This window comes from Congregibacter litoralis KT71, assembly GCF_000153125.2.
GTDB lineage: Bacteria > Pseudomonadota > Gammaproteobacteria > Pseudomonadales > Halieaceae > Congregibacter > Congregibacter litoralis.
In genome coordinates this window covers 3761338-4222710 of record NZ_CM002299.1, presented here as the reverse complement: position 1 = coordinate 4222710, position 461373 = coordinate 3761338, and the positions used below count along the sequence as shown (strand labels likewise).

Here is a 461373-nt window from a genome sequence, read left to right as displayed (position 1 = left end):
CATCCCCATGGCCTTCCTCGAAGCCGAGATAGATCGACAGATACGCGACTAACTGCTGCCGAGGCCGGCACATCACCACAGGAATACAACCATGAAAACTGTAGCCAATGCTTTTTTTATAGCGGTCCTTCTCCCCCTGCTGTTGTTTGCCCGCACCGCCGTTGCCCTCACCGCCATTGTGGGAGGCACCGTGGTGGATCTGGAGGGTGGAGTCCCCCTAAAAGACGCTGTGATTCTCGTCGAAGGGGAGCGCATTACAGCGGTGGGCAGTAAAGACGCTGTCGCGATTCCCGAGGATGCCAGCACAGTCGATGCAACGGGGCAGTGGATCATTCCGGGCTTGATGAACATGCATGTGCACCCCGGCCTTATTCTCCCGGGCAAAATGGCCAACGAGCTGTCTGATGAGACGGATGCGGCTCTGGCTCTGCGCATGGCCGCTGCGGCGCGGGGCATGCTCTCCGCCGGGGTCACGACCATTCGTATCCCCGGCGACGACCGCCATGCCGATCTTGCCCTTGATCGCTCCATCCGCAAGGGTGAGTCCATCGGGCCGCGAATTTTTTCCGCGGGAGAGTCCGTCATCATCACCGGGGGACACGGCTCCAGCCCCGGCGTTCTCTACGCTGATGGCCCCGATGAACTGGTCAAGGCGGCGCGGCAGCAGATTAGTCTGGGAGCGTCCTGGGTGAAGATTCTGATTTCCGGTGGTATCGCCACCGACGGTGGCGACATTGCCGAGGCGCTGATGACGCCGGAAGAAATCAACGCGGTGGTGGATGCGGCGCATCGCTATGGCGCCAGGGTAGCCGCCCACTCGGGATCTTCGGCGGCCACCACCGTTGCCGTCGATGCCGGTGTGGACAGCATTGAGCACGGCTACACCCTGGATAAAAAAGTACTGCAAAAAATGAAGAGTGCCGGCACCTGGCTGGTGCCTACCATTGTCGTGAGTCAGCCGGCGACCGCACCATTCTTTGAGCGCATTGGCTCGCCCCAGTGGTATCTCGATCGCCGCGACTCCGTAGGTCAGCAGCACTGGGAGGCGCTCCGAACGGCCATCGCCGTGGGCGTGAATATCGGTCTCGGCACGGATCAGTTACCTCAGGAGCCCAACGATGGGACCACGGCTACGGTGCGCGAGGCCGAGTATTACGTGGAGGCGGGTATGACGCCCCTGGAGTCTTTACGCTCCGCCACGATTCAAACGGCAAAAATGCTGGGTGAGGAGGACTCCCTGGGATCTATCGCGGAGGGCAAGTATGCAGATTTGCTGTTTGTGGACGCGGACCCCGCACAGGATATCAGTGCCCTTCGCCGCATCCACTTTGTGATGAAAGGCGGCGCCATCTATCGCGATGACCATGGGCTCGCACCGTGAGGGCTGCGGCGTGTCCTTGCCCGGTTTTAGGATGATGCATTGATGATCGTCCGACTCTTTAGCAACCTCGTGGGGCCGGCGGCGGTGATGGCCGCCGGTACCATGGGCGCCGGGGCCGTGGCGTCGTTTCTTCTCGCCGGTGCGTGGTTTCGCTATGACCTCTTATGGGTGATTGTGGCGATGCTGCCGGTGTTCGTTGTCTCCGTCGATACGGCCTCCCGTATCGGTGCTCTCAATCCGACGCAGGGTATGTTCACCCTGGTACGTAGCCGCATCAGCGCGACTCTGGCCTGGTTGATTCTGTTCCTCGTGGTCCCGGTGCACTTTCTGGTCACCATGGGACAGATATCGGTCATGTCCTCGGCGTTTCAGACCTTGTTGGGAGTTGGCAGCGGGCGGGGCGGTGCACCTATGTCTTTGGGTATTGAGGTGCTGTTGTCCGTGGTCCTCTCCGGCGCCGTGCTGTGGTTGGTGTTTTCCCGCGGCTATCAGCGCATGCAGCGGGTGATGACCCTGCTCATGGTGTTGATGTTCCTGTGTTTTCTGGTGGTCGCGCTGCGGGGGCTGGTGGAGCTTCCGGCGATTCTGGCAGGCTTTGTTCCCTCGCTTCCCGAAGACTTACCCGTGCCCGGCGGCGGTGCTCCCCGCGTTGCTACCAGTTCCATCATCGCCATGGTGGGGGCGGCGGTGGCGCCGGCGGCGTTGTTGGGTATGCCCTACATGTGTGCCGATGATGGTGGGAGTCGTGACGAGCTGAAAAAAGCGTTCCGCCAGGCCATCATCAATATGGGTTTTGTCTTTGGTGCCTATGCCATGTTCGTGGTGATCGCCGGGGGTTATGCCCTGTATTCATTGCCTGATCATGCGGATTTCGCTGACGTGGCCCAGGCATCTGCGGTGTTCAGGGATGCCTTGCCCGGGCTGTTTTCTACCCTGGGGCCGATGATCTTCTCCCTCGGTTTGTTTACCGCGGCCATGACCACCCTCGTGGTGGCGGCCCAGGTCACCATTTATTTCATGTTGGACATGGCGGGGAGGGAGTGGCGCTTCACCGCAGACAACAAACTCTATCATCGCGTGCTGTCGGGGTTTGTACTCGCGGCCGCTGCCCTGGCGCCCTTCTGGGATTTTCCCGCCCTGCTCAAGGTGATTTTGCTCATGGGCATCAATGTCATCGTGATCCCCCTGGCCTTTGTCATTGTGATTGTGCTGGTGAACAGCCGCGCGGTGATGCGCGAGTTCCAGGCCGAGTGGTGGCGTAATCTCGTGCTGGTCATCGGCTTACTCACGTCCATTGTTCTGGCGGTAGACAAGGCGCCCCACTACTTTCAGCTCTTGATGGGTTGAAGACAGCCAGGGTATGCCCCCCTCGCCTGATATTCCCTTCAAGCATTAGCAAGAAACAAAGCTGTCTAATACTCCTGCGCTCAATGCCAGTAGACTGCCCGCCTCACGAAACACAGCGAGCAAGAAGTGGATATTCTCGACAAAAAAGATCTGGAAGCCCGCGCCGATAAGGTGGTGGAGCAACTGCACAGCTATCTCGATGCGGGGAAGAAAGTCTTCACCACCAGTTCCTTCCAGTCTCAGAGCCTGCCCCTGCTGCACATGATCAGCCGCGTGGATCGGGACATTCCCGTTTACTACACCAATACCGGGTTTTTGTTTGCCCAGACTATTCGCTTTGCCGACCAACTGGCGGATCAACTGGGCCTCAACGTTATCCCTCTTCGTCCGGAGGTTCCCAAGATCAAGCAGCTGGATCGTGAAAAGCGCTTTCTCTACGCCTCGGATCCGGACCATTGCTGCTATCTGAACAAGGTACAACCTCTGGAGCCCGTGCTGCGCGATAACGACATCTGGGTCAACGGCGTGCGTTCGGATCAAAGCTCCGTGCGCGCTGCAATGCAGGTGGAGGAGCCCGCCCAGCACGGCTGCACGCGATTCCACCCCATGTTGGAGTGGGATTCGCGCATGGTGTACTTCTATCGCAAGAATCACGACTTGCCCGAGCATCCCATGGAAGCCCAGGGTTATCTCAGCATCGGCTGTGAGCCCTGCACCATGAAGGCCTTCGGCGACGGGAATTCCCGCAACGCCCGCTGGTTCGGTATGAACAAGACCGAGTGCGGTCTGAACACGACGCTGGTGTCGGGAGGCAACTGATGAAAGTCATGGTCACCGGTGGTGCCGGCTACATAGGTAATGAGCTGGTTTATCGCCTGTCAGCAGAGCCGGGCGTCAAAGATATTCTGGTGTACGACAACCTGTGCAAGGGCAACTACAACCTCTTTACAGGTTTGCGCAAAGTCCCGGGAAACAACGTGCGTTTTATTCAGGCGGATATTCTCGATTCCCGCAGCCTGCGCAGCTGCATGGAAGGCATGGACGTGGTTGTTCACCTCGCCGCCAAGGTCGAGACGCCCTTTGCTGATCAAAACGCCCACGACTTTGAACAAACCAATCACTGGGGCACCGCCGAGGTGGTGTACACCGCTGAAGAAGTGGGTATTGGTCGTCTGATCTATCTCAGCAGTCAGTCCGTGTACGGCCAGGGCGACATTACAAATACGGAGCATCCCCGGGTGCCCAACAGTTACTACAGCATTTCCAAAATGCGCGGTGAAGACCATGTGATGCGCCTCATGGAGAAGATTCCCGTGCAGCTGCTGCGCTGCGCCAATGTTTACGGCTACTCAAAGAATCTGCGTTTTGAAACCATGGTGAATCAGTTTGTCTTTGACGCGCACTTCACCAACCGGGTTGCGGTGCATGGAGATCCGGCCCACACGGTCAGCCATATCAGCGTCTATCGCCTGGTGGAGGTTCTGGCCCGCATGATCAAGCGGGACATGGACTCCGATGTGTATAACCTCTCCCATCGGGATTTCTCGTCCATGGATCTCGTGGATTCCCTGAAGGAGCTGTACCCCGAGCTCGAAACCATTTTCGTGGATCAGCATATCCCTCTTTACGATCTGACCATGAGCTGCGATGAGCGTCTCCTCGAGATGCTCCCGGGCGGCTCCACCATGACCGAGGATTTGGTAAAGTTTCGGGAGTTGTTCACCTTTTAAACGGAGGGTCTCCCATCGCAGCCCTGAATCTGAAAGTCGATATCGTCTCGGATGTCGTGTGTCCCTGGTGCGTGATTGGCTACAAGCAATTCGAAAAAGCGCTGGCAGCCTTGCCGGGACGCTTCGACGTCGCGGTGCACTGGAGGCCCTTCGAGCTGAATCCCAACATGCCGCCGGAAGGGCAGGATCTTCGCGAACATATCACCCAGAAGTACGGGTCGACGGCGGAGCAGAGCCAGCAGGCGCGATCCCGATTGTCGAGCATCGGAGAGTCCCTGGGTTTTCACTTCGATTATTTTGACGGCATGCGGGTGGTGAATACCTTTCAGGCGCATCAGCTTCTCCACTGGGCGGAGTCCCATGACAAACAGACGGAGCTCAAGATGGCGCTGTTCAAGGCGTTTTTCAGCGAGCGGCAGGATGTGAGTGATGCGGACGTATTGATCTCGGCCGCAGTCGCTGTGGGACTCCCCGAGACCGACGCCCGCGATGTGATCAGCAGCGGTCGCTATGCGGATGCGGTGCGCGAGGACCAGCGCTGGTGGCTGGATCGCGAAATACACGCGGTGCCCGCTTTTATCTTCAATGATAAATACTCGGTGCTGGGCGCGCAGGAAGCCGAAACCTTTGTGCGCGTCCTCACCAAGCTCGAGGCAAAAGCTGCAGCCTAGCTCGCCGCCTTCAGCAAACCCTCGCTGTGCACGTGGGCAAGGGTTGCATCCAGCCCCGTAGCCAGCTTGTCCGTCAACTCATCGATCTGTGCTTCGGTAATGATCAGCGGAGGGCAGAGTGCGAACGCAGTGCCTGCCACGGGTCGACCGATGAGACCCGCCTCGGCGCAGGCATTGGTCAAAAAGCCCGCGACAGACGGTGGGAATCCTTCGCCGGTGGCTTTGTCACTCACCAGTTCCAGTGCAGCGATCAGGCCGCGGCCACGCACCTCACCGACCAGGGGATGCTCGGCAAAGGGCGCGAGCTTTTTCTGGAGGTAGGCACCGGTCTTCGCAGCTTTTTCGAAGATGTTATCGCGTTCGTAAATTTCGAGAGTCTTGAGGGCAACAGCACACCCCAGGGGGTGCCCTGAGTACGTGTAGCCGTGACCGAACACACCAACCTCTGACACCGGCTCCACCAATGCTTCATAGATATCGCCTCGCACCACCGATGCGCTAATGGGCACATAAGCCGATGAGAGCTGCTTGGCCAGGGTCATGAGCGCGGGGTTTTCGATATTCATGGTGGTGCAACCAAAGTCGTTGCCCGTGCGGCCAAAACCACAGATCACCTCGTCGGCCCAGAACATGATGTCGTGCTTGTTAAGAACGGCCTGGACTTTTTCGTAATACCCCGCGGGGGGCACGATAACGCCGCTGGCACCCGTAATAGGCTCGGCGAGGAAGGCAGCGATGGTGTCGGCGCCTTCAGCCAGAATCAGCTTTTCAAGATTGCCCACAATGCGATCGACAAAGGCCTCTTCGCTTTCGCCGGGATGACGGCCCTTGTAGTAGTGCGGATGATCGGTGCGCAAAATCCCCAAGGCCTCTACCGGCGCATCAAAATGAGTGAGGTTGGCAGGCAGACTGGTGAGCGCCCCCGCGGCGACGGTGACGCCGTGATAGCCCCGCTCCCGGGTAATGATTTTGCGTTTTTCCGGTCTGCCCGTGGCGTTGGCGTAATAGCGCAAAATCTTGATAAAGGTATCGTTGGCATCGCTGCCGGAATTTCCGAAGAAAATCTTGGCATTGTCCACGGGTACCATGTCCCGGATCTTGTCCGCCAGGGCCATCATCATGGGATGGGTCTTACCGCCAAAGGCGTGGTAATAGGACAGTTGCCCCATCTGCGCGGTGGCTGCGTCTATGAGCTCCTGATTGCCGTAGCCGAGGGAGGTGCACCACAGACCCGCAAGCCCCTCGAGATATTGCTTGCCATGATTGTCGTAGACGTAGACACCCTCGCCGCGCTCCACAACGATCTGTTCCGTGGCTTTAAAGTTGGTCGTGGGATAAATGACGTTGGTCATGGGAGTTACCTCGCTCCTCAGCTCACTACTCTGTGTGTTTTCCCAATAGTAACTCGTGAATCCTCCAAGTGGCATAACCCCTCGCGGGTGTTAGAGGGGCCGCAGACCGCTGTCGAGGGCGGCGTCAAAGTCGTGGGCCACAATGACCTCAATGTCGGGCTTTTCATCGAGAGCGCTCAGCCACAGACGAAGACTTTCTGTGCGTGCGGTGTTCTCGGGCACAAACAGGGTGCTGTAAACCCAGCCCTTGCCACTGTTATGGAGGAGCTTGCTTTTTACATTGGCGATGTCACCGCTCATCAGCCACAGAGTGCCGTCGATGCTCACAGCAAAAAGCGTGGATCCCGGCGTGTGGCCACCCAGGGGAACAATGCCCAGACCGGGAAAGTCGCTATGGGTGAGGAGACCCTCGCCGGGCAACACCACGGGCTCCAGGCAGGAGTCTTCGAGCTGCCGCGCGCTGTCTTCGGTGTGAAGGTTGTGCTCCGTAGCCTGGGCAAAGGTCTGGTAGCTGCGAGCCCCCGTGCCACGCGCCGCGCAGAAAGCCGTTACTCCCTGGACATGGTCCACATGAAGATGGGTAAAGCCCACGCCATCGACGGTCGCGATCTCGTCCCCCAGCAGATCAGCGGCGCTACCTTTGAACACCACCGGGCCCATGCCGGGAGAGAGTTTGCCTATGAGAGCCCCAAACTCCTCGCTGGCCTCCCTATCCATGGCCGCGTCGATCATGAAGCGTCGTCCGTCGGGCCATTCGATAATCACCACGGCGTGGCTCAGATTTCGATCAGGCCCGGTCTGGGAGGAGGACTGAGCCACACGAATCGACACGGGCCCTCTGCCTGTCGTCGCCAGCGCGCGAAGCTCGGCTTCCGAGGGCAGGGTGGGTTCAATGCCGCGGATCTGCAGGTGGGCGGGACCCAAAAAGATCCCGAAGGCGGCGACGGCCAGCAGAATGAGAGCTATCGATATGCGCAGGAACCAGGTCATGTCAGCGTTTCTCTTCAGGCGCCTATCGGCGGCGTAGATCAGCAGGCTAGCACGCGGCTTTCAAACATACGCCTCGCAAACATACGCCTCTCGAGCACACGCCGAAACCCCTTGCGTTCCTCAGGTCGGGGTGTGGTTCCACGCCCCCTGTATTTTTTGCCGGCTGCGCTATAGTCTGGTGAGGATTAACAGATTTCCCGAATATTGCGCTGATGCGCTGTCGATAGAGGAACCCGACATGCTCAAACTGATGGTGAATGGCAAGTCCATGGAGGCGGATGTCGACCCCAGCACACCCCTTCTGTGGGTGCTGCGGGACCACCTGGGTCTCACCGGTACAAAGTACGGCTGCGGTATTGCCCAGTGTGGCGCCTGCACGGTCCACGTGGACGGCAAGGCCATGCGATCCTGCGTCTATCCCGCCAGCGCCGCTGAGGGTAAGGCGATCACAACCATTGAAGGCCTGTCCGAGGATGCGAGCCATCCTGTGCAGCAGGCCTGGGTAGAGATCGATACGCCTCAGTGCGGCTACTGTCAGCCCGGGATGATCATGGCGGCCTCCGCCTTGCTTGCGGAGGTACCCAACCCCAGCGATGAAGACATCAATCAGCGCATGACCAATGTTTGTCGTTGCGGTACGTTGCCCCGGGTGCGTGAAGGCATCCATCGCGCTGCGGCTATCGCCGGTGGTGATCGCACCGCGGCCACTCTCAATGGTAAAAAGGGAGCGCAGTCATGAACCTTAAAAAACTCCTGGGCGAGACCCCGAATACTGAAGAGCAGGCATCGGGTGTGGTGAACATCAGTCGTCGACGCTTCGTCGTCGGCTCCGCCACGGCGGGCGCGGGCCTCATGGTGGCCATGCAGTTGCCCCTGGGCAGCGCTCCGGCGGTGGCGCAGGACGGTGCCACGGAAGTTAACGCCTGGGTCCTCATTGACCCCGACGATACGGTCACTATTCGCATTGCCCGCGCAGAAATGGGCCAGGGAACATTAACCGGGCTTGCCCAGCTGGTTGCAGAAGAGCTTGAGTGCGACTGGGACAAGGTGAGCTGGGAGTTTGCATCGCCGGCGGAGAGTCTTGCCCGCAACCGTGTCTGGGGCAGCTTCGCCACGGGCGGCAGTCGCGGTATCCGCGGCAGTCATCAATACGTCCGCGAGGGCGGTGCCCTGGCCCGGGAACTGCTTCTGGCAGCGGCGGGGCGGGAGTGGGGTGTGCCCGTAGGGGAATGCACCGCAAAAAACAGCGTGATAACTCATACGCCCAGCGGGGCGACCATGACCTACGGCGAGCTGGCCGCCACGGCCGCGACCCTCAGCGCACCGGATGCGGTGACTCTCAAAGATCCCAAGGACTGGAGCCTCGTGGGCACGCCCGCGGCGCGCCTTGATACCAGGGACAAGGTCAGCGGCAAGTTGCAGTACGGTGCCGACGTCATGCTCCCGGGCATGCTCCATGCCGCCATCCATGCCTGCCCCGTACACACGGGAAAGCGCCGCAGCTTTGATGACAGCAAAGCGAAGGATATGCCTGGCGTCCGCGCAGTATTGGAGGTCAGCGACAACGCGGTGGCCGTCGTGGCGGATAGCTGGTGGCAGGCAAAACAGGCCCTCGATGCGGTCTCCATCGAATGGGAAACCGGCGAGGACGGCAAGGTCAACAGCGAAAGTATCCAGGCTATGCTCGAAGAGGGTCTCGCTGCCGATGACGCCTTTGTGGGCAATGAACAGGGCGATGCCCTCGCTGCCCTGGCCAGCTCCGACAATACCCTCACCGCTGACTACAGCTACCCCTTTCAGAACCACGCGCCCATGGAGCCCATGAACGCCACGGCCTTGTGGACCGAGGCGCGTTGCGAGGCCTGGGTGCCCACGCAGAACGGCGAGGCGGCACTTGAGGCCGTGGCGACGGCGGCGGGTTTGTTCCCGGAGCAGTGCGAAGTGCATCGGATGATTCTCGGGGGTGGTTTTGGTCGCCGCGGCGCCCATGACTTTGTGGATCAGGCGGTGGCGATTGCCAAACAGATGCCCGGTACGCCCGTGAAGTTGCTCTGGAGTCGTGAAGAAGACCAGCGTCGTGGCTATTACCACCCCATTACGCGCAGCCGCATGACCGCGGCCATGGATGAGGACGGCAAACTCGACGCGCTGCATATGCGCATCTCCGGTCAATCCATTCTCGCGTTTTTCCGCCCCGCTCTGGGCGATAAGCCGGAGAAGGATCCCGTGGTTTTTCAGTCCGTGGCGCCCGAGGGTGATCACTCGATGATTTACTCCATGCCTAACTTTCTGGCGGATCACGCGATGCGCAACACCCATCTTCGGCCGGGATTCTGGCGGGGGGTGAACATTAATCAAAACGTGTTCTACATGGAGAGTTTTGTTGATGAGCTGGCTCGCAAGGCCGGCGTCGATCCCCTGGAGTATCGTCGCGGGCTGCTTAAGGAGAGTCCCCTCGCCCTAACGGTACTTGAGGAAGTGGCCAAAAAAGCCGGCTGGGGTCGTGAAATGCCGGAGGGCCACGGTCTGGGTCTGGCGGTCTGCAAGGCCTTTGGCAGCTATGTTGCGGCCTGCGCCGAAGCGGCGGTGGTGGATGGCAAGCTGCAGATGAAGAAAATCTGGGCGGCGACGGATCCCGGGTTTGCGGTGAATCCCCAGCAGATTGAAGCGCAGGTCGGGGGATCCTTTGTCTACGGTTTGAGCGCTGCGCTCTATGGCGAGTGCACCGTGGAAGAGGGTCGTGTCGTGGAGGAGAACTTTGATAGCTATCCCTCCCTCAAGCTCGCAGAAATGCCTGAGGTGGAAGTCAGTGTTATGCCTTCGGGGGGCTTCTGGGGCGGCGTGGGGGAACCTACGATTGCCGTGGCGGCTCCCGCGGTGCTCAACGCGGTGTATGCCGCGACGGGCGTACGTATCCGTCACCTGCCGGTGAAAGATCAGACCCTGGCCTGAGGGAATGGGGCAGGCGAAGCAGTCTGATCATGAGTTCAGACTGCTTTTACCTCCGCCGGCTTTTCAGTTTTTTTAGGGGTTGAGGCCGCTGAGGAAGGGACCGTCGACACAGATGCGCCGTCCGTCGGGCGTCGCGCAGGCGCCGCAGATTCCCACGCCGCATTTGGTCATGTAGTCCACCGCACTGAGAATCTGTGCCTCGGACACGAACTCCCGTTCCACGGTAATGGCCGCGCGCACCATGGGCTCGGGCCCGCAGTTGTAAAACACGATCTTCTCGAGGTCGGCAGCGCTCATGGCGGCCAGGCGTTCGCGGAGCATCTCCGTCACGCGACCGTGATAGCCGCGGCTGCCGTCGTCCGTCGCCACATGCACCTGGGCCACTTCCTCGCATTCGTCAAGAAAGTACAGGCGATCTTCGCTGCGGGCGCCGATAAAGAATTCAGCGTTTCCGAAATCCCGGGCGATCTGGTAAACCGCGGCCAGACCCGTGCCCCCGGCGACGGCCATGATATGGGCGCCTTCCGGTGGCGATACGGGCACGCCATGGGGGCCGCGGACATAGGCTTCCGTACCCGGCGTCAGATCCATGAGGGCGTGGGTAAACTGCCCCACGTCAATCACGACGAGGGTGAAGGGGTCGTCCACCAGGGCTGAAAAGGGCTTTTCTCCCAGGCCCGGTATCCACAGATAGATAAACTCACCGGCCTGGACATTGATGGGGCGATCAAAGGTCAGCAGACCGATGTCCTCGCACACCCGTCGGTTTTCCACGAGAGTGACGGGCTCAAAATCCATGTCGATGTCATAGCGAATCATGGCCTCGGCGAAACCGCTGTGTGTGTCCAGATCTTTGCCCAGCTGCACAAAGTAGGCGCCGATCTCTTCGCTGTTCATGCCCGTAAGCGCCGATCCGACACCAACGACGTTCGCACCTGCCTTCATGGCTTCGTCGACATCCGCGGCGCTGGAGAAACCGCCGCAGCCCACGATGGGCAGATCGCTGACTTCGCGAATTTCCCGGATACACTTCAGAGCGATGGGCAGCACGCCCTTTCCCGACATGCCGCCGACGCCATTGGACAGCACCGGCTCGCCATGGGAACTGGTGTAGCCGGGGCCCACGGTATTGATGGCGCAGAACCCGTCGGCCCCGGCATCCGCCGCGGCTTTGGCAATGGCGCCGATATCGGGGGTGTTAGGCGTCAGTTTGGGGATCACCGGGATGTCCACCGCGGCCTTCACCGCCGCGACGATCTCCGCCACTACCACCGGGTCCTGACCCATGGCCATGCCATAGCCGCTGGCGTGGGGGCAGGAGAGATTAAGCTCCAGTCCGTCGGAGTGAGGCGCCAGCAGCCTGGCGACCTCGACAAACTCCTCCACGCTACCTCCAAAGATCGACGTCAGGAGAAAGCGATCATCAGGGACCCTGAGGCCCTTGATACCCGCCAGCGCCGCTTCTGCACCCGGGTTCGTAAGGCCCACGGCGTTCACAAAACAGCCCGGCGCATACTGCGAGTACACGGGCTCCCGATTCCCTGCCCGCGGGGCTAACCCGATGCTTTTTGTGGTGATCACGCCAACTTCCGGTACCCGGTCAAAAAAGTACTGAATAATCGACGGCGCAGTGGTCACGATGCCCGAGGGAATCGTGAAGGGGCCGGAGAGAGTTTTGCCAAAGAATTCGGTGCTCAACGCGTGTGCCTTCCGTGCTTGTGTTAACTGCGAGAGTTGTGAGGAGAATGATAGCGATTATACGGGGAGCGTCGCTTCAGGTCCCGCAGAACGTGCGCAGGACCCGTTCCTGCGGCTGTGCGGGGAGGGCGAGATCTCTGTCGTCCGGGCTGTAGTCCGTCGCGAGGGCCAGGCGCTCGAGCAGGCGATGGAACAGTGCGAAGTCACCCTTTTCGCCCTCTTCAATGGCCCGCTGGACCAGATGATTGCGGGGAATAAACGCGGGATTCGCGGCAAACATGCGCTCCTGCCGCTCTTCTGGATCGACCGTGTCCGACTGTTGGCGCTGCATCCAGCGGGGTAGCCACTCCAGAAGCTGCTTGCCCGGGGAGAACAGCTCTCCCGCACCGCTCTGGGCGGCATCGGGTTTTATTGCATCGGCCAGAAAACGAAAGGCCAGGGTGAAGTCCGCCTGATCCTCCTGGAGCGCCGCAAAAAGCTCGTCGGCGAGTTTGTTGTCCGCTGCGGTCATCTCACTGAGCCCCAGTTTTTTGCCGAGGCCCTCCTGGTAGGCCTGTTCAAGCAGCATAGGGAACTGGGAAAGGGCTTTTTTGGCCTGCCCCACCGCGGTGTCGGTGTCGTCATTGATCAGGGGCAGGAGTGCCTCTGCCAGGCGCGCAAGATTCCAGTGGGCGATGCCCGGCTGGTTGCTATAGGCGTAGCGTCCCTGTTGGTCGATGGAGCTGAACAGGGTGTCCGGGTGGTATTCCTCCATAAAAGCGCAGGGGCCGTAATCCACGGTCTCCCCGCAAAGGAGCATATTGTCCGTATTCATCACGCCGTGGACAAAACCCAGAAGCTGCCAGCGGGCAATCAAGCGCGCCTGCGCCGAAATGACGCACTCCAGGAGGGCCAGTGCCGGGTTTTCGGCATCGACTTTATCGGAATAATGGCGTTCGAGGACATAGGAAACGAGGGTGGCGAGGGACTGCCGGTCCTCCCGGGCAGCAAAGTATTGCATGGTTCCGACGCGCAGATGGCTTGATGCCACCCGGGTGAGTATCGCGCCCGGCTCGAAGCCATCGCGCATAACGGGCTCGCCCGTGGTGACGGCCGCCAGGGCCCGGGTGCTGGGCACGCCCAGGGCCGCCATGGCCTCGCTGACGAGGTATTCGCGCAGCACGGGCCCCAGGGGTGAGCGACCATCACCACCCCGGGACCAGTCGGTGCGTCCGCTGCCCTTCAGTTGCAGGTCAAGGCGCTGTCCCTGGTCGTCGACAACTTCGCCGAGGAGTACGGCCCTGCCGTCCCCCAACTGGGGATTGAAGTGACCAAACTGATGGCCGGCGTAGGCAGCGGCGACGGGCTGGGAGCCCGCCGCCACGCGATTGCCCGCGAGCACGTCCACGCCCTCCCGGGAGGCGAGCCACCGGGGATCAATGCCCAATTGCTTCGCCAGCTCATCGTTCACTGTAATCAGCGACGGTTTTTTCACGGGATCAGGGCTTTGGGCGGTGCTGAAGGGCGACCCCAGGGCGGCAAAGCTGTTGTCAAAAGGGATGGACATGGGGGCTCCAGAAAATTGCCAGGCAAAGATGCTTGGTTTGTAGACAGAGCATGGTTACTCTTCTCGGTTCGGACGGCAACTATCGTCAGAAAGCTCACAGGAGATGAAGGTGGAGTTGGTCGGTAATTTTGGGCAAAACGACGGGCAGAACGACGAGCAGAAAGCGCGTCACAGCGAGCTGAATCAGGAGAACGAAAGAGACTGGCGGGAGAAGGTCGACGACTTCAGCTGGGATGTTCTCTATCGCAATGCCACGGTGTTTGACGGCAGTGGCGAGCCCCCGCGACGCATGGATATCGCCGTGCGGCGGGGACGTATCGCCGCCAAGGGTACGGCCCTCCCCGAGGGGCCGGCGCGCCGCACTGTCGATGCCACAGGGCTGTGGCTCATGCCCGGTCTGCTGGACATTCATACGCACCTGGATCTTGAGGTTGATCTTGATCCCCGGCTCACGGAAGTCGTGCGACACGGCACAACCACGGTGCTCTTTGGTAACTGCAGCCTCGGTACCTGCTTTGGACACCAGCGGGACGACAGCGGGCAGGACCCTATCGTTGACTGTTTTACCCGTGTTGAGAACATTCCAAAGCCGGTACTGCAAAAGTGCGTAGACGCCATCAGCTGGTCGGATACGGGCGGTTACATGGATCACTTTGCTGACATGCCCCTGGGGCCTAATGTAGGCGCCTTTGTGCCTCATTCCATGCTCCGCGTTGAGGTGATGGGAATGGAGGCGGCCATCAGCCGTGACCCCACGGAAGCGGAGTATCAGGAGATGGAGGCCATACTCGATCGCGCCATGCGTCAGGGCTACCTCGGTCTCTCCACGGACGGGCTGCCCTTTCACTATCTGTCGAACGAGCCTCACACGGACAAGCGCATTCCCACACAGTTCGCCAGCTTCAAAGAGCTGCGCCGTCTCCTCAAGGTCGTGCGGAACCACAATCGGGTATGGCAGACCACACCGATCATTGAGAATCGAGCCACGGCATTGCTCTACTTCACCCTGACGAGCGGTCGCTTGTTCAAGAAAACGCTCAAAGTGTCTGCCCTCTCGGCCATGGAGCTTGTTCTTGCTCCCCGGGCCACCAAGGCGTTTTTGGGCTTTGCCAGGCTTATGAACAGCTGGTTATTCAAGGGCAGCCTGCATTTTCAGGCGCTGGGCACGAACTTTCGAGTCTGGTCTGACGGCATCGTGAGTCCTCTTTATGAGGAACTGCCCTCCACGGCACAGCTCATCGCCCTGGAGTACGATGACGTGGAGGGCCGGCATGCCCTGATGCACGACCCCCAATGGGTGTCACAGTTTCGCGATGACTGGATGCACGGTCGCACCGGGGGCGACTGGGCGAGTTTTAAAGCAAAGCTGGGCATGCCCGATCATCTGGTGATCCGGGACCTTCATCGACTGGTCTTCGACGGTGCACCGGTGGCAGACTGGGACGGTGAGTCCTTTGATCTGGTTCACCAGCGGCTCCTGCGATTTATGGATGGCGATAGCGCCCAGGCGCGATCCGACGCCGAGCGCGAAGCCTTCGAATCCCTCGATGTGCGTCCCGAAACCGATGCTGACTTTATGCTGTTTCTCATGCGTCGCTACGACAAAGGCTTCCGCTACTGGGCGGACGTGTCGAATATCGGCAATCACGCAACCATGGATTACCTCATGCATCCCCAGGCGTTGCCCGGGTTCAACGATTCCGGTGCCCACCTCACCAACATGGCCTTTTTTGACGGGAACCTCATGTCCCTCAAGCTCGCCCAGCAGCAGGGGGATGCCATGGTGGCCAAAATGGTGAAGCGCCTGACCCGGGAGCCCGCGGAATTCTTCAATATTGATGTTGGCACGCTGGATCTTGGCGCTCAGGCCGATATGGTCCTCATTGATCCCGAGGTACTGAGAGACTGGGACTGCAATGACACCCGGGAGTATGTGTTCCGGGATCTCTTCGGGCATCACCAGATGGTCAATCGCCCGCCGGCCATTGTTCGAGAAGTCATGATTCGCGGACACGCCGTGTGGCAAGATGGCGAGTTCACGAAGGCTTTGGGTGAAGAGACCTTGGGTCGAGCGCTACGCGCGGCCTAAATCGCGAAACATAAGTCGCGGAACATAAGCCGCGGAGCATAAGTCGCGGAACCTTCAGTCGTGGCGTGTTAAATCGTGCAATAAAGAGGCAAATAGATAAGGCCTCGCAATTCCAATATTGGAGACCCGCCATGACGCAATCAGAGTTAGCTCGGGGTTTTGGCCGCGTATCCCGATGGCCCAAGCGCCACGTCCTCGTCGGCTTCTGCTTTCTCGCCACGTTTATTTGCTACATCGATCGGGTCAACATCTCCGTTGCTATCATCCCCATGGCTGAGGAGTTTGGTTGGTCGGCAACCACTAAGGGATATGTACTGTCGTCGTTCTTTGTGGGTTACCTGCTGGCGATGATCCCTACGGGCTGGTTGGCCAACAAGTATGGAGGCAAGCTGCTCCTGGGGGTCGCACTCATTGGCTGGTCCCTGTTCACCTTCCTGACACCCATTGCCGCGGGTGTCTCGCTTGGAGCGCTCTTACTTACCCGGGTGCTTATGGGTATGGGAGAGGCCGCGAGTTTCCCTGGTGTTTATAACCTCCTCGGACGGTGGATTCCCAAACAGGAAAAGTCCCGGGCCGCGGCGGTCAATCTAACGGGAATCCCCTTGGGGACTATCTTCGCCCTGTCTACGACGGGACTCCTCGTAAGCGCTTATGGATGGCAAAGCGTTTTCTTTGTCTTTGGTGCCTCCGGACTCCTTTTCGCCGTTGTATGGTTGCGGGTCGTGCATGCAAAGCCCTCGGTACATCCGACGATTTCTGCTGAAGAGAGGGCCTTGCTTGCGGAGCTTGAAAACTCCGAAGCCGATGACAAAGAGCCCATACCCTGGGGCTTGTTTCTCCGACATCCATCTATCTGGGCCCTGTTCATCAACCACTTTTGCGCCAACTGGACGCTTTACCTGTTCCTTGCCTGGCTTCCCAGCTACTTCAGGGACGTCCAGGGCCTGTCGATTGCGGGCTCCGGATTATTCGCCATAGGCCCATGGGTGTGTCAGTTTCTGGCGGGAAATCTGTCAGCGGTGGTTGCAGACCGCTGGATCGCCAAGGGTATAAGCGTGACCTTTGTGCGTAAGTTCATGCAATGCGGCGGATTGATCGGGGGGGCGGCCATGCTGTTGCTCGCTGCTCAGGCAAGCACCCCGGGCATGGCACTGTTTACCCTGTGTGCGGCCTTTGGTGTGTCATCTATGGCCTGGGCAGGGTTTGCCTGCAACCATCTGGATGTCGCACCCAAGCACGCTGACGTTCTCTTCAGTATCACGAACATTGGTGGCACCCTGCCGGGGATTGTCGGCGTGGCTCTCACGGGAGTGCTTGTCGACTTGACCGGCGGCTATACGGCGACCTTTGTCGTCGCCGCGGGGATCAATGTGTTTGGCGCTATTGTCTGGCTGCTGTTTGCTACGGGAGAGCCCATCGTCGGCGCTCCCCAAGAGACCCAAGCCTAGTTTTTAGAGAGGGCAGTTCGGAGCAATCAGCTTGCGAACCGCGGCGCTATAGTCATCGTCACTGTGGCAAACACCATCGGAAGGTTTGTCGACGTAACTTGCGCAGAGGTTAACGGCCGCTAGTTCCTGCGCGTGCACGCTGGTGAGCTCGGTCAGGGCGGGTCCCGCGCCCATTAGTAGATCGCGCATACACAGCGGCGAGAGCATTCCTACACGTTCCTGCACATTGAAGCCGACGATATTATGCAAAGCGGTTAGCAGTTTGGGGCCGATGAACTGCGGAACGACGGGTATCTTTACGCGCTCAAGGAGCGCCGTAGCCCGGTCAATGTAAAAGGGCAGGATGGGACTGTCCGCCGTGAATTGAAGCCATGCGTTGTGGATGCGGCGATAGCTATGGATGCCATCGTCACGACCTTGAACCCAAACCTCGCGACCAAAGCTATGATCCAGATCCGAAGGCTCAAAATCACGAAAAATCAACAGATCCGCATCACACCAGATAGCTCGGTCATAGCCTGAGCGAAGGGCCTCACCCATGAGCAGAAGCCGGGCCAGGTCCGTAGCGACTACAGGTTGGATGCGAAGTTTCTCCCGCAGAGCCGGCGGCAAGGGCCGGAATAGTTCATCTCCGCAAAAGCTGTAATCGTAGCCCCTCAACTTGGACCAGGCGCGCACGGAGTCGCAGCAACGCCGTTGCCAGGCGGGAAGCACCCCCGGGCGTTGTGACTGTAAGACCAATGTTTTCATTGATGGAACACAGAAAAGTACTCTTTGAAGAAGGCGTCGCTATCGACGTTAGTGGCCACCTGTATTGTACTCGCTGGGTTTTCTCGAAAGGACGTGACGCCAGGGATAGGTTTGCTCTCAAGGTCGACGTAAACATCACCCGATTGAAAGCGGCACAGACTGGGGTTAAATAGTGTGGCCGCGGTCAGGGGGTCGTGGAAGTGCAGGAGTTCTCGCTCCTCGAACCAGACTTTTGACCAATCCAGCACAATTTCCAGGAGAGGGTCTTCCCTGAAGCGCGCTTTTACTTCTTCGGGGCTCATACTGACCTGCCAGGTGATATCCAAGCCCGTAGCCGTGATTTTAGGTACAGCTGCGGCAAACACCTGCCGTGCCGCATGAGGATCTACGATGACGTTCCACTCCGTCGGGCCCCAGGGTGTTGGATAGTCCGAGAACTTACCGCCCATGATCACCAATTCCGCCAGAAGAGCTGGGGTTTCGGGATAGCGGGCAAAAAGTGTCGCTATATTGGTGAGGGGTCCCACCGCCAGCAGCGTCACCTCGTGGGGATGCGCGTGAACTGTGTCCCGCAGAAACTCTATCGCCGCATGGTTTGGAAATGTCGCTTCCCTTGATTTGAGACGCCTGGTTTGAGGTGCATCGGTCTGCATTGAGTCAACGAACAGGGGCGTCTCTTCTCCCGGGTAGATCGGCGTTTCTACTGAGGCTGCCTCACACAACGCCGCCGCCAAGCGGGCGCGGCCCTGGGCATCACCGGTTACCGTTGTGATTCCCAGCAATTCGCAGCGTGGTTGGCGAAGGAGGTAGGCAAGGGCGACGGCATCGTCGATATCACTACCGATGTCCGTATCCAGAAGTATCTTCCGCGAGGATGGGGACGGATCGCCTTGGGCTTTAGCCGCCAGAGCTTGTGATGACAGAACTTGTGATGACAGAGCTGCCGTCAAAGGCAACAGTAGACCTGCATGGGTGAACTGGCGTCGTCGGATCATAGAGCGAGAGTAACTTCCATCGTGTCGCCTGAGGGCTGGCCACCGGTGTCCATGGACGGTGGCGACGAGTACTGGGCTTTCGTTTTGGGTGCATTATACCGGCGACGCTGACGGGACAAGAAAACCAACCGCCGTTTCTTGTAAAGTGAGGAGAAATAATTTTTGAGGATTGTTTGATGTCTGGATTAAAGATGTTCACAGATGGCCGGGCACGGGCCCGCAGCACTTTTATCCTGCTCGGTTTGCTTTTTGTCTTGCCCGGCATGTTCGCAACGGCGGCGGAAAACAGGCCCGAACCTGGAGAGGAGGGGATCGCGGGAGCGCTAGCAGCGGGCTTTGCCCCACCCAAGCTGGCACCACCGCGGGGTGACGAGGCCCGGGGACCTTTTGATCGCCTCCTTATCAAAAACGCCATGCTGGTGGTGGGGAATGGCGCGCCCCCGCGGGGTCCCGTGACTATTGAGGTTCGCGGCGATCGCATCTATTCAATTCACGGCGGTCACGGGAGTGACACCGAGGCGGCCGACGCCGAAGTCATCGATGTCGACGGCGGTTACGTGCTTCCGGGTTTTGTCGATGCGCATACGCATCTGGGCACACCGGGGCATGCCCAGGCTGGCGCCCTCACGGATTCCGTGTACGTGCTCAAATTGTGGCTGGCCCACGGCGTAACTACCGTACGCGATGTGGGTTCGGTTATGGGTTTAGGTTGGACCATAAAACATCGTGAGATGGCCGCTGCAGGTGAGATCAGTGCACCGCGTATGCGTGTTCATGCGATGTTCCCGCCGTCGACGGCGACGGCCGACGAAGCGCGAGATTGGGTGAAAGCCGTACGCAAGCGCGGCGCTGATGGTGTGAAATTCCGTGGCGCCCGGGCGGAGCCCTTCGCCGCTGCCATGGAAGAAGCTAAACGTCTGGGTATGAAGACGTCCTACCACCATGCTCAGTTGTCCGTTGTACAGACCAACGTCCTCGACAGCGCCCGTCTGGGTCTCGACAGCATGGAGCATTGGTACGGCCTGCCCGAGGCCATGTTCGACGACCGGGTCATTCAGGACTACCCCCATGATTACAATTACAGCAATGAGCAGGATCGCTTCGGTGAGGCGGGGCGCTTGTGGCTGCAGGCGGCTGCGCCGGGTTCGGAAACCTGGCAGCGCACCATCGCCGAGTTAGTGGACCTGGATTTCACTTTATCGCCCACGTTTACTATTTATGAAGCTAATCGGGATCTCATGCGGGCGCGTAACGCCGACTGGATGGACGATTACGTGCCGTCCTATATGGCGCGGGCCTTTGAGGCCGATCCACAGATTCACGGTTCCTACTTCTTTGACTGGACAACGCAGCGCGAAATTGACTGGAAGGAAAACTTTCAACGCTGGATGACATTCGTCAACGACTACAAAAACGCCGGCGGGCGTGTGGTCACGGGCTCCGACGCGGGGTTCATCTACAAGGTGTATGGCTTTGCCTACATTCGAGAGTTCGAGCTGCTCCAGGAGGTGGGATTCCATCCCCTGGAGGTGATCAAGGCAGCAACTCTCGATGGCGCGGAACTGCTGGGGCTGGATCGGGAGATCGGTACCGTGGAAGTGGGCAAGAAAGCGGATCTGGTCATCCTCGACGAAAACCCCCTTGCCAACTTCAAGCTCCTCTACGGCACGGGACATCGGCGTTTGAATCTCGAGACAGGTTCCGTTGAGCGCGTAGGCGGTGTTCGTTACACGGTGCGAGATGGCATCGTCTTTGACGCCAAAATGTTGCTCGAAGACGTGCGGGAGCTGGTGGCTGCAGAAAAGAACTAAAGGGCGGCGCCGTTGTCCGACAGTTTCAGACGGGTAGAACGTAGAAGCCCGAAGGAATCGGAAACCGGAGTCCCGCCATGAGTGTTTTTACGCGTTTTACCCCTACCATGGTGCTGATGTCGACGATGGGCATCGGCGCCTGCACCACCACCGATGAAATCATCATTGATCGCAAGGGCGTGGACATGGCTCGCTATGCGGCAGACAAGGCCGAGTGCGAAAGCTATGCATCGGAAGTGCGAACGGGCGAGAAGGCTGCCCGGGGCGCCGCATCCGGTGCGGTGGTGGGCGGTGCCGTTGGGGCCATCGTCCGCGATAGCACCGATGGCGCCGTTCGCGGCGCCGGGGTCGGTGCCGTTACCGGCGGTGCCCGCGGGATTGCCGAAGGCGAGCGCGACAAGGTTAAGGTCGTTAAGCAATGCCTCCGGGGTCGCGGATACCGCGTACTGAATTAGTCCCGATTAAAGAGCTTGTTGAAGAGCTTCCCGGCCTCGTCGGTGGCCTTGCGCTTTAATTCTCCCTCGGCGAGATCCTTAATGATCTCCGTGGTATTCACGCCGCACCAGCTGGCGGGGTCGTCGGCCAGATTTCCCTTACATTCCACGGGCCAGCGTAGATCGGCATAGCGCTCGTTGATTCTGCAGGCGGGATCAAGCTCGCCCAGCGCCGCCGAGAGCTGTGCGCGGAAACTGGCGCGAAGATCCTGGGATTCCAGATCAACGTTGCCCGTACCCTGAAGACCCACGGCGGGGAGCTGTGCCGTGAGGGGATTTAGCGTGGCCACGCCGTCTTTCAGCATGATCTCCGCCTTGAGTGCCTCAAAGCGGGTGTCCGCCGGAAATTCCGCGCTGAGGGACTCCTGATTCACAAGGGCAACGCCCGTACAGAACATCTTCTCCATAGCGATGCCCGCCAGAGTGATGTCTTCCGTGGTGAAGCTGATGGGCCCCGTGAGTGACTGCGTGAGGGCATCACTGCTCTCGCCGCCGCCCTCGAGGGACCATTCCAGATTGGCGATACCGCGAGCTTCCATGCCCAGTTCCATGGCTGCGACGGCCTGGGCGACATCCAGGGCTGTCACGCCGCCCTCCGTGGTGAGGGTGGCGAGGTTGTAACGACCGTTGAACACGGCGCTGAAATCAATCTTGCCGCCGTGTACCTGGGCCGTCACCGGGTCGAGAGTGGCGACGCCATCAGCAACCCGCAGCTGCGCGTTAACGTCCGTGAGCCGATGCGCATCCAGCACCACGCTATCGATGCGCAGCTTGGCCCGCGTATCGATCATGCGAAGAGCGTTGAGGGGTAGGCTTGTATCGCCATCGGCAGATGCCTCGCTGTCTGCGACCTCAGCGCCTGCGTCGGGACCGGCCAGGACGAGGAGGGCAGGGTTCAGTTCTGTCAGCGCCAGGTCGGCGTCGATCTGGGGGCTTTCAAAGCTTGCATAGCGGAGGGTGCCACTGCCTTTGAGATCCCCGGTTTGAAGCTCGAGCTTGAGATCTGCGACCTGGGTATCGAGGGCGAATTCACCGCTCAAGCCCAGGGTAATCGGGTCCGGTGTGGCGCCGGTGACGCGAAGATTCAGACTATCCAGATTGAGGGTCTCTGCGTTGAGATTGGTTCGAAACTCGCCGGCGAGGGTGATGCTCATGGGATCCTTATCGTCGCCGGAGGGAATAATGACTTCTGCCGTCAGGGGGACGGGGCGTCCGTCAATGTTCAGGTCCTTAGCGGTTAGCTGCCGCAGCTGTAGCTCGCTGATGGGCTGACCGTCACTGTCCACGGTGATCACATGGATATCCGCCAGGGAGAGTTCGCCTACCTCCAGGGCCAGGGGGACGGCTAACACGCTGGCAGCCGCTTCTGCCTGGGCCTTGGCCCGGGCCTGGGCTCTCACGGCGTAAAACTCGTCTAACTCGCTGTTGCTAAGCGTGGTGGTGTCCATGGCTTCGGCTTTTGCGGCCTCTTCATCCACCGCCTCGGCGCTGAGGGTGAGTCCGTCTACGCGGATGCTGTCGATCTCCACGCTCTTGCGAAACAGGGGCATGAGGGCAACGCCGGCGGAAAAGGAGTCGGCAACGATGCGCGTTTTACTGTCGGGAACATTCAGGCTTACCGCGCTGGCGGACAGAGCAACCTTGGGAAACAGAGACAGGGACGCGTCCCCGTCGATACGCAATTCTGCTCCGCTCTGCTCTTTTATACGCTCGGCGGCGATCTCGACCAGCGCCTCCTCGTCCAAAAACAGCGGCACGAGAATCGCCGCCAGAATGATAAGAACAAGGGGGACGCCCAAAACCCAGAGAAGAACTCGCATGATCAGTTTCCTTGTAGATGCAATATGCCTGAGGTTAGCAGAGACCGGGGTCAGCAGTTAGCTAGCTGTTGCGAAATTCGCTCAAGGCCCTAAGACCCCTGGACAAAATCGCTTCGGATTCCTCTGGCGCGTCCTTCGGGATTGCTGCCCCATCCTGAAGCTGACTCTCCAGCTTTGAAAAATGCTCGCCGGCGTTTGCTAATCCGAGACTGCGGCAGGTGCTGCTCAACGTGTGAGCTTCGCGAATCATCGCGGGCCTGTCCCCCTCGGAGAGGGCCTGGGAGTACCGGGACCAGCGGCCCTGAACCTCTGCTTCAAACTGATCCAGCACCGTTGTCAGACTGCTGTCGCCAATCTGTGTCCGTAGCTCGCTCAAAACGTCCTCAGCCAGGTCGGGGAGGGTGTTTGTCTCGGATGGGGGCTTCTTCGCTGCAGCTTTTGAAGTCACTCCCGTCCCCGTGTCCGCTTTCAGCCAGCGGTTCAGTTGCTCAGCGAGGCGGTCCCTTACGATGGGCTTTGTCAGGTAGTCGTTCATGCCGACCTGTAGGCAGCGTTCCCGCTCCTCGCTGCTCGCATAGGCGGTAAGGGCGACCACGGGTAAGGCCTCTTCGCTGCGCTCCCGGCGAATGCTCGTGGTAGCGGCAACACCATCCATGACCGGCATGTTCAGGTCCATGAGCACCAGATCAAAATCCTCTTCCAGTGCTCGCTGGACAGCGGCGGCACCATCACGCGCTTCCTCCACGGATACGCCCAGGGACTCGAGAATCAAACGGCCCAGAAGCATGTTCGTGGCGTTGTCATCCACCAGCAGCACTTTACCTTGAAATCTCGCGGGCACCTCTTCTGGTGTAGCCTCCGGGGAGGCCCCTAAGGCGCTCGCCTCGGGCGCGGGCTCCAGGGGAAGCTCAAGCCAGAAAAGAGAGCCTTTTCCTAGCTGGGAAATTACGCCCAGGGTGCCCTGCATAACCTCAACATAGCGTCTTACCAGATCCAGACCGAGACCCGTTCCCTTGTCCTGACCCAGGGCGTCGGATGCGCCGGTCCAGAATGGTTCAAAGATATGTAGCCTGTCCTCCGGGCTGATGCCCTCACCCGTATCCTCAACTTCAAACCGGATATGGTTCCCATCAGAATGGGATGAGGGCAAAGCTCTTACCGTGATGCTGCCCGCAGGCGTGAACTTGACGGCGTTGGTGATGAGATTGAGGAGGCACTGCCGTAACTTGGCCTTATCGCCAAGGTAGAGATTTCCGAGGAGCGGGCTGCTAGACCACGTGAGTTCCAGCTTCTTTTCCACGGCGCGAGCCCGGACGATATCCGTCACACTACGCAGTATCAGCGGCAGCTCAAATAATGTGTTCTCGAGCACCTCATCGCCCGACTCAATCTTGGATATATCCAACACATAGTTAATGACATGAAGCAGATTGCGCGAGGAGCTATTGGCCAGGGCGAGCAACTCCCGGGACTGGGGACTCATCTCCTGATCTCCCATGAGAGCAAGAGCGCTCACCACGCCGTTCAGGGGCGTGCGCATTTCGTGGCTCATCCGCGCAAACATCGCAGTCTTGCCTGCCTGGGCAAGCTCCGTATCGTGTTTGGCGTCCTGCAGCTCTGCGTTAAGTTTTTCGAGGTCGCTGACCATGCGTTGCTCGGTGCTCATCAAAAACAACTGGTCAAGCTGAGAGTCCTGGGAGGAGAAATCTGCTATGCCAAGCTTGATGTCCGGGCAATGCGCATTCATCCAAAAGAGCCAGGGCGCACCGCAGAAACACAAAACGGGTTCCCTCTGCCAGGTGGTTTCCACCATTTGACCGCGTATGGCGAAACGCTCATTCCTGCTTTTCACCAGGAACAAGGATGCAAGATGCTCCCGGACTTCGGGAATGCTGCGAGCGGTGGCGGGGCGTAGCAGCGTGAATAAATCGAAAAACCGGGATCCGACGTCCAGATCCTTTAGGTGGCGACGGGGCGTTTCGCTGGCATAGCGAATCTCGCCGTCATCATTAATACAGAGGATAACCGTGAACAGCTTTTCGAGCTGCGTCCAGGTCAGTCTTGGCTCGGTCTTCACTGAATGCTCAGTTCAAATACGCTGTGTGTACCCTCTCCATCGTCATCGATGGAAACGGCTACGATTTCCAGTTTGTCGCCAAAATGCTCGGCCAGGCCGCCCAGGAGACCGGTAACAAAGGAGGTCAGACCTTTGCGCTCGGAGTAGTAGTGGACAAAGTGTTTTCCCGCATCTTTGTCGCTGTCTTCCACACGAAATTCCGGCGGCACGTAGTCAAGGAAGGTGCTGGCAATGCGATCATGGAGACTGTTGAGGTTATGAAGGAAGCCGACGGTATCAATGCCGGTGGCATCCATGAGAGAAGCATAGTGTTTTATCGCGATAGCGTCGACCCAGTGTTTGCCAAACATTTCCATGCAAGTGTCTATGGGCGCTTCCAGAACCTCTGACGCGGCCGCCGCCAACTGGTAGGTGGACTCATCGTCGTAGCGACGCATGGTGAGATAGGAGTCTTCGGCCACACCCGAACGCTGGTGCACTTTCTTCCATTGCTCCTCGCCAAAATGCGTGACTACCATGTCCTGGAGAGCGCTGTTAATCAGTCCATACATGTTTCAATTCCTGTGGTTTGTTGCTCATTTTTCGGCCCGCTCGTCAGTCCTTTCTTTTGCCCGTTCTGCTGTTAAGCGCTGTCGTCGATCCAGGCCTGCCTCTTTCGGTATAGGGTCGATGGAGCCACCTCGAGGAGTCCCGCCGCGCGGTTAATATTGCCGTCGCAGGCAGCCACGGCGGCTTCGATCGCGCGTTTCTCCACCATCCAAAGCGGCTCTATAGCCCGACGCCGGGCGAGATCGTCCGGCTGCGAATGTGTCTCTGATTTGGCGGCAGAAGCCCCCGGAGAATCATGTCCATCGAGGCTTTCCTGCAAACCCTGGTGAATATCGAGGGCGAGCATATCAGCCTCGATCTGCTCGCCGTCGTGAAGGACCACCGCCTGCTGGATGACGTTCTGCAGCTGTCGAACGTTACCGGGCCACACGTAGCGCAGCATCTGTTCCTCGGCGGCGAGGGAAAAGTGGGTGAATGCCTTTTTCGCCTGGTCTGCGTAAACCTCCAGAAAGTGCCGGGCAATCATAAGGATGTCCCGGTCACGCTCCCGCAGTGGTGGCAAGCGCAGGGGCACCACGTGTAAACGGTAAAAGAGATCCTCGCGAAAGCGGCCCTCACGGACCTCTACCAGGGGGTCGCGGTTCGTGGCGCAGACAAAGCGCACATCAACGGTCTCAAGGGTATTGCTACCCACTTTTCTGAAGGTTCCCGTCTGAATGAATCGCAACAGTTTCTTCTGTAATTCCAGATCCATTTCGCAGATCTCGTCCAGAAACAAGGTGCCGCCATTGGCAATGCTTGCGGCGCCCTCACGGGCATTGCTGGCCCCGGTAAAGGCACCTTTCACATGACCAAAAAGCTCGCTTTCCATGAGTTCGCCGGGGATGGCACCGCAGTTGATGGCGACAAATTCTCTGCCGGCGCGATCGCTGTGAGCGTGAATGGCCTCGGCGGCGAGCTCCTTGCCCGTGCCGCTCTCCCCCACGATAAATCCCGTCGCGTCACTGGGCGCCAGGGAGTCGATGGTTTGATAGACCGTCTGCATGGCATTGGAGGCGCCGATAAAATTCGCGTAGGACGCGCGCTGCTTGCCGGACAATTCTTCGATGCGTTTCCCAAGGTCAAGCTGAGCCGCTGCATTGCCGAGAGTTACCTTGAGTCGCGCCGCGTCAAAAGGCTTGGTAAGAAAGTCAGAGGCACCCATGCGTATGGCATCGACGGCCATGTCCGAGGTGCCGTGGGCTGTCATGACCACAACTTTGGGTGGTTTCTCCAACTCCATGACATGACGCAGAAAGTCAATGCCATTGCCGTCGGGAAGCTCAATATCCAGAAGGATCAGGTCCGGGACAAAAGCATCCAGGGTGGCGTGGGCTCGGCCGAGGCTATCCACGGTGACCGTCTGATAGCTCTCCTCGGCGAGGTAAGCGTTGTAAATGGCAGCCAGGGAAGGACTATCCTCAACCATCATAAGCTTGAGTGCGTCTGTCATGCCTGCGGCCTTACGGTGCTCGCGTCTGCGTTTGTCATGGTTGATGTGATGGTCGATGTCGTGGTCGATGTCATGGTTTCCGAGGCTTCCAGTATGGGGGGATTCTGCGATGGCGCAAGGGCGCAACGCATCCGGTGAAGACTGCCGAGTGCCAGGGCGAGACTACCCAGGGTGATCCCCTGGGCGTAGGCGAGGCCCGGGTTCAATGCCAGATTGAATGTTTGCGCCGTCATGAAGATGAACATACCCCAGAGCAGCGGGTTGATGCGTCCGTCGGTATCCCGGCAATCCATGTTTGCGGACCACAGTCGCAGCCAGATTTTTCCGTGCATGGTCAGGTACAGAAGAACGCCGACAATGCCGTATTTGTAAGTCACGCCCACCAGGCCCAGATCCGAGGGGAAGAAGTACTTGGCGACGATATCCTGATAGGACAGACCGTAAGCGCTGTCTTCGCCTGCTCCCAGAATAGGGTGCAGGGCGATGTGTTCCAAAGCCTTGAGAAAGGCCTTTGCGCGGATGCTGCCGCCATCGGCCTCCATAAAATTTTCTGCGGCGATGGCACCGATGACCGGGATGGCCAGCACCGCCAGGGGCGCCGCCACGACGATAAGCTTTAGGCGGGTCCGGTGAGAGAGGAGAATCGGGTAAAGGAGTACCGACAGAATCATCGTTGCTAGGGTCGATCGGAAAAGCACGATGCTCCAGATATAGGCAGCCAGGGCGACGCTGACGATGGCGGCGGTCTTGATGGCCTTGCCCCGGGACTGAAACAGCAGGGCAAGGGATCCCAGAAGCGCAACCATAATGGCGAACAGCGGTGGTTTGAGGCGAAATCCGCGCCAGGCATCGTAGGTGACGAGGTTGCTCACCGTGTGATCCGATGAGAAAAACGCCGCGCGAAGATCCATGGTGAAGTAGAAAACGAGGTAGTTCACCATTAGGGCGAACAGTGCGCACCAGATGGTTCGCTCTACCTGGGGCAGGGGAAGTCCGCAGCGTACAAGGAGATAGATGCCCGGGCCCATGAAGGCCAGGAGAAACTCCCGGGCGGAAAAAGCACTGAACAGAACGCTGCCGGAGTAATTGAGGACAAAGACCACGCTGCTGATGCCGATTATTCCGCCCAACAACAGCACAGGGGATACGACCCAGGCTTTCCACTCACGGTAGGACAATCGAAAAAAACCTTGCCAGCAACCCATGACAAAAAGCAGGAGGGCGCAGGCAATGCCGAGCTCCTGCAAGCGGTTGGCAAGATAATAACGCCCACCCTGGCAGCCAGCGAAGGTCGCCATAAAGATCGCCGCATAAATCAGCGGGTTCAGGCTGATCTGGAAGGGCGATGTTGCTGTGGTGTTCGATTGCATTGAGATTACTGCGCTTCTACGGACGGTCGATTAAGCTCTCGGGCAATGACGGCGGCATTGCGCCACTGGCCTTTGACGACGCGCTTGACCACATCCAGCCAGTTGCTCAGCGTGCATCGCCAGAGGTCCCTGGGGTAGTAACTTCGCATAAAGTGCATGCGGCTGCGAAACATATACTGGTCTGAAATCAGGGAGGGGCCCCGATTCCAGCTGCGGGAGCCAATACTGCCACCCTCCCGGTGATACAGGTGGGCGCCGTCCGCTACAAGGAGATCAAAGCGGCGGGCCGCCCGGGTAAACCAGTCGATTTCCTCGTAGTAAAGAAAGTAGGCTTCATTCATGAGGCCCACGGTTTCCAGAAAACTGCGGGGCAGGAGCATGGAGCAGCCCGTGAGGTAATCCAGCTGTCTTTCGATAGTCCCCACGTCGGGCATCGCTCCCTCCTCAAGGTATCGTCCCTCGGATTCCAGAGCGCGGCCGCGGAGCGCGTCGAAGCGGTTTCCACCGATGCATTGAATGATCGAAGGATCGTCAAAAAAGTGAATCACGGACCCGCACACGGCGGGTCTATTGTGCGCCTGCAGCCGATTCAGCATCTGCGGCAGGCAGTTGGCCTCGACAAGCGTATCGTTGTTGAGCAACCAGACATGCTGCATGTCCTCTTGCGCCAGGGCAAAGCGCAGTCCTACATTGTTACCTGCGGCGAATCCCAGGTTCCCACCGTTATCCACGAGTATCAGTTCGGCGTCCGGGTCCGCCAACCCCGCTTCCGCTTCCCTCCGGCTGATTCGCTGCGTCACAGGACGCTCCTGCCCCTTTGCCTGTAACGCGGCGAGGCGGGGATGTTGTGATATCCCGGCACTGCGCTCATGCCTTGCCCAGGCCTGAATATGATTGAGGCTTTCGTCACTGGAATGGTTGTCACAGACAAGCACCCGGGCGCCGGCCCGGATGTTCGGGATGAGGCTTTCCAGGCAGGCTATGCTGTCCCGCCAGCCGTTCCAGTTCAGGAGAACAATGTAAACGCCTTTGAGTTCAGACATGTTCCTTTGCTCCATTCCTGGGGTCATCGTTGTCCCGGCTGATGCGTTCGAGGAGTTGTTGATCACTTATGAGCTTCGCCGTGCTGTCGATCTCCGCCATGCGCAGCATCTGCCTGACGTTATGGCCTGCACCGCTGAGATAGACCGCTGAACCGTTCTGGCCCGCGTGGGTGAAGAGGGGCATAAGTTCTGCAATCCCCGAGCTCTCCAGAAGGCTCACATTGCGGAAATCAATGATGCAGTGCCGATCCCGGACGCTGTGGAGCAGACATTCGACAAAACCAAGTTCTCGAAGCGTCTCGCGGCTCACGGGGCCCGAAAGCATGGTGAGGGTGGCATCCTTCAGGGCATAGGACTGGCAGCTGAACGATGTAGCGTGATCGGCGCCACCGGCCAGGCGATCAATGGTGCCCGTGCTGTCGGTCTCAAGGAGATCCATCAGTCGCGCAGCGGTGAGTTGACGGCGCAATCGCGGCGACATTCCCATGAGCTGGATCTGGGTTCCCGGGCGACGGAGGAGGCTCGCCAGGTTAAACAGTTCCTGCTGTGCGCTGAGTTCAATATGTTTGACGTCAGAGAAGTCCAGGATACGAAGCTCCCCCGCGTCGCTTTCTACTGCGACATCTTCGATGACTCGCTGAAGGTAGTCAGCGCCCACCCGGCGGGGTACCGCCAGGAGTGCGATGGATTGCTCCCGTGATGACCACAGCCTTTGCCAGGGCAGGGCGCCTGGTCCCGGGAGTTCAGCAGTGCCGGGAAGAAGGTTTTCCCTGATGCGTTGCAGGATCACGGGTGTCGCGAGAGCCCCCAGCTTCACCAGACCCTTGCTGTAGCGTTTCCAGAGACGGCCCGGATCCTGAAGCATCCTAAAGACCCACTCGAGGTTCAGGCGCTGCCAGATTGCCGGCGCTCTGCGAACCGTGCCGATGACAAATTCAAAGGTGCCACCGACGCCAATGGAAACCGGTGTTCTGAGTCGTTTACGATTACGGTTGAACCAGAGTTCCTGCTTGGGGTTTCCCAGACCCACGAGGAGAATATCGGCCTCTGATGCGTGAATCTCATCCAGCAGTGCGAGGTCCTCATCCTCCGTGTTGGCAAGGTCCCGGCCCGTGGTCTTGATAAACGGGGCGGCACTCCCGGCGATGCGAAGTCCGGGGTAGCGCGCCTCAAGAACGCGACCCGCCTCGGCGGCTATGCCCGCAGCGCCACCCAGTAAAAAAATGCTGAGGCCTTCTTCAGCGGCTCTCCCGGCAATAGCCGGCACCATGTCCGAACCGCACACCCGCTCGGAAATCGGACGTCCCAGGAGACGGCTCAGCCAGACAATAGGGAAACCGTCCGCCGTGACCAGATCTGAACTTCGTAGCACCTCCAGAAGCTCTGGATGGCGGGGACGCGACAAGGCGGTGCCCAGGCTGTTCACGAGGAAGTCAGCATTCAGTGTGGAAACGAGGCGTGCCCGTCCATCCCGTGCTTTTGCCATAGCAATGACTTGTTCCACGGCGTTCTCAAGGGTCAGATTGTCCACGGGTATTCCCATGGAATTGAAGCAGTCGCGGCCGGGGTTGAAGATGAGAGAGCTCATGGTGATTCCTCAGGAAAAGTCAGTGGTGGAGTTGTGTTGTAGGTGCAGGGCCCGGGCGGACTGAAAGCTGGCCCAGAGTTGCATCAGGAGGGTGACGCCCAGCACGGCGAACATCGTGAGCATCAGGGCAACGATGCCGCCGACGAGCACCTTCTTCTTGCGCGACATATTGACGCTGCGATAGGGGCGCGCCGCGGGATCAATAATTTCAAGAACGTATTCTTCCCGTGCATTCGCCAGCATCATGATGGCGGTCTGCGCCTCAATGAGGCGGTAGATGGATTTCTGGATTTCCACGACGTCGGATTTGCGAAGGGTATCTTCCAGAAACGCCTGCTTGCGCAGAACCTCTTCCTGGGTGCGGTTGCGCATGTATTCGTTGAAGGTCTGCACATACAGGTTCGCCCAGTCCCGGGGCACCGTGGGTTCCGGCCAGCGCATGGATACGGTAACGATGTCCGTTTCTTCATCAACGGTAATCATGCGGATTTCATCGCGGAAGCGCGTAAAGCTTTCTCCCACATCCGGGGTGAAGCCTTCTTCCCAGGATTGTGTTTCTTCGGACCACTTGGCGGGATAGAAGTGACGATAAATATTGTGAGTCTCGAGGAAGTGCAGGGTAAAGCTTCGCGAACGCAGGCGCGCCATCATGACTTCGCTGTAGTTATCGCGCGTGGTTCCCATGACGAAACCATGCTCCACGAGGGTCAGCACCTCGGAGGCACGACGGTCGTCGGGGGATACCCCGCCGGGATCTTCGATATCCACAATACTTACCTTGGCGCCTGCGACATAGGTGTAGGGCGTGGTGAAAGAGAGCCAGGCGGCGAGGCTCGCACCCGCGATGAAGGCGATGAGGAGCAGCCACTTGGCGCGCAGCAGCGCGTTCACGAAGGGCATGAGGTCGAGGTTGGCGGCGGCGGTGTGCTGCAGATCCACCGTGGTGTTTTGGCTTGTCATCAGGGTTTCTCCGCTTACAGTACGATGCCGGCAAGAATGGCGGCCTGGGCGAGGGTGCTCACCCAGGACTGGGCCTTCTCCGTTGGATTCATGCGATCAACATTGATAGGGACGTAGATACGCGCACCGGGCATCACGTTTTGCCGGGCGATTTTTCGTGAGCTGCGCTTGCCTTTGAGGTTCAGCACCTCGCCGTTGGCTTGCACCACGTAGGTGTGATCAAGACGGCCCAATACCGTGGAGCCGCCGGAGAGCTCTACGTAGTCCTTGATACTGCGATCTTCGTCATAGAGATGCGAGGTCGCCACGTAGACCTGTCCCGAGACCTGCACGTGATTCGGCATGCGCGGCACCATGAGCTCATCGCCGTTCTCCAGAGCCAGGGCGTCACGACTGCGACAGCGCTGCACCCGGTCCAGGTTTACCACCATGCGGCCCGTCGCTTCGGCGCGCTCAAGTTGCTGTATCACGCGAAGCGTGTCCTGCTTGCCCCCCCACTCGTGCGAGGACTTCTCGTCGTTGCGGAAGGAGTGGGACAGGGAAAGCTCGACCATCAGATCATCCAACTGCTCATGGAGCTCATCCAGGGTCGCCTGCTGGATGTCCCGCACGGACTGGCGTGTGAACTCGGCGCCAAAAGCGTAGGCGGACTCCGTCAACCCGCCCGCGCGTTGCAGTACCTCGCAGAGTGTTTCGTCGGGACCGATGGCGTAGACACCCGGCTTCACAATCTCACCGCGGAGGGTAATTGATGCGGTCTCACTCCAGCCGGTCCGAAGGCTGACCGCGAGTTGATCCCGTGGCTGCAGGGCCGGATTAATCGTCTCGTTGTTGTAGCGCCCGCGAAAGGCCCTTTCTTCCATGGTGCTCAGGGCGCCTCGCTGGGCGCGGTGAAGATCGGCGCACAGGGCCACGAGTTCGCGGGTATCAAGGGACTCGTGTTGCAGCGAGTCATCGGCGATGTTGCGGCGGGACAGCTGCATGCTGAGACCATCGGCACGACGCGACAGGCCCCGGGCGGTACACAGGAGATCGCTGGCGCGCATGTTTTCCACAAGGGGGTATTCTCCCGGGCTCAGTACCTCCCCGAGAATGCTGACAACACGCTCTACATCGCCGTAGCGCGCCTGCTCCTTGAGACGCTGGGTCACCTCGCCGAGGAGCTGACTGCGGGCGCTGTCTTCGCCAAGGAAGTAGATGCGATCGCCGGCTTTCAGACGGGGGTTGTCCTCGCTGCCAGGATTCCGCTGGGCAGCGGCAATACTGAAAGGCAGGGTTTTTAACTCCAGGCTGGGCAGCGCCGTGCGGGCGATGACGCCGTGATTGTAGTCACCGCCGCTTTGCAGGCCCCCGCCGATTTTCAGGGCGTCAAGGAGTCGCGCATTCTCATCAAGGGGGAACTGGCCGCGGTGACGAATGGCGCCGCGCAGTTCCAGAAGATTGGCAGCGCGGGGGTCCGTGGATTGACGGACAATTTTGTCTCTCAAGGCCGCAAGCGCGTCCTCGCGGTTTTCGTTGACGCGAAAAAGACGGATGCGGTCTCTGGCTTGAAGTAAGTAATCGCTATCGCTGCCAGGGCTTTGTAAAGAAGCTTTCGGGGAAATGTAGATCACGGAGCTTTGAAGGCTTTGGCGATCCTCGCGCTCGATCAGGGCAAAGTTCATATCGACGCCGGGGAGCAGCGCCCGGGTATCGCGAAGGAGGCTGGAAACACGCATGCCCGCTTCGAACTGGTAAGCGCCGGGCCGCTCCACCTGTCCGTCGAGTAGCACGACGGCATCGAGGCGATCCTCCAGGGGAAGAATGCGTACGACGTCGCCGGAGCGCATGGGCGTTGCGAGAATCGCGCTGCGGTTCTTGCCGGTCCCGGGAGATTGGAAGTCGATCACGGTGCGGCTGCCACCCTGTTGAATACGCTCAATGAGGGACTCCTCCAGGGAGGCCGTGGGCAGCATGCCTCCGGCCATGTCCAGCACATCACCCAGGGTGCTCTCACCCTGGAGTTCGTAGATGGCCGGACGCTGAACTTCACCGCCCAGGTAAACAATCTCGCCAATGGCGGGGACAAAAATCGTGTCGTTGTGGCGAAGAAAGGCATCGCTGTCGCTCTTGCCTGCGAGGAGAAGCTCGTAGAGATCCAGACGGGTGACGATCTTTCCGCCGCGAATCAGCTGGATATCGCGCAGGGTGCCGGTCTCGGCAACACCACCGGTGGTGAGCAGGGCATCAATAAGACTGGATAAGCCACCGATGGTGTAGATGCCGGGCTGCTTCACGTCGCCGGCAAGGCGAACCTGAATCGTGCGGAGCTTGCCCATGGTGACCACCGCGCGGGCGCCGATCATGCGTTGCTCAAAACCCGTGGTAATCAGAGTTTCCGCATCATCAAAGTTCATACCGCCAACGGTAACGGGACCGAACTCGGGTATGAGGATCTTGCCTTCACGGGTGACCACCAGGTTGTACTGGACGTTACGCTTGCCAAAGAGCTGGATGACGATGTTGTCTCCCGGGCCGATGCGGTAGTCCGAGGGCACGGGAATGCCCTCTACCGGCGCAAAGGTGCTGGGCGAGCGGTTAAAGATGGAGTAGCCAAATTGCTCAAGTTCATCGCTGAGCGCCTGATCCTGCGCGCTCTCGTCGAGGGACAGGGCTTGCTGCTTTTCCCGCGCCAGGGCCTCGAGGCGCGATTCTTCGTCGATGACCACCTCTACGGGGACCGTGATCGGCGAGCTCGGTACGCTGAGGGGCTCGTCCTGGCCTGCGGGAGCGGCGTTGTAATAGGCGCGCTTTTGCGTCACCTGCAGAGGCTCGACGAAGGGAAGGTAATCGTCCTGGGCAGAGGAGGGTGCGCCGTAGCCGATAACCATGGGCAGTATCAGGCTCAGGAGGCCGTGCAGCGTTGGGCGTAAGGTTCTTGGGGCGGTCCGGGAAATCACGTCTCTGTACTCTGGGTTTTGTTTCCCATAACAGAGCAATGCTGATGCCAATATAGAAAATATAGTTAAATCAACGACTTGTGTTTTGTCTTGGTGTTCCTGTAACGAGCTCCTCTCTTACTGCATTGCAATATGCAAGGATAAATTTCGCATATTGCAACGACGGTCGGTGAGTTTTTAGATCTTATGCCGTTTTATAGTCCCCGGACCACGGGGGGCTTGGGATCCCCAGGGATTCAATGAGCTCCGCATCCCGGGCAAAGTGCTGGCGCAGTGCCTGTTCCGTGGCGTGGTGAAGGGGGAGAGGGTCCTTGCGCTTGCGACTGTTCCAGCGCTCATAAAGAAAGCGGATCCGTCCCTGTTGCTGGGGCGGCACCCGATTCCAGAACGCGGCGATCAGGGTGCGCTCCCTCAGCCAGACCCGCAGTCCGTGGGGAACCCGGGCGCCACCGCCTCCGGCGTGCATCACCTCGCCCAGGCCTCGGGGCTGAAAGTCGGTCCCCAGATCCAGAAACTTCAGCACGCGCGTGAGTACACCCCGGGGGTCGTTCTCCAGTTCATCGGTGTACAGAATCAGCATTTGCTCCTCAGAAAAGTGTTGGCGATAGCGCGTGAGAATGCGCCCGTACTCACTCCAGGCAAGATAGAACTCACCCTCGGGTTCATAGCCATTTCTGTGCGTGGGCGCAGTGCCCTGGCGCGCGGTCTCCAGGGCCTCAGGCGTCAGTCTGTCCCGCATCGCTTCGTCAAAGGAGCGGGTCTCGGTGTTGCGCCGCAGGGCCATGCGAAAGTGGGAGCGACTGCGATCGATGGGGTCTCGAAGCACCGCGATGAGGCGGGTGCCGGGCATGAGGGCAGCAATGCGAGCGGGTATCGCTTCGTCGGCCATGTATTGGGGGCTCGCTTTCCCCCAGGTCTTGTTCTCGCCCTCCGGGTAGTACTGATCTGCGAAGGCAGACCAGGCGGCAGCATCGCATTCCCGCTGATGAAAGAAGGGAACCTCTTTCTCCAGGGGCATGCTGACCTCCGGATGCTGCCGCAGGAGTTCGAAGAGGGTGGTGGTTGCACATTTTTGTGCGCCAATAATGATGAAGTCCAGGGTTTTCATGGGGTGTTAGCTCCAAGACTGTTGATATGGCGTCGAACCGCGATATAGCTAAGGATGTTTCTCAGGGAGATTCCGCCGGCGATGGCAGCCGCAATGCCCGGGGCGCCGCCATAGAGTCCCAGGGGGATTGCGAGAACGAGGGTGGTAACGCAACTGACCGTCAGCACGCGAAACTCGAGATGGGCGGCGCCGCTCATATTGAGCAGCACGCCCGACAGACCCGTCGCTGCGTTGATCAGTTGGCCGGTGCACAGCAGCAGCAAGAGGGGCAGCAGGCTCCCGGCACTCAGGCTGAAGAGCTTCGCCAGGGGATCCGCGAAACTCAGCATGGCGGCCGCAGCGGGTATGAAGATGGCAAGGGAAATACGCTGCGTGGCTGCGAGGAGCCCGGCGAGTTCTTTCCGGTCAGTCGTCGCGGCGGCGCGCGCAAACTTCGGTCCGTAAACTGCGGACAGCAGAATAAGCAGCGTGGTGATGACATTGAGTAACTTGTGCGCCACGGCATAGCGACCCACCTCCTCCACCGACACAAGCCACGGCATGATGAGGAAGGGGAGCTGCAGGAATGCGATGTTAAACAGGCCGTTCAACCAGAAGTGCAGGGTCTCTCCCGGAACATGGAGGGCGTCAGGCTTTGCGGGGTTTTCGGTGGTGCTTTGGGAAAGCGGGTCGCGCCCTTCGCGGTCTCTGCGGCTTTTCAGCAAAGAGGCCGTCATGAGGCAAAGTCCCAGGAGCAGGCCGACGACGGCGGCGCTCAAGATGATGGCCTGAGAAACGACAAGGACCTCCAGGGCAATGAGTCCGCAAGTGCCCAGAATCACGAGGGGCATGACGGAGTTTTCCAGGCTCACCGCCCAAAGTGCCTGATTCAGGGCTTTGAGGGTTTCGGCGAAGAGTCGCGTCAATGCGAACAGCGGCGCGGAAACCACAATGGATAGCAAAAGAGCGTCGCTGCTCAGGCCGAGGGACTCCGCAAGACCCGAAAGCACCAACAGCATGACGAGAACGGCCAGTGCCCCCGAGTACTTCAGAATTGTTTTGCTGGCTTTGAGTAAGCCCTCTTTCAATGACGACTCCCGTTGATGATGCAGAGAGTGATCACGGAGCGCTCGCGTGGGTTCGCCCGCCCCCACGAGTTCGCCAAGGAGGCTGCCCCAGGCCATGTGAAGCTGCAGCGCCCCAATGCCCGCGGGCCCAGCGAGGGCGCCCACGGCGACTTGCACCGCCATCTGAGCGGCCATGCCTGTACCCCGGCTGATTGCCAGGGTCCCGGCTTTCCATAGCGCCGCCGGGAGCCCGGATGCGGGTAAAAGCCTGCGCGCTGCAATGCCTTCAGACATGTTGAAGGACTGGCTGATGCTCTTCAGCGCTGTCTGCGGTTCCGGCCTGCTTCAGGAGCAGTGCAGAATCCAGAGCGTTGTGCATGCTCGAAAACAGCTGCCGCCAGGTGTACCGTTCCCTGATCAGCTGGCGGGATTCATCGCGCATACGGGTCCAGAGGGCCTCGTCCTTCAGCAGCTGCAGTGTTGCCAGGGCCATGTCTTCGGCATTGTGGGCAACGCAAAGGTGGCGATTGTTGATGTAGTCCACGCCCTCGGCTCCCACGGGTGTCGTCACCGTGGGCATGCCCCGGGCCATGGCGTCGAGGACTTTTACCTTCATGCCGCTGCCGAAAAGAAGAGGCGCGACGGACACACGGGCGTCCCGGTAGACCTCCTGAAGATCCGCCACAAAGCCCCGCAGTTGGATACCCGGATAGATCGCAGCCAGGGTTATCAGCCGCTGATCGGGGTTCTTGCCCACGATATCGAAAGTCAGATCCGGGTGCTCCTGTAGGAGTCGTGGCCACACATTCTCGATAAACCAGAGCAGACCGACCACATTGGCTTCCCAGCCCAGGAGTCCGACGTACATGAGCTTCTTTTTGCTGGCTGAAAAATTCAGCGCCGGCAGGGTGAGCTGGCCGTCATCACCCAGATGATAGGTGTGAGCGATCTTTTCGCCATCGATACCACTGTCCAGGAGGAGTTCGGCGTCATTGGGCGCGGCAAAAATCAGGTCTGCGCGTTTCGCGATCCGGTGCTCGGCGCGGCGGACACGGCCGGCCTCAATAAAAGCGGCGGCCCTCAGGGCGATGTTGCCCGGAAGGCGCGCGTAGCGATCCCAGATCTGATGGTAGGCATTGTGGGCGTGATACACGACCAGACCTTTGTAGTTGTCCGGGAGGTAGGCGCTCACCTCGTAGTGATCGAGAAAAATGATGTCATGGGATGGGGCGAGGCGACGGACCTGTTGGGCGATGGCCGCATCGTAGCTGCGATGCACGTTCAGGGGTTTGCCCGCCAGGTAGCTGCCGAGGAGGCCTTTTGCCGAGCGGGGCACATCGATGCGTCGATGAATGTGTTCAACGCAGGGGGAGCGCGCTTCAAACTCGTGTCGATAATCCGCATCGTCGAGCTTGAGAGGTGATACGAGGGTGACCTCGTAGCGTTCGCCCAGGGCCTCCAGTAGTTTCAGACTTTTTACCTTGCCCCCGCTTTGGGGTGGGTAGGGCAGTTCGGGGGTGATAAACAATAGTTTTTTCATAGTGCGAGTCCCTCCACGGGGCTTAGGCTTGAGGCGGTCAGGTCGCGCACAATGCGCTGCTCATCCTGATCGCTGAGTCCGAGATTGGATTGAAGTAACACGGCGACGGCGCCGGCGCTGAGGGGGTAGCTGCCCCCTGCCAGAGCGTCGGCTTCCTCGCGGAACCAGCAGCAATGGGCCAGGTCCTCATCACAGGAAAAATGGCCGCTGTTATCGATGCCCACGACGGCGTCGATATAGGCGCCATACAAAATGTATTCCGACACTTTGAGCGCCCGGGCCACACCCTGGTACCAGGGGCGGCTGTGCGTGTCTTCAAGGTGTTTTTGCAGGCCTTCAAGATGACTTCGTCGCCAGGTAATCAGCTGTCCGATGTAATCGTGGCCAAAGTACTGTCTTCGCGTACCAAGGAGATCGGCGGCCTTGTGGTGCCATGAGAGGTGTTCGCCGCTGTTCTTGGCGCCGGCGATGCGATGCAGTCTCAGCTGGTCATGGTCGACGACATGATCGCGGGAAAAAGGCCTCACAAACTGCAGGTCGGAATCGGCAAAGATAATGAATTCGGCGCTAGTGACGGCGTTTGCCGAGAGCTTCGTGACCTGCTGCATCACCCAGCCGCGGACCGGCCAGGCGCGGCGGTCCAGCCACCAGCGATGGCTGCGCGGGAGCTGCTTAAAACTGCCCGGTACAATGTCCTCGACGGCGACGATGTTTCGTCGTCCGTTTGACAGCTTGCGGAACCGGCTTAAATCGCGGGCGGGTACCACCAGCCAGTGCGTGATGTCGCCGCTGACCCATCGATCCACCGATCGGCAAAGGCGCTCACAGCGATTAAAGTCCGGTGCGTAGGAGCAGGTGATCATGCTCAGCTCCTCCGGGTGGTGCGCGTGTTTCTGCATAGTGTGCTTGTCCCTGTTCATGTGTGGCATCGCTGTCGATTGATATTGCGGCTATTGCTCGATTCCATAGGAGTAGCAGGGTGCGTGCCAGCTTTCAGGGATTCTTGTAATACCTATAAAAATCAATGGTTTAAGGGGTAGTTGGTCGCACTGCCTGGCGTACTGCGGTAGCTATCGCTAAAGAAAAGTCTTAATATGTATTGCAAAATGCGAGCTTTATTGCGAGGGGTCCGGGCGATAGCCGCGCCATCTTTCTTTAAGCGCATATAAAAGTGTTAAAAATCAATGAGTTAAGAATTTATTCGGCGATGGCACGCCGGTTGCTCCAGGGAGTGTGTAGCGCAATACACAATTTTTGGAGCAACACTAATGTCCATCCTCATGACCCGCCCCGGCGATGCGATCACCGCCGGCACACAACTCTTAGCGAGTAGCTATACTGGCTGGCTTCGCGATGCCCACGACGGCGTCTATGCCGCTCTCAAGCGCGGTATTGACCTCATTGTCAGCACCAGTGCACTGCTTATCCTCGCGCCTTTGTTGATCGCCACCGCGATAGCTGTGAAGTGCGAGTCCCCCGGCCCCGTGCTGTTTTCCCAAACGCGGATTGGCCGTCGCGGGCGGCCCTTCAAGTGCTGGAAGTTTCGCTCCATGTATACCGACGCAGAGGCACGGAAAGCCGAGCTTCAGCGACAAAACGAGATGGAGGGCGGCACCACCTTCAAGATGAAGCGCGACCCGCGCATCACCCGTATCGGTCGTTTCATTCGAAAGGCATCTATTGATGAGCTTCCCCAGCTCTGGAACGTATGGGTGGGTGAGATGTCCCTCGTGGGACCAAGACCCCCGGTCCCGGCTGAGGTGGCACAGTACACGGCGATGGATCGTCTACGGTTGTCCGTGAAGCCCGGTATTACCTGCATCTGGCAGGTCAGTGGCCGCAGCGACATTCCCTTCGAGCAGCAGGTTCAGCTGGATATCCGCTATATCTATGAGCGTTCCCTGTGGCTGGATATACGTTTGCTCGTCGCCACGGTACCGGCCGTATTGCTTGCGCGGGGCGCTTATTGACCGGTGCAACTTCTCCACTGCTAGACTGGCGTGAATAAACAGCCTTTCGGAGCCGATACGCGTGGAGGAAGGGACTACCCGCTGCCGCAATTGTGATACCCCGCTGGATGGCCTTTACTGTCACAACTGTGGTCAACGGGAGGGTCGCGGTGACCTGCATTTCCAGGAGGCGGTCACGGATATTCTGGGTGATGTGTTCACCTGGGATTCGCGGGTCTGGCGGACCCTGGTTTCTTTGTTGTTTCGACCGGGCTTTCTCAGCGCGGAGTTCAATGCAGGACGACGGGTGCGCTACATGCCGCCCTTTCGCCTGTATCTCATCGTTTCCTTTGTGCTTTTCCTGACGCTTTCTCTTATGACGGACTATGTCGTGGACTTTGGGGATGCCTCAGATGACGCCGTCGAGGTGTCCATATCCCTGGATTCCGAGGATGAGGCCACCGCGGAAGAGTCTGAGTCGGCGCAATCCGAAGCCGCCGAGGCGCCATCTTCCCTGACGGAGGCACTGCAGGCGCGTATCGATGCCAAGGCGCCCCTGGTGCGGGATGATCCCGGCGGCTATGTCCGTGAGCTGTTGGAGTATCTGCCCCAGGTCATGTTTCTCATGCTGCCGGTGTTTGCGCTCCTCCTCAAGCTGGCCTATCTGTTCTCGTCCTTCCACTATTTGCAGCACCTGGTGTTTGCCCTGCACTACCACACCTTTGTGTATCTCCTGTACCTGGCGTCCATGGTCCTGGAGCAGATCGCCATGTACGTGGATGGAATCGTCGCTCTTCCCCTGCTCATCTATCTGCCCCTGGCGCTGCGCCGAAGCTATGCAAGCTCCTGGCCCGGTGCCCTGGGGAAATCGCTTTTCCTGATGATCAGTTACGGCGCTGCCCTGGTGCTTGGGATGGCGGCAGCGGCCGTTGCCGTGCTGGTAACTATGTAGCCCCCACGTAGCGTTTTTCGATATGGCGCGTCAGAATGCGCGCCTTTTCCCGTTTTACCACGGGGTCGTCCTTTAAAGCCCAGAGCCGATCCCGGGCGCTGCGATAGGTCTCCCTGACATCGACGACAGGTGGGGCGTAGGGTTTGCTGTCCAGGCCATAAATCAGCTGCTCCATGGGACTCAGATCCCAGGGACGGTGAATCATGGGAGTTGGCACCTCGGCCAGCTCGGGTACCCATTGGCGAATGAATGCACCGTCGGGATCGTGCTCCTCGGATTGTTTGACGGGGTTATAGATGCGGATGGTGTTGATGCCTGTTACGCCCGCCTGCATCTGTAACTGCGCAAAGTGGATACCCGGCTCAAAGTCTAAAAACAGCGATGCCAGATGGGCCGCCCCCACGCGCCAGTCCTGCCATAGATGATGGGTCAGAAAACTCACTAACATCGCCCGGGAACGAAAGTTGATGTAGCCCGTGGCGGCGAGACAGCGCATGCTCGCATCGATGAGGGGATATCCCGTGTTTCCCTCGGCCCAGGCCCGTGCCAGGGCATCGTCGCGGGAACGGGGATGATGGAGGTAGCCGCGGTTGATGTCTTCGTGCTCCATGCGGCATTCCATTTCAAACTTCTGAATAAAGTGGCAGTGCCAGTGGAGTCGCGATTCAAAGGCCTGGAGCGCGCGGCTGGATCCCCGTTCTTTTTGTGCTGCGCGCAGGGCCTGATAGACCTGCCGGATGCTGAGATTTCCCCAGGCCAGGAAGGGCGATAAGCGGGAACAGCTGCTGCGACTCGCCAAGGGTTTGGAGATGTTCCGGGCATAGGCGGGGGAGCGTCTCTCAAGAAAATCGTTCAGGGTTTGCCAGGCTTCACTCTCTCCGCCGGACTGGAACTGGTTGTCCGGGCTACGCCAGCTGCCGGGCAGATCGCGAAGATGGAAAGCGGCGAGGCGCTCCTCGCACGCAAAACTTCCGCGGATCAGGCGGTGGTCCACATCGTGACAGGGCGCGGACATCTGCGCCGTCCACTTCCGGTTCCAGCCTTTGCGGTTTTTGCGACCCCGCTGCACACCATTACTGGGAAACTCCTTCCAGGGGATGCTGCGCTCCTGAAACAGGGCGGCAAGCTCGCGATCCCGGGCAAAGGTTTTTTCCAGGCCGGTCTCTTCATAGGAGTAAACGCTGTGCAGCTGCTCCTCGTCCGCCAGCACCCGAAAAATCTCCCGGGGATCGCCATGGAGAACCCGCAGTGACCTGGGGTGTGCCTCCAGGCGTCGATGCATATCGCGGAGAGATTCCCAGACAAATCGCCAGTGGCGCTCATCGTAGTGGGGGTCCTTGAGGAGTTCCGGCTCAAAGCAGTAGAGAAGCACCACGGGCAACCCACTGCCAAGGGCGGCCTCCAGGGCCGCGTGATCCTGCAGGCGCAGATCCCGCTTGAGCCAGACGACGGCGTTCACGCGGGACTCAGCGCCTCGCTGTTTTCGCTCTTCTCGCTTTTCTCAGCTTTTATGTCCCCTGCCAGCGACGGGGCGCCCGCGCCTTGCCTGTTCAGCGCAAAGGGGTTGTCGATGAGCCCGCCGCTGACGCCATCGAGGAGTGCGCCGGCATCCTGGCGCAGGGAGCGGACGGCAATGCGGTAGGTGTCGCGATCAAAAATCAGATCGCTGTCGCGTTTGGCAGCCTGACGGGCGCGGTCCCGGCGCTCAAAGGTGCCGAGATAGGACCAGTGGTTGATCAGATGAAACTGTCGCTTTGGCTGGAGGGGTGACGACTCGCCGGTGTACCTGCTGTCCTTGTCCCGCTCTTCCTGAAGCAGCACGGGCCCGGCGAAGGGCCAGGCGGCAATGCGCTGTTTGTCCAGGGCCTGGAGTAATCGGCTGTTGTGGGCATCGGCACTTTCCTTGCCGGCGCAGGCGCCGTGACAGCGCCCCACCTGATGACCAAAACAGGGCCCCCGCCCCCGCTCCGCACCGAGCATGCGCAGGCAGAGACCATTATCCCGGGCAAGACTGCGCAGGGAGTTGTCGATGTGTTTACGGGACCGGAATAGCCCGAACACTGATTCTATGCGCTCACCGGCGGGACAAAAGTCGCTGGGGATCACCTGAAGAAATCCCTCCACGTCCTCCTGAAGCCGCTGGGTCCAGAGTTTTCGGCTGCGCCGCTGTCGCCGGTTGTACAGAGGGGTTTCTGCCTTGATCGCCGCATTCTCAATGAGTAGAGCGCCCACTTCGCCAGCGGTAAGCTGGCAATCGATGCGGTGGACGGCGGACATCATTCTTTGCTGACGCCCGGGCTCCCTGGCGTCGGCAAAATGACTGTTCAGACGTGTACCGATATCGATGCTTTTGCCGATGTACAGCAGGGTATCTTCTTCGCTGTAAAAGCGATAAACACCGGGGCAGCGGGGTGCCGCGTTCAGGGCCTCGCCGTTACAGCTGAAACGGGTTCGTTGTCGGTCAATGAGCATCGGTGATGTGTTGGAGTCCTGCGGTTGTAGAGGGTAGATGGTGGGTGGTGTTGCTTGATGTTCGTTGATGGTTACAGGGTTAATGGTGACGCAAAAGGCAAGGGCATGGAGCAGGTGGTTGCTCAGCGTCCATCTTTTGTCAGTATCCTCGCAGATCGGACGGTAGATTTTGATCTTTTCTCGCCCATTTTCCCGGCGAATCGCGGCACACTGTCGCCTGTAACGACAGGTCATCTACAAATATCGAGAATCCCATGAAAGCCACGCTGAAAGAGCTGAAGTCGCGCACCATCAATCGCATCGTCGTGGAGTCCGTAGATCTCAGTCTGTACATCGCCCATGCGGAGGTGACCGAGGGTCGGCTTCTGATTACCGAAGGCGATGGCAAGCCCCTGAAAACCCGTAATCTTCTGGATATGAAATCGGCGCTGGCGGGTTTTCGGGGAGCTGATATGGTGCTCGTGCAGCGCAGCCCCTACGACGAAATGGTGGGGCACGCCTTCGCGTCGACGGACAATGCTATGGAGATCTCCCTCGCACCGGGGTTTGAATCCCTGCCCCTCTGGGAGCACTAGAACCCGCCTCACAAGGTCGTCAGCGATCAGCGTTACGCCCTGGCCGGGTTTGCCCTCGGTTTTTCAGGGATATTGACGCAGGGTCAGAGTGTTGCCCCGCTGGGTAAATTCGATGTGTTTCAGAAAGCTCATTCCCAGCAGCACCTCGCGCATCTGTAGCCCCGGGGTGATGGAAGCCTCTACATTCTCCAGCCGGATATCGCCCACGCCCACTTCCCGCAGTCGTGTGACGTAGCTCCGCGCGCTGCCGTTGGCCGTGTTGGTCATGATTGCCCGCCCCCGGGGCAGGGACAGGCGCTCGGCGAGGGCCGCCGGTATAGCAACTCCGGTAGCGCCCGTATCGAGGAGGAAGACCACGTCTTCACCGTTGATCGTGCCCGCGCTGACGTAGTGGCCCATGCGGTTTCGCTTGAGCTCGACTTCGCGCACGCCTTCGGCGGTTACCGCCGTGTCCACACTGCGATTGGGGTTGCGCTGCCGATCCAGCACGTCGCTGAAGTAGAGCATGAGCAATGCCATGACGGCCAGCCAGGCAAACACCTGCATCGTGCGGCCCATGCGCTGACGTTCCTGTTGCGGTGCCTCCACTCTCGGTAGTGTCCTTTTCCTGTGTCTACTTTGTTACGTTGCCTACACAAGATAGACCAGTTTCCGCCAGCATAGTTGCGCCACCACCCAGGCCCCGTGGCTGGTATGATCAGCAGCAGAACCTTCGACATAATGCATAATAAAAACGCCCCGCAGCAGCGGCGGAAAAAAGGGCCCCTTTATGACAAGCCAGCCCTGGCACAATCTCAAAGCTAGCGATCAGGTGATTGCGGTGCTCGACGTTGCCCACAGCATCGAGCAGAGTGAGCTGGAAACTTTTCTCCACAGGTCCATCAGGGAGCATGCCATCAGCGCCGAGGTGCATGAGTGTGTGTTGCCCATGGTGCGCGATCGAGAGAATCCCGCGACGCATAATCTGCGCCCCCTCCTGGACATGCCCGGCGACACCATGGTGTTGCCCCTGCGCGTGGTGTGGCGGACCTCCCTCCAGGAAAAGAACACCCGGCCCCGGCCCCGGGATCTGCTCTTCGGCAACCCCCGGCGCCCGGGCCCTTTCCGTGCCCGTCGTATTCTGCGTCAGCATCCCGAGCGCGTGGTATGCATCGCCGGGGAGCCGGCGACCATCGATCAGCTGCGCCATCGTCTTGAGGAGCTTCAGGGGGGCGAGGTCAGCACCGACGAGCTGGCGTCCTTCGTAGCGGGGCAGGCGGGGTTGGCCCTGGATGTTGCCGAGCGTCGTCTTCAGGGCAGTCGCTATAAAGTTCCCCTGCGCGTGGCGGACACGCTGCTGGCCAGTGCCAAATTCCGGGGGGCGCTGGAACAGGTGTCCGCGGAGACCGGTCGCAGCATGGAGGACCTCCTGGAGGAATCGGCAGAGATCATGAAGGAGCTGATCTCAAAGCCCCAGCCCTTCTGGCTCGATGTCATGGCGCAGCTCAACCACTGGGTGATGCGTCTGGGCTACGACGCCGACGTGGTCATCGACAAGGAGGGCCTTGAGCGCGTGCGCCAGTGGTCCCGGGAATATCCCACGGCCCTTCTGTGGACCCACAAAACCCACGTAGATGGATTCGCCGTCAACGCCATGTGCGCGGACAATGATTTTCCCGCGCCGCATATTCTCGGGGGCGTGAATATGGCCTTCGCCGGTCTCGGCTTTGTTGCCCGACGTGCCGGCGCTATCTTTATCCGGCGCAGTTTCCAGGACGATTTGCTCTACAAAGCGGTGTTACGCCAGTACATCGGTTATCTCATGGAAAAGCGTTTTCCCCTGTCCTGGGCCTTTGAGGGCACCCGGTCCCGCGTGGGCAAGCTCATGCCGCCGCGTTACGGCCTGCTGAAATACGTTATGGATTCCGCCCACGCAACCGGTGCGGAAAACCTCCACATCATTCCCATCTCCATCAGCTACGACATGATTGGCGATGTGAAGGACTACGCGGCCCTGGAGTCCGGGGCCACAAAGCGACCCGAGAGCCTGAGCTGGTTTATCGGTTATCTCCGCGGTCTGCGTCAGCCCATGGGCAAGATTTATTTTGATTTTGGTGAGCCCGTGGTGCTGCCCAGGGCGCCGTCGCCGGAGGATCCCCGGGAACTGCAGCGCGTGGCCTTTGCCGTGGGCGTCGCGGTGAACAAGGTCTCGCCGATTACCCTGCCTTCCCTTATTTCCATGGTGCTTCTTGGTTCGGCACCCCGGGCACTCACCGCCGATGAGCTGCGCTCCGAAGTGGTGGCCCTCACCGATTGGGCACGGAAACGGCACATCGCGCTGACCCGGGATCTCGATGACCAGGATCCTGCGCAGGTGTCGGATCTTACGGACAAAATGATCGCCAGCGGTTTGCTCACCCGCTACGACGATGGTCCCGAGCAGGTCTACACCATCGCGGCGGAGCGTCATGTGGTGGCCAGTTACTACCGCAACATGGTGATTCATTATTTCCTGAACAAGTCCATTATCGAGCTGGCGCTGGTGAATATGGCGCAGCAGGAGCAAACGGGCAGCGAGGCATTCTGGGACGAGGCGGAGCGTCTTCGCGATTACTTTAAGTTTGAGTTTTTCTACGCGCCCAAGGAGGAATTCCGTCGTGACGTCAATGCGGAGTTGTCGCGCTATCAGCCCGCCTGGGAGGCGGCATTGGATGAGCCCGGTGCCGCCCTGGCCATCTTCACGCGATTGCAGCCGCGCATGGCTCACGCCGTGCTTCTGCCCTTTGTGGAGGCCTATCGGGTGGTGGCTGATGTGTTAGCACGACAAGCGCTCACAGATACCCTCACGGAGAAAGACTGCGTGCAGAAGTCTCTGGCCTATGGCCGCCAGGCCTATCTCCAGCGCCGAATCAGCTCGGAGGCGTCCATCGGACGGCTGCTCTTCAGCAATGCTTTCCGACTCATGGATAATCTTGAGCTGGTGGAGGGTGGTAGCGAGGGCCAGGATGAAGGTCAGAACGCAGGTCAAAGTGACGGCGAAGATCTGGCGGAACGTCGTTTGCAGATGGCCCAGAGCTTTCGCGAATTACAGCGGCGCATAGAGCGGGTGCGCGCTGCTGCCCTGCCGTGATGGCAGGCGGATGTTCCACCTGTCCTTAACAACAAACTCAGTCTCTTAACGACAAACCAGGGCACCGAAACATGCATCAGCTTAATCCCCAGGATGCTCAATTTCTCTACGCTGAGACCGAGCACAATCTCACCCACGTCACCAGCGTGGCGATTTATGACCCCTCCACGGTGCCGGGCGGTGAGGTCGTGCGTTTTACTGACATCATTGCCCATGTACGGGAGCGTCTGGCCTACAACCCGGTTTTCTTTCGTCGCCTGATGCGGCTTCCCATGGAGATCGACTATCCCTACTGGATCGAGGACGAGTACTTCGATCTTGAGTACCACATGCAGCACGGGCGCCTGCCGGAACCCGGAGACTGGCGGCAATTCTGTATTCACATGGCGCGCTATCACAGCCGCCCCCTGGATATGAATCGTCCACCCTGGGAGATTTTTGTGGTGGAGGGCCTCGACCACGTCGATGGTCTGCCCCGGGGCTGCTACGCCATTGCTACCAAGATCCATCATGCAGCGGTGGACGGTGCGTCACTGATGAAGTTCTTTGCCAGCATGGCAGACGGTGACAATCAGGGCACGCCCCTGGTGCCGCTGGAGACCGTTGAGGTGGGCTCAGGAGAAATTCCCACCATGCCGGCGCTGGTGTCCCGGGCTTTCAAGAACAATCTGCGTTCGCCCCTGCGCATTGCCGAAACGGTCATGCGGGCGGCGCCGGGCCTGATGCAGGCGGCCCAGGACTCCGTGGCAAAGCGGGATGACAGGGAAAAACATCCGGTTCCCCCCACGCGCTTTAACGTGGACCTGTCGCCGCACAAAATGTTTGATGCCCGCATCGTGCCCCTGGAGGACCTCAAGCGCATACGCCAACTGGCGCCGGGCGTCACTATCAACGATGTGGTGCTGGCGATTTGTGCCGGCGGTCTCCGCCGTTATCTAAGCCATCACGGCGAGCTGCCGGAGGAATCTCTCGTGGCGTGGGTACCGATTAATGCCCGCCCGCGAGGGGCCGATGGCAAGGATCTTCCCGGTAACAATATCTCGGCAATGACCACGGCGATCTTCACCGACGAGAAGGATCCTCTCCAGCGTCTTCAGCGCATTCATAAGGCGACGCAAGCCAGCAAGGAGGCGCGATCCGGCATCTCCGCGCGTCTTATGACGGATGTGACGCGTCACGTGCCGGCGGCCACCCAGGTTCTGGCCAGTCGCCTGCTGTTGCGCAGCGGCGCCGCGGCGCGCATGTGCAACCTGTTTATTTCCAATGTGCCGGGACCGCAGATCCCCATGTACATGAACGGTGCGCGGATGGTGCGCAGTGTTGGTATGGCACCCCTTGCCGATGGGATGGGCCTGTTTATCGGCACGCCCAGCTACGACGGGCAAATGAGTTTCAACGTAATTTCCACCCGGGGGTCCTAGGGATTTTGCCTCCAAATATTGCAAAAACCGCCGGAGGCCCCGCCATCCGTGGGCTGCAGGGGGCTATTAGTTTCTAATGCGCTGAGAAATTCGGTATCTTCTTCGACCTTTAGGTCAAAGAATGAGCAGAAACAAGCGGCTATCAATCCTCACTGCTGCCGAGGTCGAGGATCTATATGGCGTCCCATCCTTCAATGAGTCATACCAGCGATTCTACTTTATGCTGAATGACAAAGAACTAGCGGAGATATCGAGAATAAGGCAACGCAAATATCGTTGTGTGGCGATTGCTTTGCTGGGCTACTTCAAATGCAAACCGGTCCTGCTTAACCCAAGGTACAAATCAATGCAGGACGACTTGGTATTCATAGCCCGATTTCACTATAGGGACCTTACCTTCAGGCGTTTTAGCCTGAAACCTGACCAAAAATCCCGTATCTATGCGCGTGTTCTATCGATCGTCGGCGTCAGCAACTGGAACGATAAAAGACATCAGCCACAGCTTGTCGAGCACTTGTGTACCTGTGCTGAAAGCTGGGTGGAGCCCCGAGCAGTCTTTGACGCTGCAATCGAATATTTGGCTCGCCAGAAAATCGCAATTCCCGCCTATAGTACGCTGCAGAAGATCGTCAGTCAGGTTATTGGCCAGCACCAGAAACGATTGCATGACCAGATCGACGCCGCTTGCAGCCAAGGTCTATCAACTATGTTGCTCACACTGGTTTCCGGTGAAGGCCAGTTTACATTCCAGCAACTACGCCAGAGCGCCCGCAATTTTACCGGCACCGAGTTGCAAAAAGAAATAGCCGTGTATCACCATATTCAGCCGTGGATGACGGATGTGACGACTGTACTCGAGTCACTTTCTCTCTCTCAGAAAAACCAGCAACACTATGCCGAACGGGTTGACTACTACGGAGCCAAACTTAAACGTCAATCGCTTGCTAACCAGCGCCTGTACTTGCTGTGCTATCTGCAGTCGCGGCACCAGCAGGGCCTGGAACGTATTGCGGAAGGGTTCATACATCACCTCCGGCAAGTGAAACAACGTGCGCATCAAATGGCCCAAGAACGGGTCTATCGGGATTGGCAAAAGGCAGCTCGCAATGTGAGCAAAGCTGCTGATATCTTACACCTGTTCGTTGATGACAGCATCGATCCTGATACGTCGTTTCAAGCTGTACAGCAACGGGCGTTCCAGTTTCTCAATGTCAGCGACCTGAACTCAGTCTGCCGATACCTGAGTAATCAGAAACAGTCGGCGGAGGAGGCATTTTGGCAGCACCTGGATACGGAGTCCACATTGCGAGCCGGACTGTTGCGTTCGCTCTTTTGCTGTCTGCGTTTTGACGGTACCGACAAAACGCGGCGGTTAGCCGGGGCCCTGGCCCAAGCTCGGTTGGATTTGGTCGCCGGTAATAGGCTCGGCGATGTCAGCATTGATCAGCGTTTACTACCGAAAGCCACACGGCCATTGCTGTCGAAACCCGATGGCAGTATAGACAAATCCAAGTATGAATGGTTTTTGTATCTGCAGATACCCAACCGCTTAAACGGCCAGTTGACGCTGCCGGAAGTCATTCGATATCGGGCGTTAGAGGATGATCTCGTGAAGCCAGAGATCTGGAAAAACCAGAAGGGGTCCTTGGTGGAGGGCACTCAGCAACCCAATATCAGCGAGGATCCGAAACGTCTGATTCCACGCATGGCGGATGAGCTGACCCTTCGGTTGCACGAAGTCAGCCACTATTTGGAGCGTTCAGATACCAGGGACGTAATTTTGCGACCGAAAGACGGCAAACATCACTGGCGGCTGCCTACAGCCAGCAAGAAGCACCTAGTGAATAACCCGTTCTTCCAGCAAATGAAAGCGGTCAGCATCGCCGATGTATTGCGCGTAGTGGATCGGGATACCGGGTTCATTGACGACTTCCAACATGTGCTGGGCTTGAGCTCGAAAAGCCGTCAGTACGAAGTGGATCTGCTGGCGATACTGATTGCCAATGCCACTAATCAGGGCATCTATGGCATCGCGCAGATTTCTGACTGCACCTATGAACAACTCAGCACTATCCAAGCGAACTACCTTCGGTTGGAAACCCTGAATGCGTCCAATGACCGCATCAACAACGCCACTACACGACTGAGTATCTTCAAGCACTACAACATTCAGGAAGATATTCTGCACGCCAGTGCCGATGGTCAGAAGTTCGAAGCCAAACGCGAGACATTCCGCACGCGGTACTCCTCAAAATACTTCGGGACCAGCAAAGGCGTGTCCGCGGTCAGTCTGAATGCCAATCATATGGCCATCAATGCCCGGGTAATCGGGGCCAATGAGCATGAATCCCATTACATCTTTGACCTGTTGATGAACAACAGTACTGAGATAGTCCCCGACATGCTCTCAACTGACACTCATGGAGTAAACCATGTGAACTTTGCCCTGCTCGACCTGTTCGGATATCGGTTCGCACCTCGATATGCCCAGGTCGGCAGGGTCATCAATGAACTATTCAACATCACCGAAGACAAGAACCAGCAAGTGCATATATCGTTGCGCAAGCCGATCAACACGCAGCGTATCATGGCTCACTGGGACACCATCCAGCGGATTGCCGTCTCTTTGGCTCAGCGCAAGACCAGTCAGGCCAGGTTAGTGCGTAAACTATCCGGTTACAAGCACAATCACCCATTACTGGAGGCATTGACCGAATATAACCGGCTGCTGAAAGCCCAATATCTGCTGAACTACATTGACGACGCCAGCCTTAGAAATCACGTTCAGCGAGCGTTGAACCGGGGTGAAGCCTATCACCAGCTGAGACGGGCGATTAGCCACGTCAATGGCGACCGATTCCGGGGTAATAGCGATGAGGAGATCCAGATCTGGAACGAAAGTGCCAGACTGGTGGCAAATGCCATCATCTACTTCAACTCAAAAGTGCTCAGTAATCTGCTGGACAGCTTTGAGGATCAAGGCAATGCAATGTCTCTGGAAACAGTAAAGCGGGCCTCACCTGTAGCCTGGGAGAATATCAACCTCCGGGGTAGATACACATTCGCACCGACAGGTGAATTGCCAAAACTTGAGGATTTAATGGAATCGATTGATGGCTACCGGCCGACAATCGATAAGTAATGGGCCTCCAGAAACCACAGCTGGCGCGGCCTGCAGCGGTTTTTGCAATATTTGGAGGCAAAATCCCTAGGACCCCATCAAGGAAGCCCGAACCATCACCGGAGCGCCGAGGGTGGTCAAGGGCAAGGTCATTATCGGTCACGGTGGGGCTGAATACGGTGTACGCGGTTTTGTCGCCGCCTATGATGTGGACAGTGGTGAGGAGGCATGGAAGTTCTACACTGTACCTGGCAATCCTGCCGATGGTTTTGAAAATGACACCATGAAAATGGCTGCCGAAACCTGGACTGGAGAGTGGTGGAAGCTGGGTGGTGGTGGCACTGTCTGGGATTCTATGGCTTACGACCCTGAGCTGGATTTGCTTTATTTCGGGGTGGGTAATGGCTCACCATGGAATCAGGCGGTACGCAGCCCTGGAGGCGGTGACAATCTATTCCTTTCCTCTATTGTGGCCGTGCGCCCTGACACAGGGGACTATGTCTGGCACTACCAGACAACACCGGGGGATACCTGGGATTACACCTCGACTCAGCAAATTACTCTGGCGGACCTGGAGATCGAAGGCACTTTACACAAAGTAATAATGCACGCGCCCAAAAACGGCTTCTTTTACGTGATTGACCGAACAACCGGTGAGTTAATTTCTGCCGAGAATTTTGTCCCTGTTACTTGGGCTAAGGGCATTGATCTTGAAACTGGGCGCCCCATTGAAAACCCCGAAGCGCGTTATGGCACTGGTATGGCAGTGGTCACCCCACCACCGTTTGGTGGTCATAACTGGCACCCTATGTCTTACAGCCCTGACACCGGCTTGGTTTACATCCCTGCTCATGAACTGGCTTTTACCTACAAGGCTGATGTCGATGCAGCACACAATGAAGATGGCTTCAACGCCAAGGTAGATTTCCGGGCGGGTGAGCTTCCGGCTACGGAAGCCGAACGCCGGGCATTGACGAAGCAGAATATTCGGGCCAAGTTACTCGCCTGGGATCCTGTAAATCAAAAAGAAGCATGGAGTGTTCCCTATGGGCGAATTTGGAATGGCGGTACTCTGGCAACAGCAGGTAATTTGGTTTTCCAGGGCCGGACAGATCAAACTTTTGCGGCTTTTAATGCCCGCAGTGGCGAGCTTCTGTGGCAAATACCAATAGGCAGTGGCATCGTTGGTGGGCCGGTTAGTTATGAGGTTGAAGGCGAACAGTATGTCGCGGTTTCGGTAGGCTGGGGTAGCGGTATCCATATCATGGCGGGCTATTTGATTGGCCCTAAAGCGGGCCCACAGGAGGGCCGGGTGGTAGCTTTCAAAGTTGGAGGAAAAGCCGAGCTGGGAATCAATCAGCCACCACCGCGCACATTGAATAAACCGCCGGTTCAAACCGCCTCTGATGAAACGGTTCATCGTGGTGGCGACCTTTACTATAGCCACTGCTGGATGTGTCATGGCGATGCTGTTATCAGTTCGGGGGTAACTCCCGATTTGCGTTATTCGGGAACCCTGGGTAATGAGACATTTTATTCATTTCTCTTTGAAGATATCTCCCAGCGGGGCATGCCTAATTTTAGTGACCGGATAAGCCGAGAAGAAGCAGAAGCCATTCACAGTTATGTGCTGGACAAGGCCTGGGCTGCCTGGAACGACCCAGACACAGAGAAGACCGGAGAATAAACATGAGCGACTACAAATTATTGATCAATGGTGCGTTGGTGGATGGCGATGACAGTTTCGATGTCATCAATCCGGCCACCGAGCAGACCGTCGCTGTCTCACCCAGAGCCTCTATCGCCCAGGCCGATGCTGCTATTGCCGCTGCGAAGGCCGCGTTCCCCGGCTGGTCGCAAACCCCTTTCGCCGAACGCAGCGCCCTGCTCAATCAACTGGCCGATACCATGATGGCAAATGCCGAAGAGTTGGCTCGGGTGCTGACTCAGGAACAGGGCAAACCCCTGGCAGAGGCCATGCAGGAGATCGGCTTCACCGAGGCATTTATCCGTCACCTGGCTTCCATTGAGTTGCAACCGGAAGTGCTGTTTGACACCGACGATCGCTGGGTGGAAAAACGGCACAGCCCCCTGGGCGTCGTTGTGGCGATTGCACCCTGGAACTTCCCTCTGCTGATATTCACCTTCAAGCTGGCCGCCGCCCTGATCACAGGCAATACGGTGGTGGGAAAACCGTCACCGACGACCCCGCTGACGGCGCTGAAAATGGCCGAATTCTGCAAGGCGATATTCCCGGCGGGGGTGGTGAATGTGGTAACCGATCTGAACGACCTGGGACCGCACCTGACCAGTCACCCGGATGTGGCCAAAGTGAGTTTTACCGGATCCACAGCAACTGGCAAGAAAGTGATGGCTTCTGCGGCGGATAGCCTCAAGCGTATTACCCTGGAGCTGGGTGGTAACGACGCCGCTATTGTTCTGGACGATGCAGACATCGATGCGCTGATCGAGCCGCTGTTTAACTATGCCTTTATGAACTGTGGTCAGGTCTGTCTGGCGATAAAACGGATCTATGTGCCAGAGAGGCTGTACGAGAAATTGGTAGCGGGCCTGTCTGCACTGGCAGCTGCTGTAAAAGTAGGTAATGGCCTGGAAGAGGGTGTCCAGATAGGCCCCCTGCAGAACGCCATGCAATATCAAAAGGTGCGGGAGTATCTGGCCGATGCCAGGCAGCATGGCGAGGTGGTGGCGGGTGGTGAAGTGCCCGAGGGCCCCGGATTTTTCATCACCCCGGCGATTGTCAGCGGGCTTGCCGATGGTCACCGCCTGGTGGATGAAGAGCAGTTTGGTCCGCTGTTGCCAGTGGTACGCTACAGCGACCTCGATCAGGTGATTGAGGCGATCAATGCCGGCCCGAACGGGCTGGCCGGCTCTATCTGGTCTGCGGATCTGGAGCGAGCAAAAGCGCTGGCCTACCGTATTCACACCGGCACCCTATGGATTAACCATCACCTGGATTTTGGCCCTCATATCCCCTTCGCCGGAGCCAAGCAATCCGGTATTGGCGTTGAATTTTCTGAAGAGGGGCTGAAAGAGTTTACCCAGTTACAGGTTGTGAACCTGGCCCGGTGAATTCGCCAACAGTGAAGTTGGCGTTTCATCATTAGTTGTTCGTCCCCACAGGCCCGTGGGCCCGTGGGCCCGTGGGGAGGATACTAGAACTGATAAGTTAGTTCAGCCCCATAGGTTCGCGGTGGCGTCAGGTAATTGCTTTTCACACCGAGAAGCTCAACGCCGAGATTATAGTAGACCTCGTCTTTTAGATTGCGTCCATAAAGGGATAATTTCAGCTTCTCGTTAGCACTGGTGAAAGCCACGCTGGCGTTGTACAACTCGTACGCCTTTAACTCTATGGTATTGAAATCATTACCATAGGATTCACTGACGTATGAGTAGGATAAGCGCCAGGAAAGGTAGCCAAGATCCCCCAAGGTCATGTCATAGGTTGCCGCCAGATTTGTGGTGGTCTCCGGCACCATGACAAACTTCAGTTCATCTGCAGATTTTCCTGTGGCTTCCTCCGCTGCATCGAATTCATCGTATGTGGCATCGGTCCAGCCTACTGATGCTTCCAGTACCAGATTGTCGGTGACCGCTGCCATTGCCTCTACTTCAACACCGCGCACCGTTGCCGAGGCAGCGTTCACAATCTCCTGAACCGCGTTTTCAGTCAGTGTAGTGCGCTGTAGATCATCATACTTGTTATTAAATGCCGCGAGGTTTAGTCGGCCACGACCATCCCACAGGGTCGATTTGAGTCCGATTTCAAAGGCATCTGCAACTTCCTCATCGTAAGGCCCTGGGGTGGAGTTACCTGATAAGTCTGTAAATCGGGCGTTATAACCGCCACTGCGAAAACCCCTGGTATACGATGCGTAAGCCATCACATCATCATTGATGTCATAGGCAAGGCCAGCCTTTGGTGTGAAATTTGACCAGCTTTCACTGTCGCTGAAGAATGGCCGACAGTCATTGAAACTTGTGTTTTCCTCGAACGGAGTTCCTTTGGTAGCGCAATCGCCTGTGGCCGCTGGATCACCGATCAAGCCAATTTCTGCATCCTTGTTTTCTTGCGTGTAACGACCGCCGAGGGTCAAGCCCAGGTTTTGGCCTAGTCTAAAATCTGCCTGGGCAAACACGGCTGCGGTATCGTGATCGATGGTGGAAACGCCCCGGCGATCGACCGCATCTACCAGTAAGCGTCGTTCTGCGTAGGTGTACGTCTGATCGAAGTAGTAGGCGCCTGCAGTCAAGCTCGTGGTATCGGACAGGTCTCCGGCCCACCTTATTTCCAGGCTGCTCTGATCCTGATCAAACGCTGTGTCCTTAAAGTGGATTCGAGTATCAGTCCAGCCATCCACGTCGCTAGTCACGTCTTGTTCAACATCACGATAGCCGAAGACCGAAGTCAAAACGCCATTACCAAGATCCCAGTTGCCTTCCAGCATGACATTGAACCACTCCAGGTTATTATCACCATTTTCATTCTGGTAAGTCAGTCGGTCCGAGTAGGGATTACCTATGCGAACACCATCCACTTCAAACGCCTGGCCACCAACGCCATCGGTGTCCATTTCTCCGTACTCAAAAATAGCGGCGCCGTTAAAGCTCTCTCCGGTATATGTCAGTGCCGGCCTGACTAGTAGAGAACTCGATTCGCCTTGCTTCCCACCCAGTGTTTTGTTGTCGAAGTAGCCGTCGTGCTCCTTGTACATCACGGCTAGCTTTCCACCCACCTGTTCGGTCAGCGGGCCACTCAGGGAGGCAGCCAGGTCAGTCAGATTGTAGTTGCCTCCACCAACCCGAACTTTACCTTCAAATTCATCACCAGGGCGGACCGAGCGCATAACCACGGCGCCACCGGTCACGTTGCGCCCAAACAGAGTTCCCTGGGGGCCGCGAAGAATCTCTATGGTGTCCAGGTCAAACAAGTCTGTGACCACACCAAAAATAGTGCCATAGGATATACCGTCCATGACCACGCCAACTGCGGGATCTGCTGAAGGTACACTCTGGCCAACGGTACCCATACCACGGATAACAAAATTGGCGACACCCGGAATGGTACCCACAGGCGAAAAATTGGCGTTTGGTGTGCTCAAGCCGATATCGGTCAATGTGACGGCGTGCATCGCCTCAATTTTTGCCCCGCTCATTGCGGTAATCGCTATGGGTACATCCTGAACGCTTTCAGCGGCGGATTTTTTCTGTGCTGTTACCAGTACTTCTTCTATCAATGCGCTGGCTGGAGACGGAGCAATTTCAGCACCAGCTCCAGATGCGGCGAACAGTGTGCTAAGAAATGCGGCGAGTTTAGTTTTCTTCACTGGGTGTTTCCCCTCGAGATTACTGTTTAGTTTTATGATTAAGTTGCCTTGATCACTAACAGTAAACTGCAAAGGGGTATCCTTGAGCAGAAGCACTATGGCCTCGCTTGCAGTGTATTCCCCAGTAAGCTCATTTGTCTTGTACTGCTTCACCTCATCGAAAAGAAAAAGCACGCTTCTGTTAGTGACCTTGGCATACTCGGTCAGGGAAACATCAGCACTCTGGGCAGGAATATGAAATGAAAAGACTGTGTGCTCTGGTGTGCCATCTGTTGCCTGGCAAACCGCAACCGCCATCCAAAAAGCGACTATACATTGGAGCAAATGGCTCGGGAATTTTCCGCCCAGCCAATACGATTCTTTCAATATCCAGCAGAGATTGCTGTATCTCCCTCGTATTGGTAGACAGATGAACAAGAAAAACCCCCCATCTCCGCTGCAATTATTTTTATTTTGTTAAGCCAGGTCCCTGAGTCCCCCGCGGTAAGCAGATTCAGCCGCTGGAAGAAGTCGGTTCTCGGGATGCGAGATGAATAACGCCTGCCGTATCCCTTTTCACCTCAATATTAAAACTACCAGACAGCACGTCAAGCAATTCATCAATGTCCCCGAGTTGGAAATATCCTCCCACGCGGATATCACCAACCTGAGTATCGGAAAACTTAAAAGTGTAGTGCGTATGGCGACTTAGCTCTCTAACAACCTGAGAGAGGGGTTCGCCTACAAACTGGACTTTGCCCTGTTGCCACAACAGTTTACGCTCTATTTCTGGTGCCTCGACAAAGCCCACAGACTCAATCTGGTGTTTGCTGATAATAGCGATTTGACCTGCTTTGAATTGTTGTCCCCGCTCGTGTTGCAGCTGCGTTCTCCCCGGGGAGGCCACTTCGGCCGCACCGACATGAATCTCTACAATACCTTCGGTAACCGTCACTTCGAGCCTGCCACTACTGGAATCGACGTTAAATGCTGTACCCACGGCCACGACACGGGTATCACCCACCTCCACCACAAACGGGCGAGAGGGATCCGGTTCGACGTCAAAGTGCGCCTCTCCCTTTATCAGTGCGACTCTTCTTATGGCGTCATCAGGGTCAAAAGTCGCCTCTATCTGGCTGTCCGTGTTGAGCATTGCCTTTGAGCCATCTGGCAATACCGCAGTTCTGTACTCGCCCACCGCTGTTACTGTCTGGTGGACATAGGTGGAGGGCTGATCAGTTCCCGGGTAGATCAGGATCAGCATAGCCGCGAACACCGCTGAGGCGGCTATTGCGCCTAAACCAAATCCTTTGGAGGGGAACCAGGTAGAAACTGTGGGCGTTGTTGTTGACACCTTCTGTGGTTGCTTTCGCGGAAACATATCGGCAAGTTGTGCAAGTTCGTCCAGGTCGTCCCAGGTATCAGCACACTCAAGAAGCGCTTTCGAATGGGCCGGAGATTCGGCAAGCCATTGATCGAGCGCTTCACGATCAGCCTCTGACATGGTATCGGCAACCATTTTTGCCACCCATGCCGAGGCCTGGTCCAATATTAGCGCCTCTTCTGGAAATTGAACTGCGGTTTTCATAGCCTGATCTTCCTTGGCTCGTTAGCGATACCTGATTTCTCTTTAATCATCTCTTCATCCAGCGAAGCAAAATACTTCACGCAATGCTTTATTCCTTTGGTGATGTGTTTCTCAATGGTTTTCTCCGATATGTTCATCTCTAGGGCAATCTCTTTGTGAGAGTATCCGTACACTTTCTTGAGGACGAACACTTTGCGGCACTGGGGTGGCAGTGTCCTTACAGCAATACACAAATCGAGAAAACGGTTCTGCGAGGCCACTTGATCTTCAACCTGGGTGCTATCAGGTATGACAATCTGCTCGACATTTTCACCCATCTGCTGTGCATTTTTTTCGTAATATGAGTTGATATGGTTTAAAGCGAGATTGCGGGCCGTCTTCGCCAGGAAGGCCTCGGGGTTGTCGATTTCGGCTTTTTTGGCGGCACAATAGGTGTTGATGTAGGCGTCCTGAAGAATGTCCTCTACATCCTCAGGGCGCTGTGTGATCCGACGCACCGTGCCCTTCAGTCGATCTTTCACGCGTATGTACGCCAGTGCAATCTGGTCTTCTTTCATACTGTGATCAACTCTCAGGTAGCATTTTCTTCACCATTCTACTATCAATTAAGCACCGGGCAAGGCATCGAAGAGTTGGTGCATGATAGAGCGATCGTCAGGTTCTATTTTTCCAATAGAGCTTTCTCATATCCAGAGTTCGCCGCGTGGCCGGTTGGTAGTCTCTTGGCGACGCCCCGGTGAGACGCTTAAACGCTCTGGTAAAGGACCTGGGTTCAAGATAACCCAGCTCTTCAGAAATTTCCTGGATGGAGTGTAAGCCACTGGACAACATGTTGATCGCTTTGCTCAAGCGGTATTCATCCTTGATGCGCTGAAAATTGTAACCCTCCTGTTTTAGCCGTTTGTTCAGCGTCTGCGGCGTGATCGAATACGAGCTTGCCACTTGGTGTATGGATGGAATACTGGGATGACGGGCTTCAAACTGGCGCCGGATATTAGCCACAAGTGAGGTGCCATCAGATGGGATGGTGATGATATCCAGAGGAGAGCGGTTGAGGAACTCACGAAATTCTTGACCTGATCGGATCATTGGTTTTTCGCAATATGAGAAGTCGTAAATGATCTGATTCATCGGTTGATTGAACTTCAGCTTGCAGGGAAAAACGAGTCGCAGCTCTTCAATGTAGGAGGGTTGGGGATAGTTCAGTTTGACTTCTTTGAGTGTGATGGCCTCGCCAATAGACCAACTGGGAAACCGATGCCAGATAGTCATCCAGAACTCAAGATAGAAGTGGTCTGGATCGAGGCTCTCATCTGAAAACGTAAAAGACTGAACCAGGCTGCCGGACTTGATGGTAAGGTCCATCTGGATATCGCGCGTAAACAGGTTGTAAAAGTGCACCGCTTTCTTGAGTAGATCAAACAATTTGCTTTCATGACGCACCTGGTCACACATCAGGGAAAAAACCCCGTTGGGGCAGGGGTTGGTGGTAAAGCCCATGAACTCATCCTGCAGCTTTAGCCAGATGAGTTGGACCAACTGAACCAATTTTTGGCCATCGATCCGCGCATCTTTGTTAAACAGGTCTTCCGCTGCAATACCTGTTTCGCGGAGCAGTTCTCGCTGAGGGATGCCATGGCGCAGAGCGCCACCCATTGCTGCCTGTATATAATGAGAACTTACTGTCGCCATATCCAGGTCATCATTATATAAAAATCTATAAATATCAATAGTATAAGTAAATATCACCAAGTCTCATATTTAAAAAATGATACCTAAATTGAGATTTATTGACCTTCTTCTTGCTGTCGTTTTTTGCCAGTATGCCAATTGCAGGGCAGACGGGGACAGGTGTTGGATTCTCCTGAGCGGCTATGAGGGAGTTCACTCAGCATCAGGCCGTGTGTCAGCTAGCATGTGAGCTTGTCGGGCTGAGTAAATACTTTCGGGAGAGAGCAATTCTATGCGAGTAGCTGATTATTTCGACCGCACTGCATCCATCAATCCCCAGCAGGAGGCCTTTGTCGATATCGACCTGGACCGCCGGCTCAGTTATCAGGATGCGCGTAACTTCGCCCACCAGGTGGCTGTGGTGCTGACGGAAAAACTGGGCCTGGCCGCCGGTTCCAAGGTGGCCGTGTACAGCCCCAATGACAGCCTCGCCTTTCTGGCCATCGTCGGGGTCAGTCGCGCCGACATGGTCTGGCTGCCGCTCAATTTTCGCAACGCCCTGGCCACCAATGCCCAGTTGCTGAGTTTTTTTGGCGCCGACGTGCTGATCTTTCACAGCCAGTTTGAGGACAGTATCGCCGAGATAAAATCACTGGCCCCGGATATCAAGCACTTTCTCTGCCTGGATGGGGATTCCAGCCAAGGCGATTCCCTGCGCAGCTTATTCAGCGACGGCCCGGTTAGCTACGACAGCGGCCCGGAGGATCCCATGGCGACCACCTGGATGTTGGCCACCGGCGGCACCACGGGTCCCTCCAAAGGGGTGGAGCACAGCCATCACAGTGTCGAGGCGACCATCAACCTGCAAATCCTGGGCGCTGTAATCAGTCCCAATCCACGGTACCTGGTAATTGCACCGATGACGCACGCTGCGGGCTATATGATCCCCGCCTTTGTGGCGCGTAATGGCACGGTGGTGGTGTTGCCGGAGTTTGAGGCCGGCAGGGTGCTGGAGACCATTGAAGCGGAGAAGATTACCCACCTCTTCTTGCCGCCCGCAGCCCTGTACGGCATGCTCGATCATCCCGATGCAGCTAAGTATGACTACAGCTCACTGCAAGCATTCTATATTGGCGCCGCGCCTACAGCACCGGAGCGCTACAAGGAAGCAGTGGCCAGGTTCGGGCCCTGTATCACAGAAATTTACGGCCAGACAGAAACCATGTTTCCCCTGCTGTATAAGTCCACTGCCGAGTGCCTGGACGACAAGGGCGCCTTCCGCGAAAGCGTACTGCGATCGGCCGGGCGGGTCTGCCCCGGTTGCCGGGTGGAAATCATGAGCGAGGACGGGCAACTTCTCGGGCCCAATGAACCGGGCGAGATCGTGGTGCGCGGCAGCAGCGTCATGAAAGGGTATTACACCAACCCTGAAGCGACGGCGGAGGTCTCCAGGCACGGCTGGCACCATACCACCGATGTCGGTGTGAAGGATGAAGAGGGCTACATCACCATTGTCGATCGCATCAAGGACATGATTATCAGCGGTGGTTTCAATATCTACCCGGTGGAAATCGAGAATGTCATCAATGGCATGGCGGAGGTGCAGAACTGTGCTGTCATCGGTGTCCCGGACTCCAAGTGGGGCGAGGCGATCAAAGCAGTTATTGTATTGCAGGAAGGCAGCAGCCTGGAGGCCGAATCGGTGATGGCCCTGTGCAAGGAGAAACTGGGCAGCATGAAGGCACCCAAGTCGGTGGAGTTCTGGGATGCGCTGCCACTGAGCCCGGTGGGCAAGATACTCAAGCGGGAAATCCGCGATCGTTTTACCGGGCAGACCTCATGAGTGAGCAGGCGCTACTGTATGAAAAGGACGGCGCTGTTGCCCGCCTGGTGTTGAACCGGCCAGAGGATATGAACTCCCTCAACCTGGCGATGGTTTCCCTGTTTGAAAACTACCTGCCGGAAATTGCTGCCGATGACGGTATTCGGGTATTGATTGTCACCGGTAACGGTCGTGCTTTCTGTGCGGGTGCGGACCTGAAGGAAATCCGCCAGGGTCTCGATGAGGTTCAATATGGCGAGCCCGACTTTCTCGACCGCTTGCTGAGCCAGGTTTTTCTGCCGCTGCACAACTTTCCCAAGCCGGTGATTGCTGCACTCAATGGCATCACCCTGGCCGGTGGGCTGGAGCTGGCCATGTGTGCCGACCTGGTGGTCGCTTCCGAGGACGCGAAAATCGGCGATGCTCACGCCAACTTCGGGGTGTACCCCGGTGGTGGCGGTGCCTCGGTGCTTCCCCGCCTGGTGCCACTGAATGTGGCCAAGTACCTGTTACTGACGGGGAAGACCCTGTCGGCAGAGGCCATGTGCCAGTACGGCTTTGTCAATGAGGTGGTGCCAGCGGACGAGCTTCAGTCGGCTGCCCAGGCCCTGGCGCAACATATCGCCGGCAACAGCCCCATTGCCATGAGCCGCATGCTGTCGGTGGCTAATGCGGCACTGGATAAAAGTCGCGACGATGCCCTGCTGCACGAGCAGTTTGAGTTCCGTCGCCACCTGCGATCCTGGGATATGCAGGAAGGACTCAGCGCTTTTGCTGAGAAACGCAAACCCGAATTCAAAGGGCGGTAACCCCCATGAGTGACATTTTTATTGCCGGTGTGGGCATGACCCAGTTTGGGCGCCACCTGGATCGCAGCTACAAGGATCTGACACGGGAGTCGGTTGAGCAGGCGCTGGCCGATGCCGGTGCCGAGAAATCCCAGGTTCGCCAGGCCTATTTTGGTTCCTGCGTGGTGGGATTTATGCAGGACCAGCACATGATCCCCGGTCAGGTGGCCCTGCGCTCCATGGGCTTTGAGGGCATTCCCATTTTCAATGTGGAGGGCGCCTGTGCCTCGGCGACTTCCGCGCTGTACCTGGCGGCACAGGCGATACGCGCGGGCAGTTGTGACATTGCCCTGGCGGTGGGCACAGAAAAAATGAACAGCCCGGACAAGGCGCGGATGTTTGCGGCCTTCGATTCGGCCTGGGATGTTTCCTGTGTCGAGCACAACAAGGAGATCCTGCTGCGTATGGGGGAGGGCATTGACCCGCCGGCCGGCTCACAGTCGCAGAAGCCTTACAGCATGTTTATGGATGTCTACGCTGCTTTCTGCAGGCTGCACATGAAAACCTTTGGTACCACACAGCGTCAGATTGCCTCGGTGTCGGCCAAGAACCACAGTCATTCGGTGCATAACCCGCTGTCGCAATACCAACAGCCTTACAGCATTGACGAGGTAATGCATGCGCCGCCGATCACCTATCCCTTGACGCTACCGATGTGTGCGCCCATCTCCGATGGCTCGGCGGCGGCGGTCATCTGCAACAGCCGGGGTCTGGCCAGCTTGAACGGCACGGCATCGCGCGCCGTGCGCTTGCTTAGCAGCGTGGTTCGCTCCGGCAGCAGCCGCGGCGCGGATGAGTACAAAAACCACCTCACCGCGCTCGCTGCGGCCGAGGCCTATGAACAGGCCGGCATCAGCCCTGCAGAGGTGGATGTGGCCGAGGTGCACGACGCCACCGCTATGGGCGAGATTATCCAGGCGGAGAACCTGCAACTGGTGCCCTATGGTGAAGCGGGGCCAGCGGCTGAGCGCGGTGACTTTACCGTGGGCGGCAGAGTGCCGATCAACCCCTCGGGTGGACTGGAGTCAAAGGGGCACCCTATCGGCGCCACCGGTCTGGGCCAGGTCTACGAGTTGGTGACCCAACTACGCGGTGAGGCCGGGGCGCGCCAGGTGGCTGGCGCCCGGGTTGCGGTGCAGGAAAACGGCGGCGGTATTTTCGGCGTCGAGGAAGCGACGGCGGTCATAAATGTATTTTCCAAGTGAGCAAGTGCGATGATGAACTTTAATCGAAGCGAAGAACAGAATATGGTGTTGGAGAGCCTGCGCCGATTTCTCGACGCCGAGGTCGAGCCGGCATTTCTTGAGCACGGCGAGGGGTTTATCCCGCGGGACAAAATGCAGGCCTGGGTCAAGCAGTTTACGGACTACGGCATGATCAAGGCGCCGCACGATGAGCAGTGGGGCGGGTTCGGCATGGACTGGTTGACCCACCTGATGGTGTTTGAGGAAATTGCCTACACCTCGCTGGACCTGGCCACGCCGGGTTTTATTAATTGTGTCGGCGCTGAGATGTTGAGCCAGCTGGCTTCGGCTGAGATGAAGGAAAAGTACCTGGCCGATGTGCTCAACTGTGACAAATTCATTGCCCTGGGTATCTCCGAGCCGGATGTGGGCTCCGATGTTGCGGCGGTGAAAACCCGGGCGGTGCGCGAGGGTGATCACTGGGTCATCAACGGGGAAAAGACCTGGATTACCAACGGTGAGTACTCAGATCTGCTGATTTGCACCTGCCGCACCGGCGACAACGAGATCAGCCATATCCTGATTGATCGTGAAGAACACGGTTACGACGTGATGGGAATCAAGAAACTGGCGCTCAACGGCCAGTCCACGGCGCAGATTTTCCTGTCCGATGTTCGGGTGCCGGTGAGCAATACCCTGGGCGAACAGGGCCAGGGCCTGAAAAATACCATGAAGCTGTTTGAATACGCCCGCTGCCACATGGCCATGTGGGGCGTGGCCACTGCGCGCCGGGCCCTGGACGAGTCGATAAAGTATTCCCAGGAGCGCTCACAGCACGGTAAGCCGATCGCGGGACACCAGTTGATCGCCGACAAACTTGCCACCATGGCCACCCAGGTTGATGCCGCAAGACTGTTGGCCTATCGCGCTATTACCCTGGTGGAGAGTGGCATCCGCGCCGACAAGGAGTGCTCCATGGCCAAGTGGTACGGCACTGAGATTGCCGTAAACGCCACCCGGGACGCGGTGCAAATCCATGGGGGCAATGGTGTGACCAAGGAGTTCGTGGTGGAGCGCCTGGCCCGCGAGGCCCTTATCAGCCCGATACCGGATGGCACCACAGAGATCCAGAAGTTGCTGATTGCCCGCTGCCTGACGGGCATCCAGGCCTTCAAGTAATGGCGTGCCGGCCGCAGGGAATTGACTCACAGTACAGGACTAGCCGATGAATCTAGAAAACAAGGTAGTGGTAGTGACAGGTGGCGCCTCGGGCCTGGGGCAGGCGGCCGCCAGGCACCTGGTAACGCAGAAGCAGGCAAAAGTCGCGATACTCGACCTGAACCAGGACGCGGGCGAGCGCACGGTTGCCGAGCTTGGAGAGGAAAACGCGCTGTTCTGTCAGGCTGATGTGACCTCTGAGGAGAGCATCGATGCCGCCATTGCCAAAGTGATGGAGAAGTTTGGCGCCATCCACGGCAATATCAACGCGGCCGGCATTCCCCTGCCGTGCAAACTGCTGGATCGGGAGGGCAAGGCCAGTGGGCTGAGCAAGTACGCCCAGGTGATCAGCATTAACCTGTGCGGCGTGTTTAACGTGATGGCCAAGTGTGTGGAGCAGATGGCCGGGAATACGCCGGAGCAGGGTGAGCGCGGCGTGGTGGTGAATGTGTCATCCGGCGCGGCCTTTGAAGGCCAGATCGGCCAGCTGGCCTACAGTGCCTCCAAGGCCGGGGTCAACGGCATGAACCTCCCGGCCGCCCGCGAGTTGGGTGGCCTGGGCATAAGGGTAAACTCTATTGCTCCGGGGCTGTTCGCCACGCCGTTGATCAAGGGGCTGGACCAGAAAGTGCAGGATTCGCTGATAGACATGGTGGAGGCCCCGAAACGCATGGGTGAGCCGCAGGAGTTCGCCGAGGCATGTGCCTTCCTGATGGAGAGTGCCTATATGAATGGCCGGGTGCTGCGCTTTGACGCGGCGACGATTCTGCAGGCTAAATGAGATTGATACGGGTTCCAATGGTGTTGCTCTATTCGTAGTCGTGATAGCCTTGAACTGGAGTAAAGTGGTGTCAGGAATGGCGCCACGGCCATCCAGCTAGAAGCAGCGCGCAAGCTTTTGCGCGGCCAGTACGAGACTACGGACCATTACGTGACAATTAAAAGTCGTCTGCGACGCTATGGGGTGAGGTTGCGGGATTTGTCCAGCGCCCACATCAAACCGCGGCTACCTTCAGTACACTACTTTCTCTTCTATCGACTTCGCAGGTACCTGAGCGGCCTGAACGCATCGTTTACCGAGGGCGCTGCCCTGGACCTGTCGGTGCTGACCACAGCCGGTGCCTGGCCCGGTGAATCGGGCTCGCCCCTGGTGAGTGTTATCGTTCCCGCCTACAACCACGAACAGTATCTCGGCCAGCGCCTCGAGTGCATTTACGACCAGACCTACCCCAACGTCGAAGTCATCCTGCTCGACGACTGCTCCAGTGATGGCAGTGCCGATGTCCTGCGCGACTGGGCCGGCCGATACCCGGAAAAAACCCGGCTACAGCTCAACGAGACTAATTCCGGTAGCCCCTTCGGGCAGTGGGGTGTTCTGTCACATTGAAATGTACAACTTGCCGACGATCATGGCTGAGCACGATGAATACATAAAGCACTCGAAATCCGGCAGTGGGAACCGTAAAGAAATCAATCGCCGCCAGACATTCTGAATGGTTGGCAAGAAAAGTTCGCCAGGTCTGCGAAGGTGATTTTTTCTGACGAACCATATATTTTGAAACTGTCGCCTGTGATATTTCGATACCCAGCTTGAGTAATTCACCATGGATTCTGGGCGCACCCCAGCCCATATTGATTGCCTGCATTTCTCGGATCAGCTTGCGCAGGCCTCCGTCCATAGCGGGTCGTCCCGGCTTAGGGCCTCGACTTTTCCAGCGCCAGTAAAATCGGAAGCCCTGCCGATGCCAGCGTACGACAGTATCCGGATGTAGGCCGTGGAGTACTGTACGCCAGCCATCCACATAGCGTGAAAAGAGAATCCAGAACAGCTTATCCGCCACCGTAGCGCGAGGGCGTTTCACGGATTTCCGGAGCATGGTCACCTGTTGGCGCAATGCCAGATTCTCAAGAAGCAATTGACGCCGAGACTTGAACACTGAACGCAGAAACATGACCGCTAGAATAAAGAATGGCATGTTTGCCATCCTTCATCGGTTGCTAGGAATAGTCAATAAAATCAGGGCGATCGAATTTTCAGGAGGGACAGGTAGTTACTGAGCCAGATAGCCGCCATTGATTGGATAGTAACCACCAGTACAGAACGACGCCTGGTCACTGGCTAACCAGGTGATCAGGTTAGCGACCTCCCCGACCTTGCCCACTCTTCCCATCGGGTGCATCCCTATCGCGTGCTTTATCGAGCCCTGTGCATCTTTGGTCTGCCCTATAGTGCCAAGCAACGGCGTTTCAATAACGCCAGGGCCAACTGAATTAATACGAATGCCCATAGTCGCGTAATCCAACGCCGCCGCTTTCGTCAAACCGTCCACGGCGTGTTTGCTCGTGATATAGTCCGCGCAGCTCGGTGTGGCGATCTTCGAGGCGATAGATGCCAGGTTGATGATCGACCCACCGGTTGCCAGCATCTGATTTACCTGGGCTTTCAGCCCGAAGAACACCCCGTTGATGTTGATATTCATCGTTCGCTGCCAGCCCTCCGCGGATAATTCAAGCAGGGGCTTTGTCTCGCCTATCACACCCGCATTGTTGACGGCGATGTCCAGGCGGCCAAATCGCTTGACCGTGTGCTCGACCGCATTCTGGCAGGATGCCTCAGCTGTTACATTGTTTTCGACAAAGGCAATGTCTCCCAGTGAGGACAGCTCCTCAGCAACCTTCCGGCCCTGTTCGAGATTGATGTCGCCGATCATGACGCGGGCACCCTCGCGCAGGAAGGAACGGGCAGTCTCATAGCCGATACCTGACGCCCCCCCGGTGACTAATGCGACCTTGTCCTTTAGCAGTTGTGTCATAACAGTTTCCTTTAAGCTTTCTGAGATTTACCGCGCAACTATCTCCAGTGAGGTCAAAAAACTCATGCGACCTGTGGCAGACTATTCCGCCCGCCAGTTGACTTCCTGCTCGTGCCAGCGTCCCAGTACCTGCAGGTCATGGACATATGCCATGCCGCTTAGGAAGTCCGGTGATTGCGGGGTCGGGTCGACGACCACATCGAGGAGCGCCGGTGCATTTTTAAACGCCCGTTCCAAGGCACCGGGAAGGTCTTCAATTTTTTCAACCCGCTCGCCATAAGCGCCTACTGCCGTCGCGATCTGATCATAGCGGCAGGATCCTAGTTCGACTCCGACAAGGTTGCCGTTGTAATTTTCTATCTGATCATGTTTGTCAATATTCCAGCCGCTATTATTTGCGATCACCATCACCACTTTGGCATCCTTGCGTGAGCTTGTGTGGATTTCCATGGCGTTAAAGCCGAAGGATCCATCGCCGATCACTGCGACGACTTTTTTGTCCGGTTGACAAAGGGCAGCGGCGTTGGCAAAGGCCCCGCCAACACCGATGCAGCCCAGCGCCCCAGGGTCTAAAAGGGCTGCAGCATCGCTGATCGCCACTCGGGCAAAGGACAGAATATCGCCGCCGTCGATTACCGCAATGGTCTCCTCATCCACATGGGCATTCACCGCATCGATTAAAGAATATGGATGGATGCCATCGTGAGAGGGAAGTTGGCGGATCTTGTTGACCAAGCCCTCCTTCCTTTCGGCATTCCGCTGGGTGATCTCCTTATACCAGGAGCGGTCTGGGTTACTGGGGGCGATGTCCCGATTCGTTAATTGCCGCAACACTGGCGCCACATCGGCCTTGATTTCCGCATCCGCCCGCCGGTTGCCCGAGACATCGTCATCATTCCGCCCGACACGAATGAACTTAGTGTCGGCGCCAAAGATGGCGGGTGATCCAAACGCCACTTGAAAATCGAGCTTGCGGCCTAGGGTGATGATGACATCGGATTCCTTCATAGCATTGCCGCGCATCGCCGGGACATTCGCCGGATGACCTCCAGGCAAGGCGCCGCGGCTTTCCGTCGTGTCCAGATAAATCGCCCCGGTCTTTTCCAAGAAGTCCTCCAATTCCGCGCAACAGCCATGCACCTGCTGGCCTGCCAAAACCAGGGGTCTGCGGGACGCGCGCAACAAGGCGGCGGCAGCGTCCAGTTGATCTGCTTCCGGTTCCATGACCGATGGCTGCCAAGGCTCCAGCCAGGCTGGGTTTAGATCGGCCTTGGGTAAAATTTCCCGCTGAATGTCTGTGGCGAAATCGATATAAGCCGGCCCCGGCGCGCCATCACTTCCCATGGCGGCGCGAACCGTCGCGTCGAGCCGGGGCAGGATATGGCTCGCGGACCAAACCACCTCGACCCGCCGGCACAGTGGCCGGACGATCTCGGCTTGCGGTATATCCTGCATGCTAGACATGCCATCCTGGGGCCGCGGCACGCGGCCGGAGATTACCAAGACCGGGACCCGCGCCACATCAGCATTGGCGATGCCGGTCACCGCATTGGTCACTCCTGGCCCGGCGGTAGCCATGATGACCCCGAAATTGCCGGTCAAGCGAGCCTCGGCATGGGCCATGTAAACTGCGGCGCATTCATGGCGGGTATCTACGAAATCGATCCCAATGCGGACTAAGGCATCGCATATCGGCTGGATATGCCCACCAATTACGCCATAAACCCGTTTGACTCTCCGGGCCTTCAAAAATTTGGCGATGGCCTCAGCTCCGCTCAATCTGCTTAGCGGTCTTTCCGACATAAATTTTGTCCTTAAAAAAGTTAGGCGCCTCGGCGAATGTAAATGCCGTCGGCCTCCCGGTCCCAAAAGCTTTTGCCGTTATCCCCGCGCAATTCTCGCTTTAGAACCTTGCCGTTGGGCGTTTTCGGAAGCGCATCGAAAACACAGAAATAGCGGGGCACTGCGAAATAGGGCATTCGTTTTTTGCAATGCTCCAAAAAGGCCATACGGTCCAAATCACCGTCTTTTGTGACTAGACAAATCTTAATATCGTCTTCGCCCTCTCTGGCCGAAACGGCGACGGCGGCGGCCTCCAAGACGTGATCATATTCCGTTGCGGCTGCTTCCAATTCATAGGAAGAGATATTCTCCCCCCGCCTGCGGATGCGGTCCTGCAGCCGGTCGACGAAATAGTAGTAGCCGTCTTCGTCATAGCGGCCACTGTCTCCAGTGTGGAACCAAAGGTTACGCCAAGCTTTTACCGTCCGTTCGGGCATGCAGAAATATTCCATCAACATGGTCCAGGGATATTTTGGCCGCACCAAGATCTCTCCGACTTCGTTGGCGGGAAGGATGCGGTCGGTTTCCGGGTCGACGATGGCGACCTCGAACCAATCGGCGTTAAGGCGGCCGCAACTGCCCGGCCGTAGCGGATCCTCCAATCGCCGTAATATCGGCAGACTAGTTTCCGTCATGCCATAGGCCTCGACGCAAATGGTGCCGAAGCGGGCTTCGAATTCATGCGCGATGGCCGCAGGCAACGGCACCGTTACCATGCGGGTAATCTTCATCTGTCGATCCCGTTTTGATGGCTGCCGGTCAAAGATGAATTGCGCCATCACTCCTAAGAGACTGGACACTGTAGCACCGCACTCTATTGCCTGTTCAATCCACTCATTGGTGGTGAAGCGGCGGTAGAGGACAAATTTTCCGCCATTGATAAGTGTGGCATAGATCTGCATGATCTGAGAATTGCCGTGAAACAGCGGTAGGACTACCAGGAAAACATCTCGCGCCATGAGCCGTAACATGTCTCCGGTCAGCCAGGCGAAAAAATACATGTGGCCATGGGACATCAAGACACCTTTGGCTGGGCCTGTGGTGCCAGAGGTATACATAATCGCCGCCGGATCCTGACAAACCACATCAATCTTGCGAATTTCTTCCAGCAGCGCCGGCGTCACCGCTTCTTCCAAGTCATGCCATGAAAAATGGCGCCAGGGGATGTTGCTGAGGCTCTCGCCATTTACGACCACACTTTCGATGCTCTGCGCTTCAGTGGCAATGTCGATCAATGGATCAATCAGGGTGTCATCGACGATGACCATTTTGGCGCCGCTATTTTCCAGAACATGAACCAGAAATTGGCCGCGCAAGGCCAGGTTGACTGGTACCTCAACAGCACCGAGGAAGTTGATAGCAAACCAGGCAAAGACCATCTCCGCCGAATTTTCCATGATCAACGCGACCCGATCTCCGTGGCGGATACCCTGAGCATGTAGATTTGCTGCAATGGTTTCTATCTTATCAACCAACTCCGCATAGCTAAGGCTGGGCTCTCGCTCGAATTGCATGGCCGGGGCATCCGGTCGTTCTGCTGCCTGGCGGCGTAAAATAACGGGCAAGGCCCATTTCTTTTGATCGGCCAATAGGTCTGTCTGGGAAGTGGACTGAAAATCCGGGTTTATGGATTCCAAAACTTGATCCAGATCGATTTTATTTCCACTCATGTGCCTTTCTCCCATTGCCGTCACCGCAGCCTTAATTCAAGGCGGTTGCCGGATCAAATAGGGGTCCTAGGGATTTTGCCTCCAAATATTGCAAAAACCGCCGGAGGCCCCGCCATCCGTGGGCTGCAGGGGGCTATTAGTTTCTAATGCGCTGAGAAATTCGGTATCTTCTTCGACCTTTAGGTCAAAGAATGAGCAGAAACAAGCGGCTATCAATCCTCACTGCTGCCGAGGTCGAGGATCTATATGGCGTCCCATCCTTCAATGAGTCATACCAGCGATTCTACTTTATGCTGAATGACAAAGAACTAGCGGAGATATCGAGAATAAGGCAACGCAAATATCGTTGTGTGGCGATTGCTTTGCTGGGCTACTTCAAATGCAAACCGGTCCTGCTTAACCCAAGGTACAAATCAATGCAGGACGACTTGGTATTCATAGCCCGATTTCACTATAGGGACCTTACCTTCAGGCGTTTTAGCCTGAAACCTGACCAAAAATCCCGTATCTATGCGCGTGTTCTATCGATCGTCGGCGTCAGCAACTGGAACGATAAAAGACATCAGCCACAGCTTGTCGAGCACTTGTGTACCTGTGCTGAAAGCTGGGTGGAGCCCCGAGCAGTCTTTGACGCTGCAATCGAATATTTGGCTCGCCAGAAAATCGCAATTCCCGCCTATAGTACGCTGCAGAAGATCGTCAGTCAGGTTATTGGCCAGCACCAGAAACGATTGCATGACCAGATCGACGCCGCTTGCAGCCAAGGTCTATCAACTATGTTGCTCACACTGGTTTCCGGTGAAGGCCAGTTTACATTCCAGCAACTACGCCAGAGCGCCCGCAATTTTACCGGCACCGAGTTGCAAAAAGAAATAGCCGTGTATCACCATATTCAGCCGTGGATGACGGATGTGACGACTGTACTCGAGTCACTTTCTCTCTCTCAGAAAAACCAGCAACACTATGCCGAACGGGTGACTACTACGGAGCCAAACTTAAACGTCAATCGCTTGCTAACCAGCGCCTGTACTTGCTGTGCTATCTGCAGTCGCGGCACCAGCAGGGCCTGGAACGTATTGCGGAAGGGTTCATACATCACCTCCGGCAAGTGAAACAACGTGCGCATCAAATGGCCCAAGAACGGGTCTATCGGGATTGGCAAAAGGCAGCTCGCAATGTGAGCAAAGCTGCTGATATCTTACACCTGTTCGTTGATGACAGCATCGATCCTGATACGTCGTTTCAAGCTGTACAGCAACGGGCGTTCCAGTTTCTCAATGTCAGCGACCTGAACTCAGTCTGCCGATACCTGAGTAATCAGAAACAGTCGGCGGAGGAGGCATTTTGGCAGCACCTGGATACGGAGTCCACATTGCGAGCCGGACTGTTGCGTTCGCTCTTTTGCTGTCTGCGTTTTGACGGTACCGACAAAACGCGGCGGTTAGCCGGGGCCCTGGCCCAAGCTCGGTTGGATTTGGTCGCCGGTAATAGGCTCGGCGATGTCAGCATTGATCAGCGTTTACTACCGAAAGCCACACGGCCATTGCTGTCGAAACCCGATGGCAGTATAGACAAATCCAAGTATGAATGGTTTTTGTATCTGCAGATACCCAACCGCTTAAACGGCCAGTTGACGCTGCCGGAAGTCATTCGATATCGGGCGTTAGAGGATGATCTCGTGAAGCCAGAGATCTGGAAAAACCAGAAGGGGTCCTTGGTGGAGGGCACTCAGCAACCCAATATCAGCGAGGATCCGAAACGTCTGATTCCACGCATGGCGGATGAGCTGACCCTTCGGTTGCACGAAGTCAGCCACTATTTGGAGCGTTCAGATACCAGGGACGTAATTTTGCGACCGAAAGACGGCAAACATCACTGGCGGCTGCCTACAGCCAGCAAGAAGCACCTAGTGAATAACCCGTTCTTCCAGCAAATGAAAGCGGTCAGCATCGCCGATGTATTGCGCGTAGTGGATCGGGATACCGGGTTCATTGACGACTTCCAACATGTGCTGGGCTTGAGCTCGAAAAGCCGTCAGTACGAAGTGGATCTGCTGGCGATACTGATTGCCAATGCCACTAATCAGGGCATCTATGGCATCGCGCAGATTTCTGACTGCACCTATGAACAACTCAGCACTATCCAAGCGAACTACCTTCGGTTGGAAACCCTGAATGCGTCCAATGACCGCATCAACAACGCCACTACACGACTGAGTATCTTCAAGCACTACAACATTCAGGAAGATATTCTGCACGCCAGTGCCGATGGTCAGAAGTTCGAAGCCAAACGCGAGACATTCCGCACGCGGTACTCCTCAAAATACTTCGGGACCAGCAAAGGCGTGTCCGCGGTCAGTCTGAATGCCAATCATATGGCCATCAATGCCCGGGTAATCGGGGCCAATGAGCATGAATCCCATTACATCTTTGACCTGTTGATGAACAACAGTACTGAGATAGTCCCCGACATGCTCTCAACTGACACTCATGGAGTAAACCATGTGAACTTTGCCCTGCTCGACCTGTTCGGATATCGGTTCGCACCTCGATATGCCCAGGTCGGCAGGGTCATCAATGAACTATTCAACATCACCGAAGACAAGAACCAGCAAGTGCATATATCGTTGCGCAAGCCGATCAACACGCAGCGTATCATGGCTCACTGGGACACCATCCAGCGGATTGCCGTCTCTTTGGCTCAGCGCAAGACCAGTCAGGCCAGGTTAGTGCGTAAACTATCCGGTTACAAGCACAATCACCCATTACTGGAGGCATTGACCGAATATAACCGGCTGCTGAAAGCCCAATATCTGCTGAACTACATTGACGACGCCAGCCTTAGAAATCACGTTCAGCGAGCGTTGAACCGGGGTGAAGCCTATCACCAGCTGAGACGGGCGATTAGCCACGTCAATGGCGACCGATTCCGGGGTAATAGCGATGAGGAGATCCAGATCTGGAACGAAAGTGCCAGACTGGTGGCAAATGCCATCATCTACTTCAACTCAAAAGTGCTCAGTAATCTGCTGGACAGCTTTGAGGATCAAGGCAATGCAATGTCTCTGGAAACAGTAAAGCGGGCCTCACCTGTAGCCTGGGAGAATATCAACCTCCGGGGTAGATACACATTCGCACCGACAGGTGAATTGCCAAAACTTGAGGATTTAATGGAATCGATTGATGGCTACCGGCCGACAATCGATAAGTAATGGGCCTCCAGAAACCACAGCTGGCGCGGCCTGCAGCGGTTTTTGCAATATTTGGAGGCAAAATCCCTAGGACCCCGGGGTAGAACCCCGGCGGTCCTTCGGTCGGCTGTTTGGTTGCACTTACAACCTAAACCGATTGGCTGTCCGCCTCTACTACTTGCTATATCCCGCTAATACGCGATGAACCTTTTTTTTTCTGCGACTGCATCAGGGTTTAGCATGTGTGCCGGTTATGTTTGGATTGATGCAATTCGACGGGAGCGTTTGAGGCACCTTGCCGGGGAAGTATTCGTTGTGAAATTTGTAATCCCGGTCTTTTGGATTGGATCTATCGGCTGGGCCTTATCATTGTTTGCGTTGGCCGGTCTTATGCTTGGCATCTTCCAGATTGGCCGGCTGGCGTTTCAGCTGTAGGGCGCAGTTGACTCCGCGGTGTTTTTAATGAGATCGCCTATCGAGCTAGCGTCAGCAGGTATTTTGTTCGTAGTTTCGTTCGTAATCTCCGCTATAAAGCCTTTGCCACAGCCAGCGGACTATCATCAGCTAGCGGACCAAAGAACAATATTTGGTGTGCCAAACGCCATCGACGTATTCACCAACTTCCCCTACGTGGTAGTTTCTATCGTTGCATTATTCTGCGTTACTAGGCTCTACCGTGAGTCGAGGGAGGTGCTTGCGGCATTCATCTTTGGCTGTTTTTTCCTCTCTACCGCTTCGGTTAGTATCACCTCGAGTCTATATCACCTCGCACCCAATAACGTATCGCTGGTCGGGGACAGGCTCTCAATTGTTTTTTCTGCAACTTTTTTGGTTGGAGTTGCTTGCCTAAAGGTATTTGGTAGTCGAGAAACGCTGAGAGTCGTAGCTATTTCCGGCATTTATGGCGTTTCCTCGATGCTATACTGGTGTTTGACGTCAGGAAGTAGACTAGAAAATATCTTGTACTATGTCGCCTTCCAAATCTTTGTAGTTTGCTTTGTTGCCTTTTGCTGCTTTCTCCGGTGTGCGCGCTCTATGAGTTATAAATGGCTTTTGAGCGCAGTGGTTGCTTACGCTGCGTCTAAGCCATTTGAGATAAACGATGCTCAGTTTTTGGCGCTAACAAACGGGTTGATTAGTGGCCACTCGGCGAAACACTTAGTGATCGTCTTTTGTGTTTGCGCGGTGTTGATGCATATGCTTAGGTCTGGCGATTTCAGCTGCCGATCTAGCGGTTCCCCGAATGCTTAACGTTTACTTGTTCTTGATCCACAGGAGAGATTATCGACTGTTGGATTGTGACATTGCTATATGTGCATTTAAGAAAAAGGGGCATCTAAAAATTTTCAAGCGCCGTCATGAAACTGATACCTTCGAGAATTCTGATTCGGCTGGTAAGTATGGTTATGCAGGTTGAGGTCTCTTTGAGGAAGAACGTGAGTTCACAGTGAACTATGCAAGCTAAGTACTGTTTCAAAAAGACCAAATCTACATCATGGTGCAGGCTGGTTCACGGGGTTACGCGACAACGAAGTCCGAGATTTTCTGAATGCCATGTGTTTTCCCTACGGAACGTGTCAACCTCATATGGACACTTTGCTCAGCAGTTAAATTCCATTTGATGCATGCCCTGCCGCCCGCAGCGTGGGGAAGTTGACGGCATCGATGACGCCTTCGGCAATGTCCTCGTCACTGATCGGATTGATCGCGACCTCGCAGGGTGGCAGCTTCACGGTCGGTCTTCCACGAACAAAGCGTTCCGGGTTCTGGGCATAGCGTAGATCCAGGGCCGCTTGCTTTGTGACGGCTACCTCCCGATAGGCGCCGGTGAGCACCTGCTCTGGCGTGTAGCCATTGAGTCCGCTGTGGTGGTGCTGCTGGGTGTTAGCCCAGCGGTAACAGTCGTTGCACCACTGTCTGGCGTGCGTTGCACCGGTGAACCTGCCGGGGTAGTCGGGCTGGTATTTCAACGTCTTGAAGGCGCTTTCGCTGACCGGGTTGTCATTGCTGACACACAGAGCCTAGGTCTCCTTGAATTTGGTGACCTTGGGGTTTTCACCCTAAACAGCTCAGATTAAGAAATACCTGCAATAGATCGCAATGCCAGATCTTGCAAGGTTGGAGTTACGGGAGTACCTTCAAAAACTCCGCTTTTAGCAAGATACGACTCAATGTAATGACACAATTCTATGTGACAACATCGCGTACGGGCGAAAAGCAATTTGTGTTCGAGCGGGTAAATGTGCTCCTAGGATCTAACGGTACTGGTAAATCAAAGCTTTTGCAGGAAATGCAAAGCCACAGCGACGGATCTCTTCCAGGGTACACGCCCGTACGGATTGAAGGTGGTCGGGCAGTGACCATGTTTGATTCCCTAACGTTAAATAACCGGAATTTTGGAGAATTTTCGACAATTGACCAGATATTAAACGGCTTCAAGCAGAAGCGTGCTCAAACACTCACAGGGCGGTTGTTCCACGGATTAAAGGCGCTCGAACAACTTGGTGTCGATGCAAAGATTGAGCATTCTGATTCGGTCGTTAACTGGCAGGTGGAAGGTGCTAATGGCAAAATGCCAAGACTTCCGCAAGATCCAATGGATCGAGTATTCGAAATATTCAACGACATTTTTCCTACGATATCTCTGAGGTACAGACGCTCGGACAATAGGCTCCTGTGCAAAAAAAATGGAAGCGAATATGGCCCCACGACTTATCTGACGGTGAGAAGCAGGTGTTCTCGATACTTGTTGACGTAATTGAGTTGACTGAGGAGCAGAGTGTCTTGTTCGTTGATGAACCCGAACTGAATCTGAATCCTGGCCTTGCGAACCGCCTTTGGACATCAATCGAGAGCTTGCTGCCGCTTGCCGTGTTTATATACGCTACGCACAGCGTGAACTTTGCTCTTCGTGAAACTGTTCAGCGTCTGCTTGTCTTGAGTAATAACGATGAGAGCATTCAAGAATTGGCAGGATTGGACGAGCTTTCGTTCGAAGATCAGAAAGCACTACTTGGAAATATTCCCTCTCTAATTGCCCATAAAAATGCACTAATTGTGGAAGGGTATGACGAGTCTTTTGACGGGATCTTCTATCGCTGGATACTAAGCGAGCTCAACGTTGTACCGTCGCCAGTTGGTGCAAGCGAGGACGTTACGGCAATGGCGACCCGTCACGGGAAGTGGGCTCGCGTTTCCCCGGAAGTGAGACTAACCGGGATCATTGACAGAGATTTCAAATCTGACGACGCAGTGCAAAGCCTCGAAAATAAGGGGCTGATCGTACTAGGCATGCATGAGGCGGAAAACTATCTTTGCGACCCCGAACTGCTTCACGCACTTGCCGGTGCATTGGGAACACTCGAAAAACCATTGAGCCGAGCGGAATTCGAACAAGAACTTTTTGATTACTTGAATGAAAATGAACTAGAAATCTGCGCCAAACGCACGAATGCTAGACTAAATTTAAATATTCGGCCTTCAGTTCCGTCGAAAACACTGAAGAAAGTAGCTAGTTACGCTGACCTAGAGAGAGCTTTTATCGAAAACGTCAGCTCGCAAATGGCACATGCGAACACCGTTTTTGATGAACAGAGTGTGAAAGCCGCATTGGAGGATGAGCGTACCCGTCTGCAAGCTATCAAATCCGGTCGAGACGTGCACGAAGCCCTCAAGCTTCTTCCTGGAAAAGAGCTCCTCAAACGATACGCAAAATCCTTAGGACTGACAGATACGAACTCTCTTGCACGCGCAGTGAGAAAACACCTTGACGTCGAGAGTTTCCCTGCGATTGCTGTCCTCAAGACACGGCTGTATTCAATTGTGTCAGGTACCAGCAATCCATCTGCGACCAATCAAGCGCAAGCGGCGAATTCTGTGGTTACTAGCGATAACTAGGAAGGCGGGCATCAAGATCAGGCTCCTGGAATTTTTTTCAGCCCTAGTTTGATCGCGTCGGAGTGTCACTGTGTGCGTCACGCTTTTTTCCGCAGTCCTACTTACAGTAAAAGCGGCTGCAAGCATTAGTCAGACGGTCTCGAGAGCTGTAAGCGTATGGTAAACCTATTGAACTGGTCGCAAGAGGGTGCACGCTGCCTAATGCAGACAACAACGGCGAACTGCGAACCTGTTTCGAAAAACGGCATTCGGAGCTGAGCTGCCTGAGGCCGGCTAATCACGAACATGACCCGGTCAAGCTGGCAGAGCAATAATTTCTGTGTCGACCCCACTAATTTTGGCGTTCTCCATCAGGATCAGGCCCGTGAATCTCGCTAAGATGGTGTGAAACTGAGCCAAAAATCGATGCTAGAGCCTCGAGAATGACAGCGTAGCCCACGAGATTGTTACTGCACCTTTTCGAGCATTTGGGCGAGACAAACCATAATAGGGACGTCAGAGCCGGACGCGTGCACAGAATTTGTATGAAAAGTAAGCGGGGAAAAATATGATAAGTCATATCAACGAACTACGAGAAGAGGCGCTTGATAGTCTGTCCTCTGTCCTCTGTCCTCTGTCCTCTGTCCTCTGTCCTCTGTCCTCTGTCCTCTGTCCTCTGTCCTCTGTCCTCAGTCCATAGGGCAAAAGACACACAAGCCAAGAAGCTCTGGCCTGGAGCTAGAAATTCGTTTCTAGCACTTACCGCAGCAGCTTCGTTTCTAACAGCAATAGCGGCTCAGACAGGGTTGGCAAGCGCGCTAAACCTAGCGGCGCAACCTTTATACGTACCTTGTTTTTTAGCTATGGCTTGCATCTTGATTTTGGTGTTGTCGAAGCAAATCTGGTTAAACAGCCTTGGCTCTCCAATACCGGTATATCTTGCGCTTTGTATTACTTGGATATGTGCTTGTGTAATCCCCCCAGGAAGTAGTCGAGGGTTTAAGTAGAGACTTTTATGATGCTCAAACAAGGAGAGCAGAATGAGACAGTCTCGATTCACCGACAGCCAGATCCTGGCAATATTGAAGCAAGCAGAGGCCGGGGCGCCGGTAACAGATCTATGCCGGGAGTACGGCATGAGCTCAGCGACGTTTTACAAGTGGCGCGCCAAGTTTGGCGGCATGGATGCCTCGATGATGAAGCGTCTGAAGGAACTGGAAGCGGAGAACGCCCAGCTCAAGAAAATGTATGCCGAGGAGCGCATCAAGTCCGAGTTGCGTCAGGAAGCCCTCGAGGGAATGCCCATGAAGAGGGGCAGACCCAGTTGTAAGGCCATCCGCGCGGCGTGAGATGGCCAAGATTGGCATAGCAAAGCTAGATGGTGAAAACGCGCTGGTCGCTGACTAGCTGCTACGTCTGACGGGCTCAGGGATGGTAGAACGATCCGGACGTTTAACGTTATCGACGACTACAATCGAGAAGGTCTGGGAATTGAAGTGGACTTCTCGTTGCCGGCACCACGCGTGATTCGGGCATTAGATCAGATCATCGAGTGGAGGGGTAAACCTGCGGCAATTCGCTGCGACAATGGCCCGGAATATATCTCCCAAACGTTAGTGGCGTGGGCCAACGAACATCGGATTACGCTCATCTATATACAGCCTGGAAAGCCGACACAGAATGTCTACATCGAGCGTTTCAATCGAACAGTCCGGCATGAGTGGCTTGATCTTCATTCGTTCGTTTCGCTGGATCATGCCCAAGCTTTAGCCACACAATGGCTTTGGCAATACAATAACGAAAGACCGAATACCGCCATTGGCGGCGTGCCGCCCAGGCAGTTAATGATGGCGGCTTAACCCTCTACCGAAAACTGCGGTTATAAATGGGGGGATTACAGTCCCTTCGAAGACGTTAGGGCGCATTCCACTGAGGTGACTAATCTCCGTGTTACTTCCTAATCAGAACAACCGCTGGCAACGATTTAATTTAACATAACAATGATTATGCGCAGTCACACATACTGTGTAGGCGTTGCAGGGACAACTTAATCATATTCGGTGTCAGTGAGGTTTCAATCTTCGTTGTTTCCATACGGTCGAACTGGCATAGGTCCACCGGTGACTTGGTCAGACCTTGTCCGTATTTCGGTCGCCATAGCAAGTGCCCGCTAAAGTCCTGCGCGGCGGACTACTTGGCAGACAAATAAAGAATCAACTCTTCAGAGTCTTGTCGAGCTGCTCGGTGCTTGCGATCTCCGCCAAGCGTGGAGAGCCGTGATGTGACTTTTGTTTCAATCAGCTTAAAGTGCTTAGACGATGCTTCAATGACTTCAGCACCGCTAAGCCCATTACTCGCCTGCCCCGCCGGAAAAGTCATCAGTACATTTGCCCCCCTACTTGCAAGAGTTGATAAAAGCCCATCTAGTGCTGTCCGCGATTGAGTCCTCAAGCTGTAGTCTGATCTAGGGCGTTCCTCCTGTGGCGGATAGCGCCCACTCCCCTTTATGGATCCGACTTCACCTCGGGCAACGGTTTCCAAAACGTGATAGAAGCGACTGTAATGCACGTCAGAATATGGTGGGTCTAGGAAGACAAGATCATCCTCTTGAACGTCATGTGCTGCGATATTCGCATCCATCACAAAACTGCGCCCCTTTACCTTTGCATACTGCGTGCTCAAAAACAGCGCGGTTTCCCGAACTATCTTGGGTAAGTTCCGCAACCAAGCCTCTATTAGGAACGGACCCGCGGTTGGATTTGCCTTAAACGGTTGAGCCGTATGCCCCGGGGCTGCTGCACAACTACTCGCTGCTCGCACCAAACATGCAAGGGCAATATCCTTATGCTCCTTCACCTTTGGCAGTGTCCGGCGAAGGTCGTCAAGCCACATTGATTGAAGCGGCGAAAAGTAATATCCACCATACGCACTGGTTATTGGATGATTTTCTGTCTCCGTGGCAATCTTACGAGCCAAAGCAGCAGCAACCTCCGGCTCTAATGTAATTAAGCTTTCTTGGAGATCTGAAGCGGCCTTAAGCATTGCCATGTCCTGGACCGCCGATGCTCTAGCAAACCAACGACATATCCAACTGTTGTCGGCTATCGCACTGTCTCGCTCCAAAACGGACTTCGCAAGTACTACTGCAAAGGTTTGTAGGTCGACCGCAATCACCGCCTTTTGATATCGTTGAGCGATATGCGAGGCGACTGCACCAGACCCAGTGAAAAGATCATATACCTTTGGCGCCGACGCAATAGACTTATCGATTACATCGCCTAATCCATTCTTCAGCATCGTTCTTTTAGAGCCCATATACTTCAAGGACATAAGCTCCACAACGCTGCCCTTTCGAACTGCGCTACGATTGGCAGCCCGTTTGCAGCATTATTGTAGAATTCTCGCGCATCCATGCGATTTTTCGATACTACGCCCTGAAAATCTTCGACGGCGTAATTGACTTCGTCCCACAAATCAGACATTTGTGTTGGTAATGATGCGGCGGCCGCAAACCCTCGTGAAACAGCTACCGGATCCAGCCAAGGCCGAAGGTCGGAGCCGTCGACTGATCGTCCACCCATAGCGAAGGTAGCGTTCGTGAAACTTGTCGCAGCTCGTAAGAGTAGTACAGCTCGCGATATCATTGAAACGGAAGTGCTGCCATTGTCACGCGCTGAAGTAAAAATCCTTGGTTCATCTACAGACCGGTTCGCGATTAGAAATTCCAAAGAAACAGCTTGCTTTAGTGTGGATTCCAGCTCATCGAACCGACTCGCAATTGCAGACTCACCGAGTGGCATCGCATTCGCTGCGTCCACCTGTGCATTGTCGGTTTCATGGAGCATTTGTAGCGTGTTTCGTAAAAGGTGAATATCAAGCTCATCAAACCCAAGAGCGGAGGAGGGCTTGAGTAACTCCCATGTTTGCGCAATAAATCCCATATCCTCCTTAAAGTCGCCATCTATTTGATTTAACTGATGTGGGGCATAGCTTGAGATATTTCGCTGAACATGATGTTGTGTTCCTAAAGTTAAATCTAATGCCCAGTTATGTATCAAAGGTGCAACAATAGAGCTGGCTTGTCTGCTAGGCCAGATAGATCGAACGCTGTCTAAAAGGGGGACACCGTGAACCTTTACGTTTGATAAAAAAGCTTCCGCGTTCGAATCGTTACTTGCCCATATCTCGAGTGCTGGCCAAACAACTGCATGGGTTCCCGTACCCCGTTTCGTTTCCCTATTATCTTCGAGCTTTAATATTGTGCCAGCGCTATCAGTGAGAAAATTTAGCCCATTGAATATGCCAATCCCTGATGCTGCCAGGATACTCAAAGCAGCGCGGAGCTGAGCGTAGTACGCAAAATGGCGCGCCGCATGACTGTCGCGGGAAATCAACGACGAGGCTGATCTTGCGAGGAAACCCCAGCCATCTAAACAGTGGTTTGGACCTGCAGCCGCAATAAGCGTAACGAGCTGATTTTCTGTGAATCTACTCCTTGCATCGCACAGTTTCTTAATTGGAATTCCGTTTGTGTCTAAGACCTGACCACCCGTGGCAGGGTGCGGAAGTGCTAGCCAATCTCGCACTTCTTTTGCACGAAAGCTCTGTTGAGAGTTGGCTATCTGGTTGGAGCTCGCTTGTGCTACGCGACAGGGATCAAAGTTCACTGTCATTGCTATGATTGCTTGCGCAAATCTTGGCCTGCACTGGAAGCGCTTGGATCACTCGCTTCTTCGATAACTCTCAGGATGTCTTTTGTAAGTAAGGTATATCCGCCGCTTCCTCTGTAGGCACGTCGCGTCAACTCGAGATCACGATCATCTCTGACGCCTGGTCCATCAAGAGACCGCCAGTCGAACTTCACCAACGAAGATGTTAGAGATCTCAATTTACGATGAAATTCCTGGTTTTTCAAGGACTCCCAAGCTGTGTCTATATCATCCTCGCTTGTATCTGTTTCATCAAAAACGTCTACAGACCATGAGTTCAAACCCCACTGTGAAGCTTTTTCAAAAAGAATATCGTTGGCAACAGCATGTACCGCTCGTACACCCATGTCTTGGTTGAGCAGGACGCTCTTGTCATCAAGGGGGTTTCTGTCGGCTTGTCGAAATGCGATGACCCAGTTTTCTGTTGAGTTACCGATTTGGTTAGCCAAAAGGGTCCAAAACTCTAATAGCAACGCAACTTGTTGTGCTCTTGTCCATGGCAAGGGCTCACCATTTTCATCAAAGGCTGCTTGGAATAGACCATATCTACCCGAAGTTCCTCTACCAGTTCCAAAAAAAGCAGCAGTCAGCGACCTGACAAACGCGGCTTGACTGACCCGTCCAGCACCACTTTCTCCGAGCATATTTACGCGGTTGAACCATGGGCTCTGATGGTGCTTGTAAAGCCACTCCGTAATCTCCTGCGCGCGCGCTTCGCGGTACACCGTTAAATCACCGGTCTGCTCTAGCCATGTCTGATTTCTGAGCAAAGGGTAGAGATCAAAAGCGTGGCTCGGATTTATCCGCTTTGGCGAAACGTTGATCGACCAAAAGAGGTAGGCTTGCCATGCGATGTCGAGGCCATGGAAGGCGACCACTGGTAACTCGTAGTCACCGGTGAGACTATCGTCGAATGCCCAAAGACGATGTTGGCCATCAATAACTTCAAGCGGTCTAATAGCGTCTGCCTCGAACTCTGAAATGTCGGGCAACTGGAGTTCGCACACACCATTTTTTTCAATGATTACACCACCTTGTCCTAGATTAAGAACCTTGCCTCTTCTAGGGTCACCTTCTTCAAGAATGTTGACAACAATCGCGGTGGGAAGCCAACCTGGCTTTTTTAAAACTTCTCTATCGGGGTTGCGTTGATTTTCCTTCAAATCACCGTATGGGTAGCCATCCTGGACAAAACGTCTGATCCGATCGGTCCGCTTCTCATCGCGGTCTCGTTGGATACCCTCAGCATTATCTGAACTACGCTGCCGCCTGTAAACGTCGCTGTATTGTCGCAACTTAGCTGCGTTCATCGAAAACATATATAGGTTGGGTTTGGGCTTACGGCTAGGTCCTTTTACCGAATATTCGAAGTTGTCCCAGTGTTCAAGCCATTGCGTGAACTTGATCAGATGTACACACTCTCCGGCCGTGATCTTACTCATCATGTACTCTCGTCAATCGACTATTTGCTGTGTTGATCATACCAGACAAGGATTTGTTAGAAGTTCGTCGGGCGTGCCGGATGTCCCAGTTCAATCTGCGTCTGCTTGTTAGTTTTCAAATATCGTTTGATCAAGATGATGGCGCTAACACTAGGGGAGCGATCAACTATGTGTTCCCCCACAACCGCTAGATCTGGCGCATCCCTGATTCAACTCGTGATGCGAAACATAGCTTATGATTATGTACCAACCAAGAGGCAAGCATCGAAAAATATTTGGCACCCATGGCACTTCTGACTGGAAAACTTACGACAGCAGTCTTCTTGCTTACAAAAGTCAAATTTTAAAAACTATTTCTGAAATATATTGTGAACGCGAGATGACAGTAGCCATTGAGTTCTACTCGTCAGAGGATGGAAGTTTGTATTTAAAAACACGCAGAAGTACGGTGAAGCAGCTCGAGATATCATCACTGACCTAATGAAGACGAGCCAATTAGGTTTTGTAATTCGCGAGAAAACTGAATAGCTGGGAACTGACATGCGTACAGGGGGAAGTCCACCTTTCTCAGCATAGTGTTTCCGCTGGTCGAATTAGGGGGCTAGTTTTCTTGAGTACGTAACCTCAGCATTCGGAACATAGATACCTGGCTACTTTAGAGCCCAATAAACCGGTAGAATGATGACAGCTATCGCGATCACGTAGACGTTTATCACCACACCTATTGCCCTCAGCGGCTTGCCCCGTACGTTCAACCAGGACATGAGCGGTTTGATAGCCGCATAGGTTTTTATCATTGCCTCGCTCAACCCGTGTAGCCAGAACCAGACAGACGTGGAAAATGCGGTGATAACAACTGAAAGAAGAAATCGTTGCGTGTCGTGATCCATTGTTGCTAACGACTCCACCAGTTTAGCTACAATATCTGGTGCTCCTGGGCCAGAGCCTTGAATGGTCGCCCAATAAGCAACCGTAAACGCCGTTAGTGCTAGCCACAGCACAGTAATTCCCGACGTAAAGACGATATCCAACACAATTTTCTTCCTGATTGAGATGGTTTTTCCAAGAAGCCATCGCGTCTCAAGCAGAGATATGTAGTCTGCAGGCGCGTTAAGCAACAGCCCGACCATTGCAAGGAATCCAACTTGGTATTTTTTTTCCGTCACGGCTATACCAAACGCTGTTGCCACAATCATGTACAACACTACTGATACGATGGTCGATCGTAAAAAGCATCGCCATGCGAGATGGTTCTCGCCAAAGAATCGATCAAACACCATGTTGAAGTTTGGAACGTAAGAGGACAAACGGTCCTGGTTAAGCCCTAGCAGGGTGTCCGATAAAGCCTCACGCTTTTCAGGCGCCAAATCGTCATCTGCATCCTTAGTGACATGTCGAATGAACTGCGTTACTGCAAGAAGCCCCAACACCCATGCGATGAGAACGGTCATCGTGGTGTCAGGCTGAAGCGGGCCATCTGTGAACTGCACGGGCGCGGCGTTGAATCCCGCCGACTCTTCTACGAATGCGATGCTAGGCCCGCTAGTTGTCTGCATACTGTCGTCCACTGGATACAGGTCACCTTAATGAGCCAAAGAATTCATGTTAGCGTATTCAAGTCGCCCGATCAGTGCCCTATAAAATCACGGAACGTGTACGTGCTTGCTCACCGTGGCACATCGAAGCTCCGCTGGGCTACCAGAGGCGTTACTCGCGGTTCTGTTAGTGAAACGTTGCTGCGGATGTGCCTAGCGCGAATAGTCGCATTATTGTAGAAACGTATCAGGCTCACGTCAGAGGTGAGCTGAGATAACTCCTGTGGCATCGTTAGCGATTTGCGGACCCTAGACCTGGAGAACAACAGCAGTTACCTTAGGGTGATCTAATTGATGACGAGATAGGCTATGCGATCATCGCCGCTTCTACTAATCGCGCTTGTTGCAGCTCTATTCTCACAGCAGAGCGCGAGCCGGACCATTTGGCTGGCTGGTGATCATCACGAAAGCATGACCCTTGATTCGTTGTATTGTGCTGAGATATCTCCCACCACCCCAATGGCCTGTGGCACACGTCCCGACGACTGGACGCCCGCCTTCGACCTCTCCAACATTGATCTCGGTGTGTGGAATGAAGACCGTGTTAAAGATGCCGTTCGCTACCCAGACGACCCAGTTTCAGAGCTTAGATTTTCCAATCCGGTCGGGCTTGTCCGCTGGTTATGGAATGTGGGCATCGGTTGTAAGCGAATGGGAAAGGACGCTGATATCCAGACCGGCCTTCGCTGCAGCACCCACTACGGTAATCTGCAGTTTATGCATGCGATGAGTTCAGACGTTCGCACGGACGCGACGCAGACGAAAAGCAAAATCATGGCCTGGATCGATTTTTCGTTGGCGGTTCTTCAGAATCACCCTAATGCCGATGGGATATTATTCATCCAGGACATTCACTGTAACTACTGGACGGGCCAAAAGGACAATAACGGCAACCCCATTGCTGACTTGATGGTTCCTAACGGCGAGGACGAATTTCCCTGTGTGGTCAACAAGGGTTCTCCCTGGTTTGTGGGGAGTCTGTTTGCGTTTCGCTGCAACGTGAACATCTATTCCTGCGATGTCGATATGACGCCGCAGCACGTTCGAAGTAATGCCCTGGGCGCCATTTTGCACCTCATACAGGATTCCTATTCACAAGGGCATGCGCTACGCGGGAACTGTTGTGCGAACGTTCCCGATCACGCTCTGGCTGCGTATGAATGTGCCCCCATCACGCAGTTCAATGTGTATGGCCCGCAGGATAAAGGTCGCCACGGGGCAGCCGATGACGTTCCCGTCGCCGGCGAGAGCTGCGCTCAGAATTCTGGCGTGCTGGATCCCGTCGTTGCGGGCGCGCAAGTTTTTTGGTTGCTCAAGCATGGGGGTGTTGCTGAGGAAAATATCGCCAGCATCGCGGGCATGCTCAATACGCAGGTTTTTCGGCTTAGCGACACAGCCTTGCCTTCCGGCAAAGGCGCGGGGTTTTGATGACTGGGTCAGGGGTCACGGACATCCGTGTTCAGTAACCCGATGATACGAGCGGATCGACGATGGTTTTGTTGCGGGTTAGCGACGCTCACCGCCACCATGCTGATGGTCGGTTGTGCCAGCTGGGTATCCTACCCGCCCTCACCGGTGGCTTTCGACGGCGTTGAGGTACTACCTTCGTCCGAACGCCGACACGGAAGCCAAGAGGTTAGCGTTCAATTTTTTGGCACTTCAACACTCACGTTTTTCGATGGTTCGAATCGCTGGATGACGGACGGATGGTTCGCGCGCCACACGCCATTTCAAACCTTGTTCACCACGCTAACCCCTAATGAGGGACAAATCCAAGATGCCTTAGAACGTCTCGACCTGGACCCCAACGATATTCAGGCCATCATTCCCCTCCATGCGCATTTTGACCACGCCATGGATGCGCCTGTGGTTGCTGCTCATACAGGCGCTCGTCTGTATGGGGATCGTTCGATCGGGAGACTTGCACAGGCCTACAATGCTCAACAAATCAGGAATTCGGATACACCGACAGCGACAGCGACATTCTGTGATATCAGCGACAAGCGACTTATCGAAGTCGGTGACTTTCGTATCCATTTCCTCGATACCAACCATATCCCGTTCCCTTGCCCTATCGAAGCGGCGATTGGCGAAGGCACCACGGTCGAGCCTCGCGACCAGCTAGCTGGCAAGGTATGGGATTTTGAGATGGGGACGTCGTGGACGCTGTATGTGGATCACCCGGCGCATCAATTCATTGTCACAGGGACCGCCGGTCTGATGTCAGGTCTCGACGCGTACAGTGATAAAAATATCGACACGCTTTTTTTGAGTATTGGGGCCATTGGTCGTCAAGACGACGATTACCTCAAAGAATTCTGGCGAAGCACAGTGGAAACCGTTTGGCCCAAGCGCGTCGTGTTTATTCATTGGGATAGTTTTACGGGATCGACACAAGAGCCTTTCACTGGGATGGCGTCGATACTCGGATACAGTATCGGTCAGGAATCTAAGGCGAGCGCGTTCCTGCGAAAGAAAGTCGCTGGTCTGAGTCACTGTATGGAGTTCGCGACGTTGCCACGTATCGATAATGTCGTGCTTACCCGACCTGAAGGGCGCAATACGTGCGTTGATGCGCGTCCGTGAACGAAATGGATGGTTGCTATGTACATTAGTCAGACCTCCTCGGAAGCGGGAGATAAACTGCTCAGTGCTGAGCGGGAATCGAAGCAGGACACACCCGAGGTCTATGGAGAGGGGACGGGCTTCACGATTTCGCTAAGCATCCCACGCATTATTTTTAAATCATTCGTTACCGATCCAAACGCCTCCTCGCTGCAACAAATCTCACTCGCAACCAAGAAGCGAGAGTTTTATCTGACCGAGGACTGGCGTGCCTCTATCGTTAGTGATCGCTATCCTGGGCTGTCTGGCACGATTGTCGTGCCTGAGAAAACGCAAGGCGTGCGGTTTGTATTCGATGGTGCGTCCATTCCGGTTCCCTGGCTGATCAGTTTGCTGACGATCGGCGTTCTGCGCCCCTTGGGCATGTTGCTTGTCGCGTCAATTCTTCACGACTATGCCTTCAGATACGGCTATCTGACGAAGGAAACGTCTCAGGGGCATCGCACGCAATTTCCCGTACGCCGAGATGTCGCGGATGCACTGTTTCGGGACATCATCTCTACGGTGAATGGCAACCGCTTCGTTGGTTTTGTCGCCTGGTATTTCGTGCGGTTAGGGTATTGGCTACGCGTACCCTTTAACGGAGAGACTGGCCACAAGCCGGTTGTTGTTGGTCTGTCCTTTCTTTTCCTGCTTATCGTGGCCGCATTACTGGTGGTTCAGTTTAATGTCGACACGATTCTTGTCGTATTGCTAACGACCTACTTGTTTTTCTACCTCGTCACGCTGAAAACAATTGATGCCCTCAGTGCGGGCTGGTTCGTCTTTTGGGAAATTGTCATTTTGACGGTGGGTGCCGTGCTACTGTGGGCGGCAGCAACGACTAACGCGTTACCCGCGGATCAGGCTAGCGCTAATGATCACAAACCGCCCTCTGCTGGAGCGTCCTTTTAACGGGGGCTAAGACGGTTTATCTGTAAAGGAGACTATTGATATGCCTAACGAAACACCGATCCAGCGTCGTCGGCGTCTCGCCACCAACAGCGGCATCACTTACCTCTCTTCCGATTTTGCCCATGTGTGTAAAGCTAAACCAGATAGGATCGGTATCGTTGCGGAAGGTGATTCGTGGTTTGCCTACCCCAAGAAATGGATCGCCTTTGGTGCTGACATGAACATCGTGCATCACCTGGAAGCCAAGGTGAAACAGACGGACACGGTGAACTTGCTTCGTATGGCATCCAATGGTGACGAGGCGGTCGGGATGACGTCGGGTAAACAGCTCAAGACCCTCTATAAGGTGTTGAAGAAGAATCGGGACTATGTGCGCCTATTGATGTTTTCTGGTGGTGGCAATGACATTGTCGGTAAAAATGACATGCTGCCATTGCTCGAGGAATACACGGGACAAACGGATTTTAAAGACTGCATCAATATGCCGAGATTCGAAGCCAAGATAGAAGCAATTGTGCTGGCCTATCAACGGCTTATTTGGTTGTGTGAGGACGTAATGCCGAATGCCAAGATCGTGACACACACTTACGATATTGCGAAACCCTGGGACCAAGGGGCGGAGTTTTTTTGGGGTCTGATTAAGTCAAAGCCGTGGGTGTATCCCTACTTGGTACGCAGAAACATCCCGCGCAAATTCCACTTGCCGATCATTGAGTTCATGTTGAATGAGTTTGCAAATGGAGTGACTCATCTTGCACAACAGCAAGCTGCGGGAGGACGACTGGTTGTGACACCCACGCAGTACACCTTGCGTCCGGGATCGAAGAAAGACTGGCTCAATGAAATTCATCCCACCGAAGACGGCTTTGAAAAGATTTTCAAGAAGGTCTACGCCCAGATGCGCCAGGTTGAACCAGGCTTGCCCAAATAGTCGTCGGAGTGCGTTAGTACCATGGCCGATCTCCTCATACGATCCCCGCTAGGTGTCGATCTTCAGCCAAGCGCGGTCTAGGAAGTTGAAGCGGTCGACACTATGCGGCGTAATCGAAGATTCATTTAGTCAATGGCGACTACGATGATAGAAGAGCAAAAGAATCAAAGCGCAGGAAATCTTGAGTCGCGCCGTCCTCTCGTTCTCATTATTCACGGGGTGGGTGGACCTCGCATTCTCTCGTCCGTCCAAGTCATCGTGAAAAGGGCGTATCCAAGCGCAGAGATCTTGCTCCCTCGCTTACCCCACCGAAGAGTATTCTCTTTCGACAGGCTGAGCGATGCGGTTGCCGATTTAGTGCAGCTCCTGAACGATCAGTGGCATGAACACTATAGTGAACTGGTGATCATTGGGCACAGCGCCGGTGGACCCTTGGCGCGGGCGGTTTACCTTGCCGGTGAAAAAAATGAGGCTCCTTGGGCCAAGAGCCTGCAGGCCAAGGGTCGAATCGTCATGCTTGCTGGCATGAACAGGGGCTGGCAAATCTCCCACCACCTTTCAATTGGTCAGGCGATCGCCTGGTCATTCGGCTCTGTGCTGGGACATGCACTGTCGCTTTTTGGTCTCCCTCCCATCCTCTTCGATCTTCGTCGAGGTTCTCACTTTCTCACGCGACTGAGGTTTGAATGGCTAGATCGTGCCCAAAAGCACCGCATGCCATTAGTCGTGCAGCTTTTGGGCACCATTGATGACATGGTTGGTCCTGAAGATGCCATCGACCTGGTGACGGGCGAGAACTTTCGATATCTGGATGTGCCATTCTCGGGACATCGAAGTGTTGTCGAGATGAGTGCTGATCGTGAGCACGGTGACACACGAGCTGAAGTGCTTCAGATCGCCCTTGGGCCACAGGCGCAAATTGCGGAGTATGAGGTACGTCCCTGGACATTGTCCCAACAGATAGCTAACAGACAACACCAAGAGACAGTAGAGCATGTGGTGTTTGTCATTCATGGCATTCGTGACCGCGGGTTTTGGACCGATAAGATTGCACGTCATATCTGGCGACGCTGTCCAGCCGAGCAGCGAGGGACGCTGGAGCGTGTCACGGCAAGCTATGGTTACCTGGGTATGGGGCCGTTTATGTTTCCGTGGGTTCGCCGCAAAAAGGTGGAATGGTTGGCCGATACGGTATTGGTTAAGTTCGCCCAAATGCCCGGAAAGGTGCAGTAGCAGAACGATAGCGCTGACCGATTTCCCGTCGATATGATGATGACCTTTGCGGGTCATCATCATGGTCGATACATACGCAGAGGACTTCCTACCCCAAGGGCACCGGCTGCAGATTCTTACCCCGGAAGAGTACGAGCTTCTGTGGGGATTTCCGACGCTGACAGCGACGGAACGGGAGCTGTTCTTCTCGACGAATCGGCGCGAACAAACAGTTTTTGAGCTTGCTCGTACTCCAAGGACTCGACTCCATTTTCGGCTGTTACTGGGCTACTTTAAGGCCCGTCAGCGCTTCTTTGTCGTCGACGAGGACGCGATGGGCGATGACATTCGTTACCTCGCCGAACTCTTGGATGTTCGTAGCTTCGATATTCAGGTGTCGAAGCACACCCGGCAGTTGCACGTAAGCTGGATTCTTGAACTCTTCGGCTACTCCCTGCTCGATGACCGTGCTCGTCTGGATCTGGAAACGCGCGCCCTGGAGGCGGCACGTATCTCCAGTCGACCGGTTTATGTACTCCGGGACCTCGTGGATTATTTGCGACAGCAGCGGATTGTTCTGCCGGGATATACCTATCTGCAGGACGTGGTCCGCCGCGCATTGGTCTTCGAACGGGACCGGCTATCTGACGCCCTGGCAAAGGCCCTGTCAGCCGACGATCGCCGGCGGCTGGATGCGCTCCTGCGGGATGACGAAGGGCTGCACGCCATCACGTCGATCAAACATCCGCTGCGGGACTTCAGCCACCGTCAGCTGCTGAATGAGATCGACCGCGGGGAACGATTGCAGGGGCTCTACGGTGTCGCACAGCGTGTCATCGGTGATGCCAACCTCTCTGTGGAGAGCGTTCGTTTCTATGCCTCGCTCGTGGACTATTACACCGTCTACAAGCTCAAGCGGATGAAGCGACAGATGACGCGTCTGTACTTGTTGTGCTTCGTTAGGGACCGATATCAGCGTTTACACGATCATCTGATCGCCGCGTTCTGCTCCCTGCTTCGGTGTTACGTGGACGAGGTCAACGAGACTGCCAAAGAGGCCTTTCTACGTTACCGGCGCGAAGCTAACGACGACCTCGATCAGGGTGCCAAACTCCTGCATCTGTTTATCGACCCCGAGATCCAGGACGCCATGCCGTTTGGCGAGGTCAGGGCGGCGGCCGCTGAACTCCTACCCGCTGATCGTATCGCGCGGCTGTGTGATTATCTGGTGGGCGAGCAGAGTCTTGATGAGGCTCAGTTCGAGTGGGATGCAGTAGATGCGCTGATGCCCAAGGTGAAACGTAACCTGCGGCCTCTGATTCGCTTTCTGCGCTGGAGCAGTCCCGCACCCCAGCATAACCTCATCGAGTCCTGTCACCATCTGGCTGACGCGTTCGTCATGGGACACCAAGTTCCATCGAACTGCGACCTAAGCTGGGTCCCTGATCGGCATCGACGGTACGTGATGCCACAGGGTGTTCTGCATCGCGACCGGTATGAGTTTCTCCTGTACAGGGTGTTGCGCGACCGGATCGAAGCCGGTGATGTCTACTGCACCGACAGCGCCCGCTATCGCAGCTTCGAGGATGACCTCGTCGATGCAGCGACGTGGGCGCACAGGGATACGTTGCTGCCAAAAGCGCTGCCCTCGGTGACCCCCATCAGTTCCCAGCTCGCCGAACTCAAGGACACCCTCAGCAGCCGTTTCGACGCGGTGAACGAGCGGATACGACGCGGAGAGAACAGCTTCGTCCACCTGAGAGACGGACAGGTACAGTGGAACCGCACCCAGGGTGCGGATCCAGACAGCTCCCACGAACCGCTCTTCGACACGGCCGAGCGCATCGATATTGATCAGCTGCTGCTATACGTGGATCGGAAGACGGGATTCCTGTCGGCCTTCGAGCATGTGATGGGACGGTACCAGCGGGAACGGGCCAGTCCGCCTCTGACAATCGCCGCGCTTATGGCCTTTGCAACCAATATCGGTGTGGGACGCATGGCTGAGATTTCAAATCTCACCCGGGCACAACTCTCCGGAACTGCGACAAACTTCCTACGCCTGGAAACACTGAAGGAAGCGAACGATCGCATTGCCAATGCCACGGCACGACAGCCGATCTTCAAGCACTACGACATTGGTGACACGGTGCACTCCTCGAGCGACGGGCAGAAGTTTGAATCCGCGATACCGACCGTTAACTCACGCCATTCATCGAAGTACTTCGGTCTCAAGAAAGGCGTGGTTGCCTATACGTTGCTCGCCAGTCATGTGCCCCTGAGTGCTCGTATCATCGGTGCCAACGAGCACGAGAGCCACTACGTGTTCGACGTGCTTTTCAACAACCTCACCGACATTCAGCCCGATACTCACTCCACTGATACGCATGGGACCAACCAGGTGAACTTCGCCTTGCTCCACCTGTTCGGGTATCGGTTCGCGCCGCGTTATCGAGACTTCCGCCGTAAGGCCCAGACGGGTCTGTACGCTTTCAAACCTCCAAACGCCTATGCGGGTTGCGCGATCAAGCCGGTCCGGCGCATCAAGGAATCCCTGATCGAGTCCGAATGGGAGAACATCGAGCGAATCCTGCTATCTCTGGCGCTCAAAACCACATCGCAAAGCGTGATTGTCTCCAAGCTCAGCAGTCATCGCCGTCAGAATCGCACTAAACAGGCGCTGTGGGAGTTCGAGCACATCATCCGTAGCCTGTATCTGCTGGACTACGTCGATTCTCCGCTGCTGCGTCGCAACGTCCACCGCGCGCTCAACCGGGGCGAGGCGTATCACCGGCTGCGCCGGGCCATCGCCTATGCCCATGGTGGCCGTTTTCGCGTCCGTTCACAGCACGAACAAGAGCTCTGGAACGAGTGCACCCGGCTCATCGCCAACGCTGTCGTTTACTACAACAGCGAGATCCTATCGGAACTCCTGCAAACCCTGGTTGACCAGTCTGACCATGGCGCTATCGATACGCTGCAACGAGTAACGCCACTAGCTTGGCAGCATATCAACTTCTACGGACGGTACCGATTTGATGAGGACCTGAGACCCGTCAACCTCGCTCAGATGGCGAAAAATCTTGCCAAAACGGACGCCCGGAGCTGGGGTATGACCGCGTGAACCCCGGTATCGCTACTGCACCTTTTCGGGCGTTTGGGCGAAAATAACCGTATTGGAGACCCGGGCGCGCTTCCCCAACGCCAGGTTTTCCTATGTCGGCCATTCCAACGGCACATATCTGCTTGCGAAAGCCTTGGAGAGTTATCGAGATATCGGCGGCTTTGCGTTTGAGCGTGTCGTATTTGCGGGCAGCGTTGTTGGCAAAGACTACGACTGGAACGCTGTAATCACGCGTGGACAAGTGCAGACGGTTTTGAATTTCGTCGCGACCCGCGATCTTGTTGTCGCTGCATTTCCGCAACTGTTTGAGATCATGCCGATACAAGATTTAGGGAGCGCTGGACACAACGGGTTCGAATATTTGGGGAACGGTAACTTCAAGTATGTGTCAGGGGGTCACGGCGCGGGCATTGATGAGAAAGTTTGGGATAGTATCGCCGATTTTGTGTTGGATCAGGACCTTGTACCAAGCGCATCGCCTCCAGCGGCCCAGCTTGGGTTATGGGGGAGCACAATTCGCTTGCTTGGACAAGCGATGCCTGTTCTCACGTTGGTGACACTGGTTCCCCTCCTGCTTATTGGCGTACCCGCTTTACTTGCAGATGCTTGGGTCGCATTCGCATTAAATGATTGGTGGCTTAGAATTGTGACTTTCGGCGTGACCGCTGTGGCGATGGTTATTCTTGCCATGTTTGTGCGACGCGGATTTAAAAGGGCAGGCTTGCGTGGAGCGCTAGCAGCTTTTCTCATCCCCGCAATTGTCAGCATGAGCGTTTTCGTTGCCTCATGGATCCTGGGGCCATTGGTGATTGAGCCAGCGACTTTAGCGCCAGCGGTTGTCGCTCTTTACTTTATGTTGCTGATCTGGATCCTGCGCAAAGTCTAAAGTCTGCGGCTGGGCCGTTACTGCAAGGCTGTTTCGACAGTCATCTATTCCATGCTGTGCGAGCAGCCCAAGTGCGCAGCGGCCGATCGCTTTCAAGGACACCCGCGCAAGACCCCTTTCGTTTGGACCTGGCTGGACGGCGACGCAGTTTGTGCGCAACAGTCTTTGATCTGGGCCAGCCGCTTAAACAGCCGATGTAATTTCTTCCCCTGCAAGGCGGATGTATCCCTGTAGAGGGAAACTGCCCACCCGGTGGGGGTCTGATAGGTCCGCAATGATCATCAATAGCGCGAGTGTCTGCTCACTTAGTTCTGGCCGGATAGGATCAATCAACACGCCGTCGAATGTCACCCATTCTCTCAGGCCATCGCCGATAGGTTCCTGTTTTTTGCGATACCACTTTTCGAGGTTCTTTTTCTTGAGGTCCTCCGGATTCGCCTGATAAACCGCCGCCATGCCGCGAAGCATATCGAAGAGGCTATCGGACTTTTTCTTAGCTTTAATCCATTCTTTCAGTGCGTCGCGTGTGTCTGCGGCTCCGTGATTGGAGAAATTCCTCTGAGCTTCTCTTATTCTTTGTATCGTAAGAGACTGAAGGAGTTCCTCCGGCGTACCATCTCGATTAAAGCGTGGCGTCCTGCGGAGTCCGTCTACCCCCAAGGCGAAGGTTTCCTCGGACATCGCCCCACTGGCTAGCAAACTTCGCAGTGTGTGTTCAGCGCATGAACGCTTTGAGAGTCGGTTAGCCGAACTGACTCCGATCAGGCGCTCTAGCTCAGCACTCGTGAGCTCCAGTGTGGCCGAGATTTCCATGGCGACATTGGCACCGCCCGCCCTATGGCTTGCGTGGGAGAGTCGTGTTTTCGCATTTTCCGCTGTGAGTGGCGAAATCAAGTTCGCGTCGATCAAGCGTTCATAGAAGGCTTGGATATCCCGCTCTCGCCCATGCTTGTCCTGATAGGTGATATCAATGGCACCCCGGTAAGAGCGGCTGAAGCGTGCCGTCGATAAACTGTAGATACCCGAAAAATGAAATTCTCGGCTCTCTTTAAAAAAAGAGCGTCGTTTTACCCAATCGGCTTCGGCGAGCACGCTAATGGCGCCGTCTGAATCTACCTGTACCCGTGCGTTGCTTGAAAACACCGTCGTGTCCTTGAGGTCAAAATCGAGGACGACCACCGAAATGCCCTGGTTCTCTTGGTAATGCGCAAATCGCTGCCAGCTACCCAATGTCAACGAAACGCCGGCTACAGTACTGTCGTCCAGTTTCAGGATACGCTCGAGCTGCCCACTCACCAAGGCAGCATACGCTGCGCGTGTACCGTTGTTGACTCGGGTTATGGTCGCGGAGGCGTCCACCGTGGAGCCGCTCGACACGACCACACTGTGAGACAGTTGGAACTGCAAGTCGGCGGTGGCCACCTCCTCGGCCTTATGCAGCAGGTCGGCGACCAATTTCCGATAGTTTTGAAGACCCTTTTTGACCCCGGACAAAGCCGTGTCAGCTCGGTCTGCGGTACTGGATACATTGACGCCGACCTCGGCCAAACCTTCGAGGAGACGATCGAGGCGCTGACTGTCCTGTGCAATCTCATCGACGCGTGACTGTAGGTCAGCCCCTCCTTGCTTGATAGCTTCTTTAAGAGCCCTTTTTAACTTATCGGTGATAGCCGGTTGCTGCAGGCCTGGGTTACGGGTCGTGGCCCAGCGAATACCCGCAGTCACCGCACCATTGAGATCCTCTTGCCATGCCGATGTTTGCGAGTCCAGGTAGCCTGAAAGAATGGCAGTTAGTTTGTTTTTGGTTTGCTTGGCATTGGTAAATCCCAGTGCGAGATTCGCGATCAGTAAGGTAGGTTCGTCGCTCGCAAACTCATTATCGAGTTTGGTTCGGATGTGCTGTTTAAGTGCGGTCCCGGGCTGTAAAAACTGGTCGATCTCGTCCAGGTTATGTTTCAGCGCCGCGAGGGGCTGTGCGAGTTCAGCCTTGACTCGCTCTGCCATTTGCGAGGCGTTGAGTGTGACGCCCACCTCCAAGCCCGCCCCCTGCCCTTTTGCTCGGGTTGTTGAAAGTTCAGCACGAATACCCTCGTCGAGTGCGATGACATCCAGGGTGTAACTACCGCCCATCCAGACATCCGCTTCGATCGAAACCCCGCCAGTCACCGTAGCGAGTTTCGCAATATCCAGTCGTCTGGATACGCCCACATTGGTCGCGAGTGAGGTTCTGCCTTGGAGTTGGAGACTGATCGAATCCAACTGACTCGATTTCATCGCCGAAAATAGATCATCCAATGATAAGGGGTTAACCAGTTGAGGAAGGGCGTTCGCCGCTTCAAGCGCAAAAACACCCCGCTCTGTGGCGGTTTTAAACAGGTAGTCGGCGCGAATACGGCCTTCAGCCTCACTGGATACGCCAAGCGTCGCCGCGCCGAGGGGGGCGGAGGCGCTCAAGTTCGCATCAAGCGTTCCATGCACACCGATTCTAAGCAGGCGCTCGTCTTCGGCTACGAGATGGCCGGCTTCAAGCTCTAATGCAGCCACCCCAGAGGCACCCATTTCCAATGCCATCCCGTGGGTAAGCGGTGAATCACTTTCCATTGATTGACTGAGATCCAGCGTCACTAGTCCAGGGTTTTTCCCGGGAATCTGCTCTGAGAACGCATCGACATGCCGTAGGAGCTTGCGATAGTCGTCGGGTACATGGCTAAGCGCCTCTCTGGCGATGGCGACAATTCGCTGAAACTGCGACGCCTTAACACCTGCTTCCTCGAGAATTGTAGAAAGTGCGGATTGCGCATCGTTTGTGCTGTCTTGTATGGCATACAGCGCCACGAGATCCGTGGCATTTACCGCTGTCGCAAAAATGGCATCCTCTTCGGACAGCGCGTCGTCCAGGGCCGCTGAAATCGCTGGAAAACGAGCGTCGATCGCGCCGAGCGTATCCAGGTGTTGCTGAGCAAACGCCCCTAGGGTACTGAGTGCCTCTCCTTCTTGCGCGAGGTCAATGATGTTGCGCGTGTGACGAAGCCATTCCAAAGCGTTTACCCCTTCTGAGTTAGTGGGTGGCGATTGTTGTGTGTTTTTTCGTGAGTGCTCTGCCCTTGTGAGTCGTATCGCGCTAACTCGTTAGCTACTCGGGTAAGCCGATACAGCCGAAGTGAGTCCCGAAGGTCGCTTCAGCTTCTCGGACTGTCATTTTGAGACCCCAGTCTCGCTTTATCTTGATCCAGGCGTTGACGTAGTCACAGTGAAACGCGGCGTTTGGCGGCATGTAGTCTTCGGGGCCACGGCCCCCTTTGCGTTGATTCTCACTGTCATCCACCGCAAGCAAATGCATAGGATCGCTCAGAAAGTTAGCGTAGGCCTCTCTACGAGCTTTGGTCCAATTCCAGGCCCCAGATAGAAAGGCGTTCTCTAGGGGCACGATGTGATCGATGTCAAGATCGGAGGGATCTGAAAACTTGTTACCGGTGAACGGATCCTGCCAGGAGCCAGATGCGACGGTACAGTTCGTACTATGTCGAAAGCTCACCGGCCCGTCAGCGTCGCGAATCAAGACTTCATGTCGTGCGTCCTGGCAATCGCCGTCGTCATCGGTCCAATGCTTGAACGCCTTTCGATCGAAGTGTTGCAGCGTGTCGTGAGGATCCGACCCCTTGAGCCTGCCGCTGCCTTTGGCTATCCAACCAATGGCGTCGGAGTTGGGGACAAAAACGCGGTAGTAACCATTGTTTCGCTCCAAACCAACCAGTGACACGTTAGTAGGCGCCGCCCTCGAGCCCTGTACTTTCAGAATTTGAGCAGCACTTCTGTCAGGCTCAGCGCGAATAATGGCGTTTCGCCGAACTTCAATAACGGCAGCGTTGGACGCACATGCGGTAAAAGCAAGCAGCAGTATCGCAAACTTACTCACTGTCCTGATCCTTGTATTTTTTGTCGTCTTTCTCCAAACGGGCGCTACTTTTCATTCCCAACACATCGTGGAACAGCTTTACCGCGCCTTTGCTGCCCCCGGCGATAACACCAGCAGTAATGACGTAGCCAAGAAAGGTATTCTCATCGCCAATGAAGATGATCGAGATGAGGTCAAATTGCCACTTCATTACCACGCCGAGTGAAACGCCCAGCGCTATTAATTCTTTTAGATTCGAATCATCAAAGCGGTCGATAAATTTACGGTGCTCGAATACTAGCGATAACGCTCGCTCAATCACGAAGGACAAAACGACCACAACGGCGAGTGCTTCAGCGAGCGTATCCCAATTAATCGCAAAAAGATCGGGTTCCATATGAACTCCCCTAGTTAGCTCTGTAACAATGAAGTGATGAAACGACTGGCTTCAACATCAGCAACACTCCGCCATCTTGGCAAAATAACGCTGCCATATTAAGACAGTCACTAACTTTCAGAAAGAAGCCTGAGCTGGTCTGTAATCCCCCACTTAGATCCCGAACGGTTACTCGTAGAAAATTCTTCTAATATGAAAGAAGGAGTTTGCGAGGGTAACCGTCAGCCAGACAGCATGCTAGACCGCTTAGATCAATGATTGACGCTCAGAGACAACAGTGAGGAAATTCTCAACGTTCCACAGCCAGGAACGCTGATCATTAGCATAGGAGGAATGCAGGCCTTGCGGGATGATGAGCTGTACGTTGGAGGCGCGCATTGTATCTGTCTGTGACCTGGATATGCCCGGCTCGAGTGTAATCAAGTGCTTGCGCTCTATCCTCTCCGCCTCAGGCAATATCTGCGGCCATCGATCCTTACATGTGGATTTGGCTGCCAGCATTGTGAGTAACTCTGCCTGAAATCTGTCATCGAAGTATTGGCTTGATCCGGGAAAAACAAAATCCGGTTTTTTGCCTTTCTCGGTGACGACCTGTGAGTCATATCGAATTTCGTGCGCGGTAAAAACAGCCTTCAAATGGTTCTCGAATGAGTGCCCCATCCTCGACTTGCGTCGGTTTTGAACTCCTAAGGAAAAGCTTATGAATCCGTCAACGTCTATATCGCCATCCTGCACGAACCCGGCAGTGATACGCTCGGCGACAACCCTTTTCTCCAGTCGGCGAAACATCGCTTCTTCATGATTTAGCCACGCCAGAAGCGCGGCATCCGCATCCGCACGCGCATCCACTTCAGGCAACGTAAGGCGTGCCAGGTCTGAAAACTCAGCTGTTTTGGGGAAAATCAGTCCAAAGCGGTCTATGATTGAATCCAGTGTGTTTGCATTGGGGTCTTCATATTCAATACCAATTTCATCGAGGATGAACCTCGATACAAAATCAAGCTTCGCATCATCCTGCTCTTCCTCAAAGTTCTGAACCTTGAATTTGATCTGAGGCTGCTCATCTATCCCGAAGAGCCACAAAAGCTGATTCTGGATCGTGCTCTCACTGGGAACGACAATGAATAGAATTGATTCGTCTGGCCGTTTCGCCAGGAACAACGTATCCCCAACCGACATGATCTTGGTGATCGCGTTCGGTGGGTAGTAGAACCGATACTCAGCAGCGCGCGGCTTACCTTCCCGGGAGTCATAGTGCGTAGCCCAGCCATCATCCGAGATCGTCTCTTGTTCGTCGCTCAGCCAGATGTATCGAACGCCGAACCTGGTTTTTTGTGTGCCCAAAAATGCCCGCATATCGACGGTTGTACCGATTTCGTGCTGATTTGAGGACTTCGGTTCCGCATCCACTGCCGAGAGGATCTTGACTCCAACGCCTACAAAATACTCGGACAAGTGACCCTTATTCATAGCCGCGCACATCCTTCTCGGCCTCAGTGCCTCTCAACCAATCGGCACTGATCGAAAGCACTGTCTCAATGCCTATGCGTGTTTTGCCTTTCAAGGCGCACTCCCACACACGCAATACACGCCATCCGCTGCTCTTTAACTGCTGAGATACCTGTTCATCACGCGCGACGTTGCCACTTATCTTTTTTTGCCAGAACTCTGCTCTGCTTTTTGGCCATTTAAAAAGGTGACAATTGTGACAGTGCCAAAAGCAACCATTGGCAAAAATTACTGCTTTGTAGCGGGGGAAAACCAGATCCGGTTTGCCGGGCAAGGTCTTGTCGTGAAGTTTGTATCTAAAGCCAAGGGCGTGAAGCCCTTTTCTTAGCAAAAGCTCGGGTTTGGTGTTACTGCCTCGTATCCCCGCCATCATCCGGCTTCGTGTTTCTGGCGATACAACGTCAGCCACTGGCCTTATCCAACGGTAACTCCTTCTGTGCGGGTATACCTTCTTGTATCAGGACAGATTCTTCAATATGGGGCCGCATTATCCGTGAGACTGCGCGCACGACCGGAACAACAACGGCGTTGCCAAACTGGCGGTATGCCTGGGTGTCAGAGAGGGGTCCTAGGGATTTTGCCTCCAAATATTGCAAAAACCGCCGGAGGCCCCGCCATCCGTGGGCTGCAGGGGGCTATTAGTTTCTAATGCGCTGAGAAATTCGGTATCTTCTTCGACCTTTAGGTCAAAGAATGAGCAGAAACAAGCGGCTATCAATCCTCACTGCTGCCGAGGTCGAGGATCTATATGGCGTCCCATCCTTCAATGAGTCATACCAGCGATTCTACTTTATGCTGAATGACAAAGAACTAGCGGAGATATCGAGAATAAGGCAACGCAAATATCGTTGTGTGGCGATTGCTTTGCTGGGCTACTTCAAATGCAAACCGGTCCTGCTTAACCCAAGGTACAAATCAATGCAGGACGACTTGGTATTCATAGCCCGATTTCACTATAGGGACCTTACCTTCAGGCGTTTTAGCCTGAAACCTGACCAAAAATCCCGTATCTATGCGCGTGTTCTATCGATCGTCGGCGTCAGCAACTGGAACGATAAAAGACATCAGCCACAGCTTGTCGAGCACTTGTGTACCTGTGCTGAAAGCTGGGTGGAGCCCCGAGCAGTCTTTGACGCTGCAATCGAATATTTGGCTCGCCAGAAAATCGCAATTCCCGCCTATAGTACGCTGCAGAAGATCGTCAGTCAGGTTATTGGCCAGCACCAGAAACGATTGCATGACCAGATCGACGCCGCTTGCAGCCAAGGTCTATCAACTATGTTGCTCACACTGGTTTCCGGTGAAGGCCAGTTTACATTCCAGCAACTACGCCAGAGCGCCCGCAATTTTACCGGCACCGAGTTGCAAAAAGAAATAGCCGTGTATCACCATATTCAGCCGTGGATGACGGATGTGACGACTGTACTCGAGTCACTTTCTCTCTCTCAGAAAAACCAGCAACACTATGCCGAACGGGTTGACTACTACGGAGCCAAACTTAAACGTCAATCGCTTGCTAACCAGCGCCTGTACTTGCTGTGCTATCTGCAGTCGCGGCACCAGCAGGGCCTGGAACGTATTGCGGAAGGGTTCATACATCACCTCCGGCAAGTGAAACAACGTGCGCATCAAATGGCCCAAGAACGGGTCTATCGGGATTGGCAAAAGGCAGCTCGCAATGTGAGCAAAGCTGCTGATATCTTACACCTGTTCGTTGATGACAGCATCGATCCTGATACGTCGTTTCAAGCTGTACAGCAACGGGCGTTCCAGTTTCTCAATGTCAGCGACCTGAACTCAGTCTGCCGATACCTGAGTAATCAGAAACAGTCGGCGGAGGAGGCATTTTGGCAGCACCTGGATACGGAGTCCACATTGCGAGCCGGACTGTTGCGTTCGCTCTTTTGCTGTCTGCGTTTTGACGGTACCGACAAAACGCGGCGGTTAGCCGGGGCCCTGGCCCAAGCTCGGTTGGATTTGGTCGCCGGTAATAGGCTCGGCGATGTCAGCATTGATCAGCGTTTACTACCGAAAGCCACACGGCCATTGCTGTCGAAACCCGATGGCAGTATAGACAAATCCAAGTATGAATGGTTTTTGTATCTGCAGATACCCAACCGCTTAAACGGCCAGTTGACGCTGCCGGAAGTCATTCGATATCGGGCGTTAGAGGATGATCTCGTGAAGCCAGAGATCTGGAAAAACCAGAAGGGGTCCTTGGTGGAGGGCACTCAGCAACCCAATATCAGCGAGGATCCGAAACGTCTGATTCCACGCATGGCGGATGAGCTGACCCTTCGGTTGCACGAAGTCAGCCACTATTTGGAGCGTTCAGATACCAGGGACGTAATTTTGCGACCGAAAGACGGCAAACATCACTGGCGGCTGCCTACAGCCAGCAAGAAGCACCTAGTGAATAACCCGTTCTTCCAGCAAATGAAAGCGGTCAGCATCGCCGATGTATTGCGCGTAGTGGATCGGGATACCGGGTTCATTGACGACTTCCAACATGTGCTGGGCTTGAGCTCGAAAAGCCGTCAGTACGAAGTGGATCTGCTGGCGATACTGATTGCCAATGCCACTAATCAGGGCATCTATGGCATCGCGCAGATTTCTGACTGCACCTATGAACAACTCAGCACTATCCAAGCGAACTACCTTCGGTTGGAAACCCTGAATGCGTCCAATGACCGCATCAACAACGCCACTACACGACTGAGTATCTTCAAGCACTACAACATTCAGGAAGATATTCTGCACGCCAGTGCCGATGGTCAGAAGTTCGAAGCCAAACGCGAGACATTCCGCACGCGGTACTCCTCAAAATACTTCGGGACCAGCAAAGGCGTGTCCGCGGTCAGTCTGAATGCCAATCATATGGCCATCAATGCCCGGGTAATCGGGGCCAATGAGCATGAATCCCATTACATCTTTGACCTGTTGATGAACAACAGTACTGAGATAGTCCCCGACATGCTCTCAACTGACACTCATGGAGTAAACCATGTGAACTTTGCCCTGCTCGACCTGTTCGGATATCGGTTCGCACCTCGATATGCCCAGGTCGGCAGGGTCATCAATGAACTATTCAACATCACCGAAGACAAGAACCAGCAAGTGCATATATCGTTGCGCAAGCCGATCAACACGCAGCGTATCATGGCTCACTGGGACACCATCCAGCGGATTGCCGTCTCTTTGGCTCAGCGCAAGACCAGTCAGGCCAGGTTAGTGCGTAAACTATCCGGTTACAAGCACAATCACCCATTACTGGAGGCATTGACCGAATATAACCGGCTGCTGAAAGCCCAATATCTGCTGAACTACATTGACGACGCCAGCCTTAGAAATCACGTTCAGCGAGCGTTGAACCGGGGTGAAGCCTATCACCAGCTGAGACGGGCGATTAGCCACGTCAATGGCGACCGATTCCGGGGTAATAGCGATGAGGAGATCCAGATCTGGAACGAAAGTGCCAGACTGGTGGCAAATGCCATCATCTACTTCAACTCAAAAGTGCTCAGTAATCTGCTGGACAGCTTTGAGGATCAAGGCAATGCAATGTCTCTGGAAACAGTAAAGCGGGCCTCACCTGTAGCCTGGGAGAATATCAACCTCCGGGGTAGATACACATTCGCACCGACAGGTGAATTGCCAAAACTTGAGGATTTAATGGAATCGATTGATGGCTACCGGCCGACAATCGATAAGTAATGGGCCTCCAGAAACCACAGCTGGCGCGGCCTGCAGCGGTTTTTGCAATATTTGGAGGCAAAATCCCTAGGACCCCACCCGGGAGCTCTTACCCGACATCGAGTTTTTCATGGATTGCCTTGAAGCCTCCGTTGAAGAATTGCTGGCCCTGCTGCCTGGGGATAAAACACCGGCGAGAAAAACGCGCGCTAAAACGGCAGCAAAAGCAAAAGCAAAAGCAAAAGCAAAGGCGAAAGCGAAAGTAAAAAGCAGCGCTAAAACGGCGAAGGCAGGAGCTCCTGCGGGGAAGCGTCCCGCGGCGGCAAAACGAGTGGCGGCTAAAAAGCCTGCGCCGCGGAAACAATCTTCCTCGGGCAAACAAGCCCGTTCCTCCTAGGAGAAAGGCCATGCAGACACGGCGATGGTGGAGCACAGCGATGAGCAAAGCGCTTTGGAGCGCTCTTCTCGCGCTCTGCCTGTTCGGGACCGCGAGTGCCCAGAACCTTTTTCTGACCCTGGCGAATCAGCCCCCGACCAGCGGGATCGTGACCACCCGGGATAACAGCAGTCTCACCCTAACGGCCATGTCCGGCAGTCGTGTCAGCTTTGCGCGGGCCAGCGGCCGGGACTATCAGCTCCAGGCCAGCGGCGGTTTCTTCTGGACCCAGGTGCAGGAACAGCCCCGGGATGCGGATTCCGTGGCCCTGACGCCCACGGTACGTGAGGACGGTAGCATTGAGGTCATCGTCGACGTGTCGCAAAAAGCCGGTCAGCGGCGGCAAAGCTACAGCTCCACGCTCCTTGCCCAGCCGGGGGAGTGGTTGCAACTGCTCGGGCCCGCTGCCCAGCAACCGCGGGGAACCAAGGTTTACGGCACCCAGAGCGTCGCGGCCGAGTCATTGTTTTTACTCGTGGAGACTCCCTGAGGTTTTTCGCTCCTCCAGCAGTTCAGCGCTGCGCTCCAGGCGCCGGCTGACCGCCTCCAAACGCTCGGCGATCAGTGTCGCATCGCTGCCTTGTTGATCCGCCTCCCGAAGGCCTTCCCACAGGGGATCCAGCAGGGTATCCACGTAATCAGCCAGACCGTCTACGCCGCGATGATACATATGCGTGCGCAGGCCATACTCCAGCGTGCCAAAGAACATATCCCTCAGAGGGCGAACCTGAAGACTGTCGCGCAGATCGCCGCGCTCCATGCCCTCGCGGACGGCGCGATCCAGGTGCCCCACATAGTCGCGATTGAGACTGCGCAGCGGCGACTGTTCGCTTTGCCCCAGAAACTCCAGATCTACGCCGACGTAAACCTGAAGGAGGCGCAGCATCAGGGCATTGTCCGCCGCCAGGGATGAGACGTGATGCAGGGCGAGGGCCCGCAAGCGCCCCCGGGTATCCATGACCGTATCCAGCACCTCCGCCGCTTTTGGATTGAGCACTTCGTTGTAAAAGCGATCCAGGATGCCCAGCATCAACTCGTTCTTGCTGCCGAAATAGTGGAACACCGTGCCTTCAGATACGCCCGCCGCCGAGGCGATCTTCCGGGTGGAGGTGGCGTGAAATCCCGCAGTGGCAAACAGCCGGGTGGCGGCATCCAGGATGCCACGCTCGCGTTCCTCGAGGCGTTCCCGGGATCGTCTTCGGGCGGTATCAGTCATGGTGGGTCCCGACGGTCATCGTTCAGCACATTATAAGCCGCGAGAGGAATAATTGAGCAACACTTGATAATTATTGAGTATTGCATAACTATTCTGTTCTGGTCTCGCAAAGGTGGAAAGCAAGGATGACAGGCGACGCACAGATACGCATAGGGGGCGCCTCGGGCTATTGGGGGGATGCCGCCCTGGCGACGCCGCAGCTCCTCGCTTCGGGGAACCTCGATTACATCGTTTACGATTATCTCGCCGAAGTAACCATGTCTATCATGGCGCGGGCCCGAGCCGCCGACGACAGCAAGGGCTACGCAACGGACTTCGTGACCGCAGCCATGGGACCAAACCTCGCGGCGATTGCCGAGCAGGGGGTGAAGGTCCTCGCCAACGCCGGCGGCGTTAATCCCCGGGCTTGCGCGGAGGCTTTGCGAGCGCTCATCGCCGAGCAGGACTTAAACCTCCGGGTTGCGGTGGTGCTGGGTGATGATATTGCTGAGCGTGCGGCCGAATTCACCAGTGCGAAAGAAATGTTTTCTGGCGAGGCGTTCCCCGATCCCTCGCGAATCGCCAGTATCAATGCCTACCTCGGTGCGTTCCCTATTGCTGCGGCGCTTGATGCCGGTGCCGATATCGTCATCACCGGTCGCTGTGTCGACAGCGCAGTGACCCTAGGGGCCGCGATTCATGCCTTTGGCTGGCAGCGCAGGGACTATGACAAGCTGGCCCAGGGCAGTCTCGCCGGACACATTCTCGAGTGCGGCACCCAGGCCACCGGTGGCAATTTCACGGACTGGGAGTCTATCGTCGACTCCCTGGGCTCGGCCGGTTACCCCATCGCAACGCTTTCCCCGGATGGCAGCTTCACCGTGAGCAAGCCTGACAACACCGGCGGCCTGGTCAGCGTGGGCACCGTGGGCGAGCAGATGCTTTACGAGATCGGGGACCCCGGCGCCTATGTGCTTCCCGATGTTATCTGCGACTTTAGCCGGGTAGAGCTGTCCCAGCTGGGTCCTGATCTCGTGGCGGTGAGCGGTGCCCGGGGGCATGGTGCGCCCGGGGACTATAAGGTGAGTGCGACCTGGACCGATGGTTTTCGGGCGGGGCAGATCTGGACCATGATTGGCCGGGATGCTCCCAAAAAAGCCCGGCACCTGGCCGAGAGCATCTTTGCCCGCACCGAGGAGATGCTAGCCCGGGCGGGTCTCGAACCCCTGCAGGAAACCAGTGTTGAAATACTGGGCGTGGAATCCCATTTTGGCGCAGCCGTTCGCTATTTCAGAAGCCGTGAGGTGGACGTGAAGCTTGCGGTGAAACACCCCAGCCCCCGGGGTGTGGGTATTTTTCTCAAAGAAATGGTGGGGCTGGCGCTGACAGCGCCTCCGGGCCTTGCCAGCTTTGCCGGGGCCAGACCAAAGCCCACGCCGGTGGTGCGTCTCTTCTCTCTCTTGATTCCCAAAGATCAGGTGGAGATCGTTTTGGAGCTCGATGGTGAGGTGCTGCCTGTGCACCTTGAAGAGGGGGGAAGTCCGGGCGATCTGCCCGCGCCCATGGCGCCGCCCCCGGTTCCCGAGCTGTCCCGGGACAGTGTGGCGGTTCCCCTGGAGTTACTAGCCTTTGGCCGCAGTGGCGACAAAGGCGATAAGGCCAACATAGGCATTATGGCCCGACACCCGGATTACCTGCCGTGGATTGCGGCCGCCCTGACCCCGGAAAAACTCGCCAGCTATTTTGCGCACTTTTTGAAGCCGGGGCAGTCCCGGCCCGTAGATCGCTTTTACTTACCCGGTACGCAGGCCCTGAATTTTCTGCTCCACGATGTGCTGGGGGGAGGCGGCGTCGCCAGTCTCCGCGCCGATCCTCAGGGTAAAGCCTATGCCCAGCTGTTGCTGACGGAACGTATCGACCTTCCCCGAAGCCTTGCGCTGCAGCATCAGTTACCCATTAGCGAATAACGCCGAGAGAACAATCCCATGGCCTATCAGTCACCGCCTTTTCGCTCCCAAGTCAGCACCGCTGCGGACAGCTTTGCGCGCAATCGGGAGGATCATCTTGCGCTCATTGAGAAAATGAACGGCATTCTGGAGCGTTCCCGGACCCTGTCGGACGCGGCGCGGCCCCGCTTTGAAAAACGCGGTCAGCTACTGCCCCGGGAGCGCCTGACCCGACTCCTGGATCCCGGGTCGCCTTTTCTGGAAATCGGCAATATGGCGGGCTACCTCCTGGACGATAGCAACCCGGAAACCTCGGTCCCCGGGGCAACGCAGATCGCCGGCATCGGCTACGTGTCGGGTACCCGGTGCATGATTCAGGTGGATGATTCGGGCATCAATGCGGGCTCCATGACCCGCACATCCACCCGCAAGGGTTGTCGGGTTATGGACATCGCTATCGAACAGAAGCTGCCCTTTGTGCATCTCGTGGAAAGCGCCGGTGCCAACCTCCTCGAATACGAAGTGGAAATGTGGATGGCCGGTGGCGGGATCTTCGCGCGCCTGGCAAGGCTGTCCGCCGCAGGGCTTCCCGTCGTCACCGTGCTCCACGGTGCATCGGCCGCCGGCGGCGCCTATATGCCGGGTCTCAGCGACTATGTCGTTGGGGTGAAGGGCAACGGCAAGGCCTATCTGGCGGGTCCGGCTCTCCTCAAGGCCGCCACTGGCGAAGTGGCGGACGATGCGGAGCTGGGCGGCGCAGTGATGCACTCCCAGGTCACGGGCCTGGTGGAGTACCTCGCGGAAGATGACGCTCACGGGGTGCAACTCTGCCGGGAAGTTGTGGCCCGGCTCAACTGGAACCGACGCTGTCCTTCGCCACCGGCGCAGGACTTTGAGGAACCTTTCTATTCACCGGAGGAACTCCTCGGCGTCGTGCCCGTGGATTACCGGCAACCTTATGACGCCCGGGAAGTCATTGCCCGCCTGGTTGATGGCTCCCGTTTTCTGGAGTTCAAGCCTGCTTACGGCATCACCCTGCTGTGCATGCAGGCCAATATCCATGGCATGCCCGTGGGAATCCTGTGCAATAACGGCCCCATCGATCCCGACGGCGCCACCAAGGCGGCGCAGTTTATTCAGCTTTGCGATCAGTCCGACACGCCCCTGCTGTTTGTGCAGAACATCACCGGTTACATGGTGGGTACCCAGTATGAGCATGCGGGCATGATCAAGCACGGCGCCAAAATGATTCAGGCGGTGACCAATGCGCGGGTGCCACGGTTAACACTCATGATTGGTGCCAGCTTTGGCGCGGGAAACTACGGCATGTGCGGTCAGGGCTACGATCCCGATTTTGTTTTTTCCTGGCCGAACATTCAGATCGGCGTCATGGGCGGAGAGCAGGCGGCCAAGACCATGTCGGAAGTTTTTCGGGCCGGTGCCGCGCGCAAGGGGCGGGATGTTGATGAGGCGATGCTCAGTGCCCAGGAAGAAAAAGTCATTGCGCACTATGACCGTCAGTCAGATGCCTTTTATACCTCCGGGCGGATGCTCGACGACGGCCTCATTGACCCCCGGGACAGCCGCCGGGTCATCGCCATGGCACTCCAGACCTGCTGGGAGGGTCGCCACCGGGCCGTCAGCCCCAACGCCTTTGGCGTGGCGCGCATGTGATCGTGTCCGGACAACTACAAGGAAAGCCCATGTTACCCGCTGTTGAAAATCTCCTCCTTGAACCCCGGGGCGATACCCTGGTCATCTGGTTTAATCGCCCCGAGACCCGCAACGCCCTGTCCGGGGCTATGGCCGACGAGTTGGCCGCCGTCCTCGAGGCACTCCCGAGCGCACCCTATCGCTTCGTCGTGTTGCGCGGTAAGGGCGGCGCGTTCTGTTCCGGCGGTGACTTGAAGATGTTCCGGAACGTCTTTCAGGCGGGCATGCCTCGGGATGAAATCGTGGCCTTTAATGCCGACTTCGGTCGCATGATGGTAGCGATCCGCCAGCTGCCTCAATTGTTCATCGTGGCCATCGAGGGTGCTGCGATGGCCGGTGGTCTGGGTATCGCCTGTCTCGCCGACGTGGTGGTCACCACGGCGGATGCCAAATTCGCACTGACGGAGGTCACCCTGGGGATTCCCCCGGCACAGATTACTCCCGTGGTGATTGCTCGTATCGGCGCCTCCCAGGCGCGGCGATTGCTCCTCACCGCTCAGCGCTTTGACGGTGTGGAGGCGCACCGCCTGGGTTTTGCCCATTTCGTGGAGCCCGATCTCGAAGCACTGGAATCCCGTCTGCAGTCCGTGCTCAGTGACGCCCATCGCGGTGCACCGGGGGCGATTGCCCTGACGAAACAGATCATCTCGGCTACGGAGGAGTTGGAAGGGTCCGAGCTGGTGCAGTTCGCGGCGGAGCGCTTTGCCGATGCCATGTTGGGTGATGAGGCGCGGGAGGGTATGCAGGCCTTTGGGGAAAAGCGTAAGGCGAGCTGGGTGTCTGCAACAGGCAGTGGACCCCGGGACAACAGGGGGAGCGGATCATGACTCATCCCTTCGACAGCGTCCTTGTAGCCAACCGTGGGGAGATTGCGGTTCGCATCATCCGTAGTGCACAGGCGGCAGGCTACCGCACTATTGCCGTCTACTCCGAGGCTGATGAGGATGCACCCCATGTGGCCCTGGCGGATGAGGCGGTGCTTATCGGTCCGGCTCCGGTAAAAGAGTCTTATCTGAATCCCCAACGCATCCTTGATGCCGCGGCTCGCAGCGGTGCCGAGGCCATTCATCCGGGCTATGGCTTTTTGTCCGAGAACGCCGCCTTTGCCGCGGCCTGTGTCGATGCCGGTCTGGTGTTTATCGGTCCCTCGGCGGAGGCCATCGAACTCATGGGTAACAAGGCGGCCGCCAAGCGACGCATGCTGGAGGCGCGGGTGCCCTGTATTCCGGGCTATCAATCGGCAGATCAATCGGATGATGCGCTCATCGCGGCCGCCAGGGATATGGGCATGCCCATCATGGTTAAGGCCGCGGCGGGAGGCGGGGGCCGGGGTATGCGTCTCGTGACTGCGATGGCGGATTTCCCCGGGGCCCTGGCATCTGCGCGCTCCGAGGCAGAAAACGCCTTTGGCAGCGGCGAGCTGATTCTGGAAAAAGCGGTGACACAGCCACGGCATGTCGAAGTACAGGTGTTTGGAGATGCCCACGGGAATGTGATTCACCTCGGGGAGCGCGACTGTTCCGTGCAGCGACGACATCAAAAGGTCGTGGAGGAAGCTCCCTGCCCGGTAATGAATCCGGAACTGCGAGCCGCCATGGGCATCGCTGCTGTAGCCGCGGCACAAAGTATCGACTATGTCGGCGCGGGCACCGTGGAGTTTCTTCTCGACAGCGAGGAGCAGTTTTATTTTCTCGAAATGAACACCCGCCTTCAGGTGGAGCACCCCGTCACGGAGCTGGTTACGGGCCTTGATCTCGTTGATCTGCAGCTCCATGTAGCCCAGGGGGGAAGGCTGCCCTGCGGTCAGGAAGATGTGCACCTCCGGGGTCACGCCATGGAGGTCCGCCTCTACGCCGAGGACACGGTGAACGACTTTTTACCAGCCAGCGGTCGGGCTCTGGCCTGGGAGCCACCCTCGGGCGTCGGCATACGGGTAGATCACGGACTGTTCCCGGGCCAGATGGTGTCGCCATTCTACGATCCCATGATCGCCAAGATTATTGCCTTCGGGGATGATCGCGATACCGCGCGGCGCCGATTGCTCCGCGCCCTGAAGAATACCGTGCTCTTTGGCATCACCAGTAATCGGGAGTTTCTTATCGATGTGCTCGAGCGGGAGAGTTTCGCCCGGGGAGAGGCAACCACGGCCTTTATCGAGGAGGAGTTTCCCGAGGGAGTGTCGACGAGTATCCCGGGAGAGGACGATCTCTGCCTGGCTGCGCTTCTTCACTATCTGCAGGGCGAGGAGCAGGGTCTCGAGGGGCGGGTTTTTGATGACGCGCTGCTCAATGGCACCACCGGTGCCCGCGTGATGGAGAGCATCTTCAGCTATACGGTCAACGAAGAACTCCGGTCCTTGAGCGTGCTCCCCTTGGGTGATGACCGCTTTGACATTGCTCTGGGAGACACGCGGCGGGAGCTGCTGTTGGTGGATAGCGCCCGGGACGGACAACTACGCGTGGCCATGGACGGTTTGCAGCGTGACGTCGCTTACTGCTTTATGGATCAGGGCACTCTTGCCCTGCAGTCCCGGGGCCGGATGTTTGTCCTCGCGAACGAGTTGGCACTGTCTGCGGCGGACGGGGACCGGGAGGGTTCCGGTGCCGTCCTGGCGCCCATGCACGGCAACCTTCTAACGCTGCGCGTTGCCGTGGGTGACAAGGTATCCCGGGGTGATGAGCTGGCGGTGATGGAGGCCATGAAGATGGAGCACCGGCTCCTGGCGCAGATCGACGGCGTGGTCACCGCTATTCATGGTGTGGAAGGAGAGCAAATGAGCGCAGGTGCCGTGGTACTGGATATTGAGGCGGAGGAAGAGGCTGGGGCGGAGACAAAGAGAGACTGAGCTTTCTTTTTTACTCTTTCTCCTCTTTCTCCTCTTTTACCCCCTTCACCGCCGTTTTCTCTGATGCTTCTTCGCGACGCTAGCCGTTGGTTTCCGAGCGCCAGTGTTCGTTGCTGGTATCCCCGAGGAGATTCTCCAGAAAATCCACGGCATAGGTGATGCTCGCGTCAATGTCGGGAGCGATGTCTCCTTTCGATTCATCCCTGGGCATTGGCAGGGTGAGAAGAAAGCTGGGGGGCAGGGTTCGGTTTCGACCCAGGGTTGCCAGGGCGTGCAAGATATCCCCCGGAATCACAGCGTCCGCCTCCGGCAAGATGGGCGCTTTGCCATCATCAGTGATTTCTATGAACTCAAAAGGCGCTTTTCCGTGGAGATGCGTATCAATAAAAATCGCGAGATCGTTGGGCCTCAGATCCAGAGCATGCTCCAGCCTGAGGGCATCATCCTGAATCAAGGTTAACCACCAGCTATCGGAGATGCTGCGCTCGCGGAGCTTTTCAAGAAGCGCGGAAGCGACCCTCGAGTCCGCATCAGCAGCTCTTCCGTAGGCGATGATCAGTATGCGGCGCAACTGCTTATTAGCGTTATCGGCTGCGTCGTTGCCTGCACTCATGCGGCAGTCCCCTAACAACAACGAACGCAGAGTATAGACCAAGGAAGAGCCTTAAAAACCCAGCAATGCAAAGGGTCTTATACTTGACTAAAATAGTAGGGAATGAAACACTTTGCGGCCCTCGCAGAGCACCCGAGAACCGACCTATGCGCCTTACAACAAAAGGACGATATGCCGTTACCGCCATGCTGGACCTGGCTTTGAATGAAGCTCGGGGACCTATCCGTCTGGCTGCAATTTCCGAGCGCCAAGGCATTTCCCTGTCCTATCTCGAGCAGCTCTTTGCCCATTTGCGGCGTCAGGATCTGGTGCGAAGCGTGCGTGGTCCCGGTGGGGGTTACCGACTCAAGCGCGGGGCGGAGGACATCAGCGTCGCTGATGTGATCTCGGCAGTTAATGAAGATACCGACGCAACCCGTTGCCGTGGCAAGGGGGATTGCCAGGACGGGGATACCTGCCTGACCCACCATTTGTGGATGGATCTGTCTGATCGCATCAAAGAGTTTCTTTCCGATATCAGTCTGGCGGACCTCGTTGCCCGCCGTGAAATTCAAGACATTTCTGACAAGCAGGTGCTGCGAAACTCGGCTGCGGACCAAGTGGCCGGCATCCTCGTAAGAACCGCCTGACGTCGACGTTAGATCAGTAAGGAAAACAGCATGTCACAGGAAGTTATCGACAGCCGTATCGAGAAAGAGTACTCCGCGGGTTTTGTCAGCGATATCGAGTCCGATACCCTGGCGCCCGGCCTCGATGAGGACGTTATTCGTTTTATCTCGGCGAAAAAGGGCGAGCCCGATTGGCTACTGGAGTGGCGTCTCGAGGCTTTCCGGGGCTGGCAGGAAATGGAAACACCCGAGTGGGCGCATGTTCACTACCCCCAGATTGATTATCAGGCGCTGTCTTACTACTCCGCACCCAAGAGCATGGAAGACGGCCCCCAGAGTCTGGACGAAGTCGACCCGGAACTGCTGGAGATTTACAACAAGCTGGGTATTCCCCTGCACGAACAGGAGATGCTCGCGGGCGTCGCCGTGGATGCCGTGTTCGACTCCGTGTCCGTGGCGACCACCTTTCGCAGCAAGCTGGCCGAGGCGGGGGTCATTTTTTGCCCGATTTCCGAGGCGGTGCACGAGTATCCCGAGCTGGTGAAAAAGTATCTGGGCACGGTTGTTCCCCGCCGGGACAATTTTTATGCGGCACTGAACAGTGCCGTGTTCACCGACGGCTCTTTTGTCTACATCCCCAAGGGCGTTCGTTGCCCCATGGAGCTGTCCACCTATTTCCGCATTAATGAAGCCAAGACCGGTCAGTTTGAGCGCACCCTGATTATTGCCGACGAAGCCAGCCACGTGAGTTACCTCGAGGGCTGCACCGCGCCGATGCGGGATGAGAATCAGCTCCATGCGGCGGTCGTGGAGCTTGTGGCATTGGATGATGCGGAGATCAAGTATTCCACGGTGCAGAACTGGTACCCCGGGGACTCCGAGGGCAAGGGCGGTATCTACAACTTTGTGACCAAGCGCGGTGTGGCACACAGGAACAGCAAAATCTCCTGGACGCAGGTGGAGACGGGCTCGGCAGTGACCTGGAAGTACCCCTCGTGCATTTTGCGCGGCGATAACAGTGTGGGTGAGTTTTACTCCGTCGCCTTGACCAACAACATGCAGCAGGCCGATACGGGCACCAAGATGATTCACCTGGGGAAGAACACCCGCTCCACGATCATCTCCAAAGGGATTTCCGCGGGTAAAAGTTCCAATGCCTATCGCGGTCTCGTGCGCATGAGCCCCCGGGCGGAGGGCGCTCGGAACTACACCCAGTGCGACTCCCTGCTTATCGGTGATCGCTGCGCGGCGCATACCTTTCCCTATATCGAAAGTCGCAACCCCAGCGCCGTGGTGGAGCACGAAGCCACCACCTCGAAGGTCAGTGATGACCAGATGTATTTATGCCAGCAGCGCGGACTGGACGCGGAGAAAGCCGTGTCCATGATCGTGAACGGCTTCTGTAAAGAAGTATTCCGGGAGCTTCCCATGGAGTTCGCCGTCGAGGCCGGAAAGCTGCTGGAAGTGAGCCTGGAAGGCTCGGTCGGATAACGCGACGCCCGTCGGTGTCGTCTTAGGAGTGGTAAGAACATGTTAAAGATTGAAAACCTGCATGCGCGGGTCGAAGGCAAGGAAATTCTTCGCGGTCTGAATCTCGAGGTCGCCGCGGGAGAGGTGCACGCCATTATGGGTCCCAATGGCTCGGGGAAAAGCACCCTGGGACACGTCCTTGCCGGTCGGCCGGGTTATGAGGTTACCGAGGGCAGCATCACCTTCAACGGTGAAAACCTGCTGGAGCAGGATACGGAAGAGCGGTCCCGCGCGGGTCTTTTCCTGGCGTTTCAGTACCCCGTGGAGATACCGGGCGTGAGCAACATGGAGTTTCTGAAGGCTGCGGTAGACGCGGTGCGGGAACATCGTGGCCAGGAAGCCCTGGATGCGGTGAACTTTATGAAGCGTGCCCGGGAAGCGAGCAAAGCCGCCAATCTGCCCGCGGATTTCTTGAAGCGTGGCGTCAATGAGGGCTTCTCCGGCGGCGAGAAAAAGCGCAACGAGCTTATTCAGATGATGCTTCTGGAGCCCAGCCTCTGCCTCATGGACGAAACCGACAGCGGTCTCGATATAGATGCTCTCCAGGTTGTCGCCCAGGGCGTCAATGCGATGCGCAGCGACGACCGGGCTTTTATTCTCGTGACCCACTACCAGCGACTTCTGGATTTTGTGGAGCCTGATCACGTGCATGTGCTGTCCGAAGGCCGCATCGTGCGCTCGGGAGACAAGGATCTTGCCCTGCATCTCGAGGATAAAGGCTATGCCTGGCTCGAGGATGAGGTCGCCTGATGACGAGCTTTATGCAACAAGCCCTCGCTGAGGCGAGCCGCCAGGTGCCTCACTGGTTGCAGTCCGTGCAGGCGCGAGGTCTCTCCCTCTGGCAAGAGGCAGACCTCCCCACGCGACGCACAGAGAACTGGAAGTACACCGGTCTCAACGTCCTTCGGGACGATTATCACTTGGCCGATGGCAGCCTCACCCTCGATGCGCTCCCCGATAAATGGGCCGCGGGTTGCGGCGGTACCCGTCTTGTTTTCGTTGATGGTATCTATCAATCGGCCCTTTCAACGGCAGCGTCTGCCGACGGGGTCAGGGTTTGTCGTTTTGAGGACGCCGACGAGGAGCAGTCGGCGAAAATCGCCGGGCATCTCAATGGCGCTTTGAATGTAGAAGACCATTTGTTCGCCGCCCTTAACACCGCGACCCTTCGCGATGGCGTGCTCGTGGAGATTGCCGCCAATACAGCTGCTGATGAAGCCCCCATAGAGTGCTTGTGGCTGGTGAGCGCCGTCGATGCGCCCACGGCGGCGAACCAGCGCCTGCTGGTCCTCGCAGAGTCTGGCGCTTCCGCCACGGTTGTGGAGCATTTTGCCTCTCTGGACGACGCGAAGGACAGTTTCTGTAACGGGCTGACGGAGTTGATGCTGGGACCTAACGCCAGGCTCTCGCACTACCGGATTCACGAAGAGTCAGGCAGCGCGGTGCATATCGGTGGCGTCCACGCGCGTCTTGATCGTGATGCGCATCTGGAGAGTTTCCATCTTGCCCTCGGCAGCGTGCTCAAGCGTTTTGACCTCGTGATCAATCACGCCGGGCCCGGCGCTTACGCCTCCCTCAACGGTGTGTATCTGCCCCGGGGCGATGAGCACATCGACTACCACAGCACTATTGAGCATGCCGTACCCCACTGCAGCTCCGATGAGATCTTTCGAGGCATCATCGCGGATAAGGCCACGGCCGTGTTTAACGGCCGTATTCATATCCATCCCGATGCGCAAAAGACCCGTGCGGAACTCTCCAACCGGAATCTCCTCACGAGTCCTGAAGCGACGGTGAACAGCAAGCCCGAGCTGGAAATCTATGCCGACGACGTGCAGTGCGCCCACGGCACCACGGTAGCGCAGCTGGATGAGACGGCGATGCACTATCTCCGGACCCGTGGCGTATCCCAGGCGGAAGCCGAGGTGATGCTGAGTTTTGGTTTTATCAACGAGCTGATTGACGGCCTCGGGCTGGAGGTGCTCAAGGATTATCTGCGTCCTCTCCTCGCCGCCCGTTTTGCCCGAAACTCCGAGCTCTCGAGGCATCTGCTATGAGCACCCTGAAGGCTGTTGAAGCAGCCGGTACCGCGCCAAGCTTCGATGTGGAGCGGGTGCGTGCGGATTTTCCGATTCTGGGAGAGATGATTAACGGCCAGCCTCTGGTGTATCTGGATAACGCCGCTACCACGCAAAAACCCAATGCCGTTATTGATGCCATCGCTAATTACTACCGCCATGACAATGCCAATGTGCACCGTGGCGTGCACACCCTGTCTGACCGGGCGACGCGTCACTTTGAGGATGCCCGGGAGAAAACCGCCGGGTTTTTGAACAGCCCCTCATCGCGTCAGATCATCTGGACCCGGGGCACGACGGAGGCCGTTAATCTCGTGGCCCACAGTTGGGGCGCGGATAATCTGAAGGCCGGTGATCGGATTCTGGTCTCCTGGCTGGAGCACCATTCGGATATCGTGCCCTGGCAGCTTGCTGCCGCCCGCGTTGGTGCAGAGGTCGTGCCGATCCCCGTCACGGAAGAGGCGGAAATTGATATGGACGCCTTTGACGCGCTTCTGGATGAACGGGTCAAGCTGGTTGCGGTGAATCACGTCTCCAATGCCATCGGTACGATTAACCCCATCGAAAATATCTGCGCCCGGGCCCATGCCGCGGGCGCCCTGGTGCTCGTGGATGGTGCCCAGGCCGTCGGTCATTGGGATGTGGATGTGCAGGCCCTGGGCTGTGATTTTTACTGTTTTTCCGCGCACAAACTTTTCGCGCCTACGGGCATGGGCGTGCTCTGGGGACGGGAAGCGCTGCTGGAAGCAATGACACCCTTTCTCGGCGGTGGTGAGATGATCGAAACCGTGAGTTTTGCGGGGACTACCTTTAACGGCCTGCCCTTTAAATTTGAGGCGGGCACCCCAAATATCGCGGGAGCCGTGGGGCTGGGTGCTGCCATAGACTATCTGTCGCTCATCGACAGAGATGCCGCCGCCGGGCACGAGGATGCCTTACTGACTGCGACGCTGGAGGCCGCGTCGGAGATACCGGGTGTCCGGCGTATTGGTGCTCCCAAACGCAGCGCCGGTATTTTCAGCTTTGTCATGGATGGTTGTCATCCCTCGGATGTGGGCATGTTGTTGGACGAGCAGGGCATTGCCGTACGCACGGGACATCACTGCGCGCAGCCCCTCATGTCACGCTTTGAGTTGCCGGGAACCGTGCGTGCATCGTTCTCCATGTACAACACCCTGGATGATGTCGACAGATTGATCGCGGGACTGAAAAAAGCGCAGTCCCTCTTTGGTCCCCGCTAGGCGCTGCGTATCAGAAGTCGCCGGGCGGATCAAAATGCGATGTGAATAGGAGTAATACATTGTGACTGTGGAAACATTTGAAGTAGAGGGACCCCTGCGTTTTACCGACGCAGCGTCCGAGCACTTTCGCAGCAGCCTTTCCTCGGCGGGTAAAGCCGCCGTGCGCCTCAGCGTGCAGGAAAGCGGTTGCACGGGTTTCAAGTACGTCATGGAAGAGGTGGATGCCGGCGAAGACAGCGATACACCGCTGGCCCTCGACAACGGCGTGAAGGTTTTTATCGCTGCTGATGCGCTGGAGTTTCTCCGGGGAACCGAAGTCGATCTCAGCCGCGAGGGCATCAACAAGGTGCTTAAGTTCAACAACCCCAACGTGGTCGCGGAATGCGGCTGCGGCGAAAGTTTCAGCGTAGGCTAAGCCATGTCATCCCAGGAAAGAACACTGCTCACGGTGCGCCGCGAGGTGCAGGGGCGTCTGGTACCTGTGGGCGATCCCGTCACCGTGCCCGCAGACAGCTTTGTCACTCTTACGCAATCCCTCGGCGGGAATTACACCATCGTGCACAACGGCAACATGGTGCGTATCGACGGCACGGATGCCGACGCCCTGGGTCTCGAGGGTCTGTCCCTGACATTTACGCCGCCGGAAGACGGCAAAATCAGCGAGGCCCAGCTCTGGGAAGCGCTGCACACGGTTTTTGATCCCGAGATCCCCGTAGACCTCGTGAACCTCGGACTGATTTATCGGGTGGAGATTGACCAGGATGCGCAGCGTGTTGATGTCGCTATGACGCTTACGGCGCCGGGCTGCGGCATGGGGCCAGTGCTTGTGGGTGATGTAGAGCATCGTCTGCGCATGGTGCCCTTTGTCAAGGAGGTTGATGTTGATCTGGTTTTCGATCCTCCCTGGAACCGCGACATGATGTCGGAAGAGGCGCAGCTTGAAACAGGCATGTTTTATTGATGTTTCGACGCCTTTTCGTCTCGCGTGGAAATGCCCAAGGTAGCGACCTTTTAGCTCCCAGGAATCAGCTCCCAGGAATAAGCCCCCGAGAACAAGCCCCCAGGAAATCACGGAACATCTAGCCTATGAGCGTCGCCCCCAACCCATTTGGTGTGTCTATCACCGTAGACGACATTATTGAGAACCTCGGTTTTTTTGACAGCTGGGAAGACCGCTATCGCTACATCATCGATCTGGGTCGGGAGCTGCCCGAGATGCCCGCGGAGCTCCGCAGCGAGGATCGCCTGGTCCGCGGCTGTCAAAGTCAGGTCTGGATAGATGTTGAGGAGGCCGGGGAAGCGGGGAAAGCCGGCAGCGATGATAAAGACCGCTTACAGCTCAGTGCAGATAGCGACGCGTTTATTGTTAAGGGTTTGCTGGCGGTAGTTCTCGCCGCCTTCAATAACAAAGCGCCCGACGACATTCTCGCCTTTGATATCAATGCCTATTTCGAAGAACTGGGTCTTATGCGGCATTTGTCGCCCACCCGGGGAAACGGGCTCCAGGCCATGGTGGCCCGCATTCGCGAAGAAGCTACCCGGCGTCAATAAGACGAGCAGCTAACAGGTCGGAGACCGCCGAGGGAGCGATCGTCGTAGCGTCAGTCACGCACGCGAAGTCGTCGCTCCGGCGCCCAGCGTTTGATCAGTGCAGCAGTGGTGGTGCCTTGCACCAGCAGACTGAAAAGAATCACCCCGAACACCATCGATTGAATGGTGTCTCCGTAACCGAGTTCCAGGGGTAACGCCAGGGCCAGGGCCAGAGCAATGACACCGCGTTGGCCGCCCCACACCATAATAAACTGCCAGGGCCGTGGTATTCGCCGCCCGGTCAGCCCCGTGAGGACACCGCAGGCCGCGACGGCGCAGAGTCTTGCGATCACCGCGGCACCGATGGCAATAAGCATCGCCAGCCAGTGGGCCTGGAACATCTCCAGGGTGATCACCAGCCCCATAATCACGAAAAGAATGCTGTTGAGGAGCTCGCTGGACCACTCCCAGGTATGTGTCAGCCCGCTGGCCACGGTCTCTTCCACCTCCTTGAGAAAGCCCCGTGCGATCAAGGCGGCGACCATCACTGCCATGATCCCCGAGACGTGGAAGAAGTGCTCTGCCAGAAAGAAGCTACCAAAAGCCGTGAAGAGCAGCACGATAGTGGTACTCGCCGGCCGCCCCAGCACCAGGAGTAAAATGCTGGCGAGCAGGCCCGTGACCAGACCCAGGCAGGCGCCCCCAATAAAAATGGCGGTGAACAGGCTGACACCATTGGCGTGCATCACTTCCGGCGACAGGGCCATGGTGAGCACCAGGGAAAACAGCACAACGGCTGTGGCATCGTTGAACAGACTCTCGCCCTCGAACAGCGTTCCCAGGTCGGCGGGGGCGCGGGCGGCCTTTAGCTGATCGATCACCGATACGGGATCCGTAGCCGAGAGAATGGCACCGGTGAGAAGCGCCGCCACCCAGGGAAAGCCGGCGGGGTCCTGAAGTCCCAGATAGGACAGGCCGGCAGCGATCACCGTGGTGATAACAATACCCAGGGTCGCCAGCAGCATGACGGGCCAGAGCCAGCGGCGTAGGAGCCTCGCATCCAGATGCCAGGCCGCCTCGAAAACCAGCACGGGGAGGATGATGTAAAAGACGATGTCCTGGAGGTCCTTCGCCTGCACACCGGTATCAAAACCGATGGTGGCGATGATCTGGCCCGCGACGAAACCCACGAGGATGCAGGCCAAAGACATGTCCAGTCTGCCAAAACGTCGGAGCAGCGCTGCGAGGAGAACAAGCCCTACGAGAGCAAGAATCTCCTCGACGACGATGGCGATCATGGATTGGCTCTACTCAACAGCTCTTTGTATTCCGTGCGAATGGGACGCTGGGGAAAACGCTCGGTCATATTATGGGAGGCGCCACCCGCTTCAATGATTCGCACATGGGCGCGCTCCAGACCCCGGGGTTCCGGTGCGCCGCAGGAGTGGGCAATGACACCCACGCCCCGGGCCACGGCTTTTGCATAGGCCGCTACCCGCTTGCGTTTGTCCTCGGGCACCAGTCCCCGCTGAAGTTCCTTGTCATGGGTGGTGATGCCCGTGGGGCAGGTGTTCTTATTGCACTGCAATGCCTGGATGCAGCCCAGGGCAAACATGAAGCCCCGCGCCGATGTGCAGAAATCCGCGCCGCAGGCCAGGGCCCAGGCGACCTTTCCGGGATTGATCATCTTTCCCGAGGCGATGACCTTGATACGGTCCCGCAGTCCGAACTCCTGGAGGAGATCCACAACGATGGGGAGGGACTCCGTAAGCGGCATGCCCACATAGTCGATGAGCTCTTCCGGTGCGGCGCCGGTGCCGCCGTCCGCGCTGTCGATGGTGATGAAGTCCGGTGCAGAGCGAACCCCCCGCCGATGGATGGCGGTAAACAGATCCTCAAAAAAATTGAGTTGGCCCACGACCATCTTGAAGCCCGTGGGCTTGCCCGTCACCCTGCGTACCCGTTCGATCATGTCCAGAAGATCGTCAACGGAGCGCACGTCCACGTGACCGTTGGGGCTGATGGAGTCTGAGCGCTCGGGGATGCCACGAATGGATGCAATCTCGGCGGTGACCTTGCCGCCGGGAAGAATACCCCCTTTGCCAGGTTTGGCTCCCTGACTCATTTTTATCTCAAACATGCGCACCTGCTCGTAGGCTGCGACCTCCTGGAGCTTGGCGTCATCGAGGTTACCCGCCGCATCCCGCACGCCGTATTTGGCCGTGCCGATCTGGAAAACAATGTCGCAACCGCCCTGGAGGTGGTAGGGCGACAAGCCGCCCTCGCCGGTGTTCATCCAGATGCCTGCTTCGCCGGCGCCGGTGGCCAGGGCCGTAATAGCGGGCCTGGAAATGGCGCCGTAGCTCATGCCGGAAATATTGAGAATCGATGAGGTGGTATAGGGCTTTTCGCAGCTGTCGGCGCCCACGGTCACCGGTCGGGGCTCCACCGTGTCTTCCTCCAGGGTCGGGAAAGGACTGTTGAGAAAGATGATGTCGCCCTCCTGGTTCAGGGGGCGCGTTGACCCGAAGGCAACTGTGGAGTCCACCTGTTTGGCGGCGCGGTAGACCCAGCTGCGTTCCGCGCGGTTGAAAGGGAGCTCTTCCCGATCGAGGGCAAAAAAGTACTGGCGAAAGAACTCCCCCAGATGCTCAAAAAAGTAGCGGAAACGTCCCACCACCGGATAATTGCGGCGAATGGTTTGTTCCGTCTGGGTGATGTCCACAAGATACATCACGAGGATGGTCAGGCCGGCGACCACGACCAGGAAGGCCAATACCAGGGCGCTTCCCTCGATGATGCCCTGGGCCAGGCGGTGTAGTTCCGATAGTTCCATAGGGATCCCCAAGCAGGCTCTTATTATTGGATCGTTCCGCGGCACGCTAGCCCGGAATGCTTGTCTCCATGGATAGCATAATACCCCGCAGGAAGGGTATTTTTTTGATTTACATCACTGTCCCGAAGCTTGGTAAACAGCCCCGGATTTATCCCTGTTGCCCGACGCGGTGCGGGGCTGGGATCGCGGACGGGCTCAGAGTCGTTAGAGAATGGCAAAAAAAAACCGGGCTATGGAAGCCCGGCTCTTGCTTTCGGAGCGACGCAGGGCGCTCCCATGCTGCACTAAACGTGCTGTTGCATCTGCAGCATCCTAGGCGGCGTCTTTCTCCAGGAGCGCACCAGAATCAACGCCTTCAATGGCGATTTTTCTGGGCTTCATGGCCTCGGGGATTTCGCGTTCCAATGCCACGTGAAGGAGGCCGTTCTCCAATTTTGCGGAGACAACCTTTACATGCTCGGCAAGCTGGAACTTGCGCTCAAAATCCCGGTTGGCAATGCCGCGGTGCAGATAGTTGCGGTTTTCGCTGTCACCCTGATGCCGTCCGCTGATGACCAGACTGTTCTGCTCACTGGTGATCTCCAGCTCGTCTTCCGTGAATCCGGCGACGGCCATGGTGATCCGGTACTGGTTCTCTTCTACCTGCTCGATGTTGTAGGGCGGGTAGCTGGGCTTGCTGTCTCGCGCTACGGAGTCCAGCAGGGACGCCATGCGATCAAAACCAATAGCGGAATGATAAAGGGGGGAAAAATCTATCGTGTTACGCATAATCATATTCTCCATAAGAAGCAATATTGTGTATCGGGCCTCCCAATTGAGCACCCGTGTTCTTGATATGCGGACAGCTAAAAATTTTTCAAGGGCGATTATTCATTGCGAGCTAGAGGGTGATGGTCACCGCCGCAGCGGCGTTACGCGCTTTGCTTCGTGCGTTTTCCGTATCCTCACCGAGGGCAAGGGCCACGCCCATGCGCCTCCGTCCTGCTAGCTGGGGTTTTCCAAACAGCCGAAGATCGGTATTGGGCTGTCCCAGGGCGACGGCGAGATTGCCGTATTCAATGTTCTCGGAGTGACCCTCGGGAAGGATGACCGCCGATGCTGATGGGCCGTGGAGGCCGATGCCGGGAATCGGTAAACCCAGGAATGCGCGAACATGAAGTGCAAACTCCGAGAGGTCCTGGGAGATCAGGGTCACCATCCCCGTGTCGTGGGGCCGGGGCGAGACCTCACTGAAATAGACCTCCTTGCCACGGATAAAAAATTCCACACCGAAGAGCCCCTTGCCGCCCAGAGCGCCGGTGACGCGGGCAGCGATATCCTCGCACTGTTGCAGTACTTCGGGGTCCATAACGTGGGGCTGCCAGGACTCTCGGTAGTCGCCGTCTTCCTGGCGGTGACCGATGGGTGCGCAAAAGCTGACGCCGGAAATGTGCTGCACCGTGAGAAGCGTGATCTCATAGTCAAAGTCCACAAAACCCTCGACGATCAGTCGGCCCGCACCGGCCCTGCCTCCCTCCTGACCAAAGTCCCAGGCGGCCTGTATGTCCTCGCGGGAGCGGACCACGCTCTGACCCTTACCCGAGGAACTCATGATGGGTTTTACGACGCAGGGCATACCAATTTCGTCGATGGCGGTTTCGAAAGCTTCCCGGGTGTCTGCAAAGCGATAGGGTGAGGTGGCGATGTCCAGAGATTCTGCAACCAGCCTGCGAATGCCCTCGCGGTTCATAGTGAGTTGCGCTGCTCGAGCCGAAGGCACCACATTAAAACCCTCGTCTTCCAGCTTTGCGAGGGTGTCCGTATCAATGGCCTCGATTTCCGGCACGATAAAATCCGGTTTTTCCATTTCGATGGCGGCGCGCAGGCGCTCTCCATCGAGCATGGGAAAGACATAGCTTCGATCGGCAACCTGCATTGCCGGTGCATTGGCATAGCGGTCGCAGGCAATCACTTCGATCCCCAAGCGCTGGAGTTCAATGGCGACTTCTTTTCCCAACTCGCCCGCACCGCAAAGCAGTACCTTGGTGGCGGATTCGGCAAATGGGGTTCCAATGGTTGGCATGGCGTCTGATACCTTTATCTTTTGCTATTGGGGGCTTCGGGGCTTGGGACCATCAGGGGTTTTCTGCGGTTACCAGCCATACGGCGCCGGGGAGGGAGAGCTGCATGTTCTGATAGTAGGGCGCCAGTATCTCTTCAGCGGCAGCGTACACGGCTTCGCGGGTGTTCTCATCGACATCCACGAGTAGTCTCCCCACGGGACCGGTATTAACCAGTTCCCTCGCCGTGGCTTCAAAGCCGCCGCTCCCTTCCCAGTCCATGCTGACCTCATGGGGGGTTACGGCAATATTCTGCCAGCCCGCGTCCGAAAGGAGAGTCTCGACATACCTGGCGTCGGCAAAGGCGAAGGGCCCCGGGCTCCCGGGTTTGGGTGTGGGCGGTGGCGGCAGTATGGATAGCGCGGCTTTGAGGGGCAGGGCGGTCCAGGGGTTATTGGCCAGGGCCTGCCAGCAGGCAAAGGCGAGACGGCCGCCGGGTTCCAGGGCCCCTCGAAGATGCGTAAATGCCGCGGTGGCATCATCGAAGAACATTACGCCGAATCGCGAAAACAGCAGGTCAAAGCGGGCGTCGCCAAAATCATGGCGGGAAGCATCTGCTTCGACAAAAGCCACCCCTTTGCCTGCGTCACCCAGCCTCGCCAGTTCTTCACGGGCAACGTCCAGTAACGGCGCGGAAACATCGACCCCCAGGACGCAGGCCTCCGGGCCCAAACGCTTTGCCAGCATGAGGGTTTCGCTGCCGCCGCCGCAGCCCACATCCAATACGGCGCGGGCGCTGTCCACAGCAGCGTGGTTCATCAGGGCGTCGGCGACGGGGGCCAGCATGCGAGACATCATGGCATCCCGCTGAGCCCATTTGCGTCCCGCATCGCCATTCCAATAGGCGATTTGCTCTTCATTGTTCATGAGAATTCTCCGCTCAAAATCCCAAGTGTAAACCGAACCACGGAACGATTGAGAACGATGGTTTCCTGACGTATCGTGAAACGCTCTGCCGCTAACCGAGTAAGCGCTTCATGAAGATTATTGCTGTGTCTTTTCTGCTGATGGCTCTCACCGCCTGTGGTGCCAGTACGGGCCAGCAAAGCGTCTCGCGCGGCGATGCGTCCCTGTCAGCGCTCTATGAGCGTGAATGGGAATGGCGGCAAAAAGAGTTCGGCAAGGAACGGGACGCAGAGGGTAACTGGGTAAAAACATCTGGCCTGCCCGATGTCAGCGATGCCGCCCAACAGAGACGCCTGGCCTATTGGGAGGGTGTACTAGGGGAACTCGATGAGATTTCCATCGAGGACCTGAGTCCTGAGGAAGCCATCAATGCGGCGGTTTTTCGTCAGATTATAGAAACCCTGGCTAATGATGCCCGCTACAAGACCTATGAGGCGCCGCTGAACTCCGACAGCTTTTTCTGGAGCGGCCTACATCCCCAGAATGGAGGCTTCGAGGACGCCGCAAGCTACCGCCGCTATCTGGGTCGCCTGCGGGATCTTCCGCGGTTTTTTGCCCAGCATATGAGCAACATGCGCGCAGGCATGGCCCGGGGCTACACCGTGCCCGCCGTCAGTCTCCGGGGCCGGGATCAGTCTATCGAAGCGTATTTGCTGCCGGGCAGTGAAAACCCCTTCTGGATACCTCTTGATAGTTTCCCGCCCATGATGGGCGGGGAACAGGTCGCTCGTCTCCAGACAGAGGCCCGGGAAGTGATCGCGACTCAGGTGGTGCCCGCGTACACCGCGCTCCTGAAATTCATGCGCGAGGAATATCTTCCCAATGCGCGCAGGACTCTCGCTGCGCGGGATCTTCCCGATGGGGAGGCGTTTTACCAGTCACAGATTAAGGGCTTCACGACGCTGGACCTGACGGCGGAGGAGATTCACAACAAAGGCCTCAGCGAGGTGGCCCGAATTCGCGGTGAAATGGAGTTGATTTTGGCGGAACTGGAGTACGACGGCGATATGGCCGCGTTCTTCCACTTCCTTCGCACGGATCCGCAGTTCTATGCCGGGACACCCGATGAGCTCATGGGCGTCTCCGCCTACGTGGCCAAGCGTATGGACGGCAAACTGTCGGAGGTGCTGGGCTTCCTGCCTCGCCGGCGCTTCGCTATCAATCCCGTACCGCCCGCCATCGCACCGATTTACACGGGGGGACGCGGCGGCCTGAATGCCTGTCTGATGAATACCTACAATCTGCCGGCACGTCCCCTATACACCCTACCAGCGCTTACGCTTCATGAATGCGCGCCGGGGCATGCCTTACAGGCGGCCATCTCTTTGGAAGCCCCCGGGGAGATACCGGAGTTTCGTGCGCAGAACTACTTTTCGGGCTATGGCGAGGGTTGGGGCCTGTACACGGAGTGGCTCGGGGGAGAGATCGGCATTTATCGCACGCCCTACGAGCGCTTTGGACAGCTCACCTATGAGATGTGGCGTGCCTGCCGTCTGGTGATCGATACGGGCCTCCATCAATACGGTTGGAGTCGGGAGCAGGCCATCGCCTATCTCCGCGATAACGCCGCGATGTCAGATCATGAGATCACCACAGAGATCGATCGCTACATTTCCTGGCCCGCTCAGGCCCTGGCCTACAAGCTGGGGGAAATGCTCATCCGTGAAAAACGCGCCCGAGCCGAGGTGGTGCTTGGAACTGATTTTGATCAGCGCTATTTCCACGACAGGATCCTGGGCCTGCGTTCCGTGCCCCTGTCAGTGCTGGCATCGGAGCTCGATGCCTGGATAGATGCGGGCGGCCCCAACCCCTATCCGGACATGAACTAGAGCTTTAAAGGAGCGCCCGCCCCGGAATGGCCTGCAGTAGCTGCCGTGTATAGGGTTGCTGGGGAGCATTGAACAGGGACTCGCCCGTACCCTCTTCGACGATCTTGCCCTGGTAGAGCACGATAATGCGATCCGCAAGGTGCTTCACTACCGCCAGATCGTGGGACACAAAAAGCATGGTCAACCCATACTCCCGGCCCAGCTCCAGCATGAGATCCAGTATCTGTGCCTGAATCGTCACGTCCAAAGCGGACACGGGTTCATCCGCAACAATAAATTCCGGTCGCGTGGCCAGGGCACGGCCAATGGCAATGCGCTGTCGCTGTCCACCGGAGAACTCGTGGGGGTACTTGCGCACGAAGGCCCGGGCGAGACCGACATCGTCCATGAGCTTCAGTACGCCGTCGCCTACACTGCGGCGGTCCTCAATTCCATGAAGGAGCAGCGGTTCCGCCAGGGTGTCGAACACGGTCATACGCGGATTGAGGGACGCAAAGGGGTCCTGGAAGATCATCTGCATCCGCCGGCGCATGGTTTTCAAGGCCGGCCCCTCGAGGGCCGTGATGTCGGTGCCATCAAAGTTCACCTCGCCCTCACTGATGGGCACCAGGCGCAGCAGTGATCGTCCGATGGTGGATTTGCCGGACCCGGACTCCCCCACGAGGCCGAGGATTTCACCCCGGTGTATATCGAAGCTCACATCGTCGACCGCCTTTACCGTTTCGCCTTTGGCGACATCGAACCAGGTTTTGAGGTTCCGCACGCGAATGAGAGGCTCCGCGTCCTGCGCCGGGGAGACCTTGGTTCCGGCGGGAATCGCAGACAGCAGCTTTTTCGTATAGGGGTGTTTCGCATTGCTGAAGATGGCGCTTCGATCACCGGCCTCAACAATTTTTCCCTGCTGCATCACGCAGATTTCGTCGGCAATATCCGCCACCACCGCCAGATCGTGGCTGATAAATATGACACCGATATCGCGTTTTCGTTGTAGCTCAGCGATGAGCTCGAGAATCTGTGCCTGAATGGTGACATCCAGTGCCGTGGTGGGCTCGTCGGCAATCAGTAGCTTGGGTTCATTGATGAGCGCCATGGCAATCATGACCCGTTGGCGCATGCCACCGGAAAACTCATGGGGAAAACAGTCCACGGTGCTCTCGGGGTCCCGGATACCTACTTCCCCGAGCAGTTCTATCGCGCGGGTCCGCGCCTCCGCCTTCGCCACGCCCTTGTGATAGACGATGGGCTCTACCATTTGCTTGCCTATGGTCATGTAGGGATTGAGGCAGGTCATGGGGTCCTGAAAGATCATTGCGATATCCCGGCCACGGGTTTTGCGCAGCTGCCTTTCGGAGCACTGGAGGAGGTCTTTGCCGTCAAAGAGCGCCTGCCCGCCATCAATGCGGCCCGGGGGCATGGGAATGAGTCCCAGCATGCTGTAGCAGGCAACGGATTTGCCGGAACCCGATTCGCCAATGATGGCGGTGATCTTGCCGGATTCCACGGTAAAGGAGATGTCATCCACGGCTTTGTTCACGCCGTTACGGGTGACAAAGCTCACTGCCAGGTTTTTGACTTCGAGTAAGGCCATAGCGATCAGTCCTTTGAACCGCGAACGTCCAGCGCATCGCGCAGGCCGTCCCCGAGAAAGTTCAGGGAGAAGAGGGTCACGGTAAGCGCAAGCCCGGGAAAAATCAGCAGCCAGGGGTACTCCTCCATGGTCTCAGCGCCGTAGGAGATGAGCAGTCCCCAGGATGTCTGCGGGGGTTGTACGCCAAGCCCCAGAAAACTCAGGAACGCTTCGAGGAGCATCACGCTGGGTATGGTCAGAGTGGTGTAAACGATAATGGGACCGAGGGCATTGGGAATCAGATGGCGGCGGATAATGGTGCCGGGAGACAATCCGAGGGATATGGCGGCCTCCACAAACTCCTGCTGCCTGAGGGACTGCACCTGCCCACGCATGATTCTCGCCATGGTGAGCCATTCCACGGCGCCGATGGCGAGAAAGAGGAGGAGCAGGTTGCGACCGAAAACCACCATGAGCAGGATGATGAAAATCATGAAGGGCAGGGCGTAGAGAATATCCACGAGGCGCATCATCACGGCATCGACGCGACCGCCGGCGTAACCGGCGATGGCACCCCAGGTGATACCGATGAGTAAGGCGACGGCGGTGGCGATAAAGCCCACGGCCAGGGAAATACGGCCGCCGTAGAGAATCTGCGTCAGCATGTCGCGACCAAAAATATCTGTGCCCAGCCAGTGTTCTGCGGAAGGCGGCGTAGCACCCAGATCAAGATCCTGGGCATCATAGGCATAGGGGGCAATCAGCGGTGTGAGCAGGGCAAGGACAATGCATACCAGCAGCACACAGAGTCCCACGATGGCCAGACGGTTTTTACGCAGGCGCAGCCAGGCGTCTTTCCACAGGGAAGTGCCCTCTTCTGCCGCGGCGATATCTGTTAACAAAGTGCTCATGACGCGCCCCCCAGCTGATGACGAAGTCTGGGATTCATCCAGGCTGCGACGATGTCCGAGAGAAGGTTAAAGAGCACGATGAGGGTCGACAGAAACACCGTGGTCCCCAGGATCATGGTGTAGTCCCGATTAAATGCCGCCTGTACGTAAAAGCGTCCCAGGCCCGGTATCTGAAAAATTGTCTCCACCACAAAGGATCCCGCAAGAAGGCCGGCAAAAGCGGGACCGAGAAACGTGACGACGGGCATGAGTCCGCCACGGAGCGCATGCTTCGTGACCACCTGCCATTCGGGCAGGCCCTTAGCGCGCGCCGTGCGAATGTAATCCTGGGACATCACCTCCAGCATGCCCGCCCGGGAGAGGCGGGCAATATAGGCGGCGTAGCCCGCACCGAGGGTAATGCTGGGCAGGATCTTGTCGCCGGGAATGTCTCCCCAGCCGGAGACCGGCAGCCACTCGAGTTCGATGCCGAAGAGCAGCACCATGAGAGGCCCCAGGAGAAACGAGGGCATGCAGATACCGATCATTGCCAGACTCATGGGAATGTAATCCTGCGCCGTGTTTGGCCGAAGGGATGCGATGATCCCGGCTAGCCCACCGATAAGCACAGCTACAAGGAGGGCATAGAATCCCAGCTCCGCGGTAACAGGCAAACCGGCACCAATGAGCTCGTTAACACTGCGTCCGGGATACTTAAACGACGGACCGAAATCGCCCGAGGCCAGATCACCCAGGTAGGCGGTGTATTGCTGGAAGAGCGGGAGGTCGAGGCGATACTGTTTTTCCAGAGCGGCTTTGACTTCCGGTATCACCGCTTTCTCGCTGTCGAAGGGCCCCCCGGGCGCCACGCGCACCAGAAAAAATGTCACAGTGATGACCGCCAGTAATACCGGTATCGCCTGTAAGAGTCGGATGCTGATAAATCGCCACATAAATTAGGTTTCCGATGATTGCCATTTCCACGCGGGTGCCTCGGGATCGAGCTCCACGTATTTGTAAACGTAACCCGTCACGACGCGGCCGTGGAGGCCTTTGACACTGGGTTGCACCAGACGTTTTTCCGTATAGGTGGTCACGGGTAACAGGGGTGCCTCGCGCAGGAGTATGTCCTCGGCGCGGGTGTACAGCTTCATGAGCGCCGCGACATCAGGGGTTTTCCGCGCCTGATTGATGACGATGTCATCGAAGTCGGGGTCTCCAAAGCCTGTTGCGTTGATGGGCGAATCACTGACCATGTAATCGAGGAAACTGTCGGGGGTCACGTCGCCGTTCCAGCCTCGCCGGGCAATCTCAAAATTGCCTTCGCGTATTGCCGTCAGGTACACCTGCCACTCCTGATTTTCCAGGGTGATGTCGAGGTTCAGGTGCTTTTTCCACATTTGCTGTACTGCTACGGCAATCGTGCGATGGTCCTCGCTGGTGTTGTAAAGCAGGGAGAGCTCGGGAAAGCCTTCGCCGTCGGGAAAGCCTGCCTCTGCCAGTAAGCGCCGGGCTTCTCCGGGGTCGAAGGTCAGCAGCTTTGGAGGATCATAGTCGGGCATGCCAAAGGGCACATAGCCACCCCAGGCAATGGCGGTATCGTTAAGAACATTCGTCGCCAGCAGCTGCCGGTCCACCGCCAGGGCCAGGGCCCGGCGCACCCGACGATCGTCCAGAGGCGGTATTTTTGTATTGAAAACGTAAAAATAGCTCGCCATTTGAGGCGTCTGAATCAGGGGGGAGTCCGCTTGTTCCCGATATCCCGGTGTTTTGCTATTAGGCACCATATTGGTGGCGTGAAGCTGACCACTGCGGAACATTTTTTCTTCCGTTGCCGCGCCCTCGATGGGGCGAAAGACAATGCCGTTGAGGCTTACCGTGTCCGCGTCCCAGTAATAGGGATTTCGTTCCACGCGAAGGAAGCGCTGGAGCTTCCATTCCGCGAGGCGGAAGGGACCGTTGCCGACAATATTCTCGGGCCGGGTCCACCGGGAGTAGCGAAGGCGCGTGCCGCCGTGAGCTTCGATGGTCGCGCGATGCAGGGGCGCCATGTAGACATAGCTGAAGTTGATGAGCGCGAAGGGATAGGGGTAAGCCAGTTCTACGCGAAGCGTATGGGGATCAACCACCTCGATGCCGACCTGATCAAAATCATCAATTTCGCCGAGGTGATAGGCCTCGGCGTTGCGGATGATAAAAAACACGTTGGCCAGCTGATTACCCAGCGCGGGATTCAGGGCGCGCTCCCAGGTCCAGTGAAAGTCCTCGGCGGTGATGGGCTCACCGTTGGACCAGCGCGCCTCGGGATTCAGGTGAAACACGATGGACATGGCGTCATCACTGAAGTCCCAGCTCCTGGCGACGCCCGGCTCCATGGACTCGTCGTAGGGGTTGCGAATGATCAGCGGCTCGAACAGTGCATCGGCAACATTCGCTTCGGGGCTACCCGACAGCACATGAGGATCAATGGTTTGAGGCTCCGTGCCATTGCCCAGATACAGTATGCCGTCCCGATTTCCCTGAACAACCCGGGATTCTCCCGGGGAGCAACCGCCGAGTCCAGCAAGGATCGCGGTTAGCAGTAGCGCGCCGTAAAGCGGTGCGCCGTATCTCACTTTTCGCAGGGCTCAGAAACGCTGCGACGATCGGGATCCAGCCAGACGTAGCGGAGATTGAGGGAGTCCATGAGATTGGGAGACAAGCCGCAGACGCTGGGATGAACCAGGTGTTTGCTGGTGTAGGTATAGATGGGGATGATAGGCATGTCTTCCATGAGCATTTTCTCGGCTTCATAGAAAACCGCAAAGCGCTCCTCACGGGATCGCGCCTGAGGCGCCTTGAGGCGAATCAGCTCGTCGTAGCGCTGGCTGGCGTAGCCCGTATTGTTGTTACCCCCGTCGGTGAGGTAAAGATCCAGAAAGTTTTGGGGGTCCACAAAGTCGCCAATCCAGCCGCGGCGGGCCAGATCAAACTCCATGTTGGTGACGGAGTCCAGATAGACCTTCCATTCCTGATTTGAAATGGTCACGTCGATATTGAGCTCGTCTTTCCACATCTGCTGCAGGGCCACAGCAATTTTTCTATGGGCCTCCTGGGTGTTGTAGACAATCTCCATCCCGGGCCAGCCTTCTCCGTCGGGGTAGCCCGCCTCGGCCATTAACTGCCGCGCTTTGTCCAGGTCGTAGTCAAAGGTCTTGGGCGGTACGTAGCCCAGGGCCCCCGGCGGTGTGATGCTGTAGGCAGGGACTGCGGAGTTTTGCAGGACCGAGCGGATGAGGGTGTCGCGGTCGACACTCATTGCCAGGGCGCGACGCACACGCACATCATCCATGGGCGGTCGCTTGGTATTAACAAGGTAAAAGTAGGTGCCGAGGTAGGGGTCCTGGCGATAGGGGGAGTCTTCCTGGGCCTGGTAAACGGGAATCTTGTCCAGGGGCAGCGTCGCAGTGACATGCAGCTGGCCGGAGCGGAATCCCCGTTCTTCGGACACGGCGTTTTCCGTGGGATAAAAAATCACCTTGTTCAGGCGCACACGATCGCGGTCCCAGTACGTGTCGCTCTTGCGCATGGTGATGCGGCGATTAAGGAGCCATTCCTCAAGCTGGAAAGGCCCGTTGCTCACCATATTGCCTTCCCGCGTCCACTGGGTGAAACGGTCGGTGAACTTGCCGTGTTTTTCGATGGTAGCTCGGTGCACGGCAAAGGTGCTGTAGTGATCCATAAGCTGCAGGAAGTAGGGCGTGGGCTCCGTGAGAGTGACCACCAGGGTAAGAGCGTCCCTTGCCTTCACTCCCACCTCGGAGAAATCAGAAATCTCCCCGCTAAAGAAAGCCTCGGCGTTTTTAACGGGGAAGAGCATATATGCGTAGAGATTACCCATCTGCGGATGAAGGGCGCGCATCCAGCTCCATACATAATCATGGGCAGTCACGGGGTCACCATTGGACCAGCGCGCCTCAGGATTGATGTGGAATGTGATAACCCGGCGGTCTTCGCTGAACTCCCAGCTTTTGGCGACGCCGGGCTCGGGCTCCAGGGTGGCGGGATTTTTTACCGCAAGGCCCTCAAACAATGCCCGGATCAGGATGTTCTCCGGCACGCCGGTCACAACATGGGGGTCCAGCCCCTGGGGCTCACTGCCATTGCCATAGTGGAGCACGCCCTCGCGGTTTCCCCGCTCAACATTCGACTCTCCGCCACCACAGCCGACAAGTAGGGCAGTCACAATAATGGAAAGCGCCGCCAATGCGCGGAACATCGATGCCATATAAAACTCCGGTTTAACGCTTGGGGGTGTTACTGACCAGCAGGTACTCGAGGCGCCCGTCCCCATGGAGCACGCCCTGATCAATGCGCAGCTCACTGCCCAGGGCATCGTTAACCACCTTGCGATTGTGGGGATAAAGGGTCGCAGCACTCTGGCTCTGCACGGCGATGAGGTTGTCGCCGGCCATGCCCATATGACGGAGCATCTGCTCCGTGCCCCTTTTATGCAACATAAATCCGTGGCCTCGGCAGTCCGCCGTGAGGTAGCGCCGCAGGAGTCCGGAAAACGCCGAGAGGGCGTGTTCGTGCAGATGATTCAGGGTGTCCCAGAAGAACACAAGGTCGTAGCGGTGGGCACCCATGGACGACAGTAAACCGCTCAGTTCAAGCTGCATCTGCTGGTTTGAGGGCGGGTCCTCCATGCGGGCTTCGAGACCTGCAGACCATTCCAGAAGGCTGTCGGCCGCGTCCAGCACGCAGAGGCGGCAGGAAAACTGATTGAAGAACTCGAGACTGCCACTGTTGGCGCGTCCAAAGTCGAGAATGTTGAGGGTGCCGAGGGAGGCGAGGCGTTTTTCGTCGAGCATTACCGGCAGCAATCGACTGGTAATTGCCGCCGGTGGATCGCTGCGATCGGACTTCTTGCCGGGCAGGCCGACCACGGGCCTGGCTTACCCTGCTTTGTCGATACTGTGCACTTCGGGTTTTGCGCCGGCGGCGGGCTTTGTGGCCGCTGCGGCGGCGGGTTTGCTGCCGCCCATGTCGATGCTGCCCTTGAAGCGACCGCCATCCTCGAGCATTACCCGGGGAGAGCTCACATTGCCCTGTACATTGCCGGACGCGCAGATCACTACGCGCTCACTGCCGTCAATGTCGCCTTTGACTTCGCCTTCGATGCGGACGGTCTTGGCGCTGATATTGGCCTGCACCCGCCCCGACGTGCCGATAACCAGCTCGTTCTCGGACAGGGTGATGGTACCTGTCACTTCGCCCTCGACCAGCAGGTCTTCGCTGCTCATGATGTCGCCGTTAACTTTGACCTTGGATCCGATCACTGCGTTTACTCCCTCTGTGCGTTTAGCCGGTGTAGGTGGTTTAGCCACGGCGGGTTGTTCCGGCGTGGCGCTGGCAGCGGGACTTGGGTCCGGCGTCTGCGGTTTACTGCTTTTGCGCTCAAACATGGTTCTGCTCTTCGATTTGATCGGTGGCCCGTGCCCTCAGCCTTAGGTGCTCCGGGGCGGACAACCGCGAGTGGTCAGTCAGTAGCTCATCCTAGTTCAAGCCCTTGCGCGCCGCAATCGGCGGCGGGTAGTCATTGCAACACCCAACCCCAGGAATGCAACACCCGCGGCGAGGGCGGCGTAGAGGGGAGAGGCGGTTTTGGGCATGGTGACCACGGTCGCTTCCTCAATGTTGATCAATGTTTCATCGCCATCAAAGGCACCATCATCCACCGCGAGGGCAAAGCGGTCTTCCGGGATATAAACACTGAGTTCCTGACCGGGAAGCAGTTCGCTGGCGCGATAGTCCCGGCCCTGAATGTTTGCACGCCAGCTGCTGTCTACGGTGATGCTGCGCTGCGCGCCCTGGGAACCGTCCGTGTGCCGGGGTCGAAAGCTCAGTCGATTGCCCCGCACCCGGGTCAGCTCAATAATGACTTTGGCGTAGAGCTCGTCGTTGCGGGCATAGACACCCTGACAGGACAGGGCAATGTCCGGGTTTGCGGCCAGCACCTGGGCTGACCACACAAGGTCGTCACAGCCGGGCGCTTCCTGCGCCATCAGATGCCCGCTAAGTGCCAGCGCGAATGATGCTGCAATGAGTTGTTTTTTCATGCGTTGCTCCTGGGAGGAAGAGTGACCCTTGGTTGAGGGGGGGGCACCGGCACGGCGCGAACAAGAAAGCGTTGGGGGGCATTCCCCGCAAAATAAAAGGGGTAGCAGGTGACAATGGTCAGGCGCGGGTCCATGGTGTCCCGGAGATACTCGATGGCCTCGGGTTCGATGACGCGAAGCTCATCGATAACAAAATGGCGTTCGCCATGGAGGGTGTCCAGGGTGAGACGGTCGCCGACGGCGGCATCTTTGAGCACCCGAAAATAACCATCTCGATGCCCTGCGATACCGATATGTCCCGGCTCGTGGGGATAGGCCATGCCATCTATGACGCCCGCGCCCCGATCCATGTTCAGTTCGCTGGCGCTGTCATACACGGGCACCGTCAGGTTCAGCGCGGGGGCCCGGAGTATCGCCAAAACCGGTGTCTCTGCGCTGTCTATGGCGCGAAAGTAAGCCTCTTTCCGGCCGGGGGACCAAAGCTGCATGTCAGGAAGGGCTTGAAGGGCCTCGGTCGCGCGCACCTCACTGCGGAGCACGACGGTAGCGGCAAAGGCCAGAAGCAGGCCGCCGACGAGATAACAGAGGATCTCCCCGAGGAGGTGACCGTGATCTGCTTTGACCGATGTGCTGTTGATCATGGCTCTAAATTAGACCCGGCAGGCGCCGAGCTCAAGTCATAATTCTTTGTCTGCCTTTCCGACGGATTTTCCGTGATGCCCCGTATGACAGAAGGACATTCACAATCATTCATTTTTTGGAGTAGCACGATGAAAAAAACACGACTTGTACTTCTGGGTGGTGCCACAGTTTTGTTGTCAGCAGTGGCGCTGGCGCAGCCTCGCGGTGGTATTTTGATGATGGACGCAGATGGGGACGGGCAGGTGAGTCGCCAGGAGTTTCAACCACCGGGAGAGCGGCGCGGTCCGAAGATCTTCAAGCGGGCCGACGCTGACGGTGACGGTTCAATTACCCGCGATGAAATGCTCGCTGCGGTAGAGGCGTCGGGGGAACGGCAGGCTAAAATGCAGGAGCGCATGCCGGCAATGTTCGATGAGATGGACGCCGATGGTAATGGCGTGGTCAGCACCGCGGAAGCACAGGATCACGCATTCAGCCAGATGGATGCCAATGGGGATGGCTTCGTGAACCAAGAAGAAGCAAAGGCAATGCACGACAGGCGCAAGGAGCGGCGACATGGGCGGAATGGACGTGATGGGCGCGATGGGCAAAGTGACGAGGGCGTCGAGCAGTCCTGAGCCCGGGTGCACCTAGCCCAGGGCTTCTATGGAGCGAGACCACGAGGCATTGCTGGTCGCCCGCGTCGCTGATGGTGACCGGGCGGCTTTTGGCGAACTCCTGAAAACGCATCAGCAGCCTCTTGTGCGCTATGCACGGCGCATGCTCTCGGACCCCGGCGCGGCAGACGATGTGGTTCAGGAGACTTTTCTCCGTTTGTGGACCCGCGCGGGTAGCTACAAAAGCAGCAGCGCCCGTCTTACAACCTGGCTGCACAATATCGCGCACAATCTCTGCGTAGACAGCTTTCGTCGCAATGCCCGCCTGTCGTTTACCGATGACGAGAGCCAGCTCGAAGTGACGACCGCCGGTCCCGAGGGGGATGCCGAGTCCACGGACAGTGCTCACCGCGTGCGCACAGCGCTGGAAGGCCTGCCAGAGCGTCAGAGGAGTGCGCTGCTTATGTGTCATTACCAGGGTCTGTCGAACCGGGAGGCGGCGACTGTTCTCGACGTCTCCGTGGATGCGCTGGAGTCCTTGCTGGCCAGGGCGCGCCGCCGATTAAGAGAGGAGTTGTTAAGTCATGTTGAGTCCTGATCGACTGGAGGAGCTACTGGAAAGCTACGGTAGTAGGGAGGCGTGCTGGCCGGATGATCTGCGTCAGGAGATGCTCGCCTGTCTTGAGACCTCTCCCCATCTACAAAAACGCCTCGCCGATGCCCGGGCGCTGGATGTGATGCTCGACAGCTATGTACCCGATCCCGTGAATCTTGAGCAGCGGATCCTCGCGGCGCTGCCGGAGTCTGTGAGCGACCGTGTTGTGCGTTGGCTCTTCCCCCATCGGCCCCAGCTTTGGTGGCGGCCCGCCATGGCGGCCACATTCCCCTTGTTCCTCGGTTTGGCTATCGGTCTCGAGTCGCAAACGGTGGTGTCGGCCACGGATTGGGAGTTGCAGGAGCAAAGCCTGCTGCTGCCGGCTGGGGCCGAGGCGGCCTGGTATGAATAGAAGCTTGGTATTAAGAGGGGCGGCTATGAACACGACATGGGCGGGAACAGAGGTCTGTTATGAAAAAAAGTAACCTGGTAGTGATCGCACTTCTGCTGTCCGTCGCGACAAATCTGCTGATTGCCGGCTTCTTTATCGGAAAGACACGCGGGCCCGTCGAGCCGCCGCCCATGGCGTGGATGGCGGAGGAGATGGCTCCGGAGACCCGGCGCATGGTGCGTCGACAAATGCGCGAGCAGTTCCCCCAGGTGCGTCCCCTGCGGGAGGAGATGCGACGGGCCCAGGGCGCCGTTCGCGAGGCAGTGTCAGCGGAAGATTTTGACCCCGAGGCCCTGGCGTCAGCCCTGGAGCGCTCCCGTGAGGTGTCGGCCCGTTACCAGGCGCTTATTCATAAAAACCTGATAGACATCTCGGCGGATTTACCCAGGGAGCAGCGCATGGCTCTCGCCCGAGCCGCGCTGGAGCGCGGGCAGAGAGCAAAAAGGCCGCACCGGCCACCGGAAAACATCCAGTGATCGGAGCGGCCAAGGTTTGCTAGTGCCGGGTCGGCGCTGAGCGTGTTACCGGAAGTACTACTCCGCGCTGAGCCCGGTGGCGAGCCTCAGAGCTCGATGTCGACCGAATAGGAAACAACGACCTTGTATTCATCGTTGTCGTAACCGCCGTCGGCAGCGGGTCCCGATACATTGGTGTCCGTGAACATAAAGCCAAAGCCACCTTTTGACAGGCTGATATTGTAGTCGTAGTAGCCGCCATCAGAGCCGTTGAAGGCCTCGGCGAAGTCACCGTCGTGATAACCCACGTGCAATCCGATGCCGATGCCGTCACCCACCTCAAAGCCGTAGTCGGCGGAGATGTAATAGGTGCCGCCGGCGCCGAAGTCCTGGCCGGGCCCCTCATCGGCTTCGGTGTTGGTCAGTACGTAGGCGGAGGCACTGAAACCACCGATGCCCACGGTTGCGTAGACCTCGCCGAAATCGAAATTGGCCTCTTCATCATAGTTGTAATACAGGTAGCCGATATCCCAGCTCACACCGCCCGCTTCGAAGGCATAGCCCGCGTAAAGATCGTGTTCGTAGGAGTAAACGTCTGAGGGTCCGTAGTTAACGTTTGAGACCCAGGTGCCGACGTAAAAGCCGCTGTCTGCGGAGTAGTCGATGCCGCCCTGGACCGCGGATTCGTTTTCTGTCTGCGTGAGGCCACGCCAGATGTAGTTGTTGGTGACTGAGGCGTTAGCGCTCAATTCGCCGGCATGGGTCGGCGCAGCGACGGCGCAGCCAGCCAGTGCGGTAAGGGCGGCGATGCGCTTAAGGTTTTGCATGTGTTGCATGGATGTTTCTCTCCCCTTGGATTCGTTGTTGGTGCGTTGGCGTGCGAATCCTCGAGGGACCGCGAAGCATTCGCCCACAGCCCTCTCAGCAAGAACCAGACCAGAAGTGCATTTACCCAGCATTGGCGATGCCTAAGGGGTCAGGGAGCGGGCTGATGAGCGATTCATTCACCGGGTATCTCAGGGAAAAGCTGCTTTAGGGAGCGTGGTGCATCATTTTGGTGCGCTGCGGGGTGAGGGCTTGTCCGGGGTTTCGAAACCTTCGCCCTCGGCTATACTTTTGAGCCCTCTTTATGGAATTGCATCATGCGAAATGCTCTGACCCTGACTCTGGGTGCGCTGCTTTGTCAGCCCCTCACAAGCTTTGCCGACCCCTGTACCGACGTGGTCGCGGATACCGTAGCCGAGCTGCGCGCCGGTGCTGACGGCTGGTGGAGCGAGGATATCGAAGGCCTGGTTCGCGCTGCGGCGGGCTCTGCCTGCATCAAAGCGCAGTCGAGGCGCTATCAGGTGATGGACGATGCCATGGGTGGAGCGTCGGCGCTAAGCCCTGCGCCGGCGCCTTCATCCGATGCACAAGCAATGGGCACTGTCTCCTCATCGGAAACAGAGGCGGGGGATACGCAAGGGAACGCTCGGGGAAGCGCCCAGGGCGACGGGGACAACGAAGATGATGGCAGCTGGAGCATCGGCGGCCTGACTATTCGCAGCATGTCCGGTTCGCCCTCACAGAAACCCTACGAGCGGGCCCGACAGACCAAGCAGGCTGATAAAGATAAGGAAAACGAGAGCCAGAATCAGGAATAGTCGCTGACGGGGGCCCGAGAAGCCCCGTTCAGCTGACAAGCGAACCCGATGTTAGGTTCGGTGCCTGTGAGGACCTTCCTGCCGCTTTAAGGGTTCATTGCGCCGGGGGGAAATCCTTCAAAGATTTCAGTGACGATTTCCGTGAGTGATTCGTCAGGGTTCCTGCGCATTTTATCCGTGATGCGTTTCGTTGCCACGCCGTGCCAGGCAGGCTTGTGCTCTGCTACGTCGTAGATGTCGATGGCCAGGGTGCCTTCCACATACTGCTGCACGTCCACATTGGATCCGCCGCTATAACCGCCGTAGTAAGGAGCGCCCCATCCGCCCCAGCCACCGTAGTAAGGACGATAAGGTTCCGGGTAGCTGTTGACTTTGATCTTGTCCCGCGCCCCGGAGGTGAAGCCGATGGCGAAATCCGCCGCTTCAGGGTTATCGACTATCCGGAAGCCCTTGGCGCTCATGGCGTCTTCCGTGATTCGCATGAGCCGTCCCTCCAGCAGCGGGGAGGCGGCGGTGGCACCTTCGCCGCGCATCAGAGGATGATCGCTGATGAAGGCAAAAGTTTTGTAGCCGGAGAAATCAATGCTGTTGTCATAATCAATGACCGGACCGCTGGAACTGCAGCCTGCGATGACCGCCAGCACGGCCGTGCCTAACATCAGGAGAATTTTTTTCATGATTGGAAGCTCTAGTGACTAATGCGGGATAATTTAAGCAGCGTCACAATATCACGCGGGGCTGCCCACGAAAATGTGGCGATACAGTGTTAAAGACGCCGGCTCTGGACTACGCTAGCGGTGAATGCTCGTGAATATCACAATAAAGGACCACAGCATGCAATCAGATATGAACATTGGTCATTTTTTGACAACCCGCTCCCGTGTGAGTCCTCAGCAGGAGATGCTCTACGACATCAAGGCCGAGCGGCGCTTTAGCTTTCGCGAAGCAAACCATCGTGCAAATCAGCTGTGTCATGCCCTCTCGGGCATGGGGCTGGAGCCCGGGGACCGCGTCGCTCTGCTGGCGTACAACGGACATCAGTTTATCGAAAGCTTTTTCGGCCCCGCAAAAGCCGGGCTGGTGATTATGCCTCTTAACTGGCGCCTGACCGCCGATGAGCTGGCCTTCATTCTCAAGGACGGCGGCGCAAAAGCACTGATATTCGATACAGACTTTACTCATCTTGCGGAGGATCTTCGCGGACGCGACGTTGCTGGCAGTGATGTTGAGCATTGGATTGCTGTCGGCGCCGAGGCACCGGACTTTGCCCGTCACTATGAGCGCTTGCTGGCGCAGCAACCCGCGGATGAACCTGAGTTTTTGGCCGGTCCCGAGGACAACCTCTTCATCATGTACACCTCGGGTACAACGGGCTTGCCCAAGGGCGTGGTGCACACGCACGAAACGGTTTTCTGGGCCATCATCACCATGGTCAATACCGGCGACATCCGGGGTACGGACCGTTACCTGCTCCTTCTGCCCCTGTTCCATGTGGGCGCCCTGGCGCCGATGATCGGGGCCGTCTATCGAGGCAACAGTCTGGTCATTCTTCGCGACTTCGATCCCCTGAAGGTTTGGCAGCTGTTCGAGTCCGAGCGCATCGACACCAGTCTCGCCGTGCCGGCGATGCTGAATTTCATGCTCCAGGTTCCCGGCTACGAGCAGTACGATCATTCCAGTGTGCGCAACATCATCTGCGGCGCTGCGCCCGTGCCCGTGGCAACAATCAACGCTTACATTGATCTGGGTATCGAGATTCACCAGGTCTATGGTCTGACGGAGAGCGGCGGCCCCGGCTGTTTGATCGTCGGTGAAGACTCCCTCACGCATGTCGGCTCCGCGGGCCGGGCGTTTTTTCATACGGAGGCAAAGATCGTGGATGCCCATGGTGAGACCGTCCCCGCGGGCGAAACCGGCGAGATTCTTCTCCGGGGTCGGCACATGATGAAGGAGTACTGGAATCGTCCCGATGCCACCGCCGAAACCCTGCAGGATGGCTGGCTTCACACGGGCGATATCGCCACCATGGACGCGGAAGGCTTTGTCACGATTTGCGACCGCAAAAAAGACATGATCATCTCCGGTGGTGAAAATGTGTATCCCGCAGAAATCGAGAACGTACTGATGCAACACGATGGGGTGGCTGACGCGGCGGTGATTGGTTTGCCCAGCGAGAAATGGGGGGAGAGTCCCCTCGCCGTGATCGTTGCGGCGGATGAAGCCCTCACGGATAGGGAGCTGATGACCTTCTGCCAGGGCAAGCTGGCGCGGTTTAAGCAACCGACGGCGGTACGTTTTGTGGACAGTATTCCCCGCAATCCCAGCGGAAAGATTCTCAAGCGGCTTCTTCGCGACCAGTTCCTGGCAGAGACGGCCGAATAAGCCCCAGTCCCGGACCATGGCCCGACTCACACACGCCAGCTATGCCGAGGCGGTAGAGACGCTGATCGCCGGCGACCGCGATCTTGCGCGTGTTGTGGCGCGCCATGGCCCGCCCAAGCTTCTGTCCCGCCCCCCGGGTTTCCCTACCCTGGTGTACATTATTTTTGAACAGCAGGTATCTCTGGCCTCGGCAAAATCCACCTATGACAAGGTGGCAGCCTTACTGCCCGAATTCACCGCCGAGGCTTATCTTCAGCTGTCCGATGAGGCATTGCGAGCCGCTGGTGTCAGCCGTCAGAAAGCACGCTACACCCGACTGGTCGCCGAGGCGACTATCGCAGGGGATTTGCCCATCCATGCTCTGGGACGGAAACCTGATGAGGAGGTTCGTACCCTGCTGACGGCCATTACGGGTATCGGCAACTGGACTGCTGACGTGTATCTGATGCTGGCCCTGCGCCGACCGGACCTCTGGCCCGTGGGTGATCTAGCGCTGGTAAAGGCAGCGACGGCGATAAAAAGCAGGCCCCATAAGCCGGACAAACTATGGCTCGAAAACCTTGGGGAGCGTTATCGGCCCTATCGCAGTGTGGCAACGGGTATTTTTTGGCGACATTATCTCCATAGCTAGGGCCCAACCCTTGGTGCGTCCGGGGGCGCTGGCTATGATGTAGGCACAGGCTGACACGGTTTATTGTTATGCGTAAGGCGCTGAAATTCATGCACACCATAGGAGGCATCGGTCTCACCGGTGCCCTGGTGGTGCAATTACTGATGCTGCAAAACATGCCGCCGGTGGAGTCGCTCCCGGCCTATGCAACGGCTCGCGAGCAGATGGGCCTGATCGCCCAGTGGATACTGTTTCCGTCCCTGGGTCTGGTGCTGGTTAGCGGGCTCCTTTCCATGGCATGGACCGATGCTTTTCATGGTCAGGGCTGGGTCTGGATGAAGCTGGCTCTCGGGGTCTCGGTGTTTGAAGGCACCCTCATCGCGGTGAAAGGCCCCGCCTCCCAGGAAGCGGCGCGGGCCGCACAGGCCCTGGCCGGAGAGCTTGACCCGACGCTTCTGGGGCTCACGACGGTGTCCGAGTGGAAGTCCACCCTGGTGATTCTGGGCGTTGCCGTTGCCAATGTGGTCCTTGCAGTGTGGCGTCCGCGCTTCGGCAGAAAACAATCGCGGGCGACATCGTGAAGCGATGCTGCCACCTCGTCGCCTGCCTGCTCCTCAGCGGCGTGTCGGCCGCTGCGCTGTCTGCCACGACGCTCCGTCTGCATCCGCCGGATAGCCAGCAGCTCAACTTCAAGGCGCTGTCGGCCATTGTTCATGAGGAAACAGGGATTCGCCTGGAGCCGGATGCGAGCTATGGTGACGGCGACGACCCCATCGCCTCCCTGCAGGACGAGTCGGCACAGCTGGCCATCATAGAAAACGCCCGCACCTTTGAGCCGGGTATACGCACGGTTTTGCCCTTGTATGAGAGCGTTGTGCACCTGGCGGCCCGCCAAGGCGTCAGCGTCGACGACTTCCGGGGTGGGGAGCGTCCCCTGCGGGTGCAGCTGCTTCACGGCTCCCACACCGCGGGTATGGTTCTCGATCTGTTACTCGAGCGTGCGGAGAAGCTCCCCGACAGCTACGAACTATGGACAGCCGGGGATGCCGGTCAGCCGGATCTGTTGTTCTACCTGGGCCCCATTAATCCCCACAACACCGCCTGGTTTCCCGACGGTTTCAGCCTGGTGCCTCTGTCCAAGTTTGATGCCGCCGGCGCGGAGTTTTACATCGATGGCATCAGCTTTCTGGTACCACAGCTGCGCTCCACACGGATTCCCGCCCTGACCTATTCTCTTCCGGGGAATGAGGTGGGTATCGATGCACTGGCGGTCGATATGCTTCTCGTTGCCCACAAATCCACCGACGACTCCCTGATCTATGAACTCACGCGCGTGCTGTTGGAGCAAAAACCACGCTTCGCCGCCGTTGAGCCCGCGCTCTTTCGTTGGATGAGCGCTGACTTTGATGTGGGGGATCTGACCTTCCCCCTCCATCGCGGCTCCCGACAGTATTTTGATCGCGATGAGCCGGGATTTTTGGAACGCTACGCCGAGACCCTGAATTTCCTGGTGTACCTGGCCGCCCTGTTGGTCACCGGCGTCCTGGCCTTTGGACGCTGGCGGGCACGGCGTCGCAAGGATCGCATTGATGACTTTTATCTACGGGTGCTGGAATTGCGTCGGGGGGCGGGTTTTGATGATCCTGCAAAGCTACTCGGGGAGCTTGAGAGTATAGAGAATGAGGCGTTTACCGCGCTTATCAACGAGCGCCTCGCGGCGGACGACAGCTTCCGGATTTTTACCGAGCTGGCCGAGGGTCTCCGACGGGAACTGAAAACCCCCATCGATGCCGGTCGGCTTACTTCACCAGACCAATGAGTTCGGCGGGTTCCCGCAGCGGTTCCAGAGCGTAGCGAACACAGTTGCGTCCTCCATCCTTGGCGGCATAGAGCGCCTGGTCCGCTGCGGCGAGGAGGGCTTTGGCATCGTGACCCGTGTCCTGAATGCTGGAAACGCCAAAACTTGCGGATACGGCGAGGCTGTCAGTGCTCGCGGCATCGATCGCCTGGCGCAGCCGCTCGGCCAGACGCAGGGCTGCGGATGCCGGTGTGTCGGGCAGAATCACGGCAAGTTCTTCGCCTCCGATGCGAGCGACAATATCAATGCGACGGGCGGTTTCGGTCATGATTCGGGCCACGGCACGGAGGATGGCGTCGCCTGCGGCATGGCCGTAGTTATCGTTCAGCGCTTTGAAAGCATCCAGATCCAATACGATAAGCGATAGCTCCCGCTGATGACGCTCTGCCCGGGCCACGGCGAGGGCCAGCTCGCTGTCGAAGGCCCGGCGGTTGAGTATTCCCGTGAGACCATCGGTCCGCGCGAGGCGGTTTGAATCATGTAAGGCATCCAGGGCGATGCTCACCAGGGTAAACAACCCCAGCCCGGCGAAGAGAATCGGCAGAACACTCAGAAGCATGATCCACGCCGTATTGGGATCGCTGCGGGCGCTACTCATCCCCGTCAGCATCCCGGCGACGGCAACCGGCAGAACAACTGCCATCCAGACTATGAGGGCCCAATCGCCAACATTCCTCGTGCCACGCTTGCGATAGATGTGCCAGACGCTCAGAGCGGCGCCGATGGAGATGGAGGCGGCGGCAAAAGGCACGTGGGCGCTGCGCCCGAAATCCAGAAAAACAACGCCCATTACCGGGCCGAGCCACAGAGCGAAGAGTCCGCCGATAAGCCAGGGGTTGACGCCGTAGCCGGCTCTGAGACTGAAGCCACTCCAGAGGGCAAGCATTCCGGTAGCGCCCAGGGCGTTCAACAGGAGCAGGCTGAGATCAGCCTGGGCGCCATCCGGGGGTAACAAAGCGGTGAGGAGCCAGGTCAGCGCTTTCGCTCCAAAGGCCAGGGCAAAGACCCTGGCGGCGACAAAATGCGTCCTCTGCACGGCGAGCATCAGGTTCGCGCCCGCAAGGAGCGTGCAGATGAGCACCGTATTGATAAGAAAACTGAAGTAGGGGTCTGACGTCATGGAAACGCTTTGTGATCATTCAACCGCGGCGGATAATAGCGCGGAACAACGCCCACCATGGAGTTATGAATGTCGACGGTGCCTCAAATTTTGACGGAGCGCCTGTGTTTGCGCGGACACTGTGAACAGGATCACCCGGCTGCGACTGCAATCTGGCAGCACCCGGGGGTCTATACCTTTATCACAGGCGCGGCCTTAAGCGCTCAGGATGTCTGGATGCGCCTGCTGCGCTACGGGGGTCTTTGGGACATGCTGGGCTATGGTTACTGGGCGGTGGAGGAGCGTGCCAGCGGCAAGTACATCGGGCAGCTGGGTTTTGCCGATTTCAAACGCGGGCTGCCAGGTTTTGATGGACACTACCCCGAGGCGGGGTGGGTTCTGCATCCTGACGCTGCCGGTAAGGGCTATGCGACCGAGGGTATGGCTGCCGCCTGTCAATGGCTGGATGAGCAAGGCGGTCGGGAGCGCAGTTTTTGCATTATCTCCGCAGACAATCCACGCTCCGTCAGGGTGGCGGCAAAGATTGGCTACCGCTTTGCGCTGACAAGCACCCTGGGTGACGAGGAAATCGCGGTGTATTTTCGCGACCGTACTGCCCGCCGGGATACTAAAGATCCGTAACGGGCGCCGCGGCCTTGAGTTGCTCGAGCATGGCCGCCATTTTTGCGTGAAGCATCTGCATCGCCTGGAGGGGGCGCACCATCACGCGGAATTCACAGATGCGGCCGTCATCCCCAAAGCTGATGATGTCTACGCCGTTGATAAGAATGCCGTCGACGGTACATTCGAACTCCAGCACCGCGTGGGCGTCTGTTACCACTTCTTTGGTGTAGTGAAAGCTCTCGTTAAACACATTCATAGCTCCCGTCAGGTAGAGCGCGGTGATCTTGCGGCCTTTCTGGGGAGTGTGAACCACCGGTGAGAGAAACACGCAGTCTTCCGTGAGAATGTCAGACAGTCCCTCATGATTTTGATTGAGCACCATCTGGTGCCAGCGTCGTAACGTATCCGTAGACTCCATAGAAGTAATCCTGCGCCGGGGCGTGTACAGTTCGGGGTATGCGATACCAGAAACAAAGGTGCGTTACTTTATAGCCAAGAACATGCTCAGTAAAAGCGTGGTTTTCACGACCGGGATAACGCAATTAGAAAGGTTCGGAAAATATAGGGTACGGTGGCGCACGTGGCAGAAGACGAACAGGCTTCAGATGACTTAAAACATCGGGTTTTTCTCGAGAGTCTGAATATTTTCTACGAAAGCCTTTCGGTCTCGGTGTTTGCCGTGGTGCTGAACACCCTGCTTCTGGGCTACCTTCTCTGGACACCGGAAAACAGCACTACAGTGCTAAGTTGGTGCGCAGCGACGCTCACCATTGCTATCTACCGTATCTCCAGCACTCTGCGCTATAAAAAAATGTCCGAAGAGGCTCGGGAGGCCTCGGCGCGTCGCTGGTATCGGGAGATGATGCTGGGCGTGCTGCTCTCGGGACTTGCCTGGGGGGCCGCAGGTTATCTTCTCTACGATCCCCGGAACATGTTGAACCAGTCTCTGCTGGCCTTTGTGATTGCCGGTATGTGCGCCGGGAGCATCGTCAGTCTGTCCGCTTTTATCGAGGCCAGTGCCACCTTTCTGGCAACCTCTCTCCTGCCCTTCACCCTGCGCTTGCTCGTGGAGGGCTCCTCGGAAACCGGGCTAATGGCCGTGATGGCCGTACTCTATCTCATCATGATGACGGCCTTTGCGCGGCGGGTGAATCTCACGGTGATCGGTGGTCTTGAGATGACCTATCTGCGCTCAAAGGCCGAAGACACCATTGAGCGGCAGGCCCTCTTTGACGAGTTAACGGGTCTGCCAAACCGGCGCCTTCTCCAGGATCGCCTCGGCCAGGCGTTGGCGCGAGCTAAACGCAACAACACCCAGGCGGCTCTTATGTTTCTGGATCTGGATTTTTTCAAAAGGGTCAACGATTCCCTGGGCCACAGCGCCGGTGATGAACTCCTTGTAGAAATAGGCAGACGCCTGAGTGACTTTCTTCGCGAGGCGGACACGGCGGCACGCCTCGGGGGTGATGAATTCGTGCTGCTGCTGACGGACATCGAGGGCGGTAGCGAGCACGTGGTATCCGTGGTTCGCCGTCGTGGTGAAACCCTGCGGCAGGCCGTCGAGGCGCCGATTAATATCAAGGGTAACGAAGTGCACATCACCGTGAGTATTGGCGTCAGTCTGCTGCCCGATGACACCAATGATGTGGATGACCTCCTCAAGCATGCTGATACGGCCATGTATCGAGCCAAGGACGACGGCCGCAACACCCTGCGATTTTTCGTGCCGGAAATGCAGGCATCCCTCTCCCAGCGCATGGACATGGAGCGCCAGCTGCGGGGCGCCCTGGACGCCGACGAGGGGCTGGAGCTCTATCTGCAGCCTCAGTACACCGATGAGGAGGCGATCTGCGGCGCGGAGCTGCTCATCCGGTGGCAGTACGAGGGAAGTTTTGTACCGCCCGACGTGTTTATCCCCGTGGCCGAGGACTCGGGACTCATTTACCGTTTAGGTGACTGGGTGATTGAGAATGCCTGTCGCATAGGTGCGGGCCTCAAGGATGAACTTCGCGACCGGGAGTTCTCTCTGGCGATTAACGTGAGCCCCCGGCAGTTTCGTCAGAAAAACTTTTCTGAAAAAATTTTTGAGGCCATGGAAAGGCACGAGCTCCCTCGAGGACTCATTGAGCTCGAATTGACCGAGGGACTGCTCATTGAGGATGTCGACGACACGGTCTCCAAGATGTTGTCCCTTCGCGAGCAGGGCGTGCGCTTCTCCATTGATGACTTTGGGACGGGTTACTCGTCCCTTCGCTATCTCAAGTCCCTGCCTCTGGATACCTTGAAGGTTGATCAGTCCTTTGTGCGGGACGTGCTCACGGATCCCGGCGATGCCAGTATTGTCCGCGCCATTGTCTCCATGGCCCGAACTCTGGAACTGGAGGTGATTGCCGAAGGCGTGGAGACGAAGGAGGTGCGGGACTTCCTTATCAGTGCCAACTGCCTGCGCTTCCAGGGCTACCTCTACTCCCGGCCCTTGCCCCTCGATGATTTTAAAGCCTTGCTCGAAACCGAGCGTGAGCGGGTGATCGTGTAGCTTTAGCGACCCCGCTCTATTGCGGGCCTGGGGTGTGGGTAAGGCTGCCGAGGCTTTCACGAATAGCGCCGGGGGCCCCGGAAATTTTCATGAAGGTGCCCATGCCTAAATCCGGAAACGCCAGGGCGATACGGAATTTTCCGGCCAGTGCGTAGACATTGTTTCCCGACACCAGCAGGGCATAGGGAAGATGGGCGCTGTGTTTCAGCTCACCGGTATCGGTGGTTGCCATGACGTCCCTGTCGTTGCCGTCGCCACTGCCTATAGCTACGCCAAAGAGCACCTCTTCGGTTCCCGGAACGGCTACTTCAAATACCTCTGTCAGCTTGTCGACGTTATTCCCAAGGTTCCCTCGAACGGTGCTGAGCGCCTTTGCATGGCTGGAAAAGCTCCCCAACTGATCGTGATCCTTGAACTTCGGCATCATCATCATGTAGCGATAGGAGGCCAGTTTTTTTGCGCTGAGGCCTTTTTTTGAACCAAAGGGCTTGCCCTCACCCAGGAGGTCGTTGAGGGCAGCGCTCACTGCGTCCAGGGGTCCTACCTGAAAAGCTTGGCCCCAGTAAGTCGGGTTGGCGTAACTCCGCTGCACTTCCTCACCCACCTGGCTCAGACCCATGCGCAGCACGGCGGCATAAGCGCCAAATTCTCTCGTGGACGCGGCTTCCAGTAGTGCTGGGTGTGTAATGGCAAGGACGGCAGTCCCGGAGTAGGGGCGGTATTCTCCGACGATCTCAAAATCGCTTTTCTCAAGCGTGTCGCGCATCCCTTCCAGCTGTTCGTCAAGGGAGCCTTCTACGGAGTCGACAAGCACATAGGGGCGAAGGGGTTCCTCGGCGTGGGCGAGGGGAGCAAAGAACAGGCAAAGGACGAGAATAGGCTGCAGCAGTTTGGACATGACTAGCGCTCTTTAGTATTAATTTATACTAATACACTAATATAAATTCTCCTGAGTGTACACGCAGTCTTTGGCGGGTCCGGAAGTGGAGAGAGGAGGGGACGCTGTCCGCTTAGCCGCCAAAAGTGTCAATGATTTGCTGGACGCGACGACCGTGACTCCGGTCAGCCATTACCTGCAGCAGGCCACCGAGCTCCAGCCGGCGCAGATAATCGGGAAGATAAAAGAAATCCGCGGACTCCTGGGCAAGGAGATCAAAATCTGCGACGTCCTTGAGTCCACCATAGGCAACGGCGTCGCCGATGCGACAGGCCAGATAAACCACCAGATCCTCCCGCTGCTTGTCGGCACTGCGCTCGTTGCCCTCCGGCGCCCAGGTCAGAGGGGTCAATGAATGGCGGAGGGAATCGCAGAGGTCATCGGGGAGACTCCATTGGCGAACGAGGAGGGAACTAAGCACGGCGGAATTAGCCATGATTTCCTCCTGTTGCGCCTCGACGCGCCCCAGGAGGTCTGTTTTCGGCGCATAAATCACCGACAACTCGGGGCGGGCGGAGATCAGTGCCAGATCACCGATATTCACCAGCAGCGCTCTCGTGGCGTGCACCGAAGGATGCTCAACGTTCAGTGCCCTGGCGTAGGCCTGAGCCGCGGCGCTCGCTACATAGCTGGACCGCCATATGCGCATATAGGCGGCTTTCTGTACGTCGGTTTCAAAAGCCATGACCTGGCCCACGGCACTCTGGAGGACCAGACCCCTCACCATCGTGGTCCCCAGGTATGCCACGGCGTGTTCGATGCTCGATATGGGGCTGTTGAGGGCAAAAGCGGCAGAGTTGACCACTCGCAGCACATCCGCGGACAACGTCGGGCTTGAAAGGATGGCCTCCCGCAACTCCTCGGGGTCGTCAAGTCCGCTGCTGAGGCGCTCAACCAGGGGCGGCGGCTGGCGCAGGGTAGCCACCAGGGCCCGGATATCTTCCAGCTCCAGTTCATTGAGGTGCTCTTCCATGACCAGGAACAGATCTGCCAGGGCGTCCGGCGGCTTGCGTTCGGCGAGGCTTTTGAGGGTCTCGAGATCCCCGGCGGTGGTCTCAACAGGGTTCCCTGCGGAGGCTGGCGCTGCCGGGGAGGCATCCGCCTGCGGTGCTGCCGATGGTGGCGCAGAGTCCTTTTTGCCGCTGCGCTTGAACCAACTCATAGAAAGCTCCTGAATCCCGCTTGCTGCAAGGCGTTATTGCGTAAGATAGACCGCGATAGTAAATGAAGCGCTGCGCTCATGCACTGCGCTCATCCGCGGAGACGCCGGCGACTTGTGTCATCCCGGGACCTTCGGGCTTTACTGTGCGGGGGTTCAAAACTACCGCTTTTAGTCTCCCAATGCGGGCGGTTTTCCTGTACCCTTCCGCAGCTAATTTTTCGCCCCTCACTACGAACTCCTTGAGAACCATCATGGCTGACTTATCGCTTTACAGAAACATCGGCATCTTCGCGCACGTTGATGCCGGCAAGACCACGACCACCGAGCGTATCCTGAAGCTCACGGGCAAGATCCACAAAACCGGTGAGGTGCACGACGGTGCAGCGACCACGGACTTCATGGAACAGGAGCAGGAGCGCGGCATCACCATTCAGTCCGCTGCAACGACTTGCTTCTGGAAGGACCACCGCCTGAACATCATTGATACCCCGGGGCACGTTGACTTCACCGTTGAGGTTTATCGCTCGCTGAAGGTTCTCGATGGCGGCGTCGGCGTATTCTGTGGCTCCGGCGGTGTAGAGCCTCAGTCGGAAACTAACTGGCGCTATGCCAACGAGTCCGAAGTGGCGCGGATCATCTTCGTGAACAAGCTCGACCGTGTAGGCGCAGACTTTCTGCGCGTTGTCGATCAGGTTGAGAACGTGCTGGGCGCCAACCCCCTGGTCATGGTGCTGCCCATCGGTCGTGAAGACGAGTTCAACGGCATTGTCGATTTGCTGACACGCAAGGCGCACATCTGGCCGGATCCGGACGATCGCGAGCGCTTTGAAATCACCGATGTCCCCGAAGACATGGTGGACATGGTCGAAGAGTGGCGTGAAAAACTCATCGAAACCGCTGTGGAGCAGGATGATGAGCTCATGGAAGCCTACCTGGAAGGTAACGAGCCCTCCATGGAAGACATCAAGCGCTGCATCCGCGACGGTACCCGTAAGCTGGACTTCTTCCCTACCTACTGCGGATCGGCGTTCAAGGACAAGGGTGTTCAGCTGATTCTGGACGCGGTTGTCGATTACCTGCCTAATCCCACGGAAGTTGATCCTCAGGAACTCACGGACGAGCTTGGCGAGCCCACAGGCGAAGTGGCCCTCGTGTCCACGGAAGAGCCCCTGCGCGCCCTGGCGTTCAAGATTATGGACGACCGTTTCGGTGCCCTGACCTTCGTACGTATCTATTCCGGTGTGCTCAATCGTGGAGAGACCATCCTCAACTCCTTCACGGGCAAAACCGAGCGTATCGGCCGTATGGTTGAGATGCACGCCAACGATCGCAACGAACTGGAGCGGGCTCAGGCCGGCGACATCATCGCCATTGTGGGTATGAAGAACGTGCAGACGGGCCACACCCTGTGTGACCCCAAGCACCCCTGCACCCTGGAAGCCATGGTGTTCCCGGAGCCCGTAATCTCCATTGCGGTTGCCCCCAAGGACAAGGCGGGCGCCGAGAAGATGGCCATTGCCATCGGCAAGATGGTTGCCGAGGATCCCTCTTTCCGCGTCGAGACAGACGAAGATTCCGGAGAGACTATTCTCAAGGGCATGGGCGAGCTTCACCTGGACGTGAAGGTCGATATTCTCAAGCGCACCTACGCGGTAGAGCTGGACGTTGGTAAGCCGCAGGTTGCCTACCGCGAAACCATTACCCAGGAAGTCGATGACTCCTACACGCACAAGAAGCAGTCTGGTGGTTCCGGTCAGTTCGGTAAGATCGACTACCGTATTCGCCCCGGCGAGCCCGGCTCCGGTTTTGCGTTCTCTACCTCGGTAGTGGGTGGTAACGTGCCCAAGGAATTCTTCCCGGCGATCGAGAAGGGCTTCAAGAGCCTCATGAACGAAGGTACCGTTGCGGGCTTCCCCGTGCTGGATGTCGAAGTTGAAGTGTACGACGGTGGTTTCCACGCCGTTGACTCCTCGGCGATTGCCTTCGAACTGGCTGCCAAGGGTGCCTTCCGTCAGTCCATGCCCAAGGCCGGTGCGCAGCTTATCGAGCCCATCATGAAGGTCGATGTGTTCACACCGGAAGATCACGTCGGTGATGTTATCGGTGACCTCAACCGTCGCCGTGGCATGATCAAGGACCAGGATCCCGGTCCCACGGGTGTCCGCATCAAGGCTGAGGTACCGCTGTCAGAGATGTTTGGCTACATCGGCACCCTGCGCACCATGACCTCGGGTCGCGGTCAGTTCTCCATGGAGTTCTCGCACTACCTGCCATGCCCTGCGAACGTCGCAGAGACGGTAATTGCAGAAGTGAAAGAGCGCAAAGCTAACGCCTGATCGGGCCTGGTTTTGGGAAGCTGAGCGAGAACCTCAGCTAGAACCTCATAAAAGGCCGGCAAATTGCCGGCCTTTTTTTTGGTTCATCGCGCCTTTCCGGGAAAAGCGGATTTAATCTTGAGGAAGAAGTAATCGCTATCACGATATCCGTAGGCCATTCGTTTGATGACCTTGATGCGGTTATTCACACCTTCCAGCACGCTCGTGTTTAGCGGGTAAACAGCACTGGCAATAATGCCCTCGGCATACGGTTTCAGGTTCTTTGCAAAGCGCCTGAGCGGCTCAATCCCACTTGCCAGAGCCTGGTTGTACCAATGCGTCCAACGCCATCGAGCGGCTCGTTCGTTCTTGGCATACCAAAGCTGCTTTAGCTGGCTCTTCATCAGATATGTGATCATCAAGGGTTGGTTGATCGCCAAGAGCTCGTTGAGATCCGCCGCCTGCCGTTCGTCTAGATTTTCCGGGTTGCGCAGTAGTAGCCATCTAGATTGCTTCACCGCTCGACGAGCCGGCCTGTCCTGCCGTAACGCATTCGCCTGATCGACTCGCACACGATCAATGACTTCACGGCCGAACTTGGCCATCACGTGGAAGAGATCGTAGACCACGCGCGCCTGTGGGCAGTGCGCCTGCACTTCCAGGTCCATAGCCGTGTTCTGATCCATTGCAACGGCTTCAATATGCTGGCAATGCTCACCCAGCCAGACAAAGAAGGGCCTGACCGCTTCGCGAGAACGGCCTTCGCCGACCCACAGTACTTGCCGCCGTTCGGCGTCCATCACAACACTGGCGTAACGATGCCCCTTGAATAACGCGAATTCATCCATCACCAGATAACGCACGCGGCTCAGGTCTAGGGGCGGCAGCTCGCGCCCCAATCGAGCCTTATCGATCGCCTTGAGCGTATGCCAGTGCAGGCCTGTCAGTTGGGCGACGTGTTTGATCGGCAGCAGTCGTAACAGCACCTCCGCGTGAAGACGCATGCGCTCCGTCATGCGAGCACGGGGCGCTAGCCAGGAGAGCCGTTCGCGGCCCACACCACAGCGCTGGCAGCGCACGCGCCTGACAGGCACATCTAACCATACGCGATAGTCGAACAGATCGCGGTCTCTCACCCGTCGATACTGCGTATCGTGAACCTTTGGACACAAGGCCCCGCACTGCGCGCACGCCGGAGCTTGCGCTGGATCGGGAGCGAGATGGATAACACAAGTGCTGGAGCCCAGAGTCTTCGAGGAGATAGGAACAAACCCTTCCCAGGCGAGGCCAGGAAACGTAGCATCAAGCATGGCGGCGGTCCTTCGGTCGGCTGTTTGGTTGCACTTACAACCTAAACCGATTGGCTGTCCGCCTCTACTACTTGCTATATCCCGCTAATACGCGATGAACCTTTTTTTTTAGGCCTTGGGCAGTTCAATCAGCAGGGTTGCAACACCGGCGGTTCTATTCCTGACGGTGAGCACGCGGGAGCCGGGCTTTCGACCCTGACGCACCTCTGAGACATCAAACCCTGACTCCTGGAGCCGTTTGTGGCTCGCGTCCGCGTCGTCAACGCGCCAGGTCAGTCCGTAAAAACTGTCCTCCGGTGGGGCCGCGGTGGACTCAGCTTTTGCCCCGTCAGAGGCGTCGTTCTCCAGGCGTTCAAAGACTTCCACGATGAGATCGCCGCAGCGGAAAAACATCAGTCGGGCGTTCCAGTCCCGACGACTCATGTCCATACGCAGGTCCAGTCCTAACTGGGAACCCAGCAAAAATGCGGTGCTCTCGGCGTTTTGCGACGCGATGACGATGTGGTCCAGCCCACCGCCGGGGCTACCCCCGGCACGACCGCCCTGGCTCGACTTTTCGATAAAAGACAGTTGAATGTTCCGGGTGGTTGCGGGCTCCGCCACCACCGCTAAGGTGTGCTCTTCGGCGTTCGGTTGCCCGAGGGAGATACTCTCGTGAGCGGCGATTCCCACCTGGCCAAGACGTCTTTGCAGTCTGGCCAGCTTGTCGACGGTAAAGCAGATGCCCTCCAGGCCGCGAGGCTTTTCTGACTCAAGGAGATGCACGGCAACGTTGCCGGTTTGAAAAACCGCCATCTCTGTGCCGCTTTGCTGACCCTGAAAAGCCGGCGGCGTCCCAAAAAGCGCGGCGTAGTTGGCAGCTTCCGCTTCAAGATCGGCCACGCTGATAGCGATGTGATCTAAATCCTGAACCGGTGATGTCATGGTGTTTTTCCTGCGCTGTGGAGGTGGCAGTGATTTTCACACAAATTGGCTTGGTTCATGAGGGTTAGCGCTGCCTTTGGTCGATACTTTTCCCCGGTAAACGCCGATTTTTCTGGTAATGCCTGCGTGCATAGTTAAAGTGGCCCCTATGAGCGATACATTGCCAACGACGGACCACAGCCTGGCAGCCTATCAGCGTCTGGGTCTGGTGCTGGGCCCCGCCCTTTGCGGGGGAATGCTGGTCCTTGGGACCACGCAGACGGCTATGCCCGACGCTGCCTGGAAAGTTGCCGCGGTAGGGCTCTGGATGGCGATCTGGTGGGCGACGGAGGTGGTGCCCGTTGCGGCAACGGCATTTCTACCCCTGGTGACCTTTGATCTTCTGGGCATTGCCCCCATGGGGGAGGTGGCGCCGAGCTATGCGCATCCCATCATTTATCTCTTTCTCGGCGCATTTATGCTCGCCATCGCCGTGGAAAAGTGGTCCCTGCATCGTCGCATAGCACTGTGGATTCTCACGCGCACGGGCACCGACGGTAAACGCCTCATTCTGGGTTTCATGCTCGTGGGGGCAGTGCTGTCCATGTGGATGACGAACACCTCCACCACCATGATGCTGCTGCCCATAGCTGCCTCCGTAGGTGCACTGATTGCGGAGCAGGCATCTGTTGAGCAGGGCGGCGATGTTCGCGAGTTTCAGATCGCCCTGATGCTCGCCCTCGCCTACTCCACCACCATTGGCGGACTGTCTACCCTGGTCGGTACGCCGCCCAATGTTTTTCTCGCGGGGTTTCTCGCAGACACCTATGACATCCGCATTGCCTTTGCGGACTGGATGATGATCGGTGTGCCCCTGTCCATGATGCTCCTTCCCCTGGGGTGGTGGGTGCTCACATCCCTGGTCTATCGGGTGAACATTCCCGCGAGCCGGCAAACCCAGGATGTGATCGCCCGGATGCAGGATGAGATTGGCGACATGAGCGCTTCCGAGAAGCGTGTGGGACTGCTGTTTCTGGCGGTCATTCTGCTGTGGATGTTCCGCTCCCCCTTGTCGGGTTTGCCCGGTTTGGCAGGGCTCAGCGATGCGGGCATTGTCATGACCGCCGCACTGCTGCTCTTTGTGATTCCCAGCGGTGGCGCCGGGGGAGGACCCCTCCTGCAGTGGTCCGATGTGAGCCGTCTGCCCTGGGGGGTGCTCATACTGTTCGGGGGCGGGCTCAGCCTGGCAGCGCAGGTGTCAGGATCAGGTCTGGCGCTGTGGTTGGGTGAAGGTTTATCCGGTTTGGAGTCCATGGGCCTGATCGTGCTTGTTCTGGCCGCTGCGGGACTCGTGGTGTTTCTCACGGAACTCACCAGCAACCTTGCCACGGCAGCCACTTTTTTGCCTGTGGTGGCGGCCATCGCCCTGCAATCGGGTATCGATCCCCTGGTGCTCTGCGTGCCCGTGACTCTGGCGGCAAGCTGCGCCTTCATGCTTCCCGTGGCAACACCACCCAATGCGATCGTCTATTCCTCCGGTTTGCTCCGTATTCCCGATATGGTGCGCGCCGGGTTCGTGATGAATCTTATTGCCCTTGCACTGCTAACCGTTGTCGCGGTGTGGCTTGTTCCCGCGGTGTTGGGCTGAGAAGCGGCGTGATGTGCCTGGTCGCGTTGCGAGGGGCGGGGCAAAGAGGTTGAGAACATGAGCGAGAGGGGAAGCGAGGAAGACCGCAAGGCGGAGGACAGCGTCAGCGGACGCAACGATCCGCGTTTTCGCCAGATTGACAGCTTCCGGGATTACGTCGACGTGGATTTGGCGCGGACCCATGGTTTCTCCCGGACCGACGGCAGCCTTGAGCTCGATCCAAAAATGCTTGAGGCGCAGCACGCCGACCTCATGAGAGATGGTTTCGTTATCATCGAGAATCTGGTCAATGAGCAACAGCTTGAGCGTTTGCGGGAAGAGTCACGCTTATGGCTGGACAAGCCCGGTCGCAACTCCTTTGAGGGTGAGCGAACGCAACGACTCTACGGTCTGCCCGAGAAATGTCGCGGGGCCGATGACTTTATCGTTCACCCCCTGATTCTGGCGCATCTCGACCGGCTGCTAAAACCGAACTATCTCCTGTCCCAGGCCCAGGTCATCAATATTTTGTCGGGATCCCCCGCTCAGCCCCTGCATACGGATGACGGTTTTTATCCCTGGCCCAGCCCCAGGCCCGTGCTCAGCGTTGCCACGGTGTTCGCCATTGATGATTTCACCGAGGACAACGGAGCGACGGTCGCCATCCCCGGGAGTCATCTCTGGGGAGAAGGGCGCTTTCCCACAGACAGCGACCCCCGGGTAAAAGCGGTGATGCCCGCCGGCTCCTGCATTCTGTTTCTCGGCAATCTGTGGCATGGCGGTGGGGAGAACTACTCCGGGGAGAGCCGCATGGCCTTTACGGGGCAGTACTGCGAGCCGTACCTGCGCACCCAGGAAAACTATTTTCTGTCCGTCTCCAAGGACACCGCCGCCGGGGTTTCTGAGGATATGCGGCGTCTCCTCGGTTATTCCATTCATCCGCCCTTTATGGGCATGGTCAACGGCATGCATCCCAAGCGGGAGCTACCGCTGGCTGATAGCTCCGGATCGCCAGAGGATTCGTGAGCTAGCGCTTCAGGCGGTTTTTGATACTGCGTACGGACAGCCAGACGATTGCCAGCACGACGGGGGCGGTAATGCCCGTGAGCAGATCCGGGTTGATCCCTAGTCCCAGGCTCTTTGCCGATTTAAACAGGTAACCCAGCAAACCCACGGCATAGTAGGTGATGGCAAAGATAGAAAAGCCCTCGACGGACTGCTGGAGGCGCAGCTGCAGGTTGGCTCGTTCGGCGAGGCTTTCGAGAATCGCCTGGTTCTGCTTTTTCTGATCCATGTCCACCATGGAGTCCAGGAGCTGCGTTGCCCGGGTGACCCGCTGCGCCAGTTCCTGGGTGCGGCGCTCCGCGGCCTCGCAGGTACGCATGGCGGGCATCAGGGTTTTTTGCAAAAACGTGGTGTAGCGCGGTGCACTGCCTTGCTGTTGCTCCGATAACTCCGCGACGCGTCGCTCTACAATGCCGTTATAGGCCCGGGAGGCGGCAAAGCGATAGGCATGGGCAGCGGCGACGTGTTCGACTTTGGCGGCAATGCGCGTGATGCGACCCAGGGAGAGCTCCAGGGCGGGGTCCGCATCGCGATGGGCAATCTGCTCGATTACCTCATCCAGCGCCGGCTCGAGCTCACCGAGGGTGCCCATGACATCCCGTGCCGCAGGCAGTCCCAGCATGGCGAGCATGCGATAGGTTTCCACTTCCAGAATGCGTTGCACCTGGCGTGACAGACGCGCCTCACTGAGGGCGCAGTCCATAATAACAATGCGCGAAAATCCCTCGGCATCCAGACGGAAGCTGGACCAGATCTCGCCCTGGTTGTCCGAGATGCTGCCGCCATAGACCTCCTGCCGTCCCAAAAGGGCGCGAACCCGCTGCAGTCGACTTTCTTCGGGACTGTCCGTGCAGGGAATCACTTCGATGTGGACACCGAGGAACAGCTGGTCCATGAGTCTGGATCGCATGCTGGCATCCAAAAAGCTGATGGCGGGTGCAGCGAAAGGGGGCTCGCCGTTACCGGCTACCAACAGGGTGTAGGAATCGGCTTCCGTGTGGCCTTCCCATTTGAGGAGGCAGTTGCCCACATTCACCGAGTGATGACGACTCTCTTTACTGGGGCCGCTCTGACCCTGGGACTCGCAAAAGTCCGCAAAATCCTGGCGACGTTCCTCCAGGCTGGTGTCGCCGCGGAGGCACACCATATGGGAGCAGCGCAGGGGGGATGGAAGCGTCAGCAGTGGCCGGGCATGCCACTCATTACTCAGGGCAATACGCTCACTCAGGGTATTGATGGGCGTGCCAGTATCCGCATAGGGCTGTGTCATGGTGTGTTGTCCGGCCGATCGTTGTAAAAAAAGGGCATTTGCCAAAGGGGCGGCGGGGACTACTCCGTGCTGTCGTCCCTGGCTGCAAATTCAGCGTAGCAAACGCCGAGGAGGGCTTGTAGCTGGGTGACGTGATTTCTGGGTGCCTTGAGACCTGCGTCAAAACGCCTGTCCCGGTTATCCCGCCAGTCTGCATAGGCGTCGGGCAGTGCATCTGCCAGGAGTTGCTCCAGCTCCCGCAGGGGCTCGCTGAGATCATAGTAGCGCTGCCCAAGACTCGCTGCTCTCGCCTGCACCTCCCGGATGAAAAATTTGTTGACCACGGTGCGCACTATCGCTGCGGCTTCGCTTTGGGTGTTGGCCCGGCAAAGAGGGCCTTTGTCGACCTGCGCGCTGATCACCGCGTTGGCGGCATCCAGATACGCCGCCTGGCGCGCCAGGGCTTCGAGGAGCTCACCGCCGTCACCACGGGCGATGTCTGAGAGGGCGAGCTCGAATTTCATATCGTCCGCGGCGTAATCGCCGGACAGCCAGCGGCGAGCTCCATCGCTCACCTGCTCAAGCGCGGTAATTACCTCACTGCTGGTTTGCTCCGGGTAGTTCTGGGCAGGCACCGAGGTCCGCCAGAAATCCCGGTACTCGCTGTTCCCCAGCGTCGCGTTGAAAATGAGTGCCGGGAGTTGAGAGCGCTTCAGGGTAGCGCTTTCGCTGATGGCCGTCGCAAGTTCGTCATTCCCATCGGACCTTAGAGTGTCGATGCAGGTGGGAGCGTCGCGGAGAAAGGCCAGTTCCAGGAGCAGACGCTGGGACGGGGGCGCCACCCGGCCGAGGCTGCTGTTGCGTCGCGCTACGGTCTGCTGCAACGCGCAGCCGCGGAGTCGCAGAAAATCCATGCCGTCGAGCTTGCTGCCCGCCAGGTCGATGCGCAGGGATTCGGCGCGGGGTGGTACGGGGCTCCGGTCCTTAGCGGGGCTCTGAGCGTCGACGCCCAGGGGGCGCGATAAGCGTTCCAGATAGTTCTCCAGCTCGGCCTCCTGTCCCCCGTTGCTGCAGGCCGCGAGGAGGCCGACAGGGACGAGGAGCAGGACCAGGAGAGAAGCCCGTAGATGGGCGGGCGAGGGCGTGAAGAGTCCCTTCGTTGGAGGAACGCTCAGACGGCCTCCGGTGCCTGCAGCGATGGCATTCAGGCCAGGGCTTCTCGCGTGCGCTCCAGCCAGGCCTCAAGCCTGCTGCAGCCCTCAGGGATAGACTCCTTAACCCAGCGGGCGGTTTCGACGCCGACGAGCAGATCAATATCTGCAAAGGACACCGTGTCGCCGCAGAGGAAGGGCTTGTCGCCAAGCTCTTTATCAAAAAGCTCAAGGCTTCCGCGAAACCGCTTGCGACCGCGCTCCTCGAGGGCCGGTATCTGTTCCACGTCCAGGGGGCCTGGAAGTGCGCGGTTCTCAAAGGCCGGGCTGCGATTGCGCAGCATTTCGGCAAAGGCCTCAAAAATTGACACAAAGATGCGATGGTCCCAGCTGAGTACCAGCGCGCGTTCAAGGGGCGTGCTGCCCATGAGTGGCTTTGCCGGATGCTGGGATTCCAGGTAGTCACAGATTGCGATGACTTCCGTGAGAAGCACGCCATCATCGGTGAGCAACGCCGGCAAGGTACCCAGAGGATTGATTGCGAGAAAGTCCGCGCCGCGATGCTCGTTCTCCCGCATATCGATCTGTGTTGTGGGTAGCTCAATGCCCTTGTAACTGAGGAACAGGGTCAGGCGGCGAGGGTTGGGAGCGGGGTCATAGGTGTACAGGTGCATCATCGGGTCCTCGTGGTCTGAGATGGTGTGTTTTGAGGGCCCGCATGGTAGCAGAGACCGGCTTATCTGCCCCCAGGGTCGCCTGCAGATGGTGCTTTGAAGCCGCTACGCCTACAGCTATAATGCGCGCCCACGAAACGGAGGAACTATCGTGTTGACGCGAATTTTAATGCTAGGTCTGACAGTCGGTTTGATTGCAGCGGCGCAGGCCGTGGAGCTTACCGAGGAGCAGCGGGCTGCTATCGAAGCGCGCATTGCGCCCGTGGGTGAAGTCTGCCTGCAGGGTGAAACTTGTGGTGGCGTGCCGTCAGCGATGGGTGCCATGAGCGCTGGTGGAGATGCCATGGCTGCCATCGATGGTGAAGCAACTTACAACACCGCATGCCTGGCTTGTCACGCTTCCGGAGCGGCAGGCGCCCCCATCGTCGGTAACGCCGAATCCTGGGCCCCGCGTATCGCCAAGGGTATTGACGAGCTGTACAACAGTGGCATCAATGGCATTGCCGGTTCCGGAATGATGGCCAAAGGCGGCAGGGCGGACCTGTCCGATGAAGCTGTAATGGCAGCGGTCGACTACATGGTCGAAAACAGCCAGTAAGCCGCTTGTTTGAGAGGAACCGTTGCGCGGTGAGCGCAGCGGTTTTTTTATGCCCATAGATCGTGATTTTTTTTACGGCGTCCCTCGGAGAGTGTCGCGATAGGACAGGGCCTCCCGGAGGGCATTGACCGTCACCTTATCCTCATCCGCGAGATCAGCAATGCTTCGCGCGACGCGCAGCAGTCGATGTACTGCCCGGGCCGAGAGTTTTAACTGCCTGGCGCTCTGTTGAATCAAACGCCGCTCCGCGGATCCGCAGGCACAGCTATCCAGCAATGCGGTGACCTGAAGCTGGGCATTGCTGGTCCCCTGACGTTCAAATTGCCGCTCCCGGGATTTCACCACGCGGTCCTGAACGATGGCCGAATCTTCTGCGTCGTGGTCACGAAACAGGTCCGCAGCATCTTCGCGGTCCACACGCACCTGTAGATCCATGCGATCCAGCAGGGGGCCGGAGACACGGGCAGCATAGCTCATACGTTGTCCGGCGCTGCATTTACAGGGCTTTTCGCTGTCTCCCGCATAGCCACAGGGGCAGGGGTTCATCGCGGCCACTAACTGAAAGCGCGCCGGATAGCGGATGCTGCAGCTCGCCCGGGCAAGGCAGATCTCGCCGGTCTCCAGCGGCTCCCGGAGCATATCCAGAGTGTGGCGGGAAAACTCCGGTAGCTCATCGAGGAAGAGAACGCCGCCGTGCGCCAGAGAAATTTCTCCGGGCATGGGAATGGATCCCCCGCCTACGAGGGCCGCAGCGCTGGCACTGTGATGGGGCGCCCGAAAAGCGCGTTGTCGGGTAGGCGGGACCGTGCCCCGAAGGTCGTAAAGCGCGCATACGGTCAGCCACTCCCGGTCGTCAGGGGGCGGGAGAATGCCCGGTAAGCAGTTGGCGAGAAGACTTTTGCCCGTCCCCGGAGGCCCCGTAAACAGGAGGTTGTGTCCGCCACTCGCTGCGATTTCCAGCGCGCGTTTGGGAGCGTGCTGTCCATATACATTCGCCAGGTTTCTGTACGTGGTGACCTGAGCCGTTGCTGTATTGTCGATCTCGGGCGGTTCTGCGCGTCCGCGCAGCACAGCACACAGGGAGAGTAGGTCCTTTGCGCAGATCATGCGCGAGCCCGGTATCGATGTGCACAGGGACGCTGATTCCTGTGCCAATACCGTCTGGCGTTTGCATTGACTGGCGGCCATGGCGGCGGCAACGGTGCCCCGCACCGCCCGGAGCGTACCGTCCAGGGCCAGTTCACCAATGCATTCTCTGCCTAGGAGCGCATCCTGGGGTAATTGGCCGGAGGCGCAGAGGATGCCAAGGGCAATGGGGAGATCAAAACGTCCGCCCCCCTTGGGTAGGTCCGCGGGCGCCAGATTGACGGTGATGCGTCGGTCGGGAAACTCAAAGTGAGAGTTCAGGAGTGCACTGCGTACCCGATCCTTGCTCTCTCGTACCGCAGTTTCAGGCATTCCCACGACGGTAAAGGCGGGTAATCCGTTGGATAGATGGACTTCAACGCGAACCAGGGGGGCATCAAGCCCCTGATTGGCGCGCGAGAGCACCACGGCGTAATTCATGATTCACTCTTCCTTGAGTCATGGCGCGGGCATCCTTACCTGTCGCCTTTTCTATCTGTTATGTCTGTCTGTTATTTCTATCTGCTGATCTATCTGCGATTTCTGCCTGACACTTTCGTCTTTCGTCTTTCGTCTTTCGTCTTCACTTATTTAAGTCGCCGCGTCAGGGTGCGGCCTGTTTTTCCAGTTTGTCCACGAGGTCGTTCATGGCCGCTAATTCTGACTCCAGCGCCGCCACCTTATTGCGCGTGCGCTCAAGCATGGCCGTTTGCGTGTCGAACTCCTCGCGACTAACAAAATCAAGCTTTTTCAGGGCCGATTGAAGGAGCTGCCGCGCGTTCTTGTCGACTTCATCGACGAGGCCCGCGGGTCTTACCAGTTCGTTGACCTGCTGCATGACTTCACTGAAGGGGGGCGGTTTAAGCGCCATAGACTTTACTCCTGCCGTTTGCCCCGAAGTGTAGAGGATGGCGTCCCCGTATCACAGCTCAGGTTAGTGCACCAAAACGGTTCTGAGCACTAATCTGGTGCGTTTTGGGTCGGGGATTCGGGGCGAAAGGGCTTTGCTTATCCTTAGAGACGCTCTAAATACCTGATTAATAAACGGAAATAATCTGTGGCATATCCATTGCTGATTGTCAGGGCGGAAACGTCGTGCTGCCCATAGCGTGGAGCAACCAGACGATAAAACGGCGAGCCGAACGGCGCCAGTTGCGCGCCCTTGTTCAGTCAGGAGAACTACATGAAGTTAATAACGGCCATTGTGAAGCCATTCAAGCTGGATGACGTGCGTGAGTCACTGTCAGAGATCGGCGTGCAGGGCATCACGGTTACGGAGGTCAAAGGATTCGGACGACAGAAAGGCCATACGGAGTTGTATCGCGGCGCCGAATACGTCGTCGATTTTCTTCCCAAGGTGAAGATCGAGGTCGCCGTCGCCGAGGGCATGGTCGATCAGACCATCGAAGCCATCACCAAGTCGGCTAACACCGGAAAGATCGGAGACGGCAAAGTATTTGTTTCGGCTCTTGAGCAGGTGATTCGTATCCGTACCGGCGAAACCGGTGAGGAAGCCATCTAGAGAGCGCCCCTTCAAGCGCGCTAACCCGTCCCCGAATTCAGCACGAGAGACCTTTTCATGGAAAACCAAATTTTTGAACTGAGCTACGCACTGGACACGTTCTATTTCCTCGTGTGCGGCGCGCTGGTCATGTGGATGGCCGCTGGCTTTGCCATGCTGGAAGCTGGCCTGGTGCGATCCAAGAACACCACAGAGATTCTCACCAAGAACGTCGCCTTGTTTGCGATTGCCTGCACCATGTACATGATCGTGGGCTACTCAATTATGTATCCCTCCCTGGGCGCGAGCCTCCTGGCGGGGATCACCGGTGATGGTGTTGCGGGCGCGGAAGAGCCGGCTACCTATGCCCCGTCAGCGGACTTCTTTTTCCAGGTGGTGTTTGTCGCTACGGCAATGTCCATTGTGTCCGGTGCAGTGGCCGAGCGTATGAAGCTCTGGTCATTCCTGATTTTCGCCATCGTCATGACCGGCGTTATCTATCCCATGGAAGGCAACTGGACCTGGGGCGGTGATCCCGTGTTTGGTATGTACACGCTGGGTGATCTCGGCTTCTCTGACTTTGCCGGGTCGGGCATCGTACACATGGCCGGTGCCGCTGCGGCGCTTGCTGGCGTGCTTCTCCTGGGCGCACGAAAAGGCAAGTATCGTGCAGACGGATCCGTCGTCGCGATCCCCGGTGCAAACTTACCCCTGGCAACCCTGGGTACCTTCATCCTCTGGATGGGATGGTTTGGCTTTAACGGCGGCTCGGTCCTTGCGACCGCCAGCGTTGAGAATGCCAACGCCGTTGCCGTCGTGTTTATGAACACTAACGCAGCGGCCTGTGGCGGTCTGGTTGCAGCGCTCCTCACGGCTCGCCTGCTCTTTGGCAAGGCTGACCTGACCATGGCGCTGAACGGCGCTCTGGCAGGACTGGTCGCGATCACCGCTGAGCCCTCAACGCCCACGCCGCTTCTGGCAACGCTCTTTGGCGCCGTCGGTGGCATCCTCGTGGTCTTCTCCATCATCACTCTCGACAAGCTGAAGATCGACGATCCAGTGGGCGCGATTTCCGTACACGGCGTTGTCGGTCTTCTGGGTCTGCTCCTGGTACCCATGACCAATGACGGTTCAAGCTTCAGCGGACAGCTCATCGGTGCCGCAACCATCTTCGTGTGGGTATTTGTGACGAGCCTGATTGCCTTCTTTGCGATCAAGACCGTCATGGGTATCCGGGTTACGGAAGAAGAGGAATACGAGGGTGTAGACCTCTCCGAGTGTGGTCTCGAGGCCTATCCGGAGTTCGTCTCAGCCAAGTAAGTGACAATCTTGCGGGCGCATTATTTCAATGCGTTTTTTGGGGGCCCTCTGGGCCCCCTTTTTTTATCTTGAATCCGAGCGTTTCTTATCTGGCGCTGGCTGCCTTGGTACTGGATACCCAGACTTTTGACCGGGCTAGCTTGCACGATCCACTTCACTCGCTGTATTCGCTGCACATCCCGTCCCGACCAGGCTAGCTGGCACGATCCATTTCACTCGCTGGATGGGGGGACGCTCGCTTCGTAGATCATGCCAGCCAGCCTTGCGCATGAGCACTGTTTCGGCGTTCGCAGGTTGCGACAGTGATGGCGGTATGGGCCACCACACATAGGGTTGAGGACCTTGGCTACGAGGCTCCTCGCAACCAGGCTAGCTGGCACGATCCACTTCACTCGCTGGATGGGGGGACGCTCGCTTCGTAGATCATGCCAGCTAGCCTTGCCCATGAGCCGTGTCCCGGTATCCACAGATTGAGGCAGTGATGGTCGAGTCGACCGCACAGAGGGCTGCGGACCTTAACTACGAAGCGAGCGTCCCCCAACTTAGCGAGAGAGTAGTTAAGGTCCGCAGCCCGAGGCCGATGCGAGTGGACCTTAGCTACGAAGAGAGCGTCCCCCCACCCAGCGAGAGAAGTAGTTAAGGTCTGCAGCCCGGTGCCATTAGCGTGGCCCTGACAATTCAGGTACGAGGAATCAGAACTGGTACTGCAGTCCCACGGATGCCGTGCGCGGCTTGTTGGGTCGCGCGCCTTCCGGTTGCCGCGATACGATGGACCGTTCGTCAAAGACGTTTTCAAACTTGACGAATACCACAGCATCGTCGGTCAGTGCGTAGCGGCTGATGAGATCGGTAACCAGGAGATCCTCGGTGCGGTTAAAGGGATTGCTGTCTGTGTTGCAGCCAATAGTCACGCAGGTTTCATCAATGTACTTGATGACGGCGTAGCTGTCCCAGTTCATCGCTGTTTCAAGACCCAGTCGCAGGCTGAGGGTGTTTTCCGGGACCGCCGCGAGGGTGTCGCCGTCGCTGAAACCCTCTTCCGGATTATCGCGGCTGATCACGGCGTCGGTGTAGGTGTAGGCGAGATCGACGGGGGCGTTGATGTTGCCAAAGTTCAGCACCGTGCTTGCCTGAAGCTCCAGGCCCTGAATGACCGCCTGCCCCGTGGTGAAGGCACCCGCCGTTGCGCCATTGCTGCAAGGGTTGGCGTTGGAGCAGTTCTCGGTTTTGTTGTCGAAGTCGCTGTAAAAGGCGATGGCCTCGAGGAACCAGCTGCCGCGGTAGCGGATACCCGCCTCCCAGTTCACGCTGGTTTCCGGCTCCTCAAATTCCTGTGCGCCGCCACCGAGAGGCGAGAATCCGCGATGGACGCCAGCCAGGGCCTGCCACTCATCGGACAGATCGTAGGTAAACGAAGCACCGGGTAACCACTCCTGGGAGCTGTTGGATCGTCGGCTGGGATCGGTTTCGCGATCCGGGTCAGAAAACTGACGACGGCTGCTGTCCACATCCTCGTAGCGAAGGGCCAGATTCAGGTTGAGCGCGCTGCTCAGCTGCCAGCTATCGATCAGCCACAGAGACATGGCCTCGGCATCTTCCAGGCGGTTGTCACCACCCACCGGCTCTATGCGTCCGGAGAGCAGCAGTTCGCCGTCGATCTGGTCGTAGACATCGATGGGTTGGTAGCGGTCCATTTCATCCTCATGGAGACGTATTCCATAGCTGAGGCTGTGGTCGCCGAGGCTGTGATCAAGATTGAGCTCGACTCCCCGGGACTCGTAGTCGCGATTGTTGTGCTTGTAGCCAAGCCCGAATACATCAGCCTCGCCATCGAGGATGGCCTGGGCACCAAGGTCACCGGCGTTTGCCGCGCGCACAAAGGAGTTGCCGCCGGACAGCTTGAACCAGTCCCGGGAAAAATTGTTCTGGTAAGCCGTGACTGAGAGCGCCAGATCATCACCTAGCTGAAGACCGTAGCGGAGGTTCATGCCGGCGTGGTAATTGTTCATTTCATCGATGGATGACAGGCCGTAGCGGCGGTCTTCGTTGTTGGCGAAGTCAGCGTCCGTGAGACCCAGATAGGTTTCGTCGGAGATCTCATTAGAGTATTGAGCCTTGAACAACAGGGACTGGCGCTCACCGGTCCAGGACAGCTTCACGAGATAGTCCTCGATGTCGTAACCGCTGTCGTTGCCCCGGTCGATTTCCTTGAATCCATCGCTGCGTCGCTGCGCCGTCTCCACCAGATAGCCGAAGTCGCCATAGCGCCCGCCGAAGTTTGCCAACAGGTCCTGTTCGCCGTTTTGTCCTACGCGGAGGTCGAGGTTGCCCGTCACCGAATCAGGAATGGGCGTGGAGACCATGTTAATCACGCCGCCTGTGGTCTGGGGGCCGTAGCGGAGCAGGGGCGCGCCCTTGAGAACCTCAGCGCTGTGCATGCGCATGGCTGTGGGGAAGTAATAGGCCGCGGGATTGGAGTAGGGGGCCGGTGCGATCATCACACCGTCCTCCATCAGCGTGATTTTGGATGAGCGCTCTGAAGTGGCCCCGCGAATACCGATGTTTGGACGGAGACCGTAACCGTCTTCCTCGCGGATATAGGTGCCGGGTACGGTTTTCAGAAGCTGATTGATGTCGTTGGCAAACTCGATGCGGAACTGTTCCTCGCTCACCAGGGCGGCAGATCCGGGGAGGGCACGCACTTCGTCGGCGTCCGCAAATATAAAGACCTCTTCTATCACTGAGGACTGCGCATCAATGATAGCGGCGGGATCGGCGGCCTGGGCGTTCGTAAGAAATGTGGTGGAAGAGAGGGTTGCCGACAGCGCCAGGGCCAGGGGGGCGACGCGAAAGCGGGTGTTGCTGTGGTTCATAAAGCACTCCAAAAACAGTACGCGGGAAAGAAGACGTATAAGACGTGGGGATAATAATGATCAAACGCTAACTATACAAGCAATAAGAATCATTCTCGTTAATATTGGCGATTGCAAACCCGTTGCTAAGGGACCAGGCAGGGAGGCCGCTTGGGGGTGTCAAAGGGCAGCGGGTGCTTGCAGCATGAGGCCCTGAGTCCCTATTATCGTTTATCACATCGCCAACAGAGCAGTGCTGCTATGAAACTCATTACCGCGATCATCAAGCCCTTCAAACTCGATGATGTCCGTTCGGCGCTCGCCGAGGTCGGCGTGCAGGGCATTACGGTGACGGAAGTGAAGGGCTTTGGCCGCCAGAAAGGGCACACGGAACTGTATCGCGGTGCGGAGTACGTGGTGGATTTTCTTCCCAAGGTAAAGGTGGAAGTGGCCGTGGGGGACGAGCAGCTGCAGAGTTCCGTCGAAGCCATCGTTGCCGCCGCCGATACGGGAAAGATCGGGGATGGCAAAATTTTTGTCTCCAGTCTTGAGGAAGTGATCCGCATTCGTACCCGGGAAACCGGTGAAGACGCCATTTAGATCCCCATCCCACCGACCCTCTGAGCGTGAGCGACGGTCAAAAAGAGCATAGCTCCCCATCGGGAGACGCATCCGCGCCGTCCGGTGGCCTTGCCAGTATCGAGCGTGCCTTTCTCCGGCTCACTTTCTGGCAGACACTGCTATCCCTTGCGGGCGTGTTTACGGGGGGCGTGGCTCTCTACGCCGCCCTTGGTGAGTCCGAGGCGGTGCGTCAACAGACCGCAGCGACCGTGTGGCCCTATGTGCAGTTGACGATTCGTGACTTTGTGCAGGATGACGAGGCCGCGTTTTCTCTGGAGTTCAGCAACTCGGGGGTCGGCCCTGCAAAAATGCGCGAAATGCAGCTGCTTATCGATGGTGAGGTGTATCGCGATTGGCGCGCGGTGTTGACCGCATTTCTCGATGAGGAGTTCGCGCAGAGCGTGCGCTATGGCCGCAGTGATGTTACGGGCCGCGTGTTATCGCCGGGAGAAACGCTGACATCCTTTCAGACGAATGATCGGGTGGTCGTGGAGGGCATGCAGGCGGGCATCTACTCCGGGAGGGTGAGCCTGAGCTACTGCTACTGCTCTATTTTTGACGACTGCTGGCACGCGGAAATCAGCGCCCTGGGTGGCCCGGAGCCCGCCCCGGTGGAGCTGTGCCCGGTCTATGGTGAGGATCGCTTCAGGAACTGAAGTCCCGGAGTTTTAAAGCAGAGTTTTGAGTCAGTGCTCTGAGCCAGGGCGCCGTCTGGCCTTCCATTTCAGCGCTTTCCGGTGGTCTCCAAACGATCTTGCAGGGCGCCTACCGCTGCGGGAAGCTCGCCTATGCTGCCGATAATCTCATGGGGAGTCCGGTTGTCCTCATCGTTGTGGGACCATGGGGCGGCATCGGCATTTAGCCAGATGGCGTGCATCCCCACCGACAGGGCGCCCAGGATGTCGTGCTCCGGGTTATCGCCCACGTGGACAATTTCCTGCGCCTCCACGCCCGTGGTCTCTATCGCCGCATGAAACATGTCCGGCGCGGGCTTGCTGGCACCGATCTCTTCGGCGAGAAAGGCAAAGTCAAAATATTCTCCGGCATCGGTTTTATAGACATCGGCATTGCCGTTTGTGAGCGCGCCCAGGCGATAGCGTCCCGCCAGGCCCTGGAGTACCTCCAGGGCGTCCGCATAAAGCTCAACCCGCTGTCGTTCCAGCAAAAAGGCGGCAAAGGCCTCCCGGGCACCGGCTCTTGCGGTTTCGGTGTCAAATCCCGCGGCGCGTTGGAGCTCTTCCAAAAAACGCTGGCGCATCGCGGTGACGTTGTGGGCCAGCTCGGGGTGCGCCTTCCAGACACGCTTTTTGAGCTCCCAGAGCTCTTCGTGTCCGATGTTATCCATGGTGCCGGGACGGTGTTCGAGGAGCCACTGTCGCTGAGCTTCCTCCGCTCGAAGGAGCGCCGGCTCCACATCCCAGAGCGTGTTGTCCAGATCAAAGGTCACTACTTTGATGCTCACTGCTTATCATCATCCTTTTGTTTTCGCGCCCGGGGGTGGCTGCCGTCGTAGACCTTGGCGAGGTGTTGAAAATCAAGGTGGGTATAGATTTGCGTGGTCGAGATATCACTGTGTCCCAGGAGCTCCTGCACCGCGCGCAGATCACCGCTGGATTCCAGCAGGTGGCTCGCAAAGGAGTGCCTGAGCATGTGGGGATGGACATCGCGGCCCAGGCCGTTGCGCTCCGCGAGAAGCTGAACACGGGACTGAATGGAGCGCTCGCTGATGCGCCGGCCGCGACTACTGAGAAACAGCGCTTCCTGGTCGTCGTCGCTCACGGCTGCGGGGCGATGGGGCAGGTAGGCATCGATCGCCGCAATGGCGGCACTGCCCACGGGCACGGTTCGCGTTTTGCTTCCTTTACCCGTAACAGAAATCAGACTTTGACCGCGATCAATGTCGTAAAGATTTACGGCGCGCAACTCGCCGAGGCGCAATCCCGATGAGTAGAACAGTTCTGCCATGGCCAGATCGCGAAGCTGCAGGGGATCCTCGGCGTCGGCGCGGAGATAGACACCGACTTGATCGGCCTCCAGGGTGCCGGGGAGTTTGCGTCGTTTTCGGGGGGCCTGGACCGCAAGGGCGGGGTTACGTCGCCGGCCCGTATCACTGCTCTCCCATTCAAAATACGCTCGCAGCGCCGACAGCTGTCGTTGGAGGCTGTTGGGCGCCAGGCTTCGGCGGTGTCCCTGCGCCAGCCACTGACGCACATGACTCTCCTGAACCTCGTCGCAGTCTTGCAGGGACTGGGCGTCGCAAAAAGCGCGAAAACTGCCGAGATCCCTTTGATACGCCGCCACCGTGTGGGGAGAGAGTCTGCGCACGCTGCGTAGATATTCCAGAAAGGCGCTTATCCGCTCATCCAGGCCCGCCGATAGAGAGGCGCCGCCGCTCATGGTCTAGGAGGGATCGATCCGTTGCAGTAATCCCGCGATAACCTCGGCAGCGAACTCCAGGAACAGGGTTCCCATGTCACTATCGTAGTGACCCGCATCAGAGCTGCCAACGGCAAGCGCCCCAAGGGCTTTACCATTACTCTCGATCAGCGCGATGGCCGCAGAGCCCACGAGCGTGGCGCCGGGAAACAAAAATTCAAAATCATCGGCGCGGAGGGCACCGCATCCCGCGTTGCCACGTACCAACAATCCTCCCAGCTTGCCCTTGAGCTGTGATTCGGGCACCCGTCGCACGGCGCCTGCGTGCTCTGCAGCCTCTTCAAAGAGTGTCAGGCTCGCGTATTCGATATCAAAGATGTCACGCAGGACGCGAATAAGCGCCCCTTCGAGTTCCTCGACGGTTTTGGCCGGGAGTAAACCCAGCACCAGCTGTCGGGTATCGGCAAACATCTGATCATTGTCTTTTGCGGTGCTGCCGAGATCTCTGAGGCGATGGCGAAGATCTACGTTGCGGTCGCGAAGTACGCTGACCTGGCGCTCGACCAAGGACACCGCCGCACCGCTGGCGTGGGGAACCTCGATAAGTCCCAGGAGCTCGGGATTCTTCTGAAAATAGTCCGGGTTCTGAACCAGGAAGTCTCGAATATCGTCTTCGTCCACGCGTTGCTGTGCCTCTTATGGTCGGATAGCGGGGTGGATTCTGAGTCCCAAGCCCGATTTACAGTCTGATGGTGCCTTCGAAGCTGATTGCGGTGGGACCGGTCATGAGTACCGATGAGTCGTCGCCCTGCCACTGGATGTGAAGCTTACCCCCGGTCAATTCCACTGTCACTCTGTCATCGAGCCACCCCATGCGCCGGCCGTAAACAACGGCGGCACAGGCACCGGAACCACAGGCTTCAGTTTCTCCGACACCGCGCTCGAACACCCGAAGACGCACGTGCGTCCGGTCTACGACCTCGAGAAAACCGGCATTGGTTTCTTCGGGGAAGTCTTCATGGCTGCGAATAGCCTCGCCGAGGCGTTCCAGGCTGCCATCGTTGACGTCGTTTACGCGCAACACCGCGTGGGGGTTGCCCATGGACAGGACGCCCACACGAAGGGTTTCGCCAGCGGCGGTGAGTTCGTACTCGGGCGCGGTCTCAGCCCGGCGAAAGGGTATGTCGGCGGGGGTGAAAAGGGGCGCGCCCATGTCCACCTCAACCTCGTGATTCTCCCTCAGGCGCAGCGTCATGAGGCTGCTGCCGGCTTCTACAACCATGGTCGTAAGGTGCGTCAGTCTTCGGTGCCTGACAAAGCGGGCAAAGCAGCGGGCGCCGTTGCCGCATTGCCCCGCCTCGCTGCCGTCGGCATTAAAGATGCGATAGCGAAAATCCGCTTCGGGCTGTCCCGGAGGTTCGACGAGGAGCACCTGGTCACAGCCGACGCCGCGGCGGCGATCAGCGATACGCCGGATATCCCGGGGTCTCAGCTTGATCCGCTGGCTGATGGTGTCGATCATCACGAAATCGTTGCCCGCACCATGCATTTTTGTAAATTTAACCGGCATCTTAGTGTTGTGGTCCCGCTGGTGGATCTACTGGCGCAGGCGGTGTTCACCGCGGAGCAGATCCCCGATGCTTTCCCGCTCCCGAACGAGCTGCGAGCTGCTGCCATCAATCATAACTTCTGCAGCGCGAGGGCGTGTGTTGTAGTTGGAGCTCATAACAAAGCCGTAGGCACCCGCACCGTGGATGGCGAGGAGGGTGCCCGGCGCCAATGCCAGATCGCGATCCTTGCCCAGGAAGTCGCCGGTCTCGCAGACGGGGCCCACAATATTCCAGGTTCGGATGGGCTCCTCGCTGGGGGCCGTTGTCTGAATATCCACCCAGGCCTGGTAGAGCGCTGGTCGGATGAAATCGTTCATGGCGGCATCCACCAGGGCGAAGCTGTGCGCATCCGTCTCCTTGGTGTAATGCACGCGGGTGAGTAGCACCCCCGCATTGGCAACGATGGAGCGCCCGGGTTCGAACACCAGGCACAGCTTCCGGTCGCCCAGGGCCTTGCGCACCGCGGCAATGTAGTCGGCGATGGCGGGAGGCTCTTCATCTTTGTAGCGCACACCGATGCCGCCACCGAGATCCAGGTGATGAATGCGGATGCCCTCGGCTTCCAGGGTATCGACCATCACTAACAGCTGCCGCAATGACTCCAGCAGGGGCGCCATATCGGTGAGTTGAGAACCGATGTGGCAGTCCAGGCCGATCACGTCGATGTTGGGCAGGGTTTTGCCATGGCGTAGCAGCTTCATGGCAACATCCGTGGCGACGCCGAACTTGTTTTCCCGAAGACCAGTGGAGATGTAGGGGTGAGTGCCCGCATCCACATCGGGATTGACCCGCACGGACACGGGAGCGCGTTTGCCAAGGGCCGCGGCAACCTCCTGTAACACCTCAAGCTCTGCCTCGGACTCGACGTTGAAGCAACGGATACCCAGCTCCAGGGCGCGGTGCATTTCTTCCCGCCGTTTGACGACCCCGGAGAACACCACCTTCCCCGGATCGCCGCCTGCAGCGAGAACTCGCTCCAACTCGCCGACGGATACGATGTCAAAGCCCGCCCCCTGGCGGGCCAGCGTGTCGAGGACCGCCAGATTGGAATTCGCTTTAACGGCGTAGCACACCAGATGCTCGCAGCCCGAGAGCGCATCATGGTACTCCGCCAGGGCGGCCTCCATAGCGGCTCGGGAATACAGGTAGCAGGGCGTGCCGTACTCTTCTGCCAGCGTTTCGCAGTCCAGTTCCTCGGCAAAAAGCCGCCCCTCGCGGTAGGAAAATCCCATAGACCTCTAGTCTCCCGATCCGCTTGGTCCCGCGAGGGAGCTGCCGTGGTTTGATGAGGCCATCTGTGCAGCCAACTGTGCGGTCTGGGGTTCCTCAGGCTGCGGCTGGTAGAGCGCGCCCATCTGCCCACAGCCCGTCAGGGCCAGGAATGCAGCGATTATGGCTATGCTTGATGGGATGAACCCTGTTCGGGAGACCTGTCTCATTTGCCGCGGGGGTATCAATGGAGCTTTCCTGTTTGTAGGTGGTTTGCGTGTGTGGAGCGCTGACAAAACGCGAAGGGGGAGAGTATAAACGCCCCCTGCCATGCCTAGCGACTCTCGAGACGCGTTGCCGCATCCGTGGCGGCGGATGTCACCTGTGCGGGTGCCGTACCTCCCAGGTGATCCCGCGCTGCCACGGAGCCCTCCACAGTCAGCACATCGAATACATCCTCACCAATGAGTTCGCTGAAACTCTGCAACCTGTCCAGGGACATGTCCGCAAGATCCGTTTCCAGGCGCACCCCCTCGGCCACGGCCTTTCCCACGACCTCGTGGGCATCGCGAAACGGCAGGCCCTTGCGCACCAGGTAATCGGCAAGATCTGTGGCGGTGGCAAAGCCCGCCCGGGCCGCTTCCCGGAGACGCGCCTCCCGGGGTTTGATGTGCGGCACCATGTCGCCAAAGGCGCGCAGGCAATCCAGCACGGTGTCGATGCAGTCAAAGAGCGGCTCTTTGTCTTCCTGATTGTCTTTGTTGTACGCCAGGGGCTGCGATTTCATTAAGGTCAGCAGAGCCACCAGGTGACCGTTTACCCGCCCCGTCTTCCCTCGTACCAGCTCGGGTACATCGGGGTTCTTCTTCTGAGGCATGATGGATGAACCGGTGCAGAAACGGTCCGGCAGCTCCACAAACTGAAACTGCGCCGAAGTCCAGAGCACCAGCTCCTCGCTCATGCGGGAGAGGTGGGTGAGGATCAGGGCCGAGGCCGCTGTGAACTCGATGGCAAAGTCTCTGTCGGACACGGAATCCAGAGAATTCCGTGTGGGCTGGTCAAAGCCCAGGGCATCAGAGGTGCGCGCGCGATCAATGGGGAATGTCGTGCCCGCCAGGGCCGCAGCCCCCAGGGGACACTGGTTCATGCGCGCGCGGCAGTCCTCGAGACGACCGTAGTCCCGTTCGAGCATCTCATTCCAGGCCAGCATATGGTGCCCGAAGGTGACGGGCTGCGCGCCCTGGAGGTGGGTGAAGCCCGGCATTACTGTCGCCGCATGGGTGTGAGCCAGGCCCACCAATCCCTTTTGCAGTCGTGTGAGCTCTTCGCAGATAGCGTCGATGGCATCGCGGAGATACAGGCGTATGTCCGTCGCCACCTGATCATTGCGTGAGCGTCCGGTGTGCAGCTTCTTCCCGGCATCACCGATGAGGGCCGTGAGACGCGCCTCGATGTTCATGTGCACGTCTTCCCGTTCAACGGACCAGGGAAAATCGCCGTTGTTGATTTCCTCCTGCACCCGGGCGAGACCCTCGACAATCGCCTCGTGCTCCTCGGCACTCAGAATACCTGCACCCGTGAGCATCTGGGCGTGCGCCAGGGAGCCGCGGATATCCTGTGCAGCCATCCTCTGGTCGAAACTTACGGAGGCGGTAAACCGCTGCACGAAGCTGTCTGTGGCCTCGGTGAAACGGCCGCCCCAAAGGCTGGCATTGTCGCTCTGGTCCGACATAGTCTGGATGTTCCTGTAGCTGGAGTGTTCCCCGGGGCCGCTGCTTGTCCCGGCTTGAGAGGCGTGCAAGTATATCAGCGCATAAAGGGAGTTTTCCCGCGTTCCCAGACCGTTTGTTTCCGCGCGGCTGGCGATCGTTACTGTTTGGAGGTCTAGCATGCAGCACCCGGGCCCCCCAGCGTCCGATGAGGTCTCCTCGCGCGAGGACGGCTTTTTCATCCCGGATCTTTGCGCGCCCCCCGCGGTGTTTCTGGCCGTGCTCCTTGCGGAACTGGTGGTGCTACTGCATGTGCTTGCCCTGGGACCCCTGGCGGCCTTTGACTGGCGGGCCCTGGGCACGGGGTCATTTTTTGTGCAGTGGAATACTCTCCTGTGCATCGCCCTGATTTGCCGTTTGCGTCAGCGCCTGCTGCCCATGACACCGGCCACGGCAACCGCCGTATGCCTGGGGCTGGTGCTGGTGGTGAGCGCCCTGTCCAGTATTCTCGTGTACCGCTTCTATCCTTTACTGGGGCCTCAAATCGGCGGGCTCTCTGACTGGGTACTGCGCAACGCACTGCTCGCTCTGATTCTGGCGGCGACGGTGCTGCGCTATGCCTATCTTCAGCAGCGTGTGGCCTTTCAGCAGCGAAGTGAACTGCAGCTGCGTCTCGATGCGCTGCGGGCGCGCATCCGTCCCCACTTTTTGTTTAATACCTTAAACAGTATCGCCAGCCTCATTGCCGTGCAGCCGGATCTAGCTGAACAGGCTATCGAGGACGTCGCGGAGCTGTTTCGTGCGGCCTTGTCGTCGGGAGATCGCGATAGCAGCCTCAGGGAGGAATGCCATCTCTGCGAACTCTATCTGAAGATTGAGCAGCTGCGGCTGGGGGATCGCCTTGCCGTGGAGTGGGAGATAGATCCCGCACTCAAAGAGGTGGCACTGCCCGCCCTGTTGCTCCAGCCACTGGTGGAGAACGCGGTGTATCACGGGATTTCCCAGCTCCCTAAAGGAGGCAAGGTCAGTATCCGCGCCTGGCGTGAGCCTTCGGTGCTCCATGTCGAAGTGCAGAACCCGCTGCCCCAGGGCGCGGCGAATCGCTCGGGCGGGAACCGCATGGCCCTGGATAACATCCGGCAGCGCCTGGATGCGCAATACGGTACCGCAGCGTCGCTCACGGTAGGTGCCCGGGAGAGCGATTACTGTGCGCGCATCAGTATTCCCCTCGAAGGGAGGCTGGCATTGTGAAGATTCTCGTTGTAGACGACGAACCTCTGGCCCGGCAAAGACTCCTGCGTCTGCTGCAGCGACTGCGACCCGAGGCCCGGTGCTTTGAAGCGGATAACGGGCGTTCAGCCCTGACCCTGGTGCGCGCCGAGCAGCCGCAGATTGTGTTGCTGGATATTCGTATGCCGGAAATGGACGGGGTCGAAGTGGCGGGTCATCTCCTTGATGAGCCCGCGGCGCCGGCGGTGATTTTTTGCACTGCCTACGATGAGTACGCCCTGGCCGCGCTTCAGCATCATGCCATCGCCTATTTATTGAAGCCCGTGCGAGAGAAGGAGCTTGAAGGCGCGCTCAAGGCGGCGGTGCGGGTGAACCGTGCCCAGCTGGATTCTCTCGGCTTTTCCGGTGCTGGTGCCGGTGCTGGCGCCGGACGGGAGGAGGTCGTCAGCGCCGGGCATCGCGGGATCGAAACCCTGCCCGTGGCGGATGTCCGATGCTTTCTCGCAGAGGATAAGTACGTGCGCGCCTGCGCGCCCTCCGGCGATATTCTGTTGAGCGAGTCCCTCAAGGAGCTGGAACAGGAGTTCGAGGCCCGGTTTTTGCGCGTGCATCGCAATGCGCTGGTGGCCCGCGCTCATATCTCCCGCCTCCTTCGATCCGATGATGGCTGGGTGGTGGAACTCAAAGATGTGAGTCCGCGGCCCCAGGTGAGCCGGCGGCATCTCAGCGAGATTAAGGCCGCATTGACGGGGTGAGTCTCGCTGCCCGAATGCTATGATTGGCTTTTTTTGGCCCTGTTGAGTTTCCATGCCTGCTGACGTCGTAATTGCTACCCGAGAAAGTCCCCTTGCCCTCTGGCAAGCCTATTTTGTCCGTGACACGCTGCTGGAGACCCATCCCGGCATAACCGTCGAGCTCCTGGGTATGACCAGCCGTGGCGATCAGATTCTGGATGTTCCCCTGGCCAAGGTGGGTGGTAAGGGCTTGTTTGTCAAAGAGCTGGAAACCGCACTCCTGGACGGTCGGGCGCACATCGCGGTGCACTCCATGAAAGATGTCCCCATGGAGTTCCCCGAGGGTTTGGAGCTTGCGGTGATCTGCGAGCGCGAAGAGCCCGCGGACGCGTTTGTCAGCAACCGTTATGAGAATCTCGATGCCCTGCCCGCCGGTGCCATCGTCGGCACCTCCAGTCTCCGCCGCGAGTGCCAGCTTCGCGCCAATCGTCCGGATCTCGAAGTGCGTTTTTTGCGGGGCAATGTGAACACCCGTCTCCGAAAGCTCGACGAGGGCGAGTACGACGCCGTTATTCTTGCCTGCGCAGGGCTCATCCGTCTGGAGATGGGAGAGCGCATCCGCGCGCGCATCCCCGTGACGGACTCCCTGCCCGCGGGAGGGCAGGGTGCCGTGGGCATCGAAATTCGTAGTGATGACAGCGCGACGCGAAAGCTCCTCGAGCCGCTTCACCACGGTCCCACGGCGGAGCGTGTCCTGGCCGAGCGGGCTTTGAATCGCCGCCTCCAGGGTGGCTGCGAAGTGCCCATCGCCTCCTATGCCGTCCACGAGGGGGACGAGCTATGGCTGAGGGGGCTCGTGGGGCGACCCGACGGCAGCCATACGCTTCGAGCGGACGCCCGGGGCAGCAGGGAGGAACCTGAGGCCCTGGGTATCGCCGTAGCCGACTCCCTCCTCGAGGCCGGGGCGGCAGAGATTCTCGCCGAGGTTTATGACCGCTGAGCAGCGGGTACTGGTTACCCGCCCCGCCGGGCAGGCGGATAGCTTGATAGGCGCGCTTTCGGACGCGGGCTTTGTACCTCTCCATCTGCCCATGTTGCAGATAGAACCCCTGGATCCCCTACCGGGTGCCCAGCGTCAACGTCTGATGGATCTGGACCGTTACGCCCACGTGATCTTTGTCAGCGCCAATGCCGCGCGCCTGGGCGTGGAGCGCATCCGGGACTACTGGCCGCAGCTCCCCCAGGGACAGCTGTACTGGGCAGTAGGTAAGAGTACCGCCCTGTGCCTTGAAGCCGAGGGACTGGATGTGCGGCGACCGGAACGGGATATGAGCAGTGAAGGTCTCCTGGCAATGCCCGGGCTGGCTGAACTGCAGTCCCAGCGCGTGCTTATCGTTAAAGGAGAAGGGGGTCGCAAATTTCTCGAGGTAAAGCTCCGGGAACGCGGTGCCGAGGTAGACTCCCTGGCCTGTTATCGACGGGACTACGCCGCCCACGATCGCCAGGCGTGCCGGGACCTGCTGGGGGATCACGATTTGGCCCTGATTCTTGTCAGCAGCGGGGAGGGATTGGAGCGTCTGACAAGTTTGCTTCAACCTGAGGAACACACTAACTTAGCGATGACTACCTTATTGGTACCGTCGCAGCGCGTCGCGGAGCAGGCACTCGGCCTGGGTTGGACACATGTCGAGTGCGCGGAAAATGCGTCCGACGCTGCCATGCTCGCAGCGGCGACAGCATGGCGCACAGCGCATCTGGGGGAGACACAGCATTGAGCGATGAGAAGAATCAGGGCGAGAAGCACAGCGACGAGCAGAACGAAGTCGCAGCCGAGGCTACGGGCGTAAACAGTCCGGGGCCGGCAGATGGCTCCGCCTCAGCGACACCCGCCCCGCAGCCCAAACCCGCCAGTCCCGATCCCACGGTCATTGCGGCAGCCGCAGTGCCGGCCGACAAGAGCACCCAGCGCTCGGGCTCCGCGCCCATTGCCTGGTTGGCTCTGCTCCTGGTGCTGTTTATGGCGGTGGGCGTCTTTTACCTGTTTACGGATATGCAGCGTCGTGAAGCCGTTTTGCTCCAGCGCGTGCAGGGCCTGGAGTCCGTCTCCGGTCAGGATGTCACGACCTTTGATCAGATGCGCGACAACCTGCAGCGAAAGATTGAGCTTGAAATGGAGGGTGTGCAGGCCAGCCAGGCGCGCGCCGAGGAAGACCTTCGGCGGGCACTGGCGGCCCAGCAACAGACCCTGGAAACGCAGCAGCGGCAAGTGAGCCGTCTCGAGTCAACGGCGAACGAGGCTGCGGGCAGCGTTAAACGCTTGGTGGAAGAACAGCTCAGCAACCTCCAGCGTTCCCTGAGGGAACAGCAGCAGCTTATCAGCGACCTTACCGTCGAGGACCGGGAAAGCTGGCAGATCGCCGAAGTCCAGTATCTTCTCCGCCTCGCCAACCAACGCCTGATCATGACCGGCGACACGGAATCGGCAGAAGCGCTGTTGCGCAGTGCGGACAATATTCTGCGGGGCCTCGATGACGCCGACCTCGTCAAGCTACGCTCAGCCGTGGCTGCCGACATCGCGGCTCTCCAGGCCGTGCCCAAGCTGGATATCCAGGGCCTGTACCTGCGCCTTGATGCCCTTATACGCCAGACCGACGCTCTGGTGCTTTTTGAGCTCCCCAATCAACGGGTTGAGATTGAACCGGTGACCGCCGAAGACTGGCAGACGCGGCTGTCCCAGGGCTATGAGATGGCCATAGAGAAGCTGTCCGAGTACATCGTCGTGAGTCGCCGTGATGTGCCCGTGGAGGCTCTCATGGATCCCCAATACGAAGGCCTGGTTCGGCAGAATATGCGCATGCTCCTGGAGCAGGCGCAGGTGGCCATGCTGTCAGGGAACGAGCTGCTGTTTCGCCAGAGCCTGGAGCGGGCCGAGGGCTGGGTAACGCAGTTTTTCAAAGCTGACGAGCAGGCTGCGGTCGCCATGGCTGAGGATTTGCGGCTTATCCGCGACGAGCGTGTTTCCGTCGAGCTGCCGGATCTTAATAATTCACTCACGGCGCTGGACTCCGCGGTGCGGGCCCGCCTCGCCCGGAACGGAAACTAGCGCCATGGGCGGCTTATTTTTAGTTGCGTTGCTGGCCCTGGTGGCCGGCGTTGGAATTGTCGCGCTCATCGAGACCGAGCCCGGCTATCTTCTTATCGCCTACGGTGGCTATACCGTCGAGACCAGCTTCTGGGTGGGAATCCTCCTCATCGCGACGGTGGTCCTGCTGCTCTACGCCTCCCTGCGTTTTCTGCATCGCCTCATCACGAGTCCGGCGAACGTGCTGAATTGGGCCGGGGAGCGACGTTTGCGTCAGTCGGCCCGCCTGACGGGGCGCGGCACGATCAACTTTATTGAGGGCAACTGGGCGAAGTCCCGGAAGCAGCTCCTTCGCGGTGCCAAATACAGCGAGTCGCCCCTCCTCAATTACCTGATGGCGGCCCGCGCCAGCTATCGCCTCCAGGAGCCCGAGGCGATGAGCCGCCAGCTCATGCAGGCCGCCGAGAGTGATTTAGAAGCGGTGATTGCCGTGGATCTCACCCAGGCGGAGTTGCAACTCAACGACCGGCAGTACGAGAAAGCCCTGAGAACCCTCGAGACGGCGAAGAAGAATCCCGGCAAGCACCCCCAGGTTCTGCATCTGCTGTGCCGGGTCTACGATGGCCTCGGTGATATCGAAGCGATGCTCGATCTGTTGCCCCTCCTTCGCAAGTATCGGATCGGCGGCGCCCTTGAGCTTGATGATCTGGAGGCAAAGATTCACCACGACCTCCTGGAGCAGGCAGCCGTGACCGGCGACACGGAGCTACTCAAATCGCGCTGGAAAAAGTATCCGGGGCGGCTTGTGGACGAGGAATCGGTGCAGCTTCATTACCTGTCGGCCTTGTTGCGATGCGACGAGGTCACCATCGTGGAGCGGGAGATTGAGCGTCGTCTGAAGAAAAACTGGAAGCCTGCGCTCGTCAGCCTTTACGGTCGCATCAATCGAGAGACGGCTCAAAAACAGCTGGCGACGGCGGAGACCTGGTTGCGCAAGCACGATAAAGACCCTGAGCTGCTCCTCTGTCTCGGGCGTCTTGCCATGGTGGAGCGCCAGTGGGCCAAAGCGCGGGATTATCTTGAGCGCAGTTATGCCGCCAATGCCAGCGAAGAGGCCTGCCTCGAGCTGGGCCGCCTTCTGACCGCTGTGGGAGATCACGCAAGTGCGGCTGAGATGTTCCGCGTGGGCACAGGCTTGCGCACGAATCCCTTGCCCGAGCTGCCCCAGCCCGACGATGTGGTCTCCGATAGTCTCCCCGAGAGCCGTCGCCTGAGTAGTGAATGAGTAGTGAATAAAGACGACGCTGCGCCAAAAAGCTAAACAGCTGCGCCGGAAAGTTAAAGCAGGGAAAGAAGGGAAAGAAGGGAAAGCAGAGAAAAACGGCGGCGCGGGACATCAGCGTGCCGCACTTTAGTGCCGGTCGTATTAGCGCCGCCGGGGCGCTGCGTCGATGCCGATACCGAGATCGTCCCACATGGCTTCCACGCGCTCGCTCACGGCCTCATCCATGCGGATAGGCTCGCCCCACTCGCGGTCCGTTTCTCCTTCCCACTTGTTCGTGGCGTCAAAACCGACCTTGGACCCGAGGCCCGCCACCGGTGAGGCAAAGTCCAGGTAGTCGATGGGCGTGTTGTCCACAAAAACGCTGTCGCGCCGGGGATCCATGCGCGTAGTCATGGCCCAGATCACATCCTGCCAGTTGCGCACGTCCACATCTTCGTCCGTGACGATGATGAACTTGGTGTACATGAACTGGCGCAAAAAACTCCAGATGCCCAACATCACCCGCTTCGCATGACCCGGATATTCCTTGCGCATGCTCACCACCGCCATGCGATAGGAACAGCCCTCGGGGGGTAGGTAAAAATCCACAATCTCGGGGAACTGCTTGATGAGCAGGGGAACGAACACTTCATTGAGAGCAACACCGAGGATGGCCGGCTCATCCGGTGGCCGTCCCGTATAGGTGCTGTGATAAATGGGCGCTTCTCGGCTCGTGATTGCCGTCACGGTAAACACCGGAAAGCGTTCGACTTCGTTGTAATAGCCGGTGTGATCACCAAAGGGGCCTTCGTCGGCTTCTTCCGAGGGATCCAGATAGCCCTCGAGAATAAACTCCGCCGTCGCCGGCACCTGTAAATCATTGGCCTTACAAAGGGGTGTAATGCACTCCGACAGCTCGGTCTTCGCGCCGCGGAGGAGGCCGGCAAAAGCGTACTCCGACAGGGCGTCGGGCACCGGCGTCACGGCGCCAAGGGTCGTGGCAGGATCCGCCCCCAGTGCCAGGGCAACGGGGTAGGGCTCTCCCGGACGTTTGATCTGCCAGTCGCGGTAATCCAGAGCGCCCCCCCGATGAGAGAGCCAGCGCATGATCAGCTTGTTGCGACCAATGAGCTGCATGCGGTAAATGCCCAGATTCTGGCGGCTTTTGTTGGGGCCCCGGGTGATCACCAGGGGCCAGGTGACCAGCGGTCCCGCATCACCGGGCCAGCAGGTTTGGATGGGCAGATCGTAGAGATTCACGTCGTCACCCTCGCGCACATGGGTGCGACAGGGCGCGTTGCGGATCACCTTGGGTCCCATGTCCAGGACCTTGCGGAGTAGGGGCGCCTTTTCCCAGAGCTCTTTCATGCCCTTGGGAGGATCCGGTTGCTTGAGGTAGGCGAGGAGCTCGCCAATCTCCCGCAGCGCTGCGACGCTGTCTGCGCCCATTCCCAGGGCAACGCGCTCCTCCGTGCCGAAGAGATTTGCAAGCACGGGGATGCTGTGGCCTTTTGGGTTTTCGAAGAGGAGAGCGGGGCCGCGGGCGCGCAGGGTGCGGTCCGCGATCTCGGTCATTTCGAGGTTGGGGTCGACCTCGCGCGTGATGCGTACAAGCTCGCCCCGGGACTCAAGCTCCGCGATAAAATCGCGAAGATCACTGTAGCGCGCAGCCATAAGGTCGTTTCAGCGCTACTTGCGCTTCATGGACATAAAGAACTCTTCGTTGGTCTTGGTGTCTTTGAGCCGATCGAGAAGGAATTCCACCGCAGGCAGATCTTCCATGCCGTGAAGCAGCTTGCGCAGGATCCACATACGCTGCAGTTCTTCTTCACCGGTGAGCTTCTCCTCGCGACGGGTGCCGGAGCGGCGGATATTGATCGCGGGATAGATGCGTTTTTCGGCAATTTTCCGGTCAAGGTGCAATTCCATATTGCCCGTGCCCTTAAATTCCTCGTAGATCACCTCGTCCATCTTCGACCCGGTATCGACCAGCGCCGTGGCGATGATAGAGAGGCTGCCACCTTCCTCGATGTTTCGCGCAGCACCGAAGAAACGCTTGGGACGTTCCAATGCATGGGCATCGACACCACCGGTCAGTACCTTGCCGGAACTGGGTATCACGGTGTTGTAGGCCCGTGCGAGGCGCGTGATGGAGTCCAGAAGAATCACCACATCCCGTTTGTGCTCCACCAGACGTTTGGCCTTTTCGATGACCATGTCCGCCACCTGCACGTGCCGCGAGGGGGGTTCATCAAAGGTGGAGGCTACGACTTCAGCGCCGCGGATACCCACGGATCGCTGCATTTCTGTCACTTCTTCCGGGCGCTCGTCGATGAGCAGCACAATCATGTAGGTTTCGGGGTTGTTGCTCAGAATCGCCTGGGCGATGTTCTGCATCATGATGGTCTTACCCGCCTTTGGCGGTGCGACCAGCAATCCCCGTTGGCCCTTACCAATGGGCGCAACCAGGTCAATGATGCGTCCCGTGAGATCCTCGGTGCTGCCATTGCCCTTCTCGAGAGTCAGGCGCTCCTCCGGGAACAGTGGTGTCAGGTTCTCAAAGAGGATCTTGCTCTTGGAGTTTTCCGGCCGGCTGAAGTTGACCTCGCCGATCTTCAGAAGGGCAAAGTAGCGCTCGCTGTCCTTCGGGGGGCGAATCTTGCCGGTGATGGTGTCACCGGTGCGCAGGTTAAAACGGCGAATCTGGCTGGGTGACACATAGATGTCGTCGGGTCCCGCCAGGTAGGAGCTGTCGGCGGAGCGCAAAAAGCCAAAGCCATCCTGAAGAATCTCCAGAACGCCATCGCCGTAAATATCCTCGCCGCCCTTGGCGTGGCGCTTTAGGATCGAGAAGATGATGTCCTGCTTGCGCGATCGCGCAAGGTTGTCCAGGCCAATGCTCGACGCGATATCAATGAGTTCCTGGGTGGACTTGGTTTTCAGGTCCGTCAGGTTCATGGGCTCTGCCGGGCGGTAACCCTCAGGCAGCGGCTGCTGTTTGTTGTTATTGCGCTTTCCCCGACCCTGGGATCGGTTGCGCGGCGGCTTGTTCGACCCATCTCCCTGACCCGACTCCCTGCCCTGGGAATTCTTGGCATTTGCGTCGCCGGCGGGCTCTGACCCATCGGCCGCGTCGGCGGCATCAGCTTTCGCTGCTACGGGAGCATCCGTCTGCGCTTCATTGGTGGCATTGCTTTGCCCGCTATTTTGCCCGCCGTTCTGCCCGTCACCCTGTGTGTCATTGGGTGCGGGGGCGTCGGCAGGAGTTTGCGATTCGGTTTCTATTTGGGATGTGCTAGACAAGGTAGATGAGCCAGAGAGAATAGGTTAATGGGTTCGCCGGTACCCGGACTCTTGGGGCTATTAACGCTTCTTTAGCTTGCCTGAAGCGCTGCTAAGCGGAAGAGACAGAGGGGTGGCGGGGTTATTATGGTCGCGCGGGGCCGCGCAGACAGAAAGAAAGTAGCACGCTCCAGAATGGAGGTCTAGCGCTTTTTATCGTGATGCCGGGGAAAAACAGAGCCCCGCCAGAGCTGGCGGGGCCTCGCCATCAGGCGATGCTTTCGTTCACGAATTCAACGAGTTGCGATTTTGATAGCGCGCCGACCTTGGTGGCCTCGGCATTGCCATCCTTAAACAGGATAAGGGTGGGGATACCGCGAATGCCGAATTTACCGGGAACTTCGGGGTTGGCATCGACGTCTACTTTGCAGACTTTCAGCTTGCCCGCAAACTCGCCGGCGAGTTCATCCAGCACCGGGGCAATCATTTTGCAGGGACCGCACCACTCTGCCCAAAAATCGACCAGAACAGGTACGTCGCTGCTCAGCACATCTTGCTCGAAGCTTGCGTCGCTGACGTGCACAATAGCGTCACTCATGTTGTCTCTCCATTCAGTAATTGGTTCGTATACGGGTGATTCTATCGTGGAGATTGGGGTGAGGGGCAAATATTCAAGCTTTGCGCGACGACTCTTTGTGTCAGCATCGTAAATCGGGACCGTTCCCGGCAGCTCAGACAAAAGGAAGCAGTGGCGATGGCGGCAGGTAAATCAGTCAAGATAGGGATTCTCGCGTTGGTGCTTGGGGGCTTTTTTGCTTTCTGGTACTTCGATGTGCAGTCGCTGCTCAGTTTTGAGGCGCTGCGGGGGCGCAGCGAGGATCTTGAGGCCCTGCGCGATGCCAATCCTCTGATGATCGCGACGGTCTTCTTTGCTCTCTATGTCGCGGTCACCGGTTTGTCACTCCCCGGTGCTGCCATCATGACTCTGGCCGGGGGCGCAATCTTCGGCTTCTGGACCGCTTTACTATTGGTGTCCTTCGCCAGCTCTCTCGGGGCAACCCTTGCGTTTCTGGTGTCGCGTCTGCTTCTGCGTGACTGGGTGCAGACACGCTTTCGCAGGCAGCTGAAGGCTCTTAATACAGGTTTTTCCCGGGACGGTGCTTTCTACCTGTTTTCCCTGCGTCTGGTACCGGTGTTCCCCTTCTTCGTGATTAATCTGATTTCGGGTCTGTTGCCGATCAGTACCCTGCGTTTCTACTGGGTTTCCCAGCTGGGAATGCTCCCGGCGACCGCCGTCTACATCAATGCGGGCACCCAGCTTGGCCAGCTTGAAAGTCCGGCGGGTATTTTGTCTCCCGAGCTTCTGGGGTCCTTCGTGCTTCTCGCGGTGTTTCCCTTTATCGCCCGGGCGCTGTTGAACCGCATCAAGGCGCGGCGGCAACTGGCACGTTTTACCAAGCCCAAAAAGTTCGACACGAACCTGGTGGTCATTGGTGCGGGGTCCGCGGGACTGGTGTCATCGCTTATTGCTGCGACGCTCAAGGCAAAGGTCACGCTGATAGAACGCCACAAGATGGGCGGGGACTGTCTGAATACGGGCTGCGTGCCCAGCAAGGCGATTCTGCGCAGTGCCCACGTCGCTGAGGAAATGCGCCGGGCGCCGGAGTTCGGCCTCGCCCCCGTAGAGGTTTCCGTTAACTTTCCGGCGGTGATGGAGCGGGTACAGGCAAAGATTGCGGCCATTGAGCCCCACGACTCCGTAGAGCGCTTTACGTCCCTGGGTGTGGATTGCGTTGCGGGGGATGCAAAGATCGTGTCTCCCTGGGAAGTAGAGGTGAACGGCGAGCGAATTTCCTCCCGGCACATCGTGATTGCGAGCGGCGCCCGAGCCCGGGTTCCGGATATCACGGGTCTTGAGGATCTTGATTACCTGACCTCAGATACTCTGTGGGACATTCGTGAGCTTCCCCGCCGGTTTATGGTCCTGGGCGCAGGCCCTATTGGCTGTGAGCTGGCACAGGCCATGGCCAGTCTGGGGTCAGAGGTTACCCTGGTCACCCACGCGTCGCGGATTATGCCCCGGGAGGATGAGGACGCCTCGAGTCTGGTACATGCGCGTCTGGAGAAGAAAGGGGTCAAGATTCTCACGAACTGCGAGCCCCAGTCTTTTGCCCGCACGGAGAGCTGTCAGACGGCGCAATGCCTGCAGAACGGTGAGGCCCTGGCTCTGGAGTTTGATCGCTTGCTGCTGGCGGTAGGTCGCACGCCCAATATCGAGGGTATGGGACTTGAGGAACTGGGCATCGGCACAACGGATCGAGGCACCATCGAGGTCGATGATTACCTGCAAACGGTGATCCCCACGATTTTTGCCTGCGGTGACATCGTAGGACCCTATCAATTTACCCACGTTGCCAGTCATCAGGCCTGGTTTGCGACGGTGAATGCGCTCCTTGGCCATCTGAAACGCTTCCGCGTGGACTACTCCGTGATTCCCTGGGCTACTTTCACCAGCCCCGAGGTCGCTCGCGTGGGGCTGAGCGAAGACGAGGCGAAAGCTCAGGATGTGGACTACGAGGTGACGCGCTACGGCATCGATGATCTGGATCGGGCCATCGCAGACAGCGAAGACGAGGGTTTTGTCAAAGTCCTCACGGAACCCGGTCGTGATCGGATTCTTGGCGCGACCATCGTCAGCGCCCACGCGGGGGACTTGATCCCCGAGTTTGTCCTGGCCATGAAGCATGGTCTGGGGCTCAACAAAATCCTCAGCACCATCCATATTTATCCAACCATGGGTGAAGCCAATCGCTTTCTCGCCGGGGAATGGAAAAAAGCCCGCAAGCCCGAGAAGGTTCTGGCGTGGTTGGAGCGCTATCAGACCTGGCGTCGGGGGTAGCCTCGAATTTGGACGGTAAGGACGCCACCGATAGTACGGCGACAGACTCCACCTGGTGGGTATACATGCTGCGCTGTGCCGATGGCTCTCTTTACACCGGCGTCACCCGGGATCTTGCCCGTCGCATCCGGCAGCACAACGGTGAACTGGTGGGCGGGGCAAACTACACGCGGGCTCGAAGGCCGGTGGCTGTCGTCTGGAAGGAGCAATGGGAGAGCCGGTCCGCCGCGCAGGTGCGAGAAGCTGCCGTCAAGCGCCTGTCACGCCGCAAAAAACTTAGCCTCCTGGGGTCATCGCCTCCAGAGATTCCTGCTTCGTGAGCCACTCGCCTTCCACGGCTTCCAGCTCGCTGCGATAGCTGCCCTGTTCCCGAAGAAGCTCCGTCAGCTTGGCTTTGTGTTCCTGTTCGTAGATTGATGGATCAGCGAGAGCCGTTTCAATCTCTGACAGCTTGTTTTCCAGAGAGGCCATACGCTTTTCAAGCTTTTTAATGGCCTGCTCCAGGGGGCGCCTCTGGGCGCGGGTTTCTGCCGCCGCGCGTCTCTGATCGCGGCGATCCACGGTGGTTTTTTGTTTGTCGGCGCCCTCCGCCCGTTGGGGGCCGCTGTCTTTCGGCTCGTCGCTGCCGCGAAGGATGAGGGCTTCATAGGCATCCAGGTCACCATCGAACAGGCCCAGATGACCTTCGGCAATGCGATAGAGACTGTCGGCCGTGCTGCGCAGGAGGTGGCGGTCGTGGCTCACCACAATGACCGCCCCGGAGAATTCCAGCAGGGCGATTTCCAGCGCCCGACGCATCTCAAGATCCAGATGGTTGGTGGGCTCGTCCAGCACCAGCACATTCGGCTGCTGCCAGGCCAGGATTGCCAGCGCGAGCCGGGCCTTTTCTCCGCCGGAGAAGGGGCGCAGCTCCGCATCCGCGCGCTTGCCCCTGAAATCGAAGCCCCCGAGAAAGTCCCGGAGGGTCTGTTCCCGGGCATCAGGGGTAATACGCTGAAGGTGCAGTAAGGCGGAGCTATCCAGATCCAGGGTATCCACCTGCTGCTGGTCAAAGTAGGCGATGCGACAACCCTCACTGCTGTGGCGTTCACCGGCGAGGAGGGGGAGCTCGCCACAGAGAGTCCTTAAAAACGTTGTTTTACCCGAGCCATTGCGACCCAGGAGCGCCATGCGGTCACCGTTTCGCAAACTGAAGTCCGCGCCGGTGATAAGCGGCGTTTTGTCATAGCCTACCTGGGCGCCGCGGAGCTCGATGAGGGGGTCCCGGCCCCGGGGCGGCTCGGGAAAGCGGAACTCAAAGGGGCTGTCCTCATGAGCCAGAGCCATTTCGCCCATGCGCGCCAGTTCTTTGAGGCGGCTCTGGGCCTGCTTGGCCTTCGTCGCTTTGGCGCGAAAGCGCCGGACAAAATCTTCAATCTCGGCGCGGCGCCGCGCGTGTTTCTCCGCGCTGGCCCGCTGTTCCGCCAGGCGCAGGGCCCGCTGTCTCTCAAAGTCGCTGTATCCGCCTTTGTAGCTGTTGAGCCGCTGCTGCTCGATGTGTAGCACCGCCGAGCAGCTTGCATCGATAAAGTCGCGGTCGTGAGAAATGAGCAGGAGCGTTCCCCGGTACGCTTTGAGGAAGTTTTGGAGCCACAGGGTGGTGTCGAGGTCGAGGTGGTTGGTGGGCTCATCCAGCAACAGCAAATCCGACGGCATCATCAGCGCTCGGGCCAGCGCCAGGCGCACTCTCCAGCCGCCGGAAAATTCCCCGACGCTGCGCCGGGCATCTTTGTCTTCAAAACCCAGACCCAGCATCAGTTGCAGGGCGCGGCGCTCAGCGGCGTAGCCGTCGCAGGCCTCAAGCTGGGAGTGAAGGGCCGCGGCCGCGGTATAGTCGCCCCGGGCTTCAGCGCTTTGCAGTTCTTTCAGGAGTCCTGCGACCGCCGCATCCCCTCCGAGGACAAAGTCTCCCGCGACCTCCTCGCTGGCGGCAACGTCCTGTGCCATGTGGGCGATCCGCTGCCCCTGAAGACCCTCGATCTCGCCTCTGTCGGCCTGTAATTCGCCAAGCAACATGGCAAAGAGACTGGATTTGCCGCAACCATTGGCGCCCGTGAGGGCGATCTTCTGCCCCGGGAGCAGGCTGGCGTTGGCCTCCTCAAAAAGAAGACGGTCTGCACGGCGGAGGCTAAGGTCGCGTAAGATAATCACGGGCGGGGAGTTTACTGGGCGTGGACGCAGGGGAACAGACAAACAATCGGGAAGAAGACACCCCCAGGGCGGACTTGTGGCGTTTTGCGGTGGGTGTCTACGGCAATCCGGGGGTGGCAGAGGCCTGCCTGAGCGCGCAACAGCGCTGGGGCATCGACGTCAATCTACTGCTGTACGCGTGTTGGTGTGTGAGGCGGGGGGGGTGCCTGACTCCGGATGATCTGCGCCGGGCCGAGGAACGTTGCCGGTCCTGGCGCGAAGGCGTAGTGCTGCCCCTGCGCGGGCAGCGCGAGCAGTGGCGCGACGCTTCGGAGTGCCGTGCCGACTACGAAGCCATCAAAGACCTGGAGTTGCAGGCGGAGCGCCGGCAGCTGGAGTTTCTGGCGGATCTCTTTGCGCAGGATCATGGAAGTGACCCGGTCATCAGGTCTGCGGCGCAGGCCCCGGCCGGACACCTCGACGAACAGTTGAAGGAACTCGCAAAGCATTACTGTCTGGAAGAGGACGCTTTTGCAGACTTCAGCGCAGCGGTGCTAAAAGCTTAGATTTCCTCAGTCCAGCGCGAGGAATCCACCGGACTGGTAATCCCACAGCCGCTTGTAAATGCCGTTTTTAGCGATGAGCTCCGCATGGCTGCCGGTCTCTACGATATTGCCGCCATCCAGAACGATAAGCCGGTCCAGCGCAGCGATGGTCGACAGGCGATGGGCAATGGCGAGCACGGTTTTACCCTCCATCAGCTCGTAGAGGCTGTCCTGAATAGCGACTTCCACTTCGGAGTCCAGCGCCGAGGTAGCTTCATCGAGCACCAGTATGGGCGCGTCTTTGAGCATTACCCGCGCGATGGCAATGCGTTGACGCTGGCCGCCGCTGAGCTTCACGCCGCGCTCGCCCACCTGCGCATCAAGACCCCGCGCGCCCCTGTGGTCCTCGAGATTGTCAATAAATTCATCGGCACGGGCGCGTTGGATGGCCGTGCGCAACTCTTCTTCACTGGCGGTCTCCCGGCCGTAGAGGATATTGTCGCGCACGCTGCGGTGCAGCAAGGAGGTGTCCTGGGTCACCATGCCGATGTTGGCGCGCAGGGACTCCTGGGTGACCCGAGAGATATCCTGTCCATCGATGGTGATACTCCCACCCTGGAGATCGGAAAAACGCAAAAGGAGATTCACGAGGGTGGATTTTCCGGCACCGGAGCGACCGATGAGACCGATTTTCTCACCGGGGGCAATGTCGAGGTGGAGGTTCTCAAAAACCGGCTTTTGCGGCGTGTAGGCAAACACGATGTTGTTAAAGCTTAGCTGCCCCGACCTTACCTCCAGGGGCGTCGCCTCCGGATGGTCCTCTACGTCGATATCCCGCGACAGGGTGCTGATGCCATCGCGTACCGTGCCGACGTTTTCGAACAGGGCCGAGACCTCCCACATTATCCACTCACTGATGCCGTTGATGCGCAGGCACAGGGCCAGGGCCGCGGCGATGGAGCCCGGTGAAATGGCGGCCTCAAACCACAGATATAGCGCCGTAGCACTCACCGTGAGGAGCATCAGGGTGTTGTTGGCGGTGATGGAGGTTTCCATCCAGGTGACCAGCCGCATCTGGGGATGGACCGTTCCCAGGAATTCTTCCATCCCCTCCCGCGCATAGTTGGACTCCCGCTGGGCGTGGGAAAAGAGCTTTACCGTGCCTATGTTGGTGTAGCTGTCGGCGATGCGCCCGGTCATCATAGAGCGCGCATCGGCCTGAGTCTCCGACACTTTCTGCATCCGCGGCAGGATGGTCTTCAGGATAAACACGTAGATCAGCAACCAGATAAAGAGCGGCACGGCCAGCCGATAATCGATGCTGCCCAGCAGGAAAAGTACCGACAGAAAATACACCGCGACATACACCAGAATATCCAGGGTGATGAGCACCACGGAGCGCACCGCGAGGGCGGTTTGCATGACCCGGGTGGCAACCCTTCCGGAGAACTCATCCTGAAAAAAACCAAGACTCTGGCGTAACAGATAGCGATGAGCCATCCAGCGCACGATCATCGGGAAGTTGCCCATGAGCGTCTGATGAAGGATGAGGGACTGGAGCGCTACCATGAAGGGAAAAGCCGTAAGCAGCCCGAGCATGAGCCACAGAAGAGTCCGGCCGCCAGCGGCAAAAATGGTCTCCGGCGTCGTATTCGACAGGAGGTCAACGCCTTGGCCGAGGACTTCAAACAGCGCCACTTCTACGATGGCAATGCCCATGCTCAGCACCGACATGGCGATCAACCAGGGCTCGAGGCCCCGTGAGTGATGGCGACAAAAACGAAGCACGGAAGCGGGTGCCCGACGCGGCTGCCGGTCGGGAAAAGGATGTACCAGTTGTTCAAAAAACCGAAAGGCCATGCTGTGATTCTGCCGTCGTGGAAAAAATGGCGGTTTGCGGGTGCCTCTCACGAGGGCTCTCAGTGTAGCGTGTCCCCCGTCGCGGCACAGCTCAAGGGTGGCAGACGGGGCATACAGCGTTTACACTTGCGCCCTCGAAAAGCGTGGACCTCTGTTTGCGAGGTGACTCATCTTGGTGAGACCACTGCCTCAAGGTTCAGTTTCCGTCGAACTCTATCAATTCACAGGAAGTATCCATGAACATATTTTTGAAGCCCGCGGTAGCGTTATGCGCCGTGATTGTGCTGAGTGCATGTCAGCAACAAGACTCAGGAGAGACTGCCGTGGCTGAACTACAGCTTGAAACCCCCAACCAGCGATTGAGCTATGGCGTCGCCCTGGGCCTTGGCCGCAACATGGCGAACGACGGCATGACCGTTGATGTCGACTCCTTCGCTGCTGGCCTGCGTGATGCGATGACCAACGCCCCCCAGCGCCTGAGCGATGAAGAAATCCAAGCTGAGATGATTGCCTTTCAGGAGCGCATCAATGCCGAGCGGGAGTCCATGACCTCTGCAATGGCAGAAGCCAATGCGGCAGCGGCCACGGCTTTCCTACTTGAGAACAGCACTCGCGAAGGTGTTGTGACCACGGAATCAGGTTTGCAGTACGAAGTGATCGAAGCGGGCGACGGCGCGACCCCCACCGCGGAAGACAGCGTGCAGGTACATTATCGCGGCACGCTTATCGACGGCACCGAGTTTGACTCCTCCTACGCACGTGGGGAGCCCGTAACCTTTGGTGTGGGCCAGGTCATCAGCGGTTGGACCGAAGCACTGCAGCTCATGCAGGTTGGGTCCAAATACAAGCTCTTCATTCCCTCGGAGCTTGCCTATGGCGCCGGTGGTGCCGGTGAGCGTATCGGTCCGAACGCCGCCCTGATCTTCGAAGTCGAGCTGCTGGATATTCCGACGCAGAGTGACGCAGAAGCAGAAGGCTAAGCATCTGACATCAGCCGAGGCCGATTAGTCGGGTTCGTCGTGATGTGAAGAGAGGGTCTCAATGTGAATTGAGGCCCTTTTTTTTTGTGCCTTAGATCGATTGGTCGAGAGAGGGCTATCCGCGTTGATCACTACACTCGCCGGGTAGGGGCGCGCTCGCTTCGTGACAAACGCGGATAGACAGGGCTTGCGCAATGTTGAGACAGGACTGCGCGCATTGATCACTCCCCTCGCTAAGTTGGGGGACGCTCGCTCCGTAATCAACGCACGCAGTCCTTGTAGCCAGCGAATGGCACTCGCACATTAATCAGCTTCGCTCGAGCATATCGATGCATCGATGTTGCACGCCGCTCAGGCAAGTGGGTGCGATTCGCGAAGTAAGCGTCCACCGATCCAGCGCACTGAGCGGATCGGGCCCGCTTGCCGGATTAACGTGTCTGTTTAATCCCGGCCACTTGCCTGATTAGGGTGTGTAGCGAACTATGACTGCTAGGCCTTCCGAATGAGCTGAAACACCGACACGCCTGCGAGTACGACAAACAGCGCCAGCGTTTGCTCGGGAATGCTGAGCCCCGCGAATGTCCAGACGGTCTCGGCGCAATTGCCGTCGCCCATCATGACTACGGAAAAGGTTTCCGAGAAGGGTAGTGTTTCGAGCATGTACTCGAGGCTGGGTCCGCAGGCGGGGGCGAGCTCTTCGGGGAGATTCTGAAGCCAGATGTGGCGCATAGCAACGGCACCACCCAGGGCTGCGCTGACAAGGCACAGGGTGGCGTAAACGCGGCGACCCCATCCCCGGGGATTGTGCAGGGCTGCCAGGAGCGCAAAGACACCGACGAGCACCACAAACAGACGCTGGGTAATGCACAGGGGGCAGGGTGGCAGGCCCAGAGTTCGCTCCAGATAAAAAAGCGCAAAAGCCATGGAAATAATGGTCAGTAAAAACAAGCCGAAGAAAAGGGGCCGGATGTTCAGCAGAGCGTTCATTTATTCTCCGTGGTTCAGTGCTTTGTACTGGTCAAAGTAAGCGGCGAGGTAATCCTCGAAACTGACGCTATCTGCGGCCTCGATGTCTGCCTGGCGCTTAAGCGATGCGATGCTTTCATCGACAAGCGCCTGCTCCGCATCGGGGTGGAGTTTCCGCTCCTTAAAGTGTTCCGCCCAGCGGTTGCTGTAGCCCATGGCAAAACGATAATAGGGCATACCTTTTTCACGCATTTCCCGAAGAACCCGTGCCGAGGGTAATTCCACGTCGCCGCGTACCTTCGCCTGCTGCTCTGCCAGCGCTGCACTGTACTCCGTCGTTTTGTGAACGCCGTCGAGAAGCTCCGCGCTCTCCGTGATATCACCAAGAAGCTCCTCGGCCCAGTCTGTGAGTAATCGGGAGCCCGAGGGTGTTTCCAGTTGCAGTCCGGGTTCCCGACCGCGATTGACCACTGCACTGAGATTTGCAGCCTGCTGGTCCTGCTGTACTTCGTCACAGGGCGGGCTGGGTTGCGTCAGGCAATGCAACAGAAAGCTGTCCAGGAGGCGAATCTGCGCACTGTCGATACCCAGGGGGTGGAAGGGGCTGACGTCGATACAGCGGATTTCCACATACTCAATGCCCCGGGCGTGGAGTGCGGTTAACGGGGTTTCGCCGCTGCTGCCCGGACGCTTGGGCCTGATGGTGCTGTAAAACTCGTTTTCGATCTGCAGAAGGCTGTCATTGAGCTGCATGTACTCACCGTTCTCTTTGCCCTTGTATGCCGCGTAATCGGGATGGGGGCTGAGAATCGCCTGAGTCAGGGTGGCGATATAGTTGTCCAGGGAGTTGTAGCAGGCGCGCAGGGACTTTTGCGCCGAGCTGTTGTAGCCCAGATCGCCCATACGCAGGGCCGTCGCGTGGGGAAGATGCAGGGAGTTGCCCTCAGCATCAAAAGCTTCGAGATGATGCTCACCCCGGCCGCGCATGAAGCTCGCACAGACCGCGGGAGAGGCGCCAAAGAGATAGATCAGCAGCCATGACCAGCGATGGAAATTGCGGATCAGTCCCAGGTATCGTGAAGTAATGTAGTCCTTGAGGGGCCCCTCATCGCCGTCGGCCTTCTGAGCCTCGGGCCAATACGACTCGGGCATCGAAAAATTGTAGTGCACGCCGGCAATGGCCTGCATCAGTCGACCGTAGCGGTTGCCCAGGCCGTAGCGGTATACCGTCTTCATCCGACCCACGTTGGAGCTGCCGTAGCGCGCCACGGGGATGCCCGCATCGCCGGCAACAATGCACGGCATACTGGCGCTCCAGAGACGCTCACTGCCAATGTGCTGGTAAACAAAACTGTGCACATCTTCCAGGGTCTGGAGCGTATCTTCGATACCCGTGGATACCGGTGTGATGAACTCCATGAGTGACTCGGAGTAATCCGTGGTGATGCTGCCGTGGGTGAGAGCGGATCCAAGCGCTTCCGGATGGGGTGTTTGGGCTAAAACGCCGTCTCCCGCAACCCGCAGGCTCTCTTTCTCGATGCCACGACAGATACCGCGAAGCATCTCTGGCTGGAATCTGGACAGTTCCACCAGTTGTTGCTGCCAATGGGAATTCAAAATTGTCTCCTCGTCGCGGTTTGTTGCGACGACGCCTGGGGCTCAGCCCTTTTAATGTTTGTGAAGCAGCAAAGTGACGCCGCGTGGGGCGCGATGATACACCGTCCTTGGGAGCATTCGATAGCGCCGGAATCAGCAATCCGAGTCCCTGCGGACCACGTAGGGTTCAGGGCAAAACCACAGCTTAGGAGGCGCTCGGTGTTATCATAGCGGTCTTTCTACTTTCCCTTCTTCTGCAGGAGTTACGAGGTAACTATGAAACCCTTGGTCATTGTTATTGGTCTGGCAGTTGCCGGCTTCTTTGCCTGGCAGCAATTTGGCGGGTCATCTGACGATGTCATGGCGCGGCAGCGTCCCGCGGCGCCGGTTACCGTGATCGAGGTTGAATCCCGGAGCTTCCGGGATCGCATCCCCGCCCTGGGCACCCTTCAGGCCTGGGAGTCCGTCGATATCACGGCACCCGTGGCCCAGCGCATCACCAGTCTTAACTTTGAAGACGGCGACGTCGTGGAGAAGGGACAGGTACTGGCAACTCTCCGTCAGGAGTCGGAGCGGGCCTCCATGCGCGAGCTCAGTGCGCGCCTTGCCGATGCCCGACGCGAGGTAAAGCGCCTCACGGACCTCGCCCGAAAAAACCAGGTGGCGCAAACAGAGCTGGATTCAGCGAGCACTGAGGTCGAGGTCTTACAGCATCAGATCAGTGAGCTGGAAGCACGCATCGCAGATCTCACCATTGTTGCGCCATTCTCCGGTGTGCTCGGTCTTCGGGAGGTGAGCGAGGGCGCTCTGGTGTCTTTTGGTCAGCGCCTGACCACGCTGGATGATGTGAGCCGTATGCGACTGCAGTTCACCGTGCCGGCACGTTACCTCGGTGTGCTTCAGCCCGGCATGCCCATCATCGCCAAGAGCGCGGCTTTCAAGGAAGACTTTCAGGGCACCCTGTCTGCCGTAGGCAGCCGGGTGGACCCCGTGGCGCGGGCCATCACTGCCCGGGCCGTTGTCCCCAACGAAGACGGGCTCCTTCGGGCAGGGCTGCTTATGGAGATTGAGGTTACGGGAGAATCAAACACGGTACTGATGGTTCCCGAAGAAAGCATACAGAGCCGCGCGGCCCGACACTTTGTCTGGAAAGTCGACGGTGAGCAGGCGCTGCGCAGTGAGGTAGAAATCGGGGCCCGTATCCCCGGCTGGGTAGTTATCTTAAACGGAGTGAGCGAAGGCGAGCGCATTGTTCAGGATGGCATTATTCGCCTCTCGGGCAACGCGATGCCCGTACGCGTGGTGCAAAGCTGATGTTACTTTCTGATGTCGCCGTTCGACGGCCTGTCATGGCCCTGGTAGGCAGCGCGCTGATCGTTGCCTTTGGATTACTGGCCTTTGATCGCCTCCCCCTGCGGGAATATCCGGATATCGACTCGCCCATCGTCACGGTGCAGACCTCCTACCCCGGTGCGTCTGCCGCCGTGGTTGAGAACAAGATTACCGAGCTTATCGAGAACCGTCTGTCGGGCATTGAGGGTATCAAAACCCTGAGCTCCGCAAGCTACGACGGTGAGTCTACGGTGACCATCGAATTCAATCTGGATCGGGATATTGACTCGGCGGCCAATGATGTCCGCGATCGCGTGTCCGGCGTTCTGGATAATCTTCCTGAGGAGGCCCTTCCCCCGGAGACCCGCAAGAGCAACAGCGATGAACAGGTGATTTTCTGGTCTCACCTGGTGGGCGAGAACATGTCGGCCCTGGAGCTCACGGATTACGCCCGCCGTTACCTTGAGGACCGCTTTGCGGTGCTTGATGGTGTGGCGCGCGTGCGGATCGGCGGCGGTCAGATCTACTCCATGCGGATCTGGCTGGATCGCAACGCGCTGGTGGCTCGGGGTCTCACGGTGGCCGATGTGGAGCTGGCACTGCGGAGTCAGAACGTCGAGCTCCCCGCGGGCACCATCAAGTCCTCAGAGCGGGATTTTGTGGTGCGTATCGATCGTAGCTATCAGGTCGCGGAGGATTTTCGGGAGCTGGTGCTGGCGAGGGGCGAAGACGGCTATCTGGTGCGCCTTGCCGATGTTGCCCGGGTAGAGCTTTCCAGTGCCGAGTCCCGGAGCATGTTCCGGGGCAATACCGAGTCCATGGTGGGCGTGGGTATCGTCAAGCAGAGCAAGGCCAACGCACTGAGTGTGGGTCGCGCGGTGCAGGAAGAGATCAAGCGTGTTAATCAACAGCTGCCCGATGGCATGGAACTCGTGGTGGGTTTTGACCGCTCCGTCTTCGTGGATGCGGCCATCAATGAAGTGTTCTCCACGCTATTTATCGCCGGCGTGCTGGTGGTGATCGTGATTTTTCTGTTTCTGGGTGATCCCCGGAGCGTGCTGGTGCCGGCCCTCACGGTACCCATCTCACTGATCGGCAGCTTCAGCATGCTCTGGGTGCTGGGGTACAGCATCAACCTCCTGACCCTCCTCGCCCTGGTGCTGGCCATCGGTCTGGTGGTCGATGACAGCATCGTGGTGCTTGAAAACATTCACCGCCGCCTCGTGCGCGGTGAGTCCGCCCTGGTGGCCTCCTATCGCGGTGCCCGGCAGGTGGCGTTCGCGGTCATTGCCACGACCCTGGTGTTGGTGGCGGTATTCATTCCCATTACTTTTTTGGAGGGCAACGTCGGCCGGCTCTTCGCGGAATTTGCGGTGGCCATGGCCATTGCCGTGATTTTCTCCAGCTTTGTGGCCTTAACCCTGGGGCCGGTGATTTGCTCCAAGCTCCTCAACAAGGACAAGGTGTCCAACCGTCTCGCAAACAAGGTCGAGGAGCTGAGCGAGGCCATGGAGCTTCGTTACCGGAAGGTGCTGCGACCTTTTGTGGAGCGGTCCTGGCTGTTTATTCCCGTTCTGCTGCTTTGCGTGTTTTCTGCCTGGCAGCTCAGCAAAAGCGTGCCCCAGGAGTTTTCTCCCACGGAAGACCGCGGGGTGCTGTACATGATCGCCGCCACGCCCGAGGGCTCCTCCTTCGAGTACACGGTGGATCAGGTGCTTCAGGTGGAAGAGCTGCTCATGCCCCTCGTAGAGAGCGGGGAGGTGCGACGCCTGCTGATTCGCGCCCCCGGCTGGGGTGGCGGTGAAGCCTTCAACCAGGCATTTACCATCATGGCCCTGGCGCCCTGGGAAGAGCGTGACCGCACCTCCCAGGAGATCGCTGCGGACGCCCAGAACCGGGTGAAGGACATTGCCGGCGCCAGAGTCTTCGTGCGCGCGCCGCGCTCCTTCGGCGGGGGTAATGCGGACCCCGTGCAGTTTGTCGTGGGCGGTGACAGCTACGAGAACCTCGCCGAATGGCAGGACATCATGCTGGCGAAGGTCGCCGAGAATCCGGGTCTCCTGCGGGTAGATACGGATCTCAAACCCACCAAGCCGCAGCTGCGGGTTTCCGTGGATCGCAACCGCGCCGGCGACCTGGGCATCAGCCTCGCGGACATCGGACGCACCCTGGAGACCCTCCTGGGCTCCCGCCGCGTCACCACCTTTATCATGGGCGGTCGCGAGTATGACGTGATCATTGAGGGCGATCGGGAAGAGTCCCGCACCCTGTCAGATCTGGACAATATTTATGTGCGCTCCAATACCACGGATAGACTGATACCCCTGTCCAACATCGTGACCCTTCGCGAGGAAGCCGGCGCAGGCAGTCTCAATCGCTACAACCGCGTGCGTTCCTTTACCCTGACGGCGTCTCTTGCCGATGACTACAAACTCGGCGAGGCCCTGGATTATCTGCAGGAAGTGGTTCGAACGGAACTTCCCGAAACGGCGAGCTTTGACTTTAAGGGCGAATCCCTGGAGTACTACCGCGCAAGCGGCAGCGTCTACATCACCTTCCTCCTTGCCCTGCTCATCGTTTACCTGGTGATGGCGGCTCAGTTTGAGTCCTTTGTGCACCCGGCAATCATCCTGTTTACCGTCCCCGTGGCGCTGCTGGGTGGTCTCTGGGGGCTGCAGCTCGTGGGTGCGACGCTGAACATCTACAGCCAGGTGGGGTTGATCATGCTCGTGGGGCTGGCGGCGAAAAACGGCATCCTCATCGTGGAGTTTATTAACCAGATGCGCGATGCGGGCTTTGATTACGATCAGTCGGTGATTGAGGGGGCCAGCAAGCGTCTTCGTCCCATCGTAATGACGGCCTTCACCACGGTGATGGGAGCCTTGCCCCTGGTGCTGTCTTCGGGTCCCGGCCACGAAGTACGCAGCGTCATCGGTGTGGTGGTCATGGGTGGTGTCGCCCTGGCTACGCTGGTGACCCTGTTTCTGGTGCCCATGGCCTACAGCCTCCTGGCGCGAGGCACGGGCTCACCGGAGCTGGTAAGTCGGCAGTTGGATGCTGAGATAGAGGAGTTTGAAACCAGCAAAAAAGCCCAGACAACTGGCACGCCGGCTATAGTGGGTCAGGACGGAAGCTGATTTCTACACCGCGCCGCGCCCCCAGGGTGAAGGGTAGATGGCTAGGGCTCTAGGGCGAGGGAGTCCGTTCGTCCATTTCCATCAAGGCCGCTTCCCAGTGTTCGATATCTGAGCCCAGGGCATTAAGCACCTCAAACCCGGCTATCCAGCTGCCGGGGTTTTCTTTATCCCGCATGCGCCAGCGCACCTGACCTACCAGATAAAAGGGCTCGCTCTCTCCGGGCAGCTCAACCCCGATCTGCAGAATTGCGCCCACGGTGACCGATTCAGCGAGACGCACCCTGAGGCCACTGTGGGAGACGTCCAGAGTGTCACAGCGGGCGACTTTGCCGGGACCGATGCTCCCCGGTGGAGGTGACTCAATCTCGATGAACACTCGCGAGGCTACGGGGAGCCGGAAAAAACGTCGCTTGTCCTTGCCCGTCATTGTCCCTCCTCCCGGGCCCTTTCCACTTCATCACGGAAGTAAGAGCGGGTCTCCAGAATGTCCACGAGCCCTTGATCAATCAGTGTCCGCAGTTCCCAGCGGCTGAGTTCCCTAAGAGCAATGCCCTTGCGGTTAACGAAAATGTAGTTGTCCCGCCGGGGATCAAAAACGGCGAGTTTTGCCATGATGGGCGTCTCGCCATCGTGAAATCCAAGCCATGCCCCCATGGGTACATCCACCTCCCGTTCAGGGCTTCCACCGACGCTTTGAGGCGAGGGACTCGCCACCGGTGCCAGGGGCGGCGGGGTGGGTGGCGCCGGTGCTGGCGAAGTCGTAGCCGTGGGCTGCTGCATCGGTGCCGGAGGTGGCGCCGGGGGTGCTGGCGCTGCTGCTGCGGGCGGTGGTGCTGCCGCCGGAGGGGGAGAACTCGCCGGAGGCGGTACCGGGGCTTGGGGTGCCACGGGTGGCGGTTCATACGCAGGCGGCGGCGATGGCGATGGCGGTGGCGATGGAGGGGTCTGCGGCTCCGCAGCCGGAACCCCCTGATTGCCTGGCGTGGGTTCGGGAGATGGCACAGCGGCAGGCGTCTCGGGCTCATCCAGATCGAGGCTTAATTCCAGCTCCGCACCCTCCGGGGGCTCCAGAACCGGGTCCCAGTTTTCCGTGTCACTGAGGTCTGGCAGGTCCTCGGACCAGTTTTCTGCTTCGGTGCTCTCCACGCGATGGCTGATATCCGGTGTGGCTTCCGGTTCCGGTTGCGGTTCCGGGCTCTCATGGGCTCGGCGGTCCTCTTCATGAGTCCGTCGATCTTCGTCGTGAGTTCTTCTATCGGGGTGTGTACGCCTTTCATCGTCGGGCTCGTGCTCGACGTCGTGAGCAGGCGTTTCAGCGGGCGCGCCCTCATCCTCGTTCTGGGGGGGGCGGTAGCTCGGGTCGATGAGCTGGCGCAGACGATCGTCACTGTCGATGCCCGCCGCCGCGGCGAGACTCAGGCTGAAGCTGTCACGGTTGGGCAGTCGCACGGCAAAAGCATCGCTTAATCGTTGGCTGAAGGCGCGGCGAGAAATATCCAGGGCCTTGAGCCCCACAAAATTGGCGAACAGCAGGTGTTGTCCTTTTTCCAGCTGTAACACCAGCTGAGCCCGAAGCTCGCCCTCATCGTCCTCAAAGCGGAACCAGTCGCCTGTGATTAAGGGTTCGTCATTGCTCTCTTCGTGGTGCGGCGCTTCTTTCTCCAAAGGGATAGGAGGGATACGCACAAGCTGAAGCTTTTGTCCGTGTTGAATACGCAGATGGGCGTACTCCACAAGACCGATGGCACTGTCTGTGGCGTCGCTGTCATGCTCAAGGCTCAGGAGCCAGCGCCGGAGCTCTCCGGGTAAATGACGCAGAATCTGTTCCTGGCGGTCGCGACCCGCATCGCCACTATCGTCCGGCGCCTGCACGGACTCCATGAGATGCATAGTCGCCCGGCGCATCTGATCCCATTCCCGGGACCTGTCGCCGTGTTTGACCAGTACCAGCTGAGCGCTGTCGTACCAGGGGCCTTTAAGAAATTCACCGATCGCGGCAGGGAGCTCATACTTTTCCAGTCCTGCGTTGATGTCCTTTGCTGCATCCCGACGGGCGGAGAGGGTTTTTAACCGTGCCTCCTCCGTCTCTGCCAGGCGCTGCACCATACGCTGCGCGCGGGCGGCATCCCGCTCATTGGCAGCGACCAGCTCCTGAGTGATCGCAGCAATATCGAGGCGCTCGTTGTTGAACCAGTCCAGGGCTTTTTCCACGGCGCGCTGTATGCGTTGCTCCAGCATCTGACCGGCACGGTCCAGGCGCATCTGCCAGCCCACGGCACCGTTTTGCAGGGCATCGAGGAGGCGATGGAGATTGTGGGAACCCGGCGTGTAAAAAGACTCGTCTTTGAGAGCCATGGCAACGGCCAGCGGGAGGAGCCGCCTCAGGTGATCCTTGAGCGGCTGCTCCAGGGGATAATGATCCTCCCATTCGTCAAAGGCATCGCAGACCCATACCAGGATGGCCTGATCTTCCGGGCGGAGATCGGGTTTCAGGTTCTGTTTGGCAGCTCGGCGCTTGATGGTTGCCAGAGGGGAGCTGTCCGTGTCCTTACTCTTGGCGAGAAACTCAATGAGCTTTTCCCGTGACAGCGCATTCGTGGTGAGAGGCCCGTCATGAGGGGAAAACTGCTCAACTACCCTGTCTTTAAGGGAGCAGGGAAGCGGTATGTGTTCGTGAGAGAGGGACATGTTGCGCCGCCGAGCCGGCTACAACCCTAGCGCAAACTCTTGAGCAGCTGGTCGACGACACGCTCAAGCTGTTGCAGGTTGCTGCAGGGGGCGCAGTAGTGGCAGGCGGTCTGGTAGCGCAACATCTCCGAATCGCCCGTGCCCCAGGCCCGCCGCGACTCCGGATTCAGCCAGATCACCTGTTTGCTACGCTGATAAATGCTTTGCATGATCTCCAGTTCCGGGTCGCCCCGGTTGTTTCGCGCATCGCCGAGAATGATAACCGATGTGTTGCGGTTGATGTCGTCTAAAGCCAGGCGGGAAAAATCGCGAAGGCTGCTGCCGTAGTCCGTGGCGCCGCCATAGCGCCAGTTTGCCAGTTCGATGGCGCGCTCCAGAGGCTCATCCCGGAAAAGCTCGCTGATTTCCCCCAGATGACTGGAAAAAGCAAAGCTCCGCGTGCGGGGCAGCACGTCCTGGAGGCTGTAGAGAAACATCAGCAGGAAACTGGCGTAGGCGGCAACGGATCCGCTCACATCACATACCGCCAGCAGTTGGGCTTTATCCCGTTTTCGCGAACGCCAATGGGTTTTAAACAGTATGCCGTCGTGGGCCATGCCTCCGCGGAGAGTTTTACCCATGTTCAGTTGGCCCCGCTTCACCGGTCGGCGACGGGCGCTGTGGCGACTGGCCAGACGGCGGGCCATACGTCGAACCTGAGCCTGTACCTGGTCCCGGTGGCGCCGGTCGATGTTGGACAGTCGCGTCTTGCTGAGCACATCTTCCATGAAAGCGCTGTTATGCCCCTCAGCGTTCATGAGGTACTGCTGCTCCACGTAATCTTTTACCTGTTCCCGGAGCACGTCGCGATAGCGACGGAGTGTGTCCAGGGCGGGAGACTCGGCCTGTTCCAGCTCAATCACCGCATCGCGAATCAGGTCTTCGCCCAGGGAATCGAGAATCCTGCGGGTGTACTGGCCTTTTTGGGTAAACAGCCGGATGTTGCTGAGTCCGGCATCCTGTCCCGCACGGCGCATGGCAGTACTCAGGCTGCCCCGCTGGTTTTCAAGAAGCGCGGGGAGAAGCTCGCCGTCCAGTAACTCCTTCAGGGAGGGCGAACTGCCCGCTGCTGCGGCAAGTTCCGCAGCATCCGTAGCAGAACCTCCGCCCCCGGCTGCCTGCCCGGCACCGCTGCCGGCTTCTTCGGGACTGTCTTTTGCCGCACCGTCGGCGCTGTCACTGGCGCCTTCCCCTGCTGCGTCCTCGCTTTCGGCACTGTTGTCGGTGCTGAAATCAGCAGCCTGCTGATCAAAAAACTGATCAAAGCAGTAAAAGAAGGTGTGCTCTTCCCGATCACTTTTGGCCAGGGTCATGGCGAGGGCATTGCGCAGGGTGTTTCGATCGCCGTAACCCACGACGTCCATCGCTGCGGCTGCGTCCAGAGTCTCCGCAGGGGAAACCGGCAGCGCGTGGCTGCGCAGAATCTCAATGAAGCGGAGCAGGCTCGACTGCATCAGGCGTTTTCCGACGCCTTTTCCAGGGTGCGAAGAATGCTGCCGAGCTCCGCCTCCGTGGCCTCGATGTCCTGTTCAAACTTCAGCAGGACATTGAGGGTCCCCTTAAGGAGTTCCGGCTCCAGCTCCGTGGCATGGAGCAGCAGTAAGCTGCGGGCCCAGTCGATGGTCTCTGATACCGCAGGCTGCTTTTTCAGGTCCAGTTCCCGCACGGCGTGGACAAAGGCCACCAGCTGCTGCCGCAAGCTCTCTTCAACCTCGGGGACGCGGCTTTCAAGGATGCGCTCCTCCAGATCAATGCTCGGGAAGGGGATGTGCAGGTGTAGGCAGCGGCGCTTCAGAGCGTCGGAAATGTCCCGGGTATTGTTACTGGTAAGAAAGACCAGGGGTGTGGATTTGGCCTTGATCGTGCCAATCTCCGGGATGGATACCTGGTAGTCCGAGAGGATTTCCAGCAGCAGGGATTCAAACTCATGATCTGACTTGTCGATCTCGTCGATGAGGAGCACGGCGCCGTCGGGGTGCTCCATAGCCTGGAGCAGGGGCCGGGGCTCAAGGAACTCCTCGGAATAGAACACGTCGCCAAACTGGTGGAGGCGCTCTACGGATTCCGCGAGACCCTCCGCGCCGTCCAGGAGGTCGCCCAGTTTCTCCTTGAGAACCTGGGTATAGAGCAGCTGTTTGCCGTACTTCCACTCGTACAGCGCTTTTGCTTCATCCAGACCTTCGTAGCACTGAAGACGCACTAGGGGTAGCCCCAAAAGCGTTGCGGCGGTCTTCGCCAGTTCGGTTTTGCCGACGCCGGGAGGGCCTTCCACCAGCACGGGTTTGCGCAGCTGTCCCGCGAGGAACACCGCCGTGGCAATGCGGGAGCTGCAGATATAGCCTAGTTCGGCAAAGCCGCTTTCAATCGCCTCTATTGAAGCAAGTTCGGTTCTCTTATCCACGGCCCTCGGGCTCTCCCTAAGCTGTTGCGATGACGCCTGTTAACCGCCCGTCGCGTTCATGAAGCGTAGAATCTGTGGCTCTTCGCTGTTGTCAAAGTAGTGGCGCTCGGGCTTGATCGCCATAGCGCCGAGCAGCGCCTGCTCCAGGTCAGCCATGGTGCTGCCCGGGGCGCGCAACAGTTCCCGAAGATCCACGGAATGTTCGTTACCCAGGCAAAGGAGCAGTTGGCCTTCTACGGTTACTCTCACGCGATTGCAAAGGTGACAAAAATTATTGCTGTGCGGCGAGATAAAACCAATACGACTGCGGCTTCCCTCAAGGGCATACATGCGGGCGGGACCTGCGCTGCCCCCGGGGTCGCCCAGAGCCATGAGTCCGTGCTGTGTTTCGATTTGAGTCCGCAGCCAGTCGCTGTCCGCCAGGGTCAGGGCCCGGTCGTGATCCGTGATGCGGCCCAGGGGCATCTCTTCGATGAAGGCAAGATCGATGCCCCGGTCCCGCACAAAGTCCACCAGCTCCAGGATCTCGTCGTCGTTATCGCCGCGCATAATCACCGCATTGATTCGAATGCCCTCAAAGCCCGCGGTGCAGGCCGCGTCGATACCGGCAATCACCTGCTCCAGATGTCCCACCCGGGTGATCTGCCGAAAACGCCGGGGCTGCAGGCTGTCCAGACTGATATTCAGGCGTTTGACGCCCGCATCCTTCAAAGGCTGCGCCAGACGCTGGAGCTGGGACCCATTGGTGGTCATCACCAGCTCTTCGAGACCTTCCATGGCCCCGAGCTGTTCCACCAGCTCCATGATGTTGTGGCGCACCAGGGGTTCGCCGCCCGTGAGGCGAATCTTGCGCACCCCCAGCCTGACGAAAGCCTGGGCTACCTGAGCCAGCTCTTCAAGGGTCAGTACTTCGCTCTTGGGAACAAACTGCATATCCTCGGCCATGCAGTACACGCAGCGAAAATCGCAGCGGTCCGTCACGGACAAGCGCAGGTAGTCAACGCGTCGACCAAAGCGATCAATAAGCGTTTGCGGAGTGTTTTCTTGCATGGCGCGCAGTGTACTTCTCTGGGACGTCGCGACCAAGGGTTCAGCACGCTTTACACCTCGTGTTCTCTGGGACACGATGAGCATCTATGAGCTTCTTTTTTCTGTTTTTTCTCTGCCATGGTTTTTTCGCGTCCCCACGCTTGCTTCGTCCGCAGGATTCTGAGGCGGTGGCGCGGTGATGCGAGCCATCGCTTTTTATGCGGGCCCGATGCTGGCGCTCGCTGCGGCCCTGCTGGCTATGGGAGCAGGGCAAAGCCAGGCGGTGGCGGTGGTCCTGGCTGTGGCCGTTATCTGTATCGTGTGGTGGATTTTTGAACCCATTGCGATTCCCGTTACCTCGCTCATTCCCCTTGCGGTCCTGCCCCTCGCCGGTGTCCTGACGCCGGCGGAGGTGGGCGAGGCCTATGGCTCGCCGTTGATCCTCCTGCTCCTTGGCGGATTTCTCCTGTCTCAGGCCATGGAGAGCAGTGGCGCGCACCGACGTATTGCCCTGGGGATGATCCATCTTTTTGGTGCGAAAAGCCCCCGGCGTCTAGTGCTCGGCTTTATGGCCGCGGCGGCGGTGCTGAGCATGTGGATTTCCAATACTGCGACCACCCTGATGCTGTTGCCCGTGGCCCTGGCCATGCTCGAGGGGTCTGAAGACAAAGAGCGCCTTGCCGTGCCGCTGCTTCTCGGACTGGCCTATGCCGCAAGTGTGGGTGGTGTGGGCACGCCCATAGGCACGCCCCCCAACCTGATTTTTATGCAGGTCTACCAGGAGTACACCGGTGAGGAGATGTCGTTTACCCGGTGGATGAGCTGGGGTGTGCCTGTGGTGCTGCTCCTGGTTCCCGCCATGGCCTGGTCCCTTACCCGGGGCATTGAGCGCAGTGCCAGTCTCGAGCTGCCGGTGGTGGGGGCCTGGCGCTCGGAAGAGCGGCGGGTGCTCGCGGTGTTCGGACTGACGGCGCTTGCCTGGATCACCCGCAGCGAGCCTTTCGGCGGCTGGCGCGCGCTGCTGGACTTGCCCCAGGCTAACGATGCCTCCGTAGCGCTCCTCGCGGTCGTACTGATGTGCGTGGTACCCAATGGTCGCGGTGGTCGGCTGTTGGACTGGGAGCAGGCAAGTCGAATTCCCTGGGGCGTACTCCTGCTGTTCGCCGGTGGTATTTGCCTGGCCAAGGGTTTCGTTGCCTCGGGCTTGAGCGATGTGCTGGGCCAGGCGCTGGCGTCCCTCATTGATATGCCAACCATCCTGCTGATTCTGGTGGTGTGCCTTGCGGTCACCTTTATGACGGAAGCTACCAGCAATACCGCCAGCACTACGCTGCTCATGCCAGTGCTCGCTGCCGCAGCCCTGGCCGCCTCTCTGCCACCGGAGTTGATCATGGTGCCCGCGGCGATGAGCGCGAGCTGTGCCTTCATGCTGCCTGTGGCCACCGCCCCCAACAGCGTGGTTTTTGGTTCCGGTCTGATCAAGACTACGCGTATGGCCCGGGAGGGCCTCATGCTTAATTTCATTGCCGCAGCGGTGGTCACCCTGGTGTGCTTCGGAGTAATGGTGCTATGACAACAGCGACGCGGGTTCTCGGTCTCGCTGTGATTATCGGATCCCTGGGGCTACTCTATCCGGGGATAACCCAGCCGGTACTCACGCTCAGCGGCGAACTGGAAAAAGCCGAACTCGCAGATTTTGGTATTGATCTTATTGCCGGCGAGAACGGTAACAGTCAAACCCGGGACATGCTCAATGCCATGGCGCGCATGATGGGCCTGGACCAGATCGAAGGTCGCGTCGAGGCTTATCGGAGCACCCGCTCCATTCTGGGTATGTCCCGCGAGCTTGCGGATAACGGCAATCTGCTGGTGGCCGTGATGATCGTCAGTTTCAGCGTGGTGATACCGGTGCTGAAGCTGCTGTTTCAGGCCTGTGCATTGTTGCTGCCCGCGCCCTACGCCTCGCGTTTATTGAAACTCAATGCCGCGCTGGGAAAGTGGTCCATGGCGGATGTGTTTGTCATGGCCATGCTTATCGCCTTTATGGCGGGGAGGGCGTCCAACCACGTGGGCGAGCTGCTGATTATGGACGCGCAGCTGGAACAGGGCTTCTGGTTTTTTCTGGGTTACTGCCTGTTTGCTATTGCTGCCGGCGGGCTGCTGAATGTCCTGGCCGCCCGCTCGGACTCTCCGGTGCATTCTCCCGGTGCACCTGGCCTCGGGGTGTCGGGGCGAGATTAATCCCCACGCAGCGATACGGTGTAGCCCTCATCCGGTGAGGCTTTGCCCTGGAGCACGTTCAGGAAGGCTTCCTGCGCAGCCGCCTCGCCGTCGAAGTGCCGGATCTTAAGCCAGCTGTCAGCAAAGCGCCGGAAATTCACGAAGCTCTCGGCGATGCGCTTTTCCATTTCGGCGGGGCCCCACTCCTTGCTGCGCTTCGCGGCCTGTGTGGGGGCAAAAAACAGCTCCGGTTGCGGTCCGGGTAAAGGCTCTCCCGCGCCCATGGGGCCGTCCTGGTGTGTAGCGCCCACGAGGCAGGCGTAGCGCAGCTCATCGCTGTAATGACTGTGCAGCGCCTTATTAACGGCGCGATCACCGGCCATATCCACGCTCACGGCGGGATTCTTTGGCAGGCTGGCAATATCGTCGTAGGTGGCCACAACATCGTAGCACCCCAGCGCTTCGCAAAATGCCTTGTTGCGTCCGGAAGTCAGTCCCACGCTGCGCAAGGCCCCCCGCGCCTGTACGGCCTGCGCCAGGGCGATGGAGGTTTTACTGGATGCGCTGGTAATCAGGCAGTCCCTGGCCCCATAGAAATCGTTGTCAAACAGGGAGTCTTCACACAGCCAGGAGGTGAGGTACAGCCCGCGTAACAGGCTGTCCTGTTCCTCGCGGGACGTCTCATAAATCGGGTTTTTTGCTGCCCGCTGGAACTGTGCATAGATAGGGGCGAGGCCTTCGCGGTGCTCCGACACATCACAAAAGTTGTATTCATTAGTCTTGCCGGCGTTGATGAGCAGGTGTGTGGACATGGGGAAAAAGCCCCAGACCCGCTCACCTGCCGACACTTCCGGGTGGGCGCTATCTGCGACGGTGGCATAGCCCATGGCCGGCACGCGGCCCCAGGCCTCGTCTCCCGTGGGGAAGAAGCGCCAGTAGCCCAGCAAGTCACCCACGTGACAGTAGCTGATGTTGTTGGCGGTGAGGGCAAAGCGATCGACCTCCAGCAACACCTGGCCTTTTTCGAGTTTTTCCGGCAGGACAGCTTCGACCACCCGAAGCTGGTCAAAGGCGTCGCGGCGTGTTTCCAGGGTCAGTTGTCTGCTCATGGCGCTTCAGAGCGCTTCCATGATGGTTTCGGCGGCGCTGACATCCACGCCTGCGCCGGGTTCCACATTCAGGGTGGTTATGGTTCCGTTCTCTACGATCATGGCGTAGCGCTGGCTGCGCAGGCCCATGCCAAAGCCCCGGCCGTCCAGCTCCAGATCAAGGGCTTTGGTGAAATCGCCATTGCCATCGGCGAGCATCATGATGTGCTCTGCGTTTTGCGCCTTACCCCAGGCATCCATCACAAAGGCATCGTTCACCGAAAGACAGGCAATGGTATCCACGCCTGACGCGAGGATTTTGTCGGCATTCACCACGTATCCCGGGAGATGGGTCATGGAGCATCCCGGGGTGAAGGCGCCGGGCACGGCAAACAAAACGACTTTTTTGCCGGAGAACAGCTCATCGGTGCTCACGGGTGTCGGGCCGTTTTCGCCCATTACCTGCAACTTGCCAGAAGGGATTTTGTCGCCAACGGAAATACTCATCTGCTTTTCCTTACCGGGTTACTCAAAAGGGGGACCGATTCTGCCTATCAAGCGGTGCTACTGTCTACCATTGCGTCTGAGGGCGCTACTTCACTGTGGTTCACGAATCCCGGGCATCCATCATGCCGTCAAAAATCATTTCGCATTCGCGGTAGAAGTCCATTTGCTCTTCTCCGAGATAGGGCGCGATCATGGTGAGCAGTTGGAGCACGCCCTGATGAATGCAGCGCTGAGCGTCGCTCTCATCATGAATAAGGCGGTCGTAGCTCAGCCAGTAGGTAAGCTGAAGCGTCATGTTTTCTACCAGGGCGTCCATTTGCACCTTGCCGAGCTCAGTTTCTGACTCCTCGAAGAGGCTGCCGATGATTGCCCGGAGCGCGGCGCGTTTTGCCGCCAGGATGCGACGAAAGCCTCGCACCAGGGTGGGATAGCGCCGCATGAGATCATCCAGATTGTGGTAGAAAAAACGGTAGAGATAGAGTTCTTCAAGGACCACGTACAGGTAGTACCAGTTGTCCTCAATCCGACCCTTGTGTTGATGCAGCGGCTGCTCCACGGGGGCATTCAGGGTTTGTGTCAGTGCCAGCTGAAACTGCTCAAAGAGCTCGGCAATGATCTGGTCCTTGCCCTTAAAATGGTAATAGAGGTTGCCCGGACTGATATCCAGCTCTCCCGCAATATCGAGGGTCGTCGCGTGGGCCTCGCCTTCCTCATTAAACAGACGAAGGCTGGTGACGAGAATACGATCCCGGGTTTTCACCGTGGGTCAGCTGTGCGTTAGCGCGACTTTCTTCGGGTGGGCGCTTTCTTGGCGGTTTGGGGCTTCTTCGCGGCGGGACGCTTTTTCGCCGGTGACTTTTTCGCCCGGGCGGAGGTCTTCTTTTTGGCAGGCGCCTTGCGCGGTGTTTTTACCGTGCCGCTGGCAGCGAGGGCGGCCGTGAGTGCGTCAACGCGATTGGCCAGACGGTCGATTTTCTCGTGGAGGGCCAGAAGGTCCTCGCCCCGCGCCGGACGTTGGAGATTAAAGTTCTCCCGGACGCGGTTGATGCGATCTTCCACAGAACTGCGCGCCGATGAGCCGGCTTCGATGGCATCCCGGGCTTCGTCCTCGAGGGCAGCGCCGGCTTTCACCAGCTCGCGAAACAACTTTGGCGGTTCAACGCCGGCTTTTTCCAGGCGGCCCTGGGCTTCATCCACAGCACGGCCATAGGCGCCTACGCCGGCGAGCCAGATGTTTTTCGCGATCTCGCCGGCTTTGTCGGTAACTTTGCTCTTATCGTCTGTCATCGTGCTTCCTTTGCGTGATTGCCTTTGCGCTTGCCATTAAGCTTGGCGTAGGGCGCTCAAGGGTGGTGAGGGCCACCGTGAAGCCTCAGTACAGGCATTTTAGGCGCGGTTGGGCCAGGCGTTTATGGCGCTCTGCGGAGGAAGTCTAGCAGACGATATTTTCAGCGCAGCGTAAAAAGCCAAAAAAAAGGGGGTCACAATGTGACCCCCAAAAAATCCCCAGGTCGGGGACAGTGAACCCGTTCGGGTAATCAGGCAGCGGCTTTAAAACCAACGCTATCTTTCAGCTCAGCGAAGCGTGCACGGGCTTTTTCCAGCTGTGCTTCAAGCTTGGCGCGATCCAGTGCAGCAACGTCGAGCTTGGGCAGATCGATGTCGTCGATGGCAGTCTTCGCCTGCTTCTCGACTTTCTGGCCACGCTTGACCATGTCGGCGTAGAGCTTGTCCGCTTTCTTGCGACGCGCGTTCAGTTCGCTTTCGACGGTCTTGATCTGGCCCTGGAACTGATCAAATGCCATACCGTAAAAGCCAAGGCTTGCCAGAAACGCGTTGCGGCTTGCTTCGCTTACGCGGTTCTGGAGGCTAGCAGTTTTCTTGACCGCAGTCTTGCGGGCAGTAGCTGCTTTGCGGGCTACAGGCTTACGCTTGGCAGTGGTTCTCGCAGTGGTCTTGCTCTTGGCAGTAGTCTTGCGCTTGGGTGCTGCTTTTTTGGCTTCAGCCATGGTGTTTACTCCTAAAAAGTCTGATGTTTATGGTGCGGAGTAACCCTCCGCAGCTCCAATATCAGTCACTTTAGGGAAATAAATTAGAACAAACATACTAATTACGGCGGTGCATCTGTGGACTTTTGCACAATTCGTGAGCGGTAACTAAAACGGGCGCCGAAGCGCCCGTTACCATTGCGACCGCTGCGCGGTCTGTAGATAGGAAGCCTTACGCTGTCGGCTGAGGTCCCGCCGCCACAATTGCCGAGCCCGCATCAAACTTTTTGATATTCTCCTGAAACAGCGTCGCGAGCTTGTTGGCCTGGGCGTCGTAGGCGGCGGTGTCGCCCCAGTTCTCCCGGGGATTCACAAACTGCGCATCCACGCCGGGGATCTCCGTGGGGAAATCGAGGTTGAGGATATCCAGATGGCCGCGCGGTGCGTCCAGCAGTGCGCCGCTTTCGGCAGCGCTGATAACGGCGCGGGTGACGGGAATCGGGAAGCGGGAGCCGGAGCCACCGGCAGATCCCGAGCCGCCGGTCCAGCCAGTATTCACCAGATACACCTGACTGCCGAACTCTTCGATGCGCTTCATCAGGAGCTCTGCGTAGTCGCTGGCCGGGCGGGGCATAAACGGTGCACCAAAGCAGGCGGAAAAAGTGGGGTGGATTCCGGCTTCAGCACCCACCTCCGTGGAGCCAACCCTCGCGGTGTAGCCGCTGAGGAAGTGAAAGGCAGCGGCTTCCTTTGACAGTATCGAGATGGGAGGCAAAACGCCGGACACATCGCAGGTTAAAAAGATGACGCACTTGGGCTCACCGGCAGCGTTGGCCTCGATTCGCTTGGGTACGTGCACCAGGGGATAGCAGCAGCGGCCGTTCTCCGTGAGGCTGGTGTCGTCATAATCTGCGTGGCGATTCTCGTCGACGACGACGTTCTCCACGATTGCGCCAAACTTGATGGCATCCCAGATAATGGGTTCGTTCTTCTGACTGAGGTTGATGGTTTTGGCGTAGCAACCGCCCTCAAGATTAAACACCGCACCGCGGGTCCAGCCATGCTCATCATCGCCGATGAGGTAGCGGTCGGGATCTGCAGACAGGGTGGTTTTACCCGTACCGGACAGACCGAAGAACAGGGTGGTGTCGCCATCCTCGCCCACATTAGCGGAACAGTGCATGCTCATGACGTCTTTTTCCGGCAGGAGGAAGTTCTGCACGGAAAAAACCGATTTTTTCATTTCGCCGCCGTAGCGCATGCCCGCAATCAGGATCTTGCGCTGGGCAAAGTTGACGATGACGGTGGCTTCCGAAGCCGTGCCATCACGCTCAGGCTCGCAAACAAACTCCGGGACGTTCATCACAGACCACTCGGGCTTGCGGCCCGGGTTGTACTCTTCGGGTTTGATGAACATGTTGCGGCCAAACAGACCGTGCCAGGCCCACTGGGTAGTGACCTGCAGGGGAAGATAGTGGTCGCTGTGGGCACCAACGTGGAGGTGCGAAATAAAGCGATCGTGCTCGCTGAGGTAGCTTTCCACACGCTCCCAGAGCGCATCGAATTTATCCGCGTCAAAAGGCCGGTTCACGCTGCCCCAATCGACGGCGTCCTCGCAGCTGGGCTCGCGAACAACAAAGCGATCACCGGGAGAGCGGCCCGTGCGCTTGCCCGTGGTGACAAGCAGAGCGCCGGTATCGGTGAGGGTGCCTTCACCGCGGCGAAGGGCCTCTTCGATAAAGTCGGCGGGCTGCAGGTCTACGTATTCCTGCGGGGTGGAGTTACTGGCGCTCATGCAGAGGGATCCTGTGTTGGCATGTCGGAGCGTTGTGCTGAGTGCTACTGCCGTCCCGGGCTTCTCACGGTTGTGATGGGCTTTCCGGGGGGAACGGGCACGCTGGCTGGGGTCTTACCGCTCAATTTGGGGCCGGTATTATGGCGAATCGTGGGGGGATTGTGAACCGGACGACAGTGCGCCAATTCTCACTTTTTTCAGTGAATCGGGGCGTCATCCCCAGAGCTCAAAAGCCCCCGGAGATCGCTCTCGCGGAACTGGTAACGCTGATTGCAGAACTCGCAATCCATGGTGACCGCCCCCTGCTCCTCGATGATGTTGCGGATTTCCTGATCGCCGAGGGTGGCCAGGGCGGCCAAAGTGCGATCCTGACTGCAACTGCAGCGAAAGCGCACAGGCTCAAGGTCAAAAAGACGCAAAACCTCTTCGTGGTAAAGACGGTGTAAAAGCGTCGCGTCGCCCAGCCCGATGAGCTCGTCGCCGCCCAGGGTTGCCGCCAGCATGCACACCCGATCCCACTGCTCCTGACGGTTGGCGGCGTTGCCCTCCAGTTGCGGCGGCAGCTGCTGCAGGAGCAGGCCCGCGGCGCGGGATCCGTCGCTGCTGAGATGAAGGCGGGTTTGTAGCTGCTCCGACTGACTGAAGTAGCTGTCGAGGCTGCTGGCGAGGGAATCACCGGTCAGGGGCACGATGCCCTGATATTGCTTGCCCCGCTCGGGAGTCACCGTGAGCACCAGCTGGCCGCCACCGAGGAGCGCATCGAAACTGTCAGAGGTTGCGCCCTCGGCGCCCCGGGCAATCGCCCGAACGGTCAGCTCGCTGCTGCACTCGGCCATGATCAGGGGTACTTCCCGGTCGCTGCGCGCCTGCACCGTGAGACTGCCCCGGAATTTAAGCGTGCTGGCGAGGAGCACCGAGGCCACGAGAAATTCGCCGAGCAGGCGGCTGACGCCCGCGGGATAACTGTGAATATCGCTCACGTCGCTGATCACCTGGTCCAGGTGAACAATCTCCCCCCGGAGGTCCATATGCTCAAACAGAAAGCGGCGTTTACCGTCGGCGTGACGGATGGCAGGTATATCGGTCGGTGTTGTCATGGGGCACAGTATAAAAGCATAGGACCTTGGGGCCGAACCCCCGTGCTAGCATGCGGCGCAATTATTTGAGCCTGTATCCAATTCCCGTCATGCAGACTGTTCTTTTATACGCAGTGACCGTCCTGATCTGGGGTACCAGCTGGTTTGCCATCAAGTATCAGCTGGGAACGGTGGATCCCCTGGTATCCATCGCTCACCGCATGGCGCTGGCGGCGGTTTTTTGCGCGGTGCTCACGCAACTGACCCAGGGCTTTGTGCGCCTCAGTCTGCAGAATCATTTGCGGATCTTTTTTCAGGGTCTGTGTCTCTTTTCCTGTAACTATCTGTTTATCTATGCGGCGACCGCGGATTTGTCCTCGGGACTGATTGCGGTGATTTTTTCCACCATGGTGGCGCTCAACGCCCTCGGTGGGGCGCTGTTCCTCAACATGCCCCTTCGCGCACCGGTGGTGGTGGGCGGCCTCCTGGGTCTCCTGGGCATGGCGGCACTGTTTTACCCCGAACTGGAAACCCTGGGCTGCTCGGATCCGCGACTGCAGGCTTTGCTGCTGTGTTTTCTGGGGACACTCTGCGCCTCTGCGGGCAATCTTGTGGCAGCGGGCAGTCTTCGCCGGGGACTGCCGGTACTGACCTGCAATACCTGGGGTATGTTTTATGGGGGATGCACGCTGTATCTGGCTGCGCTGCTGCTGGACATTCCCATCGTCGTCGATCTGAGTCGCGATTATCTCAGCTCCCTGGCCTATCTGGCATTTTTCGCAACAGTGCTCGCTTTCTGGGCCTATGTGTCTCTCATCGGTCGCATCGGACCCGATCGCGCTGCCTATACGACTTTGCTTTTTCCCATCGTGGCATTGCTGGTCTCCAGCGTCCTTGAAGGCTACGCATGGACGCTTTGGTCTGCGGCGGGGCTGTCCCTGGTGCTCCTGGGCAACTGGCTCGCCATGCGCGGCGTGCGCAGCTGACCTATACTGCGCAAAACAATAACGAGGTGAGCCAGGGTGGCAGGATTTCAGATTCGCAAGCCGCACAGCATGGACAAAGCCGAGCTTCGGGAAGCCGCAGAGGGCCTTGCCAAACAGTTGGAGGGCACCCACGGTGTGCGTGCCCGCTGGGAAGGTGATTCCGTGCGCATCAAGGGTGCAGGTGTCGATGGCAAACTCACCCTGTCGGATGCGGATGTGCTGGTCAGTGTGGAGCTTGGATTGATGGCCTCCGCTTTCAAAGGGCCTCTGCGCAATGAGGTGCAGCGCTTTCTCGATGAGTACGTATCCTAGGAAGCGTGTTGACGCGTTTTTTAAAAAGCGTGGTCCCGTTGTTCCGCTTTTGCCTTTCACGCCCTCAGTACGTTCACTCCCTTAAAGACCGTATTCAATCCTTACAACCGGCAAGCCAGCGTGTTTGTTCCCCGGCGCTGACCGCTCGGCAACCGGCAGTTTGCGTGCCACACCAGAGGGGTGAGAAGTCATCCCTGCCCCGGGCTTCCGCTGCAGCCCGAAGAGGCGCCAGGGCAGTGGACGCCAGGGGGAAGGGAGGCGCAAGCTCGCTCATGGGTCCCAGGTCGCGCATCAGACGATTCGGTATCCCCCGTGCCACACCCCCGGATAGCAGGTTTGTAAGCTGTGTGTCGTCGGCGGCGCTTTTCTCGATCCTGTTGCGATGGATCTGGGTGGTCTTGGCTTCGTTGCAGCACAGATAGGCGGTCCCTGCCTGTACGGCCCAGGCGCCGGCGTCCAGTGCTTCGCGAGCTTGCTCCGGCGTTGAAAGACCACCAGCGGCAATGACCGGCAGGGTAGTGGCACGCTGAATGGCCTCGAGTAACGTCATGGTCCCAAGCTGCGATCCTAAATCCCGCGTGAGAAACATGCCGCGGTGGCCCCCGGCCTCGATGCCTTGCGCAATGATGGCGTCTGCACCGTGATCCATCAGCCACCGCGCCTCATCTGCCGTGGTTGCCGACGACCAGATTTGTCCACCCCAGGACTTAATCCCATCGATACTGCCGCGGTCCGGAAGTCCAAAATGGAAACTCACAATCGGGGGCTCAAAGCCTGCGATCAGCGCGAGGGTCTCCGATGAAAAGGGCACCCGACCGGCGCCTTCGGGGATGCTTGTGGGGTCTATCTGATACTCGCGGAAGTAGGGGGCAAGGGCCCCGCGCCAACGCGCCTCTACCTGTGCATCCCGCAGTGGCGGTCGATGGCAGAAGAAATTCAGGTTGTAGAGCGTGATGCCCGAGGCCCTGATCGCTTCAAGTTCCTCGATAAGCGCGACCGCCGATAGCATGGCGCAGGGCAGGGAGCCCACGCCACCGCCCCTTGAGACCGCGATGGTCAGTGCGCTGTCCTGCACTCCGGCCATGGGCGCCTGGATGATGGGGAGATCGCCGGGGAAAGGGGCGTTGGGCATAAATTTACTCCCGGTGTGAGACTCGTCTGGCGTGAGGCATCTCGAGGAACCTGTCGTCCGAATTGCGCCATGATAATGCAGACGAGCCGGACGGTTCTTGAACAGGGTAAACCCGCAGCTAAGGCGATCACGTAAACAATGTGAATAACTCAAGCAGCAAACCACAAATAAACGCGGAGACAGTGTATGAACGCGCCAGCGTCAGATCCTCGGATGTCCGTCAGCGCCGAAGAAATCAAGCGCTACAACGCCCTCGCGGCGACCTGGTGGGACCCCAAGGGTCCCATGTGGCCCCTCCATCGCCTGAATGCCTTGAGAGTGCCCTTTGTGGTGGAGGCGGTTTCTGAGCACTTCGGTTTGAAAACGTCGCAGGCGCCACTAAAAGGCTTGACCGTGCTTGATATCGGCTGTGGTGCCGGACTGCTTTCGGAGGCGATGGCCCGTGCCGGTGCCGTGGTCACCGCGGTGGATCCCGCGCAGCGAAACATTGCTATCGCGATGGAGCACGCCGCTGCAGAGGACCTGGCTATCGAATACATTCACGGCGACATCGACAGCGTTGCGCACCGACAGTTCGACGTGGTGCTGAACATGGAAGTCGTTGAGCACGTGGAAAACCTCGATGCATTTATGGCGTCCTGCGGTGCCTGCGTTGCGGGCGGGGGTGTGCAAATCGTCGCGACCCTGAACCGGAACTTCAAATCCTGGCTATTCGCCATCATCGGTGGCGAGTATGTCCTGCGTTGGCTGCCCAAAGGCACCCATCAGTGGCGGAAGTTTGTAACCCCGGAGGAGACCCGTAGGATGTTGACGGCTGCGGGCTTAACGCCCCTGAAGTCGGCGGGCGTTGCCGTAAACCCCTTCACGCGGTCTTACAGCCTCACGGATGATACGAGCGTCAACTACATGATTGTCGCCGCGCGTCATGATTAGGGCGGGGTCAGCGATGAGCGTGGCGATAGCAACTGATGACGGGATCACGATGATGGGGTCAAAATGACGGGGCGGAGATAGGCGCGTGTTGTTTGTTGTAATGGCCATTGTTCTGATCTGCGCCATTGCCTTGCCCGGGCTGTGGGTGAAGCGGGTGCTCAAGAAGTATCAGGAACCTGCGGATCGCTATGGGGCCCAGGGCAGTGGGGCTGAACTTGCCAGACATCTTCTGGATCGTTTTGATCTTCAGGAGGTGGTGGTGGAGGAGACCACCGTCGGCGATCACTACGATGCCGACGCAAAAGCAGTGCGTTTGATGGAGGAGCGATTCAATGGCCACTCCCTTACCGCCATTACCGTGGCGGCTCATGAAGTAGGGCACGCGATTCAGGATGCGCGGGACGAGCGACTTTTTCGCAGTCGTCAGACGCTGGCGAAGTTTGCCATCCGGAGTCAGCGGATCGGGAGCATTGCGATGATCGCCGCGCCCGTGGTGATCATGCTTACGCGAGCGCCGGCGCTTGGGCTGGCCTTTTTCGTTGCCGCCATTGGCTCAATGTTTGTCGGCACCCTGGTACATCTTGCGACGCTGCCCGTGGAGCTGGATGCGAGCTTTGGCAAAGCGCTGCCCATTCTGGAAGAGGGGCAGTATCTTCACGAAGGAGACTTGCCCCACGCCAACCGTATTCTGAAAGCGGCCGCGCTGACCTATGTGGCGGCCTCCCTGGGAAGCCTGCTGAACCTGGGACGATGGCTGGCAGTCCTTCGCCGCTAAGCCTCTGACGATGAGCGCTGCTCAGGCGCATACCATCTTGTGAGCGCCTGGAACCCCTCATCGAGGGACACCGCCGGTGTCCAGTCCAGAAGCCTGCGCGTCTCCCGTTGATCAAACCAATGAGCCGTAGAGAGCTGCTCAGCCAGAAAGGCGGTCATCGGCGGATCGTCCTGGCGTCCTGTGAGATTCCAGATGCCCTCGACAAGCCGTCCCCCGGCCCTGGCAAGCACGGTCGGAACTTTGAGCCGGGCTGGAGAGAGCTTTGCAGCGCTGGCCATGCGATCGAAGAGCTCCTGTACAGGGCGAGGCTCGCCGTTGGAGATTACCAGGGCACGACCGGATAAATCCGGTGCTCTGTCGAGGGCGGCAACGATGGCGTCCCGGGCATTGTCGGTGTAGGTGGTGTCGATGAGCGCCATCCCCGAACCCACCACGGCAAGACGTCCCTGACGCGCCCGCTCCACAATGCGTGCGACGAGCTGTGTATCACCGGGTCCCCACACGAGATGCGGGCGCACGGCCACCACGGCCATATTCTCTGCGGTCAGCACCATCTGCTCTGCCAATGCCTTGGAGCGAGCGTAGGAGCCCCGTGCTCCTTTAGGATCTGCCGGTTCTGCAGCGGCGCCCACCAGAGAAGTGCCGCTATGGGCGACGGAGGGCGAGGACACCTGAATAAAACGACTGCAGGCTGCTTCCCTCGCCGCCTCAAGAACAGTCCGGGTGCCCTCCACGTTAGTGCGCTGAAACTCCGCCCAGGGACCCACCACGGATACCCGGGCCGCCAGGTGAATCACGGCGTCGGCCCCGGCCATGGCCCGGGAAACGAGCGCCCCGTCTGTGATATCCCCAAGATATTCATCGACCTGGAGACCGCAGGGTCTGCGCTGGAGTACCGCAACGCTATCGCCGCGCTCCAATAGTGTTTTAGCAATAGCCCGCCCCAAAAGACTGGTGGCGCCGGTGATCAATACCCTCATGGGGATGACATTCGTCCGCCGGCGAGAATGCGGGCCGCCCAGTTGGCCAGCTCCCCGCGATGAATCTTGGAGTTATGACGGCGATCCACGGGCATTTGCGGGATCTCCAGGACGGCGCTGATGGAAACTTTGGCAGCGGAGCGCACGGCGTCCGCCCGGTCAATCGCCGCCAATCGCGGTTTCCGTGGGGGATCCGCCGGGCAGATAACAGCCACGACCTGCTGGGTGCCGGAAGGTCCTATGCCCACTACGGCCGCCTGGGTGATATCCGGGAGTTCCTCTATTGCCTGCTCAATGCCGACGGTGGTCAGGGGGCCCTCGGACGTGGTGATGATGTCGGCCATACGCCCCTCGACCCATAAACGGCCCTGATCGTCGAAGTGGCCCACATCGCCACTGCGGTGCCATCCAGGCGGCGTTGCAGCGGCCTGCTGCGTCGCCCACAACTTGTCATAGCTCTCTCTCATATGGGGTGCCTGAATGACAATCTCACCCGTGACCTCCGGCGCCTCGATAAGAGCATCCGACGTCGCGCCGGTGCCTGTGAGAGGGCTGATGCGTACGATGACATCCTGCAGGGGCACGCCCACGCACACACCGTTGCCGGGGCCCGCCCTCTCGATTTCCCGGAGGGTGATGTCGGCGACGGGCAGCACTTCGGTCATACCGTAGGGCGTATGCGCCTCGGCGTTTGGCATGAGGGCGACCGCGCTGCGCAGCACCTTGGGGTGCACCGGCGCGCCGGCGGACAGCAGTACCCGCACCGTTTGGAATGCCCGGCTCATGGCGGGGCTGAGGGCATCCGCTGTCGCCGCGACATTGCTGAGGGCCGCAGGCGAGGCAAACACCAGCGTCGCGTCGATAGCCGCCACAGCCTCGGCCAGCGCCTCGGCGCTCAGGGTTCCCGGCGATGTGACTTTCAGGTTGGGGACCATCGACGGAATTCCCATGGCGGGCCCATAAAGGGCGAAGGGAGCAAAGGCTGCCACCAGTCGGTCTGACTCGGTGATGGCGTAAGCGCTCATCAGGGCGTCGCGCTGTGCCTGCAACTGATGATGACCGTAGGCCACGCCTTTGGCAGGTCCCGTCGATCCCGAGGTGAACACCACGGCGGCGGGATCGTCGTCGAGGGGGGCATTCGGCAGCGGGTCGCTTTGGCCCAGGGTCTGCAACTCGGGCAGGCTGCTTGTGGCGCCCAGAATTCGTTTTTCCATCGTTGACAGGATGGTGGCGGAGATACGTTCCCCCGGCCATCCCAGCAAGCGGGCCGCCGCCAAAGCGCGGTTAATCCCGATCACATACTGTGGTGATGCCGATGCCATCGCCCTCGTGAGACCTACGGGCCCGAGGCCGGCATCGGCGAGCACCACGACCGCGCCACGACGCCAGCAGGCGTACAGGGCGATACTCAGGTTGATGCCCGGGGGTATGAGAAGTGCCACGCGGTCACCTTTGTTGATGCCGTGGGCGGCCATACCGGCAGCCGTCTGGCGAACGGTGATTGCCAGTTCTGAAAAGGTGATGGATTGCGTCCCGTCGGGCGTGGCTTCCGTAACCGCGATCCTGGTGTCTCTATCGAGTTTATCCAGGGCACTCCAGAGAGGAGGGCGTTTCTCCGCCGCCATTGTCTTTGGCGCGGGTTCCGCGTTTATCCAGCGATGAATGGTTCCGGCGACATCGGCGTCTTCTACCACCAGGTGCCCGGCGCCGATAAAGCGATGTACGTCGGCGTGGGGGAGCCGTTGCTCGAGATCCCGCAGGTACAGGTCAGAAAACACCGGGTCTGAGGGTCCCCACAGCATCAGCGCGGGGATATCTGCAAGCCGCGCCAGGCCTTCTGCGATAGCGCTGAGGTCGTCGTAGCTGGGATGTTCCGGTTCGAGAGGAATATCGGCGACGAAGTCGCCTACCGCCGTTCTTCGTTTTGCGCTGCGATAGGGGGCGAGATAGGCATCGCGTAAGGTGCCGCGCAGGGGTGGCCGCGCCAGTACGGTAGTCCCCCATACGAATAGGGGGAGTCGCACGCACACCCACTTGATGAACGGTCGCACCATGCGGATCAGCAGCGGCGCCCGGGCTCCCTCGGGCTGATGCACCGCGGTGTTTGCCACCACCACGCCCGCAAGGCGATGGACGTTTTGCGTCGCCCATCCCAGGGAGATGGCGCCTCCCCAATCCTGACCGACGGTGATGATGGGGGTGGTGATGTTCAGGGCATTGATGACGGCGTTGAGATCGGCGATGCGCTGGCCCAGGCGACGGGTGGTGCCCGTACGTTGAGAAAACCCCATGTCCAGTTGATCAAGGGCGATGACACGCACATTTGCTCCGGCCTCGGAAATGACCTTCCGCCAGGTGCAGGACCAGGTGGGGTTTCCGTGCACGCAGACCAGGGTCAGCGTCGCGTCGGCAACGCGATTGTCGAGCACATGAAAGACATGTCCACCCGCTTCTACCCATCGCGACCAGGAGGGATCGAGACCCGGTAAGTCGGCCGGGAGCTCGGCTTTCAGGTCGGCCAGCAGGTCGGCACGCAGGTCAGCGGAGAGGTCGATGGCTGATTCAGCCGCAGCGGTGGTGTTTGGTGCAGCGTCTACCAAGCGATTTCCAGCGCCATTGCGTTGATGCCCGAACCCATGCCCAGACACAGAACCCGGTCTCCGGGGTTCAGGGATTCGGACTCCTGGGCGAGGGTCAGGGGGACCGCGGCGGGGCCGGTGTTGCCCAGCTTGGGATAGGTGAGAGGTACTTTGTCGACGTCAATGCCAAGCCGCTCACAGAGCATCGAGGTGTGCACCGACGAGATCTGATGGATGACATAGCGATCCATATCGAGCCAGCCGTATTCCTCGGCATTCGCCCAGGCCCGCTCTGAGACGTCGAGTCCCGCCTCCAGGAGCGCGGCGGTATCGGTGCGCATCTGGTCCAGGGTGCCCACGCAGAGCTTGTGATGTGAGGTGTTCGCGCGATTGATGCCACCGATGATCTTGTGGCTGCCGGCGTTTTCGGAATGCCGCCCCAGCACCATCCCCGCCGCGCCGGATCCCAGAGTCAGCGTCGCAAAATCCGCAAAGAGATCTGCCACCGTGGCCTCGTCGGAGGCAAGGCGCTCCAGGGTTTTTTCCTGGGGCTGTCGTGATCCCTCGCCATCGACAATCAGCGCAAAGTCGATCTGGCGGCTGTCGAGCATCATCCCCGCTACCTGCATGGCGTTCATGAAGCCCAGGCAGGCGTTGGCCATATCAAAGTTAAGACAGGATGAGGGCAGGTCGAGTAAGTGGTGAACGGTGACCGCTGACGACGGTTCGAGCCGGTCTCGACTCACGGAGGTGTCGATGAGAAGGCCCACCTGCTCGGGCTTGATATTCGCAGCGGCCATGGCCTTGCGTCCCGCCTCCGCCGCCGCCTCGGTAAAGGTATGGCCTTCTGGCCACCAGCGTCGCTCGGAAATACCGGCGAGACTTTCCAGAAGACCCGGTTGGGTGCCCAGGCGCTCGTAGGTATGCATGATGCGATCATCAAGGGACGCCGAGGTGACGACTTCTGGGGCGTGGTGAGCAGTGACCGACACGATGGCGGTGTCGTTGAGCGTAAATTTGGCGTTTCCGGACATTGGAGGTCTCTAGAAGAGTAGCCGATCATCATCGCAGTCCGGGCAGGCAACGGCAAGTAAAGGTGGGTTTGCTTGGAGGTCTTCAATCAACTCGCGAAAGAGGACGACCTTACTTTTAGGAGTTTCTTATTCCAGGTCACCTGCAGCCGGGGTGCCGATAACTGCGTGAGCTTGTTTGCGATCGCTTTTGGGGAGTGGCTCGCATTTTAAAGCTGCCGGCCGGAGAGGGTAAGATCACGCGATTTAAGGGCCGCCGTTAGACAGACACCGATTCTCGGGAGGAGCTACTCACCATTGGAACCCTTCCCTATGGTTCCTTGCCGTATGTCGAACACGAAATAACCACAGATCGCGATCCCGGATAGTGTTATTCCGACGGCAAACTCTGTCCAAGGGAGGTACCACAGGCTGGTACGTGCAAAAGCTGTGTATTCCTCAAATAGAGAATCAAAAGCGATTAGATGCACGATCGCGACCGGGGCGAAAGATGAGGACCAGGCGAGATAAAGACTGCCCACCATGATTAGCTGCGCTTTGGAAAGCCTCGCACCAATGAGATAAATCGCCGTCAGAAATGCGAAGGTCAGCGACAGATATATTGCAAAGGCGTTCATTGCGCTTACGGCGTGGAGATTGATCACCTCAAGAAATTCAGGTTCGGTCATGCTAACAAGCCCTTTGCACACCTAGTTCTGCGAACAATGTAACAGGTGGGACAGGTGATGGGTTGGACTACCTATATGCTCCGATAAGCAGGTGTTCAGTTATGTGTCGCTTAGGTCCGTTGTTGGGCGAAAGCCGTGATCCGCAGGGGTCACTTAACACCTGCGAATTCAACCGGTCGATGCAACACACGCATTAAATCTAGCTGCCGGCGTTTCATACTCCAACGTTTTTCTTGGGCGTTCGTTTAGCTGCCTCGCTACCCAGTCCAACTCAGACTGTGAGTAAATCGATAGGTCGGTGTATTTGGGCAGGTATTCGCGCAGCAAACGATTGGTGTTTTCGTTTGATCCTCGTTGCCACGGACTCTTGGGATCACAGAAGTAGACCTTGATGTCCGTCTCCAGCGTGAATCGGTGATGCTTGCTCATTTCTGTTCCGCGATCCCACGTCAACGACTGATAAAGCTCACTCGGTAGCTGTCTTGATTGCTTAATCAGCGCATTAACAACGGTCTCGCTATCCTTTTTATCGATCTTTGCCAACATCACATAGCGAGTATGACGTTCAACAAGCGTAGCCACACACGTCTTGTTTGAACCCTCAATCAGATCGCCTTCCCAATGTCCGGGGACAGCGCGGTCCTCCACCGCGGCCGGCCTCTCGCTGATGGAGATAGCACCTGCAATGCCGCCAAGGCCATCATCTTTGAGGGTGGAGGTTCGTGCGCGACGGATATGGCGCTTCGATCGAAGGTACTCCTGAAGCTCCTTTTTAAGTGCTCCACGGGCTTGTATGAAGAGACTGCGATAAATCGTTTCGTGCGACACCTGATTCCATTCGTCTCCTGGATACTCTCGCTTCAACCATCCCGCTATCTGCTGAGGTGACCACTTGATCCGAAGCTTGGTCTCAACTTGCTGACAAAGCGGCCGGTTCAAAACCAGTCTACAGACTTTGGGGCGTAGCGCTCGAGCCCACGCATTCTTGTCGGCGAGAGTGGCTCGATACGCGTCTGCGCCCCCATTCCTGTTGATCTCTCGGCTAATTGTTGAAGGGGCGCGTCCTAGATCTTTGGCGATCGTTCTAATGGGGAGGCCGGCAACGATACCTCTGGAGATTTCCTCCCGTTCACCCAGCGACAGGGATTGATCAGGTCGCTTTCTTACCGGTGGACGAATTCCGCCAGTACGCGAAAGGTATCCGTGGATAGACGATGAGGTTCGATGATGTGACCGGGCAATCGACTTAACCGAATCACCCACTTTGTATCGATCCCAGATTTTGGATCGCTCTTCATCGGTGTACTTTCGATTGATCCTTCGAGGCATATCGCAACACTCCCAGTTTTAGTGAAAATAACAGGGTGTTGCACTGATCAATTGAATTCGCACCTCAAAGCGGCCGGTCGCCGAAGGCTAAATTAGGTGGTTTTTAGGACTGCTTGCATGGGCTAAGGGTCTCCTCGACTAGTCTTCGCCAAACTGCGTATCAATTGCGCTACCAACACGCGCAATCGTGGCGTTCCGTACCGCCAAACTCACATTCGCGTCTCGCATGTACATCGTTGCGACGAGAGGGCCCTTGTTAGCGCGGTAGATCACAGCAACGATTCCTCGGGTACCGTTATTCCCTGCACCCGTTCGACCGGTGCTCCGCTACGATGGTCTCGCACCGATTGGATGGTCGGCGGTGCACATTCAACAACTACTACGACTTGCGAGCCGTAACATCAGCAGCCAGCTGCCGCTTTGAATTCAGCGGAGCACACGCCTAAGCCGGCGTAATCCGCGGGCGATTTTGTTATCCTCACACGTCGGTGAACTTCAACCCGGAGAGCGACGATGCTTGTGCGAACCATGATTGTTTTGCTGAGCAGTATAGGCCTGCTGGCCATTCCGGCTCACGCAGAAATCTCGATAACCGATGGTGCCAGCGATTGTGATCGCCGCGTTACCCTACGCCTGGAGGGAGTTGAAGCCTCGGCGTTCAGCATCGACGCGGTGGCGGTGGTGGTGCAACGGCAGAGGGCATCGACGAGCTGTAGCGCCATGAAGCAACTGGTGCTCAAGGGCTATGCGCAAGATAAGCTGGTTTATCAGGGCATCGCCCGGGCACCGCGCTGGCAGGTGCGCTCGATGCCCATACTGAGTGGCGCAGACGCAATCACCGCAGCGGCACCGCCGCGCCCGGACCCGGCAAAGTTACCGCCCGTCGACGGTTATCGCCTAGAACCCATGCCTGAGCGAGGCACAGACTGCTCTGCACGAATGTTCTTCAACCTGCAGGGGCCGGCACCGATGACGAATGATAATGAGCGCTTTGTTGCAGCGGTGGCGGAGCTTGCGAAGCTCGCTACGACAGCGTGTCCCGAGCTGTCGATGCTCTCGCTCAAACCTCCGCCCGGCTCCGGTTCACGCCTCAGTTTTTTCTCAGTGCGCCAGCAGGAAGACTGGCTGCCTAGGCCGGTATACGCAAAACTCCGCGATGCACGCCAGCAGACCGTGATCGCCCAGACCAGTGCAATGAAGGCGCGATCCCGGCCGACGCCGGCAACACCGAATCCGTTGGCCAGTCGGGGGTTTTATGCGGCGGACAAGCTTGGGCGTGGCCTGGATTTTACGCTTTATCGTGCCTGGCTCGACGAGTCAGCATTTACGCGTAACCCAATGACCGTGGTGGTGCACGATGCCCGCGCCGCTGATGCGGCGATTGTGCCGATACGATTCACGCCGGCGCGCGGGCAGTATCTGATAGGCCAGGCATTTATCGATGAGGTCAACGACACACTCAACGATGCAGGAGAACACGTCATCAGCGTTGTCAACCTCATTCACTATGTAGACGGCGTCAGCTCGCCGATGGCGCCTGCCAGAAATTCCAGTAGCCCACCTCTGATCGAGCGCCCTCTGTTCGAGAGTTCCTTTGAACCCAAGAGAGCGGCGATTTACACCATTCCCCAGCTCGGCGCCGCGCGTTTGCTCAACATAGTGACGGATCCCAATGGCAACGGCGTGCTTTCGCGACGGGGTATATACGAGGGCGAGCCGCTTGGGGCCGACAACGTTCTGACGATTGCAGAGCTCACAGGCCGTTGAGATGAAGAATTCCCTCGTGTCTGTGCTCGTGCTGGCGCTGTTGGGCCCACTACACGCGCAGGCGTGGCCCGAACCGCCTATTCCCCTGATTTATGTCAGCGAGGGTTACCGCTCGCCGAATGACACCCGGACCTTTGGTGGACGCGATTATGACATCGCTGACAAGAACGAGGCGGAGCTGGCGGTGCAGGCGCTGACCGCTTTTGCTGACGCCCGCGGTGTGGTGGCGAGCTGGCATCGTTCCCTGCAGGCGGCTGAGACCGCGTTCTGGAGCCACTTCGCACGCACCGGCGAGATCAACGCGGATTTGCGCAATGAGTTTGGCTATTGGCTGCGCAAGCGCTACCAATGGATCGATGCGTTCAAGGGCAGCACCTTTGGCATGCAACTTCAGGGTGGCTCTGCCGGTAACGCCTACGCCAAAATTCTGGAGCTACAGTTTGGCGTGAACGACGAAGCCTATTTTGGTTTCCCCGCCGACTGGCGAAGCAGTCCGAACGGGCCTGTTGCCGCGGCGCCGGATCTTGCGCCGGGCGACGCTGCTTATCCTGTCGCACTAGGCGAGTGGTCGCGTTACAGCTACATGACGGCCTGTCCCTGCTCACCAAAGGACAGTAAGGACCCCATTGAGCGTGTTGGTTTTTTGGTTTCGCATCCCTCTGGAGACATCGCGTTGGGCTCTGAGGTGGTGGCACGTTTGCGGAGAGGCACCGAGGTCAGCGCCAGCCGCATTGAGCAGGTTACCCGTGATGCCATGGCGCGCTACGGCTTCGTGCTGCGTGCCCAGGATGTTGTGAATGCCATGCTCGATGGCGATCCGAACCCGATCAAAGACATGATCTGGCAGGCCTTTGAACGCCATACCCGCGATGCGAAAGCGGCACTCGCGTTTGTAGACGGGGCCCGCCGCTCGGCTCGGCAGGATCGGATAGAGGCGAGTGCTTTTGAGTACCCCTGGGCGCGCAATCGTCCAGTGTTGCTGGGCGCCCAGAGCATCGGGGATGTCGAAGCTTGCGTCGTGGAAAACTGGAATGATGTGAAGACCTACATCTGGGAAACAAACCCCGACGCCGTATTACGTAAAACCACCGATGCCTACGACGAGCAGAGTGTGCCGTTTCGCAAGTCCCTGGGCCATGTCGCTGCCATCGCCTGCACGTCAGCCGATGGCCTGGCCGACGTGCGAGTTGACGATTTTATGGAGTACTTCGGGCTGTTCGATTAGAGCGCCGGCTGCAATCGCCGAAGCCTCACTGCCCGCTTGCACTGATCCAGCCCGGCGCGGATGAGACAGGACGCCGACCGCGCTCAACATGCCGATCTTCGAACGACGCGAGACCGACAAGACCTTCGTCGAGCTGTCCAACGGCACGCACCTGCCGCTTGAAGACCCGGCCTTCCACGAGATGGGCGAGGCGATGAAGGTGTTTCTGCGGGACGTCGTCGCCCGGCACGATTCCACGCGAACGGCCTGACACCCTACCGCGAGCGACGTTCAGGCACGGCTTGAGCGGGCCGGCAAACGGTACTTTTTAGGCGGAAGCGGTCCTTAGCAATGGCCCAAAACACATCATAGCGGCCGGTCGATGGAGAGTAAACAAAATGGTTTTTAGGACCGCCATAGGCCAACAGTGCAAGTTTGATGCGCACCGGTTCTGCGGCAGCTTCCCCCTCATAGCAGACGTCGCAGACTCCTAGGTTGGGGCGAGCCTGTCGTTGGTGATCGTCCAGAGCCTGGCAGTAGAAGGGGCCCGCGATAGCGGGCCATGTCAGGTTTGGTCTGGTTTAAGCCTCGCGACGCAGCCCCATGACGAGAAGTCCTAAGCCTACAAGGGCGAGGCTGCCCGGGCCAGGCACGGACGATGCCTCTTCGAAGCGGAAATTAGCGCCAAGCCACACACCGCCAGTATTGTCTGTTTGCGTCGGAAAGCCGAAGGTGGAATCGAAAGGGGAATAACGATCATTGAATACGCTGACCTGCGGATCGATCGCACACGCACCCCCTTGGCCCGTGTCACACGAAGACGCGATACCGGCACCACCAAGATACGCGCCAACTACGTACGTTTGCCCCGCACTCAACAGATATGGGCTGATTGACTCAAACCGGAACAATCCGTCGAGCTCTCCAGCGGTGCCCGCAGGAACAAGTGTCGACGTTAACAAGTCTCCAGCGTTCGACCACAAACCTACTTGAGCGCTCTCTTCCAGGCCATCAGCGCCTGAGTCGTAAACTCCGAGAGAAGTCACAGAGATTGCGCTGCTTACTGCGAACTCAAACCCCAACGTATAACTCGACGAGCCAAACTCTGCTCCTGGTGTGGTGAGGTCTATGATCGGGCCAGCAGCGACGATTGTAGACGTTAGGCCAAAAAGTAACCCTGCTAAGTAACGCATCATCCTTATCGACTCCTATTCTCTAACAAATGGTGAGGCTGCAAACAATGCATGATCCATGCCCATCACTGGATAACCTATATCAGTCAGTTTTTTACCGGCGAAGCTCTGACGTGGCCCTCTACTTTTATGACCCACCTGTTAAATTTCCCGACACTGAGTAGCCCGGCAACTTCGGATATGTGGCGTAAACGGCCATATTCGCGGCCTAATAGCGAATGACCGATATTGGAGGTGCAAAGAAACCTGACACCTCTTCCAGCCTGACCGGCAGAAGTGGGTCAGAAGCGGTCATCCACTCCCAGGGGCTGTGAACGACTCAAAATAGGCGGAAGCGGTCCTAAGCTCCAATAGCAACACAGTCCCCAAATCAGTCAACAATCAGCGCGTACCCGTCCGCTCCCAAGGCTCAACAGTGTGTTTACCTTGCAAGCATACATACATGAATGTATGTTGGCGCTATGACGATTGCTGCAGCCCAATTACCGACTCGAAACGACGCGAGAACCATGGAAACGCGAGCGCGCCTGGTAGACAGCACCATTGACGCGCTTATTGAGCTCGGCTTTGCGAAAACGACCGGCGTGGAGATTTGTCGACGATCAGGGCTCACGCGCGGCGCCCTCAACCATCATTTTCCTGATTTCGCCGATTTACTGGTCGACACTTTGGTAGAGCTATATACGCGGTTGCTAGCGGTCAAAGCAGTGGTGGATTGTGGTCGTCTGGAGGCGGTATTGCGAGCCTCTTACGAGCGGGTGATACAGCCGGAGTTCAAGGCGGTGATCGAGCTATGGCTGGCATCGCAGAATGACCCTGAATTCGGCTCGCGCCTGGCTGCCGCTATCCACGAAAACGCCCCCTTGTTCTCACCCGCAATGGTGCTGCAGCTGGGGGAAGGCTTTGGTGTAGATCAGGGCGTGAATCAGGGCGTGAATCATGGCGTGGATGAAGAGGGTGAGACGCTTTACTACACCATGACAGAGACGCTGATCGGGATCGGTCTCGGCCGGGCTGTGGGGCGCGGAGAGAGTCTTGCTCACGAAGCCCGCGTCCTTGGCATGCTCCAATCAATGGCCCGGGACTATGACCAGACCCTAGCGAAGGCTGCAAAAAACAATCCCACATTAGTGAAACCCCAAGAACAGACCTGACGGTCGGGCGGTACGGTATGGCCAAGAATCAGCAGATTTACTCCGTATGCACCATTTGTGATATCGGCTGTCAGCTTCGCGCTGAGACGGAAGATGGCAAGCTCAAACGCATGAAAGCCCACGACAATCCCGCCCTTGCTCGCAACGTTTGCTACAAGGGCACCGCCGCAGCCCACATACACAATCATGCCGACAGGCTTAAAACACCCCTGAAACGCGTGGGTGAGCGTGGTGATGATCAGTGGGAAGAAATCACCTACGCACAGGCTATCGATGAGATTGCTCAGCGTCTGAAAACACTGGTGGCAAAGTACGGTCCCGAGACCCTCGCGGTCTCCACCTCGGGATGGAACACGCAAACCACCCACAGCCTCGATCGACGCTTCATGAATGCTCTCGGCACACCCAACTACATCAGTGGTGTATCCCTGTGTGCGGGCAACACAGCCGCCGTCAATAAATTCACCTATGGCTGGTTTCCCTTTCCCGATATTCCCAACAGCAAATGCATCGTCTTGTTTGGTCACAACCCCCGAAAACACAGCTGGACGCCCATCTTTAACATGATCAATCAGGCCCGGGCCGCCGGTGCCAAAGTGATTGTGCTGGACCCCCGCGTGTCTGAGCAGGCGGAAGTGGCGGATATGCATCTGAGCCTCCGTTCAGGCACTGACGCGGCCATGATGCTGGGTTGGCTCCACGTCATCATCAATGAAGAACTCTACGACAAGGATTTTGTTGCAGCCCATACCCTGGGATTTGAGGAACTGCGCGGGCGCGTCAACGAGTACCCCCTCGACCGTGTGTCGGCGATTACAGGTGTCGATGCACAATCCATCGCCGAAGCGGCAAGGCTTTACGCGACGGCAGAGAGCGCCTGTATTCCCTGGACGCCGATTACCGATATGCAGATATCGTCGACATCGGCGATTAGACTCCAAGGCATTCTCCGCGCCATCACCGGCAACATCGATATCCCCGGCGGGGAGATCTTCGGGGGGTTTGATCCCAATTACATCCCCGAGTCGAAGATTGGCAATCACGAAATGCTCAGTGCGGAGCAAAAAGCCAAGCAGTTGGGCGCGGATCTTCATCCCGCCTACACCTACTGCGCGCAGGAAATGCTGTCAGAGCACACGGAGCGGGTTTATGGCTACGGCTATGCCGACATCGTGATGGGCTGCTACATGGCAAACCCCAGTGCAACGTTCCGGGCCATGGTGACGGAACAGCCTTATCCCGTAAAAGCGTTCTTTGTGCTGGGCAACAACGCCCTCATGAGCTATCCCAATCAGCACCAGATTCTCAAGGGCATGCTCAATCAGGAGCTGATTGTTGTTCAGGACATCTTTATGACGCCAACGGCCATGCTCGCCGATTATGTATTGCCCGGCGACGTGTTCAGCGAGCGGAATCATATTTCGGATTACTGGAACTGGAAGCTCGGCATGACCTTGTCGCAAAAGGCGGTGGAACCGCCGGCGGAAGCCTGCAGCAGTTTTCAGTTCTGGCGGGATCTGGGCCATCGCTTTGGCTTTGAAGAGCTGTTTCCCTGGGAGACCATCGAGGACATGCTGGACTATCGACTCACACCATCCGGCAAAACCTTTGAGGAGCTTGCGGATGCCAACTACATGTACATCAACCCTCCCGAGTACCGGAAGTATCGTAAGACGGGCTTTGCGACGCCCTCGGGTAAGGTCGAGTTAAAGTCCAGCGTGCTCGAAAAACTTGGCTTTGATCCCTTGCCCTATTACCGCGAGGGACCAGCTGTCTCCGAGGAGTACCCCTACCACGTGTTCACCGGGGTAAGAGAGGACGCGTTTTTTCAGACGGGTCAACGCCAGGTCAAGGTGCTGCGAGATCGTATGCCTTCGCCAAAACTCTTTATGCACCCCCGGGATGCCGAGCGTGAAGGCATCGTCGATCATGACTGGGTGAAGCTACAAACGGCGACGGGAGAGGTCACCGCCAAGGTCTTGGTCCAGGACTCCATGAAGGCGGGACACATTCGGGTGCCCCACGGCTGGTGGTATCCCGAGATGCGCGGTGACGCAAAGTTGGCGGGGTCATTTATCAGCAGCGACGCCGTGCTGTGTCCGGATGATCCCGAGTTTCTCGATTACGAGCAGGGGATCCCGCACTTCAAGGGATTCCCAGGGCGCATCGTGAAGCTCGAAAACCCGCCCGAGGGTATGTCCGAGCAGGTGCTGGCGGGATAGGGCAATGGCGATGCTTCGACAGTGGTGGGCGGAGGCGCAGCAGCGGCTTATGACACATTTGGTCAATCGGACCTTTAAGAAGAACCCCGGTCCCGGGGATCGCCTGGCAGCCATTCTCCTTCAAAAACTGGTGGGTGAGACGCCTCATGATCCGGAGCTTGATCATCCGGAGGACTGATATCCTCGCTCTCGGCCTCCTCAACGTCATCTTCACTGTCTGAGACGGACGGCAGTTCCTCGGCGGGGGCTAAATCGCCCTCGGCGTCCTCGGGGGCTCTGGGGTCCAGATCAAAACTCGTGGGCGCCATATCGGATGCTGCTGCCGAAAAGGGCACCACATCATCGACTTTCCCCTTGTGTCCTCGCTGCGTTAAGACAATCAATCCCGCAAACAGGCTGAGACCCGAGCACCCCCAAAACAACCAGCTGGGGTCACCGATGGTCATGAGCTGGCCCAGAGCGAGGGGCGCGAGGACAGCGCCCAGGGCATTGAGAAGCAATACCGAGGTCCCCACTTCCACAAACTCGTGGCGCAGGGAATTGTCCGCCGCCGTGGCCAGGGCCATGGAATAAATGGGCATGGTGGTGGCGCCAAAGAAAAAAATCGCGATCAACAGCAGCGGCGTCGAGGGCGCCAGCGCGACGCTTGCGCTGGTTCCTGCAGCGAGCAGCACCAAAAGCAGCATCGTGTTCTGGCGGCCCACCCGGTCCGACAGCCAGCCAAAGGGGTACTGGAACAGTGCCCCGCCGATAATCGCTGCGGACATAAACAGGGTGACATCCGCCAGGTTTTCCAGACTTCGCCGTGCGAAGACCGCGCCCAGGGTCCAGAAAGCGCCGGTCACCGCGCCGGAGAGTAAGGCGCCCGTAACCGCCAGGGGGGATCGGGACAGAAGCAGGCGGATACGGGTACGCGTGGACTCAATGGGCGCCGGCGCCAGTTTCCGCGTCATGCTCACGGGAATCGTGGACAGGGCGACGATCGCTGCCAGCACCATGAACGGCGTGGAACTGGCGACGGGGGAGGCATTGACCAGCTGCTGTCCCAGGGCCATGGAAATCAGCACCAGGAAGGTGTACACGGACAGCACCTGGCCGCGATTGTCTTCCGTGGCCTGATCGTTGAGCCAACTCTCGATTACGCTGTAAAGTCCGCAGATAAAAAAGCCGATGCCAAAGCGCAGCGCTGACCAGACGACCCAGGAGTCGTTGAGGCCGAGGACGAGGAGCACACTGGTCATGGCGCTGGCGAGCACCGCAAAGCTTCGGATGTGTCCGGCGCGAGCAATCAGTCGTGGCACCAGCAGGCACCCGGCAATAAACCCGAGAAAGTAGGCCGATCCGCCCAGGGCTATCTGTAGATCGCTGTGTCCGAGCACCGCTGCCCGCAGGGGGAGTAGAGTGAGTTGCATGCCATGACCTACCAGCAGGAAGGCCACCGACAGCAATAATGAAGTCAGGGTGAGGAGCGCGGACATGGCGTTTTACTGTTTCTGTGCTAGCTGAGGAGCTGGGTGTCGGCCAGAGGATCGGGGCTGTCGAGCTGGCGCTGAAAGTCCTCCGCCAGTTCCCGACTGCGTTCAATGCAAGTGCGCCAATAGCGTATACGTTCTTCCGGCGGCATACGAGTAAAGTCGCTGCGATCCGGAATTTTACCGCCCGGGAGAGAGGCGATGAAGTCATCGCTGGGGCAGAGGAGGATGACGTTCTCTGCATTGGGCTTGCGTTGCCGCCGCCAGGGTAGGAACTTGTCAAACCAGCCCGTGGTCAGGTCCTTGCGAAAGTGGGGGTAGAGAATCAGCTGCTGTGCCTCGAACCCCGCAAGATCAAAGTGGTAGTCGATGATGCCGCCATCCCAATAGTGTCCCGGTGGCGCGTTGGGGATGTCGCGCTCACCGGCCAGGAGAAAGGGAATGGAGCCGCTGGCGTGAAGCGCTTGCGCCACGGTGTCGGGTCGCAGGGGGGCGGGGCTCACGCCAAAGTCGTTGAGGTTCAAGGGCGGCGCATCGAGGCTGGTGAACAGCACTCGCTGGAAGTGCAGTGCCAGCAGCCGCCGATGAATGGCATTGCCGATGGCCGCGCTGCCCATGCCCAACCCCAGAGCCAGGGTGTTTCGGGCCGAGTTCAGTCCCCGACCCCGGGCAGTGACGATATAGCTGTGCAGCAAACGATGATCGATGAGGGCATCGGCGCCGCCGTTGCCAAACATGTGTTCCAGCATGGACAGACTCGCATCGCTGATCTCCCTGGGGTCCGGTTTTTCGCTGTAGTCCCAGTTGACGTAGATATCCTCAAAGCGGTCCAGGGCATCCACGGGGTCGGGCTGCGCGAGACAGGCATGGCGCCAGGAACCGATGGAGGAGCCCACGGCCTGGAGCGGCGCCTCTCTCTTCTCCATAAGAAAATCCCCGAAGAGGAGGCGGTCGAGGGCCCCGAGGATAAGCCATTTGGGGCCGCCGGAGGCGCCGAGGAGCAGGGTGATTTCTCTGCCGGACCAGCCGTGGCGGGCGATGCGTCTTGCCGCCTCACGTCCCAGATAAATGCTTAGGGGACGATTGTTCAAGGCTGGGCCTCGTCGCCCTTATTGCGCACGGCACCGGGCGTGACTCCCGTCCAGCGCCGGTAGGCGCGGCGGAAGTTAGAAGGGTCATTAAAGCCCAGCTGATAGGCAATACTGGCAATGGGCAGGCGTCGCTCCCGAAGGTGACGGGTGGCGTGTTCTGCGCGGACTTCGTCGAGGAGCGCCTGAAAGCTGACGCCCTCTTCCGTGAGTCGGCGGCGGTAGGTGCGGGGGCTCATATTCAGCATGGTGGCTACCTGCGGCATCTTCGGGTACTGCCCTTCGAGTTTGCGAAGCAGGCTTCGGGTCTGCTCACCGATGGCGGCGCTGTCGCTTAGATCCGCCAGCAGCCGTGCACATTCTGCCTCGTAAAGCTGGCGAAGGGCAGGGTTGGAGCTCGGCAGAGGAGTGTCGAGGAGCTCCAGGGGAAAACTCCAGACCGCTGCTTCGCAATCAAAGTAGACATCGTCGCCCAGGACCTCGGTATAAACCGCTGCGTGAGCCGGGGCAGGATAAGGAAACTCAAAGCGCAGGGGGAACTGCGTATCCCCTAAAAGTCCCGTGAGGGTGTTGCGGATGGCGGCGGTGATGCACTCCAGACCAAAGCTTATGGGCAGATAAGCCTCGCTGTTGGGGGAGCATATCAGCAGACGATCCTCCGTGCGGGAAAACTCCAAGGTCAGTTCCGGCGCCAGCACCGGGTAGTAATGCTCGAAAAGCTGAATCACCTCTTCGAGATTGCGACAGGTCATAAATGCCTGTCCCAGCACCGCATGTGCACTGAGGTTGAGTCTTCGTCCCAGGCGCAGGCCGAGAGCGGGGTCACCCGTAAGGCGCAGGGTGTTTTCTACCAGTGTGCGGAAGTCGTCGTCGCTGACCCGCGCGCCGATGGCACTCAGATCCGCGCCCGCCAGGGAGCTGCCCTGGAGTAAGTCGTGGCGCGCGACGCCGGCTTCGACGGCGAGATCGATAAGAATCAGAACGTAGGGTGCGGGGGTGCTGCTGCTCATGGGGTGATTTGGCCACAAATGACCCTATTTTGACAAGAAGCTACCTTGTTGGGCCTGGGTTTCTGGCAGATATTAAAGGTCCAGATCCACGCCAATCCAGAGAGCCAAGCACATGAACATAAAATGGGAAGAGCAGGCACCGCGCAAAATCCAGCAATTCGCCAACGCGGATTACCCCAGGGAGAACCCCGATCTTGAAGATTTGCTGACGGACGAGCAGGTTGATCACATCGCGGAGATTTTTCAGACGCCGCTCACGGGGTCCTATAACTGGGATTACACCGTGCAGGATGATCGCATCAAAAAGCTTTACGACCTCGGAAAGCAGCTCAACTGGGACCCGGAGATGGACATCGACTGGAATCGTCCCTGGCCCGATGAGGTGCGCTCTCCCGAGCTTATGAACCTGCATGACTATGAGCCCTACCTGGCCATGGACGAAAAAACCAAGGACGAGTTCTGGCTGCACATGAACGCCTGGAGCCTGTCGCAGTTTTTGCACGGCGAGCAGGGGGCGCTGTTGGTGGCTTCCCAGTTGTGTTCCTGTGCCCCGACACTCAGCGCCAAGCTGTACGCGGGTTCCCAGACCTTCGATGAAGCGCGGCACGTCGAGGTGTTCAATAAATACCTCCAGAAGCGCATCGGGGTCATGTATCCCATCAATACGCACCTCAAGAGCATCATCGACAAGATTCTTGTGGACCCGCGTTGGGATCTCAAGTTTATCGGCATGCAGATCGTGATTGAGGGGCTGGCCCTGTCGGCCTTCAACACGACGCGGGAAACAACGCCGGATCCCGTGCTTAAGGATGTGGTGTATCTCGTCACCCGTGATGAGGCCCGTCACGTGACCTTCGGGGTGAATTATCTGGAAGAGCACATCAAGACACTCACCCAGGAAGAGATTGAGGAGCGGGCGCAATTTGCCTACGAGGCCTGTGTGGTCAGCCGCGAGCGCCTGGTGGCAACGGATGTGTTCCGCCACTTCGGCTGGGATGTGGAGGAAGCGCGTAAAAAAGTGCTCGATGGCTTTGTGATGTCGACTTTCCGCAATTTGCTGTTTCAGCGTGTGATTCCCAACCTCAGTCGTATTGGTCTGCTGACAGATAAGATTCGCCCCAAGTTCGAAGAGCTGGGTATTCTGGAATTTGAAAATCTCGCGACTGATGGCGACATTAACTGGAGCGCCCTCGAGCGTCCCCTGGACACGGAAGAAGCCCAGTCCCACGAGCAGAGCATGCTCGCGGCTTTTCACGAAAAATTTGAAGAGCAGGCAAACGCCGAGGAGCCAGCACAGCAGGTGGCAGAGGCCGGGGATACTCCTCAGGCCGGCGGTTGCTGCTAAGCACCGTCAGCGATTTGGGAAGCCGGCGAAAGCCGGCTTTTTATTTTTTAGCGGCAGGGTATATTGTCCGCGGGTGCGCGATGCGGCGCAGCAAAGATCACAATAAACAGGACTACCAAGATGAGCCTCGGCAAAAAAGTGTTTGCGGCGTGTGTCGCCCTTGTTATCAGTGCGTCTACCCTGGCGTGGGATCCCCGGGAAGTGGGCAAGCTCAGTAAAGGAGCGGAAGAGGCGAAAAGCCAGCTCCTTTCCGATGATCCCAGCATGCAGGCTTTTTTTGATTCCGCGGCTGCTTACGTTGTCATTCCCACGGTGGGTAAAGCCGGTTTCGGTATCGGCGGTGCCCGCGGCAAAGGTTTGCTTTTCGAGGGGGGAGAGCCTTCGGGCATTGTCACCCTGACACAGCTGACCATTGGCTTTCAGTGGGGTGGGCAGGCCTACAGTGAATTTCTGTTTTTTGAGAATGCCGCGGCTCTTGAACATTTTAAGGCCGGCAACTACGAGTTGGGAGCCCAGGCTTCTGCCGTTGCGGTGACCGTGGGCGCCTCGGCGGATGCGAACTACTCCAACGGCGTTGCGATTTTTACCCGCGCCAAGGGCGGTTTGATGTACGAGGCCTCGGTCGGCGGTCAGAAGTTCTCCGTTGACCTTTCTGACTGATCATCCGGTGTGGTGCAGGGGCGGGTCACAATGCCCGGTAAAAACCTGACATCAACACCCCGGCTATCAATGATTCAGGCAAAAAAAAGCCGACCATGAGGTCGGCTTTTTTTGTGGCTCTGCCCTGTGTTAGCGAATCGGCGGGCCTGTGACGGTCAGCACGAGAGCCGATCGGGGTCTCAGGCAGCGAGTGCCTTCACCTGTGCGTTCAGGCGGCTCTTGTGACGGGCTGCCTTATTCTTGTGGATGATGCCTTTGTCGGCCATGCGATCGATAACCGGTACGGCCTTGGAGTAAGCTTCGCGAGCCTGCTCAGCATCGCCGGTCTTTACAGCGGCCAGCACGTTCTTGATGTTGGTGCGAACCAGCGATCGAAGGCTGGCATTGTGAGCGCGACGCTTTTCGGACTGACGGGCGCGCTTGCGGGCTTGGGGGGAGTTAGCCACTGAGGACTCCTCTAAATAATCAAACAGATGAATGGAAATTTTTGGAGGGCGGATTCTGCCGACTGGCGGGAGTTCTGTCAATAGCCGGGTGCGCCGACATAAAATCGCGGTCAATGCGCAAAAACACCAACAAACAATAGGAGCAAGACATATGCAGGGCCAGGACTCACTGCCCGGAGCCTCCGGGAGCGACCCCCGTCGTCATCTCGGCCTCGAGGGCTCGCCAAACTTCCGCGACGCCGGCGGTTATGCCTGCGGCGATGGGGCAATGGCCTGGGGGCGGGTGTTTCGCTCGGGGCATCTTGCCTATCTCACGGACAGTGATCGTAAGCGCCTCGCGGACCTGGATCTGGACATGGTCGTGGATCTTCGTCGCGTCGACGAGCGCGCATTAGAGCCTTCCTGGCTCCCCGAGGGGGTGGCGATGGTCGGCGCGGACATTACGCCCGCAAGCCAGGGTAGCGCTATCTACGCGGATTCCACGCAGCTTGGCGGCGCCCAGGCGATGTTTGATTTTATGTGTGATATCAATCGCCAGTTTGTGCTCTCCCAGACCGACGCCTATAAAGAGGTGTTCGCCCGACTCCTCGCCGAGGACGCAAAGCGGGTGCTGTTTCACTGCTCGGCCGGCAAAGATCGCACGGGGTTTGCCGTGGCGGTCCTGCAGATGGCCCTGGGGGTGTCGTCGGAGGACATTGAGGGGGATTACCTCCTGTCCCGGCTTTACTACCTGCCCGAGGAGCAAACGCCCCGAGTGCGTAAAAAGTACCCGGTGGAGCATCTGAATGATGAGGACTTACGCCCCATGATGGAGGCCCGGCGTGACTATCTGCTCAGCGCTCTGGAGGCTATGACCCAGACCTATGGCGACAGCGACGGCTATCTGCGAGAAGGTCTGGGGCTTCAGGACCCGGAGCGTCGGGAATTGCGTCGACGTTTTGTTGTCGCCGCCTGACGCCCTGCGGGAGCTTACTTAAAACGCCGCCCAGATCATGAGCAGACCCACAAAGGCGACGAGGAGGCTTTGCCCTGCCTTTTCGAGCCGGAAGAGTCCGTAGGCATAGGCCAGAGGGGGCAGAAGGACGGCGAAGATGCCCCAGGCATAGTCGTCTTTCCATGCGGTGATGAGCATCAGAATCCAGCTCACCAGCAAGGTGGCAAGGCCAAAGGTCATAAGTGTTGCGCTTGTAGCTTCCATGGTTTTCACCCCCAGTTCAAAATCGCGCGCAAGAGTAGCAGAAGCACTCGCGTTCGTCAGCGTTTGCGCGCTTTCGCCTGATGACGGCCAGAGCCTTTTTGGTTAAGGTGAGGCGCCTTTTTTTGGGAGCACAGCGTGTCAGATCCATTTGCGGCCATCAGACCCTACAACGATGGGGAAGTGCGGCCAACGATTGGCCGTTTACTGGGATCTAAAGATTTCCTCAATGCCATGCTGCGGCTGCGCTTTGGTCAGGGGGCTGTGCACTTCGCGCCGCTGTTGAGGCCCTTTGCGCGGCTCTACCTACGGCGCCAGCTTGCCGGTGTCGATACCGTTTATGATCTGCAGATGCGCATTAAGACTTACGTTGAGCGCATGATTGAAGATACCACCGCGGGACTCACGGTATCCGGATTAGAGCATCTGGACTCCGAGCGCGCCCATCTGTTTATCAGTAATCACCGCGACATTGCCATGGATCCGGCGCTGACGAACTACGCTCTCCATGGCGCAGGACATCAGACCTTGCGCATTGCCATCGGCGACAATCTCCTCCGGGAGCAGTGGGTCGCCGACCTCATGCGGCTGAATAAGAGCTTTATTGTGCAGCGCTCCGTAAGCGGCCCCCGGGAGCTGCTGGCCAACTCCAAACTCCTGGCCCGGTACATCCGCAGCTCCGTGCAGGAAGATAACGCTCCCATCTGGATAGCTCAGCGTGAGGGGCGGGCTAAGGATGGTCGTGATCGTACGGAGGCAGCCGTGATCAAAATGCTGTCCCTTAGCCGCAACAAGCAGGAAGAGAGCTTTGGTGATCACATTGCCTCCCTGCGTATTGTGCCCGTGGCTATAAGCTACGAGCTGGATCCCTGTGACGCCATGAAGGCCAGGGAGCTGAGCCAGCGCCAGAGCGCCGGGGCTTATGAAAAGTCCGAGCAGGAGGATGTGGCGTCTATCGGACGGGGCATCGCCGGTAACAAAGGGCGGGTACATGTTCACTTTGGCACGCCCCTGGGAGGCAACTTTGAATCCCCCGGGGAGGTGGCAGCTGCCATTGATGCCCAGATTATCCGCGGCTACCGCCTGCGTCCCGTAAATCTCTGGGCCTTTGAGGCGCTGGAGGATGCTGGCGATCCCGGGCTTGAAATAGCTGAGGGGAGCTGCACCCGAGAGGCCTTTGACGGACGCATTGAGGCCATGAGCGAGGACGAGCGACCCTTTGCTTTGGCGAGCTATGCCAACGCCCTGCGCAGCATGCTGGAGCTGAACAAGCCCTCGTGAGCGCGCTCTCGCCGGCGGATAAGGATGCCATCCGCGAAGCCTATACCGCGATTACCGATGCCCGGGGACTGACGCCTCGCTGGGGGCAGCGACAGATGATCGCCGAGGTCGCCAATACCCTGGCGCGGCTATCCCCGTCTATGGGTGCCGCCGATACCGAAGGCTCTCCCATCGCTGTCATCGAAGCCGGCACGGGCACGGGAAAAACCATCGCCTATGTGATTCCCGCTCTCGTGATGGCCCGGGCGCTGAACAAGCGTCTGGTCATCGCCACGGCCACCGTTGCCCTCCAGGAGCAGCTGGTTCACAAGGACCTCCCGGACATCAAGAAAGGGAGCGGGCTCGATTTCAGTTTTCAGTTGGCCAAGGGACGGCGGCGTTATCTCTGTCTCAGTCAGCTCGATCGCCTCATGGCGCGGGAGTCGGGGGGAGGGCAGACCATGGGTCTGTATCCCGATGAGGTGTCCCCTGCCCTTGCCCGGGACGCTCTCGAAAGCTACGGCCTCATGCTCGATGCCCTGGCTCGTGGAGACTGGGATGGCGACCGCGACAACTGGTCGGCGCCCATCAACGATGCGGATTGGTTTCCCGTGACCGCCGACCAGGGACAGTGCACCGGCAGACGCTGCCCCAATATTCGCAACTGCAGTTTTTACCGGGCGCGGGACGGTCTTCAGGAAGCCGACGTGGTAGTGACCAATCACGATCTGGTGCTGTCAGACCTGGCCCTGGGGGGCGGTGCCATACTCACCCCGCCGGAAGACACGATTTACATTTTTGACGAGGGTCATCACCTTCCGGACAAGGCGCTGAATCATTTCGCGTCCTTCTGCCGTTTGCCGTCCACCCTGTCGTGGCTCGGCGACAGTCGCAAGGCTCTGGCCAAGGGTGCGCCGCTGCTGGCAACGCTCCCGGGCCTCAGCACGGTGCTGGAACCTCTGCCGGCACTTTTCGATGACCTGCAGTTGCGGCTGCAGCAGATCGCGGAAAAGGCCGCTGCCATCATGGCCAGCGCCGGTGATTTTGAAGAGCAGCTGCGCTTTGAGGGGGGCGTTGTGCCCCCGGACCTCCAGCAGGCAACGGCGTCCCTTGCCAGCCAGTGGGCAAGGCTCACCGGTCGCCTCATCACGCTTGAGGCGGGTATCGACGACGCCCTGGAAGACGAATCCTTTGCCTCGGTACGTGATGAGTTGGAGGCCTGGCAAATGGCCGTGGGCGGCATGCTTGTGCGTGCCGAGGGAGTTCTTTCCCTGTTTCAGGATTTTGCCGCGGATGCCGCGGAGGAGTCACCGCCACGGGCGCGCTGGCTCAAGCGTCGCGCCGATGACGAAGAGCTGGCTATAGATCTTCACTGCAGCCATATTCTGGCGGCGGATATTCTCCGGGAACAGCTTTGGGATCGGGCGGCCGGGGTGATACTGACCTCCGCTACCATGACCGCTCTGGGAAGTTTTGATCGTTTCAGGGCCCGCTCGGGGGTGCCCGAGGATGGCCGCTACAAAATTGTTGCCAGTCCCTTTGACTACGGCAAGGCGACGCTTCATGTGCCCGCCATGAAAAGCGAGCCCGGTGATGCGCCGGCGCATACCCGGGAGCTCATCGAGCTGCTACCGGATTTACTGGATGCCGGGGAGGGCAGCCTGGTGCTGTTCTCATCCCGCCGGCAGATGAACGATGTGTACGACGGCCTCCCGGTAGAGTGGCGAAGTCGTATCCTGCGTCAGGATGATTACAGCAAGCAGGAAATCCTCCGGCGTCATCGCGAGACCATCGATGATGGCAGGGGCGCGGTGATATTCGGCCTCGCAAGCTTTGCCGAGGGCGTGGATCTGCCCGGCGGCTACTGCCAGCATGTGGTTATCGCCAAGCTGCCCTTTGCGGTGCCGGACAATCCCGTCGACGCCGCCCTCGCTGAGTGGCTGGAGGCTCAGGGACGCAATGCCTTTATGGAAATCAGCGTGCCCGATGCGGCACTCAAGCTGGTACAGGCAAGTGGTCGCCTCCTGCGCACGGAGACCGATGTCGGGCGCGTGACGCTTATGGATCGCAGGGTGATCACCCGTCGCTATGGACGGGCGATTCTCGATTCCTTACCCCCTTTCCAGCGCCGTATCAGCTGATTCCTCTGCGGTGCTGTGCACGCGATTGCGACCCTTCGCTTTCGCCTCATAGAGCGCCTTGTCGGCCAGATCAATCAGCCGGTGAGGATCGTCCCGCTCCTTATCCCCCATCGAGGCACAACCGATGCTGATGGTGACGTGCTCGCTGACTTGGCTCGCCGGGTGCTGCAATGCGAGGGCTCTCACGCACTCCAGTATGCGGTTCGCTGTGCGTACAGCGCCCGCCGCATCGGTGTCATAGAGCACCACTACAAACTCCTCACCGCCGTAGCGTGCGAGCATGTCGTGCTCCCGCAGGAGTTTTCCCTTGATGGCCTGGGCAATGGTTCTGAGGCAGTCGTCGCCGGCGGCATGCCCAAGGCTGTCGTTGTATTGCTTGAACAGGTCGATGTCGAGCATAAGGATGCTCACGGGTGTCCCCGTGCGACGGGACATGCTCCAGGTTGCGTTGAGATGCTCCTCCAGATGCCGTCGATTGGCGACGCCGGTGAGACTGTCTATGCGCGAGTTGGCCTCGACGCGCACGAGGGCATCCCGAAGTTCCTCCGTTCGTAAATCCACCAGTTGGCGCAGTTGCTGTTCCCGTTGCCTCGCACTGCGGGACTGGTACCGCTGGAGCAGGCTCACCAGTAAGGCAATGAGTGCGACGCCCAGAAGCACGGACCAGGTTGTTTCATACCAGTGGGGCGTTCGATAGATGGTGAGGGAGGTCAGTCCGTCCGGCGTCGTTGGAAAGAGCTCTCCGTCAAAGCTCGCCTGCACGCGAAATGCGGTCTCGCCCGCCGGTAAGGCAGAAAAATAGGCGGTACGCCGGTTCCCGGCATCGGTCCAGAAATCACCATTGGACACCGTGCTATATCTAAAGCTGATGGAATGGGCTTTGCTCAGTTCGGGACTGCTGTAGTCAATTTCCAGGCTTTGAAAATTTGCCGGGATAGCAACGGGCTCTGCAACAGCCACGGGCTTGCCGTCGACCCTGATGGCATCGATATAGGTGCGCAGGGGGGTGCTGTCCGTGGTGAGTTTTTGCGGAGAAAATGTCGTGGCGCCCTTGGTGCTCGTAAACCACAGGCGATTATCCCGGGTCACCCATCCCGCGGGCTGGAAACCGCCGGTAAACTGCGTGGAGCGCAGACCGTCGTTTTCTTCGAAGACGCGGGTGTCGAGGGTGTTTCGCTCGCCGCGGGCGACCGCGTCGAGACTGTCCCGGGTGACTCTGAGAAGCCCCTGAGTACTGGAAATCCAGAGATTGCGGGCCCTGTCCTCGAGAATGGCGTAGCCGGCAGACAGGGGGAGTCCGTGGGAGCGGTCGTAGCTGAACAGTCGGCCCTTGTCGAGACGGGACAGCGTGCCGGCGCCCGTGGCGATCCACAGCACGCCCCGGTCATCTTCATAGCTGGTGCGCACCACATTGCTGGCTAATCCCCGCTCCTCGGTCCAATGCTCCAGCTTGCCCCCGTCATAGCCATACAGCCCGGAGTTGCTGCTCAACCACACAACGCCGTTGCGGGCTTCGAGAATATGCCGGGTAATCGTATCGCTGAGTTCTGGGAGGGGAGTCGTTATGTCGGCGTCGTCCCCAAGCCAGGCATTCAGACCCCGGTTGGTGGCAATCCAGATGCTGCCATCGCGTAATTGCTGCAGGGCAAGAACGTGGTCTCCCAGGAGGCCGTCGGCAATGGCAAAGTGTTCGATGGCGCCTTCACGGATATGAAAAAGCCCGTCACCAAAAGTGCCTACCCAGAGGCTGTCGTCTGCGCTGACCAGCAGGGAGGAAACGCTTTTGTCGACGAGTTCGGGGAAGGGCTGGGAGATGCTGCCATCGGCTTCTACGCGGAACAGGCCGTCGGGCTCCGTGCCGATCCACACCGTGTCATCGCTCTGGGCTGTCACAACAAAGGTAGAATCTGCTAATCCCTCGGCGCTCCCCAGGGCGAGAAAGGGGCTGTCTTTGACTCGGAACAAGCCATGGCCCGTTGCCACCCACAGGCTTCCCCGGGCGTCCTCCACAAGATCGAAAATGTGCTCCGAGGAGTGCCCTGAGTCCAGGGGGAAGTGCGTCTCCCGGCCGTCCGCGCTCAGGCGCCAGACACCGTCACCGTAGCTCCCTAGCCAGCGGTTGCCGTCTCGATCGAGCAAGGAAGACTGTATGGCCTTGGGCGTCGCCGATGGCAGCAGCGCCGGCGGCGCCGCGGTAGATAGCTGGTAGATTGCACCGCTGTCCGTCCCGGCAATAACGCCAAGCTCCTTGTCCCAGCGAAGCATATGCACCTGCAGGGAATCCAGGCCGTCTTCCGTACCGATACGATGAAAAGTGCTGCCATCAAAATAGCTGACACCATTGGTGAGGCTGCTGAACCACAGATTTCCTTCCGAATCTTCGGCGATATCAAAGATACGATTGGACGCCAGGCCATCTGCCACGGTCCAGGATCTGAACTCCCCGCCGGTTCGCTGGGTGAGCCCGAGATCCGTAGCAAACCAGATAGAGCCGTCCACCGCCCGATGGATGTCATAGATCACGTTGCTGATGAGTCCCTGATCCTTTGAGAAAGACTCAAACTCGCGACCCCGCATGAATACGGCGCCTCCGCCATAGGTCCCTATCCACAAATCGCCATCGGGCGTCCATTCGAGGGCGCGGATATCGCTGGCATTAAAGGCCTCGTGAGTTTGCTGATTGAAGGTTTTGAAGTCCGCGCCATCGAAGCGCGCCAGACCTCCCTGGGTGCCTATCCACAGGTAGCCCCGGGGCCCTTCCTCGCTCACCCAGACGCGGTCCGAGGGGAGGCCCGAGTCGCGACCATAGCGGTCTATGAGGTATTGGCTTGGCAGGCGATCGGGGTCGAGGGCCTGGGCCGTAAGGGCGCCCAGTAACAGGGAGCCACTGATGATTGCGGCCAGCCTGCGAATCAAACTTGAGCGCTTTTGTAAAAAGATGATACGACGGTCAGTTGCCGCAATGGCCGCGTTTGGTCCTAATGCCGTTATGGCTTCTTTCGCCGGTATCGGCACGGTCGAGCCCCCTGTCATTTTTGGTGCTGCAGGTTACCCGAGATTGTTTTGCCATGACAAATGGCAGTCCCGGCGGTTGCTTGGTGAGAAAGTTGCGGGCACAAAAAAACCGGCGGGCTTGCGCGCCGCCGGCATTGCTTAACGCCAAGGGTCCATTAGAAGCTGTAGTTTAAAGTTGCTCCATACATACGAGGTGGCTCGACAAAAGCGCTCATGGATCCGGTTTGTGCTGGCGTGTCAAAGCCGATATTGATTACCGTCTCATCCGTCAGATTTTTCCCCCAGAATTCCAGGCGCCACTGATCGTCAAGGTCGCCGATACCGATAGTCGCGTTCACCGTGGTGAAGGCATCCTGAGCTGTCAGAGGATCATTGTCCTGCCCGGTTGTGAACTCAGAGCGATAACGCCAGCTGACCGCGCCGTTAAACGCCAGGCCGGCGCTTATCGGTTTGCGATAGGCAACGCTACCTGCCCAGGTCACGTCAGAGACAAAGTTTGGTGTTTCGCCGGTCAGGTCCTGATCCGGTACGATGCCCAGCGCCCGAGCTCTGAGTCCCGCGAACTCTTGCTGCGCGATGGTGCTTGACGCATTGGTGAAGTCTCCGTACTCGATGTCCTGAAGCACCAGACCCCCGCTGACAGTCCAGTTGTCATTCGGCATCCAGGTGTAGTCGAGCTCAATACCGGTGCCTTCAATCTCTCCCGCATTACGCAGCGTAAAGCCCGCACCATCGAAGGAGTTGGTCTGGAAGTTCTCCGTGGTCTGGTAGAACACCGTCGCATTGAGTTGCAGAGTGTTGTCCAGCAGGAACGACTTGGCACCCACCTCAAAGCTATCACTGGTTTCAGACTCAAAGTCATTGCCAATGTAGGTCGGTGTGGGATTGCCCGGCTGCTGACCAATGGTGCCATTCAAATTTAATCCGCCGGCCTTGTAACCCTGAGCGAAGCGCGCGTAGACCGATACGCTTTCGTTTACTTCGTAATTCAGGTTAGTGGTTGCAGAGAAATCATCATCTTCAAAGCTGGCAGCTCCCGGGAGAGAGCCGTTATGTACCTGCAAGGGGCGCAGTGCCCAAAACAGGCCGTCTGTGCCGGTTAACGCCGTTTGCCGAAGATCCCGGTTCGAGAAGGGGTCATTGGCTGTCGTCAGATACGTTGCGTCTTTTTCCTCATCCGAGTAACGACCACCGATGGTCCAGCTCAGACGATCACTCAGATTAAAGGTCACCTGTCCAAACAGTGCATAGCTCGTGGCGTTATAGCCAACGGTTTCCTGAGAACCGGTGCCTTCCAGGCCAGCTGTGGGGAGCCAGTTCAGCGGGTTCGCAGCACCGCCGGGCGCCGCGTTGCCAATGTCGATGAGACCCGAGCCGAGAATGTCGGCGATGGAGCCTCCTTCAGCGATGATGTCCGCGTCTCCGGCCAGTCGCGCGATACCCACCGAGGCGAGGTAGGTTGAGGCATCCGCACCCCAGGCGAAGCGTCCTGTGGCATCAATGTCCTGATCGAAATAGTAGGCTCCTACGGACCAGTCTGCGTTGCCTGTGGTTCCATCAAAGCGAAGTTCCAAAGAGGTCTCGTCGATGTCCTGACCGCGACCACCCTGCCAGATATCCGCCGTGCGCATATCAATGTCGCCATAGGGGTTGGTTTCGAAGAAACGATAAGCGCCAATCACCGTCATGTCGATGTCATCGGTCACCGAAGTTTTGAATTCCGCCGAAATGCCTCCGTCTTCGAAGCTGTCGTCCGCGCTTGCCGAGGTGGTGCGGGAGCCTTCAAAATTGTCGATGTCCGGATAAGTCCCGGAAAAGACGACTTCCTGGTCGCCGGGTGTGGTGCCCGGTGTGCCGTCCTGCAGAGGGGCTCCAATCGCAAAGTTGGCAAAAGCAGGATTCAAAGCGCCGAGGCCAACGGGACTGCCGATCAGTAGTGCGGCACTGCTGGCGTCGAACACTTGCACAGGTACACAACAGCGCTCGTCAGTTTCCGTGTAGTCGACGATGACTCGGAGTGAGCTTGTGTCATTTACATCCCATAGCAGCTGGCCGCGCGCAGAGTAGCGGTCGCGATCGTTCCATTCTTCGCCGCTGAATGTGTCTTCGATGTAGCCGTCGCGCTGCTGCCAGGTACCCGCGATGCGCCAGGCAAGGTTGTCGGTAATTGGGCCTGTCAGGCTACCGCGTAGCTGAGTGTAACCGTAGTCGCCAATGCCGGCTTGCAGATTTCCACCGAATTCGTGCTCCGGTGCCTTTGAGCGTACGTTGATAACACCGGCAGAGGTGTTGCGACCAAACAAAGTTCCCTGTGGTCCGCGCAGGACCTCTATGGACTCCAGATCAACAAAGTCGCCCAGAGCTGCGCCGGGCCTGCCGCGATAGACATTGTCGATAAACACGCCTACGGACTGCTCAAGGCCGGAATTCTGGCCGGCCGTTCCGATGCCGCGGATGGTCAGGATGGATTGGGTCGCGCCCGTAGAGCTGTTGAACACCAGGCTCGGTGCAACTTGCTGTAGCTCTGAGAGGTCACGCAACTGTGCGCGGTCGAGAGCTTCTTCGCCATAGGATGAAACAGATACAGGAACATCGAGGATTGACTGCTCACGCTTCTGAGCGAAAACGACGACTTCCTCGAGAAGGCGCGGTCCGCCTTCTTGGGCAATGGCATTTCCGCTGCTACATGCGATGGTCGCATAGAGTGCGAGAGCCAACGGTGATCGAGCATGGTGCATGGAAGGGTTTCTTGCGTTCATTTGTGGCGTCCTTTTTTTAGTATCTTGCGAGGTTTTTCAGAGAATTTATTTTCGGGCTCTCAAATCGGAGCTGGCAAACAGCCACACCAAAAGCGCCGCGGTTCAAAAGAATCGAGCGTGGTGTACTTAATTAGCTGCCTCGGAAATGCATAAGTGTGCATAAGCTTGCTGGGTTACCGCTGTTATCGCTTTTATTGGTTTATCGCGACGTTCACGCCTGTTGAGGGCCATGACGTCACCTGCGATCTATTTTAACGGCTTCAGGCTCACCTTTCCATAGCAAAGCACTACTAAATTGTCGGCTTAGTTACTGTTTTTTATAGGAAAATCTTGGGCGGTCTCACCTGTAAAACGTAAATAGTTTACAGGTGCTTTGGTGAGGGGCTCTGAGCAGACCCTCTGCAAAGGCGAAGGTGAGGGCGGGCCGACTTGGGTTGATAGTAGGGCGCGAGCCTTTAGCCGTCGCCCCCTAAAATAGCCACGGCGCGGGTCCAGCCCGCGGATGCTCCCTTGATCTTTACGGGGAAGCAGCAAATCTCGAAACCGTGACTGGGTAAGGCTTCCAGTTGGTGCAGCTTCTCCATCTGGAAGTAGCCAATATCGCGGCCTGCTTTGTGCCCCTCCCAGATAATCGAGGGGTCCTTAGACTCCGCAAACTTCCGCGCCGTGTGCAGGAAAGGCGCATCCCAGGACCAGGCATCGGTGCCCACCACGCGCACGCCCCGCTCCGTAAGATAAAGCGTGGCTTCGCGGCCCATGCCGCAGCCGCGATGGATATAGTCCGGTTCGCCATAGGCAGCACCGGCGCTGGTGTTGACCACGACGATGTCCAGGGGCTGAAGCTCGTGGTCAATGCGGGCGAGCTCCTTCTCCACGTCGGCGGCGGTGGCGACATAGCCGTCGGCAAAATGCCGGAAATCCAGTTTCACCCCGGCGCGGAAGCACCAGTCCAGGGGGGCCTGATCGATGGTCCAGGCCGGATCGCCGCCGTCCATGGTGGAGTGGTAGTGCCAGGGCGCATCCATATGCGTGCCGTTGTGGGTGTTGAGCTGCACTTCCTCAACGGCCCAGGCCTCGCCGTCCGGGAGGTCGCTTTTTTCCAACCCCGGGAAAAACGGCATGAGCTGATCGTGGGTGCCATCGTGCCGGTGATAGGTCACCTGGGGGCGAAAAGGCTCGGGATCCGAGGCGATATCATTCTCAATGGGAATGGAGAGATCGATGATTCGCCGCCGGGGGCTTTTAAGTAGGTCGGCGGTTTGTGTGGACGGATCCCGGTTCATGGCTATTCCCTTTTTGAGTGACGGACGCGGCGATTATCCGGGCTATGGATTTATCCCTCGGGGAGTCGATAGACCTTTCGCGCCGTATCGGCAAACAGAGCGTTTTTCTCCGCCGCGGAAAAGTCTGCCGCCAGTTTTTTCATGGCGTTGTAGTAGACCGCGTAGGACAGGGACAGTCGATCCACCGGGAAATTGCTCTCAAACATGCAGCGATCCGCGCCAAAGCAGTCCAGGGCGTGGTGGTACCAGCGACCGTGCGCCTCCAGAAGCTCATCGGAGCTCGGGGGCCGGTCTGCGAGATGCCAGCCAAAACCGTTGTCGGGCATGGCCAGGCCTCCCAGCTTCAAAAAAACGTTGGGACAGGCGCTGAGCTCCCGCATCTCATTCTTCCAGGTGGGGAAAATGTCGTCGTGTTTGCCTTCAAAGCTACCCACACCCAGGGGCGTACTGAAATGATCAAGGATCATCACGGTGTCCGGGCAGGCACGGGCGAGGGCGATGTAATCCGGTAACTGAAAATGATAGTGCCAGGTGTCGTAGGACAGTCCCCGCTCCCCCAGGCGGCGCACGCCCGCCTGGAACTCAGGTAGCCGGTAAAGATCCGCCGGCGCCGGACCGGGGATGAGCATGCTTTCGGCATCGCCCGGAGGCGCACTGGCTCCGGCCTGGCGGATGCCCTTAAAGAAGTCGCCGGCCAGGGCCAGGTGTTGGTCCAGAGCGTCATCAAGGGTGTCTGACTCCCGCAAATCCACATGGCCCACCATGCCCAGGATCGGCGGGCCGAGATCGTGGGATCGAATGCGGGCGGCCTGGGCCAGCACGTACTCGGTTTCTCCCAGGGACTTTTCGTGCTCCGGCCCATCTTCGCGGTAACAGGTGCCGCATTCCATAAATACCGTACCGATCACCTTGTGCCCCGAGCCCGTGTCTACGGCAAGTTCATCGACGTTATAGATATCCCCCATCATGTCGGGCCAGAGGTGGTGGTGGGGGTCGATGATCGGCTGGTCCGGATCGATGATCTCTTCCTGTACCTGGGCCAACCAGGCGGGGTGGTCTTCATGGAACAAATCCATGCCAGTCTCCTTGTAGATTTATTGTTTTATCGTTTTCGCTCTGGCGCGCGCTGTTTGACGACGAAGCGATACGCTAACCAGTTGCCCGGATGAATGCAAAGTCCAACGAAAAACGGCCTCCCGAGGGAGGCCGCTGAAGGTATCAAAGGTATTGCAGGTATTCGCAGGTCCGGCGGTGGGCTAGATACGCTCGATAACCGTGGTGATGCCCTGACCCAGACCGATACACATGGTGGAGATCCCCAGCGTTTGATCACGATCCTGCATCACCGTCAGAAGGGAGCCGGTGATCCGCGTGCCGGAGCAACCGAAGGGGTGCCCGAGGGCGATGGCGCCACCGTGGACGTTGACCTTGTCGTCCATGTGATCCAGAAGCTCCAGATCTTTAAGCACGGGGAGTGCCTGGGCAGCAAAGGCTTCGTTCAGTTCGACCATGTCGATGTCGCCCATGGTTAAGCCGAGCTTCTTCAGCGCTTTTTGCGTGGACGGTACAGGACCGTAACCCATGATGGAGGGATCGACACCCGCGGTGGTCATGGCATTGATCTTGGCGATCGGGGTGAGTCCCAGGGCCTGGGCCTTCTCGTAGGACATTACCAGCATGGCCGAGGCGCCATCCGAGATTTGTGAGGACTGCCCCGCAGTGACCGTACCGCCCTGGGGGTTAAACGCCGGGGGTAGCTGCGCCAGACTCTCCATGGAGGTTTCCGGACGGATCGTCTCGTCCTGCTCCACGGCGATGAGGGCACCGTTTTCATCGTGGCCCTCTACAGGAATGATTTCGCGCGCGAACTTACCGGCTTCCGTGGCTGCATGGGCCAGTTGATGAGAGCGAACGCCCATCTTGTCCTGGTCTTCCCGACTGACGCCGTGAAGCAGAGCAAGGTATTCAGCGGTCATACCCATCATGCCTGCAGCTTTGGCAACGTTCAGGCCCATACGCGGGTTGATGTCCACATCATCCATCATGGGCAGATGACCCAGGTGCTCGACGCCGCCCACGAGGTAGACGTCACCGAGACCCGCCATGATGCTGGCCGCCGCGGTGTGCAGCGCCGACATGGAGGAGCCGCAAAGGCGGTTGACCGTTTGCGCGGGAATGGTGAAGGGCAACTGCGCGCCCAGCACCAACAATCGAGCGAGGTTCATGCCCTGCTCGCCACGCTGTAGCACGCAACCCCAGATCAGATCATCGATCTCAGCGGGGTCCAGTTTTTCATTGCGGGCCAACAGGCCCTTGATAACCGCGACGGACAGATCGTCGGCGCGGACGTTACGAAAACAGCCATTCTTGGACCGACCCATGGCGCTGCGGGCGTAGTCGACGATGACCGCGTCTCTTGGATTAACACTCATCTCAAAATCTCCCTGTTGCGCTTAGTAGTAAGTCTCGCCGGCGGCGAGTTTGGCGCGCATACCGTCGGTCAGTTCATAGGCTTTGCCAAGGTGGGCAAATTTCTCGGATTGTTCGGCTATGTGGGCAAGACCGACGGCGTCCATCCAGCGGAACACACCGCCGCGGAAGGGCGGAAAGCCAATGCCGTAAAGGAGGGCAAGATCGGCTTCGGCGGCGGAGCCTACGATGCCTTCTTCGACACAGCGCGCAAGCTCGGTGCACATGGGCAGCATCATGCGTGCGATGATCTCTTCGCGATCAAACTCTTTGCGCTCAGCGGTAATCGGAGCAATTAAGTCGTAGGTCTCCTGGGAGACGGTCTTCTTGGGTTTGCCCCGCTTGTCCATGACGTACTCGTAAAAGCCCTTGCCGTTCTTCTGGCCAAGACGATCGTTTTCGTACATGGTTTCCGTGGCTGTTTTGAAGTCCATCTTCATGCGATCGGGGAAGCCCTCGGCCATCACGCCGGCGGCGTGAACGCCGGTATCGATGCCCACCACGTCCGACAGATAGGCAGGCCCCATGGGCCAGCCCCAGCGCTCCATGACTTTGTCGACCGCCTGAAAATCCGCGCCGTCGCGGACCAGCTTTGAGAAACCATCGAAGTAGGGGAAGAGCACGCGGTTGACCAGGAATCCCGGACAGTCGTTGACCACGACGGCCTTCTTGCCCATACGATTGGCGTAGGCCACGGTGCGCGCGATGGCGGTATCCGAGGTTTTCGCGCCGCGAATCACCTCTACCAGGGGCATGGCGTGTACGGGGTTAAAGAAGTGCATGCCACAAAAGTTCTCGGGACGCTCCAGGGCCTCCGCCAGGAAGTCGATAGAGATGGTAGAGGTGTTCGATGCCAGCACCGCATCGGGGCTGATGTGCTTTTCTGTTTCTGCGAGTACGGCGTGCTTGACCTTGGGGTTCTCCACAACGGCCTCCACCACGATGTCCACGCTGTCAAAACCTTCGTAGGTCAAGGTGGGATCAATGTTGTTGAGTACCTCGCCCATCTTGTCTGCCGTCATGCGGCCCCGGGATACGCGCTTCGACAGGAGCTTGTTGGCTTCGGACAAACCAAGATCCAGACCTTCCTGAGCGATGTCCTTCATCTTGATGGGGACACCCTTGAGAGAGCTCTGGTAGGCGATACCGCCGCCCATGATGCCCGCGCCCAGTACCGCAGCCCGTGCGATTTTTTTGTCCGCTTTCTTTTCCCAGCTCTTTGCCGTTTTGGCCAGTGCCTGATCGTTGAGGAACAGGCCCACCATGGCGGCGGCCACGTCGGTCTTGGCAAGCTCGGCAAAGCCGGCGCCTTCCACCTTGAGCGCGTCTTCGAGACCCATACCGCGGGCGGCTTCGATGACCTCCACGACCTTGATGGGAGCGGGATAGTTCTTGCCCGCCTGCTGGGCCACCATGGACTTGATGGTAAAGAAGGCCATCATGGCTTCGGTGTCATTCAGGGGCAGAGGGGAGCTCTTGGCGCTGCGACGAGCGTCGATATTCAGCTTGCCCGCCATGGCGGACTCAAGGGTGCTCATGGCCACCTCTTGCAGCTGCTCGGGTGCCGCGACAGCATCCACAGCGCCGGCTTTGAGGGCGTCCTCTGCTTTTTTCTCCTGGCCCGTGGCCATCCACATCACGGCTTCGTCAACGCCGATGATACGGGGCAGGCGTACGGTGCCACCCCAGCCCGGGAGAATGCCCAGCTTGGTTTCCGGTAGACCGACCTTGGCGGCGGTGCTCATCACGCGAAGGTCGCAGGCCAGACAGATTTCCAGACCGCCACCCATGGCGAAGCCATTGATCACGGCAACGGTGGGGAACGGCAGGTTCTGGAGTCGGTTGAAATTGACGTTCTGGCCGCTGGAGAAGGCTTGAATCTCTTCTACCGTGGCGTCGAACATCTTGGTGAATTCGGTAATATCCGCACCGACAATGAACACGCTCTTGCCGCTGGTGACCAACAGACCGCGCACATCGGATTCCTGATCGATGGCGTCGAGGGCCTCGCTGAGGCACTGAACGGTGAGTTGGTTGAATTTGTTGACCGATTCGCCCTGCAGGTCAAATCGCATTTCAAGGACGTCATTGTCGTGACGCTGGAGCGTGATTGCATCGCTCTGATAGATCATGGCTATTATCCCCCGGATGTTAGGCTGCGCATGATCCTCCTGCATGTGTTCACTGTCAATATGGCCCGTGAGCCACAGCCACGTCCTGAACGTTGAGCGTCATAACTATGTCCTAGCGATGCGTCGTAGCCTGTTTATGCTCCCGAAGGTGCAGGGCAACATCCATGATCGTCTTCATCCCCACCAGAATGACCAGCAGAACCAGCGGTTGCCCCAGAGACATCACGGCAAAACCGCCGGCGATGATCGCTACATGCAAGATTACGATGCGCCGGTAAGGTGCGGCCATCAGGCCATTGACTGTGGCGGAATCGCGCTCCCCCGCCATGAGGAAGTTGCTCACAAAAGAGTAGCCATGGCTGATAAGTAGTCCGACGAAGGCGATGATCCATTCCCGGGGCGCAAGAGCAAATACCTGCGCCACCACATCAAAAAGTAGCTGTAGGAAAACCAGAAACAGGGGCCAGGGCGGGTCGTCGCCAAAGGACGTTGGCACGTCAAAGAGAATGCTCAGGATAAAGAAGCCGTGTACCGCGCAGAACCCGCCGTAATGGATCATAAAGAACAGGGAGGGGAACATGGCGCTCAGGCCACCGACGGAGGCCATCTTGAGGATGTTGTAGAAGCCTAACACCAGGTTTTCAGACCAGTAGAGGATAATCAGGGCACCCACATCCCAGTCAAACAACAGCACGCCCAGCAGGGGGAGCAGATTGGCGCCGACCAGCAAGGTGAGGCTCAGCTGCCGGCGTCGACCCCCATACACATTTACAGGCGCGGTGGCGGGTGAGGAGGTGAGGGGGCGGGTGCCGGGGGCGTCTTTGCTAGCCATGTGTCCTGCGAATCCGACCCGCTTTTATGCTCTGGGAATACTCTGCTAACGATCTATGGTTGAGCTATCGTCTGCTATATCGTCATCGCTCCCGACGCCGCAGCCTAATGTAGCGTACGACCCGGACGCATGGCGTCGCGCAGCTCCATGTCCTCGGTGGTTTCCTGCTCCTGTACAAAATGTCTCAGACGTCCCACAACGCTGGTCATGACATCGATGGTCTGGCTGATCTGATCCAGCGCCATGAGAATGGTTTCGCTGTCGTTTTGTTCCTGGTCCTGGTCCTGTTCCTTTTCCTGGGCGAGCTCCAGATCGTGCTTGTCGTCGTTCATGTCATACCTCGCAGTAAACTGCTGGAAGGAATGAAAAGGCTACCGGCGATGATCGCCGGCAGCCCAGGGGGTACTGCGTGCCTGACACTGATTTCAGGGCTTAATCCCAGGAGAGGGCGCCACCGGTCTGATACTCGATAACGCGGGTCTCGAAGAAGTTCTTCTCCTTGCGAAGATCCATGATCTCGCTCATCCACGGGAAGGGGTTTTGCACGCCCGGGAACTGCTCGGGTAAGCCGATCTGCGACAGGCGACGATTGGCGATGAACTGGAGATACTCTTCCATCATGGCCGCGTTCATTCCCAGCACGCCGCGGGGCATGGTGTCCCGGGCATATTCAATCTCAAGCTGGGTACCTTCCAGAATCATCTGAATCGCTTCCTGCTTGAACTCTTCAGTCCACAGCTGCGGGTTCTCCAGCTTGATCTGATTGATGACATCGATACCGAAGTTCAGGTGCATGGACTCATCACGGAGAATGTACTGGAACTGCTCCGCCACGCCGGTCATTTTGTTGCGACGGCCCATGGACAGGATCTGGGTAAATCCACAGTAGAAGAAGATGCCCTCTGTAACCGCGTAGAAGCCGATGAGATTGCGAAGCAGCGTCTGGTCAGATTCCAGAGTACCTGTGCGGAAGTTGGGATCGGACAGCTCGTGGGTGTGGCTGATGCTCCACGCGGCTTTCTTGGCTACCGAGGGTACTTCGCGATACATGTTGAAGACCTCGCCCTCATCCATGCCCAGAGACTCGATGCAGTACTGGTAGGCGTGGGTGTGGATGGCTTCTTCGAAGGCCTGTCGCAGCAGGTATTGGCGACATTCGGGGTTGGTGATGAGACGGTAAACCGCCAGCACCAGGTTATTGGCTACCAGGGAGTCGGCCGTTGAGAAGTAACCCAGGCTGCGCAGTACTATGCGACGCTCGTCGTCCGTGAGGCCTTCAGGGTTTTTCCAGGTGGCTACGTCAGCAGTCATGTTGACTTCCTGAGGCATCCAGTGGTTTGCACAGCCGTCGATGTACTTCTGCCACGCCCAGTCGTACTTGAAGGGCACGAGCTGGTTGAGGTCCGCGCGGCAGTTGATCATCGCTTTCTCATCAATGGAAACGCGAGACGCGCCCATTTCGAGCTCTTCAAGGCCCGGTGCGACATCAAGGCTTTTAAGGCTTTCTGCTGCAGCATCGATATTGGCCCTGGCTTCCGGCGGCAATTCCGTGTCGCTGGTGCCCGTTTCTGCACTCACAGCTGTTGCAACGGGAGCAGTCGCCGTCGCGCTTGGTGCGCTTGTCATGGCGGGTTGCTCCCCAGCCACCTCTGCTGCCACATCTGCAACGACTTCCGCTGCTTTACTTACCTTGGCGGTGGTCGCTTCGGCCGCTTCGGCGGCTGTGATCTCCGCAAGGTTCGCAGCGGCAGCTTCTGCAGCAGCAGCGCCAGTCATGGCCGCCGGTTCTGCTGCCGCGGTGTTGCCGCCGTCTTCTGCGTGGTAATCATCCCAATTCAACATGCTTATCACTCCCTAATTGTCTTCATCGATAACCTCTTGTGGCTATCTACAGGTATGAAACCGTCTTTTTAGTCGCCCCCACAGCGACCACGGTCTTTCTGTTTGTTTAGGGATGCCGCCCGGGGCGAACATCCCTTTACGCCTTACCCTTACGGTCTACTGGCAGGCTTCGCAGTCGGGATCATCCAGGGAGCAGGCCATGGGCACCGGTGCTGGCGCCGGGGCTGACTCCGATGACACGGCGTTCAGCTGGCCCGTGTCGATGGTGGACTTCTCCGTGCCGGTCGCTGCGAGCGAGCGCAGGTAGTATGTCGTCTTAAGGCCGCTGTACCACGCCATGCGATAGGTAATGTCCAGCTTTTTACCGCTCGCATTGTTGATATACAGGTTCAGGGACTGGGCCTGATCAATCCACTTCTGGCGACGGCTTGCGCACTCCACAATCCACCGGGGCTCTACTTCAAAGGCATTGGAGTAGATGGCTCGTAGATCCGCGGGGATACGCTCAATGGCCTGCACACTGCCGTCGTAGTACTTGAGGTCGTTGACCATCACGCTGTCCCACAAACCGCGGACCTTCAGGTCATTGACCAGATAGGGGTTAACGACGGTGAACTCTCCGGACAGGTTCGATTTCACGTAGAGGTTCTGGTAGGTGGGCTCAATGGACTGAGAGACACCGGTGATGTTGGCAATGGTCGCGGTCGGTGCAATGGCCATGACGTTGGAGTTGCGCATGCCCCGTGCTTTGACCGCCTCGCGCAGGCTTGTCCAGTCCATGGTCATGGAATCATCCACCTTGATGTAGTCGCTGCCACGTTCTTCAACAAGCTTGCCCAGGGAGTCGATGGGCAAAATGCCCTGGCTCCAGAGGGAACCCTCATAGCTCTCGTAGGCACCGCGCTCTTCTGCAAGCTTGCTGGAGGCATCAATGGCGTAGTAGCTGATCGCTTCCATGGAGCGATCCGCAAAGGTCACGGCGTCTTCCGAGCCATAGGCTATGTGCTGCTTATACAGTGCGTCCTGAAAGCCCATAAGCCCGAGACCCACAGGGCGATGTCGGAAGTTGGAGTTTCGCGCTGTATCGACGGAGTAGTAGTTGATGTCGATGACGTTATCGAGCATACGCACGGCAGTGCGGACCGTCTCTGCGAGTTTCTCGAGGTTCAGGCCGTTCTCGTCAACATGCTGCGGCAAATTGATAGATCCGAGGTTACACACGGCAATCTCGTCGGCACTGGTGTTCAGGGTGATCTCCGTGCACAGGTTCGAAGAGTGCACTACGCCGGCGTGTTGCTGGGGGCTACGAAGGTTGCAGGGATCCTTGAAGGTCATCCACGGATGCCCTGTTTCGAACAGCATGCCCAGCATCTTGCGCCACAGGTTCTGGGCCTTCACCGTTTTAGAGTACTTGAGCTCGCCCGTGGCGGCCATGGCCTCATAGGCGCAGTAGCGCTCCTCGAAGGCCTTGCCGTAAAGATCGTGAAGATCCGGAACGTCATTGGGGGAGAACAGTGTCCAGTCACCGTCGTCGAACACCCGCTTCATAAACAGATCGGGAATCCAGTTGGCGGTGTTCATATCGTGGGTGCGGCGTCGGTCGTCGCCCGTGTTTTTGCGCAGCTCCACAAACTCCTCGATATCCATGTGCCAGGTTTCGAGGTAGGAGCAGACTGCGCCCTTGCGCTTGCCACCCTGGTTGACGGCTACCGCCGTGTCGTTGACAACTTTCAGGAAGGGAACAACACCCTGAGACTTGCCGTTGGTGCCCTTGATGTAAGAGCCCAGGGCGCGTACGGGTGTCCAGTCGTTACCCAGACCGCCAGCAAATTTGGACAGCATGGCGTTGTCCTGAATGGCGCCGTAGATGCCATGGAGATCATCGGGCACGGTGGTCAGGTAGCAGGACGAGAGCTGGGGACGCAGGGTGCCGGCATTAAACAACGTCGGCGTTGAGCTCATGTAATCAAAAGATGAAAGCAGTCGATAAAACTCGATGGCGCGAGCCTCGCGATCGGTTTCCTCTACGGCGAGACCCATGGCAACGCGCATGAAGAAGATCTGCGGCAGCTCAAAACGCACCTCGTCGCTGTGGATAAAGTAGCGATCGTACAGGGTCTGCAGCCCCAGATAGGTGAACTGCAGGTCCCGCTCGGGCAGGATGGCCTTGCCCATGCGCTCAAGGTCGTACTCTGCCAGCGTGGGATCGAGAAGCTCGAGCTCGACGCCGCGGGCGATGTAGGCAGGCAGGGCCTTCGCGTACAGTCGGTCCATGTCCCCCTGGGTGGCGCTGTCCGCCACGCCGAGGAAGGACAGGGCCTCCGTGCGCAGGTTGTCGCACAGCAGACGGGCCGATGCGTAGGTGTAGTTCGGTTCCTGCTCGATAAGGGTGCGCGCCGTGATCACCAGTGATGTGGACAACTCCTGCATGCTCACGCCGTCATAGAGATTGCGCAGGGCCTCATCGAGAATTCGCGTTTCTGATACGTCATCCAGTCCCGCGCAGGCCTCGCTGACAATGATATGCAGGCGCTCAAGATCCAACGGCGCCTTGCTGCCATCGAGCTGGACAACGTTGATGCGGTCGGCTGCTTCCTGAGTTTCGGCGGACAGTGACTGACGGGCCGCTCGCTTGCTGGCTTGCTGCTCCCGGTAAATAACGTAGTCCCGGGCGATCTTGTGCTCGCCGGCGCGCATGAGAGAGAGTTCTACCTGGTCTTGCACGTCCTCAATGTGAATGGTGCCGCCGGAGGGCATGCGACGTTTGAAGGTCGCGGTGACCATTTCCGTGAGCTTGGCTACGGTCTCATGAATGCGACTGGATGCCGCGGCGGTGCCGCCCTCGACAGCGAGGAAGGCCTTGGTGATGGCAACGGAAATCTTGCTCGCTTCAAACGGTACGACGGTGCCGTTACGTTTGATGACACGCAGCTGGCCGGGGGCCGTGGCGCTCACCTCTGCAGCGCTCGCGCCGGGCGCTTGCGTTAGATTGGCTGCTCTTTGTGCCGTAGTGTTTTCTGTTGCGCTCTCTGTGAGAGACGCTTCCCCGCCCTGGCTGGTTTGCATGGTCACTGGTGTTCACTCCTGTGTACGCGGTTAACGCTGCTTGGTTAACGCTTATTGGTATTGGCTTGTTGCTACTCGCTGCTGCGAGCTACTACTCACTACTATTCACTACACGTCTCGATTGTCTTAACTTTTGTCTTAACTTTCTTTTTTTGTATTTCTCTGTTTTTCGGTGCCTTTTCTCGTCTCTTTTCGGTCTTTTGTCGACTTTTCGGGACAATTAGCGTCTTTAACGCCTATATCAGCGTTTGCCTGGAGAAAGGGCTCCCCATCGCGTTGCCCGGGACTACCTGAATAGCAACACTCAATCTGTCACAATCAAAACTTTTAGGATCACGGTTTAGGTTTTTCGGCGCCGTTTCGCCCCTTTTCTTCATTATTAGTGATGCCGAAATTAGGGGTGCCGAACTGATTCTTGCCACAACGAGCGACGCTGCGTGCACTGGCGCGGAGGGCCTCATGCTCGCTCCACTCATTTCGCTCTGGATGCCATCATAGTGCGCCACACCGTGCTACCCGGGCGTTACCTGAAACGCTAGATATTGGGTTTTTTTAACTGAACGACTACAAGATAAAGCGGTCTCGGGGGGAAAGCAAGCGCATTAGTTTGAGTTTATCCTGTGGATAAGGTGTGTGTGGCGCCTGATGTCTGTACTTACTAACCTCAGAGACCCGCTAAACTCGAAACCCTGGCTTTTTTGTTGTCCTTGAGGTCCCGGTGGATCTTATGGACCGATTTCTTCTAAGCCGTTGACCCGCTATGCGGGCTGGTTATTTAGTGCTCTGCGGCTGCCCTTGAGCGCCCTCAAGGAGCTTCTCTACCAGGGCTTTCTGCGCATGGAGTCGATTCTCCGCTTCCTCCCAGATCACCGTATCGCCGGCGTCCATGAGTTCGGCACTGATTTCTTCTCCGCGGTGGGCGGGCAGGCAATGGAGGTAGAGGGCATCGGGCGCCGCCGCAGCCAGGAGTGCCGCGTTCAGTTGGAAGGGGGCCATGGCCGCTGCGCGCCGGGCCTGCTCCTCTTCCTGCCCCATGGAGGCCCACACATCGGTGACCAGCAGCGAGGCGCCGTCTACGGCACTGCCCGCATCGTGATACAGCGCCACCCGATCGCTGTTATCCCGCAGGAGCTGCGCGTCGGGCTCAAAGCCTTCGGGACAGGCAATGCGCAAGTGAAAATCGAACTGCCGGGCGGCGTTGATGTAGGAGTGGCACATGTTGTTGCCATCGCCCAGCCAACACACGGTTTTGCCCCGAATGGCGCCGCGGTGCTCACGATAGGTCTGCATATCGGCGAGCAACTGGCAGGGGTGGTAGTCATCGGTGAGCGCGTTAATCACCGGGACACTGGAATTCTCTGCAAAGCGCTCGACGATATCGTGGCCAAAGGTCCGGATCATCACAATGTCCACCATGGAGGAAATGACCCGGGCGCTGTCTTCGATGGGCTCTCCGCGCCCCAGCTGGGTATCGCCGGGAGACAGGAACATGGCATGGCCGCCCATCTGGGCCATCCCCGCCTCGAAAGACACCCGGGTGCGGGTGGAGGACTTGGCGAAAATCATTGCCATGACGCTGCCCGGAAATTGGGGAGAGGGCTTCCCGGCACGGTGCGCCGCCTTTAGCGCGATGGCGCGATCAATCAGCGCATCCAGTTCCTCGGGACTAAAATCGAGAAGGGTCAGGAAGTGTTGCTTGCTCACGTTACATTGTCTCCACGGGGTTTTGATCCAGCCATCGATCCACAACCGCGGCGAGGGTCTCCCCCAGCTGACGGCCCTGGGCGTCACTCATCACCAGGGGCGGCAGAAGTCTGATGGTGCGTGCCGCCGTGACGTTGATCAGTAGGCCGGCGTCCAGTGCCAGTCTCACCAGTTCTGCGCAGTCTTGCTTTAACTCAATGCCAATCATCAGACCGGCCCGGCGATAATCCGCTACCGCGTCCTTATGTTTCAGGGCCGCGGTGAAGCTCTCCTGGATGATTCGGCCCAGGGGCTCTGCCCGCTCCTGAAGCTGATCCTCGGCCAGGGTTTCCAGTACTGCGCCCGCCGCGGCACAGGCCAGGGGATTGCCACCGTAGGTCGAGCCGTGGTGCCCGGGTGCAAAGGTGTGTGCGGCGTCACCCCGGGCGAGGCAGGCGCCGATGGGCACGCCGTTGCCCAGGGCTTTGGCCGTGGTAACAACATCCGGGGCAATGCCGATCTGCTGGTAGTAAAAGTAACTGCCCGTACGGCCATTACCTGACTGCACTTCATCAAAGATCAGCAGATACCCGTTCTTCGCGCACAGGCTGGCGACAGCCTTGAGATAATCCAGGTCCAGGGGATGGATGCCGCTTTCTCCCTGCACCGGCTCGAGCATCACGGCCGCGATATCGTCATGGCCCTGAGAAAGCGCCTCCAGCGCCCTCAGGTCGTTGCGGGGCGCGCGCAGAAAGCCGCTGAGGAGGGGGCCAAATCCTGCCTGAATCTTCCGATTGCCCGTCGCCGACAGCGCCGCCATCGTGCGCCCGTGAAAGGCACCTTCCAGAACGACCACCTGCGGCCTCTCGATGCCTTTTTGATGTCCGTGGAGGCGGGCCAGTTTGATAGCCGCCTCGTTAGCCTCGGCGCCGGAGTTGCTGAAAAACACCGTTTCCATGGCCGCGCGGCGTGTGAGCGTTTCGCCCACCTGCTCCTGGAGGTCGATGTGATAAATATTGGAGCAATGGAGAAGTGCCGCGGCCTGCTCGCTGACCGCCGCCGTTACCCGCGGGTGACCGTGTCCCAGATTCGTGACGGCAATACCCGAGAGCCCATCCAGAAAGGCCCGGCCTTGAGCATCGAAGAGTTCGGCGCCTCGGCCGTGGGTAAAACTCACGGGGAGAGGGGAATAGGTACTCATCAAAGCCGACATGGCAGATTTCCGATGGTTGACTGTGCTTGTAGCTTCCGGGATCAGGGGGCCGCAACACTCCACAGCCTTGATGGCTACTTTGGCAAAAACCGTTGGCTACACCGGCGACTGGCGGCGCTGATAAGCCAACGGCAAAGTAAATCCCTGAAATTAAAAAGGCAGCGCCTCGGCTGCCTCGACAAAACTATAACTATTCCCCGGGAGTCTGACAATTTTCCCTTCCGGGCTCTGCGTGGCACAGCGCCCACAATAGCGAGTAAAATAGTCGGACATTCATAGATTCAAAGGACTCATCACATGGATATCATGGATCAGATCAAGGAACAGGTAGAGCAGAATCAGGTGCTGCTATATATGAAGGGATCACCCAATCAGCCCCAGTGCGGATTTTCGGCGCGCGTGGTGCAGGCGCTCATGGCCTGCGGTCAGCGCTTTGCCTACGTGGATATTCTCAGTAATCCGGAGATTCGAGCGAATCTGCCGACCTACGCCAACTGGCCCACGTTTCCCCAGCTGTGGGTCAAGGGCGAACTGATTGGCGGTTGTGACATCGTTACCGAAATGCACGAAAAAGGCGAGCTCGAGCCGCTGGTACGCGAGGCCTCGGAAGCTGCCTGAGGGCATAAAAAAACCGCGGGGCATGAATGCCCTGCGGCTTTCTCTATCTGGTTCTGTCTATTTGGTTTTCTCTGTATACGAAACGTTCTAACTGTCAGGCGACGGGTTTGACCGTACTCATGGCCGTCTGCAGGTAATTCTGCATACCCACCTTGTCCATCAGGCTGAGTTGGGTTTCCAGCCAATCAACGTGCTCTTCTTCGGCATTCAAAATGCTGACTACCAGATCCCGGGATACATAATCACCGACGCTTTCGCAGTAGGCCGCGGCATCCTTCAGGTCCTTGTGTGCGATGTGCTCAAGCTTGAGATCGCACTCCATCATTTCCTTGGCGTTCTCGCCAATCATCAGCTTGCCGAGGTCCTGTAGATTCGGCAAACCTTCGAGAAACAAAATGCGCTCCACCAGCTGGTCAGCGTGTTTCATTTCGTCGATGGACTCGTGGTATTCGTGATCGGCGAGCTCTACGAGCCCCCAGTCCTTGTACATGCGGGCGTGAAGAAAGTACTGATTAATCGCGACCAGCTCATTGCCGAGAATTCGGTTGAGATGTTCGATGACTGTTGGATCGCCTTTCACTGTGCGGAGCTCCTTCGGTAGTGTTTTTGCATAAATTCTGCGTTGATCTTAAAAGTTGTATCGGAAAATCGTCGTGAAACTCTTTAGGTTTCTCATGGTGGGAAGTGTAGCCGGTTGCGGGTCAGGGGAGCCAGATGAATTGTCGCTAACACAAATGACTAGCATTCCGAATTCACCGGGTCGAAGGAGGCACCCGGGTTTCGGGCCTTTGGGTGGCGGGTAAGGTGATAGAGCTTTGAGAGGGCCGGTTTTTGCGTTGTCCCGCCCAGGAATGTCGATGCTTGGGAATGACCGCCGGAGACGATGGTTCCGGAACCCTCGGAATAGTTCTGCCGGTATTCAGATGCTGGATGACGGTAACTTAATCTTCAGGACCATTGCAGATATGAGATCTGAGACGTCCTAGGCCGGTGAAGCCGCAGAATAGAACAGTCCCTCACCTACCTGTGGAAGTGTCGGATTGTCTTGCAGGAGGCTCAGGGCGTGATCGGTGCAGCCGCCGCACTGGCTGGCTACGCCGAGCTCGTCTCGCAGGGCCTGGAGCGTGGTTGCCCCGCCGGCTGCGGCGGCGCGAATCTGTTTGTCGGTGATACCGTTGCAGATGCAAACGTACATACGGCTCCGTCCTCTCCTGCTGTTAAATCGACGTCAGTTGTTAACGTATTTCAAATGAGAATAGTTGTCAATAGTATTTGAGGGGAAATCTGGCTCCCCGGCCTCGGGTATAATTTGCCGTCCTATTTGAGTGAGATTCCTGTCATGAATGCCGTAACGTCCGCCAGGGCAGGTGCCGAGAGCAGTACCGAGAGCAGTGCCGAAACAGGCGCCGACATAGGCGTCGAGGTGCGAGTGATGGCTCAGGCTGCGCAGGCCGCCGCCCGGGGCCTGGTCGCATCCACAACCGACGCTCGCAATCAGGCGCTGCTCGGCGCCGCCGCGCTTCTGGACGACCGTCGCCGGGAGCTTCGCGAGGCAAATGCCCTGGACATGCAGCGGGCCCGGAAAAACGCTCTGGATTCTGCTCTTCTTGACCGCCTGGAGCTGAGCGAGGCGCGCATTGACGCCATGTTGGAGGGTCTGCGTCAGGTGGCGGCATTGCCGGATCCCGTGGGAGCCATTCGGGATATGAGCCCCCGCCCCTCGGGTATTCGCGTGGGTAAGATGCGCGTGCCTCTGGGCGTGATAGGGATCATCTACGAATCACGCCCCAATGTAACTGCCGATGCGGCAAGTCTGTGCATCAAGTCCGGCAACGCGGCAATCCTCCGCGGCGGGTCCGAAGCCCTGCACTCCAATGCCGTAATAGCGTCTGCCATGGCGGACGGCCTGGCAGCTGCGGGACTGGATGCTGCTGCGGTTCAGCTGGTGCAGACCCGGGATCGCGCCGCGGTGGGGGCTCTTCTGGCGCTGGAAGGGCTCATCGACGTGGTCATCCCCCGAGGCGGTAAAAGCCTGGTGGAGCGCATCAGCAGGGAAGCACAGGTGCCGGTGATCAAGCATCTGGACGGTATCTGCCACGTCTATATCGATGCGGGTGCTGACGCGGATATGGCGCTGGCCATTGCTGTCAACGCCAAGACCCATCGCTATGGCACCTGCAACACTATGGAAACGCTACTGGTGCACGCGGAGGAGGCGCCGGCGCTCCTGCCGCTCCTGGCAGCGGCTTTTCGGGATGCCGGCGTCGAGCTGCGCGTTTGTGAGCGGAGCAGGAGCCTGCTGCCCGACGCCATTTTGGCCACGGAGGCCGACTGGGGCACGGAGTACCTCGCTCCGATCCTGTCTCTACGCATGGTCGACAGTATCGATGAGGCCATGGCGCATATCGAGCGCTATGGCTCGGGACATACGGAAGCCATTGTCACGGCCGATTATCAGCGCTCCCAGCGCTTTCTCCGTGAGGTGGACTCGGCTTCGGTCATCGTCAATGCGTCCACCCGTTTTGCCGACGGCTTCGAATACGGTCTGGGTGCGGAGATCGGAATCTCTACGGACAAATTGCACGCCCGGGGGCCCGTGGGTCTTGAAGGTCTCACCTCGGAGAAGTACGTGGTGCTTGGCGATGGACAGATCCGCAGTTGATAAAAAGGCTCCCTGAGACCTCGGATGAGGCATTGCCCGCCAAGCCTCCCATCGGGATTTTTGGCGGTACCTTCAACCCCATTCATTTTGGTCACCTCCGGTCTGCCCTTGAGCTGGTGGAGGCCCTGTCCCTCAGCGAGTTGCGCTTTATGCCAGCGGCGGAGCCGCCGCACCGGGCATCACCGGAGGTGAGTGCCGCGGACCGGGCGACCATGGTGGAGCGCGCCATCGCCGGGGAGCCGCGCTTTCGCTGTGACCGGCGGGAACTGGAGCGCCATGGACCATCCTATACGGTGGCAAGCCTTGAGGAACTCCGTGGCGAACTGGGTAGGGAGCGCGGTATCTGTTTAATCATGGGCTGTGATGCCCTGCTGGGATTACCCCAATGGCACCGCTGGGAGGCGCTTCTGGATCTCGCTCACCTGGTGATTATAGCGAGGCCCGGGTGGGTCTTCCCCGAGGAGGGCGTGGTCGCCGAGCTTCTGGAGGAACACGGGAGCAGCAGCGATGCGCTCCACACCATGCCCGCGGGAAAAATAGTAACGCAGACCCTGCGCCCTCAGGATATCTCGGCCACAAACATCCGCGCCCTGTTACAATCGGGGCTATCGGCGCGCTATCTCCTTCCCGAGAGCGTGCTTGCATATATCGCTGAACGCGGTCTTTACGCGAAGCAGGAGTAACGGGCCTATCACCCCTAAAGATAAAGCGACAGAAAATGCCGAGGCGCTGTCAGCGCAGGAACTCATGAATCTCGTGACGGAAGCGCTGGATGATCTCAAGGGCGTCAACCCCGTCACCCTCGATGTGCGCGAGCTCAGCAATGTGATGGACTACCTGATCATTTGCAGCGGCACATCCAGTCGCCACGTGAAATCCCTCGCCGACAATGTATCCCGCATGTCCAAAGCCGCCGGGCATATGCCCATGGGCGTCGAGGGAGAGGATGCGGGTGAGTGGGTGCTGGTGGATCTTGGTGATGTGGTGGTACACGTGATGCAGCCGGCAACGCGCGATTTCTATGACCTCGAGCGACTCTGGGTTCCGGGTGCTGCCTCCCGCGACGAAAGCGCCGACGACACCGCGGACAACGGTCCCGACTGATGCGCATCAATGTGCACTCAGTAGCGGGCAAGATGCCGCGCTGGGTCGACACAGCGGTGGGTGAGTACACAAAACGTCTTCCCCGGGAGCTGAGCCTCCGGTGGCGGGAGATTCCCCTCGCCGCACGGAGCGCCAACGCCAACGCCGAACAACTGAAGGAACGCGAGGGCGCCGCCATGCTCAAGGGCGTCCCTGGCGCGGATCATTGCGTTGCGCTGGACGGCCGGGGTAAACCCTGGACAACGGAGGAACTGGCCAAACATCTGGAGCAGTGGATGATGCAGGGTCAGGACCTGAGCCTGCTCATCGGCGGCCCCGATGGTCTGTCGGACGCTTGCCTGGGGGCCGCAAAGCAGCGCTGGTCCCTCGGCCCACTCACGCTGCCCCATCCCTTGGTGAGAGTGGTTTTGGCGGAACAACTCTATCGTGCTTGGACAATCACCATTGGACACCCCTATCATCGCGCCTGACCCCTGCGCCAGTTTTGACATGGACCTATGGCCTCCCGCGTAGTTCTCAAGGATACCCAGCGCGAACAGCGTATTTTCGGCGCCCGCAGCCTGGTGGCGCTCGGTTTTGTGGTGCTCTTGCTCGGCCTGCTCCTGGCGCGCTATTACAACCTTCAGATCAACGAGTTTGAGGTGTATAGCACCGCTTCCGAGCGCAACCGTGTGCAGCTCCAGCCCCTGCCACCGAAACGCGGGCTGATCTACGATCGCAACGGCGTGCTCCTTGCAGATAATCGACCCAGCTACACCCTGTCTCTGATTCTTGAGCGCGTTGAGGATCTCGAGGCGACTCTCGCTGCGCTGGGGGAGCTGGTGACCATCGAAGACAGCGATCTCGAGAAGTTCCGCACCCGGGCGCGTCAGCGACGACCCTACGATCCCGTGCCCCTGCGCTTTCGTCTCAACGACGTGGAACAGGCCTATATCGCGGTGAATCGCCATCGTCTGCCCGGGGTCACCGTGGAAGCGCAGCTCCAGCGGTATTACCCCCACGGTGAGCTCTTTGCCCATGCCCTGGGCTATGTAGGGAGAATCAACACCCAGGAGATGGCCAGCATTGACCAGGCGGCCTATCGCGGCACCTTCCACATCGGAAAAATCGGCCTCGAGCGTCGCTATGAAAACGAACTACATGGCGAAGTGGGTTACCAGACCGTTGAGACCAATGCCCATGGCCGGGTGCTCCGGGTACTTGAGCGCTTTGATCCGAGCCCCGGTGAGGACCTGATTCTTCATCTCGACTACGAGCTGCAGCGCGTTGCCCACGAGCAGCTCGCGGGGCGGCGGGGCGCCGTGGTCGCCATCGATCCCCTTACTGGCGGCGTTCTCGCCATGGTCAGCACGCCGGCTTTTGACAGCAATCTCTTTGTCAACGGGATCAGCAGTCGCGATTACAATGCCCTGCGGGATTCGCGGGACGTGCCCCTGTTTAATCGGACCGTGCAGGGGCAGTATCCGCCGGGGTCGACGGTGAAGCCCATGATCGCCATGGCGGGTCTCGAAGCCGGTCTCATCGATCCTGAATTTACCGTGCCGGACCCGGGCTGGTATCGCCTGCCCGGCGACCGCAGGCGCTACCGTGACTGGATTCTGCGTATTCGAGGGACGGGACATGCGCCGGAAGTGGATCTGAAGATGGCGCTGGCGGAATCCTGCGACGTGTATTTTTATGATCTTGCCCGGCGGCTTACCGTCGACGGTATCCACAACTACCTGGATCTTTATGGCCTGGGCCGCCGCACGGGTATCGACACCACCGCGGAGCGGCCCGGCGTGCTGCCTTCCAAGGACTGGAAGCGCGGAGCTCTCGGTCAGCCCTGGTATCCCGGCGAGACCCTCAGTGTGGGCATTGGTCAGGGCTATATGCTGACGACCCCCCTGCAGCTTGCGGTGGCTACATCGGTGCTGGCGACCCGCGGCGAACATCGGGAACCCCGACTGGTGCAGTGGCTGGGTGACGATGCGCTCGAGGCGCCCATGGTGGCCCCCCTCATCGCCGATGGCGCCCATTGGGATGCCGTTGTGGAGGGCATGCGGGAGGTTGTTCATGGCCGTCGGGGTACGGCGAAGGCCATCGCCCGGGGCATGGAATACGAAATGGCGGGGAAAACCGGTACCGCCCAGGTGATCGGCATTGCCCAGGATGCGGTGTACGACGAAGACGAGATTGATGAGCGCCATCGCAACCACGGACTGTTCATTGCATTCGCACCGTTAGAGGCGCCCACCATTGCCGTCGCGGTGATTGTGGAGAACGGCGGGGGCAGCAGTGCGGCGTACCCCATTGCCCGGGCGGTGGTGGATGCCTGGCTGGACCGGGAACCCAGTTGATGTCTGAATATCTGCGCCAGATGCCGGAGAACGTGGGGCCTCTCACCCGTCCTCCGGGCGTGGCGACAAAGCTGCATGTCGACGCACCACTGCTGGTGCTGTTGCTGCTGCTCACAGCCTACGGTCTGCTGGTGCTCTACAGCGCTTCGGGACAGAGCATGGATGCGGTGGTGCGCCAGGGGCGCTACTTCGTCCTGGCCTACGTGGTGATGTTTGCCATGGCGCAGTTCAATACCGTGCGCTGGTCCCGCTGGTCTCCCTGGGGCTATTTGCTGGGCGTCGCTTTTCTGGCGGCCGTGGCCGTGGCCGGCGTGGGAGCCAAGGGGGCTCAGCGCTGGCTGGAACTCGGCGGTTTTCGCTTCCAGCCCTCGGAAATCATGAAGCTCGCCGTGCCTATGACCATTGCCTGGTATCTGGGCTCCCGTGTTCTGCCCCCGGCGTCCCGTCACATTGCCGTGTGCCTTCTGCTCATCGCCATTCCCTGCGGTCTGATTATCCGTCAGCCTGATCTCGGTACATCCCTGTTGATTGGCGCCTCGGGGCTTTTCGGCATTTTTATGGCGGGTATCAGCTGGCGATTTATTTTTGGCACAGGGCTCGTGGCAATTTTCTCCGCCTGGCCCGCATGGATGTTTATGCTGGAGGACTACCAGAAGCAGCGGATTCTCACGCTCCTGAATCCCGAGAGCGACAAGCTGGGCGCGGGATGGAACATCATCCAATCCAAAACCGCCATCGGTTCCGGCGGTTGGTCGGGCAAGGGCTGGACCCAGGGCACCCAGTCGCAGCTGGATTTTCTCCCCGAAAGCCACACCGATTTCATTATTGCCGTCCTCGCCGAGGAGTTCGGCCTTCAGGGAGTGCTCCTGCTCCTTGGGCTGTATATCCTGATTCTTCTGAGAGCCTTCTGGATCGGACTCAACGCCCAGAGTAGCTACGGTCGGATCCTTTGCGGGAGTATTACCCTGACTTTCTTTGTCTACATCTTTGTTAATATGGGAATGGTCGCGGGGCTCCTTCCCGTCGTGGGTGTACCCCTGCCCTTGGTCAGCGCCGGCGGCACCTCCGTGGTCACCCTCATGGCCGGGTTCGGGCTCCTCATGGCGGTGAGCACGGAGAAGCGCGTGGTGGGGCAATAGACCGTGAACACCGTGAACTTCCAACAGAGCGCATTGAATGATTCCTGACCTTGTTTCTTCGCCGCTGAGCCGCTGCCTTTTTCGGTTCCGGTTCCGGCTCTCGTCCTCTCTCTCAGCCCGGATTCTGTCCCACAGAGTCCGAAGCGCAGCCGCGGGATGTCTCGGTAGCCTGCTGCTGTCTACGCCGGTGCTGGCGGATTATTCCGCGCATCCTGCTGCCCGGACGCTGATTGATGAGATGGTGGCGGAGGAGGGCTTTTCCCGCGAGGAACTCCAGTCCCTTTTCGCGGCCGCCGAAAAACAACAGAGCATCCTTGATGCTATTTCGCGTCCCGCCGAAAAAACCAAACCCTGGTATGAATACCGCGCAATATTTCTCACGGAGCGCCGGGAACGCGAGGGCATCGCATTTTTCCAGGAGCATCGGGAGGCTCTTTCCCGGGCGCAGGCGGAGACGGGAGTACCCGCAGAGGTGATCGTCGCCATTATTGGCGTAGAAACCTACTACGGTCGCATCGCCGGCAGCTATGACGTTATCGACGCGCTAACGACCCTCGCCTTCGATTACCCCAAGCGTTCCACGTTTTTTACCAGTGAACTCAAGAACTTTTTGCTCCTCTCCCGGGAACAGGGTATGGATCCTCTCAGTCTCAAGGGGTCCTACGCCGGTGCCATGGGCTACGGGCAGTTCATGCCAAGCAGCTATCGGGCCTATGCCATCGATTTTGACGGGGACGAGCAGGCAGACATCTGGAACAATCCCACCGATGCCATCGGCAGCGTGGCGAACTACCTGGCCAGACACGGCTGGCGTGCCGGTGAACCCGTGGTCAGTGCGGCAACCGCCGAGGACACTGTTCCCAAAGAGGCCTTTGACGGCGGCCTCAAGCCCAGGCAAACGGTGCAGGACTTTATTGCCCTGGGGCTGTCGCCCCGGCAGCAGCTCGACCCCGAGGCGAGCGCGACGGCGATGTGCTTTGAGCTCGCCGATGGCTATGAGTACTGGTTGGGCCTGCAAAACCTCTATGTCATTACCCGTTATAACCACTCTGCCATGTACGCCATGAGCGTGTTTTTGCTGAGCCAGCGCATTGCTGCGGGCGTGCAGGCATGACGCGAAGGACCCGAAGTGCGCATAAAATGCCACGAAGCTCGGGGGCGCTCAGCCTCAAAGCGCTATTCTTTCTTATCTCATCCTCCTTGCTCCTGGGTTGCTCCGGCTCTGATCCCAAAGTGGCCTGGGAAGGCGATGGCGCCCCCGTGAGCAATCTTGAGCCCGGGGACGTCGCCGATGCGGTGCCTCGCCCGGACCCAATCCTCCGCGCGGGCAACACCTCGCCCTACAGCATTGATGGTGTGGAGTATCGCGTGTTGCCCAGTGCCGAGGGCTACCGCGAAAAAGGGATTGCCAGCTGGTACGGGACCAAGTTCCATGGCAATAAAACGGCCAACGGCGAGGTCTATGACCTGTACCTGCCCACCGCCGCTCACCGCAGTCTCCCTATTCCCAGCTATGCCACGGTGACCAATCTCTGGAATGGCCGGCAGGTGGTCGTGCGTATTAATGATCGCGGTCCCTTCCATCCTGACCGTCTCATTGATCTCAGTTACGCCGCCGCGGTGAAACTGGGCTTCGTCGACAAGGGCACGACCGAAGTGCTCGTGGAGACCATTGCCCTGGCCGGTGTCGATGACCGTCGCGACAGTGATACAGGGGCTTATCGTTATCTGCAGCTGGGCGCTTTTGCCAATCCCGCGACGGCGCAAGGGCTGCGGGACTCCGTGGCGGAAATGGTAAGCGTTCCCGTCAATGTCACCCCCGTGGATGCAGGAGGACAGCGTCTTCACCGGGTTCGCGTGGGGCCCGTGGCCGATGGCGAGGAGCTTCGCTATCTCCGCGACATGCTGATGACCCGGGGCTACTCTCCGGGCCTGGCGCTGCCATGAGCCATAACGCCCTGTGCCGTCTGCACAACCGGTTTCGCCACCGGGATTTTTCAGTCATGAGAGCTTGGGTTACCATGCCCCGCCTCCAAACCCTGATTTGAATTCTATGCCAAACACTTTACCTCGCCCCAGCGCCTCACCTTGCCCCCGCGCCATCACCGCGTGTCTGACCCTGCTGCTGGCTGCGTTTTCTGTGGCGGTATCTGCGCAGAATATTGTCCCGGCACCACCGGAGGTCGCAGCCCGCGCCTACCTCCTCGTGGATGCCAACAGCGGTGCGGTGCTCGTTGAGTCGAATGCTGATGAGCAGTTGCCCCCGGCCAGTCTCACCAAGCTCATGACCGCCTATGTGCTGGCGTCGGAGATTGAAGCGGGGCGCGTGAGTCGTGACGATCAGGTCACGGTGAGCCGCAACGCCTGGTCTCAAAATCCGGTCTTTAACGGTTCGTCCCTGATGTGGATCGAACCGCGGAAGCCCGTAACCATCGGCCAGCTGGAACAGGGCGTTGTGATCTCGTCGGGTAATGACGCCACCGTGGCCGTGGCGGAGCACATCGCAGGCAGCGAGGCGGCTTTTGCCGATTTGATGAACAAGCACGCGGCGGAGCTGGGCCTTCACGGCACCTATTTCGCCAATTCCCACGGCTTGCCCCATCCCCAGCATCTGACCACGGCGCGGGACCTGGCCACGCTGGCCAAGAACATCATTGCGCGTTTTCCCGAGCACTACAAAGTCTATAGTCAGCGCGATTACACCTATAACGACATCAAGCAGTACAACCGCAACAAGCTTCTCGGCGAAGACCCCTCGGTTGATGGTCTGAAAACCGGCTATACCCGGGAGGCGGGTTATGGCCTCGTGGCGTCTGCAGAGCGCAACGGTATGCGGCTTATCTCTGTCGTGATGGGTACGGAGAGCACTCGGGCGCGGGCGCGGGAAACCCGCAGCCTGCTCAACTACGGCTTCCGCTTTTATGAAACCGACGTAATGGTTGCCGGTGCAGAAGAGCTGGAGAAGCCGCGGGTCTGGAAGGGTGTGGCGGACTATGTGTCCGTGGGCATCGCTGACGACGTGGTGATGACCCTGCCCCGGGGTAAGCGCAACAACCTCGTGCGGGAACTTGTACTCATGGATCCCATTTCTGCGCCCCTGGCCGTGGGCGACGCCCTGGGCGAATTGACGCTCACTCTGGACGGCGAAGTTCTTCAGCAGATTCCCCTGGTCGCTCTGGAGCCCGTGGAGGCCGCCGGTTTCTTCGCGCGGATCTGGGATATGCTCCTCATGTGGTTGGCGCAGCTTTTCGGTGGCTGATCTCATTACAGGATCGGGTGCTGACGGCGAAGAGCCCCCCAAGATAGAGTTTCCCTGTGACTACCCGGTGAAGGTCCTGGGTCGCAACGTGGAGGAGTTTCGTCCCCTGGTGCTCGAGATCTTTGAGCGCCATGCCCCCGGTTTTGACGAGACCACCATTACCGTGCGCGATAGTCGTAAAGGTAATTTTCTGTCTCTGACGGTTACCATCACTGCTACGGGTCCCGAACAGCTCGAGGCGCTTCATCAGGACCTTCGCGCCACGGGCCTCGTACAGATGGTGCTGTGAGCGCCGACAGCCCTTCGGAACTGCGCATTCGCCGCCTGGGAGAATGCGACTATCAGCAAACCCTCGATAAGATGCGCAGCTTTACGGATGCGCGCAGCAAAGAGACCCCCGACGAACTCTGGCTCCTGCAGCATCCCCGGGTATTTACCCAGGGGATCGCAGGAAAAGCGGAGCATCTCCTGGCTCCCGGCGATATTCCCGTGGTGCAGGTGGATCGCGGGGGGCAGGTGACCTATCACGGTCCCGGTCAGTGGGTCGTCTACCTCCTTGTGGATTTGCGCCGTCGACATCTTGGCGTCCGCGCCCTGGTGGATCTTATCGAACGGTCCATCGTAGAAACGCTGAATCGCTTCGGCATTGCATCGGCACCGGATCCCAAGGCTCCCGGCGTTTACGTAAAAGGGCAGAAAATAGCGTCGTTGGGCTTACGGGTGCGCCGCGGCTGCAGTTATCACGGTCTGTCTCTCAACGCCGATATGGATCTCCAGCCCTTCAAGCGCATCAACCCCTGCGGTTACGAGGGGCTTGAGGTCACGTCCCTGCGTTCGCTGCTGGGGGACGATTGCCCGCCCATGGAGACCATTGGCGAGGCCTTGCTTGACAGTCTCGAGGCTGCCTTCGAGCAATAAGCGCCTCTGTCATGGGTGGTGGGTTGGGCAAAAAAAAAGACGGTCTCTTCAGTCCCTTGAGACTGCGTCGACCGTCTTTTTTAGCTTGAGCAGCGCAGAAGGCTGTTCAGGCGTCTGGATCCAGGCTAAGGCGCTGAGCTATCAGAAACGATAGGTTGCCTGCAGCGCATAGGAGCGCAGCTTGCCCAGAGAGTTGAAGCCATTACCCGATGCCAGGGGCTGGTCGTTGTTGTTGTAGCCTACAAACTCCATCCGTGAGGTTCTTGCCGAGGGCGGCGACTTCCCAGGTACCGTCGGGTGAGCCAACGCTCAGACGGAAATCAACCATGGTGAACTCATCCTGAGACCCGATGAACGGATCCAGATCACCCACCGTTGCAAACTCATCAGAGTAGTTAATGTTCAGGACGGCCCGCGTTTCCAGGGAATCCATCAACGGGATACGCCAGTCGAAGTTCAGGTTGTAGGCCAGCTCCGGAGCGAACTGGGTGTTGTCACCCGCCGCATCGCGGAAGCCATTGTTGCAACCTGGCTCAAACTCCGGGTGACCGGGGTCGATCTGCTGGCGTGCCCAGCAAGGTGCTGTATCCCATTCGTCAAAGGTAGAGTCAAGATAGGACGTGGCTGCCGTTATGATCAGATCGTCCGTTGCTGCCCATTGAAGGTCCAGCTCGATACCCTGGGAGATAATCTCCGCCGCGTTGACTACCACGAAGCCCGTGGCACCATCAAAGATAGATACCTGGGCATCGGAGACTTCGTTGCGGAACAGGGCGCCGTTGAGACGCATGGCGCCGTCGAGGAGGGTCGTCTTGAAGCCTATCTCGTAGGCCAGGGAGGTTTCTTCTTCGTACTCAAAACCGTCGGCGCGAGGTCCCACGGACTCTTTCAGGAAGCGGGCGTCAAAGCCGCCACCCTTAACCCCGGTGGAGACCGTTGCGTAGATCAGTGTGTCGATGCTGAGATCATGCTCGATATTGGCGTAATAGTCGACGAAGCTCTCCGTGCGTTTGCGCCCATCAAACTGGTGCTCATAGGTGCCCAGTAATCCACTGTCATTCCAGAGCCCAGCGTCATACGCCGCTGCTACCGGTGCGAGCTCGGCTTCGAAGCGATCGTATTCTGCTGCTGTATCACCGTAGACCAGAGTGCCCTCGGGAGCTCCTATGACGCTGGAAAAGTCCCAGCCACCCGTGAAGCTTTTTTCGAGGGTGCGATCCACTTCCTTGGTTTCATCGGTATAGCGAAGACCACCGGTAACGCGGGTGGTGTCGCTGAGGTTCCAGGTGAGGGAGCCGAAGACCGCGAAGGTCTCCTGGGTCTGGTCAAAGTCGTAATCGCGGGTCACGTTCGCCAGGGGTGCGAGTGCTGCAACCCCGAAGGCTTCCTGGGAGCGATAAAAGAGATCAGAGCTCTGATAGTAAAGCCCGGCGATGTAATCAAAGGTCCCGCCTGTGGGAGAGGTCAGGCGTATTTCCTGACTGAACTGCTCGTAATCCTCTACGGCATCGATCTCGATAAATGGCAGGGCGGAAAAGTCGCAGTCGCAGATATCGGTGTAGTCATAGGAGGCGTAACCAGAAATGAAGGTCAGGGCATGTTCACCAAGGGCCCACTCAATGCCCAGACGCCCGGCGTCGACGGTGTTTTCGCTGCCTTCCTTCTGATCGGGGAATCCCGGTGTGTTGGCCGGCACGACGCCCAGGGACTTGAGGATGGCACCGCCATCGTTGACCACTGCTCGCTCGTCATCGATGCGTTCGGTGCCGTCCGTTCCCGTGACGGCTCCCACGGAAAGCTGGTTCAAAAAGGTGATACCAGCGGCTGTGGGGTTATAGGGCACTTCCGAGACCCGGCCGATCTGGGTGATGGACTCATTCTGGGTAAAGTCACTTCGCTCCCATTTAAAATCGACGGTGACACTGTCCGTGGCATCCCACTGCAGGGATGCGCGAATCGTCTCGTCGTCCCGTCCCATGGCGTCTTCGCCGGTGATGACATTTTCGAGATAGCCGTCGTAGTCATACTTGCGGTAGGCGATGCGGCCGCGCAGGGTGTCAGTGATGGGACCGGATATGACGCCGTTCACTTCGGTCTCGCCATAGCTGCCGTAGAGAGCCTGAATTGACCCCTCGAGTTCATCCGTGGGGCGAGCCGTGTGCACGGACAGGGCGCCGCCAATGGTGTTTTTACCGAAGAGGATGCTCTGGGGGCCGCGCAGAACCTCGATGCGGTCCAAATCCATAAAGGGCGCTCGGGACAGCTGGTGGCGACCCATGAAGACGCCGTCATTAAACGTTGCCACGGATTGCTCGATGCCCTGGTTGGTACCTGAGGTGCCCACGCCCCGGATGAACAGGAAGTTGCCGATGGGGTTCTGGGCGACGGTAACCGCGGGCATGTTCATGGTGAACTCTTCCATTTTGGTGATGCCGAGTTCATTGATGGTCTCCCCGGTCATGGCGACCATGGATATGGAAACATCCTGGAGGGATTCAGCACGGGCCTGGGCAGTGACCACGACCTCCTCGAGTTGAGCCTGGGCCGCGCTCGCGCAGGAGACCGCGATGGCGAGGGCCGACAGCATAGTTTTCGGACGAGCGGGAGCCTTGAAAATTTGAGACATGAAGTGACCTTTTATTATTTGCTTAGTTAGTTGCCGTGATTCTGGATGATCATGGCAGAGCAAACTATAAAGTTTTTGACGGTGTTTAGGGAGTGTTTAGGGAGTGTTCAGGCAGTGTTTAGGGACATTTAAAGAGTGCTTAGTGAATTTCTACACAAAAATCTCCACTGCAAACGACACTCCCCTCGGATCATCACCGATTAGTGAGCGCAGAGGCTATCCGTTAGAATGCGCCGCTCAGAGGCTGCCCTTGAGCAGGGGTGACCATGATCCGTGTAGCAACAGCCACTCAATTGAGTACCAATCAGGACGACCCGAATGCAGGATGGTGATTTTCTTCAACAAGTTGCGCAGCGCAGAACCTTTGCCATCATTTCCCACCCCGACGCCGGCAAAACCACCATCACCGAGAAACTGCTGCTTCTGGGTAGCGCCATCTCCGTAGCCGGCAGCGTCAAAGGTAAAAAAGGGCCTCACGCCACCTCCGACTGGATGAGCATGGAGCAGGAGCGGGGCATCTCCGTGACATCGTCGGTCATGCAGTTTCCCTATCATGACCGCATAGTGAATCTTCTGGACACCCCCGGTCACGAGGACTTTTCTGAGGACACCTATCGCACGCTCACGGCGGTGGATTCCGCCTTGATGGTTATTGACGGCGCCAAAGGTGTTGAGGACCGCACCATCAAGCTCATGAACGTCTGTCGCCTGAGAGATACGCCCATCATCAGCTTTGTGAACAAGCTCGACCGGCCGACCCGGGATCCTATCGAGCTCCTCGATGAGATTGAAGAGGTGCTGGGCATTGCCGCCGCGCCGGTGAACTGGCCCATGGGCATGGGGGAGCATTTTCTGGGGGTCTACAATCTGTACACCGATACCCTTCACTGCTTTGAGCGGGGCCACAACGCCGTGTTACCACCGGATAGGCGTATTCAGGGGCTTGATTCCGACGAGGCCCGGCAGTTACTCGGTGATGAATACGACGACTTTGTGGACGAGATCGAGTTGGTGAAGGGTGCCAGCCATGAATTTGAGCTGGAAAAGTTTCTCGCGGGCAAGCTTTCGCCGGTGTTTTTTGGCACGGCCCTGGGCAACTTCGGTGTACGGGAAATGCTCGATAACTTCGTGGAGTGGGCGCCCCCACCCCAGGGCAGGGGCAGCAATGAGCGTGAGGTGGCGGCGAGCGAGCGCAGTTTCAGCGGCTTTGTTTTCAAGATCCAGGCGAACATGGATCCACGGCATCGCGATCGCATCGCGTTTATGCGCGTCTGCTCGGGTCGCTACGAAAAAGGCATGAAGATGCGCCATGTGCGCATGGCTAAGGATATCAAGATCGCCGATGCGGTGACCTTCAAGGCCGGAGAACGGGTGCTGGTGGAGGAGGCTATCGCGGGAGACATCATCGGTCTTCACAACCACGGCACCATTCAGATCGGCGACACCTTTACCGATGGCGAGGATCTGGGCTTTACGGGCATTCCTCACTTTGCGCCGGAGTTATTCCGACGTATTCGCCTGCGCGATCCCATGAAATCCAAGCAGCTGCAAAAGGGACTGCAGCAGCTCTCTGAGGAGGGCTCCACCCAGGTGTTTGCCCCGATCAGCTCGACGGATCTTATCGTCGGCGCTGTGGGCCAGCTACAGTTTGATGTGGTCGCCTATCGCCTGAAGGATGAATACAAGGTCGAGGCCATGTATGAGCCCATCAACGTGTATACCGCGCGCTGGGTGTACTGCGATGACGAGCGCAAGCTCGAGGAATTCCGCAAAAAAGCGGCGGACCAGCTCTCCATCGATGGTGGCGGATTTTTAAGCTACCTCGCGCCCACGCGGGTCAACCTCGCCCTCATGGAAGAGCGTTGGCCGGATATTCAATTCCGCGCCACGCGCGAGCACTAGGCCGGGGCTGTAGTTTGGGGGATTGCTCGGACTACAAAAGGCCCTGAATATCCGCAGCGATGGCCTCGGGCTTGGTGGTCGGTGCATAGCGCTTCACGACCTGACCTTCGCGATTGATCAGGAATTTGGTGAAGTTCCACTTGATGCGCTGGCTGCCCAGGGCGCCGGGGGCGGCCTGTTTGAGATGGGCAAACAGGGGGTCGGCGTCACCGCCGTTGACGTCGATTTTGCCAAACATGGGAAAACTCACACCGTAGTTCAGCTGGCAGAACTCCTGGATTTCGTCATTGCTGCCGGGGTCCTGGCCGCCGAACTGATTGCAGGGAAAGCCAAGAATGGTAAAGCCCTGCTCTTTAAACTTCTCATACACCGCTTCCAGCCCCGCGAACTGCGGTGTGAAGCCACATTTTGATGCCGTGTTGACGATCAACAGCACCTGGCCGCGATAGTCTTCCAGAGACTTTGCATTGCCCTGCTTGTCCTGGGGTGCAAAGCCATAGATGCCTTCGCCTGTTCCTGCGCTCGTACCGTTGCTCATGAGATCCTCGTCATGGTGTTTGCCTTGAGCATCCACCGGGATGATGTAATAGGTCAGGCACTATACGCCACGGCCACGGCCTTGGGTCAATTGGCGAGGGGCGGCAACTGCCACTGGTTGACCAGAGCCTGTACGCGCTTTCTTTGCACCCGCAAAGAGAATTCCAGCTCCCGGAACTGACTGCGCAGTTTGGCCTGCTCCCAGCGATCCTGAAGTTGCTGGTAGCGTTCGGCCACGGCACCTTCCAATTGCTCGCGATGACGCTCATAGCGCGCCGACTGCAGCTGCTTCCATTGATTGACCGACTCGGTAAACAGCTGATACTCCCGTTCCAGGATCGCTGTGAGGGGGCTCTCCTCCAGTCCCGCCGCGTAGTCCTGAGCGCGTTTGAACTGCATGTCCAGGAGGGCGCGCTGGATTCTAAAATCCGGTACCCGCTGAAGGTCCTTGGCCAGACCCACTTTGGCAAGCCCCGCGATCATCCATTTGGTGGGATCCCACTGATACCAGCGAATGCCGTTGCGATAATCGGTCTGAAAAATGTGGTGGTAGTTGTGGTAGCCCTCGCCATAGGTGAGAAAGGCGAGAAATCCGTTATCCCGAGCGCTGTTCTCTTCGGTGTAGGGCCGGCTGCCCCAGAAATGCGCGAGGGAGTTGATAAAGAAGGTGACGTGATGATTAACCACCAGCCGCAGAAGCCCCACGAGGAGCACCGTGCCAATCACGTCCCCGAGTGCCAGTCCCAGGAGGATGGGCACGCCCAGATTCATGAAGGTGGTGATCGCCACATAGTGTTTGTGCTGCCACATGACGATGGGGTCGCGCATTAAATCCTGCGCATTGCTGAAATCCTCGCCATTGGTGGCATACTCCCGCAGCATCCAGCCCATGTGGCTGAACCACAGCCCCCGGCCGGCGGAATAAGGGTCTTCATCGTTGTCGTCCACATGTCGATGGTGTCGACGATGATCCGAGGCCCAGACCAGGATACTGTTTTGCAGCGCGCCACCACCCCAGAGAGCAAACCAAAGGCGAACGGTCCAGTGGGCCTTGTAGGCCTTGTGGGACCACAGTCGGTGATAGCCACCGGTTATGCCGAGGCCGTTGAGATACAAAAACACCACGGCCCATATCCACTGGCTGGCGGTGAATCCGACATAGATGCCCCAGAGAGGGACTAGGATGGCGGCGAGAATGGGGAATCCCACAAAGATTACGGCGTTAACGCGAATCAACGGCGGTTTGGACGGTGATTGCGAATTCTCAGCTGCCAATGGTTGGGAAGAGTGTTCGTTCATCATGCTATTGCCTGGTTTGCGAGGGGTAATTTTAGCGGGATCTGCGAGGGAAGTCTTGACCCTTGAAAGGCCTCTCTCTTGAGCGGTCCCGTCTTCCTTCAGGGCTCGACCATGCGCCACGTCCTGGTGATGACCGGGGCGTCTTCCGTTGGTCTTATCGCCATGTTCACCGTCGATGTGGTAGATATGTTTTTTATCACCATGCTGGGCGAGCAGCGCCTCGTGGCCGCCGTGGGCTTTGCCGGCACGCTGCTTTACTTTCTTCTTTCTCTGGGCATCGGTCTCCAGATAGCCCTCGGGGCCCTGGTGGCTCGGGCCGAGGGTAATCAGGACCGGGCTCTGGCCGGGCGTTATTGCAGCTCCGTGCTCTGGTTTAACGCCCTGACCGTGGGCCTGGTGGCGGCGATTGCCTGGGTCTGGTTGCCGGAGCTTCTGGCGCTCCTGGGTGCCTCGGGTGACACCCTGAATTACGCCCTGGCCTATAGTCGGATTCAGCTGCCCGCGGTGCCTCTCCTGGTGCTGGGTATGAGTCTCGCGGCGGGGCTGCGGGCCGTGGGTGATGCCCGGCGTAGCATGTATGCCACCCTCGCCGGTGCCGGCGCCAACGCCGTGCTGGATCCTATTCTCATCTTTTACTTCGGCCTGGGGATTGAGGGGGCCGCCTGGGCGTCCGTGGCCTCCCGGGTCGTGGTGGTGAGCTACGCCGCCTATGTGCTGTTTCTCAAGCACCGCCTGCCGACCCGGGTATCACCGGCGATGATCGTGGCCGATGCTCCTGCCATTATGCTAATAGCCGTGCCGGCCGTGCTCACCAATCTCGCAACGCCCCTGGGAAACAGTCTTTTGCTGCGCATGATGTCCCAGTTTGGTGACAGCGCCGTGGCGGCGTCTGCGGTTATGGGACGGCTGGCTCCCCTGGCTTTTGCCGTGGTGTTTGCCGTGTCCGGCGCCGTGGGGCCCATCGTGGGACAGAACGCCGGGGCCTGCCGCTATGATCGCGTGCGCCAGACCCTCATCGATGCCTCAAAGTTTGTCGTGCTCTATGTCGCCGTGGCCTGGGTGCTGCTGTGGTTGGTCTCTGATCTGGTGATAGCCGCCTTTACCGCCAGTGAACTGGCCGCAGACCTCCTGGCGTTTTACATCCACTTCCTCGTGGGCGCCTTTGCCTTCAACGGCCTGCTGTTTGTAGCCAATGCCAGTTTTAACAACCTGGGAAGAGCCTACCTCGCGACGCTGTTCAATTACGCCAAAGTGTTCCTGGGTGTGGTGCCCGCAGCCTACCTCGGCGCTTCACTTTACGGCGCCCGGGGACTGATGGTTGGGGAAGTATTGGGCGCTTCTCTGTTTGGCGTGCTGGGAATGCTCAGTGCCCTGGCGCTGGTTGCGCGTCTTGAGCGTGACTATCCGCCTCTCCCGCCGGTAAATCCCTGAGGGGCACAAGGCTGGCGGCGATGGCATGGTGATCCGATTGCCGCGTAGGGAAGGCCCCCCGGGCGACTACTCCGAAACCGCGTAAAAACAGGGCATCCACGGCGGCGCCCACATGGCGGCTGCGCCAGTCGAGGGTAAAACTGACCTCGTTCAGATCCATGTTGCGGGACCAGCTCAGAAGCGCTTCTTCCCGCCAGGGATTCCAATGATTGAAATCTCCGGCAATGATCGCCGGCCCCGTATGGCTGCGAATCAGGGGACTCAAGGCCATGAATTGCGCGCGGTAATCGTCGACGGTCAGCGTGAAGTTAATGGCGTGGAGATTGATCAGCAGGATTGCGGCTTCCCGAAAGGGCAGGCGCAGAACGCTCACCGCTTTGGGGGTTCTGAGCCAGGGTTCATAAAACTGCAGTTCACAGACGACATCAGCAGAGAAGCGACTGCGGATTTCCACGCCCGTGGCTTCCTCGCCGCGTTTGTAGCCGGGACTGAAATAGCGATAGGGAAGTGTCTCTGAGCCGGCTTTGAGGCCGCGAACTGATTCCTGAAGGAGCATCAGGTCACTGTGGCTGATGTGATCCCGAAGCTCCTCTTCGGCCCCTGGCAGATCAAACTTCATGACGTTCCAGCTGCGGATTCGCAGGAGCCCGGGGAGTGGGGCCGCTGCCACGGAAGACGGCGTCCCCAGGGCCGTCGCGCAGGCGTCAACGGTCCGGTGTGGCGGAGCGCTCTGGCTGGCGTGGCTGGAGAGCAGAGTGACAAGAAAAATAGCCGAAGCGCAGAGCGTGAAAGGGCAGCGGGTCATACTGCCCAGTATAGCGTCAGCTAGAGTCGTTCGACGTAGGCGTGATACTCGAGACTGGTGATATGGCGCTGAAATTCCGCCAGTTCCTGGGCCTTGGTCAGGCCAAAATTCCGCTGCATTTCCGGACCCAGGGCGGTACTGATAAAGCTGGACTCTCCGAACAGGCGCAGGGCGTCCTGCATGTAAATGGGCAGCTCCTCCGCGTCCAGCTGGCTGTAGCCGTCGCCGCTGATGGGTGCTTTGGGCGTGAGGTTCCGCTCGATGCCGTCCAGGGCGGCAGCGAGGATGACGGCAAACACCAGATAGGGGTTGGCATCCGCGCCGGCCACCCGGTGCTCCAGACGTCGGGCTCTGCTGCTGCCCGCGGGCACTCTCACCGCAACGGTGCGGTTTTCGTAGCCCCAGTTGGGTGTGGTGGGCGCGTGGCTGCCCTTCTGAAATCGTCGGTAGGCGTTGAAGCTGGGTGCAAAGATGGCGAAAGAGTCGGCCATATGCTGCAGGCAGCCGCCGATGGCGTGGCGTAGTTTCGGGGTGCCGAACTCCGTGCCGTCGTCAAAGACGTTCTTACCGTCTCGGTCAATCACGCTGCAGTGCACGTGGAGGCCGTTGCCCGCTTCGTCTGCAAAGGGTTTGGGCATAAAGCTCGCGACCAGGCCATGCTGCTGGGCAATTTCTTTGATGGCGTGCTTCATCATCAGAATCTGCCGGGCAGCGAGTACCGGGTTGTCCACATGCTGCATGTTGATTTCATACTGCGAGGGCGCGGATTCCTTCACCACACCATCAAAGGGAAGGCTTTGGAGGTGGCAGGCGCGATGTATCTGCTCAAGCATGGCCTGGTTCTGTTGAAGCACGTCCAACCCGTAGAGGTTGCCGCCAATGGGTTCGCCCCGGTAGGGTTTTTCGCCACTGTGTCTGGGATGCTTGCCATCCCATTTGATGAGACTGAACTCCAGCTCCGCGGCCACGACGGGACGCCAGCCCCGGGCGTGGTAGCGGGCGACCACCCGCTTGAGGACCTGGCGGGGATCACCGAGGTAGGGGGAGCCGCCGGGTCGGAACATGGTGAGCATGAGCTGGCCGTGGCGCTGGTTCGGGGACCAGGGGGTGGGAAGCAGAGAGCCCTCGACGGGCAGGCACACACCGTCCTCGTCACCGGTGGCAAACACCAGCTCTTCAACATCGCGACCCCAGATATCGAGAGAAAGAGCGGTCTTGGGGAATTTGAGCTCCCCTTTATAGACCTTGGCCAGCTTGTTCCTCGGCAGCCATTTACCCCGGAGAACGCCGTTACTGTCAGGCAGCAGCGCCTCAATCATCGAAATCCTGGGGTAGGCGCGCAGAAACCAGTCTACTTCCAGCGCCATAAAACTATTTTCCCGTGTTATAGGTCCCCAAGGCGCACTATTCCCACCTGTCGTGCATCCGGCAATGCCCCGCATTGGTCACCGTAGGTTCTGGTCAGGAGGGGCCCATGTAGATCTTCAGAGGATCGTCGCCCGCTGCTTCGCCCAGACAGGACATGGTGTTGAGAAACAGGGAGAACAGATCGGTTTGCGAATTCACATCCAGCTTGCGATAAATGCTCTTGCGATGGCGGCGCACGGTCTCCCGGGCGATGGACAGTCGGTCGGCCGTGGTGTCCGTGCCGTAGCCTCGCAGCATCAGTTCCAGGACGCCTTTTTCCCGGGGAGAGAGCAGGGAGGTGCCAAAGGTCCTGAAAGCCAGGTCGATCTGGTGATCAATACCCGGTTGGATGAGGTTTTCTACGGCGAAAGCGTCGAACTCACTGTGTATGCGCAACAATTCTGAAATCGGGTCCGCCAGGGAGTAGAGGAGCTGAAACTCGTCCTCGTTGAAAGCGCCCTGCTCCGGCAGGCGCATCATCGACAGATTGATAACGCTGCCGCCCTGAAGCTGGGATAAAAATATCGCCTCGTCGACGGTGCCCGTGTCGGCGTAGTAATCGTTGTAATAGCTGGAGGATTCCAGGCGTCCGGCGGTAAGACGGGACAGCAAATAAATGCGGTTCTTCGGCCGGTTAATGGAGGCCTGAAAAAAAGGATCTTCGCGATAGGGACCCTCAAGGTAGGCGTCGATCTGGGAGGCGACGGCTGCCGGTGGTATCTCATGGTAGAGCACGCTGGGCGGGAGGTCGCGGTGGTAAAGCCAGATTTGCGGATAGGCGATGGGGACCCGCTCCCGCACGGCGGAGATCAGCGCCGGGAAGAAGGTGTCACGACCCAGGGCGCCCACGGCGCGGGCCAGATCACGATTCCACTCACTGAGTAATGTCAGTGCGCTCATGTCGGTGCGCTCATGTCAGTGCGCTCATGTCAGTGCGCTCGTGGTAGTAAAAACTCTGTGGGGTGCACAGTTAACGCCTTTGAGCCTCTTGTCGTGAGTGTGTTTCGGGTGCTCCGCCATGTCAAACGCCTAGTCGCTCCAATCGAGATTGCCGGTTCGCCAGTGCTCCCGCCAGGCGGTCTTAACCTTGTCGCTGTAGGTGGCGCTGCCGCTGCTGCCGTTGTAGGCGGCGAGGGCCCGGGGGAGCACGCCATTTTCCCGTTGGAGATAGAACTGCAGAATCCGGCATCCGTAGTCAAGATTCGTGAGATTGTTCGTGAGATTGTCGCCGGGACGACCGATCTCGTCTTTCCAGAAGGGCATAACCTGCATCAGCCCCTGCGCGCCAACGCGGGATACGGCAAAGCGATCAAAATGGCTTTCTACCTCAATCACGGCCAGCACCAGCTCCGGTGCCAGGTCGCTGCGGCTTGCCGCGGCGTGCACCTGTCGAAGTAATTGCAGTCGTTTGTCGGCATCGGGAACGTAGCGCGTGAGCCTTGCCCCCATGTCCACGAGCCACACTTCCGCGTCGAAGCGGTCATCGAAGCTCTCGCTGGCGGCGATGTTGGCTTCGAGAAATTGTCGCAGTGCTTCCCGGGCCTCGCCATCGGTGGCGCCATCGCTCTGCGCAGAGGCTGCGGCCGCGACGCTCAACAGCGTCGTGATACAGAGATACAGCAGAGGCCGGAGCAAGGCGATTTCAGCTACCCGATGTCAGTTGCGCGGTGATAAAGCTCATGGCCTCGGTCAGGGCTACGCGCTGGGAGTCGGCGTCCCGACGTCCCTGATATTCAATCTCGCCTTCCGCCAGGGAGCGATCGCCAATGACGATGCGATGGGGAATGCCCAGGAGCTCCATGTCGGCAAACTTTACGCCCGGGCGCTCGTTCCGATCATCCATCAGCACTTCGATTCCCAGGGCCAGGCACTCCTGGTGCAGCGTCTCTGCGGCTTCGGCAACCGCGGCGGACTTGTGCATGTTCAGAGGCACGATGGCGAGCTGGAAGGGTGCCATGGCGCTGGGCCAGATAATTCCGCGGTCGTCATGGTTCTGCTCGATGGCGGCGGCCACAATGCGGCTCACACCAATGCCGTAGCACCCCATACTCAGCGTGACATTGCGGCCGGTTTCGTCGAGGACCCTGGCGTTCATGGCCTCGCTGTACTTGGTCCCCAGCTGAAAGATGTGTCCTACCTCAATGCCGCGGCGAATCTGCAGCTGCCCCTTGCCGTCGGGACTGGGATCGCCAGCGACCACGTTGCGCAGATCAGCGCTCTGGTAGTCGCTGATATCTCTGTCCCAATTCGCTCCCTCGAAATGTTCCTCCCTGCTGTTGGCACCGCAGTAAAAGTCCGCGCAGGCCGCTGCGCTGAAGTCCGCAACAATGGGTAGGGAGAGACCCACGGGACCGATGGAGCCAAAGCCGGCGCCACAGGCTGCCTCGGCTTCCTCTTCTGTCGCCATGCGCAGGGGGCTTGCCACGAGCGGGTGTTTCTCCGCCTTGACGCTATTGAGTTCATGGTCACCGCGGATCACCAGGGCCACAAGGCCCTCCTCGGCGCCCTCCACAATGAGGGTCTTCACGGTAGTCTCTGGTGCTAACTCGAGCGCGGCGCAGAGGTCCGCGATGGTTTTAACGCCGGGGGTGGCGACTTTATTCAGCGCTTTTGCCGGTGCCGGTCGCTGCGCCTGCTGATCGACGGTCTCGGCTCGCTCGATATTGGCAGCGTAATCGCTGCCGTCGCTAAAGGCGATGGCGTCTTCTCCGGAATCCGCGAGGACGTGAAACTCATGGGAGGTGTTGCCTCCGATGCTGCCGCTATCGGCCATCACCGGACGAAAATCCAGGCCCAGGCGCTCAAATATCCGGGTATAGGCTCCGTGCATGACCCCGTAGGTCGCCTCCAGTGAGGTCGCATCGGCGTGAAAGGAGTAGGCATCTTTCATAAGAAACTCCCGGGCGCGCATCACGCCAAAGCGGGGGCGAATCTCATCGCGGACCTTGTTCTGAATCTGATACAGATTCAGAGGGAGCTGTTTATAACTGCTGATTTCGTTACGCACGATGTCGGTAATGACTTCCTCGTGGGTGGGCCCGAGGCAAAAGTCCCGCTGGTGCCGGTCCTGAATGCGCAGCAATTCGGGACCGTACTGTTCCCAGCGACCGGATTCCTCCCACAGCTCCGCGGGCTGGACCATGGGCATGGCCAGTTCCAGGGCGCCCGACGCGTCCATTTCCTCGCGGACAACGCGCTCTACCTTGCGTAGCACCCGAAGCCCCATGGGCATCCAGGTGTAAAGCCCTGAGGACAGCTTGCGGATGAGTCCGGCGCGGAGCATAAGCCGGTGGCTGATGATCTCCGCGTCTGCCGGGGTTTCTTTGTGCGTAGTGATGAGAAACTCGCTACTGCGCATGGGGTGTTTCCTTGTTCCCGTAATGGTGGGGGAGTGTAAGTCGCAATCGCGTGGCGGTACAGAAACGAATGTCATGAATTTTGCCGCAAGGAAACGCAGTTTTGCATGAAATACCTAAAAAAATAGGGTTTTTTTGCCATGCGTTGCGATAAACGCTTGTATTACAGGGTCAAGTGATTTATACATGTCGTCGAGTTGTGATTTAGCCTTTGTACACAGTGCTTTGAGCTGTTTGTCAGGGAACCGTGTCAGGGAAAATCATGGCTTGTATGCCCAGGTCATTAAATGGAGAAACGCGACGTTTTTTCTGACAACGCTCCTGCTCTGGTCTTCGGACCGGGGTGTGTGGAGGACGGCGACGGCTTTGGCCGTGGCTGTTTTTACCGCGCATGCTCAGGCATCTGGACCCCGGCAGAAAACCGTCGCGCTATGAAACATAAAACCCCAAACCGTAAGGAAGGTTTATCATCATGGCGACACGCAAAGCAGCAGCAAAGAAAGCTCCGGCCAAGAAAAAAGCAGTAGCCAAAAAGGCACCTGCCAAAAAAGCCGCAGCCCCCGTCAAGAAGCCAGCACCCGCACTCAAAGAGAAAATGACCAAGACCCAGGTCATGGCCAGCATTGCTGAGAGCACAGGTCTGACCAAGAAGCAGGTCGGCGATGTGATGACTGAGCTGGAAACACTCATTGAGCGCAGCATCAAGAAGCGTGCGGTAGGCGAATTCACGCTGCCGGGTCTTATGAAGATCACGACGGTCAAGAAGCCTGCGGTCAAGGCTCGCAAGGGAATCAACCCCTTCACCGGCGAAGAGACTATGTTCAAGGCGAAGCCAGCGAGCGTTGCGGTAAAAGTTCGCCCATTGAAGAAAATGAAGGAGTTTGCCCAGTCCTGATATCGGGAATGGGTTAAGGCCGGATGAGCGCCTCCTCGGAGGCGCTTATCTTTGTGCGGGGAGTTGCAGGTAGTGCAAGTTCCTCGCAGCAAGTTCCTCGCAGGTAGTGCAGGTCTAGCGAAAGTCCCGCGCAGGAATGCTGGCGCGGTCTTGCAAGAACGGCCTTTTAGTAAGAACTACCGGGTCTGTGCGACGTCAATTCGACGTCGGGCGGGCCTTTCGCTCCCCCGTCTGCCGGTTTCAGGGTCGACGTATTTCCATTGGTTCGCTTCGCGAGCTGAGGTAGAATCCGCGCCGCTTTTTAAAATGCCTGTCGCCTGCGCGCTTGTGCAGAAAAAGGTCTCGACGGCCCCATGCATCGGCGACATGCCCTTGTATAGGAAGGATTTACTGCCATGCCCATATACGAATATCAGTGCACTGAGTGCGGTGAGCTCCACGAAGCTCTGCGTAAAATCAGTGATCCCCCGCTTACCGATTGCCCGGCCTGTGGCAAGGCATCCCTGCGTAAAAAGGTCTCTGCCGCAGCCTTCAGGCTTGCAGGCAGCGGCTGGTACGAGACGGACTTCAAGAGCGGTAACAAGAAAAATCTCGCTGGTGACAGTGCTGATACGGGTGCCAAAGACGCCGGCAGCAAAGAGAGTTCCAAAAAAGATACCGCTCCCGGTAAGCCTGCGAAGGCGTCCTCCGGTGGCGATAGCTCCGCCGCTTGATTATTGCTCCGACGACGCAATAAGCACGCAATTTAACCCCGAATTTATCTCCGAAAATAGGAACCACCATGCGCAGCCATAACTGCGGCCTTCTTAGAAGCGCTGATATCGATGAAACCGTCACCCTCTGCGGTTGGGTGGACCGACGCCGAGACCACGGCGGCGTTATTTTTCTCGATCTGCGCGACCGGGACGGCATCGTCCAGGTGGTATTTGATCCTGACACCGAAGAGCATTTTGCGACCGCCGATCGCGTGCGCAGCGAGTATGTGCTCAAGGTCACGGGGCGGGTGCGTGCTCGAAGCGAAGCAACGGTCAATCCCAGCATGCCCACGGGTGAAATCGAGGTGCTGGGTAAAGAGATCGAGGTACTGAATACCGCCGCAACGCCGCCTTTTCAACTGGATGAGCACACCTCCGTGGGGGAAGAGGTTCGTCTGCGTTATCGCTACATGGATCTTCGCCGTCCCGAGATGCAGCAGCGTCTGCGCCTGCGGTCTGAAGTGACCGACGCTGTACGTCGTTTCCTCCATGGGGAGGGCTTTCTGGACATCGAAACGCCGATCCTCACGCGGGCGACCCCCGAGGGCGCACGGGATTACCTCGTGCCCAGTCGAACCCATCCGGGGCAGTTCTTTGCTTTGCCCCAGTCGCCACAGCTTTTTAAGCAGCTGCTCATGGTCTCGGGCTTTGATCGGTACTACCAGATTGCCAAGTGTTTCCGCGATGAGGATCTTCGCGCAGACCGCCAGCCGGAATTCACCCAGATCGATATTGAAACCTCGTTTATGGACGAGGCGGGGATCATGGAGATTACCGAGCGCATGGTGCGGGGACTCTTCAAGGCAGTGCTGGACGTGGACTTGCCCGACTTCCCCCATATGACCTGGGCGGAGGCCATGGAGCGTTTCGGTTCCGACAAGCCCGATCTGCGCATTCCCCTGGAACTGGTCTCCGTGGATGATCTGATGCAGCAGGTGGATTTCAAGGTTTTCCGCGGCCCTGCCGATGACCCCCTCGGTCGCGTGGCGGCGCTGAAGGTGCCCGGCGGCGCGTCAATCTCCCGCAAAGAAATTGACGATTACACCCGCTACGTAGGCAACTACGGCGCCCGGGGTCTCGCCTGGATCAAAGTGAACGATCTTGCTGCGGGCGTGGAGGGGCTGCAGTCACCGATTCTTAAGTTTATGCCCGAAGATGTTGTGGCCTCCATGATGGAACGCCTCGGCGTCGCCAATGGGGATATTGTTTTCTTTGGTGCGGACCGCGCCGGAATCGTCAACGAAGCCCTGGGTGCGCTGCGCATCAAGGTGGGTAGCGATCAGGGGCTGGTCGGGGATGGCTGGGCCCCGCTGTGGGTTGTCGATTTCCCCATGTTTGAAGACGATGGCGATGGTGGCTGGACGCCCCTTCACCACCCCTTTACCGCACCGGCCTGCGACCTGGCGACCCTGCGGGAGCATCCCGGTGAGGCTCTCTCCCGGGCCTACGATATGGTGCTCAACGGCACCGAGCTTGGCGGGGGCAGCGTGCGTATTCACAACCTCGAAACCCAGGAAGCGGTATTCGATATCCTGGGCATCGACCCCGAGGAAGCGCGGGAGAAGTTCGGCTTTCTCCTCGATGCTCTCAAGTATGGGGCGCCACCCCATGGCGGACTGGCCTTTGGTCTGGACCGCATCGTGATGCTCATGAGCGGCGCGGCATCGATTCGCGACGTGATTGCCTTTCCCAAAACCCAAACTGCTGCCTGCGTCATGACCGAGGCACCGGGCACCGTGGGTGCGGCGCAACTTCGGGAGCTGCATATCCGTTTGCGGGAGCAGGAAAAGAAGACCGGGGATAGCTGAGTCCTGCGCGAGGGGGCTCACTGCCCGCGCAGCAACAGCTGCGCATAGGAAAATAAGGGAGGATTGCTGATGGCTGGACATAGTAAGTGGGCCAATATCAAGCATCGCAAAGCGGCTCAGGATGCCAAGCGCGGAAAGATGTTTACCAAGCTCATCCGGGAGCTTGTGGTGGCGGCGAAGCAGGGCGGGCCTCTCCCCGAGGACAATCCCCGGTTACGCGCTGCCGTGGACAAGGCTCTGGGCTCCAACATGACCCGCGACACCATTGATCGTGCCATCGCGCGCGGCGCGGGGAACAACGAAGCGGATGATGTCGAGGAACTGACCTACGAAGGTTACGCCCCCGGAGGCGTTGCGGTGCTGGTCGAGGTCATGACGGACAACCGCAACCGCACCGTAGCCGAAGTGCGTCATGCCTTCAGCAAGCGCGGCGGCAACCTGGGCACGGATGGATCCGTTGCCTACCTCTTTGAGCGTAAGGGGCAGATCAGCTTTGCACCGGGAACCGATGAAGAGCAGGTCATGGAAGCGGCTCTGGAAGCCGGCGCTGAAGATGTAGAAGCAGCGGATGATGGCTCCATCGAAGTAACCACGGCCTGGGAGGATCTCTCAGCGGTAAAAACCACGCTGGAAGCATCCGGACTGGAGCCCGCGGAGAGCGAAGTCACCATGATTGCCTCTACCACGGTACCCGTGGACGCCAGCGGCGCTGAAACCGTGATGGGACTCATCGACGCCCTGGAAGAGCTGGATGATGTGCAGAACGTCTATTCCAATGTGGATATCCCCGATGAAGTCCTTGAGGCGATGTCCTGAGGGACTCCCCCGGACTTTGCTTTTGAGCTGCGTTTAGCACTGAAGCCGCTGGAAACCCTGTATATTTATACATATCATGGTGATCGGGCACAGCGACCGGTTGGGCGCACGGCATGGCAATAATTCTTGGCATTGATCCCGGGTCCCAGAAAACGGGCTTTGGCATCATCAGTACCCTCAACGGTAAAAACAGCTATATCACCAGCGGCGTTATCCGGCTGCCGAAAGGGGCCTTGCCCGAGCGTCTGCGAATTATTGCTGAGAGTGTTGCGGAACTGGTGGAGCTCCACGGGCCCACGGAGTTGTCTGTGGAGCAGGTTTTTCTGGCCAAGAGTGCCGATGCGGCGTTGAAGCTGGGTCAGGCCCGGGGGGCTGCGATCGTGCCCTGTGTGTTGAGGGGGCTGGAGGTCAGCGAGTACTCCGCACGGCAAATCAAACAATCCGTGGTGGGCACGGGAGCCGCAGATAAAGCCCAGGTCCAGCATATGGTGAAGGCGCTGCTAAAACTTCCTGGAGCCCCTCAGGAGGATGCTGCGGACGCTCTGGCGGCGGCCCTGTGCCACGCCCACACCCGGGAGGGATTGGTGCGTGTGGTCGGTGCCACAGCTATTCGCCGCGGGCGCCTGCGCTAGTCCGGGCCGTCGCACCGCCGTTGTAGACAGCTCACAGTCATCCAGACAAAGTCGGCCAGACAAAGTCATCCAGACAAAGTCAGCCAGATAAAAGAGGACGCAAGCGTTGATCGGTCGAATATCAGGAACCTTGTTGCAGAAGCAGCCGCCAGAGATTCTGGTAGACGTGGGCGGTGTCGGCTACGAGCTGCAGGTGCCCATGACCACGCTGTTTCAGCTACCCGCGCTGGGGGAGGTGGTGACACTCCTCACGCATCATGCGGTGCGCGAAGATGCGCAGACGCTCTACGGTTTTGTCAGCGCCCGGGACCGGGAGTTGTTCCGGCATTTAATCAAGGTGAATGGCGTCGGCCCGAAACTGGCCCTGACCATTCTGTCGGGTATGGACGGCGAACGCTTTGCGCGGGCCGTCCACGACGATGATCTCAGCGCTCTCGTGGCGCTTCCGGGCGTCGGTAAAAAAACCGCCGAGCGGCTCCTCATTGAAATGCGTGATCGCGTCTCCGGCTGGCTGGAACCCGGGCCCGGGGAGTCCGCGAATCTCGGACAGGCAGGACCAAGCTCCGATAAACTGGGCGATGCCGAGGGCGCCCTGGTGGCCTTGGGCTACAAACCCGCAGAGGCGGCGCGATTGGTGGCTCGGGTGGATAACGATGACATCTCCGACAGCGAAGAATTGATACGCTTGGCGCTGCGATCAACGGTTCGCGGCCAATAAATCACAGCAGGCAGGGCAGCATTTTTCATGATTGAGACAGACCGCCTTATTGCGCCGGAGCCCGTGGGCACCGTGGAGGACGCCCAGGACCGTGCGGTGCGCCCCAAGTCCCTGGGAGAGTACATCGGCCAGCCTGTGGCCCGGGAGCAGATGGAGATCTTTCTCGCCGCGGCCAAGGGCCGGGAAGAGCCCCTGGACCACACCCTTATTTTCGGGCCTCCCGGCCTCGGCAAGACCACCCTGGCCAGCATCATTGCCAATGAGATGGGCGTGTCCCTGAAGACAACCTCGGGTCCCGTGCTGGAAAAAGCCGGTGATATCGCAGCTCTCATGACCAATCTTGAGCCCGGCGATGTTCTGTTTATCGATGAGATTCATCGCCTGAGCCCCTTTGTGGAGGAGATTCTCTATCCGGCTATGGAGGATTATCAGCTGGACATCATGATCGGCGAGGGTCCCGCCGCCCGGTCCATCAAGTTGGATTTACCGCCCTTTACCCTCGTAGGAGCGACCACGCGCGCGGGCCTCCTGACATCGCCCCTGCGGGATCGCTTTGGCATTGTGCAACGACTGGAGTTTTACGGGGTGGAGGATCTCGCCGTGATTGTGGCGCGGTCCGCTCGAATCCTCGAGATTCCCATGGATGACGACGGGGCCCGGGAGATTGCCCGGCGCTCCCGGGGCACGCCGCGTATCGCCAACCGACTCCTCCGTCGGGTTCGGGACTATGCTGAAGTCAAAGGCGACGGCATGGTCAACGCCGACATCGCCGATCGCGCCCTGGATCTGCTGAGTGTCGATGCCAAGGGTTTTGATCATCTGGACCGGCGCCTGCTCCTGGCGATGATCGAGAAATTTGATGGCGGCCCCGTGGGCGTCGACAGTCTTGCCGCTGCTATCTCCGAAGAGCGAGGCACCATCGAAGACGTGCTCGAACCTTTTCTGATTCAGCAGGGCTATATGATCAGAACGCCCCGGGGGCGCATGGTGACGCGCCTTGCCTACCAGCATTTTGGTGTGCCCATGCCGGGAGACGAGCGGTCGGCTGGCCAGCCCGGCGACGGTCAGGGCTCTCTGCCCCTCGGGCCGGGTGAATAAGTCGCCATGGGTGATGCGAGGGAATTTTCCCTGCCCCTTCGGGTCTACATCGAAGACACGGATGCGGGCGGCATTGTCTATTACGTGAATTATCTCAAGTACATCGAGCGGGCCCGCACGGAGTTTATGCGCTCCCTGGGCATGGACCGGGCGGCTATTTTCAATAACGAGCTGATGTTTGTGGTGAGCGATGTGTCCGTCAGCTATCGGCAACCCGCGATGCTTGATGACGAGTTGGAAGCCACCGCGGCTCTCACTGCCGTGGGCGGCGCTTCCCTGAAGCTGCGTCAGTGCGTGCGCCGGGGGACGGACCTCATTGCCGAGGCGGCGGTATCCCTGGCCTGCGTGAGCCCCGAAACCCTGGCGCCCCGTCGCATCCCCAAAGCGATGCTTGCTACACTGCGCGCCGCGCGCGATCCCCACAACCCTCACGGAGAATGACTTGGACGAACTAAGCCTGGTGGACCTGGTCATGGATGCCGGGGTTACCGTAAAACTGGTTATGGCCCTGCTCATGGCCGCATCGGTGACCTCCTGGTACATGATTTTTCAGCGCTTCTTTTATTTCCGCAGCGCCGGGGAAGAGATGCTGGATTTTGAGGAGCACTTCTGGTCCGGTGTCGACCTTGCACAGCTGTATCGCGAGGGCAATGAGCGCGCGGCAGACGGCGAAATCATCATCGGTGTGGAGGGCGTGTTCCGAGCGGGTTTTAAGGAGTTTTCCCGTCTCGCCCAGCAGTCCGATATGGACGCCGAGGCCATGCTTGAGGGTGCCCGCCGGGCCATGCGTGTCGCCATGCTCCGGGAGGAGGAGCGTCTTGAGAAGCATCTCCCGTTTCTGGCCACCGTGGGCTCCACCAGCCCCTACGTGGGCCTCTTTGGCACCGTCTGGGGGATTATGAATTCCTTCCGCGGGCTGGCCAATACCTCCCAGGCAACCCTGGCCACCGTGGCGCCGGGTATCTCCGAGGCCCTGGTGGCCACCGCCATGGGGCTCTTTGCCGCGATTCCTGCGGTCATGGCCTACAACCGCTTTGCCTCGAAAGTCGATGTCTATGGCAAGCGCTACGACACATTTGTTGATGAATTCTCCAGCATCCTGGGCCGTCAGGCCTATGCGCTGAAATCCCGGCAGCGGGAGAGCAGGCAGTAATGCGCCGACGTGCCCGCTTTCGGCCCATGGCCGAGATCAACGTCGTCCCCTATATCGACGTGATGCTCGTGCTCCTGATCATATTCATGGTCACGGCGCCCATGCTCATGCAGGGCGTAAAGGTGGATCTTCCTCAGGCGAAAACTGAGCCGGTAGACAACCAGGATTCCGAGCCCCTTATTGTGTCTATTAATGCCCAGGGACAGCTGTTTATGAACGTCGGTGGTCAGGAAGATCAGGTCTTGTCCCTGGCCACGGTGCAGCAGCGGGTGGGGGCTGTCATCCGTCGCAGCCCCGACAAGCCGGTGCTCGTATGGGGTGACAAGGCCGTGGCCTATGGCGAAGTCGTAGGACTGATGGCGGCGCTTCAGGAAGCCGGTGCACCGGGTGTGGGGCTGGTTACGGAGGACCCGCGGTGAACCGGGACTGGTACAGTCTTGGCCAGCTCACCCTCCTGCCCGTTGCCGGCACCCTGGCTCTGCATTTACTGGTGCTCGCGGCGATCCTGCTGCGCTTTCAGCCCGACAGCGATCCGCGAACCATCGAGGCGAGGGTGTTGCCGCCGACGGCGATTAACGCCACCCTCATCGACGCTTCCTCTTTGAAGCCCAAAAAGCAGGTTCGCAAGCCTGCGCCAAAGCCCGTGGCAAAACCCGCAGCAAAAACAGCGCCGAAACCCGCCAATAAGACCCCGACAAAAACCGCTGCCGCCAGCAGCCCGCCCCCCAAGGCGGCGTCCAAGCCCGCGGTGAGCAAGAAGCCCGCGCCCGCACCGAAAGTTGAAGAGAAGCGCATTAGCGCCGAGGAGCTCGCAGCGATCAGTCGACGAGAACTCGCGGCGGCCATGGCGGCAGAAGACAGCTCCCAGGTGGCCGTGACCGCCGAAGAAATGTCCACGAGCTATGCGGCACTTATCCGCGACACCGTGGTGAATTACTGGAGCCGTCCCCCCAGTGCCCGCAACGGCATGGAGGCGCTTCTGGCCATCCAGTTGGTGCCCACGGGGGAGATTGTTTCTGTGAATGTACTGCGCTCCAGCGGCAGCGTTGCCTTTGACCGTTCCGCCATCAACGCGGTAGAAAAGGCCGGGAGTTTCCCCGAGCTCAAGAACCTGCCCGGCCGGGAATTCGAAAAGACCTTTCGTCGCTTCCAACTTTTGTTCAGACCCGAGGATTTGCGCTACTGATGTTCCGATCTCTGTTTTTTCTGCTGTTACTGCTGCCGGGCATGGCCAATGCCCAGCTGGTTATCGAAATCACCCAGGGGGTCGATGACCCCACGCCGGTGGCGGTGGTGCCCTTTGCCTGGGAGGGTGCGGGCACTGCGCCAGCCGATATGGCGGAAGTCGTGCAGGAGGATTTTGAGCGTAGCGGACAGTTTTCCCCCGTGGCCCGCGCGGACATGCTCGGCTTCCCCAGCCGGGAGGAAGAGGTGTTTTATCGTGACTGGCGGGCCATCGCCAGCGAGTACGTGTTGATCGGACGGGCCAGGGGAGAGGGCGATGGGCTCTCTCTCAGCTACGAGCTCTATGATGTGTTGCGTCAGACCCGCATTGCCGAGGGAACGGTGACGGGGCCCGTGGGAGAGGCGCGTATGCTCGCGCACCGGGTGTCGGATGCCGTCTATGAAAAGCTGACGGGGATTCCCGGTGCCTTTGCCACCCGCCTGATCTACGTCTCGGTGACGCGAAACCCCACGGGTAAAGACTATTACCGACTGACCCTGGCCGACTCCGATGGTGCCCGGCCCATCGTGCTCCTGGAGTCCCGGGAACCCATTATGTCTCCCAGCTGGTCTCCCGATGGCAAGCAGGTGGCCTATGTCTCCTTCGAGACGGGGCGTCCGGCGATTTTTCGCCAGGTTCTGGCGAGCGGCGAGCGGGAGCAGCTGACGAATTTTCGGGGCCTGAACAGCTCCCCGGCGTGGTCACCCGATGGAAACTCCATGGCCATGGTGCTTTCCAAGGATGGTAGTCCGGACATCTATCTCATGGATATGGCCAGTCGCCGTCTGACCCGGGTCACCCGGCACTACGCCATTGATACGGAGCCCAGCTGGATGCCCGATGGGCGTTCCTTCCTGTTTACCTCGGATCGTGGCGGACGCCCGCAGATCTACCGCTATGATCTGCGTAGCGGTCTGACGGAGCGAGTCACCTTTGAGGGGAGCTACAATGCCCGGGCGCGGGTTGCCCAGGACGGGCGCAACGTGGTGCTGGTGCACCAGCGTGAGGGGGAGTATCAGATCGCTATTCACGACCTGGTGACAAATCGCCTGCAGGTGCTCACAAATACGGATCTTGACGAAAGTCCAAGTATCGCACCCAATGGTTCCATGGTATTGTACGCTACCAAATACGGCGACCGTGGCATTCTGTCCGCAGTCTCGGTGGATGGCGGCGTGAAGTTCCGTTTGCCCGCTCGTAGCGGCGATGTCCGTGAGCCGGCCTGGTCGCCGTATATGCAATTCTAAAAGACGCAGTTTTAAACATCATTTTTGAAGGAAGCACGTCATGAAGCAAATTCCCGTTGCCGGCAAGGCGCTAACACTGCTGTTCGCTGCGATGTTCCTCGTGGCATGTTCAGGCACCTCCACCAAGGAAGAAGAGGCTGCTGCCGCTGCGGCTGCCGCAGCTGCTGCTGAGCAAGCCGCCGCCGCTGACGCCGCCCGCGAAGCTGAGCGTCAGGCCCAGGCCGCCGCCGCGGAAGCTCAGCGTCAGATGGAGCAGGCTGCGATGGCCGCCGGCACCGTCTTTTACTTTGAGTTTGACAGCGCAACATTGACGCCTGCGGCTCAGGCTGCGGTAGATGCGCATATTGCTCTGCTCAAAACCAACGATCGCAGCGTACGTCTTGATGGCCACACCGATGAGCGTGGCACGCGGGATTACAACATGGCTCTGGGTGAGCGCCGCGCCAACGCCGTTCGTGACTATATGGTAGTTAACGGTGTCGCAAGCTACCGTATCGAGACCGTAAGCTACGGCGAAGAGCAGCCCGTTGCCTATGGCAGCGGTGAGAGCAGCTGGTCCCAGAACCGTCGCGTAGAGCTTAAGTAACACCGGTCCATGATGCTCAAGCTATGCCTGTAGCAAAATCGTACCGCCGAATCGGGCTGACCTTTCTGGTCGGCCCGATCTCATTTCTGGCTGTCGCTATCTCGACCTCGGCGCAGGACTATATCGATGTCGAAGCCGAGCGGCGCGCGCAGCCGCAGTCCGGGTCATCAGCGCCGGCAGCACCGGCTGTGAGCTACGGTGTGGGTTCGGCACCCTCGGCGGTATCAACCGCAAGCACGACCCGCTCTCTTCCGCCCCCTGCGGCGCCCGCCAGCGACAACATTGGTGGCCTGTTCAATCAGGTGCAACAGCTTCAGCAGGAAGTAATGCGTCTCAATGGCCTGGTGGAACAGCAGGCCTACGAAATCCGCACGCTCAAAGAGCAAAGTCTAGAGCGCTATATGGATATCGACCGACGTCTGGCGTCGGGTGGCGGCGGGGCGCCAGGTGGTGCCAGCGCTGCGGGTGCCGGCATTGTTTCCGGTGGCGCTTCGGCGAGCACACAAGGGTCCATAAGTGCAGGGGCCGCGGGTTCGGCGACCGAGGTTGCCGAGCAGCCGGGTGAGGGTGATGCCTATCGCGCGGCCTACGCCCTGGTGCGAGGCCAGGAGTTTGATCAGGCCGTGAGTGCTTTCAATGCCTTTCTTGAGCGCTATCCTGCGGGACGTTTTGCCCCGAATGCGCACTACTGGCTCGGTGAGCTGTATCTGGTCACGGATCCTGTAGATCCCGAGGCCTCGCGTCAGGCCTTTATGCTGCTGCTCAATCAATACCCCACAAACGCCAAGATTCCCGATGCCTTGTATAAGCTGGGACGCGTGCACTTCATGAAGGGCAATCGCGATCGATCCCGGGAGTTTTTGAATCGGGTGATTCGCGAATATCCCGACAGCTCAGCGGCACGCTTAGCGGGCGATTTTCTCGACCAGAACCTCTAAGGCGGGTCCCATGGGTGCTGTGGCAACAGCGGATGGCGTGGTAGCTGCCGACACACTCCGCATCACGGAAATTTTTTATTCTCTCCAGGGCGAGGCTCGAACCGTCGGCCTGCCCACGGTTTTTGTGCGTCTCACGGGTTGCCCGCTGCGATGCCTCTACTGTGACACGGAATACGCCTTTCACGGCGGTGAGATTATGTCTCTCGAGCACATCGCGGATCAGGTTGCCGCGCACAAGCCTGCCTATGTCACCGTGACCGGGGGAGAGCCTCTTGCCCAACCCAACTGTCTGCCGCTTTTATCCAGGCTCTGCGATCAGGGTTATGAAGTTTCCCTGGAAACCAGCGGCGCCATGTCCGTGGCGGGGGTTGACCCCCGCGTGGTGAAGGTATTGGATCTCAAAACCCCCGCTTCTGGTGAAGTTGCCCGTAACGATTACGGCAATGTGCAGTACCTGACGCCCAACGACCAGGTGAAGTTTGTTATCTGTGACCGCGGGGACTACGAGTGGGCGCGGTTCAAGCTTGACGAATATACCCTGGGTGACCGGGTGTCTGATGTACTGTTTTCCCCCAGCCACGAACAGCTCGCACCTCGGGAGCTGGCCGAGTGGATTCTTGGGGACGGCTTGCAGGTGCGGCTGCAGTTGCAGCTCCATAAATATCTTTGGGACGATGCGCCGGGGCATTGAGGCAAGAGCGCCATTCTATGAATTCTTCAAAAAAAGCTGTCGTCCTTGTCTCCGGTGGACTGGACTCCACAACGGTTCTTGCCCTGGCAAGAGAGCAGGGCTACGAGTGCTATTCCCTGAGCTTTGATTACGGCCAGCGTCACCGCGCCGAGCTCTTTGCCGCAGAGCGGGTCTCAAAAACTCTGGGCGATGTAGAACACAAGGTTGTGCGTCTCAACCTGGACAGCATCGGGGGTTCGGCGTTGACCGATGAAAACATTGCCGTACCCGAGGAGGCCAGCGAGGGGATACCGGTCACCTATGTGCCCGCCCGAAATACCGTGTTTTTATCTATCGCCCTGGGATGGGCTGAGGTGCTTGGCGCCCAGGATATTTTCATCGGCGTCAATGCCGTGGACTATTCCGGGTACCCCGATTGCCGGCCCGCCTTTATCGACGCCTTTCAGCAGTTGGCAAACGTCGCTACCCAGGTCGGAGTAGAGGGTGGACGCTATGAAATTCACACGCCGCTCATGGATCTGGGAAAAGATGACATCGTAAAGCTGGGTGCGCGCCTGGGCGTTGATTACTCCCAGACGGTCTCCTGCTATCAGGCCACCGATGACGGCCTTGCCTGCGGAGTGTGTGATGCCTGTAGACTGCGGCGTGAAGGTTTTGTAAACGCCGGTCTTGAGGATGTCACTCGCTATGCCAACTAACGGAAACTTTGCTTTGTCGCGGCGGGCTCTCCTGCGTCGCTCCCTTGCCGTTGCCACCACGGCTGTAGGTGGTTCATTTGCAGGGCCGCTGTCTGCGCTGGAAGCAGAGAAAATCAACGTCAGTACTGAGTCTCTTGAGCGTGTCGCTGAGGTATTCACCGCCAACCCCATCGTCGATTTTCATACGCATATAGGTATCTGGCAAAACCGGGGTCTGGATAACTCTGGTAAAGGTATACCACCCGTAAGCCCGGCAAAGTTCGCCAGCAACATCCAGGAATACCTCGATGCCGGGGTGAACTGCATCTATCTCGACACCGTCAGTGATATTGCGCGCACGCGTATCGGCATGCCCGGCAATAAAGATCGTGATTTTCAGGGTGACGAGGCCTGGGAAGAGTATGAGCGTCAGTACGCTCTGATGATGGCGTTTCTCGACGACTTTCCCATGAGCCCCGTGACCGACGCCGATTCTCTTGAGGCAATTAATGCCCGAGGAGAGTTAGGGGTCGTGCTGTCCACGGAAGGTGCTCACATGCTGGAAGTTGAGCCCGCGCGTTTAAAGCTTCTTTACGAGCAGGGCCTGAGGCGTCTGCAGCCGATCCACTACGTGGCCTCGACCCTGGGTGACAGTCAGACAGATCCCGAGCGCTATGGTGGACTGTCTCCCCTGGGCCGTCAGGTGCTGGAGCAGGCCAGCGATATGGGTATGCTCCTGGACATGGCCCATGCCAGTCAGAAGGTGGTGGAACAAACCGTTGAACTAGTTGATCGCCCCCTGGCGCTGTCCCACACCATGATCAAGTACAACTCATCCCGCTTTGGCGATTATCGCAACACACGATCGCGGTGGATCAGCCCGGAGCATGCCCGTCTCATCGCAGACACTGGTGGTGTAGTGGGTACATTCCCCATTCAGGCGCCTTACGGTGTGAGCTACCTCGATGAGTTTGTAGAAGCACTACAGGTAATGGTCGATACCGTTGGCATTGATCACGTTGCCTGGTCTACGGACCTGGGTGAGCCCGTGCGCCCCGCCTTTTTACAGAGCTACCTGCAGTTCCCCAGGCTGTGCGCAAAGTTGCTCGAGAGCGGCTTCAGCGACAGCGATCTGGCGAAATTTGCCGGGGGCAATGCCCTGCGGGTTCAGGCCGCCGCCTGAGCCTAGCTTCCTATTAACGGCCCCAGCGCCAAGCTTGCGAATCCGGAGTGTTTCTTATGCGTTATCTGATGTTTGTTCCCCTGCTCGTACTCACGGTTGTGGCAGGCGCACGCGGTGCAGAAGTCAGCTTTCTGAACAGCAGTGGCTCTCTGGCTGCAGAGCTGCCGTTCTCTGAGGCGGTGCGTGTGGGGGATACGCTCTATCTGGCGGGTCAGCTGGGGGCACTACCGGGTGAAATGGCCGTTGTGGAAGGCGGTATCGTCCCCGAAACCCGCCAGACGCTGGACAATATCCGTTCCACCCTCAAGTCCCACGGGCTGGCTATGAGTGATGTCGTGAAGTGCACGGTGATGCTGGCTGATATCAGCGAGTGGGGCGCTTTCAATGAGGTTTACGCGGAATTTTTCAGCAAACCCTTCCCCGCACGAAGTGCTTTTGGGGCCAACGGTCTGGCCTTGAACGCACGGGTAGAGGTGGAATGTATTGCGGCATTTTCGGATTAAAAGCGCCCGGCCTGTCTGCCGGGGAGAAGTTCGCTCAAAAGCTTGAGTTTTTCTCCTAAATCCGTAATATGCGCCCTCCCTCCGGGGCCGTTAGCTCAGTCGGTAGAGCAGTTGGCTTTTAACCAATTGGTCGCTGGTTCGAACCCAGCACGGCCCACCATTTTTCCTCTCCTTATATCAACGGCTTAACACCAACGATTAAGCTCGCTCCTGAGCCAGAAGCTGGTGAGCACGCTTGGCTCGGCTCTACCCAGTTAACGGGGGATACACCGGTTTTCATTAAACTCGGTTGATAATGCCATCCCATCCACAGTGGGTTAAGACCCGCAGTCGATAGTTTTCAAAGTTTCTAAATCCATAGGCTCGCCGACTCATCATTTCCATCTTGTTATGGAAGCCCTCGGTGATGCCGTTCGTCTTGGTAAACCGCCACATGCCAACGATGGGTTCCAGCCAAGACTTCAGTGTTCTGGCCAACCGATGAAGCGGGCTAGCCGCCAAGTCCTCGATTAATGAAAGCAGCCGCGGCAGCAGCTGCGGCTCTACCCAGTTAACGGGGGATACACCGGTTTTCATTAAACTCGGTTGATAATGCCATCCCATCCACAGTGGGTTAAGACCCGCAGTCGATAGTTTTCAAAGTTTCTGAATCCATAGGCTCGCCTGGACATCATTTCCATCTTGTTATGGAAGCCCTCGGTGATGCCGTTCGTCTTGGTAAACCGCCACATGCTAACGATGGGTTCCAGCCAAGACTTCAGTGTTCTGGCCAATCGATGAAGGGGGCTCGCCGCCAAGTCTTCAATCAACGAGAGCAGTTGCGGCAGCAGCTGCTTGGCTTTTTTACGATTCAGAGATCTGAGTAGCAGCAGTCGATTGAGCTGCTGCTTGGCCGCATACAGCGCCTTGAGCACGGGATAGTCATCCAGATATCGGCCAAGGTTCTCTCTTTGCTCATCCGTAAGACGCCATTGGTGGCGTCGCATCAGGCTGACCAGCCCGCGATGCTTGCGCCCCTCGGGATCGTAGCCCTGCCAGGCTTTGAGCAGATGCTGATTAACCAGTCGAATGACGTGGAATCGATCGGCAACAATCGTGGCGTTAGGAAAGTACCGGCGCACAATGCTGCGGTAGGTTTCCGACAAGTCCATGACGACAACCTGGACGTTCTCTTTACCCGGTAATGCCCTTAAATAACGTCTCAAACTCAGTTCTGAGCGTCCCAGCACCACATCGAAGACCTTGTGGTTCTTCAGATCCACCATCGTGGTGGCGTAGCCGCGCTTGCGGCTAAAGAAGTGCTCGTCGATACCCAGCACACGGGGGCAGGGCCGATTAGACATCTCCGATAGTCGCAGTCGGCACTGACCTTGATACCAGCGCTCGACGGTTGCTGGGCTCATGTCGTGTGTTCTCGCGAGCTTACGCTGCGTCACGCCGCCGTCATGGGCCTCGAATACTTCAAGACGGAAGGCGTCCGACGATCGATAGCGGGGCCTGACGCCCTGAAACCGGTGACGAAAGTAGCGACCACATTGTGGGCAGTGATACTTGGGCGTCTTCAGGTGCAGCGTCATCACCTGGTTGCCCTGGCGTGTGTGTTTTAACGTGCGCTCGTGGGTCGCTTTAATCCTGACTTTGGGATGCTGGCAGTGGATGCACGATGGGCGGCGCTTTGGCCTGGCATAGACCTCGATCGAATCATTGCGATCAACACGTTCGACCTCCAGCTCGGGAAGACCTAATATATTTCCTGCGTGGGACATCGGGGGTTTCCTCATTAAACGGACTTCGCAAATTCAGTTTAATGATCCCCGGTGTCCCCCGTTAATGATGAAGAGCCGCACGCTTCGGCCCGTCCTTTCAAGTTTTAGCGTACGATGACGCCACAAGCTTTTAATCCTTCGCGGAGTACGGGAATGTGTAAACGACGCTTTTTGTTTGGCTTGCTGGCACCGATGTCGATTCTCGTGCTTTCTGCGGCAAGCAACGCCCAGGTTGTTTTGGGCGATGTGAGCGTTCCCTGCGCTGAGGATTCCGCCTGTATGAACCGGCTCCACCCGGAGATTCCCATGGTGGCAACGGCGGACCCGGGGGAGCCAATCGTATTTCACGGTCGGGATGCTTTTGACCTTTTCCTTGATCCCGACGAGTTTTCCAGCGCTCCCGACATCCCCCGGGAAGGCATCGGCATCGTACACGCGCTGACTGGTCCGGTGCACATCAGAGGCGCCAAGGCCGGTGACGTGCTCGCAGTCAAGCTTGACTCTCTAAAGGCGGCCAGCGTGGGCTGGACCCAGGCCGCTCCTATCGGTTTTGCGGGCGAACAGTTTGGTCAGGATGTGCGCTTTATTGTCTGGCGTATCAACAAGGACTACGCCGAAAGCGATGCGCTGCCCGGCGTGCGCATTCCCAATGCGAGTTTTCCGGGTGTGATTACGACATTGCCTGGCCAGCAACTGCTTGCGGATGTGCTTAAACGCGAGGGCCAGTTGATGGGTCTTGGTGGCGCCGTATTGCCTCCCGATCCGAGCGAAGCTCAGCCTTCGGCGCTGTGCGGACCCGAGGGAAGCAAACCGTCCGAATGCCTGCGCACAGTGCCGCCCCGCGAGCACGGCGGCAATATGGACATCCGCTACATGACCTCGGGCACCACCGTATACCTTCCATGCTACATCGATGGCTGCGGTCTGGCCGTTGGGGATTTTCACTACGCCCAAGGTGATGGAGAGGTCTCCGGTACGGCCATTGAAATGGGTGGCACCCTCACAGTCACGGCGAGCATCGTGAAAAATCCGCCCGACCTCAAATATGGACCGCACTATGAGGGCCCTGCCAAGGTACTGAAAATCCCCTCGCAGCGGTTCTATGCCACGACCGGGTTTCCCCTGAAAGAGCCGGGAACAGTGCCCGCGAATCTTGCCTACCTTGCCTCAGATCGCATTGCTGACCTCAGCAACCTCTCTACGGATGTCCATCTCGCCGCGCGGAACGCCCTCGCGGCCATGATTGATTACATTGTGTCTGAGTACGGTTATGACCGCGCCCAGGCCTACATGATTGCCAGTGTGGCCGTTGACTTGCGCATCGGTCAGCTGGTGGATATACCGAACGTGGGCGTAACCGCTATCCTGCCGCTGGATATCTTTGTTGAAAAAGCAAAGTAAACGCCGGGGGACTATGGTGGCGTCCACGGCTACCCGTCATTGTAGGGCGCCTCTTGCGATTCCGTCTGGCTATGAGTGATCATCTCAAGCGTAAGGATTAAGAGTTCTGTAGCTATGCTTATTCGTTTTGATCCGACGGGTTCCCCAGAAGAACTCAAGCGACACCTTGCCGAGTTCGACGAGGATGAGCGCATACAGGGGATCGTGGTCCTGGCCGGCATCGAGAACGGTTTTACGCCGGAAAATCTCAACGGCTTGCTCGCCCGCGTTAGCAAACCACTCGTGGGCGGCGTGTTTCCGAACATCATTTACCAGGCGACGGCCTCGGAGAAAGGCACCATCATCTGGGGGGTCGGGCGTCCCATGGAGGTTGCTGTCCTGAACGGACTCAGCGATGCCGCCGTGGATATTGAAGAGACGCTGGAGCCCCTGTTGGGTGACCCACCACAGGAGCCAAAGTTACAGCTGGTATTAGTGGATGGTTTTTCTTCGCGAATCAGCGCCTTTCTCAGTGCACTGCACGACTTCACGGGACCAACGATGGAATCCATCGGCGGCGGCGCCGGTTCCCTGGACATGGTCCAGCGTCCCTGCCTGATAAGCAATCAAGGTTTGTTGAAGGACGCTGCCCTGGTCGCCCGCTTCGGCACGTCCGCGGGCGTCGGGGTGGCCCACGGGTGGTCACGGGTTGCCGGGCCCTTTCGTATTACCGCGGCGCAGGACACGATCCTGAAATCCCTCGACTGGGAACCCGGTTTCGAGGTGTATCGCACAGTGGTAGAAGAGCATTCTGGCCAGTCCTTTGGCGACACCAGCTTTTTTGATCTCGCCAAGGCCTACCCCTTTGGTCTGGCGCGCCTCGATGCGGAGTACATCGTTCGCGATCCCCTGATGTTGAATGACGACGGAAGCCTGACCTGCGTCGGTGAGGTGAGCGAAGGCGAGCACGTCGATATCCTCCACGGAGACCGCGAAACGCTCCTCAGCGCAGCCCAGACTGCGCGAGAGCAGGCTGATCAGCAACTGAATGTAGAACCGGGCTTGCGGCTGTTCATGGACTGTATCTCCCGGGTGCTGTTCCTTGGCGACGAATTCGAGGAAGAGCTGCGCCGGGTCGCTGTCGATGACCTGCCCGTTATGGGCGCGTGTACCTTCGGTGAGATCGCTAACGGCGGCGGCGAGTTCCTGGAGTTTTACAATAAGACATCCGTCGTGGCGACGTTATCAGAGCTGCGCAAGGAGTCGTAAGGCCTTGAGTGCTGCCGTCACACAGCTGGAAATACAGGTTGCCCTCGAGATTGCGATGTCCATCGGCAATTCCCTTGAGCTGAAGGCGATGGCTCGGGAGGCATTGAAAACCTACCTTCGCAAGCTGAATTGCCCCTCGGGCATGATCATTTCCACAGACCCGAATGACGCCGGATACACAATCGTCGCGGAGTCGCCACGCAACGCCGAGCAGCACGCGGCGGTCGCGGCAGCCATTGATGCGCTGCGCGATGCCCGGGAGCAGGGTAGCGAAGACATTGTGAAAGGCGAACACGAAGGAAGCCACTTTTACGCCATGCCCCTGCGTGACTACGGTCACATCGTCCTTCGCAGAGCCTCCGGCGCCCTCGCGCCTTCAGTTCTTGCGTCGCTTGAGCGCCTTAACGACAAGCTGGCCGGTGCCTGCATAGCCTGTGTGCAGAATGCTGAGCTGGCCCAGGCCAAGCAAGCTGCTGAGGACGCCGACAAGTCAAAAACCCTGTTTCTCGCCAACATGAGTCACGAAATCCGTACGCCCATGAACGGCGTCCTTGGTCTGGCTAACCTTCTTTTGTTGCGCGATCTCCCCGAGCGGGAGCATGAGTTCGTGCGCACGATCTGCAGCAGCGCCGAGTCCCTCCTCGCGATCATCGATGATGTGCTTAACTTCTCGACGCTGGAGCACGGTCAGTTCAGCCTGTACCCCCAGCCAACGCGCGTTGGCGAAGTGATCAACTCCGTTGTTGATATCCTCAGGCCGGGCGCTGCGGACAAAGGCCTGAACCTGAGCCTGACCCTGGGGTCCACGCTGCCTGAGGCGCTGCTGGTGGATGCCTCGCGCCTGCGGCAGATTCTGACAAACCTGATTACGAATGCGATCAAGTTTACGGAAGCGGGTCAGATCGATGTGCTGGTAAACAGTCGCGCGGCGCAGGCAGACCGCGAACACCTCGAGATCCTTGTGATTGATACGGGCATAGGTATCTCCGAGGAACAGTCCGGACGACTTTTCGACCCCTTCCACCAGGTGCATGGTGCCTACAATCGTAGCGAGGGCGGCGTGGGTCTCGGTCTTGCCATCACTCACGAAATTGTCAGACTCATGGGCGGTACCATCGACCTGAGCAGCCGTTTGGGCGATGGTTCGCAGTTCAAGGTGAGTCTTGAACTGGAGCGCTGCAACGCGCCTGCGGCGAATCATCAGGAAGCTGCCGGTTATGTCAGTCTGCAGGGGCTGCGAATTCTTGTTGCGGAGGATGATCAGACAAACCAGCTGGTCGTGGGCGAAGTCCTCCGCCTGTTGGGAGCCGACTTCACCACGGTAAGCGATGGCGCCGAAGCCCTCGCCGCCGCCACGGATGGCGCCTTTGACCTGATCCTGATGGATGTGCAGATGCCGCATGTGGACGGCCTCGAAGCAACGCGTCGGATACGCCAGCGTGGATCCGCCTGGTCTCAAGGCGTGCCGATTCTTGCTCTCACGGCCCACGTGATGGACGAACACCGGGATCAGTGTTTAGAGGCGGGAATGAATGCGTTTTTGTCCAAGCCGATCAGCGTCGAAAGCCTGAGTCGTGCGCTCGCGCAGTTCACGGAATACCGCGGCAGCGTTCCCGTCGCGCAACAGAGCCCCAAGCCGGCATCGCCCCCTACGCAAGCCAGCAGCGCAGAATATGACATCGGAGCGCTGAAGCAGATGCTCGGCAACAACGCGGAGCTTGTTGCCAGAATCATGCAAACATTTCGCGAGGAGGCTCCCCAGGTGTTTGGCGATCTGACCCGAGCCTATGAGAGCGGTGACTACGCAAGCGCGGCTAAACTCGCACATCGACTGAAGGGCACGACGGCAACGATGAAGGCCGAGCAGGCCGCGGAGCGCTTCGCTCGTCTCGACGCTGCTCTGCGGGAACAGGACGAGCAGACCGCGGGTGCCCTGATCAGGGAAATGCCCGCTCATCTCGATGCCATCCTCTCGGCGCATATCTGATCACCGCGGATCTGTCGCAGTCGATGGCTGATAACAGCCCTTGCTGTAACAGGCGGGTGTTTTTTTGGGGCGCATACCAACTACTTTTTCAGGGCCCCGTACTGTTTCTGCAGCTGCTTCACAGTACTGTCTGCAGCGCTATATTCCACGTAATCATGATGCTCGCTTACCCTGCCGTCTGTCACCCGGACTATTGATACCACTTTGCCTGGAAGGCTTATCCAGTCTTTATTGACGTTCCAGTAGGTGCCCGCCACGCGAACATCGATATCAAGATTTACGAGGAAGTATCCTGCGGTTTCGAAGCATCCGGTGGTTGTATAGCTGATTTTGTTTGTTCCAGACTCTTCTGCCCCGCTTCGCCAAAAATCGACAATGTTGGCGGAGCCGACGAGCTGGATCGGTTCCCTGTCGAAATAAGTCATTGTGGGATCCGAGTAGCTGGCGTCATCGGCAAGCAAGGCTTCCATCTGCGACCAATTCATAGTTTCGATGGCCCTTAGGTAACGCGCTGCGACGGAGTCGTCAGGGCAGGCGCCAAACGCCGTTACGGACACCAATTGCAGGCACAGGCCGAAAACTGTCGCTCTCATCATCGCTGCTCCCTTGCGCGTCATCCGCGCTCTTTGTATCGCTCGTAGATGCTGACTGCGGCAAACAGATCCTGGGAAGTCATTCCGAGGGAGCTGTACACCGTCACCTGATCGTCATCCGTACGGCCGCTGATAGAACCTGCAGCCAGCTCGCCGATCTCGCCGAGGATGTGTCCCTCGTCAATCGCCCCTTCACCGAGAGGGATCATGATATTTCCGCCTTCATTGCGGGTTGATTGCATAGCATCAACATAGAGCCGGGATCGTTGGATCAGCCGGGTATCGGCCTCTCGGGTGTTGAGACTGTGGGATCCGACCAGATTGATATGTGTGCCGGGTGTTACGCAGTCGCCGAAGAGGATGGGCTCGGCGGAGCCCGTGACCGTGCACAGAACATCGCAGGCCGCTGCATCGCTGGGGTCGCTGACGGCCTGTACCTCGAGACCTGTTCTTGCGGTCTCCTTTTTTGCGAAGACCTCTGCGCTTTCGAGATTTCGCCCCCACACGAGGACTTTCTCGATGGGGCGCACAGCGCGGATGGCGTCGATATGTGTTCCGGCCTGCAGGCCACAGCCGAAGATTCCCAGCGAGGCGGAGGACTTGCGGGCCAGGCAGTCCGTGGCAAGACCCGATGCGGCGGCGGTGCGAAGCCCGGTGACGGAGCTCCCATCAATGATGGCGACGGGCTCCCCGGTGTCATAGTCAAAAATAGTGATTGAGCCCTGTATCGCGGGTTTCCCTTTTGACGGGTTATCACTGTGCAGGGTAATCACCTTGGTTCCGTAGTAACCCAGCTCCTTTGCCGATCCCGGCATGAACAGCATCGTGTGGCCATCGCCCACCGGGATGGCCTGTCGCGGTGGGACTTCTACCGTTCCGGCGGAGGTCGCCATCATGGCGTCTCGCATCACCTCGATGCAGTCAGCCATGGGTAGTATCTCAGCCACTTGGGCAGCGTCGATGAGCGTTAATGCCATTTTCCTTCCTTGCCTGGTCTTGCTTCGATTTCCCTTGCTACTCGATGCCCAGCTCGCCGATCACCGCCGCGACCAGAATAGCCAGGAAAATCGCGCCGATGGCCACTACTGCAAATTGAAATGCCATGGCCGCACCGCCGAGGATCACGCCACCGACGGCGACCCTTGTGGGTTCGCGCATGGCGTAGCTGACCACGCCCAATATGAAGGCTAATCCAGCCAGAAAGCCTGTTGCGAGAGTGACGATGCGATCGAGGTCCCAGGACTTTTTCGGGGCGACCTGCTCCAATTCTTCTCCCTTCAGTGCCGCGATGGTGGCGTTTTTGATAGCCACCGCTTTCTCGGCGACGGTGGTCTCTATGGGGGGCTGCGGCGAGAGAGAACCCGCCCAGAAGTGCATGACCGCAAGGAGCAGCGCTGTTGCGCCTAAAACAATGCCGACGATACCGATGGTAGGTCGCTGTCTGTCCATCCCATGCATCTCCCGCCAAAGCTCTACTCGACATCTAAAGTACCGTTAAGGTGATTGCGGGGGCAAGATAAACAGACACTGCCGATCGGCAGCCTTGGAGAGCTCCCCGGCAGTATTAACGCCAGTGCAGGCAAGGGTAATCGTACGCTTAAACACCTCGAGCGAAGCCCTGACACCGGTTTTTACGAAATGAGTCACAAGCAAAAAAAAGCCGCGACAGAGGTCGCGGCTCTCCGGGCTTGCTTGGCGTTAGAAGTTAACCTTTACACGGCCATATACCATGCGGCCTCGGGGATCAGATTGCTTCGGGTCATAGCTGAAGTTCGCCGCGTCATAAACCCGCGGAGGCAACTCGTCGAACACGTTTTTCGAACCGAGGGTAAAGGTGGCCGTGTTGTCGCCAAATTCGAAGTCAAAGGCATACTGCAGGTCGACGGTAAACCAGGAGTCGATATCCTGATTGTAGCCGAGGGACGCAGCCCGAGGATCCACGGTGCGAGTTGTCTCGTAGCCCGAGGTATAAAACCCCAGGAGAGCGATGGAGTGGTTACCCATGCTCCAGTCGATCACGCCGTTTACCTTGGTCTCCGGGATGGAGCGAACAAAGGAATCGTAGTTAAAGAAGCCAGCCACATCTTCCGTACCGCCGGGGCCGTCGCAGCCTCGCGCGTTCGCGGCGGTGCAGGGGATGTTGTAGCTGAGGAAGTGCGTTGCGGTGACGTTAAAACCGAATTGCCCGAAGCCGTCGGTGGGTACCATCCAATCAAGGGCTACGTCGATACCGTCAGTCTCAACCGTGGATGCATTGATATAGTTGGTGCGCACACCTGCCAGCTGTCCCGTTGCGCTTCGGTTGATTGAGTCACCGTTGGGATCGGCATTTAGCTTGCCCTGGGCCGACTCGGCCACGATCACGTCTTCGTAGTCAAAGCGCCAGTAGTCCACGCGAACCGACATGTCATTCGTGATGTCCCAGATCGCGCCGAAGTTAAAGTTCGTGGATGACTCGGGCTGCAGGTCCACAGAGCCTGCGGTGTCTACGCGAACAAACAGCGCTCCGCCGGGATTGAGCGGATCTACCAGACCTTGCAGTGCCGTCTCCTGAGAGAAGTACTGTTGCAGCGATGGTTCACGGAATGCCGAGGATGCCGAGGCGCGCAATACCAAGGCGTCGGTGGCCTGCCAGCGTATGGCGATCTTGGGGTCGAAGCTGCTGTCGGACTCGAGGTCCTCGTAGCGACCGGCGATATCCACTTCGATATTATCAGTCAAGGGGATATTCGCCTCTGCAAAGAGCGCATAGGTGGAGCGGCTCTCGTCGACCGGACGACCACCGCCTTGGAAGATCAGGTCAATGGGAACCGCAAAGCCCGTGTCCTGGTCAATCTGCTGCGTGGCAACGTCGTTGAACGCAATCTGGTAGCTCTCTTCACGCCATTGCGCGCCGAAGGCTACGCCAACGGTTCCCGCCTTCATCTCAAAGAGGTCGCCGCTGAAGACAACATCGCCCACCAGCATATCAGTGGAACGGTTGGTGACCTGAGCGTCAGAGATGAAGTCGATGATCTCCTGCGAGTTCTGCGTGGGGTCGAAGATGTTAAAGGTTTGGTCGCCGTTTGGACCACCGACACCTGCAAGACCTTCGTTAAGGCGGGAGGTGCGCGTATCGGGCTGGACCGCCGTGCGATCGTTCTCTGAATAAGTCAACGCCGCGTACCAGTTCCACCCGGAATTTAGACTGCCTTCAAGGTCGATTGACGCGCGTAAGGTTTCGCTGTCTCGCGGAGCGAAGGGAGAGGGAGACTCCGCACCAAGAGGGCGCCCGAGCCATACCACCGGCTGGTCGAAGGGGCTGCCGGCTTGCCCTGGGAAAACCAGAGGGAAAGACAGGTTCGGGTAGGTGGGAGATTGGGGGTTGTCGAATACCTCATTCTTTGTCCAGCCGAGCTCAATGGTCATCGCCAGATCATCGGAGAAGTCATGGCTCAGGTTGCCGTAGAGCTGCGTTTGCTCCTCGTCGTTGACCAGGTTAAAGCGAGGGCCGTAAAGGAAACCGCAGCGAGTCCCGGATGCCTGGGGTACCAATACGCCCAGTTCCGAATCCAGACACGCAGGATCAGGAATGTTCTCGCCGGGTGAATAGCTGCCCGCGTAAGCGCCGCTGCCATTGGTCGGTGCTATAGCGATAAAGCTGCGCCCCAGCGTACTAATAGCGTTCTCTGTGGTGAAGGGGCGATCCGCTGAGCTCAGAGGATCCTGCTGACGGAATGTGCCCGAAAGCAGAAGATTCGTGCTATCGCCGATGTTAATACCACCGAGCAGATTCACATCTACCGTGTTCTGGCTACTTTCGGTCGTCGTTTGATAGCCGCCGGAAACCTCGAAGCCCTCAAAATTTTGGCGCGTTATAAAGTTCACTACACCTGCGATGGCGTCAGAGCCGTATGTTGCTGTAGCACCCTCTTTGAGGACCTCGACGCGCTCAAGTGCCGCCTGGGGTACGGTGTTGGTATCTACGAACACGCTTCCGTCGTTTGCCACCGCAGCGGCAACGGTTTGGCGCTTGCCGTTAATAAGAACCAGCGTTGAGGTCAGACCAAGTCCCCTGAGGTTAACGTTGGAAGTGCCTTGCGTTTCCCCCGCGGTAAAGGAGTCCGGATTGTTTTCGGCGCCGGAGGCCACGGTAAGTCGTGACGTAAGTTCGGCAATGGTGACGGCACCGGTTTTGGCTATGTAGCCGGAGTCCAGCACCTCTACGGGGCTTGCTTCATTCTGTGCAGTGCCCTTGATAAAGGAACCGGTAATCAGGACTTCTTCGAGTTCGCCGCTCTGTTGTGCCATGGCAGATGACGCCAGCGCAGCGGATACCGATACAGCAAGAACAGACTTGGTAAAAGAAAATGATTTCATTTGAAACGCCTCTATTTATAGTTAGTTGATGACACTGCCCCGCAGAGTAGCAAAAAAACGCAGCAGTAGACTACTGCAAGGTGGAGTGCCTGTGCCGGCGCGTGAGGCGGCGCACTACAGGGGAGGCGTGCGTTAAATCCAAAGTGCCTACTCGCTGTCGATGAGTTCCCTATTGAGTTCCTGAACACTGTTAACCCCGGTGAGGGCGAGGGCGATAGCGATCTCTCGCTGAAAGATCTCCAGAAGGTTTCGCACCCCTGCTTCGCCGTTCACGGCCAGGGCATAAATCCAGGGACGTCCCATGAGGACTCCCCGAGCACCCAGCGCCACCGCGCGCACGACGTCCAAGCCGCTACGAATGCCGCCATCGATAAAGACCTCGGTTTCGCTGCCCACCGCGTCTACAACTGCAGGCAGTTTGCTGATGCTTGACGCCACGGCGTCCAACTGACGGCCCCCGTGGTTGGAGACCACCACGCCTTCGGCGCCGCAGTCCCTTGCGGCACGGGCATCATCAGCCTCCAGCACGCCTTTGATCAGCAACTGGCCCTTCCATTGATCGCGGAGCCAGCGGATGTCTTCCCAGGTGACTGAGGGATCGAACTGGGACTCCACAAAACTCTTGTAGCTGTTGAGATCTTTAGCGTCTTTCACTTTTCCGGAGAGATTGCCAAGGAAGTGGGGTTTTCCTCGGATGCCGACGTCATAGGCCCAGCCAGGGCTGGTGGCCAGTTGTAGCATCTGGGATGCCTTACCCATCCAGCCGCCACCGATCATGCCGTTTCTGAAGTCTCGCAATCGCAGCCCGGGCACCGCCAGATCAACGGTAAAGATCAGGGTTCTTGTGCCGGAGTCCCAGGCGTTCTGCAGCATTTCCTGCACGAAATCACGATCGCGCAGCATGTAAAGCTGAAACCAGGCGGCGGTGTTGGTGGCTGCATTGATTTCGTTGATGGAGCACACGCCCATGGTGGAGCCGGTGAAGGGGATACCCACGGTCTCGGAAGCTTTTGCTGCCTGGACTTCACCCCGACGGGCGTACATGCCCGCCATGCCCACGGGGGCAAGTGCCAGGGGCATGGATGCGGGCTGTCCCAGGAGCGTGGTGTCCGTGCTGCCTCGGGAGACGTCATACATGACCCGCTGACGAAGGCGAATCTTTGAAAAGTCCGCGCAGTTGGCGGACAGGGTCTCTTCGTTGTTGGCGCCTCCGGCGGCATAGTCGTAAAGAAAGCGTGGCAAACACCGTCGGGCGCGCCGCTCGTAGTCGCTCACGGTTACCGGGACTACACTAAAAATACTCATAGTTGTGCTCCCATAATCCAGCTTTATCGGGGCGTGCAGAGATCCAGGGCCTTGCCCGATTGTAGGAAGGCCTGAACATTGGCGAATGCTCGTCCCACCATCTCTTTGCGACAGGCTCCCGTGGCGCTGCCGATGTGCGGCAGGAGGGTGACGTTGGGCAGCTCCAATAGCGCAGGTGTGACCGAAGGCTCAAACTCAAATACATCGAGGCCGGCGCCTGCAAGGCGCCCAGCCTGGAGGGCGGCCACCAGCGCCCCTTCGTCCACGAGGGGACCGCGACCCGTGTTGATGAGTATGGCCTCGGGCTTCATGAGTCCCAGGGATGTCTCATTCATGATGTGGCGTGTGGCCTGCGTGAGGGGACAGTTGAGGGAGACGATGTCGGACTCCTCAAGGAGCTGGTCCAGCGATTCGTACCACCTTGCACCGGTAGATGCTTCGGCATCGGCTTTCCGCCGGGGTCCGTGATAGCCCACATCCATGTCGAAGCCCCGGGCACGCTGCGCCACGGCCTGCCCAATGGCGCCGAAGCCGATGATGCCGAGTTTTGCGCCGTGAACTCGACGACCCATGAGTGCTGCGCCTCCCGCCCAGTCGCCTCCGCGAAGGGCGCGTTCACATTCGCCGACACGTCGGCAGGTGGCCAGCAATAAGGCAAAGGTGAGGTCTGCGGTATCTTCCGTAACCACGGGCGTGTTGCTCACCAGGATGCCTCTTTCCTTAGCCGCCACCAGATCCACGTTATCGGTGCCCACGCCGAGGTTTGCAATGAGTCCCAGGGAGTCGGGAAAGCTCGCGATCAGTTCTCGGGACACGGGGTCTACGGCGGTACCCAGCCAGACCGTCGCACCCTTGAGGCTCTCTTCGGGTGCGCCGGTGTCGAAGACGCGCACCTCGCCGAGGGTACTGAGGGGTTCCTGGATAGCTGCAGGAAAGGCTCGTGCTGTAACGATGATGGCTGAGGACATGGTCATGCTTCCTTTTATAATTTTTACAAAGCTTACCCCAGGGGACGGATGGAGACTGTCATATCAGCGACAATCGAAAGGTGAACAAAACGCGAGCAAAAGAGGGGGCCGAAAGAAAGCATCAATCTAATCCCCGAGACCGCGCGTAACGTCATAGCCAATAACAAATGCCTGAGCGCAACGCTCGGTGCGCAGAGACCGGAGTATCGTCCATGAAAAGTCGTACCCAGCAGCTGATAGAAAACGTGCTCAACGATAATTCCCGTCCCACGGATAACTCACTGCGCGCCAGAGCATTTCGGCGCGCCATGTCCGGAGCGACGCCACGCACCATGACCCCCTGGGAGTGGGAGGAATGGTATGCGGCCCATGGTGAGAAGATAGACCTCTCGATCGAGAAAGAAGATGAGTAATCGGTTCATCGATGGCTAACGGTACTGCGCTGCAGACGGATCAGGCTGCAATGCGCCGGCGTTTGAGGGCTCCCTACTAACCTCTTTCTTTGTTCTCTTTCTTTTCCTCCCCCTTTTTTGCTCCCTCGCCCCGGCGGAGACCCGTTCCGCTGGTTTCAGTAGCACCCTTGCTATGATGCGCCTTCCCTAAAAAGGAAGCGCATGCCAGACCTACTTATCGCTGCTATTGGATTTAGCCTGTCCCAGGTTCTTCTGGGACTGTTGCTGTTGCTGCGCCAGGCTTCCTGGGGCACAAGCGAAAAGCTGTTTGCCCTCTTTATGGTGGCCATCATTGGCTACCTGCTGTCCCCGGTGTTGAGTAATACGCCTTTTACCCTCCTTGCCTCGACGGTCCAAACCGCCGCCCCGGGTGTTTTCTGGTTGCTGAGTCTGAGTATTTTTGATGACCGCTTTCGCCTGCGCGCCTGGCAGCTGTCCCTGGTGAAATTCACCGTGTTTATGCCTTTGCTGGGCGCTTTGCTGTCGGTGAATGAGTGGCGATGGCTGTTCATGGACCTGCCCCAGTTCCTCGAGTTCGTCATTTTGGCCCTCACCCTCTGGGTGATCGTCCGTCACTGGAGGACAGATCTGGTGGAGACCCGCCGTCGACTTCGCCTCTGGTTTGTCGGCGTGAATGGCAGCTATCTCTTTATTCTGATTCTGTCGCGAGAGGTCCTCTTTCCCGGCGCGCCCTGGCTATACGTACTGGAGTACCTCCCCCCTGCGGCACTGCTCCTGGCCGTAAACGGGGCGCTGCTTCAGTATCGGCCCGGCGTGCTGTTTACTACGCAGGTAGCCCAGACTGTCCTGACGGAGGCAGCTACTGCAACAGAGCCCCCGGTGGATGGCGAATTGGCGGCACGTTTGCAGGCTTTCATGGAAGACAATCGTGCCTGGCGGGAGATGGGGCTGAGTATCGGCGGTCTGGCTCAGAAGTTGGAGGTTCCCGAGTACCGTTTGCGACGCACCATCAACGGAGCCTTGGGGTATAGGAACTTTAGTGATTTTCTCAACAGCTATCGTATTCGTGAAACGGCGAGCAGGCTGTCGAACTCTGGGGAGGATCATCTGCCGGTGCTGACAATCGCGATGGATGCCGGCTTTCGATCTCTGAGCTCATTTAATAAAGCGTTTAGAGAGATACAGGGCCAAACGCCTACGGCCTGGCGAAAAGCGCACCGTCAGAACAGTCAAGAACTCTCATAGCTGCGGTGCGGGGTGGTCCATGAATCGCACCGCCCGCTAGTCCAACCCGTCACTTTTTTGCGTCTTCGCTTCTGGCCAACGTGGACGCTCTGGATTTACTGCCCAGGTCATAAACTGCGGTTGCTCCCGCGGCGCGAAGTTTTTCTGTGGCGATTTGACTGCGAGTCCCGCTGGCGCAGTAGAACAGATAAACGCCATTCGCAAATTGCTCGCAGTTTTGCTCGATGTGTTCCACGGGAACATTTGTTGCTCCCGGTAGGGCGTCGCGGGCAAATTCATTGGCGCTGCGCACATCGACGAGTTTTGCGCCATCGCGAAGGAGGGCTTCTGCCTCGTCAAGAGCGATGGGTGCGTTCCATTTCCCCAGAATGCGCATCAGCCCTTCATACATCCAGGACAGCACGCAGAAGTGCGTGAAGATAACAATCGCCTGAAGCATCAGAAGCGCCAGACCCACCCCCAGAGCAGCCGTCGGGAGATTGGCGGTAAACAGCACCGCAGCGACAAAGTTCATAACGCCGGCGGCAAGACAGGCCAGGCGTCTCTGAAAGGGGTTTTCCGGAAGAGCTACTGCGCCGGTGATGTGGCGCACGAGATGGTTGTACAGCAGGTCCATAGGATGTGCGGCTGGCGCTAGAAACGCCCAGATACCCAGAGTCGCCACGGCAAACAGCACCATAGGCTGCGCCGTAAAGAGCCCGTAGGCGGTGATCGCGGAGCAGGCAAAGGGGGTAAATCGTAAACCCCACTCCAATTGTCGTAGTTGTTCGGGGCTGTATTCCTGATATCCCTGCTGAAAAAGGCCTCGTTGTTGAAAGGTCATTTTGTCTGTCATGGCAATTGCGCATCGGCTGATATTATATTTCTCTAATATACTACCGATGAGCGTCCGGGGGCTAATCGCCACGGGTCTGCTTACGTTAATCCAAAGAGGCTGTGACCGAAGTTTTGGTTAAAAAGAGTCGTGTTCCTGCCGTTTTTTCCAAAAACGGCCCTCAAATGCTGACGGATTTTTGAAATACGGAAGATTTAGCGGACAAAACAACGACAATAGGCCTTCTTTCGGGCATTCAGTCCGCGATGTATCGCGGCAGAGATAAAACCAATGATCCATATTCGGCCGGGCAAAAGCGGCGCAATAAACAGCTTAGACATTATTATTCGCTCAAATTGGTGTAATCGCCGCGCTCTTGCCAGAACCGTTGTGCGGATTTTGAGCGCCCTCTGCGTGAGCTTTTCCGCCTCTTTGTATGCTGCGGACACTGCCGTGGGCGAGAGCCTCTACGCGCCCTGCATCACCTGTCACGGAGCCGATGGCGCCGGCGTTGCGGCCATGAACGCCCCTGCACTGGCGGGACAGGATGGCGATTATCTGAAGCGTCAGCTCCATCACTTTAAATCCGGTGTTCGCGGTAACGATCCCCGGGACCTCTTCGGCAAACAAATGCAGGGCATGGCTGCCTTGCTTGCCGACGAGACGGCAGTGACTAATGTGGTTGCTTATATAGGAAGCCTGCCCGCTGCAACGACGTCCGCCGTCACCGGGCATGACCAACGAAACGGTGAAGTGCAGTACAACGCCGCCTGCGGCGCCTGCCACGGTCCCGGCGGTAAGGGAAACCCCAGTATGAATGCGCCGCGCCTCGCAGGTCTTGATGCCGCCTATCTCCGCAGGCAGTACCAAAACTTTGCCGAGGGCATTCGGGGTTCCCACGAGGACGACCGTCTTGGCCGCCAGATGCAGATGATGGCGACCATGCTGAGCACCGAAAAAGATCTCGATGACGTTATTGGGTATCTTCTTTCGCAATGAGTGATGACCTGAGCAAATCTGCGAGTCAGAGGCTTCTGGTCGCTGCGGTCATTCCGGCGCTACTGGCGCTGGTGGTCATGAGCTCGCGTTCAAGTGACCTGGCTGGGGTAAGCGCCCCGGCCGCCGGTGACCGGGGTGTGGTTACGCGTGCCGTTGCGGCATTTGAGTCAGCGGCAGAGCGCGACGCTGATCCTCGGGAGCAGGCGATCGCCCTGAGCGATCGCTGCCCGCCGAGCTTTGAAAAGACCGGGGCCGGTGTCTGTGAGCTCCGGAATATGTATCAGTTCTACGATTCCCTACAGGATCAGGGGGTGGGGGGTACCCAGACCGCGTTGCCGGCGCATCGCGATGGCTTTCGTCCCCAGCAGATCGATCTTGGCCGCTATCTGTTTTTTGACCCGGCGCTGTCCGGGGATGGCTCCACGTCCTGTGCGAGCTGTCATCATCCCGAGTTGGGCTTCAGTGATGGCCGGGCCCGCGCCGTCGGTATTGCGGGTCATGCCGTGGGGCGCTCCTCGCCAACGCTCTGGAATGTCGCCTTTCTCAAGCATCTTTTTTGGGATGCCCGTGCCGATAGTCTGGAAGAACAGGCCCAGGGGCCCCTCTATTCGCCCGAAGAGATGGCTAACAACCCTGCGCAACTGCTGGCCACCCTCCAGGGCAGCGAGGCCTATCGTCGGCTGTTTAAGGAGGCGTTTCCCGAGGCAAAGGTCGAAGAGATCAATCTGCAACAGGTTTACCGGGCGCTTGCGGCCTTTCAAACATCGCTGATTTCTCTGAATAGCCGCTACGACCGCTACGCCCATGGCTATCATGCTGCTCTGAGTGAGAGGGAAATCGAGGGCATGAACGTCTTTCGCTCCTTCGTCGCCCGCTGCGCCGAATGTCACACACCACCATTGTTCACCAACCAGCAAGTGGCGGTCATCGGCTCGCCCGAGCCTGAGGGGCTGCCCTTGGATGTGGGCGCGGAGGCGATCTGGAAGGCGCCGAAAATGAAGGGCGGCTTTAAAGTGCCCACGCTGCGCAACATCGCCAAGACTGCGCCTTACATGCACTCGGGTCGCTTCGAGACCCTGAGAGAGGCCGTGGCTTTTTACACTGGCGGACGCGGTCACGCCGTGCCCCCGGGTGTCGATATGCATATTCACTGGCATATTTGGGAGCCGAATCTCAGCGACGAAGAACTCGACCGTCTCGTGGACTTCCTCGGCGCACTGACTGACGAAACCTTTACCCCGGCGATTCCCCAACGGGTGCCCTCGGGACTACCCCCCATCGGCATATCGCCGTTGAACAATACCAACAATAGTTCGCAACACTCTCCAAGCATCGCCGATAGCTCGCGCGATCGAGTAGAGCAGCCTCTCGGAGCATCATCATGAGTACAGGAAAAATCTTCGTCGTTGTCTTGATAGCCGTTGCCTTTGTGGCGGGGCTGCAGTTCGGCAAAAAAACCGGCGGCTCAGCGCCGGTGATCACCAGTGCCGGTAGCGGCGCGAGCTACGGTGGGAGCTCCGCGGGGGGTGCCGCCGCCGAGGACGTCGCCGCCGCGAGAGAGCTGGTCGTGCAAGGCAGCAGCAAGTTTGTCGCCGGCCCTCCCATGTCCGATATGGTTGTAACGGTGAACGATGGTGAATCGATACAGGAAGCGGTCATCGCGGCCGAGCCGGGCACCACCATTCACGTCATGCCCGGCAGCTACAGTGAGACGGTTTACATCGACAAGGATGGCATTCGACTCATCGGCATTGTCAAAGGCTCAGAACGGGCAACGCTGGACGGTGAAGGTACGCTGAATGACGCGATTCTCTTTTCCGGCAATAACATCGTTGTAGAAGGCTTCATGATTACCCAATACAAGGGCAATGCGATCATGAGCCAGGCGGGGAATAACTTTGAAATTCGCGACAATATCATTGTCGATACCGGGGTCTACGGCATTTTTCCCCAGCTGGGTACCAATGGGGTGGTTGAGCACAACGTGGTTTCCGGTATTGAAGACGCGGCAATCTACGTAGGTATGAGTGACAACATCCACGTGGCGTATAACGAAGTGTTCGACAGCGTCGCGGGCATCGAGATCGAGAACAGCCGGCACGCCATTGTCGAAAGCAACTTCGTGTACAACAACACCGGTGGTGTTCTGGCCTTCATCACCCCGGGACTGCCGATCAAAACAACCTATGATGTCATCATCCGCAACAACTGGATCTCGGATAACAATACACCCAACTTCGGTGCGCCGGGTTCCACCGTAGGCGGTATTCCCGCCGGCACCGGCATCATGATTATGGCGGCGGATGATGTGGTGATTGAGGGCAACATCATCACCAACAACAAGACCGTGGGCATCATGACCGTGGATCACAATACCGCGGCGCAGCTGACCAATGTGACCGTCGATCCCGAAGCCGATCCCAACTCCGATCGACTCATGATTCTCAACAACACCATGCACAACAATGGTTACGAGACGATTCCCGAAATCAAGGGGCTGATGCTCGCGGACCTGAAGAGCGGTAACCCCGATATCTTCGCCATCGGGCCCAGCAACGAGAGCTGTATCATCAATCGTCACCGCTATGTCCACTCGGGCATTGATGACTTTAACGAGTGCGACTTCACGAGCACCAGGAATATCGGCAATTATCTGATGCCGCCCGTGGAGCCGCGAGTGATCGAGCCCGGTGAGCGTGGAAAGATTGCCTACCTGGGTATCTGCGCCGGTTGTCACACCTACGAAGGCCGCATGATAGGCCCGCCGGTAAAGATCATTCAGGCGCTGTACATGGATAACCCCCATGGCCTTGCTGAGTACATTGCGGCGCCCGTGAAGAAGCGGGAGGACTATCCGGAAATGCCCAAGCAGGACTATCTGGATGAAGAAACCCGGCTGGCAGTCGCCCAATACATGCTGTCTGTTTCTCGCTAGGGCGTCGAATTAAAGGGTCTCTAAAAACAGCATCGTTGAGAGTCTCTTTGGGTACGGAATCTCCTCGACGAGAAATCGTTGACGGGTATCAGTCAGATTACCGCGGCGTCCTTTGGTACACCCTATGCCCGCATAGCGGACCCACGCACTTACGGCATTGAGGCATTGTTTAACTTTTAGGTGATAATGAGGCTCGGACTTAGCAGTCCGAGCCTACTTTGTCATGGAGAAAGTCGATCATGGCCATAAAATCCGCCTGGGGGCACATCAACATTAATGTCAGGGATCTTGATGCGTCCATCGCGTTTTATCAGAAGCTTGGATTTGACGCCTTTTTGCCGACGATTCCGTACCTGAACTTAAACCGTGAACAGCAAAACGCCGTCGATGCAGGCAGTGCCCTTGCCCTTGGCATCAGCGGTTCACCCAGGGGTCGCGCCTGCATCATGCAGCTGGACGAGGGCTTTCCCAAGCTTGATCTGACGGAGTTTTCCGGCCTCGATCAGCGTGATCCTCTGGAAAACAAAGATCTGGGCGTTGTGCGCATCTGTCTGATTTCCGAAGATCTGGCATCGGACTATCAGTCCCTGGTGGATGACGGCGTGGAGTTTCTCTCGCCGCCCCAGCAATGCCATGAGCGTCTCGCGGATGTTGCAACCTGCGTCGATCCCGACGGTACGCGCATTGAATTGCTGCAGGTCTACCTCGAGCGATGGGGAGCATTTCTCTAGGGAAACCATCTCATATGGCAAAGCGCTTAAATCCCCTCAGCTTCGAAGTTATCTATGGTCTTGCCTGCGAACGCAAAGGCGGGCCTGAGGCGGTCGATGCGCTGCTGCCAAAGCCCGCGAGCAAGGCGTCCTTACGAAAGCTACCCAGTGACCGGTATCTGGCGGAGTTCACACGAAAGGTATTTCAGTCGGGCTTTGTCTGGCGCGTGGTGAACCAGAAATGGGATAACTTTGAAGAGGTCTTCTGGGGCTTTGATATCGAACGCTTATTGATGATGCCCGATGAAATGCTTGAGCGAAAAGCCAAGGATCCCGCGATCATTCGCAATTTTTCCAAGGTCAAGACGATACGTGAGAACGCCGCGATGATTGCGGAAACCGAGCGCTGCGAAGGGAAGCGCTTTGGGGCGTTTATTGCTGAATGGCCGACGGATAACGTGATTGGTTTGTGGAATTACCTCAAAAAGCATGGCCATCGCCTCGGCGGTAATACCGGACCCTATGCCTTGCGGGCGCTGGGTGTGGATAGTTTTCTCCTCACCCGGGACGTCGAGGGTTTTCTCAGAAATCGCGGAGTGATTGATGGTGGTGCCACCAGTAAAAAGTCTCTTCAAGCGACCCAGGACTTTTTTAATACGCTTCAATCACAGTCGGGACGCTCTCTATCGGCCCTGAGTCGAATTGTGTCCTTCAGCTACGGACAAAACCAGGTAGGGATTCAGCGCTAGGCTGTTTCGCGCACCGCGTCGCCCAGGGCTGCGCACAGCTGCTCGATTTTCACGTCCTCAATAACAAAGGGTAGACCGAGCTGCACCGTGTCTCCGCCATAGCGTACGTAAAAGCCTTTTTCCCACATACGCATGCCGACCTCAAAAGGCCTGAGCGTCGGGTCTCCATTCTTTGGCTCGAGGGTGATGGCTGCGGCAAATCCATAGTTTCGAATATCAGTGATATTGGGTAGACCATGGAGCGCGTGTATTGCCTCTTCGAGTATGGGCGCTTTTTCGGCTACGCGCTGCGGTAGCGCTTCCTTCTCGAGGATATCAAGGTTTGCCAGTGCCGCCGCGCAGGCCACAGGGTGTGCCGAATAGGTATAGCCGTGGAAGAACTCGAGAAGATGCTCCGGCGCGTCCTGCTGCATAAAGGTGTCGTAGATTTCCTTGCGGGCTATCACTGCACCCATGGGAATCGCCCCGTTAGTAATCTGCTTGGCGGTGTTGAGAATATCGGGCACAACGCCAAAGGCATCCGCACCGGTCATGGCGCCACAGCGGCCAAAAGCGGTGATGACCTCGTCGAATATCAAGAGGATGTTGTGCGCCGTGCATATCTCCCGCAAGCGCCGGAGGTAGCCTACGGGCGGCGGGAGCACACCCGCAGACCCCGCCATGGGTTCGACAATCACCGCCGCAATGTTGCTGGCGTCGTGAAGGGTAATCATCTCCAGAAGCTGATCCGCCAGGTGAGCGCCGTGCTCCGGCATGCCCCGTTGAAAGCGGTTTTCGGGAATCATGGTATGCGAAAGATGATCGGCCTCGAGACCCTGACCAAACATCTTGCGGTTGGCCGCAATACCGCCCACGGAGATGCCGCCGAAGTTCACGCCATGATAGCCCTTGATACGGCCAATGAGGCGCGTTTTGCTCGGCTGACCTTTGAGTCGCCAATAGGCACGTGCCATCTTCAGGGAGGTGTCCGCGGACTCCGAGCCCGAGCCCGTAAAAAACACGTAGTCCAAATCCTCCGGCATGAGGGTGCGCAGGCGTTCAGCGAGTTGGAAGGACTTGGGCTGGGCAAACTGGAAGGCAGGCGAATAGTCCAGGGTGCGCAGCTGTTGATTCACTGCGTCAGCAATTTCGGGTCGGTTGTGACCGAGTCCCGTTGTCCACAATCCTGACAGGCCATCCATAATGCGCCGACCCTTATCATCGATGTAGTAGATGCCGTCTGCAGCTACGATGATGCGAGGGTCTTTCTTGAACTGGCGGTTACCGGAGTAGGCCATCCAGTGCGCGTCCAGACCGCCGGGGGTAATGATGTCCGTCAGACCGGATGCCGAATGGTCCAGGGGTTGCTCAATGCTTGTCATGGCTTAACTCCAGGGAGGGCTTCTCTCCTCCGGCGGCTATCAAAAACATACCACGGAGCAACCGTAAGCCTCCATGTTTACCGAAGATTACTATGTGCCTGCGACAGGGCCAGGAAAATCACCCTTTTGGGGGAGGCCGAATGTCCACGGCGCAGTCGTAGTAGCAGGCGCCGCCAATGGCAGACTCCTGATGGCCGGGGAGCAGGGCATTTACGGTACAGCCCGTGGGTGAGTCAGCGATCCAGGCACCTTTGGGCACGTAAAGGGTGCCCTGTCGTACGTCGTCACTGATCCTTACGGTCAGCTGCACAGCGGCACGCTCGTTAAACAACTCAATCACTTCACCATCTTTTATCTCTCGAGCGGTGGCGTCGGCGCTGTGGATCTCGCAGAGGATGTCGCGTTGTTGCTCCTCAATGCCGCCAAAGGTGGAGTTTGTGCGGAGCTCCGATGCCGGGGTCACGAGGACAAAGTCGCGTTTCTCCGGAGGATCGAGATAAGCGGGCAGGCCCTGGCCACAATGCGCTTCCATGGCCTCACTGTAGAGTTCTATGCGGCCGCTGGGCGTTGTGAATTCTCCACCGCGGAGCATGGCGGGTTTCGCATAGGGCGTCATGTCCAGGGCCCTGTTGTCGGCCTTCTCAGGAATGCTGCTGTCCGTCGCGGCGAAGGCCTGGTGGATCATTGCATCATCGGAATCCTGAAAGACCGCCTCTGTATAGCCGAAGCGAGCGGCGAGGCGTCGGAACAGTTCCATGTTGCTCACAGCCTCGCCCTGGGCGGGAATCACCGGTCGCGAGCGCTGGAGGTATCGGTGACCGTAGGCTTTGTAGATGTCGCCATACTCAAAGTGCGTGCTCGCGGGGAGCACCAGATCTGCGCAGGTCATGGAGTCCGTCATGGTGATATCGCTGCCCACCACAAACACCTCGTCGCTGAGGAGGGCGTCGCGCATGCGCCCCTGCTGTGGATGTACGGCGACGGGATTGTGGTTGTAGATAAACAGCGCCTTGATGGGGGTCTCGTCACCCGGATCGAGTACATAGCGAGGGATGTCGAGTACGTTGAGTGTTCGAGTATTCTCGGGTGCCAGATCCGGTCTCGAGAGGCGCTGCCGGTCGATGGGAAAAAACCGTGAGACATCACAGATGCCTGCGCCATGAGGACCAATATTTCCCGTTACCGCCATCAGGGAGAAGGCGGCGCGAATCCCCGCACTGCCGTTGCGATTGCGCTCCGGTGCCACGCCTATGCTCATGGCCGCAGGCCGGTGCTTACGGAACATGTCAGCGAGGGCTTCTATGAGCCCCGCGTCGAGCCCGCAGAGTCCCGCTGCATGCTCCAGGTCAAAGGCCTTCGCAGCGGATCTGAACTGATCTCCGCCATGGGTGTGTTCTTCGATGAAGGCCTCATCGAGATCACCGCTGGCATCAAGGATCGCGGTCACGGCGTAGGCCAGCGCGACATCGGATCCCGGCAGCAGGGGTACGTGTAAATCCGCATCCCGGGCGATGCGCGTGCGCTTCGGGTCAATCACCACCAGCTTGGCGCCGCGCTTTTGTGCGTCGCGAATGAGGGTGGTGAGATGGAGATTGCAGGTGGTGATGTTGTTACCCCAGACCACAATGAGTCGGGCCTCGGCGAGCTCCGCCACATCGATGCCGCCGGCATCGCCAAAGACCGTGTCCCAGGCATGGCCGGAGGTACCCGCACAGAGCGTCGAAGCATCAATGAGCGAGGCGCCGAGCTTGTGGAAGAAGCGCCTATCCATGCTGCCCCCGGCGAGAATGCCCATGGGCCCGCCGTAGTAAAGAGGCGCGATGGCCTCGCTACCCCATTCCGATGCTACCTGGGAAAAGCGCTCGTGAATGATATCGAGGGCCTGTTCCCAACTGATGGCCTGGAAGTCGCGGCCTCCCAGGCTATCGCGTCGGAGCAGGGGGGTGCGGATACGTAGATCCCCGTGCACCTGAGCCGGGAAGGCGTTTACGACCTTAGCGCAGAGTTTTCCCCGCGTAAACGGATTGGCGGCACCGCCGCGCACCTTGGTGACTGTCTCGCCCTCGGTGAAAACCTCGAGGCTGCAGGTGTCGGCGCAGTCCAGGGGGCAGACAGTGCTCTGCGTTAGCGGCGGCACCGGGTTTTTGCCGCTCTGACTCGTCGCCTTATTGTTATGAAAGGTGTTATCCGAGGTGCTATCAAAGCTGTTATCGGCGTTGTGGGTCATCCCAAGGCCCTCCGGGAGAGTCACCGCGAGCCGCAAACCGGCCCGGACGTTTAAAGACTCGCAGGATACTACCTCACCGATGCACGCGTTGCCGCCATCTTTTGCATGGGATTATCAATGTTTCAGGGAAGCAGAGCGGTGCCGATCCCCGGTAAACCCTTACATGGGCATTGCAAAGGTCGATTGAGAGGCGCGAAGGGGCAGCTCCTCATTGACGTGGGAATAGAGAAACTGTGTGAGCGACAGCCGCGAGCCGTAGCGCGACAACGTCTCCCAGGGAAGGGGGTCGCCAAGGTCGACGCGAACGGTGTCACCGCATTTCTTTAGCGCCTCATGCATGAGCATGGCCATGCGCAGAGGCAGGGCGACGTGGCTCGCCACGTGAAACTTGCGACTGTTCTGGCCATGGAAATACACGGGCAGCACCGTCGCTTCACTCTGCTGTATCAGTTTTGCTGCAAAGGTGGTCCAGGTGCCGTCATGGCTCTGCCCAAAGCCAAATTTGTCCGCCGTTGAGACCATGCCCGAGGGAAAGATAAGCAGAGGTATGTTGTCTTTGAGCGCGCTGAGCGCAAGCTTCTTGGACTGAATATTGTTCTGCAGCGCAGCTTTATTTGACTGGAAGTCGATGGGCAGAAAGTGCGGCGCCAGGTCCGAATCCTGGCAGAGCATTGCGTTGAGCATGATGCGGAAATCTGATCGTAGCTGCGCTGCGATGTTACAAAGAATCAGCCCGTCTACAATTCCGAAGGGGTGATTCGCAAGAATCACCAGAGGCCCGTTCTTAGGGGCATCCAATAGACGCCGCATATCCATATCGACGTTCACATTGATTGCATCCAGCGCCTCACTAAAGAAGGTTGTCTGATGGAAAGGCCGGCGTTTCAGCTCGTAATAGATAGCCTCGATACGGCGTCGACCCAATAACACCTCAAGGAAGCTTATACACCGTCGGGTCAACCAGGGGTCAGAGGGCTGGGCGTAGGACAGGGAGGGTTGCGCTCGGACATAGTCGTACATGGGAACACTCCCGTCGGCGGCATGATCGCGACAGGGTATGACCGTAATGCTACGAAAAGATGACAGCAATAGCGCCCGTAACCGCGGTTGCGAGGGTGGCGGACGCTCGTGCTCTCGCGCCTCCGGGACGCGCAGCCCTTTTGTGAGGCTTTTTGCTTTTCTGTAGGATCAGCGATCCATTTTTAACTAAAGAAGAAGACCTTGCCCAAGTCCAAAGCGATTACCCTGGCCCACGGAAATCTGCGTTTCAGCGCTATCGAGGGAGGCAACGGTCCCCTTGTGATTCTCCTTCACGGCTTTCCCGACACTTTGCATACCTGGGGTGAGCAAATGCATGTGCTCGCGGAAGCTGGCTATCGCGTGATCGCCGCGGCAACACGAGGCTACGAGCCCCAGTCCCAGCCCGAGGATGGGGACTATTCTTCTGCGGCCTTAGCAGGCGATGTGTTGGCCTGGATAGACCAACTGGGGGCCAGCGCCGCGCATCTTGTGGGCCATGACTGGGGCGCCTCTATTGCGTATACGACGGCTATGGCTGCACCGGAGCGACTCTTGAGCCTCACCACCATGTCTGTACCCCATGCGGGTCGCTTTTTGGCGGAGATTGATAAACACCCCAAGCAGCTTCGGCTCTCCTGGTACATCCTGTTTTTTCAGGCGCCGGGTATTGCGGAGTATGTCGTCAAACGAAAGGACTTCGCCTTCCTTCGCTGGCTCTGGAAAACCTGGAGTCCGGGCTGGGATTTTGAGGAAGAGGAGTTCCAAATAGTGGTTGCGGCCTTTAGGGCCCCGGGGGTTCTAAAAAGCGCCCTTGGCTATTACCGGGCCGCGGTGGGGATGGATTCCCTCCGCGGACGCAAGTCCTACGATGGCAGCAAGCCCTGGCCCATTGAAGTGCCCACCCTGGGAATGACTGGGAAGAACGAGGGATGCATCGCGGCTGAGGTTTTTTCAGCCATGATGCGAGAAGACGACTTTCCTAAGGGCCTGCAAGTCGTTGAGGTTCCTGATGCGGGCCACTTTCCCCATCGGGAGCGCCCGGAATTCGTGAATGCCCTGTTGTTGGATTGGCTCGCAACCCATGACGAGGCGTGATGGATTGCGGTCAGCGGCGTCTGTGCCGCAGTGAGATCGCCCGCAAGAAAAATCATCAATAGTTGAGGTGCAGAAAAGCACTACCGCCCTCAGGGCTTCTTATCAGCTGTCTCGATTTTGTTCGTTTTAGCTGTCCTTCTTACTTGTTTTCCGGTGAGCTGATTCCAAGTGCTCGGTCCTATCAGGTGTCGCAGTTACTTTTACTAATGGAGACCCTGATCTATGTCGGTAATCACTTCGTCTGGTGTCGCGCTGCGCCGATATGCAGCCTTCGATGCCCTGAGACAAGAGACGATAGATGCGCTCCTCGCAGAGACTGCGCTCTCCCTGGCGGGGAGCACGGTAGAAATGGCAAACGGCGATATCGTGGCTCTGACGGTCCAAGGTGAATTACTTTTCGTCAACTGCTCTGAGGTTATTGTCACCGACGTAGAGGTGTCTAACGGCATCATTCACGCCATAGACGCGGTATTGATGCCGTTGATGTAGGCTTCTGGCAATTGCCCTAATTGCTTAATTAGTTAAAACGCCCGGTCACATCCTGTGACCGGGCGTTTTTTTTGGTTGCTGCGTTGTGTTTGTCTTATTGCTGAAAATCCAGAGGCGGCGGCCCGGGGGGCAGAATACCTTCGTACTCGTAGTCTCCCTTACGCTCCTTAAACTCCTCTTTAATTGCCTTGATGAGATCGGGATCCTGATAGAGGTCGATCATGGTCATGGCGAGGGCCTTGGAGGCGTACACCAGGCCTTTGTGTCCGATGGACATGCCGCCGGTGGCCACCACGGCCCAGGAGTGCCAGGGAACATCCTTGGGCGCGATGGGTGCGGCCAGACTGATGGTGGGCACGACAAAGCTCACGTCGCCGACATCGGTGGAGCCCCCAGGCGGGTTTTTCTCGGTTTCTCTAAAGGGGCGCACCTCGGCGTCCATACCCACCTCGGGTTTACCCGTGGCTTTCTGAATTTCCTTGGCGTAACGCTCCTCTTTATCGCTGTAGGTGATGGGGCCCAGGGTGTCGAGGTTGGCCTGGAGCGTTGAACCGCCGGTGCGATTAACCAGTATTTCGTGCACACCGGAGATAAGCGTCACTTTGTAATCTACGTCGGCGAGGATGGCCGCGCCCTCGGCCATTTCCCGGACCCGCTCATACACCGGGGTCATGCCATCGCGGCTACGATCTCTCACCCGAACCCAGATCTTGGCGTAATCCGGCACGACGTTGACCACCTTGCCCGCATCCATAATGTGATAATGGATACGTACCGTGGGCTGGATATGCTCGCGGTAGGCATTGATGCCATGGGTATAGAGCTCCAGGGCATCACTGGCGGAGCGACCGTTCCAGGGATCTCCCGCCGCGTGGGCTGACTGTCCGTCAAACTCCACTAAAAAATCCACGAGGGACTGGCTGCTCTGCGCGCTGGCTTCGATCTTGTCGCTGGGGTGCCAATCCATCATCACGTCGACATCGTCAAAGGCGCCCGCGCGAATCATCCACAATTTGCCGAAAAACTTTTCTTCGGCGGGGGTGCCGTAATAGCGGACGGTGCCGGAGATCTCACCGGCCTCGATCTGCTCTTTAACGGCGATGGCGGCCCCAAGGGAGGCGGCGCCGAATACGTTATGACCACAACCATGACCGGGCGCGCCTTCCACCAGGGGCGTTCGTGTGGGGACCGATGCCTGAGAGAGCCCGGGGAGCGCGTCGAACTCACCCATGATGCCGATGATTGGTTTGCCACTGCCGAACTCGGCAACGAAGGCTGTGGGGATCTCACCGATACCCGTCTCGACTTGAAACCCGTGTTCCTTCGCGTGTTTGATCAGCGCTGCGGCGGACTCTGTTTCCTTAAATGCGATTTCCGCATGGCCCCAGATCTCGTCGCTCAGGGCTGTGAGTGAACTGGCCTGTCGATCCACTGAGGCAATAATGTCAGCCTTCAGGGATGCTTCATCGGCACTGAAGGTCGCTGAGGATGCCGCCAGTAGAAAAGCGCCCGAAAGGCAGCGTACGGTCGTATTGATCATGAACTTTGTTCCTTATAAGTAGCGATCAAGCGTCACGCTAGCGCAGCTTGTTGCTTAAGGCTAGTGCCGGGCGCCCGGGCAGTGTTTCGACGCAAAAAAAAGCCCGCAAGATAGCTTGCGGGCTGCGGCGACCGTTGCCCGATCGCGGGGGTTTAGCTGCGACCTGTTTTAGAAACGGTAAGTCGCCTGCAGGGCATAGGAGCGCAGGCGGTTGGTCTGCGCAAAACCCTGGCCATTGACGAGCGGTTGATCATCGTTGTTGCCGCTGATGAGCTCATCAGTCAGGTTTTTACCCACAAACGCGACGTCCCACATACCGTCCTGTGCGCCCAGACTCAGGCGCAGATCGATGGTGGTGTAGGCAGGCTGGAATCCGTAGATAGGGTCCAGGTCGGCCGCGATGAAAAAGTCGTCGGAGTAGTTGATGTTCACAATGCCGCGCGCTTCCAGCATATCGGTCACCGGTCTGCGATAGTCAACATTCAGGTTGTAGGCCCACTCGGGCGAGTAGGTGTTTGCGCTGCCGGTGGCGTCCCGAGATGCGTTGGGTGTGCCCGCGTTCTGGCAGTCGCCCCGATCGGGGTCAGATGCGGACGGTGTCCAGCAAGGCGCATTTTTAAAATCGCTGTATTCAGCTTGCAGATAGGTACCTGCGAAACTGACGATCAAACCGTCCGTGGGCGCCCACTTGAGATCCACTTCCACACCCTTTGACTCGACTTCCGCAGCGTTCTGTACAAAGAAGGCCGTTGCGCCGTCAAAGATGCTGACCTGATAGTCCTCTACCGTGGTAAAAAACGCCGTGGCGTTAAAGGTCATCATGCCATCGAGCAAGGAGCTTTTAATGCCGACTTCATAGTTGGTGGCAGATTCTTCCTCGTACTCAAAAAACGGGCTGTCATTGGTTCGCAGAAAACGCGCGTCAAAGCCGCCACCCTTACTACCCGTCGAGATCGTGCCGTAGACCATGGCGTCCTGGTTCAAGTCCTGTTGCAGCGTGACTTCCCAGTTGACGTCTGTCTCTGAGCGCTTGCGATTCTGAATGTTGTGCTCAAAGGTCCCCAGAAGTCCGTTCAAGATGCCCTCAGAAATTGCAGTAAACGGCGTCCCGGCAAACTCACTCAGGAAGCGGTCATATTCTGCGGCGGTGGAGCCGTAGCTGGCTGTGCCGGCCGGAAGGCCGATAGCAGCGCTGTAGTCCCAGCCACCGGTGAAGGAGGTGTCCAGTGTGTGGCTCGCCTCCTTGGACTCATCGAAGTAGCGCACGCCCACCTTAAGCCGCGTAGCGTCGGTGAAACTGTAGGTACCGGAGCCGAACACGGCCCACATGTCCTGATCCTGCTGCATCGAATAGTCGCGGGTCAGGTTGGGGGTGATTGATTCCGGGGCACCCAGGAGTGGCGCGGCCAGCGAGGTGCCAAAACCTTCTACGGAGCGATAGTCGAGGTCGCTCTGGTGATAATACAGACCGACGATGTAATCGAACTTTTCGCCACCGGGAGAGGTCAGGCGGATCTCCTGGCTGAACTGCTCATAGTCTTCGGTGGCATCCACCTGAAGGAGGGGAACGGCAGCGAAGTCACAATCGCAAATATCGCGGTAATCATAGGCTGCGTAACCCGTGATCGAGGTAACCGTATGACCGCCCACGGCCTATTCGGCGGTGAGCGTACCGACGTCCATGGAGTTGTTGCTGAGTTCCGGCTTGTCCGGGAAGCCGGGCAAGCCTGCCCAACCCGGCGCCACCAGGCCCAGCACGGCGCCGCCATCGTTAGTCACGGCTCGCTCGTCGTCGAGTTTCTCGATGCCGTCGCCCCCGGAGCCCACGGCGACCAGCGCCTGGTTCAGACCGCCAAAGCTGATGCCTGTGCCGAAGGCGTCAAACACACTGAGTTGAGTCGACTGCTGAACCTGGTCAAAGGTGCTGTTTTCCCACTTGGCATTGATGTGGAGATTCTCAGTCGCGTCCCATGCCAATTGTGCGCGGACGGTTTGGTCGTCGCGTTCCGGGCCTTCATTACCGGTGAGAATATTGTCCAGATAGCCATCGAGTTTGTAACCACGCACAGAAAGCCGGCCTGATACGGTGTCGGTGATGGGGCCAGAGATCACTCCAGTCAATTCCTGCTCGCCGTAGCTGCCGTAGAGCGCGCTGATGGAGCCTTCCAATTCATCGGTCGGTTTGGCGGTAATCATATGTACCGCACCGCCAATGGTGTTTTTACCGAACATGATGCCCTGGGGGCCACGGAGCACCTCGACGCGCGCCAGATCCATGAAGGGTGCCCGCAATAACTGGGACCGGCCCATGTAAACGTTGTCGTGAAACATGGCTGTGGACAGCTCAATGCCCTGGTTAACACCCGACGTGCCGATGCCGCGAATAAAAATGAAGTTGCCAATGGGGCTCTGGGAGATGGTGACCGCGGGAATGTCGGCGGCAAACTCTTCACCGCGGGTTATGCCCAAATCTTTAATGGTGTCTCCGCTGGTAGACAGCATGGATATCGCAACATCCTGCATACTTTCCGAGCGTCGCGTTGCGGTGACGATGACTTCTTCGAGCTGAGCGAGGGCAAAATCGCTGCTCGCCATAAGCGCTGCCGCAACAGCGGTACTTAAAATTCCAGGCTTGAAGAAAGCTTTTTTCGGCGTGAGGGTCCGAGTCATGGGGTGTGTCCTTGTGCATGGTTTATAGTGATTATGTGCACTGTCATTATAGCGCAAACACTGAATGAAAAATAAAGGGTTTATGCATGTCACAAAAAGCCACTGTTCGATCTCTCCGTACTCCCGCTGAACGCTTCAATGATTTGCCGGATTTCGACTACCCGGTGTTCTACGCAGATGATCTTCCCGGGTACGATGGACTCCGGGGTGCATGGATCGATGCGGGACCGTCAGACGCTGACACGGTGTTTCTTTGTTTGCATGGGGAGCCGAGCTGGTCATTTCTCTATCGACGGATGATGCCGGTGTTTCTGGAATCCGGTGCCCGCGTGATTGCGCCGGACCTCCTGGGCTTTGGACGTTCGGACAAGCCCTTACAACAATCAGACTACAGTTTTAACTTTCACCGGGACTACCTTCTTGCGCTGGTGGAGCGCCTGGATCTTCGCAATATCACCCTGGTGGTGCAGGACTGGGGCGGGCTGCTGGGTCTGACCCTACCCGTGGATGCGGGGTTCAAGCCCCGGCTTTCACGCTTACTGGTTATGAATACGGCTTTGGGCGTCGGCAAGACTCCCAGCGAGGGCTTTCTTGCCTGGAAAAACTATGCGCTGTCCACGCCGGATCTTCCCATCGGGGAGCTGATTGCCAGGGGCACACCCCATCTCACGGAGGCAGAAATAGCCGCTTACGACGCGCCGTTTCCCGGACCGGAGTACAAGGCGGGCGCCCAGGTGTTTCCCGCTTTGGTGCCGGTCTCGCCGGAGATGGAGGGTGTGGATGTGAGTCTTGAGGCCGCGCAGTTCTGGTCCAAGGAGTGGACCGGTAAAAGCTTCATGGCCGTGGGAGATGCGGACCCTGTGCTCGGGCCAGTGGTTATGGAGAGTCTGCGTGCCATGATCAAAGGCTGCCCGCCTGCGATGATCGTCGAAGGGGGTGGTCACTTCGTGCAGGAGTGGGGTGAGTCTATCGCCCGTGCCGCTCTGGAGTCTTTTGCCAGCTCCTAGCCCTGTCCTAGCCCTGACTATTCGAAGCGCTCACCGCTGCGTTCCAGCCATCCGTCTTCATGGCGTCCCCGGGGGTCGTGGTGTGTCCAGTGCATGACGCCCCCCTTGTCGTTCCATTCGTACTCCCCGTTGAAGCCGACGCGGTCGCCTTTCTGTAGATTGGGTATCCGGGGCGCCAGATCGATGTTGTGGGCAACCAGCAGCGTCAGGCCGGAATCCAGTTCCAGAAGAAACCGTTGGTGCTGACTACCCTTGGTGTCATCGGGCAGGACGTGAACCACCGTGCCCTCGCCCTGCACCTGAAGGTCGCTCTGACGATTTTCAAAAGCCGCCTCCAGAACTCCATCGCTGCTGGCCACCGGTGTCGGGGCCATGGTTGCCAGGGTGCCCGTGCCATATTCGTTCCAAAGCCAGGTGAGCACAGCCAGGCCGATAACAAGGGGTAGGGACTTTTTCTTCATGGTGGATTTCATCGTGGACTCCGTTTCTGTGCGTCAGCGAATGAGCCTACGCCGCGGCTTTCATGGTTGCCTGGGGTTGCCTGGGGTTGCAGAGAATTGCCCGGGGTTGCGAGGAGCTGCCGGTCGTTGCAGAAGCTTGCGGGCATCAGGACTGCTTTCGGTGTTTGGTGAATCGGGTAGGCGTGGCGCTCAGGGGATCGTCGGGCCAGGGGTGTTTCGGGTAGCGACCACGCATCTCCTTTTTGACCGCATCGTAGCTGTTGTTCCAGAAGCTGGGAAGATCCTGGGTAACCTGAAGGGGACGCCCCGCCGGTGACAGGAGGTGCACTACCAGTGCTATTCGGCCCCCAGCAATGCTAGGCGTGTCTCTGCATCCGAACATCTCCTGGAGTTTTACCGGCAGGATGGGCGGGTCTTCCCGATAGTCGATGGCCACCTTTGATCCCGAGGGCACCTCGAAGCGTTCGGGTAGCTCTGCCCTGAGTCGGCGCTGCTGTTCCCAGGAGAGCAGCGATTCCAGCGCTGTATACAGGTCGAGCTTTTTGAGGTCTGAAAGCTTTTTAACCGCCAGAAGGTAGGGTGCGAGCCAGTCTTCCAGGGTCGGGACGAGGTCTTCAGACTCCAGTGATGGCCAGTCTGATTCCAGGCGCGCCATGAGGCGCACTTTGTTTCGAAGTTCCTCGCAGGGGGCGGACCAGCTGAGATTCGCCATGTTCGCCTCGCGGGTGAGTTCGATGAGCCTCTGGGTCCTGGCCTCGTCCGATACCGAGTCCAGTTGCACTTTGCGCAGGGAGAGGGCGCCCACGCTGGTGCGGCGCTCCGCAAGGAATCGTCCGCTCTTGTTGTCCCAATCCACTATCGTTGCTTCAGACAACTGGGGTTTCAACAGCGTGTCAAACAACGCCGGGTCAAGGGGCGCGGCGGAGCGGATGACATCACCTGTTCGTCCCGCGACGCCACCGACTTCGGCAACCGCCAGCCATTTGGATTTATCCAGGGCATTGGGCGAGGCGAATCGGCAGCTGCGACCGTTCGCCAGTTGGTAGCCACCCGAGTGGCGCTGACGGGCGATGCGGTCAGGGTAGGCACTGGCCAGCAGCAAGCCGGGTAACTGCTCGTAGCTGGGTTTGCCTGCGTTTGGGCGAGTCGCTTTGGGCAGCTGTTGTGAGAGTTGCCGGGCCAGCTGGAGGGTCCGCTTCTCCCAGGCTCGCAGCGCCCCGGGGCAGGCCACCTCGCCACTCAGATACTCAAGACGCGTTCGCATGTCCGCTGAATCACGGCTCAGGGGGTCCCGGTCCGACAGCACGGCGGCAAGGTGCGCGGCGGTTTCCCGGGCACCCACGGCGTCTCCCAGGAGCAGCATATGCGCCAGCCGCGGGTGAGCGGAGATTTCTGCCATGGCATTACCGTGAGGCGTCAGGCGCAAGCCAGCGTCCGTTTTTTCCAGGGCGGCGAGTCCCAGGAGTAAATCGATGGCCTGTTGATAGGCGCCCGCCGGCGGCGCCGTGAGCCATGCGAGCTCACCGGGATCGTAAACACCAAAGGCAAAAAGCTGCAGGGCGAGGGAGGAGAGGTCAGCACTCTGGATCTCCGGCTCGTCCTGGGCCGCGAGCTGTTCCTGCTGGGCCTCAGACCAGAGCCGGTAACAGGTGCCCGGTCGCAGACGCCCCGCCCGTCCCTTGCGTTGCACGCTGGATGCCTGGGAGATCTTCACCGTGGTCAGGCGACTCATCGCTGTCTGGGGATCGAAGCGGGGTTTTCGCTCCAGGCCCGAGTCGATGACAACGTCCACACCATCAATGGTGAGGCTGGTCTCTGCGATGTTGGTAGCGAGTACCACCTTGCGCCGACCCTCCCGGCAGGGCGCAATGGCCGCCTGCTGCTCCCCCAGACTCAGATCACCGTAGAGGGGCCGGAGCTCGACGCCCGGTGGTGGGTCCAGTTGCTCCATGGTGCGACGGATTTCCCCTTGCCCGGGAAGAAACACGAGCAGACTGCTATCGGGATGCCCAGCGAGGGCTTTGTTAATGCTTCTGGTCACGCGATCGACGATGCGTTCCCGCGGTTTGCTGTTCTGGCCGTAGCGCTCCTCCACGGGAAACAGCCTGCCTTCGCTCTTGACCGCCTTGCATTCGAGAAAGGCTTCCAGCGCGGCTGTGCCCAGGGTGGCGGACATGAGCATGATGCGCAGGGTTGGCGATCGCGAAAAAGTGTCCCGCGCGTTCAGAGCAAGACTTAAACCCAGGTCCCCATCGAGGGAGCGCTCATGAAACTCATCGAAGATGATAAGCCCTACATCCGATAGGGAGGGATCGTCCTGGAGCATGCGCAGAAGAATGCCCTCGGTCACAACCTCGATGCGTGTAGCGCTGCTGGTCTTGCTGTCGAGGCGCATCCGGTAGCCCACGGTCTGCCCGGGGGACTCACCCAACAGCGTTGCCATGCGCAGGGCAGCGTTTTTTGCCGCCAGGCGTCGGGGCTGGAGCATGATGATTTTACGATTAGTCAGCCAGGTTTCATCAAGGAGCGCCAGGGGCACGACGGTGGTTTTTCCGGCGCCCGTAGGGGCCTCCAGTACGAGATTGCGCTCTTCCTGCAGACGAGCCCGAATCTCCTCAAGGAGGTTACAGATGGGAAGGCCAAGGGCGGCGGTATTCAGGGGCATAATAAAATCACGGTTGATAGGCTTCCTGCCGATGGGCACAGGGGTGTTCGCAGCGCCACCCTGTATGGCGGCGGATTAGCGCCATTAAACTACTGGTCAAAGTTTTAGCGTATATTCTAGGGAGTGGTAGTGTGACACGAAGTCAGGCCTGTACTAACGCAGGGAAGTGACGGAAAAGCTCATCAGAGGGAGCGTTCACCATGACAAAGCACAATAAGGGAAATCAGCAGCAATCCAAGCCCGATGGGGTACTGCCCGGTCGTCGCAAAGTTCTGGAGATGATGGGCATGACAGCCGTGGCGCTGCCCATTCTGGGTTTGCAGGCCTGTGGCAGCGACGACGGTGCCGGGTCCGCAGCTTCGGCCATGGATAAGGTTGAGCCTGCGATGAAAGATATGGCGAAGGAGGCCGAGGGCATGGCCGGGTCGGCTATGGACAAGGCTGAGGGCGCTATGGATGACGCTCAGGGCACCATGGACGAGGCGGGTGATGCGATGGAAGAGGCCATGGAAGAAGCGGCTGATTCAGCCGAGACCATGGTCAAAGACGCGAAGGAGGGTATGGACGCCGCCGCCAGCGAGGGTGCCACCATTGCCAGCGATGCCACGGCGAAGCTTGATGAGAGCAGCCCCCAGGCAGCGGGCCTGGGTTACAAGCACGATGCAACGACCGTCAAGAACGCGCGCTACGCTGCGGGTCAGCAATGCTCTAACTGTGCCCTGTATCAGGGTGGTGACAGTGCCTGGGGGGGATGCCCGCTGTTTGCCGGGAAGCAGGTGAAGGCCACGGGATGGTGCAGCGCCTACTCCGCAGCAAGCTAGTTACTGACGGAGTAAGAAAAGGGCGCCTGAGGGCGCCTTTTTTTTGATGAGTGATAGGGGTTTTACGCGGACCGGTCTTTTCCGGCGGCTCTTGATATCGGCTTTTTATAGCGACTTTTTATGCCTGAACGGGCTTGAGACGCAAACTCAAGGCCGCTCCGAGGAGTGTCATGCCCAGAAGCAGGCCAAGCACCCCATCGTTACCAAAATGTTGGGCGATCCAGCCAAGGGTGCCGCCCAGGAACACAAACACGCCAATAACGGTGTTGCTGATGGCGACGTAAGCGGCACGGTTGTCACCATTGGCCAGATCCACGACGTAGGTTTTGCGGCCCAGGCGCGTCCCCTGATGGGCAATGGCTGCCACGTAGATGGCTATGGCACCTGCCAGTCCACCGAATGCCGTCATCATGTCCTCGGGTGCCAGTAACACCGTGAGTAAAGTGGCAGCGGTGAGCAGGCCTGACGTCGCCAGCACTTTGTGGGATGCCCGGTCCGAGTAAATACCCCAGATAACACCGGAGGTCATGGCCGCCAGGCCCTCGGCGAGCATGACAAACGCCAGGGCACGACTGCTGCCTTCGGCGTTGGTAAAGACCATGACCACAAGAAACGGTATGGCGTAGGCGGTACCTATCAGAAGCGTACGGGCGATGACAAAGGCGCGCAGGTCTTTGTCTGTTTTCAGAAGCGCTGCGCTGTTGAGGGCGCTTTCCAGGGCCGATGCGCCACCTTCCGTGGCCCCCGGCCTCTCAGGCACCCGCCAATAAAACAGCGCCGATGCCAGCCACAGGGCACCGGCGGTACACAGCATCCCTACCAGGAGTGTCAGTGAGGTCTTGCCCTGGCTCAGGAGGAGAAACGCACCAAAGCCAATGGTAAAGATACCGGCGGCGCTGCTCGCAAGTCCCCCCAGGCGACCTCGACGTCCCTTTGCAACGGTCTTACCCAGAACGTCTTTTGAGGCTACGGAGCACAGTCCCCGGGCGAGGCTGAACAGCGTCAGGGAAGCCAGTATCGCCATGGCACTCAGGGAGGCCGTGGGCAGCAGGAGCGCCAGAGGCATGGCCAGCATGCACAGACCCTGAAGCCCGGCGCCCAGCACATACACGTTCTTCCTGATGGGACGCTTGCGTAGATTAGCGGCAATCGCCAGCTGGGGAATCAGGGAGAGGGACTCCCTGATGGGAACGAGCCAGGCAACAAAAAATGTCTGGGCAGCGATGCTGCTCAGCAGCCAGGGTAGCACCGTGCGACTGCTCCCCAGGGTATCGGCACATTTTGAGGCGAGCTGCGCCAGCAGCTGGAGCGTGAAGCTTTGGGGTTGGGCATCACAGGCGTCCTCGGAGATATCCCGACAGGCGCGCGCATCCTCCTCATCGCCGATGAGCTCAAACACGGTATTCGATGGCAGGGGCATAGCGTTGTCCTAGTGCAGCGATTTCTTGCCTGATGGCGTGCGGAGCTCCCCCTCGGCAAAGAGGTAGTCCAGGTGCAGGCATTCTGCCGCGAGCTGTCGCGTGGCATCCATGCAACTCGATAAAAACTGCGCGGTTTGTTCGAGGGTCAGCCCTGCCTGGGTGGGCATGATGCCCGCGATCACCAGCTGCGGGGTGGCGTCATCCACCACATCCAGAAAAATCTTGAGGATGGGGTAGTCCATATTGATGCGGCCCAGATCCGCCGACAGCGGTAAAAGCGCCATGGGGCGGATTTCGAGCTCCGTGGTGAGGAGCAATCCGTAGCGCTCCAAAAAAAGACGGCTGTCGATGACGCCCTCGATATTCTTGAGAGCCGCCAGATGCAGTCCCTTGCACTCGCCGCAATCGCTGTACTCCACCCGGGCTTCTTCCAGCCATTGCTGAAGGCGTGCACGGTCGGGCTTTTCGAGTTTGTCGCTCATAGTTTGCTACCGGAGAAAACCCGCATTTTACGCGATTCACCCTCTACCGTGGTGCTGTGTTCCGCCGGGAGTCGTGGCGATTGGTCATACAAAATTGACATCTTTCAGCGTAAGCTTGAAATTACCCGTATGCCGACAGCCGATCATTGATGAAGACTGTTTTACTGACCCTCGGGCGCCTGCCTAAAGCGCTCGCTATTGTCAGAGCCTGTCGAGCGGCGGGCTGCCGGGTGCTGGTGGCGGACCCCTTTCGCTGGCACCTCTGTAAGCCCTCCCGGGACGTTGCCCAGTCTTTTCGGGTAACCGCGCCTAACACTTCCCTGTCGGCTTACCTCGCTGATTTGCTGGATATTATTGATCGTGAGGCGGTGGATCTTGTGATCCCCGTTTCTGAGGAGGCTCTGCATGTAGCGAAGCTCCGTACGCAGCTCCCCCCAGGGGTCATGCTCTGGGCCGCCCCCCTGGTGCAGTTGGCCGAACTCCATCATAAACGGGACTTTATCGCTCTCGCGGCCTGCAAGGGATTACCGGTGCCCGAGACCTATACTGCTGACGAGGCCGGCGCCCGAGCTCTCGCCCGGCGCAGTGACTACGTGGAAAAACCCGTGCACAGCTGTTCCGGTATCGGCTTACGTTTTGCCAGAGCGGGGGATGCGCTGGTGTCTGACAGTGCCGAGGGTCTGGTGCAGACGCATCTTGAAGGAGAGCTCATCAGTTCCCTGTCGGTGGTGAGCCGGGGTCGGGAGCTGGCGACGGTGTTTTATCGAGGCCGGGTGTTTGCCGGTACCGTCGCTATCTGTTTTGAGCGGGTCGACGATGCGGACTCTGCTCAGCGGTGGGTGAGTGATTTTCTCGCGGATAGCGATTACAGCGGGTTCCTGGCCTTTGATTTTATCGTCGACGGTGACGGGGTGGCCCGGGCGATCGAATGCAATCCCAGGGCAACCAGCGGTGTGCATTTTTTTGACAGCGCGTCCCTGGGCGAGGCTTTACTGAATCCCGAGTCCACATCGTCCATCAGGCTGACGGCGGGCACGCGCTTCCAGTGGGCTTACTCCACTCTCACAGAAACCTACGCTGCGATCTTCAAACCCCGGGAATTCATCCGACGTTTCCGGGAAATGCGCTCAGCACGGGATGTTATCTGGGCAGCTCATGATCCCCTGCCGTTTTTACTGATGACTCCCATGTCCTGGGAGATTCTCTGGCCGGCGATGACCACGGGCGTGTCCCTGGGTGAGGCGACCCAGCGGGACATCGCCTGGTTTGGTGAGAGCTCTTGATTCTTGATTTCGGGAGCTTCCTAGCTTTGGACCCGTCGGGTAACGCGGCAGAAAATCTGCTCCCGGGGACGCGTGGTGAGGCGTGCAGCGGGACGGACGCGACCCGGATTCAGCGCCTCAAAATCAAAGCGTCGGAGGAGTTCGGCGATGATCAGGAGGCTCTCGGTCTGGGCGAATCCCGCACCCACGCAGGTGTGAGGACCCTGACCAAAGGGTATGTAGGCACCATCCACAAGACTGGCTTCGTTGTCCGGCAAAAAGCGTTCCGGCTTGAAAGCATGAGGGTCGTCCCAGTAATCCCGATGTCGATGCAGGGTCCAGGGCGAAATCATCACCAGGGCGCCCTTCGGCAGTTTCCGCGGACCCACCGTGGTGTCTTCCAGGGCAACCCTCGGCATGAAAGTGATGGGGGGATAAAGTCGCAGGGCTTCGCGGAACACAGCCTTAAGCAGCGGCAGCTGGCGCATGTGCTCGAAGGTCAGCGGTTCTTGCTTTTTCTTCTTGCCCGCCGCCGCATCGACAGCCACCACGCTATCGATTTCCCTGCGCATCTTCGCTACCAGAGACGGTTGCTGCGCGCAGATAAAAAACAGCCAGGTCAACACGCTGGCCGTGGTCTCGTGCCCGGCAAGAAAAAACACCCCCAGCTGATCGATAAGCTCATCGCGGCTAAAGGGTTCGCCGCTGTCGCTGTCCCGCGCGGCAATCACCGCACTGGCGATGTCGTTAAACTCTGCGTCGGGTGCAAGGTGGGTATCAATCAGGGAGGCAAGATGGCGACGGATACGTGTGCAGGCATCGAGCACTATCTGAGGCTGGGGCGCCTTGGTCCAGGCGGGCTCGAAGATCAGGCGCTTGATGTCCACCTGGGCCACGGAGCGTTCGAACACCATAAAGTCTTCAAAAACATCGAAGGCGACCTGGGAATCCAGGGAGGTGGAAAACACCGTGCGGCAGATGATGTCGGCGGTGAGTTGGCTCATGGCCCTGTCCAGGGAGAGGGGCTCACCGCTCTCGGCGCTGGCTTCCAGGATGCGCACATAGTCATTGACGGCAGCCTGCATGGCGGCAAAGGCGTGGCTGATGCGCATATGCGAGAACGCGGGGTCGATCATGGCCCGCTGGCGGCGCCACTTCTGGCCATCGGTAACGAAGATAGACTCACCGATGAGATGCTCCAGGGCATTCACCATGAGGTCGCTCTTGGGAAAGATCCCGTCGGGGTCACGCATGATGTGCCGCACCAGGGCCGGGTCGTTGAACAGCACGGTCGATCGCCGCGAATACCCCAGATTGCCCACGGGAAAGCGATAGGCCGCTGCCGGCAGGAGATCCAGGAGGTTGCCATCGCCGTTCCACAGCACCCGGAACAGCGCCGGCAGCGCTGCAAGAGAGTGGGGTTTTGGCGGGATGTACAGCGTGTCTTGACTCATGGCTGGCTTAGGGCTTGGCTGGCATTTTCCTTTCAGTATCAGGGCCTGCCGAGATGATGTCGACCCATACACTCTTCGAAATTTTCGTGGCGATCCATATCGTCACCGGTGCTACGGGCCTTATCAGTTTCTGGGTGCCGGTGGCGGGCCGTAAGGGCGGCGTTAATCACGCGCGCTTTGGCAAGCTGTTCACCATGATGATGCTGATCACCGGTAGCGTTGCTATCTGCATCGCTCTCACCACCTTATCGGATCCCATCGCGACGCACCCACAGTTGGTGGATCATCCGCAGTTTGGCGACCCGAAACTCATTGCCGGTATCTTTGGCTGGATGATGCTGTATCTGGCAACCCTGACCATTAATCTCGCCTGGCACGGCTGGCTATGTATTCAGAACAGGCGTGATCACAAGGCCAATCGTGTGTGGCATAACCTGCTGTTGCAGCTGCTGCTCACTATTGCGTCGGCAAACTGTGCCTGGCAGGGCTGGCAGCTGAATCAGCTATTGATGGTGGCGATTTCCCTCGTGGGCTTCGCCACGGTAGGCACCAACCTCTGGTTTCTCTACAAGCCCAAGCCCCGTCCCCTTGATCGTATCAAGGAGCACATCAAGTCCCTGGTTGGCGCCGGGATATCGGTTTACACGGCATTTTTCGCCTTCGGGGCGGTGCGCATGCTGCCGGAGATAGCGCTCACTCCTGCCTTGTGGTCCGTGCCTTTGATCACGGGGCTCACCCTGATTATCTATCATCAGAGAGCCGTCACTTTGCGATTTAAAGCAAGAGCAGCCGTATGAGTAATCCTCACACTCTGGTCATTGGCGCCGGCGTCGGGGGCCTCGCTGCCGCGGTGGAGCTGGCCGCTGCCGGGCAACGGGTGACGGTGCTTGAGCGAGCGGCAGAGCCGGGGGGGAAGATGCGGCAGTTGCCCGTGGACGGCGTGGGTGTCGACGCGGGGCCCACGGTCTTTACGATGCGCTGGATTTTTGACCAGCTCTTTGCCACGGCGGGCTCTACCCTGGAGGCGCATCTGCGTCTGGAGAAAGCCGAGGTCCTCGCGCGTCACGCCTGGCGCCAGGGTGGCGTCCTTGATCTTTTTGCGAGCACGGAACGCTCCGAGGCGGCGATTCTGGCGTTCGCCGGCAAGGACAACGCCCTGGGTTATCGCAGCTTTTGCGCGCGCAGCGCCGATATCTACGGCACGCTTCGGGAGCCGTTTATCGCATCGTCCCGCCCCGGCATGCTGGAGCTGGTTCGCCGGGTGGGTTTTGGCAAGCTGGATGCGATGTGGCGCACGGCGCCTTTTTCAAGCTTGTGGTCTGCTCTTGATGAGCACTTCAGCGATCCCCGCCTGCGACAGCTTTTCGGCCGCTATGCCACCTATGTGGGTTCTTCGCCCCTGCGGGCGCCGGCGACGCTCATGCTGATTGCCCATGTGGAACAGGAGGGCGTTTGGCTGGTGGATGGAGGCATGCGTGCAGTGGCTGCGGCATTGCGGGATCTCGCCGAGGGTCTGGGCGTAAAGTTCTTTTTTGAGGAAGGCGTGCGTCAGATCATCATGGAGGCGGATCGCGCGGTGGGTGCGCTCACGGAGAACAACCGGGAATTGCGCGCAGACCAGATTGTGTACAACGGCGACATCTCGGCGCTGGGTAACGGCATGTTGGGTGCCGCGGTGACGCGCGCCGTCAAACCGGTAATGCCGCAGCAGCGTGCCTTGTCGGCGATTACCTTTTGTATGCGCGCCAGGGTGTCGGGCCTGCATCTTCACTACCACACGGTGTTTTTTGCCGAGGACTACCCGGCGGAATTTGCCGCGATCTTTGGTCAGGGTGATATCACGGCATACCCCACGGTGTATGTCTGCGCCCAGGATCGCGGGGCGGGGAGGGTACCCGAAGGCCCCGAGCGTTTGCTGCTATTGATCAATGCACCGGCAGACGGTGATCGGCGCCTGCGGGATGAACGAAGCCTGCTGCAGTATCGCGATAAAGCCCTGGCCGTCTTACGGGAGTGCGGCTGTGAACTTGAGTTTGAGGAATCTTCCTGCGTGACCACGGACCCCCGGGCTTTTGATGAGCGTTTTCCGGGGAGTGGCGGTTCCCTCTATGGGCGCGCGAATCATGGGTCCATGGCGAGCTTTGCAAGGCCCGGTGCGCGCAGTCGGGTAAAGGGGCTTTATCTTGCGGGGGGATCCGTGCATCCCGGTGCAGGAGTGCCCATGTCGGCGATGTCCGGGCGTCTGGCAGCGGGGGCTGTGCTCGAAGACCAGCGCTAAGCGGAGCCGGCTGACCCAGGCATTTTCAATGCTTCCAGAAGCTCCCAAATCACCGGGACTGCCTGCTCTGCCGGGGCCAGTGATCTCCTGGCTTTCCCCCGTGTTTTAACCCTGACGTCGTTGGTGACGCCGGGCCATGGCCAGTAACAGCAAGGCCATCACCATCAGCGCGCCGCGACTCATGGTATCTACACTCAGTGCCGGGAACATGTTGATCACCCGATCGATATTGTTTGCCGGGACGGGATCAGGGCCGTTCGTCAGGTCGTCATTCGCTTCGATGATATTCAGAATCTGCCTGTCCCTCGGGGTGTCTACAACATCGATGGAGAACAACAGGGTCTCCATAAAGCCGACGTTAACCGCGCCTCCCTGATACTCACAGATCGTCCCGGCGGGATCCCCATCTGCACAACTCCAGGGAGTGGGTGCGCTGTTGGCCGCATTAAAGGTGGCGCCTTCGGGAACCGCTTCTCTAACCACAACGCCGGTGGCGTTCTGATTGCCCTGATTACCGTAGACCGCGGTGTAAATGATGTTGTCGCCCACGCGGACGATGCCTGCGTCGGTTTGCTTTGTGACGTAAATATCCGGCACGGCGATTAGCGGGGTATTGTCAGCGTCGCTATCGGTTGAGGGCGCCAGGGAGTTATTGCCGTCATCGGTAATCTCAACCGTGTTGATAATCAGTTCCCGACCGGCGGCAGCAGGGAAGTTCACATCCAGACCGAATCGGACCTGGTCGCTCTGGGATGCCAGCAAGAGCGGCACAGTGATCGAACACACGGTTCCCGGGGGGCTGCCGTTCGGACAGCTCCAACGAGTCGGTAAACTGGCAGCGGCGCTAAACGCGACGTCATCCGGCACGGTCTCGGTAATCACCACGCCCGTGGCGCCCTGATTTCCGATATTGGTGTAGTCGATGAGATAGCTGTAACGCTGGCCCGGTGTTACACCGATTCCACCGTCATCTTTCTCGATGCGCAGCTGTGGGAATGCACCACCGATGGGTGTTGTCTCTGTGTCCGCATCCGTGGAGGGTATGACCGGTGCTCCCGGATCAAACTCCAGGCCATCGTCGGTGATGGATACCGCGTTGACGATTTCTGTGGTCGCCGGAGGCAGTGGCGTGTCGACCACGACGGCAAAGGTCACGTCACCCGACCCAAGAGTGACGGCTCCCACGGTGAATTCGCAGGTGGTTCCCGGGCCGCTACCGTCGGCGCAGCTCCAGCCTGGGGTGCTGTTTGCCGCGGTATATACGGTATTTGCGGGCACCGTCTCGGTGATGACGACGCCAGTCGCGTCTTGATTGCCCACGTTTCCGTAGGTAATGAGGTACTCAATGACTGCACCGGGTGCCGTAAGCAGCACCTGATCGTTCTTGACAACTGTCATGATTGGATCCGCAACTATGGGCACTACCGTGGCGTCATCGGGGGTCGCCGTCGTGGGATCATCGGAGACGATGCCCTGCTGTTCCTTGCTGTCCGCAGCTGCCTGGTTGGTCAGTTCTTCCGGTGAGGTCTGTCCGTCGGGATAGGGTAGGGGAATCTCCACTTCGTAGGTGATCGTCGCGGTCGCACCCGCCGCGAGGCTCGCATAGCTCACCCTGATATCGCTGTCGCCCGGAGTGTTACCTGTCTCCACCACGCCGGCGCCGGAGGCGCTGACGCTTCCCGCCTGAAAGGCACCGATAGTATCGGGAGTGTCGGTGATTACTATCGTCGTGGCGGCGGCAAGCCCCGTATTTTCCAGGGTCAGGGTATAGGTCAGAGTATCGCCGGGTTCAGCGGGGCTGTTGGGGCCAGCCCAGGTTTTCTCGAGCACCAGGTCCGGGAAGAGCAGGCTGTCTGCGGCGCTGGCGGTGTAGGTCCGCTCTGCTGCATCAACGCCCGGCAGACTTGTTGCTTCAACATCTGCGGTATTGTCGATCTGGCTCACCCCTACGATACCGCCGTTAACGAGTTCCATGGTGAAGACCACCGTGAGAGTTTCTCCAGGGGCGAGCACTTCCTCGGGCTTGGCGGGATTGCCCTCGGTCTCCAGGGTCACCGTGGTCGTTCCGGCGGCTGAGGCGCCCCTAAGGGTGAACCCCGGCGGCAGGGTGACCTGGCTTAAGGTGCCCGGCACCCAGAAGGTCGCGTCGAACTCATCCGTGACTATCAATTCGTAGGCGTCGGATGTACCGCTATTGGTCACGGTAAGTTCGATGGTGGCAACGCCCTCGGTAAGATCCGTAAAACGCTTTGTCGCGCCCAGTGCCGGTTCCACCACGTCGACAACAGCGCTGCTGATCTCGGGCAGCAAGGCACCAGCAAAATCCAGCTCTACGGTGTTTGTGAGCGTGATGCCCGCCACGTTGTTGGGTACATCTACGACGCGGGCAATCAATTCATAAACGATGGTGTCTTTCTCGTCGAGGACCATGTCCGCCACGTTATCCACCGTGCCGTAATCAATGGTGATGGTATTGCCCACCACCACTGGCGTGCCAGGCAAAGAGGTTGTCACGTTGCCGCCGATGGAGATGACGTTTCCGCTTACCAACTCAAGGATGGGGCCGGCGGGATCATCGGCCTGCAGGGTATCTGTCAGCACAACACTCGACTGCTGTCCCTCGCTGAAAGAGGCGACGATTTCGTAGCGAAGCTGCTCCCCGATAGTCAGGTCTTCAAGGAGCGGGTCGCCGCGATCGTTACCCGTACCGGGAACCGATGTGCCGGAGACTACCTTGCTGACGGCCGCGGTGCTCAGGCTGACAAGGAAGTTATCATCGGAACCACTGCCGCTGCGCGTCTCTGCGCTGCCCGGCGCTGATTCCCAGGCAATAGTAGCGACGTTGGGGAAGCGGTCAGGCACAGGGAAGCCTGCGCCCACGGCCTGCACTTCGTAATTGATGTTGCAGGCGCTGTCCGCAACGCTCAGAGAATCGAAAGCGAACTCCACCGTGCCGTTGGTCAGGGGTGCCGGACTGCTGACAATGGTGAGTCCTGGGCAGTTAGACGAGACGGTGCTGTCATCAACCCAGAGCATGTCGGCGTTCAGTGTGTCTGTGACCCTGACCGTGAATGCCGTTGCAGTAGAAGCGGGCAGGTGATTGATTTCCAGGGTGAAGGGCTTTCTCTCACCTGCGACTACGATGGCGGGCAGCGTGCCGTTTTCCGTGAGTTTGGTGATCTGAAGGAGCGGCTCCACGAGGTCAAAATTCGCGCTGGCAACGACGTTGATGGTGTTGCTTCTCAGCTGCGCTCGGTTCTGAAGGTTGTTGTCCTCGCCCGTGGCGCCGGAGTTCGCCGCGTCGTCAAGAACGATGGCGTCAATCTCAAAGCTGATGCGGTCGTTGATATCGGGGTCGGGTCGGCTGTCCGGAAGATTGACAACATCACCTAATATCCACTCTGCGCAGGTCTGCGGTGCGGCCGGGCTGCAATCAAGCGCTGTGTCTCCCACAAGGACGCCGCTGCTAAGTGATAGATCAGCACCGATAGCGATGACCTCCGCGCGAACAATTTCAAAGGCGACGTCAGTGCTTGGCATGCGGTCGGATACAAATGCCTGCTCCGTCGTACCGTCAGGAAAATCTGCGTCAATGGTGAAGGTGACCGTCTCGCCAATGGTGAGCTCCTGGGATGGAGCACCCAGGACGAAGTCGCCGATATCAATAGCGGTGATGGCTTTGCTGATACCGGGCTCGCTGATATTCAGCGTCCACTGATCCTTAAGGTCGTAGAGACGGTCATCAGCGTCTCCCTGCGTGTCCAGAGACGTCCAGTTGATTTCAGCTTCGTTAACAATGGATTGCCCGATAACGGCGCTGACATCCACCGTCGCTGCAAACTCAATCTCACAGACGGCACCCAGGGGGAAGGTCGTCCACGTCGCAGTGATTTCTCCTGCTGTCAGAGTGGGGCCCGTATCCGGACTGACATCACAGACGGCGCCGAGTCCCACATCTGCCGGTAGCACCGATAGCTGGGAGGGAATCAGATCACTCAGAGCCAGGTCCTTGGCATCGATGCGTGATGCGGCGCTGTGCTCAATTCGCAGGAGGTAGGTGACAATATCCCCTGCCTCAGCCTGCCCTGTGTCGGCGGTTTTGCTGATAGACAGGAGCGGCTCGACGATTTCCAGAGGCGCGTTATCAGATGCCGTGATGGATGGCAAAAAGCGCGCAAGGACGCCGTTTGATGTGCTGTCATTGTTTTGATTGACCAGCTGTTCTTTGACCTTGGCGACTACTTCGATTCGGATGCGATCCCGATCATCGGTCACGCCATCGGCGGCTTGTGTTACCGGGCCGTAGTTCAGAACTGCGCGGTCATTCACGCCGTTGCTATCACGGTCTGTGATAACTGCGGTCGGGTTCGGGCGTAGGGGTGTTAAATCCGCGCCTACAGAGGTGGTGGTCGCAGAGATGAGCTCAAGGACGTTGTCCGTGACCGGCAGGAGGTCCGTGATTTCCAGATCAGGGATATTGGCGTCGGGAATGGTAACGACGATCTCAAAGGTCACCGTTTCACCGATGGTGAGGGATTCTGCGCCCGGCGGCGTGCCGGGGATACTATCCGTATGGCTTTGGTCGGTGCTTTCGACGCGCTTTTCAATGCCAACGCCAAACACGCTGAAAATGTCGCAGCTTTCGAGGCGGTAGTTGTTTTGTTCCCCGGGATCGGCGTCGTTACCGGTGCGCTCCGCGCCGAGAGCGTTGTTGGGTGGATTTGGCAGCACCGGCTGGTCTGCATCCCGGAGACTCTCCCAGAGGGACTCCGCGCAGTTTTCCAGTTGAATGCCCGCCAGGGGATTGACGATAAACTGGGTTTGAAAACGGAGGGTGCAGCTGGCCCCCTGAGGAAAACTGGCCCAGTTTGCCTGTATCTCATCGGAGGCGGGGGCATTAGTGATCGTAATACTATCCGGCAGATTTGCGCAGAGACTGTCGTCAATGGGGCCATCCACACGCATGTCGACGGGAAGCACATCGCTGAGTACGACGTCGAAGGCATCTGCCGTGGTGCCGCTGGCGTGGTTGAGTGTGAGCGTCACCAGGGGCGGCGTGGAGTTGTCGCCAGCATCCGGGGTGAAGAATTTGGCGAGCTGGAGGCGACTTTCAACGATTTCAACCGGTCTTGCGCGCACCTCCACGTTGCGGCGAGGCTCCCCACTGGTTTGCCACAACCAGCGAGCACGGTTTCGTTTGCGAGCGCCCGAGGTGTTTACCGAAGCGTTGAGAACCTTGGCCCGGTAGGTGATGGTTATTGTTTCATCGACGCTATTGTCGCTGTTGCTATTGGTGATGTTGCCAAAGCCACTGTCATTGTTGCCGGGACCGAATACCAGGCGTCGATCCTCCGCGGTGGCGCCGCCACCCTGGCTGTTAAAACCGGCATTCCCGAGCACATCGGCGAAGGAGCCCTCGGAGGTGCTGATATCGGCGCTACTGGGCGTGACGGAGACAACATCGGCGAAGGCCATACCATTGGGCAGCAAATCCTCAACCCGCACGCTGCTCGAGGTGCCCTCGGGCACGGTGACGACAAGCTCATAGGTCACCAACTCACCGATGTGGGCCTCGCGGGCGCCACTGCTGTATCCCGGCGCAATATCAGTCACAACTTTGGTCAGAGATGGAACGTTGATGGCCGCGCTGGCGGATTCTTCGATGCGGGTAAACGGTGTTGATGGATCCGGCGTGGATGTCCAGGTGACGCCGGCCGTGTTAACGATGGTTTGGGCAGGCTCTACCGCGCTCCCGAGCTCACAGCGCAGGGTAAGAAGCGCTGTATCAGCGCCAAAGGGAGCACCCTCACTGCCATCATTCTCTGCCAGCCGGTTATCCAGCACGATCCCCGACGCAAGGGTTCCCGTGAAGCTCAGAGGCGTGCCGTTACCGTTCTCAATATCGCCGGGGGAGGGTTCGTTGCAGCTCAGGTCTGCCACTCCAGGGTCATCAATAGTGACGGTATAGGCTGGTGTGGAACCGGTGTTTTCAACGGTGACGAGGTATGTGATTTCATCAAAGGCATCGACACCGTTCACGTCGCTGTTGGCAAGTGCCGTCGAAGGATTACCCGGAGGCGCAGGGATAATCGTGGCGTTTGGGTTTGCCGCTGCAATGACGCCTTTGGTAATGGTTAGTGAGGGCGCGCCTACGGTAAGGCCGGCGGCCTTCAGTTCGGTGATGGTTCGACCGTCGGTGGTGTCGTAGCTGGTTTGCAACAGGTTGGTGAGAAAGAGGGAGTCGGCAAAGGGCGTGCCGACTACCCGCGCCGTCAAGCGAACCCGCAGACTGGTGGCGATGACAGTGGCGACATCGCCAAATTCCATGCGTATGGAGTTGTTGCTGGTGTCAGTGGTGATCGTGGGTGACAAGGCAGAAAAAGGTGTCAGGACCTGGATATCGGTCGCTGGGTTGAAATCCGCAACGTCAAACACCGGACGGGGTAAAAAATCGACGAAAACAACATTAGCGGTGTTGCCTGCGGGAATGCTTAAAGTTAATTCGAAGACAACGGCTTCCCCGGGCTCCACGGCGCTGGGGAGGGGGTTGGGCGAGAAAATTGTTTTACTCGGCACATTGGGCTCTACCGGTGCGGTGATTGCTGAACCGTCAGAGCCGCCGCCGCCGGCAGTGAGTCCGTAATCCAGAGTGACGTCGTTGTCGAAGCCATCCGATGCGAGTACGGGGCTGCCGTCGGAGTAGTTGTTGAGAATGGTCGCTTCGAACGTGAGCGACCCTCTGGCCCCATTGTTTATCGGACCACCGACCGCCGCGGTGACGTCCCACAGCAGATCGGTTTCACCGGGTGCCCCTCCCGGCATTGCGGTAGCTGTAATCGGCACGACGCTAGTGTCGATAACCAGGGCCACGGTGCCGTCAAAGCTCAGGCCATCCGCGAGGGTGTCCGTCAGGGTGATGGTGCTTGCGCCCGCACCGGGCGTATCGGGGTAGTCCGTTATCTGAAAATTGAATGCATAGGTCAGAACGCCGCCGGGGAGGCCGGTGCCCGATACGGACTTCTGCACGGCAACGTTCTTTGCAGTTACCGTGCTGCTGGCAGTGTCGCTGTCGGCGACCCCTAAATACTCGTAGCTGAAATCGACCGTGTTGGTGATGGCCAGTTCGTCGTTTGCCAATGTCTCATCGAGAACGTCGGTGATGTACACCGGCACGGTGACGGTCACGTCGCTGGTACTCGTGGCGCCGAGCACGGCGGTGCAGTTCACGGTTATTGTCGCCCCCGGTAGGGGAGGATTCAGGGGGTCGTAGGGAGCGGCTACGGCGCAGCCGGTACCGAGGGGCGCGCTGATAGTGACGGGGCCTGCCCACTGGATTTCCGGCGGAAGACTGTCCGTAAGGACGACATTATCAAGGGACACACCATCTGATATGTCGACGGTCCAGGTATAGCTGAACTCGTTGCTGGGCCCCGGAGGGCGTTCACTCTCCAGGGCACTGTTGCCTTTAGTGACGCGCGCGAGGGTGGGTGTGACCTCTGAGTCGAAGAGGGCTCCCTCAATGGGACCATTGGTGCCGGTGGTGGTGTCTCCAAATTCAAAGCCCGGCGTGATATCAAAGGGTTTATCAACACCGATATCCGAGCCCGGGTCCAGGGTTGCGCACAGGGTCATGACCAGGCCCGGCTGACCCTGATCCACAGAACCCACAGGATAGCGAACAATCCATGCCATGCCGCCGGGATTACCCGTGATAGTCGCGCCGGTGATAGGGTCGAGCAAGGTGCCGCTGGCATCGAAGGTGCCTATTTGCGTCAGCTGCGGGGCGATGTCGACGAAATCCGCAGAGAGCCCCGAGATGCCCTCATCAATGACCAGTTTCAGATAGGGGCCGAAGCCGGTGGTGCTATCACTGTTAGTGAAATTAACATCGGCGCAAAACGACTCGCCCAGCAAGGGTTGGGTAGGCAATCCCTGAACGGCGATGGTGGGAATCTGAGCGCTGGCATGGAGTGCAGAAAAACCCAGCAAAAGGGCGATGCAAACTTGAGCAAGGACCGTATGTGAAATACGAGGGGCTTTGAAACGTTTCAATTTAAGTACTCAAGAGTCCGGGGTTTTGCTTTTTTATGCTTTTCAAAGGCCTGAATTTTAACAGCAAATCACGTGCCAGATGTGTGATGAACTCCACAATTGGACGCGACTCTGCCATAGTCGAAGTCGTCCTTAAAAGTGAGTAGAGGCGCCCTATTCCTACCCGGTCCAAAATCCCCCTCCCGCACCTATTGTTGGTGTTGCTGATGTTTGCGGCTCTGCCTGCAAGGTCTGAGACATCCGACAGTGATGAGGTGCAGAGACAGACCGCTGTTTCGCCGGCGGAGGCACCAGCGGACGCTCCTCAGTTGAAGGAGTCCTCTGTCGCCCCGCAGGAGGAAGGAGAGGAAAAGCACTGGGTCGACAGCAGCCACGAATACGCCACCAATCGCGCCCAGGACCTGGTCCAATGGATGGATGATTTCTTTGGCGCCCCCGTGCGCGACGCCGAGCGCGCCGACTCCTTTGTGCGCGCCATATTTCTCGATGACTGGGACCAGCGCGATGGACACGATCTGAAGGTTCGCCTGCGGGGCCAGGTGGATCTACCAAAAATATCCGAACGTATCGACCTGGTTTTTTCCGGTGAAGAGTCTGAGCAAACCCTGACGGAGGAAGAGCGCGCCCAGGAAAACGACGTGGGCGTGCGGTTTAACTTCAGGGATAGTCGGCGCACCCGCCTGGATGCGACCTTATCCGTTAGGTCCGGTCCTGCGCTTCTGCCCGGCGTGCGTTTTCGCTATCAGCAACCCCTGACCGATAACAGCTGGGCGCGAGTTACCCAGCGACTCCAGTACCACACGGAGGACGGATATCGCTCCCTGACGAATTTTGAGGCCAACCGCATCCTGGACGACAAAAGCCTCATCCGCTGGGGGGGGGAGGGTGCGCTATCGTGAAGAAAAAGAGTTCTGGGACTACAACACGGGGCTCACCTACCGCCGTTGGCTGGATGACCACGAAAATTTCCCAGTGCCATCGAGTACTTCGTAACCGTGAGCGGTCGGGACCAGCCGGAGAACTACGAGACCAGCTACCGCCTGGGTTTCCTGTATCGAAAACAGTTTTTTCGGGAGTTTCTCTATTACGAAATAGAGCCCAGCTACAACTGGCGTCGGGATCTTTACGAAGAGAAGCGCGAGGGTGTGCTGGGCGTTGTGTTCCGCCTGGAGGTGATGCTCGACCGTGAACTGGTGGGCGGTCGATAAACCCCTCAGCTTTTTTGTCGGTCTTTTACGTAGCGCTCCCGCGCCTCCTGACACTCCGGGTCCATGAGGCCCGCGAGCAAACTGTCGGCGTCGGACCAGGAGCGCCCCAGGCCCACCTGATTGGCGGTAACCGCATCGACATGACGCTTTGTTGCCTGCACGGGGAAGGCGGGACGGCTGTTGATTGCAGCAGCGAGGTCATCGACGGCCTTGTCCAGTTCTTCGGGGGCAACACTTCGGTTGAGAAAACCCGCCGACAGAGCCTCCGCCGCGTCAAAGGGCCGACAGGTCATCACCAGCTCCTTGGTGAGTGCGGGGCCTATTTCCCGAACGAGCCTGGGAATGCCGCCCCAGGCCAGGGGGATGCCCAGATCGATCTCAGGAATGGAGAAGCGTGCATCGGCGCTCGCAACCCGCAGATCACAGGCGGCCGCCAGTACCAGTCCGCCGCCTACGCACCATCCCTGGATGCGTGCGATGGTTACCGCATTGATGCTTTCCAGGGCGTCTGCCATGCGGCGCCCCGTGTCGGCGGCATCCCTTGCACCCGCTTCTTCGGGTTTGGGGAAGCCTCCAAGATCGGCGCCGGCGGAAAAGCAGCGCCCCCGTCCCCCGACGATGACCACCTTCAAGGCACTATCTTTGTTCAACTCGGCGGCCGCCGCGATCAGCTCCTCCAGGGTCAGAAGGGACAGAGGATTGAGCTTATCCGGCCGATTCAGCCACAGGCGCGCAATGCTGCCCTGACGCTCTACTTCAAGGGTCTGATACATGAAAATCTCCGAGGATAAGCGGTTGGGAGAAATACTAGCATCCATGCGCTTCCGGTCCTGATGCAATGGCGATGGACGCCAACGATCGTCACGCGGGGAGATGTGACCTGTCGCATAAATGGTGTACTCTCCGGCGCAGTGGCGCTTGAGACAATCACGCGCCAGAGGGTTGTGAGGGAGCGCCATTGACTCCCGCCACACGTGCGTCGACAAAATAGTAAAGAAAGGACATCACCATGAAGTTTTCCGTACGGCTTTTTATGCTTTTCGTGGCCGCCGCTTTGACGGCCTGTTCCAGCGTAGATGAGCGTGAATATGAGGCCTGTATCGTGGGCAGCAGCGCCGTGGGTGGCGCTGTGGGCGCGGCTGCGGGTGGCGCCGGCGCCGTCGGCGGTGTGGCCGTAGGGGCCGGTGTAGGGGCCGTTATCTGTGACAAGGCAGAACCCGCTCCCGTGGCAGCAGCGGCCGCTGCGCCCGTGGACAGCGATGGCGACGGTGTTACCGACGACAAGGATCGTTGCCCCAATACGCCCGCCGGTGCGGAAGTCGACATGAACGGATGCGCTCTCGATAGCGATGGTGACGGCGTAGCGGACTACAAGGACCAGTGTGCGAATACGCCTGAGGGTGTAAAGGTTGATGCCACGGGTTGTCCGATCAAGGACGAAGTGGTGCTCACGGTAGACCGCTTGAGCTTTGACTTTGACAGTGCCGCTCTGGATGCACAGTCCCGCGCAGCGCTGGATGCCGCTGTTGCCGTCATCAAGTCCCACAGCAGTGTGAAGATGGACGTGGTTGGTTACACCGACACGTCGGGTCCCGAAGAGTACAACCTGGGCCTCTCCAAGCGTCGTGCTCAGGCGGCTGTGGATTACCTGGTGTCCCAAGGCGTTGATGCGGATCAGCTGCGCGCCACGGGCCGCGGTGAGGCTGACCCCGTCGCCAGCAACGACACCCGCGATGGCCGGGAGCGCAATCGTCGCGTTGAACTGGTCGTTCGCTAGAGCGACAGCGGCCGCTTAAACAAAGGCGCCGGAAAACATGCCGGCGCCTTTTCTTCAAGGGGCAGAATACTTGAGTGACAGCAAAACATACTGTATGTTCAAAACCTGTGTTTTTCGTCACCGGCAGCGTTCATTCGCAGCAGTCACACTAGATCCCCCCGTGCTCAGGAGGCCTTTGCTTTGACCGAGATCGACACCTTTCGTCAGGAAACCCGGGAGTGGCTCGACGCCAACTGTCCCGACTCCATGCGCCAGCCCGTCAGCGGCTTTGAGGATATCTACAACGGCGGTCGAAAGCCCGAGATCGATATTCCCGAACAACCCCTGTGGTGCGAACGCATGGCCGAGCGTGGCTGGACTGTCCCTCACTGGCCAAAGGAATATGGCGGCGGTGGGCTGTCCGCAGAGGAAGTGAAGGTTTTGAAGGAAGAGATGGCGCGCATCGGCGCCCGCCGTCCCCTGGACTCCTTTGGTATTTCGATGCTCGGACCCGCGCTGCTGAAGTTTGGCAGTGAAGAGCAGAAGCGTGAGCACCTCCCGCCGATCTGTCGTGGGGAGATCCGCTGGTGTCAGGGCTATTCGGAGCCGGGCGCGGGATCTGATCTCGCGAGTTTGCAAACCCGTGCCGATGACCAGGGCGATCACTACCTCATCAACGGTCAGAAAGTCTGGACGTCCTACGCGGACAAGGCGGACTGGATATTCTGCCTGGTGCGCACGGACAACTCCGGCAGCAAGCACGAAGGCATCAGCTTCATGCTCTTCGACATGGATCAGCCGGGCGTTACGGTCAAGCCTATTCGCCTGATCAGCGGCTCATCGCCCTTCTGTGAGACCTTTTTTGATGATGCCCGGGCAGAAAAACGCAATCTGGTGGGCGAGGCCGGGCAGGGGTGGACGATTGCCAAGTATCTTCTCACTCACGAGCGGGAAATGATCTCGGGTTTTGGTACCTCCGGTGGAAAGTCTCTGGGCAAGACGGCATTGGAGACGCTGGGGGCAGACGCCGAGGGTCGGCTACGCAACGGCATTCTCCGCCAGGATATAGCACAGCATCAGCTCGATACTCTGGTGTTCGGCGCGACCATGGAGCGGGTGGGCGACGAAGTCAAAGCCGGGCAGGGCCTCGGTCCCGCGTCATCAATTTTCAAATACTACGGTACGGAGCTGAACAAGCGCCGCAATGAGCTGAACCTTGCAGTGGGCGGCGAGGCGGCCCTGGGCTGGTCCGGCGAGCAATATCACGAGGGAGAAACGGTGCGCAGCTTTCTGCGATCCAAGGGTAACTCCATCGAGGGCGGTACCTCGGAGGTCCAGCTCAATATCGTTGCCAAGCGTGTGCTTGGCCTCCCCGACGCCTGAGGAGTATCTGTCATGACTTTAGTACTGAATGAAGAACAGCAGATGCTCAAGGAGTCTGCAGCAGGCTTTTTAGCCAGCAAAGCGACCGTAGGACATCTTCGCAAGCTCCGGGATTCTGGCGATGAACTGGCTTTTGAACCTGCCGTGTGGAAAGAGATGGTCGACATGGGTTGGGCGGGCATCGCTATCCCCGAAGCCTATGGCGGTCTGGGCTATGGCTACACCGGTCTGGGCGTGGTGTTAGAGCAGGCAGGTCGTCATCTCAGCGCTTCGCCGCTCGAGGCCAGCGTGCTCGTGGGCGCCACGGCGATCAATTGCCTGGGCACGGAAGAGCAGAAAACACACTGGCTCGCGGCCATTGCGGCGGGCGAAAAGCAGGTGAGCCTGGCGCTTCAGGAGTCCGGTGCCTTTGATCCTGTGGGCGTGACCGCATCGGCGACCCGCGACGGGGACGCCTTTGTCATTTCCGGCGAAAAACGCATGGTGTTGGACGCCGTTAGCGCGGATGCTTTTGTACTGATTGCCCGCAGTGGTGGTGTTGCCGGTGAGACCCGTGGGCTCAGCGCCTTCCTTATACCGGCAGATGCGGCGGGATTGAGCATTACGCCCTGCGATATGGTCGACAGCCGGCAGTGTGGTGCGCTGTCCCTCAACGCGGTGCGCGTCCCGGCGGATGCCCTCATGGGCAGCGAAGGCGACGCCTGGCCGGCGCTTGAGCGAACGCTGGATATCGCCGCCATCGGCTTCTCGGCGCAGTTGCTGGGCCTGTCCCTCGAAGCCTTTGAGCGCACGATGGACTATATCCGCGAGCGGAAGCAGTTCGGTCAGGTCATTGGATCCTTTCAGGGCCTGCAGCACCGCGCCGCACACTTGTTCGCGGAGTTGGAACTGGCGCGCTCCATCGTGCTCAAGGCACTGCAGGCCATCGACAGTGATGACCAGGGTCTGTCGCGCTACGCCAGTGCCGCCAAGGCCAAGCTCAGCGAAGTAGCACGACTGGCCAGCAATGAGGGTGTACAGATGCACGGCGGCGTGGGTATGACCGATGAATACGATATCGGTTTATATCTCAAGCGTGCGCGGGTTCTGGAGCATCTCATGGGGGACTACTACTATCACCTGGATCGCTTTGCCCGTATCGGTGGATACTGATGAACTGATGAGGCCCGCAAGCACAGGAAACTATAAAAACGATGAGTGAAGAACTGCAGAAAATCGACGCCGTGGTCGCCAAGCTGACCGAAGACGGCGCGCCCTTTGCCCTGGAGACCGTCACCATCGACGGTGCGGAGTATCGAAGCTTCGCCAAGGCGCCCGGGAACATGGGCGATTACTTCCGGTTCATGCTGAATCACGCGGACAAGGAGTTCGCGGTCTACCGCGACGAGCGTCTCACCTTTGGGGAGAGCTACGCCCAGGCCTCGGCGCTGGCGCGATCGCTTATCGATGATTACGGGGTGCAGCCCGGTGACCGTGTGGCGATCCTCAGCCGCAATAATCCCCAGTGGATGCTGGGTTTTATTGCCACCCTGTCAATTGGTGCGGTTGCCGTACCCATGAACGCCTGGTGGACGACGGAAGAGCTGGACTATGGCCTGAAAGACTGCGGTGCCAAAGTGGTGATTGCGGACCGTCAGCGACTGGAGCGTCTGGTGCCCTTGCAGGCGGAGCTGCAGTTGGCGCTTATCGCCGTCGATGATTGCAGCGGTTTGGATCTGAGCTTCAGGAATTTTCGGGATCTTGTCGGTGCCCACCAGGGTGCGGAGATGCCGGTTGTTGACGTCGCGCCGGACGACTACGCCACGATTATGTACACCTCAGGTTCCACGGGGCACCCCAAGGGCGCCCTGTCGTCCCATCGAGGCATGTTGTCGGCGCTGTACAGCTGGATGCTTCTGGGCACCTCGGACAAGCAGGCGGCGGGTAAAAAGGAGCCGGCGAAGTTCCCTCCGTCGGGCTTGCTGACCATACCGCTGTTTCACTGCACCGGCAGTCACACGGCCTTTTTGCTGTCGCTGATAGTGGGCCGCAAGCTGGTGATCATGCACAAGTGGGACGTACAGGAAGCCCTGCGGATTATTGAAGAGGAGCGCATCACCTGGTTTACCGGTGTGCCCACCATGTCTGCGGAGCTTCAGGCAGCGGCGGCAGAGTCCGACCGCGACCTGTCCTCCCTCGCCGAAATCTACGGCGGTGGCGCCGCCAGACCGCCGGCACAGGTCGAGAAGCTTGCAAAGACCTTTAAGCACTCTTCAGCGGGGATCGGTTACGGGCTTACGGAGACCAATGCCCTGGGGACCATCAACACGGGCGCCGTGTACCGCGCCCGGCCGGGGAGCGCGGGTCGGGTGGTGCCCGCGGTGACCGATATCGCGATCCTCGATGAGAACGATCAGCCCCTGCCGGCGGGAGAGCGGGGCGAGGTGTGTATTCATTCCCCCGCTAACTGTCTGGGTTACTGGAACAAGCCCGAGGCCACCGCCGAAGCTTTCCGCGACGGTTGGTTTCATACGGGCGATGTGGGTTACATGGACGAGGACGGCTTTTTGTTCATCGTCGATCGCATCAAAGAAATCATTATCCGCGGTGGTGAGAACATCAGCTGCATCGAAGTGGAAGCGGGCATCTATCAACACCCCGCGATTCTCGAGGCCGCTGTTTATGGCGTTCCCGACGAGCGTTTGGGCGAGGCCGTGGCGGCCAGCGTGGTGCTTCGCGAGGGAGAGACCCTGACTACCGAAGGGCTGCAGGAATTTTTGCGGGAGCACATTGCCGGGTTCAAGATTCCGGCGCATGTGCGTTTTCACGATGAGGCGCTCCCCCGTATTGCCACGGGCAAGATTTTCAAACGACAACTCAAGGCCGAGCTGAGCGAAACACTGGCGGCTGCCTGAGGGTTTTATTTTTATTGTCCGGCGGTGAAGCCGGGCATGCACGCAAGGAGATCGGGTCATGGACCTAGGAATATCGGAAAAAGTCGCACCGTTGCTGGCGCGCGTCACGGCCTTCATTGACGATGAAGTGGTGCCCGTAGAAAAAGAGTACGCCGCGGAAATTGCTACCGGTGACCGCTGGGAGTTTACCGAGCGCCAGACGGAAATCATCGAGACCCTCAAGGCCAAAGCCCGTGAGCAGGGTTTGTGGAACTTCTTTCTCACGGAAGGGGAGCAGGCCAGTGGCTTAACCACGGTGGAGTATGCCTATCTGGCCGAGCAGATGGGTCGGTCCCATTTGGCCGCAGAATCCTTTAACTGCGCGGCACCAGATACCGGCAACATGGAGGTACTCACCAAGTACGGCAGCGAGGCTCAGAAAGCCCAGTGGCTCGAACCCCTGCTCAATGGCGAGATTCGCAGCGCCTATGCCATGACGGAGCCCGGGGTGGCCAGCTCCGACGCCACCAATATCTCCACCAGCGCGGTGCTGGAAGGCGATGAGTGGGTCATCAACGGTGAGAAGCACTGGATTTCCGGTGCCGGTGACCCCCGATGCAAAATCATGATCGTTATGGTGAAGACGGATCCCGAGGCTGCCAAGCATAAACAGCAGTCCCAGATTCTGGTGCCTATGAACACCCCCGGCGTTGAGATCATTCGACCCATGCAGGTGTTCTCCATGGATGATGCGCCCCACGGGCATATGCAGCTGTCGTTTAACAATGTCCGCGTGCCCAAGGACAACGTCATCCTCGGACCGGGCCGTGGATTCGAGATTTCCCAGGGCCGTCTCGGGCCGGGTCGTATCCACCACTGCATGCGCGCCCTGGGTGCTGCCGAGCGGGCGCTGGAACTCATGTGTCAGCGCGCGACTACGCGCGTGGCCTTTGGTAAGCCTCTCGCCCGCCTCGGGGGCAACATCGACATCGTGGCCAATGCGCGCATGGACATCGAGCAGGCGCGTCTGCTGACGCTGAAAACCGCCTGGATGATGGATAACGTTGATCCCAAGGAAGCGCGGGTCTGGATTTCCATGATCAAGACCGCTGTGCCCAATGTCACCCTGAAGGTGATCGACGAAGCGATTCAGATGTTTGGCGGCCTGGGTGTGTCTCAGGACACGCCCCTGGCGACCATGTACATGGGACAGCGTACCCTGCGCCTCGCCGATGGGCCGGATGCAGTGCACCGCATGGTTGTAGGGCGTCACGAATTCAAAAAGTACATGGATCAGGAGCCTGTTAACGCCACCTTCAGAGATGGTTGATAGGACAGGCACAAAACCGGCGACCGCAGCTGTCGCCCAATGACAACGAAATACACAGCGTAAAGGGGAGTACACATGGGCGTTAAGGTCGTTCCAAAAGAGCAGCTGGCGGACCAGGTAGGCACGAAATCAAGCAGCGACTGGGTCACCATGGATCAGGATCGCATCAACACGTTTGCGGACTGCACGGAAGATCATCAGTTTATTCACATCGACGAAGAGAGGGCTGCGCAAACACCCTTCGGCGGCACCATCGCCCACGGCTTTTTGTCCCTGTCTATGCTGCCCAAGCTGAGCGAGGGTACGGGCGTGGTTCCGGAGAACGTGGTAATGGGTATCAACTACGGACTTAACAAAGTGCGGTTTTTGCACCCGGTGCGCGCCGGCAAGCGCATCCGCGCTCACAATGAACTGATTAATGTAGAGCAGAAAGATGACAACCGTTTTCTCCTCACCTCCTCGGTAACCGTGGAGATCGAAGATGTGGAAACGCCCGCCCTTGTTGCTGAATCCCTCGCGATGATTGTTTGCGGCTGAAACCTGAAAAAGGAGTATTGAAGAATGACGATTCGTTATGACGATCGGGTAGCTATCGTTACCGGCGCTGGTCAGGGATTGGGACGCAGCCACGCCATAGAGCTTGCAAAGCGTGGCGCCAAGGTGGTCGTTAACGACCTCGGTGGCTCCAAAGATGGTACGGGGTCATCGTCCGAAGCGGCCATGGCGGTGGTAGCCGAGATCGAAGCCGCCGGTGGTGAGGCTATGGCGAACGGCGCCAACGTTGCCAACTACGCGGAAGTAGAGGCGATGGTGGCCGCAGCCATGGAGAAGTGGGGCCGCGTTGATATTCTCGTGAATAACGCGGGTATTTTGCGCGACAAAAGCTTCCTCAAAGGCTCCATGGAGGACTTTCAGCTGGTGTTGAATGTTCACCTCATGGGCACGGTGTATTGCACCCGGGCCTGCTGGGAAATCATGAAGGAGCAGGAGTACGGCCGCGTGGTGGTAACTACCTCCTCGTCGGGCCTCTACGGTAACTTTGGTCAGACCAATTATGGCTCTGCGAAGCTGGGCGTCATCGGCATGATGAATACCCTGGTGCAGGAGGGCGCGAAGTACAACATCCGGGTTAACGCTTTGGCGCCGACGGCGGGAACGCGCATGACCGAAGGCCTCATGCCGGAGAAAATGTTTGAGCTGTTGACCCCGGAGACGGTCACGCCGGCGGTGCTCTATCTGGCCAGTGAAGACAGCCCGAACCGAACGATTCTCTGCGCGGGGGCGGGTTCTTTCGCCGTTGCCAAGATTGTTGAGACCGAGGGTTGCTGGTTGAAGCCCGAGGAGCAGACGCCCGAAGGGATTGCTGCGCACTGGGACACAATTACCTCGCCCGAAGGTGAGCGTGCTCTGGTAGGCGGCTTTGAACAGACGGGCAAGATGCTCACTCAGGCGGCCGCTGGCTTGGGTATTTCCCTCGAATAACTTATCGCGCTCTTCCTTTTGTTGGAGAGTAACGGACATTTTTTAAGCGCAACAGGCATTGATGGGTGGCAAGGCTTTGCCGCCCCAGGAGACCAAAATGAAAGAAGCAGTCATTGTATCGACAGCACGCACACCGATCGCCAAGGCTTACCGCGGCGGATTCAATAACCTGCCCGCGCCGACCATGGGTGCCGCGGCGGTGAGCGAAGCCGTGCGCCGCGCCGGTGTAGAACTTGGAGAAATCGATGATGTTGTGATGGGTGCCGCCCTGCAGCAGGGCACCGGCGGTCAGAATGTCGCCCGCCAGATTGCCCTGCGAGCCGGTCTGCCGGTTACCGTTTCGGGTATGACCATTGATCGCCAGTGTTCCTCGGGTTTGATGGCCGTGGCCACTGCTGCCAAGCAGGTGATGTATGACGGCATGAACGTCGTTGTGGGTGGCGGTCTCGACTCCATCTCCCTGGTACAGAACGAGCACATGAATCTTCACCGCGCGGCGGACGAAGAACTTGTGGCCATGCATCCGGATATCTACATGCCCATGCTCCAGACCGCTGAGGTCGTCGCCAAGCGCTACGGCATCAGCCGGGACGCGATGGACGAGTATGGTTTGCAGTCCCAGCAGCGCGTGGCCGAAGCCTACGAACAGGGTCGCTATGATGCAGAGCTCACACCCGTGACCTGCAAGCGCATTGTCTGGAACAAGGAGACCGGTGAGCAGTCTGAAGCGGAAGCCACCGTCAGTCGTGACGAGGGTATTCGGGCGACAACTCCCGAAGCGCTCGCAGGCCTGAAAACCGTCATCGACGGCGGCACCATAACGGCGGGTAATGCCTCCCAGCTGTCAGACGGCGCTTCTGCCCAGGTGGTGATGGACGCCAAGCTTGCAGAGCAGCGGGGACTGGAACCTCTTGGTCTTTATCGTGGTATTGCCGTCGCGGGACTCGAGCCAGACGAAATGGGTATTGGCCCTATCTACGCCGTGCCCAAGCTGCTCAAGCAGCACGGACTTAGCGTGGACGACATTGGTCTGTGGGAACTCAACGAGGCCTTTGCGGTGCAGGTGCTCCATTGCCGCGACACCCTGGGCATTGACAACGACAAGCTCAATGTCAGCGGCGGTGCCATCGCCATCGGACATCCCTACGGTATGAGCGGCTCGCGCATGATTGGTCACGCCCTTATCGAGGGCAAGCGCCGCGGTGTGAAGTACGTGGTGATCACCATGTGTGTCGGCGGTGGTATGGGAGCGGCGGGACTTTTCGAAGTACTGTAACCATCAGCACTGTATCTGTTAGCACCTGGCGCCGTTGCTCCTCGTGCAGGATGAGCGTCGGGGGTGCAGTGTGCGGGAGTGGTGAGAGCGGGCGTCACGCGCCATGGATGGCGCGTGCCGAGCCTGTCATGGATGACGTCTTTTAGCGTCCCGCTCACACCATTCCCGTGCGCTGCACCCGCGGCGCTCACGCGAGACGTTTCGAAGACACGGTATTCATAGTTAGTCATAAGATAGGGACAGCATAATGCGCGCATTACTTTGTACAGAACATGGCATGGCGGACAAACTGCAGCTTGCCACTGATCACCCGGAGCCCACTGCGGAGGCGGGTCAGGTCGTGATTGATGTCAAGGCTGCGGGGCTGAACTTTCCGGATGTGTTGATCATTCAGGGCAAATACCAGTTTCAGCCCGATATGCCCTTTTCCCCCGGTGGTGAGTGCGCCGGTGTGGTGCTGTCCGTGGGCGAGGGCGTTGAGCGCTATAAGGTGGGCGATAAAGTCATCGCCATGACCGGTAGCGGTTGCTTCAGGGATCAGATCGCCGTGGATCACAATGCGGTGATGCCCATGCCCGAGGGTCTGGATTTCACGCAGGCCGCCGGTGTTGCCATGACGTATTTCACTTCCTATCACGCGCTCAAGCAGCGTGCGGATCTGAAAGAGGGTGAGACTTTGCTGGTGCTCGGTGCCGCCGGTGGGGTGGGTTCCACGGCCGTCGAGTTGGGTAAGCTCATGGGCGCCAAAGTGATTGCCGCCGCCAGTTCAGAAGAGAAGCTCGCCATGTGTCGCGACTTAGGCGCTGACGAGACCATCAACTACAGCGAACAGGATCTCAAAGCCGCCGTGAAGGAACTCACCGGTGGTAAGGGTGTGGATGTGGTCTACGACCCTGTGGGCGGCGACTATGCCGAGCCCGCGTTGCGCGGCATGGCCTGGAATGGTCGTTACCTGGTGATTGGCTTTGCCAGCGGACCCATTCCGGAAATCCCCCTCAACCTTGCGCTGCTCAAAGGTTGTTCTATTGTCGGGGTATTCTGGGGCCGCTTTATCGCAGAAGAGCCCGCTGTACACCTGCAGAACATCAAGGAGCTCTGGGGCCTGTTTGCCGAGGGTAAACTCAAGCCCGCGATTAACGATGTGTTCGCCCTGGAAGATTACGAGCAAGCCTATGACGTAATGACCGGGCGGCTTGCTCGCGGTAAGGTCATTCTGACCATGGAGTAAGGCCGCCATGCAGCCGTTTACCTTTAACACCGTCGCCCGAATTGTCAGTGGTAGTGGCGAGGCGCTCAAACTGGCAGAGCACTGTCTTGATCTGGGGGTGAAGAAGCTGCTCCTGGTGACAGATCCCGGGCTGGTGTCCATTGGCCTCATCGGACCCGTGCAGGATGCCCTGAGCGAGGCTGGTGTTACGGTCAGCCTCTTTGCCAAAGTGAGTGAGGATCCTCCGGAGTCGGTGGTCCTCGCGGCGGCGGAGGCAGGCCGCGAAGCCGGGGTCGATGGTGTCATAGCGGTGGGCGGCGGCAGTTCCATGGATGTGGCGAAGGTGGCGGCGGCGCTCCTCTGCGGCGATCAGGCGCTGGGCGATATGTATGGGGTAGATCAGGTGAAGGGCGGGCGTCTGCCCCTGATCCTGGTTCCCACCACCGCCGGTACCGGCTCGGAGGTGACACCGGTAGCGGTGATCACCACAGGCGAGACCACAAAAGCCGGCGTGAGCTCCGCAACCCTGCTGCCTGATATTGCTGTCCTCGATGCGGACCTCACCCTGGGATTGCCGGCTAAAATCACGGCCATGACCGGCGTCGATGCCATGGTCCATGCCATCGAGGCATACACCTCAAAAATCAAAAAGAACCCCGTTTCCGACAACCTGGCCTGCAGTGCGCTGGTGCTCCTCGCGCGCAATGTACGCACGGCTGTTCACGATGGTCGGCAGCGCGATGCCCGCGGGGCCATGCTCCTGGGCGCTATGCAGGCGGGGCAGGCCTTTGCCAATGCGCCGGTGGCCGCGGTCCATGCGCTCGCCTATCCCCTGGGTGGTCATTTTCATATTCCCCATGGCCTGAGCAACTCCCTCGTGCTTCCCGCGGTGCTGCGCTTTAATCTTCCTGCGGCGGCAGCCCACTATGCGGAGCTTGCGGAACTGGTAGTGGGTAGCCCGGTGTCCGGAAGTGAAGAAGCGCGGGCAGAGGCACTGATCGGAGCCATTGAGACCCTGATTTCTGACCTGGGCCTGCCTGCGACCCTGAGCGCCGCAGGCGTCGGTGAAGACAGCCTGGAAACCCTGGCCACCGATGCCATGCTCCAGCAGCGGCTGCTAGTCAATAATCCCCGGGATGTTGCCTACGAGGACGCCCTGGCCATCTACCGCGCTGCGTTTTGACGGCGAGACTGCGGCCCATTAAGGTCACCGTGTCAGCAAACAGAAGGTAGCGTCATGGCCCGAGCCCAGGCACCCGCGCGGAAGGACTATTCCTGGTTCACCGCGATCACCACTCGTTGGTCCGATAACGATATCTACGGTCACGTGAACAACGTTATTTACTACAGCTACTTTGATTCCGTGGCCAATCGCTATCTTATCGATAAGGGCGGTCTGGATATTCACCATGGCGAAACCGTTGGCCTGGTAGTGAATTCCGGTTGCGATTACTACAGCCCCGTTGCCTATCCGGAGCCTTTGGAGGGTGCTTTACGCGTGGACCGGCTGGGTAACAGTTCCGTGCAATACGGTATCGGGATATTTCGGGAAGGGGATGATCAGGCCTGCGCCAACGGCACATTTACCCATGTGTTTGTTGATCGCGGGAGCAGTAAACCCGTACCCATCCCCCCGCGCTTGCGGGAGGCCCTCCTCGCCATTGCCACGGTATCTGCGACCGCCGGGGACAGCTAGCGTTTGGCTGTGGCGTATAAAAAGGCAACCGTGGCGCTGAACACCAGCGCCGAGAAAAGCGCCGGAAAAAAAGGCGCCAGGGGATAGAGCAAGCCGCCTATCACCGGGCCGCTCACAAAACCCACGGCGGGGCAGGCGGATATAACTCCGGCGGCACCGCCTTGTTCTTCAGAGCTCACGGCGATGGATGCTCCTGCGGTAATCGCCGGCATGCTCAGGCCGAGACCCGTCCCCAGGAGAGCCATTCCCCCTGCAAGCATCGTGAAATTCGCGAAACCTGCGATCAGCAGGGACCCGAGGGCCATGAATCCCAGTCCCGTGCGGACAAAAATGTGAGGTGGCAGTTTGAGTCGTTGCATCACCGTCACCTGAACCACAAAGGTGAAAACCGCCGAAACCATCAGGGCTGCGCCGGTGTACTGCGCGGTTTTTACGCCGCTTAAAGACAGCTGATCCTGTAGCTGGAACCCGAGAGTCTGCTGAATGGCCGAAAATCCCGTAAAAAGCGCGATGGCTGTGAGCGCAAAGCGCCGTATGCGTGGATCCAGAAACTTCATCCGGCGCGGGCGGTCATGGCTCAGGCGCTGCGGCGTAGGAATGGCGGGTAAGGCCCGCCACACTAACAGGGCTGCGGCAGCGGCGAGAGCGCCGGCGAAGTACAGGGGGGCGAGCAATCCCAGGGTTGCCAGGGCACCGCTGACCGCGGGGCCGAGAATCATCCCCAGGCTATTGGCCGTACCCAGTTTGGCCATGGCAGCCGTGCGCTGGCGCGTGCTGGTACTGTCTGCGGCGTAGGCGGTGGTTGAAGGGCTGGTGGCGGACATCACCATGGACTGGCTGCACCGCGCGAGAAGCGCCACGCCGTACAAGGTCAGCCCCGAAAGCACCCCCGTCAGCCCTGCCATGAATACGGAGGTGAATAGCAGGGTGCCCACGGTGTACCCGATAAGACCGATGAGAATCACCGGTTTGCGGCCGATCCTGTCTGAGAGCCGACCCCAGTAGGGTGACGCGACGGCAAACACCAGGGCGGATAGGGCGATAATCGACGTGATCTGTACCTCGGCCAGATCGACCTCGCGACCCAGGGGCGCCAGAATCGCAAACACCAGGGACTGGCCGATACCCGTCGCCATCAGCGCGGCAATAAGTACCAGCAACTGCCGTCGGGTCAGGGTTTCGCTCATGGTGCGTGAGGCGGCTCGGTGGAATGAGCCTCTGCCAGGGCGCTGTTTGTCTTGTCACGAAAAAGGCGGGCGTAGGCGGTGGGAAAAAGGCGCACAATCCAGTCGATGACTCGGGCATCGCTGCCGATAAGCAGGCGTCGCTGCCCCTTTTCTGCCGCGCGAAGGATTTTTTGGGCGGCTTCCGTGGCGCTGGTGCGCACGTGAGGGGCGAATAGGGCCTGCTGGGACTCCGCGGTGGCGTTGGGATCCACGTTACGGGCGCGCCGGGCAATATTGGTGTCGATACCGCCGGGGTGCACGCAGCAGAGTTTTACAGGGCTGCCGGCGAGATCCAGCTCCTGGCGCAGCGATTCGCTGAAGCCACGCACGGCAAACTTCGCCGCGTTATAGGCCGATTGATTGGGCACGGCTATGAGCCCGAACACGGATGAGATGTTCACGAGATGACTTCGCTCAGCCTTCTCCAACGCGGGAAGGAAGGCCTGGGACCCGTGCACGACTCCCCAGAAATTAATGTTCATGAGCCAGTGAAAGTCCTCGAGACTGGTCTCGGCAACGCTGGCCATCAGATCCACGCCGGCGTTGTTGACCAGCAGATGAAGCTGCGGCGTGATCGCCGTAACAGCGGCGGCCCAGCGTTCCACCGCGCCTGCGTCCGCCACATCCACCACGGTGCAGTGAGTGCCGGCGTTCGGGTTGGTGAAGCTGGCCACCGTTGCCTGAAGCCCGGCGTCGTCCACGTCGGAGAGATGCAGGTGGCACCCTGCGGCATTGAGTGCCTGCGCCAAAGCCCGACCAATGCCCGAGCCAGCGCCGGTGATCGCGGCGTGTTTCTCTGTGAAATAGTTCATGGTGTGAGTTTAACCCGCGCAGGGGGCATCATGGGCAGGCGCCCGGACTTCAAAGACTATTCAGTTTGTGGGTGATCCTTATGGACAGAAAACAGGTGATTTCGTACACTGCGTTCCCGCGCCTGGACCTCGCTTCCGACGCGAAACTTTAATCCCATAAAATTTTGAGCTGCCGGCATTAACGCACGTTGATGGGCCAAGACAGACAAGCCAAGAAAAGCGAGATGAGAGCCACTCATCTCGCTTTTTTTTGAGCCTGCGAGCGCAACGCCGGCGCCCCTGGAGGTACGATTGACCCGTCCGGCTATTCTCGTTCTTGAAGACGGCAGCGTATTCCACGGCACCTCCATCGGTGCCGCAGCCACCTCCGTTGGCGAAGTGGTGTTCAATACGGCCATGACCGGCTACCAGGAAATCCTCACGGATCCCTCCTACGCCCGTCAGATCGTCACTCTCACCTACCCGCACATCGGTAACACGGGCACGAACGCGGAGGATGAGGAGTCATCCCACATCTGGGCGTCGGGCCTGGTGATACGGGATCTTCCACTGCTGGCCAGCAACTTCCGGAATACCCAGGCGCTGGATGATTATCTTCGTGACCGGGGCGTTGTGGGTATTGCCGAAATCGACACGCGGCGTCTGACGCGGATCCTTCGGGACAAGGGCGCGCAGAGGGGCTGCCTCATGGCGACGGACACCCTTGATGTCGAGGCTGCCCGGGCCCTTGCCAAAGACTTCGGGGGCCTCAAGGGCCTGGATCTGGCAAAGGAGGTCACCACCGCCGAGAGCTATAGCTGGACTGCGGGTAGCTGGCAGCTGGGTGAGGGCCACGCAGACCCCGCGGCGCCGGAGATGCCCTGGCATGTCGTGGCTTACGATTTTGGTGTCAAGCGGAATATCCTGCGCATGCTCGCGGATCGCGGCTGCCGTTTGACCGTGGTGCCGGCCAAGACCAGCGCCAGTGAGGTTCTGGCCCTGAAGCCCGACGGTGTGTTTCTCTCCAATGGTCCGGGGGACCCGGAGCCCTGTGATTACGCCATTGCGGCGATTCGTGAGCTTCTGGACTCAGATATTCCCCTCTTTGGTATCTGTCTGGGGCACCAGCTTCTGGCGCTCGCCAGCGGGGGTAAAACCCTGAAGATGAAGTTTGGTCACCACGGTGCAAACCACCCGGTGCAGGATCTTCTTGATGGCAGGGTGATGATCACCAGTCAGAACCATGGCTTTGCCGTGGATGACCGCGATTTGCCCGAGTGTATCAACGTCACTCACCGATCACTTTTTGACGGCACCTTGCAGGGAATTGAGCGCACGGACAAGGCTGCTTTCAGTTTTCAGGGGCACCCCGAGGCGAGCCCCGGTCCCCATGAAGCCGGTGCGCTCTTCGATCACTTCATCAACCTGATCCAGCGTCAGGCGAGATAAGCTCATGCCAAAGCGTACAGACATTCAAAGCATTCTGATTATCGGCGCCGGGCCCATCGTGATCGGTCAGGCCTGCGAGTTTGACTACTCCGGAGCCCAGGCCTGTAAGGCGCTCCGGGAAGAGGGCTACCGGGTCATTCTGGTGAACTCCAATCCGGCGACGATCATGACGGATCCGTCCATGGCCGATGCCACCTACATCGAGCCCATCGAGTGGCAGACGGTGCAGCGGATTATCGAGGTGGAAAAGCCCGATGCGCTGCTCCCCACCATGGGGGGCCAGACGGCCCTGAACTGCGCGCTGGATCTTGCCCGGGAGGGTGTGCTGGAAGCCAACGGCGTCGAACTCATTGGCGCTACCAAGGAAGCCATCGACAAGGCCGAGGACCGCGAGCTCTTTGATCAGGCGATGAAGCGCATTGGGTTGGAAACGCCCCGGGCATCCTTTGCCCGTTCCATGGACGAAGCCCATGCGGTGCTCGATAAAATCGGTTTCCCCTGCATCATCAGGCCGTCGTTCACCATGGGCGGCTCCGGTGGTGGTATCGCCTACAACCGGGAGGAGTTTGAAGAGATCTGCGTCCGCGGACTGGATCTATCACCCACCTCAGAGCTGCTCATCGACGAGTCTCTCATCGGCTGGAAAGAGTATGAGATGGAGGTGGTCCGGGACCGCAACGACAACTGCATCATCATCTGTGCCATCGAGAACTTTGACGCCATGGGCGTCCACACGGGTGATTCCATCACCGTGGCACCGGCGCAGACGCTGACGGACAAGGAATACCAGATCATGCGGAACGCCTCCCTCGCCGTGCTTCGCGAGATTGGCGTAGAGACCGGGGGCTCCAATGTGCAGTTCGGTATGTGTCCGGACACCGGGCGCATGGTGGTCATCGAGATGAACCCGCGGGTTTCCCGCTCTTCGGCGCTGGCTTCCAAGGCAACGGGTTTTCCCATTGCCAAGGTGGCGGCCAAGCTGGCGGTTGGCTACACCCTGGACGAACTCAAGAACGACATCACTGGCGGCGCCACACCGGCATCCTTTGAGCCGTCTATCGATTACGTGGTGACGAAGATTCCGCGTTTTGCCTTTGAAAAATTCAATGCGGCGGACGCGCGTTTGACCACCCAGATGAAGTCCGTGGGTGAGGTCATGGCGATTGGGCGTAACTTCCAGGAGTCGCTGCAAAAAGCCCTGCGGGGGCTGGAGGTAGGTGCCTCGGGTCTGGAGTCCCGCCTGGGACCCGACGACAAGGAGCCCACGGATGAACTGATTAGTGAACTCATTAACCCCGGTGCGGACCGCATCTGGCATCTGGCGGATGCCTTCCGCGTGGGGATGAGTGTGGAGGATGTCTACGGTCATTCCGGTGTGGATCCCTGGTATCTCGTGCAGATCGAAGACATCGTCAAGGACGAGGCGGCCATCGCTGCGGGTACCCTTGAGGATCTTGATGCCAAGAACCTTTACCGTCTCAAGCGCAAAGGCTTTGCGGATCGTCGCCTCGCGGCTCTGCTGGGGGTCAGCGAAACCTCCCTGCGTGAGCACCGGCAAAACCTCGGCATTCGACCCGTCTACAAGCGGGTGGATACCTGTGCTGCAGAATTTGCGTCGAGCACCGCCTACATGTACTCCACCTATGACGAGGAGTGCGAGGCCCAGCCCAGCGACCGGCCCAAGATTCTGGTCATCGGCGGCGGGCCCAATCGCATCGGCCAGGGCATCGAGTTCGATTATTGCTGTGTGCATGCGGTGCTGGCCATGCGTGAAGATGGTTACGAGACCATCATGATCAACTGCAACCCCGAGACGGTCTCCACAGATTACGACACTTCGGATCGTCTGTATTTTGAGCCCGTCACGCTGGAAGACGTGCTGGAAATCGTCGCCAAGGAACAGCCCGAGGGTGTCATCGTTCAGTTCGGGGGGCAGACACCGCTCAAGCTTGCCCGTGCCCTGGAAGCGGCGGGCGTGCCCATTATCGGCACCACGCCGGATGCCATCGACCGGGCCGAAGACCGGGAGCGCTTCCAGCATCTGATCCAGGATCTTGATCTCCTGCAGCCGGCAAACACCACGGTGCGCAGCGTGGAGGAGGCCGTAGAGGCGGCGCGGAGCATCGGCTATCCCCTGGTGGTGCGTCCGTCCTACGTGCTCGGTGGTCGTGCCATGGAGATTGTCTATCGCGAGGAGGACCTCCTGCGCTATATGCGTGAGGCGGTGTCCGTGAGCGATGAATCTCCGGTACTCCTGGACAGCTTTTTGAGTGCCGCCATCGAGGTCGATATCGATGCCGTCTCCGACGGCGAACAGGTGGTGATCGGTGCGATCATGCAGCATATCGAGCAGGCAGGGGTGCATTCCGGGGATTCGGCCTGCTCTTTGCCCCCCTACAGTCTTCCCGCGGCCGTGCAGGATGAAATGCGCGAGCAGGTCCGGCAGATGGCCTTGGCTTTGGGCGTCAAGGGCCTGATGAATGTCCAGCTGGCCTGGCAGGATGAGCAAGTTTACGTGATTGAGGTGAACCCCCGCGCGTCGCGAACCGTGCCCTTTGTCTCCAAGTGCATTGGCACGTCCCTGGCCAAGGTGGCCGCGCGCTGCATGGCCGGCGTCAGTCTCAAAGACCAGGGCTTTACCGAAGAGATCGTTCCGGCATTTTTCAGCGTAAAAGAGGCCGTGATGCCCTTTAACAAATTCCCCGGTGTCGATCCCATTCTGGGGCCGGAGATGAAGTCCACGGGCGAGGTCATGGGCACCGGTGACAGCTTTGCTGATGCCTACGCCAAGGCCCAGCTCGCCGCCGGCGATCCTCCACCCCGCAGCGGCACGCTGTTAATCAGCGTGCGGGATGTGGATAAGCCCGGGGCGGTGATTTTCGCCCGACAGATGGTGGAGCTGGGCTTCAGCCTGGCCGCGACGGGTGGCACGGCGGATGCGCTGGAGGCTGCGGGTCTTGAAGTGCGCCGCGTCAAGAAAGTTCTGGAAGGACGGCCGCACATCGTCGATATGATCAAAAACGACGAAGCCGATATTATTATCAATACCACGGAAGGGCGCCGCGCTATCGCGGATTCGGCGCCGATTCGCGCCAGTGCAGAGGCGCACCGGGTTTTCTATACAACGACGCTGGCGGCGGCCGAGGCTATTTGCCTGACCCTGCAGCGTGAAGGAGACAAGACGGTGCGCCGTCTCCAGGATCTCCACAGGAGCATGCAGTAATGAGTAAGGTGCCGATGACAGCGCAGGGCGAGAAGGCTCTGCGGGAAGAACTCGAGCAGTTAAAGAAGGTCGATCGGCCGCGCATTGTCCAGGCCATCGCGGAGGCGCGGGAACACGGCGATCTCAAGGAAAACGCTGAATATCATGCTGCTCGTGAGCAGCAGAGTTTTGCCGAAGGCCGGATCATGGATATTGAGGGCAAGCTATCCCATGCCCAGGTGATTGACGTGACGGCTATCCCGCCCACGGGCAAAGTCATTTTTGGTGTGACCGTCGATCTGATCAATGTGGAGAGCGATGACACGGTGACCTACCGCATCGTCGGTGACGATGAAGCAGATGCCAAGCAAAACCTGATTTCCGTGAACTCACCGATAGCCCGGGCCCTCATCGGCAAGGAAGAAGGTGACGTTGTTGTGGTGCGGGCACCCGGCGGTGATCGGGAATACGAGATCGATCAGGTGCGGCACATTTAACGGCAGGTTTCAGTCAGCCCAGCATCCGCAGGAGATTGGATTTTTTCGGATCCGGTTGGTCGCTGTGGCGCAGTAGCAGCGCCGTATTGCCAACGCGCTGAACCAGTTCGGCCTTACTGTCTTCGAGTAGCTGCGCAAGCACGGCATCCCGGGCGTCGCGATCTCCCACGGCCAGCTTGATTTTGATGAGCTCGTGGTCGTTGAGGGCGCGCTCAAGCTCCAGTTGCACAGACTCGCTCAGGCCGTTTCCGGCGATGGTGACAACGGGGTTGAGTTTGTGGCCGATAGCGCGAAGTTGGCGCGTATTGGTTTTGCGGGACATGCTAGGGTAAACCGATTCAGTCAGCGGGGCGCGGAGTCTACACCAGAGGCCAGCGGGACCCAAATGAACTGCCCTGCGACAAATAGCTCTCCGGGAAGACATCATGGTAAAAAAAAGTTCCAGCAGCAAAGCGTGGTTGCGCGAACATCGAGACGATCCCTACGTGCAGCAGGCACAGCGTGACGGCTATCGCTCCCGCGCCTGCTACAAGCTCCTTGAGCTCCAGGAGCGGGACAACATTATTCGTCCGGGCATGACTGTGCTGGATCTGGGGAGTGCCCCCGGGGGCTGGTCTCAGGTCGCCGCGGAGCTGGTGGGAAAGCGCGGGCAGGTTATCGCCTCGGACATATTGCCCATGGATCCTATCGACGGCGTTAATTTTGTTCAGGGCGATTTTACGGAAGATCAGGTATTTGAGCAGATTTTGGCGGAGATGGGCGATAAAAGTGCCGACCTTGTAATATCCGATATGGCCCCCAACATGAGTGGGGTGAGCGCCGTGGATCAGCCGAAGTCTATTTATCTGGTGGAACTTGCCCTCGATATGGCGACGCGGGTGCTGGTTCCCGGCGGTGCCTTTATCACCAAGGTGTTTCAGGGAGAGGGCTTTGATGAGTTGTTCCGAGCGACACGGGAGCAGTTCGACAAGGTGCTGACCCGCAAGCCCTCTGCTTCCCGGCCGCGATCCCGGGAAGTGTATCTGGTGGCTCGCGGGCGCCGTTGATCGTCCTCCCGGCACTGTTCATGGTCTCAAGTGGCCCAAGGGCGCGTTTGTGTCGTAAAAAACGCTATACTGGTCGACCGGCGGGTATTTGGACGAAGGCGTTCGACCCTGCGCAGACGACGACTGCTGCGACCGGTGAATTTTTGGCGATAGTGTAGAGAAGCTATCGCAGCAATGAGGTAACGATTTTGAACGATATGGCCAAAAACCTGCTGTTGTGGATCGTGATTGCGGCGGTGCTGCTGTCTATTTTCAACAACTTCAGTATGCAAACGCCCACGGAGCGCATGGTGTACTCCGAGTTCATTCAGGAAGTGCAGCGCGACCAGGTGCGCAAGGTGACTATTGACGGGCTCACTATTGCCGGCGAGCGTTTCGACGGCTCGTATTTCGAGACGACCCGGCCCATGGTAGATGATCCCAAGCTAATGGATGATCTCCTGACCCATCAGGTTGAGGTCGAGGGTAAAGAGCCCGAGCAGCAGAGCGTGTGGACACAGCTGCTGGTGGCGAGCTTCCCGATTCTCATCATCATCGCGGTTTTCATGTTCTTTATGCGTCAGATGCAGGGTGGTGGCGGCGGTCGCGGCGGCCCCATGAGCTTTGGCAAGAGCAAGGCGAAACTACTGGGCGAGGATCAGATCACAACGACCTTTGCTGACGTGGCCGGTGTGGATGAGGCCAAGGAGGACGTGCAGGAGCTGGTGGAATTCCTGCGCGATCCGGGCAAATTCCAGAAGCTTGGCGGACGTATTCCCCGCGGCGTACTCATGGTGGGTCAACCGGGTACCGGTAAGACGCTCCTGGCCAAGGCTATTGCCGGCGAAGCCAAGGTGCCCTTTTTCTCAATCTCCGGCTCGGACTTCGTCGAAATGTTTGTCGGTGTGGGCGCGTCCCGTGTCCGCGATATGTTTGACCAGGCGAAGAAGCAGGCACCGTGCATTATCTTCATCGATGAGATCGATGCCGTCGGTCGCCATCGTGGCGCAGGCCTTGGCGGCGGGCATGATGAGCGTGAGCAGACGCTTAACCAGCTCCTCGTGGAAATGGATGGTTTTGAAGTCAACGACGGTGTGATTGTAATTGCCGCGACCAACCGCCCGGATGTTTTGGATCCGGCTCTCCTGCGTCCCGGTCGTTTCGACCGCCAGGTGGTTGTGGGTCTGCCGGATATCCGCGGCCGCGAGCAAATCCTCAAGGTGCACATGCGCAAGGTACCCCTGGCTGAGGATGTGGAAGCGTCCAAGATTGCCCGCGGCACGCCCGGGTTCTCCGGTGCGGATCTTGCCAACCTGGTGAACGAAGCGGCGCTTTTCTCGGCACGCTCGGGGTCACGAACCGTAGGCATGACGCAATTCGAGCTTGCTAAGGACAAGATCATGATGGGCGCGGAGCGCAAGTCCATGGTGATGTCCGAAGACGAGAAGCGGAACACGGCTTATCACGAAGCAGGTCATGCGATCGTGGGCCGCATCATGCCCGAGCACGACCCTGTCTATAAGGTCAGCATTATTCCCCGCGGACGGGCCCTGGGGGTGACCATGTTCCTCCCCGAGGAGGATCGCTATTCCCATAGCCGTCGTCACATCATCAGCCAGATTTGCAGCCTTTTCGGCGGACGGATCGCGGAGGAGATGACCCTGGGTCCCGACGGTATTACCACCGGCGCCTCAAACGATATTCAACGCGCCACGGAAATCGCCCGGAATATGGTGACCAAGTGGGGGCTTTCAGAAAAAATGGGTCCCCTGCTGTATGACGAAGGTGGTGAAGAGGTGTTTCTTGGCCGCAGTGCCGGCCAGTCTCACAAAGCAATATCCGATGAGACGGCGAAGCAGATTGATGCCGAAGTGCGTCGCATTATCGACGAGTGCTATCGCAAGGCGCAGGACATCCTCGAAGAAAATTTCGACAAGCTGCATGTGATGGCCGACGCGCTGATGCACTACGAGACCATCGATGCTGATCAGATCGAGGACATCATGGCGGGCCGAACGCCCCGGGAGCCCAGCGACTGGAGCAACAAAGACGACGGCAGCGACTCAGGCTCTTCATCGTCAGCGGAAGGCTCGGATACCGCTGATCGAAGCGGCCCCATTGGCGGGCCCGCCGGCGAGCACTAAGGCCGGCAAAACGCCATCAGGTCATTAGCAGTCCTTTGACCAGTCCTTTGACCAGGCCTTCCAGTGCTGGCGCAGCCCTCAGTTGTGCCGGCACCGACCTCGATCTTTCAACGCCCATTATTATGGGCGTTCTCAATATTACGCCCGATTCTTTTTCTGATGGGGGCCGCTGGCTGTCCGGCGGTCGACCCGACCTCGATGCACTGCGACGGGTCGCGGTCGCGATGGTCGAGAGCGGTGCGAAGATCCTCGATATCGGGGGCGAGTCCACGCGTCCCGGTGCCACACCCGTATCTGAAGAGGAGGAGCTGGATCGCGTAGTGCCGGTCTTTGAGGCTCTGAAAAATGAGACAGACGCGGTGCTGTCCCTGGATAGCAGCAACCCCTCAGTGATGCGTGCCGCCGCAGGGGCAGGCGCGGGTTTGCTCAACGATGTACGCGCTCTGGGGCGGCAGAATGCTCTGAAGGTAGCCGCCGAGCTTTCGCTCCCGGTGTGCCTGATGCACATGCAGGGTGCGCCGGACACTATGCAAAAGTCCCCGGAATACCTTGATGTCGTTGCTGAAGTGAGTCAGTTTCTGGCAGCACGGGTCGAGGCCTGTGTTGCGGCGGGCATCGAACGATCGCAGATTGTTGTTGATCCCGGCTTTGGCTTCGGTAAGACCCTGGAACACAACCTGACTCTTCTGGCACAGCTTGATCGCTTCGAGGAGCTGGACTTGCCGATCATGGTCGGCTTATCACGGAAGTCGCTCATTGCTAAACTCACGGGTCGTGAGGTAGACGACAGGCTGCCCGGCAGTCTCGCATTGGCCATGCTGGCGGCTGAGCGCGGCGCGTCGATCCTGCGTGTGCACGATGTGGCGGAAACCGCCGATGTTTTGCGAATACTCCAAGCCGTAAAGGATGTCCGGATCCCATGAAGAAACGTTATTTTGGTACCGATGGTATTCGCGGGCTGGTGGGCGAAGCGCCGATTACCCCGGACTTTGTGCTCAAGCTGGGTTGGGCCTGTGGCCGCGTGTTTACGCGGCAAATGGCAGCGCAGGGGCGCTGCAGTGTGATCATCGGTAAAGACACGCGGGTTTCCGGGTATATGTTCGAATCGGCATTGGAGGCCGGTCTGGTGGCCGCCGGTGTCGATGTGAAACTTCTGGGCCCCATGCCCACGCCCGCCGTCGCTCTGATGACCCGGACGCAGAACGCGGATGCTGGAATCGTTATCAGCGCGTCTCATAATGCCTATTTTGACAATGGTATTAAGTTCTTCTCTGCCACGGGGTCCAAGCTGCCCGACGAGATCGAGCTGGCTATCGAGGCCGAGCTTGAGCTGCCTCTGGCCTGCGTAGAATCCCACGATATCGGCAAGGTTCAGCGTGTCGTGGACGCCGCCGGCCGTTACATCGAGTTCTGTAAATCCACGGTGCCCGAGGGCTTCAGTCTGAGAGGACTGCGTATCGCCATGGATTGCGCTCATGGCGCGACCTATCACATCGCGCCCAGCGTGCTGTCCGAACTGGGGGCAGAGGTGATTTCCATCGGGGTGTCGCCGGATGGTTTCAATATCAACGAAGGTGTCGGGTCCACGCACATGGACACCCTCGCAGCAACCGTGCGGGAGCGCAATTGCGATCTCGGCATTGCCTACGACGGTGACGGGGATCGCGTGCTGTTCGTCGATGATCAGGGTGCAACCGTCGACGGTGATCAGTTGCTCTATGTCATCGCGATGCACCGCTTGCAGGAAGGCAGTTCTGACACCGGCGTAGTCGGCACTCTGATGTCGAATCTGGGGCTGGAGCTTGCCCTTCGCGAACAGGGGCTGCAGTTCGTGCGGGCGCAGGTGGGTGACCGCTATGTGCGGGAGATGATGGAGACGCAGGGCTGGCACCTCGGTGGCGAGTCCTCGGGGCATATCATCTGCTCGGATGTCACCACCACGGGCGATGGCATTGTGTCGTCCCTGCAAGTACTCAGGGCGCTGCAAAGCGGCGGGCGCAGTCTTCGAGAGGTGCTCAGCGATGTGCCTCTTCTTCCCCAGACCATGATCAACGTGAGGATCAGCCCGGGAGCGAGCATTGCATCGCAGCCTGAGGTCCTTGAGGCGGTGGCGCAGGTGGAGGCGGAGTTGGGGGACAATGGCCGGGTCCTCTTGCGGCCCTCGGGTACGGAGCCCGTGATACGGGTGATGATCGAAGGACGGGACGCCGCGCAGGTCGATCGCCTGTGTCGTTCCCTGGCCCAGACTGTTGAGGGTCTCCTGGCCGCCGCCTGAGGGCGGAAGGTTTTTGAAGAGCGCCCAACAGCTGTTGAAGAGTACCGGGGTAGCTGTTCGTAAGGCGCTTCCCCAAAAAATCATTGCTGCCTTTTTGTATCCCCGGCAGCTAGTACGTCTTGCCCCCGGCAGGCAGCTTGGGTAGTATTGCGCGCCCTCGCGACGCGGAGCTTGAAGCTATGCGACAGCCCCTGGTCATTGCTAACTGGAAAATGCACGGAAAGAGCGCTTTTAACGAGGCCCTCGTGACGGACTTTCTGGCGAAGCTCATGGCGGGACGTGCAGAGTGTGTGCTTTGTCCGCCCTCAGTGTATCTGGGGCAGATTGCAGGCTTGCTGGATTCCAGCGACGTGATGCTCGGCGCCCAGGATTGCAGTCACATCGACGAGGGCGCCTACACGGGTGAGGTCTCGGCAGAAATGCTTCGCGACTGTGGGTGCACCTGGGTAATTGTCGGTCACTCCGAGCGTCGGCAGTATCATCAGGAGTCTGATGCCTTACTGGCCGCAAAACTCGCGATGGCGCAGCGGGCAGGATTGACTCCGGTGCTTTGTGTGGGCGAAACCCAGGAGCAGCGGGAAGCCGGGGAGGCGGAGCAGGTCGTCAGGGCACAATTGTTAGGCGCTTTGGACGATTTATCAGATTACCGCCATTTGGCCATCGCCTACGAACCCGTTTGGGCGATTGGCACCGGTTTGACGGCATCGCCGGAGCAGGCGCAGGCGATGCATGAGTTTATCCGCGACGTGATGCGGGAGTTGGATGCCAGGAGCGCGGAGTCATTGCGTCTTCTTTACGGCGGCAGCGTGAAACCGGGCAACGCATCGGAGTTGTTTGCCCAGGCAGATATTGATGGCGCGCTCGTAGGTGGGGCTTCTCTCGACGCAGAAGCCTTTGCAGCCATTGTGAGTGCTGCCTGAGCAGACAGATTATTAGGAGCAGTGGCGAAGGTCCGCGACTGCATTGAGGTTTAGGAAATGAGTGCGCAATTGATTGAACAGCTGGTTTTGGTGACGCACTTGTTGCTGTCCCTGGCCATCATTGGTCTGATTATTATCCAGCAGGGTAAAGGTGCTGATGCGGGTGCTTCGTTCGGCGCGGGCGCGTCGCAAACTGTGTTTGGTAGCACGGGTAGCGGCAACGTCCTGACTCGCGCGACGGCGTGGATGGTGACGCTGTTTTTTATCACCAGTTTTGGCCTGGCCGTGATCGCCAAGAACAAAACCGCTGCCGTGGATGAGTTTGCGATCCCTCTTCCGACAAATTCCGCACCGGCAACACTGGACTCGGACATGCAAGCTGTGGATGATATGCGCCCTGCTGAGGGAGATCTTCCGGTGGTCGATGACAGCATGCCATCGATGAGTGCGGACGGAATGGATGACACTGTGGATTCTGCCCAGGAAGACATCCCACAGACCTGATCAGTTAATGCCGAAGTGGTGGAATTGGTAGACACGCTATCTTGAGGGGGTAGTGCGCTATGCGCGTGGGGGTTCAAGTCCCCCCTTCGGCACCAACAACATCCGGACGAACAGCGTCCGGATAAGCAAGGCCCGGACAAACGACAAACAAAGCCTGGGTTGGTAAAAGCCGATCAGCGATTTTTTCGCTTATTGGCAAAAGCGGGCTCACTGAGCTTGCGTGACAGGGAGGCCGCACATATAATACGCGGCCTCTCAAGGGGCAGCTTAGGGCAGTGCCCCGCGAGTCGACGCTTGTTAACGATGTAGTTCAGGTGTTCATCGTTGACTAGAGATTGAAAGATAGAAAGCAAGTCGACACGCAGAGAAACGTTTTGATGCGGGGTGGAGCAGCCTGGTAGCTCGTCGGGCTCATAACCCGAAGGTCGTCGGTTCAAATCCGGCCCCCGCTACCAACAACACCGTTAGCTCCAATGACCGACGGTGTGATTAAAAAAGCCCCTTATGGGGCTTTTTTATTGGCTTCGCGTTTGTATCGCGGGCCGGAAAGTAAATGGATCAGCGGCGATTCGTCGTTGCGGCGGACGACAGGAGGCGGGCGATGAGTGCAAGGGAAAATAAGCTGCAAGCATTGCTGGCGCCTACCGTTGAGGCCCTGGGCTTTGAACTATGGGGAACGGAATACCTCATTCAAGGCAAGCACAGCGTTTTAAGACTGTATATAGAGTCTGAGAACGGTGTGCAGGTCACCGATTGTGCCGCGGTGAGTGAGCAGGTGGGTGCGCTTCTTGATGTGGAGGAGCCCATCAGCGGCGAGTACGTGCTGGAAGTGTCGTCGCCGGGTGTTGATCGGCGTTTATTTCGATTAGAACAATATCCGGGGTACGTCGGCGAGGAAGTTGAGCTGCGCCTGCGTAGCCCCTTTGAGGGACGGCGCAAGTTCAAAGGCATTCTTCGGGGTGTTGAAGACGAGGATATAGTGTTGCTTGTGGATGATCACGAGTATCTGTTGCCCTTCGGCGACGTGGACCGGGCGCAGCTGACGTTGCGGATATAAGCAGCCCCCGGGGCTGTTTTTACGAGGGTTACGAGGTTTTGGAACGATGACAAAAGAAATATTGCTGGTTGCAGAAGCGGTATCGAACGAAAAAGGCGTGTCTGAGGACATTATCTTTGAGGCGATCGAGTCTGCCCTGGCCATGGCCACCAAGAAGCGTTACGACGAAGACGCCGATATCGAAGTCACCATCGATCGTGAGACCGGCGATTACGAAACCGTGCGCCGCTGGCTGGTAGTGCCCGACGACGAGCTGGCACTCCTGGGCACCCAGTTCACAACGGAAGAAGCCATCGAACAGGATCCTTCCTTGAAGCCCGGCGATGTCCATGAAGAGAAAGTGGAAAACGTCGGCTTCGGACGCATCGCTGCCCAGACCGCCAAGCAGGTTATCGTCCAGAAAGTACGCGACGCAGAGCGTGCACAGGTGGTGGAACTCTACGAAAGCCGCGTCGGCGAGTTGGTTGCGGGCACGGTCAAGAAGGTGACACGGGACAACGTCATCGTTGATCTGGGTAACAACGCCGAGGGATTGTTGCCCCGGGAGCAACTCGTCGGACGGGAAACTTTCCGTATCAACGACCGCGTGCGGGCCATTTTGAAGGAAATCAGCACGGAGACCCGCGGCCCTCAGTTGATTCTCAGCCGAGCCTGCCCGGAAATGCTCATTGAACTGTTTAAGATCGAAGTGCCGGAAATTTCCGAAGAAGTGATTCAAATTCGCAGTGCTGCCCGGGACCCCGGATCGCGCGCAAAAATTGCGGTAAAGACCAACGATCAGCGCATTGATCCCGTCGGCGCCTGCGTGGGCATGCGCGGATCCCGTGTGCAGGCCGTATCCAACGAGCTGGACAATGAGCGGGTCGACATCGTGCTGTGGGATGACAACCCCGCGCAACTGGTGATTAACGCCATGTCGCCGGCGGAAGTCGAATCCATCGTTGTGGATGAAGAAAACGTCACCATGGACGTTGCCGTGGCGGAAGACAATCTTGCTCAGGCCATCGGCCGCGCCGGGCAGAACGTGCGTCTGGCGAGCGAACTGACGGGCTGGACGATCAACGTGATGAGCGTCGACGAGGCGCTCGAGAAGCAGGAAGCCGAAGCCGGACAGGTCATCCAGACCTTCATGGACAAGCTGGATGTTGACGAGGATGTCGCCGGCATCCTGGTTGATGAGGGTTTTACGACTCTGGAAGAGGTGGCTTATGTCCCCCTCGAAGAAATGACGTCCATCGACGGTTTTGATGAGGACATCGCGGAGGAGCTTCGCGCTCGTGCCAAGGACGCCCTTCTAACCCTGGCTATTGCCTCGGAAGAAGAGCTCGGAGCCCAGGAGCCCGCGGAAGACCTGCTGACCATGGACGGTATGGACCGTCATCTCGCCTTTATTCTCTCCAGTCGCGGCATCGTGACCATGGAAGATCTGGCAGAGCAGGGCGTCGATGAGTTGATGGATATTGAAGATATGACCGAAGAGCGCGCTGGTGAGCTGATCATGACTGCTCGCGCGCCGTGGTTTGAGGAAGAGTCGGCCTGATAACCCCTCTGATGGTAGAGCAGGGTCAACGGGTCACAAGGGAGACAGCGCGATGGCGCAGGTAACAGTAGAGCAACTGGCAGAAACGGTAGGCGCACCGGTAGAGCGTTTGCTGGCGCAGATGAAAGATGCGGGCTTGCCTCACAGTGCGGCAGAGCAGGCCGTGTCTGACGAGGACAAGCAGACGTTGCTGGCATTCCTCAAGGCCAGTCATGGTGAGTCCACCGCGGCCCCCAAGCGCATAACCTTGAAGCGCAAAACCATCAGCACCCTCCGCGGTGCCGGCGGTTCCCAGGGCAAGAAAACCGTCAACGTCGAGGTGCGAAAAAAGCGCACCTACGTCAAGCGTGACGTTCTGGAAGAGGATGCGGCGGAAACGCCCTCAGCAGCCCTGGATGATCTTGTCGAGGAGCCCGTGGTCGAGGAGGTTGTGGAGCCGGAAGTTGTGGCGCCGGAACCCGAGCCCGCACCGGAGCCCGAGCCTGAGCCCGAGCCCGAAGATGAAAAAGACCTGGATCCTGAGGTGCTTCGTCAGCGAGCTGCGGCGCGCCGCAAGAAGCAGGAAGCGGAGGAAGCTGCTGCCCGGGAAGCGGCGATTGCCGCGCGCAAGGCCGAAGAGGAGCGCAAAGCTGCAGAAGCAGCCGCGGCGCCGCGGTCAGCGCCCAGTGCGGATGTGGCCCGCAAGCCCAAGCGTCTTCACGACGCTCCCGCTGCCCCGGGTCGCGAAGAGCCCCGAAAGAAAAAGTCCCGTGGTCGCGTGGGCGCCGAGCCCCTTGGGCGTGGTAAGCACCGCGGTCACAACCTGTCGTTATCCGATCTCGAGGCCGCCGAGTCCGGTGCGCCCCGTCGTCGCGGCGGCCGTCGCAAGGGCAAATCCACTCACGAAGAGCATGGCAAACACGGATTCGAAATGCCCACAGCTAAGAAGGTGTACGAAGTAGAGCTGGCGGACATGATCTCTGTCGGTGGCCTCGCCCAGCAGATGTCGGTGAAGTCCGGTGCCGTGATTAAAGAGCTCATGAAGCTCGGCGTCATGGCGACCATCAACCAGATGATCGATCAGGACACCGCCACGCTGGTGGTTGAAGAGTTGGGCCACAAGGTCAAGCTGGTGAGTGCGGATGAGCTTGAGGACAACCTGAGCGAAGCGCTGGCCATGCATGAAGGCGAGCAGACGCCCCGGGCGCCGGTGGTTACCGTTATGGGTCACGTTGACCACGGTAAGACATCGCTCCTTGATTACATTCGCAAAGCCAAGGTTGCCTCGGGCGAGGCGGGTGGTATCACCCAGCACATCGGCGCTTATCACGTCGATACGGACCACGGCATGATTTCCTTCCTGGATACGCCGGGCCACGCCGCATTTACGGCCATGCGTGCCCGCGGCGCCAAGAGCACGGATATCGTGATTCTGGTAGTCGCGGCGGACGACGGTGTGATGCCCCAGACCATTGAGGCGGTGCAACATTCCAAGGCCGCAGAGGTCCCGCTGATTGTTGCGGTGAACAAGATGGACAAGGAAGGCGCGGACCCCGATCGCGTCAAGAACGAATTGGCCGCTCAGGAAGTGATTCCCGAGGAGTGGGGTGGGGAGCATCAGTTTATTCCCGTGTCGGCATTGACCGGAGATGGCGTGGATGCGCTGTTGGATGCGATCCTGTTGCAGGCCGAGCTCCTCGAGCTCAAGGCCCCTCGCGAAGTGCCTGCCCAAGGTATTGTTATTGAGTCCCGTCTGGACAAGGGTCGCGGTCCTGTAACGACGCTGCTGGTGCAAAGCGGCACCTTGCGTCAGGGTGATATCTGCCTTGCGGGGCTGCACTACGGTCGCGTGCGCGCCATGCTCGATGAGAACGGGAAGCCCATTGATGAAGCGGGCCCGAGTATTCCCGTCGAGATCCTCGGCCTTGATGGCACGCCGGATGCCGGCGACCAGTTCGCCGTGCTTGAGAACGAAAAGCGTGCGCGCGAGCTGGCGGATTCCCGCCAGGAGAAAATGCGTGACAGCAAGCTTCAGCGTCAGCAGGCAGCCAAGCTCGACAATATGTTTGAGAGCATGACCGCAGGCGAGAAAAAGACGCTCAACGTGGTGGTCAAGGCTGATGTGCGCGGTTCCCTCGAGGCCCTGCAGACGGCCTTGCTGGATCTGGGTAATGACGAGGTGCAGGTCAATATCGTATCCGGCGGTGTCGGTGGTATCGCCGAGACCGATATCAACCTGGCGATGACCTCTGAGGCCGTGGTCTTCGGCTTCAACGTGCGTGCCGATGCATCCGCGCGCCGTCTGGTGGAAGCGGAAGGTGTGGACCTTCGCTACTACAATGTGATCTACGATCTCATTGACGACGTGAAGCAGGCCCTGTCGGGCATGCTGCCTCCGGAGATGCGCGAAGAAATCGTGGGCATTGCCGAGGTACGGGACGTATTCCGTTCGCCCAAGTTTGGCCAGATTGCCGGTTGCATGGTGACCGAAGGCACGGTGTACCGCTCCAAGCCCATCCGCGTGCTGCGCGACAATGTCGTGATCTACCAGGGTGAGCTTGAATCCCTGCGGCGCTTCAAGGATGACGCCAACGAGGTACGTAATGGCGTCGAGTGTGGTATCGGTGTGAAGAATTACACCGATGTCAAAGTGGGCGATCAGATCGAAGTCTTTGAGGTTCGCGAGATAGCGCGCAGTCTGTAACGGACTGTCGCGCTTCCCCTGTTGCCATGGCCAAAGAGTTTAGTCGCACCGAGCGCGTAGGTGATTACCTGCGCCGCGAGCTTGCGTTGATCATTCAGCGGGAAGTGCGCGACCCCCGCCTTGGCATGGTGAGCATTACCGCCGTGGATGTCAGTCGGGATATCTCCCATGCCCGGGTGCACTTTACCTTGCTGGGCTCTGATACGGCCGAGGAGGCAAAACCCTGCACCGACGTGCTCAACAACGCGGCGGGTTTTCTGCGCTCAGCCCTTGCCCGGGATGCCTCCATGCGCAGCGTACCCAAGCTGCGCTTTGTGTTTGACAGCAGTGTGGGTAGGGGCAGGGATCTCGAGGCACTTATCCATCGTGCCCGCACGGCCGATGATCGCCGTTACGCGGATCTCCCCGACCCTGTCGACGCCGCTGACGAGTCCGACACTAGCGGTCCGAGCGGAGTCAACTGAGCATGGCGCGACGGCGCCGTGGTCGAGCAGTCTCCGGCATTCTTCTTCTCGATAAACCCCTGGGCATGAGCTCCAATCAGGCCCTGCAGCGCTGTAAGTGGCTGTTTTCGGCGGCGAAGGCGGGGCACACGGGGAGTCTCGATCCCCTCGCCACCGGTGTTTTACCGCTCTGCTTTGGCGAGGCCACCAAGTTTTCCCAGTACCTCCTGGATGCGGAGAAGGGCTACGAGAGCACTTTCTGCCTTGGCCAAAGCACAGAGACCGGGGACGCCGAAGGCGAGACCGTAGGGGAAGCTGATGCCGGGCACCTCGACAAAGCGACGATCGAGGAGGCCTTGAATGCCTTTCGCGGTGCTATTGAGCAGCTGCCGCCCATGTACTCGGCCATCAAGCGTGATGGTAAACCGCTCTACAAATTAGCCCGGGCGGGGATTGAGGTAGAGCGGCAGCCACGCGCCGTGACCGTAAAGTCCCTGGAGCTTCTGGCATTCCGTCCCGGTGCGCGGGCCGAGGCGGATGTGCGCATCTTATGCAGCAAGGGTACCTATGTGCGCTCTCTGGCCATGGATCTTGGCGAACGGCTGGGCGTGGGCGGCCATGTATCAGCATTGCGGCGAATCAAGGCGGGTCCTTTTGCCCTGGACCAGTGCGTAACTATGGGTACGCTGGAAGCCTTACATGAGCACAAGGATCTGGCGGGGATGGACGCACTCCTGCAGCCCACAGATACGGCAGTGGCTCACATGCCCCTGCTGAAACTGCCCGAATCCAGTGGGTTTTACCTGCGGCAGGGTCAGCCGGTGCTAGTGCCAAATGCGCCCTGTGATGGTATGGTGCGCGTCGCTTTGGAGACCGGTGAGTTTCTGGGGCTTGGAGAAATTCTGGACGACGGGCGCGTTGCGCCCCGTCGACTGGTTGTCAGCGGTGGATAAGCGGGTAAAACGCCCGTGTTTCTGCAGACGCTGACGAGAACCTGTCTGTCAATCTGCACGGACAGGCTCTTTTTATGGGTTGGTTGACCTCTTTGTTGCCGGTAGAAAATCGGCCCCAGAGGTGCCAGAGCAGATTATCAAAAGGAAATTGAAATGGCTTTAAACGCAGAACGTAAAGCGGAAATCGTCCGTGATTATCAGCAAAGCGAAGGCGACACCGGTTCTCCGGAAGTACAGGTAGCTCTGCTCACCGCAAACATTGAGCAGCTTCGCGATCACTTCGAGTCCCATAAGCAGGATCATCATTCGCGCCGGGGACTTATCCGCATGGTCAACCAGCGGCGGAATCTGCTGGATTACCTCAAGCGAAAAGATTCAGCGCGCTACGCTGAACTGATCAAGCGACTCGGCCTACGTCGATAAACGCTGACACGACCGGGGCATGGGCTCCGGTCGTTTTATATTGAATTGGAGATAAATTGTGAACCCAGTTACTAAAACCTTTCAGTATGGCGGCCATACCGTCACGCTGGAAACAGGCCGTATTGCCCGTCAGGCGACCGGCGCAGTTCTTGTTACCGTAGAAAATACCAGTGTTCTGGTGACCGTTGTTGCCGAGAAAACCGCCCGCGAAGGCCGGGACTTTTTCCCTCTGGCCGTGCACTACATCGAGAAAGCCTACTCCGTGGGTAAAATCCCCGGTGGTTTTTTCAAGCGCGAAGCCCGTCCCAGTGAGAAAGAGACGCTGACTTCACGGCTGATTGATCGTCCGATTCGTCCCCTGTTTGCCGATGGTTTCATGAATGAAGTGCAGGTCATCTGCACCGTGATGTCTGCCGACAAGCACATCGATCCCGATATTCCCGCCATGATCGGCACCTCCGCCGCGCTGGCCATTTCCGGTTGCCCCTTCAATGGGCCCATCGGTGCCGCACGCGTTGGCTTTAATGAGTCTGAAGGTTACATCCTGAACCCGACCTATGATCAGCTTCCGAACAGCAAGTTGGAGATGGTTGTTGCCGGTACGCAGGATGCCGTGCTCATGGTGGAGTCCCAGGCAGATCAGCTGACAGAAGATCAGATGCTGGGCGCGGTTCTGTTCGCCCATCAGGAAATGCAGGTGGTGATCAAGGCGGTACAGGAACTCGCAGCCGAAGCTGGCAAGCCCAGCTGGGACTGGCAGGCACCTGCCACGGACGAGGCCCTGCTCTCTGCGGTTACGGACAAGGTCAAGGGTGACCTGGGTGAGGCTTACCGCATCACCGATAAAGCAGAGCGCTACGCGCGCGTTGGCGAGATTCGCGATGCCTGTGTGGCCGAGCTGGCCACGGAAGACGGTCCCAGTGCCGATCTGGTGAAGGACTACTTCAAGAAAGTCGAAAAGGCCCTGGTGCGAAATCGCATCATTGCCGGTGAGCCGCGTATCGACGGTCGGGATACCCGCACGGTGCGTCAAATTGCCTGTGAGGTCGATATTCTGTCCAAGGCGCACGGTTCCGCCCTGTTTACCCGTGGTGAGACTCAGGCCATTGGCGCGGTTACCCTGGGTTCGACCCGTGATGCGCAGATTATCGATGCGCTGGAAGGCGAGCGTCGCGACCCCTTCATGCTGCATTACAACTTTCCTCCCTATTCCGTGGGCGAAGCCGGACGTGTGGGCTTTACCAGCCGTCGGGAAATTGGTCACGGTCGCCTGGCCCGTCGTGGTCTTGCGGCGGTGCTGCCGGATCTTGAGGAGTTTCCCTACACGATTCGCGTTGTGTCGGAGATTACGGAATCCAACGGCTCCAGCTCCATGGCGTCTGTTTGCGTGGGATCCCTGGCCATGATGACGGCCGGTGTGCCCCTCAAGGCGCCCGTTGCCGGGATCGCCATGGGCCTGGTGAAAGAAGGCAATCAGTTTGCAGTTCTCACGGATATTCTCGGTGACGAGGATCATCTTGGCGACATGGATTTCAAGGTTGCCGGTACTGCCAACGGTGTTACCGCGCTGCAGATGGATATCAAGATCGAAGGTATCACCGAGCAGATCATGGAGATTGCTCTGGAGCAGGCCATGCAGGCCCGTTTGCATATCCTGGGTCAGATGAACGCAGTGCTTGATGCGCCGCGGGAAGTGACTTCAGAGAATGCGCCGAGCATGGTGACCCTGAAGGTGGATGCGGACAAGATCCGTGACATCATCGGCAAGGGTGGCGCGATGATTCGGTCCATTACCGAGCAATCGGGTGCGACCGTCGATATTGAAGACGATGGCACGGTGCGTGTCTTTGGTCAGGATCAGGCGTCCCGGGATAAAGCCGTAGCACTGATCGAAGAGATCACGGCCGAGGCGGAAGTCGGTGCGATTTACACCGGTAAGGTCGAGCGAATCGTCGACTTTGGTGCCTTCGTGAACATCCTCCCGGGTAAGGATGGACTGCTGCACATTTCGCAGATTGCCAACGAGCGGGTCGAGAATGTGTCAGATCACCTGAAAGAAGGCGAGGAAGTTCGCGTTAAGGTTCTGGATGTGGATCAGCGCGGTCGTATCAAGCTGTCTATCAAGGAGCTTCTTGAAGACGAAGCGCCTGCGGAGTCTGCCGGCGACGAGTAAAACTGTCGTTCAGGCGATGGTAAAAGGGCGCTTCGGCGCCCTTTTTCTTGCCCGGTGTTTTATAGTTCCTATCCCTTATTCATGACTTTCCGACGTTGTTAGCGATGCGACTATCCCTGTGCATGATCGTCAAGGACGAGGCCTTCTTTATTGAGGAGTGTCTCGCCGCCGCCGCACCTCACGTGGATGAGATCGTCGTAGTGGACACCGGGTCCACCGACGGCACCCGCGACATTGCTGCGCGCTATGCGGATACCCTGCTGGACTTTGAATGGATTGAAAACTTCTCTGCCGCGCGCAATGCGGGTCTCGCCGCTGCGACGGGAGACTGGATCCTGGTGCTCGATGCCGATGAGCGCATCGCCGCCGAGGACTATCCCAGGCTTAGAGAGGCCATGGCAACCACAGCGTTTGACGGTTTCTATCTGACCACCCGTAATTACACGTCTAACACTACGCGGAGTGATTTTATTTTAGCGACGCCGGACGACTCTATGTCTCGTGGCTATGCCGGCTATGCTCTTCACCCGATAATGAAGCTTTTCCGAGCCCGGGACGATATCCGTTATGAGGGAGGTGTTCATGAAATCGTCGATGGCTCGATTGTGGATTCACGGCGCGGGACCCTCGACGCCATCATTCATCATTATGGCGAAGCTAACCCCGAAAGGCCTAAAAAGGATCGAGCTCTCCGCTACCTCTCTATGATGGAAAACGAGCCGTACTTTAAGGAAGACGGTCGCTTGCTTTCCATGGCGGGTTCAGCAGCTATGTACTTTGCAGAGGATTACGCCAAGGCTAACCGTTATCTTCGGCGCGCCGCAGAGCTGGGTTATGAGCCGTCACGCAGTCTTGAGGGTGCCGCCGAGGCCGCTTATCGGCATGGTAACTATGGCGAAGCCCAGGACCTGTACCGGCGTCTCTACGATGACGGGCAGCGCACGACTTCCCTCTGCCTCAACCTTGCCAATTTGGCGGTACGCAGTGGTGATAAACCCAGAGCCGCGAGTTTATTGGAAGAGTGTCTGGCCCTCGGGGGTATGGGGCCTCAGACCGATGAGACAATCCGACGAAACATCGAGTTTCTCAAGAACTAGCGGCCGACGGTGAAACCCCCGGATCCCGGCGGGTCCTACCGTGCTCTTTTTACGTCCAGCCTGCTATGTCTAGCCCGCGCGGTTTTTTATCAGCTCATCCACAACGCCGGGATCAGCGAGCGTGGACGTGTCCCCAAGGCTGTCCAATTCATTCTCGGCAATCTTGCGCAGGATACGCCGCATGATTTTGCCCGAACGGGTTTTGGGGAGCCCCGGCGCCCACTGAATGACGTCTGGCTTGGCAATGGGGCCTATTTCTTCCACACACAGCTGAATCAGTTCCGCTTTGAGCGCATCGGTGGTCTCAACACCTTCCATAGGTGTCACGTAGCAGTAAATTCCCTGTCCCTTGATGTCATGGGGAAAGCCCACGACCGCGGCCTCGGCGATACTGTCATGTAGTACCACGGCACTTTCTACCTCCGCCGTACCCATGCGATGTCCTGAAACATTAAGTACGTCATCTACGCGTCCGGTAATCCAGTAGTAGCCATCTTCATCTCGGGTGGCACCGTCACCGGTGAAGTAGTAGCCGGGATAGTTGGAAAAATAGGTGTCTACCATGCGCTGGTGGTCGCCGTAGACTGAACGTATCTGGCTGGGCCAGGAGGATTTGATGGCCAGATAGCCGGATCCGACGCCTTCTATTTCACTGCCGTCCTCCGCCAGTAATACGGGCTCAACACCAAAGAACGGCACCGATGCAGCGCCCCCTTTCATGGGGGTCGCACCGGGCAGGGGGGTGATCATATGGGCCCCGGTTTCCGTCTGCCACCAGGTGTCGACAATAGGGCAGCGTTCGTCTCCCACAACATGAAAGTACCATTCCCAGGCTTCGGGATTGATGGGTTCTCCCACGGTACCGAGGATGCGCAGACTGCTTCGCGATGAACGCGTCACATAAGCGTCGCCTTTACCCTGGAGCGCCCGGATCGCCGTGGGCGCCGTATAAAAAATAGAGACCTGATGCTTGTCCACGACATCCCAGCAACGACCCGCATCAGGGTAAGTCGGTACGCCCTCAAACATCAGCGTCGTTGCGCCATTGGCCAGGGGGCCATAGACGATGTAGGAGTGCCCCGTAACCCAGCCCACGTCTGCCGTGCACCAGTAAACCTCGCCTTCGCGATAATCGAACACGTATTTAAAACTCATGCTCGCCTGGAGGAGATAGCCCGCCGTGGTGTGAAGTACGCCCTTGGGTTTGCCCGTGGAGCCCGAGGTGTAGAGTATGAATAGTGGATCTTCGGCATCCATGGACTCGGGTTCGCAGTCCGTGCTTTGCTCTGCGGTGATGTCGTCGTAGTACACATCGCGACCCTCATCCATAGGCACCTCTGCTCCTGTGCGTCGCACCACAATGCAGGTGCTCACGCTGGTGCAGTCGACGAGGCTCTTGTCGACATTGACCTTGAGGGGCACGGTCTTTCCACCGCGGAGTCCTTCGTCGCTGGTGATGACCGCAGAGCACTCGGCGGACTGAATACGGTCTTTCAGGGCCTCGGGGGAGAAACCGCCGAACACGATGGTGTGTACCGCGCCGATTCGGGTGCAGGCCAGCATGGCGATAGCGGCTTCGGGCACCATGGGCATATACAGGCAGACGCGATCGCCCTTGCCCACACCACGGGCACGGAGGGCGTTCGCTAAACGGCAGGTCTCGTCCTTGAGTTCTGCATAGGTGATTGCCCGACTGTCCTCGGGGTTGTCACCCTCCCAGATTATCGCTGTCTGATCCGCCCGCGCCGGGAGATGACGGTCGATGCAGTTGACGCTGACGTTGAGTTTGCCGCCAGCGAACCAACTGGCGTCGCCTTTCACAAAGTCGAAGGAGCATACGGAGTCCCAGGGCTTATCCCAGGTCAGGAACTCTGTGGCCATGTCCGCGAAGAAGCCGTCGCGATCGCTCAGGGAGCGCTCATACATGGCCTTGTAGTCTGCGGGTTGAATGTGCGCGTCTTCAAAACCCGCGGGGATGGGATGCGTAGGGAAATGGTGAGACATGATGGGCCCCTCGTTAATCATTATTCGTTGTATTGAATGAGCCATCGATTCTAGACCCACGGCGCAGGGAGACAAGCCTACGTTAGTCTAAGTCGGCAGCTGTGGTTTTAGATTTGAAGGACGAGGAGTCGGGCAACACAGGCCCGAGGGCTGAACGGCTCTGCTTGCTTATGGGCGCAGGGCGCCCGGGCCGTGACGTCAGCAGTCAGGGGGTCGCGAGCATGCCCCAGTCAGATACGGGGTTTAAGGTCAGTCGCACATTGTCGATGAGCCGGGTGCCGCCGAGACGGGCCGCAGCGAGGATCGCAATCTCCTCGGTGTTTTCTCCCACGGCCTGGAGGGTGCGGGCGTCGCGGATCGCGAAATAGTCCGGGACAAAGCCGGCCTGCAGCAATTGCATGCGCGCATGGGATTCGATCTGAAGGAAATTATCGAAGCCGCAGGCGATGGCATCCCTACAGTCCAAAAGCGTTTTATGCAGCAAAGGCGCTATGCTGCGTTGAGACAGGCTGAGATAGCCATTGCGGGAGCTCAGGGCGAGCCCGTCATCCGCACGCACCGTAGGCACCCCTACGATGTCGACGGGCATGCACAGGTCCTCAACCATTTTTCGGATGATGGACAGCTGCTGAAAGTCTTTTTCTCCGAAAAGAGCGACCTGGGGCTGAACCATATTAAAGAGCTTGCTGACCACGGTGGCGACGCCGTCAAAGTGTCCCGGACGGTTACTACCGCAAAGGGTTTCGGAGAGATCCGGCACCCGGACCACGGTCTGCGCGCTCAGGCCATCGGGATAAACATCCTCGTCTGAGGGAACAAAGAGATAATTGACCCCTTCGGCAAAGAGCTTTTCACGGTCTGCACTCAAGGTCCTGGGGTAGGCGTCGAGGTCCTCATTGACACCGAACTGCATGGGATTGACAAATATGCTGACCACCACAATATCACCAAGCTGCCTCGCGCGGCGCACCAGTTCCAGGTGTCCCTCATGGAGATTGCCCATGGTGGGCACAAAGGCGATGCTTTCCTGGGAAAGGCGGTGACGCTGCAGCGCGTGCTGCAGTCCTGTCTTGCTGTCTACTATCAGCATTGTGTTACCCCGCTTGCGGTCAGGGTGGGCTCGTTAGAGCGTCGTCCATATCGACTAGATGTCGATAAGGAACAGCCGCTCTCTGCCCGGGTTATGGCGGGTTTTCCCGCTCAGGGGGGCCGAGTATGCAGCTTTCCCAGGGGGTGGGCAAGCGTTCAGAGTCGCCGTTGTGAGCTCCCTTTTGTTACTAAAAGAAGCGCAAAGTGTAACTTTTGGTTATGTTGAACGGGCGCCTGACCGCCCGGTAAAAGGCGTGATGTAAACGCTATGTGTAGCTGTGTTCCTCGCGGGGGTAGCTACCATCTTTGACGGATGTTACGAACGCCTTGAGCGCATCCTGGACATTGCCAGCGCCGGCCATGAAGTTCTCTACAAAGCGGGGCTGGTGATCCGACAGGCCCAGTAGATCATGCATGACCAGAACCTGCGCATCGGTACCGGCGCCGGCACCAATACCGATGACCGGGATATCGAGCTTTGCCGAGATGTCGCTCGCCAGCTCCGCCGGGATGCACTCCAGCACCAGGAGGCTCGCCCCGGCGTCCTGAATCTCGACGGCGTCGGCAAGAATAGACTTTGCTTCCTTGGGTGTTCGGCCCTGCACACGATAACCACCGAAGGCATTTACAGACTGGGGGGTGAGGCCCAGGTGAGCGCAGACCGGGATGCCCCGTTCGACTAGAGCGCTAATGGTATCGCTGAGCCAGACACCGCCCTCCATCTTTACCATCTGAGCCCCCGCCTGCATAAGCCGCGTGGCGTTGGTCATGGCCTGGGTGCTGTCGCTGTAGGTCATAAACGGCAGGTCGGCGATGACCAGAGAGTGGGGCGCAGCGCGGTTCACGGAGCGCGTGTGGTATTCCATATCCTGAATGGTCACGGGGATCGTGCTGTCGTGTCCCTGAAGCACCATGCCCAGAGAGTCTCCCACGAGAATGGTCTCTGCACCGGCCTCGCTGACCAGGCGCGCAAAGGTCGCATCATAAGCCGTGATACACACAAACTTTTCGCCTGCGGCCTTCATCTTGTCGAGAGTACTGATGGTTACTTTCTTAGCCATAAACTACAAATTTGCTCCGAAACGGGAAGCTCGTAAATCAAAAGCGCCTGGGGCGAGCCAAAAAGGGCCTGCGGCTGGCCGAAAAGCGCCTGGGGCGAGCCAAAAAACGCCTGCGGCTACCCGAAAAGCGCCTGCGGCTACCCGAAAAACGCCTGCGGCTACCCAAAAAACGCCTGCCGCTACCCGAAAAAAGTCGGGTTGAAATAGTGGCGACCGCTACGAATATCCAGCAGATAATCCACCAGCTGCAGATAATCGCTATCACCCTGCGCCAGATCGATCATGCTCGCATTGACGATCAGCAGAGGCGCGCCATCGTAGTACAGAAAAAATTCGCTGTACACTTCGTTCAATTGCTCCAGATAGCGGCTATCGATGCTTTTTTCGTGCCCGATTCCGCGGTTTTCGATACGTTCGAGGAGTACGTCCGTGGGTGCCTGAAGGTAGATCACCAGGTCGGGCCGTGGGGCGTCGATTGTCAGTTTCTGATAGACCTTTTCGTAGAGTTCGAACTCGTCGCTATCGAGGTTGATGCGGGCAAATAGCGGGTCTTTCTCTATGAGAAAGTCGGCTACGCGCACGGGCGAAAAGAGCTCCGACTGCCGGAGTTCCTGCATTTTCTGCGCCCGTTGAAACAGAAAAAACAGCTGCGTCGCAAGCGCTGCCTCACTCCGGTTGCGGTAAAAACGCTCCAGGAACGGGTTCTGCTCCGCATCCTCCAATAGGATCTCGTGATTGAAGGTTTCCGCCAGGCGCCGTGTGAGGGTGGTTTTTCCCACGCCGATGGGGCCTTCCACCGCAATATAGGCGGGGGGCTTACGTCCCCGGAGATCCAGAGTGGTCATGCGCTGAGGGCCTTGGATGCCAGGGGCGACCACGGGAGATTGCTGTCCCGTAAGTTTGATTCCGGGCATCGCTTCAGGCACGCCGCGAGGGTCGGTCCGCCCTGAAACTGCCAGTGCTCGCTGACAATGTCCGCCAGCGGGCGCAGCACAAAATTACGTTCAAAGAGTCCCGGGTGTGGCAGGGTCAGGCGCTCGCTTTGCAGGGTGATTGTGCCGTAGATCAACAGATCCAGATCCAGGGTTCTGGGTCCCCAGCGCTCCCTGCGCACTCTGCCGGCTTTATCCTCCAGGGACTGCAGCTCGTCGAGGAGTTCGAGGGGCTTCAGCGCCGTGTCGAGGCCGATAACAGCATTGAGGTAATCGGGTTGGTCCTGAGGTCCCATGGGTGCTGATCGGTAGATCGATGATCGGCCTGTGAGCTGCGTGGCTCTGAGCTGTCCCAGGTCCTGTGCAGCCCGGATCAGAGTCGCATGACTCTCGCCAAGATTGGCGCCCAGCCCGACGAAGCACGCTGTCACGCGGGAGGTGCCGGGCGTCGGCGTCCGCCCCGGCGACGGCGGCGCGGCGGGCGGCGATCGTCGGGCGAGTCCACGATCTCGATGGGGCCGTGTTCCTCCTGAAGGCGTGTCCAGATTGCCCCCAGCCCGGAGCAGTCCTCGCCCGCTTGCTCCCGGAGCAACAGAAAATCGTAGGCAGCGCGAAAACGGCGTTTACTCATGAGCTCTATGGCGCGCTTGCCCTCGGTGCGAGGCAGGCGAAGCTGCATCTCCCAGATCTCGCGCATGGGCATGCTGAAGCGACGGGGAATCGCGATGCGCTGGCAGGCCTGGGCGACGATCTCCTGTCCCGCACCGTGCATGGCGGGCACGGGCTTCTCTCCCTGATTTTCCAGCTGCTGTCGGCGTTCACAGACCGCGGGCCACAGCACAGCGGCCAGAATGAAGGCGGGAGTTACCGGTTTCTCCTGGCGAATACGCTGATCCGTATTACCCATAGCGGCGTCAAGGAGGCGATCGTAAAAACCGTCGCTGTCGGCCAGGCGGGCACTATCGGGAAACAGATGTTCAAAGCATCGGTATTCCCGCAGCAGGCGCAAAGTTGCCTGGGCGTTGCCCGTGAGAAACAGCTTGCCGAACTCATCAAAGAGTCGCGCGGGCGGTATGTCATCCAGCAGTGCAGCGAGCCTGGGAATAGCCGCGCCGCTGGACTTCTCTACGTTGAATCCCAGCTTTGCGGCAAAGCGCAGGCAGCGGAGCATGCGTACGGGATCTTCGCGGTAGCGCGTTGCGGGATCACCAATAACCCGCACCTGTCTTGCCTCCAGGTCGTCGAGGCCGCCTACCTGGTCAAAAACCTCGAAGCTGCCACTGTCGTAATACAGTGCATTGACCGTCAGATCACGGCGAACTGCGTCTTCTTCCAGGGTCCCGAACACATTGTCCCGAAGGAGCAGGCCCCGGGAGGAGCGTTTGGCGCCGGTGGTAGCTTCGGTGTCATCATGATGGCCACGGAATGTTGTGACTTCGATAACTTCCCGGCCAAAGCGCACATGTACGATGCGAAAGCGTCGGCCGATAATGCGGGAGTTGCCGAACAGAGCGTGCACTTCTTCCGGCGTGGCATCCGTGGCGATATCGAAGTCTTTGGGGTGCCCCCCCAGGAGGAGGTCGCGAACTGCGCCGCCGACCAGATATGCCTGGTGCTCCTTATCCCTGAGCCTTGCCATGACTTTTAAAGCACCGGGGCTGATGTCTTTGCGGGAGACGCAATGTTGATCTCTGGGTATGACGTTCAAGCGTTGATGTCTTCTCTTCGTGTCGCCAATAATGCAGAGAGCGGGCCTCGGGACCTGCCAGTCTGCAACCTTTAAAAAAACGGGGTCACCGGGGGGTTCCAGGGCCGTTTCAGGAAGCCCGCATGGTAGCACAGGGTGCCATAAAGTCAGGCTTGGAGGCGCTTGCGGGAGGCCTCTACCATGGCTTGTCTGAGGAATGTGCAGGAACTTGTAGGTAGGGTGCGCGAGTGTCTGGTGATAGAAGCGCTTCGGCGGGTTTTGGTAAAGCGCTGCGGCGTGTCTCTATAAAAGGCTGCGGCGGGTCTTTGTAAGAGGCTCTGGCGTGTCGTAGTAAAGCGCCGCGGCGTGTCCTAGTTAAAAGCATTCGCCAGAACGAACGAGGGGGAAGTTAAAAACTTCCCCCTTCCAGGTTCACTAAACCAATTATTATTATTGCGGTGCGCATTATTTTTATTTTTGTCCGCAGAAGTAAAAGCAGGCTTTGTGCCATACTTTTTTATTCTATATATTTCAGTGGCTTAGGCTTTTTAAGCTCTGCTGATGTCGGGCTGCTTTGCCTGGTTTGTTACTAATGTCTACTGTTACCGCGGGTATCAGTGGGGGAGGGTAACGGTCAACCCGCCGCCTTTCGAGGGCGACTTCCGCCGGCCTTTTTCCGTGGTATTTCAAAACGCTGGCGGCGCTCCCACAGGCATTTACGACTGATGCCCAGTTTCTGCGCCAGTTCTGTTTCGCTCATGGAGTCCTGGTGCTCGATCACAAACCGCTGGAAGTAGTCCTCCAGGGACAGATCTTCCACGGGGTCACTGTTGCGGGGTTGCCTTTTATTGGCACCGCTGTTCATCCGGTCGCCGCGGAGACGGTTGATGTTCACCAGTTCCAGGTCAATCCCCAGGGCTTCGTTATCGATTTCCGTGCCGTCCGTGAGAATGACCGCCCGCTCGATGGCGTGTTCCATTTCCCGGACGTTGCCCGGCCATTGGTAAGTAGTGATCGCCTGTATGGCCCGAGGTGACAGGGTCATGGTGCCGCGTTTGGCCCGGGCCGCCTGTTTCTCCAGGAGCCGTTCGGCAAGAAACAGAATGTCCTTGCCGCGCTCTCGGAGAGGCGGGAGCTTGAGCCGCAACACGTTGATTCGATAAAAGAGATCCTGTCGAAAGCTGCCTTCCGAGGCCAGCGTTTGCAGGTCCCGGTGCGTGGCGCAGATCAGACGCACATTCACCTTACGCGAATGCACCGAGCCTATGCGCCGAATTTCCCCTTCCTGAATAAAGCGCAGGAGCCTCGCCTGGGCTTCCATGGGCAGCTCACCGATTTCGTCGAGAAACAGGGTGCCACCGTCGGCCGCCTCTATGAGTCCCATGCGATTAGTGTTGGCGCCGGTGAAAGCACCCTTCTCGTAGCCAAAGAGCTCCGACTCGATCAGTGTCTCGGGAATAGCGGCACAGTTGACGGAGATCAGGGTTTGCTCTGCTCGCCGGCTCAAAGCGTGAATTTCCCGGGCGACAAGTTCCTTGCCGGTTCCCGTTTCTCCCAGCACCAGGACCGTGGAGTCTGTAGGTGCGAATTTTCCTACGTGCTCGGCGAGGGCCTGCATGGCGTCGCACTCGCCGATGATCATCGTCGGATTATTATCCTGAGCGGCGGATGACGGCGTGGCCTCGGTTTTTTCGCTTTTCGTTGCTTTTTTCCCCTTGGGGGCTTTGTGCTGTGCGTGCTTGTCTATGACGCGCTGCACCGCCTGCAACATGTCAGCGTGGTCAAAGGGCTTGGCGATGTAATCCACAGCGCCCATGCGCATGGAATCCACGGCGGAGCGAAGGCTCGCATAGCTGGTCATGATCAAGACGGGAGTAGAGCCGGCAAGGGCGATGAGGTCCGTGCCCGGGGAGCCGGGCAGACGGAGATCACTGATGATCAGGTCGTAACTGGCAAGGGAGTAGTCGCTTTGCGCCTCGGCCACTGACCCTGCTTCATCCAGTATGTAGCCGTGTCTCTCCAGCAATCGGCGCAAGGCCGCGCGGATGACTGACTCGTCTTCGACGATCAGTATCTTTTGCATTGATCAGGGATTCCTCTTTGCGCTGCGGGGCATTCTAGCATTCTCAGCGTATCTGTCTTTCTTCCCATGGATTCCTCAGGCAAAGCCCTGGCCGTATTCCGCAGAAAACAGCAGGACACGGGCTCTTACCCCCCGCCCCGGCGTGATCGGTGAGGGGCTCGCGAGGCTGACGCTGCCTCCCATGTCTTCCAGCATACGTCGTACCAGAGCCAGGCCCAGGCCCGTGCCCTCGCCGACATCCTTGGTGGTGTAGAAGGGCTCGAAAACCTGTGAAATCACCTCCGTCGAGATGGCCGGGCCGGGGTTATCAATCGTGATGGTCGTGGTTTCCCCGTCTTGTCCCGCGTCGATAATCACGGGCCCTTCGTTGGCAGCAGCACTGCGGGCGTTATCCAGGAGGTTGAGAAACACCTGCAGAAGTAACTGGCTGTCGCCGCGAACCAGCAGTTCGCGATCCGTCTTGTTGATGAACTCCCCCGGGGGAACATCCATATCAAGATTGAGAAGATGAGCGGCCTCATCGATGCAGTCAGCCAGATTACAGGGCACGGAATCTGCCTCGCGGACACTGCTGCCGGGGTGCGACAACTGCATGAGGGCGTTGACGGTTCGTGTAATCCGATCCGTCTGTTTCAGGATTTCCAGGGTGCCGGTTTCCAGCTCTACGGGATCGGCACTGTCGGCGAGATTCTGGGCGATGCAGGCTATGCCGGTGACGGGGTTGCCGATCTCATGGGCGACGCCGGCGGCGAGGCGTCCGATGGATGCCAGGCGCTCGTTGTGCAGCAGTTCATCCTGTAGTCGCTGGTAGTCGGTGATGTTTTCCACCAGGATCTGGCGTCGTCTTCCGGGTAGTTGCAGAGGGCTGCTGTGAATAATCACCCAGCGTTCTCCGCCATTATCGTCGTAGCCCAGGGATTGCTTGATGACCGTACCCTGGGGGTCTACGAGGGCGTCGCTCAGTGCCTCGGGCCAGGGGCTTGGCAGGCTGGCGATCTTTACGCCTAGGGCCGCCTCCGCGGCAATGCCGCTGAGGCTCGCCATCTCGCGGTTCCAGCGCAGAACACGGTTATCGCCATTGACGACGCAAAGGCCCGTGGGTAGCTCTTCAAAGGTCTGTTGGTATTCCCGGCGCTGGCGATATAACAGTATCAGCGTTACAGCTAGCGCCAGGGCAGGTATCGCGAAGTAGAGAAGGTCCATGGGTACTGGCAAAAGCGTTGGCAGCGTTCGCTGGGGCTCATCCGTGAGGGGAAAGGGTCGCTTATGCTACGGACATGCGTATCAGTGGTAAACCAGTACTTCCTTGGCAGCCCTGGCCAGAGCCCTGGGATCCCAGTCCGCCGTAGCTTGCACAAGCAGTTCGTCCACCGTGGCTGCGGGACTGTCGGCACAGGGCTGACGAAGGAGGCGCAGGGCATCGCGAAGGTTGTTCAGGGCCCGCTTATCATCTATCGCCGGCGCGCCTGCCTGTTTACTGAGCTTTGTGCCCCGGTGGTCACAGACAATAGGGAGATGCGCGTAGTCGGGCCGGGGGCTATGAAGGAGGGTCAGGAGTTCAAGCTGTGCAAAGGTCTGGGGCAGGAGGTCCGCGCCGCGAACTACGTGGGTAACGCCTTGCCTGGCATCATCCACCACAACGGCCAGGGCATAGGCGTAGAGCCCGTCTTTCCGTCGCAGCACCAGATCGCCGGATTCCCCCGGGGGCGCCTGGGTGCCGAGGATCTGGTCTTCAAAGCCCATACTCTCATCAAGCTGAATGCGCAGCGCCGTAGGGTCGTCTGGCCCGGGCTTACAGCGCCGGAGACAGCTTCCTCCCGGGCCGAGCGTCGCCCGGGTGCAGGAGCAAGGGAAAAGTCGGCCGCTGGCTTTGAGTGTGTTGAGGGCTTCGGCGTAGGCATCCAGACGCGTGGACTGAAACAGCACGCTCTCATCCCAGTGGAGTCCGTGGGCTTCCAGGGATCGCAGGATACTGTCGGATGCGCCGGGGACTTCCCGTGGTGGGTCGATATCCTCAATGCGAAGGAGCCAAAGGCCGGACGCCGAGCGCGCATGGAGGTAACTGGCGAGGGCCGTAAGCAATGAGCCCATATGCAATGGGCCCGTCGGGGAGGGTGCAAAGCGGCCCCGGTACTGAGGCTTGGCAGCCATCATCCGGGGCCCTGCGTCGGGCTTAGCCCAGTTCCTGCCTTTCTTTGATCTCGTCGAGGGTTTTGCAATCGATACACAGGGACGCGGTGGGGCGCGCCTCGAGTCGCTTGATACCAATTTCCACGCCGCAGGCGTCGCAGAAGCCGTAATCGTCCTGTTCGATGCGTTCGATCGTCGAATCGATTTTCTTGATCAATTTCCGCTCCCGGTCGCGGGTTCGCAGTTCCAGGCTGAACTCCTCTTCCTGCGTCGCGCGATCGGCGGGATCAGGAAAATTGGCTGCCTCGTCCTTCATGTGGGTGACGGTGCGGTCCACTTCTTCCATGAGCTCGGCTTTCCAGCGCTTGAGGATCAGCTTGAAATGCTCGCGCTGCGGCTCGTTCATGTACTCTTCGCCGCGCTTGGGCTTGTAGGGCTCAAAATTGCGGAACTCTACGCCGCTACTGGCTTTTTTCCGGGCGCTGGTCTTCTTCGCGGGCGCTGCCTTGGCTTTGGTCGCAGCCTTTTTCTTAGGCGCGGCTTTTTTCGCGGTTTTGCTTGGTGCTTTAGCTGCTGCTTTTGTTGGCGTTTTCGTCGGCGTTTTTGTGGGCGTTTTTGTGGGCGTTTTTGTGGGCATAGTGGAGTTCCAACTATCTTACTCTGACTGCCGTGCGAGACATTTCCGCAGGGCGCATTTCGAAGCGCCGAGAAGCTACCAGAATTGCGCCCCGCACACCAGAAAAAAACGCTATTGACGAATCATTATTCGTCCGGCGCTCAATCGAGGTAAATCTGTCCGGCGGCGATGGTAAATGCAACGGGCGTCAGGGATTCGCCCATGCAGGGGCCCCCTACACATTCTCCGGTCTGGACGAGAAACTCTGCGCCATGACGCTGACAGTGGATAAGATCACCGCTGTCATCACTGAGGGATCCGCCGAGGGGGTCCAGCGTCTCCCGGGTGTGGGGACAATTGTTCTCAAAGAGGAAAAACTCATCCCGGCGCTTCACCAGTATCAGGGATCGGCCCTCCAGCGTTACACTCTGGCTGCTGTTATCCGTCATCTCTTCAACCGGAGAATTTGTTTCGGGGTCATTCATGGTTCAGAAATCTTCTTGTCACCGTCGAGATGGCGCAGTAAGCCATTGGTCCCAAAGTAAAGGCAAGTCTGTAGCCGGTGCGGGCCTTTGAGCCTGTCAACTCTTCAAAGGCAGCTTCTGGGTCTCGACGAGGACGCACTGCGCGCTCGCGGCCGACACAAACTCCAGCCCGCTGTCTGGGATGCCTGGGTGCGTCTCACGTCAGCGGCCGCCGAGGCTGGATTCAAACTGCAGATTGCCAGCGCTTATCGCTCCTATGAAAGGCAGCGCTCAATCTGGAACGGCAAATTAGCGGGCGAGCGCCCGGTGCTGGATGACCGCGATCATGCCATTGATATCAGGACTCTGAGCGATGCGGATTGCCTGCGCTGTGTGCTGCGGTTTTCTGCCATCCCCGGCGCCAGCCGTCATCACTGGGGTACGGATCTGGACGTTTATGATGAAGCCGCTGTGGCAGAGGACTATCAGGTCCAGCTGAGCGCTGCCGAGGTCTCGGAGACGGGCCCCTTCGGTGCCCTGCATGCCTGGCTGGATCAGCGCATTGCCCAGGGCCGGAGTTTTGGGTTTTACCGACCTTACGACCGGGATCGCGGCGGTGTGGCTCCTGAGCGCTGGCATTTAAGCTACGCACCCCTGGCCTCGGACTGCGAGGCTGCGGTCGATGCGTCCTTGCTGCGAACCCTCTGGCGGGACGACACTGTGGGTGGGCTTCTTGCGAGGGAAGCGTTGGAGGGGGAACTGGAATCGCTGTTTGAGCGTTTTGTGACGCGGGTGGCTGAGCCCCCCGCAGCCGCGCTTGCCTATCTGCCACCGGACTGATCGCCGGCGGCAGATACTGCACTTACTCCTTGGCCTGTTCGTGAAGATCCTGGAAGTGATTCCAGTAGTCTTTTTCCGCGGCAGCAATCACCTGCATTGCTTCCTCGCGACCATAGACATGATCCACCTTGATGTTGAGTTCCTTGCCCGGGACGAGCTTGTAAGTGGAGAAGTAGTGCTGAAGGCGCTCAATCTTGATTTGTGGCAGATCCGAAATATCCTGCACATCGCCCCAGATATTGTCACCGTCGAGCACGGCAATGATTTTGTCGTCCGCCTCGCCGTCATCAATCATCTGAATACCGCCAACCACGCGTGCGTTCAGCACGATGTCTGAGCGGTTGATGTGACGTTCGGAATACACGCAGATATCCAGGGGGTCGCCATCGGCTTCCTCTACACCGGGGCAGCGCTTGGCTACTTCTTCCGCGCAGTAGGTGCGGGGAATAAAGCCGTAGAGTGCCGGGGGGCTGGACGTTGTACGCTGGGGACGATCCACCATCAAAAAGCCTGAGGCCTTGTCCAGTTCGTACTTGACCACGTCCGTGGGCAGCATTTCGACATAGACCTGTACTACGCCTTCTTCGGCGCCGTCCATCTGCGTGTGAAGGCCGTGCCAGGGGTGTCGGCGCCAGCGGTTGAACTTTTCGTTGCGATACATAGGGGCTCCTTCGTGGTTCACGGCGCGCGGGGCTGCGTCTGGACCGTGGTGAATCCGGTGTTTCAATGTGTGCTGCAAAATCGGGGCGCGATTGTAACCCCTAGCCGGGATGCCTGCGAGACGTTAGTGCTGACTCTGTGACGGGGTCGAAGGAACCCCTCAGGCGACCTTGAAGCGTTTTCGCAGCTTCCGGGGCACCAGTTCATTCTTCATGCGTACATAGCGGGGTAAGCCCTGGCGATAGCTGGGGTAAGCCTCGCCCTGTATCAGCGGCTGCAGGTAGTCCCGGGCGGCGGGGGTGATCGCGAAGCCGTCGCGGCTGATAAAGTTCCGGGGCATCTTCTTTTCGACGTTGGCGACCTCGTCAAGAGGAGCCTCGCCGATGCGCCAGCTGTAGCGCTTGCCCTTGCCCCGAACGATGGCGGGCATCACCGCGGTTTTGCCGGCAACCGCCATTTTCACGGCGGCCTCACCCACGGCATAGGCCTGATCAAGATCGGTTTGTGAGGCGATGTGTCGCGCGGCGCGCTGGAGGTAGTCGGCAACGGCCCAGTGGTATTTGTAACCCAGTTCTTTTTTCACCATGGCGGCGAGGGCCGGCGCCAACCCGCCCAGTTGCGCATGTCCAAAGGCATCGCGGGTGCCCATATCGCTCAGGAAGCGGCCATCAGCGGTTTGCGCGCCCTCGGAGGCAACCACCACGCAGTATCCAAAGCGTTTGACTGATTTTTCTACCCGGGCGAGAAACTTCTTTTTGTCGAAAGCCACTTCAGGAAAAAGAATGACGTGCGGTGCGTCACCTTCCTGTTCTGCGGCGAGGCCCGAGGCGGCAGCGATCCATCCCGCATGGCGGCCCATGACTTCGAGAATGAATACCTTGGTCGAGCTTGCACACATGGACGCAACGTCCAGGGCGGCTTCCCGCGTGGAGATCGCCACGTATTTGGCGACGGAGCCAAAACCGGGGCTGTTGTCCGTGTGGGGCAGATCGTTATCAATGGTCTTGGGGACATGAATTGCCTGCAGGGGGTATCCCAGGGATTCGCCGAGCTGCGATACCTTGAGACAGGTATCGGCAGAATCGCCGCCGCCGTTGTAAAAAAAATAACGGATGTTGTGCGCCCGAAACACATCGATCAACCGCTCATACTCAGCGCGGTTTTTTTCCAGAGACTTGAGCTTGTGGCGGCAGGAGCCAAACGCGCCCGAAGGAGTCTGGAGCAGCCCACGAATCGCTGCCTTGCTCTCTTTGCTGGTGTCGATGAGCTCTTCCTGCAGGGCGCCGATGATGCCATTGCGACCCGCATAGACCTTGGCAATAACATCACGATGCTCCCGGGCGGTCTCGATGACGCCGCAGGCAGAGGCATTAATGACAGATGTGACGCCCCCGGATTGGGCGTAGAAGGCGTTAGCTTTGGAGCTCAAGACAGCGTTCCTCAGGGAGCGTGAATCCAAGGTCCGCATCATACGGGAAGCGGGCCGCGCTGTGCACCGCGGGGCAGGGCCATAGTGTGATGCCGTGCTAGACTTTCGGTCTTTTTTTGCGGAGATCGGCTGTGCAACAGCATCTGCACATTCTTGGCATATGCGGCACCTTTATGGGCGGGCTGGCCCTCATTGCCCGGGAGCTGGGGTGGGAGGTCAGCGGCTGCGATGCCAACGTCTATCCGCCCATGAGCGATCAGCTGGCGGCGGCGGGCATTACGCTCCACGAGGGCTTTGACCCACAGCATCTCCCTGACGACGCGCTCATCGTGGTGGGTAATGCCCTGTCCCGGGGTAATCCGGCGGTAGAGGCAGTGCTGGATCGGGGGCTGCCCTATCTGTCTGGACCCCAATGGCTCGCCGAGGCCGTGCTGGCCGATCGCTGGGTGCTTGCAGTATCGGGCACCCACGGCAAGACAACGGCCAGCAGTATGCTTGCCTGGATTCTCGAAGATGCGGGACTGGCGCCGGGTTTTCTTATCGGTGGTGTGCCCCTTAATTTTGGTGTGTCCGCCCGTCTGGGCGATGGCAACTTTTTTGTTATTGAAGCGGACGAATACGACACAGCCTTTTTTGATAAGCGTGCCAAATTTGTTCACTACCGTCCGCGTACTCTGGTGGTGAATAACCTGGAATTTGACCACGCCGATATTTACCCCGATCTGGCGGCCATACAGCGGCAGTTTCATCACTTGATTCGCTGCATCCCCGGCACCGGCCGGGTGTTTACCCCTGCAGGGATACCGGCGGTGGAGGAGATGCTGGAACTGGGCTGCTGGACGCCGCGAGAGACCCTGTCGGTAAGCGGTGGCAACGCCGATTGGGAGGCGTCCCTGGATGATCCCGGCGCCTCGCACTGGGCCCTCGCTGCGCCAGGGGGCGAGCGCCTGTCCGTAAGCTGGGGGCAGCGAGGTGCGCACAACGTTGCCAATGCTCTGGGCGCCTGCGCGGCGGCGCGTCATGTAGGTGTCACGCCGGCCCACGCGGTGGAGGCCCTGGAACGTTTCGCCGGTGTCCGGCGACGACTCGAGCTGCGCGGCGAAGTGGGCGGTGTTCGGGTCTACGATGACTTTGCCCATCACCCCACGGCCATTGCCAGCACCCTTCGCGCCATGAAAGGCGCTGCGGGGCGGCAAAGAGTGCTGGCTGTTATCGAACCGCGATCCAATACCATGCGTATGGGTGATCACCGGGCGGCTTTGGCGCCGTCGACCGTCGATGCCGACGCCGTGTTCTGGTACCAGCCCAGGGCCCTGGGCTGGTCCCTGGATGATGTTCTGGCGAAGAGTGAGGTGCCGGCGACGATCAGCGAGGATATAGACGAGCTGATTGCGCGCGTCGTCAGTGAATCTCTGCCCGGTGATGATGTCCTAGTGATGAGTAACGGTGCCTTTGGCGGCATCCACGAGCGCCTGCTGTCAGCATTGGCAGATGCGCCGCAGTTGGCGTCCTAGCTAAGGACTGCGAGTACAGCAGCTGGCACAGTAGAGAGCAAGTAAGTAAGCACACGGATAAACGCGAAGGCCCATACACAGGCAGGCGCAGTCAGGAATTACGGGAGTAAATGTATGTTGGCCTTTTACGAGCAGTTAGTGCTGCGGCGTCCCGTCGCGGTGCTCGGTCTGCTCGCGGTGTTGCTCTTTCTGGCGCTGCTGCAATTCCCCAAGATCCGCATTGATGCCTCCGCCGACTCGCTGCTACTCCAGGGTGATCCCGCGCTGGAGTATTTCCGGGAGGTGGGCAGGCGTTACAGCAGTGAGGAGTTTATTGTCATCACCTGGCGCCCCGACGCGCCGCTGCTCTCTGATGCATCCCTGCAGCCCCTGTCCGCCATGGCCGATGAGCTGCGTAAATTGGATGGTGTGTCGTCCGTGGTGACGGTTCTGGATGTTCCCCTGCTGCAAAGTCCGCCCGTGGGCCTCTCCCAGGTGACCTCGGGGGATCCCCTGCCGTCCCTCAGAGATCCCGAGATTGATCGGGAGCAGGCGCTCAAGGAATTTACCCAAAGCCCGCTCTACAGCAACTTACTGGTTGGCGAGGCCGGCGATGTGACGGCCATTCAGGTCAATCTCGAGCGCGTCGATGGCGATGCCGCGCTGATGCGTGAGCGGGAAGAGCTTCGCCAGTCTCAGCGCGAGGGGAGTCTGACGTCAGAGGCTGAAGCGCGTCTGGCCGCGGTGGAAGCTGCGGTCAAGCGTCGCAATGCCGAGCAGCTCAGCCAGCAAAGTAATCTGGTGGCTGGTGTGCGGGAGGTGGTGCAGGGCTATCGCGATCACGCGGGAATCTTTGTCGGCGGCGTCCCCATGATTGCCGCCGATATGGTGAGTTTTGTTCGCAATGACCTCCTGCGCTTTGGTAGCGCGATTCTCGCGGTGATGGTGCTGGTGCTGGCGCTGATCTTCCGGCGCGTCAAATGGGTGGTCATTCCTCTCCTGAGCTGTACCGTGGGCGTGGCCTACACCCTTGGTATCCTGGGTTTTCTCGATTGGCGCATGACGGTGATTTCCTCCAACGTGGTGGCGGTGCTGCTCATCGTGGGCCTCGCGATCGCCATACATCTGGTGGTGCGCTATCGCGAACTCCACGGGGACGATCCCGACGCCCCGCTCTACGACCGGGTGCGCGACACCATGCGGCTCATGGCGGTGCCCTGCGTGTACACCGGCGTGACCACGATGGTGGCCTTTGTGTCGCTGGTGGTGTCGGGCATCCAGCCCGTCATCGATTTTGGCTGGATGATGACTCTGGGCATCTGCGTAGCCCTGATGGTGTCCTTTAGTTTGGTCCCGGCGCTTATGCTCCTGTGGGGTCGGGATCCCAAACCCGTGCCCGGTGACGAGAGCGCCCCCTTCACCCTGCGATTTGCCGCGATTGCGGATCGTCATGGCTCCCTGGTGCTCTGGGGCAGCGTCGCTCTGAGCGTTTTTGTGGTGCTGGGCGTGCTGCGCCTCCAGGTTGAGAATCGTTTCATCGATTATTTTAAAGAGAGCACGGAAATCTATCAGGGCATGGAGCTGCTGGACGCCCGGCTCGGGGGCACTATTCCCCTGGATATTATTGTGGCGGCGCCCGATAGCTCCGCACCGCTGCCGGGACTGGAGAACACATCGACGGCCCCTGCGACGCCGGTCGCCGCGGACGATCCTTTTGCCGATGAGTTCGATGACCCCTTTGCGGGGGATTCCCTTGCCTCATCAGCCGACGATGATCTCCTCGCTGACGGCGGTTTTTCTGACGATCCCTTCGCAGATGATGCCTTTGTCGACGGTGATGATTTTCTGGGATCCGATGGTGACGATGTCTTTGCCGGCGGTGGCGCAGGGGCGAGTGTCGATCCTGGTTTCTGGTTCAGTTTGGAGGGCATGCGCCTCGTTGATCGCCTTCAGGGGATCGTAGATGCCTACAACGAGACCGGTAAGGTGCAGTCCCTGTCCACGACCTTTGAATTGTTCCGTCAGCTTCTCGGGGACGACATGGGCAGCGTGGAACTGGCCCTGGCGCGCAACGCCCTGTCCCAGGACATCTCCCGGCAATTGGTAGAGCCTTATTTCAACGCGGAACGGGATGAGGCGCGCATCACCGTCAGAGTCAAAGAGACCAGCGAGGATTTGCGACGGGCGGCGTTTCTGCGGGATCTGGATCGCGCCTTTCAGGAGGAAGGTGGACTCGACGCGGGGCAGGTGCAGTTCACAGGCATGCTGGTGATGTACAACAACGTGCTGCAAAGTCTCTTTGCGTCGCAAATACTGACCCTTGGCGCGGTGTTCGCCGTGATCCTTGTGATGTTCTGGATTCTCTTTCGGTCCTTCTCCCTGGCACTTATTGCTTTGGCGCCCAATCTTCTGGCGGCGGGGATGGTGCTGGGAATTATGGGCTTTGCCGGTATCCCCCTGGATATCATGACCATAACCATTGCCGCCATCGTGGTGGGTATTGGCGTGGATAACTGCATCCATTACGTCTATCGCTTCAAGCGGGAGTTCCCCGAGGATCGTGATTATCTGGCGACCATGTACCGCTGCCACGGCAGCATCGGACGGGCCATGTACTACACCACCCTGACCCTGGTGGTGGGCTTTAGCACGCTCACCTTGTCGAACTTTAATCCCAGCCTCTACTTTGGGGTCCTGACCGTGATTGCCATGACTGCGGCCGTCGTAGGTGCTCTTTTGCTCCTGCCGCGATTGATTTTGCTGTTCAAGCCTCTGGGTGCGCCGTCATGACTGAGATTGCGTTTTTTCCCCTGTCCGCGGTGCTTGTGCCCTACGGTCGCATGCCCCTACAGATCTTTGAGCAGCGCTATCTTGATCTGGTGAAGTCGTCCATGCGCAGCGGCGAGGGTTTTGGCATGGTCCGCATCGAGCGGGGCGTCGAAGTCGGGTCCGCGCGTCTTCCGGAGCTTGCGAGCATCGGTACCATCGCCTCCATCGTCGATTGGGATCAGCTGGACAACGGTTTGCTAGGCGTAACCGTGGAAGGCGGGCAGCGTTTTCGGCCCCGGGAGTTCTGGCGGGAAGACAACGGCCTGATTCGCGGCGAGGTGGACCTGCTCCCGCCGTTGGAACCTGCGGCCATGATTGATGCCTGGGAGCCCATGCGCACGGTGCTTCAGGGTCTCGAGGCCCACCCCCACGTGCAGCGAATCGGCATGCCCGTGGATTTGTCGGACGCCTGGCAGGTCGCCTACAGCCTGGTGCAGTTGCTCCCCCTGGAGGAAGATCTCAAGGTGGAATTGCTATCTCTTACGGTGATTGAAGAGCTCATGCGTGAGCTGGATCTGCTCCTCAACGCTCTCAGCGGCGAGGCTTAGAGGCAGAGGATTACTCCTCCGTCGCGGTCGGGCTACCGGGCATCCAGCCGCCCAGTTTCTGCCAGGTGTTCACGATTCCACAAAAGAGCTCCGCGGTGCGCTCAGCATCGTAGGCCGCCGAGTGGGCCTGTTCGTTGTCAAAGGGGATACCCGCTTCGTAGCAGCTTTTGGCCAATACCGTTTGTCCGTAGGCGAGACCCGAGAGCGTCGCCGTATCGAAGTGAGAGAAGGGGTGAAAAGGATTGCGCTTGATTTCGCAGCGCTCTACCGCTGCGTTTAAGAAGCCCGCATCAAAATGGGCGTTATGGCCCACGAGGATGGCCCGGGTGCATTCCTGATCGCGGATTTCCCGGCGGATGATCTGAAACAGCTCTCCCAGGGCTTCTTTTTCTGCCAGGGCTTCCCGAAAAGGATGCCAGGGATCGATGCCCGTAAAGTCCAGCGCTGACTGCTCAATATTGGCGCCTTCGAAGGGCGCCACGTTAAAGCTGTGGGTTTCATGCACCGCAATCTGCCCCGTGTCGTCCATACGCACCACGGTTGCCGCGATTTCCAGAATGGCGTCCGTGGACGAGGAAAACCCGCCGGTCTCCATATCGACAATGACGGGCAAAAATCCGCGAAAGCGCGATTTCATGCTCATGCCTCAGGCCGCTCCCGCATCAAGGACCTGCCAGCGCAGGGTTTCGCCTGCGCGCAGGGGCACCATGCGGCTGTCTCCCAGGGGAATGCTCCCGGGTACCTCCCAGGCGACGCGGCGGAGGGTTACGGTGTCTTCGTTGCGCGGTCGTGCATAGAAATCCGGTCCCCGGAGGGAGGCGAAGTCCTCGAGGCGCTCGAGGGCGTTCATCTCTTCGAACACTTCGGCATACAGCTCCAGGGAGGCATGCGCCGTGTAGACGCCGGCACAGCCGCAGGCACTCTCCTTGGCTTCCTGTTCGTGGGGCGCAGAATCCGTTCCCAGAAAAAAACTGCGGTCCGTGCCGGTTGCGGCTTCACGCAGGGCTTCCTGATGTTGCCGCCGCTTGAGTATAGGTAGGCAGTAGTAGTGGGGTTTGATGCCCCCTACGAGCATATCGTTACGGTTGAGGAGCAGGTGATGCGCGGTGATCGTCGCGGCCACCTTCGAACCCGCCCCTTTGACAAAGTCCACGGCATCGGCGGTGGTGATGTGCTCCATAACCACCCGCAGACCGGGGAAACGCTCAACGATGGGTGCCAGATGCTCGCCAATAAACGCCGCCTCGCGGTCAAAGATATCCACTTCCGCATCCGTAACCTCGCCATGAACCAGGAGAGGCAGGTCCACCTCTTCCATGGTGGCAAGCACCGGGTAGAGCGCCTCCAGGGACTTAACTCCCGCTGCGGAATTCGTCGTGGCACCCGCAGGGTACAGCTTTACGGCGGCCAGCCAGTCAATCGCGGCGGCCTCGCGAATATCTTCGGCGCTGGTGCCATCGGTGAGGTAGAGCGTCATGAGGGGGTCAAATTGCCGCGGTGCATCCTGCATGCTGCGCAATATCCGCTGCCGGTATTCGGCGGCGAGGCGCGCATTGGTCACCGGTGGGACAAGATTGGGCATGACAATGACGCGACCCATGTAGCGGGCCATGTCGGCGGAGGTTTGGGTGAGTGACGAGCCATCTCTGAGGTGGCTGTGCCAGTCGTCGGGGCGAATAAGAGTCAGGGTGTCCAAGGAGCTGAGCCGAACTGAAGAAGGATGCTGATGCTACCGCAAAGGTGCCAGTGACGACACTCTCTGTGGCGGTCGCTTCGTGCACAGAGTGCTCCGTGGCGGTAGACTTGCGCTCTTTTGCGGGTCGGGGAGCAGCATGACGAAGGTAAATAAGGTGGTTTTGGCGTACTCGGGAGGGTTGGATACCTCGGTGATTGTGCGCTGGCTGCAGGATCACTACAACTGCGAGGTGGTGACCTTTACCGCCGATATCGGGCAGGGCGAGGAGGTGGAGCCGGCGCGGGCAAAGGCCGAAGCTCTGGGGGTGAAAGAAATCTACATTGAGGATCTCCGTGAGGAGTTCGTCCGCGACTACGTTTACCCCATGTTTCGCGCCAACACCATTTACGAGGGGGAGTATCTTTTGGGCACATCAATCGCCCGGCCCCTTATCGCCAAACGTCTGGTTGATATCGCGACGGAAACCGGTGCCGATGCCATTTCCCATGGGGCGACGGGCAAGGGTAACGACCAGGTTCGCTTTGAACTCGGCGCCTACGCCCTGAAGCCGGGGATTCAGGTGATTGCTCCCTGGCGTGAGTGGGATCTCAGCTCCCGGGAATCGCTAATGGCCTATTGCCGCGAGCGGGATATTCCCGTGGATTTTGCTGCCGCTGGCAAAAAGTCCCCCTATTCCATGGACGCGAATCTGCTGCACATTTCCTACGAGGGCGGCATTCTCGAAGATCCCTGGGCGGAGGCAGAAGAGTCCATGTGGCGGTGGAGCGTCAGCCCTGAGGAAGCCCCGGACACAGCGACCTATATTGAGCTGGAATTCCGCGGCGGCGACATCGTCGCCATTGATGGTGAGGCGATGTCGCCGGCCACGGTGCTCGCAGAATTGAATCGAGTCGGTGGTGCCAATGGAGTGGGTCGCCTGGACATCGTTGAAAACCGCTACGTGGGTATGAAGTCCCGGGGTTGCTACGAGACCCCGGGCGGAACCATTATGCTCAAGGCGCACCGCGCTATCGAGTCATTGACCCTGGACCGGGAGGTGGCCCACCTGAAGGATGAGTTGATGCCGCGCTACGCCAATCTCATCTATAACGGTTACTGGTGGTCACCGGAGCGGCAGATGCTCCAGGCGGCTATCGACCAGTCCCAGGCGGTGGTCAACGGGACCGTACGTCTCAAACTGTATAAAGGCAGCGTGTCGGCGGTGGGGCGCAGCTCCGATGACAGCCTCTTTGATGAGGGTATTGCAACCTTTGAGGACGACGCCGGCGCCTACGATCAGGCGGATGCCGAGGGCTTTATCAAACTCAACGCCCTGCGTCTGAGAATCGCAGCGGGTCGTGGTCGCAGCGCCCGATAGTAGATAGTACGTACAGGGAACTGATGCGCTTCTGTGCACACATGTATTGCCAGGGTGGAAATTTATGAGCGAGATTCTTGATGTCGTGATTATCGGTGCGGGACTTTCCGGTGTCGGCGCGGCCTGTCACCTGAAGCGCAGCTGTCCCGAGCGAAAAATCGCTATTCTCGAAGGCCGGGAGCGCAGCGGCGGTACCTGGGACCTGTTTCGCTACCCCGGCATCCGCTCGGACAGCGACATGCACACCCTGGGCTACAGCTTTAAACCCTGGGAGGCGTCCAAGGCCATTGCTGATGGCCCCTCGATACTCAGCTACGTGCGGGAGACGGCCAGAGAGTACGGCCTTGAATCCCTGATCCGTTATCGACACAAGGTAAAGCGGGCAAACTGGGATAGTCGGGAGCAGTGCTGGGAGCTGATCATTGATGATGGAGAAAACGGCGAGGAAACGCACCTGAAAACCCGTTTTTTGCATTTGTGCGCGGGCTACTACAACTACACCCACGGCCATCAACCGGAGTTTCCGGGACGCGATAGTTTTGCGGGGGAGTTTATCCACCCGCAGTTCTGGCCCGAGAATCTCGATTACGAGGGCAAGCGAGTTCTTATTATCGGTTCCGGTGCCACGGCAATGACCCTGGTGCCCTCCATGGCCGATAAAGCGGCAGAAGTGGTGATGCTCCAGCGCTCGCCCACCTGGGTGGTGTCCCGTCCTTCCACGGATTGGATTGCGAACCTGCTGCGTGCTGTTCTACCCAAGAGCTGGGCCTACAGCGCCACCCGTTGGAAGAACACTCGCATGCAGCACTGGCTCTACAAAAAAACCCGGAAACAGCCGGAAAAAGTGCGTCAGATGCTCCTGGATCGAACGCGCAAGGAGCTGGGTGATGCCGGCGATATGGCCGACTTCACGCCTCAGTATAATCCCTGGGATCAGCGCCTTTGCCTGGTCCCGGACAGCGACCTGTTTGCGGCGATAAAGGGTGGTAAGGCACGCGTAGTCACCAATCAGATCGAGACCCTGACGCCCGGGGGCGTGCGCCTCGCGGATGGAACCGAGATCGCTGCGGACATCATCGTGTCGGCCACGGGGCTGGAACTGGAGCTCATGGGGGGCATCGATCTTCAGGTGGACGGTGAGCGTTTTGATATTCCCTCGAGCTGGTCCTACCGCGGCATGATGTGCACGGGGCTGCCCAACATGGTGTCGGTCTTTGGCTACATCAACGCCTCCTGGACGCTCCGCGCGGACATCGTATCCCAGTGGATGTGTCGCCTCCTCGCGCACATGGACAGCACCGGGGCTGCCGTGGTGACTCCCGAAATCGAAGACGAGCTGCCGGCGATGACGCCGAGACCCTGGATTGATGATTTCTCCGCCGGCTATATGCAGCGGGTCATGCATCTGTTTCCCAGGCAGGGTGATCGTAACCCCTGGGTGAACTCCCAGAACTATCTGCGGGAGAAGCAGGAGTTTGAAGAGATGCGCTTTGACGAGGCAGCCTTGCGCTACGAGCCGCCCAGGGAAACCGCGTCCGAGGGGCAGCGGGCAGCCTAGGACTGATCGATAAAATCGAACAGCTAATGCGATAAATATCGTTTTATCGATTGTAGTATCTTCGCTATGATGGCGTGGTTAGATAGTTGGGGCGGTGTTCACACGGGAGATCGCCAGACCAACCGTACTTTTATTAACTGATCAAGGAGAGCTTAGACGTGACGACACAGGTACCAGAAGCGACTTTCAAAACCCGCGTACGCGACGAGTCCGTAGGCGGTGATAACCCTTTCCGCTGGGAAGAAAAGACCACAGCCGATATCTTCGGCGGCAAGAAAGTGGTTGTCTTCTCCCTCCCCGGCGCTTTCACACCGACGTGTTCCTCCAACCACCTGCCGCGCTACGACGAGCTCTACGAGGAGTTCAAGGCCCAGGGCGTTGATGAGGTGATCTGCGTATCCGTGAATGACGCCTTTGTGATGTTCAAGTGGGGCCAGGAGCAGGGCAACAAGAATATCTTTTTGCTCCCCGACGGCAATGGCGAGTTCACTCGCAAGATGGGCATGCTTGTAGATAAGTCAAATATTGGCTTTGGTATGCGCTCCTGGCGTTACTCCATGCTCGTCAATGACGGCAACATCGAGAAGCTGTTTTCGGAAGCCGGTTATTGCGACAACGGCGAGACGGATCCCTTTGAAGTCTCCGACGCCGACACCATGCTCGCTTACCTCAAGGGCACGGAGTCCGCAGGTGTATCCGAGCCGCGCAAGGCTTTCGTAGGTTAAGACCGGTTAAAAGTCGGCAAAGGTCTGTGAACGCGCAGACCCTGCAGTGAGATAAGGCCTCTTTAGGCCCGGGTCGGCTTCCACCGACCCTTAAAAACCCGCTCCCACCCCTGTGAGCGGGTTTTTTTTGCCTGAATCATGGCATCCTTGGGTCTTTCTGCCTTATCAGGACATTCCCTATGCCGTGGCCAGATCCCGTTTCTCTTGAGGGCGAGTTCGCGAGCTTGGTTCCCCTCCAGGAGGACCATGCTGATGCGCTGGCTTTGGCGAGCGGTGACGGTGAGGTGTGGCGCGCCTGGTACACCAATGTGCCCGCACCGGCAGATGTAGCCGCCGAAATCGCGCGACGTTTGGGCGAGCAGCGAGCAGGCCGCATGCTGCCTTTTACCGTACTCGATCAGGCGGGCGTGCCCGCGGGTATGACCACCTATATGAACATCGATGCGACGTCGCCGCGCGTGGAAATCGGCTCCACCTGGTACGCTAAACGCGTCCAGCGCACGTCCCTGAATACCCAGTGCAAGCGGCTGTTACTGGCCCACGCCTTTGAGTCCCTCGGCTGCATCGCCGTGGAGTTCCGCACCTCATCCTATAATCGCGCCAGCCGCCGTGCCATTGAGCGCATCGGTGCCAAGGCGGACGGGATTCTGCGCAATCACAGCCGCCACCAGAACGGCACGCTGCGGGACACCTGCGTGTACTCGATTCTGGATAGCGAATGGCCCGGCGTAAAGGCGCAGCTTGATCACATGCTGGGATTTGACGCCCCGTGAGCTGCCATCGAATCGTGCCCCGGCTCTATCAATGACTGAACTTTTTCCAAACAGCGATCCCGAGGAGATCGATTTGCCGGGCGGCGAATTGCTTCTCTACCGGGCGGCGGACCTGGGCGCTGATCCTCAGGAACTCTTTGAGAACCTGGAACGGGAGCTTGCCTGGCGGGAGGAGCCCATCCAGCTCTTCGGTAAACGCTACCTGCAGCCCCGACTTCTCGCCTGGTACGCCGATGCCGGGGTGTCCTACAAATATTCCGGTATTCAGCACGATCCCCTGCCATGGACTCCGCAGCTTGCGGTGCTTAGGGAGCGGGTGGAGGCCCTGAGCGACGCGCGGTTTAACAGTGTTCTTGCCAATCTCTATCGCCATCACCGTGACAGCATGGGGCTGCACGCGGATGACGAACGGGAGTTGGGCGCCCAGCCGGTGATCGCGTCCCTCAGTCTGGGAGAAGAACGCATGTTTCGACTCAAGCACCGGCATCGAAAGGATCTCAAGCCCATCCGTCTGCCTCTGGCTTCCGGCATGCTGTTGATCATGCGCGGTGCGACGCAGGAAAACTGGCGTCATGAGGTTCCCAAGCAGAGCAGGCCCTGCGGACCGCGCATTAATCTGACTTTCCGCTATGTGCATACGCCCCCAGTGTAGATGACTCGTGGCTATGGAGGCTTTTCGTGCGTTTGCCTGCCCCGATTCGAGATCCTGTCATCTCGCCACGTTATACTGGCGTCATGAATATTCCTGATCAGCTTGCCGGTGAAACCACCGGCGGCAATGAAGTGACTCTCCCCCGTGTTGCCCGGGCCTCGGTCCGCCCCGTACAGACTCTCGATCTGCTCACCCAGCGCGAGATGGCCAGTCTGGCGAATGCCGATGCCAGCCTCCACGAACTGTTTCGCCGCTGTGCGCTGGCGATTCTCAACACCGACGGCTACGTGGACGATGCGCGCAAGGTCTACGAGGCCTATGCGGACTTTGATTTGCAGGTTATTCCCGAACCCCGGGGGCTGAAGTTGGAGCTCTTCAACGCGCCGGGCGAGGCCTTCGTCGACGGCAAGATGATTGAAGGGATTCGTCATCATTTGTTTTCGGCGCTGCGCGATATCGTTTACACCGAGCACAAGCTTGCGGAGCAGCAGACCTTCGATTTGAGCAATCCCGAAGGGGTTACGGACGCCGTGTTCCGTATTCTTCGCAACGCCAACGTGGTGCGCAGTAATGTGCAGCCCCGGCTGGTGGTGTGCTGGGGTGGGCACTCGATCTCCCGCGTCGAATACGATTACTCCAAGACCGTGGGTTATTCCCTGGGACTCCGTGGCTTTGATATCTGCACCGGTTGCGGTCCCGGCGCCATGAAGGGCCCCATGAAAGGGGCTGCCATTGCCCACGCCAAACAGCTCAGCAGTAATACGCGCTATGTCGGTTTGTCCGAGCCGGGCATCATCGCGGCGGAATCGCCCAATGCCATCGTCAATGAGCTGGTGATTCTCCCGGACATCGAGAAGCGCCTTGAGGCTTTTGTTCGGGTGGCCCACGGCATTCTCGTGTTCCCGGGGGGCGTAGGAACCGCCGAAGAGATCATGTTTTTGCTGGGGATCAAAATGCACCCGGCAAACGCGCATATCGAATTGCCGCTGATTTTTACCGGTCCCCGGGAGAGTGCGGACTATTTTGCCCAGATTGATCGCTTTTTGCGCGATTGCCTGGGTGAGGAAGTGAGCGAGCATTACAAGATCATCAACGCGGACCCCGCTGCGGTGGCGCGGACGATGAAGAGTTCCATTAAAGCGCTGCGTCGTCAGCGCATCGAACAAAATGAGTCCTTCAGCTACAGCTGGACGCTGCATATACCCGAGGAGTTGCAGCAAACGTTTTTGCCCACCCATGACAACATGGCCGCTCTCGCCCTCCATCGCGATCAACCCGCGCATCAGCTTGTCGCGGAGTTACGCCGCGCCTTCTCGGGGATTGTGGTCGGCAACGTCAAGGACTTCGGTGTGAGAGCCGTTGAGGCCCATGGCCCGTATCAACTCCATGGAGAAGGGGAGGTGATTGACGGACTGGCGGCCTTACTCGAGGGCTTTGTGCGCGACGGGCGTATGAAGATTGACCCGGCGTCCTACCGCCCCTGTTTTGAGGTGGCTGGCCGACCTTGATGAGGCTCCAAGAGGCCCCAAGAGGCCCCGAAAAAAAGCTCCGATACACTAGTTAACACTCACAGAGAATAAGGATTGGATATGAAGCTTATGCTCAATTCGGCGCTGGCACTGTTCGCGCTGATGTTCCTTGCACCGGCCCAGGCCGAGTTACCTTTTACGGTTACGGAAGTCAGTCAGTTTGACGAGCCCTGGTCCGTGGCCGAGATGCCCGACGGACGGCTCCTGGTCACGGAGACCAAAGGTAACCTCATTATCGTGGACACGGACGGCAAGCAGTCCCGTCCCGTCAGCGGTGTGCCCGATGTGAATTACGGCGGACAGGGTGGATTAGGCGATGTGGTGCTTCACCCGGACTTTGCGGAGAACGGCATGGTCTATCTCAGCTACGCCGAGGCAGGCGTTGCCGGTACACGCGGTGCGGCAGTGGCCCGCGGTGTTCTTGATGCATCCGGCCGTCGCCCCGCTTTGAAAGATGTCGAGGTTATCTGGCGCCAGTATCCCAAGCTTCTGGGCTTTGGCCACTACAGCCACCGCATGTTGTTTGATGATGAAGGGTATCTGTGGATCTCTTCCGGTGATCGCCAGAAGTTCACGACATCCCAGGATATGCAGTCCAATTCCGGCAAGCTGCTGCGTCTCCACGACGACGGGTCCGTACCCGAGGATAACCCCTTCGTCGATTACTATTCCGAAAACCCCCGCGTCGGCCGCGGTGGTGTTTATCCGCAAATCTGGTCCCTGGGGCACCGGAATCTTCTGGGGCTGGCTCTGGATCTGGAGGGGCGTCTCTGGGAGATCGAGATGGGCCCTGCGGGGGGCGACGAGCTGAATCTTATTGAGCGCGGTGCAAATTACGGCTATCCGGAAGTCTCCAATGGCGATCACTATGATGGCCGTAAGATGCCCGATCATGACACCTGGCCGGAGTTTAATGAGCCGGCGCTGTGGTGGACCCCCGTGATTTCTCCCGGCGACATGCTTATCTATCGTGGCAAGGCGTTTGATGCCTGGCGAGGCGATGCCATCATTGCGGGCCTGTCTTCCCGCGCCATTATTCGCGTGGAGTTGGGCGATGATGGTTCCGCCGAAGAGGTGGAGCGTTTTGACATGGGCGCCCGTATCCGCAGTGTTCAGGAGTCGGCCGACGGCAGCATCTGGGTGCTGGAGGATGATTACGGCGATAGCAAGGGCCGGCTTTTGCGTCTGACGCCTTAATCCTGATTGTTTCGGGCATTAGCCCCTGTGATGCTTATGGCGGTGCTGTTGTGATGGAAAAAGTTAGGTGCCTGTTAGTCTGTGTGATGATGCTGATGGCCGTAGCATCCCAGGCCGAGACGGAGCTCCGGTCGGGTTTCATTGACGTTGAGGGCGGTCCCCTTTGGTACGAGATTGCCAATGGTGATGCTGGCAGTGGAGACGCGGTGCCTTTAGTCACCCTCCATGGAGGTCCCGGCGGCACTTCCTGTGGTCTGCAGCTGTTGTACCCCCTGTCAGATGAGCGTCCCGTCATTCGCTATGACCAACTCGGCACCGGGCGCTCGGGTCGTCCCCGGGATGCGAGCCTTTGGAATCGCGACCGCTTTGTTGAGGCGCTGCACACCCTGCGGAGGGAGCTTGGTCTTGAGCGCATGCATCTTCAGGGGCACAGCTGGGGCGGAGCGCTCGCTGCTTATTATGTCCTCGAGAAAGGCACGGAAGGCATCGTGTCTCTGACCCTGTCCTCGCCGCTCATCAGCACGCCCCTGTGGATTCGCGATGCCAATGCCCTGCGCGCCACCCTGGATGCCGAGGTGCAGGCGGTACTGGACAAGCATGAGGCGGAGGGAACGACGGATCATCCCGACTATGCCGAGGCGACGGAGGTTTTCTACGCTGCGTTTGTGCGGCGCGGCGAAACCAAAGAGGAGGTCGATTGCCCCGGCGCGCCATGGAACTCGGTGATCTATAACCAGATGTGGGGCCCCACGGAATTTTATGCCACCGGCAGTCTTCAGGATTTTGACCTGACAAGCCGCCTCGGGACCATTGATGTGCCGACGCTATTTGTCACCGGTGAGTTTGATGAGGCGCGACCCGCAACGGTGAAAGGCTTTGCGGATGCCGTGCCCGGCGCGCGTTTCGAGGTGATCCCAGGTGTGGGACACAGCTCCATAAGCCGCGAGCCGGCCCTTTACCGCGACCTGCTGCGCAGCTTTATGCGCGAGGCTGAAGAAGCCCGCTAAGTTTTTACTGTCTTCTAGCTGCCTTTCAGCTGCCTTTCAGCTGCTTTCCGTCGGCGCCTTGCAGGTGCTGAATCCCAGCATGGCATAGGGTGGGCACCAGCCGCTCAAGCCCGTGGCCACGGGAATCAGTCCCAGCCAGGCCCAGGGTGTCTGCGGACCGATAAAGGCGAGGCTGACAATGGCTGCACCGCCAAGGACGCGAACGGCTCGTTCAATAGGATGGATGTTGGTTTTCATGGGGCCTCCTGATGTTACTTCTTTCAGCTAATGTTGCCTCTCCCGAGTGTAGACCAATTGCAGCTTTCAGGTATATGAGCAACACCGTCTCAATGAAAATCCCTCGACCGGGTTTCCAGGTTCCCCAGGGCATCGCTGTGATCAAACAATGCCCCGGCCACGATATGCGTGACGCCATCGCGTTTTTGTAGCGTGCCTTTAACCAGCAGCAGATGGCCCTTCATGAGCGCCTCCCGAAAATTCTCCTGCACCTTGGGCCAGACCACCACATTGTTATTACCGGTTTCGTCCTCCAGGGTGAGAAAGAGCACCCCCGAGGCGGTGCCCGGGCGCTGGCGGCAGGTCACGAGTCCGGCGATGCGCACAAAGCGGCCATCGTCCATGAGCTCAAGGTCCCGCTGGCATTTGCATTGATTAAATGGCGTTTCGCTGCGGAGCAGGGCAAGAGGGTGGGCCCGAAGGGTGACGCCGGTGCTGCGATAATCAGCAATGACAGATTCGGCGACGGCGGGCTCCGGCAAGCTGATCTCGTCACTGGGTGAAGGGCCTGCTGTATAGTGTTCATGAGCCAACAGCGGTCGCTCCGGCTCCAGGGCCATGACCTGCCAGCGTGCCTGATGGCGGTGTCCACTGAGACTGGACAGGGCATCGGCATCAACCAGGGCTTCCATATCCTTACGATTGAGGGCGGCGCGTTTGCGTAAATCCGCGATTTGCCGATAGGGCGTGTCTCTGCGCGCCATGCTGATACGCCGGGCAGCATCCCTGGATAATCCTTTAATTAGCCGCAGGCCAAGCCGTATGGGCGCGCGGGTGCCTTGCTGCCCGTCATCCAGGAGTTGATGATCCCAGTCGCTGTGATTCACATCCGGGGGTAGGGCGACGACATCGTGACGCCGGGCATCCTGAATCAGTTGTGAAGGACTGTAAAAACCCATGGGCTGACTGTTCAGCAGTCCGACGTAAAAGGCGCTGGGGTGGTGGCATTTAAGCCAGGAGGAGACATAGGCCAGCAGGGCGAAGCTCGCCGAGTGCGACTCAGGAAAACCATAGCCTCCAAAGCCCTTGATCTGGTCAAAGAGCCGGCGCGCGTAGTCTTCGCTATAACCACGACGGAGCATGCCCTCCGTAAGTTTCTTCTCAAAGGTCAGTAGTTTGCTGTTGCGTCCCCAGTTGGTGATGGCGCGCCGCAACTGATCCGCCTCGCCGCCGCTGAAACCCGCAGCCACCATGGCCAGACGGATGACCTGCTCCTGAAATATGGGGACGCCGAGGGTGCGCTCCAGAACGCTTTTGACCGCTTCATCGGGGTAGCTGATATCTTCCAATCCCTGCCGCCGGCGCAGATAGGGGTGCACCATGTCGCCCTGAATGGGTCCGGGACGCACGATGGCGATTTCGATAACAAGATCGTAAAAGCACGCCGGCTTTAAGCGGGGCAGCATGCTCATCTGTGCCCGGGACTCGATCTGGAACACGCCGATGGAGTCGGCTTTTTGCAGCATTCGGTAAGTGGCGACGTCTTCGACGGGTATGTCCTGCAGCGTGCGGATGCGGGGATCGTAGCGGTTTACCAGAGCCAGGGATTTGCGGATTGCCGACAGCATGCCCAGGGCCAGCACATCGACCTTCAGCAGTCCCAGGGCTTCGATGTCGTCCTTGTCCCACTGGATGACCGTGCGGTCCGCCATGCTGGCATTCTCCACGGGCACGAGCTGGGAGATGGGGCCCCGGGATATGACAAAGCCTCCCACATGCTGGGAGAGATGCCGCGGAAAGCCCAATATCTCCTGTACCAGCTGATAGAAGAGCCGGGCGATATTGGGTTCGCCGTCGTCGTTGTCGGTTTGCAGACCGTGCTCGCTAAAGCGGGCTTCCAGGTCGCGCTGCTTATCCCACCAGGCCAGGGACTTGGCGAGGTCATCCACAAACAGAGGGTCCAGCCCCAGAGCCTTGCCTACGTCCCGCACGGCGCTGCGGGCGCGATAGGTGATGACGGTGGCCGCGAGAGCCGCCCGACGCCTGCTGTATTTTTCATAGATGTACTGAATAACTTCCTCGCGGCGTTCGTGTTCAAAATCCACGTCGATATCCGGGGGTTCGTCCCGCTCCCGGGAGATAAATCGCTCAAAAAGCAGAGAGACTTTTTCGGGTGAGACCTCGGTGATAAGCAGGCAGTAACACACCACGGAATTAGCCGCCGACCCCCGGCCCTGGCAGAGAATGCCGCGGCCCCGGGCAAAGCGGACAATGTCGTAGACGGTGAGAAAGTAGTACTCGTAATCCAGTTCGGCGATGAGTGCGAGCTCTTTTTCGATGCGCTCCCTGATGGCCGTGGGTGTCCCGTCAGGCCAGCGCTGGCTTGCCCCCTGCCAGGTCAGCTCCCGCAGATAATCCCGCGCGTTATGTCCATCGGGTACCACTTCTTTGGGGTACTCGTAGCGCAGCTCATCCAGGCTGAAATGGCAGCGCCTGAGGATGTTCAGTGTTTCTGTCAGCAGTTCGTTCGGATAGAAACGCTCAAGCTGTTTTACGCTGCGCAGATGCTGCTGGGCATTGGGCAATCGGCGGCGACCCAGGGCGGCCACGCTGCAGTTGTGGTGCAGGGCCGTCATGACATCGTGGAGGGGTTTGCGGGTTGCGCAGTGCATACGCACATCACCGCAGGCGACCAGGGGGAGCTGAAGATGGGTGGCGAGGGTTTGCAGCGCCCGGTAGCGGCGCAGCTCATCATTACCGAGAAGATAATGCACGCCGATCCAGACCCGCTCCCGACAGAGGCGGGCCAGCTGCCTGCCATAGCCGCGGTTAGCGTCGCTGTCTTCCCTGGGTAGCCAGACGATGAGGCAGCGTTTGAGGTGAAAGATGACATCCCGAAGTGTGACCTCATATTCCCCTTTGGGGCTGCGCCGTCTGGCAAGGCTGATCAGTCCCGAGAGCTCGCCGTAGGCTGCCCGCGTGGGCGCAAGGGCAAGGAGCCGAATGCCCTCTGTTAGCGTGAATTCACTGCCGATAATAAGGGAAAGACCATGCTCCTTGGCGGCCACATGCGCTTTGACGACGCCTGCCAGAGAACACTCATCGGTGATGGCGATGCCGCTGTAGCCCTTTGCTGCGGCCTGCGCTACCAACTCTTCCGGGCGGGAAGCGCCGCGCAGGAAGCTGTAACATGACAGGCAATGGAGTTCGCAGTAGGGCATGGTTCGTAGCAGCTTGCTCGCTCGTGTTTAAGGAGGCAGTCAGGGGGCGGGTCGTGGCTCCTTGCTCCGTAATTTTTCGGCCGGCCAGTGTACTGTATATTTATACAGTATTTATAGTGCGCCTGAGTTCGTATGTCTAAGTTTCGCCACGGCTTGTGTGTCCCCGGGGGTTTTGACGCACAGGTCGGGATTACCGCAAGGGAGCTATTCGTCTGAAGGATCATGCTTTAAGCGCCTGCCGCCGCTGGATCGAGGAGGTCGTGGTGCAGTACAACCTGTGTCCCTTTGCGAGGCGCGAGCTAAATCGGGGTAGCGTGACCTTTACCCTCTGCGATGCGACCGATGAGGACGCACTGCTGCAGGCTTTGGTGAGGGAGCTTCAGCGGCTGGAGGATTGCCCGGAGATTGAGACCCTCTTTATCGTGCATCCGCAGGTGCTCGGTGATTTCTATCTTTTCAACGATTTTCTGGGTCGCTGTGATGCCCTGCTCAAGACCATGAAACTGGAAGGGATTTATCAGATCGCCAGTTTTCATCCCGACTATCAGTTTGCCGGTACCGCGGCCACTGACGCTGAGAATTACTCGAATCGCTCACCCTATCCAATGCTGCACTTGCTTCGGGAGGACAGCGTGGCGCGGGCCGTTGCCGGCCATCCCGATATCGACCGTGTGCCCGAGGACAACATCCGCACTCTCAATGATGTAGGCGCAGACAGACTTCGCGACCTGTGGGAGCGCTGTCGCCATGAGTAGTCCATCAAACTATGACGTCATCATTGTAGGTGGTGGCGCCAGTGGTCTCATGTGCGCCATCAGCGCGGGTTATCGTGGTCTGCGCGTGCTGGTGTTGGAGCAGGGCCCCAAGGTCGGATTAAAAATTCTGGTATCCGGCGGGGGGCGTTGCAACTTCACCAACGTTTTTGCCGATCCCCGGGAGCATTATCTGTCGCAGAATCCCAATTTCTGTATCTCTGCCATGAAGCGATTTTCGCCGGCGGATTTTATTCAGATGGTGGAGACTGCCGGCATCGACTATCACGAAAAAAAGCTGGGGCAGCTGTTTTGTGATCATAGTGCCAAGGACATTGTCGCGATGCTTTTGGAGCAGTGTTCCTATGCGGGCGTTGAGATTCGCCTGCGCCAGGCGGTGCAATCCATCAGCCCAAAGGAGTCTCAGAGTTTTGTGGTGGCCACTGACGAGCGGCAATACCGCGGGACCAAGGTGGTTATTGCCGCAGGTGGTTTATCCATGCCAAAGATTGCCAGCGATCTGGCCTTTCGCACGGCAAAAGAGCTGGGGTTGAAACTGAACCCGCCACGAGCCGCTCTGGTGCCCCTCACCTGGAACTCCAGTGACAAATCCCGATACGGATCGCTGTCGGGTATATCCACGGAGGTGATTGCAAGCTGCCAGGGGCATAGCTTTCGAGAGAACCTATTGTTTACCCATAGAGGCCTGAGCGGCCCCGCCATCCTGCAGATATCGTCCTTCTGGCGCGAGGGTCTGACGGTGGATATCAACCTCCTCCCTGATTGTGACGCCGGCGCATGGTTGCTTGATGCGCGGGAGAGGAATCCTCAGCAGCGGCTGATGACGGTGCTCAAGACACAGCTCCCCAACCGTCTGGTCGATCTGATGTTCGGCACCTGGTTTGATGACCAGAAGATCGGCAGCTTTTCGCCGCCGGAGCTCAGGGCCATCGGCGAGCGTTTGAACGACTGGTCCTTTATGCCCGGTGGCAGTGAGGGCTATCGCACCGCCGAGGTTACGCTGGGTGGTATCGATACAGACGAAGTGTCCTCAAAAACCTTTGAGCTGAAACGTGTGCCCGGCATGTTCGCTATCGGTGAGGCCCTGGACGTCACCGGTTGGCTGGGTGGCTACAATTTTCAATGGGCCTGGGCATCGGGATGGTGTTGTGGTCAGCATCTTTGAAGGCGCCCCTTAAGCTGTGCTGATCGCGCTGTGGTATGTATACCGCCATCGCTTGACGGAAATCTTGTGACGACCTAGCTTGCGGCTTTTTTAATTGTTCCTACGAAGAATTGTCGAGAGCGCTCACTATGCACACACACCAGTTGGAGAAATGGACCCATGATCATGTGTTTGGTCAGGATCAGCAGCGCGAGGGTGAAAAGCGCACGCTCCTGATCGTTTTGCTGACGGCAGCCATGATGGTGGTGGAAATCAGCACCGGCCTGATCTCCGGATCAATGGCGCTGTTAGCCGATGGGCTTCACATGGCGTCACACACGGTCGCGTTGGGTATCTCGGTTTTTGCTTACGTGATATCCCGGCGGCTGGCGTCGGATCGGCGCTTTGCTTTTGGGGTCGGCAAGATCAACAGCCTCGCAGGATTTGCCAGCGCAATTTTACTCCTGGGTTTTGCCTTGACCATGGTCATAGAGAGCACGGGTCGACTGATAGATCCTGTGGCTATCGTGTTTGATCAGGCGATCATGGTTGCGACGATCGGGCTTGTCGTAAACGGTTTCAGCGCCTGGGTATTACTGTCAACGCCCCATGAGCACGGTCATTCTCACGACCACACGCACACGCACACGCACGACCACGCCCATGAAAAAGGGCATGATCACAATTTACGCGGTGCCTATCTTCATGTGCTGGCGGATGCCCTGACCTCCATTTTGGCGATCGTAGCTTTGCTCGCCGGCAAATACATGGGGGCGTCCTGGCTCGATCCGCTCATGGGTATCGTGGGGGCAGCGTTAGTTACCCGTTGGTCTTTCGGTCTTATCCGCGAGGCCAGTAAGGTTTTGCTCGATAGTCAGGCGGATGACCGCAAAGTGAACGTGTTGCGCGCAGCCATTGAGCACGGCAGCTCTGATCGCGTGACAGATCTTCACCTGTGGAGCATTGGTCATGGGATCTTCGCCGCAGAGATTGCCATCGTCAGTGATGAACCCCGATCACCAGAGCACTACAAATCTCTGATCCCGGCCCAGATGGAAATCGTGCATGCAACGGTTGAAGTACACCGATGTCTTGACCACTGAGTCAGCGCGTCGCGAGACATAGTTCTTCGGCGCAGTTGCTTACCCGTGCCATCGGTAGGAGTTTCCTGCACTGGATCAGGCGTTATAGAGTGTAAACGCCCCCACGGCTATGAAGCCGAAGCCGGCAACATAGTGAAGATAGCGCTCATTAATGTACGCGCCGACCAGAGACCCGGCCAACACCCCTATGGCTGAACACGCCACCAGTGCAAGGGACGCGGCCGCGAAGACCAACCACTTGCTGGCTTTATCGTCGGCCGCGAAGAGCATCGTTGCCAGTTGAGTTTTATCGCCAAGTTCCGCAAGGAATATTGCGACGAATACGGTACCGAAAACTTTCCAATCCATTGTTATCGACTCGCCTTTGGTAGATGTCGGAGTTCACCTTCACCTGCCATCTAAGTCAAGGAACCAGTTGTTGAAAGGCTGCTTTTGATCCATGATCACTGATCGCTTTTTGGTTTCGGGAAGCCGGCTTTAACCTTCACGCCATGGACATGTCGCAGTGCTTCAAACCGAAGCTGCGGCCGTCGTACCACGACAGCGCAGTTTCACGAATTTGGGATGCTTTATGAGGACATATTTCGGGAGTTCGCCTCGGCTAAAAAGCGTAGTAACAACAAAATTTGATGCACTGCCCGCCGGTCGAAAGGTTTAAAGATGGACTCAGGTCTTTCAGGTTTTTTTCTCAGCCTGTCGCTCATCGTTGCGATTGGTGCTCAAAATGCCTTTGTACTTAAGCAGGGTCTAAAAAAACATTACGTATTCTGGGTTTGCTTAGTCTGCGCCCTGTCCGATGCGGTGCTTATTTTCGCGGGAATTGCCGGATACGGCGCCGCCATAGCGGCCTATCCTGAGATTGAGACTGCCGCTCGCTATGGTGGTGCGCTCTTTCTGGCGATCTATGGGGGCAAGAGCTTTTACTCGGCGTTTGGCACCAGTCATGCCCTCGAACCCGAGGGCGAGATTCCGGCGGCACTGTGGAAGACCCTACTCACCTGTCTGGCTTTTACCTGGCTGAATCCCCATGTTTATCTGGATACCGTGGTGCTGTTGGGCGCTGTGTCAGTGCAATACGAGGACGCAGCACGAGTGCAATTCGGGATAGGCGCGATCACGGCGTCATTTGTGTTCTTTTTTAGTCTGGGTTTCGGGGCCCGATTTCTCGGACCGCTTTTTCAGCGACCCATCGCCTGGAAAATCCTGGACGGGCTCATCGGCCTGCTGATGCTTTTTATCGCCGTATCGCTGGTACTTGCTTAGTCGGGCTCGTGGCCCAAATAACATCGCCATAGCACTACCAGCTTTATAAGGCGACACGCTTCAATTGGGCTATGCTAGCGAGTGCATGCTTGAGAGCGGGTTTAGAAAGAGTATGAAAACTGAAGAAACGCGACAGCTTGTGCAGCATTGGCTCTCCCTGGCGGGGAGCGGAAACGTGGAGGGTGCCATGGCTCTTTTTGCCGAGGATGCCGTGTGGACCAACATTGGTTCAACGAAATTTTCTGGCGACTTCGTGGGTCTCAAAGCGATCACGGAGGATCTTCTTGCCCCGCTTTTTGGTGCTTTGGAGGATGGCATTCACTCCGAGGTGGAATCGGTGATTGCCGATGGTGAGCAGGCCGTTGTTCTGAGCCGCGGAGCAGCTCGCACCAGGTCCGGTGTTGAGTACAACAACAGCTATGCTCAGGTGTTTACGGTGCGCGGAGGGAAGATTGTCAGCGTCCGCGAATATATGGATACAGCGCTGATAGATCGCGTGTTCGCTTGAGGCTGAGCAGTTTTAGCTGCGACGCGACTCTAGGTTCACTCAGTTCAACAATTTACAACGCCGTCGCTGCAAAGGTATTGCAGCTTTCCAGGGAGCCTCTTTCCAGCCCTACGGTAAACCAGCGCAGGCGTTGCTCGGCGCTTCCGTGAGTAAAGGAGTCCGGCGTCACGCGACCCTGAGCCTGGCGCTGCAGGGTGTCATCGCCAATGGCTGTCGCGGCGGCGAGGGCTTCCTCAATATCACCGCTCTCAAGAATTTGTCGCGCCTCGTCCGCTTTATGAGCCCAGAGGCCCGCAAAGCAATCGGCCTGTAACTCCTGCCGGACGCTGAGGCGATTCGCCTCAACTTCGGTGGCACTTTGGCGCGCCGCCTGATTGCGGGCACTGATCCCCAACAGCGTCTGCACGTGATGGCCGACTTCATGCGCCAGAACATAGGCCTGGGCGAAATCGCCCGGGGCGCCGTAGCGACGACTCAGTTGTTCAAAGAATGACAGATCCAGATAAATCTTCTGGTCAGCCGGGCAGTAAAAGGGTCCCATGGCGCTTTGCCCCAGGCCGCAGGCTGAGCGCGTAGAGTCGCGGTACAGCACGAGTTTGGGCTCTTCGTAAGCCGTGGGTCCATCCGCGAGGAGTGCAGCCCAGGTGTCTTCCGTATCGGCGAGCACTGTGGCCATGAACTCGACGGTTTCGGCCTCCTCCTCCGATTGCTGCACCGGCGCGGTCGTGGCCTGGGCCGGCTGACGCTCTGCGAGCCCCAACAGGGACGTCAGGTCCGTGCCGGTGAAAAACATCAACCCCGCTGCGATGACGATAATCGCCCAGCCGCCGCGACTGCGGGTAAGCTGGAGAATCAGCGGCACCATGGAGGATCGCGTGCCCGTGGATCTCACAATCCGGCGGCTCCTGCGGTCATCGATATTGTCGCTGCGTCGGTTACCTTTCCAGCGCATGGTGTGCTCCCGGCTGCGCCACGGCGGTGGCTTTCTCTGTTGTGTCAGCGTTGTTGCTGGTCAGGGCATTGTGCCCAAAAATCAACTCTAGCAGATGAATCCCTATCTTCGATATTCGGTAGATATACTGCGGTCAGACTTCACTCGACGGTATTGGCGCGGTGGGAACCGCTCCTAAGGATCATGTCTATGCAGCTGTCTCCTCTGGTATCTGATGCTCCCGCCATCGTCTATATCGACTTCAAAAGCCCCTACGCCTACCTGGCGGTGGAGCCCACGCGGCAGCTCGAACAAGCCCTGGGGCTGCAGTTCGACTGGCGGCCTTTTGTACTGGATATTCCCAGTTATCTGGGGAGTGCCCGGCTGGGGAAAAGCGGCGAGGTCGTCGAGGCGCAGCGGAGCCCCGAACAGTGGTCCGGTGTGAAATACGCGTATTACGACTGTCGTCGCTATGGGAGCCTGTACGGGCTGCGGATACGCGGCACGGAAAAAATCTGGGACACCAATCTGGTTTCCGCTGCGATGCTATGGACAAGGTCACTCTCCTTTGAGGCGACGGCGCGATTCATTAACCGGGTGTACCCACCGTTCTGGGTGCGCGACCTCGACCTGGAAAGAGAAGATGTCATCAAGGAGGTACTCGATGACTGCGAGCTCGATGGACAGGCGTTTTTGCGCTGGGCTCACGATGAGGGATTGGCGATGAATGCCGACTTCCAGCACGCGGCTTTTGCCGCGGGCATCTACGGCGTGCCCAGCTATGTTGTCGATGGCGAGTGCTATTTTGGTCGGGAACATTTGCCCCGGGTACGCTGGCATCTGGAAGGCCGCCGGGGCGATGCGCCGGATATCGCCAATGTAGTGCCGGAGACAATGAGCATAGACGGGTCCACCCCCGGGCGTGTCGTTGTTGGTGTCGATGACTCGCTGGATAGTGTGCGGGCCGTGCCGCAGTTGAGAGCGCTTCTGAAGGGTTATCAGGGCGCCGTCAGTTGGGTGCGGATTCCGCCCCGCAAGTCAGGCAGCGCTGTCCTGCCGGACGAGGATCATTCACGGAGCGCCATGCATCAGCGCTTCCGGCGCGCCGCGGTGGCTGCCAATGAGCGTCGCTACGGCGTTCTTGATCAAGGGCAGACAAATTATGGGGATCTGATCAGCGAGATGCTGCGAGCGGCGGGTATACCCCTTGAGGCCGAGTGTCCGGAGCAGGTCCTGCGCCCGGCCATGCCCGGGGTGGTGGTGCTCTTGGATGACGAGATTTTTATCGGCCGCCAGCATTTACCCCTTATCGCCAAAAAGCTGGGAGTGACGCCTTAGGAGAGCGCCGCCTACTGCGCGGTGTAACCGCCGTCGATAACCAACTCTGAGCCGGTCATAAAGCTAGCTTCATCGGAGGCAAGAAACGTCACGGCGTTGGCGATCTCCGTCGCCAGACCCAGGCGGCCTATGGGGTGGGCGGCGACCAGTAGCTCCGCCATTTCGGCGCCGTCTTCTCGCTCGGCCAATGCGTCCCGAACCAGCGGCGTCTCCACAAAGCCGGGGTGCACGGAGTTCACGCGAATCTTGAGGGGCGCCCACTCCAGGGCGGCGGATTTGCTGAGCAGGGTGACGGCCCCTTTGGAGGCGCAATAGGGAGCTGCTCCGGGAAACCCGACCTTGCCGAGAATCGAACTGATGTTGATCACCGATCCGCCGCCCCGTCGTTCAAGGGCCGGACCGGAATAGCGGAGGCCCAGGAAAACCCCGTCGAGATTCACCGAGAGCACGCTGTGCCAGTTCTCGAGATCCAGATTCATCAAGTCCGTGTTATCGCCGGCAATGCCTGCGTTGTTCACGAGAATATCCAGGCCGCCGAAGGTGTCGACGGCCAGCGCTACGGCTCGTTCCCAGTCCCCTGGCTGCGTCACGTCGTGCTGCAGCGCCGCTGCCTGTGTGCCTTCACGACCTAGCTCATCAGCAAGCGCCGCTACCGCGCTATGATTGATATCGGTGAGTACTAGGGAGGCACCGGCGGCGGCCATTTTTCGGGCACTGGCTTCACCAATGCCTGACGCCGCCCCCGTGATCAGAGCGACTTTGGCGGTGAGCGTGTTATCGCTTGTGGGCATGGATGGACTCTCCAGGTGGGTCTGGTGTTTTTTTTTGCCAGCATAGCGGCATAATGAGCAAAGGAACACCAATCCTCAGGAGGCGGGCATGGAGTACGCGCAGCACTTCCGGCCTTTGCGGGCCTGCGATGCCTACGACCCCCAGAATGCCCTGTCCCTGGCGCTGGCTTGTGAGCTGGCCTATGCACCGCTTAGGGATGTAAAGCGCTGTGTGCAAAACACCTGGAGTTATGAGTTTCTGGGTCAGGTCTCCCGACAGAAAAAGCCCGATATCGATACCCAGTGCTTTCTTATGGCCGATGACAAAAACATTGCCGTGGTCTTTCGCGGCAGTGATTCGGGGAGTGACTGGTTTGCGAATTTTCAGGCGTCTCAGGATCCGGGTCCTTTCGAAAGCACCGGCGCTCATGAGGGCTTTCAGGATTCCCTGTATCCCGCGGTGATCAAGCTCACAGAAATACTCCGCAGGGACCCGGGGGAACCAAGAAAGCTGTGGATTACGGGACACAGCCTGGGGGGCGCGCTGGGCTCCCTTTATGCCGGTATGCTTCTTGAAAACGATATAGATGTGTATGGCGTCTATACCTTTGCGAGTCCGCGACCCGGCGATGAGAAATTCGCATCCGCCCTCAACGACAGAGTCCTGGGCCCCCACTATCGGGTGGTGAATTCCGGTGACGTGGTTCCCCATGTGCCCCCGGAACCCTTCTTCAGCCATCCGGGGTCGCGGATCATACTCAAGCACAATCACAAAAAGCGCACCAAGGGCTCGTGGCTCGATGAGCGCATCGCGGCCCTGAAGAGTTTCGTGAGCATGACGGGGAAGCGCTTTGACATAGGCGACAACCATCGACTGGCGGCAGCCCCCAACAGCTACATCCCCCGGCTGATGGAAGACCTTGCCCGGGAAGAGCGAGGAAAAAAACGATGACAGATCCTCAGCCGCCGGGGCTCACGGATGTGCCGGAAACCATGCTCTGGACCCTGCACAGTCGGGCGCACGAGGCCATGCGGCCGGACGGTGTGTTCAGCGACCCTAAAGCCGTAGAGATTTATCAGGGCCTGGACTATGACTTTGAGCGGAACTTCGGGCGCAGCAACCCCATGGCGGCGCTGCGTGCGCAGCTGTTTGATCAGCTGGTCTCTGCTTTTCTTGAGGAGCATCCCGGTGCCAGCGTCGTAAATCTGGGTGAGGGCCTGGAGACCCAGCGCTATCGCCTGGAACAGACTCCGGGCGAGTGGTTTACCGTGGACCTGCCCGAGGCCATAGGGATACGCGAGCGTTTTATTCCTGCCGACGCGCGGCACCAGCACATTGCCCTGTCAGCCACGGATCGAGCCTGGATGAGGTGCATTCCCCGGGACCGACCCGTGTGTATCGCAGCGCAGGGACTGTTTATGTATTTTCAGGAGCAGGATGTGCGGGATTTGCTTGGCGATATCGCCGCACAGTTCCCTCGATGCCATCTGCTGTTTGATGTGATTCCCCACTGGGTGTCCCGGGCATCGGTGCTGATGGGCGGACTGCCCCTGACGCGCCATTACCGAACGCCGGTCATGCCCTGGGGGGTCCATCGGATTCTGTTGAAATCGCGACTCAAAAGCTGGGTGGGGCGCCCCTGCGATGTCAGTCTTCTGGACTATCCGTTTTTCCCCCGGGGCGCGGCCCGCCTGGCCAGCAAGACGGTCGATTTGCTGCCCGGTGCCCGCCAGTGGACGCCCTTTGTCGTGAAGGTGGCATTGCGTTGAGAGGCGACTAAGCCCTCGGCGACTCGCAAAGCGCCGGTCGGCCTGCTATAAGACGGCCGGTCTTTGGGAGAGCGCCCGCCAGCGTCGATTATGGTTTTTTCCACTACCTCATTTTTGTTTGTTTTCTTGCCGATTTTTTTGCTGTGCTATGCGCTGCTGCCCTGGCGGAACCTCACGGCCCTGGTCTTCAGCCTCCTGTTTTTTGCCTGGGGGGAAGGTGCCTATGTGCTGCTCCTCCTCGCTACCGTGGGTTTTAACTATTTTCTGGGACAGCATCTGGAGGCGGGCAGCCGGCGGTCGCAGTTTCTCGCCCTGGGGGTGGCGGCCAATCTGCTGGTGCTGGGCTACTACAAGTACTTCGGTTTTCTCATCGGCAGTGTGCTGGAGATTCCCATTCCCCCGGAGGACATACCCCATCTGCCCCTGGGGATTTCATTTTTTATCTTTCAATCGATTTCCTATCTCATCGATGTTTACCGGGGAGACTCCCCCCGGGCGCGTTCCTACTTTGATCTGGCGCTGTATATTGCGATGTTTCCGCAGCTGATTGCGGGTCCCATCGTGCGCTACGCCACGGTCGCGGAGGCGATCCGGCACCGGCAGATATCGTCCTATGACGTTTATCGTGGCGTGATTCTGTTTATCGTGGGTCTGAGTTACAAAGTATTGATCGCCAACAATGCCGCACAGGTCGCGGACACGGTGTTTGGTTTTGCGCCCGGGCGCCTGTCAACGGCAAACGCCTGGACCGGCATTGTTGCCTACACCCTGCAGATTTTCTTTGATTTTGCCGGCTACTCGCTCATGGCAATTGGTATTGGTCGGATCATGGGTTTTCACTTCCCCAAGAACTTTGATTTTCCCTATACATCCCGCTCCATCACGGATTTTTGGCGGCGCTGGCATATGTCCCTGTCGTCCTGGTTTCGGGACTATCTGTACATCCCCCTCGGGGGCAACCGGCACGGTCCCTATCGGACCTATGTCAATCTGTTTACGGTGTTTTTGCTCTGCGGTCTCTGGCATGGCGCGGCCTGGACCTTCATCATTTGGGGTGTTTTTCACGGTCTCATCCTCGCAGTGGAGCGCGCAGGGCTTGGGGCAGCGTTACAAAAGATTCCCCGTCCAGCGCAGCATGTTTACGCAATGTTGCTGGTGATGATTGGCTGGGTACTCTTTCGCGCCGAGACCCTGCCACAGGCGATGTACTATCTCGAGGCTATGTTCTCTTCCGTGCCCGCGAAAGGCATCAGCTTTGTGCGCCTGGTGAGCACCGAGAACCTGAGCTTTATGCTCCTGGGCGTGATCTTTGCGATGCCCGTGCTGGAGCGGACGAGGGCCTTTAGAAATGGCGAGGATCCTGATGACGTCGACCCGGGCGGTGCGACTCTGAGAGACGCAAGGGGCGGTCACTGGATTTACCGTGCCGCCAATGGGGTGGTGGCTCTCGCCCTATTACTCATGTGCTCGACATACATTATGTCTGGCACCTATAACCCTTTTATTTACTTCAGGTTTTAGGCGGTGAGCGAAGAGCAGGAAACAGCAGTCGCAGGCTTTGGAGCCCGCGCCCGGCTGGCGATAGCCGCAGTGGCCCTGGTGTTCTTGTTACCGTCCCTGGGCGGTTTCTTTGCCGATCACCAGGCACGGCAGAACTGGGAGAAGCGTGAGCTCGCGGATTTTCCCGACGTTAAGGGCGCGGAGTCGGCAAAGGCCTTTTTTACGGGACTCGAGGCCTTCATTGACGACCACGTTGGCTTTGCCATGTCCCTGAACAAGTTTTATCGCATGCTCCAGTTTTACCTGTTCAAAGACAGCCCCATCGCCAATGTTGATATTGGTGACGACGGTTTTGTGTTTTTTAATGCGCACAGTGCGACGCGGCCCTACGCCGCCCTTCGTAAGCTGTGCCTGCCCAAGATGCCGCAGGTCCGCGCTAGCGAAACAGCCATGGAGGGCTTTGCAGCCACGGTTCGACGCTATGGGGCCAATACCAGCTACGCTATCGTACCCTCCAAGCCGTTGCTGTATCCCGACGAGTTGCCGCGCACGGTACCGGCTCCGGTGAGGCGAGCCTGTCTGTCTCTTGATCCCCTGGATAGCGTTGGGGGGCAGCTGCGGACCCGTTCCGCAGGGAAGGGCTATCGGGTGCACTTTCCCATAGAAGCGCTCCTGGCGCTGCGCGACCAGCCCGCTTTTTATCCGCCGGGGAATTTTCACTCCGCCAGCATGATTAATCACGAGTTTGCAGGACGATTATTGCGAACGCTGGGTATTGAGCCCGGAGACGCTTACGGACAAGGTGCCAGCTTAGGAGTGATCAGCGCGGATATGCGCTCCATGGGTTTCACCCGCCGGGTGGAGGCATGGATTTATCCCTACGCAAGCTATGGCGTCAGGGTTGCCAGAGGCGAGCCTGCCTGGGTTAAGCGCTTTTACAGCCGCGCGAGGGACTTTGGACAATACCGGGCAGCCAATCCTGCGTCGCCCCGGTCTGCGCTGTTGCTTTCCAATTCTTTTGGCGCCTTTGTCGCCCCGCACCTCGCACCGGGCTTCAAGACTCTCACGCATATCAATCTCAATGCCTTGCAGCGACAAGAGGCCGATGCTTTCCTCAAGGAGGTGATGATGCGAGTGAAGCCCGATGAGGTGATTGTGCTTGTCCATGACGGCGGTATCCCCAACTCTGCGTTGGATATGCTGGCTGCAGCCGAACAAGCGGGTCAGTAGCCAGTAGATACTCCGTCCCTCTATACGCCATCGATCCGGCGGTGAACTCGAGAGCGCAATTGAATATTTTTGCCCGTGGAGGACGTTCTATGGGAGCGCTCAGGGGGCGATCATGGGTACATGCCCCGTTTACTGCTGTTTATGTTCCTCGTGCTTGCGATGGAAACACTCTTCGCCGCAAAGCCTGATAAGGCCCTGCAGCGCTGCATCTATCTCAGCGAGAAGATTGAGCATTACACGGCGTTGCGACGCAAAGGGGGCTCCAGCGCGCGCATGGCGTCGTGGCGTAAATCGCGCAGCCGCTACGAAGAGGAGTTCCATACTGCCGGCTGCCGTAAATTCAGTCGTCAGTTGCGCCGCAAAAACCGTTAAGCTTTCCCCATGAATCTGGAACTAAAGATCCCCCCGGTAATCCTGCTTGCCGGCGCCGGAGCGCTGATGTGGCTTGTCGATCGTGGGGACAGTTTTGCCGCCTTTACCCTGCCTATGAGGCATGGTCTGTCGGCACTCGCCCTCACCTTCGGCATCGTCATTGCCCTCCTGGGCGTTAAGGCATTTCGTCAAGCCGGCACAACGGTGGATCCCCGCTATCCCGAGCGTTCCTCCGAACTGGTGGTCATCGGTGTATACAAAATAACCCGCAACCCCATGTATCTCGGTATGTTACTGGTGCTCATCGCCTGGGGTTTGTATCTGGGTAGTGGCTTGTCGCTGTTGGTCGCCCTTGGGTTTTTGACTTATATGACGCGGTTTCAGATTGTCCCGGAAGAGCGTTTCATGGCGCAGCGCTTCGGCGATGACTTTGTGAAGTATCGTCGGAGTGTTCGGCGTTGGTTGTAGCGTAGTGGTGATGTTGAATAGCGATGCTGACGGTGCATCGGGTGTCGCCGCCATGGGGCGATCATGGCTGATGGGTTGTGGGTTGTGGGTTGTGGGTTGCGGGTTGTGGGTCATGGGTCGTGAGCAAAAAGGCCCTGGTGTACTTAAGAGGAAGTTTATGAATGAAATAAAGCGAAGGGCTGGTCTGGGGCGCATGGGGCGCCTGAGACATTTGACGCGCTGGGCCTTGGCGGCTGCCGTGCTGTCAATGCTGTCGGCCTGTCTGGGCACTCCCGATGGTGTGGTAGCGGTACAGGAGTTTGAGGCTGAACGGTATCTCGGGCGTTGGTACGAGATTGCGCGCCTGGATCATAGCTTTGAGAGGGGCTTGAAGAACGTTACCGCTGAGTACGCCTGGCGGGAGGATGGTTCCGTGCGGGTCTTTAACCGCGGTTACGATATCGAGGATCAGGAGTGGAGCGAGATAGAGGGTAAGGCCAGTTTTGTAGGACCTCAGGATGAAGCGCATTTGAAAGTGTCTTTTTTCGGGCCGTTTTATGCGTCTTATGTGGTGTTTGAGCTGGAACGCGAGAACTACGAGTACGCTTTTGTATCTGGCTTTAATCGCGATTACCTGTGGTTACTTGCGCGAACCCCGACGGTGTCTGATGCCCTGCGCTCACAATTTGTAGAGCGGGCGTCTGCCCTGGGCTTTGATACGGAAGCGTTGATCTGGGTTGAGCACTCACCTGTGGCGGGGAGTGAAGGCGGGTAACGGCAGGTGAGAATGCAGGTGAAAGGGCGGGTAAGAGCGTAGGTGAAAGGACCGGCAAAAAGTTTGCGAGTCAGGTAGCCGACAAATGCAAACAGTCAAAGCATGAAAAAGCCCGGCGTTTCTGCCGGACCTTTTGATGCGTTCCTAGTGCTGGGTTGCTGTCTTAGCGGCGTTTAGGCTCCGCTGACGTCCAGCAGTTCCCATTTGCCCGCCTGGTTGTCGCGCTCAATGTAACGGTAGCGCACCTTGCTGCCGTGAGGAGCGGTCTTGACGTCCGTGATATCCGGGCTACTGGTGAATTGCACGCGCCGGCTTTTTGCGCGGCGGTTAAGACTGCATCCGGCTTCCGTGCCCCGGCGCGCGTTACGGAACTTGACGTACACGGGCTGACCGAGTTCTTCAGCTTTGCGCATGTCCACAGTGCCCTCAAGGATACATTCCTGAGTGATTTCTGCGCTGGCGTAGAGGGGAAGTAGGGATAGACCTAGAGCGCTTGCTGCGATGAGCAGGCTGCTTTTAATCACTGAGTGATTGGCTCCCAGGCGTCCATTTGATTTTTTTGTGTTGTACATGTGTGTCTCCTTCGCCTCACGGCGATGTGGGTCCTGCAAGTTTCTCGATTCCTTCCGTTCCTGCCGGTACCCGGGGTTTAAATTTATGCTCTTAGCTGCATTTACGACGATCTGATTATGACAATCTGAAGCAAACTGTCACAAAAATGACATAAAGCTGTGCTAGGCAGGACGCTAGTTTACGCCTAATTCCAAGGGAAAAGCTATATTTTTCATAAATTTGTAATAATCTTGTCATATTTGATCGAACTGTTTATCGATTACGCGAAGAATCCCTGCATAAACCAACGTTGCTCCCGGCGCTCATGGAATACCCAGAATCGCTGTCCCTGGGTGTTGCGCGCCACAAAATAATCCCGGCTGGTGCTGCGCTCCCACCAGCCGTCCTCAATGCGCTCGGGTCCATAAATCAGTTCCAGGCGGCTGCCCCAAAACAGCAGCTCGCCGGCCTCATGGCGGAGAACTTCCGGCTTTGGCAGGAGCCAGAAGGGTCGCTGCGCCGTATCCGCCGGGTGCAGTGCGTTGGCAGTACCCGCGGCCGTTTCAGCCGTACTATGTTCTGGCAGGTGAGCGTCCCGGTGGTGGAGGCTGTTGACCGCCCGGGCCCCCAGGCGGTTACTGAGTAGATCTACCAGCTGACTTGTCGATTCTGACTGGCTGGCTTGGCGGAACAGGTCACCACTGGTCGGTTGAGCCGATTCCAGCTGCTCAGCGCGTAGCTGTACGAGTTCGACCTCCTCCGTAAAGGGCTGCCGTTCCAGGCGAAGGCGGGTCAGGCGATACCAGTCCTGTCGCGGTGTGCGCGCTTGGCTGGTGCGCACGTCCAGTACCTCCCGATAATTGTTAATGCCGGAAAAATGCCAGATAAGCTGTCGGGTCTGTAGCTGTCGCTGGCGGAGATAATCATCCAGTGATGCCAGCAATTGCTCCAGGGCCGGGCCCAGTTCGTCCTGATTGCGCACGGGATAACCCAGGGGGTAACTGTCCACAAAGCAGCTGGGGGGCTCGAAATGCACCGGCGGCGCGATCACTTCGCCGCTCAGGTGTTGAAGAAGCTCCCGGAACTGGGCCCCACAGCGTCGATTCAGGGACGCAGCGGGGAGCGCGAGAACCTCGCCCAGGGTTTTAAATCCGCTGCGCTGCAAGGCAACAAACTGTTCGTGTAGCGGCTCGAGTGTTTGCAGGGGCAGTTTATGAAGCCTTTCACTCTGGGAGTAATCCTTTTCAGCATCGTCATCGCTGGCGGCGTAGGAAAACGCCCAGGCGGCGAGGGGTGTTGCCCCCAAGGCGATATCTGCACTGTAGCCGCGACCGGCCAGGCCCTGGCGGGCATGACGAATAATGGCATCACTGCCGCCAAACAGTTTCAGGGAGCCACCAATTTCGAGCATCAGGCAGTCGCCCCGAAAGGGGTACAGATGCGGGGTAATGCCATAGGCCCAGCAGCAGAGACTCTCCAGCGCCTGGGTTTCCGCCTCGGGGTCCCGGGGCAGCAGTTGCAGCGGGCTGTCGCCTGCGAGGCTGCGAGCAGCGGCCGGATCCATGCCGGGCTCCAGGCCCAGGAGACTCGCCGTGGCGTTGACGGCATAAATTCGCTGCTTCTCCACGACAGCGAGAGCTTGAGGCCGCCGTTGAGGAAGGCATTGAACCGCCAGTTCCCTGAGGCGCAGACATAACCAGAGTTGCATGAGATGATTCTAAGTACTGTATATTTATACAGTACTTAATTTTCTGGTGTATGGCGATAGCCGGCGGGAGAAAAGACCTGCTTTTAGTTCATGCCTCGCTCTAGCAGATAGCTGATGGCTATCTTGATCACGAAACCCAGCACCCCCAGGGCGAGAGCGAGGTAGAGGATCATGGTGCCAAAAACACCGGCGTTACTACGTTTGGCAAGATCCCAGATAATAAACACCATAAATAGAATCAGACCGCCGACACCGATGGTGACGCCGTACTCCGTGAGCCACAGATCCATGAGAGGGGGTCAGTCGTCTACCGTGACCGTTGTGCTGAGGCTGCTGTCAGCGATGAGGGAGTTTGTGATCAGGCAGCTTTGCTCAGCCTTGTGCAGGAGCTTCTCGGCTTTCTCCACATCGGTACCTGCGGGAACATGCAGCGTGGCCTCCACGGTAATAGCAGTGAACCGAGTAACCCGTTCTACACGATCCAGGGTGCCCGACGCCTGGCATTGAAGTTCGTTCCAGTCCAGCTTGGATGCTCGGGCGATGGCCCGGAAGGACAGAATGAAGCAATCCGCCACCGCCGCAACGAGCAATGACTCCGGGGACCACTTGTCCCCGGGGCCGCCGAATTCCGCCGGAGGCGCCGTGACGATTTCTGAAACGTTGGCGGCGGTGAGTACAACGGGGCTGTCAGCTGTAGCGTTGCCACGAACTTCGTAGTGATGGGGAAAATCCTGCATGACCAATCATTCCTGTCTTGATGAATACGCGTGATGGAGTGCCTGCATTTTAGGGCAGAGCACTCATGACAGGAATAGCTGACAAAACCCCGCGGCTATCGCCCCGTTACCGCGGATTTTGACCTGAACTGACGCCTGGTTTGAAGCCTAAGTTGAAAATTAAGTTAAAGCTTGAGTTGACCTTCAGTTTTAAGAGGCGGCGCGACTCGTCGGTGTAATTTCATCCTTGGGTAGCTCCCAAAGCTGGGGCTGGTGCGGCACGTCATCCTCCGGTGGCAAATAGACATCGATGCCCTGTATGCCGCTGCGCTGCTTGAGAATGTGTACCTGCCGATACGCATTCATCTGTAAGCGCAGGGCGGCCGGGGCGTGCTGATGTGCGGCGTCCTGAGAGCGGAACAATACGGCCAGGGTATTACCTCGCGCCGCAGCCAGCTGCAGTCGCCGTAGCTCTGCATAACGATACTCGCCGCTTCCCAGCCAGCTGAACACCACGCTGCAGGTGCCGCTGCGCAGGGCCTGCTCGGTACTCCAGAGTAATTCTTCGCGCTCCCTGGGGTGTACGAGGAGGACTTTCTGGGTGTCGACCCCCCGGGCTGCGAGGAGGGGAGCATAGGGTGTGTAGGGGGGCGCGATAAAAGCCTGCCAGCGCTCCTGCTGGCTGAGGTTTTCCATGGCCGGCAGAAATAAGCCCATAGCGCCCATGCCCGAGGCATCGCTCATGACTTCAATGCAGGTGCCCAGGGGCCAGCCCTGCTCACACAGGCGGGCATCCAGGGCGCCAAACCCGGTAGGAATGCGTTGATGGTGGTGAAGGTCGCCGTTTGCCGCGCCATCGCTGTATTGTTTGTTCTGAGGGCTATCAATAAGCGGTGCACCGGCAAAATCACTGTACCCGAGCCAGGTATCGCGCCGGTTGATAATGCTGTGCAGGCTTTCAGGGATCTCTTTTGCCGCCAGCCCCGCCGTCAGATGATGGACGGCCTTGCGCGGACCATGGGCGGCGTCGGATGCGCTGGGGTCACGAGGCGCGTGAAGGTTGTGAGGGCTGTAAAGATTGTGAGAGTTGTGAAGACTGTGGATATTGTTTTGTAAATGGCTATTGTTTTCTAAGGTATTGCCCGGATCCTGATGCATTGCCGCTCTCCAAAAGTACTGTATATAAAAACAGTAGTCTGGAAGCGGGCATTCCGCAAGTAAATACTTTTAACCTGTCGCCTATTGAGACATGTTTACGGAAAAAGCTGCTTCAGTGAGTGATGGCCGGGGCTCCCCTGGCTCTTGAACGCTTCGCGGTGCTGGCAGCCAGCATCACCGATCTCGTCCCAGGACGCTTTGGAGTCCACGAAAATATGGTGCCTGACCGTGAGGGAGTCGCTGCCTTCCAGCAACAGGCCGGCAGGCACAAAGGTGCGCTCGGCATCGTTGGCGCCCGGGAGCCTGGAGCCGCAGTGGCGACAGAACCAGGTTTGCCAGTCCGCATCCGGTTTCTTCCAGGTCGCAATAGCGTCCTCGCCGGCTGTCCAGCGGAACACCGAATTATCGACCACTACAACGGCAATACCGTTACTGCCTGTGGACCGGCGACAGATGGAGCAATGGCATACAAAAACGTCCTTAAGCTCGGCACTGACTTCAAACCGGACTGCACCGCAGTTACAGGCGCCATGGGCCGCAGGGGGGCTGGCGAGATCGTCGGTCACCCTAGGCCGACCGCGCCAGGCCTGGCTGTCCGTCCCGGGCAATACCGGCCACGAGCCACTCGGTTTGCTCCCAGGGGTCGCCCTGAGCATAGCCCTTGATGCAGCCATCTACGTGGCTTGCCAGGGAGAGGAGCACCTCACAGCTCGCTACGGAATGTCTGCGCATGGCCGCCTGGATTACCCCTTGTCGGCTTTTCCAGACCCGAGCCCCATTGAGCGCCTGCATGGGGGCCTGTCCCGCTTCCACCGCCTGCAAAAGTCCGCGTAGCAGACGCAGTTCCCGCACCAGCCCCCATAGGAGCGCCGGTGGCTGAATGCCCTCGGACCGCAGTCCGTGAAGCATACGCAGGCTGTCCCCGGCGCGTCCCGACAGGGCCACGTCTATCAGCGCGAAGCTGTCAAAACGGGCGCTGTTGGCTACCGCGTAGGCGACCTGCTTGGCGCTTACGGTGCTGTCTCCTGCCAGAAGGCGAAGCTTCTCCAACTCCTGCACCGCCGCAAGGAGGTTGCCCTCGACTCTTTCCGCGAGGAGGGCCAAACCCTCCCGGTCTATGGATAAACTGATGCTCCGCGCGCGCTGCTCCAGCCAGCGGGGAAGTTCATCCGCATTCACGGGCCAGAGCTGAACCGTCGCGCCCGCCTGGTCGATGGCCTTGTACCATTTGCTATTGGTGCTGGCTTTATCGATCTTTCCCGCTACGATCAGCAGCGTATCGGTCTCTGGTGCCTGGGCGAGGTATTCCTGCAAGGCTTTGCTGCCCTCGGCGCCGGGCTTTCCGTTGGGAATCCGCAACTCTATGAGACGCTGCTCGGCAAACAGGGACATGCTGCTGGCGTCCTGGGTGAGATCCTGCCAGTTAAAGCTGCGATCGCTGCTGTCCATCACGTGGCGCTCGTTGCAGCCTCCCCGGCGCGCCGCGGCGCGTACCTGATCGGCACATTCCTGTACGAGCAGCGTTTCGTCGCCGCTGATGAGGTACACGCGGTGGAGCGTACGTGCCAGATCCTGGGCGAGCTTTTCGGGATAGAGGCGCATCGGGACTGACGCTATTCGACGTTGGCTGCGAAAAAACTGATTCTGCGCAGAATCTGCGTCGCCAGCTCGCGACGCAGCTCGCCCTGCAATACCCGCACTTCTTCGGCCTTGCCCACGACGTTCTGGGGGTCGTTTTCCATCTGCTTGTTAACGGAAGCGGTGGTGCGCTCCATGACCATCTCGCGATTACTGTCGAACACGATGAAGTCCGCGCTCATTTGCAGGTCAAATTCCGCGGCGCGGGCCTGGGCGTTCACGGACAGGTTACGCTGATTGAAGATCTCGGGACCCAGGCGCAGGATGTGCTGTGCTTCGGCACGGGGCACCCAGACGATGCCGCTGGCACTGAAGGTCGATGCAACGATGCGGGTGAGCTCCCCGTTGGGATCATTGGAGGCCAGGTACATGCGGGACCATTCCGGCGGTAAGGCCGAGCCCCCACCGGTGCCCCGCAGCTGAAAACCGCAGGCGGTGATCAGCAGGCACAGCGCCAGGACAATGGAGGAGGTCGTAAACCGGGTGAGGAAAGTCTTCGCCATGGTGACTAGTCTACCCGACCACAATATTCACAAGCTTGCCCGGTACGACGATCACCTTGCGTATGGTTTTACCCTCAATAAAGCGCTGGGCGTTCTCGGCCTTGAGTGCGGCCGCTTCCACGGCGTCTTTGTCGGCATCCGCCGCAATATCCATGCGGGCGCGAACCTTGCCGTTCACCTGCACCACGATCTCCAGCGTGTCACGTACCAGCGCGGATTCGTCTACCACGGGCCAGTCTGCATAGGTGACGTCGCCCTCACCGCCTAAAATTCCCCACAGGTGATGACAGATGTGAGGAACGATGGGTACCAGCATTCGGACCACGGCATCCAGCCCTTCCTGCATGACCGCGCGGGACTGGGGACCATCGATCGTCAGACGACTGAGCTCATTACACAGTTCCATGACCGCGGCGATGGCGGTGTTGAAAGTCTGGCGCCGGCCCATATCGTCACTGACCTTGGCGATGGTTTCGTGGATCTTGCGCCGGACATCACGCTCTCCATCGTTCAGCGCAGCGCTGTCCAATGCGGGCGCGGGGCCCTGATCCGTGTGTTCGTGGACGAGTCGCCACAGGCGTTTTACAAAGCGCTGGGCGCCTTCTACACCGTCTTCGGACCACTCCAGGGACTGGTCCGGCGGCGCGGCGAAGAGACTGAAAAGACGCACGGTATCGGCGCCGTGGCTGTCAATGAGGGACTGGGGATCGACGGTGTTGCCCTTGGACTTGGACATTTTGGCGCCGTCTTTGAGCACCATGCCCTGGGTCAGGAGGCGGGTAAAAGGCTCGTCAGAGCTCAGCAGGCCCTCGTCACGCATGAGCTTGTGAAAAAAGCGCGCGTAAAGCAGGTGCAGGATTGCGTGCTCAATACCCCCCACGTACTGGTCCACGGGTAACCAGTAGTCGGCCTTTTCCTTGTCCAGCATGCCGTCGGCAAACTCCGGGCAGGTAAAGCGTGCGTAATACCAGGAGGACTGTACAAAGGTGTCAAAGGTGTCCGTCTCCCGCTCGCAGCTCTGACCATCGAGGTCAAACTTTCGCCATTCGGGGTCCGCCTTGATTGGCGATGCCACGCCGTCCATGACCACGTCTTCGGGGAGCAATGAAGGCAGGCGATGGGCCGGAATCGGGATTTCACCGCCGTCGGCAAGATTGAGCATGGGTATGGGGGTTCCCCAGTACCGCTGCCGTGAAACGCCCCAGTCCCGCAGACGATACTGCGTGGTGACCTTGCCGGCGCCCAGCTCCTCAAGACGTGCGGCGATACGATCAAAGGCATCATCAAAACCCAGGCCGTCAAAGTCACCGGAGGCGGTGAGGGCTCCTTTGTCTGTGTGGGCGGCCTCGCTGACGTCCGCGGCCTGACCCTGCGCATCGCAAATCACGGTTTTGATCGGCAGCTCGTACTTGCTGGCAAATTCATAGTCGCGCTCATCATGGGCGGGGACCGCCATGACCGCACCGGAGCCATAATCCATGAGGACGTAGTTGGCTACCCACACCGGGACTTCTTCGCCCGTCAGGGGGTGCACGGCGCGAAGCCCCGTATCCATACCGCGCTTCTCTGCCTGGGCCATATCGGCCTCTGCTACGGAGGCTTTCTTGCATTCCTGAATAAACTGCCCGAGCGCGGGATTGTTCTCGGCCAGGGCTAGACTGATGGGATGTTCGGCAGCGAGGCTCACATAGGTGACACCAAAGAGCGTATCCGGGCGGGTGGTATACACCTCGATGCGTTCCTGGCCCGCGATAGCTTCCTTCAGACCAAAGGCAAGCTCGACGCCCCGGCTCTTGCCGATCCAGTTCCGCTGCATGATGCGCACGGGCTCGGGCCAGCCCTCAAGCGTGTCCAGGTCCTTGAGCAGCTCCTCCGCATAGGCGGTGATGCGGATAAACCACTGGGGAATTTCCCGGCGCTCAATGAGCGCGCCGGAGCGCCAGCCCCGGCCGTCGATCACCTGCTCGTTGGCGAGCACTGTCTGATCTACAGGATCCCAGTTCACCGTCGCCATTTTTTTGTAGACGAGGCCTTTCTCGTACAGACGCGTGAAGAACCACTGCTCCCAGCGGTAATACTCCGGCGTGCAGGTGGCGAGTTCCCGATCCCAGTCAAAGCTGAAGCCCAGGGCCTTGAGCTGCTCGCGCATGTGACCGATGTTGCTGTAAGTCCATTTTGCCGGCGCGGTCTTGTTGGCGATGGCGGCGTTTTCTGCCGGCAGGCCAAAGGCGTCCCAGCCCATGGGATGAAGCACATTTTTGCCCAGCATGCGCTGGTAGCGCGCGATGGCATCGGAAATGGAGTAGTTGCGAACATGTCCCATATGCAGCTTGCCGCTGGGGTAGGGAAACATGGATAAGCAGTAGAACTTGTCGCCCTCGAGGGTATCCCGTGCAGCAAAGCTGCGGTTTTCATTCCAGAAGGTCTGGGCGTCGCGTTCGATACGTTGGGGATCGTAGTAGTGTTCCATGAGCTCTGCTGGGTGCTTTTTTTCGAGGGCGCATGGTAGCAGTAAACCTGTTTTCCGGCGAAGCCTCAGTCTCCGTTATAGTCGTCCCGCCAGAGGGTGCGGTACATCAGGCCCATGCTGCCAAGGAGCAGGCCCAGGGCGATGAGCAGGGGCTTGGAGCCGAAGCTGGTGAAGGGGGTGTTGCCCAGCATGACCTGGGCGTCGCCCACGAGGGTGCTCTCGACAAATTGCTCCGTGCGGGCCGTGATCTTCCCCCGATGATCGATGATTGCCGACACGCCGTTGTTGGTGCCGCGCAGGAGATAGCGACCATTCTCCAGCGCCCGCATACGCGCCATCTGCAGATGCTGCAGGGGGCCGATGGAGGCGCCAAACCAGCTGTCATTACTGATGGTGATCAACAGCTCTGCGCGCTGGGCGCTTCGGGCGACCAGCTCGGGATAGACGATCTCGTAGCAGATGAGCGGTGCAACGCGATGGTTGCCGGCCTCCAGGGGGCCCTGCTTGCGGTCGCCGCGACTGAAGTCGGACATGGGAAGGTCAAAGAAATCGATAAGTCCCCGGAGTTGATCTTCCAGAGGGACATACTCACCAAAGGGCACAAGTCGTTGCTTGTCGTACTGCCCCTTCCCCTGACCCAGGGCAATGATGCTGTTGAAATAGCGGTTCTGAGAATCCCGCGTGGGTATGCCCGTAATCAGCACCGTGTCACTGAGACTCGCCCGCCGGGCGATGGGGTCGAGAAAATCCCCCGCCCGGTCCGCCACCCGGGGGATCGCCGACTCGGGCCAGAGCACCAGGTCCTTATCAAACATGGGGCGTACCGCGCGCTCGTACTGAGCGAGGATGCTCTGATAGCGACGCCGATCCCATTTTTGCTCCTGGGGGATGTTGGGCTGGTAGATGGCCACGCTCAGGGGTTTTTCGCTGGCCGGCGCCACCCATTCGATGGGTTTTAGCATGAGTCCACCACCCCAGAGCGTGGCCAACAGTCCCCCGTAGCTCAGCACCGTGGCAGGTTGGGGGCTTCGCCAGGTTAAAAACACGCAGCTCGCGGTGAACGCCACGGCGAAAGAAAGCCCGTAGACTCCGGTGATGGGTGCCCAGCCTGCCAGCCATGTGTCCACGTGGGCATAGCCGAGATACAGCCAGGGAAACCCCGTGAGCAGCCAGCTACGCAGCCATTCTCCAAATACCCAGAACGCGGCAAAGCCCAGGAGCATGCCGCCGGGCAGGGGCCTGACGATGCGGGTGTACAGCCAGGCCTGGAGGGCATGGAGCAGTCCCAGGCCCGCGCAGAAAATCAGGGTGAGAAACGCCGCGAGGGTAACCCCGGCGTTGCCATACACGTGAATGCTGACGTAAACCCAGGAGGCTCCCGAGCCGAACAATCCAAAGCCAAACAGCCAGCCGCGGCGGAAGGCCTGTCCCGGCGTGCAGCTTGCGAGAAGGTAGGCGTAGATGGCGCAGCCCACGACAGCCAGGGGCCAGAGATGAAAGGGTGCCAGAGACAGGGTGACGAGGGCGCCTCCCAGGGGCGCCAGAAGTAAAACCTGCCAGCGGGGCAGAGCGCTCGCGGGCGGGCTCACCGGGGTGCTCATTCCGCGCCGGGAGGACGTAACCGCAAACTGTGGATCTTTCTTTGATCGGCGTTGATCACTTTGAATTCAAAGCCATCGATATGGGTGATTTCATTGCGCGTCGGCATGTGACCAAAGGCATGCATGACCAGGCCGCCGATGGTGTCGAATTCGTCATCGCTGAATGCCACTTCAAAGTAGGCGTTAAAGTCTTCGATGGGCGTGAGCGCCCGCACAAAGAAATCATCATCGGCGATGCGACGGATAAACTGATCTTCCTCTTCATCCGTCTCGTCTTCGATCTCGCCCACGATTTCTTCCAGAACATCCTCAATGGTGACCAGGCCGGCGACGCCGCCATACTCATCGATCACAATGGCCATGTGATTGCGGTTTTCGCGAAACTCCCGCAGCAGCACATTCAGACGCTTGCTTTCGGGCACCACCACGGTCTGTCTTAGGAGGGGTCGCACATCAAAGTTCTCGCGGTCATCAGACAAAATCTGCGGAAGCAGATCCTTGACCAGGAGTATTCCCAGGATGTCGTCGGGGCTCTCGCCGATCACGGGATATCGGGAGTGTTTGCTGATGGAAATATGAGGCAGTATTTCCTCAAGCCTGCTCTCCGCCTTGATCACCACCATTTGAGGGCGGGGCACCATGATGTCCCGCGCCTGCATGCCGCTGACCTGCATGGCACCGTCGATGATGGACAGGGAGTCCTCCTCGATAATGTCATTTTCCATGGCCAGCTGGAGGATTTCCTTGAGATCCTCGCGGCTTCGAGGCTCGCTGGAAAAAGCCTGGGCAATGCGGCTCAGAAAAGACTTTTCTTCGTTGCCGTTGCGATCGTCGCTCATCCGGGCGTTACCTCTGCCAGCATTGCCGGGTCGGCGTTGTAGGGACAGGGCCAGCCAAGGGTAGCCAGCGCCTGGGTTTCCAGGGATTCCATGTGTGTCGCCTCGGCGTCAGATTCGTGGTCAAAACCCAGGAGATGGAGCACGCCGTGAACCAGCATATGGTCCCAGTGCGCCGCGAGGGGCTTGCCCTGGTTTGTGGCCTCTTTTTTAACCACCGGCGCGCAGATAACGATATCCCCCAACAGGTTCAGGGTGACGTCAGCGGGCAAATCCGCAGGAAAAGACAGCACGTTGGTGGGTGTGTTCCTGGCGCGATACTGCGCGTTGAGCTGCTGCATTTCGGCTTCATCAACAATGCGAAGAGCGGCCTCCCAGTGCCCGTGGGCCGCGGGAGAGCCTACCGTCAATGCCGTTTCCGCGGCGCGAAGGAGCGTCTGATCATCCGGGGATTTCTCGACAGTCTCACGAAATACGTCGAGGGTGAGCATCAGGGCTTACTCTTCTCCAGACTCGTGGTGTTCTTTGCGTCATGACTCTCGTAGGCGGCAACAATGCGTTGCACCAGGGGATGGCGCACCACATCCCGGTTGGCAAACCAGGTGAAGCCGATACCCGGGACATCCTCAAGAATGTTCGCCGCATGGGTCAAACCAGACTGGGTACCCCGGGGTAAATCAATCTGCGTCGCGTCGCCGGTAATCACGGCGGTGGAACCAAAGCCGATACGCGTCAGGAACATTTTCATTTGCTCCCGGGTGGTGTTCTGGGCTTCGTCAAGAATGATAAAGGAGTGATTCAGCGTGCGACCGCGCATAAAGGCCAGGGGCGCGACTTCAATGATGCTGCGCTCGATATATTTGCTCACGGTCTCGAAGCCCAGCATTTCATAGAGTGCGTCGTAGAGGGGTCGGAGGTAGGGATCGACTTTCTGGCTGAGATCCCCCGGTAAGTAGCCGAGCTTCTCCCCGGCTTCTACCGCCGGACGCACAAGGAGGATACGGCGAACCTTTTCCTCAAGGAGGGCCTCCACGGCGCAAGCCACCGCCAGATAGGTTTTGCCCGTGCCCGCAGGACCCACGCCAAAATTGATATCGCAATTATGAATGCTGCGCACGTAGGCCTGCTGGTTGCGGCCCCGGGGTTTGATGGAGCCCTTGCGGGTGCGAATCACCTGAAGGGCGGACGCGCCCTCGCCGGTGTTGAGCCCCTCGGTGCCTGCGTGCTGGAGTTGCAGATGCAGGGACTCGGGTGTCACGCCGATGCCCTGGCACACCTCGGCGTAGAGATGCTCAAGAAGTGCACTCGCGGTGGCGACGGCATCGGCCTCACCTTCAAGAGTGAACTGGTTGCCGCGGGAGCGGATGCTGACCTGGAGACGCTCTTCGATTTGACGCAGGTGCGCGTCAAACTGCCCGCACAGGGCCGCAAGATGTCGTGCATCATCAGGTTCGAGGGTCAGCCTGTAAGGCTGCCCGCCCGGACTGGGAGGTTCTGAGGTCAAATTGTTGTTGGTGGCGCTAGCCATGTCGATGGAACTGCAAGAATAGTCACGAATCCGCCACAGTCAACCCGCAGTGCCGGGTATCAATTCTCCCCGGAGAGAGTTAGGCAGGGCTTCGCCAATGGTGACATCGACAAACTGGCCGATGAGACCGTGGTCGTCGGCACTGAAGTTGACCACGCGATTGTTCTCCGTGCGGCCCTGCAACTGCCCCGGATCTTTCCGTGACGGGCCGCTGACAAGGATGCGCTGACGGCTGCCAACCATGTGTCGGCTGATGGCCTGTGCCTGCTGATTAATACGTGCCTGGAGTATGTGCAGCCGGGACTTTTTGGTCTCTTCGTCGGTATCGTCTTTGAGATCCGAGGCCGGCGTGCCCGGGCGGGCGCTATAGATAAAGCTGAAGGACATATCAAAGCCGATATCGTCAATGAGCTTCATGGTGGCGGCGAAATCGGCTTCCGTTTCTCCGGGAAAGCCAATAATAAAATCTGATGACAAGCTGATATTCGGTCGGATCGCGCGGAGCTTGCGAATCTTGGACTTGTACTCCAGAACCGTGTGCCCGCGCTTCATGTTTGCCAGTACGCGATCCGAACCCGCCTGCACAGGCAGATGCAGATGATCAACGAGCTCGGGAATGTCGGCGTAGGCCTGAATCAGCGCCTCGGAGAACTCCACGGGATGAGAGGTGGTGTAACGGATGCGGTCGATGCCCGGGATAGCGGCGACAAAATGCAGGAGCTCGGCAAAATCGACGATGTCGCCTTCGTGGCTTTCACCGCGATAGGCGTTGACGTTCTGTCCAAGAAGATTGACTTCCCGAACGCCGCGCCCCGCAAGACTGGCGACTTCGGCGATGACGTCATCGAGGGGGCGGGACACTTCCTCGCCCCGGGTATAGGGTACGACGCAGAAGCTGCAGTATTTGCTGCAGCCTTCCATAATCGACACAAAGGCCGAGGGCCCGTCGACACTTGGCTCGGGAAGGCGGTCGAATTTCTCGATCTCCGGAAAAGTGATGTCCACCACGAGATTGCCGCTGTCACGGCGTTCGTCGAGCATTTCCGGGAGCCGATGGAGGGTCTGGGGGCCAAACACCAGGTCAACGTAGGGCGCGCGCTTGCCGATGTCCGCACCTTCCTGGCTCGCGACGCAGCCGCCCACGCCGATGATGAGCTCGGGATTTTTCTGTTTGAGGTTCTTCCAGCGGCCCAGCTGGTGAAAGACCTTCTCCTGGGCTTTTTCACGGATGGAGCAGGTGTTGAGGAGGATGACATCGGCGTCATCCTCACGGTCCGTGGGCACCAGCCCATGACTGTCGACGAGCAAATCCTGCATGCGTGCAGAATCGTACTCATTCATCTGACATCCATGGGTTTTGACGAAGACTTTTTTGCTCACGGCTCCTGACCTTGGGGCTTCTAGCCCTGGCGGCTTTCCTTCACGGTTTTCCGGAGGGAAGGCCTTGATTTAAGGGCCGCGGAGTATAGCGTCCGATGCCCTCGCTGCCCAGCGACTTTACTGGTATTCCGGTGGTAGGCTAGGTAGACTCTCGCGCCCGCTAAAACGTGGCAATCCGGAGCGTCACCGGGCGTCCGGGCAGCCACAGTGAGTAAACGGAATCGCCATGTCCAGCAGTCCTGTCTACAAAGTTATCTTCCAGAACGGCAATCAGGTCGTAGAGATTTTTGCCCGTCAGATTTATCAGAGTGATATGTGGGGCTTCATCGAAGTCGAAGAGCTGCTCTTCGGCGAGCGCTCTCAGATCCTTGTAGACCCCGCCGAAGAAAAGCTGAAAACCGAGTTCAGTGGCGTTCAGCGCAGCTACATCCCCCTGCATTCGGTGATTCGCATCGATGAGGTGGCCAAAGAGGGTGTCGCCAAGATTTCTGACGTAAAACCCGGCGAGAGCACCAACGTAACCTCTTTTCCCATGCCGTCCACTCCAGCAAAACCCCGTAGCAGCGACGACTAAGCTTTGATCCGATCTGGGTCGGCTTGGCGCGGCTACGCTCGACTCCCGAAAAAAG

392 protein-coding genes, 3 tRNA genes and 3 pseudogenes (1 of these 398 only partly in view) are annotated in these 461373 nt (G+C 58.4%); 209 read left to right on the top strand and 189 right to left on the bottom strand.

Annotation, left to right across the window (positions count from 1 at the left end; genetic code table 11):
* The 6 genes from KT71_RS19055 to KT71_RS19030 all read left to right on the top strand — a co-directional run.
* Positions 1–52, top strand: the end of a protein-coding gene (locus KT71_RS19055) for a DUF885 family protein (protein ID WP_023660370.1). It extends 1844 nt beyond the left edge of the window; the window shows 52 of its 1896 coding nt (coding positions 1845–1896); the start codon falls outside the window, past its left edge; it ends in the stop codon at positions 50–52.
* A gap of 39 nt (positions 53–91) precedes the next feature.
* Positions 92–1381: an amidohydrolase family protein gene (locus KT71_RS19050; RefSeq protein ID WP_008293684.1), complete on the top strand. Its 1290-nt coding sequence runs from the start codon at positions 92–94 to the stop codon at positions 1379–1381.
* Between the two features lie 42 nt (positions 1382–1423).
* Positions 1424–2728: an NRAMP family divalent metal transporter gene (locus KT71_RS19045; RefSeq protein WP_008293685.1), complete on the top strand. Its 1305-nt coding sequence runs from the start codon at positions 1424–1426 to the stop codon at positions 2726–2728.
* Positions 2729–2854: 126 nt separating this feature from the next.
* Positions 2855–3547, top strand: coding sequence for a phosphoadenylyl-sulfate reductase (locus KT71_RS19040; protein WP_008293686.1), 693 nt, complete (start codon positions 2855–2857; stop codon positions 3545–3547).
* Entirely contained in the window at positions 3547–4458 is a 912-nt protein-coding gene (locus tag KT71_RS19035) for an SDR family oxidoreductase (RefSeq protein WP_008293687.1), read from the top strand. Before KT71_RS19040 ends, KT71_RS19035 begins: the two co-directional genes overlap by 1 nt.
* A gap of 14 nt (positions 4459–4472) precedes the next feature.
* Positions 4473–5129: a DsbA family oxidoreductase gene (locus tag KT71_RS19030; protein WP_040362528.1), complete on the top strand. Its 657-nt coding sequence runs from the start codon at positions 4473–4475 to the stop codon at positions 5127–5129.
* Here the strand turns inward: KT71_RS19030 and KT71_RS19025 are convergent.
* Both KT71_RS19025 and KT71_RS19020 read right to left on the bottom strand, forming a co-directional pair.
* Complete coding sequence (locus tag KT71_RS19025) at positions 5126–6556, bottom strand: aminotransferase (RefSeq protein ID WP_274518429.1); 1431 nt, start codon at positions 6554–6556, stop codon at positions 5126–5128. The genes KT71_RS19030 and KT71_RS19025 overlap by 4 nt on opposite strands.
* A 15-nt stretch (positions 6557–6571) precedes the next feature.
* A complete protein-coding gene (locus tag KT71_RS19020) occupies positions 6572–7471 on the bottom strand; it encodes an MBL fold metallo-hydrolase (protein WP_008293690.1) in 900 nt (299 codons plus the stop codon).
* Positions 7472–7709: 238 nt separating this feature from the next.
* On the opposite strand from KT71_RS19020, the gene KT71_RS19015 reads away from it, so the two are divergent.
* Together KT71_RS19015 and KT71_RS19010 are read left to right on the top strand one after the other, a co-directional pair.
* The gene (locus KT71_RS19015) at positions 7710–8210 is read left to right on the top strand and encodes a (2Fe-2S)-binding protein (RefSeq protein WP_023660368.1); all 501 of its coding nucleotides are present in this window, start codon (positions 7710–7712) and stop codon (positions 8208–8210) included.
* Positions 8207–10423 carry a xanthine dehydrogenase family protein molybdopterin-binding subunit gene (locus tag KT71_RS19010; protein ID WP_008293692.1) on the top strand — a complete coding sequence of 739 codons (2217 nt, stop codon included), beginning with the start codon at positions 8207–8209 and terminating at the stop codon, positions 10421–10423. Before KT71_RS19015 ends, KT71_RS19010 begins: the two co-directional genes overlap by 4 nt.
* 72 nt (positions 10424–10495) lie before the next feature.
* Here KT71_RS19010 and KT71_RS19005 read toward each other — a convergent pair whose 3' ends face one another.
* Together KT71_RS19005 and KT71_RS19000 are read right to left on the bottom strand one after the other, a co-directional pair.
* A complete protein-coding gene (locus KT71_RS19005) occupies positions 10496–12121 on the bottom strand; it encodes a tRNA-dihydrouridine synthase (protein WP_008293693.1) in 1626 nt (541 codons plus the stop codon).
* Between the two features lie 76 nt (positions 12122–12197).
* Entirely contained in the window at positions 12198–13667 is a 1470-nt protein-coding gene (locus KT71_RS19000; protein WP_008293694.1) for a protein adenylyltransferase SelO, read from the bottom strand.
* A 103-nt stretch (positions 13668–13770) separates the two neighbouring features.
* On the opposite strand from KT71_RS19000, the gene KT71_RS18995 reads away from it, so the two are divergent.
* Together KT71_RS18995 and KT71_RS18990 are read left to right on the top strand one after the other, a co-directional pair.
* Positions 13771–15756 carry an N-acyl-D-amino-acid deacylase family protein gene (locus tag KT71_RS18995; protein WP_008293695.1) on the top strand — a complete coding sequence of 662 codons (1986 nt, stop codon included), beginning with the start codon at positions 13771–13773 and terminating at the stop codon, positions 15754–15756.
* Between the two features lie 131 nt (positions 15757–15887).
* Positions 15888–17204 carry an ACS family MFS transporter gene (locus KT71_RS18990; RefSeq protein ID WP_008293696.1) on the top strand — a complete coding sequence of 439 codons (1317 nt, stop codon included), beginning with the start codon at positions 15888–15890 and terminating at the stop codon, positions 17202–17204.
* Positions 17205–17207: 3 nt separating this feature from the next.
* Here KT71_RS18990 and KT71_RS18985 read toward each other — a convergent pair whose 3' ends face one another.
* Together KT71_RS18985 and KT71_RS18980 are read right to left on the bottom strand one after the other, a co-directional pair.
* Positions 17208–17954, bottom strand: a complete 747-nt coding sequence (locus tag KT71_RS18985) for a hypothetical protein (RefSeq protein WP_008293697.1) — start codon at positions 17952–17954, stop codon at positions 17208–17210.
* Positions 17951–18949, bottom strand: a complete 999-nt coding sequence (locus KT71_RS18980; RefSeq protein WP_023660366.1) for a nucleoside hydrolase — start codon at positions 18947–18949, stop codon at positions 17951–17953. Before KT71_RS18980 ends, KT71_RS18985 begins: the two co-directional genes overlap by 4 nt.
* Positions 18950–19125: 176 nt before the next feature.
* Between KT71_RS18980 and KT71_RS18975 the strand changes: the two genes are divergently transcribed.
* Positions 19126–20760: an amidohydrolase family protein gene (locus tag KT71_RS18975; RefSeq protein WP_023660365.1), complete on the top strand. Its 1635-nt coding sequence runs from the start codon at positions 19126–19128 to the stop codon at positions 20758–20760.
* Between the two features lie 77 nt (positions 20761–20837).
* Positions 20838–21215, top strand: coding sequence for a glycine zipper domain-containing protein (locus tag KT71_RS18970; RefSeq protein ID WP_023660364.1), 378 nt, complete (start codon positions 20838–20840; stop codon positions 21213–21215).
* Here the strand turns inward: KT71_RS18970 and KT71_RS18965 are convergent.
* The 13 genes from KT71_RS18965 to KT71_RS18905 all read right to left on the bottom strand — a co-directional run bounded on the left by KT71_RS18965 (position 21212) and on the right by KT71_RS18905 (position 39685).
* The gene (locus tag KT71_RS18965; RefSeq protein WP_008293701.1) at positions 21212–23074 is read right to left on the bottom strand and encodes an AsmA family protein; all 1863 of its coding nucleotides are present in this window, start codon (positions 23072–23074) and stop codon (positions 21212–21214) included. The two genes, KT71_RS18970 and KT71_RS18965, sit on opposite strands and share 4 nt — an antisense overlap.
* Positions 23075–23135: 61 nt before the next feature.
* Positions 23136–25151: a response regulator gene (locus KT71_RS18960; protein ID WP_008293702.1), complete on the bottom strand. Its 2016-nt coding sequence runs from the start codon at positions 25149–25151 to the stop codon at positions 23136–23138.
* Entirely contained in the window at positions 25148–25702 is a 555-nt protein-coding gene (locus KT71_RS18955) for a heme NO-binding domain-containing protein (RefSeq protein WP_008293703.1), read from the bottom strand. The genes KT71_RS18960 and KT71_RS18955 overlap by 4 nt, the downstream gene beginning before the upstream one ends.
* A gap of 71 nt (positions 25703–25773) precedes the next feature.
* Positions 25774–27192, bottom strand: coding sequence for a sigma-54-dependent transcriptional regulator (locus KT71_RS18950; protein WP_008293704.1), 1419 nt, complete (start codon positions 27190–27192; stop codon positions 25774–25776).
* Entirely contained in the window at positions 27189–28562 is a 1374-nt protein-coding gene (locus KT71_RS18945; RefSeq protein ID WP_008293705.1) for a membrane protein, read from the bottom strand. The genes KT71_RS18950 and KT71_RS18945 overlap by 4 nt, the downstream gene beginning before the upstream one ends.
* 5 nt (positions 28563–28567) lie before the next feature.
* The gene (locus KT71_RS18940; protein WP_008293706.1) at positions 28568–29605 is read right to left on the bottom strand and encodes a glycosyltransferase; all 1038 of its coding nucleotides are present in this window, start codon (positions 29603–29605) and stop codon (positions 28568–28570) included.
* Positions 29598–31193: a WecB/TagA/CpsF family glycosyltransferase gene (locus KT71_RS18935; protein WP_008293707.1), complete on the bottom strand. Its 1596-nt coding sequence runs from the start codon at positions 31191–31193 to the stop codon at positions 29598–29600. Before KT71_RS18935 ends, KT71_RS18940 begins: the two co-directional genes overlap by 8 nt.
* 9 nt (positions 31194–31202) lie before the next feature.
* Entirely contained in the window at positions 31203–32153 is a 951-nt protein-coding gene (locus KT71_RS18930) for a GumC domain-containing protein (protein WP_008293709.1), read from the bottom strand.
* 14 nt (positions 32154–32167) lie between these two features.
* Complete coding sequence (locus KT71_RS18925; RefSeq protein ID WP_023660363.1) at positions 32168–35092, bottom strand: SLBB domain-containing protein; 2925 nt, start codon at positions 35090–35092, stop codon at positions 32168–32170.
* 184 nt (positions 35093–35276) lie between these two features.
* Entirely contained in the window at positions 35277–36200 is a 924-nt protein-coding gene (locus KT71_RS18920) for a sulfotransferase family protein (RefSeq protein ID WP_008293711.1), read from the bottom strand.
* A complete protein-coding gene (locus KT71_RS18915; RefSeq protein ID WP_008293712.1) occupies positions 36197–37540 on the bottom strand; it encodes a lipopolysaccharide biosynthesis protein in 1344 nt (447 codons plus the stop codon). The genes KT71_RS18920 and KT71_RS18915 overlap by 4 nt, the downstream gene beginning before the upstream one ends.
* Positions 37533–38786, bottom strand: coding sequence for a glycosyltransferase (locus KT71_RS18910; protein ID WP_008293713.1), 1254 nt, complete (start codon positions 38784–38786; stop codon positions 37533–37535). The genes KT71_RS18915 and KT71_RS18910 overlap by 8 nt, the downstream gene beginning before the upstream one ends.
* Complete coding sequence (locus KT71_RS18905; protein WP_008293714.1) at positions 38783–39685, bottom strand: DUF6492 family protein; 903 nt, start codon at positions 39683–39685, stop codon at positions 38783–38785. The genes KT71_RS18910 and KT71_RS18905 overlap by 4 nt, the downstream gene beginning before the upstream one ends.
* A 369-nt stretch (positions 39686–40054) precedes the next feature.
* Between KT71_RS18905 and KT71_RS18900 the strand changes: the two genes are divergently transcribed.
* Together KT71_RS18900 and KT71_RS18895 are read left to right on the top strand one after the other, a co-directional pair.
* Complete coding sequence (locus KT71_RS18900; RefSeq protein ID WP_008293715.1) at positions 40055–40756, top strand: sugar transferase; 702 nt, start codon at positions 40055–40057, stop codon at positions 40754–40756.
* Positions 40757–40817: 61 nt separating this feature from the next.
* Positions 40818–41687 (top strand): DUF3667 domain-containing protein, encoded by an 870-nt coding sequence (locus KT71_RS18895; RefSeq protein WP_008293716.1) that lies wholly within the window; start codon positions 40818–40820, stop codon positions 41685–41687.
* Here the strand turns inward: KT71_RS18895 and KT71_RS18890 are convergent.
* Positions 41680–43146 (bottom strand): FAD-binding domain-containing protein, encoded by a 1467-nt coding sequence (locus tag KT71_RS18890; RefSeq protein ID WP_008293717.1) that lies wholly within the window; start codon positions 43144–43146, stop codon positions 41680–41682. The genes KT71_RS18895 and KT71_RS18890 overlap by 8 nt on opposite strands.
* Positions 43143–44393, bottom strand: a complete 1251-nt coding sequence (locus tag KT71_RS18885) for a GIY-YIG nuclease family protein (RefSeq protein ID WP_008293718.1) — start codon at positions 44391–44393, stop codon at positions 43143–43145. The genes KT71_RS18890 and KT71_RS18885 overlap by 4 nt, the downstream gene beginning before the upstream one ends.
* Before the next feature lie 20 nt (positions 44394–44413).
* Here KT71_RS18885 and KT71_RS18880 point away from each other — a divergent pair, with 20 nt between their 5' ends.
* Entirely contained in the window at positions 44414–44734 is a 321-nt protein-coding gene (locus KT71_RS18880; protein WP_008293719.1) for a DUF6482 family protein, read from the top strand.
* A 63-nt stretch (positions 44735–44797) separates the two neighbouring features.
* Here KT71_RS18880 and KT71_RS18875 read toward each other — a convergent pair whose 3' ends face one another.
* Positions 44798–45322, bottom strand: coding sequence for a retropepsin-like aspartic protease family protein (locus tag KT71_RS18875; protein WP_008293720.1), 525 nt, complete (start codon positions 45320–45322; stop codon positions 44798–44800).
* A gap of 181 nt (positions 45323–45503) precedes the next feature.
* On the opposite strand from KT71_RS18875, the gene KT71_RS18870 reads away from it, so the two are divergent.
* The 5 genes from KT71_RS18870 to KT71_RS18850 all read left to right on the top strand — a co-directional run bounded on the left by KT71_RS18870 (position 45504) and on the right by KT71_RS18850 (position 55478).
* Complete coding sequence (locus KT71_RS18870) at positions 45504–47843, top strand: glycerol-3-phosphate 1-O-acyltransferase (protein ID WP_008293721.1); 2340 nt, start codon at positions 45504–45506, stop codon at positions 47841–47843.
* A 71-nt stretch (positions 47844–47914) separates the two neighbouring features.
* The gene (locus KT71_RS18865; protein WP_008293722.1) at positions 47915–49264 is read left to right on the top strand and encodes a wax ester/triacylglycerol synthase family O-acyltransferase; all 1350 of its coding nucleotides are present in this window, start codon (positions 47915–47917) and stop codon (positions 49262–49264) included.
* A 121-nt stretch (positions 49265–49385) separates the two neighbouring features.
* Positions 49386–52406: a Tn3 family transposase gene (locus KT71_RS18860; protein WP_008293723.1), complete on the top strand. Its 3021-nt coding sequence runs from the start codon at positions 49386–49388 to the stop codon at positions 52404–52406.
* A gap of 76 nt (positions 52407–52482) precedes the next feature.
* The gene (locus KT71_RS18855) at positions 52483–54072 is read left to right on the top strand and encodes an outer membrane protein assembly factor BamB family protein (RefSeq protein WP_491844275.1); all 1590 of its coding nucleotides are present in this window, start codon (positions 52483–52485) and stop codon (positions 54070–54072) included.
* A 2-nt stretch (positions 54073–54074) separates the two neighbouring features.
* The gene (locus KT71_RS18850; RefSeq protein ID WP_008293725.1) at positions 54075–55478 is read left to right on the top strand and encodes an aldehyde dehydrogenase family protein; all 1404 of its coding nucleotides are present in this window, start codon (positions 54075–54077) and stop codon (positions 55476–55478) included.
* Positions 55479–55561: 83 nt separating this feature from the next.
* Here KT71_RS18850 and KT71_RS18845 read toward each other — a convergent pair whose 3' ends face one another.
* The 4 genes from KT71_RS18845 to KT71_RS18830 form a co-directional block, all read right to left on the bottom strand.
* A complete protein-coding gene (locus KT71_RS18845; protein WP_008293726.1) occupies positions 55562–58030 on the bottom strand; it encodes a TonB-dependent receptor in 2469 nt (822 codons plus the stop codon).
* 196 nt (positions 58031–58226) lie between these two features.
* Positions 58227–59300 carry a FecR family protein gene (locus KT71_RS18840; RefSeq protein ID WP_008293727.1) on the bottom strand — a complete coding sequence of 358 codons (1074 nt, stop codon included), beginning with the start codon at positions 59298–59300 and terminating at the stop codon, positions 58227–58229.
* Positions 59297–59857, bottom strand: a complete 561-nt coding sequence (locus KT71_RS18835) for an RNA polymerase sigma factor (protein WP_008293728.1) — start codon at positions 59855–59857, stop codon at positions 59297–59299. The genes KT71_RS18840 and KT71_RS18835 overlap by 4 nt, the downstream gene beginning before the upstream one ends.
* Positions 59858–59954: 97 nt before the next feature.
* Positions 59955–60992: an AraC family transcriptional regulator gene (locus tag KT71_RS18830; protein ID WP_008293729.1), complete on the bottom strand. Its 1038-nt coding sequence runs from the start codon at positions 60990–60992 to the stop codon at positions 59955–59957.
* Positions 60993–61263: 271 nt separating this feature from the next.
* On the opposite strand from KT71_RS18830, the gene KT71_RS18825 reads away from it, so the two are divergent.
* From KT71_RS18825 to KT71_RS18800, 6 genes are all read left to right on the top strand, one after another.
* A complete protein-coding gene (locus tag KT71_RS18825; protein WP_008293730.1) occupies positions 61264–62814 on the top strand; it encodes a class I adenylate-forming enzyme family protein in 1551 nt (516 codons plus the stop codon).
* On the top strand, positions 62811–63602 hold the full coding sequence (locus tag KT71_RS18820; RefSeq protein ID WP_008293731.1) for an enoyl-CoA hydratase/isomerase family protein: 792 nt from the start codon (positions 62811–62813) through the stop codon (positions 63600–63602). The genes KT71_RS18825 and KT71_RS18820 overlap by 4 nt, the downstream gene beginning before the upstream one ends.
* Before the next feature lie 5 nt (positions 63603–63607).
* On the top strand, positions 63608–64846 hold the full coding sequence (locus KT71_RS18815; RefSeq protein ID WP_008293732.1) for a thiolase family protein: 1239 nt from the start codon (positions 63608–63610) through the stop codon (positions 64844–64846).
* Positions 64847–64855: 9 nt separating this feature from the next.
* Positions 64856–66004, top strand: coding sequence for an acyl-CoA dehydrogenase family protein (locus tag KT71_RS18810; protein ID WP_008293733.1), 1149 nt, complete (start codon positions 64856–64858; stop codon positions 66002–66004).
* 46 nt (positions 66005–66050) lie between these two features.
* Complete coding sequence (locus KT71_RS18805) at positions 66051–66824, top strand: SDR family NAD(P)-dependent oxidoreductase (RefSeq protein WP_008293734.1); 774 nt, start codon at positions 66051–66053, stop codon at positions 66822–66824.
* A gap of 150 nt (positions 66825–66974) precedes the next feature.
* On the top strand, positions 66975–67430 hold the full coding sequence (locus KT71_RS18800) for a glycosyltransferase family 2 protein (protein ID WP_008293735.1): 456 nt from the start codon (positions 66975–66977) through the stop codon (positions 67428–67430).
* Here the strand turns inward: KT71_RS18800 and KT71_RS18795 are convergent.
* The 4 genes from KT71_RS18795 to KT71_RS18780 form a co-directional block, all read right to left on the bottom strand.
* Positions 67384–68019: a hypothetical protein gene (locus KT71_RS18795; RefSeq protein ID WP_023660359.1), complete on the bottom strand. Its 636-nt coding sequence runs from the start codon at positions 68017–68019 to the stop codon at positions 67384–67386. The genes KT71_RS18800 and KT71_RS18795 overlap by 47 nt on opposite strands.
* A 75-nt stretch (positions 68020–68094) precedes the next feature.
* Positions 68095–68856, bottom strand: a complete 762-nt coding sequence (locus tag KT71_RS18790; protein WP_008293737.1) for an SDR family NAD(P)-dependent oxidoreductase — start codon at positions 68854–68856, stop codon at positions 68095–68097.
* A gap of 81 nt (positions 68857–68937) precedes the next feature.
* A complete protein-coding gene (locus tag KT71_RS18785) occupies positions 68938–70659 on the bottom strand; it encodes a 2-hydroxyacyl-CoA lyase (RefSeq protein ID WP_023660358.1) in 1722 nt (573 codons plus the stop codon).
* A gap of 20 nt (positions 70660–70679) precedes the next feature.
* Entirely contained in the window at positions 70680–72368 is a 1689-nt protein-coding gene (locus KT71_RS18780) for an AMP-binding protein (protein WP_023660357.1), read from the bottom strand.
* Positions 72369–72559: 191 nt separating this feature from the next.
* On the opposite strand from KT71_RS18780, the pseudogene KT71_RS18775 reads away from it, so the two are divergent.
* A pseudogene (locus tag KT71_RS18775) lies at positions 72560–75579 on the top strand (Tn3 family transposase).
* A 1586-nt stretch (positions 75580–77165) separates the two neighbouring features.
* Here KT71_RS18775 and KT71_RS20960 read toward each other — a convergent pair.
* A complete protein-coding gene (locus KT71_RS20960) occupies positions 77166–77528 on the bottom strand; it encodes a hypothetical protein (protein ID WP_008293745.1) in 363 nt (120 codons plus the stop codon).
* Between the two features lie 206 nt (positions 77529–77734).
* Here KT71_RS20960 and KT71_RS20815 point away from each other — a divergent pair, with 206 nt between their 5' ends.
* The 3 genes and pseudogenes from KT71_RS20815 to KT71_RS21505 all read left to right on the top strand — a co-directional run bounded on the left by KT71_RS20815 (position 77735) and on the right by KT71_RS21505 (position 81293).
* The gene (locus tag KT71_RS20815) at positions 77735–78316 is read left to right on the top strand and encodes a hypothetical protein (protein WP_023660355.1); all 582 of its coding nucleotides are present in this window, start codon (positions 77735–77737) and stop codon (positions 78314–78316) included.
* A complete protein-coding gene (locus KT71_RS18755) occupies positions 78235–79455 on the top strand; it encodes an AAA family ATPase (RefSeq protein WP_008293746.1) in 1221 nt (406 codons plus the stop codon). Before KT71_RS20815 ends, KT71_RS18755 begins: the two co-directional genes overlap by 82 nt.
* 1019 nt (positions 79456–80474) lie before the next feature.
* Positions 80475–81293 (top strand): annotated as a pseudogene (locus KT71_RS21505) (integrase core domain-containing protein).
* A gap of 331 nt (positions 81294–81624) precedes the next feature.
* On the opposite strand, the gene KT71_RS18740 reads toward KT71_RS21505, so the two are convergent.
* The 4 genes from KT71_RS18740 to KT71_RS18725 form a co-directional block, all read right to left on the bottom strand.
* On the bottom strand, positions 81625–82749 hold the full coding sequence (locus KT71_RS18740) for a DNA adenine methylase (RefSeq protein ID WP_040363428.1): 1125 nt from the start codon (positions 82747–82749) through the stop codon (positions 81625–81627).
* Positions 82750–82754: 5 nt separating this feature from the next.
* A complete protein-coding gene (locus tag KT71_RS20670) occupies positions 82755–84107 on the bottom strand; it encodes a hypothetical protein (protein WP_023660352.1) in 1353 nt (450 codons plus the stop codon).
* 2 nt (positions 84108–84109) lie between these two features.
* Entirely contained in the window at positions 84110–85588 is a 1479-nt protein-coding gene (locus KT71_RS18730; protein WP_023660351.1) for a DGQHR domain-containing protein, read from the bottom strand.
* 647 nt (positions 85589–86235) lie between these two features.
* Entirely contained in the window at positions 86236–87153 is a 918-nt protein-coding gene (locus KT71_RS18725; RefSeq protein ID WP_040362522.1) for a hypothetical protein, read from the bottom strand.
* A gap of 336 nt (positions 87154–87489) precedes the next feature.
* Between KT71_RS18725 and KT71_RS18720 the strand changes: the two genes are divergently transcribed.
* From KT71_RS18720 to KT71_RS18690, 7 genes are all read left to right on the top strand, one after another.
* Positions 87490–88608, top strand: a complete 1119-nt coding sequence (locus KT71_RS18720; protein ID WP_023660349.1) for a hypothetical protein — start codon at positions 87490–87492, stop codon at positions 88606–88608.
* Positions 88609–88635: 27 nt separating this feature from the next.
* Positions 88636–89766: an MBL fold metallo-hydrolase gene (locus tag KT71_RS18715; protein WP_023660348.1), complete on the top strand. Its 1131-nt coding sequence runs from the start codon at positions 88636–88638 to the stop codon at positions 89764–89766.
* 18 nt (positions 89767–89784) lie between these two features.
* The gene (locus KT71_RS18710) at positions 89785–90699 is read left to right on the top strand and encodes a DUF1353 domain-containing protein (protein ID WP_008293754.1); all 915 of its coding nucleotides are present in this window, start codon (positions 89785–89787) and stop codon (positions 90697–90699) included.
* Positions 90700–90739: 40 nt separating this feature from the next.
* Positions 90740–91630 carry a hypothetical protein gene (locus KT71_RS18705; RefSeq protein ID WP_008293755.1) on the top strand — a complete coding sequence of 297 codons (891 nt, stop codon included), beginning with the start codon at positions 90740–90742 and terminating at the stop codon, positions 91628–91630.
* 144 nt (positions 91631–91774) lie between these two features.
* Positions 91775–92863 carry an alpha/beta hydrolase family protein gene (locus KT71_RS18700; RefSeq protein ID WP_023660347.1) on the top strand — a complete coding sequence of 363 codons (1089 nt, stop codon included), beginning with the start codon at positions 91775–91777 and terminating at the stop codon, positions 92861–92863.
* Positions 92864–92924: 61 nt separating this feature from the next.
* Positions 92925–95966, top strand: a complete 3042-nt coding sequence (locus tag KT71_RS18695; protein ID WP_023660346.1) for a Tn3 family transposase — start codon at positions 92925–92927, stop codon at positions 95964–95966.
* A 52-nt stretch (positions 95967–96018) separates the two neighbouring features.
* Positions 96019–96852 carry a hypothetical protein gene (locus KT71_RS18690; protein WP_008293758.1) on the top strand — a complete coding sequence of 278 codons (834 nt, stop codon included), beginning with the start codon at positions 96019–96021 and terminating at the stop codon, positions 96850–96852.
* A 183-nt stretch (positions 96853–97035) separates the two neighbouring features.
* On the opposite strand, the gene KT71_RS18685 is transcribed toward KT71_RS18690, so the two are convergent.
* From KT71_RS18685 to KT71_RS18665, 5 genes are all read right to left on the bottom strand, one after another.
* Positions 97036–99891, bottom strand: a complete 2856-nt coding sequence (locus KT71_RS18685; RefSeq protein ID WP_008293759.1) for a hypothetical protein — start codon at positions 99889–99891, stop codon at positions 97036–97038.
* 94 nt (positions 99892–99985) lie between these two features.
* Entirely contained in the window at positions 99986–100768 is a 783-nt protein-coding gene (locus KT71_RS19905; protein ID WP_008293760.1) for an HNH endonuclease family protein, read from the bottom strand.
* Positions 100761–101144 carry a hypothetical protein gene (locus KT71_RS18675; protein WP_008293761.1) on the bottom strand — a complete coding sequence of 128 codons (384 nt, stop codon included), beginning with the start codon at positions 101142–101144 and terminating at the stop codon, positions 100761–100763. Before KT71_RS18675 ends, KT71_RS19905 begins: the two co-directional genes overlap by 8 nt.
* Before the next feature lie 246 nt (positions 101145–101390).
* A complete protein-coding gene (locus KT71_RS18670; protein WP_040362519.1) occupies positions 101391–102614 on the bottom strand; it encodes a type II restriction endonuclease in 1224 nt (407 codons plus the stop codon).
* A complete protein-coding gene (locus KT71_RS18665) occupies positions 102607–103062 on the bottom strand; it encodes a very short patch repair endonuclease (protein ID WP_008293764.1) in 456 nt (151 codons plus the stop codon). The genes KT71_RS18670 and KT71_RS18665 overlap by 8 nt, the downstream gene beginning before the upstream one ends.
* Before the next feature lie 284 nt (positions 103063–103346).
* Between KT71_RS18665 and KT71_RS18660 the strand changes: the two genes are divergently transcribed.
* The 3 genes from KT71_RS18660 (at position 103347) to KT71_RS18650 (ending at position 107272) form a co-directional block, all read left to right on the top strand.
* On the top strand, positions 103347–106367 hold the full coding sequence (locus KT71_RS18660; RefSeq protein ID WP_008293723.1) for a Tn3 family transposase: 3021 nt from the start codon (positions 103347–103349) through the stop codon (positions 106365–106367).
* A gap of 109 nt (positions 106368–106476) precedes the next feature.
* On the top strand, positions 106477–106743 hold the full coding sequence (locus KT71_RS20665; RefSeq protein ID WP_008293767.1) for a hypothetical protein: 267 nt from the start codon (positions 106477–106479) through the stop codon (positions 106741–106743).
* Positions 106744–106753: 10 nt separating this feature from the next.
* Entirely contained in the window at positions 106754–107272 is a 519-nt protein-coding gene (locus tag KT71_RS18650) for a hypothetical protein (RefSeq protein ID WP_023660344.1), read from the top strand.
* On the opposite strand, the gene KT71_RS18645 is transcribed toward KT71_RS18650, so the two are convergent.
* Positions 107252–107998, bottom strand: coding sequence for a TetR/AcrR family transcriptional regulator (locus tag KT71_RS18645; RefSeq protein WP_008293769.1), 747 nt, complete (start codon positions 107996–107998; stop codon positions 107252–107254). The genes KT71_RS18650 and KT71_RS18645 overlap by 21 nt on opposite strands.
* A 125-nt stretch (positions 107999–108123) precedes the next feature.
* Here KT71_RS18645 and KT71_RS18640 point away from each other — a divergent pair, with 125 nt between their 5' ends.
* Genes KT71_RS18640 through KT71_RS18625 form a run of 4 tightly spaced genes read left to right on the top strand, consistent with a single transcriptional unit; the run spans position 108124 to position 114481 of the window.
* A complete protein-coding gene (locus tag KT71_RS18640; protein ID WP_008293770.1) occupies positions 108124–109944 on the top strand; it encodes an acyclic terpene utilization AtuA family protein in 1821 nt (606 codons plus the stop codon).
* A gap of 18 nt (positions 109945–109962) precedes the next feature.
* Complete coding sequence (locus KT71_RS18635; RefSeq protein WP_008293771.1) at positions 109963–111597, top strand: acyl-CoA carboxylase subunit beta; 1635 nt, start codon at positions 109963–109965, stop codon at positions 111595–111597.
* A gap of 29 nt (positions 111598–111626) precedes the next feature.
* Complete coding sequence (locus KT71_RS18630; RefSeq protein WP_008293772.1) at positions 111627–112463, top strand: enoyl-CoA hydratase/isomerase family protein; 837 nt, start codon at positions 111627–111629, stop codon at positions 112461–112463.
* On the top strand, positions 112460–114481 hold the full coding sequence (locus KT71_RS18625) for an acetyl/propionyl/methylcrotonyl-CoA carboxylase subunit alpha (RefSeq protein WP_008293773.1): 2022 nt from the start codon (positions 112460–112462) through the stop codon (positions 114479–114481). The genes KT71_RS18630 and KT71_RS18625 overlap by 4 nt, the downstream gene beginning before the upstream one ends.
* A 79-nt stretch (positions 114482–114560) precedes the next feature.
* On the opposite strand, the gene KT71_RS18620 is transcribed toward KT71_RS18625, so the two are convergent.
* Positions 114561–115094 carry a homospermidine synthase gene (locus KT71_RS18620; protein WP_008293774.1) on the bottom strand — a complete coding sequence of 178 codons (534 nt, stop codon included), beginning with the start codon at positions 115092–115094 and terminating at the stop codon, positions 114561–114563.
* A gap of 146 nt (positions 115095–115240) precedes the next feature.
* Between KT71_RS18620 and iscR the strand changes: the two genes are divergently transcribed.
* The 8 genes from iscR (at position 115241) to KT71_RS18580 (ending at position 122102) form a co-directional block, all read left to right on the top strand.
* Positions 115241–115723 (top strand): Fe-S cluster assembly transcriptional regulator IscR, encoded by a 483-nt coding sequence (gene iscR, locus KT71_RS18615; RefSeq protein ID WP_008293775.1) that lies wholly within the window; start codon positions 115241–115243, stop codon positions 115721–115723.
* Positions 115724–115753: 30 nt separating this feature from the next.
* Positions 115754–117193, top strand: coding sequence for a Fe-S cluster assembly protein SufB (sufB, locus tag KT71_RS18610; protein ID WP_008293776.1), 1440 nt, complete (start codon positions 115754–115756; stop codon positions 117191–117193).
* Between the two features lie 39 nt (positions 117194–117232).
* Complete coding sequence (sufC, locus tag KT71_RS18605; RefSeq protein ID WP_008293777.1) at positions 117233–117982, top strand: Fe-S cluster assembly ATPase SufC; 750 nt, start codon at positions 117233–117235, stop codon at positions 117980–117982.
* Entirely contained in the window at positions 117982–119289 is a 1308-nt protein-coding gene (gene sufD / locus KT71_RS18600; RefSeq protein ID WP_008293778.1) for a Fe-S cluster assembly protein SufD, read from the top strand. The genes sufC and sufD overlap by 1 nt, the downstream gene beginning before the upstream one ends.
* On the top strand, positions 119286–120551 hold the full coding sequence (locus KT71_RS18595) for a cysteine desulfurase (RefSeq protein ID WP_008293779.1): 1266 nt from the start codon (positions 119286–119288) through the stop codon (positions 120549–120551). The genes sufD and KT71_RS18595 overlap by 4 nt, the downstream gene beginning before the upstream one ends.
* Positions 120552–120612: 61 nt before the next feature.
* A complete protein-coding gene (locus tag KT71_RS18590) occupies positions 120613–120966 on the top strand; it encodes a HesB/IscA family protein (RefSeq protein ID WP_023660343.1) in 354 nt (117 codons plus the stop codon).
* Positions 120967–120969: 3 nt separating this feature from the next.
* Positions 120970–121512 (top strand): putative Fe-S cluster assembly protein SufT, encoded by a 543-nt coding sequence (sufT, locus tag KT71_RS18585; RefSeq protein ID WP_008293781.1) that lies wholly within the window; start codon positions 120970–120972, stop codon positions 121510–121512.
* A gap of 125 nt (positions 121513–121637) precedes the next feature.
* On the top strand, positions 121638–122102 hold the full coding sequence (locus KT71_RS18580; protein ID WP_008293783.1) for a SufE family protein: 465 nt from the start codon (positions 121638–121640) through the stop codon (positions 122100–122102).
* Positions 122103–122152: 50 nt separating this feature from the next.
* Here KT71_RS18580 and KT71_RS18575 read toward each other — a convergent pair whose 3' ends face one another.
* The 5 genes from KT71_RS18575 to KT71_RS18555 form a co-directional block, all read right to left on the bottom strand.
* A complete protein-coding gene (locus tag KT71_RS18575) occupies positions 122153–123379 on the bottom strand; it encodes a cation:proton antiporter (protein WP_008293784.1) in 1227 nt (408 codons plus the stop codon).
* On the bottom strand, positions 123376–124917 hold the full coding sequence (locus KT71_RS18570) for an FMN-binding glutamate synthase family protein (RefSeq protein WP_008293785.1): 1542 nt from the start codon (positions 124915–124917) through the stop codon (positions 123376–123378). Before KT71_RS18570 ends, KT71_RS18575 begins: the two co-directional genes overlap by 4 nt.
* Positions 124918–125229: 312 nt before the next feature.
* Positions 125230–125685, bottom strand: a complete 456-nt coding sequence (locus tag KT71_RS18565) for an Hsp20 family protein (protein WP_023660342.1) — start codon at positions 125683–125685, stop codon at positions 125230–125232.
* Between the two features lie 112 nt (positions 125686–125797).
* Positions 125798–126979 (bottom strand): formate-dependent phosphoribosylglycinamide formyltransferase, encoded by a 1182-nt coding sequence (gene purT / locus KT71_RS18560; RefSeq protein ID WP_008293787.1) that lies wholly within the window; start codon positions 126977–126979, stop codon positions 125798–125800.
* Positions 126980–127031: 52 nt separating this feature from the next.
* Positions 127032–127883, bottom strand: coding sequence for a class I SAM-dependent methyltransferase (locus tag KT71_RS18555; protein WP_008293788.1), 852 nt, complete (start codon positions 127881–127883; stop codon positions 127032–127034).
* A 110-nt stretch (positions 127884–127993) separates the two neighbouring features.
* On the opposite strand from KT71_RS18555, the gene KT71_RS18550 reads away from it, so the two are divergent.
* On the top strand, positions 127994–129751 hold the full coding sequence (locus tag KT71_RS18550; RefSeq protein ID WP_008293789.1) for a DUF885 domain-containing protein: 1758 nt from the start codon (positions 127994–127996) through the stop codon (positions 129749–129751).
* A gap of 4 nt (positions 129752–129755) precedes the next feature.
* Here KT71_RS18550 and KT71_RS18545 read toward each other — a convergent pair whose 3' ends face one another.
* The 9 genes from KT71_RS18545 to KT71_RS18505 all read right to left on the bottom strand — a co-directional run bounded on the left by KT71_RS18545 (position 129756) and on the right by KT71_RS18505 (position 138950).
* Positions 129756–131339, bottom strand: a complete 1584-nt coding sequence (locus KT71_RS18545) for an ABC transporter ATP-binding protein (RefSeq protein ID WP_008293790.1) — start codon at positions 131337–131339, stop codon at positions 129756–129758.
* Positions 131340–131344: 5 nt separating this feature from the next.
* Positions 131345–132229: an ABC transporter permease gene (locus KT71_RS18540; RefSeq protein ID WP_008293791.1), complete on the bottom strand. Its 885-nt coding sequence runs from the start codon at positions 132227–132229 to the stop codon at positions 131345–131347.
* On the bottom strand, positions 132226–133161 hold the full coding sequence (locus tag KT71_RS18535) for an ABC transporter permease (RefSeq protein WP_008293792.1): 936 nt from the start codon (positions 133159–133161) through the stop codon (positions 132226–132228). The genes KT71_RS18540 and KT71_RS18535 overlap by 4 nt, the downstream gene beginning before the upstream one ends.
* Before the next feature lie 3 nt (positions 133162–133164).
* Complete coding sequence (locus KT71_RS18530) at positions 133165–134823, bottom strand: peptide ABC transporter substrate-binding protein (protein WP_008293793.1); 1659 nt, start codon at positions 134821–134823, stop codon at positions 133165–133167.
* Positions 134820–136475 carry a peptide ABC transporter substrate-binding protein gene (locus KT71_RS18525; RefSeq protein WP_008293794.1) on the bottom strand — a complete coding sequence of 552 codons (1656 nt, stop codon included), beginning with the start codon at positions 136473–136475 and terminating at the stop codon, positions 134820–134822. The genes KT71_RS18530 and KT71_RS18525 overlap by 4 nt, the downstream gene beginning before the upstream one ends.
* Positions 136476–136488: 13 nt before the next feature.
* On the bottom strand, positions 136489–137136 hold the full coding sequence (locus KT71_RS18520; protein ID WP_008293795.1) for a hypothetical protein: 648 nt from the start codon (positions 137134–137136) through the stop codon (positions 136489–136491).
* Between the two features lie 9 nt (positions 137137–137145).
* The gene (locus KT71_RS18515) at positions 137146–137655 is read right to left on the bottom strand and encodes a bactofilin family protein (RefSeq protein WP_008293796.1); all 510 of its coding nucleotides are present in this window, start codon (positions 137653–137655) and stop codon (positions 137146–137148) included.
* Positions 137656–137751: 96 nt separating this feature from the next.
* Positions 137752–138309: a hypothetical protein gene (locus KT71_RS18510; protein WP_008293797.1), complete on the bottom strand. Its 558-nt coding sequence runs from the start codon at positions 138307–138309 to the stop codon at positions 137752–137754.
* Entirely contained in the window at positions 138306–138950 is a 645-nt protein-coding gene (locus KT71_RS18505) for a class D sortase (RefSeq protein WP_008293798.1), read from the bottom strand. The genes KT71_RS18510 and KT71_RS18505 overlap by 4 nt, the downstream gene beginning before the upstream one ends.
* Before the next feature lie 129 nt (positions 138951–139079).
* Here KT71_RS18505 and KT71_RS18500 point away from each other — a divergent pair, with 129 nt between their 5' ends.
* From KT71_RS18500 to KT71_RS18485, 4 genes are read left to right on the top strand one after another with little or no spacing between them, the layout of a single operon-like run.
* Positions 139080–139568, top strand: a complete 489-nt coding sequence (locus KT71_RS18500) for an EF-hand domain-containing protein (RefSeq protein WP_008293799.1) — start codon at positions 139080–139082, stop codon at positions 139566–139568.
* Between the two features lie 28 nt (positions 139569–139596).
* Positions 139597–140145 (top strand): sigma-70 family RNA polymerase sigma factor, encoded by a 549-nt coding sequence (locus KT71_RS18495; RefSeq protein WP_008293800.1) that lies wholly within the window; start codon positions 139597–139599, stop codon positions 140143–140145.
* Positions 140132–140554 (top strand): hypothetical protein, encoded by a 423-nt coding sequence (locus tag KT71_RS18490; protein WP_023660341.1) that lies wholly within the window; start codon positions 140132–140134, stop codon positions 140552–140554. The genes KT71_RS18495 and KT71_RS18490 overlap by 14 nt, the downstream gene beginning before the upstream one ends.
* 59 nt (positions 140555–140613) lie before the next feature.
* Complete coding sequence (locus KT71_RS18485; protein WP_008293802.1) at positions 140614–141069, top strand: periplasmic heavy metal sensor; 456 nt, start codon at positions 140614–140616, stop codon at positions 141067–141069.
* Between the two features lie 86 nt (positions 141070–141155).
* Here KT71_RS18485 and KT71_RS18480 read toward each other — a convergent pair whose 3' ends face one another.
* Complete coding sequence (locus tag KT71_RS18480) at positions 141156–141884, bottom strand: TorF family putative porin (RefSeq protein ID WP_008293803.1); 729 nt, start codon at positions 141882–141884, stop codon at positions 141156–141158.
* 306 nt (positions 141885–142190) lie between these two features.
* On the opposite strand from KT71_RS18480, the gene KT71_RS18475 reads away from it, so the two are divergent.
* The gene (locus tag KT71_RS18475; protein WP_008293804.1) at positions 142191–142691 is read left to right on the top strand and encodes a hypothetical protein; all 501 of its coding nucleotides are present in this window, start codon (positions 142191–142193) and stop codon (positions 142689–142691) included.
* 86 nt (positions 142692–142777) lie between these two features.
* On the opposite strand, the gene KT71_RS18470 is transcribed toward KT71_RS18475, so the two are convergent.
* Complete coding sequence (locus KT71_RS18470; protein WP_008293805.1) at positions 142778–143368, bottom strand: DUF4136 domain-containing protein; 591 nt, start codon at positions 143366–143368, stop codon at positions 142778–142780.
* A gap of 157 nt (positions 143369–143525) precedes the next feature.
* Here KT71_RS18470 and KT71_RS18465 point away from each other — a divergent pair, with 157 nt between their 5' ends.
* The 4 genes from KT71_RS18465 to KT71_RS18450 all read left to right on the top strand — a co-directional run bounded on the left by KT71_RS18465 (position 143526) and on the right by KT71_RS18450 (position 147502).
* Complete coding sequence (locus KT71_RS18465) at positions 143526–145073, top strand: long-chain-fatty-acid--CoA ligase (protein WP_023660340.1); 1548 nt, start codon at positions 143526–143528, stop codon at positions 145071–145073.
* 16 nt (positions 145074–145089) lie between these two features.
* Positions 145090–145704, top strand: coding sequence for a DNA-3-methyladenine glycosylase family protein (locus KT71_RS18460; RefSeq protein ID WP_008293807.1), 615 nt, complete (start codon positions 145090–145092; stop codon positions 145702–145704).
* An 89-nt stretch (positions 145705–145793) separates the two neighbouring features.
* Positions 145794–146264 carry a hypothetical protein gene (locus tag KT71_RS18455; protein ID WP_238549442.1) on the top strand — a complete coding sequence of 157 codons (471 nt, stop codon included), beginning with the start codon at positions 145794–145796 and terminating at the stop codon, positions 146262–146264.
* Positions 146261–147502 carry a TAXI family TRAP transporter solute-binding subunit gene (locus KT71_RS18450; protein WP_008293809.1) on the top strand — a complete coding sequence of 414 codons (1242 nt, stop codon included), beginning with the start codon at positions 146261–146263 and terminating at the stop codon, positions 147500–147502. The genes KT71_RS18455 and KT71_RS18450 overlap by 4 nt, the downstream gene beginning before the upstream one ends.
* On the opposite strand, the gene KT71_RS19900 is transcribed toward KT71_RS18450, so the two are convergent.
* Complete coding sequence (locus KT71_RS19900; protein WP_008293810.1) at positions 147483–148661, bottom strand: GGDEF domain-containing protein; 1179 nt, start codon at positions 148659–148661, stop codon at positions 147483–147485. The genes KT71_RS18450 and KT71_RS19900 overlap by 20 nt on opposite strands.
* A gap of 69 nt (positions 148662–148730) precedes the next feature.
* Here KT71_RS19900 and KT71_RS18440 point away from each other — a divergent pair, with 69 nt between their 5' ends.
* Positions 148731–149282: a GNAT family N-acetyltransferase gene (locus KT71_RS18440; RefSeq protein WP_008293811.1), complete on the top strand. Its 552-nt coding sequence runs from the start codon at positions 148731–148733 to the stop codon at positions 149280–149282.
* Here the strand turns inward: KT71_RS18440 and KT71_RS18435 are convergent.
* Positions 149269–149682 (bottom strand): nuclear transport factor 2 family protein, encoded by a 414-nt coding sequence (locus KT71_RS18435; protein WP_023660339.1) that lies wholly within the window; start codon positions 149680–149682, stop codon positions 149269–149271. The genes KT71_RS18440 and KT71_RS18435 overlap by 14 nt on opposite strands.
* A 162-nt stretch (positions 149683–149844) precedes the next feature.
* On the opposite strand from KT71_RS18435, the gene KT71_RS18430 reads away from it, so the two are divergent.
* Positions 149845–151800, top strand: coding sequence for a putative bifunctional diguanylate cyclase/phosphodiesterase (locus tag KT71_RS18430; RefSeq protein WP_202962373.1), 1956 nt, complete (start codon positions 149845–149847; stop codon positions 151798–151800).
* Between the two features lie 16 nt (positions 151801–151816).
* Here KT71_RS18430 and KT71_RS18425 read toward each other — a convergent pair whose 3' ends face one another.
* Positions 151817–152698, bottom strand: coding sequence for a hypothetical protein (locus tag KT71_RS18425; protein ID WP_008293814.1), 882 nt, complete (start codon positions 152696–152698; stop codon positions 151817–151819).
* Between the two features lie 112 nt (positions 152699–152810).
* On the bottom strand, positions 152811–153899 hold the full coding sequence (locus KT71_RS18420; protein ID WP_008293815.1) for an HDOD domain-containing protein: 1089 nt from the start codon (positions 153897–153899) through the stop codon (positions 152811–152813).
* Positions 153900–154150: 251 nt separating this feature from the next.
* Between KT71_RS18420 and fusA the strand changes: the two genes are divergently transcribed.
* Positions 154151–156235, top strand: a complete 2085-nt coding sequence (gene fusA, locus KT71_RS18415) for an elongation factor G (RefSeq protein ID WP_008293817.1) — start codon at positions 154151–154153, stop codon at positions 156233–156235.
* 83 nt (positions 156236–156318) lie between these two features.
* On the opposite strand, the gene KT71_RS18410 is transcribed toward fusA, so the two are convergent.
* Positions 156319–157524, bottom strand: a complete 1206-nt coding sequence (locus KT71_RS18410) for an ISL3 family transposase (RefSeq protein WP_023659797.1) — start codon at positions 157522–157524, stop codon at positions 156319–156321.
* Positions 157525–157632: 108 nt separating this feature from the next.
* Positions 157633–158448, bottom strand: a complete 816-nt coding sequence (locus KT71_RS18405; protein WP_008293818.1) for a VOC family protein — start codon at positions 158446–158448, stop codon at positions 157633–157635.
* A gap of 148 nt (positions 158449–158596) precedes the next feature.
* Between KT71_RS18405 and KT71_RS18400 the strand changes: the two genes are divergently transcribed.
* Positions 158597–160075, top strand: a complete 1479-nt coding sequence (locus KT71_RS18400) for an SLC13 family permease (protein ID WP_008293819.1) — start codon at positions 158597–158599, stop codon at positions 160073–160075.
* 57 nt (positions 160076–160132) lie between these two features.
* A complete protein-coding gene (locus tag KT71_RS18395) occupies positions 160133–161080 on the top strand; it encodes a phytanoyl-CoA dioxygenase family protein (protein WP_008293821.1) in 948 nt (315 codons plus the stop codon).
* Between the two features lies 1 nt (position 161081).
* Here the strand turns inward: KT71_RS18395 and KT71_RS18390 are convergent, their stop codons facing one another.
* The 3 genes from KT71_RS18390 to KT71_RS18380 all read right to left on the bottom strand — a co-directional run bounded on the left by KT71_RS18390 (position 161082) and on the right by KT71_RS18380 (position 164196).
* The gene (locus tag KT71_RS18390; protein ID WP_008293822.1) at positions 161082–162389 is read right to left on the bottom strand and encodes a DUF3422 family protein; all 1308 of its coding nucleotides are present in this window, start codon (positions 162387–162389) and stop codon (positions 161082–161084) included.
* Between the two features lie 59 nt (positions 162390–162448).
* Entirely contained in the window at positions 162449–163402 is a 954-nt protein-coding gene (locus KT71_RS18385) for a DUF3080 family protein (protein WP_084567019.1), read from the bottom strand.
* A 170-nt stretch (positions 163403–163572) separates the two neighbouring features.
* The gene (locus KT71_RS18380) at positions 163573–164196 is read right to left on the bottom strand and encodes a glutathione S-transferase family protein (RefSeq protein ID WP_008293824.1); all 624 of its coding nucleotides are present in this window, start codon (positions 164194–164196) and stop codon (positions 163573–163575) included.
* A gap of 166 nt (positions 164197–164362) precedes the next feature.
* Here KT71_RS18380 and KT71_RS18375 point away from each other — a divergent pair, with 166 nt between their 5' ends.
* Positions 164363–164791: a c-type cytochrome gene (locus KT71_RS18375; RefSeq protein ID WP_008293825.1), complete on the top strand. Its 429-nt coding sequence runs from the start codon at positions 164363–164365 to the stop codon at positions 164789–164791.
* A gap of 72 nt (positions 164792–164863) precedes the next feature.
* Here KT71_RS18375 and KT71_RS18370 read toward each other — a convergent pair whose 3' ends face one another.
* Entirely contained in the window at positions 164864–166357 is a 1494-nt protein-coding gene (locus KT71_RS18370) for a YifB family Mg chelatase-like AAA ATPase (RefSeq protein WP_008293826.1), read from the bottom strand.
* 163 nt (positions 166358–166520) lie between these two features.
* Positions 166521–166787: an accessory factor UbiK family protein gene (locus tag KT71_RS18365; RefSeq protein WP_008293827.1), complete on the bottom strand. Its 267-nt coding sequence runs from the start codon at positions 166785–166787 to the stop codon at positions 166521–166523.
* Positions 166788–167099: 312 nt separating this feature from the next.
* Between KT71_RS18365 and glnK the strand changes: the two genes are divergently transcribed.
* Both glnK and KT71_RS18355 read left to right on the top strand, forming a co-directional pair.
* Positions 167100–167438: a P-II family nitrogen regulator gene (gene glnK, locus KT71_RS18360; protein ID WP_008293828.1), complete on the top strand. Its 339-nt coding sequence runs from the start codon at positions 167100–167102 to the stop codon at positions 167436–167438.
* Positions 167439–167495: 57 nt separating this feature from the next.
* Positions 167496–168737: an ammonium transporter gene (locus KT71_RS18355; RefSeq protein WP_023660337.1), complete on the top strand. Its 1242-nt coding sequence runs from the start codon at positions 167496–167498 to the stop codon at positions 168735–168737.
* 692 nt (positions 168738–169429) lie between these two features.
* Here the strand turns inward: KT71_RS18355 and KT71_RS18350 are convergent.
* On the bottom strand, positions 169430–171610 hold the full coding sequence (locus tag KT71_RS18350) for a TonB-dependent receptor family protein (protein ID WP_008293830.1): 2181 nt from the start codon (positions 171608–171610) through the stop codon (positions 169430–169432).
* 240 nt (positions 171611–171850) lie between these two features.
* Here KT71_RS18350 and KT71_RS18345 point away from each other — a divergent pair, with 240 nt between their 5' ends.
* Both KT71_RS18345 and KT71_RS18340 read left to right on the top strand, forming a co-directional pair.
* Positions 171851–172189: a P-II family nitrogen regulator gene (locus KT71_RS18345; protein ID WP_008293831.1), complete on the top strand. Its 339-nt coding sequence runs from the start codon at positions 171851–171853 to the stop codon at positions 172187–172189.
* Positions 172190–172215: 26 nt separating this feature from the next.
* Positions 172216–172866, top strand: a complete 651-nt coding sequence (locus tag KT71_RS18340; RefSeq protein WP_008293832.1) for a hypothetical protein — start codon at positions 172216–172218, stop codon at positions 172864–172866.
* Between the two features lie 68 nt (positions 172867–172934).
* On the opposite strand, the gene KT71_RS18335 is transcribed toward KT71_RS18340, so the two are convergent.
* The 7 genes from KT71_RS18335 to argH form a co-directional block, all read right to left on the bottom strand.
* Positions 172935–173672 (bottom strand): HAD family hydrolase, encoded by a 738-nt coding sequence (locus KT71_RS18335; protein WP_008293833.1) that lies wholly within the window; start codon positions 173670–173672, stop codon positions 172935–172937.
* Positions 173669–174607 carry a tyrosine recombinase XerC gene (gene xerC, locus KT71_RS18330; protein WP_008293835.1) on the bottom strand — a complete coding sequence of 313 codons (939 nt, stop codon included), beginning with the start codon at positions 174605–174607 and terminating at the stop codon, positions 173669–173671. Before xerC ends, KT71_RS18335 begins: the two co-directional genes overlap by 4 nt.
* A 3-nt stretch (positions 174608–174610) precedes the next feature.
* Positions 174611–175267, bottom strand: a complete 657-nt coding sequence (locus KT71_RS18325; protein WP_008293836.1) for a DUF484 family protein — start codon at positions 175265–175267, stop codon at positions 174611–174613.
* A 58-nt stretch (positions 175268–175325) separates the two neighbouring features.
* Positions 175326–176156, bottom strand: coding sequence for a diaminopimelate epimerase (gene dapF, locus KT71_RS18320; RefSeq protein WP_040362508.1), 831 nt, complete (start codon positions 176154–176156; stop codon positions 175326–175328).
* A 27-nt stretch (positions 176157–176183) separates the two neighbouring features.
* Positions 176184–177428, bottom strand: coding sequence for a diaminopimelate decarboxylase (gene lysA, locus KT71_RS18315; RefSeq protein ID WP_008293838.1), 1245 nt, complete (start codon positions 177426–177428; stop codon positions 176184–176186).
* Positions 177429–177434: 6 nt separating this feature from the next.
* The gene (gene lptM, locus KT71_RS21500; protein ID WP_040362503.1) at positions 177435–177635 is read right to left on the bottom strand and encodes an LPS translocon maturation chaperone LptM; all 201 of its coding nucleotides are present in this window, start codon (positions 177633–177635) and stop codon (positions 177435–177437) included.
* 104 nt (positions 177636–177739) lie between these two features.
* Complete coding sequence (argH, locus tag KT71_RS18305; protein ID WP_023660334.1) at positions 177740–179137, bottom strand: argininosuccinate lyase; 1398 nt, start codon at positions 179135–179137, stop codon at positions 177740–177742.
* A 157-nt stretch (positions 179138–179294) separates the two neighbouring features.
* On the opposite strand from argH, the gene KT71_RS18300 reads away from it, so the two are divergent.
* Genes KT71_RS18300 through KT71_RS18275 form a run of 6 tightly spaced genes read left to right on the top strand, consistent with a single transcriptional unit; the run spans position 179295 to position 185445 of the window.
* On the top strand, positions 179295–180365 hold the full coding sequence (locus tag KT71_RS18300; protein ID WP_008293840.1) for a sensor histidine kinase: 1071 nt from the start codon (positions 179295–179297) through the stop codon (positions 180363–180365).
* On the top strand, positions 180362–181099 hold the full coding sequence (locus KT71_RS18295) for a LytR/AlgR family response regulator transcription factor (protein WP_008293841.1): 738 nt from the start codon (positions 180362–180364) through the stop codon (positions 181097–181099). The genes KT71_RS18300 and KT71_RS18295 overlap by 4 nt, the downstream gene beginning before the upstream one ends.
* Positions 181100–181151: 52 nt before the next feature.
* Entirely contained in the window at positions 181152–182078 is a 927-nt protein-coding gene (gene hemC / locus KT71_RS18290; protein WP_008293842.1) for a hydroxymethylbilane synthase, read from the top strand.
* Positions 182068–182853, top strand: coding sequence for a uroporphyrinogen-III synthase (locus KT71_RS18285; protein ID WP_008293843.1), 786 nt, complete (start codon positions 182068–182070; stop codon positions 182851–182853). The genes hemC and KT71_RS18285 overlap by 11 nt, the downstream gene beginning before the upstream one ends.
* Positions 182850–184181 (top strand): uroporphyrinogen-III C-methyltransferase, encoded by a 1332-nt coding sequence (locus KT71_RS18280; RefSeq protein ID WP_008293844.1) that lies wholly within the window; start codon positions 182850–182852, stop codon positions 184179–184181. The genes KT71_RS18285 and KT71_RS18280 overlap by 4 nt, the downstream gene beginning before the upstream one ends.
* 4 nt (positions 184182–184185) lie before the next feature.
* The gene (locus tag KT71_RS18275) at positions 184186–185445 is read left to right on the top strand and encodes a heme biosynthesis HemY N-terminal domain-containing protein (RefSeq protein ID WP_023660333.1); all 1260 of its coding nucleotides are present in this window, start codon (positions 184186–184188) and stop codon (positions 185443–185445) included.
* A 141-nt stretch (positions 185446–185586) separates the two neighbouring features.
* On the opposite strand, the gene ubiD is transcribed toward KT71_RS18275, so the two are convergent.
* The 3 genes from ubiD to trxA all read right to left on the bottom strand — a co-directional run bounded on the left by ubiD (position 185587) and on the right by trxA (position 189304).
* Entirely contained in the window at positions 185587–187098 is a 1512-nt protein-coding gene (gene ubiD, locus KT71_RS18270) for a 4-hydroxy-3-polyprenylbenzoate decarboxylase (RefSeq protein WP_008293846.1), read from the bottom strand.
* Positions 187099–187113: 15 nt separating this feature from the next.
* Positions 187114–188382 carry a transcription termination factor Rho gene (gene rho / locus KT71_RS18265; protein ID WP_008293847.1) on the bottom strand — a complete coding sequence of 423 codons (1269 nt, stop codon included), beginning with the start codon at positions 188380–188382 and terminating at the stop codon, positions 187114–187116.
* A 592-nt stretch (positions 188383–188974) separates the two neighbouring features.
* Positions 188975–189304: a thioredoxin TrxA gene (gene trxA / locus KT71_RS18260; RefSeq protein WP_008293848.1), complete on the bottom strand. Its 330-nt coding sequence runs from the start codon at positions 189302–189304 to the stop codon at positions 188975–188977.
* Between the two features lie 156 nt (positions 189305–189460).
* Here trxA and KT71_RS18255 point away from each other — a divergent pair, with 156 nt between their 5' ends.
* Both KT71_RS18255 and KT71_RS21170 read left to right on the top strand, forming a co-directional pair.
* Complete coding sequence (locus KT71_RS18255; RefSeq protein WP_008293849.1) at positions 189461–191605, top strand: dihydrolipoyl dehydrogenase family protein; 2145 nt, start codon at positions 189461–189463, stop codon at positions 191603–191605.
* A gap of 8 nt (positions 191606–191613) precedes the next feature.
* Positions 191614–191925: a GIY-YIG nuclease family protein gene (locus tag KT71_RS21170; RefSeq protein WP_434780715.1), complete on the top strand. Its 312-nt coding sequence runs from the start codon at positions 191614–191616 to the stop codon at positions 191923–191925.
* Here KT71_RS21170 and KT71_RS18250 read toward each other — a convergent pair.
* Positions 191882–193795, bottom strand: a complete 1914-nt coding sequence (locus KT71_RS18250; RefSeq protein WP_008293851.1) for an ABC-F family ATP-binding cassette domain-containing protein — start codon at positions 193793–193795, stop codon at positions 191882–191884. The genes KT71_RS21170 and KT71_RS18250 overlap by 44 nt on opposite strands.
* A gap of 20 nt (positions 193796–193815) precedes the next feature.
* On the opposite strand from KT71_RS18250, the gene KT71_RS19895 reads away from it, so the two are divergent.
* Complete coding sequence (locus KT71_RS19895) at positions 193816–194340, top strand: TIGR02444 family protein (protein ID WP_008293852.1); 525 nt, start codon at positions 193816–193818, stop codon at positions 194338–194340.
* A 6-nt stretch (positions 194341–194346) separates the two neighbouring features.
* Here the strand turns inward: KT71_RS19895 and KT71_RS18240 are convergent, their stop codons facing one another.
* Positions 194347–196179 (bottom strand): ABC transporter ATP-binding protein, encoded by a 1833-nt coding sequence (locus tag KT71_RS18240; protein WP_008293853.1) that lies wholly within the window; start codon positions 196177–196179, stop codon positions 194347–194349.
* Positions 196180–196502: 323 nt separating this feature from the next.
* On the opposite strand from KT71_RS18240, the gene bamJ reads away from it, so the two are divergent.
* A complete protein-coding gene (gene bamJ, locus KT71_RS18235) occupies positions 196503–197159 on the top strand; it encodes a BamJ family beta-barrel-assembly machinery protein (protein ID WP_274518428.1) in 657 nt (218 codons plus the stop codon).
* Positions 197160–197648: 489 nt separating this feature from the next.
* Here the strand turns inward: bamJ and KT71_RS18230 are convergent, their stop codons facing one another.
* Together KT71_RS18230 and gshA are read right to left on the bottom strand one after the other, a co-directional pair.
* A complete protein-coding gene (locus KT71_RS18230) occupies positions 197649–198146 on the bottom strand; it encodes a disulfide bond formation protein B (RefSeq protein ID WP_008293855.1) in 498 nt (165 codons plus the stop codon).
* Positions 198147–199742, bottom strand: coding sequence for a glutamate--cysteine ligase (gene gshA / locus KT71_RS18225; RefSeq protein ID WP_023660329.1), 1596 nt, complete (start codon positions 199740–199742; stop codon positions 198147–198149).
* A gap of 255 nt (positions 199743–199997) precedes the next feature.
* Between gshA and KT71_RS18220 the strand changes: the two genes are divergently transcribed.
* Together KT71_RS18220 and KT71_RS18215 are read left to right on the top strand one after the other, a co-directional pair.
* Positions 199998–201035 carry an efflux RND transporter periplasmic adaptor subunit gene (locus tag KT71_RS18220; RefSeq protein WP_008293857.1) on the top strand — a complete coding sequence of 346 codons (1038 nt, stop codon included), beginning with the start codon at positions 199998–200000 and terminating at the stop codon, positions 201033–201035.
* Complete coding sequence (locus KT71_RS18215; RefSeq protein WP_008293858.1) at positions 201035–204190, top strand: efflux RND transporter permease subunit; 3156 nt, start codon at positions 201035–201037, stop codon at positions 204188–204190. The genes KT71_RS18220 and KT71_RS18215 overlap by 1 nt, the downstream gene beginning before the upstream one ends.
* Positions 204191–204239: 49 nt before the next feature.
* Here KT71_RS18215 and KT71_RS18210 read toward each other — a convergent pair whose 3' ends face one another.
* From KT71_RS18210 to moaA, 5 genes are read right to left on the bottom strand one after another with little or no spacing between them, the layout of a single operon-like run.
* Positions 204240–204617, bottom strand: a complete 378-nt coding sequence (locus KT71_RS18210) for a PilZ domain-containing protein (protein ID WP_008293859.1) — start codon at positions 204615–204617, stop codon at positions 204240–204242.
* Positions 204614–206878, bottom strand: coding sequence for a DUF1631 family protein (locus tag KT71_RS19890; protein ID WP_008293860.1), 2265 nt, complete (start codon positions 206876–206878; stop codon positions 204614–204616). Before KT71_RS19890 ends, KT71_RS18210 begins: the two co-directional genes overlap by 4 nt.
* Before the next feature lie 26 nt (positions 206879–206904).
* Entirely contained in the window at positions 206905–208371 is a 1467-nt protein-coding gene (locus KT71_RS18180) for a VWA domain-containing protein (protein WP_008293861.1), read from the bottom strand.
* Positions 208371–209318, bottom strand: a complete 948-nt coding sequence (locus KT71_RS18175) for an AAA family ATPase (RefSeq protein WP_008293862.1) — start codon at positions 209316–209318, stop codon at positions 208371–208373. The genes KT71_RS18180 and KT71_RS18175 overlap by 1 nt, the downstream gene beginning before the upstream one ends.
* A gap of 39 nt (positions 209319–209357) precedes the next feature.
* Positions 209358–210368: a GTP 3',8-cyclase MoaA gene (moaA, locus tag KT71_RS18170; RefSeq protein WP_008293863.1), complete on the bottom strand. Its 1011-nt coding sequence runs from the start codon at positions 210366–210368 to the stop codon at positions 209358–209360.
* A gap of 178 nt (positions 210369–210546) precedes the next feature.
* Here moaA and KT71_RS18165 point away from each other — a divergent pair, with 178 nt between their 5' ends.
* Both KT71_RS18165 and KT71_RS18160 read left to right on the top strand, forming a co-directional pair.
* A complete protein-coding gene (locus KT71_RS18165) occupies positions 210547–211920 on the top strand; it encodes an SLC13 family permease (RefSeq protein ID WP_008293865.1) in 1374 nt (457 codons plus the stop codon).
* Complete coding sequence (locus KT71_RS18160) at positions 211917–212588, top strand: paraquat-inducible protein A (RefSeq protein WP_008293866.1); 672 nt, start codon at positions 211917–211919, stop codon at positions 212586–212588. Before KT71_RS18165 ends, KT71_RS18160 begins: the two co-directional genes overlap by 4 nt.
* On the opposite strand, the gene KT71_RS18155 is transcribed toward KT71_RS18160, so the two are convergent.
* The 7 genes from KT71_RS18155 to hslO all read right to left on the bottom strand — a co-directional run bounded on the left by KT71_RS18155 (position 212585) and on the right by hslO (position 219042).
* On the bottom strand, positions 212585–213676 hold the full coding sequence (locus KT71_RS18155; protein ID WP_008293867.1) for a DUF2855 family protein: 1092 nt from the start codon (positions 213674–213676) through the stop codon (positions 212585–212587). The two genes, KT71_RS18160 and KT71_RS18155, sit on opposite strands and share 4 nt — an antisense overlap.
* Positions 213677–213682: 6 nt before the next feature.
* Positions 213683–214162 carry a peroxiredoxin gene (locus KT71_RS18150; protein ID WP_008293868.1) on the bottom strand — a complete coding sequence of 160 codons (480 nt, stop codon included), beginning with the start codon at positions 214160–214162 and terminating at the stop codon, positions 213683–213685.
* 100 nt (positions 214163–214262) lie between these two features.
* Entirely contained in the window at positions 214263–214922 is a 660-nt protein-coding gene (locus KT71_RS18145; protein ID WP_008293869.1) for a TetR/AcrR family transcriptional regulator, read from the bottom strand.
* 17 nt (positions 214923–214939) lie between these two features.
* The gene (locus tag KT71_RS18140) at positions 214940–215449 is read right to left on the bottom strand and encodes a phasin family protein (protein WP_008293870.1); all 510 of its coding nucleotides are present in this window, start codon (positions 215447–215449) and stop codon (positions 214940–214942) included.
* Positions 215450–215700: 251 nt separating this feature from the next.
* On the bottom strand, positions 215701–216171 hold the full coding sequence (locus KT71_RS18135; protein ID WP_008293871.1) for a hypothetical protein: 471 nt from the start codon (positions 216169–216171) through the stop codon (positions 215701–215703).
* 211 nt (positions 216172–216382) lie between these two features.
* Complete coding sequence (locus KT71_RS18130) at positions 216383–217945, bottom strand: phosphoenolpyruvate carboxykinase (protein WP_008293872.1); 1563 nt, start codon at positions 217943–217945, stop codon at positions 216383–216385.
* A 197-nt stretch (positions 217946–218142) separates the two neighbouring features.
* Positions 218143–219042, bottom strand: coding sequence for an Hsp33 family molecular chaperone HslO (gene hslO, locus KT71_RS18125; RefSeq protein ID WP_008293873.1), 900 nt, complete (start codon positions 219040–219042; stop codon positions 218143–218145).
* A gap of 65 nt (positions 219043–219107) precedes the next feature.
* Here hslO and KT71_RS18120 point away from each other — a divergent pair, with 65 nt between their 5' ends.
* Together KT71_RS18120 and KT71_RS18115 are read left to right on the top strand one after the other, a co-directional pair.
* Positions 219108–220007 carry a DMT family transporter gene (locus KT71_RS18120; RefSeq protein WP_238549441.1) on the top strand — a complete coding sequence of 300 codons (900 nt, stop codon included), beginning with the start codon at positions 219108–219110 and terminating at the stop codon, positions 220005–220007.
* Between the two features lie 36 nt (positions 220008–220043).
* On the top strand, positions 220044–220319 hold the full coding sequence (locus KT71_RS18115) for a polyhydroxyalkanoic acid system family protein (RefSeq protein ID WP_023660326.1): 276 nt from the start codon (positions 220044–220046) through the stop codon (positions 220317–220319).
* A 94-nt stretch (positions 220320–220413) separates the two neighbouring features.
* On the opposite strand, the gene KT71_RS18110 is transcribed toward KT71_RS18115, so the two are convergent.
* Positions 220414–221451 carry an NAD(P)H-dependent flavin oxidoreductase gene (locus KT71_RS18110; RefSeq protein WP_008293876.1) on the bottom strand — a complete coding sequence of 346 codons (1038 nt, stop codon included), beginning with the start codon at positions 221449–221451 and terminating at the stop codon, positions 220414–220416.
* 186 nt (positions 221452–221637) lie between these two features.
* On the opposite strand from KT71_RS18110, the gene ubiG reads away from it, so the two are divergent.
* Positions 221638–222384 carry a bifunctional 2-polyprenyl-6-hydroxyphenol methylase/3-demethylubiquinol 3-O-methyltransferase UbiG gene (ubiG, locus tag KT71_RS18105; protein ID WP_023660325.1) on the top strand — a complete coding sequence of 249 codons (747 nt, stop codon included), beginning with the start codon at positions 221638–221640 and terminating at the stop codon, positions 222382–222384.
* Between the two features lie 85 nt (positions 222385–222469).
* The gene (locus KT71_RS18100) at positions 222470–223159 is read left to right on the top strand and encodes a zinc metallopeptidase (RefSeq protein WP_023660324.1); all 690 of its coding nucleotides are present in this window, start codon (positions 222470–222472) and stop codon (positions 223157–223159) included.
* Here KT71_RS18100 and KT71_RS18095 read toward each other — a convergent pair.
* The 5 genes from KT71_RS18095 to KT71_RS18075 form a co-directional block, all read right to left on the bottom strand.
* On the bottom strand, positions 223156–224139 hold the full coding sequence (locus KT71_RS18095) for an NAD-dependent epimerase/dehydratase family protein (RefSeq protein WP_023660323.1): 984 nt from the start codon (positions 224137–224139) through the stop codon (positions 223156–223158). The two genes, KT71_RS18100 and KT71_RS18095, sit on opposite strands and share 4 nt — an antisense overlap.
* Positions 224136–226739, bottom strand: coding sequence for an alpha/beta fold hydrolase (locus tag KT71_RS18090; protein ID WP_008293880.1), 2604 nt, complete (start codon positions 226737–226739; stop codon positions 224136–224138). The genes KT71_RS18095 and KT71_RS18090 overlap by 4 nt, the downstream gene beginning before the upstream one ends.
* On the bottom strand, positions 226733–227752 hold the full coding sequence (locus KT71_RS18085) for a 3-oxoacyl-ACP synthase III (protein ID WP_008293881.1): 1020 nt from the start codon (positions 227750–227752) through the stop codon (positions 226733–226735). The genes KT71_RS18090 and KT71_RS18085 overlap by 7 nt, the downstream gene beginning before the upstream one ends.
* 284 nt (positions 227753–228036) lie before the next feature.
* A complete protein-coding gene (locus KT71_RS18080) occupies positions 228037–228417 on the bottom strand; it encodes a hypothetical protein (RefSeq protein WP_008293883.1) in 381 nt (126 codons plus the stop codon).
* 168 nt (positions 228418–228585) lie between these two features.
* The gene (locus tag KT71_RS18075; RefSeq protein WP_008293190.1) at positions 228586–229746 is read right to left on the bottom strand and encodes an IS30 family transposase; all 1161 of its coding nucleotides are present in this window, start codon (positions 229744–229746) and stop codon (positions 228586–228588) included.
* Between the two features lie 513 nt (positions 229747–230259).
* Here KT71_RS18075 and KT71_RS18070 point away from each other — a divergent pair.
* The 3 genes from KT71_RS18070 to KT71_RS20725 all read left to right on the top strand — a co-directional run bounded on the left by KT71_RS18070 (position 230260) and on the right by KT71_RS20725 (position 232988).
* Positions 230260–231513 carry a hypothetical protein gene (locus KT71_RS18070; protein ID WP_008293885.1) on the top strand — a complete coding sequence of 418 codons (1254 nt, stop codon included), beginning with the start codon at positions 230260–230262 and terminating at the stop codon, positions 231511–231513.
* A gap of 1 nt (position 231514) precedes the next feature.
* A complete protein-coding gene (locus KT71_RS18065) occupies positions 231515–232738 on the top strand; it encodes a hypothetical protein (protein ID WP_023660320.1) in 1224 nt (407 codons plus the stop codon).
* Positions 232739–232826: 88 nt separating this feature from the next.
* Positions 232827–232988: a hypothetical protein gene (locus KT71_RS20725; protein WP_008293887.1), complete on the top strand. Its 162-nt coding sequence runs from the start codon at positions 232827–232829 to the stop codon at positions 232986–232988.
* Positions 232989–233298: 310 nt separating this feature from the next.
* Here KT71_RS20725 and KT71_RS18060 read toward each other — a convergent pair whose 3' ends face one another.
* Entirely contained in the window at positions 233299–233913 is a 615-nt protein-coding gene (locus KT71_RS18060) for a DUF4082 domain-containing protein (protein WP_008293314.1), read from the bottom strand.
* A 506-nt stretch (positions 233914–234419) separates the two neighbouring features.
* Here KT71_RS18060 and KT71_RS19885 point away from each other — a divergent pair.
* On the top strand, positions 234420–235064 hold the full coding sequence (locus tag KT71_RS19885) for a TetR/AcrR family transcriptional regulator (protein ID WP_008293888.1): 645 nt from the start codon (positions 234420–234422) through the stop codon (positions 235062–235064).
* 17 nt (positions 235065–235081) lie between these two features.
* Positions 235082–237286 (top strand): molybdopterin-containing oxidoreductase family protein, encoded by a 2205-nt coding sequence (locus KT71_RS18050; RefSeq protein ID WP_008293889.1) that lies wholly within the window; start codon positions 235082–235084, stop codon positions 237284–237286.
* 74 nt (positions 237287–237360) lie between these two features.
* On the opposite strand, the gene KT71_RS18045 is transcribed toward KT71_RS18050, so the two are convergent.
* The 3 genes from KT71_RS18045 to KT71_RS18035 are packed head-to-tail and all read right to left on the bottom strand — an operon-like array spanning position 237361 to position 240856.
* Positions 237361–238764, bottom strand: coding sequence for an MFS transporter (locus KT71_RS18045; protein ID WP_008293891.1), 1404 nt, complete (start codon positions 238762–238764; stop codon positions 237361–237363).
* A gap of 20 nt (positions 238765–238784) precedes the next feature.
* The gene (locus tag KT71_RS18040; protein ID WP_008293892.1) at positions 238785–239849 is read right to left on the bottom strand and encodes a patatin-like phospholipase family protein; all 1065 of its coding nucleotides are present in this window, start codon (positions 239847–239849) and stop codon (positions 238785–238787) included.
* Positions 239846–240856: an AraC family transcriptional regulator gene (locus KT71_RS18035; RefSeq protein WP_008293893.1), complete on the bottom strand. Its 1011-nt coding sequence runs from the start codon at positions 240854–240856 to the stop codon at positions 239846–239848. Before KT71_RS18035 ends, KT71_RS18040 begins: the two co-directional genes overlap by 4 nt.
* A gap of 112 nt (positions 240857–240968) precedes the next feature.
* On the opposite strand from KT71_RS18035, the gene KT71_RS18030 reads away from it, so the two are divergent.
* A complete protein-coding gene (locus tag KT71_RS18030; RefSeq protein WP_008293894.1) occupies positions 240969–242201 on the top strand; it encodes a ferritin-like domain-containing protein in 1233 nt (410 codons plus the stop codon).
* Between the two features lie 120 nt (positions 242202–242321).
* Entirely contained in the window at positions 242322–242861 is a 540-nt protein-coding gene (locus KT71_RS18025) for a lipid-binding SYLF domain-containing protein (RefSeq protein ID WP_023660318.1), read from the top strand.
* A 179-nt stretch (positions 242862–243040) separates the two neighbouring features.
* Here the strand turns inward: KT71_RS18025 and rpsT are convergent, their stop codons facing one another.
* The gene (gene rpsT, locus KT71_RS18020) at positions 243041–243307 is read right to left on the bottom strand and encodes a 30S ribosomal protein S20 (protein ID WP_008293896.1); all 267 of its coding nucleotides are present in this window, start codon (positions 243305–243307) and stop codon (positions 243041–243043) included.
* A gap of 151 nt (positions 243308–243458) precedes the next feature.
* On the opposite strand from rpsT, the gene KT71_RS18015 reads away from it, so the two are divergent.
* The gene (locus tag KT71_RS18015) at positions 243459–244262 is read left to right on the top strand and encodes a tyrosine-protein phosphatase (protein ID WP_008293897.1); all 804 of its coding nucleotides are present in this window, start codon (positions 243459–243461) and stop codon (positions 244260–244262) included.
* Between the two features lie 18 nt (positions 244263–244280).
* On the opposite strand, the gene KT71_RS18010 is transcribed toward KT71_RS18015, so the two are convergent.
* A complete protein-coding gene (locus KT71_RS18010) occupies positions 244281–244505 on the bottom strand; it encodes a hypothetical protein (RefSeq protein WP_023660317.1) in 225 nt (74 codons plus the stop codon).
* A 135-nt stretch (positions 244506–244640) separates the two neighbouring features.
* On the opposite strand from KT71_RS18010, the gene KT71_RS18005 reads away from it, so the two are divergent.
* Positions 244641–245783, top strand: coding sequence for a 1-acyl-sn-glycerol-3-phosphate acyltransferase (locus KT71_RS18005; RefSeq protein WP_008293899.1), 1143 nt, complete (start codon positions 244641–244643; stop codon positions 245781–245783).
* Positions 245780–247903 carry an ATP-dependent DNA helicase DinG gene (gene dinG / locus KT71_RS18000; RefSeq protein WP_008293900.1) on the top strand — a complete coding sequence of 708 codons (2124 nt, stop codon included), beginning with the start codon at positions 245780–245782 and terminating at the stop codon, positions 247901–247903. The genes KT71_RS18005 and dinG overlap by 4 nt, the downstream gene beginning before the upstream one ends.
* Here the strand turns inward: dinG and KT71_RS17995 are convergent.
* Positions 247874–250819 carry a ligand-binding sensor domain-containing diguanylate cyclase gene (locus KT71_RS17995; protein ID WP_008293901.1) on the bottom strand — a complete coding sequence of 982 codons (2946 nt, stop codon included), beginning with the start codon at positions 250817–250819 and terminating at the stop codon, positions 247874–247876. The two genes, dinG and KT71_RS17995, sit on opposite strands and share 30 nt — an antisense overlap.
* Here KT71_RS17995 and KT71_RS17990 point away from each other — a divergent pair.
* Positions 250794–251060, top strand: coding sequence for a hypothetical protein (locus tag KT71_RS17990; RefSeq protein ID WP_040362488.1), 267 nt, complete (start codon positions 250794–250796; stop codon positions 251058–251060). The genes KT71_RS17995 and KT71_RS17990 overlap by 26 nt on opposite strands.
* A gap of 13 nt (positions 251061–251073) precedes the next feature.
* On the opposite strand, the gene KT71_RS17985 is transcribed toward KT71_RS17990, so the two are convergent.
* From KT71_RS17985 to KT71_RS17935, 11 genes are all read right to left on the bottom strand, one after another.
* Positions 251074–253677 carry a TonB-dependent receptor gene (locus KT71_RS17985; RefSeq protein ID WP_023660315.1) on the bottom strand — a complete coding sequence of 868 codons (2604 nt, stop codon included), beginning with the start codon at positions 253675–253677 and terminating at the stop codon, positions 251074–251076.
* A gap of 455 nt (positions 253678–254132) precedes the next feature.
* Positions 254133–254960, bottom strand: coding sequence for a cyclase family protein (locus tag KT71_RS17980; RefSeq protein WP_008293905.1), 828 nt, complete (start codon positions 254958–254960; stop codon positions 254133–254135).
* 50 nt (positions 254961–255010) lie between these two features.
* On the bottom strand, positions 255011–256036 hold the full coding sequence (locus KT71_RS17975; protein ID WP_008293906.1) for an amidohydrolase family protein: 1026 nt from the start codon (positions 256034–256036) through the stop codon (positions 255011–255013).
* A 180-nt stretch (positions 256037–256216) separates the two neighbouring features.
* A complete protein-coding gene (fadA, locus tag KT71_RS17970) occupies positions 256217–257392 on the bottom strand; it encodes an acetyl-CoA C-acyltransferase FadA (RefSeq protein WP_008293907.1) in 1176 nt (391 codons plus the stop codon).
* Between the two features lie 21 nt (positions 257393–257413).
* The gene (gene fadB, locus KT71_RS17965) at positions 257414–259561 is read right to left on the bottom strand and encodes a fatty acid oxidation complex subunit alpha FadB (protein WP_023660314.1); all 2148 of its coding nucleotides are present in this window, start codon (positions 259559–259561) and stop codon (positions 257414–257416) included.
* Between the two features lie 112 nt (positions 259562–259673).
* A complete protein-coding gene (locus KT71_RS17960; protein WP_008293909.1) occupies positions 259674–260393 on the bottom strand; it encodes a DUF6498-containing protein in 720 nt (239 codons plus the stop codon).
* Positions 260394–260497: 104 nt separating this feature from the next.
* The gene (locus tag KT71_RS17955; protein WP_008293910.1) at positions 260498–260725 is read right to left on the bottom strand and encodes a hypothetical protein; all 228 of its coding nucleotides are present in this window, start codon (positions 260723–260725) and stop codon (positions 260498–260500) included.
* Positions 260726–260825: 100 nt separating this feature from the next.
* On the bottom strand, positions 260826–262235 hold the full coding sequence (locus KT71_RS17950; RefSeq protein WP_008293911.1) for a ribonucleotide-diphosphate reductase subunit beta: 1410 nt from the start codon (positions 262233–262235) through the stop codon (positions 260826–260828).
* A 156-nt stretch (positions 262236–262391) separates the two neighbouring features.
* Positions 262392–265301: a ribonucleoside-diphosphate reductase subunit alpha gene (locus KT71_RS17945; protein WP_008293912.1), complete on the bottom strand. Its 2910-nt coding sequence runs from the start codon at positions 265299–265301 to the stop codon at positions 262392–262394.
* Between the two features lie 771 nt (positions 265302–266072).
* Positions 266073–267005 (bottom strand): ornithine carbamoyltransferase, encoded by a 933-nt coding sequence (gene argF, locus KT71_RS17940; protein WP_008293913.1) that lies wholly within the window; start codon positions 267003–267005, stop codon positions 266073–266075.
* A 1-nt stretch (position 267006) separates the two neighbouring features.
* Positions 267007–268197 carry an aspartate aminotransferase family protein gene (locus tag KT71_RS17935; RefSeq protein WP_023660312.1) on the bottom strand — a complete coding sequence of 397 codons (1191 nt, stop codon included), beginning with the start codon at positions 268195–268197 and terminating at the stop codon, positions 267007–267009.
* Between the two features lie 297 nt (positions 268198–268494).
* Between KT71_RS17935 and grxD the strand changes: the two genes are divergently transcribed.
* On the top strand, positions 268495–268815 hold the full coding sequence (grxD, locus tag KT71_RS17930) for a Grx4 family monothiol glutaredoxin (RefSeq protein WP_008293915.1): 321 nt from the start codon (positions 268495–268497) through the stop codon (positions 268813–268815).
* 94 nt (positions 268816–268909) lie between these two features.
* On the opposite strand, the gene bfr is transcribed toward grxD, so the two are convergent.
* Positions 268910–269395 carry a bacterioferritin gene (gene bfr / locus KT71_RS17925; protein ID WP_008293916.1) on the bottom strand — a complete coding sequence of 162 codons (486 nt, stop codon included), beginning with the start codon at positions 269393–269395 and terminating at the stop codon, positions 268910–268912.
* A 402-nt stretch (positions 269396–269797) separates the two neighbouring features.
* Positions 269798–270010 (bottom strand): (2Fe-2S)-binding protein, encoded by a 213-nt coding sequence (locus KT71_RS17920; protein WP_008293917.1) that lies wholly within the window; start codon positions 270008–270010, stop codon positions 269798–269800.
* Positions 270011–270154: 144 nt separating this feature from the next.
* On the opposite strand from KT71_RS17920, the gene KT71_RS17915 reads away from it, so the two are divergent.
* The 11 genes from KT71_RS17915 to lipB all read left to right on the top strand — a co-directional run bounded on the left by KT71_RS17915 (position 270155) and on the right by lipB (position 280236).
* The gene (locus tag KT71_RS17915) at positions 270155–271477 is read left to right on the top strand and encodes a glutamate-5-semialdehyde dehydrogenase (protein WP_008293918.1); all 1323 of its coding nucleotides are present in this window, start codon (positions 270155–270157) and stop codon (positions 271475–271477) included.
* A complete protein-coding gene (gene nadD / locus KT71_RS17910) occupies positions 271474–272160 on the top strand; it encodes a nicotinate-nucleotide adenylyltransferase (RefSeq protein ID WP_238549440.1) in 687 nt (228 codons plus the stop codon). Before KT71_RS17915 ends, nadD begins: the two co-directional genes overlap by 4 nt.
* Positions 272161–272206: 46 nt before the next feature.
* A complete protein-coding gene (rsfS, locus tag KT71_RS17905) occupies positions 272207–272581 on the top strand; it encodes a ribosome silencing factor (RefSeq protein WP_491844274.1) in 375 nt (124 codons plus the stop codon).
* Positions 272581–273051, top strand: coding sequence for a 23S rRNA (pseudouridine(1915)-N(3))-methyltransferase RlmH (rlmH, locus tag KT71_RS17900; RefSeq protein ID WP_008293921.1), 471 nt, complete (start codon positions 272581–272583; stop codon positions 273049–273051). The genes rsfS and rlmH overlap by 1 nt, the downstream gene beginning before the upstream one ends.
* Positions 273052–273078: 27 nt before the next feature.
* On the top strand, positions 273079–274920 hold the full coding sequence (gene mrdA / locus KT71_RS17895) for a penicillin-binding protein 2 (RefSeq protein ID WP_008293922.1): 1842 nt from the start codon (positions 273079–273081) through the stop codon (positions 274918–274920).
* A complete protein-coding gene (gene rodA / locus KT71_RS17890; protein ID WP_008293923.1) occupies positions 274920–276059 on the top strand; it encodes a rod shape-determining protein RodA in 1140 nt (379 codons plus the stop codon). The genes mrdA and rodA overlap by 1 nt, the downstream gene beginning before the upstream one ends.
* 187 nt (positions 276060–276246) lie before the next feature.
* Entirely contained in the window at positions 276247–277173 is a 927-nt protein-coding gene (gene mltB / locus KT71_RS17885; RefSeq protein WP_008293924.1) for a lytic murein transglycosylase B, read from the top strand.
* 26 nt (positions 277174–277199) lie between these two features.
* Positions 277200–278006 carry a septal ring lytic transglycosylase RlpA family protein gene (locus tag KT71_RS17880; RefSeq protein ID WP_040362485.1) on the top strand — a complete coding sequence of 269 codons (807 nt, stop codon included), beginning with the start codon at positions 277200–277202 and terminating at the stop codon, positions 278004–278006.
* Between the two features lie 106 nt (positions 278007–278112).
* Positions 278113–279318 carry a D-alanyl-D-alanine carboxypeptidase family protein gene (locus KT71_RS17875; RefSeq protein ID WP_023660310.1) on the top strand — a complete coding sequence of 402 codons (1206 nt, stop codon included), beginning with the start codon at positions 278113–278115 and terminating at the stop codon, positions 279316–279318.
* On the top strand, positions 279311–279607 hold the full coding sequence (locus tag KT71_RS17870; protein ID WP_008293927.1) for a YbeD family protein: 297 nt from the start codon (positions 279311–279313) through the stop codon (positions 279605–279607). Before KT71_RS17875 ends, KT71_RS17870 begins: the two co-directional genes overlap by 8 nt.
* On the top strand, positions 279604–280236 hold the full coding sequence (lipB, locus tag KT71_RS17865; protein ID WP_008293928.1) for a lipoyl(octanoyl) transferase LipB: 633 nt from the start codon (positions 279604–279606) through the stop codon (positions 280234–280236). The genes KT71_RS17870 and lipB overlap by 4 nt, the downstream gene beginning before the upstream one ends.
* 202 nt (positions 280237–280438) lie before the next feature.
* Here the strand turns inward: lipB and KT71_RS20355 are convergent, their stop codons facing one another.
* Positions 280439–282862: a TonB-dependent receptor gene (locus KT71_RS20355; RefSeq protein ID WP_023660309.1), complete on the bottom strand. Its 2424-nt coding sequence runs from the start codon at positions 282860–282862 to the stop codon at positions 280439–280441.
* A 318-nt stretch (positions 282863–283180) separates the two neighbouring features.
* On the opposite strand from KT71_RS20355, the gene KT71_RS17855 reads away from it, so the two are divergent.
* Positions 283181–284764 carry a peptide chain release factor 3 gene (locus tag KT71_RS17855; protein WP_008293931.1) on the top strand — a complete coding sequence of 528 codons (1584 nt, stop codon included), beginning with the start codon at positions 283181–283183 and terminating at the stop codon, positions 284762–284764.
* 31 nt (positions 284765–284795) lie between these two features.
* Here KT71_RS17855 and KT71_RS17850 read toward each other — a convergent pair whose 3' ends face one another.
* Both KT71_RS17850 and KT71_RS17845 read right to left on the bottom strand, forming a co-directional pair.
* Positions 284796–285302, bottom strand: coding sequence for a glutathione peroxidase (locus tag KT71_RS17850; protein ID WP_023660308.1), 507 nt, complete (start codon positions 285300–285302; stop codon positions 284796–284798).
* Between the two features lie 86 nt (positions 285303–285388).
* Positions 285389–286603, bottom strand: a complete 1215-nt coding sequence (locus KT71_RS17845) for an acyl-CoA desaturase (RefSeq protein ID WP_238549439.1) — start codon at positions 286601–286603, stop codon at positions 285389–285391.
* Positions 286604–286678: 75 nt separating this feature from the next.
* Between KT71_RS17845 and KT71_RS17840 the strand changes: the two genes are divergently transcribed.
* Positions 286679–288031 carry an MATE family efflux transporter gene (locus tag KT71_RS17840; protein ID WP_008293934.1) on the top strand — a complete coding sequence of 451 codons (1353 nt, stop codon included), beginning with the start codon at positions 286679–286681 and terminating at the stop codon, positions 288029–288031.
* Here the strand turns inward: KT71_RS17840 and KT71_RS19875 are convergent.
* From KT71_RS19875 to KT71_RS17820, 5 genes are all read right to left on the bottom strand, one after another.
* Positions 287964–288836, bottom strand: a complete 873-nt coding sequence (locus KT71_RS19875) for an endonuclease/exonuclease/phosphatase family protein (RefSeq protein WP_023660305.1) — start codon at positions 288834–288836, stop codon at positions 287964–287966. The two genes, KT71_RS17840 and KT71_RS19875, sit on opposite strands and share 68 nt — an antisense overlap.
* A 20-nt stretch (positions 288837–288856) precedes the next feature.
* On the bottom strand, positions 288857–290203 hold the full coding sequence (locus tag KT71_RS17835; RefSeq protein ID WP_008293937.1) for a glutamine synthetase family protein: 1347 nt from the start codon (positions 290201–290203) through the stop codon (positions 288857–288859).
* Between the two features lie 94 nt (positions 290204–290297).
* The gene (locus KT71_RS17830) at positions 290298–291143 is read right to left on the bottom strand and encodes a helix-turn-helix transcriptional regulator (protein ID WP_008293938.1); all 846 of its coding nucleotides are present in this window, start codon (positions 291141–291143) and stop codon (positions 290298–290300) included.
* 129 nt (positions 291144–291272) lie between these two features.
* Complete coding sequence (locus KT71_RS17825) at positions 291273–291878, bottom strand: lytic transglycosylase domain-containing protein (protein ID WP_008293939.1); 606 nt, start codon at positions 291876–291878, stop codon at positions 291273–291275.
* 7 nt (positions 291879–291885) lie between these two features.
* Positions 291886–293601: a proline--tRNA ligase gene (locus tag KT71_RS17820; RefSeq protein WP_008293940.1), complete on the bottom strand. Its 1716-nt coding sequence runs from the start codon at positions 293599–293601 to the stop codon at positions 291886–291888.
* 470 nt (positions 293602–294071) lie between these two features.
* Between KT71_RS17820 and KT71_RS17815 the strand changes: the two genes are divergently transcribed.
* From KT71_RS17815 to KT71_RS17725, 19 genes are all read left to right on the top strand, one after another.
* On the top strand, positions 294072–294494 hold the full coding sequence (locus tag KT71_RS17815) for an HU family DNA-binding protein (RefSeq protein ID WP_008293941.1): 423 nt from the start codon (positions 294072–294074) through the stop codon (positions 294492–294494).
* A gap of 395 nt (positions 294495–294889) precedes the next feature.
* Positions 294890–295207, top strand: coding sequence for an FmdB family zinc ribbon protein (locus KT71_RS17810; protein WP_008293942.1), 318 nt, complete (start codon positions 294890–294892; stop codon positions 295205–295207).
* Between the two features lie 68 nt (positions 295208–295275).
* Positions 295276–297057: an aspartate--tRNA ligase gene (gene aspS / locus KT71_RS17805; protein ID WP_008293943.1), complete on the top strand. Its 1782-nt coding sequence runs from the start codon at positions 295276–295278 to the stop codon at positions 297055–297057.
* 69 nt (positions 297058–297126) lie between these two features.
* Entirely contained in the window at positions 297127–297873 is a 747-nt protein-coding gene (locus KT71_RS17800; protein ID WP_008293944.1) for a YebC/PmpR family DNA-binding transcriptional regulator, read from the top strand.
* Between the two features lie 113 nt (positions 297874–297986).
* The gene (gene ruvC, locus KT71_RS17795; RefSeq protein WP_008293945.1) at positions 297987–298505 is read left to right on the top strand and encodes a crossover junction endodeoxyribonuclease RuvC; all 519 of its coding nucleotides are present in this window, start codon (positions 297987–297989) and stop codon (positions 298503–298505) included.
* 106 nt (positions 298506–298611) lie between these two features.
* Positions 298612–299223, top strand: coding sequence for a Holliday junction branch migration protein RuvA (gene ruvA, locus KT71_RS17790; RefSeq protein ID WP_040362484.1), 612 nt, complete (start codon positions 298612–298614; stop codon positions 299221–299223).
* A 27-nt stretch (positions 299224–299250) separates the two neighbouring features.
* A complete protein-coding gene (ruvB, locus tag KT71_RS17785; RefSeq protein WP_008293947.1) occupies positions 299251–300321 on the top strand; it encodes a Holliday junction branch migration DNA helicase RuvB in 1071 nt (356 codons plus the stop codon).
* 6 nt (positions 300322–300327) lie between these two features.
* A complete protein-coding gene (gene ybgC / locus KT71_RS17780) occupies positions 300328–300762 on the top strand; it encodes a tol-pal system-associated acyl-CoA thioesterase (RefSeq protein WP_008293948.1) in 435 nt (144 codons plus the stop codon).
* Between the two features lies 1 nt (position 300763).
* Positions 300764–301474, top strand: coding sequence for a protein TolQ (gene tolQ / locus KT71_RS17775; protein ID WP_023660303.1), 711 nt, complete (start codon positions 300764–300766; stop codon positions 301472–301474).
* Positions 301474–301893, top strand: coding sequence for a protein TolR (gene tolR, locus KT71_RS17770; protein WP_008293950.1), 420 nt, complete (start codon positions 301474–301476; stop codon positions 301891–301893). Before tolQ ends, tolR begins: the two co-directional genes overlap by 1 nt.
* Positions 301890–302660, top strand: coding sequence for a cell envelope integrity protein TolA (gene tolA / locus KT71_RS17765; protein ID WP_008293951.1), 771 nt, complete (start codon positions 301890–301892; stop codon positions 302658–302660). Before tolR ends, tolA begins: the two co-directional genes overlap by 4 nt.
* The gene (tolB, locus tag KT71_RS17760) at positions 302660–303946 is read left to right on the top strand and encodes a Tol-Pal system beta propeller repeat protein TolB (protein ID WP_008293952.1); all 1287 of its coding nucleotides are present in this window, start codon (positions 302660–302662) and stop codon (positions 303944–303946) included. Before tolA ends, tolB begins: the two co-directional genes overlap by 1 nt.
* 40 nt (positions 303947–303986) lie before the next feature.
* Entirely contained in the window at positions 303987–304532 is a 546-nt protein-coding gene (gene pal, locus KT71_RS17755) for a peptidoglycan-associated lipoprotein Pal (protein ID WP_008293953.1), read from the top strand.
* 23 nt (positions 304533–304555) lie between these two features.
* Positions 304556–305470 (top strand): tol-pal system protein YbgF, encoded by a 915-nt coding sequence (gene ybgF / locus KT71_RS17750; RefSeq protein ID WP_008293954.1) that lies wholly within the window; start codon positions 304556–304558, stop codon positions 305468–305470.
* A 10-nt stretch (positions 305471–305480) separates the two neighbouring features.
* Positions 305481–306161: a 7-carboxy-7-deazaguanine synthase QueE gene (queE, locus tag KT71_RS17745; protein ID WP_008293955.1), complete on the top strand. Its 681-nt coding sequence runs from the start codon at positions 305481–305483 to the stop codon at positions 306159–306161.
* Between the two features lie 17 nt (positions 306162–306178).
* Entirely contained in the window at positions 306179–306859 is a 681-nt protein-coding gene (gene queC, locus KT71_RS17740; protein WP_008293956.1) for a 7-cyano-7-deazaguanine synthase QueC, read from the top strand.
* Positions 306849–308021, top strand: a complete 1173-nt coding sequence (locus KT71_RS17735; protein WP_008293957.1) for a dipeptidase — start codon at positions 306849–306851, stop codon at positions 308019–308021. The genes queC and KT71_RS17735 overlap by 11 nt, the downstream gene beginning before the upstream one ends.
* 56 nt (positions 308022–308077) lie before the next feature.
* Positions 308078–308524, top strand: coding sequence for a RidA family protein (locus tag KT71_RS17730; protein WP_008293958.1), 447 nt, complete (start codon positions 308078–308080; stop codon positions 308522–308524).
* Positions 308525–308608: 84 nt separating this feature from the next.
* Positions 308609–308684 (top strand) — tRNA-Lys (locus tag KT71_RS17725).
* Positions 308685–308803: 119 nt separating this feature from the next.
* On the opposite strand, the pseudogene KT71_RS20655 reads toward KT71_RS17725, so the two are convergent.
* Together KT71_RS20655 and KT71_RS17715 are read right to left on the bottom strand one after the other, a co-directional pair.
* Positions 308804–309061: pseudogene (locus tag KT71_RS20655) on the bottom strand (transposase); the annotation flags it as partial.
* 38 nt (positions 309062–309099) lie between these two features.
* Entirely contained in the window at positions 309100–310290 is a 1191-nt protein-coding gene (locus KT71_RS17715) for an ISL3 family transposase (RefSeq protein WP_023660006.1), read from the bottom strand.
* Between the two features lie 153 nt (positions 310291–310443).
* Between KT71_RS17715 and KT71_RS17710 the strand changes: the two genes are divergently transcribed.
* From KT71_RS17710 to KT71_RS19870, 3 genes are all read left to right on the top strand, one after another.
* Positions 310444–311691 (top strand): acetamidase/formamidase family protein, encoded by a 1248-nt coding sequence (locus tag KT71_RS17710; protein WP_008293960.1) that lies wholly within the window; start codon positions 310444–310446, stop codon positions 311689–311691.
* 114 nt (positions 311692–311805) lie between these two features.
* Complete coding sequence (locus tag KT71_RS17705) at positions 311806–312939, top strand: FIST signal transduction protein (protein ID WP_008293961.1); 1134 nt, start codon at positions 311806–311808, stop codon at positions 312937–312939.
* Between the two features lie 4 nt (positions 312940–312943).
* Positions 312944–314926, top strand: a complete 1983-nt coding sequence (locus KT71_RS19870) for an ATP-binding protein (protein ID WP_008293962.1) — start codon at positions 312944–312946, stop codon at positions 314924–314926.
* Between the two features lie 80 nt (positions 314927–315006).
* Here KT71_RS19870 and KT71_RS17695 read toward each other — a convergent pair whose 3' ends face one another.
* The 6 genes from KT71_RS17695 to KT71_RS17670 form a co-directional block, all read right to left on the bottom strand.
* Entirely contained in the window at positions 315007–315522 is a 516-nt protein-coding gene (locus KT71_RS17695) for a nuclear transport factor 2 family protein (RefSeq protein ID WP_023660302.1), read from the bottom strand.
* 17 nt (positions 315523–315539) lie between these two features.
* Positions 315540–316496 (bottom strand): ornithine cyclodeaminase family protein, encoded by a 957-nt coding sequence (locus KT71_RS17690; RefSeq protein ID WP_023660301.1) that lies wholly within the window; start codon positions 316494–316496, stop codon positions 315540–315542.
* 37 nt (positions 316497–316533) lie between these two features.
* Positions 316534–316968 (bottom strand): hypothetical protein, encoded by a 435-nt coding sequence (locus KT71_RS17685; RefSeq protein WP_008293965.1) that lies wholly within the window; start codon positions 316966–316968, stop codon positions 316534–316536.
* A 249-nt stretch (positions 316969–317217) separates the two neighbouring features.
* Entirely contained in the window at positions 317218–319878 is a 2661-nt protein-coding gene (locus KT71_RS17680; RefSeq protein WP_008293966.1) for a TonB-dependent receptor domain-containing protein, read from the bottom strand.
* Positions 319879–320025: 147 nt separating this feature from the next.
* A complete protein-coding gene (locus tag KT71_RS17675; protein WP_023660300.1) occupies positions 320026–321183 on the bottom strand; it encodes an L-lactate dehydrogenase in 1158 nt (385 codons plus the stop codon).
* Positions 321184–321206: 23 nt separating this feature from the next.
* Entirely contained in the window at positions 321207–322151 is a 945-nt protein-coding gene (locus KT71_RS17670) for a 2-hydroxyacid dehydrogenase (RefSeq protein WP_023660299.1), read from the bottom strand.
* Between the two features lie 212 nt (positions 322152–322363).
* Here KT71_RS17670 and KT71_RS17665 point away from each other — a divergent pair, with 212 nt between their 5' ends.
* Both KT71_RS17665 and KT71_RS17660 read left to right on the top strand, forming a co-directional pair.
* The gene (locus KT71_RS17665; protein WP_008293970.1) at positions 322364–322564 is read left to right on the top strand and encodes a hypothetical protein; all 201 of its coding nucleotides are present in this window, start codon (positions 322364–322366) and stop codon (positions 322562–322564) included.
* Positions 322565–322765: 201 nt separating this feature from the next.
* The gene (locus KT71_RS17660; RefSeq protein ID WP_008293971.1) at positions 322766–323809 is read left to right on the top strand and encodes a helix-turn-helix domain-containing protein; all 1044 of its coding nucleotides are present in this window, start codon (positions 322766–322768) and stop codon (positions 323807–323809) included.
* Positions 323810–323858: 49 nt separating this feature from the next.
* On the opposite strand, the gene KT71_RS17655 is transcribed toward KT71_RS17660, so the two are convergent.
* A complete protein-coding gene (locus KT71_RS17655; RefSeq protein ID WP_202962372.1) occupies positions 323859–324632 on the bottom strand; it encodes a DUF4395 family protein in 774 nt (257 codons plus the stop codon).
* Positions 324633–325037: 405 nt separating this feature from the next.
* On the opposite strand from KT71_RS17655, the gene KT71_RS17650 reads away from it, so the two are divergent.
* The 5 genes from KT71_RS17650 to KT71_RS17630 all read left to right on the top strand — a co-directional run bounded on the left by KT71_RS17650 (position 325038) and on the right by KT71_RS17630 (position 330016).
* Positions 325038–325622, top strand: a complete 585-nt coding sequence (locus KT71_RS17650; protein ID WP_238549438.1) for a c-type cytochrome — start codon at positions 325038–325040, stop codon at positions 325620–325622.
* Positions 325619–327007 (top strand): cytochrome-c peroxidase, encoded by a 1389-nt coding sequence (locus KT71_RS17645; protein WP_008293974.1) that lies wholly within the window; start codon positions 325619–325621, stop codon positions 327005–327007. Before KT71_RS17650 ends, KT71_RS17645 begins: the two co-directional genes overlap by 4 nt.
* Positions 327004–328557, top strand: coding sequence for a parallel beta-helix domain-containing protein (locus tag KT71_RS17640; protein ID WP_008293975.1), 1554 nt, complete (start codon positions 327004–327006; stop codon positions 328555–328557). The genes KT71_RS17645 and KT71_RS17640 overlap by 4 nt, the downstream gene beginning before the upstream one ends.
* A 239-nt stretch (positions 328558–328796) precedes the next feature.
* A complete protein-coding gene (locus tag KT71_RS17635; RefSeq protein ID WP_008293976.1) occupies positions 328797–329288 on the top strand; it encodes a VOC family protein in 492 nt (163 codons plus the stop codon).
* A gap of 14 nt (positions 329289–329302) precedes the next feature.
* Complete coding sequence (locus KT71_RS17630) at positions 329303–330016, top strand: DNA-3-methyladenine glycosylase I (protein WP_008293977.1); 714 nt, start codon at positions 329303–329305, stop codon at positions 330014–330016.
* Here the strand turns inward: KT71_RS17630 and aptA are convergent.
* From aptA to KT71_RS17615, 3 genes are all read right to left on the bottom strand, one after another.
* Positions 330013–331377 (bottom strand): omega-aminotransferase AptA, encoded by a 1365-nt coding sequence (gene aptA, locus KT71_RS17625; protein WP_008293978.1) that lies wholly within the window; start codon positions 331375–331377, stop codon positions 330013–330015. The two genes, KT71_RS17630 and aptA, sit on opposite strands and share 4 nt — an antisense overlap.
* Positions 331378–331495: 118 nt before the next feature.
* Entirely contained in the window at positions 331496–333604 is a 2109-nt protein-coding gene (locus KT71_RS17620; RefSeq protein ID WP_008293979.1) for a molybdopterin-containing oxidoreductase family protein, read from the bottom strand.
* Positions 333605–333763: 159 nt separating this feature from the next.
* Positions 333764–334624 carry a lysophospholipid acyltransferase family protein gene (locus tag KT71_RS17615; RefSeq protein ID WP_008293980.1) on the bottom strand — a complete coding sequence of 287 codons (861 nt, stop codon included), beginning with the start codon at positions 334622–334624 and terminating at the stop codon, positions 333764–333766.
* A 201-nt stretch (positions 334625–334825) separates the two neighbouring features.
* Between KT71_RS17615 and KT71_RS17610 the strand changes: the two genes are divergently transcribed.
* Both KT71_RS17610 and KT71_RS17605 read left to right on the top strand, forming a co-directional pair.
* Positions 334826–335719 carry an alpha/beta fold hydrolase gene (locus tag KT71_RS17610; RefSeq protein ID WP_008293981.1) on the top strand — a complete coding sequence of 298 codons (894 nt, stop codon included), beginning with the start codon at positions 334826–334828 and terminating at the stop codon, positions 335717–335719.
* 222 nt (positions 335720–335941) lie between these two features.
* Positions 335942–336208: a fasciclin domain-containing protein gene (locus KT71_RS17605; protein ID WP_008293983.1), complete on the top strand. Its 267-nt coding sequence runs from the start codon at positions 335942–335944 to the stop codon at positions 336206–336208.
* 94 nt (positions 336209–336302) lie between these two features.
* On the opposite strand, the gene KT71_RS17600 is transcribed toward KT71_RS17605, so the two are convergent.
* The 3 genes from KT71_RS17600 to KT71_RS20945 all read right to left on the bottom strand — a co-directional run bounded on the left by KT71_RS17600 (position 336303) and on the right by KT71_RS20945 (position 340418).
* Positions 336303–337748 carry an amidohydrolase gene (locus tag KT71_RS17600; protein ID WP_008293984.1) on the bottom strand — a complete coding sequence of 482 codons (1446 nt, stop codon included), beginning with the start codon at positions 337746–337748 and terminating at the stop codon, positions 336303–336305.
* A gap of 168 nt (positions 337749–337916) precedes the next feature.
* Positions 337917–339398 (bottom strand): TonB-dependent receptor, encoded by a 1482-nt coding sequence (locus tag KT71_RS20950; protein WP_008293985.1) that lies wholly within the window; start codon positions 339396–339398, stop codon positions 337917–337919.
* A gap of 3 nt (positions 339399–339401) precedes the next feature.
* Complete coding sequence (locus KT71_RS20945) at positions 339402–340418, bottom strand: TonB-dependent receptor (protein ID WP_023660297.1); 1017 nt, start codon at positions 340416–340418, stop codon at positions 339402–339404.
* A gap of 86 nt (positions 340419–340504) precedes the next feature.
* On the opposite strand from KT71_RS20945, the gene KT71_RS17585 reads away from it, so the two are divergent.
* Positions 340505–341425 (top strand): haloalkane dehalogenase, encoded by a 921-nt coding sequence (locus tag KT71_RS17585; protein WP_008293987.1) that lies wholly within the window; start codon positions 340505–340507, stop codon positions 341423–341425.
* A gap of 17 nt (positions 341426–341442) precedes the next feature.
* On the opposite strand, the gene KT71_RS17580 is transcribed toward KT71_RS17585, so the two are convergent.
* Both KT71_RS17580 and hrpB read right to left on the bottom strand, forming a co-directional pair.
* Positions 341443–341898, bottom strand: coding sequence for a DUF3465 domain-containing protein (locus tag KT71_RS17580; protein ID WP_008293988.1), 456 nt, complete (start codon positions 341896–341898; stop codon positions 341443–341445).
* Between the two features lie 133 nt (positions 341899–342031).
* Entirely contained in the window at positions 342032–344551 is a 2520-nt protein-coding gene (hrpB, locus tag KT71_RS17575; protein WP_040362480.1) for an ATP-dependent helicase HrpB, read from the bottom strand.
* Between the two features lie 200 nt (positions 344552–344751).
* Here hrpB and KT71_RS20645 point away from each other — a divergent pair, with 200 nt between their 5' ends.
* Positions 344752–345372: a high-potential iron-sulfur protein gene (locus tag KT71_RS20645; protein WP_008293990.1), complete on the top strand. Its 621-nt coding sequence runs from the start codon at positions 344752–344754 to the stop codon at positions 345370–345372.
* A 118-nt stretch (positions 345373–345490) separates the two neighbouring features.
* Here KT71_RS20645 and KT71_RS17565 read toward each other — a convergent pair whose 3' ends face one another.
* Positions 345491–346792 carry an MFS transporter gene (locus KT71_RS17565; protein WP_023660296.1) on the bottom strand — a complete coding sequence of 434 codons (1302 nt, stop codon included), beginning with the start codon at positions 346790–346792 and terminating at the stop codon, positions 345491–345493.
* Between the two features lie 9 nt (positions 346793–346801).
* A complete protein-coding gene (locus KT71_RS17560) occupies positions 346802–347275 on the bottom strand; it encodes a YbjN domain-containing protein (protein WP_008293992.1) in 474 nt (157 codons plus the stop codon).
* Between the two features lie 149 nt (positions 347276–347424).
* Between KT71_RS17560 and KT71_RS17555 the strand changes: the two genes are divergently transcribed.
* The gene (locus KT71_RS17555; protein WP_008293993.1) at positions 347425–348558 is read left to right on the top strand and encodes an ATP-grasp domain-containing protein; all 1134 of its coding nucleotides are present in this window, start codon (positions 347425–347427) and stop codon (positions 348556–348558) included.
* Between the two features lie 20 nt (positions 348559–348578).
* Here the strand turns inward: KT71_RS17555 and KT71_RS17550 are convergent, their stop codons facing one another.
* Positions 348579–349991 (bottom strand): cytochrome P450, encoded by a 1413-nt coding sequence (locus tag KT71_RS17550; RefSeq protein WP_008293994.1) that lies wholly within the window; start codon positions 349989–349991, stop codon positions 348579–348581.
* A gap of 53 nt (positions 349992–350044) precedes the next feature.
* On the opposite strand from KT71_RS17550, the gene KT71_RS17545 reads away from it, so the two are divergent.
* Positions 350045–350788 carry a hypothetical protein gene (locus KT71_RS17545; RefSeq protein WP_008293995.1) on the top strand — a complete coding sequence of 248 codons (744 nt, stop codon included), beginning with the start codon at positions 350045–350047 and terminating at the stop codon, positions 350786–350788.
* Positions 350785–352269, top strand: a complete 1485-nt coding sequence (gene crtD, locus KT71_RS17540) for a 1-hydroxycarotenoid 3,4-desaturase CrtD (RefSeq protein WP_008293996.1) — start codon at positions 350785–350787, stop codon at positions 352267–352269. The genes KT71_RS17545 and crtD overlap by 4 nt, the downstream gene beginning before the upstream one ends.
* 105 nt (positions 352270–352374) lie before the next feature.
* Here crtD and KT71_RS17535 read toward each other — a convergent pair whose 3' ends face one another.
* A complete protein-coding gene (locus KT71_RS17535) occupies positions 352375–360321 on the bottom strand; it encodes a DUF11 domain-containing protein (protein ID WP_023660295.1) in 7947 nt (2648 codons plus the stop codon).
* 206 nt (positions 360322–360527) lie between these two features.
* On the opposite strand from KT71_RS17535, the gene KT71_RS17530 reads away from it, so the two are divergent.
* Together KT71_RS17530 and KT71_RS17525 are read left to right on the top strand one after the other, a co-directional pair.
* Positions 360528–361220, top strand: a complete 693-nt coding sequence (locus KT71_RS17530) for a hypothetical protein (protein WP_023660294.1) — start codon at positions 360528–360530, stop codon at positions 361218–361220.
* A 96-nt stretch (positions 361221–361316) separates the two neighbouring features.
* On the top strand, positions 361317–361529 hold the full coding sequence (locus KT71_RS17525; protein WP_008294000.1) for a hypothetical protein: 213 nt from the start codon (positions 361317–361319) through the stop codon (positions 361527–361529).
* Between the two features lie 5 nt (positions 361530–361534).
* Here the strand turns inward: KT71_RS17525 and KT71_RS17520 are convergent, their stop codons facing one another.
* Positions 361535–362302 (bottom strand): enoyl-CoA hydratase/isomerase family protein, encoded by a 768-nt coding sequence (locus KT71_RS17520; protein ID WP_008294001.1) that lies wholly within the window; start codon positions 362300–362302, stop codon positions 361535–361537.
* Positions 362303–362538: 236 nt separating this feature from the next.
* On the opposite strand from KT71_RS17520, the gene KT71_RS17515 reads away from it, so the two are divergent.
* The 11 genes from KT71_RS17515 to KT71_RS17465 all read left to right on the top strand — a co-directional run bounded on the left by KT71_RS17515 (position 362539) and on the right by KT71_RS17465 (position 374532).
* Positions 362539–363306 (top strand): OmpA family protein, encoded by a 768-nt coding sequence (locus tag KT71_RS17515; protein ID WP_023660292.1) that lies wholly within the window; start codon positions 362539–362541, stop codon positions 363304–363306.
* 180 nt (positions 363307–363486) lie between these two features.
* Positions 363487–364668, top strand: a complete 1182-nt coding sequence (locus tag KT71_RS17510) for an acyl-CoA dehydrogenase family protein (protein WP_008294003.1) — start codon at positions 363487–363489, stop codon at positions 364666–364668.
* A gap of 12 nt (positions 364669–364680) precedes the next feature.
* Positions 364681–365820 carry an acyl-CoA dehydrogenase family protein gene (locus tag KT71_RS17505; protein WP_008294004.1) on the top strand — a complete coding sequence of 380 codons (1140 nt, stop codon included), beginning with the start codon at positions 364681–364683 and terminating at the stop codon, positions 365818–365820.
* A gap of 41 nt (positions 365821–365861) precedes the next feature.
* Complete coding sequence (locus KT71_RS17500; protein WP_008294005.1) at positions 365862–367562, top strand: class I adenylate-forming enzyme family protein; 1701 nt, start codon at positions 365862–365864, stop codon at positions 367560–367562.
* Between the two features lie 58 nt (positions 367563–367620).
* The gene (locus KT71_RS17495; RefSeq protein ID WP_008294006.1) at positions 367621–368871 is read left to right on the top strand and encodes an acyl-CoA dehydrogenase family protein; all 1251 of its coding nucleotides are present in this window, start codon (positions 367621–367623) and stop codon (positions 368869–368871) included.
* A 75-nt stretch (positions 368872–368946) separates the two neighbouring features.
* Positions 368947–369408 carry a MaoC family dehydratase gene (locus KT71_RS17490; protein ID WP_008294007.1) on the top strand — a complete coding sequence of 154 codons (462 nt, stop codon included), beginning with the start codon at positions 368947–368949 and terminating at the stop codon, positions 369406–369408.
* A 24-nt stretch (positions 369409–369432) separates the two neighbouring features.
* Positions 369433–370353: an SDR family NAD(P)-dependent oxidoreductase gene (locus KT71_RS17485; RefSeq protein WP_008294009.1), complete on the top strand. Its 921-nt coding sequence runs from the start codon at positions 369433–369435 to the stop codon at positions 370351–370353.
* 97 nt (positions 370354–370450) lie between these two features.
* Entirely contained in the window at positions 370451–371629 is a 1179-nt protein-coding gene (locus KT71_RS17480) for an acetyl-CoA C-acyltransferase (protein WP_040362477.1), read from the top strand.
* A 277-nt stretch (positions 371630–371906) separates the two neighbouring features.
* Positions 371907–372857, top strand: coding sequence for an NADPH:quinone oxidoreductase family protein (locus tag KT71_RS17475; protein ID WP_008294011.1), 951 nt, complete (start codon positions 371907–371909; stop codon positions 372855–372857).
* Between the two features lie 7 nt (positions 372858–372864).
* Positions 372865–374019: an iron-containing alcohol dehydrogenase gene (locus tag KT71_RS17470; protein ID WP_008294012.1), complete on the top strand. Its 1155-nt coding sequence runs from the start codon at positions 372865–372867 to the stop codon at positions 374017–374019.
* Positions 374020–374073: 54 nt separating this feature from the next.
* The gene (locus KT71_RS17465) at positions 374074–374532 is read left to right on the top strand and encodes an acyl-CoA thioesterase (protein WP_008294013.1); all 459 of its coding nucleotides are present in this window, start codon (positions 374074–374076) and stop codon (positions 374530–374532) included.
* Here KT71_RS17465 and KT71_RS17460 read toward each other — a convergent pair.
* Positions 374529–375719 carry an MFS transporter gene (locus KT71_RS17460; protein ID WP_008294014.1) on the bottom strand — a complete coding sequence of 397 codons (1191 nt, stop codon included), beginning with the start codon at positions 375717–375719 and terminating at the stop codon, positions 374529–374531. The genes KT71_RS17465 and KT71_RS17460 overlap by 4 nt on opposite strands.
* On the bottom strand, positions 375716–376570 hold the full coding sequence (locus KT71_RS17455; RefSeq protein ID WP_008294015.1) for an SDR family NAD(P)-dependent oxidoreductase: 855 nt from the start codon (positions 376568–376570) through the stop codon (positions 375716–375718). The genes KT71_RS17460 and KT71_RS17455 overlap by 4 nt, the downstream gene beginning before the upstream one ends.
* A 291-nt stretch (positions 376571–376861) precedes the next feature.
* On the opposite strand from KT71_RS17455, the gene carA reads away from it, so the two are divergent.
* From carA to greA, 3 genes are read left to right on the top strand one after another with little or no spacing between them, the layout of a single operon-like run.
* Complete coding sequence (carA, locus tag KT71_RS17450) at positions 376862–377998, top strand: glutamine-hydrolyzing carbamoyl-phosphate synthase small subunit (RefSeq protein ID WP_008294016.1); 1137 nt, start codon at positions 376862–376864, stop codon at positions 377996–377998.
* Positions 377999–378002: 4 nt separating this feature from the next.
* Entirely contained in the window at positions 378003–381221 is a 3219-nt protein-coding gene (gene carB / locus KT71_RS17445) for a carbamoyl-phosphate synthase large subunit (RefSeq protein ID WP_008294017.1), read from the top strand.
* Entirely contained in the window at positions 381221–381697 is a 477-nt protein-coding gene (gene greA / locus KT71_RS17440; protein WP_008294018.1) for a transcription elongation factor GreA, read from the top strand. Before carB ends, greA begins: the two co-directional genes overlap by 1 nt.
* A gap of 13 nt (positions 381698–381710) precedes the next feature.
* Here greA and KT71_RS17435 read toward each other — a convergent pair whose 3' ends face one another.
* Complete coding sequence (locus tag KT71_RS17435) at positions 381711–382019, bottom strand: YhbY family RNA-binding protein (protein ID WP_008294019.1); 309 nt, start codon at positions 382017–382019, stop codon at positions 381711–381713.
* Between the two features lie 103 nt (positions 382020–382122).
* Here KT71_RS17435 and rlmE point away from each other — a divergent pair, with 103 nt between their 5' ends.
* From rlmE to KT71_RS17355, 16 genes are all read left to right on the top strand, one after another.
* The gene (rlmE, locus tag KT71_RS17430; protein ID WP_008294020.1) at positions 382123–382743 is read left to right on the top strand and encodes a 23S rRNA (uridine(2552)-2'-O)-methyltransferase RlmE; all 621 of its coding nucleotides are present in this window, start codon (positions 382123–382125) and stop codon (positions 382741–382743) included.
* 197 nt (positions 382744–382940) lie between these two features.
* The gene (gene ftsH, locus KT71_RS17425; protein WP_040363392.1) at positions 382941–384866 is read left to right on the top strand and encodes an ATP-dependent zinc metalloprotease FtsH; all 1926 of its coding nucleotides are present in this window, start codon (positions 382941–382943) and stop codon (positions 384864–384866) included.
* 35 nt (positions 384867–384901) lie between these two features.
* Positions 384902–385789 (top strand): dihydropteroate synthase, encoded by an 888-nt coding sequence (gene folP / locus KT71_RS17420; protein ID WP_333782694.1) that lies wholly within the window; start codon positions 384902–384904, stop codon positions 385787–385789.
* The gene (gene glmM / locus KT71_RS17415; RefSeq protein ID WP_008294023.1) at positions 385786–387141 is read left to right on the top strand and encodes a phosphoglucosamine mutase; all 1356 of its coding nucleotides are present in this window, start codon (positions 385786–385788) and stop codon (positions 387139–387141) included. Before folP ends, glmM begins: the two co-directional genes overlap by 4 nt.
* 179 nt (positions 387142–387320) lie before the next feature.
* The gene (gene tpiA / locus KT71_RS17410; protein ID WP_023660290.1) at positions 387321–388061 is read left to right on the top strand and encodes a triose-phosphate isomerase; all 741 of its coding nucleotides are present in this window, start codon (positions 387321–387323) and stop codon (positions 388059–388061) included.
* A 57-nt stretch (positions 388062–388118) separates the two neighbouring features.
* Positions 388119–388565 (top strand): preprotein translocase subunit SecG, encoded by a 447-nt coding sequence (gene secG, locus KT71_RS17405; RefSeq protein ID WP_008294025.1) that lies wholly within the window; start codon positions 388119–388121, stop codon positions 388563–388565.
* A 9-nt stretch (positions 388566–388574) separates the two neighbouring features.
* Positions 388575–388660 (top strand) — tRNA-Leu (locus tag KT71_RS17400).
* A 283-nt stretch (positions 388661–388943) separates the two neighbouring features.
* Positions 388944–389020, top strand: a tRNA-Met gene (locus KT71_RS17395).
* Positions 389021–389166: 146 nt separating this feature from the next.
* Entirely contained in the window at positions 389167–389622 is a 456-nt protein-coding gene (gene rimP, locus KT71_RS17390) for a ribosome maturation factor RimP (protein ID WP_023660289.1), read from the top strand.
* A 46-nt stretch (positions 389623–389668) separates the two neighbouring features.
* Positions 389669–391162 carry a transcription termination factor NusA gene (gene nusA / locus KT71_RS17385; RefSeq protein WP_008294027.1) on the top strand — a complete coding sequence of 498 codons (1494 nt, stop codon included), beginning with the start codon at positions 389669–389671 and terminating at the stop codon, positions 391160–391162.
* Positions 391163–391214: 52 nt separating this feature from the next.
* On the top strand, positions 391215–393845 hold the full coding sequence (infB, locus tag KT71_RS17380; RefSeq protein WP_008294028.1) for a translation initiation factor IF-2: 2631 nt from the start codon (positions 391215–391217) through the stop codon (positions 393843–393845).
* Between the two features lie 26 nt (positions 393846–393871).
* A complete protein-coding gene (rbfA, locus tag KT71_RS17375; RefSeq protein ID WP_008294029.1) occupies positions 393872–394309 on the top strand; it encodes a 30S ribosome-binding factor RbfA in 438 nt (145 codons plus the stop codon).
* Positions 394310–394311: 2 nt separating this feature from the next.
* On the top strand, positions 394312–395241 hold the full coding sequence (gene truB / locus KT71_RS17370) for a tRNA pseudouridine(55) synthase TruB (RefSeq protein WP_023660288.1): 930 nt from the start codon (positions 394312–394314) through the stop codon (positions 395239–395241).
* Between the two features lie 153 nt (positions 395242–395394).
* Positions 395395–395664 (top strand): 30S ribosomal protein S15, encoded by a 270-nt coding sequence (gene rpsO / locus KT71_RS17365; RefSeq protein WP_008294031.1) that lies wholly within the window; start codon positions 395395–395397, stop codon positions 395662–395664.
* Between the two features lie 58 nt (positions 395665–395722).
* On the top strand, positions 395723–397837 hold the full coding sequence (pnp, locus tag KT71_RS17360) for a polyribonucleotide nucleotidyltransferase (protein WP_008294032.1): 2115 nt from the start codon (positions 395723–395725) through the stop codon (positions 397835–397837).
* Between the two features lie 104 nt (positions 397838–397941).
* A complete protein-coding gene (locus KT71_RS17355) occupies positions 397942–398934 on the top strand; it encodes a glycosyltransferase family 2 protein (RefSeq protein ID WP_008294033.1) in 993 nt (330 codons plus the stop codon).
* Between the two features lie 69 nt (positions 398935–399003).
* Here the strand turns inward: KT71_RS17355 and acs are convergent, their stop codons facing one another.
* The 11 genes from acs to KT71_RS17300 all read right to left on the bottom strand — a co-directional run bounded on the left by acs (position 399004) and on the right by KT71_RS17300 (position 411021).
* A complete protein-coding gene (gene acs, locus KT71_RS17350; RefSeq protein ID WP_023660287.1) occupies positions 399004–400938 on the bottom strand; it encodes an acetate--CoA ligase in 1935 nt (644 codons plus the stop codon).
* A gap of 205 nt (positions 400939–401143) precedes the next feature.
* Positions 401144–402028 carry a pantoate--beta-alanine ligase gene (gene panC, locus KT71_RS17345; RefSeq protein ID WP_008294035.1) on the bottom strand — a complete coding sequence of 295 codons (885 nt, stop codon included), beginning with the start codon at positions 402026–402028 and terminating at the stop codon, positions 401144–401146.
* Between the two features lie 265 nt (positions 402029–402293).
* Positions 402294–403088, bottom strand: coding sequence for a 3-methyl-2-oxobutanoate hydroxymethyltransferase (gene panB / locus KT71_RS17340; protein WP_008294036.1), 795 nt, complete (start codon positions 403086–403088; stop codon positions 402294–402296).
* Positions 403089–403267: 179 nt separating this feature from the next.
* Entirely contained in the window at positions 403268–403933 is a 666-nt protein-coding gene (locus tag KT71_RS17335; RefSeq protein ID WP_008294037.1) for a deoxynucleoside kinase, read from the bottom strand.
* Positions 403930–404451 carry a 2-amino-4-hydroxy-6-hydroxymethyldihydropteridine diphosphokinase gene (folK, locus tag KT71_RS17330; protein WP_008294039.1) on the bottom strand — a complete coding sequence of 174 codons (522 nt, stop codon included), beginning with the start codon at positions 404449–404451 and terminating at the stop codon, positions 403930–403932. Before folK ends, KT71_RS17335 begins: the two co-directional genes overlap by 4 nt.
* On the bottom strand, positions 404448–405728 hold the full coding sequence (pcnB, locus tag KT71_RS17325) for a polynucleotide adenylyltransferase PcnB (protein ID WP_202962371.1): 1281 nt from the start codon (positions 405726–405728) through the stop codon (positions 404448–404450). The genes folK and pcnB overlap by 4 nt, the downstream gene beginning before the upstream one ends.
* A 613-nt stretch (positions 405729–406341) precedes the next feature.
* Positions 406342–407790 (bottom strand): sigma-54-dependent transcriptional regulator, encoded by a 1449-nt coding sequence (locus KT71_RS17320; RefSeq protein WP_008294041.1) that lies wholly within the window; start codon positions 407788–407790, stop codon positions 406342–406344.
* Between the two features lie 75 nt (positions 407791–407865).
* The gene (locus KT71_RS17315; protein ID WP_008294042.1) at positions 407866–408993 is read right to left on the bottom strand and encodes a sensor histidine kinase; all 1128 of its coding nucleotides are present in this window, start codon (positions 408991–408993) and stop codon (positions 407866–407868) included.
* Positions 408994–409074: 81 nt separating this feature from the next.
* Positions 409075–409944 carry a tRNA glutamyl-Q(34) synthetase GluQRS gene (gene gluQRS, locus KT71_RS17310; RefSeq protein WP_040362472.1) on the bottom strand — a complete coding sequence of 290 codons (870 nt, stop codon included), beginning with the start codon at positions 409942–409944 and terminating at the stop codon, positions 409075–409077.
* A 19-nt stretch (positions 409945–409963) separates the two neighbouring features.
* Positions 409964–410557 (bottom strand): RNA polymerase-binding protein DksA, encoded by a 594-nt coding sequence (gene dksA, locus KT71_RS21165; protein WP_008294045.1) that lies wholly within the window; start codon positions 410555–410557, stop codon positions 409964–409966.
* A gap of 140 nt (positions 410558–410697) precedes the next feature.
* Positions 410698–411021 carry a Rieske (2Fe-2S) protein gene (locus KT71_RS17300; RefSeq protein ID WP_008294046.1) on the bottom strand — a complete coding sequence of 108 codons (324 nt, stop codon included), beginning with the start codon at positions 411019–411021 and terminating at the stop codon, positions 410698–410700.
* Between the two features lie 87 nt (positions 411022–411108).
* On the opposite strand from KT71_RS17300, the gene KT71_RS17295 reads away from it, so the two are divergent.
* Entirely contained in the window at positions 411109–411840 is a 732-nt protein-coding gene (locus KT71_RS17295) for a M15 family metallopeptidase (RefSeq protein ID WP_008294047.1), read from the top strand.
* Between the two features lie 22 nt (positions 411841–411862).
* Here the strand turns inward: KT71_RS17295 and KT71_RS17290 are convergent, their stop codons facing one another.
* Positions 411863–412501, bottom strand: coding sequence for an inorganic pyrophosphatase (locus KT71_RS17290; protein ID WP_023660285.1), 639 nt, complete (start codon positions 412499–412501; stop codon positions 411863–411865).
* A gap of 159 nt (positions 412502–412660) precedes the next feature.
* Entirely contained in the window at positions 412661–413971 is a 1311-nt protein-coding gene (locus KT71_RS17285) for a 6-phosphofructokinase (RefSeq protein ID WP_008294049.1), read from the bottom strand.
* Between the two features lie 89 nt (positions 413972–414060).
* Between KT71_RS17285 and mpl the strand changes: the two genes are divergently transcribed.
* The 3 genes from mpl (at position 414061) to KT71_RS17270 (ending at position 418799) form a co-directional block, all read left to right on the top strand.
* A complete protein-coding gene (gene mpl / locus KT71_RS17280; protein ID WP_008294050.1) occupies positions 414061–415443 on the top strand; it encodes a UDP-N-acetylmuramate:L-alanyl-gamma-D-glutamyl-meso-diaminopimelate ligase in 1383 nt (460 codons plus the stop codon).
* Between the two features lie 114 nt (positions 415444–415557).
* Positions 415558–418212, top strand: a complete 2655-nt coding sequence (locus KT71_RS17275) for an efflux RND transporter permease subunit (protein WP_008294051.1) — start codon at positions 415558–415560, stop codon at positions 418210–418212.
* Positions 418209–418799 (top strand): LON peptidase substrate-binding domain-containing protein, encoded by a 591-nt coding sequence (locus KT71_RS17270; RefSeq protein WP_008294052.1) that lies wholly within the window; start codon positions 418209–418211, stop codon positions 418797–418799. Before KT71_RS17275 ends, KT71_RS17270 begins: the two co-directional genes overlap by 4 nt.
* A gap of 10 nt (positions 418800–418809) precedes the next feature.
* On the opposite strand, the gene rnt is transcribed toward KT71_RS17270, so the two are convergent.
* Both rnt and pyrC read right to left on the bottom strand, forming a co-directional pair.
* Positions 418810–419442 carry a ribonuclease T gene (gene rnt / locus KT71_RS17265; RefSeq protein ID WP_008294053.1) on the bottom strand — a complete coding sequence of 211 codons (633 nt, stop codon included), beginning with the start codon at positions 419440–419442 and terminating at the stop codon, positions 418810–418812.
* A 3-nt stretch (positions 419443–419445) separates the two neighbouring features.
* The gene (pyrC, locus tag KT71_RS17260) at positions 419446–420495 is read right to left on the bottom strand and encodes a dihydroorotase (protein ID WP_008294054.1); all 1050 of its coding nucleotides are present in this window, start codon (positions 420493–420495) and stop codon (positions 419446–419448) included.
* Positions 420496–420631: 136 nt separating this feature from the next.
* Between pyrC and KT71_RS17255 the strand changes: the two genes are divergently transcribed.
* The 8 genes from KT71_RS17255 (at position 420632) to KT71_RS17220 (ending at position 429293) form a co-directional block, all read left to right on the top strand.
* Entirely contained in the window at positions 420632–421852 is a 1221-nt protein-coding gene (locus KT71_RS17255; RefSeq protein ID WP_023660282.1) for an argininosuccinate synthase, read from the top strand.
* A gap of 64 nt (positions 421853–421916) precedes the next feature.
* Positions 421917–423410, top strand: a complete 1494-nt coding sequence (locus KT71_RS17250; RefSeq protein WP_008294056.1) for a flavin-containing monooxygenase — start codon at positions 421917–421919, stop codon at positions 423408–423410.
* 158 nt (positions 423411–423568) lie between these two features.
* Positions 423569–424135 carry a peroxiredoxin gene (locus KT71_RS17245; RefSeq protein WP_008294057.1) on the top strand — a complete coding sequence of 189 codons (567 nt, stop codon included), beginning with the start codon at positions 423569–423571 and terminating at the stop codon, positions 424133–424135.
* Between the two features lie 179 nt (positions 424136–424314).
* Positions 424315–424908, top strand: a complete 594-nt coding sequence (locus KT71_RS17240) for a GNAT family N-acetyltransferase (protein ID WP_008294058.1) — start codon at positions 424315–424317, stop codon at positions 424906–424908.
* 31 nt (positions 424909–424939) lie between these two features.
* Complete coding sequence (locus KT71_RS17235; RefSeq protein ID WP_008294059.1) at positions 424940–425560, top strand: alpha-ketoglutarate-dependent dioxygenase AlkB family protein; 621 nt, start codon at positions 424940–424942, stop codon at positions 425558–425560.
* 83 nt (positions 425561–425643) lie between these two features.
* On the top strand, positions 425644–427068 hold the full coding sequence (gene ppnN, locus KT71_RS17230) for a nucleotide 5'-monophosphate nucleosidase PpnN (protein ID WP_008294060.1): 1425 nt from the start codon (positions 425644–425646) through the stop codon (positions 427066–427068).
* A gap of 81 nt (positions 427069–427149) precedes the next feature.
* Complete coding sequence (locus KT71_RS17225) at positions 427150–428286, top strand: PQQ-dependent sugar dehydrogenase (protein WP_008294061.1); 1137 nt, start codon at positions 427150–427152, stop codon at positions 428284–428286.
* A gap of 53 nt (positions 428287–428339) precedes the next feature.
* Complete coding sequence (locus KT71_RS17220) at positions 428340–429293, top strand: proline iminopeptidase-family hydrolase (protein ID WP_023660280.1); 954 nt, start codon at positions 428340–428342, stop codon at positions 429291–429293.
* 36 nt (positions 429294–429329) lie between these two features.
* On the opposite strand, the gene KT71_RS17215 is transcribed toward KT71_RS17220, so the two are convergent.
* Positions 429330–429530, bottom strand: coding sequence for a YgaP family membrane protein (locus KT71_RS17215; protein WP_008294063.1), 201 nt, complete (start codon positions 429528–429530; stop codon positions 429330–429332).
* Positions 429531–429619: 89 nt separating this feature from the next.
* Positions 429620–432730, bottom strand: coding sequence for an error-prone DNA polymerase (locus tag KT71_RS17210; RefSeq protein WP_008294065.1), 3111 nt, complete (start codon positions 432728–432730; stop codon positions 429620–429622).
* 206 nt (positions 432731–432936) lie between these two features.
* Here KT71_RS17210 and KT71_RS17205 point away from each other — a divergent pair, with 206 nt between their 5' ends.
* The 3 genes from KT71_RS17205 to dmeF all read left to right on the top strand — a co-directional run bounded on the left by KT71_RS17205 (position 432937) and on the right by dmeF (position 435750).
* On the top strand, positions 432937–433485 hold the full coding sequence (locus tag KT71_RS17205) for a DUF1415 domain-containing protein (RefSeq protein WP_202962473.1): 549 nt from the start codon (positions 432937–432939) through the stop codon (positions 433483–433485).
* On the top strand, positions 433478–434668 hold the full coding sequence (locus KT71_RS17200) for a BaiN/RdsA family NAD(P)/FAD-dependent oxidoreductase (protein WP_008294067.1): 1191 nt from the start codon (positions 433478–433480) through the stop codon (positions 434666–434668). Before KT71_RS17205 ends, KT71_RS17200 begins: the two co-directional genes overlap by 8 nt.
* Before the next feature lie 128 nt (positions 434669–434796).
* Positions 434797–435750 carry a CDF family Co(II)/Ni(II) efflux transporter DmeF gene (gene dmeF / locus KT71_RS17195; protein WP_008294068.1) on the top strand — a complete coding sequence of 318 codons (954 nt, stop codon included), beginning with the start codon at positions 434797–434799 and terminating at the stop codon, positions 435748–435750.
* Positions 435751–435825: 75 nt separating this feature from the next.
* Here the strand turns inward: dmeF and KT71_RS17190 are convergent, their stop codons facing one another.
* Positions 435826–436098 carry a TMEM165/GDT1 family protein gene (locus tag KT71_RS17190; RefSeq protein WP_008294069.1) on the bottom strand — a complete coding sequence of 91 codons (273 nt, stop codon included), beginning with the start codon at positions 436096–436098 and terminating at the stop codon, positions 435826–435828.
* A gap of 312 nt (positions 436099–436410) precedes the next feature.
* On the opposite strand from KT71_RS17190, the gene KT71_RS17185 reads away from it, so the two are divergent.
* Entirely contained in the window at positions 436411–437013 is a 603-nt protein-coding gene (locus tag KT71_RS17185) for a LysE/ArgO family amino acid transporter (protein ID WP_008294070.1), read from the top strand.
* 112 nt (positions 437014–437125) lie between these two features.
* Positions 437126–437521, top strand: a complete 396-nt coding sequence (locus tag KT71_RS17180; RefSeq protein WP_040362468.1) for a nuclear transport factor 2 family protein — start codon at positions 437126–437128, stop codon at positions 437519–437521.
* 52 nt (positions 437522–437573) lie between these two features.
* Here KT71_RS17180 and ypfJ read toward each other — a convergent pair whose 3' ends face one another.
* Positions 437574–438473, bottom strand: coding sequence for a KPN_02809 family neutral zinc metallopeptidase (gene ypfJ, locus KT71_RS17175; protein ID WP_023660278.1), 900 nt, complete (start codon positions 438471–438473; stop codon positions 437574–437576).
* A gap of 189 nt (positions 438474–438662) precedes the next feature.
* On the opposite strand from ypfJ, the gene KT71_RS19865 reads away from it, so the two are divergent.
* Entirely contained in the window at positions 438663–439790 is a 1128-nt protein-coding gene (locus KT71_RS19865) for a DsbA family protein (protein ID WP_008294073.1), read from the top strand.
* A gap of 11 nt (positions 439791–439801) precedes the next feature.
* On the opposite strand, the gene KT71_RS17165 is transcribed toward KT71_RS19865, so the two are convergent.
* Positions 439802–440581 carry an SDR family NAD(P)-dependent oxidoreductase gene (locus KT71_RS17165; RefSeq protein ID WP_008294074.1) on the bottom strand — a complete coding sequence of 260 codons (780 nt, stop codon included), beginning with the start codon at positions 440579–440581 and terminating at the stop codon, positions 439802–439804.
* Between the two features lie 88 nt (positions 440582–440669).
* On the opposite strand from KT71_RS17165, the gene KT71_RS17160 reads away from it, so the two are divergent.
* The 7 genes from KT71_RS17160 (at position 440670) to KT71_RS17130 (ending at position 446654) form a co-directional block, all read left to right on the top strand.
* Positions 440670–441512 (top strand): lipase family protein, encoded by an 843-nt coding sequence (locus tag KT71_RS17160; protein ID WP_008294075.1) that lies wholly within the window; start codon positions 440670–440672, stop codon positions 441510–441512.
* Positions 441509–442330, top strand: coding sequence for a class I SAM-dependent methyltransferase (locus tag KT71_RS17155; protein WP_008294076.1), 822 nt, complete (start codon positions 441509–441511; stop codon positions 442328–442330). The genes KT71_RS17160 and KT71_RS17155 overlap by 4 nt, the downstream gene beginning before the upstream one ends.
* Positions 442331–442420: 90 nt before the next feature.
* Positions 442421–443851: an MBOAT family O-acyltransferase gene (locus KT71_RS17150; RefSeq protein ID WP_008294077.1), complete on the top strand. Its 1431-nt coding sequence runs from the start codon at positions 442421–442423 to the stop codon at positions 443849–443851.
* 3 nt (positions 443852–443854) lie between these two features.
* Positions 443855–445060 carry an alginate O-acetyltransferase AlgX-related protein gene (locus KT71_RS17145; RefSeq protein ID WP_008294078.1) on the top strand — a complete coding sequence of 402 codons (1206 nt, stop codon included), beginning with the start codon at positions 443855–443857 and terminating at the stop codon, positions 445058–445060.
* Positions 445061–445180: 120 nt separating this feature from the next.
* Entirely contained in the window at positions 445181–445432 is a 252-nt protein-coding gene (locus KT71_RS17140) for a hypothetical protein (protein ID WP_023660277.1), read from the top strand.
* Between the two features lie 9 nt (positions 445433–445441).
* Positions 445442–445900 carry a methyltransferase family protein gene (locus KT71_RS17135; RefSeq protein WP_008294080.1) on the top strand — a complete coding sequence of 153 codons (459 nt, stop codon included), beginning with the start codon at positions 445442–445444 and terminating at the stop codon, positions 445898–445900.
* 193 nt (positions 445901–446093) lie between these two features.
* Positions 446094–446654, top strand: coding sequence for a lipocalin family protein (locus tag KT71_RS17130; RefSeq protein ID WP_008294081.1), 561 nt, complete (start codon positions 446094–446096; stop codon positions 446652–446654).
* 173 nt (positions 446655–446827) lie between these two features.
* On the opposite strand, the gene KT71_RS17125 is transcribed toward KT71_RS17130, so the two are convergent.
* The 14 genes from KT71_RS17125 to miaB all read right to left on the bottom strand — a co-directional run bounded on the left by KT71_RS17125 (position 446828) and on the right by miaB (position 460744).
* Complete coding sequence (locus KT71_RS17125; RefSeq protein WP_008294082.1) at positions 446828–447226, bottom strand: hypothetical protein; 399 nt, start codon at positions 447224–447226, stop codon at positions 446828–446830.
* A 260-nt stretch (positions 447227–447486) separates the two neighbouring features.
* Entirely contained in the window at positions 447487–448914 is a 1428-nt protein-coding gene (locus KT71_RS17120) for a Y-family DNA polymerase (protein WP_023660275.1), read from the bottom strand.
* A gap of 83 nt (positions 448915–448997) precedes the next feature.
* A complete protein-coding gene (locus KT71_RS17115; protein ID WP_008294084.1) occupies positions 448998–449204 on the bottom strand; it encodes a DUF2788 domain-containing protein in 207 nt (68 codons plus the stop codon).
* A gap of 9 nt (positions 449205–449213) precedes the next feature.
* Positions 449214–449651, bottom strand: a complete 438-nt coding sequence (locus tag KT71_RS17110) for an OsmC family protein (protein ID WP_008294085.1) — start codon at positions 449649–449651, stop codon at positions 449214–449216.
* Positions 449652–449840: 189 nt separating this feature from the next.
* Entirely contained in the window at positions 449841–450788 is a 948-nt protein-coding gene (imuA, locus tag KT71_RS17105; protein ID WP_008294086.1) for a translesion DNA synthesis-associated protein ImuA, read from the bottom strand.
* 95 nt (positions 450789–450883) lie between these two features.
* Positions 450884–451354 carry a GFA family protein gene (locus KT71_RS17100; protein WP_008294087.1) on the bottom strand — a complete coding sequence of 157 codons (471 nt, stop codon included), beginning with the start codon at positions 451352–451354 and terminating at the stop codon, positions 450884–450886.
* A 1-nt stretch (position 451355) separates the two neighbouring features.
* Positions 451356–452390 (bottom strand): DNA polymerase III subunit delta, encoded by a 1035-nt coding sequence (gene holA, locus KT71_RS17095; protein ID WP_008294088.1) that lies wholly within the window; start codon positions 452388–452390, stop codon positions 451356–451358.
* An 11-nt stretch (positions 452391–452401) separates the two neighbouring features.
* Positions 452402–452929, bottom strand: coding sequence for an LPS-assembly lipoprotein LptE (locus KT71_RS17090; RefSeq protein ID WP_008294089.1), 528 nt, complete (start codon positions 452927–452929; stop codon positions 452402–452404).
* Between the two features lie 10 nt (positions 452930–452939).
* On the bottom strand, positions 452940–455399 hold the full coding sequence (gene leuS / locus KT71_RS17085; protein ID WP_008294090.1) for a leucine--tRNA ligase: 2460 nt from the start codon (positions 455397–455399) through the stop codon (positions 452940–452942).
* A 65-nt stretch (positions 455400–455464) separates the two neighbouring features.
* The gene (lnt, locus tag KT71_RS17080; protein ID WP_238549437.1) at positions 455465–456988 is read right to left on the bottom strand and encodes an apolipoprotein N-acyltransferase; all 1524 of its coding nucleotides are present in this window, start codon (positions 456986–456988) and stop codon (positions 455465–455467) included.
* Positions 456989–456996: 8 nt separating this feature from the next.
* Positions 456997–457839: a CorC family transporter gene (locus KT71_RS17075; protein WP_008294092.1), complete on the bottom strand. Its 843-nt coding sequence runs from the start codon at positions 457837–457839 to the stop codon at positions 456997–456999.
* Positions 457836–458327, bottom strand: coding sequence for an rRNA maturation RNase YbeY (gene ybeY, locus KT71_RS17070; protein WP_008294093.1), 492 nt, complete (start codon positions 458325–458327; stop codon positions 457836–457838). The genes KT71_RS17075 and ybeY overlap by 4 nt, the downstream gene beginning before the upstream one ends.
* The gene (locus KT71_RS17065; protein WP_008294094.1) at positions 458327–459364 is read right to left on the bottom strand and encodes a PhoH family protein; all 1038 of its coding nucleotides are present in this window, start codon (positions 459362–459364) and stop codon (positions 458327–458329) included. The genes ybeY and KT71_RS17065 overlap by 1 nt, the downstream gene beginning before the upstream one ends.
* A 39-nt stretch (positions 459365–459403) precedes the next feature.
* On the bottom strand, positions 459404–460744 hold the full coding sequence (gene miaB / locus KT71_RS17060; protein WP_040362466.1) for a tRNA (N6-isopentenyl adenosine(37)-C2)-methylthiotransferase MiaB: 1341 nt from the start codon (positions 460742–460744) through the stop codon (positions 459404–459406).
* Between the two features lie 226 nt (positions 460745–460970).
* On the opposite strand from miaB, the gene KT71_RS17055 reads away from it, so the two are divergent.
* On the top strand, positions 460971–461318 hold the full coding sequence (locus KT71_RS17055; RefSeq protein WP_008294096.1) for a DUF1820 family protein: 348 nt from the start codon (positions 460971–460973) through the stop codon (positions 461316–461318).
* Positions 461319–461373: the final 55 nt, after the last annotated feature.

Excerpts from the sequence above, each read along its gene's own strand:
- KT71_RS17615 (WP_008293980.1), bottom strand. The coding sequence starts at position 334,624 with ATGTACGACTATGTCCGAGCGCAACCCTCCCTGTCCTACGCCCAGCCC.
- KT71_RS17115 (WP_008294084.1), bottom strand. The coding sequence starts at position 449,204 with ATGGATCTGTGGCTCACGGAGTACGGCGTCACCATCGGTGTCGGCGGT.
- xerC (WP_008293835.1), bottom strand. The coding sequence starts at position 174,607 with ATGAGCGGCGGCGCCTCTCTATCGGCGGGCCTGGATGAGCGGATAAGC.
- KT71_RS17660 (WP_008293971.1), top strand. The coding sequence starts at position 322,766 with ATGCCAGACCTACTTATCGCTGCTATTGGATTTAGCCTGTCCCAGGTT.
- KT71_RS18670 (WP_040362519.1), bottom strand. The coding sequence starts at position 102,614 with ATGAATAAGGGTCACTTGTCCGAGTATTTTGTAGGCGTTGGAGTCAAG.
- secG (WP_008294025.1), top strand. The coding sequence starts at position 388,119 with ATGAGTGCGCAATTGATTGAACAGCTGGTTTTGGTGACGCACTTGTTG.
- KT71_RS18150 (WP_008293868.1), bottom strand. The coding sequence starts at position 214,162 with ATGAGTATTTCCGTTGGCGACAAAATCCCTTCTGGCAAGTTGCAGGTA.
- KT71_RS18480 (WP_008293803.1), bottom strand. The coding sequence starts at position 141,884 with ATGCAACACATGCAAAACCTTAAGCGCATCGCCGCCCTTACCGCACTG.
- KT71_RS18015 (WP_008293897.1), top strand. The coding sequence starts at position 243,459 with ATGCAGGGCCAGGACTCACTGCCCGGAGCCTCCGGGAGCGACCCCCGT.
- KT71_RS18180 (WP_008293861.1), bottom strand. The coding sequence starts at position 208,371 with ATGCAGTCGAGCCTGCTCCGCTTCATTGAGATTCTGCGCAGCCACGCG.
- tolB (WP_008293952.1), top strand. The coding sequence starts at position 302,660 with ATGTTCCGATCTCTGTTTTTTCTGCTGTTACTGCTGCCGGGCATGGCC.
- KT71_RS17950 (WP_008293911.1), bottom strand. The coding sequence starts at position 262,235 with ATGTTGAATTGGGATGATTACCACGCAGAAGACGGCGGCAACACCGCG.
- KT71_RS17505 (WP_008294004.1), top strand. The coding sequence starts at position 364,681 with ATGACTTTAGTACTGAATGAAGAACAGCAGATGCTCAAGGAGTCTGCA.
- ppnN (WP_008294060.1), top strand. The coding sequence starts at position 425,644 with ATGAATATTCCTGATCAGCTTGCCGGTGAAACCACCGGCGGCAATGAA.
- KT71_RS18570 (WP_008293785.1), bottom strand. The coding sequence starts at position 124,917 with ATGGAACTATCGGAACTACACCGCCTGGCCCAGGGCATCATCGAGGGA.
- KT71_RS18575 (WP_008293784.1), bottom strand. The coding sequence starts at position 123,379 with ATGATCGCCATCGTCGTCGAGGAGATTCTTGCTCTCGTAGGGCTTGTT.
- KT71_RS18595 (WP_008293779.1), top strand. The coding sequence starts at position 119,286 with ATGAGCACCCTGAAGGCTGTTGAAGCAGCCGGTACCGCGCCAAGCTTC.
- KT71_RS18740 (WP_040363428.1), bottom strand. The coding sequence starts at position 82,749 with ATGGGCTCTAAAAGAACGATGCTGAAGAATGGATTAGGCGATGTAATC.
- ypfJ (WP_023660278.1), bottom strand. The coding sequence starts at position 438,473 with ATGCGCTGGAAAGGTAACCGACGCAGCGACAATATCGATGACCGCAGG.
- KT71_RS17670 (WP_023660299.1), bottom strand. The coding sequence starts at position 322,151 with ATGTCCTCAGCCATCATCGTTACAGCACGAGCCTTTCCTGCAGCTATC.
- KT71_RS18880 (WP_008293719.1), top strand. The coding sequence starts at position 44,414 with ATGAAAGCCACGCTGAAAGAGCTGAAGTCGCGCACCATCAATCGCATC.
- KT71_RS17055 (WP_008294096.1), top strand. The coding sequence starts at position 460,971 with ATGTCCAGCAGTCCTGTCTACAAAGTTATCTTCCAGAACGGCAATCAG.
- KT71_RS17620 (WP_008293979.1), bottom strand. The coding sequence starts at position 333,604 with ATGACCCACAACGCCGATAACAGCTTTGATAGCACCTCGGATAACACC.
- lptM (WP_040362503.1), bottom strand. The coding sequence starts at position 177,635 with ATGAGACAGGTCTCCCGAACAGGGTTCATCCCATCAAGCATAGCCATA.
- KT71_RS18460 (WP_008293807.1), top strand. The coding sequence starts at position 145,090 with ATGGCCCGACTCACACACGCCAGCTATGCCGAGGCGGTAGAGACGCTG.
- KT71_RS20945 (WP_023660297.1), bottom strand. The coding sequence starts at position 340,418 with ATGACTCGGACCCTCACGCCGAAAAAAGCTTTCTTCAAGCCTGGAATT.
- KT71_RS18975 (WP_023660365.1), top strand. The coding sequence starts at position 19,126 with ATGTCTGGATTAAAGATGTTCACAGATGGCCGGGCACGGGCCCGCAGC.
- KT71_RS17690 (WP_023660301.1), bottom strand. The coding sequence starts at position 316,496 with ATGGCATTAACGCTCATCGACGCTGCCCAAGTGGCTGAGATACTACCC.
- KT71_RS18210 (WP_008293859.1), bottom strand. The coding sequence starts at position 204,617 with ATGACGGGCAAGGACAAGCGACGTTTTTTCCGGCTCCCCGTAGCCTCG.
- KT71_RS17160 (WP_008294075.1), top strand. The coding sequence starts at position 440,670 with ATGGAGTACGCGCAGCACTTCCGGCCTTTGCGGGCCTGCGATGCCTAC.
- KT71_RS19045 (WP_008293685.1), top strand. The coding sequence starts at position 1,424 with ATGATCGTCCGACTCTTTAGCAACCTCGTGGGGCCGGCGGCGGTGATG.
- KT71_RS18390 (WP_008293822.1), bottom strand. The coding sequence starts at position 162,389 with ATGACACAGCCCTATGCGGATACTGGCACGCCCATCAATACCCTGAGT.
- KT71_RS17695 (WP_023660302.1), bottom strand. The coding sequence starts at position 315,522 with ATGATGAGAGCGACAGTTTTCGGCCTGTGCCTGCAATTGGTGTCCGTA.
- KT71_RS17815 (WP_008293941.1), top strand. The coding sequence starts at position 294,072 with ATGGCGACACGCAAAGCAGCAGCAAAGAAAGCTCCGGCCAAGAAAAAA.
- KT71_RS20815 (WP_023660355.1), top strand. The coding sequence starts at position 77,735 with ATGACACAATTCTATGTGACAACATCGCGTACGGGCGAAAAGCAATTT.
- KT71_RS17710 (WP_008293960.1), top strand. The coding sequence starts at position 310,444 with ATGTGTAAACGACGCTTTTTGTTTGGCTTGCTGGCACCGATGTCGATT.
- KT71_RS19025 (WP_274518429.1), bottom strand. The coding sequence starts at position 6,556 with ATGCCACTTGGAGGATTCACGAGTTACTATTGGGAAAACACACAGAGT.
- dapF (WP_040362508.1), bottom strand. The coding sequence starts at position 176,156 with ATGCCGGTTAAATTTACAAAAATGCATGGTGCGGGCAACGATTTCGTG.
- KT71_RS18705 (WP_008293755.1), top strand. The coding sequence starts at position 90,740 with ATGCCTAACGAAACACCGATCCAGCGTCGTCGGCGTCTCGCCACCAAC.
- KT71_RS17875 (WP_023660310.1), top strand. The coding sequence starts at position 278,113 with ATGCCAAACACTTTACCTCGCCCCAGCGCCTCACCTTGCCCCCGCGCC.
- KT71_RS17880 (WP_040362485.1), top strand. The coding sequence starts at position 277,200 with ATGCCACGAAGCTCGGGGGCGCTCAGCCTCAAAGCGCTATTCTTTCTT.
- KT71_RS18095 (WP_023660323.1), bottom strand. The coding sequence starts at position 224,139 with ATGAGGGTATTGATCACCGGCGCCACCAGTCTTTTGGGGCGGGCTATT.
- KT71_RS18910 (WP_008293713.1), bottom strand. The coding sequence starts at position 38,786 with ATGAAAAAACTATTGTTTATCACCCCCGAACTGCCCTACCCACCCCAA.
- KT71_RS18565 (WP_023660342.1), bottom strand. The coding sequence starts at position 125,685 with ATGCGTAACACGATAGATTTTTCCCCCCTTTATCATTCCGCTATTGGT.
- mrdA (WP_008293922.1), top strand. The coding sequence starts at position 273,079 with ATGGCCTCCCGCGTAGTTCTCAAGGATACCCAGCGCGAACAGCGTATT.
- KT71_RS20665 (WP_008293767.1), top strand. The coding sequence starts at position 106,477 with ATGGATTGCCTTGAAGCCTCCGTTGAAGAATTGCTGGCCCTGCTGCCT.
- KT71_RS17735 (WP_008293957.1), top strand. The coding sequence starts at position 306,849 with ATGCCAACTAACGGAAACTTTGCTTTGTCGCGGCGGGCTCTCCTGCGT.
- KT71_RS17675 (WP_023660300.1), bottom strand. The coding sequence starts at position 321,183 with ATGAGTATTTTTAGTGTAGTCCCGGTAACCGTGAGCGACTACGAGCGG.
- KT71_RS18300 (WP_008293840.1), top strand. The coding sequence starts at position 179,295 with ATGCAGCACCCGGGCCCCCCAGCGTCCGATGAGGTCTCCTCGCGCGAG.
- imuA (WP_008294086.1), bottom strand. The coding sequence starts at position 450,788 with ATGCATCAGGATCCGGGCAATACCTTAGAAAACAATAGCCATTTACAA.
- tolR (WP_008293950.1), top strand. The coding sequence starts at position 301,474 with ATGCGCCGACGTGCCCGCTTTCGGCCCATGGCCGAGATCAACGTCGTC.
- KT71_RS17715 (WP_023660006.1), bottom strand. The coding sequence starts at position 310,290 with ATGTCCCACGCAGGAAATATATTAGGTCTTCCCGAGCTGGAGGTCGAA.
- ybeY (WP_008294093.1), bottom strand. The coding sequence starts at position 458,327 with ATGCTCACCCTCGACGTATTTCGTGAGACTGTCGAGAAATCCCCGGAT.
- KT71_RS18030 (WP_008293894.1), top strand. The coding sequence starts at position 240,969 with ATGAACATAAAATGGGAAGAGCAGGCACCGCGCAAAATCCAGCAATTC.
- hemC (WP_008293842.1), top strand. The coding sequence starts at position 181,152 with ATGCCTGCTGACGTCGTAATTGCTACCCGAGAAAGTCCCCTTGCCCTC.
- KT71_RS17135 (WP_008294080.1), top strand. The coding sequence starts at position 445,442 with ATGAATCTGGAACTAAAGATCCCCCCGGTAATCCTGCTTGCCGGCGCC.
- KT71_RS17200 (WP_008294067.1), top strand. The coding sequence starts at position 433,478 with ATGAGTAGTCCATCAAACTATGACGTCATCATTGTAGGTGGTGGCGCC.
- KT71_RS18495 (WP_008293800.1), top strand. The coding sequence starts at position 139,597 with ATGGAGCGAGACCACGAGGCATTGCTGGTCGCCCGCGTCGCTGATGGT.
- KT71_RS19015 (WP_023660368.1), top strand. The coding sequence starts at position 7,710 with ATGCTCAAACTGATGGTGAATGGCAAGTCCATGGAGGCGGATGTCGAC.
- KT71_RS18025 (WP_023660318.1), top strand. The coding sequence starts at position 242,322 with ATGAGCCTCGGCAAAAAAGTGTTTGCGGCGTGTGTCGCCCTTGTTATC.
- KT71_RS18050 (WP_008293889.1), top strand. The coding sequence starts at position 235,082 with ATGGCCAAGAATCAGCAGATTTACTCCGTATGCACCATTTGTGATATC.
- carB (WP_008294017.1), top strand. The coding sequence starts at position 378,003 with ATGCCAAAGCGTACAGACATTCAAAGCATTCTGATTATCGGCGCCGGG.
- KT71_RS17065 (WP_008294094.1), bottom strand. The coding sequence starts at position 459,364 with ATGGCTAGCGCCACCAACAACAATTTGACCTCAGAACCTCCCAGTCCG.
- acs (WP_023660287.1), bottom strand. The coding sequence starts at position 400,938 with ATGTCTCACCATTTCCCTACGCATCCCATCCCCGCGGGTTTTGAAGAC.
- KT71_RS20645 (WP_008293990.1), top strand. The coding sequence starts at position 344,752 with ATGACAAAGCACAATAAGGGAAATCAGCAGCAATCCAAGCCCGATGGG.
- aptA (WP_008293978.1), bottom strand. The coding sequence starts at position 331,377 with ATGACAAGCATTGAGCAACCCCTGGACCATTCGGCATCCGGTCTGACG.
- KT71_RS19000 (WP_008293694.1), bottom strand. The coding sequence starts at position 13,667 with ATGTCCATCCCTTTTGACAACAGCTTTGCCGCCCTGGGGTCGCCCTTC.
- KT71_RS18900 (WP_008293715.1), top strand. The coding sequence starts at position 40,055 with ATGTCCATCCTCATGACCCGCCCCGGCGATGCGATCACCGCCGGCACA.
- KT71_RS17190 (WP_008294069.1), bottom strand. The coding sequence starts at position 436,098 with ATGGATTGGAAAGTTTTCGGTACCGTATTCGTCGCAATATTCCTTGCG.
- KT71_RS18165 (WP_008293865.1), top strand. The coding sequence starts at position 210,547 with ATGCGAGCCATCGCTTTTTATGCGGGCCCGATGCTGGCGCTCGCTGCG.
- KT71_RS18470 (WP_008293805.1), bottom strand. The coding sequence starts at position 143,368 with ATGAAAAAAATTCTCCTGATGTTAGGCACGGCCGTGCTGGCGGTCATC.
- KT71_RS17980 (WP_008293905.1), bottom strand. The coding sequence starts at position 254,960 with ATGAACCGGGATCCGTCCACACAAACCGCCGACCTACTTAAAAGCCCC.
- KT71_RS18700 (WP_023660347.1), top strand. The coding sequence starts at position 91,775 with ATGATAGAAGAGCAAAAGAATCAAAGCGCAGGAAATCTTGAGTCGCGC.
- KT71_RS18940 (WP_008293706.1), bottom strand. The coding sequence starts at position 29,605 with ATGTCTGAACTCAAAGGCGTTTACATTGTTCTCCTGAACTGGAACGGC.
- KT71_RS18160 (WP_008293866.1), top strand. The coding sequence starts at position 211,917 with ATGACAACAGCGACGCGGGTTCTCGGTCTCGCTGTGATTATCGGATCC.
- KT71_RS18285 (WP_008293843.1), top strand. The coding sequence starts at position 182,068 with ATGACCGCTGAGCAGCGGGTACTGGTTACCCGCCCCGCCGGGCAGGCG.
- KT71_RS17300 (WP_008294046.1), bottom strand. The coding sequence starts at position 411,021 with ATGAATGACCCCGAAACAAATTCTCCGGTTGAAGAGATGACGGATAAC.
- KT71_RS18850 (WP_008293725.1), top strand. The coding sequence starts at position 54,075 with ATGAGCGACTACAAATTATTGATCAATGGTGCGTTGGTGGATGGCGAT.
- KT71_RS18045 (WP_008293891.1), bottom strand. The coding sequence starts at position 238,764 with ATGTCCGCGCTCCTCACCCTGACTTCATTATTGCTGTCGGTGGCCTTC.
- KT71_RS17645 (WP_008293974.1), top strand. The coding sequence starts at position 325,619 with ATGAGTGATGACCTGAGCAAATCTGCGAGTCAGAGGCTTCTGGTCGCT.
- KT71_RS18810 (WP_008293733.1), top strand. The coding sequence starts at position 64,856 with ATGATGAACTTTAATCGAAGCGAAGAACAGAATATGGTGTTGGAGAGC.
- KT71_RS18650 (WP_023660344.1), top strand. The coding sequence starts at position 106,754 with ATGCAGACACGGCGATGGTGGAGCACAGCGATGAGCAAAGCGCTTTGG.
- KT71_RS18395 (WP_008293821.1), top strand. The coding sequence starts at position 160,133 with ATGAGCGAGAGGGGAAGCGAGGAAGACCGCAAGGCGGAGGACAGCGTC.
- KT71_RS17845 (WP_238549439.1), bottom strand. The coding sequence starts at position 286,603 with ATGATGAACGAACACTCTTCCCAACCATTGGCAGCTGAGAATTCGCAA.
- KT71_RS18645 (WP_008293769.1), bottom strand. The coding sequence starts at position 107,998 with ATGACTGATACCGCCCGAAGACGATCCCGGGAACGCCTCGAGGAACGC.
- KT71_RS18465 (WP_023660340.1), top strand. The coding sequence starts at position 143,526 with ATGCAATCAGATATGAACATTGGTCATTTTTTGACAACCCGCTCCCGT.
- KT71_RS17550 (WP_008293994.1), bottom strand. The coding sequence starts at position 349,991 with ATGAGTCAAGACACGCTGTACATCCCGCCAAAACCCCACTCTCTTGCA.
- fadA (WP_008293907.1), bottom strand. The coding sequence starts at position 257,392 with ATGAGTGTTAATCCAAGAGACGCGGTCATCGTCGACTACGCCCGCAGC.
- KT71_RS17730 (WP_008293958.1), top strand. The coding sequence starts at position 308,078 with ATGCGTTATCTGATGTTTGTTCCCCTGCTCGTACTCACGGTTGTGGCA.
- KT71_RS18970 (WP_023660364.1), top strand. The coding sequence starts at position 20,838 with ATGAGTGTTTTTACGCGTTTTACCCCTACCATGGTGCTGATGTCGACG.
- KT71_RS18635 (WP_008293771.1), top strand. The coding sequence starts at position 109,963 with ATGGCCTATCAGTCACCGCCTTTTCGCTCCCAAGTCAGCACCGCTGCG.
- KT71_RS18845 (WP_008293726.1), bottom strand. The coding sequence starts at position 58,030 with ATGGCGGTTGCGGTTTGCCAGGCAACAGATGGCACACCAGAGCACACA.
- iscR (WP_008293775.1), top strand. The coding sequence starts at position 115,241 with ATGCGCCTTACAACAAAAGGACGATATGCCGTTACCGCCATGCTGGAC.
- KT71_RS17335 (WP_008294037.1), bottom strand. The coding sequence starts at position 403,933 with ATGACCACTCTGGATCTCCGGGGACGTAAGCCCCCCGCCTATATTGCG.
- KT71_RS18805 (WP_008293734.1), top strand. The coding sequence starts at position 66,051 with ATGAATCTAGAAAACAAGGTAGTGGTAGTGACAGGTGGCGCCTCGGGC.
- KT71_RS17475 (WP_008294011.1), top strand. The coding sequence starts at position 371,907 with ATGGCGGACAAACTGCAGCTTGCCACTGATCACCCGGAGCCCACTGCG.
- aspS (WP_008293943.1), top strand. The coding sequence starts at position 295,276 with ATGCGCAGCCATAACTGCGGCCTTCTTAGAAGCGCTGATATCGATGAA.
- KT71_RS17255 (WP_023660282.1), top strand. The coding sequence starts at position 420,632 with ATGACGAAGGTAAATAAGGTGGTTTTGGCGTACTCGGGAGGGTTGGAT.
- KT71_RS18535 (WP_008293792.1), bottom strand. The coding sequence starts at position 133,161 with ATGTGGCGATTTATCAGCATCCGACTCTTACAGGCGATACCGGTATTA.
- KT71_RS18355 (WP_023660337.1), top strand. The coding sequence starts at position 167,496 with ATGGAAAACCAAATTTTTGAACTGAGCTACGCACTGGACACGTTCTAT.
- KT71_RS18230 (WP_008293855.1), bottom strand. The coding sequence starts at position 198,146 with ATGAACGCTCTGCTGAACATCCGGCCCCTTTTCTTCGGCTTGTTTTTA.
- KT71_RS18540 (WP_008293791.1), bottom strand. The coding sequence starts at position 132,229 with ATGAGCACTTTGTTAACAGATATCGCCGCGGCAGAAGAGGGCACTTCC.
- KT71_RS18860 (WP_008293723.1), top strand. The coding sequence starts at position 49,386 with ATGAGCAGAAACAAGCGGCTATCAATCCTCACTGCTGCCGAGGTCGAG.
- KT71_RS18995 (WP_008293695.1), top strand. The coding sequence starts at position 13,771 with ATGAAGGTGGAGTTGGTCGGTAATTTTGGGCAAAACGACGGGCAGAAC.
- KT71_RS18695 (WP_023660346.1), top strand. The coding sequence starts at position 92,925 with ATGGTCGATACATACGCAGAGGACTTCCTACCCCAAGGGCACCGGCTG.
- KT71_RS17490 (WP_008294007.1), top strand. The coding sequence starts at position 368,947 with ATGGGCGTTAAGGTCGTTCCAAAAGAGCAGCTGGCGGACCAGGTAGGC.
- ubiD (WP_008293846.1), bottom strand. The coding sequence starts at position 187,098 with ATGGCTGCGCGCTACAGTGATCTTCGCGATTTTATCGCGGAGCTTGAG.
- KT71_RS18835 (WP_008293728.1), bottom strand. The coding sequence starts at position 59,857 with ATGAAAGAAGACCAGATTGCACTGGCGTACATACGCGTGAAAGATCGA.
- truB (WP_023660288.1), top strand. The coding sequence starts at position 394,312 with ATGGCGCGACGGCGCCGTGGTCGAGCAGTCTCCGGCATTCTTCTTCTC.
- KT71_RS17140 (WP_023660277.1), top strand. The coding sequence starts at position 445,181 with ATGCCCCGTTTACTGCTGTTTATGTTCCTCGTGCTTGCGATGGAAACA.
- KT71_RS18945 (WP_008293705.1), bottom strand. The coding sequence starts at position 28,562 with ATGCAATCGAACACCACAGCAACATCGCCCTTCCAGATCAGCCTGAAC.
- rlmE (WP_008294020.1), top strand. The coding sequence starts at position 382,123 with ATGGTAAAAAAAAGTTCCAGCAGCAAAGCGTGGTTGCGCGAACATCGA.
- ruvC (WP_008293945.1), top strand. The coding sequence starts at position 297,987 with ATGGCAATAATTCTTGGCATTGATCCCGGGTCCCAGAAAACGGGCTTT.
- KT71_RS18420 (WP_008293815.1), bottom strand. The coding sequence starts at position 153,899 with ATGAGTTGGTTCAAGCGCAGCGGCAAAAAGGACTCTGCGCCACCATCG.
- rpsO (WP_008294031.1), top strand. The coding sequence starts at position 395,395 with ATGGCTTTAAACGCAGAACGTAAAGCGGAAATCGTCCGTGATTATCAG.
- KT71_RS18080 (WP_008293883.1), bottom strand. The coding sequence starts at position 228,417 with ATGACCGAACCTGAATTTCTTGAGGTGATCAATCTCCACGCCGTAAGC.
- KT71_RS17680 (WP_008293966.1), bottom strand. The coding sequence starts at position 319,878 with ATGAAATCATTTTCTTTTACCAAGTCTGTTCTTGCTGTATCGGTATCC.
- KT71_RS17915 (WP_008293918.1), top strand. The coding sequence starts at position 270,155 with ATGAATGCCGTAACGTCCGCCAGGGCAGGTGCCGAGAGCAGTACCGAG.
- KT71_RS18155 (WP_008293867.1), bottom strand. The coding sequence starts at position 213,676 with ATGAGCAGACAACTGACCCTGGAAACACGCCGCGACGCCTTTGACCAG.
- KT71_RS17820 (WP_008293940.1), bottom strand. The coding sequence starts at position 293,601 with ATGCGCAGTAGCGAGTTTCTCATCACTACGCACAAAGAAACCCCGGCA.
- KT71_RS17520 (WP_008294001.1), bottom strand. The coding sequence starts at position 362,302 with ATGTATCAGACCCTTGAAGTAGAGCGTCAGGGCAGCATTGCGCGCCTG.
- KT71_RS18675 (WP_008293761.1), bottom strand. The coding sequence starts at position 101,144 with ATGGAACCCGATCTTTTTGCGATTAATTGGGATACGCTCGCTGAAGCA.
- holA (WP_008294088.1), bottom strand. The coding sequence starts at position 452,390 with ATGCGCCTCTATCCCGAAAAGCTCGCCCAGGATCTGGCACGTACGCTC.
- KT71_RS17665 (WP_008293970.1), top strand. The coding sequence starts at position 322,364 with ATGAAAAGTCGTACCCAGCAGCTGATAGAAAACGTGCTCAACGATAAT.
- ftsH (WP_040363392.1), top strand. The coding sequence starts at position 382,941 with ATGGCCAAAAACCTGCTGTTGTGGATCGTGATTGCGGCGGTGCTGCTG.
- KT71_RS18620 (WP_008293774.1), bottom strand. The coding sequence starts at position 115,094 with ATGAGTGCAGGCAACGACGCAGCCGATAACGCTAATAAGCAGTTGCGC.
- KT71_RS18275 (WP_023660333.1), top strand. The coding sequence starts at position 184,186 with ATGGGCGGCTTATTTTTAGTTGCGTTGCTGGCCCTGGTGGCCGGCGTT.
- KT71_RS18625 (WP_008293773.1), top strand. The coding sequence starts at position 112,460 with ATGACTCATCCCTTCGACAGCGTCCTTGTAGCCAACCGTGGGGAGATT.
- KT71_RS17855 (WP_008293931.1), top strand. The coding sequence starts at position 283,181 with ATGCAGGATGGTGATTTTCTTCAACAAGTTGCGCAGCGCAGAACCTTT.
- KT71_RS18730 (WP_023660351.1), bottom strand. The coding sequence starts at position 85,588 with ATGATGAGTAAGATCACGGCCGGAGAGTGTGTACATCTGATCAAGTTC.
- KT71_RS17580 (WP_008293988.1), bottom strand. The coding sequence starts at position 341,898 with ATGAAATCCACCATGAAGAAAAAGTCCCTACCCCTTGTTATCGGCCTG.
- gluQRS (WP_040362472.1), bottom strand. The coding sequence starts at position 409,944 with ATGATGGCTGCCAAGCCTCAGTACCGGGGCCGCTTTGCACCCTCCCCG.
- panC (WP_008294035.1), bottom strand. The coding sequence starts at position 402,028 with ATGCTGATAGTAGACAGCAAGACAGGACTGCAGCACGCGCTGCAGCGT.
- KT71_RS18110 (WP_008293876.1), bottom strand. The coding sequence starts at position 221,451 with ATGCCCAACGCCCCTTTCCCCGGCGATCTCCCCATCATCCAGGCGCCC.
- KT71_RS17285 (WP_008294049.1), bottom strand. The coding sequence starts at position 413,971 with ATGATGCGGACCTTGGATTCACGCTCCCTGAGGAACGCTGTCTTGAGC.
- moaA (WP_008293863.1), bottom strand. The coding sequence starts at position 210,368 with ATGCAAGAAAACACTCCGCAAACGCTTATTGATCGCTTTGGTCGACGC.
- KT71_RS17640 (WP_008293975.1), top strand. The coding sequence starts at position 327,004 with ATGAGTACAGGAAAAATCTTCGTCGTTGTCTTGATAGCCGTTGCCTTT.
- KT71_RS18515 (WP_008293796.1), bottom strand. The coding sequence starts at position 137,655 with ATGTTTGAGCGCAAAAGCAGTAAACCGCAGACGCCGGACCCAAGTCCC.
- dksA (WP_008294045.1), bottom strand. The coding sequence starts at position 410,557 with ATGCCCACAAAAACGCCCACAAAAACGCCCACAAAAACGCCGACGAAA.
- KT71_RS17240 (WP_008294058.1), top strand. The coding sequence starts at position 424,315 with ATGCCGTGGCCAGATCCCGTTTCTCTTGAGGGCGAGTTCGCGAGCTTG.
- rodA (WP_008293923.1), top strand. The coding sequence starts at position 274,920 with ATGTCTGAATATCTGCGCCAGATGCCGGAGAACGTGGGGCCTCTCACC.
- grxD (WP_008293915.1), top strand. The coding sequence starts at position 268,495 with ATGGATATCATGGATCAGATCAAGGAACAGGTAGAGCAGAATCAGGTG.
- KT71_RS18780 (WP_023660357.1), bottom strand. The coding sequence starts at position 72,368 with ATGAGTGGAAATAAAATCGATCTGGATCAAGTTTTGGAATCCATAAAC.
- KT71_RS17600 (WP_008293984.1), bottom strand. The coding sequence starts at position 337,748 with ATGATCAATACGACCGTACGCTGCCTTTCGGGCGCTTTTCTACTGGCG.
- KT71_RS17560 (WP_008293992.1), bottom strand. The coding sequence starts at position 347,275 with ATGAGCGACAAACTCGAAAAGCCCGACCGTGCACGCCTTCAGCAATGG.
- nusA (WP_008294027.1), top strand. The coding sequence starts at position 389,669 with ATGACAAAAGAAATATTGCTGGTTGCAGAAGCGGTATCGAACGAAAAA.
- KT71_RS18085 (WP_008293881.1), bottom strand. The coding sequence starts at position 227,752 with ATGTCCGGAAACGCCAAATTTACGCTCAACGACACCGCCATCGTGTCG.
- KT71_RS18070 (WP_008293885.1), top strand. The coding sequence starts at position 230,260 with ATGCTTGTGCGAACCATGATTGTTTTGCTGAGCAGTATAGGCCTGCTG.
- KT71_RS18840 (WP_008293727.1), bottom strand. The coding sequence starts at position 59,300 with ATGAAAACCGCAGTTCAATTTCCAGAAGAGGCGCTAATATTGGACCAG.
- KT71_RS17955 (WP_008293910.1), bottom strand. The coding sequence starts at position 260,725 with ATGAACGACGACAAGCACGATCTGGAGCTCGCCCAGGAAAAGGAACAG.
- argH (WP_023660334.1), bottom strand. The coding sequence starts at position 179,137 with ATGTCGGACCAGAGCGACAATGCCAGCCTTTGGGGCGGCCGTTTCACC.
- KT71_RS17555 (WP_008293993.1), top strand. The coding sequence starts at position 347,425 with ATGAAGACTGTTTTACTGACCCTCGGGCGCCTGCCTAAAGCGCTCGCT.
- glnK (WP_008293828.1), top strand. The coding sequence starts at position 167,100 with ATGAAGTTAATAACGGCCATTGTGAAGCCATTCAAGCTGGATGACGTG.
- purT (WP_008293787.1), bottom strand. The coding sequence starts at position 126,979 with ATGCCAACCATTGGAACCCCATTTGCCGAATCCGCCACCAAGGTACTG.
- KT71_RS18060 (WP_008293314.1), bottom strand. The coding sequence starts at position 233,913 with ATGATGCGTTACTTAGCAGGGTTACTTTTTGGCCTAACGTCTACAATC.
- KT71_RS18640 (WP_008293770.1), top strand. The coding sequence starts at position 108,124 with ATGACAGGCGACGCACAGATACGCATAGGGGGCGCCTCGGGCTATTGG.
- KT71_RS17920 (WP_008293917.1), bottom strand. The coding sequence starts at position 270,010 with ATGTACGTTTGCATCTGCAACGGTATCACCGACAAACAGATTCGCGCC.
- KT71_RS18965 (WP_008293701.1), bottom strand. The coding sequence starts at position 23,074 with ATGCGAGTTCTTCTCTGGGTTTTGGGCGTCCCCCTTGTTCTTATCATT.
- KT71_RS17800 (WP_008293944.1), top strand. The coding sequence starts at position 297,127 with ATGGCTGGACATAGTAAGTGGGCCAATATCAAGCATCGCAAAGCGGCT.
- KT71_RS18240 (WP_008293853.1), bottom strand. The coding sequence starts at position 196,179 with ATGGCCTTTCGGTTTTTTGAACAACTGGTACATCCTTTTCCCGACCGG.
- KT71_RS17470 (WP_008294012.1), top strand. The coding sequence starts at position 372,865 with ATGCAGCCGTTTACCTTTAACACCGTCGCCCGAATTGTCAGTGGTAGT.
- KT71_RS18215 (WP_008293858.1), top strand. The coding sequence starts at position 201,035 with ATGTTACTTTCTGATGTCGCCGTTCGACGGCCTGTCATGGCCCTGGTA.
- KT71_RS19875 (WP_023660305.1), bottom strand. The coding sequence starts at position 288,836 with ATGACCCGCTGCCCTTTCACGCTCTGCGCTTCGGCTATTTTTCTTGTC.
- KT71_RS18660 (WP_008293723.1), top strand. The coding sequence starts at position 103,347 with ATGAGCAGAAACAAGCGGCTATCAATCCTCACTGCTGCCGAGGTCGAG.
- KT71_RS18065 (WP_023660320.1), top strand. The coding sequence starts at position 231,515 with ATGAAGAATTCCCTCGTGTCTGTGCTCGTGCTGGCGCTGTTGGGCCCA.
- KT71_RS18455 (WP_238549442.1), top strand. The coding sequence starts at position 145,794 with ATGCACACCATAGGAGGCATCGGTCTCACCGGTGCCCTGGTGGTGCAA.
- KT71_RS18375 (WP_008293825.1), top strand. The coding sequence starts at position 164,363 with ATGCTAGGTCTGACAGTCGGTTTGATTGCAGCGGCGCAGGCCGTGGAG.
- KT71_RS18920 (WP_008293711.1), bottom strand. The coding sequence starts at position 36,200 with ATGAAAACCCTGGACTTCATCATTATTGGCGCACAAAAATGTGCAACC.
- KT71_RS18220 (WP_008293857.1), top strand. The coding sequence starts at position 199,998 with ATGAAACCCTTGGTCATTGTTATTGGTCTGGCAGTTGCCGGCTTCTTT.
- KT71_RS17090 (WP_008294089.1), bottom strand. The coding sequence starts at position 452,929 with ATGGCGAAGACTTTCCTCACCCGGTTTACGACCTCCTCCATTGTCCTG.
- ruvB (WP_008293947.1), top strand. The coding sequence starts at position 299,251 with ATGATTGAGACAGACCGCCTTATTGCGCCGGAGCCCGTGGGCACCGTG.
- KT71_RS17935 (WP_023660312.1), bottom strand. The coding sequence starts at position 268,197 with ATGTCGGCTTTGATGAGTACCTATTCCCCTCTCCCCGTGAGTTTTACC.
- KT71_RS17275 (WP_008294051.1), top strand. The coding sequence starts at position 415,558 with ATGTTGGCCTTTTACGAGCAGTTAGTGCTGCGGCGTCCCGTCGCGGTG.
- KT71_RS18580 (WP_008293783.1), top strand. The coding sequence starts at position 121,638 with ATGAGCGTCGCCCCCAACCCATTTGGTGTGTCTATCACCGTAGACGAC.
- KT71_RS18555 (WP_008293788.1), bottom strand. The coding sequence starts at position 127,883 with ATGAACAATGAAGAGCAAATCGCCTATTGGAATGGCGATGCGGGACGC.
- KT71_RS18140 (WP_008293870.1), bottom strand. The coding sequence starts at position 215,449 with ATGACAGACGATAAGAGCAAAGTTACCGACAAAGCCGGCGAGATCGCG.
- KT71_RS17605 (WP_008293983.1), top strand. The coding sequence starts at position 335,942 with ATGTCGGTAATCACTTCGTCTGGTGTCGCGCTGCGCCGATATGCAGCC.
- KT71_RS18365 (WP_008293827.1), bottom strand. The coding sequence starts at position 166,787 with ATGGCGCTTAAACCGCCCCCCTTCAGTGAAGTCATGCAGCAGGTCAAC.
- KT71_RS17835 (WP_008293937.1), bottom strand. The coding sequence starts at position 290,203 with ATGGCGCTGGAAGTAGACTGGTTTCTGCGCGCCTACCCCAGGATTTCG.
- KT71_RS18915 (WP_008293712.1), bottom strand. The coding sequence starts at position 37,540 with ATGTCTGAAGGCATTGCAGCGCGCAGGCTTTTACCCGCATCCGGGCTC.
- KT71_RS17485 (WP_008294009.1), top strand. The coding sequence starts at position 369,433 with ATGACGATTCGTTATGACGATCGGGTAGCTATCGTTACCGGCGCTGGT.
- KT71_RS17850 (WP_023660308.1), bottom strand. The coding sequence starts at position 285,302 with ATGAGCAACGGTACGAGCGCAGGAACAGGCGAAGGCATCTATGGCTTT.
- KT71_RS17185 (WP_008294070.1), top strand. The coding sequence starts at position 436,411 with ATGGACTCAGGTCTTTCAGGTTTTTTTCTCAGCCTGTCGCTCATCGTT.
- KT71_RS18440 (WP_008293811.1), top strand. The coding sequence starts at position 148,731 with ATGTCGACGGTGCCTCAAATTTTGACGGAGCGCCTGTGTTTGCGCGGA.
- KT71_RS18130 (WP_008293872.1), bottom strand. The coding sequence starts at position 217,945 with ATGAGCGCCAGTAACTCCACCCCGCAGGAATACGTAGACCTGCAGCCC.
- KT71_RS17985 (WP_023660315.1), bottom strand. The coding sequence starts at position 253,677 with ATGAACGCAAGAAACCCTTCCATGCACCATGCTCGATCACCGTTGGCT.
- pal (WP_008293953.1), top strand. The coding sequence starts at position 303,987 with ATGAAGCAAATTCCCGTTGCCGGCAAGGCGCTAACACTGCTGTTCGCT.
- KT71_RS20355 (WP_023660309.1), bottom strand. The coding sequence starts at position 282,862 with ATGTCTCAAATTTTCAAGGCTCCCGCTCGTCCGAAAACTATGCTGTCG.
- KT71_RS17320 (WP_008294041.1), bottom strand. The coding sequence starts at position 407,790 with ATGCAAAAGATACTGATCGTCGAAGACGAGTCAGTCATCCGCGCGGCC.
- KT71_RS18820 (WP_008293731.1), top strand. The coding sequence starts at position 62,811 with ATGAGTGAGCAGGCGCTACTGTATGAAAAGGACGGCGCTGTTGCCCGC.
- KT71_RS17120 (WP_023660275.1), bottom strand. The coding sequence starts at position 448,914 with ATGCAACTCTGGTTATGTCTGCGCCTCAGGGAACTGGCGGTTCAATGC.
- KT71_RS18505 (WP_008293798.1), bottom strand. The coding sequence starts at position 138,950 with ATGATCAACAGCACATCGGTCAAAGCAGATCACGGTCACCTCCTCGGG.
- greA (WP_008294018.1), top strand. The coding sequence starts at position 381,221 with ATGAGTAAGGTGCCGATGACAGCGCAGGGCGAGAAGGCTCTGCGGGAA.
- KT71_RS18410 (WP_023659797.1), bottom strand. The coding sequence starts at position 157,524 with ATGCTTGATGCTACGTTTCCTGGCCTCGCCTGGGAAGGGTTTGTTCCT.
- rnt (WP_008294053.1), bottom strand. The coding sequence starts at position 419,442 with ATGAGCATGAAATCGCGCTTTCGCGGATTTTTGCCCGTCATTGTCGAT.
- KT71_RS17630 (WP_008293977.1), top strand. The coding sequence starts at position 329,303 with ATGGCAAAGCGCTTAAATCCCCTCAGCTTCGAAGTTATCTATGGTCTT.
- KT71_RS18905 (WP_008293714.1), bottom strand. The coding sequence starts at position 39,685 with ATGCAGAAACACGCGCACCACCCGGAGGAGCTGAGCATGATCACCTGC.
- KT71_RS17290 (WP_023660285.1), bottom strand. The coding sequence starts at position 412,501 with ATGTATCGCAACGAAAAGTTCAACCGCTGGCGCCGACACCCCTGGCAC.
- KT71_RS17585 (WP_008293987.1), top strand. The coding sequence starts at position 340,505 with ATGTCACAAAAAGCCACTGTTCGATCTCTCCGTACTCCCGCTGAACGC.
- sufT (WP_008293781.1), top strand. The coding sequence starts at position 120,970 with ATGTCATCCCAGGAAAGAACACTGCTCACGGTGCGCCGCGAGGTGCAG.
- KT71_RS18785 (WP_023660358.1), bottom strand. The coding sequence starts at position 70,659 with ATGTCGGAAAGACCGCTAAGCAGATTGAGCGGAGCTGAGGCCATCGCC.
- KT71_RS17215 (WP_008294063.1), bottom strand. The coding sequence starts at position 429,530 with ATGAAAACCAACATCCATCCTATTGAACGAGCCGTTCGCGTCCTTGGC.
- sufD (WP_008293778.1), top strand. The coding sequence starts at position 117,982 with ATGACGAGCTTTATGCAACAAGCCCTCGCTGAGGCGAGCCGCCAGGTG.
- KT71_RS17500 (WP_008294005.1), top strand. The coding sequence starts at position 365,862 with ATGAGTGAAGAACTGCAGAAAATCGACGCCGTGGTCGCCAAGCTGACC.
- KT71_RS18955 (WP_008293703.1), bottom strand. The coding sequence starts at position 25,702 with ATGTATGGACTGATTAACAGCGCTCTCCAGGACATGGTAGTCACGCAT.
- KT71_RS17250 (WP_008294056.1), top strand. The coding sequence starts at position 421,917 with ATGAGCGAGATTCTTGATGTCGTGATTATCGGTGCGGGACTTTCCGGT.
- KT71_RS18380 (WP_008293824.1), bottom strand. The coding sequence starts at position 164,196 with ATGATGCACCTGTACACCTATGACCCCGCTCCCAACCCTCGCCGCCTG.
- KT71_RS18345 (WP_008293831.1), top strand. The coding sequence starts at position 171,851 with ATGAAACTCATTACCGCGATCATCAAGCCCTTCAAACTCGATGATGTC.
- KT71_RS17150 (WP_008294077.1), top strand. The coding sequence starts at position 442,421 with ATGGTTTTTTCCACTACCTCATTTTTGTTTGTTTTCTTGCCGATTTTT.
- KT71_RS19035 (WP_008293687.1), top strand. The coding sequence starts at position 3,547 with ATGAAAGTCATGGTCACCGGTGGTGCCGGCTACATAGGTAATGAGCTG.
- KT71_RS18255 (WP_008293849.1), top strand. The coding sequence starts at position 189,461 with ATGGCGGCAGGTAAATCAGTCAAGATAGGGATTCTCGCGTTGGTGCTT.
- KT71_RS18720 (WP_023660349.1), top strand. The coding sequence starts at position 87,490 with ATGCGATCATCGCCGCTTCTACTAATCGCGCTTGTTGCAGCTCTATTC.
- KT71_RS18930 (WP_008293709.1), bottom strand. The coding sequence starts at position 32,153 with ATGACAAGCCAAAACACCACGGTGGATCTGCAGCACACCGCCGCCGCC.
- KT71_RS17655 (WP_202962372.1), bottom strand. The coding sequence starts at position 324,632 with ATGACCTTTCAACAACGAGGCCTTTTTCAGCAGGGATATCAGGAATAC.
- KT71_RS17635 (WP_008293976.1), top strand. The coding sequence starts at position 328,797 with ATGGCCATAAAATCCGCCTGGGGGCACATCAACATTAATGTCAGGGAT.
- lysA (WP_008293838.1), bottom strand. The coding sequence starts at position 177,428 with ATGGGATTTTCCTACCGCGAGGGGCGGCTTTTTGCCGAGGAACTGGAC.
- KT71_RS18405 (WP_008293818.1), bottom strand. The coding sequence starts at position 158,448 with ATGACATCACCGGTTCAGGATTTAGATCACATCGCTATCAGCGTGGCC.
- KT71_RS18825 (WP_008293730.1), top strand. The coding sequence starts at position 61,264 with ATGCGAGTAGCTGATTATTTCGACCGCACTGCATCCATCAATCCCCAG.
- leuS (WP_008294090.1), bottom strand. The coding sequence starts at position 455,399 with ATGGAACACTACTACGATCCCCAACGTATCGAACGCGACGCCCAGACC.
- panB (WP_008294036.1), bottom strand. The coding sequence starts at position 403,088 with ATGGCTAAGAAAGTAACCATCAGTACTCTCGACAAGATGAAGGCCGCA.
- KT71_RS18815 (WP_008293732.1), top strand. The coding sequence starts at position 63,608 with ATGAGTGACATTTTTATTGCCGGTGTGGGCATGACCCAGTTTGGGCGC.
- KT71_RS17495 (WP_008294006.1), top strand. The coding sequence starts at position 367,621 with ATGGACCTAGGAATATCGGAAAAAGTCGCACCGTTGCTGGCGCGCGTC.
- KT71_RS20725 (WP_008293887.1), top strand. The coding sequence starts at position 232,827 with ATGCCGATCTTCGAACGACGCGAGACCGACAAGACCTTCGTCGAGCTG.
- hrpB (WP_040362480.1), bottom strand. The coding sequence starts at position 344,551 with ATGCCCCTGAATACCGCCGCCCTTGGCCTTCCCATCTGTAACCTCCTT.
- KT71_RS18790 (WP_008293737.1), bottom strand. The coding sequence starts at position 68,856 with ATGACACAACTGCTAAAGGACAAGGTCGCATTAGTCACCGGGGGGGCG.
- ubiG (WP_023660325.1), top strand. The coding sequence starts at position 221,638 with ATGAACGCGCCAGCGTCAGATCCTCGGATGTCCGTCAGCGCCGAAGAA.
- KT71_RS20670 (WP_023660352.1), bottom strand. The coding sequence starts at position 84,107 with ATGACAGTGAACTTTGATCCCTGTCGCGTAGCACAAGCGAGCTCCAAC.
- KT71_RS17945 (WP_008293912.1), bottom strand. The coding sequence starts at position 265,301 with ATGCAAACCAGCCAGGGCGGGGAAGCGTCTCTCACAGAGAGCGCAACA.
- KT71_RS18865 (WP_008293722.1), top strand. The coding sequence starts at position 47,915 with ATGCATCAGCTTAATCCCCAGGATGCTCAATTTCTCTACGCTGAGACC.
- rbfA (WP_008294029.1), top strand. The coding sequence starts at position 393,872 with ATGGCCAAAGAGTTTAGTCGCACCGAGCGCGTAGGTGATTACCTGCGC.
- fadB (WP_023660314.1), bottom strand. The coding sequence starts at position 259,561 with ATGATCTATCAGAGCGATGCAATCACGCTCCAGCGTCACGACAATGAC.
- KT71_RS17545 (WP_008293995.1), top strand. The coding sequence starts at position 350,045 with ATGATGTCGACCCATACACTCTTCGAAATTTTCGTGGCGATCCATATC.
- KT71_RS18545 (WP_008293790.1), bottom strand. The coding sequence starts at position 131,339 with ATGGCCTTACTCGAAGTCAAAAACCTGGCAGTGAGCTTTGTCACCCGT.
- hslO (WP_008293873.1), bottom strand. The coding sequence starts at position 219,042 with ATGACAACACCGACCGATATACCTGCCATCCGTCACGCCGACGGTAAA.
- KT71_RS17480 (WP_040362477.1), top strand. The coding sequence starts at position 370,451 with ATGAAAGAAGCAGTCATTGTATCGACAGCACGCACACCGATCGCCAAG.
- KT71_RS18350 (WP_008293830.1), bottom strand. The coding sequence starts at position 171,610 with ATGAACCACAGCAACACCCGCTTTCGCGTCGCCCCCCTGGCCCTGGCG.
- KT71_RS18550 (WP_008293789.1), top strand. The coding sequence starts at position 127,994 with ATGAAGATTATTGCTGTGTCTTTTCTGCTGATGGCTCTCACCGCCTGT.
- ybgF (WP_008293954.1), top strand. The coding sequence starts at position 304,556 with ATGCCTGTAGCAAAATCGTACCGCCGAATCGGGCTGACCTTTCTGGTC.
- KT71_RS18075 (WP_008293190.1), bottom strand. The coding sequence starts at position 229,746 with ATGCCTCGAAGGATCAATCGAAAGTACACCGATGAAGAGCGATCCAAA.
- KT71_RS19890 (WP_008293860.1), bottom strand. The coding sequence starts at position 206,878 with ATGTCCCTCTCTCACGAACACATACCGCTTCCCTGCTCCCTTAAAGAC.
- dmeF (WP_008294068.1), top strand. The coding sequence starts at position 434,797 with ATGCACACACACCAGTTGGAGAAATGGACCCATGATCATGTGTTTGGT.
- rho (WP_008293847.1), bottom strand. The coding sequence starts at position 188,382 with ATGAACCTGACGGACCTGAAAACCAAGTCCACCCAGGAACTCATTGAT.
- KT71_RS17830 (WP_008293938.1), bottom strand. The coding sequence starts at position 291,143 with ATGAGCGCACTGACATTACTCAGTGAGTGGAATCGTGATCTGGCCCGC.
- KT71_RS17685 (WP_008293965.1), bottom strand. The coding sequence starts at position 316,968 with ATGGACAGACAGCGACCTACCATCGGTATCGTCGGCATTGTTTTAGGC.
- fusA (WP_008293817.1), top strand. The coding sequence starts at position 154,151 with ATGGCTGACTTATCGCTTTACAGAAACATCGGCATCTTCGCGCACGTT.
- KT71_RS17155 (WP_008294076.1), top strand. The coding sequence starts at position 441,509 with ATGACAGATCCTCAGCCGCCGGGGCTCACGGATGTGCCGGAAACCATG.
- glmM (WP_008294023.1), top strand. The coding sequence starts at position 385,786 with ATGAAGAAACGTTATTTTGGTACCGATGGTATTCGCGGGCTGGTGGGC.
- rimP (WP_023660289.1), top strand. The coding sequence starts at position 389,167 with ATGAGTGCAAGGGAAAATAAGCTGCAAGCATTGCTGGCGCCTACCGTT.
- KT71_RS17220 (WP_023660280.1), top strand. The coding sequence starts at position 428,340 with ATGGAAAAAGTTAGGTGCCTGTTAGTCTGTGTGATGATGCTGATGGCC.
- KT71_RS18935 (WP_008293707.1), bottom strand. The coding sequence starts at position 31,193 with ATGAGCTCTCTCATCTTCAACCCCGGCCGCGACTGCTTCAATTCCATG.
- KT71_RS18985 (WP_008293697.1), bottom strand. The coding sequence starts at position 17,954 with ATGAAAACATTGGTCTTACAGTCACAACGCCCGGGGGTGCTTCCCGCC.
- ybgC (WP_008293948.1), top strand. The coding sequence starts at position 300,328 with ATGGGTGATGCGAGGGAATTTTCCCTGCCCCTTCGGGTCTACATCGAA.
- KT71_RS17270 (WP_008294052.1), top strand. The coding sequence starts at position 418,209 with ATGACTGAGATTGCGTTTTTTCCCCTGTCCGCGGTGCTTGTGCCCTAC.
- trxA (WP_008293848.1), bottom strand. The coding sequence starts at position 189,304 with ATGAGTGACGCTATTGTGCACGTCAGCGACGCAAGCTTCGAGCAAGAT.
- KT71_RS19020 (WP_008293690.1), bottom strand. The coding sequence starts at position 7,471 with ATGACCTGGTTCCTGCGCATATCGATAGCTCTCATTCTGCTGGCCGTC.
- KT71_RS18795 (WP_023660359.1), bottom strand. The coding sequence starts at position 68,019 with ATGCCATTCTTTATTCTAGCGGTCATGTTTCTGCGTTCAGTGTTCAAG.
- KT71_RS18475 (WP_008293804.1), top strand. The coding sequence starts at position 142,191 with ATGCGAAATGCTCTGACCCTGACTCTGGGTGCGCTGCTTTGTCAGCCC.
- sufB (WP_008293776.1), top strand. The coding sequence starts at position 115,754 with ATGTCACAGGAAGTTATCGACAGCCGTATCGAGAAAGAGTACTCCGCG.
- KT71_RS19010 (WP_008293692.1), top strand. The coding sequence starts at position 8,207 with ATGAACCTTAAAAAACTCCTGGGCGAGACCCCGAATACTGAAGAGCAG.
- KT71_RS18950 (WP_008293704.1), bottom strand. The coding sequence starts at position 27,192 with ATGACAGACGCACTCAAGCTTATGATGGTTGAGGATAGTCCTTCCCTG.
- queE (WP_008293955.1), top strand. The coding sequence starts at position 305,481 with ATGGGTGCTGTGGCAACAGCGGATGGCGTGGTAGCTGCCGACACACTC.
- KT71_RS18425 (WP_008293814.1), bottom strand. The coding sequence starts at position 152,698 with ATGTCCAAACTGCTGCAGCCTATTCTCGTCCTTTGCCTGTTCTTTGCT.
- KT71_RS17435 (WP_008294019.1), bottom strand. The coding sequence starts at position 382,019 with ATGTCCCGCAAAACCAATACGCGCCAACTTCGCGCTATCGGCCACAAA.
- KT71_RS19900 (WP_008293810.1), bottom strand. The coding sequence starts at position 148,661 with ATGACGTCAGACCCCTACTTCAGTTTTCTTATCAATACGGTGCTCATC.
- KT71_RS17515 (WP_023660292.1), top strand. The coding sequence starts at position 362,539 with ATGAAGTTTTCCGTACGGCTTTTTATGCTTTTCGTGGCCGCCGCTTTG.
- rlmH (WP_008293921.1), top strand. The coding sequence starts at position 272,581 with ATGCGCATCAATGTGCACTCAGTAGCGGGCAAGATGCCGCGCTGGGTC.
- KT71_RS18870 (WP_008293721.1), top strand. The coding sequence starts at position 45,504 with ATGACAAGCCAGCCCTGGCACAATCTCAAAGCTAGCGATCAGGTGATT.
- KT71_RS17210 (WP_008294065.1), bottom strand. The coding sequence starts at position 432,730 with ATGCCCTACTGCGAACTCCATTGCCTGTCATGTTACAGCTTCCTGCGC.
- KT71_RS17180 (WP_040362468.1), top strand. The coding sequence starts at position 437,126 with ATGAAAACTGAAGAAACGCGACAGCTTGTGCAGCATTGGCTCTCCCTG.
- KT71_RS18490 (WP_023660341.1), top strand. The coding sequence starts at position 140,132 with ATGTTGAGTCCTGATCGACTGGAGGAGCTACTGGAAAGCTACGGTAGT.
- KT71_RS18400 (WP_008293819.1), top strand. The coding sequence starts at position 158,597 with ATGAGCGATACATTGCCAACGACGGACCACAGCCTGGCAGCCTATCAG.
- KT71_RS17355 (WP_008294033.1), top strand. The coding sequence starts at position 397,942 with ATGCGACTATCCCTGTGCATGATCGTCAAGGACGAGGCCTTCTTTATT.
- KT71_RS17975 (WP_008293906.1), bottom strand. The coding sequence starts at position 256,036 with ATGGATTTGTTCCATGAAGACCACCCCGCCTGGTTGGCCCAGGTACAG.
- KT71_RS18710 (WP_008293754.1), top strand. The coding sequence starts at position 89,785 with ATGTACATTAGTCAGACCTCCTCGGAAGCGGGAGATAAACTGCTCAGT.
- KT71_RS18525 (WP_008293794.1), bottom strand. The coding sequence starts at position 136,475 with ATGGCATCGATGTTCCGCGCATTGGCGGCGCTTTCCATTATTGTGACT.
- KT71_RS18435 (WP_023660339.1), bottom strand. The coding sequence starts at position 149,682 with ATGGAGTCTACGGATACGTTACGACGCTGGCACCAGATGGTGCTCAAT.
- KT71_RS17235 (WP_008294059.1), top strand. The coding sequence starts at position 424,940 with ATGACTGAACTTTTTCCAAACAGCGATCCCGAGGAGATCGATTTGCCG.
- KT71_RS17465 (WP_008294013.1), top strand. The coding sequence starts at position 374,074 with ATGGCCCGAGCCCAGGCACCCGCGCGGAAGGACTATTCCTGGTTCACC.
- KT71_RS18830 (WP_008293729.1), bottom strand. The coding sequence starts at position 60,992 with ATGGCGACAGTAAGTTCTCATTATATACAGGCAGCAATGGGTGGCGCT.
- KT71_RS18035 (WP_008293893.1), bottom strand. The coding sequence starts at position 240,856 with ATGAGCAGCAGCACCCCCGCACCCTACGTTCTGATTCTTATCGATCTC.
- KT71_RS18500 (WP_008293799.1), top strand. The coding sequence starts at position 139,080 with ATGAAAAAAACACGACTTGTACTTCTGGGTGGTGCCACAGTTTTGTTG.
- crtD (WP_008293996.1), top strand. The coding sequence starts at position 350,785 with ATGAGTAATCCTCACACTCTGGTCATTGGCGCCGGCGTCGGGGGCCTC.
- sufC (WP_008293777.1), top strand. The coding sequence starts at position 117,233 with ATGTTAAAGATTGAAAACCTGCATGCGCGGGTCGAAGGCAAGGAAATT.
- KT71_RS17530 (WP_023660294.1), top strand. The coding sequence starts at position 360,528 with ATGTTTGCGGCTCTGCCTGCAAGGTCTGAGACATCCGACAGTGATGAG.
- KT71_RS17705 (WP_008293961.1), top strand. The coding sequence starts at position 311,806 with ATGCTTATTCGTTTTGATCCGACGGGTTCCCCAGAAGAACTCAAGCGA.
- KT71_RS18990 (WP_008293696.1), top strand. The coding sequence starts at position 15,888 with ATGACGCAATCAGAGTTAGCTCGGGGTTTTGGCCGCGTATCCCGATGG.
- KT71_RS17565 (WP_023660296.1), bottom strand. The coding sequence starts at position 346,792 with ATGCCCCTGCCATCGAATACCGTGTTTGAGCTCATCGGCGATGAGGAG.
- KT71_RS17455 (WP_008294015.1), bottom strand. The coding sequence starts at position 376,570 with ATGAACTATTTCACAGAGAAACACGCCGCGATCACCGGCGCTGGCTCG.
- KT71_RS17110 (WP_008294085.1), bottom strand. The coding sequence starts at position 449,651 with ATGCAGGATTTTCCCCATCACTACGAAGTTCGTGGCAACGCTACAGCT.
- KT71_RS17315 (WP_008294042.1), bottom strand. The coding sequence starts at position 408,993 with ATGGACCTTCTCTACTTCGCGATACCTGCCCTGGCGCTAGCTGTAACG.
- KT71_RS18135 (WP_008293871.1), bottom strand. The coding sequence starts at position 216,171 with ATGGCTGAAGCCAAAAAAGCAGCACCCAAGCGCAAGACTACTGCCAAG.
- KT71_RS18980 (WP_023660366.1), bottom strand. The coding sequence starts at position 18,949 with ATGATCCGACGACGCCAGTTCACCCATGCAGGTCTACTGTTGCCTTTG.
- KT71_RS17460 (WP_008294014.1), bottom strand. The coding sequence starts at position 375,719 with ATGAGCGAAACCCTGACCCGACGGCAGTTGCTGGTACTTATTGCCGCG.
- KT71_RS17960 (WP_008293909.1), bottom strand. The coding sequence starts at position 260,393 with ATGGCTAGCAAAGACGCCCCCGGCACCCGCCCCCTCACCTCCTCACCC.
- KT71_RS17990 (WP_040362488.1), top strand. The coding sequence starts at position 250,794 with ATGATTGCGGCCAGCCTGCGAATCAAACTTGAGCGCTTTTGTAAAAAG.
- KT71_RS17125 (WP_008294082.1), bottom strand. The coding sequence starts at position 447,226 with ATGTACAACACAAAAAAATCAAATGGACGCCTGGGAGCCAATCACTCA.
- KT71_RS18370 (WP_008293826.1), bottom strand. The coding sequence starts at position 166,357 with ATGAATTACGCCGTGGTGCTCTCGCGCGCCAATCAGGGGCTTGATGCC.
- KT71_RS18885 (WP_008293718.1), bottom strand. The coding sequence starts at position 44,393 with ATGACCTGTCGTTACAGGCGACAGTGTGCCGCGATTCGCCGGGAAAAT.
- KT71_RS17165 (WP_008294074.1), bottom strand. The coding sequence starts at position 440,581 with ATGCCCACAAGCGATAACACGCTCACCGCCAAAGTCGCTCTGATCACG.
- KT71_RS17075 (WP_008294092.1), bottom strand. The coding sequence starts at position 457,839 with ATGAGCGACGATCGCAACGGCAACGAAGAAAAGTCTTTTCTGAGCCGC.
- KT71_RS19865 (WP_008294073.1), top strand. The coding sequence starts at position 438,663 with ATGCAGCTGTCTCCTCTGGTATCTGATGCTCCCGCCATCGTCTATATC.
- KT71_RS18485 (WP_008293802.1), top strand. The coding sequence starts at position 140,614 with ATGAAAAAAAGTAACCTGGTAGTGATCGCACTTCTGCTGTCCGTCGCG.
- KT71_RS18630 (WP_008293772.1), top strand. The coding sequence starts at position 111,627 with ATGTTACCCGCTGTTGAAAATCTCCTCCTTGAACCCCGGGGCGATACC.
- KT71_RS19050 (WP_008293684.1), top strand. The coding sequence starts at position 92 with ATGAAAACTGTAGCCAATGCTTTTTTTATAGCGGTCCTTCTCCCCCTG.
- infB (WP_008294028.1), top strand. The coding sequence starts at position 391,215 with ATGGCGCAGGTAACAGTAGAGCAACTGGCAGAAACGGTAGGCGCACCG.
- KT71_RS17810 (WP_008293942.1), top strand. The coding sequence starts at position 294,890 with ATGCCCATATACGAATATCAGTGCACTGAGTGCGGTGAGCTCCACGAA.
- KT71_RS17130 (WP_008294081.1), top strand. The coding sequence starts at position 446,094 with ATGGGGCGCCTGAGACATTTGACGCGCTGGGCCTTGGCGGCTGCCGTG.
- queC (WP_008293956.1), top strand. The coding sequence starts at position 306,179 with ATGAATTCTTCAAAAAAAGCTGTCGTCCTTGTCTCCGGTGGACTGGAC.
- KT71_RS19885 (WP_008293888.1), top strand. The coding sequence starts at position 234,420 with ATGGAAACGCGAGCGCGCCTGGTAGACAGCACCATTGACGCGCTTATT.
- KT71_RS18010 (WP_023660317.1), bottom strand. The coding sequence starts at position 244,505 with ATGGAAGCTACAAGCGCAACACTTATGACCTTTGGCCTTGCCACCTTG.
- KT71_RS18510 (WP_008293797.1), bottom strand. The coding sequence starts at position 138,309 with ATGAAAAAACAACTCATTGCAGCATCATTCGCGCTGGCACTTAGCGGG.
- tpiA (WP_023660290.1), top strand. The coding sequence starts at position 387,321 with ATGCGACAGCCCCTGGTCATTGCTAACTGGAAAATGCACGGAAAGAGC.
- KT71_RS17225 (WP_008294061.1), top strand. The coding sequence starts at position 427,150 with ATGAAGCTTATGCTCAATTCGGCGCTGGCACTGTTCGCGCTGATGTTC.